This window comes from Pseudomonas fluorescens Q2-87 (assembly GCF_000281895.1).
In the GTDB taxonomy this organism is placed as follows: domain Bacteria; phylum Pseudomonadota; class Gammaproteobacteria; order Pseudomonadales; family Pseudomonadaceae; genus Aquipseudomonas; species Aquipseudomonas fluorescens_S.
Genome location: NZ_CM001558.1, coordinates 3,253,625 through 3,714,997 on the forward strand (window position 1 = coordinate 3,253,625; position 461,373 = coordinate 3,714,997).

General features: G+C 61.2%; 390 protein-coding genes, 1 tRNA gene and 12 pseudogenes (2 of these 403 only partly in view). 216 read left to right on the forward strand and 187 right to left on the reverse strand.

The features are described 5' to 3' along the window. The 4 genes in view from PFLQ2_RS13340 to PFLQ2_RS13325 are tightly spaced (at most 48 nt apart) and all read right to left on the reverse strand, a layout consistent with a single transcriptional unit that may run on beyond the window. On the reverse strand, positions 1-296 hold the start of the coding sequence (locus tag PFLQ2_RS13340) for an energy transducer TonB (RefSeq protein WP_003182029.1). 517 nt of this gene lie to the left of the window's left edge; the window shows 296 of its 813 coding nt (coding positions 1-296); its start codon is at positions 294-296; the stop codon falls past the left edge of the window. Between the two features lie 48 nt (positions 297-344). After that, positions 345-1,397, reverse strand: coding sequence for an ABC transporter substrate-binding protein (locus PFLQ2_RS13335; RefSeq protein ID WP_003182031.1), 1,053 nt, complete (start codon positions 1,395-1,397; stop codon positions 345-347). Continuing rightward, a complete protein-coding gene (locus tag PFLQ2_RS13330) occupies positions 1,390-2,202 on the reverse strand; it encodes an ABC transporter ATP-binding protein (protein WP_003182033.1) in 813 nt (270 codons plus the stop codon). The genes PFLQ2_RS13335 and PFLQ2_RS13330 overlap by 8 nt, the downstream gene beginning before the upstream one ends. 1 nt (position 2,203) lies before the next feature. Then, a complete protein-coding gene (locus tag PFLQ2_RS13325) occupies positions 2,204-3,088 on the reverse strand; it encodes an ABC transporter permease (protein WP_003182034.1) in 885 nt (294 codons plus the stop codon). 382 nt (positions 3,089-3,470) lie between these two features. Between PFLQ2_RS13325 and PFLQ2_RS13320 the strand changes: the two genes are divergently transcribed. Then, a complete protein-coding gene (locus PFLQ2_RS13320; RefSeq protein WP_003182036.1) occupies positions 3,471-4,559 on the forward strand; it encodes an LLM class flavin-dependent oxidoreductase in 1,089 nt (362 codons plus the stop codon). 164 nt (positions 4,560-4,723) lie between these two features. Here PFLQ2_RS13320 and PFLQ2_RS13315 read toward each other — a convergent pair whose 3' ends face one another. Both PFLQ2_RS13315 and PFLQ2_RS13310 read right to left on the reverse strand, forming a co-directional pair. Beyond that, a complete protein-coding gene (locus PFLQ2_RS13315) occupies positions 4,724-5,518 on the reverse strand; it encodes a class II aldolase/adducin family protein (protein ID WP_003182038.1) in 795 nt (264 codons plus the stop codon). 116 nt (positions 5,519-5,634) lie between these two features. Next, complete coding sequence (locus PFLQ2_RS13310) at positions 5,635-6,540, reverse strand: LysR family transcriptional regulator (protein WP_003182040.1); 906 nt, start codon at positions 6,538-6,540, stop codon at positions 5,635-5,637. A gap of 240 nt (positions 6,541-6,780) precedes the next feature. Between PFLQ2_RS13310 and PFLQ2_RS13305 the strand changes: the two genes are divergently transcribed. From PFLQ2_RS13305 to PFLQ2_RS13250, 12 genes are all read left to right on the forward strand, one after another. Further along, entirely contained in the window at positions 6,781-7,389 is a 609-nt protein-coding gene (locus PFLQ2_RS13305; protein WP_003182042.1) for a cysteine dioxygenase, read from the forward strand. Next, positions 7,386-8,969: a rhodanese-related sulfurtransferase gene (locus PFLQ2_RS13300; RefSeq protein ID WP_003182044.1), complete on the forward strand. Its 1,584-nt coding sequence runs from the start codon at positions 7,386-7,388 to the stop codon at positions 8,967-8,969. Before PFLQ2_RS13305 ends, PFLQ2_RS13300 begins: the two co-directional genes overlap by 4 nt. Before the next feature lie 95 nt (positions 8,970-9,064). Next, complete coding sequence (locus tag PFLQ2_RS13295) at positions 9,065-10,018, forward strand: ABC transporter substrate-binding protein (protein WP_003182045.1); 954 nt, start codon at positions 9,065-9,067, stop codon at positions 10,016-10,018. Positions 10,019-10,030: 12 nt separating this feature from the next. After that, positions 10,031-11,380 (forward strand): LLM class flavin-dependent oxidoreductase, encoded by a 1,350-nt coding sequence (locus PFLQ2_RS13290; RefSeq protein ID WP_003182048.1) that lies wholly within the window; start codon positions 10,031-10,033, stop codon positions 11,378-11,380. 14 nt (positions 11,381-11,394) lie between these two features. Beyond that, positions 11,395-12,405 (forward strand): ABC transporter substrate-binding protein, encoded by a 1,011-nt coding sequence (locus tag PFLQ2_RS13285; protein WP_033046516.1) that lies wholly within the window; start codon positions 11,395-11,397, stop codon positions 12,403-12,405. 69 nt (positions 12,406-12,474) lie between these two features. Continuing rightward, positions 12,475-13,662, forward strand: a complete 1,188-nt coding sequence (locus tag PFLQ2_RS13280) for an acyl-CoA dehydrogenase family protein (RefSeq protein ID WP_003182053.1) — start codon at positions 12,475-12,477, stop codon at positions 13,660-13,662. After that, positions 13,659-14,618, forward strand: coding sequence for a D-isomer specific 2-hydroxyacid dehydrogenase family protein (locus PFLQ2_RS13275; RefSeq protein ID WP_003182055.1), 960 nt, complete (start codon positions 13,659-13,661; stop codon positions 14,616-14,618). The genes PFLQ2_RS13280 and PFLQ2_RS13275 overlap by 4 nt, the downstream gene beginning before the upstream one ends. Before the next feature lie 468 nt (positions 14,619-15,086). After that, the gene (locus PFLQ2_RS13270; RefSeq protein WP_003182058.1) at positions 15,087-17,219 is read left to right on the forward strand and encodes a TonB-dependent receptor; all 2,133 of its coding nucleotides are present in this window, start codon (positions 15,087-15,089) and stop codon (positions 17,217-17,219) included. Between the two features lie 33 nt (positions 17,220-17,252). Then, complete coding sequence (locus tag PFLQ2_RS13265; RefSeq protein WP_003182060.1) at positions 17,253-18,827, forward strand: flavin monoamine oxidase family protein; 1,575 nt, start codon at positions 17,253-17,255, stop codon at positions 18,825-18,827. 25 nt (positions 18,828-18,852) lie between these two features. Then, the gene (locus PFLQ2_RS13260) at positions 18,853-19,350 is read left to right on the forward strand and encodes a RidA family protein (protein WP_003182062.1); all 498 of its coding nucleotides are present in this window, start codon (positions 18,853-18,855) and stop codon (positions 19,348-19,350) included. A 36-nt stretch (positions 19,351-19,386) separates the two neighbouring features. Continuing rightward, complete coding sequence (locus tag PFLQ2_RS13255; RefSeq protein WP_003182063.1) at positions 19,387-21,891, forward strand: TonB-dependent receptor plug domain-containing protein; 2,505 nt, start codon at positions 19,387-19,389, stop codon at positions 21,889-21,891. A gap of 111 nt (positions 21,892-22,002) precedes the next feature. Further along, complete coding sequence (locus PFLQ2_RS13250) at positions 22,003-22,980, forward strand: aliphatic sulfonate ABC transporter substrate-binding protein (RefSeq protein ID WP_003182065.1); 978 nt, start codon at positions 22,003-22,005, stop codon at positions 22,978-22,980. 60 nt (positions 22,981-23,040) lie between these two features. Here the strand turns inward: PFLQ2_RS13250 and PFLQ2_RS13245 are convergent, their stop codons facing one another. Beyond that, complete coding sequence (locus PFLQ2_RS13245; protein ID WP_003182068.1) at positions 23,041-23,967, reverse strand: transcriptional regulator GcvA; 927 nt, start codon at positions 23,965-23,967, stop codon at positions 23,041-23,043. Positions 23,968-24,111: 144 nt separating this feature from the next. Between PFLQ2_RS13245 and gstA the strand changes: the two genes are divergently transcribed. Beyond that, positions 24,112-24,717: a glutathione transferase GstA gene (gene gstA, locus PFLQ2_RS13240; RefSeq protein WP_003182069.1), complete on the forward strand. Its 606-nt coding sequence runs from the start codon at positions 24,112-24,114 to the stop codon at positions 24,715-24,717. 14 nt (positions 24,718-24,731) lie between these two features. Here gstA and PFLQ2_RS13235 read toward each other — a convergent pair whose 3' ends face one another. The 3 genes from PFLQ2_RS13235 to PFLQ2_RS13225 all read right to left on the reverse strand — a co-directional run bounded on the left by PFLQ2_RS13235 (position 24,732) and on the right by PFLQ2_RS13225 (position 28,105). Further along, positions 24,732-25,514: an EAL domain-containing protein gene (locus PFLQ2_RS13235; protein ID WP_003182070.1), complete on the reverse strand. Its 783-nt coding sequence runs from the start codon at positions 25,512-25,514 to the stop codon at positions 24,732-24,734. Between the two features lie 100 nt (positions 25,515-25,614). Beyond that, positions 25,615-26,961: an APC family permease gene (locus PFLQ2_RS13230; protein WP_033046518.1), complete on the reverse strand. Its 1,347-nt coding sequence runs from the start codon at positions 26,959-26,961 to the stop codon at positions 25,615-25,617. Positions 26,962-27,157: 196 nt separating this feature from the next. Then, positions 27,158-28,105, reverse strand: a complete 948-nt coding sequence (locus tag PFLQ2_RS13225; RefSeq protein ID WP_003182072.1) for an ABC transporter substrate-binding protein — start codon at positions 28,103-28,105, stop codon at positions 27,158-27,160. Between the two features lie 315 nt (positions 28,106-28,420). Here PFLQ2_RS13225 and PFLQ2_RS13220 point away from each other — a divergent pair, with 315 nt between their 5' ends. The 5 genes from PFLQ2_RS13220 to PFLQ2_RS13205 all read left to right on the forward strand — a co-directional run bounded on the left by PFLQ2_RS13220 (position 28,421) and on the right by PFLQ2_RS13205 (position 31,985). Beyond that, complete coding sequence (locus tag PFLQ2_RS13220) at positions 28,421-29,413, forward strand: aliphatic sulfonate ABC transporter substrate-binding protein (protein WP_003182073.1); 993 nt, start codon at positions 28,421-28,423, stop codon at positions 29,411-29,413. A 60-nt stretch (positions 29,414-29,473) separates the two neighbouring features. Continuing rightward, a complete protein-coding gene (locus tag PFLQ2_RS13215; protein ID WP_003182074.1) occupies positions 29,474-30,331 on the forward strand; it encodes an ABC transporter permease in 858 nt (285 codons plus the stop codon). A 14-nt stretch (positions 30,332-30,345) separates the two neighbouring features. Continuing rightward, positions 30,346-31,059 (forward strand): ABC transporter ATP-binding protein, encoded by a 714-nt coding sequence (locus PFLQ2_RS13210; RefSeq protein WP_003182075.1) that lies wholly within the window; start codon positions 30,346-30,348, stop codon positions 31,057-31,059. Between the two features lie 120 nt (positions 31,060-31,179). Beyond that, positions 31,180-31,341 (forward strand): hypothetical protein, encoded by a 162-nt coding sequence (locus tag PFLQ2_RS30460; RefSeq protein ID WP_003182076.1) that lies wholly within the window; start codon positions 31,180-31,182, stop codon positions 31,339-31,341. Next, positions 31,338-31,985 carry a helix-turn-helix domain-containing protein gene (locus tag PFLQ2_RS13205; protein WP_003182077.1) on the forward strand — a complete coding sequence of 216 codons (648 nt, stop codon included), beginning with the start codon at positions 31,338-31,340 and terminating at the stop codon, positions 31,983-31,985. Before PFLQ2_RS30460 ends, PFLQ2_RS13205 begins: the two co-directional genes overlap by 4 nt. A gap of 14 nt (positions 31,986-31,999) precedes the next feature. Here the strand turns inward: PFLQ2_RS13205 and PFLQ2_RS30625 are convergent, their stop codons facing one another. Both PFLQ2_RS30625 and PFLQ2_RS13200 read right to left on the reverse strand, forming a co-directional pair. Further along, positions 32,000-32,509, reverse strand: coding sequence for a hypothetical protein (locus PFLQ2_RS30625; protein WP_083455152.1), 510 nt, complete (start codon positions 32,507-32,509; stop codon positions 32,000-32,002). Positions 32,510-32,772: 263 nt separating this feature from the next. Further along, the gene (locus PFLQ2_RS13200; RefSeq protein ID WP_003182079.1) at positions 32,773-33,732 is read right to left on the reverse strand and encodes a threonine dehydratase; all 960 of its coding nucleotides are present in this window, start codon (positions 33,730-33,732) and stop codon (positions 32,773-32,775) included. A 95-nt stretch (positions 33,733-33,827) separates the two neighbouring features. Between PFLQ2_RS13200 and PFLQ2_RS13195 the strand changes: the two genes are divergently transcribed. The 13 genes and pseudogenes from PFLQ2_RS13195 to PFLQ2_RS13135 all read left to right on the forward strand — a co-directional run bounded on the left by PFLQ2_RS13195 (position 33,828) and on the right by PFLQ2_RS13135 (position 50,714). Further along, positions 33,828-34,631, forward strand: coding sequence for an AraC family transcriptional regulator (locus PFLQ2_RS13195; protein ID WP_033046042.1), 804 nt, complete (start codon positions 33,828-33,830; stop codon positions 34,629-34,631). A gap of 247 nt (positions 34,632-34,878) precedes the next feature. Continuing rightward, a pseudogene (locus PFLQ2_RS13190) lies at positions 34,879-36,752 on the forward strand (3-dehydroquinate synthase). Beyond that, positions 36,749-37,639 carry a UbiA family prenyltransferase gene (locus tag PFLQ2_RS13185; protein WP_003182083.1) on the forward strand — a complete coding sequence of 297 codons (891 nt, stop codon included), beginning with the start codon at positions 36,749-36,751 and terminating at the stop codon, positions 37,637-37,639. Before PFLQ2_RS13190 ends, PFLQ2_RS13185 begins: the two are co-directional and overlap by 4 nt. Then, the gene (locus tag PFLQ2_RS13180; RefSeq protein WP_033046043.1) at positions 37,636-38,409 is read left to right on the forward strand and encodes an EboA domain-containing protein; all 774 of its coding nucleotides are present in this window, start codon (positions 37,636-37,638) and stop codon (positions 38,407-38,409) included. Before PFLQ2_RS13185 ends, PFLQ2_RS13180 begins: the two co-directional genes overlap by 4 nt. Positions 38,410-38,447: 38 nt before the next feature. Further along, positions 38,448-39,332, forward strand: a complete 885-nt coding sequence (locus PFLQ2_RS13175; RefSeq protein WP_003182085.1) for a TatD family hydrolase — start codon at positions 38,448-38,450, stop codon at positions 39,330-39,332. Beyond that, positions 39,329-40,558, forward strand: a complete 1,230-nt coding sequence (eboE, locus tag PFLQ2_RS13170; protein WP_003182086.1) for a metabolite traffic protein EboE — start codon at positions 39,329-39,331, stop codon at positions 40,556-40,558. The genes PFLQ2_RS13175 and eboE overlap by 4 nt, the downstream gene beginning before the upstream one ends. Further along, on the forward strand, positions 40,548-42,002 hold the full coding sequence (locus tag PFLQ2_RS13165; protein ID WP_003182087.1) for an alkaline phosphatase family protein: 1,455 nt from the start codon (positions 40,548-40,550) through the stop codon (positions 42,000-42,002). Before eboE ends, PFLQ2_RS13165 begins: the two co-directional genes overlap by 11 nt. After that, complete coding sequence (locus PFLQ2_RS13160; RefSeq protein WP_003182088.1) at positions 41,972-43,111, forward strand: hypothetical protein; 1,140 nt, start codon at positions 41,972-41,974, stop codon at positions 43,109-43,111. The genes PFLQ2_RS13165 and PFLQ2_RS13160 overlap by 31 nt, the downstream gene beginning before the upstream one ends. A gap of 12 nt (positions 43,112-43,123) precedes the next feature. Beyond that, complete coding sequence (locus tag PFLQ2_RS13155) at positions 43,124-45,505, forward strand: hypothetical protein (RefSeq protein ID WP_003182089.1); 2,382 nt, start codon at positions 43,124-43,126, stop codon at positions 45,503-45,505. 62 nt (positions 45,506-45,567) lie between these two features. Beyond that, positions 45,568-46,491, forward strand: coding sequence for a hypothetical protein (locus PFLQ2_RS13150; RefSeq protein ID WP_003182090.1), 924 nt, complete (start codon positions 45,568-45,570; stop codon positions 46,489-46,491). A gap of 18 nt (positions 46,492-46,509) precedes the next feature. Next, entirely contained in the window at positions 46,510-47,811 is a 1,302-nt protein-coding gene (locus PFLQ2_RS13145) for a hypothetical protein (RefSeq protein WP_003182091.1), read from the forward strand. Between the two features lie 3 nt (positions 47,812-47,814). Next, positions 47,815-49,626: a hypothetical protein gene (locus PFLQ2_RS13140; protein WP_003182092.1), complete on the forward strand. Its 1,812-nt coding sequence runs from the start codon at positions 47,815-47,817 to the stop codon at positions 49,624-49,626. Positions 49,627-49,658: 32 nt separating this feature from the next. Further along, positions 49,659-50,714: a hypothetical protein gene (locus PFLQ2_RS13135; protein WP_003182093.1), complete on the forward strand. Its 1,056-nt coding sequence runs from the start codon at positions 49,659-49,661 to the stop codon at positions 50,712-50,714. Between the two features lie 37 nt (positions 50,715-50,751). Here the strand turns inward: PFLQ2_RS13135 and PFLQ2_RS13130 are convergent, their stop codons facing one another. The 4 genes from PFLQ2_RS13130 to PFLQ2_RS13115 all read right to left on the reverse strand — a co-directional run bounded on the left by PFLQ2_RS13130 (position 50,752) and on the right by PFLQ2_RS13115 (position 55,777). Further along, entirely contained in the window at positions 50,752-53,121 is a 2,370-nt protein-coding gene (locus tag PFLQ2_RS13130; RefSeq protein WP_003182094.1) for a hypothetical protein, read from the reverse strand. 61 nt (positions 53,122-53,182) lie between these two features. After that, a complete protein-coding gene (locus PFLQ2_RS13125; protein ID WP_003182096.1) occupies positions 53,183-53,932 on the reverse strand; it encodes an ABC transporter permease in 750 nt (249 codons plus the stop codon). A gap of 7 nt (positions 53,933-53,939) precedes the next feature. Continuing rightward, positions 53,940-54,941, reverse strand: coding sequence for an ABC transporter substrate-binding protein (locus PFLQ2_RS13120; protein ID WP_003182097.1), 1,002 nt, complete (start codon positions 54,939-54,941; stop codon positions 53,940-53,942). Beyond that, positions 54,938-55,777 carry an ABC transporter ATP-binding protein gene (locus PFLQ2_RS13115; RefSeq protein WP_003182099.1) on the reverse strand — a complete coding sequence of 280 codons (840 nt, stop codon included), beginning with the start codon at positions 55,775-55,777 and terminating at the stop codon, positions 54,938-54,940. Before PFLQ2_RS13115 ends, PFLQ2_RS13120 begins: the two co-directional genes overlap by 4 nt. A gap of 134 nt (positions 55,778-55,911) precedes the next feature. Between PFLQ2_RS13115 and PFLQ2_RS13110 the strand changes: the two genes are divergently transcribed. Then, positions 55,912-56,655 (forward strand): GntR family transcriptional regulator, encoded by a 744-nt coding sequence (locus PFLQ2_RS13110; protein WP_003182100.1) that lies wholly within the window; start codon positions 55,912-55,914, stop codon positions 56,653-56,655. Between the two features lie 114 nt (positions 56,656-56,769). Here the strand turns inward: PFLQ2_RS13110 and PFLQ2_RS13105 are convergent, their stop codons facing one another. From PFLQ2_RS13105 to PFLQ2_RS13095, 3 genes are read right to left on the reverse strand one after another with little or no spacing between them, the layout of a single operon-like run. Then, positions 56,770-57,564: a transglutaminase family protein gene (locus tag PFLQ2_RS13105; RefSeq protein WP_003182103.1), complete on the reverse strand. Its 795-nt coding sequence runs from the start codon at positions 57,562-57,564 to the stop codon at positions 56,770-56,772. Next, a complete protein-coding gene (locus PFLQ2_RS13100; protein ID WP_003182105.1) occupies positions 57,561-58,511 on the reverse strand; it encodes an alpha-E domain-containing protein in 951 nt (316 codons plus the stop codon). The genes PFLQ2_RS13105 and PFLQ2_RS13100 overlap by 4 nt, the downstream gene beginning before the upstream one ends. Positions 58,512-58,514: 3 nt before the next feature. Continuing rightward, the gene (locus tag PFLQ2_RS13095) at positions 58,515-59,924 is read right to left on the reverse strand and encodes a circularly permuted type 2 ATP-grasp protein (protein ID WP_003182106.1); all 1,410 of its coding nucleotides are present in this window, start codon (positions 59,922-59,924) and stop codon (positions 58,515-58,517) included. A gap of 634 nt (positions 59,925-60,558) precedes the next feature. Between PFLQ2_RS13095 and PFLQ2_RS13090 the strand changes: the two genes are divergently transcribed. From PFLQ2_RS13090 to PFLQ2_RS13055, 8 genes are all read left to right on the forward strand, one after another. Beyond that, on the forward strand, positions 60,559-61,149 hold the full coding sequence (locus tag PFLQ2_RS13090) for an amino acid synthesis family protein (protein WP_003182108.1): 591 nt from the start codon (positions 60,559-60,561) through the stop codon (positions 61,147-61,149). A 44-nt stretch (positions 61,150-61,193) separates the two neighbouring features. After that, positions 61,194-62,009 carry an alpha/beta fold hydrolase gene (locus PFLQ2_RS13085; protein WP_003182109.1) on the forward strand — a complete coding sequence of 272 codons (816 nt, stop codon included), beginning with the start codon at positions 61,194-61,196 and terminating at the stop codon, positions 62,007-62,009. 13 nt (positions 62,010-62,022) lie between these two features. Beyond that, positions 62,023-63,504, forward strand: a complete 1,482-nt coding sequence (locus PFLQ2_RS13080; RefSeq protein WP_003182111.1) for an aldehyde dehydrogenase — start codon at positions 62,023-62,025, stop codon at positions 63,502-63,504. A gap of 11 nt (positions 63,505-63,515) precedes the next feature. Further along, complete coding sequence (locus PFLQ2_RS13075; RefSeq protein WP_003182113.1) at positions 63,516-64,001, forward strand: flavin reductase family protein; 486 nt, start codon at positions 63,516-63,518, stop codon at positions 63,999-64,001. A gap of 131 nt (positions 64,002-64,132) precedes the next feature. Next, positions 64,133-65,608, forward strand: a complete 1,476-nt coding sequence (locus PFLQ2_RS13070) for an NAD-dependent succinate-semialdehyde dehydrogenase (protein ID WP_003182115.1) — start codon at positions 64,133-64,135, stop codon at positions 65,606-65,608. Continuing rightward, positions 65,605-66,009: a carboxymuconolactone decarboxylase family protein gene (locus PFLQ2_RS13065; RefSeq protein ID WP_003182117.1), complete on the forward strand. Its 405-nt coding sequence runs from the start codon at positions 65,605-65,607 to the stop codon at positions 66,007-66,009. Before PFLQ2_RS13070 ends, PFLQ2_RS13065 begins: the two co-directional genes overlap by 4 nt. A gap of 60 nt (positions 66,010-66,069) precedes the next feature. Further along, positions 66,070-66,822, forward strand: coding sequence for a GntR family transcriptional regulator (locus tag PFLQ2_RS13060; RefSeq protein ID WP_003182120.1), 753 nt, complete (start codon positions 66,070-66,072; stop codon positions 66,820-66,822). A gap of 2 nt (positions 66,823-66,824) precedes the next feature. Further along, entirely contained in the window at positions 66,825-67,388 is a 564-nt protein-coding gene (locus PFLQ2_RS13055; RefSeq protein WP_003182121.1) for an NUDIX hydrolase, read from the forward strand. Positions 67,389-67,394: 6 nt separating this feature from the next. Here PFLQ2_RS13055 and PFLQ2_RS13050 read toward each other — a convergent pair whose 3' ends face one another. Beyond that, a complete protein-coding gene (locus tag PFLQ2_RS13050) occupies positions 67,395-67,688 on the reverse strand; it encodes a DUF1330 domain-containing protein (RefSeq protein WP_003182123.1) in 294 nt (97 codons plus the stop codon). Between the two features lie 78 nt (positions 67,689-67,766). On the opposite strand from PFLQ2_RS13050, the gene ribBA reads away from it, so the two are divergent. The 7 genes from ribBA to PFLQ2_RS13015 all read left to right on the forward strand — a co-directional run bounded on the left by ribBA (position 67,767) and on the right by PFLQ2_RS13015 (position 74,715). Beyond that, complete coding sequence (gene ribBA / locus PFLQ2_RS13045) at positions 67,767-68,876, forward strand: bifunctional 3,4-dihydroxy-2-butanone-4-phosphate synthase/GTP cyclohydrolase II (RefSeq protein ID WP_003182125.1); 1,110 nt, start codon at positions 67,767-67,769, stop codon at positions 68,874-68,876. A 299-nt stretch (positions 68,877-69,175) separates the two neighbouring features. Then, positions 69,176-70,201 (forward strand): ABC transporter substrate-binding protein, encoded by a 1,026-nt coding sequence (locus tag PFLQ2_RS13040; protein WP_003182127.1) that lies wholly within the window; start codon positions 69,176-69,178, stop codon positions 70,199-70,201. Further along, positions 70,198-71,130: an ABC transporter permease gene (locus tag PFLQ2_RS13035; protein WP_033046046.1), complete on the forward strand. Its 933-nt coding sequence runs from the start codon at positions 70,198-70,200 to the stop codon at positions 71,128-71,130. The genes PFLQ2_RS13040 and PFLQ2_RS13035 overlap by 4 nt, the downstream gene beginning before the upstream one ends. Before the next feature lie 6 nt (positions 71,131-71,136). Next, on the forward strand, positions 71,137-71,946 hold the full coding sequence (locus PFLQ2_RS13030; RefSeq protein WP_003182131.1) for an ABC transporter permease: 810 nt from the start codon (positions 71,137-71,139) through the stop codon (positions 71,944-71,946). Positions 71,947-71,963: 17 nt separating this feature from the next. Further along, complete coding sequence (locus PFLQ2_RS13025; RefSeq protein ID WP_003182133.1) at positions 71,964-73,115, forward strand: ABC transporter ATP-binding protein; 1,152 nt, start codon at positions 71,964-71,966, stop codon at positions 73,113-73,115. A 41-nt stretch (positions 73,116-73,156) separates the two neighbouring features. Then, positions 73,157-73,642 (forward strand): flavin reductase family protein, encoded by a 486-nt coding sequence (locus PFLQ2_RS13020; protein WP_003182135.1) that lies wholly within the window; start codon positions 73,157-73,159, stop codon positions 73,640-73,642. A gap of 29 nt (positions 73,643-73,671) precedes the next feature. Then, entirely contained in the window at positions 73,672-74,715 is a 1,044-nt protein-coding gene (locus PFLQ2_RS13015; RefSeq protein WP_003182137.1) for an LLM class flavin-dependent oxidoreductase, read from the forward strand. Between the two features lie 177 nt (positions 74,716-74,892). On the opposite strand, the gene PFLQ2_RS13010 is transcribed toward PFLQ2_RS13015, so the two are convergent. Beyond that, complete coding sequence (locus PFLQ2_RS13010) at positions 74,893-76,968, reverse strand: TonB-dependent siderophore receptor (RefSeq protein WP_430452973.1); 2,076 nt, start codon at positions 76,966-76,968, stop codon at positions 74,893-74,895. Between the two features lie 338 nt (positions 76,969-77,306). On the opposite strand from PFLQ2_RS13010, the gene PFLQ2_RS13005 reads away from it, so the two are divergent. Next, positions 77,307-79,103, forward strand: coding sequence for a methyl-accepting chemotaxis protein (locus PFLQ2_RS13005; protein WP_003182141.1), 1,797 nt, complete (start codon positions 77,307-77,309; stop codon positions 79,101-79,103). Positions 79,104-79,395: 292 nt separating this feature from the next. Here the strand turns inward: PFLQ2_RS13005 and PFLQ2_RS13000 are convergent, their stop codons facing one another. Both PFLQ2_RS13000 and PFLQ2_RS12995 read right to left on the reverse strand, forming a co-directional pair. Continuing rightward, complete coding sequence (locus PFLQ2_RS13000; protein ID WP_003182142.1) at positions 79,396-79,593, reverse strand: YbdD/YjiX family protein; 198 nt, start codon at positions 79,591-79,593, stop codon at positions 79,396-79,398. A gap of 15 nt (positions 79,594-79,608) precedes the next feature. Next, positions 79,609-81,669 carry a carbon starvation CstA family protein gene (locus PFLQ2_RS12995; RefSeq protein WP_003182146.1) on the reverse strand — a complete coding sequence of 687 codons (2,061 nt, stop codon included), beginning with the start codon at positions 81,667-81,669 and terminating at the stop codon, positions 79,609-79,611. A gap of 350 nt (positions 81,670-82,019) precedes the next feature. Between PFLQ2_RS12995 and PFLQ2_RS12990 the strand changes: the two genes are divergently transcribed. Together PFLQ2_RS12990 and PFLQ2_RS12985 are read left to right on the forward strand one after the other, a co-directional pair. Further along, on the forward strand, positions 82,020-83,381 hold the full coding sequence (locus PFLQ2_RS12990; RefSeq protein WP_003182147.1) for a cache domain-containing protein: 1,362 nt from the start codon (positions 82,020-82,022) through the stop codon (positions 83,379-83,381). Positions 83,382-83,412: 31 nt separating this feature from the next. Next, positions 83,413-84,045, forward strand: coding sequence for a response regulator (locus tag PFLQ2_RS12985; RefSeq protein ID WP_003182149.1), 633 nt, complete (start codon positions 83,413-83,415; stop codon positions 84,043-84,045). 80 nt (positions 84,046-84,125) lie between these two features. Here the strand turns inward: PFLQ2_RS12985 and PFLQ2_RS12980 are convergent, their stop codons facing one another. Beyond that, positions 84,126-84,992: an SDR family oxidoreductase gene (locus tag PFLQ2_RS12980; RefSeq protein WP_003182151.1), complete on the reverse strand. Its 867-nt coding sequence runs from the start codon at positions 84,990-84,992 to the stop codon at positions 84,126-84,128. Between the two features lie 57 nt (positions 84,993-85,049). Further along, positions 85,050-86,279, reverse strand: a complete 1,230-nt coding sequence (locus PFLQ2_RS12975; RefSeq protein WP_003182153.1) for an arabinose transporter — start codon at positions 86,277-86,279, stop codon at positions 85,050-85,052. Between the two features lie 142 nt (positions 86,280-86,421). Between PFLQ2_RS12975 and PFLQ2_RS12970 the strand changes: the two genes are divergently transcribed. Beyond that, a complete protein-coding gene (locus tag PFLQ2_RS12970) occupies positions 86,422-87,048 on the forward strand; it encodes a TetR family transcriptional regulator (RefSeq protein WP_003182155.1) in 627 nt (208 codons plus the stop codon). 118 nt (positions 87,049-87,166) lie between these two features. Then, on the forward strand, positions 87,167-87,958 hold the full coding sequence (locus PFLQ2_RS12965) for a transporter substrate-binding domain-containing protein (RefSeq protein ID WP_003182157.1): 792 nt from the start codon (positions 87,167-87,169) through the stop codon (positions 87,956-87,958). Positions 87,959-88,105: 147 nt separating this feature from the next. On the opposite strand, the gene PFLQ2_RS12960 is transcribed toward PFLQ2_RS12965, so the two are convergent. Genes PFLQ2_RS12960 through PFLQ2_RS12950 form a run of 3 tightly spaced genes read right to left on the reverse strand, consistent with a single transcriptional unit; the run spans position 88,106 to position 91,004 of the window. Then, positions 88,106-89,125, reverse strand: a complete 1,020-nt coding sequence (locus PFLQ2_RS12960; RefSeq protein WP_033046051.1) for a TRAP transporter substrate-binding protein — start codon at positions 89,123-89,125, stop codon at positions 88,106-88,108. A 56-nt stretch (positions 89,126-89,181) separates the two neighbouring features. Further along, positions 89,182-90,462 carry a TRAP transporter large permease subunit gene (locus PFLQ2_RS12955; RefSeq protein WP_003182161.1) on the reverse strand — a complete coding sequence of 427 codons (1,281 nt, stop codon included), beginning with the start codon at positions 90,460-90,462 and terminating at the stop codon, positions 89,182-89,184. After that, positions 90,459-91,004 (reverse strand): TRAP transporter small permease, encoded by a 546-nt coding sequence (locus PFLQ2_RS12950; protein WP_003182163.1) that lies wholly within the window; start codon positions 91,002-91,004, stop codon positions 90,459-90,461. The genes PFLQ2_RS12955 and PFLQ2_RS12950 overlap by 4 nt, the downstream gene beginning before the upstream one ends. 965 nt (positions 91,005-91,969) lie before the next feature. On the opposite strand from PFLQ2_RS12950, the gene wecB reads away from it, so the two are divergent. The 6 genes from wecB to PFLQ2_RS12920 all read left to right on the forward strand — a co-directional run bounded on the left by wecB (position 91,970) and on the right by PFLQ2_RS12920 (position 101,502). Continuing rightward, positions 91,970-93,178 carry a non-hydrolyzing UDP-N-acetylglucosamine 2-epimerase gene (gene wecB, locus PFLQ2_RS12945; RefSeq protein WP_256217217.1) on the forward strand — a complete coding sequence of 403 codons (1,209 nt, stop codon included), beginning with the start codon at positions 91,970-91,972 and terminating at the stop codon, positions 93,176-93,178. A gap of 38 nt (positions 93,179-93,216) precedes the next feature. Continuing rightward, positions 93,217-95,430, forward strand: a complete 2,214-nt coding sequence (locus tag PFLQ2_RS12940; RefSeq protein ID WP_003182168.1) for a cellulose biosynthesis cyclic di-GMP-binding regulatory protein BcsB — start codon at positions 93,217-93,219, stop codon at positions 95,428-95,430. Positions 95,431-95,442: 12 nt separating this feature from the next. Then, positions 95,443-97,557, forward strand: coding sequence for a glycosyl transferase family protein (locus PFLQ2_RS12935; RefSeq protein ID WP_003182170.1), 2,115 nt, complete (start codon positions 95,443-95,445; stop codon positions 97,555-97,557). After that, positions 97,554-100,100: a bacteriophage N4 adsorption protein A gene (locus tag PFLQ2_RS12930; protein WP_003182171.1), complete on the forward strand. Its 2,547-nt coding sequence runs from the start codon at positions 97,554-97,556 to the stop codon at positions 100,098-100,100. The genes PFLQ2_RS12935 and PFLQ2_RS12930 overlap by 4 nt, the downstream gene beginning before the upstream one ends. Before the next feature lie 177 nt (positions 100,101-100,277). Beyond that, positions 100,278-101,063 (forward strand): hypothetical protein, encoded by a 786-nt coding sequence (locus PFLQ2_RS12925; protein ID WP_371261190.1) that lies wholly within the window; start codon positions 100,278-100,280, stop codon positions 101,061-101,063. A 181-nt stretch (positions 101,064-101,244) separates the two neighbouring features. Then, entirely contained in the window at positions 101,245-101,502 is a 258-nt protein-coding gene (locus tag PFLQ2_RS12920; protein ID WP_003182175.1) for a hypothetical protein, read from the forward strand. 91 nt (positions 101,503-101,593) lie between these two features. On the opposite strand, the gene hpaR (PFLQ2_RS12915) is transcribed toward PFLQ2_RS12920, so the two are convergent. Together hpaR (PFLQ2_RS12915) and hpaA are read right to left on the reverse strand one after the other, a co-directional pair. After that, positions 101,594-102,016, reverse strand: coding sequence for a homoprotocatechuate degradation operon regulator HpaR (hpaR, locus tag PFLQ2_RS12915; RefSeq protein ID WP_003182177.1), 423 nt, complete (start codon positions 102,014-102,016; stop codon positions 101,594-101,596). A gap of 68 nt (positions 102,017-102,084) precedes the next feature. Then, a complete protein-coding gene (hpaA, locus tag PFLQ2_RS12910; protein WP_003182179.1) occupies positions 102,085-102,990 on the reverse strand; it encodes a 4-hydroxyphenylacetate catabolism regulatory protein HpaA in 906 nt (301 codons plus the stop codon). Positions 102,991-103,177: 187 nt separating this feature from the next. Between hpaA and PFLQ2_RS12905 the strand changes: the two genes are divergently transcribed. The 8 genes from PFLQ2_RS12905 (at position 103,178) to hpaI (ending at position 110,613) form a co-directional block, all read left to right on the forward strand. After that, positions 103,178-103,855, forward strand: a complete 678-nt coding sequence (locus PFLQ2_RS12905; protein ID WP_003182182.1) for a fumarylacetoacetate hydrolase family protein — start codon at positions 103,178-103,180, stop codon at positions 103,853-103,855. Further along, positions 103,852-104,622: a fumarylacetoacetate hydrolase family protein gene (locus PFLQ2_RS12900; protein ID WP_003182185.1), complete on the forward strand. Its 771-nt coding sequence runs from the start codon at positions 103,852-103,854 to the stop codon at positions 104,620-104,622. The genes PFLQ2_RS12905 and PFLQ2_RS12900 overlap by 4 nt, the downstream gene beginning before the upstream one ends. A 5-nt stretch (positions 104,623-104,627) precedes the next feature. Further along, entirely contained in the window at positions 104,628-106,088 is a 1,461-nt protein-coding gene (hpaE, locus tag PFLQ2_RS12895) for a 5-carboxymethyl-2-hydroxymuconate semialdehyde dehydrogenase (RefSeq protein WP_003182187.1), read from the forward strand. Between the two features lie 200 nt (positions 106,089-106,288). After that, positions 106,289-107,146 carry a 3,4-dihydroxyphenylacetate 2,3-dioxygenase gene (gene hpaD, locus PFLQ2_RS12890; protein ID WP_003182190.1) on the forward strand — a complete coding sequence of 286 codons (858 nt, stop codon included), beginning with the start codon at positions 106,289-106,291 and terminating at the stop codon, positions 107,144-107,146. 91 nt (positions 107,147-107,237) lie between these two features. Then, positions 107,238-107,630 (forward strand): 5-carboxymethyl-2-hydroxymuconate Delta-isomerase, encoded by a 393-nt coding sequence (locus PFLQ2_RS12885; RefSeq protein ID WP_003182191.1) that lies wholly within the window; start codon positions 107,238-107,240, stop codon positions 107,628-107,630. Between the two features lie 51 nt (positions 107,631-107,681). Beyond that, complete coding sequence (locus PFLQ2_RS12880) at positions 107,682-108,986, forward strand: MFS transporter (RefSeq protein WP_003182193.1); 1,305 nt, start codon at positions 107,682-107,684, stop codon at positions 108,984-108,986. Positions 108,987-108,998: 12 nt separating this feature from the next. Continuing rightward, positions 108,999-109,802 (forward strand): 2-oxo-hept-4-ene-1,7-dioate hydratase, encoded by an 804-nt coding sequence (hpaH, locus tag PFLQ2_RS12875; RefSeq protein ID WP_003182195.1) that lies wholly within the window; start codon positions 108,999-109,001, stop codon positions 109,800-109,802. 13 nt (positions 109,803-109,815) lie between these two features. After that, entirely contained in the window at positions 109,816-110,613 is a 798-nt protein-coding gene (hpaI, locus tag PFLQ2_RS12870; protein WP_003182198.1) for a 4-hydroxy-2-oxoheptanedioate aldolase, read from the forward strand. Positions 110,614-110,682: 69 nt separating this feature from the next. Here hpaI and hpaR (PFLQ2_RS27805) read toward each other — a convergent pair whose 3' ends face one another. The 3 genes from hpaR (PFLQ2_RS27805) to PFLQ2_RS12860 form a co-directional block, all read right to left on the reverse strand. Next, positions 110,683-111,105, reverse strand: a complete 423-nt coding sequence (hpaR, locus tag PFLQ2_RS27805; RefSeq protein ID WP_033046053.1) for a homoprotocatechuate degradation operon regulator HpaR — start codon at positions 111,103-111,105, stop codon at positions 110,683-110,685. 271 nt (positions 111,106-111,376) lie between these two features. After that, entirely contained in the window at positions 111,377-112,318 is a 942-nt protein-coding gene (locus tag PFLQ2_RS12865; RefSeq protein ID WP_003182201.1) for a p-hydroxyphenylacetate 3-hydroxylase reductase component, read from the reverse strand. A 71-nt stretch (positions 112,319-112,389) separates the two neighbouring features. Then, complete coding sequence (locus PFLQ2_RS12860) at positions 112,390-113,559, reverse strand: p-hydroxyphenylacetate 3-hydroxylase oxygenase component (RefSeq protein ID WP_003182203.1); 1,170 nt, start codon at positions 113,557-113,559, stop codon at positions 112,390-112,392. 312 nt (positions 113,560-113,871) lie between these two features. Between PFLQ2_RS12860 and PFLQ2_RS12855 the strand changes: the two genes are divergently transcribed. The 6 genes from PFLQ2_RS12855 (at position 113,872) to PFLQ2_RS12830 (ending at position 118,753) form a co-directional block, all read left to right on the forward strand. Further along, the gene (locus PFLQ2_RS12855) at positions 113,872-115,170 is read left to right on the forward strand and encodes an NAD(P)/FAD-dependent oxidoreductase (protein WP_003182205.1); all 1,299 of its coding nucleotides are present in this window, start codon (positions 113,872-113,874) and stop codon (positions 115,168-115,170) included. Positions 115,171-115,215: 45 nt separating this feature from the next. Then, positions 115,216-115,581: a cupin domain-containing protein gene (locus tag PFLQ2_RS12850; protein ID WP_003182206.1), complete on the forward strand. Its 366-nt coding sequence runs from the start codon at positions 115,216-115,218 to the stop codon at positions 115,579-115,581. A gap of 52 nt (positions 115,582-115,633) precedes the next feature. After that, on the forward strand, positions 115,634-116,293 hold the full coding sequence (locus PFLQ2_RS12845; protein WP_003182209.1) for a helix-turn-helix transcriptional regulator: 660 nt from the start codon (positions 115,634-115,636) through the stop codon (positions 116,291-116,293). 82 nt (positions 116,294-116,375) lie between these two features. Further along, positions 116,376-117,200, forward strand: a complete 825-nt coding sequence (locus tag PFLQ2_RS12840) for a molybdenum cofactor biosynthesis F family protein (RefSeq protein WP_003182212.1) — start codon at positions 116,376-116,378, stop codon at positions 117,198-117,200. Continuing rightward, the gene (locus PFLQ2_RS12835) at positions 117,193-117,993 is read left to right on the forward strand and encodes an SDR family NAD(P)-dependent oxidoreductase (RefSeq protein ID WP_003182214.1); all 801 of its coding nucleotides are present in this window, start codon (positions 117,193-117,195) and stop codon (positions 117,991-117,993) included. The genes PFLQ2_RS12840 and PFLQ2_RS12835 overlap by 8 nt, the downstream gene beginning before the upstream one ends. Next, complete coding sequence (locus PFLQ2_RS12830) at positions 117,986-118,753, forward strand: SDR family oxidoreductase (RefSeq protein WP_003182216.1); 768 nt, start codon at positions 117,986-117,988, stop codon at positions 118,751-118,753. Before PFLQ2_RS12835 ends, PFLQ2_RS12830 begins: the two co-directional genes overlap by 8 nt. Before the next feature lie 133 nt (positions 118,754-118,886). On the opposite strand, the gene feaR is transcribed toward PFLQ2_RS12830, so the two are convergent. From feaR to PFLQ2_RS12815, 3 genes are all read right to left on the reverse strand, one after another. Continuing rightward, the gene (gene feaR, locus PFLQ2_RS12825) at positions 118,887-119,849 is read right to left on the reverse strand and encodes a transcriptional regulator FeaR (protein WP_003182217.1); all 963 of its coding nucleotides are present in this window, start codon (positions 119,847-119,849) and stop codon (positions 118,887-118,889) included. Between the two features lie 123 nt (positions 119,850-119,972). Further along, a complete protein-coding gene (locus tag PFLQ2_RS12820; RefSeq protein ID WP_050551577.1) occupies positions 119,973-120,593 on the reverse strand; it encodes a DUF3156 family protein in 621 nt (206 codons plus the stop codon). After that, positions 120,538-122,037 (reverse strand): APC family permease, encoded by a 1,500-nt coding sequence (locus PFLQ2_RS12815; protein ID WP_003182221.1) that lies wholly within the window; start codon positions 122,035-122,037, stop codon positions 120,538-120,540. Before PFLQ2_RS12815 ends, PFLQ2_RS12820 begins: the two co-directional genes overlap by 56 nt. A gap of 292 nt (positions 122,038-122,329) precedes the next feature. Here PFLQ2_RS12815 and PFLQ2_RS12810 point away from each other — a divergent pair, with 292 nt between their 5' ends. Further along, positions 122,330-123,658: an alginate export family protein gene (locus PFLQ2_RS12810; RefSeq protein ID WP_003182223.1), complete on the forward strand. Its 1,329-nt coding sequence runs from the start codon at positions 122,330-122,332 to the stop codon at positions 123,656-123,658. A gap of 82 nt (positions 123,659-123,740) precedes the next feature. On the opposite strand, the pseudogene PFLQ2_RS31005 reads toward PFLQ2_RS12810, so the two are convergent. Both PFLQ2_RS31005 and PFLQ2_RS30880 read right to left on the reverse strand, forming a co-directional pair. Beyond that, positions 123,741-123,992, reverse strand: a pseudogene (locus PFLQ2_RS31005) (methyl-accepting chemotaxis protein); the annotation flags it as partial. Positions 123,993-124,004: 12 nt separating this feature from the next. After that, positions 124,005-124,700, reverse strand: a pseudogene (locus PFLQ2_RS30880) (PAS domain-containing protein); the annotation flags it as partial. 211 nt (positions 124,701-124,911) lie between these two features. Between PFLQ2_RS30880 and PFLQ2_RS12800 the strand changes: the two are divergent. Then, complete coding sequence (locus PFLQ2_RS12800; RefSeq protein WP_003182226.1) at positions 124,912-126,399, forward strand: aldehyde dehydrogenase family protein; 1,488 nt, start codon at positions 124,912-124,914, stop codon at positions 126,397-126,399. A 314-nt stretch (positions 126,400-126,713) separates the two neighbouring features. On the opposite strand, the gene PFLQ2_RS12795 is transcribed toward PFLQ2_RS12800, so the two are convergent. The 5 genes from PFLQ2_RS12795 to PFLQ2_RS12775 form a co-directional block, all read right to left on the reverse strand. After that, a complete protein-coding gene (locus PFLQ2_RS12795; RefSeq protein ID WP_003182228.1) occupies positions 126,714-128,171 on the reverse strand; it encodes an amidase in 1,458 nt (485 codons plus the stop codon). A 25-nt stretch (positions 128,172-128,196) separates the two neighbouring features. Further along, positions 128,197-129,444, reverse strand: a complete 1,248-nt coding sequence (locus tag PFLQ2_RS12790) for an MFS transporter (protein ID WP_003182229.1) — start codon at positions 129,442-129,444, stop codon at positions 128,197-128,199. A 12-nt stretch (positions 129,445-129,456) separates the two neighbouring features. Next, a complete protein-coding gene (locus tag PFLQ2_RS12785; RefSeq protein ID WP_003182230.1) occupies positions 129,457-130,389 on the reverse strand; it encodes a SphA family protein in 933 nt (310 codons plus the stop codon). Between the two features lie 69 nt (positions 130,390-130,458). Continuing rightward, positions 130,459-131,418 carry a helix-turn-helix domain-containing protein gene (locus PFLQ2_RS12780; protein WP_003182232.1) on the reverse strand — a complete coding sequence of 320 codons (960 nt, stop codon included), beginning with the start codon at positions 131,416-131,418 and terminating at the stop codon, positions 130,459-130,461. A 112-nt stretch (positions 131,419-131,530) separates the two neighbouring features. Next, positions 131,531-132,547, reverse strand: a complete 1,017-nt coding sequence (locus PFLQ2_RS12775) for an ABC transporter substrate-binding protein (RefSeq protein ID WP_033046059.1) — start codon at positions 132,545-132,547, stop codon at positions 131,531-131,533. A gap of 142 nt (positions 132,548-132,689) precedes the next feature. Between PFLQ2_RS12775 and PFLQ2_RS12770 the strand changes: the two genes are divergently transcribed. Continuing rightward, positions 132,690-133,709 carry a GlxA family transcriptional regulator gene (locus PFLQ2_RS12770; RefSeq protein WP_003182237.1) on the forward strand — a complete coding sequence of 340 codons (1,020 nt, stop codon included), beginning with the start codon at positions 132,690-132,692 and terminating at the stop codon, positions 133,707-133,709. Between the two features lie 29 nt (positions 133,710-133,738). Here the strand turns inward: PFLQ2_RS12770 and PFLQ2_RS12765 are convergent, their stop codons facing one another. After that, the gene (locus PFLQ2_RS12765) at positions 133,739-134,680 is read right to left on the reverse strand and encodes a LysR family transcriptional regulator (protein WP_083455154.1); all 942 of its coding nucleotides are present in this window, start codon (positions 134,678-134,680) and stop codon (positions 133,739-133,741) included. Between the two features lie 415 nt (positions 134,681-135,095). Between PFLQ2_RS12765 and PFLQ2_RS12760 the strand changes: the two genes are divergently transcribed. The 5 genes from PFLQ2_RS12760 to PFLQ2_RS12740 all read left to right on the forward strand — a co-directional run bounded on the left by PFLQ2_RS12760 (position 135,096) and on the right by PFLQ2_RS12740 (position 140,235). Continuing rightward, positions 135,096-136,547, forward strand: a complete 1,452-nt coding sequence (locus PFLQ2_RS12760; RefSeq protein ID WP_033046061.1) for an ATP-binding protein — start codon at positions 135,096-135,098, stop codon at positions 136,545-136,547. Continuing rightward, entirely contained in the window at positions 136,544-137,194 is a 651-nt protein-coding gene (locus PFLQ2_RS12755; RefSeq protein WP_003182243.1) for a response regulator transcription factor, read from the forward strand. Before PFLQ2_RS12760 ends, PFLQ2_RS12755 begins: the two co-directional genes overlap by 4 nt. A 101-nt stretch (positions 137,195-137,295) precedes the next feature. Further along, positions 137,296-137,670: a response regulator transcription factor gene (locus PFLQ2_RS12750; RefSeq protein ID WP_033046063.1), complete on the forward strand. Its 375-nt coding sequence runs from the start codon at positions 137,296-137,298 to the stop codon at positions 137,668-137,670. 246 nt (positions 137,671-137,916) lie between these two features. Next, on the forward strand, positions 137,917-139,119 hold the full coding sequence (locus PFLQ2_RS12745) for an NAD(P)/FAD-dependent oxidoreductase (protein WP_003182247.1): 1,203 nt from the start codon (positions 137,917-137,919) through the stop codon (positions 139,117-139,119). A gap of 204 nt (positions 139,120-139,323) precedes the next feature. Further along, a complete protein-coding gene (locus tag PFLQ2_RS12740) occupies positions 139,324-140,235 on the forward strand; it encodes a LysR substrate-binding domain-containing protein (RefSeq protein ID WP_003182249.1) in 912 nt (303 codons plus the stop codon). Between the two features lie 626 nt (positions 140,236-140,861). Here the strand turns inward: PFLQ2_RS12740 and PFLQ2_RS12735 are convergent. The 6 genes from PFLQ2_RS12735 to PFLQ2_RS12710 form a co-directional block, all read right to left on the reverse strand. Then, on the reverse strand, positions 140,862-141,842 hold the full coding sequence (locus tag PFLQ2_RS12735; RefSeq protein WP_225970877.1) for an ABC transporter substrate-binding protein: 981 nt from the start codon (positions 141,840-141,842) through the stop codon (positions 140,862-140,864). A gap of 227 nt (positions 141,843-142,069) precedes the next feature. Further along, on the reverse strand, positions 142,070-143,254 hold the full coding sequence (argE, locus tag PFLQ2_RS12730; RefSeq protein WP_003182253.1) for an acetylornithine deacetylase: 1,185 nt from the start codon (positions 143,252-143,254) through the stop codon (positions 142,070-142,072). Next, positions 143,247-143,921, reverse strand: a complete 675-nt coding sequence (locus tag PFLQ2_RS12725; RefSeq protein WP_003182255.1) for a DUF1028 domain-containing protein — start codon at positions 143,919-143,921, stop codon at positions 143,247-143,249. Before PFLQ2_RS12725 ends, argE begins: the two co-directional genes overlap by 8 nt. Positions 143,922-143,931: 10 nt before the next feature. Further along, a complete protein-coding gene (locus PFLQ2_RS12720; RefSeq protein WP_003182257.1) occupies positions 143,932-144,342 on the reverse strand; it encodes a RidA family protein in 411 nt (136 codons plus the stop codon). Further along, the gene (locus PFLQ2_RS12715; RefSeq protein WP_003182258.1) at positions 144,342-145,682 is read right to left on the reverse strand and encodes a flavin-containing monooxygenase; all 1,341 of its coding nucleotides are present in this window, start codon (positions 145,680-145,682) and stop codon (positions 144,342-144,344) included. The genes PFLQ2_RS12720 and PFLQ2_RS12715 overlap by 1 nt, the downstream gene beginning before the upstream one ends. A gap of 366 nt (positions 145,683-146,048) precedes the next feature. Further along, positions 146,049-146,963, reverse strand: a complete 915-nt coding sequence (locus PFLQ2_RS12710; protein ID WP_003182260.1) for a LysR family transcriptional regulator — start codon at positions 146,961-146,963, stop codon at positions 146,049-146,051. A 122-nt stretch (positions 146,964-147,085) separates the two neighbouring features. On the opposite strand from PFLQ2_RS12710, the gene PFLQ2_RS12705 reads away from it, so the two are divergent. The 8 genes from PFLQ2_RS12705 (at position 147,086) to PFLQ2_RS12670 (ending at position 154,189) form a co-directional block, all read left to right on the forward strand. Beyond that, positions 147,086-147,925 (forward strand): pirin family protein, encoded by an 840-nt coding sequence (locus PFLQ2_RS12705; RefSeq protein ID WP_003182263.1) that lies wholly within the window; start codon positions 147,086-147,088, stop codon positions 147,923-147,925. Between the two features lie 44 nt (positions 147,926-147,969). Further along, positions 147,970-149,058 carry an alkene reductase gene (locus PFLQ2_RS12700; RefSeq protein WP_003182264.1) on the forward strand — a complete coding sequence of 363 codons (1,089 nt, stop codon included), beginning with the start codon at positions 147,970-147,972 and terminating at the stop codon, positions 149,056-149,058. A gap of 165 nt (positions 149,059-149,223) precedes the next feature. Beyond that, positions 149,224-149,646, forward strand: a complete 423-nt coding sequence (locus PFLQ2_RS12695; protein WP_003182266.1) for a nuclear transport factor 2 family protein — start codon at positions 149,224-149,226, stop codon at positions 149,644-149,646. Next, positions 149,643-150,398 carry an SDR family NAD(P)-dependent oxidoreductase gene (locus tag PFLQ2_RS12690; RefSeq protein WP_003182268.1) on the forward strand — a complete coding sequence of 252 codons (756 nt, stop codon included), beginning with the start codon at positions 149,643-149,645 and terminating at the stop codon, positions 150,396-150,398. The genes PFLQ2_RS12695 and PFLQ2_RS12690 overlap by 4 nt, the downstream gene beginning before the upstream one ends. Positions 150,399-150,401: 3 nt before the next feature. After that, complete coding sequence (locus PFLQ2_RS12685) at positions 150,402-151,649, forward strand: NAD(P)/FAD-dependent oxidoreductase (protein WP_003182269.1); 1,248 nt, start codon at positions 150,402-150,404, stop codon at positions 151,647-151,649. Beyond that, complete coding sequence (locus tag PFLQ2_RS12680) at positions 151,646-152,440, forward strand: DUF1365 domain-containing protein (protein ID WP_003182272.1); 795 nt, start codon at positions 151,646-151,648, stop codon at positions 152,438-152,440. The genes PFLQ2_RS12685 and PFLQ2_RS12680 overlap by 4 nt, the downstream gene beginning before the upstream one ends. Further along, positions 152,433-153,704 (forward strand): SAM-dependent methyltransferase, encoded by a 1,272-nt coding sequence (locus PFLQ2_RS12675; RefSeq protein ID WP_003182274.1) that lies wholly within the window; start codon positions 152,433-152,435, stop codon positions 153,702-153,704. The genes PFLQ2_RS12680 and PFLQ2_RS12675 overlap by 8 nt, the downstream gene beginning before the upstream one ends. Next, the gene (locus tag PFLQ2_RS12670) at positions 153,701-154,189 is read left to right on the forward strand and encodes a DUF2878 domain-containing protein (protein WP_003182276.1); all 489 of its coding nucleotides are present in this window, start codon (positions 153,701-153,703) and stop codon (positions 154,187-154,189) included. The genes PFLQ2_RS12675 and PFLQ2_RS12670 overlap by 4 nt, the downstream gene beginning before the upstream one ends. Before the next feature lie 21 nt (positions 154,190-154,210). On the opposite strand, the gene PFLQ2_RS12665 is transcribed toward PFLQ2_RS12670, so the two are convergent. From PFLQ2_RS12665 to PFLQ2_RS12650, 4 genes are all read right to left on the reverse strand, one after another. Then, complete coding sequence (locus tag PFLQ2_RS12665; protein WP_033046065.1) at positions 154,211-154,516, reverse strand: DUF6482 family protein; 306 nt, start codon at positions 154,514-154,516, stop codon at positions 154,211-154,213. Then, the gene (locus PFLQ2_RS12660) at positions 154,513-155,052 is read right to left on the reverse strand and encodes a DUF3833 domain-containing protein (RefSeq protein ID WP_003182279.1); all 540 of its coding nucleotides are present in this window, start codon (positions 155,050-155,052) and stop codon (positions 154,513-154,515) included. The genes PFLQ2_RS12665 and PFLQ2_RS12660 overlap by 4 nt, the downstream gene beginning before the upstream one ends. A gap of 26 nt (positions 155,053-155,078) precedes the next feature. Then, a complete protein-coding gene (locus tag PFLQ2_RS12655) occupies positions 155,079-155,615 on the reverse strand; it encodes a chalcone isomerase family protein (protein WP_003182281.1) in 537 nt (178 codons plus the stop codon). Positions 155,616-155,691: 76 nt separating this feature from the next. Beyond that, positions 155,692-156,150 (reverse strand): metallophosphoesterase family protein, encoded by a 459-nt coding sequence (locus tag PFLQ2_RS12650; protein WP_003182283.1) that lies wholly within the window; start codon positions 156,148-156,150, stop codon positions 155,692-155,694. Positions 156,151-156,368: 218 nt separating this feature from the next. On the opposite strand from PFLQ2_RS12650, the gene PFLQ2_RS12645 reads away from it, so the two are divergent. From PFLQ2_RS12645 to PFLQ2_RS12635, 3 genes are all read left to right on the forward strand, one after another. Further along, a complete protein-coding gene (locus tag PFLQ2_RS12645; RefSeq protein WP_003182285.1) occupies positions 156,369-157,937 on the forward strand; it encodes a sensor domain-containing diguanylate cyclase in 1,569 nt (522 codons plus the stop codon). Positions 157,938-158,054: 117 nt separating this feature from the next. Next, positions 158,055-160,055 (forward strand): peptidase U32 family protein, encoded by a 2,001-nt coding sequence (locus PFLQ2_RS12640; RefSeq protein ID WP_003182287.1) that lies wholly within the window; start codon positions 158,055-158,057, stop codon positions 160,053-160,055. Between the two features lie 364 nt (positions 160,056-160,419). Then, positions 160,420-162,159 carry a dipeptidase gene (locus PFLQ2_RS12635; protein WP_003182289.1) on the forward strand — a complete coding sequence of 580 codons (1,740 nt, stop codon included), beginning with the start codon at positions 160,420-160,422 and terminating at the stop codon, positions 162,157-162,159. A gap of 194 nt (positions 162,160-162,353) precedes the next feature. Here PFLQ2_RS12635 and PFLQ2_RS27815 read toward each other — a convergent pair whose 3' ends face one another. Further along, on the reverse strand, positions 162,354-162,581 hold the full coding sequence (locus PFLQ2_RS27815; protein ID WP_033046071.1) for a DUF3079 domain-containing protein: 228 nt from the start codon (positions 162,579-162,581) through the stop codon (positions 162,354-162,356). Positions 162,582-162,781: 200 nt separating this feature from the next. Here PFLQ2_RS27815 and PFLQ2_RS12630 point away from each other — a divergent pair. The 4 genes and pseudogenes from PFLQ2_RS12630 to PFLQ2_RS12615 all read left to right on the forward strand — a co-directional run. After that, a pseudogene (locus PFLQ2_RS12630) lies at positions 162,782-163,306 on the forward strand (iron transporter); the annotation flags it as partial. A gap of 7 nt (positions 163,307-163,313) precedes the next feature. Then, positions 163,314-163,676 carry a cupredoxin domain-containing protein gene (locus PFLQ2_RS12625; protein ID WP_003182296.1) on the forward strand — a complete coding sequence of 121 codons (363 nt, stop codon included), beginning with the start codon at positions 163,314-163,316 and terminating at the stop codon, positions 163,674-163,676. Positions 163,677-163,698: 22 nt separating this feature from the next. Beyond that, entirely contained in the window at positions 163,699-164,553 is an 855-nt protein-coding gene (locus tag PFLQ2_RS12620) for an FTR1 family iron permease (protein WP_003182298.1), read from the forward strand. Continuing rightward, on the forward strand, positions 164,541-165,908 hold the full coding sequence (locus PFLQ2_RS12615; RefSeq protein WP_003182300.1) for a 4Fe-4S binding protein: 1,368 nt from the start codon (positions 164,541-164,543) through the stop codon (positions 165,906-165,908). Before PFLQ2_RS12620 ends, PFLQ2_RS12615 begins: the two co-directional genes overlap by 13 nt. Positions 165,909-166,091: 183 nt before the next feature. On the opposite strand, the gene PFLQ2_RS12610 is transcribed toward PFLQ2_RS12615, so the two are convergent. From PFLQ2_RS12610 to PFLQ2_RS12560, 11 genes are all read right to left on the reverse strand, one after another. Next, positions 166,092-166,787, reverse strand: a complete 696-nt coding sequence (locus PFLQ2_RS12610) for an anaerobic ribonucleoside-triphosphate reductase activating protein (RefSeq protein WP_033046074.1) — start codon at positions 166,785-166,787, stop codon at positions 166,092-166,094. Further along, on the reverse strand, positions 166,784-166,945 hold the full coding sequence (nrdD, locus tag PFLQ2_RS30830) for an anaerobic ribonucleoside-triphosphate reductase (RefSeq protein WP_003182303.1): 162 nt from the start codon (positions 166,943-166,945) through the stop codon (positions 166,784-166,786). The genes PFLQ2_RS12610 and nrdD overlap by 4 nt, the downstream gene beginning before the upstream one ends. A gap of 31 nt (positions 166,946-166,976) precedes the next feature. Next, positions 166,977-168,992, reverse strand: coding sequence for a ribonucleoside triphosphate reductase (locus PFLQ2_RS12600; protein WP_003182305.1), 2,016 nt, complete (start codon positions 168,990-168,992; stop codon positions 166,977-166,979). 743 nt (positions 168,993-169,735) lie between these two features. Further along, positions 169,736-170,728, reverse strand: coding sequence for a GTP 3',8-cyclase MoaA (moaA, locus tag PFLQ2_RS12595; RefSeq protein WP_003182306.1), 993 nt, complete (start codon positions 170,726-170,728; stop codon positions 169,736-169,738). A gap of 25 nt (positions 170,729-170,753) precedes the next feature. Beyond that, entirely contained in the window at positions 170,754-171,725 is a 972-nt protein-coding gene (locus tag PFLQ2_RS12590) for a peptidylprolyl isomerase (RefSeq protein WP_003182308.1), read from the reverse strand. 10 nt (positions 171,726-171,735) lie between these two features. Next, the gene (narI, locus tag PFLQ2_RS12585; RefSeq protein WP_003182310.1) at positions 171,736-172,416 is read right to left on the reverse strand and encodes a respiratory nitrate reductase subunit gamma; all 681 of its coding nucleotides are present in this window, start codon (positions 172,414-172,416) and stop codon (positions 171,736-171,738) included. After that, positions 172,409-173,164, reverse strand: a complete 756-nt coding sequence (gene narJ / locus PFLQ2_RS12580; protein WP_033046076.1) for a nitrate reductase molybdenum cofactor assembly chaperone — start codon at positions 173,162-173,164, stop codon at positions 172,409-172,411. The genes narI and narJ overlap by 8 nt, the downstream gene beginning before the upstream one ends. 2 nt (positions 173,165-173,166) lie before the next feature. Next, positions 173,167-174,705, reverse strand: coding sequence for a nitrate reductase subunit beta (narH, locus tag PFLQ2_RS12575; protein ID WP_003182314.1), 1,539 nt, complete (start codon positions 174,703-174,705; stop codon positions 173,167-173,169). Position 174,706: 1 nt separating this feature from the next. Beyond that, a complete protein-coding gene (locus tag PFLQ2_RS12570) occupies positions 174,707-178,480 on the reverse strand; it encodes a nitrate reductase subunit alpha (RefSeq protein ID WP_003182316.1) in 3,774 nt (1,257 codons plus the stop codon). Between the two features lie 65 nt (positions 178,481-178,545). Then, complete coding sequence (locus PFLQ2_RS12565) at positions 178,546-179,943, reverse strand: NarK family nitrate/nitrite MFS transporter (RefSeq protein WP_003182319.1); 1,398 nt, start codon at positions 179,941-179,943, stop codon at positions 178,546-178,548. Further along, positions 179,921-181,222, reverse strand: coding sequence for an MFS transporter (locus PFLQ2_RS12560; protein ID WP_003182321.1), 1,302 nt, complete (start codon positions 181,220-181,222; stop codon positions 179,921-179,923). The genes PFLQ2_RS12565 and PFLQ2_RS12560 overlap by 23 nt, the downstream gene beginning before the upstream one ends. A 308-nt stretch (positions 181,223-181,530) precedes the next feature. On the opposite strand from PFLQ2_RS12560, the gene PFLQ2_RS12555 reads away from it, so the two are divergent. The 3 genes from PFLQ2_RS12555 (at position 181,531) to PFLQ2_RS12545 (ending at position 184,911) form a co-directional block, all read left to right on the forward strand. Beyond that, on the forward strand, positions 181,531-183,330 hold the full coding sequence (locus tag PFLQ2_RS12555) for a HAMP domain-containing protein (RefSeq protein ID WP_003182323.1): 1,800 nt from the start codon (positions 181,531-181,533) through the stop codon (positions 183,328-183,330). After that, complete coding sequence (gene narL, locus PFLQ2_RS12550; protein ID WP_003182325.1) at positions 183,327-183,974, forward strand: two-component system response regulator NarL; 648 nt, start codon at positions 183,327-183,329, stop codon at positions 183,972-183,974. Before PFLQ2_RS12555 ends, narL begins: the two co-directional genes overlap by 4 nt. Before the next feature lie 259 nt (positions 183,975-184,233). Beyond that, complete coding sequence (locus tag PFLQ2_RS12545) at positions 184,234-184,911, forward strand: Crp/Fnr family transcriptional regulator (protein ID WP_003182327.1); 678 nt, start codon at positions 184,234-184,236, stop codon at positions 184,909-184,911. A gap of 190 nt (positions 184,912-185,101) precedes the next feature. On the opposite strand, the gene ubiT is transcribed toward PFLQ2_RS12545, so the two are convergent. From ubiT to norR, 7 genes are all read right to left on the reverse strand, one after another. Then, positions 185,102-185,572, reverse strand: a complete 471-nt coding sequence (ubiT, locus tag PFLQ2_RS12540; RefSeq protein ID WP_003182329.1) for a ubiquinone anaerobic biosynthesis accessory factor UbiT — start codon at positions 185,570-185,572, stop codon at positions 185,102-185,104. Beyond that, positions 185,566-186,456: a U32 family peptidase gene (locus PFLQ2_RS12535; RefSeq protein WP_003182330.1), complete on the reverse strand. Its 891-nt coding sequence runs from the start codon at positions 186,454-186,456 to the stop codon at positions 185,566-185,568. The genes ubiT and PFLQ2_RS12535 overlap by 7 nt, the downstream gene beginning before the upstream one ends. Before the next feature lie 10 nt (positions 186,457-186,466). After that, positions 186,467-187,462, reverse strand: a complete 996-nt coding sequence (gene ubiU, locus PFLQ2_RS12530) for a ubiquinone anaerobic biosynthesis protein UbiU (protein ID WP_003182333.1) — start codon at positions 187,460-187,462, stop codon at positions 186,467-186,469. An 81-nt stretch (positions 187,463-187,543) separates the two neighbouring features. Further along, the gene (locus PFLQ2_RS12525; protein ID WP_003182334.1) at positions 187,544-188,779 is read right to left on the reverse strand and encodes a molybdopterin molybdotransferase MoeA; all 1,236 of its coding nucleotides are present in this window, start codon (positions 188,777-188,779) and stop codon (positions 187,544-187,546) included. Then, positions 188,776-189,330, reverse strand: a complete 555-nt coding sequence (gene moaB / locus PFLQ2_RS12520; protein ID WP_003182337.1) for a molybdenum cofactor biosynthesis protein B — start codon at positions 189,328-189,330, stop codon at positions 188,776-188,778. The genes PFLQ2_RS12525 and moaB overlap by 4 nt, the downstream gene beginning before the upstream one ends. 87 nt (positions 189,331-189,417) lie before the next feature. Next, complete coding sequence (pdxH, locus tag PFLQ2_RS12515; RefSeq protein WP_033046080.1) at positions 189,418-190,065, reverse strand: pyridoxamine 5'-phosphate oxidase; 648 nt, start codon at positions 190,063-190,065, stop codon at positions 189,418-189,420. Positions 190,066-191,253: 1,188 nt separating this feature from the next. Next, positions 191,254-192,786 (reverse strand): nitric oxide reductase transcriptional regulator NorR, encoded by a 1,533-nt coding sequence (gene norR / locus PFLQ2_RS12510; RefSeq protein ID WP_003182342.1) that lies wholly within the window; start codon positions 192,784-192,786, stop codon positions 191,254-191,256. A gap of 159 nt (positions 192,787-192,945) precedes the next feature. On the opposite strand from norR, the gene ytfE reads away from it, so the two are divergent. Further along, a complete protein-coding gene (ytfE, locus tag PFLQ2_RS12505) occupies positions 192,946-193,620 on the forward strand; it encodes an iron-sulfur cluster repair protein YtfE (protein WP_003182344.1) in 675 nt (224 codons plus the stop codon). A gap of 181 nt (positions 193,621-193,801) precedes the next feature. Here ytfE and PFLQ2_RS12500 read toward each other — a convergent pair whose 3' ends face one another. Together PFLQ2_RS12500 and PFLQ2_RS12495 are read right to left on the reverse strand one after the other, a co-directional pair. Further along, positions 193,802-194,239, reverse strand: coding sequence for a membrane protein (locus tag PFLQ2_RS12500; protein WP_033046082.1), 438 nt, complete (start codon positions 194,237-194,239; stop codon positions 193,802-193,804). Between the two features lie 25 nt (positions 194,240-194,264). Further along, positions 194,265-195,452: an NnrS family protein gene (locus PFLQ2_RS12495; RefSeq protein ID WP_003182350.1), complete on the reverse strand. Its 1,188-nt coding sequence runs from the start codon at positions 195,450-195,452 to the stop codon at positions 194,265-194,267. Between the two features lie 559 nt (positions 195,453-196,011). On the opposite strand from PFLQ2_RS12495, the gene PFLQ2_RS12490 reads away from it, so the two are divergent. Both PFLQ2_RS12490 and PFLQ2_RS12485 read left to right on the forward strand, forming a co-directional pair. Beyond that, positions 196,012-196,695 carry a Crp/Fnr family transcriptional regulator gene (locus tag PFLQ2_RS12490; protein ID WP_003182352.1) on the forward strand — a complete coding sequence of 228 codons (684 nt, stop codon included), beginning with the start codon at positions 196,012-196,014 and terminating at the stop codon, positions 196,693-196,695. Next, positions 196,692-196,892 (forward strand): hypothetical protein, encoded by a 201-nt coding sequence (locus PFLQ2_RS12485; RefSeq protein WP_003182354.1) that lies wholly within the window; start codon positions 196,692-196,694, stop codon positions 196,890-196,892. The genes PFLQ2_RS12490 and PFLQ2_RS12485 overlap by 4 nt, the downstream gene beginning before the upstream one ends. Positions 196,893-196,896: 4 nt before the next feature. Here PFLQ2_RS12485 and PFLQ2_RS12480 read toward each other — a convergent pair whose 3' ends face one another. The 6 genes from PFLQ2_RS12480 to PFLQ2_RS12455 all read right to left on the reverse strand — a co-directional run bounded on the left by PFLQ2_RS12480 (position 196,897) and on the right by PFLQ2_RS12455 (position 202,614). Continuing rightward, on the reverse strand, positions 196,897-198,735 hold the full coding sequence (locus tag PFLQ2_RS12480; protein ID WP_003182356.1) for a nitric oxide reductase activation protein NorD: 1,839 nt from the start codon (positions 198,733-198,735) through the stop codon (positions 196,897-196,899). 182 nt (positions 198,736-198,917) lie between these two features. Continuing rightward, positions 198,918-200,345: a cbb3-type cytochrome c oxidase subunit I gene (locus tag PFLQ2_RS12475; RefSeq protein WP_003182358.1), complete on the reverse strand. Its 1,428-nt coding sequence runs from the start codon at positions 200,343-200,345 to the stop codon at positions 198,918-198,920. 3 nt (positions 200,346-200,348) lie between these two features. Next, the gene (locus tag PFLQ2_RS12470) at positions 200,349-200,789 is read right to left on the reverse strand and encodes a c-type cytochrome (protein ID WP_003182360.1); all 441 of its coding nucleotides are present in this window, start codon (positions 200,787-200,789) and stop codon (positions 200,349-200,351) included. A gap of 252 nt (positions 200,790-201,041) precedes the next feature. After that, complete coding sequence (locus PFLQ2_RS12465; protein WP_003182362.1) at positions 201,042-201,299, reverse strand: cytochrome C oxidase subunit IV family protein; 258 nt, start codon at positions 201,297-201,299, stop codon at positions 201,042-201,044. 12 nt (positions 201,300-201,311) lie between these two features. Next, positions 201,312-201,896 carry a cytochrome c oxidase subunit 3 family protein gene (locus PFLQ2_RS12460; RefSeq protein WP_003182364.1) on the reverse strand — a complete coding sequence of 195 codons (585 nt, stop codon included), beginning with the start codon at positions 201,894-201,896 and terminating at the stop codon, positions 201,312-201,314. Further along, complete coding sequence (locus PFLQ2_RS12455; protein WP_371261191.1) at positions 201,880-202,614, reverse strand: CbbQ/NirQ/NorQ/GpvN family protein; 735 nt, start codon at positions 202,612-202,614, stop codon at positions 201,880-201,882. Before PFLQ2_RS12455 ends, PFLQ2_RS12460 begins: the two co-directional genes overlap by 17 nt. A gap of 378 nt (positions 202,615-202,992) precedes the next feature. Here PFLQ2_RS12455 and nirS point away from each other — a divergent pair, with 378 nt between their 5' ends. From nirS to PFLQ2_RS12400, 11 genes are all read left to right on the forward strand, one after another. Continuing rightward, positions 202,993-204,561 (forward strand): nitrite reductase, encoded by a 1,569-nt coding sequence (gene nirS / locus PFLQ2_RS12450; RefSeq protein WP_225970878.1) that lies wholly within the window; start codon positions 202,993-202,995, stop codon positions 204,559-204,561. A gap of 24 nt (positions 204,562-204,585) precedes the next feature. Continuing rightward, a complete protein-coding gene (locus PFLQ2_RS12445; protein ID WP_003182369.1) occupies positions 204,586-204,894 on the forward strand; it encodes a c-type cytochrome in 309 nt (102 codons plus the stop codon). 187 nt (positions 204,895-205,081) lie between these two features. Beyond that, the gene (locus tag PFLQ2_RS12440) at positions 205,082-205,411 is read left to right on the forward strand and encodes a c-type cytochrome (protein WP_003182371.1); all 330 of its coding nucleotides are present in this window, start codon (positions 205,082-205,084) and stop codon (positions 205,409-205,411) included. Next, positions 205,408-206,586, forward strand: a complete 1,179-nt coding sequence (locus PFLQ2_RS12435; protein ID WP_003182373.1) for a cytochrome D1 domain-containing protein — start codon at positions 205,408-205,410, stop codon at positions 206,584-206,586. Before PFLQ2_RS12440 ends, PFLQ2_RS12435 begins: the two co-directional genes overlap by 4 nt. 2 nt (positions 206,587-206,588) lie before the next feature. Further along, a complete protein-coding gene (locus PFLQ2_RS12430; RefSeq protein ID WP_003182375.1) occupies positions 206,589-207,047 on the forward strand; it encodes an Lrp/AsnC family transcriptional regulator in 459 nt (152 codons plus the stop codon). After that, a complete protein-coding gene (locus PFLQ2_RS12425) occupies positions 207,044-207,556 on the forward strand; it encodes an Lrp/AsnC family transcriptional regulator (protein ID WP_003182377.1) in 513 nt (170 codons plus the stop codon). Before PFLQ2_RS12430 ends, PFLQ2_RS12425 begins: the two co-directional genes overlap by 4 nt. Then, positions 207,549-207,992: an Lrp/AsnC family transcriptional regulator gene (locus PFLQ2_RS12420; protein WP_003182378.1), complete on the forward strand. Its 444-nt coding sequence runs from the start codon at positions 207,549-207,551 to the stop codon at positions 207,990-207,992. Before PFLQ2_RS12425 ends, PFLQ2_RS12420 begins: the two co-directional genes overlap by 8 nt. Then, on the forward strand, positions 207,967-208,500 hold the full coding sequence (locus tag PFLQ2_RS12415) for an Lrp/AsnC family transcriptional regulator (protein WP_003182380.1): 534 nt from the start codon (positions 207,967-207,969) through the stop codon (positions 208,498-208,500). Before PFLQ2_RS12420 ends, PFLQ2_RS12415 begins: the two co-directional genes overlap by 26 nt. A 27-nt stretch (positions 208,501-208,527) precedes the next feature. Next, entirely contained in the window at positions 208,528-209,709 is a 1,182-nt protein-coding gene (nirJ, locus tag PFLQ2_RS12410; RefSeq protein WP_003182382.1) for a heme d1 biosynthesis radical SAM protein NirJ, read from the forward strand. A 36-nt stretch (positions 209,710-209,745) separates the two neighbouring features. Then, a complete protein-coding gene (cobA, locus tag PFLQ2_RS12405) occupies positions 209,746-210,588 on the forward strand; it encodes a uroporphyrinogen-III C-methyltransferase (RefSeq protein WP_003182384.1) in 843 nt (280 codons plus the stop codon). Next, the gene (locus tag PFLQ2_RS12400) at positions 210,585-212,081 is read left to right on the forward strand and encodes a nitrite reductase (RefSeq protein ID WP_003182386.1); all 1,497 of its coding nucleotides are present in this window, start codon (positions 210,585-210,587) and stop codon (positions 212,079-212,081) included. The genes cobA and PFLQ2_RS12400 overlap by 4 nt, the downstream gene beginning before the upstream one ends. A 209-nt stretch (positions 212,082-212,290) precedes the next feature. On the opposite strand, the gene PFLQ2_RS12395 is transcribed toward PFLQ2_RS12400, so the two are convergent. The 3 genes from PFLQ2_RS12395 to PFLQ2_RS12385 all read right to left on the reverse strand — a co-directional run bounded on the left by PFLQ2_RS12395 (position 212,291) and on the right by PFLQ2_RS12385 (position 216,541). Next, entirely contained in the window at positions 212,291-213,475 is a 1,185-nt protein-coding gene (locus PFLQ2_RS12395) for a porin (RefSeq protein ID WP_003182389.1), read from the reverse strand. Positions 213,476-213,866: 391 nt separating this feature from the next. Then, entirely contained in the window at positions 213,867-215,141 is a 1,275-nt protein-coding gene (locus PFLQ2_RS12390) for a glucarate dehydratase family protein (protein WP_003182391.1), read from the reverse strand. Continuing rightward, positions 215,138-216,541 (reverse strand): MFS transporter, encoded by a 1,404-nt coding sequence (locus tag PFLQ2_RS12385; protein WP_003182392.1) that lies wholly within the window; start codon positions 216,539-216,541, stop codon positions 215,138-215,140. The genes PFLQ2_RS12390 and PFLQ2_RS12385 overlap by 4 nt, the downstream gene beginning before the upstream one ends. Before the next feature lie 109 nt (positions 216,542-216,650). Here PFLQ2_RS12385 and PFLQ2_RS12380 point away from each other — a divergent pair, with 109 nt between their 5' ends. Continuing rightward, entirely contained in the window at positions 216,651-217,547 is an 897-nt protein-coding gene (locus tag PFLQ2_RS12380; RefSeq protein ID WP_003182394.1) for a LysR substrate-binding domain-containing protein, read from the forward strand. A 191-nt stretch (positions 217,548-217,738) separates the two neighbouring features. Next, positions 217,739-218,173 carry a nuclear transport factor 2 family protein gene (locus PFLQ2_RS12375; RefSeq protein WP_003182396.1) on the forward strand — a complete coding sequence of 145 codons (435 nt, stop codon included), beginning with the start codon at positions 217,739-217,741 and terminating at the stop codon, positions 218,171-218,173. 110 nt (positions 218,174-218,283) lie between these two features. Here PFLQ2_RS12375 and PFLQ2_RS12370 read toward each other — a convergent pair whose 3' ends face one another. Further along, complete coding sequence (locus PFLQ2_RS12370) at positions 218,284-219,207, reverse strand: LysR family transcriptional regulator (RefSeq protein WP_003182398.1); 924 nt, start codon at positions 219,205-219,207, stop codon at positions 218,284-218,286. 123 nt (positions 219,208-219,330) lie between these two features. On the opposite strand from PFLQ2_RS12370, the gene PFLQ2_RS12365 reads away from it, so the two are divergent. Further along, positions 219,331-219,537, forward strand: coding sequence for a tautomerase family protein (locus PFLQ2_RS12365; protein ID WP_003182400.1), 207 nt, complete (start codon positions 219,331-219,333; stop codon positions 219,535-219,537). Between the two features lie 196 nt (positions 219,538-219,733). On the opposite strand, the gene PFLQ2_RS12360 is transcribed toward PFLQ2_RS12365, so the two are convergent. Together PFLQ2_RS12360 and PFLQ2_RS12355 are read right to left on the reverse strand one after the other, a co-directional pair. Beyond that, entirely contained in the window at positions 219,734-221,875 is a 2,142-nt protein-coding gene (locus tag PFLQ2_RS12360; protein WP_003182401.1) for a TonB-dependent siderophore receptor, read from the reverse strand. A gap of 146 nt (positions 221,876-222,021) precedes the next feature. Next, positions 222,022-223,410 (reverse strand): PLP-dependent aminotransferase family protein, encoded by a 1,389-nt coding sequence (locus PFLQ2_RS12355; protein WP_003182403.1) that lies wholly within the window; start codon positions 223,408-223,410, stop codon positions 222,022-222,024. A 136-nt stretch (positions 223,411-223,546) separates the two neighbouring features. On the opposite strand from PFLQ2_RS12355, the gene PFLQ2_RS12350 reads away from it, so the two are divergent. From PFLQ2_RS12350 to PFLQ2_RS12280, 15 genes are all read left to right on the forward strand, one after another. Continuing rightward, on the forward strand, positions 223,547-224,755 hold the full coding sequence (locus PFLQ2_RS12350; protein WP_003182405.1) for an MFS transporter: 1,209 nt from the start codon (positions 223,547-223,549) through the stop codon (positions 224,753-224,755). 64 nt (positions 224,756-224,819) lie between these two features. Continuing rightward, positions 224,820-225,491 (forward strand): GntR family transcriptional regulator, encoded by a 672-nt coding sequence (locus PFLQ2_RS12345; protein ID WP_003182408.1) that lies wholly within the window; start codon positions 224,820-224,822, stop codon positions 225,489-225,491. A 109-nt stretch (positions 225,492-225,600) separates the two neighbouring features. Then, the gene (locus tag PFLQ2_RS12340; RefSeq protein ID WP_003182410.1) at positions 225,601-226,533 is read left to right on the forward strand and encodes a 4-hydroxyproline epimerase; all 933 of its coding nucleotides are present in this window, start codon (positions 225,601-225,603) and stop codon (positions 226,531-226,533) included. Next, entirely contained in the window at positions 226,530-227,645 is a 1,116-nt protein-coding gene (locus PFLQ2_RS12335; RefSeq protein WP_003182411.1) for an NAD(P)/FAD-dependent oxidoreductase, read from the forward strand. Before PFLQ2_RS12340 ends, PFLQ2_RS12335 begins: the two co-directional genes overlap by 4 nt. A 191-nt stretch (positions 227,646-227,836) precedes the next feature. Next, a complete protein-coding gene (locus tag PFLQ2_RS12330) occupies positions 227,837-228,073 on the forward strand; it encodes a 2Fe-2S iron-sulfur cluster-binding protein (RefSeq protein WP_003182414.1) in 237 nt (78 codons plus the stop codon). Beyond that, positions 228,070-229,326 (forward strand): NAD(P)/FAD-dependent oxidoreductase, encoded by a 1,257-nt coding sequence (locus PFLQ2_RS12325; RefSeq protein ID WP_003182417.1) that lies wholly within the window; start codon positions 228,070-228,072, stop codon positions 229,324-229,326. Before PFLQ2_RS12330 ends, PFLQ2_RS12325 begins: the two co-directional genes overlap by 4 nt. 188 nt (positions 229,327-229,514) lie before the next feature. Further along, on the forward strand, positions 229,515-230,276 hold the full coding sequence (locus PFLQ2_RS12320; protein ID WP_003182418.1) for an AraC family transcriptional regulator: 762 nt from the start codon (positions 229,515-229,517) through the stop codon (positions 230,274-230,276). Positions 230,277-230,495: 219 nt separating this feature from the next. Beyond that, on the forward strand, positions 230,496-231,314 hold the full coding sequence (locus tag PFLQ2_RS12315) for a transporter substrate-binding domain-containing protein (protein WP_003182419.1): 819 nt from the start codon (positions 230,496-230,498) through the stop codon (positions 231,312-231,314). 10 nt (positions 231,315-231,324) lie between these two features. Further along, positions 231,325-233,103 (forward strand): aconitase X, encoded by a 1,779-nt coding sequence (locus PFLQ2_RS12310; protein ID WP_003182421.1) that lies wholly within the window; start codon positions 231,325-231,327, stop codon positions 233,101-233,103. After that, positions 233,096-233,761, forward strand: a complete 666-nt coding sequence (locus tag PFLQ2_RS12305) for an amino acid ABC transporter permease (RefSeq protein ID WP_003182423.1) — start codon at positions 233,096-233,098, stop codon at positions 233,759-233,761. The genes PFLQ2_RS12310 and PFLQ2_RS12305 overlap by 8 nt, the downstream gene beginning before the upstream one ends. 9 nt (positions 233,762-233,770) lie before the next feature. Further along, a complete protein-coding gene (locus PFLQ2_RS12300; RefSeq protein ID WP_003182424.1) occupies positions 233,771-234,421 on the forward strand; it encodes an amino acid ABC transporter permease in 651 nt (216 codons plus the stop codon). Further along, on the forward strand, positions 234,414-235,136 hold the full coding sequence (locus PFLQ2_RS12295) for an amino acid ABC transporter ATP-binding protein (RefSeq protein WP_003182426.1): 723 nt from the start codon (positions 234,414-234,416) through the stop codon (positions 235,134-235,136). Before PFLQ2_RS12300 ends, PFLQ2_RS12295 begins: the two co-directional genes overlap by 8 nt. A 116-nt stretch (positions 235,137-235,252) precedes the next feature. Next, a complete protein-coding gene (locus PFLQ2_RS12290; protein WP_003182428.1) occupies positions 235,253-236,281 on the forward strand; it encodes a trans-3-hydroxy-L-proline dehydratase in 1,029 nt (342 codons plus the stop codon). A gap of 163 nt (positions 236,282-236,444) precedes the next feature. Beyond that, positions 236,445-237,362: a dihydrodipicolinate synthase family protein gene (locus tag PFLQ2_RS12285; protein WP_003182429.1), complete on the forward strand. Its 918-nt coding sequence runs from the start codon at positions 236,445-236,447 to the stop codon at positions 237,360-237,362. Between the two features lie 156 nt (positions 237,363-237,518). Beyond that, a complete protein-coding gene (locus PFLQ2_RS12280) occupies positions 237,519-238,064 on the forward strand; it encodes a DinB family protein (protein WP_003182431.1) in 546 nt (181 codons plus the stop codon). 72 nt (positions 238,065-238,136) lie between these two features. Here the strand turns inward: PFLQ2_RS12280 and PFLQ2_RS12275 are convergent, their stop codons facing one another. The 5 genes from PFLQ2_RS12275 to PFLQ2_RS12255 all read right to left on the reverse strand — a co-directional run bounded on the left by PFLQ2_RS12275 (position 238,137) and on the right by PFLQ2_RS12255 (position 243,502). After that, positions 238,137-239,201, reverse strand: a complete 1,065-nt coding sequence (locus PFLQ2_RS12275; protein WP_003182433.1) for a 2,3-butanediol dehydrogenase — start codon at positions 239,199-239,201, stop codon at positions 238,137-238,139. An 82-nt stretch (positions 239,202-239,283) separates the two neighbouring features. Beyond that, a complete protein-coding gene (locus tag PFLQ2_RS12270; RefSeq protein WP_003182435.1) occupies positions 239,284-240,396 on the reverse strand; it encodes an acetoin dehydrogenase dihydrolipoyllysine-residue acetyltransferase subunit in 1,113 nt (370 codons plus the stop codon). Continuing rightward, on the reverse strand, positions 240,396-241,412 hold the full coding sequence (locus tag PFLQ2_RS12265; RefSeq protein ID WP_003182437.1) for an alpha-ketoacid dehydrogenase subunit beta: 1,017 nt from the start codon (positions 241,410-241,412) through the stop codon (positions 240,396-240,398). Before PFLQ2_RS12265 ends, PFLQ2_RS12270 begins: the two co-directional genes overlap by 1 nt. A 36-nt stretch (positions 241,413-241,448) precedes the next feature. Continuing rightward, the gene (locus tag PFLQ2_RS12260) at positions 241,449-242,426 is read right to left on the reverse strand and encodes a thiamine pyrophosphate-dependent dehydrogenase E1 component subunit alpha (protein ID WP_003182439.1); all 978 of its coding nucleotides are present in this window, start codon (positions 242,424-242,426) and stop codon (positions 241,449-241,451) included. 2 nt (positions 242,427-242,428) lie between these two features. Next, complete coding sequence (locus tag PFLQ2_RS12255; RefSeq protein ID WP_003182441.1) at positions 242,429-243,502, reverse strand: ATP-NAD kinase family protein; 1,074 nt, start codon at positions 243,500-243,502, stop codon at positions 242,429-242,431. A gap of 342 nt (positions 243,503-243,844) precedes the next feature. Between PFLQ2_RS12255 and PFLQ2_RS12250 the strand changes: the two genes are divergently transcribed. After that, complete coding sequence (locus PFLQ2_RS12250; RefSeq protein WP_003182443.1) at positions 243,845-245,710, forward strand: sigma-54-dependent Fis family transcriptional regulator; 1,866 nt, start codon at positions 243,845-243,847, stop codon at positions 245,708-245,710. A 10-nt stretch (positions 245,711-245,720) separates the two neighbouring features. On the opposite strand, the gene PFLQ2_RS12245 is transcribed toward PFLQ2_RS12250, so the two are convergent. From PFLQ2_RS12245 to PFLQ2_RS12235, 3 genes are all read right to left on the reverse strand, one after another. Beyond that, positions 245,721-246,050 carry a hypothetical protein gene (locus PFLQ2_RS12245; RefSeq protein WP_003182445.1) on the reverse strand — a complete coding sequence of 110 codons (330 nt, stop codon included), beginning with the start codon at positions 246,048-246,050 and terminating at the stop codon, positions 245,721-245,723. 1,028 nt (positions 246,051-247,078) lie between these two features. Continuing rightward, a complete protein-coding gene (locus tag PFLQ2_RS12240; protein WP_003182448.1) occupies positions 247,079-248,290 on the reverse strand; it encodes a cytochrome c biogenesis protein DipZ in 1,212 nt (403 codons plus the stop codon). A gap of 95 nt (positions 248,291-248,385) precedes the next feature. Beyond that, positions 248,386-248,649 carry a DUF2790 domain-containing protein gene (locus PFLQ2_RS12235; RefSeq protein ID WP_003182450.1) on the reverse strand — a complete coding sequence of 88 codons (264 nt, stop codon included), beginning with the start codon at positions 248,647-248,649 and terminating at the stop codon, positions 248,386-248,388. Between the two features lie 231 nt (positions 248,650-248,880). Here PFLQ2_RS12235 and PFLQ2_RS12230 point away from each other — a divergent pair, with 231 nt between their 5' ends. From PFLQ2_RS12230 to PFLQ2_RS12200, 7 genes are all read left to right on the forward strand, one after another. Further along, positions 248,881-249,621, forward strand: coding sequence for a response regulator (locus PFLQ2_RS12230; protein ID WP_003182453.1), 741 nt, complete (start codon positions 248,881-248,883; stop codon positions 249,619-249,621). Then, on the forward strand, positions 249,618-250,940 hold the full coding sequence (locus tag PFLQ2_RS12225) for an ATP-binding protein (protein ID WP_003182455.1): 1,323 nt from the start codon (positions 249,618-249,620) through the stop codon (positions 250,938-250,940). The genes PFLQ2_RS12230 and PFLQ2_RS12225 overlap by 4 nt, the downstream gene beginning before the upstream one ends. Before the next feature lie 260 nt (positions 250,941-251,200). Next, positions 251,201-251,839 (forward strand): ferric reductase-like transmembrane domain-containing protein, encoded by a 639-nt coding sequence (locus tag PFLQ2_RS12220; protein ID WP_003182457.1) that lies wholly within the window; start codon positions 251,201-251,203, stop codon positions 251,837-251,839. A 15-nt stretch (positions 251,840-251,854) separates the two neighbouring features. Then, positions 251,855-252,364, forward strand: coding sequence for an HvfX family Cu-binding RiPP maturation protein (locus PFLQ2_RS12215; protein ID WP_003182459.1), 510 nt, complete (start codon positions 251,855-251,857; stop codon positions 252,362-252,364). Between the two features lie 104 nt (positions 252,365-252,468). Continuing rightward, a complete protein-coding gene (locus PFLQ2_RS12210; RefSeq protein ID WP_003182461.1) occupies positions 252,469-254,268 on the forward strand; it encodes a thiamine pyrophosphate-requiring protein in 1,800 nt (599 codons plus the stop codon). 11 nt (positions 254,269-254,279) lie between these two features. Further along, positions 254,280-254,960, forward strand: a complete 681-nt coding sequence (locus PFLQ2_RS12205) for a DUF2238 domain-containing protein (protein ID WP_003182463.1) — start codon at positions 254,280-254,282, stop codon at positions 254,958-254,960. 111 nt (positions 254,961-255,071) lie between these two features. Beyond that, positions 255,072-257,645 carry a bifunctional diguanylate cyclase/phosphodiesterase gene (locus PFLQ2_RS12200; RefSeq protein WP_003182465.1) on the forward strand — a complete coding sequence of 858 codons (2,574 nt, stop codon included), beginning with the start codon at positions 255,072-255,074 and terminating at the stop codon, positions 257,643-257,645. Between the two features lie 105 nt (positions 257,646-257,750). On the opposite strand, the gene PFLQ2_RS12195 is transcribed toward PFLQ2_RS12200, so the two are convergent. The 10 genes from PFLQ2_RS12195 to gspG form a co-directional block, all read right to left on the reverse strand. Further along, the gene (locus tag PFLQ2_RS12195; RefSeq protein ID WP_003182467.1) at positions 257,751-270,371 is read right to left on the reverse strand and encodes a filamentous haemagglutinin family protein; all 12,621 of its coding nucleotides are present in this window, start codon (positions 270,369-270,371) and stop codon (positions 257,751-257,753) included. A 215-nt stretch (positions 270,372-270,586) separates the two neighbouring features. After that, a complete protein-coding gene (locus PFLQ2_RS12190; protein ID WP_003182469.1) occupies positions 270,587-271,756 on the reverse strand; it encodes a substrate-binding domain-containing protein in 1,170 nt (389 codons plus the stop codon). Between the two features lie 207 nt (positions 271,757-271,963). Beyond that, positions 271,964-272,095, reverse strand: a complete 132-nt coding sequence (locus tag PFLQ2_RS30835) for a hypothetical protein (RefSeq protein WP_264080344.1) — start codon at positions 272,093-272,095, stop codon at positions 271,964-271,966. A 171-nt stretch (positions 272,096-272,266) separates the two neighbouring features. Next, on the reverse strand, positions 272,267-273,478 hold the full coding sequence (gene gspF / locus PFLQ2_RS12185; RefSeq protein WP_003182472.1) for a type II secretion system inner membrane protein GspF: 1,212 nt from the start codon (positions 273,476-273,478) through the stop codon (positions 272,267-272,269). Beyond that, entirely contained in the window at positions 273,478-274,896 is a 1,419-nt protein-coding gene (gene gspE / locus PFLQ2_RS12180; protein ID WP_003182475.1) for a type II secretion system ATPase GspE, read from the reverse strand. Before gspE ends, gspF begins: the two co-directional genes overlap by 1 nt. Before the next feature lie 35 nt (positions 274,897-274,931). Next, complete coding sequence (gene gspD / locus PFLQ2_RS12175) at positions 274,932-277,298, reverse strand: type II secretion system secretin GspD (protein WP_003182477.1); 2,367 nt, start codon at positions 277,296-277,298, stop codon at positions 274,932-274,934. Beyond that, the gene (gspM, locus tag PFLQ2_RS12170; RefSeq protein ID WP_003182479.1) at positions 277,295-277,852 is read right to left on the reverse strand and encodes a type II secretion system protein GspM; all 558 of its coding nucleotides are present in this window, start codon (positions 277,850-277,852) and stop codon (positions 277,295-277,297) included. The genes gspD and gspM overlap by 4 nt, the downstream gene beginning before the upstream one ends. Then, complete coding sequence (gene gspL / locus PFLQ2_RS12165; protein WP_003182480.1) at positions 277,845-279,026, reverse strand: type II secretion system protein GspL; 1,182 nt, start codon at positions 279,024-279,026, stop codon at positions 277,845-277,847. Before gspL ends, gspM begins: the two co-directional genes overlap by 8 nt. Continuing rightward, the gene (gspK, locus tag PFLQ2_RS12160; RefSeq protein ID WP_003182483.1) at positions 279,023-280,009 is read right to left on the reverse strand and encodes a type II secretion system minor pseudopilin GspK; all 987 of its coding nucleotides are present in this window, start codon (positions 280,007-280,009) and stop codon (positions 279,023-279,025) included. Before gspK ends, gspL begins: the two co-directional genes overlap by 4 nt. Before the next feature lie 8 nt (positions 280,010-280,017). After that, positions 280,018-280,467 carry a type II secretion system major pseudopilin GspG gene (gene gspG / locus PFLQ2_RS12155; protein ID WP_003182486.1) on the reverse strand — a complete coding sequence of 150 codons (450 nt, stop codon included), beginning with the start codon at positions 280,465-280,467 and terminating at the stop codon, positions 280,018-280,020. A 150-nt stretch (positions 280,468-280,617) separates the two neighbouring features. On the opposite strand from gspG, the gene gspI reads away from it, so the two are divergent. Next, positions 280,618-280,992: a type II secretion system minor pseudopilin GspI gene (gene gspI / locus PFLQ2_RS12150; protein WP_003182489.1), complete on the forward strand. Its 375-nt coding sequence runs from the start codon at positions 280,618-280,620 to the stop codon at positions 280,990-280,992. Positions 280,993-281,016: 24 nt separating this feature from the next. Here the strand turns inward: gspI and PFLQ2_RS12145 are convergent, their stop codons facing one another. Next, the gene (locus PFLQ2_RS12145) at positions 281,017-281,448 is read right to left on the reverse strand and encodes a hypothetical protein (protein ID WP_003182491.1); all 432 of its coding nucleotides are present in this window, start codon (positions 281,446-281,448) and stop codon (positions 281,017-281,019) included. A gap of 117 nt (positions 281,449-281,565) precedes the next feature. Between PFLQ2_RS12145 and gspH the strand changes: the two genes are divergently transcribed. Further along, entirely contained in the window at positions 281,566-282,018 is a 453-nt protein-coding gene (gene gspH / locus PFLQ2_RS12140; RefSeq protein WP_003182493.1) for a type II secretion system minor pseudopilin GspH, read from the forward strand. After that, positions 282,015-282,626, forward strand: coding sequence for a PulJ/GspJ family protein (locus tag PFLQ2_RS12135; RefSeq protein ID WP_003182495.1), 612 nt, complete (start codon positions 282,015-282,017; stop codon positions 282,624-282,626). The genes gspH and PFLQ2_RS12135 overlap by 4 nt, the downstream gene beginning before the upstream one ends. A 245-nt stretch (positions 282,627-282,871) precedes the next feature. Here PFLQ2_RS12135 and PFLQ2_RS12130 read toward each other — a convergent pair whose 3' ends face one another. Genes PFLQ2_RS12130 through PFLQ2_RS12120 form a run of 3 tightly spaced genes read right to left on the reverse strand, consistent with a single transcriptional unit; the run spans position 282,872 to position 285,025 of the window. Then, positions 282,872-283,813 (reverse strand): FecR family protein, encoded by a 942-nt coding sequence (locus PFLQ2_RS12130; protein ID WP_003182497.1) that lies wholly within the window; start codon positions 283,811-283,813, stop codon positions 282,872-282,874. Between the two features lie 37 nt (positions 283,814-283,850). Continuing rightward, positions 283,851-284,396 carry a sigma-70 family RNA polymerase sigma factor gene (locus tag PFLQ2_RS12125; RefSeq protein ID WP_033046090.1) on the reverse strand — a complete coding sequence of 182 codons (546 nt, stop codon included), beginning with the start codon at positions 284,394-284,396 and terminating at the stop codon, positions 283,851-283,853. Then, positions 284,393-285,025, reverse strand: a complete 633-nt coding sequence (locus tag PFLQ2_RS12120; RefSeq protein WP_003182501.1) for a TonB C-terminal domain-containing protein — start codon at positions 285,023-285,025, stop codon at positions 284,393-284,395. The genes PFLQ2_RS12125 and PFLQ2_RS12120 overlap by 4 nt, the downstream gene beginning before the upstream one ends. A 205-nt stretch (positions 285,026-285,230) precedes the next feature. Between PFLQ2_RS12120 and PFLQ2_RS12115 the strand changes: the two genes are divergently transcribed. Then, complete coding sequence (locus PFLQ2_RS12115) at positions 285,231-285,572, forward strand: hypothetical protein (protein ID WP_033046092.1); 342 nt, start codon at positions 285,231-285,233, stop codon at positions 285,570-285,572. Positions 285,573-285,701: 129 nt separating this feature from the next. Here PFLQ2_RS12115 and PFLQ2_RS12110 read toward each other — a convergent pair whose 3' ends face one another. Beyond that, positions 285,702-286,142, reverse strand: a complete 441-nt coding sequence (locus PFLQ2_RS12110; protein ID WP_003182505.1) for a carboxymuconolactone decarboxylase family protein — start codon at positions 286,140-286,142, stop codon at positions 285,702-285,704. Between the two features lie 204 nt (positions 286,143-286,346). On the opposite strand from PFLQ2_RS12110, the gene PFLQ2_RS12105 reads away from it, so the two are divergent. The 7 genes from PFLQ2_RS12105 to dmeF all read left to right on the forward strand — a co-directional run bounded on the left by PFLQ2_RS12105 (position 286,347) and on the right by dmeF (position 292,372). Next, the gene (locus PFLQ2_RS12105) at positions 286,347-287,780 is read left to right on the forward strand and encodes a PLP-dependent aminotransferase family protein (protein ID WP_003182508.1); all 1,434 of its coding nucleotides are present in this window, start codon (positions 286,347-286,349) and stop codon (positions 287,778-287,780) included. A gap of 122 nt (positions 287,781-287,902) precedes the next feature. Then, positions 287,903-288,196 (forward strand): putative quinol monooxygenase, encoded by a 294-nt coding sequence (locus PFLQ2_RS12100; RefSeq protein ID WP_003182510.1) that lies wholly within the window; start codon positions 287,903-287,905, stop codon positions 288,194-288,196. Positions 288,197-288,491: 295 nt separating this feature from the next. Continuing rightward, positions 288,492-288,896: a cupin domain-containing protein gene (locus PFLQ2_RS12095; RefSeq protein WP_003182511.1), complete on the forward strand. Its 405-nt coding sequence runs from the start codon at positions 288,492-288,494 to the stop codon at positions 288,894-288,896. A 146-nt stretch (positions 288,897-289,042) separates the two neighbouring features. Continuing rightward, complete coding sequence (gene leuC / locus PFLQ2_RS12090) at positions 289,043-290,461, forward strand: 3-isopropylmalate dehydratase large subunit (protein ID WP_003182513.1); 1,419 nt, start codon at positions 289,043-289,045, stop codon at positions 290,459-290,461. After that, positions 290,461-291,075: a 3-isopropylmalate dehydratase small subunit gene (gene leuD, locus PFLQ2_RS12085; protein WP_033046095.1), complete on the forward strand. Its 615-nt coding sequence runs from the start codon at positions 290,461-290,463 to the stop codon at positions 291,073-291,075. Before leuC ends, leuD begins: the two co-directional genes overlap by 1 nt. An 84-nt stretch (positions 291,076-291,159) precedes the next feature. Continuing rightward, positions 291,160-291,435, forward strand: a complete 276-nt coding sequence (locus PFLQ2_RS28820) for a metal/formaldehyde-sensitive transcriptional repressor (RefSeq protein WP_003182519.1) — start codon at positions 291,160-291,162, stop codon at positions 291,433-291,435. 19 nt (positions 291,436-291,454) lie between these two features. Then, positions 291,455-292,372 (forward strand): CDF family Co(II)/Ni(II) efflux transporter DmeF, encoded by a 918-nt coding sequence (gene dmeF / locus PFLQ2_RS12080; RefSeq protein ID WP_003182521.1) that lies wholly within the window; start codon positions 291,455-291,457, stop codon positions 292,370-292,372. Between the two features lie 67 nt (positions 292,373-292,439). Here dmeF and PFLQ2_RS12075 read toward each other — a convergent pair whose 3' ends face one another. Next, a complete protein-coding gene (locus PFLQ2_RS12075; RefSeq protein WP_003182522.1) occupies positions 292,440-294,464 on the reverse strand; it encodes a sigma-54-dependent Fis family transcriptional regulator in 2,025 nt (674 codons plus the stop codon). A 177-nt stretch (positions 294,465-294,641) separates the two neighbouring features. On the opposite strand from PFLQ2_RS12075, the gene PFLQ2_RS12070 reads away from it, so the two are divergent. The 8 genes from PFLQ2_RS12070 (at position 294,642) to PFLQ2_RS12040 (ending at position 303,256) form a co-directional block, all read left to right on the forward strand. Next, entirely contained in the window at positions 294,642-295,664 is a 1,023-nt protein-coding gene (locus tag PFLQ2_RS12070; RefSeq protein WP_003182523.1) for a Gfo/Idh/MocA family oxidoreductase, read from the forward strand. After that, positions 295,661-296,449 (forward strand): TIM barrel protein, encoded by a 789-nt coding sequence (locus PFLQ2_RS12065; RefSeq protein WP_003182525.1) that lies wholly within the window; start codon positions 295,661-295,663, stop codon positions 296,447-296,449. Before PFLQ2_RS12070 ends, PFLQ2_RS12065 begins: the two co-directional genes overlap by 4 nt. A 99-nt stretch (positions 296,450-296,548) precedes the next feature. Then, complete coding sequence (locus PFLQ2_RS12060) at positions 296,549-297,475, forward strand: sugar ABC transporter substrate-binding protein (protein WP_003182529.1); 927 nt, start codon at positions 296,549-296,551, stop codon at positions 297,473-297,475. A 338-nt stretch (positions 297,476-297,813) separates the two neighbouring features. Beyond that, positions 297,814-298,098, forward strand: a complete 285-nt coding sequence (locus PFLQ2_RS29920) for a hypothetical protein (RefSeq protein WP_152632770.1) — start codon at positions 297,814-297,816, stop codon at positions 298,096-298,098. 72 nt (positions 298,099-298,170) lie between these two features. After that, positions 298,171-300,351 carry a multicopper oxidase family protein gene (locus tag PFLQ2_RS12055; protein WP_172680607.1) on the forward strand — a complete coding sequence of 727 codons (2,181 nt, stop codon included), beginning with the start codon at positions 298,171-298,173 and terminating at the stop codon, positions 300,349-300,351. Positions 300,352-300,367: 16 nt separating this feature from the next. Beyond that, positions 300,368-300,790 carry a hypothetical protein gene (locus PFLQ2_RS12050; protein WP_003182533.1) on the forward strand — a complete coding sequence of 141 codons (423 nt, stop codon included), beginning with the start codon at positions 300,368-300,370 and terminating at the stop codon, positions 300,788-300,790. A gap of 132 nt (positions 300,791-300,922) precedes the next feature. Continuing rightward, entirely contained in the window at positions 300,923-302,458 is a 1,536-nt protein-coding gene (locus PFLQ2_RS12045) for a tyrosinase family protein (protein WP_003182535.1), read from the forward strand. 153 nt (positions 302,459-302,611) lie between these two features. Continuing rightward, positions 302,612-303,256, forward strand: coding sequence for a DUF2182 domain-containing protein (locus tag PFLQ2_RS12040; RefSeq protein ID WP_225970832.1), 645 nt, complete (start codon positions 302,612-302,614; stop codon positions 303,254-303,256). Between the two features lie 66 nt (positions 303,257-303,322). Here the strand turns inward: PFLQ2_RS12040 and PFLQ2_RS12035 are convergent, their stop codons facing one another. The 3 genes from PFLQ2_RS12035 to PFLQ2_RS12025 are packed head-to-tail and all read right to left on the reverse strand — an operon-like array spanning position 303,323 to position 306,396. Beyond that, positions 303,323-305,287, reverse strand: coding sequence for an FUSC family protein (locus PFLQ2_RS12035; protein ID WP_003182538.1), 1,965 nt, complete (start codon positions 305,285-305,287; stop codon positions 303,323-303,325). Next, complete coding sequence (locus PFLQ2_RS12030) at positions 305,287-306,195, reverse strand: efflux RND transporter periplasmic adaptor subunit (RefSeq protein ID WP_003182540.1); 909 nt, start codon at positions 306,193-306,195, stop codon at positions 305,287-305,289. Before PFLQ2_RS12030 ends, PFLQ2_RS12035 begins: the two co-directional genes overlap by 1 nt. A 12-nt stretch (positions 306,196-306,207) precedes the next feature. Then, positions 306,208-306,396 carry a DUF1656 domain-containing protein gene (locus PFLQ2_RS12025; protein WP_003182542.1) on the reverse strand — a complete coding sequence of 63 codons (189 nt, stop codon included), beginning with the start codon at positions 306,394-306,396 and terminating at the stop codon, positions 306,208-306,210. A gap of 144 nt (positions 306,397-306,540) precedes the next feature. Here PFLQ2_RS12025 and PFLQ2_RS12020 point away from each other — a divergent pair, with 144 nt between their 5' ends. After that, complete coding sequence (locus PFLQ2_RS12020) at positions 306,541-307,338, forward strand: helix-turn-helix domain-containing protein (RefSeq protein WP_003182545.1); 798 nt, start codon at positions 306,541-306,543, stop codon at positions 307,336-307,338. A gap of 119 nt (positions 307,339-307,457) precedes the next feature. On the opposite strand, the gene PFLQ2_RS12015 is transcribed toward PFLQ2_RS12020, so the two are convergent. Continuing rightward, entirely contained in the window at positions 307,458-308,471 is a 1,014-nt protein-coding gene (locus PFLQ2_RS12015; RefSeq protein WP_430452979.1) for a cupin domain-containing protein, read from the reverse strand. 64 nt (positions 308,472-308,535) lie between these two features. Between PFLQ2_RS12015 and PFLQ2_RS12010 the strand changes: the two genes are divergently transcribed. Further along, positions 308,536-309,780, forward strand: coding sequence for an MFS transporter (locus PFLQ2_RS12010; protein WP_003182548.1), 1,245 nt, complete (start codon positions 308,536-308,538; stop codon positions 309,778-309,780). Positions 309,781-309,957: 177 nt separating this feature from the next. Here PFLQ2_RS12010 and PFLQ2_RS12005 read toward each other — a convergent pair whose 3' ends face one another. Further along, positions 309,958-310,617 carry a glutathione S-transferase family protein gene (locus PFLQ2_RS12005; protein ID WP_003182550.1) on the reverse strand — a complete coding sequence of 220 codons (660 nt, stop codon included), beginning with the start codon at positions 310,615-310,617 and terminating at the stop codon, positions 309,958-309,960. Between the two features lie 103 nt (positions 310,618-310,720). On the opposite strand from PFLQ2_RS12005, the gene PFLQ2_RS12000 reads away from it, so the two are divergent. After that, complete coding sequence (locus tag PFLQ2_RS12000; protein WP_033046102.1) at positions 310,721-311,608, forward strand: LysR family transcriptional regulator; 888 nt, start codon at positions 310,721-310,723, stop codon at positions 311,606-311,608. Positions 311,609-311,726: 118 nt separating this feature from the next. Here the strand turns inward: PFLQ2_RS12000 and PFLQ2_RS11995 are convergent, their stop codons facing one another. Further along, a complete protein-coding gene (locus tag PFLQ2_RS11995; RefSeq protein WP_003182554.1) occupies positions 311,727-312,152 on the reverse strand; it encodes a winged helix-turn-helix transcriptional regulator in 426 nt (141 codons plus the stop codon). Positions 312,153-312,254: 102 nt separating this feature from the next. On the opposite strand from PFLQ2_RS11995, the gene PFLQ2_RS11990 reads away from it, so the two are divergent. Continuing rightward, positions 312,255-312,866 (forward strand): glutathione S-transferase family protein, encoded by a 612-nt coding sequence (locus tag PFLQ2_RS11990; RefSeq protein WP_003182556.1) that lies wholly within the window; start codon positions 312,255-312,257, stop codon positions 312,864-312,866. A 35-nt stretch (positions 312,867-312,901) separates the two neighbouring features. After that, positions 312,902-313,132: a hypothetical protein gene (locus PFLQ2_RS11985; RefSeq protein WP_003182558.1), complete on the forward strand. Its 231-nt coding sequence runs from the start codon at positions 312,902-312,904 to the stop codon at positions 313,130-313,132. A 61-nt stretch (positions 313,133-313,193) separates the two neighbouring features. Here the strand turns inward: PFLQ2_RS11985 and PFLQ2_RS11980 are convergent, their stop codons facing one another. The 3 genes from PFLQ2_RS11980 to PFLQ2_RS11970 all read right to left on the reverse strand — a co-directional run bounded on the left by PFLQ2_RS11980 (position 313,194) and on the right by PFLQ2_RS11970 (position 316,461). After that, on the reverse strand, positions 313,194-314,108 hold the full coding sequence (locus PFLQ2_RS11980; protein ID WP_003182560.1) for a LysR substrate-binding domain-containing protein: 915 nt from the start codon (positions 314,106-314,108) through the stop codon (positions 313,194-313,196). Positions 314,109-314,185: 77 nt separating this feature from the next. Beyond that, positions 314,186-315,490, reverse strand: a complete 1,305-nt coding sequence (locus PFLQ2_RS11975) for a dicarboxylate/amino acid:cation symporter (RefSeq protein WP_003182562.1) — start codon at positions 315,488-315,490, stop codon at positions 314,186-314,188. 86 nt (positions 315,491-315,576) lie between these two features. Continuing rightward, entirely contained in the window at positions 315,577-316,461 is an 885-nt protein-coding gene (locus PFLQ2_RS11970; protein ID WP_003182563.1) for an alpha/beta fold hydrolase, read from the reverse strand. Between the two features lie 250 nt (positions 316,462-316,711). Here PFLQ2_RS11970 and PFLQ2_RS11965 point away from each other — a divergent pair, with 250 nt between their 5' ends. Next, positions 316,712-318,634, forward strand: coding sequence for a sigma-54-dependent Fis family transcriptional regulator (locus PFLQ2_RS11965; RefSeq protein WP_003182565.1), 1,923 nt, complete (start codon positions 316,712-316,714; stop codon positions 318,632-318,634). Positions 318,635-318,697: 63 nt separating this feature from the next. Here PFLQ2_RS11965 and aldA read toward each other — a convergent pair whose 3' ends face one another. Together aldA and PFLQ2_RS11955 are read right to left on the reverse strand one after the other, a co-directional pair. Beyond that, a complete protein-coding gene (aldA, locus tag PFLQ2_RS11960) occupies positions 318,698-320,131 on the reverse strand; it encodes an aldehyde dehydrogenase (protein WP_003182567.1) in 1,434 nt (477 codons plus the stop codon). Positions 320,132-320,195: 64 nt separating this feature from the next. After that, the gene (locus PFLQ2_RS11955) at positions 320,196-322,376 is read right to left on the reverse strand and encodes a PQQ-dependent dehydrogenase, methanol/ethanol family (RefSeq protein ID WP_003182569.1); all 2,181 of its coding nucleotides are present in this window, start codon (positions 322,374-322,376) and stop codon (positions 320,196-320,198) included. A 286-nt stretch (positions 322,377-322,662) separates the two neighbouring features. Between PFLQ2_RS11955 and PFLQ2_RS28825 the strand changes: the two are divergent. Next, positions 322,663-322,940: pseudogene (locus PFLQ2_RS28825) on the forward strand (DUF2955 domain-containing protein); the annotation flags it as partial. 43 nt (positions 322,941-322,983) lie between these two features. Here PFLQ2_RS28825 and PFLQ2_RS11950 read toward each other — a convergent pair. Genes PFLQ2_RS11950 through PFLQ2_RS11930 form a run of 5 tightly spaced genes read right to left on the reverse strand, consistent with a single transcriptional unit; the run spans position 322,984 to position 327,441 of the window. Next, positions 322,984-323,724, reverse strand: a complete 741-nt coding sequence (locus PFLQ2_RS11950; protein ID WP_003182571.1) for an amino acid ABC transporter ATP-binding protein — start codon at positions 323,722-323,724, stop codon at positions 322,984-322,986. Further along, positions 323,721-325,223 carry an argininosuccinate lyase gene (gene argH / locus PFLQ2_RS11945; protein ID WP_003182573.1) on the reverse strand — a complete coding sequence of 501 codons (1,503 nt, stop codon included), beginning with the start codon at positions 325,221-325,223 and terminating at the stop codon, positions 323,721-323,723. The genes PFLQ2_RS11950 and argH overlap by 4 nt, the downstream gene beginning before the upstream one ends. Continuing rightward, a complete protein-coding gene (locus tag PFLQ2_RS11940) occupies positions 325,193-325,912 on the reverse strand; it encodes an amino acid ABC transporter permease (RefSeq protein ID WP_003182576.1) in 720 nt (239 codons plus the stop codon). Before PFLQ2_RS11940 ends, argH begins: the two co-directional genes overlap by 31 nt. A gap of 7 nt (positions 325,913-325,919) precedes the next feature. Continuing rightward, positions 325,920-326,582 (reverse strand): amino acid ABC transporter permease, encoded by a 663-nt coding sequence (locus tag PFLQ2_RS11935; RefSeq protein ID WP_003182578.1) that lies wholly within the window; start codon positions 326,580-326,582, stop codon positions 325,920-325,922. 13 nt (positions 326,583-326,595) lie between these two features. After that, positions 326,596-327,441, reverse strand: a complete 846-nt coding sequence (locus PFLQ2_RS11930) for a transporter substrate-binding domain-containing protein (RefSeq protein WP_003182580.1) — start codon at positions 327,439-327,441, stop codon at positions 326,596-326,598. Between the two features lie 241 nt (positions 327,442-327,682). On the opposite strand from PFLQ2_RS11930, the gene PFLQ2_RS11925 reads away from it, so the two are divergent. Further along, complete coding sequence (locus PFLQ2_RS11925) at positions 327,683-328,585, forward strand: LysR substrate-binding domain-containing protein (RefSeq protein WP_003182583.1); 903 nt, start codon at positions 327,683-327,685, stop codon at positions 328,583-328,585. A gap of 21 nt (positions 328,586-328,606) precedes the next feature. Here the strand turns inward: PFLQ2_RS11925 and PFLQ2_RS11920 are convergent, their stop codons facing one another. From PFLQ2_RS11920 to PFLQ2_RS11880, 9 genes are all read right to left on the reverse strand, one after another. Further along, the gene (locus PFLQ2_RS11920) at positions 328,607-328,960 is read right to left on the reverse strand and encodes a RidA family protein (protein WP_003182585.1); all 354 of its coding nucleotides are present in this window, start codon (positions 328,958-328,960) and stop codon (positions 328,607-328,609) included. Positions 328,961-328,987: 27 nt separating this feature from the next. Next, positions 328,988-330,148, reverse strand: coding sequence for an NAD(P)/FAD-dependent oxidoreductase (locus PFLQ2_RS11915; RefSeq protein ID WP_033046104.1), 1,161 nt, complete (start codon positions 330,146-330,148; stop codon positions 328,988-328,990). Beyond that, positions 330,141-331,517, reverse strand: a complete 1,377-nt coding sequence (locus PFLQ2_RS11910) for an NAD(P)/FAD-dependent oxidoreductase (protein ID WP_003182588.1) — start codon at positions 331,515-331,517, stop codon at positions 330,141-330,143. The genes PFLQ2_RS11915 and PFLQ2_RS11910 overlap by 8 nt, the downstream gene beginning before the upstream one ends. Beyond that, complete coding sequence (locus PFLQ2_RS11905; protein ID WP_003182589.1) at positions 331,514-331,867, reverse strand: (2Fe-2S)-binding protein; 354 nt, start codon at positions 331,865-331,867, stop codon at positions 331,514-331,516. Before PFLQ2_RS11905 ends, PFLQ2_RS11910 begins: the two co-directional genes overlap by 4 nt. Continuing rightward, positions 331,857-332,999 (reverse strand): NAD(P)/FAD-dependent oxidoreductase, encoded by a 1,143-nt coding sequence (locus PFLQ2_RS11900; protein ID WP_003182591.1) that lies wholly within the window; start codon positions 332,997-332,999, stop codon positions 331,857-331,859. The genes PFLQ2_RS11905 and PFLQ2_RS11900 overlap by 11 nt, the downstream gene beginning before the upstream one ends. Then, positions 332,996-333,793: an ABC transporter permease gene (locus tag PFLQ2_RS11895; RefSeq protein ID WP_003182593.1), complete on the reverse strand. Its 798-nt coding sequence runs from the start codon at positions 333,791-333,793 to the stop codon at positions 332,996-332,998. Before PFLQ2_RS11895 ends, PFLQ2_RS11900 begins: the two co-directional genes overlap by 4 nt. 6 nt (positions 333,794-333,799) lie before the next feature. Beyond that, entirely contained in the window at positions 333,800-334,672 is an 873-nt protein-coding gene (locus PFLQ2_RS11890; RefSeq protein WP_003182595.1) for an ABC transporter permease, read from the reverse strand. Then, the gene (locus tag PFLQ2_RS11885; protein ID WP_003182596.1) at positions 334,659-335,732 is read right to left on the reverse strand and encodes an ABC transporter ATP-binding protein; all 1,074 of its coding nucleotides are present in this window, start codon (positions 335,730-335,732) and stop codon (positions 334,659-334,661) included. The genes PFLQ2_RS11890 and PFLQ2_RS11885 overlap by 14 nt, the downstream gene beginning before the upstream one ends. A 67-nt stretch (positions 335,733-335,799) precedes the next feature. Then, the gene (locus PFLQ2_RS11880) at positions 335,800-336,879 is read right to left on the reverse strand and encodes an ABC transporter substrate-binding protein (RefSeq protein WP_003182598.1); all 1,080 of its coding nucleotides are present in this window, start codon (positions 336,877-336,879) and stop codon (positions 335,800-335,802) included. Between the two features lie 225 nt (positions 336,880-337,104). On the opposite strand from PFLQ2_RS11880, the gene PFLQ2_RS11875 reads away from it, so the two are divergent. Both PFLQ2_RS11875 and PFLQ2_RS11870 read left to right on the forward strand, forming a co-directional pair. Further along, positions 337,105-337,998: a LysR substrate-binding domain-containing protein gene (locus PFLQ2_RS11875; protein ID WP_003182601.1), complete on the forward strand. Its 894-nt coding sequence runs from the start codon at positions 337,105-337,107 to the stop codon at positions 337,996-337,998. A 76-nt stretch (positions 337,999-338,074) separates the two neighbouring features. Continuing rightward, positions 338,075-338,467 carry an ester cyclase gene (locus tag PFLQ2_RS11870; protein WP_003182603.1) on the forward strand — a complete coding sequence of 131 codons (393 nt, stop codon included), beginning with the start codon at positions 338,075-338,077 and terminating at the stop codon, positions 338,465-338,467. A 114-nt stretch (positions 338,468-338,581) separates the two neighbouring features. On the opposite strand, the gene treS is transcribed toward PFLQ2_RS11870, so the two are convergent. Beyond that, positions 338,582-340,648, reverse strand: coding sequence for a maltose alpha-D-glucosyltransferase (treS, locus tag PFLQ2_RS11865; protein WP_003182604.1), 2,067 nt, complete (start codon positions 340,646-340,648; stop codon positions 338,582-338,584). Between the two features lie 233 nt (positions 340,649-340,881). Next, positions 340,882-341,433: a TetR/AcrR family transcriptional regulator gene (locus PFLQ2_RS28830; RefSeq protein WP_003182606.1), complete on the reverse strand. Its 552-nt coding sequence runs from the start codon at positions 341,431-341,433 to the stop codon at positions 340,882-340,884. A gap of 126 nt (positions 341,434-341,559) precedes the next feature. Between PFLQ2_RS28830 and PFLQ2_RS11860 the strand changes: the two genes are divergently transcribed. The 3 genes from PFLQ2_RS11860 (at position 341,560) to PFLQ2_RS27845 (ending at position 343,790) form a co-directional block, all read left to right on the forward strand. Then, entirely contained in the window at positions 341,560-342,204 is a 645-nt protein-coding gene (locus PFLQ2_RS11860; protein WP_003182608.1) for a DJ-1/PfpI family protein, read from the forward strand. A gap of 21 nt (positions 342,205-342,225) precedes the next feature. Then, positions 342,226-342,753, forward strand: coding sequence for a DUF2867 domain-containing protein (locus tag PFLQ2_RS27840; protein WP_033046107.1), 528 nt, complete (start codon positions 342,226-342,228; stop codon positions 342,751-342,753). A gap of 203 nt (positions 342,754-342,956) precedes the next feature. After that, the gene (locus PFLQ2_RS27845; RefSeq protein ID WP_033046108.1) at positions 342,957-343,790 is read left to right on the forward strand and encodes a hypothetical protein; all 834 of its coding nucleotides are present in this window, start codon (positions 342,957-342,959) and stop codon (positions 343,788-343,790) included. 46 nt (positions 343,791-343,836) lie between these two features. On the opposite strand, the gene PFLQ2_RS11855 is transcribed toward PFLQ2_RS27845, so the two are convergent. From PFLQ2_RS11855 to PFLQ2_RS27850, 3 genes and pseudogenes are all read right to left on the reverse strand, one after another. Continuing rightward, positions 343,837-344,577, reverse strand: coding sequence for a dimethylsulfonioproprionate lyase family protein (locus tag PFLQ2_RS11855; RefSeq protein WP_225970833.1), 741 nt, complete (start codon positions 344,575-344,577; stop codon positions 343,837-343,839). 79 nt (positions 344,578-344,656) lie between these two features. Continuing rightward, positions 344,657-345,556, reverse strand: coding sequence for a glycine betaine ABC transporter substrate-binding protein (locus PFLQ2_RS11850; RefSeq protein WP_003182613.1), 900 nt, complete (start codon positions 345,554-345,556; stop codon positions 344,657-344,659). Between the two features lie 260 nt (positions 345,557-345,816). Then, positions 345,817-346,224, reverse strand: a pseudogene (locus PFLQ2_RS27850) (electron transfer flavoprotein subunit beta/FixA family protein); the annotation flags it as partial. A 208-nt stretch (positions 346,225-346,432) separates the two neighbouring features. Between PFLQ2_RS27850 and PFLQ2_RS11845 the strand changes: the two are divergent. Continuing rightward, the gene (locus tag PFLQ2_RS11845) at positions 346,433-348,469 is read left to right on the forward strand and encodes an NADH:flavin oxidoreductase (RefSeq protein WP_003182615.1); all 2,037 of its coding nucleotides are present in this window, start codon (positions 346,433-346,435) and stop codon (positions 348,467-348,469) included. Positions 348,470-348,527: 58 nt separating this feature from the next. Here the strand turns inward: PFLQ2_RS11845 and PFLQ2_RS11840 are convergent, their stop codons facing one another. After that, complete coding sequence (locus PFLQ2_RS11840) at positions 348,528-349,313, reverse strand: pyrroline-5-carboxylate reductase family protein (RefSeq protein ID WP_003182617.1); 786 nt, start codon at positions 349,311-349,313, stop codon at positions 348,528-348,530. Beyond that, entirely contained in the window at positions 349,303-350,007 is a 705-nt protein-coding gene (locus PFLQ2_RS11835; protein WP_003182619.1) for a TetR/AcrR family transcriptional regulator, read from the reverse strand. The genes PFLQ2_RS11840 and PFLQ2_RS11835 overlap by 11 nt, the downstream gene beginning before the upstream one ends. A 547-nt stretch (positions 350,008-350,554) precedes the next feature. On the opposite strand from PFLQ2_RS11835, the pseudogene PFLQ2_RS30640 reads away from it, so the two are divergent. The 5 genes and pseudogenes from PFLQ2_RS30640 to PFLQ2_RS11815 all read left to right on the forward strand — a co-directional run. Then, positions 350,555-350,727, forward strand: a pseudogene (locus PFLQ2_RS30640) (choline ABC transporter ATP-binding protein); the annotation flags it as partial. 29 nt (positions 350,728-350,756) lie between these two features. Beyond that, positions 350,757-351,695 carry a LysR substrate-binding domain-containing protein gene (locus tag PFLQ2_RS11830; RefSeq protein ID WP_003182623.1) on the forward strand — a complete coding sequence of 313 codons (939 nt, stop codon included), beginning with the start codon at positions 350,757-350,759 and terminating at the stop codon, positions 351,693-351,695. A gap of 138 nt (positions 351,696-351,833) precedes the next feature. Beyond that, on the forward strand, positions 351,834-353,090 hold the full coding sequence (locus tag PFLQ2_RS11825) for an aromatic ring-hydroxylating oxygenase subunit alpha (RefSeq protein ID WP_003182625.1): 1,257 nt from the start codon (positions 351,834-351,836) through the stop codon (positions 353,088-353,090). 9 nt (positions 353,091-353,099) lie between these two features. Beyond that, positions 353,100-354,236 carry a hybrid-cluster NAD(P)-dependent oxidoreductase gene (locus tag PFLQ2_RS11820; RefSeq protein ID WP_003182627.1) on the forward strand — a complete coding sequence of 379 codons (1,137 nt, stop codon included), beginning with the start codon at positions 353,100-353,102 and terminating at the stop codon, positions 354,234-354,236. An 85-nt stretch (positions 354,237-354,321) separates the two neighbouring features. After that, entirely contained in the window at positions 354,322-355,236 is a 915-nt protein-coding gene (locus PFLQ2_RS11815) for a LysR substrate-binding domain-containing protein (RefSeq protein ID WP_003182630.1), read from the forward strand. Between the two features lie 274 nt (positions 355,237-355,510). Here PFLQ2_RS11815 and PFLQ2_RS11810 read toward each other — a convergent pair whose 3' ends face one another. Then, positions 355,511-356,494: a lipase family protein gene (locus PFLQ2_RS11810; RefSeq protein ID WP_003182632.1), complete on the reverse strand. Its 984-nt coding sequence runs from the start codon at positions 356,492-356,494 to the stop codon at positions 355,511-355,513. Positions 356,495-356,902: 408 nt separating this feature from the next. Here PFLQ2_RS11810 and PFLQ2_RS11805 point away from each other — a divergent pair, with 408 nt between their 5' ends. Then, positions 356,903-358,555 carry a hypothetical protein gene (locus PFLQ2_RS11805; RefSeq protein ID WP_033046110.1) on the forward strand — a complete coding sequence of 551 codons (1,653 nt, stop codon included), beginning with the start codon at positions 356,903-356,905 and terminating at the stop codon, positions 358,553-358,555. A gap of 225 nt (positions 358,556-358,780) precedes the next feature. Here the strand turns inward: PFLQ2_RS11805 and PFLQ2_RS30840 are convergent. Then, a pseudogene (locus PFLQ2_RS30840) lies at positions 358,781-358,918 on the reverse strand (hydrolase); the annotation flags it as partial. Between PFLQ2_RS30840 and PFLQ2_RS11800 the strand changes: the two are divergent. Together PFLQ2_RS11800 and alaE are read left to right on the forward strand one after the other, a co-directional pair. Next, a pseudogene (locus PFLQ2_RS11800) lies at positions 358,911-359,192 on the forward strand (LysR substrate-binding domain-containing protein); the annotation flags it as partial. The pseudogenes PFLQ2_RS30840 and PFLQ2_RS11800 overlap by 8 nt on opposite strands. Before the next feature lie 102 nt (positions 359,193-359,294). Beyond that, positions 359,295-359,495: an L-alanine exporter AlaE gene (gene alaE / locus PFLQ2_RS11795; RefSeq protein WP_003182639.1), complete on the forward strand. Its 201-nt coding sequence runs from the start codon at positions 359,295-359,297 to the stop codon at positions 359,493-359,495. A gap of 46 nt (positions 359,496-359,541) precedes the next feature. Here the strand turns inward: alaE and PFLQ2_RS11790 are convergent, their stop codons facing one another. Together PFLQ2_RS11790 and PFLQ2_RS11785 are read right to left on the reverse strand one after the other, a co-directional pair. Further along, positions 359,542-360,942, reverse strand: coding sequence for a diaminobutyrate--2-oxoglutarate transaminase (locus PFLQ2_RS11790; protein ID WP_003182641.1), 1,401 nt, complete (start codon positions 360,940-360,942; stop codon positions 359,542-359,544). 23 nt (positions 360,943-360,965) lie between these two features. Further along, positions 360,966-361,181: an MbtH family protein gene (locus tag PFLQ2_RS11785; RefSeq protein WP_003182643.1), complete on the reverse strand. Its 216-nt coding sequence runs from the start codon at positions 361,179-361,181 to the stop codon at positions 360,966-360,968. A 201-nt stretch (positions 361,182-361,382) separates the two neighbouring features. Here PFLQ2_RS11785 and PFLQ2_RS11780 point away from each other — a divergent pair, with 201 nt between their 5' ends. The 6 genes from PFLQ2_RS11780 to PFLQ2_RS11755 are packed head-to-tail and all read left to right on the forward strand — an operon-like array spanning position 361,383 to position 384,958. Next, on the forward strand, positions 361,383-362,369 hold the full coding sequence (locus PFLQ2_RS11780; protein WP_003182645.1) for a TauD/TfdA family dioxygenase: 987 nt from the start codon (positions 361,383-361,385) through the stop codon (positions 362,367-362,369). A 1-nt stretch (position 362,370) separates the two neighbouring features. Beyond that, entirely contained in the window at positions 362,371-371,307 is an 8,937-nt protein-coding gene (locus PFLQ2_RS11775; RefSeq protein WP_003182647.1) for a non-ribosomal peptide synthetase, read from the forward strand. A gap of 8 nt (positions 371,308-371,315) precedes the next feature. Continuing rightward, a complete protein-coding gene (locus PFLQ2_RS11770) occupies positions 371,316-374,426 on the forward strand; it encodes a non-ribosomal peptide synthetase (protein WP_003182650.1) in 3,111 nt (1,036 codons plus the stop codon). Between the two features lie 23 nt (positions 374,427-374,449). Further along, a complete protein-coding gene (locus tag PFLQ2_RS11765; protein ID WP_003182652.1) occupies positions 374,450-379,216 on the forward strand; it encodes a non-ribosomal peptide synthetase in 4,767 nt (1,588 codons plus the stop codon). A gap of 3 nt (positions 379,217-379,219) precedes the next feature. Then, positions 379,220-380,272 carry a TauD/TfdA family dioxygenase gene (locus tag PFLQ2_RS11760; RefSeq protein WP_003182654.1) on the forward strand — a complete coding sequence of 351 codons (1,053 nt, stop codon included), beginning with the start codon at positions 379,220-379,222 and terminating at the stop codon, positions 380,270-380,272. A 54-nt stretch (positions 380,273-380,326) separates the two neighbouring features. Further along, positions 380,327-384,958 (forward strand): non-ribosomal peptide synthetase, encoded by a 4,632-nt coding sequence (locus PFLQ2_RS11755; RefSeq protein ID WP_003182656.1) that lies wholly within the window; start codon positions 380,327-380,329, stop codon positions 384,956-384,958. A gap of 49 nt (positions 384,959-385,007) precedes the next feature. On the opposite strand, the gene PFLQ2_RS11750 is transcribed toward PFLQ2_RS11755, so the two are convergent. The 8 genes and pseudogenes from PFLQ2_RS11750 to PFLQ2_RS28850 form a co-directional block, all read right to left on the reverse strand. Next, a complete protein-coding gene (locus PFLQ2_RS11750; RefSeq protein WP_003182657.1) occupies positions 385,008-385,319 on the reverse strand; it encodes a DUF3325 family protein in 312 nt (103 codons plus the stop codon). Next, a complete protein-coding gene (locus PFLQ2_RS11745; protein WP_003182660.1) occupies positions 385,312-386,859 on the reverse strand; it encodes a PepSY-associated TM helix domain-containing protein in 1,548 nt (515 codons plus the stop codon). The genes PFLQ2_RS11750 and PFLQ2_RS11745 overlap by 8 nt, the downstream gene beginning before the upstream one ends. After that, entirely contained in the window at positions 386,859-387,170 is a 312-nt protein-coding gene (locus PFLQ2_RS11740) for a hypothetical protein (protein WP_003182662.1), read from the reverse strand. The genes PFLQ2_RS11745 and PFLQ2_RS11740 overlap by 1 nt, the downstream gene beginning before the upstream one ends. A 90-nt stretch (positions 387,171-387,260) precedes the next feature. Continuing rightward, the gene (locus PFLQ2_RS11735; RefSeq protein WP_003182664.1) at positions 387,261-389,489 is read right to left on the reverse strand and encodes a TonB-dependent siderophore receptor; all 2,229 of its coding nucleotides are present in this window, start codon (positions 389,487-389,489) and stop codon (positions 387,261-387,263) included. A 98-nt stretch (positions 389,490-389,587) separates the two neighbouring features. Continuing rightward, complete coding sequence (locus tag PFLQ2_RS11730) at positions 389,588-391,252, reverse strand: cyclic peptide export ABC transporter (RefSeq protein WP_003182666.1); 1,665 nt, start codon at positions 391,250-391,252, stop codon at positions 389,588-389,590. Positions 391,253-391,297: 45 nt separating this feature from the next. Then, the gene (locus PFLQ2_RS11725; protein ID WP_003182668.1) at positions 391,298-394,573 is read right to left on the reverse strand and encodes a non-ribosomal peptide synthetase; all 3,276 of its coding nucleotides are present in this window, start codon (positions 394,571-394,573) and stop codon (positions 391,298-391,300) included. A gap of 532 nt (positions 394,574-395,105) precedes the next feature. Then, positions 395,106-396,152 (reverse strand): class I SAM-dependent methyltransferase, encoded by a 1,047-nt coding sequence (locus tag PFLQ2_RS11720; protein ID WP_003182670.1) that lies wholly within the window; start codon positions 396,150-396,152, stop codon positions 395,106-395,108. 464 nt (positions 396,153-396,616) lie between these two features. Next, positions 396,617-397,006, reverse strand: a pseudogene (locus PFLQ2_RS28850) (OprD family outer membrane porin); the annotation flags it as partial. Between the two features lie 205 nt (positions 397,007-397,211). Between PFLQ2_RS28850 and PFLQ2_RS27860 the strand changes: the two are divergent. The 4 genes from PFLQ2_RS27860 (at position 397,212) to PFLQ2_RS11705 (ending at position 401,642) form a co-directional block, all read left to right on the forward strand. Next, entirely contained in the window at positions 397,212-397,628 is a 417-nt protein-coding gene (locus PFLQ2_RS27860) for an Ohr family peroxiredoxin (protein ID WP_033046113.1), read from the forward strand. 162 nt (positions 397,629-397,790) lie between these two features. Further along, positions 397,791-399,224, forward strand: coding sequence for a catalase (locus tag PFLQ2_RS11715; RefSeq protein WP_003182672.1), 1,434 nt, complete (start codon positions 397,791-397,793; stop codon positions 399,222-399,224). A 340-nt stretch (positions 399,225-399,564) separates the two neighbouring features. After that, positions 399,565-400,305 (forward strand): response regulator, encoded by a 741-nt coding sequence (locus PFLQ2_RS11710; protein WP_003182674.1) that lies wholly within the window; start codon positions 399,565-399,567, stop codon positions 400,303-400,305. After that, a complete protein-coding gene (locus PFLQ2_RS11705) occupies positions 400,302-401,642 on the forward strand; it encodes a sensor histidine kinase (protein ID WP_003182676.1) in 1,341 nt (446 codons plus the stop codon). Before PFLQ2_RS11710 ends, PFLQ2_RS11705 begins: the two co-directional genes overlap by 4 nt. Before the next feature lie 48 nt (positions 401,643-401,690). Here PFLQ2_RS11705 and PFLQ2_RS11700 read toward each other — a convergent pair whose 3' ends face one another. Beyond that, complete coding sequence (locus PFLQ2_RS11700) at positions 401,691-402,506, reverse strand: AraC family transcriptional regulator (protein WP_003182678.1); 816 nt, start codon at positions 402,504-402,506, stop codon at positions 401,691-401,693. Positions 402,507-402,645: 139 nt separating this feature from the next. On the opposite strand from PFLQ2_RS11700, the gene PFLQ2_RS11695 reads away from it, so the two are divergent. Further along, positions 402,646-403,872 (forward strand): CynX/NimT family MFS transporter, encoded by a 1,227-nt coding sequence (locus tag PFLQ2_RS11695; protein ID WP_003182680.1) that lies wholly within the window; start codon positions 402,646-402,648, stop codon positions 403,870-403,872. Between the two features lie 238 nt (positions 403,873-404,110). Here PFLQ2_RS11695 and PFLQ2_RS31010 read toward each other — a convergent pair whose 3' ends face one another. From PFLQ2_RS31010 to PFLQ2_RS11685, 4 genes are all read right to left on the reverse strand, one after another. Then, the gene (locus tag PFLQ2_RS31010; protein WP_371261193.1) at positions 404,111-404,245 is read right to left on the reverse strand and encodes a DUF2790 domain-containing protein; all 135 of its coding nucleotides are present in this window, start codon (positions 404,243-404,245) and stop codon (positions 404,111-404,113) included. 471 nt (positions 404,246-404,716) lie between these two features. Continuing rightward, complete coding sequence (locus tag PFLQ2_RS28855; protein WP_003182684.1) at positions 404,717-405,133, reverse strand: organic hydroperoxide resistance protein; 417 nt, start codon at positions 405,131-405,133, stop codon at positions 404,717-404,719. Positions 405,134-405,380: 247 nt separating this feature from the next. Then, positions 405,381-405,761, reverse strand: coding sequence for a hypothetical protein (locus tag PFLQ2_RS11690; RefSeq protein WP_003182686.1), 381 nt, complete (start codon positions 405,759-405,761; stop codon positions 405,381-405,383). 48 nt (positions 405,762-405,809) lie between these two features. Then, positions 405,810-406,073, reverse strand: coding sequence for a DUF2790 domain-containing protein (locus PFLQ2_RS11685; RefSeq protein ID WP_003182688.1), 264 nt, complete (start codon positions 406,071-406,073; stop codon positions 405,810-405,812). Positions 406,074-406,761: 688 nt separating this feature from the next. Between PFLQ2_RS11685 and PFLQ2_RS11680 the strand changes: the two genes are divergently transcribed. Continuing rightward, entirely contained in the window at positions 406,762-407,151 is a 390-nt protein-coding gene (locus PFLQ2_RS11680; RefSeq protein ID WP_003182691.1) for a hypothetical protein, read from the forward strand. A 42-nt stretch (positions 407,152-407,193) separates the two neighbouring features. Then, the gene (locus PFLQ2_RS11675) at positions 407,194-407,610 is read left to right on the forward strand and encodes an Ohr family peroxiredoxin (protein ID WP_003182693.1); all 417 of its coding nucleotides are present in this window, start codon (positions 407,194-407,196) and stop codon (positions 407,608-407,610) included. Between the two features lie 123 nt (positions 407,611-407,733). On the opposite strand, the gene PFLQ2_RS11670 is transcribed toward PFLQ2_RS11675, so the two are convergent. The 3 genes from PFLQ2_RS11670 to PFLQ2_RS11660 all read right to left on the reverse strand — a co-directional run bounded on the left by PFLQ2_RS11670 (position 407,734) and on the right by PFLQ2_RS11660 (position 411,369). Next, positions 407,734-409,152 carry an aldehyde dehydrogenase family protein gene (locus tag PFLQ2_RS11670; RefSeq protein WP_003182694.1) on the reverse strand — a complete coding sequence of 473 codons (1,419 nt, stop codon included), beginning with the start codon at positions 409,150-409,152 and terminating at the stop codon, positions 407,734-407,736. Between the two features lie 93 nt (positions 409,153-409,245). Then, a complete protein-coding gene (locus PFLQ2_RS11665; RefSeq protein WP_003182697.1) occupies positions 409,246-409,995 on the reverse strand; it encodes a creatininase family protein in 750 nt (249 codons plus the stop codon). 51 nt (positions 409,996-410,046) lie between these two features. Beyond that, positions 410,047-411,369, reverse strand: coding sequence for an MFS transporter (locus PFLQ2_RS11660; RefSeq protein ID WP_003182699.1), 1,323 nt, complete (start codon positions 411,367-411,369; stop codon positions 410,047-410,049). A 132-nt stretch (positions 411,370-411,501) separates the two neighbouring features. Here PFLQ2_RS11660 and PFLQ2_RS11655 point away from each other — a divergent pair, with 132 nt between their 5' ends. Then, a complete protein-coding gene (locus PFLQ2_RS11655; RefSeq protein WP_003182701.1) occupies positions 411,502-412,431 on the forward strand; it encodes a LysR family transcriptional regulator in 930 nt (309 codons plus the stop codon). Here PFLQ2_RS11655 and PFLQ2_RS28860 read toward each other — a convergent pair. From PFLQ2_RS28860 to PFLQ2_RS11630, 6 genes are all read right to left on the reverse strand, one after another. Beyond that, the gene (locus tag PFLQ2_RS28860) at positions 412,422-412,748 is read right to left on the reverse strand and encodes an antibiotic biosynthesis monooxygenase (RefSeq protein WP_003182703.1); all 327 of its coding nucleotides are present in this window, start codon (positions 412,746-412,748) and stop codon (positions 412,422-412,424) included. The two genes, PFLQ2_RS11655 and PFLQ2_RS28860, sit on opposite strands and share 10 nt — an antisense overlap. 198 nt (positions 412,749-412,946) lie before the next feature. After that, positions 412,947-413,699 (reverse strand): 3-oxoacyl-ACP reductase family protein, encoded by a 753-nt coding sequence (locus PFLQ2_RS11650; RefSeq protein WP_003182705.1) that lies wholly within the window; start codon positions 413,697-413,699, stop codon positions 412,947-412,949. A 55-nt stretch (positions 413,700-413,754) separates the two neighbouring features. Continuing rightward, on the reverse strand, positions 413,755-414,531 hold the full coding sequence (locus PFLQ2_RS11645) for an alpha/beta fold hydrolase (protein ID WP_003182707.1): 777 nt from the start codon (positions 414,529-414,531) through the stop codon (positions 413,755-413,757). 25 nt (positions 414,532-414,556) lie between these two features. Beyond that, positions 414,557-415,066: a cytochrome P460 family protein gene (locus PFLQ2_RS11640; RefSeq protein WP_003182709.1), complete on the reverse strand. Its 510-nt coding sequence runs from the start codon at positions 415,064-415,066 to the stop codon at positions 414,557-414,559. A 24-nt stretch (positions 415,067-415,090) separates the two neighbouring features. Further along, entirely contained in the window at positions 415,091-416,164 is a 1,074-nt protein-coding gene (locus tag PFLQ2_RS11635; protein WP_003182710.1) for an alpha/beta fold hydrolase, read from the reverse strand. A gap of 66 nt (positions 416,165-416,230) precedes the next feature. Continuing rightward, positions 416,231-417,583, reverse strand: coding sequence for an epoxide hydrolase family protein (locus PFLQ2_RS11630; RefSeq protein ID WP_003182713.1), 1,353 nt, complete (start codon positions 417,581-417,583; stop codon positions 416,231-416,233). Between the two features lie 297 nt (positions 417,584-417,880). Between PFLQ2_RS11630 and PFLQ2_RS11625 the strand changes: the two genes are divergently transcribed. Continuing rightward, positions 417,881-419,134 carry an MFS transporter gene (locus tag PFLQ2_RS11625; RefSeq protein ID WP_003182715.1) on the forward strand — a complete coding sequence of 418 codons (1,254 nt, stop codon included), beginning with the start codon at positions 417,881-417,883 and terminating at the stop codon, positions 419,132-419,134. Between the two features lie 74 nt (positions 419,135-419,208). Here the strand turns inward: PFLQ2_RS11625 and PFLQ2_RS11620 are convergent, their stop codons facing one another. Next, the gene (locus PFLQ2_RS11620; protein ID WP_003182717.1) at positions 419,209-420,174 is read right to left on the reverse strand and encodes a quinone oxidoreductase family protein; all 966 of its coding nucleotides are present in this window, start codon (positions 420,172-420,174) and stop codon (positions 419,209-419,211) included. Positions 420,175-420,533: 359 nt separating this feature from the next. Between PFLQ2_RS11620 and PFLQ2_RS11615 the strand changes: the two genes are divergently transcribed. The 3 genes from PFLQ2_RS11615 (at position 420,534) to PFLQ2_RS11605 (ending at position 424,441) form a co-directional block, all read left to right on the forward strand. Continuing rightward, positions 420,534-423,377 carry a PAS domain-containing protein gene (locus tag PFLQ2_RS11615; protein WP_033046116.1) on the forward strand — a complete coding sequence of 948 codons (2,844 nt, stop codon included), beginning with the start codon at positions 420,534-420,536 and terminating at the stop codon, positions 423,375-423,377. Further along, complete coding sequence (locus PFLQ2_RS11610; RefSeq protein ID WP_003182723.1) at positions 423,377-423,748, forward strand: response regulator; 372 nt, start codon at positions 423,377-423,379, stop codon at positions 423,746-423,748. Before PFLQ2_RS11615 ends, PFLQ2_RS11610 begins: the two co-directional genes overlap by 1 nt. Positions 423,749-423,823: 75 nt before the next feature. Continuing rightward, positions 423,824-424,441 (forward strand): response regulator transcription factor, encoded by a 618-nt coding sequence (locus PFLQ2_RS11605; protein ID WP_033046117.1) that lies wholly within the window; start codon positions 423,824-423,826, stop codon positions 424,439-424,441. A gap of 21 nt (positions 424,442-424,462) precedes the next feature. Here the strand turns inward: PFLQ2_RS11605 and PFLQ2_RS11600 are convergent, their stop codons facing one another. Beyond that, positions 424,463-427,366 (reverse strand): ATP-binding protein, encoded by a 2,904-nt coding sequence (locus tag PFLQ2_RS11600; protein WP_003182728.1) that lies wholly within the window; start codon positions 427,364-427,366, stop codon positions 424,463-424,465. A gap of 320 nt (positions 427,367-427,686) precedes the next feature. Continuing rightward, positions 427,687-428,418, reverse strand: a pseudogene (locus tag PFLQ2_RS28865) (IS3 family transposase); the annotation flags it as partial. Positions 428,419-428,547: 129 nt separating this feature from the next. Between PFLQ2_RS28865 and PFLQ2_RS11595 the strand changes: the two are divergent. Then, a complete protein-coding gene (locus PFLQ2_RS11595) occupies positions 428,548-429,357 on the forward strand; it encodes an isocitrate lyase/PEP mutase family protein (protein WP_003182730.1) in 810 nt (269 codons plus the stop codon). Positions 429,358-429,781: 424 nt separating this feature from the next. Here the strand turns inward: PFLQ2_RS11595 and PFLQ2_RS11590 are convergent, their stop codons facing one another. Beyond that, positions 429,782-430,024 carry a hypothetical protein gene (locus PFLQ2_RS11590; RefSeq protein ID WP_003182731.1) on the reverse strand — a complete coding sequence of 81 codons (243 nt, stop codon included), beginning with the start codon at positions 430,022-430,024 and terminating at the stop codon, positions 429,782-429,784. Positions 430,025-430,031: 7 nt separating this feature from the next. Then, the gene (locus PFLQ2_RS11585) at positions 430,032-430,775 is read right to left on the reverse strand and encodes a histidine phosphatase family protein (protein WP_192814248.1); all 744 of its coding nucleotides are present in this window, start codon (positions 430,773-430,775) and stop codon (positions 430,032-430,034) included. A gap of 4 nt (positions 430,776-430,779) precedes the next feature. On the opposite strand from PFLQ2_RS11585, the gene PFLQ2_RS29930 reads away from it, so the two are divergent. After that, positions 430,780-430,989 (forward strand): hypothetical protein, encoded by a 210-nt coding sequence (locus PFLQ2_RS29930; protein WP_152632772.1) that lies wholly within the window; start codon positions 430,780-430,782, stop codon positions 430,987-430,989. A 251-nt stretch (positions 430,990-431,240) separates the two neighbouring features. Here PFLQ2_RS29930 and PFLQ2_RS11575 read toward each other — a convergent pair whose 3' ends face one another. Both PFLQ2_RS11575 and PFLQ2_RS11570 read right to left on the reverse strand, forming a co-directional pair. Then, positions 431,241-432,092, reverse strand: a complete 852-nt coding sequence (locus tag PFLQ2_RS11575) for an HNH endonuclease (RefSeq protein ID WP_003182738.1) — start codon at positions 432,090-432,092, stop codon at positions 431,241-431,243. Further along, positions 432,089-433,627, reverse strand: a complete 1,539-nt coding sequence (locus PFLQ2_RS11570; RefSeq protein ID WP_003182739.1) for an AAA family ATPase — start codon at positions 433,625-433,627, stop codon at positions 432,089-432,091. The genes PFLQ2_RS11575 and PFLQ2_RS11570 overlap by 4 nt, the downstream gene beginning before the upstream one ends. A 356-nt stretch (positions 433,628-433,983) precedes the next feature. Between PFLQ2_RS11570 and PFLQ2_RS27875 the strand changes: the two genes are divergently transcribed. The 7 genes from PFLQ2_RS27875 (at position 433,984) to PFLQ2_RS30645 (ending at position 440,165) form a co-directional block, all read left to right on the forward strand. Then, positions 433,984-434,277 carry a hypothetical protein gene (locus PFLQ2_RS27875; RefSeq protein ID WP_033046119.1) on the forward strand — a complete coding sequence of 98 codons (294 nt, stop codon included), beginning with the start codon at positions 433,984-433,986 and terminating at the stop codon, positions 434,275-434,277. After that, complete coding sequence (locus PFLQ2_RS11565) at positions 434,274-434,846, forward strand: ABC-three component system protein (RefSeq protein ID WP_003182741.1); 573 nt, start codon at positions 434,274-434,276, stop codon at positions 434,844-434,846. The genes PFLQ2_RS27875 and PFLQ2_RS11565 overlap by 4 nt, the downstream gene beginning before the upstream one ends. Further along, entirely contained in the window at positions 434,840-435,346 is a 507-nt protein-coding gene (locus PFLQ2_RS11560) for an ABC-three component system middle component 5 (RefSeq protein WP_003182743.1), read from the forward strand. The genes PFLQ2_RS11565 and PFLQ2_RS11560 overlap by 7 nt, the downstream gene beginning before the upstream one ends. A gap of 124 nt (positions 435,347-435,470) precedes the next feature. Beyond that, positions 435,471-437,249 carry a hypothetical protein gene (locus PFLQ2_RS11555; RefSeq protein ID WP_225970835.1) on the forward strand — a complete coding sequence of 593 codons (1,779 nt, stop codon included), beginning with the start codon at positions 435,471-435,473 and terminating at the stop codon, positions 437,247-437,249. 468 nt (positions 437,250-437,717) lie between these two features. Continuing rightward, positions 437,718-438,500, forward strand: coding sequence for a phage Gp37/Gp68 family protein (locus PFLQ2_RS11550; RefSeq protein ID WP_003182748.1), 783 nt, complete (start codon positions 437,718-437,720; stop codon positions 438,498-438,500). A gap of 31 nt (positions 438,501-438,531) precedes the next feature. Continuing rightward, positions 438,532-439,761, forward strand: coding sequence for a three-Cys-motif partner protein TcmP (locus PFLQ2_RS11545; protein ID WP_003182749.1), 1,230 nt, complete (start codon positions 438,532-438,534; stop codon positions 439,759-439,761). Between the two features lie 257 nt (positions 439,762-440,018). After that, on the forward strand, positions 440,019-440,165 hold the full coding sequence (locus tag PFLQ2_RS30645) for a hypothetical protein (RefSeq protein ID WP_003182751.1): 147 nt from the start codon (positions 440,019-440,021) through the stop codon (positions 440,163-440,165). A 658-nt stretch (positions 440,166-440,823) separates the two neighbouring features. On the opposite strand, the gene PFLQ2_RS11535 is transcribed toward PFLQ2_RS30645, so the two are convergent. From PFLQ2_RS11535 to PFLQ2_RS11505, 7 genes are all read right to left on the reverse strand, one after another. Further along, complete coding sequence (locus PFLQ2_RS11535; RefSeq protein ID WP_003182755.1) at positions 440,824-442,665, reverse strand: tyrosine-type recombinase/integrase; 1,842 nt, start codon at positions 442,663-442,665, stop codon at positions 440,824-440,826. Positions 442,666-442,887: 222 nt separating this feature from the next. Continuing rightward, positions 442,888-442,963, reverse strand: a tRNA-Gly gene (locus tag PFLQ2_RS11530). Between the two features lie 63 nt (positions 442,964-443,026). Further along, positions 443,027-443,587: a CDP-diacylglycerol--glycerol-3-phosphate 3-phosphatidyltransferase gene (gene pgsA, locus PFLQ2_RS11525; protein ID WP_003182757.1), complete on the reverse strand. Its 561-nt coding sequence runs from the start codon at positions 443,585-443,587 to the stop codon at positions 443,027-443,029. A gap of 32 nt (positions 443,588-443,619) precedes the next feature. Beyond that, positions 443,620-445,443 carry an excinuclease ABC subunit UvrC gene (gene uvrC, locus PFLQ2_RS11520; protein ID WP_003182760.1) on the reverse strand — a complete coding sequence of 608 codons (1,824 nt, stop codon included), beginning with the start codon at positions 445,441-445,443 and terminating at the stop codon, positions 443,620-443,622. Between the two features lie 3 nt (positions 445,444-445,446). Then, a complete protein-coding gene (gacA, locus tag PFLQ2_RS11515; RefSeq protein WP_003182764.1) occupies positions 445,447-446,088 on the reverse strand; it encodes a response regulator transcription factor GacA in 642 nt (213 codons plus the stop codon). 126 nt (positions 446,089-446,214) lie between these two features. Next, positions 446,215-446,649, reverse strand: coding sequence for a GNAT family N-acetyltransferase (locus PFLQ2_RS11510; RefSeq protein WP_003182766.1), 435 nt, complete (start codon positions 446,647-446,649; stop codon positions 446,215-446,217). Between the two features lie 10 nt (positions 446,650-446,659). Continuing rightward, positions 446,660-447,418: a carbon-nitrogen hydrolase family protein gene (locus PFLQ2_RS11505; RefSeq protein WP_003182768.1), complete on the reverse strand. Its 759-nt coding sequence runs from the start codon at positions 447,416-447,418 to the stop codon at positions 446,660-446,662. Positions 447,419-448,030: 612 nt separating this feature from the next. On the opposite strand from PFLQ2_RS11505, the gene PFLQ2_RS11500 reads away from it, so the two are divergent. Next, the gene (locus PFLQ2_RS11500; protein ID WP_003182771.1) at positions 448,031-449,101 is read left to right on the forward strand and encodes a 3-deoxy-7-phosphoheptulonate synthase; all 1,071 of its coding nucleotides are present in this window, start codon (positions 448,031-448,033) and stop codon (positions 449,099-449,101) included. A 35-nt stretch (positions 449,102-449,136) separates the two neighbouring features. Here PFLQ2_RS11500 and PFLQ2_RS11495 read toward each other — a convergent pair whose 3' ends face one another. Next, positions 449,137-450,198 carry a hypothetical protein gene (locus PFLQ2_RS11495; protein ID WP_003182772.1) on the reverse strand — a complete coding sequence of 354 codons (1,062 nt, stop codon included), beginning with the start codon at positions 450,196-450,198 and terminating at the stop codon, positions 449,137-449,139. Positions 450,199-450,524: 326 nt separating this feature from the next. On the opposite strand from PFLQ2_RS11495, the gene PFLQ2_RS11490 reads away from it, so the two are divergent. The 6 genes from PFLQ2_RS11490 (at position 450,525) to PFLQ2_RS11465 (ending at position 457,459) form a co-directional block, all read left to right on the forward strand. Further along, on the forward strand, positions 450,525-451,403 hold the full coding sequence (locus PFLQ2_RS11490; RefSeq protein ID WP_003182775.1) for an esterase/lipase family protein: 879 nt from the start codon (positions 450,525-450,527) through the stop codon (positions 451,401-451,403). A 94-nt stretch (positions 451,404-451,497) separates the two neighbouring features. Next, positions 451,498-451,779, forward strand: coding sequence for a peptidylprolyl isomerase (locus tag PFLQ2_RS11485; RefSeq protein WP_003182776.1), 282 nt, complete (start codon positions 451,498-451,500; stop codon positions 451,777-451,779). A 129-nt stretch (positions 451,780-451,908) separates the two neighbouring features. Then, positions 451,909-453,777, forward strand: a complete 1,869-nt coding sequence (locus PFLQ2_RS11480) for an extracellular solute-binding protein (RefSeq protein WP_003182778.1) — start codon at positions 451,909-451,911, stop codon at positions 453,775-453,777. Beyond that, positions 453,777-454,835, forward strand: a complete 1,059-nt coding sequence (locus PFLQ2_RS11475) for a microcin C ABC transporter permease YejB (protein WP_003182779.1) — start codon at positions 453,777-453,779, stop codon at positions 454,833-454,835. The genes PFLQ2_RS11480 and PFLQ2_RS11475 overlap by 1 nt, the downstream gene beginning before the upstream one ends. Next, a complete protein-coding gene (locus tag PFLQ2_RS11470) occupies positions 454,835-455,857 on the forward strand; it encodes an ABC transporter permease (protein ID WP_003182783.1) in 1,023 nt (340 codons plus the stop codon). Before PFLQ2_RS11475 ends, PFLQ2_RS11470 begins: the two co-directional genes overlap by 1 nt. 27 nt (positions 455,858-455,884) lie before the next feature. After that, complete coding sequence (locus PFLQ2_RS11465) at positions 455,885-457,459, forward strand: ABC transporter ATP-binding protein (protein ID WP_003182785.1); 1,575 nt, start codon at positions 455,885-455,887, stop codon at positions 457,457-457,459. A 229-nt stretch (positions 457,460-457,688) separates the two neighbouring features. Here PFLQ2_RS11465 and PFLQ2_RS31015 read toward each other — a convergent pair whose 3' ends face one another. The 3 genes and pseudogenes from PFLQ2_RS31015 to PFLQ2_RS11455 all read right to left on the reverse strand — a co-directional run bounded on the left by PFLQ2_RS31015 (position 457,689) and on the right by PFLQ2_RS11455 (position 459,405). Continuing rightward, positions 457,689-458,150, reverse strand: a complete 462-nt coding sequence (locus PFLQ2_RS31015) for a methyl-accepting chemotaxis protein (RefSeq protein WP_430452981.1) — start codon at positions 458,148-458,150, stop codon at positions 457,689-457,691. 90 nt (positions 458,151-458,240) lie between these two features. Beyond that, positions 458,241-459,020: pseudogene (locus tag PFLQ2_RS31020) on the reverse strand (PAS domain-containing protein); the annotation flags it as partial. Between the two features lie 169 nt (positions 459,021-459,189). Then, a complete protein-coding gene (locus tag PFLQ2_RS11455; protein WP_003182789.1) occupies positions 459,190-459,405 on the reverse strand; it encodes a TIGR02450 family Trp-rich protein in 216 nt (71 codons plus the stop codon). Positions 459,406-459,579: 174 nt separating this feature from the next. Between PFLQ2_RS11455 and PFLQ2_RS11450 the strand changes: the two genes are divergently transcribed. Together PFLQ2_RS11450 and PFLQ2_RS11445 are read left to right on the forward strand one after the other, a co-directional pair. Beyond that, entirely contained in the window at positions 459,580-460,995 is a 1,416-nt protein-coding gene (locus tag PFLQ2_RS11450; protein ID WP_003182791.1) for a sigma-54 interaction domain-containing protein, read from the forward strand. Positions 460,996-461,297: 302 nt separating this feature from the next. Continuing rightward, a protein-coding gene (locus PFLQ2_RS11445; RefSeq protein ID WP_003182795.1) for a GntP family permease crosses the window boundary here: on the forward strand, positions 461,298-461,373 show its 5' end (the start). 1,316 nt of this gene lie beyond the right edge of the window; 76 of the gene's 1,392 nt are visible here — the first part of the coding sequence; it begins with the start codon at positions 461,298-461,300; the stop codon falls past the right edge of the window.

The window sequence follows — 461,373 nt, forward strand, 5'->3', positions numbered from 1 at the left end:
ACCGGTGGCGCAGGTTGGGAAAACTCGATGGTCATCGGCGGGACCTGCGGCGGCACCACCGGCAACAGTGGCGCTGGCGCCTGGTTGACCCAGACGATCACCGCACCATGCAGCACCAACGCGAACACCCCGAGCAAGACCCCTTCGCGGCGACTCAACACGCCCTTGGGCGTGGTGTGCAACCGCAGTGCACCCAGCGGCTCGCGAAAGGCCCGGCCAAGATCAAGCAGCTCACCGCCAGGCAGCGGGCGCCGGAAAACTTCCAGGGCCTGGGTGGCGCTCTGAACATTGCCCATTCATCGACTCCTTTGAATAACCCGATTGAACACGCGCCTGACGCGGGACTAACGCGTCGACGCCGACTGCGTCAGTGCCGCTGATCCGGGGGCAAACACCTGGTCGTCCATCAGCGCGTTGACATCGACACGGTGAGGAAAAATCTTTTTCTCCACGAACAAATCATCGACCTGCTGCAACGCCTGGACGTCTCGTGCCTCAACCGGGGCCAGCGATTCATCGCCCCAGCGGCGCAACGTTTGCGAAACCTCAAGGGGTACGTCGTTAGCCTTGGCGAAGACCTGGGCGTACTCCTCGGGATGGTCCTGCGCCCACTCGAAGGCCTTGGCAAAACGGCCGAGGACATCGCTCAGCGCCTTGCGCTTGAGCGGATCGCCCAAGGCCTCATCGGACGCTGTGATAAACGTCAGCCCCGAGTTGATGCCCTCGCCGCTGATCAATACCCGGGCGCCCTTCTGCTCGGCAAACGCTTGGTAGACGCCAAAGGTTGCCCAGGCTTCGATTTTCCCGGCATTGAACGCCGGCAAGGCATCGGTGGGCAGGACAAAACCCACCTTGACGTCCTGTTCCTCGACGCCAGCCTTCGCCAGGGCGCGAATCAGCAGGTATTGGGCGATGCTGCCCCGGGCCGATGAAACCACGACGTTGCGGCCTTTGAGGTCGGCGACGCTGCGAATCGGCGAGTCTGGCGGCACCAGGATTGCGATGCTTCGCGATTGGCCGCGCCGCACCGCGACAATGCGCAGCGGCGTACCGCCCGTGGCGGCCGCGAGTACCGGTGTATCACCGGCCGGCGCCAGGTCGACTGCACCGGCGCGCAGGGCCTCGAACAACGGCGCCGCGCCCTGGAAGTTCGCCCATTGCACCTTGTACTCGATGCCGTCCAGTGCCTTCGACGCTTCCACCACCGTGCGCAGGCCCTTGGCCTGGTCGCCCAGCACTAGCGTCACGCCGGACAAGTCCGCAGCCCCGGCGGACGGCGGTCGAGTGTCAGCGCTCTCGCCGCAACCACTGAGCAACAGCACGGCGCCGGCCAGCAGAACCGTGGCTTTCCAGAAATATACTGGCCTGCGGGAGGCCTTTATCGACCGATCAGCCATGGGCAAAACGCCGGACATTGGTGCTCGGCGCCTGACGCGCCGCGCCGGTTGCCTGAGCCGCCGGCTCGACCCGTTCAACCCCCAACAGCTCCAGCAGGCGCGTGCGAATCTGTTGGAAACCTTCCTGGCCGGTGTCCCGGGCCCTGGGCAGGTCGATCGTCAATTGTTCGGCAATCTTGCCGTTGGCCAGCACGATCACCCGATCGGCCAGCAGAATGGCTTCGTCCACGTCGTGGGTGACCAACAACACGGCGGGCGTATGCTTGCGCCACAAGTCGATGATCAGCCGATGCATGCGGATCCGTGTCAGCGCATCGAGGGCGGCGAACGGCTCGTCGAGCAGCAACAGCTTGGGTTCGCGCACCAGGCCCCGGGCCAGCGCTACCCGCTGGGCTTCGCCACCGGAGAGCGTCGCCGGGTAGGCTTCCAGCCGATGGGCCAGGCCCACCTCGGTCAGGGCTTCCACCGCGCGGAGCCTGGCGTCAGGAATGCGCAGGCCGAGGACGACATTCTTCCAGGCGCGCTTCCACGGCATCAGCCGGGGCTCCTGGAACACCGCAGCCCGAGCCTTGGGCACTCGCAACTGACCGCTGTCGATGCTGTCGAGCCCCGCCAGGCTGCGCAACAAGGTGGTCTTGCCCGAACCGCTGGCGCCCAGCAATGCGACAAATTCCCCCGGGGCTATATCCAGGTCCAGGCCGTCGATGACTCGTTGCTGGCCAAATTGACGCACCACATTGCGCAACTGCACAGGTGCTGCTGATTCCGTGGGTTTGGATGCATCCACGCGTTCGATGCTCGACATGTCAGTTCCTCACAAAAGTTGGGCGCCAGGCCAGGGCAAATCGCTCCAGCGTGCGGATCAGTCCATCGATCAACAGGCCGAGGATGCTGTAGATGAGCAGGCAGATCACAATCACGTCGGTGCGCATGAAGTCCCGCGCGTCACTGGCCAGGTAGCCGATGCCGGCGGTGGTGTTGATTTGCTCGACGAAGACCAGCGCCAGCCAGGAAATACCCAGGGAATAGCGCAGGCCAACAAAAAAGGAAGGCAAGGAACCCGGCAGGATCACATGCCAGATCAGCTCCCGGCGGCTCAGCCCCAGGGTGTTGGCCGCCTCGATCAGCTTGGGGTCGATATTGCGAATGCCGGCGAAAAGATTCAGGTACACCGGAAAGGTCGTGCCGATGACGATCAGGGCGATCTTGGTGAATTCGCCGATGCCGAACCAGAGGATGAACAGCGGTACCAGGGCCAGCGAAGGGATCGTGCGCAACATCTGCATCGGCGAATCGAGCACCACTTCGCCGCGTTTCGACAACCCACTGATCAGCGCCGCGACCACGCCAATCGTCACACCGATGCTCAATCCCACGAGCGCCCGTTGCAGCGAGACCAACAGATGTTTGCCGAGTTCTCCCGAGGCAATCATGGCCCACAGCGTCCCGCCGATCTGCGACGGCGCGGCGATGATCCGCTGCGGAATCAGGCCCCAGCGTGACGCCAGCTCCCACAGCAGCAGCAATACCAAGGGGCTGATCAACCGCAACAGCGCCTCGGGCGTGCGCCAATTGCGCAACCAGTCGGGGGCCAGCCGCGACAGTCCCTGGTGTGCTGCGCCGAGGCGAACGGCCTTATCGATGGAAAACGAGCTGCTGGTGCTCTGTGTCTGGAAAGTCTTGTCGGTCATCAGGCGTCCTTCCTCGTAAAGAACATGGCTGCAAACGCCATGCATCAGCTTCGGGATTCATGCTATTCGCATAAAAAACCGCAGTGAAATTCTTTTTAGGAATAACCTAATATGATTAAAAATCAGATATAGCGCATATCAGATAAATTATTTGCATAGTAAGACGCCTCAACCGGCGCGGACTGCAGCGGCTGCGGCCAACCACCTGCAAAATGCATATTGCTGATGCACTCAATGAATTTTGATTAATATTTTTCATAATTAACTTAGAACAAATCGGCATTTCACAGCCTTGCCTTGCTGCGCCTACCTTTCATCATCACGGACCGACCCCACGCGGTGGAGGCTTCAAATACGCCCGTTCAACGAAAAGGACCCCACCATGAGTATTGAATTCATCGGCTTCATCGGCGGCCACCACGCCTCGGAAATCCACCCTCGCAGCGGCCCTGTCCTCCAACCCGAATACGTCGAGCAAGTCGCCCGGGCTCATGAAGAGGCAGGGTTCGACCGGGCGCTGGTCGCGTTTCATTCCAACAGTCCGGACAGCACGTTGATCGCCTCTCACGCCGCCAGCGTGACGACCAACTTGAAGTTCCTGATTGCTCATCGGCCGGGATTTGCCGCCCCCACCCTGGCCGCCCGCCAGTTCGCCACGCTGGATGTGTTCAACGGCGGACGCACCGCCGTGCACATCATTACCGGCGGCGATGATCGCGAACTGCGCGCGGACGGCAGCCACATCGGCAAGGACGAGCGCTACGCGCGCACCGATGAATACCTCGATGTGGTGCGCCAGGAATGGACCCGCGAGCAACCTTTCGATTACCAGGGCAAGTACTACCAGGTCGACGGTGCTCACTCGCAGGTAAAGTCACCGCAACAGCCGCATATCCCGCTGTACTTCGGCGGCTCATCGGCGGCGGCCATCGCTGTAGCGGGCAAGCATGCGGACGTCTATGCCTTGTGGGGTGAAACCTACGAGCAGGTTCGCGATGTGGTGAACCAGGTTCGCGCCGAAGCCGCCAGGCATGGCCGCAGCATTCGCTTCAGCCTGTCGTTGCGACCGATCCTGGCGGACACCGAGGAACAAGCCTGGGATCGTGCCGAACGCATCCTGCAACAGGCCACTGCGCTGGCCGAACAGAATGGCTTCGTTCGCCGCGAGCCCCCGAACGAAGGCTCGCGACGCCTGCTGGCCGCCGCTGCCCAAGGTGCGCGCCTGGACAAGCGCCTGTGGACCGGCATTGCCAACCTGCTCGGTGCCCAAGGCAATTCAACCTCCCTGGTAGGCACCCCGGAACAAGTGGCGCACGCCCTGCTCGATTATTACGACCTGGGCATCACCACTTTCCTGATCCGCGGCTTCGACCCGCTCGAAGATGCCATCGACTATGGCAAGCGCCTCATCCCACTGACCCGCCAACTCGTCGCCGAACGCGAGCGCCAGGCCGCAGAAAAAGTCGCTTGAAACAGTAGGCTTTTTTGCTTGAGCGGCGTGTCAGGCCAAATGTGGGAGCGGGCTTGCCCGCGAAGGCGGCGGCACATTCGACAATTTGCAAGCTGACACACCGCTATCGCGAGCTTGCTCGCGAAGGCGGTCTGCCAGGCAAAGCTGCAAGCCCGATTAAAAGCTCAGTTCTTGTAGTCGACGTCGGTCCGTTCCAACTGCCGGATCAGTGCATTCCAATGCCGCGCCACCCCAGGCCCGTCACCGCTCTTGAGCGCTTCGGCCTGGGTTTCGACCTTGGCCACGACGTCCGCCGGGGGGAAGATCAGTTCGGCATTGCCGCCCGCCTGTGCCGCGATCTGGATATTGCAGGCGCGCTCCAGCCCTTGCAGCTGCTGGAAAGCGTGCTCGACGCTGACTCCCGCCGTCAGCAAACCGTGGTTGCGCAAGATCAACACGCTCTTGTCCCCCAGGTCCGCCACCAGCCGCTCACGCTCGTCGAGGTCCAGGGCGATGCCTTCGTAGCCGTGATAGGCGACCCGCCCGGAGAAGGCGATGGAATGCTGGGAAATCGGCAGCAGCCCATCGCGCTGGGCCGACACGGCGATGCCGTCACGGGTGTGGGTGTGCAGCACCGCTTGAAGGTCTGGACGGGCACCGTGGATGGCGCTGTGGATCACATAACCGGCGTAGTTGATGCCCAACCCCGTCGGGTCATCGACGAGGGTGCCGTCGATGTCGACCTTGACCAGGTTGGACGCGGTGATTTCATCGAACAGCAAGCCGAAGGCGTTAATAAGAAAATGCTCATCAGGCCCAGGCACCCGCGCGGAAAAATGCGTATAGATGTGATCGGTCCATTTGAACAAGGCTGCCAGCCGATAAGCGGCGGCCAGCTTCACCCGCACCTCCCATTCTTCGGGGCTGACACGCTGGCGAACATTTTTCGAAACGCTGGATAACGGGCTGACGCTACTCATGGCAAAACTTCCTGGATGGCCTTAAGGATCTCCAGGAAGCCTAGGGGAAGACAAAAAATAATAAAAAGCACATTTTAATCTAAGCTAATTATTATTTTTTTTATGATATGACCAGCTCACGCAGCGTTTTTGACTTTCTGCAGCGATCCGGCCACCCATTTGCCGAAGGCGTCCACCGGACCTTGCAGGTTGCCCAAAAAGTGCGGATAGATCAGCCACAGATCCATCACCGGCTTGAAATCCTTCAGCGGCATGGCCGCCAATTGTTCGCGGTGGACGCTGCGCTCCAGCAGCGGACGCGGCACCAGGCCGAGGCCCAGGCCATCGGCGACCAGGCCCAGCTGCAATTCGGTGCCGAAGGTTTCCAGGTTGACCCGCAACGCCAGGCCCTGGTCCGACAAGGTCCGCTGCAACCCGGCACGGAAACCGCAGCCATCCGGATTGAGGATCCAGCCATTCTGGTAGACATCGGCCAGCTTGCAGGGACGCTTGGGCAATTGTGCACTGGCGCACACCACCACCAGTTCCATCTTGCCGATCGACTCGCCGACGATGTTGTCCGGAAAAATCTTGCCTGCGGGAAACAACGCCGCCGCTGCGTCCAGTTCGCCACGCTCGATCTTGCCAACCAACTGGCTGCCCCAGCCCGTGACAACCTGGGCACGCAACTCGGGATACTCCACGCGCAAATGCTTGAGCGCATCGAGCAGCACCACATCACCGATCGTTTGCGGGACGCCCAGGCGCAACAGGCCGGTCGGCGGCGCGTCGGTGGCAACCAGCTCGCGCAGGGCGTCCATCTCTCGCAAGATCAGGCGACACTGTTCGTAGACCCGCGTACCGATCAACGTGGGCTTGAGCGGCTTGGTGTTGCGGTCGAACAATTCCACGCCCAACGCTTGCTCGAAGTTCTGCACGCGCCGCGTGATGGCCGGTTGCGTCAGCTGCAGCGTTTCGGCGGCATGGCTGATGGACTGGCAACGAATCACTTCGACAAAGGCGTCAATATCGTCAATTTTCATTTGGCCCGCACATAGAGAACAGTCAATAAGATGTTTGAAAAGCATAACGCGCTGCGAAAAAGCATAGTGCCATTGCGCATGCCTGGATAGCCCGGCACACCGATCGATAACCTCTAACTCTATGCACAAGCGTTCTAAATTCCTTTCAGCTATAACCTAATCATAAAAAAATAGCATATTAAGAAAAATCATTATGCTTAAATCCTGAAAACAGATATTCACCCCAACGACGGAATCGCCATGACCCAGGCCCGACACCCGGAGAGACTCAGAGCATTTATCGGCGCCCTGGCGGAGCTGATCGACGGAAACCCTCGCGAAGGCGACCTGCTGCATCGTGGTGGCAAGCTGCTCGCTCAATTGGTCAGCCATGACGATTGGCTGCCCGAGGATTTCGCTCGGCCAGATCCCGAGCACTATCAGCAATACCTGCTGCACGCCGACTCGCGGCAGCGTTTCAGCGTGGTCAGTTTTGTCTGGGGGCCGGGGCAACGTACGCCGATCCACGATCATCGGGTCTGGGGCTTGATCGGCATGTTGCGCGGCGCCGAACACTCCCAAGGCTTCGCCCGCCATCCCGACGGCACCCTGGCGCCTGAGGCCCCCCCCATACGGCTGGTGCCAGGCCAGGTCGAAGCAGTGTCTCCCAAGATCGGCGATATCCATCAGGTCAGCAATGCCTTCGATGACCGGGTTTCCATCAGCATCCATGTCTATGGCGCCAACATCGGCGCCGTCCGCCGGGCGGTGTACCAGCCCGACGGCAGCGAGAAACTGTTCATTTCCGGTTATTCCAACGCCTTCCTGCCCAATATCTGGGACCTGTCCAAAGAGAGCCAAGCCCTATGAGCACCGCACCTACCCGCTCTTACGCCGAGATTCGCCAGGCGTTGCTGAACCGTGAAGAACTGGCCCTTATCGACGTCCGTGAAGAGGCCCCTTTTGCCGAAGGGCATCCGCTGTTCGCCGCCAATATTTCGCTGTCCAAGCTCGAGCTGGAGGTGTATTCGCGCATCCCGAGGCGCGACACCCCGGTGACGGTCTATGACAACGGTGAAGGCCTGGCGGGCATCGCGGCGCAACGCTTGCAGGAACTGGGCTATAGCAATGCCAGTGTCCTCGAAGGCGGCCTTGAGGGTTGGCGCAAGGCCGGCGGCGAGTTGTTCATCGACGTCAATGTGCCAAGCAAGGCCTTTGGTGAGCTGGTGGAAAACCAGCGCCATACCCCGTCCCTGGCGGCGGAAGAAGTCCAGGCGTTGCTCGACGCCGAGGCCGACGTGGTGGTGCTCGACGCCCGGCGTTTCGACGAATACCAGACCATGAGCATTCCCGGTGGCATCAGCGTGCCTGGGGCGGAACTGGTGTTGCGTGCCCGCGAACTCGCCCCAGACCCGGCGACCCGCATCATCGTCAATTGCGCCGGGCGTACCCGCAGCATCATCGGCACCCAGTCGCTGATCAATGCGGGCATCGACAACCCGGTGGCGGCCCTGCGCAACGGCACCATTGGCTGGACCCTGGCCGGCCAGACCCTGGAGCACGGCCAGTCGCGCCGCTTTGCCGCCACCGACGAAGAACACCGAGACGTCGCCGCCCGCGATGCCCGCCGTGTCGCCGACAAGGCCCTGGTGGGGCGCGCCACCCTCGCCGACCTGCACCGTTGGCAGCAGGAACCGACACGCAGCACCTACCTGTTCGATGTGCGTACCCCGGAAGAATTCGAAGCCGGCCACCTGCCTGCCTCGCGCTCCACTCCCGGAGGGCAACTGGTGCAGGAAACCGATCATTTCGCCAGCGTGCGTGGCGCGCGCCTGGTACTGGTGGACGATGACGGCGTGCGCGCCAATATGTCCGCCTCCTGGCTCGCGCAACTGGGTTGGGAAGTGCATGTGCTGGATGACTTGCAGCCCGCACACTTCAGCGAACAGGGCACGTGGAAAGCGCCGGTGCCGGTACCGCCGCAAGCTGAGGAAATCAGCCCGGAAACCCTCGAACAGTGGCTGGCCGAAGGCGATACCGTGGTGCTGGATTTCACCGGCAGCGCCAATTACGTCAAGCGCCATATTCCCGGTGCGTGGTGGGTCCTGCGCGCTCAGTTGAGCGAGGCGTTGGCCAAGGTGCCGCCGGCCCAACGTTACGTGTTGACCTGCGGCAGCAGCCAATTGGCCCGGCTGGCGGTCCCCGAAGTCGAGGCACTGACCGGCAAGGACGTATTTCTCCTGCGCAACGGCACGGCCGCCTGGATCGCCACGCAACGACCACTGGAGCACGGCGAAACCCGCCTGGCCTCGCCGCGTATCGACCGTTATCGCCGACCTTACGAGGGCACCGACAGCCCACGGGAGGCCATGCAGGCCTACCTGGATTGGGAGTACGGACTGGTTGACCAGTTGGCCCGCGACGGCACCCATGGTTTTTTCGTGATCTGAACCCGACGGGGGTCGGTTGACCGGCCCCCGCCCACACCAGCCGACCCCTTCTCCAGGCGGAGGCGCTGAACGCAACACTCAGCCTGGAACCTCCGATGCGCCTGACTTTACCCCTGCTGTTGATCGCCCTCGCCTTTGGCCCGGCCCACGCCGCCGACTTGCAGCCGCTGCGAGTTGCCAATCAGAAATCCACCATCAAGGCCTTGCTGGAGGTTTCCGGCGAGCTCGAGGATGTGCCCTACGACATACAGTTTTCCGAGTTCCCCGCCGCCGCGCCGTTGGGCGAGGCGCTGAATGCCGGCGCCGTAGATCTCGGCGCCTTGGGCGATGCACCCTACGTGTTCGCCCTGGGCGCCGGCGCCTCGCTCAAGGTCGTCAGCATCATCCATGCTGAAGGACGCAACACCACGGCCATTCTGGTTCCCAAGGATTCGCCCATCAAGCAAGTCGCCGACCTCAAGGGCAAGCGTATCGTCACCACGCGCGGTTCCATCGGGCATTACCTGGCGATCAAGGCCCTGCGCAGCGCCGGCCTGAGCACCCAGGACGTGGAATTCGTCTTCCTGCTGCCCAGCGAATCCCGACTGGTGCTGGATAACGGCACCGCGGATGCCTGGTCCACCTGGGACCCCTTCACCACGGTCGTGACCGCCCAGAGCCAGGCGCGGGTGCTGGTCAGCGGCAGCAGCCTGCTGAGCAATCATCTTTACCTCGCCGCCACCAGCCAGGCCATCGCCGAAAAACGCCAGCAACTGGACGATTTTGTCGCCCGGGTCGACCGGGCCTTTCGCTGGAGCAACGAGCACCCCAACGAATACGCCGCCGCCCAGGCCCGGATCACCGGCCTGCCCCTGGCGGTTCACCTGAGCGTGGCCAATGCCACCCACATGCAACCCGTGGTGATTGACGACGCTGTCGTCAGCGGCCTCCAGGCGACCGCCGATATCTATCAGGAAGAAGGCTTGCTGACCCGCCGCATTGACGTCTCGCAAGGCTTCGACAAGAGCTTCAACACCCTGCGTGCCCCACTCGCCCAGGCCTCACGCTAAAGGAGCAGAACCATGAGCAAACAACGCCAACTGAAACTCGGTGCAATGGTCCACGGCGTCGGCCACGGCTGGGGCGAATGGCGCCATCCGCAGGCGCTGCCCAATGCCAGCACCCACTTCGGTTTCTACAAGCAACAGACGCAACTGGCCGAAGGCGCCAAGTTCGATTTCGTGTTCATCGCCGACAGCCTGCACATTCATGAAAAATCCAGTCCGCATTACCTCAACCGCTTCGAGCCGCTGACCGTTCTCTCGGCGTTGGCGGCAGTGACGTCGAACATCGGCCTGGTGGCGACGGTGACGGTCAGCTACACCGAGCCCTACCAAGTGGCGCGCCAGTTCGCTTCGCTGGACCATATCAGCGGTGGGCGAGCCGGTTGGAACGTGGTGACGTCGTGGCTCAGCGGCACCGCTGACAACTTCGGCAAGACCGAGCACCCGCCGCACGCCGTGCGCTATCGGATCGCCAAGGAACACGTGGAGGTGGTCAAGGGCTTGTGGGATTCCTGGGAAGACGACGCCTTCGCCTACGACAAGCAGACGGGTGAATTCTTCACCCCCGGCAAACTGCATGCCCTGGAGCACAAGGGCGAATTCTTCTCGGTGAAAGGCCCCCTTAACATCGCCCGCTCCCGCCAGGGCCAGCCGGTGATTTTCCAGGCCGGCACATCCGAGGACGGGCGCAACTTCGCCGCCGGGAATGCCGACGCCATTTTCGTCGGCGCCGAGGGCTTCGACGAAGCGCGCGCCTATTACCAGGACCTGAAAAAACGCGCCCAGGGCTTCGGGCGCGATCCTCAGGCGCTGTCGATCCTGCCCGGCATCCGCCCGATCGTCGGGCGCGATGAAGCGCAAGTCGAAGACCGCTACCAACAAGCGGTGGCACTGGTGAGCATCGAAGATGCCATCGTCGCCCTTGGCCGCCCCTTCAATGACCATGATTTCAGCCAATACCCGCTGGATGCGCCCTTCCCTGAACTGGGCGACCTGGGCGCCAACAGCCAGAAAGGCGGCTCGGACCGGATCAAGCAATTGGCCCGGGACGAAGGCCTGACCTTGCGCGAAGTCGCCCTGCGTTTCTCCCAGCCACGGCGAGACTTTGTCGGCACTCCCGAACAGGTGGCCGACGCCATTGAAGCCTGGTTCGAGAACGGCGCGGCCGATGGTTTCATCATCAACTCGCTACTGCCGGACGGCCTGCAATATTTCACCGAACTCGTGGTGCCTGTCCTGCAGCAGCGCGGATTGTTTCGCCGCGAATACAACGGCGATACGTTGCGCGACAACCTTGGCCTGCCAGTGCCCGCCAACCGTTACGCACAGTCCCGGGCCAGCGAACCGACCCGCGAGGCCGTGGCATGAGCGAGCGCCCGACCATGATCAAAAACCTTACGGCAGGGCCATTCAATCGTCGCGATTTCCTTACGGCCAGTTCCATCGCCCTGGGCGCGTTGGGGCTGTCTGCCCTGGGGCTCTCCCCACGTGCCTTCGCCCAAGACAAAGGCCTTTCTGAGCTGACGTTGGGTGTCGCAACCTACCGGGGCCAGGACTCTTATTTCGTCGACGAAGCCGGCACCGGCAATACACCCTACAAAGTCGAATATGCCGAGTTCGCGGGCGGCAACCTGATCGTCGAAGCGCTGGCCTCGGGCGGCCTGGACGTGGGCGGCATGAGCGAAATACCGCCGATTTTTTCCATCCAGAGCCACCGCCAGCCGCGCCTGATCGCGGTGCTACAGGGTGACGTGAACAACCAGGTGATTCTGATTCCCAAGGATTCCGCCCTCGAATCGATCGGGCAACTGCGCGGCAAGCGCGTCGGCTATGTGCGCTCCACCACGTCCCACTACTTTCTGATCAAGGCCTTGAAGGAACAAGGCCTGACCATGAACGACATCACGGCGGTGGCACTCACCCCCCAGGATGGCTTCACCGCCTTCCAGAGCGGCCAGCTCGATGCATGGGTGATCTACGGCGTATTCATCCAGTTGGCGAAGTTCCGCAGCGGCGCCCGGGTATTGAAAACCGCCCTGGGCTACCTCTCGGGCAACTACCTGATCGCCGCCAGGCCTGCCGCCCTGGAAGACCCACTGCGCAAGCAGGCGATCCAGGACTATATCCAGCGGCAGGCGCGCACCCTGGAATGGATCAACAACAACCCCGAACCCTGGGCTGCCAAGTCGGCGCAGTTGCTGGGCGTGGATAAAGCCGTGTTCCTGGACATGTACAACAACCGCAGCCAGCCGTGGAAAGTCGTCGAAGTCAGCGACCAGGCCATCGCCTCGCAACAGGAGGTCGCCGACCTGTTCTTCAACGCCGGCGTGCTGAGCGAACGCCTCGACGTGAGTCCGCTGTGGGACCGCAATTTCCGCCTGTTGCCAATATGAGCCCTGCCTCTGATGCCTCACCCCAAGGGCCGCATCTGGTTCTCACCCTTTTGATCGAGTGAACGCACCATGAGTCTTCCTTCTCCACGTCCACCCTCGCTGCAATCGGTTGATGCAGCCGATTTCGACACGTTGCTCGAACGCGTAAGCCAGCAACTGGCTGCTACGGCGCACATCTATGACGAGACCGGCGCCTTTCCCCAGGACAATTTCAGACTGCTGCATAAGCATGACCTGCTGGCCCTGACGGTGCCCAAGGCATTGGGCGGTGGCGGCGCGAGCCTGGTGCAGGCGCGCAAGGTGATCAGTGCGGTCGCCAAGGGCGAGCCTTCCACTGCATTGATTCTGGTGATGCAGTACCTTCAGCATTCGCGCCTGCAGGATAATCGGAACTGGCCCGAGGCATTGCGCTTGCGCGTGGCCCAGGATGCCGTGCGCGAAGGCGCGCTGATCAATGCCCTGCGTGTCGAGCCCGACCTGGGCACTCCGGCCCGTGGCGGGCTGCCGGCGACCATCGCCAGGCGCACCTCCGAAGGCTGGCGCATCAGCGGGCGCAAGATTTACTCCACCGGCAGCCACGGCCTGACCTGGTTCAGCGTCTGGGCACGCAGCACCGACGAAGATCCGTTGGTGGGGGCTTGGCTGGTCCACAAGGACACACCCGGAATCAGCATCATCGACGACTGGGATCACCTGGGCATGCGCGCCACTTGCAGCCACGAAATACTGTTCGACAACGTGCTGGTGCCACTGGATCACGCCGTCAGCGTCAGCCGCTGGAGCGCGCCGCAACCCGAGCTGGACGGCGACGGCTTCCTGTGGATGTCGGTGTTGCTCTCGGCGGTCTACGACGGCGTCGCCCAGGCTGTGCGGGATTGGTTCGTGGAATGGCTGGAACAGCGCAAACCGTCCAACCTCGGTGCTGCGTTGTCGACCCTGCCACGTTTCCAGGAAATCCTCGGGCACATCGACACCTTGCTGTTCGCCAATCGCAGCCTGCTGGATGCCGCCGCTGAAGGGCGAACCCCGGCCGCCCATGCCGCGCAACTGAAATATCTGGTGACCGGTAACGCCATCCGCGCTGTCGAGCTGGCCATCGAAGCGTCGGGCAACCCCGGCCTGTCGCGACACAATCCGCTGCAGCGGCATTACCGCGACGTGCTGTGCAGTCGCGTCCACACCCCGCAAAACGACGCCGTGCTGCAAGGCGTCGGCAAAGCGGTGTTTGCCCAACGCCAGAAAAAGGACCTTGCATGAGCACGCTCGTGATTGCCAGCCAGTTGGATAAAGACTTCAACGATGTGATCCGCCAACGCCTCGAACAGACGCACCCGGGCGCGCAAGTCCTCGATGTACCGGCCGGCGTGCCCAGCGACCTGCCGGCCGAAGTCAGTGTCTTGCTGGCCCGCCCTATCAACGTGCGAGGCTACCTGGCTCCGGACACACCGCCGCCGGGCTGGCCCTACGCACTGAAATGGATTCAAGTGGTGTCTTCGGGCATCGACTTCTACCCCGGATGGCTGTTCAACGGCCCGCCGGTGAGCACCTCCCGGGGCAGCGCCGCCGACAACATCGCCGAATTCGCCCTGGCGTCGATCTTCGCGGCAGCCAAACGCCTGCCGGATATCTGGGTGCATGATTCGCAATGGCAATTCAGCGCCCTGACGCCACTCAAGGGCAGTACCCTGGGCATTCTTGGTTTTGGTGCGATTGGCCGCAGCCTGGCGACCAAGGCCCACGCCCTGGGCATCAACGTGTTGGCGTTGCGGCAAAGCCAGACGCCGTTCGAGGTAGAGGGCGTCGAGGCCGCGCAGGACATCCATCAGTTGTTTTGCCGATCCGATCACCTGGTGCTGGCCGCGCCCCTGACTGACGCAACCCGGCATATCGTCAACCGCCCGGTGCTCGCCAGTGCCAAGCCGGGTTTGCACCTGATCAACATCGCGCGTGGCGGCCTGCTGGACCACGGGGCCTTGCTCGACGCCCTGGACGAAGGCACCCTCGGCCTGGCCTCACTGGACGTCACCGATCCCGAACCGCTGCCCGACGGCCATCCGCTCTACTCCCACCCCCGGGTGCGCCTGTCGCCCCACACTTCGGCGATTTCCAGCAATAGCCGTCATGAAATAGCCGACAGTTTCCTGGCCAATCTTGAGCGCTTCCTGAATGGGCTGGCGCCGGAGAACCTGGCCAACGTGCGGCGCGGCTACTGAAAACCGCATGCTCCCAGAGGTATCTGGCGGGCATGGAATTTCTTGAAACCACCCCAAACAACTGTGCGAGCTTGCTCGCGATGGCGGTGTGTCAGTCATATGGACGTTGACTGTGAATCCGCTATCGCGAGCAGGCTCGCTCCCACAGGGTTGTGCACTGCGAATATCAGCTTTCCGCATTTAACATCAATATTTAATGTCTATTTTTTATAATTAACTTATAACAAATCGGACTTTTACAACGATCTATTATACAAATACTGTTACAACCATCACCGACCCCTGACCAGGTGGAGGCTCTCGGAACGCTATGTTTTTCCGGCCGACACCACCCCACGGTCACCTGCACACCCAAACCTGAAACCGGCCCGAGCCACCGCCGCCATGGCATTCACCGCCATGACTACGGCAACGCTTTGCCCAAAAAAAGACAACACCCACGCAGCATCTACATACCCGGGGCTCACCATGCATGACACCTTCACATCAAACCGCTTGGCATTGGCCGTATCGCTGGCCCTGTTCGGGCTGTCGGCTCACGCCGAAGAAAACACCAAGGATGGTGCCCTGCCCGTTGTCACCGTCACCGCCGAACACCGCAGCGAGGACTTGCAGAAAGCCCCGCTGGCGATTTCCGCGTTCGATGAAAACGCCCTTGAAGACAAGCAGATCAAGAGCATCCGCGACCTTTCAGGGCAGGTACCGAACCTGACCCTCAGTCGCCAGTCGATCTCTTACAGCGCCCAGACCTACGGCATTCGTGGCATCGGCGAGACCGATCCAATCCAGGAAGCCGCCGTCGCGGTCTATGCCGATGACTTGTACATCCCCCGGGCGATTTCCTCGATGCTCGACTTCAACGATGTCGAGCGCGTCGAGGTCCTGCGCGGCCCCCAGGGCACGCTTTACGGGCGCAACAGCAGCGCCGGCGCGATCCGCGTGATCACCCGTGATCCGACCCAGGAAACCCGCGGGTTCTTCGAACTCGGCGCCGGCAACTACAACGCACAGAACGGCCGGCTATTGATCAGCGGCCCGTTGGTGGACAACGCCCTGTTCGGCAGCTTTTCGGCGATTCGCCTGACCCGCGACGGCACCGTCTCCAACCCCACCCGCGGCGAGGACGTGAATAATGTCGACCTGCAGTCCTACCGCGGCAAGTTGCGTTTCAACCCCATCGACTCGCCCTGGGATGTGCAACTGACGCTGGCCGGCACCTTCGACCGTGGCGACACCACCAGCTATACCCCCTTCGACGCCGACGGCCACTTCGACAAGTTCAAGAGCTACAGCAGCCTCAACCCGAAGAACCGCCTCGACCAGGGCAGCTCGGTGCTGCGGGCGATCTACACCCTCGATGATCATCTGAGTTTCAAATCGGTAACGGCCTATTCGGCCTTCAACCAGCCGGTGGACTATGACAATTCCGGACAGGCGGCCCTTATCCAGAACAGCCTGATCACCTACAAGCAGGACTATGCCACCCAGGAATTCCAGCTCAACGGCGACTATGACGATTTCAGTTTCAGCACTGGCCTGTACCTGTACCGGGAAAAATTCGACGCCGAGCGCGACAGCCTGACCTATTCGGTTGCGCGCAATCGGGTGATCGGCCAGGGTCAATACAGCACGACCAATACCGAGAGCTACGCGTTGTATGGCCAGGGGAGTTACAAGGTCACGCAGCAACTGTCACTGATCGCCGGCCTGCGGTTCACTCGCGAACACAAGAACTTCGACTACACCAATTACGTGGTCAACACCGACCGGCAGATCACCGGCACCAACTTCAGCGCCGATTCAAGCAAGTCCTGGCAATCCACCAGCCCGAAACTCGGCTTCGAATACGCCTGGACACCGCACCTCAACCAGTACGCCTACGTCGCCAAAGGCTTCAAGGCCGGTGGGTACGACAACCGCGCGCCGACCCAGGCCGCCGCCGAGCAGGCGTTTTCTCCGGAAGACGTCACCACCTGGGAAACCGGGTTCAAGGGCGACTTCTTCGACCGTCGCCTGCGTGCCAACCTCGCGCTGTTCTACAACGACTACAAGGACCTGCAAACCAACGCTTACGACCCAGCGCTGGGCGTCAGCCTGCGGACCAACGTCGGCCAGGCCCACACCTACGGCGTCGAGCTGGAAACCCTCACGGCGTTGACCCACGACCTGCAACTGACGTTCAACCTCGGCTACCTGCAAAGCCAGTACGACGATTTCGAAAACGCCAGCGGCGCCGGGGTCGATGCCAACGGCAAGCAGCTGGTGTACTCGCCGCGCTGGAACACCAGTGTTGGCCTCAACTACACCATCCCGGCCGGTTTGCCCGGCACGTGGCTGGCGGGCACCGACGCGCAGTTCCAGACCAAGTCCTACGCCAATGCGTTGAACGATGACGTCCAGGAAATTCCCCAGCAGACGTTCTGGAACGCCAACACCCGCTACATCTCCGGTGACGGTCATTGGACCACCACGCTGTCGGTGAAAAACCTGCTCGACCGCGCCTACCCGCAAGCAGTCGGCTATGTACCCGCAAGCGGTGCCCGCTACTACTCCGTCAACGATCCGCGAACCCTGTTGTTGTCGGTGCGCTACGACCTCTGACCCCTGATCGGCAAGCATGCCAAGGAGCACTTCATGGCTTTCACTCGCAGGCAAATGATTTCCCGTATTGCCGCCGTCGGCGGCTATAGCGCCGCTGTTGGCGCACTCGATGCGCTGGGGCTCACGCCTCAGGCCGTGGCCGCCACCTTCAGCCCGTTGCAGTTGGGCAGCAGTGGCAAAGGCAAGCATGTGGTGGTGGTCGGCGCCGGTATTTCCGGGCTGGTCAGTGCCTATGAACTGCGCAAGGCCGGCTTCACCGTGACGGTCCTCGAAGCCCGCGAGCGGGTCGGCGGGCGCAACTGGACCCTGCGACGCGGGACACAGGTCCACTTCGACGACGGCATCAGCCAGACCGTGGATTTCGATGACGGGCAGTTCTTCAATGCCGGCCCCGCGCGCATTCCCAGCCACCACCAGACAATCCTCGGCTATTGCCGCGAACTGGGCGTCGAGCTGCAAGTGCTGGTTAACAGCAGTCGCAACGCGTTGGCCTTGCCGGACGCTCGCCAGCCGGCATTCCAGTTGCGCCAGGCAGTCAACGACACCCGAGGGCAACTGTCCGAGCTGCTGGCGCGCACCGTCAGCCGCAAGGCCCTGGACCAGGATCTGAGCGTCGATGATCGCCAGGCGTTGCTGAATTTCCTCAAGGTCTACGGCGACCTCAACACGGATTTTAAATACAAGGGCTCGGTGCGCTCGGGGTATACGCGCATTCCTGGCGCGGGCGACCAAACCGGCGTCACGCGCACGCCGCTGGAGTTGCAGACGTTGCTCAATCCCAAGCTCTGGGGCGCACTGGTGTTCGATGAAATCCCCGAGTTTTCCTCGACCATGTTCCAACCGGTGGGTGGCATGGACCGGATTCCCCACGCGTTCTACCAACACCTCAAGGACTCGGTGCGGTTGCAGGCCGAAGTCAGCGATATCCAGACCTCCGAGCAAGGCAGCCGCATCACCTACCGGGACCGCCAGACCGGCAAGACCCAGACCCTGAGCGCCGACTACGCCATCGTCACCGTGCCCCTGCCGCTGTTGGCCAAGGTACCGAGCAACTTCAGCGCGTCCTTCAAGCAAGCGATCCTCAGCGCGCAAAGCGATCAGGCGAACAAAGTGGCCTGGCAGTCGCCGCGCTTCTGGGAAACCGACTTCAACATCTTCGGCGGGCTGTCCTACCTGGACCATGAAGTCAAAGGCCTCTGGTACCCCAGCGACCGACTGAACAGCGCCCAAGGCATTCTCGTAGCCGCCTATAACACCAGCGACGCCGCGCAGTCCTTCAGCCAGAAATCCTTGGCCGAGCAGTTTGCTTCGTCGCGCCAAGCCGTCGAGCTGCTACACCCCGGCCACAGCGCCAAGCTGCAGAAACCGGTGGCCATCAACTGGTCCAAAGTGCCCTACAGCAAAGGCCCCTGGATCGTTAACGATGAAGTGGGCGAGCAGGCCTACCAGATCCTCAACCAACCCCAAGGCCGCACCTATCTGGCCAGCGATGCCCTCGCCCATGGTGGCGTCGGCATCTGGCAAAACACCGCCGCCGACTCGGCGCGGCGGATTGTCTCGTTGATCGGCAGGCATGCCGAGCGCCAGCAACCGGGTGTTGCTGCCTGACTTGTTTCCCATAAAGGACTTATCGATGAAACCACTGACGCTGCTCACAGGATTGCTCATGACCGCCACCGCTTCCGCCAGCCACGCCGACGAGATCAAGCGCATCGCGTTGCCCAATTCCAATTTCCCGATTTCCCTGGCCGTGTCGGTGCCGGCCCAGACGGACCTGCTGTTCGTCAGCGGGCTGCTCGCCGACCTGCATGACCCGAAAGCGCCGAAGGACTCGTTTGCCGCTTATGGCGATACCGCGACCCAGACCACCTCGATCCTCAACAAGCTCAAGGGTGTGCTGCAAAGCCAGGGGCTGGGCCTGGGGGATGTGGTGCAATTGCGAGTGTTCCTGGTGGGCGATCCGGCCAAGGGCGGCAAGCTTGATTTCGCCGGACTGCAGGAAGGCTACACACCGTTTTTCGGCAGCGCCGAACAGCCGAACAAACCGGCGCGCACCGCCGTGCAAGTCGTCGCGCTGCCGCTGCCCGGCGGCCTGGTGGAAATCGAAGCCGTCGCCGCTCGCAAGAAGTGACACGGGTCCCAACCGATCTTCAGGAGCATCCCTCCCATGTCCAGCTGCCTTAATGACCCACGTACCGGGCGCCTCGGCGTGCCCGCCTATCGCCCGCTGCTGCTACCGTTGTCGATCGCCTGTGGCCTCGCCTCGTTCAATCTCGAGGCCGCCGAGAGCGGAGCGCCTACCCTGGGAACAGTGGTGGTCACCGGCAACCGTGGCACGGTCGAGCGCACCGTGACCAGCAGCCCGACCCCCATCGACGTAGTCACCGGCGAGCAACTGCGCGCAGTGGGCAAGCCAAGCCTGCTGGAGGCGCTGAGCAAGTTCATCCCCTCTTTCAACCTGCCCGACCGAGCCGGCTGGGATGCCAGCGGCGTGGTGCGCTCGGCCACCCTGCGTGGGCTGACCGCATCCCATGTGCTGGTGCTGGTCAACGGCAAGCGCCGGCACACCAGCGCCACGCTGAACATCAATGGCATCAACAGCGGCGCTGCGCCCAGCGACCTCGACCTGATCCCGGTGGCGTCCGTCGATCATATCGAGGTATTGCGCGACGGCGCGGCGGCGCAGTACGGCTCAGATGCCATCTCAGGGGTGATCAACATCATCCTCAAGCAGACCACCGGCGGCAGTTCCGACACCACCCTTGGCCAGGGCTACGACGGCAAGCGCGGCACCGCGCAGCAAGCGCTCAACTATGGCTTTGAAGTGGGCGAAGCGGGCGTGCTGAATGTCTCGTTCGACACCCGCTACCAGGAGCGCGACAACAAGGCCGGCAGCAACGGCTACAGCGCCCATTACTATCCCCAGGCCGACGGGTCGCCCGACCCGCGCGAGGCCGATGCCAGCCACCACACCTACAAGGGCTACGGACTGCCCCGCAGCCAGCTGGCCGATGTCGGCTACAACCTCGACCTACCGTTGAACGACGCCGTGACGCTCTATTCGTTCTCCACCCTGGCGACGCGGGAAAACAACGACGGCCAGAATTTCCGCCTGCCCAGCGGCCGTAACACCATTACCACCGGCCCCAACGGTTATCCCGATGGCTACAGCCCCTATTGGCTGGTCAACGAAACCGACTTCCAATCCGCCTTCGGCGCCAAGGGCGAGGACTTCGGCGGCTGGGCATGGGACCTGAGCAGCACCTACGGGCGTAACTACGCCAAGCAACGCACCTACAACAACCAGAACCCGTCGTTGGGGGAAAACACGCCGAACCAGTTCACCTCGGGCATCTATATCGCCGATCAGTTGACCAGCAACCTGGACCTGAAGAACAGCTACGAGATCGGCCTGGCAAAACCACTGGATGTCGCCCTTGGCCTGGAGCATCGCCGGGAAAGCTACGAGACCCGTGCCGGCTCCGAGGCCTCCTACATCGATGGCGGCTATGTGTTCCCGGCCGGCCATCCACGTGCCGGGGAACGCCCCGACCCCGGCGCCCAGGTCACTAACGGCATTACCCCTGAAGACGCGCAGAAAGTCAGCCGCAACAGTGTCGCCAGCTACATCGACCTGGGCTTCTACCCCATCGAGCAGTGGTACCTCGGGCTGGCCGCGCGATACGAGCATTACAACGAAGGCGTCGGCGGCACCCGCAGCGGCAAGCTCAGCACGCGTTATGAATTCAACCCGGTGTTCGCGGTGCGCGGCACCATCAGCAACGGCTTTCGCGCGCCCTCGCTGGCCAACCAGATCTTTACCGCCCGCTCGACCGGGTTCGACACCATCAACGGCGTCTACCAGCCCTACAACTATGTGATCCTGCCGGTGGATTCAGCCGGTGCCCAGGCACTCGGCGCCGAATCGTTGAAACCCGAGCGCTCTACCAATTTCAGCCTCGGCTTCGCCGTGACGCCCAGCGAAGACGTGAGCCTGACCGTGGACGGCTACGTGATCAACCTGCGCGACCGCCTGGTGCTCAGCGAACGCTTCCAGGGCCCGGGCGTCGCCGCCCTGCTCGACAGCATCGGCGTGCCGGCCACGGCCGGTGCCCAGTACTTCACTAATGGCGCCAATACCCGGACGTCCGGGGTCGATGTGGTCGGCAACTATCGGCAAAACCTGGAGCGTTACGGATCGGTGAGATGGACCGCCGCACTGAACTACAACCACACGAAAATCCTCAGCGTCAACGACACGCCCTCGCAACTGACCGCCCTGGGCAGCGGCTACCAGTTGCTCGGACGTCAATCGCAGGCGTTGATCACCAAGACGTCCCCCAGCAGCAAGATGATCTTCGCCGCCGACTGGGCCGTCGACGATTTCGACGTCAACCTGCGCCTGACCCGCTATGGCACCTACACCGAAGTCAACAGCTCAAGTGACTCAAGCCTGGATCGCGACTATTCCGCCAAATGGATCACCGACCTGGACGTGGCCTATGCGATCAACAAGCAACTGACGGTCGCCCTGGGCGCGCAGAACCTGTTCGACAAATACCCCGACCACATCGGTGTCAGCAATTCATCGTTCGGCGATAACTGGGGCAGTTATTCGCCCTTCGGCTTCACCGGCGGGTATTACTACACGCGCCTGCAATATGCGTTTTGATGGAGGCAAAGCCGCCTAAGCTAATGCATAAAAAGTATTTATAAATTGGTTTTTATAACCATAGGATTCAGTGGCGCTTCACCCATTCCTTAGTCAAATGTCGAGCATGCCATGTCAAGACTCATCAACCATCCCGGGGCGATATTGCGTCGCCCCGCCCTGGCCGGCGTGATCGTTGCGCTGGTCTTGTCGTCCCTGGTTCTCCCGGCCCAGGCGCGGGAAACCCTGCGCATCGGTTACCAGAAATCATCGACCCTGATCACCTTGCTCAAGACCCAAGGCAAGCTGGAAGCAGCCCTCGCCAAGGCAGATATCGACGTGAGCTGGCACGAGTTCGCCAGCGGCTTGCCGTTGCTGGAAGCCTTGAACGTTGGCAACGTCGATGTCAGCGCCGACGTGGCGGATACAGTGCCGATTTTTGCCCAGGCCGCTCAGGCCAGGCTCACCTACTTCGCCCAGGAAGCGCCCTCGCCTTCCGCCCAGGCCATCGTCGTGCGCAAGGATTCACCGCTACAGCAACTGGCGGATTTGAAAGGCAAGAAAGTCGCGGTCACCAAGGCGGCGGGCGCCCACTATTTGCTGATCGCCGCGCTGAACAAGGCCGGCCTGAAGTTTTCCGACATCGAGCCCGCCTACCTGTCCCCTGCCGATGGCCGGGCCGCCTTCGAGAACGGCAAAGTCGACGCCTGGGTCACCTGGGAGCCCTTCCTCAGTGGCGTGCAGCGTCAATTGCCGACGCGCACCCTGGCCGACGGTAGCGGCTTGGCCAGCTACAAGCGTTATTACCTGACCAGCACAAGCTACGCCAAGGCACACCCCGAGGTTCTCAAACTGGTTTACGAGCAATTGCAGGAGGCCGGCAACTGGGCAAAAAAACACCCGCGCGATGCGGCCCAAGTCCTGGGCCCGCTGTGGGGTAATCTCGATGTGGAAACAGTCGAAGCGGCCAACACCCATCGCAGCTACCAGGTCCAACCGGTGAAGGCCGATCAGCTTGGCGAACAACAGAAAATTGCCGACGCGTTCTTCACCGCCGGGCTGTTGCCCAACGCGGTGGATGCCCACGACGTGGAGGTCTGGAAGCCGTAAGGGCCAAAGGTGCGGTTTTTCTGCGGCGGACCATCAGGCGAAGGTCATGCAAAGCTGCTGCTATCGGAGAAATGCATCGACCTTCGGCGTGTCCGGTTGACCGGCCAAATCCATCAGCCAGGTCCTGAACGCCAGCACTTTCCTGGTGTTCGCCAGTTCATGGGGCGTCACCAGATAGAACCCGAGATCCGACTTCAGCCTCAGGTCAAAGGGCACAACCAACCGCCCCGCCTTCAGGTCGTCATCGACGTAGGTCGAGCGGCCGATGCAGACACCCAGGCCGTCGACCGCAGCCTGGACCGCCATCATGGCCAGGTCGAAGGTCAGCCGCGAGCCTTCGGCCTGTTTTTTCGGCTGGCCGGCGGCAGTCAACCAAAGGTTCCAATCGTCATGGGTCATCCCGCTGACCTGCAGCAACGTGTGATGGGCCAGATCGGACGGATCCTTGAGGGCGTTGGGACCTTTCAACAATTCAGGACTGCACACCGGGAAAACCTCATCGGACATCAGCCAGTCCGAGCGCAGCCCATGCCAGTCACCGGTGCCGTAGCGAATAGCCGCGTCAATCCCGCCCTTGCGAAAGTCGACCATCTCAGTGGAAGCCGTAATACGCACATCAATATCCGCAAACGCTTGCTGGAAGGATGCCAATCGAGGCAACAGCCATTTGGAGGCAAACGAAACCAGCGTACTGATCGTCAAGACATGGTGACTGTCGGTTTCCAGCAACTGCCCGGTGGCGTACCGCAACGCCTGGAATGCCGAGCGAACGTCAGGAAAATACGCCTGGCCTTCACGGGTCAAGGCCAGCCCATCCTTGAGCCGCAGGAACAAGCGCACCCCCAGCTCATCTTCCAACCGGCGAATCTGATGGCTGACGGCCGTCTGGGTGACATTCAGCTCCAGCGCGGCCTGGGTAAAACTCATGTGCCGAGCGGCTGATTCGAACGCTTTCAGGCCATTGAGGGAAGGGAGTCGGGTGGCCATTGGGATCAGGGTGCTCATGAGATTTTGTCATAAGCTAGCACCACAGATGTCCTTTGAAAATGCTACCGCGCTCGCGGATTCTAACGGCACGTACCGGGGCGCTGCCCTGCCTCGGTGAACGTCCATGCGTACCTGAGGACAACCATGAAACTGTATTTCGCTCCGCAGACCTGTTCACTGTCCCCGCACATCGTGCTGCGTGAATTGAACTTGCCGTTCGAATTGATCCGGGTCGACAACAAGACCAAGCGAACCGCCAACGGCGTGGATTTCCTGACCATCAACCCCAAGGGCTACGTGGCGGCCCTGATGTTGGATAACGGCAACGTGCTGACCGAGGGGCCTGCCATCGTCCAGTATCTGGCCGACCTTGTACCGGGCAATGCGCTCGCACCGGCCAACGGCACCTGGGAACGGGCCCGCCTGCAAGAATGGTTGAATTTCATCAGCTCGGAGATTCACAGCGGCAGTGCCCCGTTGTTCAACGCTGACATTGCCCTAGGGACCAAAGCCATCTTGCGCGAGAAGCTGTTCAAACGCCTGGATTACCTCAGCCGGTCCCTGGAGCCGCAGGACTACTTGATGGGCAGCTTCGGCCTGGCCGACTGCTACTTGTTTACCGTTCTTGGCTGGTTGCCGTCATTGCATATCGAGATCGAGGATTGGCCGATACTCGCGTCGTTCATGGCACGTATTCGCGCACGTCCGAGCGTGGGGGTTGCCATGGCTGCGGAAGCGGCGGCGTCATAGCCGGCGGCTACGCGCTACTTCAAGTCAAAACTGTACGTAGGAAGGTGGCCCACCTGCGGCCGCGCGTACAAGAACCCCTGCATCAATTCGACGCCCAGGTCCAAAAGCGCCGCGCTTTCTTCCTGGGTCTCGATACCTTCGGCGATGACCACGATCCCCAGGCGCCTCGCAACCAGGATGATGCCCTCGACGATCGCTTGCTTGACGGGGTCTTGATCGAGGTTGCGGGTAAGCGCCATGTCGATCTTCAACACTTGGGGCTGGAACAGGGCCAGCAAGTTGAGGCCCGAATAGCCGGAACCGAAATCATCGATGGCGGTGGTGAAGCCCTGGCGCTCGTACTCCACGAAAATCGACTTGAGGTGGTCGGGATGGTCCAGTTTCTCGCCCTCGGTGACTTCGAACATCAGCCGGTCGGGTGGAAAGCTGGCCAGGCGAGCGGCTTCCAGCGTGGCGCGAATGCAGGTCTCGGCCCGGTACACGGCGTTCGGCAGGAAATTGATACTCAACAGGCAGCCCGGAATGTCCAGGATGCCCAGCCTGGCGGCTTCTTCGATGGCCTTTACCCGACACGCCTGGTCGAACCGATAGCGGTTGCCGTCATTCACCAGCCCCAGGATATAACCGGCCGACTCCCCATTCACGCCGCGCACCAAGGCTTCATAAGCAAACGTTGCGCCGGTACGGACATTGAAAATGGGCTGGAACGCCATGGTGAAGTCAAACCCGAGTGCGTCAGGGTCACGACATTCAGCGCAGCCAAGGGATTTGAACGTGGGGGGTAAACGGTCGGTCATGATCAATATTCCATTACTGTGGCGGGAACCCTGCCGTTGCGAAGCACGCTAGCCAACGCCACATGAATCGGCAAGCGCCGGCCTTTCTGAAGCACCTCGGTCATGGCGAAGGCCCGGACCCACCGCCTAGCCTGGCTTTTGCCATCGGCATGGCCATGCGCGTGCAGGCATACAACAGCACACCGGCCAAGACCATGGCTGCACCGCGCAACCAGGTTTCCAGGCTTTGCTGGCTGAGCAACAACAAGCACGAGACGATGGCCAGGACAGGCACCCAGGTCGGAACCCGAAAGTGATCTTGCGCAACCTTGTCACGCCGCAGCACCAATACCGCCAGATTGGTACTCAAAAATACGAAAAGCAGCAACAGGACGACCGTCTCGGCCAGCGTGGCGAGCGTGCCTGTCAGGGTCAGCGCGATGGACACCAGGGTCGTGGCAACGATAGCCACCCACGGTGTCCGCCGCTTGGGCAGGACCTTCGCCAGGGGTGCCGGCAACAGACCCTGGCAGGCCATCCCGTAGGTGAGCCGGCTCGCCATGATCAGCGTCAACAACGCACCGTTGGCGACCGCTATGAGTGCGATGAACGCGAACACCCGTGGCGAAACATCGATCCCCGACACCCGCACGACCTCAAGCAAAGGCGCCGAGGTCGCAACCAGTTGATCCATGGACAACACCGAGGAAGCGGCGACCCCTACCGCCATGTAGACGATGCCAGCGGCCAGCAACGCGCCGAACAATGCGCGCGGATAGACACGGCGCACGTCGCGTATTTCCTCGGCGAGGTTGGCGGATGTCTCGAAGCCGACAAACGAATAGAACGCCAGCAACGCCGCTGCCAACACCGCCAGCCAGGGGCTGACGCCAGGCTTGAATTGCAGGGCGCTGTCCAAGTGTCCCTGTCCAGACCTGAAAAACCAGATTGCCGCCACGATGACCAGGATCAGGCCGGAAAGCTCGATGATCGTCATCACCAGGTTCGCCCCGAGCGACTCCTTGATGCCCCTGGCATTCAACAGCGCTATCACCACCAGAAAAGCCAACGCCGCGACGCGGGGCGAGACGTCGACGAATGCCCCGAGATAATCGCCGGCAAAGGCCAGGGAGAGACCGGCCGCACTGGTCACCGCAGCGGCCAGCATGCAAAAACCGACCAGGAAAGAAATCAGCGGAGCCTTATAGGCTTTCTCGGCAAATACCGAAGCCGCACCGGCCTGCGGGTACTTCGTCACCAGTTCGGCATATGAGCCGGCAGTGAGCATCGCGAAAAACAGCGCGAGCAACAACGGCACCCAGATTGCGCCCCCGACGCGCCCTGCGATGGTCCCGGCGAGTGCATAGACCCCGGCACCGAGGACATCACCGAGAATGAAAAAAAACAGCATCGATCCGCTCACGGCTCGCCGCAGTTTGGCCCTGGATTGGGGAGGCGTCACATTCATGTTCTGGCTCAGGCAATGGTCATGCAGTGACGCAATGCCAGGCTCCGCGCCAGGCAATGGCATGACTCTCTGAGCAGTGGAAATATTCACCGGGGGAAAGTTCATAAATGTTGGCGCCAGGCCCGCTATCCGGGGCCTGGAGCACAGCGCCGTCATGGCGAACGGGCAGGCGATGGCGGGTGGGTGACGCCTCGATTCAGCGGCTCAAGGCCTGGCTGAACGACGTGTCGATGATCCCGGCCGTAGCCAGCGGAGTCGGCAGTGCCTTGACCTTGAACAGGAAGTCCGCCGTGCCCTGAAGGTCAGCGGCGGCCTGTTGGTCCACCGGGCCGATGCTCATATGCGCCTGGCGCAGCCAGTGGCGCGAGACGTTCTGGTCAAGATTGGCTTTCTTCGCCCAGAGGTCGGCGTATTGGTCGGTGTGGTTGTCGACCCAGGCGCGGGCTTGCTTCACACGTCCAAGAAAATCGGCGAGGGCCTCGCGCTTGCTGTCAATGGCCGGTGTCGACGCGGCAATGGCGCTGAGACCGGGCATCAGGTTCTTCGCCGTCAGGATCGGCCGGGCACCGGAAAACAGGATCTGTTGGGAGATATAGGGTTCCCACACCGGAAAGGCATCGATGCTGCCCTGGGGCAACGCCGCGGCCGCATCGATGGGCATCAGCTTGATGAACTCGACATGATTCTCGGGCAGACCGGCTTGCTCCAACGCCCGCAAGGTCAGCTGCTGGCTCCAGGCGCCGGGCCAGTAGGTGACTTTCTTGCCCTTGAGATCAGCGATGGTCTTGACAGGTGAGTCCTTGGGCACCAGCAGTGCGATGGTGTCCGGGTTCTGTCGCGAGACCCCGATCAACTTCACCGGGGCCTGTTTCGCCGCCAGGAACAAAAAGCCCGAATCGCCGAGGAAACCCACATCAAGGTCACCGGTGCTCAACGCCTCGGCCAGGGGCGCAGCAGCCTGGAAGTGTTTCCAGTCGACGCTGTAGGACGCGCCTTCGAGTACGCCCGAAGCCTCTACCGAAGCCCGCACGTTGTAATAGTTCTGGTCGCCGACGTGGAGTACCAACGGCTCGGCGGCCTGGGCCAAGGGAACGGCGAACAACGTGCCGGTGATCAAGCGGCGCAGGCAGCGAGAGAGCTTCATGAGGGTTCCTGGGAATAAGTGGTTGGATGAGTTACATAGAACATAACGCGCTCATGGAAGGCGTTTGAAATTCTATAAACGCATAAGCTCATAGTCGGAAATCGAACAGTGTCGGGCCAGCAACAGCGACACAACAGACTGTTGCCTGGGCAACATCGCCGTTGCGTCCGGCATTCCACAGCTGCGCGAAAACCGGCCGTTTCCCGGCCGTGGCACAGAGTTTGCGATATTCCTTGGATGCAGGACTTCTTCCTGCTTGGCGATCTTTTGGAAATAAAAAAGACGCCTATTCGCCGCCTTATCTGGAGCAGCTCCATGAAATTCGACTTTCGCTTCTCGCTGGTCCGTGCCAGCCACCTGCTCAGTGCCTGCGCCCTGGCCCTGAGCTTGCAATCGCTGGCACAGGCTGCGCCCAGCGACCCCGCCGAAGTGCACCTGGACTACGCCTATTACTCACCGGTCAGCCTGGTGCTCAAGCACTTCGGCTATCTGGAAAAAGCCCTCCCCCAGACCAAGGTGAGCTGGGTTCTCAGCCAGGGCAGCAACCGCTCCCTGGAGTACCTCAACAGCGGCGGTGTCGATTTCGCCTCGTCCGCCAGCCTTGCCGCCGTGCTGAGCCGGGCCAACGGCAGCCCGATCAAATCGGTGTACGTCTACAGTCGCGCCGAATGGACCGCCCTGGTGGTGCGCAAGGACTCGCCCTACCAGACCATCGCCGACCTCAAGGGCAAGAAAATCGCCGCCACCAAAGGCACCGATCCCTATTTGTTCACCCTGCGCAGCCTGCAACAGGCCGGGCTGAAAAAAGACGACGTGGAGCTGGTGCATTTGCAGCATCCGGACGGGCGTACCGCCCTGGAGAAAGGCGACGTCGACGCCTGGGCCGGCCTCGACCCACACATGGCCGCCAGCGAAGTGCAGGCCGGCTCGCGCCTGCTGTACCGCAACCCTGGCTTCAACAGCTATGGCGTGGTCAGCGTCACGGAGAAATATGCCCAGGAGCACCCGCAAACCATCAAGACCGTCCTCGCCGCGTATGAGCAGGCTCGCGAGTGGTCGGTGCAGCATCCGCAAGCGTTGGCCACGCTGCTGGCGGACGAATCCGGACTGCCGCTCGAAGTGGCCAAACTGCAACTGTCACGCACTGACTTGGGCAGTCCGCAGTTGAGTGCCAAGGATGTATTGGCCTCCAAAGCTGCCGCGCCGATCCTGGTCTCAGAGGAATTGGTGCGTCGTGGGGTAAACGTGGATCAGGTGATCGACCAACTGCTCGACACCGGCCTGCAGCAGGCCGTGGCCCGTCAATAACCATCGCCACGCGACGTCGGGTCCGCGCCAGGCGCGAATCCGGCGTTGCCGGAGAACCCCATGAGCCGCAACAGCAATGACCTCACCGGCAAACATCTGGACGCTCGATTGGCTCTGTCCGCATCGGGCAAGATTCCCCTGTTCGACTCCGCTCGCTGGCAATTGCGGGCCAAAGGCTTGGTCCTGCCGGTGCTGATCATCGTGGTCCTGGAGATCATCGTGCGCATCGGTTGGCTGCCCTCCTACCAGATGCCGGCCCCCAGCGAGATCGCCATGACCTTGGGTGACCTGGCCGAAGGCGCGCTGTGGAAGCACATCGGCGCCAGCCTGCTGCGGGTCCTGCTGGGCTTTGCCATCGGTGCGGGGCTGGCGTTGATGTTCGCTGCCTGGGTCGGCTTGAGCCGGGAAGCCGAGGCCTACCTTGAGCCAACCTTCGCCGGCCTGCGCTCGATCCCGAGCCTGGCCTGGGTGCCGTTGCTCCTGCTGTGGCTGGGCATCGACGAAACCTCAAAAGTGGTGCTGATCGCCATAGGTGCGTTCTTTCCGGTCTACCTCAACGGCGTGGCGGCGATACGCAACATCGACCGCAAGCTCGTGGAGGTCGGCCAGATGTACGGTTTCAGTCGCCGGCGCCTGGTGCGGCGGATTCTCCTGCCGGCCGCCCTGCCCGGCCTGTTCACCGGCCTGCGCAGCGGCATGAGCCTGGCCTGGATGTTCCTCGTGGCCGCCGAACTGATCGCCGCGACCAAAGGCCTGGGCTACCTGCTCAGCGACGGTCGCGAAACGTCGCGGCCGGACATCGTGCTTGCCGCAATCATCGTGCTCGCCGTGCTGGGCAAGCTCAGCGACGGCATTCTTGCCAGCCTGGAAAAGCGCTGGCTGGCATGGCGCGACACCTTCAATGGCCAGAGCACCTAGACCAAGGATTGACCATGACCCAAGCCCTGCTGGACATCCATGTCGAGCGCAAGACCTTCGCCGCCACCACGGTCCTCGACAATATCCACCTGCAACTGCAACCAGGGGAAACCGTCAGCCTGCTGGGCCCCAGCGGCTGCGGCAAAAGCACCTTGCTACGCATCATCGCCGGCCTGGAAACGGACTTCGAAGGGCGGCTGCTCAGCCGTACCGAGCCCTTGGCGTTCGTGTTCCAGGAGCCGCGCTTGATGCCGTGGCTGACGGTGGAGCAGAACATCGGGTTCGTTGATGACGACCGTTACGACAAGGCCTGGGTCGCACAATTGATCGAGGAAGTCGGTCTCGCGGGCTTCGCCGCTGCGTTGCCCAAGACGCTGTCCGGTGGCATGGCGCAACGGGTGGCCATCGCCCGCGGGCTGTATTCGCGGCCACGGGTGCTGTTGCTGGACGAACCGTTCAGCGCGGTGGACGCCTTTACCCGGATGAAACTGCAAGACCTGTTGCTGCAATTGGCCCAGCGTCACGCCATTGCCCTGCTGCTGGTGACCCACGATGTCGACGAGGCGCTGTACCTGAGCGACCGGGTACTGGTGATGGACAACCGCCCCAGCAGCATTCGCCAAGAGTTGAGCGTGCGACTCAACCATCCGCGTGATCGCCGGGACTCGCTGCTGGCCCAGCTAAAAGCGTTGTGCCTGACCGAATTGCATCGCGCCCATGTAATTTGAGCGGGCGATTTCTAATAACGTAAATGAATTAATAAATAAACAATCAGTATTTATGGTTATAAACATAACCACGTACTCTCAACCCATCCCGTCCCATTGGTCACGACAGCGAAGTGCCTTATGAAACAGACTGACAACGTTATCGACCTCGTCCAGTACCGCAAGCGCAAGCAAGCCCAGCGACTGGCGCGGGCCATGTGGGAAATGTATGCGCGCAATGCCGGTTACCAGGCGTTCCAATGGGTCCAGGCAACCCAGCCGACCAAGACGTACCACGCGTGAGCGCCCAGGAACCCTCGCGCTTTCTGGCGAGCGCCGACGAACCCGAAGTGGATCTGAATAACCTGGAAGCCTTGGATGAAGATCCGATCTGCGAACGGGTCGCGCAGAACCTGCAACGCCTCAGAGGCAAGCGGCACCTGTCCCTCGACGCCCTCGCCCGCCAATGCGGAGTGAGCCGGGCGATGCTGGCGCAGATCGAGTCCGGGCGCAGCGTGCCCTCGATCAAGGTGCTGTGCAAGATTGCCAAGGGTCTGAAAGTGTCGGTGGCGGCGTTTCTCGAACACCGTGCCTTCGAAGGTGTGGCGGTGCTGTCGGCCAGCCAGAGCAAACGCCTGGTCAGCGCCAACGGTGCCTTTGTCAGCCGTACCCTGTTTCCTTTCGACGTGGCACGCCAATCGGAGTTTTACGAATTGCGCCTCAGCCCGCTGGGTGAGGAGCAGTCCGAGGGACACGGCCCCGGCGTCCAGGAAAACCTGGTGGTGTCCCAAGGGGTGCTGGAAATCAGCGTCAATGAGGAACGCTATCTACTTTCCACGGGCGACTCGATCCTGTTTTACGCCGACCAGCCGCACCGCTATCGCAACCCGGCCGACAGCGAAGCGGTGGCGTACCTGGTGGTGACCTACCCGGAACGCCTGGACTGAAAGCCCGGCTGCGATCAGCAGGTGCAGCACATCACTGGCATGCCATTGCAGCTCATCATCATCGGCATGCTGCAGTCGCTCATCATTTTCATCATCAGGGCGCAGCAGTTTTTCATCATGTCCATGTTCATGCCCGCCATCGGCATGACCTTGCACATCATGCAGTCGGCCATCACGGTGCATTCCATCACGCACTTCATCGATGGCATCGGCATGCCCATCATCGGCATAGGCATCATCATGCTCGACATCGGCATGGCCATGCTCGCCGAGGACATGCACATCATGCTCATGTTGCCGCAGTGCATCATCATCGGCATGCCGCAGTTCATCATCATCTGCATCATGTCGGCGCTGTTCTTGAACATGGCCATGTCCATGCCGGCGGCAGGCATCATTTTGCACATCATGCCGTCGTCCATCATTTCGCAGGTCATGGTCGCCATCATCATCGGCATGCCCATCATGGGCATCATCGGCATGTTGGCGTTCATCGGCATTTGCATTTGCATGGCGTTCATCATGGTGGTGTTTCCTGTAAGGATCGGTAGTTGGACGAAGCTGATGGGGGCGATTCTAAGCATCGGCCCGCGTCCAACAAGATGGCGATCGAACAGCTGGAATGAACGTTCAAGCAGTCTAAACGGGGCGAAGAATGCCGGTTTATCTGCCGCTGCGCGGGTATGGATTCGATTGCAGAAAATCCACAAACGACAGCTTCGATTCCACGGTCATGGATATGCAATTATCGCCTATATTAATAACCGTAAGAAATAAACGTTCTAACCTATTCACTCATCACGTTCGCATACACCGGTCGATCGATATTCCCGCCCGAAAGAATCACAGCCACCTTCTTCCCTTTCATCGCTTCGCGCTCCTGTATAAGCGCGGCGAGGGCTGCTGCCCCTGCTCCTTCGGCAAGGTTATGGGTGTCGGTGTAGTAGACGCGCATGGCCTCGGCAATTTCATGATCGTTGACCGACACGATCCGCGCCGCGCCCGCCGCATAAATGGCGAAAGCCTCGGGAATGGGTTTGCGTACCGCAAGGCCGTCGGCAAAGGTATTCGCCGAAGCGGTCTCGCAAAGGGTTCCCGTCTCGAACGAAGACTTCGCCGCCGTCGCCTCGCTGGACACCACCCCAACCACCTGGGTTTTCAAGTCCAGGGCATCGCGGGCGGCGATCACTGCGCATATGCCCGAGCCACAGCCTATGGGCACGTAGACGGTGTCCAGGTCCGGCACAGCCTCGAACAATTCAAGGGCGTAGGTCGCCACGCCTTTGACCAACTCGCTGTGGAACGGCGGCACCAGGAACAGATCATGCACCTGCGCCAGGCGTGCCGCCTCGTCTCGGGCCTCATCGAAATCGCGGCCATGCTCGACCACTTCGCCGCCGAAGCCACGCATGGCAGCGTTCTTTTCCAGTGAATTGCCATTGGGCACCACGATCAAGGCTTTCAGCCCCAGTGCGCTGGCCGCCAGTGCCAGGCTCTGGCCATGGTTGCCCCGAGTCGCCGTGACGATGCCCTTGACCTGAGGGTGTGTGCGTTTGAGCCAGTGCATGAAAGTCAGGCCGCCGCGCACCTTGAAAGCACCGGTGGGTGTGTGGTTTTCATGCTTGACCCATACCGTGCAGCCAAGCCGTTGTGCCAATAACGGCCAGGCGTATTGCGCGGTTGCGGGCATGAATTGGTACACGTGGCGTGCCGCCTGTTCGATATCGTCGCGCGTCAGTTTGTGCATGGCTGTGCCTCCTGGTTTTTGCCCAGTCTAGCCACGGGCATCACAGGCCGGCTTTCAAAAAACCGACCTGACTTTTATGCCCGGTCTTCACTACTATGGCGCTCATGAGCCATCGAAATCGCCAGCCGCCCCTCCCGCCAGAACCGGTCCGTCGGATCGAGGCAGGGCCTTGGGCGATCGAATTGCTGCCCGGCTGCGCCTACGCCACCCGCTATGTAGCGACCCAGTCGGCGATCGGTTTTGCCTTCGACAGCCAGCGCGGCCGGCACGCCATTGGCAGCGACCGGGTGCTGCCGTTCGAGGCCATGCCCAATGGCCTGGCGTTTGTCCCGGTCGGGTGTGATGTATTTTCCGAGTCGCCCATGGGCGGCGAATACCTGCGGCTCATGCGCACCGACGGCGCTACGCTGGAGGGACCGCATGCATTCAACAACCGTATCGACCAACAGGCCATTGCCCTCGCCCTGCGAATGCGCCGCGCGCTGTTGCATCCCGGCGTCGAGGACGATTGGGAGGCCTGGGCGCTCGGGTTGGCGCTGCGGGTGAAGGGAAGCGAAACCTCTCCGGCCTCCTCGCCAGCGTCCATCACCGGCAACCGGATGCGCCTGCTCGACGAATTCATCGATGCCGGCCTCGAAGGCCCGCTGGAGGTGCAGGCGATGGCTGACCTGCTGGGGTTGTCCGAAGGGTATTTCATGCGGGCGTTCAAACATGTAACCGGCAAGAGCCCACACAGTTACCTGATCGACCGACGCCTCGCCAAGGCCAGGGCCCTGATGCGCGACTCAACCGCCAGGCTGAGCGAGATCGCCCACACCTGCGGCTTCAATTCCCAGGCGCACATGACCACGGTGTTCAAGCAACGCCTGGGCATCAGCCCGGCGCGGTTGCGTAGATAACCGTGACGAGCCGGGCAATCGGCTGATGCCAATCATTCGGCGACTAAATCCGGCTTCAAATCAAATTGCCATCAGATGGCCTTGCAAATATACGTTGGCCGTCTAGATTCAACCCTGTCTCCCACCACTTCATGAACCGCATCTAAACCAGCCCCTCGGGCGAGGCGTCCATCGACCTAAAACATACACTCGGCGTTGCTTTCAATTACTGACATGGAATCAGTCATAACAACAAGAGGGATGCTTGATGAAGCATGGCCGTGGGTATCGTTTGCTCTCGCAAAGAGGAGCAGCCGGACATTTCTGGCTGTCACTGGTTTGCTTTTCTGGCCTGGTGATCGCCAGCTTCCTGTTGTTCGAACAACAGATCCAGGATTTCCTGGCCCATCTCAACCTGTACCTGCCCTCCACACCCTCGCAGAAATTCAACCTGGCGCTGCTGCTGATCGCCCTGCTGGCACTGGACGTGGTGCTGCCGGTCCCATCGAGCATGGTCGCGCTGCTGGCCGTGGCCATGCTCGGCAGCCTGGGGGGTTACCTGGCGATTTTCATCGGGCTGTGCCTTGGCGCCGGACTGGGCTATGCGCTGGGCGCCGGCTATCTACGCCTGCTATCCGGCCGCCTGGGCCTGCATCAGCGCCAACCCGGGCAACTGGCCTATCGGTTGGGCACGCTCTCGCTGATCTGTCTGCGCGGCGTGCCGGTCCTCGCGGAAACATCGGTCGTCGCCGCCGGCATGCAACGCTATCCACTGCGCCCGTTCATCCTGGTCACCACGCTGGCCAACGCCGGTCTCGCGTTGGCCTACACCGCCATCGGCGCCTTCCTCGTCGAACAGAACGCGTTGCTGGTGACGCTGCTCGCCAGCATGGTATTGCCGGGGCTTTTTATCGCTGGTTACAGCCTGTTCAAGTCCCTGCGCCGGCACGACGCGGACCCACCCTTGCACGGACGCTTCAAGGTCAGCTACGACTACCCGGTGCTGTTTACCGATCATCTGTTCGATCCGCTCAATCCCTGCCTGCACCACCAGCTCATGGCTGGGCACAGGGGGCCGGTGACGGTGCTGGTATTCGCCGATGAACAGTTGCTGCAAAGCGCCCCGCAACTGCCCGTGCAAATCAACGCTTACTTCGCCAGCCATTTCCCGGATCTGCATCTGCAGGCCCCGACAATCGCGGTCCCAGCCGGCGAGTCGAGCAAGGATTCGCAAGTGTTGCAACGCCTGTATAGCGACATGCTGCAGCATGGGTTGGACCGGCATTGCTATGTGCTGGCCCTGGGCGGCGGCGCAGTGCTGGATGCGGTGGGCTACGCCTGCGCGACGTTTCACCGCGGCATTCGCCTGATACGTATCCCCAGTACGGTGCTCGCCCAGAACGACGCCGGTATCGGTGTGAAAAACGGCATCAATGCCTTCGGCCAGAAGAACCTGCTGGGAGCGTTCTACCCCGCCACCGCCGTCATCAACGACTTCCAATTGCTCACCAGCCTGACCCGACGCGACCAGATCGCCGGGCTGGCCGAGGCTGTGAAGGTGGCGCTGATCAAAGACCAGGTTTTTTCCAATGGATGGAGCAACAGGCCGACGCCCTCGCCCATTTCGATCATCCAGCCAGCCGCTACGCGATCCGCCGCTGCGCCGAATTGCACCTGGCGCACATCACAGGCGCCGGTGACCCGTTCGAGCGCGGCAACGGGCGCCCCTTGGACTACGGGCACTGGGCCGCCCACAAACTGGAAAACCTCAGCCACCATCGGCTACGCCACGGTGAAGCCGTCGCGGTGGGCATGGCCCTTGACGGGCTCTATGCCAACGCCCTGGGGTTGTTGAGCGACAGCGACACCGAACGGCTGCTGCATCTGCTGCTCAAGCTCGGTTTCTGCCTGAACCCGCCGGAACTGACCTTGAAAGACGCCCAAGGGCGCTCGCAGGTTTTGCTCGGGCTGGAGGAGTTCCGCCAGCATCTGGGCGGCCAACTCTCCATCCCCATGCTCAACCGGATCGGTGAGTCGGTGGACGTGCACGAAATCGATACCGCACGAATGGAGCAGGCGCTACAGCGGCTGTCCACCCAGGTCGACCTTGGACTTTCCCTGAACGAGGGGTGTGCGCAATGAGCCAGGCGTCGCTGGACCTCAAGACCTGGATGACCCTCGGCCGCGTGTCCAACCTGCCCACGGTGTGGACCAATACCCTGGCCGCCGCCCTGTTGGCCAGCAGCGCCGGCGCCCTGGCACCGCCGTCTTCCCTGGCGTGGATCCTGCTGTTGGCAGCATTGTCGCTGCTATACCTGGCCGGTATGTTGCTGAATGATCTGTTGGACGCCGACTGGGACCAACAACATCATAATCCGCGGCCGATCGCCCTGGGCCTGGTCAGCCGCCAGCAAGTACGGTTGGCCACGGCGTTGCTGCTGGTGCTGGCCGCGGCCTCGCTGCTGGGCCTGAGCCGGCTGATCGAGCAGCCGCACTGGCTGGTCGGCAGCGCCATCCTGCTGGTGAGCTGCATCCTGGGCTACAACCTGCTGCACAAGAAATACGCCCACAGTGTCTGGCTGATGGGTGCCTGCCGCTCGGCGCTCTACCTCACCGCAGCGGCAAGCCTGGCGGTGCCGGCGCAACCGATCTGGCTCTGTGCCCTGCTGCTGGGCGTCTACATCAGCGGCCTGACCTACCTGGCTCGCCAGGAACACCGCAACCAACTGATCAGCCGCCTGCCCCTGTTGCTGATGCTGAGTCCGCTCGCCCTGGCGATCTATAGCGACAACGTCTGGTTTTGGCCGGTGTTACTGATATGGCTCGGCTGGTTGGGCTGGCATTACTGGCGCAACCTCGCCAACCCGCGGCAACGACAGGTCCGCGCCTTTATCGGCGCAGGCCTGGCGGCCCTGCCGCTGTTCGATGCCCTCGTGCTGGCCGTGGCTGACCAACCATTGGGCAGCCTGCTCTGTGTACTGGTGTTTTTCCTGCTCCCTCATTTCCAGCGCTGGGTCAAACCAACATGAACACGGACCTCACGGCGCAGGCATCGCCGGCCCTCCAAATGCGCCACGACTGCCTGAACACGCAACGCCAAAACTTCACCCATCCGCTCGATGAAATCGAACGGCGCTGGTGGCGTCAGGCCCAAGAGCAGCTTGCCCAACGCCCGGACGCCAACACCGCAGCGCGCTTGAGCAGCCAATGCAAACGCAACCTCAAAGAGTGTGCGCTGCCCGACAGCGAGGGCTGGAGCAACGTGCAACTGGCGCGGGCATTGATGTTGGCCCAAGTGCTGGAGCAGCAGCCCCTCGGCGAACAAGTGCCCTTGCTACGCCAGTTGTTCCTGTGGGGCGACGATCAGGAAAAGATCGCCACCTTGAAAGCCCTCGATTGGTTCGATAGCCGTGGGGTGTGCGTCGACCTTGCGCTTCAGGCCGGGCGCACCTGCAACAGCCAGGTGTTCGCCGCCCTCGCCCTGGACAACGCCTACCCGTCGCGTCATTACGACGAACGAGCCTTCAACCAACTGGTGTTGAAGGCGCTGGGCATGGGCCTCGATGTGCGGCGCCTGGTCGGCCTGCCGCACCGACAAGGCGTCACCCTCAATCAATTGGCCCTCGACCTGCTGGACGAACAACTCGCCGCCGAACGAACGGTGTCCGCCGGCTTGCCCCACGTGATCGCCTTCGACCTGCTGAGCCCGGCGCAACGTCAGCGCCTGGCCGGCCTGAGCCAGCAACAACGCTTGCCGCTGCAATGGCGGGTTCACCTGGACGGCCCTTCGCCGAACTGATGCCCCGCCCGTCCCTGCCCATACGACGAGGATTCACCATGCTCAAGTACTTCGACCCGCACATCCATATGGTCAGCCGCACCACCGACGACTATCAGAACATGGCGGCCGCCGGCATCACCGGGATCATCGAGCCGGCTTTCTGGCAGGGCCAGGCCAGGACCAGTGTCGGCAGCTTCATTGACTACTTCGACACACTGCTGGGCTGGGAGCGTTTTCGCGCCAGCATGTTTGGCATTCATCACTTCTGCACCATCGGCCTGAACCCCAAGGAGGCCAACGACCTGTCGGTGGCCAATGAGGTGCTCGAGATACTGCCGCGCTACCTGGTGAAGGACGGTGTGGTGGCAGTGGGCGAAATCGGCTACGACGACATCACGCCGGAGGAGGATCGCTTCCTCGCCGCTCAATTGGAGCTGGCCCGGCAATTCAATCTGCCGGTGCTGGTGCACACGCCGCACCGCGACAAGATCGGCGGTACCAAACGCACCCTTGCGGTCATTCGCGAGGTCGGTATCGCCGAACATCTGGTGATCATCGACCACCTCAATGAACTGACACTGCCCCTGGTGCTGGACAGCGACTGTTGGCGCGGCCACTCCATCTACCCCAACACCAAGATGTCGGAACAGCGCATGGTCGCCCTGCTGCAGCAGTACGGCACCGAAAAAATGGTCGTCAACAGCGCCGCCGACTGGGGCATCAGCGACCCGCTCAAGGTGCCCAAGACCGGCCAGGCGATGCTGACGGCCGGCTTCAGCGAAGCCCAGGTCGAGCAAGTGCTGTTCCATAACCCGGTGGACTTTTTTGCCCAGAGCGGCCAGTTGGACAAAGCCTTGGTCGGCACGCCCCTGCCTATCGACCAGCGGCGGCAGTGGCAGGAAAACTCGGCCCTGCGCGGCCAGGAGCCGGTGATCAAATGAGCGCTGCCATGGGTTGGACTGCCACGCAGATCGGTTATTGCAGCAACGTGCACCCGACCCATGACCTGGGCGGGCTGCGTGCATCCATCGACCGGCATTTCCAGACCGTACGAACCCTGCGCGGGCTGGACAGGCAGGACAGCGGAATGTGGATCAGCGCCCGCGCCGCCGCCGAACTCCAACACGCCTCGGCACGCACCGACTTCCTCGACCTGCTGCAACGCAGCGGGCTGCGCCTGACCTCGCTCAACGGGTTTCCCTACGGCCAGTTTCACCAGGGCGCAGTGAAAGCCGACGTCTACCGGCCCAGTTGGGCCGCCCCCCAGCGGTTGGCGTACAGCATGGACCTGGCCCGGTTTCTCGCCCAGGCCCTGCCAGCGGACTGTCACCAGGGGGTGATCTCCAGCGTGCCGCTGGGCTACGCCGCCCATTGGAGCCCGACGTTGCAGCAACAGGCCGAGCAACAACTGCGCGAGCTCACCGCCGCGCTGGCCCGGCTGCAACGGGAGACGGGCAAGAAAATCCTGGTCTGCCTGGAGATGGAGCCCGATTGCGTGCTGGAAAACACCGACCAAGCCATCGCCTTCTTCCGCCACTGGCAGGCCATGGACCCACACCATGAACATCTGGCGTTGTGCTTTGACGTCTGCCATCAGGCGGTGATGTTCGAAAACTGCTATGAATCGCTGGCCCGGCTGCGTCAGGCCCAGGTCCCCATCGGCAAGATCCAGCTGTCCAACGCCCTGATCTGTCGCCTGCCTCAAGATGCCCAGCGCCGCGAGCACGTACTCAAGACATTGAGCAGCTTTGCCGAGCCGACCTACCTGCATCAAGTGAAGGCACGCGATGGCCAGTCCCCATTATCGGCCTGGCCGGACCTGCCCGCAGCCCTGGATGAGCATGAGAATAACCAGTTTTCCCACCCCGAATTGAGGATTCATTTCCACATCCCGCTGTTCAGCGAGCAATTGCTGTTGCCGGAACTCAGCGGCAGCCAGATTGCCCTGTCGCAGACCTTCGACTTCCTCGCGGACCATGGGGATTTTCGCCCGGTACTCGAAGTGGAAACCTACAGTTGGGGCGTCCTGCCCAGCCAGTTGCGCCCCACCACCGAGCACGCTCAACTCCAGGGAATCGTGGCCGAACTGCGTTGGGTCGAAGAGCAACTACGGCAGCGGCAGTTGCTGCAGCCCCATGGGCTGGAGGCCTGCGCCGATGTCCTCTGAACAGCCTTGTCAGCCGCTGCTGCTGATTAACGTGGTCGGTCTGACGCCCGCCTTGCTCGGGGATGCGACGCCGCACATCAACGCCCTGTTGAAGACCGCAAAAATGGCCACGTTGCAGCCGGTGTTCCCGGCCGTCACGTCTACGGTGCAGGCCTCGATCCTCACCGGATTGCCGCCATCGGAGCACGGCATTGTCGGCAATGGCTGGTATTTGCGCGATCAGGCCGAAGTGCGTTTCTGGCTGCAACCCAACGCGTTGATCCAAGGGGAAAAGGTCTGGCAGACCATCAAGCGCCAGCGGCCCGGGTTTCGCTGCAGCCAGTTGTTCTGGTGGTACAACATGTATGCGGATGTGGACGCTGCCATCACCCCGCGACCGCACTACCCGGCTGATGGCCGCAAGGAGTTCGGCCTGTATTCGACGCCGGCCTCGTTGCACGAGCGTATCGAACAGCAGATCGGCAAGTTTCCCTTCCCGGGCTTCTGGGGCCCGGCGGCCGGCATCGCCTCAAGCCGCTGGATCGTCGACTGCGCCATCGCTGAATTCCAGCTCGACCGCCCCGATCTGCAATTGATCTACCTGCCCCACCTCGACTATAGCCTGCAACGCCTGGGGCCCGATCACCCGTCGATCGCCGACGAGGTGCGGGCCATCGACAGTGAGGTGGGCCGTCTGCTCGCCTTTGCCCAGGCCCAAGGCGCGGCGGTGATGCTGCTGTCCGAATACGGGATCGAGGCCGTCACGCAGTCCATTTCCATCAACCGAGTGTTGCGGGCCGAAGACCTGTTGCAGGTGCGCCAATCATTGACCTGGGAATTGCTCGATCCTGGTGCCAGTGCGGCCTTTGCCGTGGCCGATCATCAGATCGCGCATATCTACGTGAAACAGGCGCAAGACATACCGCGTGTCAAGGCGCTGTTGCAGCGCCAGAGCGGCGTCGAACGGGTGCTGGATAAAACCGAGCAACGGGCCTGGCAGCTTGATCATCCTCGCAGCGGTGAGCTGGTGGCCGTGGCCGCAGCCGGTTACTGGTTCGATTACTACTACTGGTTCGACGATCGCAAGGCCCCGGATTTTGCCCGCACCGTGGACATCCATCGCAAGCCGGGCTACGACCCGCTCGAGCTGTTCGTCGACCCGGCCATTCGCTTCCCGAAATTGAAAGTGGCGCGCCGCCTGCTGCAGAAAAAGCTCGGCTTTCGCTACTACATGGACCTGATTCCACTGGACACCCGCCTGGTCCGCGGCAGCCACGGTCGGCTGCCCGCGAGTAAAACGACAGGCCCGCTGCTCATCACCAATTGTGATCTGCCGTTGCCACAGCACCTTGCGGCCACGGCGGTGAAGCAACTGCTCCTCGAACATTTCCTGGGGCACCCTCATGCCGATACGGCGAATGCCAAGGAGCTTCCATGCGGCGAGCCATTTCCATCACTGTTCTAAGTGCCCTGGCCGGTTTGGCCCAGGCACAGAACGCCAATAACTTCAATTGCAGCAACTTCCTGCAATTTGGAGCCGACATCAACACGACCCGGAAGGCGTTTACCGACAGCCCCGAGACCATGGCCTGGAACTGGTTCGTCTGTTTGAACCAGTCCGACGCCAAGGGTTACAGCCGTCAGTGGGAGCTGTTCAAGCCTTCCGATCAGGTCTATCTGGCCAATGGCGCCAACCCCGGTTCGTATGACAGCCGCATGAAGCCACCGAGCGAGGTGCTCAGGCAAGCCAAAGCCCTGGGGCTGGACCCGAACCGTCTCCTGCATAACATCAACGCCGTACAGCAGGTCGACGGCCTGAGCCTGGCCATGGGCGGCGCTGCCGTGCCTGCCGCACAACAAGGTCACGTAGTGCGCTTTCAACTGCTGATGGGCCAGGACACCTACGACTACATCGTAAAAACCAATGTCTACAACGTGAATGGTCAAGAGGCCCTGACGAGCAACCTGAACTTTCCGGTCACGGCCTGGGAGTTGAAAACCGCCTGGCTGTGGATCGGCACGGACGCGAACTACAAGAAGCAGCTGGAAAAAGATGGCTACTACGTGGCCCAGGCCTACTACGCCGTGGGCACCGGGTACAAGGTCGGCTATGCGGCGTTGAGCGGTTTGCATGTGGTCAACAAACTGAACCCCGACTGGGTCTGGACCACCTTCGAAAATCTCAACAACCCCAAGTACACCGTGAACAAGGACTATCCGCCTGCGCCGATGACAAACAGCACCGGGCCGACAGCGGACGCCAAACCGGTCAACGCCCGGTTCCAGGCCAATAACCCGACGCTGTCGAAGTACCAGTTGATCGGCGTGCAATTCCAGCCCATTACCCAGGTCCTGGCTAACTCGCAGTTGGAGTCGGCATTCCAGGACACTTCGTCCTGCCTGGCTTGCCACGGCACCGCCGCCTACTCGAAGAACAACGGTTACTTCAGTTTCGCCATCCCGACCTCAGGCGGTCTCACCTATCCCACTACACCGCTGCCGGAGAAGGCCTTCGTCGGCTACAAAAAATTGGATTTTGTCTGGTCGTTGAAACACGCCCAGTGGCAACGCTAAGGAGAGCACGACATGAGCATATTGAATTTCCCCCGCATCTACCTCAACGGCGAGATGTTCTGGAACCCGCCGACGGCCAACAACAATGACATGTTCCCGCTGTACGACGCGGTCAACATGGACATCAACTGGCCGTTCGTGAAGCACTTCGGCATCGACCCCCACAATGCCCCCGACAGGCTGATGCCATGGACTCTCTCGACGCAGTACATGGCCGACATGCCGATCTATGTGCAACAAGTGCCAGGCAATATCAATCCGAAGCATGACCCGTACATGCCCGCCGAATGGGATCTGTTCGGTGATAACGGTTGCGGTCTGGTGAACTACGGGAAAACCACCTCGACCATCATCGGTGGCGAGCTGCAGGCCAATACCTATATCGATCAGGATTCGCTGATCGGCGCGCAATACCACTTACTCGGCAGCCCTCTGGGCAGCTCCGCCCCGACCCCGGCGCGCTTCGTGGACATCAGCCCATGGCAGAACACGTTCACGGCATTGTATTTCGACAAACTGGTGCTGGGGGATACGTCCTGCGGCCTGACCCTCAACCGCAAGTATCGGATGATGGACCGCTTCCTGAACTTCAATTGGGGAGCCCTGGGTAGCCTGGTGAACATCAGCACCACCTGGCAGACCTGCTTTCCGAAGGAGAACCTGGAATGGGCGATTGGCAGCTCGCGTCTGCTGGCCAACCTCCAGCAGCAGATGACGCAGCAAGGGGCACAGGGTCTGATGTTCCGATTTTCAACCTACCTGACCTGCTACGACAAGAACGGTGTGTTCAACGATTACACGCAGCGCCCCAACACCCGTTCCAACCACCCGGACATCATGGCGAAAGTGCGTGACCTGTACAGGGAAGGTTTGAACAACGTCAACCAGATTTTCTTCAACCCCGCCTACAGCCGCACCTCGGCGGTGCTCGGTCTGTGGCTCGCCAACGAATACCCCACCGCTCCCGCCGGGGTCCGCCTGGTACCCACCCAGCCAATCTCGGTCGTTCAACCGGGTCCCGATGGAAATCATAGTGTCCCATTGGGGGTGATCTCGGCGCAGATCAACGGTAATACCCTGTCGCTGGACCTGAGCAACACGTTCCCGTGTTATCCCGTGGACCCCGCAGCCGACATCCTGGTCCCTGAGAAATTCCACGCCGGAGACTACCTGTTGGGCGTGCGCCAGAAGGGACGGTTCATGGCGGGGATCGGCTTCGGCTTCGATAAATACCAGCAATCGGCTTTCGAGCTACGTTCAGGCATCCTCGACCTCACGCTCAACCCCGAAGCCAAGGCACTGCTGCAGTCCGGTCCTCTGCTGCTGCAACAGCGCATCCCGGCCGCCCCTCCGAAGATGGCCGCCGGCCAGCAACTGTGGACCGCGGAAGTCATCGAGAGCGGCAGCTTCATCGATGTCGGTGACCGCAAGACGCTGAGCATCATGGTGCAGAAAAATGGTCTGCCGGCCGTCAACACCACGCTGTATGTGGCGGAGTACGGCAATCCCTACATGGTGACCAGCAGCCATTACTACCTGGCTTTCAGTAATGCGGCCGATTTCACGCTGTTCTACGACTACCCGTCGGCCCGTATCAACAATACAGCCAACCTGCCGCAGTTCATCGACGCACCTAAGGTCGCCCTCTATCGAAGCACCGGCAGCGGTCGCCGGCTGACCGACCTGCAGGACGTGCCCGAACCCGTGGGCAACCCGGTCGGGTATCAAGACTTCCTCAGAACGTCCGGTACCCCGGTCGCCGTCGACCTGCGCCCCTGCCTGGCCTTCGACAAAGGCATCAATGGCACCGGTACACTGCAGGACAAGAAGGCCAGCAGCGTCAGTTACTCCTACGCCGTCATCACCACCAACGCCCAAGGCATCGCCCAGATAGGCTGCCGGGCAGTGGCGCCAGGCTTCCCTACCTTGCGCTTCTTCGTGCAGGAGAACGGCAAAAAACCGGCCATTCCGTTCAGCTTCCCGATCACCCAGGCCTACGTCGACTTCCTCGCACCGATACGGGTGCTGCCACTGGACATGCAGTTGCAACAGGACTTCATCGACACTTGGAACGCCATCTACGAGAAGACAAACGCTCCAGAGCTGCTGTGGGACAAGTTCATTTATCCAAAGATCCTGCAGACCTTCTATTACCTGTACCCCATCATGAACAAGTTCATGCCGCTCAATTCCCGGACGCGCGTGGAGGGCGCAGTCGACCAATTGATCTTGCTGATCAGCAAGGATTACCAGGACCAGAGCACCCTTGCGATGCCCATCACCCGGGACATGTCCCAAAGCCGCCGCGCCGTCCTGGAGCTGTGGGCCAAGCGCCTGGTGAAATTCAACTATCCGCCCAAGAAACTCAGCATGAGTGACTACAACGGCCTTTGACGATTTCGCCCAGGATCACCGGGTGGCGAGCCCGCCGCCCGGCACTGCACAGGAGTGTCGATATGAAAGCCTGCATTTTGAACCGACTGTTGTTACTGATCCTGTTGTTCAGTCCGGGGCTCTTTGCCCAACAGGACAGCGGCGTGGTGTACTTCACCATGGGCGTGCACAACACCGAGGGTTGCAACGAACAGAACGGCAATTGCATCGCCAAACGTACCCCGGGCGAGCCTTCCGATCCGTTTTTCCCGGCGGCCTGGATCAGCGACTGGACCATGTACCGGGTAATGCACAACTACGAAAAAAACCCGCCGCCCTACAGCAATCCCCCGGCCACGCTGACACCGGCGGACTACACCGTCTCCCGGGGCACCAGCTATTACGACACGGCTTATATCCCGGCCGATGGCGACGGCTTCGGGGCGATGATGGAGCACTACGAGAAATACTGCCTGCCGATCTTCCCGATCAAGAACAACAACTACACCTGCTCCTTCGTGTCCCTGGGCAACAAGGCGTACTTCCTGACCTACCCGCAAGATCGCCCCAAGGACATGCCAGCCTGCTGCATGTTTTCGCCGATGAATCATCCGCCGCGGCAAGACTTCATCCAGCACCTGCCCTACAGCGCCGCGCGCAGCAAAAACCTCGATGGCAGCGTGCAGGCCTACGCCCTGGACCTGGACTCGCCGCAAGGTCCGATCCTGTTCGGCTATGCCTTCTACAAGAAAATGTCCGGACAGCCGCTTTACCGGCAGCCCCAGTCGTTCTTTTTCTCCGGTGACGCCAGCGTCGCCAACGCCCCTATCGTCAGCCAGAACTACACCCACTTTCGCATCGCCAAACCCGACCCGGCCAAGACCTGGGCGCAGGTGGCCGCGATGTGCCCGGCAAATCCTCCGCCCTGCCAACTGTTCGAGCCGCCGGCTTCGCAGGGCAACGGCCAGAAGGCCCAGTGGAACAAGCTCATGCAGCGCAAACCCTGACCCCGTCGAAGGATCGCCATGAAAACCACAATCCGTTTCACCCTGATACTGCTGGGCCTGGCCAGCCTGCCGGGCCTGGCACTGGAGCAGTCCCAGCAAGCCACGCCGTCAGCGCTCGCCACGAATCTCAATTGCCAGCCTCCCAGCTCAGCACCAACCGCCACAGCCAGTCAGGACCTGTTCGATCAATACAGCTGGCAGCTGTTCATAGCGCTGAACTGGCCCGTCCAGGCGGGGCAGCGCGGCGATCCCGACTGCAGCAAACAACCGGGGGACCCTGGCTACACCGTCTGGCAGACCTACAAGACCGTGGAAGAAATCTTCCTGCCACAGGGGGCTGATCCAGGCCCATGGAACACCCCGCAGCTTGCCAAGAGCCTGGGCATCATCAACATCGCCGCGCTGAAAAACAGCAGCCAGGTGAATGCCGTCGACCAAGCCGTCGGCGGCTGGCTGATCGACCAGGCCGGCAACCCGACGTACTACGACATCTCCGCCAACGAAACCTCCTACAACTACATCGTTGCCAACAGCTTCTACAACGCCGCGGTGGTTTCCAAGGCCAGCAACATCCTCTTCCCCAATGGCGTTATCGAGGTCAAATCGAGCTGGCGCATCCTCACCCCCCATGACAACGCCAGCCACTACCTGACCATGCTCGCCCGCGTGGCCACGTTCGACGACCAGGGCCAGCGCACGGGTGTCACCGAGGCCTACCTGGGCCTGGTGGGCCTGCACATCATCACCAAGGTGAACGGCTATCCGCAGTGGATCTGGTCGACGTTCGAGCAGATCGACAACGTCCCATCCAAGGCACTGGTGAACGGTCAATGGGTTGACCAACCGACTTCCGGCATCGCCTATTCCTACTTCAACGCCACCGCGCCCCCTGCCACCCTCAACCAATCGCCCTGCGACTGGCAGACCCAAGGCACACATCTTGTCTGCGTGCCGAAACCCGGCACCACGTTCCAGACCCCGAACCCGCTCAACCGGTTTACCCCGATCGCTGACATCACCAATGGCGTCAACAGCCGTTACCGCAGCGACCCGGGGCTGCAACGAAGCGCCTTGAAGTACTACCAGCTCATCACCACCCAGCGCCCGTTGATGCCGGACAATCCCAGCAACCCGCTGGGCCAGCCGACACCCGCCCTTTCGGCCAACGTGACCATGGAAAGCTACATCCAGCCCAACAGCAGTTGCATGAATTGCCACTCGATGGCGACACCGGTCAAAAGCCCCTACAAGGCCGATTATTCCTACCTGTTCAAATTCGCCAACGCACCTGCCGCCAAAACCACCCAGGACGGGAAATAGATCATGAGCATTCTCAATGGACCACGGCTGAACTTCTGGGGCGGTATCCGCACCGACGTCAGCGTCCCGAACAACTCGCGCACCATTGCTTATGACGGCAATCCGGCATGGCCGCTCTTCGACCTGACCACCTCGACCGTGGCGCCGAGTGCCCAGTCCTGCACCGACGATCAACTGAACGACATCATCAATACCCCCCAAGGCAAGGACAAATACACCCTCGGTGGCTGGAACCACTACGGGCAGCACGTCGTCGACATGCAGAACGCCTTGATCAGCTCCCAGGGCAATCCAGGCAGCATCAACACCACCGGCGACCTGGTGGGCCAGGCCGTGTACCTGCTCGGCTCGGTGGATCCGGTAACCGGCCAGGGCCCCGTTTCCGGCCCGATGATGGTGGACCTGGACCCCACCGCCTCGACAACGACCCAGATCTTCGTCGGCGGCCTGCAGATCGGTGGCAACGACAACATCCAATTGCTGATCCGCAGCAATACCGTGTGCAACAGTTTTGACGTGGAGGGACGTGTGCTGTTGCCGGCGAAAATGGACGCGCCAGGATCGTTCCACGCCAGCGGCACGTTCCAGTTGACGTTCCCCTTGAGCAGCATCGTCAGTTGGAACCAGAACAGCAGCGGCCTGCGCTCGATCATCCAGGCACCGGGCGCGACGGGCATCGTCCTGCGTTTCGTCATGTTCGAAATGTGCCCCACGATGACCACCGCCCAACTGGACGCCGATTACGCCGCCGGTAAATACACCCCCAACCCCAGCATCGGCCGTGTCATCGGCACGTTGGCCCCGGCCTTCGCCGACGAGCCGCTGAACTGCCAGCCGGGCCGGCAGTTGGTCAACCAGGATACGAGCAATGCCGGCTATGCCGAGCTAGGCACCAACGGCTACCTGAGCATCGACATGGTGAATGTCATTCCGAAGGAAACCTTCAGGGCCGTCAGGGACGACATCACCAGCCCTATCGGGCCCAACGCGAACTATGGCCCCGTGACTATCAGCGCAGGCACTACCGTGTTGGCCACCCTCGAGCCGACCAGCTCTCCCCTGCTCGACTACTACGTCTATGGCGGTATCGTCGACCTGCCCATGACCGCCAGCCAGAAGCTGGCGGCACAGAGCACCGTCCTGACGATCAGTGCGCCTGGCAAGGTTGCCAACACCACTTTGCAAGCCACGGAATCGCCCTATCGGCTCTACGCCGACCAGCGCAACGTCTACCTGGAGGACTACGCCAACGGCCTGTCGATCACCCTTCAAGTCAGATTCCTGGGCGGCCCCGTCCCCGCCACGACCGAAATCGGCCTGCAAGCGTCGGCGATTGCATCGTATGACGAGCCGCAATATTGGGACTTCCTCGATTTCCCGGCCTCGCTGAGCGTAACCGCCGGTCAGCTCTCAGTCAGTTTTCCAGTGAGCCTCAAGTCCAATAGCGCCGCCCAGGCGGGTTTCGTCGCCCTGACCTGCACGGCCAATGGTCTTGAAAGCAGCAGTTATTTCACCAACTTTCGCAAATACGCGCAGGCCGACTTCGGCATTCCCAAGGGCACCATCATCACCTGGCCGCTGATGTACCCCAACGTCCTGCGTTTTCACTACCTGGCGTTCCCCGCCATGTCGCGCTACATCCCGCTGAATCAGCCCGACGCCATCATGGGCGCGAAGAACCCGATCCTCGCCCGCACCTCCGATGCCTACAAAGGCACTACGCTGTTCATGCCCGTGGTGCGCTCGATGTCGCCTTGCCAGCGGGCACTGCTGCGGGCCTATCTCACCGGTGAACCGTGGCAAGCACCGCAATGAAAGCGTCCCCTTTTTGTTCATGGAGAGAACCTATGCCCGCGCCCCTGCATATCCCCGCCCAGCCGGGCGAAACCTTGCGCCCGAGCACAATCATCGCCGAGGACCTGCTGAACCCTCGTGGCCTGTGCCTGGAGGCCGACGGCAGCCTGTTGTTCACCGAAGCCGGCACGGGGCTGCCCGACCAGCCCTTCAGCGGCCGCATCAGTCGATTGCGAGCGGATCCGCACCAACCGGGCGCCTATCTGCCCCGCGAAACAGTCGCCGATGGTTTTCGCGCCATGAACATGCAGGCGCGCATGATGCGTGATGAAATCATGGGCGTGTCGGACGTCGCTTTCGGTGACGGGCGCTGCCTGGTCAGCCAGACCGATTATGTCGAGGGTTCCAAGCTGCTGGACCTGCAATACACACCGCCCGAACCGGTGTTCCATAGCCGTGGCAACCTGAATGCGCTGTGCTATCACCCGACCCGCCGCAGTTGGCTCGCGGTCAAGCCCGATACCAATCAGTTGGTGGAGTTCGCCACCGGTCAGGTGGAGCGCGTGTTGGCCGAACTGCCCGAACTGGACCAAGGCCAGGAAGCCGTTCCCGTTACGCTGGTGTATGAACCGGCGACGGACGCCGTGCTGATCAGCCTGTTCTCGGGAGAACTGCACGACGACCCGGCCCGCAAGGGCATCGACTTCGCCGAGAAGGCAGGCCAGGTGGTTCGGGTATGGCCCGCCACCGGCGAGATCGACGTCTTGATACGCGGCCTGCAATTGCCCACCGGGTTAGCGCTGCGCCCCGACGGGAACCTGTTGGTGCTGGAACTCTGCGCGGGCCTGCAACAGCCCTTGCCGCCCGACTGGAATGGCGAACCCTTGCATGGCGGCTTTACCCGCTTCAGCGGGCGATTGCTGGGCTGCAACTTGCCAACGGCCCAGGTCACGGTGCTCGCCCGCGGCTTGGATACCCCTTCCAACCTGTGCCTGCTGCCGGACGCGGTATTGATCAGCGAAGGCATGGGGCTGCTCGGTCGCCCCCTGCCGACCCCAGATGAAAAGGTAGTGCCATTAAGAGGCAGGCTTCGTCGGGTGCAGCTCTGAACCCATACCGGCAGGTTCAGTGCGGCGGCCCGGGCGCCTACAGCGTAAGGAACAATGCCGAGGTCCAGACGCGGGATTGATCGCGCTGGCGGGCGCAGATGAACAATGGATGTTCGCGGCCGGGTTCCAGGTTCAACCGGGCCAGTTCGATTGTCCCTTGCAACTCACGCGGCAACGGCGCAGCGGTGGTTCTTTCCAGGGACACCTTCAGTTCCGCACCCGGTAGCTCCTGGATCACTTGCGATTGCGCCAGCAGCTGTTCGCCGGATACCTCGATCAGCACCGTGGGGGCATGCACGTAGGGTTGCGGTTCAGACGGATCGCCAACCTTGACGTAGTTATCGATGCGGCTGTGGACCTGCAGCGTCGCGCCGGCCAGTTGCGACAGGTCGATTTCGATGCTGTCGGTGTCGCCGTTGGTGTCGGTGCGAAAGGCCAGGACCGTGGCCTCCTTGCGCCAGACGGTCTGCTCGGGATGATCCAGGCCCAAGGCGCGGAAACCGTTGATAACCGCCCCGGTGATGCGGATCTCGCCGGTCCAGTAGGCGCCGCGATAACGATCCTTGATCCGCGCACCGCCCAGGCGCAGGCGAATGCGTTGCGTGGAAAACCCCAGCTCCTGATGCAGGTTGCGCGACCAGATCAATCGGTCGCCGTCGAACAAATCGACCTGCTCCCAACCGGATTCCCCCAATAGCCGATAATCCAGCACAGCCTTCGAATCGGCAGTGAAGACCTCGCCCATGAAATGGCGACCCTGGCGCAAGCTGGCAAACGAGCGCTCGCCGGTCGTGGCGAAGGTGCGCCGGGCACGAAGGGCCTTGCCGACGCTGGCCCGGTCAAAACCGCTGGCGACCACGCCGGTCAGCCCACCCCGCGAGCCGAACACGGCCGTGGCCGGCACGCCGCCACCGCAACGGCCCTGGTGTTCATCACTGTTGGCCGCAGCACCGACCCGATAGCCACGCTGCAGGGCTTCGGCATAGACCCAATGAAACTGACCCCAGGCCGAGCCAACCTCGAACAGCCGCTCAAGCTCGGGATGGTGCCAGTCGAGATTGCAACGGCGACCGCCCACATGGGGCATCATCAGGTGGCCTTCGGGGTCCTTGGCGTAGGCCGCGTACAACTCGTCCACCGGCCAGGCGCCCGGCTTGATGGTGCCGGCGGTGAACTCGTTCCATTCGAAGGAGCGCACCAGTCGCCCTTGGTTGTCAAAAGGGAACTCGGGTTTGCGGTCATGGAGGAACACCACATTACGATCCCCGCCCGCGCAGGAGTTACCGCACCACTCGGTGCCGGGATAGCAAACGAAGCGGCCCGGCTCGTTGAGTTCGTGGATCAGCCTGACCGCCTGGTCCCAGCGCTGCTCGGTGATGTTGAAGTCGTTGGCGGTGTAGCCGAGGATGTCGAGCCCGGCGACATCACGGCCGTAGCTGAGGTTGTACAACGTATCATTGGTGCCCACGGTGTCATCGGAGTGGACGTGCAGGTCGGCGTAGAGCGGGCGCAAGGCTGTGCCGGCCGGATCGACGGTGACGAAGGCCTGGGCGCCGCGAACAAAAGGCGCATCCACTTCGGCGGACAGCCGCCACTCCCCTACGGCGGCGAGATCAAGCCCCTCGATCCGGGCCGTTGCCCAACCTTCAGCCGCCAACGTGAACGGCTGTCGTCGCTCGCCCCCTTCAGGATCGACAAGGGTCAGCACGCCGCTCAACGGCAAGTGGCGGCAGGTATTGCCCCATGCGTCATCGACCCTGACCAACGCATCGAACGCCTCCCCCGCACTGACCAGCCGAGGGACGATCACCTGCACGCTCTGCGCCGGCCCCGGCACGATATCCAGCAACGGGTCGCCCGGCACCTCGGCGAATTTCGAGCTGCCCAATGGGTCGATGAACAGGCGGAAGCGGAAGTCTTTCTCGACGAAGCTCTGCACCCGCGTTCCGGCGCCGCCCTGGCGACGGTCGCCCAGGCGAATGATGACTTTGTCTCCCGGGTTCAGATAACCGTCGACGATGTCGATGATGATCGCCTTCTGGAATGGTCGTTCATGGCCCTTCTGGTCGAAGCGCACTTTCAGGTGCTGCACCGTGGCCTGGCTCTGGCCGGGCACCAACTCGCCGGCGTGATATTCGGCGCTGACATAGTTGGGGCCGGCCGGGTTCGAGGTCTGGAACAAGGCCCAGTCCGAGTAGAACTTGAAGGCCAGCTTGAGCCAGGCACCGTCTGCCAGGCCGCTGCCGCCGACCTCGTAGACCAGGGTGATTTCATCCCATTGCCCGGCCACCAGCGTGTCCCGGTCGCAGTGAACACTGCCCAGGAACGGGCGTTGCTTGTTGCGCTCGTACAGGCCTTGCGGGGCGATGTAGTGCCCGGCTTCGCGGGGATCGAAAACGTTACTCACATGACACCTCGGGCAATGGTTCACTGAAGATTTGAAGGAATTGAGAGGCTAGGGGCCGGGCTTATTGCACGCGCCATTTCTGGTAGTGGCGCTCGATGCGCCGGAACACAAAACTTTCCATCAGCCAGGCAATCAGGCCGATCACGACGATGCCCAGGAGTACCTGGCTGCTGTTGCCGATCTGCCCGCCAGTGGACACCATCCAGCCGATGCCCTGGGAAGCGCCGATCATTTCCGCCGCGACCAACGCCCTCCAGCCCTGGCTGAAGCCGATGCGCAAGGCGGCGGTCACGAACGGCAACGAGGCCGGCAGGTAGACATGAGCCAGCAATTGCCACGAATTGGCGCCCAGGGTGCGCGCCGCTCGGACTTCACCGCCGCGAATGCTCTGTACGCCCTCCTGGATGGTCACCGCCATGGGGAACATCGCGGCGATGAAAATCACCAGCACGATGGAGACATAACCCAGGCCGAAAATGATCATGATCAGCGGCGCCCAAGCGATGGGTGGGATGGCCATGAACAAGCTGTTGAGCGGCGAAATGAAGTCGCGAAAGCGTGAGGACAATCCACCGGCCGTTCCCAGCAGGAGCGCAACGACCACCGCCGCGCAGAAACCACCCAGTTCTTCCAGGACGCTGGCTCGCAGGTGTTGCCACAGCGAAAGATCGCCCAGCCAGCGCACGGCCTCGCGAGCGACATCCCAGGGCTGCGGCAGGATGTAGGTGGGAAAGCGGCTGGCCAGGGCCACCCAGATCAACAGCAGGAACGGCAGCGACGCCCATCCCCAGTTCGGTTTTGGCAAGGACATGACGGACTCAATGCGCGGCTTTTTCCAGGAAGGAGGTATCCACGATCTGTTCGGTCTTGAGCGTGGTGTCGATAAAACCCAGATCATGGGAGTAGTCCATCAGGCGCTGGATGAATTGGATATCCGTCGCCTGCAAGTCCGCCGACCAGCCCAGTCGGGTGCGGGCCTGGGCGACGATGGCTTCTGGCGCGATGGTCTTGCCGTCCAGGCCTTGCACCGCTTCGAGCTTGAACGCCTCAGCGATCAACCGGTTCGACTCGGCGGGATGTTCGTTGAGGAAGGCAATGGCCTTGCGATGGGCGCGTAGCAGCTTCACCACATCGTCCGGGCGTTCCTGCAAGGTCTTTGGCAAAGCAATCACCACGTACCACGGGTATTGGGGCAGCACCTGGTTCACGTCCAGCAGGATCCGGCTCGAACCGCGCAGCACCGACTGGCTGACGAAGGGTTCCCAGGAAAACGCGGCGTCGACGATGCCGCGCTCCAGGGCGGCGTTCATGTTGCCCGGCGGCATGTCGATGATGTCCAGGTCCTTGTCAGGATCGAGCCCGGCCTTTTCCTTCAGCACATAACCGCGCAACAGCACATCCATGCCGCTGCCCTTCTTCACTCCGGCGAGTTTCTTGCCCTTGAGTGCTTCCAGGGTGGTGATCGGACTCTTCGCGTCGACGATCACCGCAGCCTGACCGTAGTTGACCTTCGCCAGGATCCGGCTTTGCAGCCCCCGGGAAAACCACTGGTACACCGGCGGCGTGCCGACGTAGGCCATGTCCAGCTCGCCGGCGGCCAGCGCCTGCTGGATCACCGGGCCATCGCCCAGCGCCTTGAGGTCGACATTCAAGCCTTCCTCGCGGTAGTAACCCTGTTTGTCGGCAATCAGCGCCGGCGCGTTGGCCATGGCGAAGACATACCCGACACGCAAGGTTTTCTCCTCGTTGGCCACGGCGAACGTGCTGCCGGCCAACGTGGCGGCAGACAAGGTAAGGGCAAGCAGCGAACGTTTGATCATGCGGTCAGCTCGAGTCGAGGGGTGGGGTGAACAGTGGTGTGGGGCGCGTCCATCACGTAGGCGATGCGCTCCATCAGCTCGTTGCGGTAATCGAGAAACGCGGGCAGGCGACGGGTTTTCAGATGGGTGCGAGGGCGCGGCAGATCGATCTCCAGCTCGCTATGAATACCGCCAGGCGCGATGTTGAGCACGATGACCCGATCGGCCAGGAACACCGCCTCATCGATGTCGTGAGTGATGAACAGCACCGTCTGGCCCAGTTCGGCCCAGATGCGCAAGGTCTCTTCGTTCATGCTGTTGCGGCTGATGGCGTCGAGCGCGGCAAACGGCTCGTCCATCAGCAAGACGCTGGGTTCCAATGCCAGGGTCCTGGCCAGGGAAACACGCTGCTGCATCCCGCCGGAAAGCTGGTGCGGCAACCGCTGCGCCGCACTTTCCAGACCGACCAGGCGCAGGTATTGCAATGCCTGCGCACGCTGCTGCGATTCGTCGGTTTGGGCGCTCATCCGCAGGCCGAAACGGACGTTTTCCAGGGCGCTCAACCAGGGAAACAGTTGCGGCGCCTGGAACACATACCCCAACTCAGAACGCTCCGGGCGTACCGCGGTCTCGTTGAGGGTGACCCGGCCGCTTTGTGGCTGAACGAAACCTGAGAGCAGGTTCAACAAGGTGGTTTTCCCGCAGCCGGACGGCCCGAGGATGGCGACGAACTCGCCGGGCTTGGCGTTCAGGCTGAACGAGGAAAACACCCGATGCCCGTTGGGGTAGCTGAAGCTGATGCCATCGACCGTCAACGCGTCGGCCTGCGGCCTTGGGTGAGAAAGTGGTTTGAGCATGGCAAGTGTCGTCAGGTCGTTTACAATGGGAACGCCTGACATAATACGTATTAATACAAGTTGTCCCAATAACCTATTTTTATAACCTTAGAAGTGAAGGCACCCTGCCCCACTCAAGGCCATGGAAGCTGACAGTGTCCACGTCCATTCTGCGCGACAGCACCACCTCGCTTTACGAACAGATTGCCCATCGGTTGCTGGAGGAAATTCAACGCGGCGACTTCGAGCCCAGCGGCAAGCTGCCGTCCGAGGCGCAATTGGGCGAGCGGTTCGGGGTCAGCCGCGTCACGGTCCGCCTGGCGGTGGGCAAGCTCAGCGATGACGGCGTGGTGGAACGCAAACAGGGCAAAGGCACCTTTGTCGCGGCCAAGCAGGTACGCCACGGCCTCGATGCGTTGCGCAGCTTTCATGAGGCGTTGTTGTTGCAGGGCTTGCAACCGAGCATGCGGGTGCTCAGCCATACCTTGCAGCCTGTTCCAGAAAACCTGCGCGGGGTGTTCGAAGCGACGGGCGACTGCCTGCTGCTGGAGCGCCTGCACCTGGTCGACGATGAACCTATCGCCCTGGGACGCAGTCACCTGCCCGCCGAGCTGGGCAGCGTGGCCTGGGCGGAAGTCGAACACCAACCGATCTACTCCATCCTCGAGTCAATCACCGGCATGGCGGTCACCCGCGCCGACCTGGCCATCCGTGCTCAAGAAGCCGACAAGAGCTTGGCCAGCGCGCTGCACATCAAGCGCGGGGCCGCGTTGTTGGTCATGGAGCGCACGTCCTATTTTGCCGATGGCCGCTGCTGCGACCGCACGACGTTCTTTATCCGCCCGGAGCGCTACGCCTTCGTCCTCAGCGGGGTGTTCAAATCCGGTTCGAGCGGTTGAAGTCACCTGACACACCGCCATCGCGAGCAAGCTCGCTCCCACAGGGGTCCAAAGTGCGGAACCTGTGGGAGCGAGCTTGCTCGCGATGAGGCCTTCAGCCTTAACGTCTCTTGATCAGTGCTGCACCTGCACCATCGAGTTCACCTGGACCCGCGCCTGCATCTGCTCTGCCCCGCCGCCTCGGCGCATGCCGCGTACCGGGCAGGCGTCGAGGTAGTCCAGGCCGACCGCCAGTTTCAGGTGGCGGTCGGGACGGGTCAGGCGATTGGTCACGTCGAAACTGTACCAGCCGTCATCCAGCCAGGCTTCAGCCCAAGCGTGGCTCGCCAGGTGGCTCTCATCTTCGGTGCACAAATAACCGGAGACATAACGCGCCGGGATACCCAGGCTGCGCGCGCATGCCAGGAACGCGTGGGTATGGTCCTGGCAAACCCCCGTCCCACCGGCAAACGCCTCGGCGGCCGTGCTGCTGACCGCCGTCGTGCCAGGGCTGTAGGGCATGCGTGCCGCCAGGGCGTTCATCAAGTCGGTGAGCGCCGCACGATCACGCCGTGCCCCGCACTGCTCCAAGGCAAACGCGCTGAGCACGTCATCGGCCTGGGTCAGGCGGCTGGTGCGCAGAAACGGCAATGGCGACTGGCTGTCTGTCTCCTTCTCCACGGTCTGATCGATCTGCACCTGACCATAAGCCGTCAGCACCAAGGCGCCGTGGGGTTCGTCCATGGTCATCACGTGCAGGATATTGCCGTAGGGGTCGATCTGGCTGCGCACCAACCGCGGCAGCTCCAAGTGCCATTCAAGAATGCGTTGGCGCTGGCTGTCCTTGGGCGTCAAGCGCAGGAACTGGATGCTGGTGCACACCTCATCGGCATAGCTATAAGTGGTGTCGTGGCGTATGGACAGTTTCATACGACCTCCAAGTAAGACTCGTGAACGGTCTGGCCCAAGTGGCGGATCTGGTCGATCAGTTCGGTCAGCCATTGATGCAGGCCCGACGCGAGGATCTCATCGATTCCGGAATAACGCAGGCGTGCGTTCAGCTCAGCGGCCAGGCGTTGCGCCGGCCTGCCGTTGTTGCCGGGCAGGCTGGCGAGGATGTGGTCCAGCTCCTCGATGCAGGCGTGCAGCGAACGCGGTACGTCGGCCCGCAGCAAGAGCATTTCCGAGACCTGTTCGGCGTTGGGCGCGTTACGGTAGATCTCGTTGAACGCCTCGAACGAAGACAAGGCCCGCAGCAAGGCGCTCCACTGGTAGTAACCGCGTGCCGAGTTGTCGCTGACCTCTTCCGACTCCTCGCCAAACATTTCGTAGCGCGCGTCGAGCAGGCGCAAAGTGTTGTCCGCCCGCTCGATAAAGGTCCCGAGGCGAATGAAGCAGTAGGCGTCGTTGCGCATGATCGTGCCCGACGTCGCGCCGCGGAACAGGTGCGAGCGCTCCTTGACCCATTCGCAGAAATGGCTGATGCCGTAGCGGCCCAGCCCGTTGCTGGCGATGTTGCGCATCTCCAGCCAGGTGGCGTTGATGTTCTCCCACATGTCGGCAGTGATGCGTCCACGCACCGCATGGGCATTGGCCCGTGCCGCCCGCAGGCAGCTGTAGATACTGCCGGGATTGGTTTCATCCAGGGCAAAGAAATGCAGCATGCGCTCGCTGTTGAGGGCGTCATAACGCGCGTTGTAGTCATCCAGCGTGCCAGCCGCCAACAGCGACATTGCCAGTTCGGCATGACCATCGCTGCGTCCGGCCTGAGGCATCAGCGACAACGAATAACTGACTTCAAGCATGCGCGCCAGGTTCTCGGCGCGCTCCAGGTAGCGGGACATCCAATAGAGGTCCGAAGCGGTTCTTGAAAGCATGTCTTAGTCCTCCACTACCCAAGTGTCTTTGGTGCCGCCGCCCTGGGACGAGTTGACCACCAGCGAGCCTTCGCGCAACGCCACGCGGGTCAGCCCGCCTGGCACCAGGCGGGTTTCCTTGCCCGACAGCACGAACGGACGCAGGTCGATGTGGCGCGGCGCGATGCCGCTCTCGACGAAGGTCGGGCACGTGGACAGGCTCAAGGTCGGCTGGGCGATGTAGGCTTCGGGGCGGGCCTTGAGCCGAGCACGGAAATCTTCGATCTCCGCGGCCGTGGCGGCCGGGCCGACCAACATGCCGTAGCCGCCGGAACCTTGGGTTTCCTTGACCACCAGGTCGGGCAGGTTCGCCAGCACATGGGACAGGTCCTGGGGCTTGCGGCATTGCCAGGTGGGCACGTTCTTCAGGATCGGTTCTTCAGTGAGGTAGAAGCGGATCATCTCGTCGACGTAGGGGTAGATCGACTTGTCATCGGCGACGCCTGTGCCAACCGCGTTCGCCAGCACCACATTGCCCGCTCGGTAAACTGCGATCAGCCCGGGCACGCCCAGCATGGAATCGGGGTTGAACGACAGCGGGTCGAGGTAGGCGTCGTCAAGTCGGCGATAGATCACATCCACCTGCCGAGGGCCGGCGGTGGTGCGCATGTACACATGGTCGTCACGCACGAACAGATCGGCGCCCTCCACCAGCTCCACGCCCATTTCTCGTGCCAGGAACGCATGTTCGAAATAGGCACTGTTGAAACGACCCGGGGTCAGGACCACGGCGGTGGGGTTGTCCAGCGGGCTGGAGCTCTTGAGGGTGTCGAGGAGCAGGTTCGGATAATGATCGATCGGCGCCACGCGCTGGGCGGCGAACAGCTCAGGGAACAGGCGCATCATCATCTTGCGGTCTTCGAGCATGTAGCTCACGCCGCTGGGCGTGCGCAAATTGTCCTCCAGCACGTAGTAGCTGCCGTCACCGTCGCGAACCAGGTCGACGCCGGCGATATGGGCGTAGGTGCCACGGTGCAGGTTCAGGCCCTGCATTGCGATCTGGTAACCCTCGTTGGCCAGTACCTGTTCCGCCGGGATGATTCCCTCTTTGAGGATGTGTTGCCCGTGGTAGATGTCGGCCAGGAACATATTCAGAGCCTGGACTCGCTGAATGCAGCCACGCTCGACGGTCTGCCATTCGCTGGCCTTGATGCTGCGGGGAATGATGTCGAACGGGATCAAGCGCTCGGTGCCCTGCTCGTCGCCATAGAGGGTGAAGGTGATACCGGCTCGATGGAACAACAGGTCAGCTTCGCGGCGGCGTTGTTCGAGCAGTTCAAGGGGGGTGTCCGCCAGCCAGCGTGAAAAGGCTTGGTAGTGCGGGCGGCAGTTACCCTGGGCGTCATACATTTCATTGAAAAAAGCGTGGGGCATAGCCAACTCCCAGCCGCGTTCTACACGGCATTTCTTATTACTTCGTCATTCCGATGGTCTGGCCTTGCCTTGTCTTGATGAGTGCGGTTCTGGGAATCCTCCATGGATGGGCATCGCGAATTGGGGCGCCGTGCTTTAAACCCGGCCAATGAATGCTTAGCAAAGGCTGTGCCTAAGCGTAGCGGCTCATTCCATTAATAGAAAAACAATTGCAGGGCAGGCGAAAGGCGAATTTATTCTTCGATCTGGCGACATTCATGAATAGAACCCCATAAATCCTCTGCCCTCGCATCGTCCTGCATGGCTTTTGCGCGGGCGCCGCGCTCGCACGACTGGGGCCTGGCTGATACCAGCGACCCGCAACGGGGAAGTTTCTACTCATTTACCGAGCGAACGCGCCGTACCGCCCTGGCGCCGCCGGGCATCGCAACCTTTGGGGCACGCCGCGCCCCATAACGATGCACGAGCGAGAGCCCGTCCGCCCCGCGATGATGCGGGGCCGCTCCAGGATCAGCCGTTCCATCAGGCCTTCGGTCGCCTCCCGAATGCAAATCGACAGGGGGGATTTGCGTCTTCAGTATTATGGTATACCATCATACGCACTGACACATTCCATCCTCCCAGGGAGCAGCTCATGAGTTTCGAAATTCGCAAGATCGTCAGCTATGTCGAAGAAACCTTCATCGAAGGCGGCAAGGCCACCGACAAGCCGGTGACCATGGTCGGGCTGGCGGTGGTCATGAAAAACCCTTGGCTGGGCCGGGGCTTCGTGGAAGACCTCAAGCCTGAGATCCGCGCCAACTGCTCCGACCTCGGCGCGCTGATGGTCGAGCGCCTGGTGGGCATCATTGGCGGCGCGGAAAAAATCGAAGCCTATGGCAAGGCTGCCGTGGTGGGCGCCGACGGTGAAATCGAGCACGCTTCCGCCGTGATCCATACCCTGCGCTTCGGCAACCATTACCGTGAAGCGGTCAAGGCCAAGAGCTACCTGAGCTTTACCAACAAGCGCGGCGGCCCGGGTACCTCGATCCAGATTCCGATGATGCACAAGGATGACGAAGGCCTGCGTTCGCACTACATCACCCTGGAAATGCAGATCGAAGACGCGCCGCGCGCCGACGAGATCGTCGTGGTGCTGGGTTGCGCCGATGGTGGACGCCTGCACCCGCGCATCGGCAACCGCTATATCGATCTGGAAGAATTGGCCGCCGAAAACGCGCAGTGATCCAGGCCGGGCAACCACAATAAAAAGGCATGCAGGAGCGCTCCATGATTCGGCTCACCGCTGAACTCACCCCGGCCGGCACCAGTTACCTGGCAACCGGCCAAGGCCAGCCCGTGGTCTTGATCCACGGCGTGGGCCTGAACAAAGAAATGTGGGGCGGCCAGGTCGTTGGCCTGGCCACGAAGTACCGTGTAATTGCCTACGACATGCTTGGCCATGGCGCCAGCCCGCGTCCGCCAAGCGGCACGCCGTTGCTCGGGTATGCCGACCAGTTGCTGGAGCTGCTCGATCACCTGCAACTGCCTCAGGCAACGGTGATCGGCTTTTCCATGGGCGGCCTGGTGGCCCGTGCGTTTGCCTTGCACTATCCGCAACGCCTGCAAGGCCTGGTGGTGCTCAACAGTGTGTTCAACCGCAGCGCCGAACAGCGCGCCGGTGTGATCGCCCGCACTGCCCAGGCCGCCGAACACGGACCGGATGCCAATGCCGAAGCCGCGTTGTCGCGCTGGTTCAGCCGTGAATACCAGGCGGCGAACCCGGCGCAGATCGCCGCGCTGCGCCAGACCCTGGCGGGGAACGATCCCCAGGGTTACCTGACCACCTATGAGTTGTTCGCCACCCAGGACATGTATCGCGCCGAGGACCTGGGCAACATCCAGGTGCCGACGCTGATCGCCACCGGCGAACTGGACCCGGGCTCGACGCCGCAAATGGCCCAGCAATTGGCCGAGCGAATTCCCGGCGCCACGGTTGCCGTGCTCGCCGAGCAACGGCATATGATGCCGGTAGAGTCGCCGCGCCTGGTCAACCAGTTGCTGCTGACCTTTCTCGACACGGCAAGCACCCAGAAAATCCAATAAAGGGGATCGTTGCATGACACTCGCACGTTTTTCGATGTGCATCGGCGGTGAATGGGTCGATGCCTTGTCCGGCAAGACCTTTGAAAGCCTGAACCCGGCCCTGGCGCAACCCTGGGCCGAGTTGCCCGACGCCGATGAAGCCGACGTCGAGCGTGCCGTGCAGGCCGCCCAGAGCGCTTTTGAAAGCCCCGCCTGGCGTGGCCTGACCGCCACCGCCCGGGGCAAACTGCTGCGGCGCCTGGGCGATCTGATCGCCGAAAACAAAGAACAACTGGCCCAGCTGGAAAGCCGCGACAACGGCAAGCTGATCCGTGAAACTCGCGGCCAGGTCGGTTACCTGCCGGAGTTTTTCCACTACACCGCAGGCCTGGCCGACAAGCTCGAAGGCGGCACCCTGCCGCTGGACAAACCCGACCTGTTTGCCTACACCGTGCACGAAGCCATGGGTGTGGTCGCGGCGATCATTCCCTGGAACAGCCCGCTGTACCTGACAGCGATCAAACTGGCGCCGGCGCTGGCGGCGGGCAACACCATTGTCATCAAGCCATCGGAGCATGCTTCGGCGACGGTCCTGGAACTGGCCCGCCTGGCCCTGGAAGCTGGCATCCCAGCCGGCGTCGTCAACGTCGTCACCGGTTACGGCCCCAGCACCGGTGCCGCCCTCACCCGCCATCCGCTGGTGCGCAAGATCGCCTTCACCGGCGGCGCCGCCACGGCCCGCCATGTGGTGCGCAGCAGCGCCGAGAACTTCGCCAAGCTGTCCCTTGAGCTGGGGGGCAAATCGCCGAATATCATTTTTGCCGATGCCGACCTCGACAGCGCCATCAACGGTGCGATTGCCGGCATTTATGCCGCATCGGGCCAGAGCTGCGTCTCCGGTTCGCGCTTGCTGGTTCAAGATGAAATCTACGACGAGTTCGTCTCGCGCCTGATCGAGCGTGCCCAACGCATCCGCATCGGCAATCCGCAGGACGACAGCAGCGAAATGGGTCCCATGGCCACCGCACAGCAGTTGGCCGTGGTCGAAGGGCTGGTCGCCGATGCCATCACCGAAGGCGCGCGCCTGCGCCTGGGCGGCAAGCGCCCGCAGAACCTGGGCGAAGGCTGGTTCTATGAGCCGACGCTGTTCGAATGCGACCGCAACTCGATGAAGATCATGCAGGAAGAAGTCTTCGGTCCGGTGGCCTCGGTCATCCGGTTCAAGGACGAAGCCGAAGCCTTGGCGATCGCCAACGATTCACAGTTCGGCCTCGCCGCCGGCATCTGGACCCGCGACCTGGGCCGCGCCCATCGCCTGGCCCGGGATGTGCGCTCCGGGATCATCTGGGTCAACACCTACCGTGCGGTCTCGGCCATGGCGCCCATCGGCGGTTTCAAGAACAGCGGCTATGGACGCGAGAGCGGCATCGATTCGGTGCTGGCTTATACCGAACTGAAAACGGTGTGGATCAACCTGTCCCAGGCGCCGATGCCTGATCCATTCGTGATGCGTTAGGAGTCCTGAAAATGATCGAACCCGGCATCTACAAAGAAGTCATGAGCTCCTTCCCCTCCGGCGTCACGGTGGTCACCACCCTGGATCCGGATGGGAATATCGTCGGCATCACCGCCAGCGCGTTCAGCGCGCTGTCGATCGACCCGGCGCTGGTGCTGTTCTGCCCTAACTATGCCTCCGACACCTACCCGATCCTGCGCGACAGCAAGCAGTTTGCGATTCACCTGTTGTCCGCCGACCAGACCGCCGAAGCCTATGCGTTTGCCGGCAAAGGCAAGGACAAGGCCAAGGGTATCGACTGGCACCTGAGCGAACGGGGTAACCCGCTGCTGGGCAAGGCCACGGCGATCATCGAGTGCGAACTGTGGCGCGAATACGACGGCGGCGACCACGCGATCATCGTCGGCGCGGTGAAAAACCTGATCCTGCCAGAACAGCCGGTCACGCCGATGATTTATCACAAAGGCAAGTTGGGGCCGCTGCCTGCGCTGACTTGAGTCGCCCCCTGTGGGAGCGGGCTTGCTCGCGAATGTGGTGGGTCAGTCAATATTGATGTCATCTGACACACCGCTTTCGCGAGCAAGCCCGCTCCCACACTGAGTACAACCCCTATTTTTCAGGAGCCGGCATGAGCCCAGCAGCCTCGCAACTGTTCCGCCAGCAGGCCTATATCGACGGCCAATGGCTGGACGCACCCAACGGTGCGCAACAGGACATCTTCAACCCGGCCAACGGTGAACTGATCGGCCGGGTGCCCAACCTGGGCGCCGAACACGCCCGCCAGGCCATCGCTGCGGCCAACCGCGCCTGGCCGGCCTGGCGCGCATTGACCGCCAAGGAACGCAGCCAGGCCCTCAAGCGTTGGCATGGGCTGATGATTGAAAACGCCGACGCCCTCGCAGAGATCCTCACCCTCGAACAGGGCAAACCGCTGGCCGAAGCCAAGGGCGAGATTGTCTATGCCGCGAGCTTCATCGAATGGTTCGCCGAAGAAGCCAAGCGCATCTACGGCGACACCATTCCCAGCCACAAGGCCGATGCGCGCATTGTGGTCAGCAAAGAGCCGATCGGCGTCGTCGCGGCCATCACGCCATGGAATTTTCCCGCCGCGATGATCACCCGCAAGGCGGGTCCAGCGCTGGCGGCGGGTTGCCCTTGCATCGTCAAACCCGCGCCAGAGACGCCGTTTTCCGCCCTGGCGATGGCGGTGCTGGCGGAACAGGCCGGCATTCCTGCGGGGATCTTCAATGTCATCACCGGCGACGCCGTGGCCATCGGTGGCGAACTGACCGCCAGCCCGCTCGTGCGCAAGTTGTCGTTCACCGGCTCCACGGCCATCGGCAAATTGCTCATGGCCCAATGCGCGCCAACCTTGAAAAAGGTGTCGCTGGAACTGGGCGGCAACGCGCCTTTCATCGTCTTCGACGACGCCGACCTGGAGCGGGCTGTCGAAGGTGCGCTGGTCGCCAAGTTCCGCAACGCCGGGCAAACCTGTGTCTGCGTCAATCGCTTGCTGGTGCAGGACGGAATTCATGATGCCTTTGTGGCGCGTTTGTCCGAGCGTGTGGCGCAACTGAAGGTTGGCAACGGCTTTGACGCTGGCGTCAGCCAAGGCCCGCTGATCAACGAACGAGCCGTCGCCAAGGTCGAGGATCACGTCCAGGACGCCCTTGCCCACGGCGCCCGGTTGCTCTGCGGCGGTGAGCGGCATGCCCTCGGCCATGGCTTCTTCCAGCCGACAGTGCTGTCCGGCGTCACCGCCCAGATGAAAGTCGCCCGGGAAGAGACCTTTGGGCCATTGGCGGCGGTCTTTCGCTTCAGCACCGAGGCCCAAGCTGTGCAACTGGCCAACGACACCGAGTTCGGCCTCGCCGCCTACTGCCACACCCGCGACCTGGGTCGCGCCTGGCGCATGAGCGAGGCGCTGGAGTACGGCATGGTCGGCATCAACGAAGGGCTGATCTCCACAGAGGTCGCCCCGTTCGGCGGCATCAAGTCGTCAGGCCTGGGCCGCGAAGGCTCCAAATACGGCATCGACGATTACCTGGAACTCAAATACACCTTGATGGGTGGGCTCGAAGACTTTGGGAGCACGCAGCGATGAGCAACGACAAATACGAACAAGGCCTGAAGATCCGCACCCAGGTACTGGGCGAGGCCTACGTCAACCGTTCCATCGAGAACGCCGATGACTTCACCCGGCCGCTCCAGGAAATGGTCACCGAATATTGCTGGGGCCATGTCTGGGGTCGCGAGGGTTTGTCGCTCAAGGAGCGCAGCATGATCAACCTGGCGATGATCTCGGCGCTCAATCGCCCGCACGAACTCAAGTTGCATGTGCGTGGCGCCTTGCGTAACGGCTTGAGTCGTGAGCAAATACGCGAAATTCTGCTTCAGGTCGGTATCTATTGCGGCGTTCCCGCTGCCGTGGACAGTTTCCGGCTTGCCCGCGAAGCCTTCGCCGAAGCCGATGCCGAGGCCTCCAGTCAACCCTCGGCTGTTTGACCCGAACGTGCACGGACATTGCTCGTTTGACATGGACAGCCATATTACAGAGCGGACCCCATGAAACGCCTGCCACTCGACGACAGCTTCAAGGTCAATCGCAACCCCGTTACCCTGCGCGAGATCGTGCTGGATAAACTGCGAAGCGCCATCATGAATTTCCAGCTCCTGCCGGGCGATCGCCTGGTGGAACGCGACCTGTGCGATCGCCTGGGCGTGAGCCGCACGTCGGTACGCGAAGCCTTGCGCCACCTCGAATCGGAAGGCCTGGTGGAGTTTGCCGACGCCAAGGGCCCACGGGTCGCGATCATTACCTTGGCCGACGCCGGCGACATCTATGAGCTGCGTTGCGTGCTCGAAGGCCTGATCGTCCAGCTGTTCACCCTGCGGGCCAAGGCCAAGGACATCAAGGCGCTGGAAAAGGCCCTCGAAGAAAACCGCAAATCCCTCAAGGATGGTGAGCTGCAGCAGGTGCTGGATTCGGTGCAGGGTTTCTATGACGTGCTGCTCGAAGGCTCCGGCAACCACGTCGCCGCCACCCAGTTGCGCCAGTTGCAGGCACGCATCAGCTACCTGCGGGCGACTTCGGTGTCCCAGGAAAACCGTCGTGGTTCCAGCAACCAGGAAATGGAGCGCATGGTCGAGGCGATCAAGAGCGGCGATCCCCTGGCCGCCCACCAGGCTTGTGTCGACCACGTGCGCGCCGCCGCCAAGGTCGCCCTGGAATACTTGAAACGCAAGCAGGAAGAGACCGGTGAGATCCCCGAAATCACCCAGCCCATCGCCCTCAAAGAACCTCGCATAGGTCGCTAATCATGTTCAGCCCGAGCTTTTGTCCAAAGTGCGGCGGCGGTGACCTCAGTCACCGCCTGCCAGCGGGCGATACCCATGAGCGACTGATGTGCGGCGGCTGTGGCTACATCCACTACGTCAACCCAAAGATCATTGCCGGCTGCATCATCGAGCAAGACGGCAAATACCTGTTGTGCCAGCGCGCCATCCCGCCGCGCCCTGGCACCTGGACGCTACCGGCCGGGTTCATGGAAGGCAACGAGACCACCGAACAGGCCGCGCTACGCGAAGTCTGGGAAGAAACCGGCGTACGCGCCGAGATCGTCTCGCCCTACTCGATCTTCAGCGTGCCGAAGATCAGCGAGGTGTACATCATCTTCCGCGCCATCGCCTTGGAGATCACCGGCCAGTTCGGCCCGGAAACCCTCGCTTGCCGGTTCTTCGCCCCCGAAGAGATTCCCTGGGACAGCATCTATTACCCGGCCATCCGGCAGATCCTCGAACGTTACATCGAGGAACGCCAGGCCGGGGTCTATGGTATCTACATGGGCAATGACGACAGCGGCAAGATTCACTTCATCCGCTGACCGGTTTCAGGGCGCCACGCCCTCGACGATGATCACCTGCGCCCGGGCCACGCCTTCGCGGTGCTTTTTCGCCTCTTGATACTCCTGCGACTGATAGCAGGCCACCGCCTGTTCGTACGAGTCGAATTCAATCACCACGCTGCGCTGCGGCGTGACCCTGCCTTCCATCGCCTCGCTGCGCCCGCCCCGGGCCAGCATCCGACCGCCGTATAACGCGAACGCCGCCGGTGCCCGTTGGGTGTATTGGCTGTATTGATCGGGGTCGGTGATATCCACGTGAGCAATCCAGTACGCCTTCATAGTGACCTCTCGGTTTGTTTTGTATTATGGTATACCAAATAGCGTTTCCATCAAGCACCCAAACAAAGAGAGCCCGACATGGCCTTTAACAGCATTCAGGAAATCATCGAAGACTACCGCCTGGGCAAGATGGTGTTGCTGGTGGACGACGAAGACCGCGAAAACGAAGGTGACCTGCTGCTGGCCGCCGATTGTTGCAGCGCCCAGGCCATCAGCTTCATGGCCCGGGAAGCCCGCGGCCTGATCTGCCTGACCTTGACCGACGAACATTGCCAGCGCCTGGGCCTTGAACAGATGGTGCCGAGCAACGGCAGCGTGTTCAGCACGGCGTTCACGGTGTCCATCGAGGCCGCAATCGGCGTGACCACCGGCATATCCGCCGCCGACCGGGCCCGCACCGTGGCGGCGGCGGTAGCCCCTGATGCAGGGCCGGTCGATATCGTACAACCGGGGCATATCTTCCCATTGCGCGCCAAGGAAGGCGGCGTACTGACCCGCGCCGGGCACACCGAAGCCGGTTGCGACCTGGCGCGGCTGGCGGGCTTTACCCCGGCGTCGGTGATCGTCGAAGTGATGAACGACGACGGCACCATGGCACGTCGCCCGGACCTGGAGATTTTCGCTCGCAAGCATGGGATCAAGATCGGCACCATCGCCGACCTGATCCACTACCGCCTGAGCACCGAGCACACCGTGGTGCGCATCGGTGAACGGGAACTGCCAACGGTGCATGGCACCTTTCGTCTGTTCACGTTCGAGGATCGCATCGAAGGCGGTGTGCACATGGCAATGGTCATGGGCGACATTCGCCGCGAGGAGCCAACCCTGGTGCGAGTCCACGTGATCGACCCGCTGCGCGATCTCGTCGGTGCCGAATACAACGGCCCGTCCAACTGGACGCTCTGGGCCGCCCTGCAACGCGTCGCCGAGGAAGGCTGCGGCGTGGTGGTCGTGCTGGCCAACCACGAGTCGTCCCAGGCGCTGCTCGAACGCGTGCCGCAACTCACCCAGCCACCACGGCAATTCAGCCGTTCGCAATCGCGCATCTATTCTGAAGTGGGCACCGGCGCGCAGATTCTCCAGGACCTGGGTGTCGGCAAGCTCCGTCACCTCGGCCCGCCGCTCAAGTACGCGGGGTTGACGGGGTATGACCTGGAGGTGGTGGAGAGTATCGCGTTTAGCGGGTGAGACCGAGCAACCCAAAACCTGTGGGAGCGGGCTTGCTCGCGAAAGCGGTGGATCAGCTTGCAACAATGTTGAATCTACCGCCGTCTTCGCGAGCAAGCCCGCTTCCACAGAGATGCACCAAACTCGCCCAGACAGATAACCGGTACGGCAAAATGCTTGCAGAAAGTTTGGAATACCATAATATGATATTCCATCGACCGGACGATCCTGAACGGCGTTTGCAAGACCGATGGACCCAAAGCTCCCGATAAGCGGGTAAACCAAGCCCGCTCTATAAACACAACAATGAGGGCGTGAAAATGGTGTTGAAGAAAAGTGCAGCCGCGATCCTGTTTGCGGGCCTGTTGAGTATCACCAGCCAGGCGTCGATGGCCGCTGAAAGCGTCAACTTCGTCAGTTGGGGCGGCAGCACCCAGGACGCGCAGAAGCAGGCCTGGGCCGATCCGTTCAGCAAGGCCAGCGGCATCACCGTGGTCCAGGATGGCCCGACCGACTACGGCAAGCTCAAGGCCATGGTCGAAAGCGGCAACGTGCAGTGGGACGTCGTCGACGTCGAGGCGGACTTCGCCTTGCGCGCCGCCGCCGAAGGCCTGTTGGAGCCCCTGGATTTCTCGGTGGTACAGCGCGACAAGATCGATCCACGCTTCGTGTCCGATCACGGCGTCGGCTCGTTCTACTTCTCGTTCGTCCTCGGCTACAACGAAGGCAAGCTCGGTTCCGGCAAGCCGACAGACTGGTCCGCGCTGTTCGACACCAAGACCTACCCCGGCAAACGCGCCTTGTACAAATGGCCGAGCCCGGGCGTGCTTGAGCTGGCCCTGCTGGCAGACGGCGTCACAGCCGACAAGCTCTACCCGCTGGACCTGGACCGCGCCTTCAAGAAACTCGACACCATCAAGAAAGACATCGTCTGGTGGGGCGGCGGTGCGCAGTCGCAACAATTGCTCGCCTCCGGTGAAGCCAGCATCGGCCAGTTCTGGAACGGTCGCATCTACGCCCTGCAACAGGACGGCGCGCCAGTGGGCGTAAGCTGGAAGCAGAACCTGGTCATGGCCGACATCCTGGTGATTCCAAAGGGTTCGAAAAACAAGGCAGCGGCCATGAAGTTCCTGGCCAACGCCAGCAGCGCCAAGGGCCAGGCCGATTTCTCCAACCTGACCGCGTATGCACCGGTCAACGTCGACAGCATCGCTCGCCTGGATTCGGTGCTTGCCCCCAACCTGCCGACCGCCTACGCCAAGGATCAGATCACGCTTGATTTCGCGTACTGGGCCAAGAACGGTCAGGACATCGCGACACGGTGGAACGAATGGCTGGTCAAATGAAAATGTCCGCAACGGCAACCCAGCACACCGGGGGCGCCCCTGGCGCTGCCGGTGTGGCAACCGTCAAGCCTGTTGCCGCGCCAACCCCGTCCTTGCTGCAACGCTGGCGCGGGGCCGGCAATCTGCTCCCGGCCCTGCTGTTCCTCGGTCTGTTCTTCCTGGCGCCGCTGATCGGCCTGCTGCTGCGCGGCGTTCTGGAGCCGGTGCCCGGGCTGGGCAACTACGAACAATTGTTCGCCAACTCGGCCTACGCCCGGGTGTTGTTCAACACCTTTTCGGTGGCCGGGCTGGTGACGTTGTTCAGCTTGCTATTGGGCTTCCCGCTGGCCTGGGCCATTACCCTGGTGCCCCGTGGCTGGGGCCGCTGGATGCTGAATATCGTGCTGCTGTCGATGTGGACCAGCCTGCTCGCCCGCACCTATTCCTGGCTGGTGCTGTTGCAAGCCTCCGGCGTGGTGAACAAGGCGTTGATGGCCCTGGGCATCATCGACCAGCCGCTGGAGATGGTGCACAACCTCACCGGCGTGGTGATCGGCATGAGCTACATCATGATCCCGTTCATCGTCTTGCCATTGCAGGCGACCATGCAGGCCATCGACCCGATGATCCTGCAGGCCGGTTCTATCTGCGGTGCCAGTCCCTGGACCAACTTCTTCCGGGTGTTCCTGCCGCTGTGCCGGCCGGGGCTGTTTTCCGGCGGCTTGATGGTGTTCGTGATGTCCCTCGGTTACTACGTGACCCCGGCGCTGCTGGGCGGTGCGCAGAACATGATGCTGCCTGAATTCATCATCCAGCAGGTGCAGTCATTCCTCAATTGGGGCCTGGCGAGCGCCGGCGCCGCGTTGTTGGTGGCGATCACGCTGGTGCTGTTCTACTTCTACCTGAAGCTCCAACCGGAATCCCCGGTGGGCGCCAGCAACGCGAGGTAAGCCGTCATGCTCCTGACCCCCAATGCCATGAGCCGGCGCATGCGGTTCGGCCTGTATTTCACCACGGGCCTGATCGCGCTGTTCCTGCTGCTGCCCATCGTCTTCATCGTGCTGTTGTCGTTCGGCTCATCCCAATGGCTGGTGTTCCCGCCGCCGGGCTGGACGTTCAAATGGTACGGCCAGTTCTTTTCCAATCCCGACTGGATGAGCGCGGCGCTGACCAGCCTCAAGGTCGCTGTGCTGACCACCGTCTGCGCCGTGGCGCTGGGGTTGCCGACGGCATTTGCCCTGGTACGCGGGCGCTTCCCGGGCCGGGAAATGCTCTACGGTCTGTTCACCCTGCCGATGATCGTGCCGCTGGTGATCATCGCCGTGGCGGTGTACGCGCTGTTTCTCAAGCTCGGCTACACCGGGACGATGTTCGCGTTCGTGGTCAGCCACGTCATCGTCGCGCTGCCGTTCACCATCATTTCGATCATCAACTCGCTCAAGCTGTTCGATCAGTCCATCGAGGATGCGGCGGTGATCTGCGGTGCCTCGCGCCTGCAGGCGGTGTTCAAGGTGACCTTCCCGGCGATTCGCCCGGGCATGGTCGCCGGCGCCCTGTTCGCGTTCCTGGTGTCGTGGGATGAAGTGGTGCTGAGCGTGATGATGGCCAGCCCGACCCTGCAAACCTTGCCGGTAAAAATGTGGACCACCCTGCGCCAGGACCTGACGCCTGTGATCGCCGTCGCCTCGACGCTGCTGATCGGCCTCTCGGTGTTGGTGATGGTGATTGCCGCCGCTCTGCGCCGGCGCAACGAAATCAGCGCCTGAGCGCCTAGGAGAACACGATGAGTGCCGTCAAAGACCCTGCACAACAGAACAACAAGACCCTGGTCAGTCTGCGCAACCTGAACAAGCACTACGGCGACTTTGCCGCCGTGGACGATATTTCCCTGGAGATCCAGGACGGTGAATTCCTGACCTTCCTCGGCTCCAGCGGCTCGGGCAAGAGCACCACGCTGTCAATGCTGGCAGGGTTCGAAACCCCCAGCAGCGGCGAAATCCTGGTGGAAGGCAAATCCCTGGTCAACGTACCGCCGCACAAGCGCGACATTGGCATGGTGTTCCAGCGTTACTCGCTGTTCCCGCACCTGTCGGTGCGCGACAACATCGCCTTCCCGTTGGCGATCCGCAAACTGGCGACCGCTGAACGTGAGCGCCGGGTCGATGCCATGCTCAAGCTGGTGCAGTTGGGCGAGTTCGCCCATCGCCGCCCTTCGCAACTGTCCGGCGGTCAGCAGCAGCGCGTGGCGATTGCTCGGGCGCTGGTCTACGAGCCGCGCATCCTGCTGATGGACGAACCCCTCGGCGCCCTGGACAAGAAACTCCGTGAGGACTTGCAGGACGAACTGCGCCAATTGCACCGGCGCCTGGGCATCACCATTGTCTACGTGACCCACGACCAGGAAGAAGCCATGCGCCTGTCCCAGCGCATCGCGATTTTCAGCCACGGCAAGATCGTCGGGCTGGGCAGCGGCTACGACCTCTACCAGAACCCGCCGAATGCCTTCGTCGCATCGTTCCTGGGCAATTCAAATTTCTTCAAGCTCAAGGCCCAGGGCAACGCGGCAGCGTCGTTCGAAGGGCAGTCGCTGTCGATCCGACTGACCGCCGGGCTGCAAACCGACCAGGACGTGTTGCTCATGGTACGTCCGGAAAAAGCCTTGGCCCTGAGCGTGGAACAAGCGGCACAGGAACCCTTGCCGGCCGGCTGGAATGAAGTCGCCGCCAAGGTCGTGGAAGTGCTGTTTCTCGGTGAGAGCCAGACCTGCAGCGTCGTCACGCCTGGCGGCACTTCCTTGACCGTCAAGGCACTTTCCGCCGCCGGCATGCCGCTCAAGGCCGGCGATCCGGTGCGCGTGCGCTGGGCCACGGCCGATGCCTGCGTCTACACACAATGGGCTGAGAGTGACCTGAACAAGGCCGCCGGCGCTCACTGATGAATACTGCGTCATAACCGCTTGAGTGCGAGGACTGCGAAATGATCGATGCCAACGTTTACAAACAAGTCATGGGCTCGTTCCCGTCCGGCGTGACGGTGATTACCACCCTGGACGATGACGGGCAAATCGTCGGCCTCACCGCCAGCGCTTTCAGTTCATTGTCGATGGACCCGGCCCTGGTGCTGTTCTGCCCCAACTACAGCTCAGATTCCTATCCGGTGTTGATCAAGAACAAACGCTTCGCCATCCACCTGCTCTCCGGCGGGCAACAGAGCGAAGCCTACGCCTTCGCCCGCAAAGGCAAGGACAAGGCCCAAGGCATCGAGTGGACCCTGAGCGAGCTGGGCAACCCGTTGCTGAGCAACGCCACCGCCATCATCGAATGCGAACTGTGGCGTGAATACGAAGGCGGCGACCACGCCATCATGGTCGGCGCCGTGAAGAACCTGATCGTGCCACAGCACACACCGGGGCCGCTGGTTTATTGCCACGGCAAGATGGGCGCCCTGCCCGTCCTCGCCTGAACCGATCGTCAACAACAAGAGATAGCGCCATGAAATTTTCCCTGTTCGTACACATGGAGCGCTGGGACGAAAGCGTCAGCCATCGCCAGTTGTTCGAGGACCTGAGCGAGCTGACCTTGTTGGCCGAGGCCGGCGGTTTCAGCACCGTGTGGATCGGCGAACACCACGCCATGGAATACACCATTTCGCCAAGCCCGATGCCGTTGCTGGCGTACCTGGCCGGCAAGACCACCACCATCCACCTGGGCGCCGGCACCATCATCGCGCCGTTCTGGCACCCGTTGCGGGTAGCCGGTGAATGCGCGCTGCTGGACGTAATCAGCAACGGGCGCATGGAAGTCGGCCTGGCCCGTGGCGCCTATCAAGTGGAATTCGACCGCATGGCCGGTGGCATGCCGGCCTCCTCCGGTGGCCAGGCCCTGCGGGAAATGGTCCCGGTAGTGCGTGCCCTGTGGCAAGGCGACTACGCCCATGATGGCGATATCTGGAAATTCCCCACGTCCACCTGCGTGCCCAAGCCGATCCGCAAGCCGCACCCACCGATGTGGATCGCCGCCCGCGACCCGGACTCCCACAACTTCGCCGTCGCCAATGGCTGCAACGTGATGGTTACGCCGTTGATGAAAGGCGATGAAGAAGTCCTGGACCTGAAGAACAAGTTCCAGGCGGCCCTGGACAACAACCCTGACGTGCCACGTCCCCAGCTGATGGTGCTGCGCCACACCCACGTGCACGCCACCGATGATCCCGATGGCTGGAAAGTCGGCGCCAAGGCCATTTCGAAGTTCTATCGCACCTTCGACGCCTGGTTCGGCAACAAACAAGTGCCGGTCAATGGCTTCCTCGCGCCAAGCCCGGAAGAAAAGTTCGCCGAGCGCCCCGAGTTTCAACTGGAGAATATCCGCAAGAACACCATGATCGGCACACCGCAGGAAATCATCGCCCGGATCAAGTATTACCAGGAGCTCGGTGTGGATGAGTTCAGCTTCTGGTGCGATAACAGCTTGCCCCATGCAGAGAAGAAAAAATCCCTGGAGCTGTTTATCCAGCAGGTGGTGCCGGCGTTTCGGTGATCCCCTGGCCTTTGGGTAGGCCGTTGAAGTGCCATCGCGAGCAAGCTCGCTCCCACCGTGGATTTGTGGCGTATGCAACAGCTGTTTACGCCACCGTCCGTATTCGCGATGGCGGCCTGAAGCTGAAATAAAAAATGCCCGGCATTCTATAGCCGGGCATTTTTATTTATCCGCTGATCAGAACGTCACGCTGGCGCTCAGCTTGGCGGTACGCGGCTCACCGACATTGACTTGCAATTGGCTACCGGTGGAGGACGGGTAGTATTGCTTGTCGAACAGGTTGTCGACGTTCAGTTGCAGCGAGGTCTTGTGCCCCAGCACCGGCGATTCCCAACGCAGGAAGGCGTCGGCGACGGTGTAGCTGCTGAGCCAGAAATCGTTGGCGTTGTTGGCGGCGCGCTCGCCGACATAACGCGCGCCGGCGCCGGCATGCCAGGCGCCGAATTCGGCAGGCACGTTCAGGTGGTGGCTCAGGTACAGGCTGGCGGTGTGCTTGGGGGCATCGGCCAGGCGATGGCCTTCATTTTTTGGATCATCCAAAATCTCGGTATGGGTATAGGCGTAGGTGCCGATCAAGTCCCAACGTTCGGCCAGGCGTCCGGTGATGTCGAGTTCCAGGCCTTGGGAGCCGACTTTGCCGGCGGCTTCTGCCAGGGTCACGCCATTGACGGTGGAAGACGTCACGACATTTTTCTTCTCGATGTCGAAAAGCGCGACGTTGATATTCAAGCCCGGCAACGGGTCGTACTTGGCACCGAGTTCGTAGCTGCGTCCCTCTTCCGGCTTGAAGGTGCTGAGGTTGTCATCGACAGTATCGTTGGGCTTGAACGAACGGCTGTAGTTGCCATACAACGACAGCTCCTCGGTGGTCTTGTAGACCATGCCCAGGAATGGGACAAAGGCATCGCTATTGTCGTCGCGAACCGGCACCCTCTGGACTGACCCTTGCTGGCTGAATTGATCGTAGTGCTGATAGCGACCGCCAAAGACCAGGATCCAGCGATCGTCCAGATGCCAGTTGTCCTTCATGTATACCGAGCTGGAAGTCAGCTGGTTGCTCAGGTTGCTTTGGGTTGGGCTGATGACGCTGGGTTCCCCCAGACCGCCATAGACCGGTTCAGTGATGTCGAAGCCACCCCGTGCTACGCCACGGTAGGTCTTGCCACGGTATTGGTCCGACACCTGATTATCGACACCGATCAACAGGTCATGGCGCTGGCCGAACAGCTCCTGCTTACCCATGAAATCCCAACTCGCATATCGGGTTTCATCATCGTAATGAGCACCGTTAGCCGCCCGGCGCAGTGTGTTACCCGTCAATGAGTTGGGCTGCGCAATCGAAAGACTGTACCGGTCATTGTTCCAGCCATAAGTCACCCGGGTTTTCCACGCATCGCTCAGCTCATACTCGAACCGCGCGGTAGCCGTCTCGCGAATCCCTGTGCTCTTGGCCCACGGTTCATCGAGGCGCTTGTCATAGTCGATGTCCGCCGGATGACCGTTCTGGAACACCGTGCCACGGTCAAACGGGTTGGAATATTCGTTGTATTCATAGCTCAGGTTCAACGAAGCGCGCTCGCCAGTCCAGGCCAGGGACGGCGCCACGAGCGTGCTCTCGTTGACCCCGTAGTTGCGCCAGTAGTCTTCATGGCCGCGCTCGGCTATCAGGCGATAAGCCAGGCCGGTATCGCCCAGCGGCCCGGTGGTATCCAGGGCCATGGTGCCGCCGCCTTCGCTGTAGGCCGAGCCGCTCAGCGTGGTGCTCTGGGTGTATTCGGGCTTCTTGCTGATAACGTTGATCAGGCCACCGGGTTCCAGCGCGCCATACAGCATGGAGGCCGGGCCCTTGAGCACTTCGACCCGCTCGGTGGTGGCGCTGAAGTTGTGTCCCAGGTTCGAGCGCACGCCATCGCGCAGGATCGAGCCGTCGTCGTTGGTGCCGAAACCGCGCTTGATCAGCGAGTCCCGCGAGCCGCCCAAGGTGTTGCCCTGGCTGACGCCGCTGACGAACTTCATCGCGTCGCCCAGCGAGCGCACCTGATAATCGGCCAAGGTCTGCTGGGTCACCACATTGATCGATTGCGCTTCTTCCTTGATCGGAACATCGCTTTTGCTCGCCGTACTGGCTTGCGATGCGGTGTAGCCCTCGTCCTGAGTGATACGACTGCCCTGGATGTCCGTGGCCGGCAGCTCGAGCGTGCCCTGCGCCCACACTGGGCTTGTGATGAAACAGCAGGACAAGGTTGGCAGCACACACTTGATGAAAAGGTTGCGATTAGCGAGGGGGTGGAACGATTCAAGACGCTGCACTCATGAAAGGGACGTTAATGAGAGCGAATATACTTTGAGAATAATTCCCAGTAAATATTTTGTATCATTTACATAGCGCCACCAACCCTGTGGGAGCGGGCTTGCTCGCGAAGGCGTCAGGTCAGTAAATACAGATTGGGATGACACACCGCTTTCGCGAGCAAGCCCGCTACCCCAAAAGCCCAGCAAGAAAAATGATATCAAATAGCCCACATTTCTAAAGCTTTCGCCTCCGCGGTCGAATGTATGCCATTGAGTCAATTTTTCGCAGGAGCAGCGGCATGCAAACGTTAAAGGCCTTGTACGAGTCTATCGAGATGCAATTTTTCGATACACTCACTAAAAAGCTATCGAGCCTTTTCCTGTTGGTGCTGGTCAGCGGGTTGCTGTATTGGGTAGCCCTCAGTGCCCGCGCCGAGATCGTTTTGCAGTTGCATAACGCCCAGTTGGACAGCGCCTTGCTGGGCCAGATCGAAGGCCGGCTCGACAGCCTTACCCATGCCCTGCTGTTCGGCACATTGCTGACAATGGGCATGATCAGCTTCATGGTCTGGTACTTCCGCCACCTTATCGTGCGGCCTGTCACGGCGATGACCAAGGCCCTGGAGGAGATCGCGAACGGTGAAGGCGACCTGTCCAAGGACCTGCCACTGGTGACTCACGACGAAATCCGCGTCCTGGCCGGCACCTGCAACCGGTTCCTGGCCAAGCAGCGGGAGATCATCAGTAACGTCCAGGCGTTGACCGTGCACATCGCCGTCGAATCGGCACGTTCGCTGAAAAACATCAGCGACTCCAGCGACAGCGCCACCCACCAGGCGCGTTTCGCCAAGGAAGTGATGGACCAGAGCAACACCGCCGTGGGCCGCATCGAAGAAGTCTCGCGCCAGACCCAGGGCATTTCCAGCACCACCGCCCAGAACCTGAGCATCGCCCGCGACTCCTACGCCGAGCTGCTGGAAGTGACCGGCAACATCAGCGAAATATCCAACAGCCTCGGTGAGTTCGCCACGCTGGTGGACGCCTTGAACCAGCGCTCGTCCAGCATCAAGTCGATTGTCGGGTTGATCCAGCAGATCTCTGCCCAGACCAACCTGCTGGCCCTCAATGCGGCCATCGAAGCCGCCCGGGCCGGCGAAAGTGGCCGTGGTTTTGCCGTGGTGGCCGACGAGGTACGCACGCTGGCGCAAAACGTCAGCCGGGCCACCGACGATATCTCCCGCAACATCGACGCCATGCTCCAGGAAGTCAGCTCCACCCACGAGCAAACCACGCAGATCAGCCACAGCGCCCGGGAAACCCAGAAAGTAGTGGAGCGCGCGTCGGGGCATTTCGAAAGCATGATCGTCGACTTCGAGTCCACCAACGGCAAGCTCGCCGACATCGCCGACCATATCCAGCAGTTTGCCGATACCAACACCGGGATCAACGAACGGGTCACGCAGATCCACGCCGACAGCCAGTCGATTGACCAGCGTATGCAGCATTCGGCGACGGCCACCCGTGATCTGTCCGGCGTGGCTGAGAAGGTCCAGACGCTACTGGGTCGCTTCGTGCTCGGCCACGGCAAGCTGGACGCCGCGATCACCCGGGCCAGCGAGTGCCGCAACACGTTGCAGGTACGCCTGGAAGAACTGCAAGGCGAAGGCCTCAATCTGTTCGATCAGAGTTACAAACTGATTCCCGGTACCGACCCCAAGCAGTACATGACCAGCTATACCGAACGCTTCGCCCAGGTCTGCCAGGAAGAATGCGACAAGCTCACCCGCAGCACACCGGGCGGCAAGGTTTCGTTCATCGTCGACACCAAGGGCTATTGCCCGGTGAACAACAGCTGGGTTTCGAAGCCGCCGACCGGGGACCGGGCCGTAGACCTGCCGGTATGCCGCAACAAGCGGATTTTCAACGACCCGATCGGCCTGCGCGCGGCGGGCAACGTCCAGCGCTTCCTGCTCCAGACCTACCTGCGCGACACCGGCGAAATCATGACCGAGATCGACGTACCGTTCTTCTTCGGCGGCCGTCACTGGGGGAACTTGCGAGTCGGGTTCGATGCGGCGGTGTTGTTGGCGGATTGACTGACCAAAAACCCTCGGTACACCCCAGATCTCAAGGCCACCCAAAACAACTGTGGGAGCGAGCTTGCTCGCGATGGCGGTGGGTCAGTCAACATCGAGGCGACTGATCTGACGCATTCGCGAGCAAGCCCGCTCCCACAAGGGTTCTGCGGTGTACGCCAATTTTGAGGCGCCCCAAAAAACCACTGTGGGAGCGGGCTTTCCCGCGAAGGCGGTCGGTCAGCCACATCAACGGCGACTGACCCGACGCCTTCGCGAGCAAGCCCGCTCCCACAGGAGGGGCTACATCAATTCAACAGCACTTGGGCCCGCCCTTGCCGCCATAACGGGCTTCCTGGCGTTCGCGGAAGAACGCCTCGTAGTCCATCATTGGCTTGTCCGGGTGCTTGGTTTGCATGTGCTCGACGTAGTTGTCGTAGTCGGGCATGCCGACCATCAGGCGGGCGGCCTGACCGAGGTATTTACCGAGGCGACTCAAGTCATTGAACATCGTTGCAATCCTCTATCAAGCGTCCGGCAGGGCCTGGAATGGGGCTTCTTTGTCCGTGCGCTCTTTCGTGCCCCAGGCGGCGATGCCGACCTTGAGCGCGTAGAACAGGACGCTGAACACCACGAACAGGAACAACACCGTCAGCGTTGCGTTGGTGTAGGCGTTGAACACCACGTGCTGCATCTGTTCGACGCTCTTGGCCGGGGCCAGGATCTGCCCGGCAGCCAGGGCGTCGTTGTATTTGCGCGCCAGGGCCAGGAAGCCGATCGCTGGGTTGGCGTCAAACAGCTTGATCAGGCCTGCGGTGGTGGTGCAGATCAGCAGCCAGGCCGCCGGCAGCAACGTGACCCAGACGTAGCGTTGGCGCTTCATCTTGATCAGCACCACGGTGGCGAGCATCAGGGCGATACCGGCCAGCATCTGGTTGGAGATGCCGAACAGCGGCCACAAGGTGTTGATGCCGCCCAGCGGATCGATCACGCCCTGGTACAGCAAATAGCCCCACAGCGCCACGCAACCGGCGGTGGCAATGAGGTTGGCCGGCCAGGATTCGGTGCGCTTGAGCGAAGGCACGAACGAGCCGAGCAGATCCTGGAGCATGAACCGCCCGGCACGGGTGCCGGCGTCCACGGCCGTGAGGATGAACAGCGCTTCGAACAGGATCGCGAAGTGGTACCAGAACGCCATGGTGTTCTCACCCGGCAACACCGAGTGCAGGATCTGCGCGATACCGACCGCCAGGGTCGGCGCACCGCCGGCACGGGCCAGGACGGTGGTTTCGCCGATGTCCTTGGCCACCGCTTGCAGCGCTTCAGGGGTGATTGCAAAACCCCAGCTGCTGACAGTCTGCGCCACAGCCACCACGTCACCGCCGACGATCGCCGCCGGGCTGTTCATGGCGAAGTACACGCCCGGCTCGATCACCGATGCAGCGACCATGGCCATGATCGCCACGAAGGACTCCATCAGCATGCCGCCGTAACCGATATAGCGGGCGTTGGTTTCGTTATCCAGCAACTTGGGTGTGGTGCCCGAGGAGATCAGCGCATGGAAGCCCGAGACCGCGCCGCAGGCAATGGTGATGAACAGGAACGGGAACAGACCGCCCTTCCACACCGGGCCGGTGCCGTCGGTGAACTGGGTCAGCGCCGGCATTTTCAGCTCGGGCATGGTGACCAGGATGCCGATCGCCAGGGCGACGATGGTGCCGATCTTGAGGAACGTCGACAGGTAGTCCCGCGGCGCCAGGATCAGCCACACCGGCAACACCGCTGCGACAAAACCGTAGCCGATCAGCATCCAGGTGATCTGGATCCCGGTGAACGAGAACGCCTTGGCCCAGACCGGATCGGCGGCAATCTGCCCGCCCAGCCAGATCGAGCCCAGCAGCAACAGCACGCCGATCAGCGAGATCTCACCGATGCGGCCCGGGCGGATGTAGCGCATGTAGACGCCCATGAACATCGCGATCGGGATGGTCGCCATCACCGTGAAGATGCCCCACGGACTCTCGGCCAGGGCCTTGACCACGATCAGCGCCAACACCGCAAGGATGATGATCATGATCAGGAAGCAGCCGAACAGCGCGATGGTGCCGGGGATGCGGCCCATTTCCTCGCGCACCATGTCGCCCAGGGAGCGACCGTTGCGGCGGGTGGACAGGAACAGGACCATGAAGTCCTGCACCGCACCGGCCAGCACCACGCCGGCGATCAGCCAGAGCGTGCCGGGCAGGTAGCCCATCTGCGCCGCCAGCACCGGCCCGACCAGCGGCCCCGCGCCAGCGATGGCCGCGAAGTGGTGGCCGAAAAGGATGTGTTTGTTGGTCGGGACGTAGTCCAGGCCATCGTTGTTGAGCACGGCAGGCGTGGCCCGGCGCGCATCGAGTTGCATCACGTTGTTGGCGATGAAGAGGCTGTAGTAGCGGTAGGCGACCAGGTAGATGGCCACGGCTGCGACGACGATCCAGAGGGCGTTGATGGGTTCGCCGCGGCGCAAGGCCACGACACTCAACGCACAGGCTCCAAGAACAGCCACGGCAAACCAGGCGAGGTGTTTAACCAGACGGGTTGTCATTGCGTGTCTCCTGCCGATATCCAGTGGATTGCGGCGATTGTTTTTATAGTGTGCCCCGGCTATTCGGAGCGCAGCCAATATCGCCGCATGCCGTCAATAAATAAATCCGCAGTACTACGTATGGGTTACCTACGTAGTTCTACGTAGAAGCCAATATGTCTGTGGGAGCGGGCTTGTTCGCGAATACGGTGTGCCAGTCAACCAGGAAGCGACTGGAATATCGCATTCGCGAGCAAGCCCGCTCCCACAGGTTTGAAGCCTAATATCCGGTAGGGTTATTGAGCGTTGGAAGGTTTGGCATATGATGCGTCCCATCCACCTCCCACCGCCGGGCCCGGACAGGAGTACCGATGCTGCTCAAACACAAAATCGTCGCCCTCGGGATCTTGCCCCTGGTCCTGGCTATCGCAGTGATCTGCGCCCTGGTGATTTCGCTCAATCGCCAGTTGGGCGACCAGCAGGCGCAACTGATCGAAGACAGCATCCTGGCCAGCAAGCGCGCCGAACTGAAAAACTACGTTGAAATGGCCCAAAGCCTGATCGCCCCGCTGTACAACAACGGCCAGGGCGACGAGCGCGCGCAGCAGCAGGTATTGGAGGAGTTGCGCAAGCTCAGCTTCGGCATCAACGGCTATTTTTTCGTCTATGACCGCCAGGGTCGCAGCCTGATGCACGCACGCCAGTCGGAACTGGTGGGCCAATACCTCTGGGACATGAAGGATCCCCACGGACTGCCGGTGATCCAGGCGCTGCTCAAGAGTGCCGAGTCCGGCGAAGGGTTCCAGCGGTATGCCTGGAACAAACCCTCCTCCGGCCAGGTGACCGACAAGCTGGCCTACGTGGTCATGCTGGATCGATGGGGCTGGATGCTGGGCACCGGCATCTACCTGGAAGATGTCGAGCGCGCCACCCAGCAAGCCCGGGATGAAGTGGCCCAGGGCATCCACACCACCATGCAGGCCATCGCCGCCATCGCGCTGGTGGCGGTCCTGCTGGTATTCGCCGGCGGCATGACCCTCAACGTCAGCGAACATCGCCTGGCCGACAAAAAACTGCAACGCCTGAACCAGCGCATCGTCAGCTTGCAGGAAGAAGAACGTTCCAGGGTGTCTCGCGAGCTTCACGACGGCATCAGCCAACTGCTGGTATCGATAAAGTTCCAGTTCGAACTGGCCAGCCATGTCATCGAGAATGGCCAGGAAAACGGCTTGGGCATCCTGAAAAACGCCACCGATCGCCTTGGCGAAGCCATCGGCGAGATCCGCACCATTTCCCACGACTTGCGCTCATCCCTGCTCGATACCTTGGGACTGCCCGCAGCCATCGGCCAACTCGCCGCCGAATTCCAGCAACGCAGCGGACTCGAGGTGAGCTACAGAAGCAACGAATTCGATTGCCGCCTGGAGAATGGCGCGCCCGTCTCGCTGTTTCGTATTGCCCAGGAAGCCCTGACCAATATCGAACGTCACGCCGGGGCGAAAAGCGTCGGCATTACGCTCTTTGGCTCCGGCCAGTCCCTGCGACTGACAGTGGTGGATGATGGGATGGGGTTCAACGTGCCGCAGGTCGAACGCGGCCACGCGGGTATTGGCCTGCGCAATATCCGCGAACGGGTCGAGCATTTCGGCGGACGGCTTGAATTGACCTCGGCACCGGGACGCAGCGAACTGGACATCCTGTTACCCATGACAATGACGGCCAGTGAAAGCTGATGCGCCCCCACTCCAACAAGAGCCCCTACCGATGAACCTGCCTGCAGCGATCCGCGTCGCACTGGTCGACGATCATTCCCTGGTGCGCGATGGCATCAGGGCCCTTCTGTCTGTGATGCCCCGGCTGGAAGTGGTGGGCGAAGCCGAGAACGGCACCGAGGCGATCGAGATGGTCGGACGCTGCCAGCCCGATCTCCTGCTCATGGACATCAGTCTCAAGGACATGAACGGCCTCGAACTGACCCGGCTGCTGGGCAAGCAATACCCCAGCCTCAAGATCCTCATCCTGAGCATGTACGACAATTATGAATACGTGAGCGAGTCGGTGCGTTCCGGCGCCAGCGGCTACGTGCTCAAGAACGCCCCCTCGCGGGAAATCATCGCGGCCATCGAAGCGATCATCAGCGGCGGCACCTTCTACAGCGCCGAGATCGCCCAACGGCTCGCCACCGACCAGAACACGGACAACGAACTGACGCCACGCGAGAGCCAGGTCCTGTACAAAATGGTCCAGGGGCTGAACAACAAGGAAATGGCTCGTGAGCTGGACATCAGCGTACGCACCGTCGAAACCCACCGGCTGAGCATCCGCCGCAAGCTGAACATCGACAAGCCCGCCGCCTTGGTGAAATACGCAATCGATCACGGGATCATTTCGCGCTAATCCCGGCCAGTGTCAGCAAAATTGCGACCGCTTTGCAGCCAAGCGGGAGCAAGCTCCCTCGCCACAGGTTTATGCAAACTTCATCCAGCGTAGTAGCCAGGCAGCTCAAGATCGGCCAACAGACTCGGGCCGCTTGGCGTCCAGCCAAGCAAGGCACGGGTGTACTCGCTGGACACCGCCATGTTCGCCCCCGCCATGTGGGCAAACCAACCGAAATGCTCGCGCTCCCGGGATTCGACCGGTAATCCCAGGCCACGACCGATTGCCTGGGCAATGTTTTTGAACGGCACGGCCTCGTCGGCGACGGCGTGGTAGACCGACTGTGTCACGCCTTGCTCCAGCGCAAGCCGATAGACCCGAGCGGCATCCAACCGGTGCACGCCCGACCAGCAGTGGCCGCCATCTCCGAGATAGGCCGAGACGCCTGTCTCCCGGGCCAGGCGAATCAGGAGAGGAACGAACCCGTAGTCGCCGAGGCCATGGACCGAGGGCGCCAGCCGCACCGTCGCCACACGCACCCCACGCTCGGCCAGGTCCCGGGCGGCGGCTTCGGACTTACGGGGCGAGGCCGGGCTCACCACTTCCAGTTCACTCGCGCCCCGCGTCAACCCAAACAGGCCCGACGTCACCAGCAACGGCCGGTCGGAGCCTCGCAACGCATCGCCCAACGTTTCGATGGCGCGGCGATCTTGCTGGGCATTTTCGGTAAATCGGGAGAAGTCATGATTGAACGCCGTGTGAATCACCGCGTCCGCCGCCGAGGCTGCGTTGTGCAAAATATCGAGATCATCCAAAGTGCCTGGAATCACCTTCGCGCCTGTCGCAGCCAGTGGGGCGCCTTTTGCTTCGCATCGGGCCAGGCCGGTGACCCGATGCCCGGCGGCGATCAGATCCTGCGCCACGGACGCCCCAACCCAGCCCGTGGCACCGGTAACGAATACGTGCATATGCAACGCTCCTGTTGTGAAAATCGAGACTGAAATTTTCTATAACTCATCGAAGACTCAGGATTTGTATGGAACTTGTGCTTCCCGTCCTCTCAGCAGCATCAGGGCCACCCCGAAGGACAGCCCAACGGCAATGGCGCCGCCCAGATAAACCGCACCGATACCCCAGCCACTCGCCACCAAACCGGCCAACGGACTGGTGATGCCCAGGGAAATATCAAGAAACGCGACGTAGGCCCCCATGGCGAGACCGCGTGCCTGCGGTGGCGCACGCCGTACCGCTTCCACGCCGAAGCCGGGAAACGCCAGGGAATAACCGAAGCCGGTGAAAGCTGCGCCCAAATAAGCCATGGTCGCGGTGTCGGCGCTCCAGATCAGCAGCAACCCGACGGTTTCAATCAATACGCAGACCAGCGCGACGCGGGCGCCGCCAATCTTGTCTGGAAGGTGCCCGAAAAGCAGGCGCGCAGCGATGAAAGCCACACCGAACGCCGTAAACGCCAAGGAAGCGTTGCCCCAATCCCTGGCCGCGAACAATAAGGCAATGAACGCCATGAGGACGCCGAAGCCGACGCTGCAAAACGCCAAGCCCATGCCGGGAACCCATACAGCACCGAGCATCGTATAGAACGGTGTACGCCGGGTTGCCGTGGGGGCGACAGCGCGCACGCCCGCGACAATCGCCAAGGCCAGCAGCGGAACGAACATCGAGGCCATGGCGATGCCGGTGAACCCCCAAGCGCCGTTGAGCGCCACGCCGAGCGGAGCACCCAACGCGAAGGCTCCGTACATGGCGATGCCGTTCCAGGCCATGACCTTGCCGGCATGCTGCGCACCCACCAGGCCGATGCCCCACCCCAGCGCACCGGTGACAATGAGGCTTTCGCCAATTGCCAGCAGCACTCGACCGCCCGACAAGAGCCAGACCGACGTGACCGGCGCGGCAACGAACGCCAGGGAAAGCAGATAGACCAGCCCTGAAACCGCGGCTGTCACCAGCCCGCTCATGACCGCACGTTTACCACCGCGCATGTCGGAAAAATTGCCGGCCCAGGCCCGTGACAACAACGCTGCGGCAAACTGCGCACCGACCACCAGGCCGATGACCAGCGTGCCCATACCCAGCGCGTCATGCAGATGGAGGGGCAAGACAGGCAGCTGCATGCCGATCGTGAGGAAACCGATGAACACCGTCAGTGTGAGCGGCAACAGCTTGAGCGCCGGATTGGCCTCGCCGGCTGCCTGAGGCGCCGAAGAAGCGCCGAGATGAATATTGTCTTGTGTCATAACCCTACCCACGAAAAGGGACGCGAAGTGAAGTTGAATACTGTTTGTGGCGACGACTAGAATGCGATCAATTCGTCGCATTCAAGATACGAATAATCCGTCGCATTTCCTATTCGCATTCCCTACCGAGGTTCACGCCTGCATGTCCGAACGCTCAAGCCCGCAGATTTCCTCGCGCAAACAGCCGAAACAGGCACGCTCCACCGAGCTCGTCGCCGCCGTTCTGCAAGCAGCTGTTCAGGTTCTGGCGATCCAAGGGGCGACACGTTTCACGGTGGCCCGTGTTGCTGAACGGGCAGGCGTCAGCGTCGGCTCGGTGTATCAATACTTTCCGAACAAAGCCGCGATCCTGTTCCGCCTGCAAAGTGATGAATGGCGGCAAACCAGCGACATGCTGCGCGAGATTCTTGAAGACAACCTCAAGCCGCCCTTCGAGCGGCTGCGCGCCCTCGTGCGGGCGTTCATCCAGTCCGAATGTGACGAAGCCCAGATACGCGTCGCCCTCAACGACGCCGCCCCGCTCTACCGCGACGCCCCCGAACACCAGGCCGCGCGGATGTCGGTGCAACAGTCGGTGGACGCTTTCATGCTGCAAGCGTTGCCTGACGCCTCGGCACAGGCCCGGGCCCTGGCAGGTGACTTGGTCATCACCACCCTCAGTGCAGTGGGCAAGCGCTTTTCATCAGCGCCCCGCTCTCCAGTGGACATTGCCATCTACAGCGACGCCATGGCCGATATGTTCTGCGCCTACCTTGAAAGCCTGCAATGACGCCCCGTTGAGACGCTGTCTGCTGACCGTTCGTCAGCCATGCTCCAGTGACAGCCTGCCAACACTTTTACTACACTCCCTGCTCTTGTTTCCCTCCGCTACGAGACGTCCCATCACGATGAAAACCATAACAAGCTCGATGACGTTCTGTGGCCTGTTGGCGCTCTCTTGCGGCGCCTTGGCCGAGCCGACACCTTCGCGGCTGGACCAGGTCCTGCAACGCGGCGAACTGCAGGTCTGTACCACCGGCGACTACAAGCCCTACACCTACAAGGCCGAAACGGGCGAATACGAAGGCATCGACATCGACATGGCCCGCTCGCTGGCTGCCAGCCTGGGCGTCAAGGTGCAATGGGTGCAGACCACCTGGAAAACCCTGATGCCGGACTTGCTGGCGGGCAAGTGCGACATTGGCATGGGTGGGATTTCCGTGACGCTGGAGCGCCAGAAGAAAGCATTTTTCAGCAATACGCTGGATGTGGATGGCAAGATTCCGCTGGTACGTTGCGAAGACCAGCCGCGCTACCAGACCATCGAGCAGATCAACCAGCCTTCGGTGCGTCTGGTGGAACCGGCCGGTGGGACCAACGAGGCCTTTGTCCGGGCGTTCCTGCCCAAGGGTCAGCTCAATTTCCATGACAACGTGACCATCTTCCAAGAGCTGCTGGACAAGAAGGCCGACGTGATGATCACCGATGCGTCGGAAGCGCTCTACCAGCAAAAACTCAAGCCCGGCCTGTGCGCCGTCAACCCGACCCATTACCTGCAATATGGCGAGAAGGCCTACCTGCTGCCGCGGGACGACACCACCTGGAAGATGTACGTCGACCAATGGCTGCACCTGAGCAAGGCGAATGGCAGCTACCAGAAAGTCATTGGGCAGTGGCTGGCGGTGCCGGGCGCTCAGTGACTGCTACTGGCAGTCCCTGTGGGAGCGGGCTTGCTCGCGAATGCATCGGCACATTCAGCACTACTGCAAGCTGATCCGGCGCTTTCGCGAGCAAGCCCGCTCCCACAGGGGCAAGTCCGCTCAATGACTGAGCGTCATGGGTTCAACTCACTGCGCCGCCCGCACCTTGGCGATCTCGGCGTACATCATTTTCACCAACTCGCCATCCAGGGATTTGGCGAACTTGTCGATGACCGGTTGCACGCGTTCGCGCAAGCGATCTTTCTCGGTCGGGGAGATTTCATTCACGGTCATTGCACCGGCCAAAGTGGCCTTGGCCTTGTCCATCCCCGCCGCGGTCACTTCACGCTGGAACTTCTGCGCCTCAACTGCCGCGGAGCGAATCATTGCCTTCTCATCCTCATTGAGGCGACTCCAGGTCTTCTGGCTGATGATCAAGGACTGCGGATTAAAAATGTGGCCCGTGACTGAAAGGTACTTCTGCACCTCGTAGAACTTGTTGCCTTCGATCACCGTGAACGGGTTTTCCTGACCGTCGATGGTGTGCTGTTCCAGGCCCGTATAGACCTCGGGAAACGCCATTGGCACGGGGTTGGCCCCCAGGGCAGAGAAGGTTTCCAGGTAGATCGGCGACTGGATGACGCGAATCTTCAAGCCCTGCATGTCTTCAAGCTTGGTCACTGGGTGTTTGCTGTTGGTCAGGTTACGAAAACCCAGGTCCCAATAGCCCAGCCCGACCAGGCCCTTGCTGTCCAACTGCGCCGCCAGCTTCTGCCCGACCGGGCCATCGATTACCGCATGGGCTTCCTCGACGTTGTTGAACAGAAAGGGGAAGTCGAGCATCGCATAATCCGGCGCCTGGGCGGCCAGGATGCCGGAGTTGAGCACGGTGATGTCCAGTGTTCCGCCCTGCAACGCCGACACCGTTTGCACGTCTCCCCCCAGCGTACCGCCAGGGAACAGCCGGACCTTGATCTTGCCACCGCTCTTTTCGCTGAGCAGGTCGGCGAACTTCTGTGCGCCCTGCCCTTGTGGATGCTCCTTGACGTTCTGGAACGCGAATCGCAGGGTGCGCTCGCGGATTTCATCGGCGTGGCTGGCCACGCTGCCCAGCAGCAGTCCCGTTGCACACGCCCCGGTCAACAGGGTTTTCATCAGTTTTCTCATGTCACTCTCCGGTCATTATTATTTTAGAGATCGAGCTGCCAAGGCCTGCACCCGCATCAGCCGGTGAAGAACTTCAACGGGCCCAGGACTAGTTGCGGGAACAACACCAACAGGAACAGCACCACAAACTGCGCGAACATGAACGGCCACACGCCACGGACAATTTCCTCGAAGTCCAGCTTCGCCACCCCGCACACCACGTTGAGCACCGTGCCCACCGGTGGCGTGATCAGGCCGATGGCCGTGTTGATCAGGAACAGCACGCCGAAGTACACCGGGTCGATCCCCGCCTGGATAACGGCAGGCATCAACACCGGAGTGAGGATGAGGATCGTCGGGGTCATGTCCATCACCGTCCCCACCAGGATGATCAGCACCATCATCACCAGCAGCAGGATGGTCGGGTTGTCCATGAACGGAGCCAGCAGCTCCGCCAACTGGCCCGGCAGATCGGCGATGGTCACCAGCCACGATGAAACCATGGCCGCCGCCACCAGCAGCATCACCACCGAGGTGGTCCGGGCCGAGGACAGGATCACTTCGTACAGCTGGCTGACTTTCATTTCCCGGTAGATCACCAGGGATACGAACAGCGAATAGACCGCCGCGACCACGGCGGCTTCCGTGGGGGTGAAGATGCCGAACTTGAGGCCCAGGATAATGATCAATGGCAGGCCCATCGCCCAACTGCCGTCGAGCAACGTGCGCAACACTTCGGCACGGGAGCGCTTGGGCGGCGTCTCGACGTTCTCGCTGCGCGAGATGTACCACCAGGCAACGGCCAGCGAAGCCCCGAGCATCAGCCCGGGCACGATACCGGCCAGGAACAGCTTGGAAATCGACACGCCGGACGCCACGCCAAACACAATGAAACCGATGCTCGGCGGGATCACCGGGGCAATGATGCTCCCAGCCGCGATCAGGCCTGCCGAACGCCCTCGATGGTGCCCCGCCAGTACCATCATCGGCACCAGCAGCGCCGCCAGCGCCGCCGCATCGGCCACGGCCGAGCCGGAGAGCGACGCCAAAAGGCAGGACGCGATGATTGCCACGTAACCCAGACCACCGCGCTTGTGTCCCACCAGCGCCATGGCAATGTTGACGATGCGCTTGGACAGGCCGCCGACATTCATGATCTCACCGGCGAGCATGAAGAACGGTACCGCCATCAGCGGGAAACTGTCCGCGCCGTTAAGCAGGTTCTGGGCAATGATCTGTGCGTCGAACAGATCCAGATAGAACATCAAGGCCACGCTGACCGCCAGCAAGGCAAATGCGATCGGCATCCCTATCGCCATGCTGCCCATCAAGGACCCGAGAAAAATAACCAACGTCATGGGCGGGTACTCTTGATGGAGTCGTGCGTGATCAGTTCGGCGTCGTTGTCCTTGACCATCACCAGTTCGTCATTCCCAAGCTTGCCAAACAACGCCAGGTAGAGCTCGTAGAGCAAGATCAGCGCGGCGCTAGCGCCGAACACCAGGCCGGCGCCGTAGAACAGTGCCATCGATAATCCTGACGCCGGGGCGACCACATCCAGGTTGATCACGGCCTGCTGCCAACTGCCGCTGAAGATCAGCCAGCAGATGTACAACATCAGCAAGTGCCCGATGACCAAGCAGATGCGCTTGCCAGCCGGCGGCAAGCGCTTGACCAGGCTGTCCATGCCCAGGTGCGCACGGTCCTTGAGAGCCACCAGGGCACCGAGGAAGATCATCCAGACGAAGAACCAGCGCGACAGCTCCTCCGAAACGCTGATGCCGGAATTGAAGGCATAGCGCAGCACCACGTTGCCAAACACCAGCACGATCATCGCGACCATGCACAACACGATCAGCAGCTTCAGCAACTTGAAATACAGATCGACGACTTTTGTCATCTCAAACCTCCGGGCCTTGTCGAGCGCCGGCACTCGCCGGCGCGATAAGCGCTCAACAATGTGGGCAGTTATCGGATCGAACCAGAGGGATATGAAGAAAGCCCAAGATGGGTGCAGCGGCTCAAGGACGGGGCATGGGGTGCTTGCGGACGGGTACGCATAGGTATTCCTCTATTTTTTATTATGGTCCTGGCCATATGAGGCAAGGCAGATTGCCTGCCAAAATGTACGATCCGGTTAGTTTGGTCAATAACCCAGACAGGTGCGCGGCACAAAACGGGCGATTATCGGTCGGGATTCGCGAACAGTTTTTCCGCGCCTCACTGTTTCGATGCGCACTGAACGGAATGTCTGAGATAACTTTCTTGCTGTACTAAACGACTCCGCCTGACTAACCGGCGAACATCGCATTAGCCCGTTGATTTAGTATAAAAACTCAAAATAAAGTGAACTTTCCACCCGATCTCGAACTGCACTTTCAACTAACCAGACCTGTAACTTAACGCTCATCACGACGACTTACAGGCGTCATTCCAATGACACACCACCCGCTGAAGACGCAGTTAATTGGGCGCCAAAAAACCACGACTCCGATTGAGTTAACCAATCCGGTCTAAACAAACGGCACCAAGATCAAAAAAATACTTATATATCAAAGAGTAAGATAAATCTCATCCACTCACACAAAACGCATCTCCCGCTCACCTAGAAACCCTCTAAAAATTTATTAATAAACTTCGCATACATAAACCTTTGCGCCCGTGACCTTTGATGTTATTAATCTGCCCAGCCGAATTGCAAGATGCCACTACGTCACTTCCTGTGTACGTCAAACCGCTGTCTGACAACGGGCTACTTAACTTAAATCGCTAGTTCGCTCGAACGCCCCAGCGCGCTCGGGCGGGCTGTTGTGCGGCGCAGCAAACTGCGCGAGGAAGGGCGTCATCGCAACTAACGACTCACCAATCAAGATCCTCTCGATCTTCGGTACCCGTCCGGAAGCCATCAAGATGGCGCCCTTGGTCAAGGCTCTCGCCGCCGAACCTGGCATTGAGTCGCTGATCTGCGTCACCGGCCAGCATCAAAGCATGCTCAAGCAGGTGCTGGACCTGTTCGATCTCAAGGCCGATTTCACCCTCGACGTAATGACGCCGCAGCAGACGCTCAATTCGCTGACCGCCGCGTTGTACGCTGCCATCGACCCGGTGCTGGAACAGACTCGGCCGGATCGCGTGCTGGTCCACGGCGACACCACTTCAGCCATGGTGGCTTCGATGGCAGCGTTCCATCGACGTATCGCCGTAGGCCATGTGGAAGCCGGGTTGCGCACCGGAGACATCTATAGCCCCTGGCCGGAAGAAATGAACCGCCGGTGCATCGATCTCAGTGCGGACCTGCTGTTTGCGCCCACTGGACAGTCTCGCGACAACCTGCTGGGCGAACGCCCGCAAGGCCGTTGCCTGGTGACGGGCAATACCGTGATCGACGCACTGCAACTGACTGCCCGGCGCATTGATGAGGACGCACAGCTGCGTGGCGAACTGGATCAACAATTCCCGTTCCTGCAAACCACACGCAAGTTGCTGCTGGTGACCGGCCACCGCCGGGAGAACTTCGGCGAGGGTTTTCTGGACATCTGCAAGGCCTTGCGTCACCTGGCCCAGCGGCCGGATATCCAGATCGTCTATCCCGTGCACCTCAATCCCAATGTATTGGGCCCGGTGACTGAACAACTCGGCGACTTGCCCAACGTGCACTTGATCAAGCCGCTGGATTACCTGGCGTTCGTGCGCCTGATGCAACACGCCCATGTCATCCTCACCGACTCCGGCGGCGTGCAGGAAGAAGCACCGTCCCTGGGCAAGCCGGTACTGGTGATGCGCGACGTTACCGAACGCCCTGAAGCGGTTGCGGCGGGCACAGTGCGCCTGGTCGGTACTTCGCCGACATCGATCATCGCCGGCGTGGATGCGTTGTTTGACGATGGCCACTTATGGCGCCGGGCCTCACAGGCGGTCAACCCCTATGGCGACGGCAAGGCCAGCCAGCGCATCGTCGATACCCTGATGGGGCGCTCGGTCGAGGACTTCGTCGTGGCCCCGCCGCACTCACAACAACAGCCGGTGCATCCATCGCTGTCCGAACCCCGCGAGTTGCTCGCCGATTTCAACTGACCACTGTTATTCCTCTTATCAGATCGAGATTTGCCCGAATGAAGCCTTCCGTTGCCATCCCTACGGGTGCGTTCAGCGCCCTTGCTTGTGGCTTGAGCCTGCTCGCGCTCATGCCGACCTTTGCCTTGGCCGCGGATAGCCCGCTCACCCAGGCGATTCATCGACTCAACGCCGATACCCGCCAGGAGCGTGAAATTCGCTTGAGCGACCTGGGCATCACGGCGCCGATTATCTTGAGTGCCAGCGACGCCCGCCGCGAACTCTACCTGCCGGTGCCCGCCGGCATTGCCCTCGATGACGCGACGCTGCAACTGGATGCCAATTACCTCAATGGCGAAGGGGGCCGCAACACCCTGCTGTTATCGCTCGATGGCTATCCAGTGCGTGCCGAAGGGCTTGGCGAAGCACAAGGCGATGCCAGCGCCACCCTTGGCGTCGACAAAGCTGCGCGCGACAACGGCCTGGTGCGCCTGGGCATTGCCTGGTCCTCAGTGGTGCCCCGGCCTCTGTGCGAAGACGATCATGTCATCGGCAATGTGTTGCGCATCCAACCCGACACCCGGCTGAACTACAGCTACGACGCCAGCCAGCTGCAAGACGTCGGCGCTGCCTGGGCGGCCCTGCCCGGTGAGCCCGGCATCCTCGTCGCACCAGGCTCGCTGTCCGCCGCCAGCTACGATTCCGCCTGGCGCCTGGGCGTGGCATTGGAGCGCATCGGCAAACACAGCCGTATCCTGCCCTTCCCTGCCGTGCAGGACAGTGTGGACCTGAGCGGCCTGCGCATCCCGGCGGAGCTGTTGGGCATTCCGGCCTTCGCCAGCCTCAACGGCAAAGGCCCGCACACCTTGGCCAACCCGGCCGAAATCGGTGCGCTGCTGGTACTGGGCCAGACCCCGAACGTACAGGCCGACCTGGCGATCAACGACCCGCAATTGCTCAAGGCAATAAACCAATCCCTCGACGCCTTGCAAAGCCAGGTCCAAGGCCTCGACGCGCCAGCAGCCAGCGCATTGATCCAATGGCGTGAGCAGCACGTCAACGCAGCGCTGGCGAGCGTCGGCACCGACAATGTACGCCTGGCGCTGCTGGGCACTCGCCCGGTCCTGATGATCGCCCCGGACGCCACCGGCAAGGCCTTGTCCCTGCTCGGTTCGGCGTGGGGCAAGCTGGCGCGCAGTCGCCAATTGACCGTGAGCGAAGCGCAAACGCCGTTGAGCGATGATGGTCGCGTGGCCCTGTCGCGACTGGGCGGCGCCCCGGGTAATTTCGACGTGGCATCGCGGTTCGACTGGAGCACTTCGTTCCCCCTGGGCAGCGTCGCTTATGACGGTCGCATGCCCGTCACGGCCGTAGTGGACGTTTCCGCAGCGCCCGGCGCTTCCGATACAGCACCGGTGGCCTCGCTGTTTTTCAACGACTTCCTGATCGGTGCGCAGCAACTGACCACCGATGGTCAATCACAGCGCATCCAGGCTCATATCCCGCGCTACGCCTTGGGCTCGAAAAACACCTTGCGCGTATCGTTCCAGCGCCAGCCGGTCAGCGACCGCTGCCTGGAAACACCGCAAGCCTTCCCAGTGTCGGTGCTGCCGACCAGCCATATCGTGCTGGAAAAAACCTCGCTGGACGATGACTTCTCCGGCATTTCCGCACGCTTCGCCGTGGACAGCCAGATCCTGGTTCCCCAGGCGTACCTCGACCACCCGGCCACTAGCCTGGCGCGGGTCATCTCGGTGGCCGATACCAGCGGCGTATCGCCGCTGCGCGCGCAGCTCAAAGTCAGCGCCGATCCGAAAGCCGCCGCCAGTCCGGACAAAGCCTTCCTGGCGTTCGAGGTGCCGCTCAAGGACAGCAAGGAATCGGTCCAGGTCGATGAACAGGGCCGCCTGCGTATCAATCACAAGGACCAACTGCTGTTGGATGTACAGCCCCTCAACCAATTGGCTTCGCTGCAAGTGGTACAGACCGAAGGCCAGCACGGCCTGGTCTACCGAGCCCTGGGCAATCAACCGCCAAGCCTGGCCAAGCCGATTGTGCTGACCCGTGGTGACGTGGCGATCCTCGGCGATAACGGCGCCGTGGCGATCTTAGATACCCAGGACCCAAGCGGCAGCCTGTTGATCGGCCGCGAGGAGCCCAAGGGGTTGGATGCCTGGCGTAAACCTTCGCTGCTCTGGTTGATCCCGGGCGGCATTATCGTGTTCCTCCTCTTGTTGCTGGCAGGCCGTCGCGCCCGTCGCAATCGCCAGTAACGGTACCCTTCGATGACGTCGCTTTATTGGCCCTATTGGTTGGCCCATTACTACAATTACCTGGAGATCGCGACCATTGTGGTCGCGGTACTGATCCTGATCTCCAGCCTGGACGACCTGATCATCGACGTGTGGTACTGGTCTCGTCGTCTGTACCGCAAGTTCACCGTGGACCGCAAATATCGGCCATTGACTGCCGAGCAATTGTTGGCCCGGGACGAACAGCCCCTGGCGATCATGGTGCCGGCCTGGCTGGAATACGACGTCATCGCGCCGATGATTGAAAACATGGTGTCGACGCTCGACTATCAGAACTATGTGGTCTTTGTCGGCACCTATATCAACGACCAGCGCACCATCGACGAAGTCGAGCGGATGCGTCGGCGCTACAAACAGCTGCATCGGGTGGAAGTGCCCCATGCCGGGCCGACCTGCAAGGCCGACTGCCTGAACTGGGTGATACAGGCGATTTTCCTGCATGAAAAAATCCATGGCATGACCTTCGCCGGCGTCGTTTTGCATGACAGCGAGGACGTGCTGCATCCGCTGGAACTGCGCCTGTTCAATTACTTGTTGCCGCGCAAGGACATGATCCAGTTGCCGGTGGTCTCGCTGGAGCGCAACTGGTACGAATGGGTCGCGGGCGTTTACATGGACGAGTTTGCCGAATGGCACGGCAAGGACCTGGTGGTACGTGAAAGCATGACCGATACCGTGCCCTCGGCCGGCGTCGGCACCTGTTTTTCCCATCGTGCCTTGCGAGTGCTGGCCGGTGAAACCGAAAACCAGCCGTTCAACACCGATAGCCTCACCGAAGACTACGACGTCGGTGCGCGACTGGCCAAGGTGGGCATGAACGCCATCTTCGTCCGTTTCCCAGTGCAGTTCCGGGTGCTGCGCAAATCCTGGTTCCGCAAACCCTACGAATCGACCTTGACCATGCCACTGTGCGTGCGCGAGTTCTTTCCGGACACGTTCCGCACCGCCTTTCGACAAAAGGCCCGCTGGACCCTGGGCATTGGCTTGCAAGGTTGGGAACAGATGGGCTGGAACGGCTCGCTGGCCAACCGATACCTGCTGTTTCGCGACCGCAAGGGTGTGGTGACAGCGTTCGTGAGCATTATTGCCTACGTCATTCTGGTGCAACTGCTGGGCTTGATCATCCTGCGCAACAGCGGCTTGTGGGATGTCACGTTCCCAACGCCTTTCGAAAACAATGGCCTGATCAAATACCTGCTGCTGGCCAACGGCGTGGCCCTGGTCTGGCGGATCGTGCATCGCTATTACTTCACCACCGTGCTGTACGGTTGGCAGCATGGTTTGCTGTCCATGCCGCGCATGCTGGTGGGCAACTTCGTGAATTTCATGGCCGCCTCCCGGGCCTGGCGCATGTTCCTGGTGGGCAAGGTGATGAATCGCAAGTTGGTCTGGGACAAGACCATGCACGACTTCCCATCCACGGACCTGGTCGCCATCGCGCCACGTCGCCTGGGTAGCGTGTTGCTGTCCTGGCAGGCGATCACGGACACGGCCCTGCAAAGCGCGCTCGACGAACAGCAGTCGCGCAACGTTCCGCTTGGGCGAATCCTGCTTAATAACGGTTGGCTGGACGATGAAACCCTGGCCGAAGCCATCGCGTTCCAGAATGACCTGCCACGGGTCTTTGAAGTCGCAAAGAAAGCCACTGCCTCGAAGTCGTCGTTGAGCGCCGAGTTTGCCCTGCGCTGGCGCGTCGTGTCCTTGGGCCTCAATGGCGAAGGTCGCGAACAGATTGCCGTCGCCAACCCCTTGCCCGATGAAGGCCTGCAACAGATCAGTGCCGCACTGGGCAGCGAACCGGTGCAACTGATCGCCCGGGAAAGCGAGATTCTCGCGCTGTTGCGCAAAGTGCCTGAAAGCAACGGCCACTCCGTGCCAGATGCGCGGGCGCCGCTGCTGGGCGACCTGCTGATCGAAATGGGGTTGCTCGACCGCGAGGAATTCAGCCGCGTGATGCTCCAGTATCGACCCCAGCACCATGGCCGGATCGGCGATTACCTGGTCGACAGCGGTGTGCTGCCACGCGCGACAATCGAACAGGCGGTGGCCCGTCAGCACAATCTCTACCCAACGGAGCTCCCGGCATGAATCGCCCCTTCCTGACCCTCCTGGCCACGGGGCTGAGTCTGGTATCTACGCTTGCCCTCGCCGAGACGCTGCCACTGCCTTTATCCGGCCCGGCCTACACCGCCGCCAACGAAGCCTACAGCGCCTACGAACGCAAGGACTACGACCTGGCCATCACCAAGGCACGCGAAGCCCTGCGCCAGCGGGCTGATATGACACGCCTGAACACGCTGATTGAATTGGCCGAACGGGACAAGAAACTGCGCGACCAGCCCCAGGCCGCCGCGTCATCGCGTGCCGCCCCTCCTGCACCAGGCTTCGTCGCTGCGTCCCAGGGGTTCAAGGCCTATGATCGCGAGCAATTCGGCCTGGCCGCGCAGTCGGCCCGCAAGGCCATCGCCCAGGCGCCCCGCCGTCGCGAGTATCGATTGCTGCTGATCGATTCGCTGCAGCGCCAGCAACAGCTGGCAGAGGCTGACCGGGCCACCACCGATGCACTGAGGACTTTCGCCAACGACAATACGCTGCTGATGCGTCGCAAAGCGATCCGCCGTCAACTAGCGGTGCCGGTGGCAACCCAGGGCTACCGGGCCCTGGACCAGGGCAATGCGGCGATGGCCGTGGACCAGGCCCGTAAAGCCGTGGCCTGGGCGCCGGAAGTTTCCGCCAACCAACAACTGCTCATCAGCGCCTTGCTCGCGGCCAAGGATTATCTTGGCGCCGAACAGGCCGCTACAAACGTGCTGGCGCTGGACGACAGCAAGACCGCGCCATGGGTCCTGCGCAGCTATGCACGCGAGCGCCAGGGCAAGGCACAGCCGGCCCAGGCCGACCTGAACCGTGCCCTGGCCCTGCCCGGCCTTACGGACGGCGAGCGCCGTGACCTGCGCCTCTTTGCCGTCGACGCTACTTTGGCCCGAGGCGAACCTCAACAAGCGTTGGCTCAATTGCAGGCTTTGGGTGATGACGGCAGTGACGAAGTGACCCGTCGACGCACCGCTGCCCGCATGGCGCTGCGCCAGAAAAACAAGGGGGTCGCCACCGTCGTGCAATTTGCGTCGCCGCCCCTTGAATGCCAGGAAAGCGCCTTCGGCCTGACCTGCACGATCTGGCCCGGCAGCGACCATGATGCAGGCACGGCACTGGCGTCCCAGGCCTACGCCGCCCTCGCCCACAAAGACCCGGCGACCGCAGTCACCCTGACGAACCAGGCCATTGCCCGCGCGCCGCGGAATCCGTCCTATCGCCATCTGCTGGTCAGCGCCCTGACGGCCCAGAAGCGTTTGCCCGAAGCCATTTCGGCAGCCAGCCAAGGCCTGCAAGCCCATGGCGATGATGCCCGGCTGCTGGTCACGCGGGGACGCCTGCGCCAACAAACCGGAGACGATGCCGGCGCCCGCGACGATTTCACCCACGCCTTGGCGCTGGGCACCTTGCCGGCCTACGAAGAGGCCGGGTTGTATGCTGCGATCGGCCAGCGCCGCACGGCCCGCGAGCGCCTGCAAGAGGCACGCACCAATGGCGAACTCGCCTCGGTCAGTGACCTGCAGCTCGCCTATCTCTCGATGCAGGCCGGCGACGACAAGGCGGCTCATGACGCATTCCGCAAGGCCGACGCCACCACGCCACTGTCCCCCTCAGCGACCCAGGACGCCGCCTACAACGCCATGCGTATGCACGAGGACGACGAAGCCGTGGCGTATTTCAAGCGCGTCATCGATGGGCAGAAAAGCGCTGAGTCGCCGATGTCCGCTCAACAGCTGTTCGACACCCGCCGCACCGTGGGCGACGTTTCGCGCAGCATCGGCCTGACCAGCACCACCAGCTATCGTGGCAACAGTTCCAGCGGCCTGAGCGCCGCACCAGGCACCAGCAGCAGCGGCAGCGAAAGCAATGACCTGCTGCAGAACAGCACCGAACTGTCATGGCGCCCACTGGGCTATCGCAACGGCCGTTTTGTCGAACTCTACGGGCGCATCACCGATACGCTGTGGAGCAAGAACAGCGATTCGGACACCGGCGCGGATGCCTTGCAGGGTGCTCTGGGCGTACGGGTCAAACCCTTCAGTTCCGTCAACGTCATGGCTGCCCTTGAGCGCACCTTCCCCCTCGGCTCATCCAATGTCGATGGTGACTGGTTGGTGCGGCTGGGCTATGGTTCGAGCATTGGCACCGACCTGCGGGTCGATGTGCCGAGCTGGTGGACCTCGCAGTTGTATGCCGAGGTCGGCCACTACATCAACGACTCGCGGGACTACATCAACAGCGAATGGCAGGTGGGCCGCAGCTACGCGATTGGCGGCACCGGCTCGCGCTGGGTGACCTTTCCTCATGTCGTCGCGGCGATCGACTACGATTCGAAAATGAAGAGCGAAGCTGGCGGTGATTTTTCGTCCGGTAACGCCGGGGGCATCGGCATAGGAAACAACGTACGTTATTGGTTCCGAGAAGACGCCTATAACGCCCCCCGCTCCTATGTGGACTTTTCCCTGCAATACCGGGCCAGGGTGTTTGGGGAGGACCGCGCCAAAGGCGTTTTCGCGCGCCTGACCTACTCCTATTGAGGGCGGTGATGTGAGATTCGGACCATCGTCACGAAAAGCGGCTCGCCTCGGCGAGCGCCGGCTACACTGCATCCAGAAGGGAACGGCTTGAGAAGCTTCGCAAAGTCCATCAGCCGCAAGACCGTCGCGGCGCTGTCACTGGCCGCGCTGCTCGGCGCAGGTACAGGGACGTACTACATGAGCGTTACCACCGCGACACCTCATATCGTCGGCATCGTCTGGCAGCCGGACAACCAGACCGTCGGCATCAGCGGCAACTGGGACAAGCTTGGCGTCCATGAGCTGCTGGTGCAGTGGACGGTGGTGGACGACCAGGCCTTCGTGCCCGGCACTGGCCTGCCCAGCGTACCGGTGCTGCCGGACTGGGCGCGCATCGCCAAGACGCCGTGGGCCAAGGATGTGATCCTCGGGCTGGCCGGCTACTTCAGTGAAAACCGCTCACGAGACAACATCGAGCAACTGGCTGCGCTGTCAGAGCGCATTGCTGGGCTGCCTACGCCGCTGCATGTCACCGGTTGGTATTTTCCAGCCGAAGTCGACCCCAGTTGGTCTCGCGCGACGGAGTTGCCGGCGTTGCTGGCGAAACTGCCACGCCCACTGTGGATCAGCGTCTACGACGGCGCCAATATCGGCCCCGCCGCCACCGCCGACTGGGTCAAGCAATGGCTGCCGAACGACATCGGCGTATTTTTCCAGGACGGTGTCGGCGTCTACGCCCGCACGGCTCCGGTCGCTCGAAACTATGCCGACGCCTTGCGGGATCGCCTTGGCAAGAGCCGCGTGCGGATCATCGTCGAAGCCTTTCGTCCCAAATACGGCGGCGGTTTTCGCCCAGCCACCGTGGCCGAACTCAAGCCACAACTGGCGGCCTATGTGGGATACCCGCTCTACCTGTTCGACGGCCCGCACTACATGACGCCGACGCTGGTGGACCAGCTGAAGCAGTCCCTGGCCCTGCCCTGATCTTCCCCTGCGTTCGGCGGTTTTGTATCGATGTGTATATGAACCGCCGATTGATACGAAGCCATCCATTCCAAGCCTTCCCGCACACATGGTCGATACATCCGAGCGTTTAACTGGGCTCACCGAACAGCGACACACATTCGCTGCGACGGCTCACTCAAACGAACGCAAGGAGAACACCATGTCCACTGTCTCGAAAGTAGCATCCCTGGCCATTGCCCTGGCTTTTGTCGGCGGGCTCGGCCTGGCGAACATCGCCTCGGCCGCAGCGCTGCACACTGAGGCTGCGCAACATCTGGCTGAAGGCGGCTCGGATCGCTTGCTGGAAAATCGGGTAGCCGAAGGCGGCTCCGATCGACTGATCCAGAACCGCGTAGCTGAAGGCGGGGCCGATCGTTTGCAGGAGCTGCGCGAGCGAAGCACTGCGACTATCGCCTGAGGGTCATGGCGAATGCTGCTTGAAGGGCTGCGTGGCGAAGCCGTCGATGCCGACGCCACGCGAGTCTCCCGGAAATCCTGCACTACCAATGCTATGGCTTGATGTTTTTCAGCTCATTGAGCAACGCCAGCAGTTGCTGCATCTTTTCCTCGCCGAACTGCTCCTCGATACGGCGATAGTTGCTTTCCATCCCCTCGCTCATCGACACAAAGCATCGCTGGCCGCGCTCGGTCAGGCCGACGAAAACCCGGCGCTGGTCCTGGCTCGACTTCTGCCGGCGCACCAGGCCATCGCGCTCCAGGCGACTGAGCACGCCGGTCATGCTGGGCTTGAGGATGCAGGTCTGATGGGCGAGCTGATGGCTTTCCAATTCCCCTTGCTGGTGTAGGATGCGGATCACCCGCCATTGCTGTTCCGTGAGGTCATGCTGGTTCAGGGCCGGGCGGAAAAAAGCCATGGCCGCTTCGCGGGCTTGTAACAGCGTCAAGGTCAAGGAAGGTCTGGGGTTGGCCATGTTCGGACTGGTTTGAATGGGCGAGTCGGCAGCTTAGTGTCGCCATCTCACTGCTGCAAGAGCAACGCTCAACGCAAGCCCGACTGCCGCTGGCGATACTCTCCAGGCGTCAGCTGGGCATAGCGCTGGAAAAAACGGCTGAAATAGGCCGGGTCCTTGAACCCGAGCTGGTAACAGATTTCATTGGCCGAACTGCCGGTAAACAGCAGCAGTCGCTTGGCCTCTTGCATCAGTCTCTCCATGATCAGGCGCTTGGAAGGCAGGTCGGCGATGCGTCGGCACACGTCATTAAGGCGCGCCTCGGTCACGCCAACGCCCTCGGCGTAACGCGACAGCGGCCAATGCTGCAGGTAGTGGGCTTCGATCAGCTCATTGAAGCGATGGAAGATCTTCAAGTCTTCATGCCGGGCCGGCCTGGCCTGCAGGGAATTGGAACACAATCGCAGCAGGCTGATCATGATCAGCCGCGTCAAGCTATCCAGCGCAGCGCCGCGCCCGGGCCGCCTGGCCGCCACTTCGTCGCTCAGCTCCTCGAACAGGAATTCGAGTCGCTGCACCTCCCTCGCCTGTTCACGCCCCAGTTTCGACAGCGCCACGCAGGCCGCCGGTAATTGCACGCCGGCAGGTGCCAGGCTCGGATCGGCATCGATCAACTGCCACACCAATTGCTGGCGCACCGTCAGTACATGCCCATCGCTGTCGGCCTCGGTCACGAAGGAATGGGGAATGGTAGGCGGTGTGAGAAAGAACATCGGCCCGGATTCGACGTACTGCTGATCGTCGAGGTACACCCGCACGGTGCCGCTCTTGACGTAGTGCACCTGGAAGAAACGGTCGTGGCGATGCACAGGCATGTTGCGACCGAAAAAGTCCGCCAGGTTGGCGAGTCGGTCGTAATGCACCTCGGCATCGCTGTAGCGCTGGTCGTACACCTGACCAATGTTGATGTTCGGGATCGGCTGGCGCTCATTCATCACGCAGTACTCTTTTTTTTCTTCTGATTCTGGCAGCTGCTTGCACCCATCCTGCGCCGATTCCGGCAGGGCAACCAGTGCCGGTCATTCTGCCACGCTTGACGATAGTTAACATCTTAATTATAACTGTTAATACATTAACAATAACCGCAGAGCCCGCATCCCTCTGCACTGCCAGGAGACAAGCATGAGCCGTGCCCTGCATGACGCCGCGACCGGTACTCTGTTTGGGGTCGCACTGAACTATCAGGGGTTGCTGAAGCAGCGCCTTGCCGAGTTCGAGCAACCGCCTTATCAGAAGCCGCCGATCAAACCGGTGCTGTTCATCAAGACGCCCAATACCCGCAACCAGCATGGCGCCGATGTGGTTCATCCGGGTCACGGCGAACGCCTGCAACCGGGGCCGGCGCTGGGCGTGGTGATGGGCAAGTCGGCCAGCCGGGTCAGCGTCGCCGAGGCGCTGGACTACGTGGCCGGCTACACCATCGTCAATGAATTCAGCCTGCCGGAAGACAGCTACTACCGCCCCGCCGTCAAGGCCAAGTGCCGGGACGGCTTCTGCGCCATCGGCCCGGAGCTGGTGACCCGCGTCGACGTTGCCAACCCCCACAGCCTGGCGATCACCTTGTACGTGAACGGCGAGGTGCGCCAGCAAGACACCACGGCCAACTTCGTGCGCAACATTCCCCAATTGATCGCTGAAACCAGTGAGTTCATGACGCTGCATGCCGGCGATGTGCTGATCACCGGTACGCCCGGAGGCCGCGTCGATGTACTGCCCGGAGACCGCGTCGAAGTGGAGATCAGCGGCCTGGGCCGGCTGCTCAATACCGTCGTGGCCGAGCAGACAGGAGCACGTTCATGAAACACGCACGCATTCGTTTCGAAGGCCAGGTCCACGCCGTCACCGTTGAAGCGCACAACGCCGTGCGCTTGGCCGACGGTCGCTTGCTGGCCGAGGATCGGGTCCAGTGGCTGCCGCCGGCCACCGGCAGCATGTTTGCCCTGGGCCTGAACTACGCCGATCACGCCGCCGAGCTGGCGTTCAAGCCACCCACCGAGCCGCTGGCATTCATCAAGTCCCCTGGCACCTACACCGGCCACAACCAGACCACCTGGCGCCCGGATAACGTCGCCTACATGCACTACGAGTGCGAATTGGTCGCGGTCATTGGCAAGCAAGCACGCAACGTCAAGCGGGCGGACGCCCTCGGGTATCTGGCCGGCTATACCGTGTGCAACGACTACGCGATTCGCGACTATCTGGAAAACTACTACCGCCCCAACCTGCGGGTTAAGAACCGCGATGCGACGACGCCGATAGGCCCGTGGATTGTCGATGTGGCCGATGTGCCGGACCCGAGCAACCTGACATTGCGCACCTGGATCAACGGCCAATTGCGCCAGGAAGGCAGCACGAAGGACATGATTTTCGATATCCCTTACCTGATCGAATACCTGTCCAGCTTCATGACCCTGCAACCCGGCGACATGATCGCCACTGGCACGCCGGAAGGCCTGGCAGACGTGGTGCCCGGTGATGAGGTCATCGTGGAAGTGGAAGGCGTGGGTCGCCTGGTCAATCGAATTGTCAGCGAAGCCGAGTTCTTCGCATCCCGTAAAGAGGCGTGAGCAGCATGATCAAGCATTGGATCAATGGCCGTGAGGTCGAAAGCAAAGACGTGTTCGTCAACTACAATCCGGCCACGGGCGATGCCATCGGCGAAGTCGCCAGCGGCGGTGCCGAAGAAGTGGCCCAGGCTGTTGCAGCGGCCAAGGAAGCCTTCCCGAAATGGGCCAATACGCCCGCCAAGGAACGCGCCCGGTTGATGCGCAAGCTCGGTGAGCTGATCGAGCAGAACGTGCCGAAGCTGGCGCAATTGGAGACCCTCGACACCGGCCTGCCGATTCACCAGACCAAGAACGTGCTGATCCCTCGCGCATCCCATAACTTCGATTTTTTCGCCGAAGTCTGCACCCGCATGGACGGCCACACGTATCCGGTCGACGACCAGATGCTCAACTACACCTTGTACCAACCGGTGGGAGTCTGTGCGCTGGTATCGCCCTGGAATGTGCCGTTCATGACCGCGACCTGGAAGACCGCGCCATGCCTGGCACTGGGTAACACCGCCGTGCTGAAAATGTCCGAGCTGTCGCCCCTGACGGCCAATGAACTTGGCCGCCTGGCCGTCGAAGCCGGCATTCCCAACGGCGTGTTGAACGTGATCCAGGGTTACGGCGCTACGGCCGGCGATGCGCTGGTTCGCCACCCGGATGTGCGGGCGATTTCCTTCACTGGAGGCACCGCCACCGGCAAGAAAATCATGCAGACCGCCGGGCTGAAAAAGTACTCGATGGAACTGGGCGGCAAGTCGCCGGTATTGATTTTCGAAGACGCCGACCTGGAGCGCGCCCTCGACGCGGCGCTGTTCACCATCTTCTCCCTCAACGGTGAGCGCTGCACCGCCGGCAGCCGGATCTTCATCCAGGAAAGCGTCTACGCACAATTCGTCGCCGAGTTCGCCGCGCGCGCCAAGCGGCTGATCGTGGGTGACCCGCAGGACCCGAAAACCCAAGTCGGCTCGATGATCACTCAGGCCCACTACGACAAGGTTACGGGCTACATCCGGATCGGCATCGAAGAAGGCGCCACCCTCCTCGCCGGCGGCCTGGAGCGCCCGGCCAACCTGCCGGCGCACCTGAGTCGCGGCCAGTTCATCCAGCCGACGGTATTCGCCGATGTGAACAACAACATGCGTATCGCCCAGGAAGAAATCTTCGGCCCAGTGGTGTGCTTGATCCCGTTCAAGGACGAAGCCGAAGCCCTGAAGCTGGCCAACGACACCGAATATGGCCTGGCCTCGTACATCTGGACCCAGGACATCGGCAAGGCCCATCGCCTGGCCCATGGCATCGAGGCCGGCATGGTGTTCATCAACAGCCAGAACGTGCGCGACCTGCGCCAACCTTTCGGCGGCGTGAAGGGTTCCGGAACCGGCCGCGAAGGGGGACAGTACAGCTTCGAGGTATTTGCCGAGATCAAGAACGTGTGCATTTCCATGGGCAGCCATCACATCCCTCGTTGGGGGGGTTAACCCAGGCCCAGTGATGAACCCTTTGATGAGTGGTGACCTGTGGCGAGGGAGCTTGCTCCCGCTGGGCTGCGAAGCGGCCCCGTTTTTGCGATTGCTGCGCAATCGAGCGGGAGCAAGCTCCCTCGCCACGGGTTCATCCGTTCACAAGGATTCACCGATTATCCAAGACTCAACAAGAACAATTTCTAAGGAGAATCACCATGGGCGAAGTCGTCCTGGCTGCGAAAATCTGCCACGTTCCCTCGATGTATTTGTCGGAGCTGCCGGGCAAGCACCACGGCTGCCGCGCCGCGGCGATTGCCGGACACAAGGAAATCGGGCGTCGCGCCCGTGAACTCGGGGCCGATACCGCCGTGGTGTTCGATGTGCACTGGTTGGTCAACAGCGCGTATCACATCAACAGCGGTGAGCACTTCAAGGGCATCTACACCAGTAACGAGCTGCCGCACTTCATCAAGAACATGGAGTACGAATACTCAGGCGCCCCGGAGCTGGGCGAGTTGATCGCCGCCGAGGCCAATGCCGCCGATGTCCGCACCCTGGCCCACAACATCCCGAGCCTGGAGCTGGAATACGGCACGCTGGTGCCGATGCGCTACATGCACATGGACGTACCGCAAGAACAAAAACTCAACGTCGTGTCGATTGCGGCCTGGTGCGCCTGGCATCGCTTGCAAGACAGTTTCACCTTCGGCGCCGCCGTGCGCCGGGCCATCGAGAAAAGCGATCGCAAGGTGCTGGTGCTGGCGTCGGGCTCGCTTTCCCACCGTTTTTCCGATGATCGCAACGCCGAGGCCAATATCCACAACTGGACGCGGGAGTTCGACAAGCAGGTCGACCTGCACGTCGTCGAGATGTGGCGCCAGGGCCGTTGGAAAGAGTTCTGCGCGATGCTTCCGGACTACGCCGAACATTGCTTCGGCGAAGGCAAGATGCATGACACGGCGATGCTGCTGGGGCTGCTCGGCGGGTCGGATTACGACAAGCCCGCCGAAATCATCACTGAACCGTTCGGCAGCTCCGGCACCGGCCAGATCAACGCCATTTTTCCAGTCTGAACAGCAGCTGCAAGCCGCAAGCGACAAGCTGATCGCTTTCAACTTGCCGCTTGTCGCTCACCACTTAAAGCTGCCGACGCAGGAGGCCCCCATGCCGCACTTCATCGCCGAATACACCGACAACATCGAGCAACAAGCCAACCTGCCCGAACTCTTCGCCAAGGTCCACGCGCTGCTGGGCGACAGCGGCGTATTTCCCCTGGGCGGCATCCGCAGCCGTGGCGTGCGCCTGGACACCTGGCGCATGGCCGACGGCAAGCATGACTACGCCTTCGTGCACATGACCTTGAAAGTCGGGCATGGCCGCGATCTGGCCACCCGCCAGAAAGTCGCGGAAAAACTCTTCGAGGTCATCACCGCGCACTTCGCCGAACTCCAGGCCCAGCGCCTGCTGGCCCTGTCGTTCGAGATGATCGAGCTGCACGAACAACTCAACTTCAAGGCCAACAACGTCCATGCCTTTCTCAAGGCCCAGACAAGCTGAACCTGCCTGCCCGTTCGTCCCATCGGCCTCTCTGACAAAAAGTACAAGATCATGAGCACAGCCAATACCGCCGCCACTGTCGGCACCGTCGCACACGACCGCACCCACGCCACCATCACCTGGCGGTTGATGCCACTTTTGCTGATCTGTTACCTCTTCGCCCACCTGGACCGCATCAACATCGGCTTCGCCAAGATGCAAATGAGCGCCGACCTGCAATTCAGCGACACGGTCTACGGCTTCGGTGCGGGGCTGTTCTTCATCGCCTACGCGCTGTTTGGCGTGCCGAGCAACATGGCCCTGGACAGGGTCGGACCGCGTCGCTGGATCGCCACGCTGATGGTGGTCTGGGGTGCCTTGTCCACCGGCATGTTCCTCATCGACAGCGCCACCGGTTTCTATGTGTTGCGCTTTCTGCTGGGCGTGGCGGAAGCCGGTTTTTTCCCCGGCATCCTGGTCTTTCTCAACCGTTGGTACCCGGCCCGGCGCCGAGCCCAGGTGACCGCGCTGTTCGCCATTGCAGTACCGATGGCCGGGGTGATCGGCGGGCCATTGTCCGGCGGCATCCTCGAACATTTCCAGAACGTTGGCGGCCTGCGCAGCTGGCAGTGGATGTTCGTCATCGAAGGACTGCCGGTGATCGCTCTCGGCCTCGTTGTGCTCAAGTGCCTGCCGGACAGTTTCGAGTCGGTCCATTGGCTCACACCGACCGCCAAACAGCTGCTGCGCGAGCAACTGAGCGTCGAAGAACAGGGCAAATCCATCACCTCGTTCTCGGCGATCCTCAACAACCCACAGGTCTGGTTGTTGGTGGCGGTGTACTTCGCCGTGATGCTGGCTGTGAACACCCTGGCCTTCTGGATGCCGACCTTGATCCATGGCGCCGGTATCGGCAGCGACGGCCGGGTCGGGTTGCTCAGTGCATTGCCTTATCTGGCCGGCTGCTTCTTCATGATCGGCTGCGGGCGCTCCTCCGACCGCAACCGCGAACGCCGCTGGCACCTCTGCGTACCGCTGTTGATGGCGGCGGCAGGCATTGCCATCGCCGGGCTCGCGCCCATCAGCCCGCTCCTGGTGCTCGCAGGCTTGATACTCGCCGGCATGGGCGCCAGCGCCGCGTTGCCGATGTTCTGGCAGCTGCCGCCGGCCTTTTTATCCAACAGCACCCAAGCCGCCGGCATCGCATTGATCAGCTCCTTTGGCAGCATCGCCTCGTTTTTCGCGCCGTACCTGATCGGCTGGATGCGTGACACCACTCATAGCGCCAGCCTGGCCCTGTATGTCCTGGCGCTGCTCATCGCTCTCGGTGGCTTCCTGGTGCTGCGCACCCAGGCCGCTATCGTCAACCCTCAGTAAGAGATCATTGTCATGCTTGATCAGAACCTCATCCAGCAAGCCGCTGCCCGCCTCGACCACGCCGAACGTTCGCGCGAACAGGTGCGCCAGTTCTCCCTCGATCACCTGGACATCACCATTGACGATGCCTACGCCATCCAGCGCGCCTGGGTGGCGCAAAAAATCAAGGATGGCCGCAAGCTCGTCGGTCACAAGATCGGCCTGACTTCCCGGGCCATGCAAGTCTCTTCGAACATCACCGAGCCGGACTATGGCGCACTGCTCGACGACATGCTCTTCGACGAAGGCACTGACATTCCGTTCGAGCGCTTCATCGTGCCCAGGGTGGAAGTGGAGCTGGCGTTCATTCTCGGCAAGCCATTGAAGGGGCCGAACGTGACCGTATTCGACGTGTTGGACGCCACCGAGTGGGTGATCCCGGCATTGGAAATCATCGACGCGCGCATCCAGCAGGTCGACCCGCAGACCAAGGCGACTCGCAAGGTCTTCGACACCATTTCCGACAACGCGGCCAACGCTGGCGTGGTCATGGGCGGACGTGCCGTGCGGCCCACCGAGATCGACCTGCGCAAAGTGCCCGCAGTGCTCTACCGCAACGGCGTGATCGAAGAGTCCGGCGTCTCGGCGGCGGTGCTCAATCACCCGGCCAAAGGCGTTGCATGGCTGGCGAACAAACTGGCGGCCTACGACGTGACGCTGCAGCCAGGGCAGATCATCCTCGGGGGTTCCTTCACCCGCCCCGTGGCGGCCAATCCCGGCGATACCTTCCATGTCGACTACGACATGCTCGGTTCCATTGCTTGCCGTTTCGTCTGATCGGAGACCGTTCATGGACATGCCTGTCAACACATTCAAACAGCGTCTGCGCAGCGGTGAAGCGCAGATCGGCCTGTGGCTGGGCCTGGCCGATGCCTACTGCGCCGAGCTGGCCGCCAACGCCGGTTTCGACTGGTTGCTGATCGACGGCGAACACGCCCCCAACGATGTGCGATCGCTGCTCGGCCAGCTCCAGGCCGTGGCGCCCTACCCCAGCCAGCCAGTGATCCGCCCGGTGATCGGCGATACAGCACTGATCAAGCAAGTGCTCGACATCGGCGTGCAAACCTTGCTGGTGCCCATGGTGGAAAGCGCCGCCCAGGCCCGCGACCTGGTACGTGCCATCCACTACCCGCCCCAGGGTGTACGCGGCGTCGGCAGCGCGTTGGCGAGGGCGTCGCGCTGGAACAGCATCCCCGGTTACCTCGACCAGGCCGATGAACAGATGTGCCTGCTGGTGCAAATTGAAAGCCGCGAGGGCTTGGCCAACCTCGACGCGATTGCCGCAGTGGACGGCGTGGATGGGGTGTTCATTGGCCCGGCGGACCTGAGCGCGTCCATGGGTTTTCGGGGCAATCCGGGCCATCCGGATGTGCAAGCGGCCATCGAAGATGCCATCGTTCGCATTCGTCAGGCCGGCAAGGCTGCGGGGATACTCAGCGCCGATGAAAAACTGGCCCGGCGCTATATCGAACTCGGCGCGGCGTTTGTCGCGGTGGGTGTGGACACTACGGTGTTGATGCGCGGTTTGCAGACTTTGGCGGCCACATTCAAGAACACACCAAAGCCTGCGGCGGGTGGCGTGTACTGACAGCAACCACACCCCCGTGATGAGGGGACTTATCTCCCCATCACAGGGCTGCGGAACAAGCTCGGCACCTCAGCGCCTGATCGTCTTCAGGTCATTAAGCAACGCCAACAAAGTCTGCAGCTTTTCTTCCCCCAACTTCCCCTGCAAGCGCTGGTAGTTCTCTTCCATGCTCTGGCTCATCGAATCGAAGCACGCCTGCCCTTGCGGTGCCAGGCGCACCAGTACCCGCCGCTGATCCTGCTCGGCCTTGCGCCGCACGATCATGCCCGCCGCTTCCATGCGCACCAGCACGCCGGTCATGCTGGGCTTGAGGATGCACGCCAGCTCGGCCAGGCGATTGATTTCCAGCTCGTCATGCTGGCTGAGGATACGGATGACCCGCCATTGCTGTTCGGTCAAGCCGTGCTGATTGAGGGAAGGCCGGAAAAAACCCATGGCCGCTTCACGGGCCTGCAGCAGGGTCAGGGTCAGGGATTGGCGCGGTTTGAGCATTGGGAGTGTTCACGTAAAAGATTTAGTTAATGAGTTAACTAAATCTTAACAGCTTCCAGCCAAGACTGGACTATCTGCTTGAATACTCTGGTTCAGGATCGAGCTCCATCCGTGGCGAGGGAGCTTGCTCCCGCTGGGCCGCGAAGCGGCCCCAATGGATATGTTTAAACAGGTCATTTGTGGTCGTTGCATGGAGGGGGCTGCTGCGCAGCCCAGCGGGAGCAAGCTCCCTCGCCACAGGGTTGGGATCGGCCTTAATGCATGTTTCAGCTCAAGCGCCTTTGATCACGCCTTTGAGCACTTGCTTGAAATGCTCGAGCTGTTCCTCACAGAACTGGCCGAACACTTTGTCCTGCTGTTCCTTGGCGATGGCCCAGAGTCCCTCAGTCTCATCGATGCCCTTGGTCGTCAGGCGTACCCGTTCGCCTTCATCGCTCACCAGCCCCTTGCGCTTGAGATTGGCCACGGCTTCTTCGATCTCGCGCACCGGCATCGCCACTTCCCGCTGCAAATCGCAAAGGCTCAACCCGGCGTCATTTTCGAGCACCATCAACATCCGCGCTTCGCTGGTGCGCAACCCGGTGGACAATTGGCGTGGCTGGTAGCTGGCCTGGTAGGCCCGCAGCGCCTGGGTCATCAGGTAATACAGGTTGTGGCTCAAGCGGCCCTGGAAGTGGCTGCTGGGTAATTGGCCCTCCTCCCGCCGAGTCATGCGGGTATGGGGCAAGACCATCGAATAGGCGCCCTGGTGGTAGAGCAACGGCGAACGGCCGAAATCATCGAAGGCCACGACTTTTCCGATCATGATCCAATGATCGCCGCCGTCGACCTGCTGGTATTTCTCGCAATGAAAACGCGCCGAGCAGTCCACGAACACTGGGGCGCCACCTTCGCCAGCCTCGAATTCGATCTCGGCGAACCGATCGTCCTTCGGCCGGGCGAAGTTGTTCGACAAATCGATCTGGTCAGCGGCCAGCACGTTCACCGCAAAATGGCTGGCAGCCTCGAATACGCCGTGGCTGCTGGAGCGCTTGTCGATGCTCCAGAGAACCAGCGGCGGGTCCAGGGACACCGAGTTGAAGCTGTTGGCTGTCACGCCGACCTTGCGTCCGTCCTCGGCTGCGGCGGTCACCACGGTCACGCCGGTGGCGAAGTTACCCAGGGCCCGGCGGAACGCGCGGGTGTCGAAAGCGGTATCACAAATGCTAGACATGCAAGACTCCCGGCCGCCTCAGGCGACGGCCTCGATTATTGTTTTATGAGCCGGGCTCCAAGAGCGGGCGGTCAAACCATGGAAGGATCGGGCTCAAGGCCCATCAACTCACGGCCAAGGATCTGCGCGCAGACGTCGTAGTCGGTATAGGCATGAGCGCCGGTCAGGTGGGCGTCGCGGAATAACCGTTGCAGTTCATTGGTTTCGAACCAGGCGCCGCCACCGGCGGCTTCCATCAGGCGATCCACCGCCTGGATGCACATTTTGGTGGCATAGCCCTGGTTGGTCCGCCAGAACGCCAGGGTTTCACGGCTTGGGTATTCGTGACGCTCGCCATACTCGGCGTGTTCCTGCCAGGTTTTTTCCAGGAACGCACGGGCCGCCGCCACTTGGTGGGTCGACTCAGCCAAGCGCATCAGCGCTGGCGTTGCAGCACCCACCGCCGCGCCGGTGTAGGCGCGCACACGGTTGCGGGTTTTCTCGCGAAACACCTCCAGCATGCGCTCGGCCACGCCCAGGCTGACGGTGGAAAATCCGCTGGCGAAATACGGCCGGTACGGCGAATAGAAAATCTTGCTGTCGGGGTACAGGCCAAATCCACCGGACTTGCCTTCCATCATGTCCTTGGCTTTCTGGATCCGGTGCTCCGGCACGAAAGCGTTGTCGATGATCAGCGTCTTGCTGCCGCTGCCGCGCATGCCCACGGCGAACCAGTCATCGCGAATCTCATAGTCGCTGCGCGGCAGCACCGCAAAGCAATAGTCCTGGGTGCCTTCGGCGTTCTTGCGGCGAAACCCCACGATCGCCCATTCAGCATGGTCGCAGCCACTGCTCCAGCCCATTTCGCCGCTGAACATCACGCCGCCGCGGGTTTCCTCGGTGCGGCCAAACGGTGCGATGCTGCTGCTGGCGGTGGCATCGGGATTCTCGCCCCAGATTTCCTGCTGGGCCTGGGCCGGGAACATTGCCAACTGATGGCTATGGGTGCACAACAGACTCATGGCCCAGGCCGTGCTCGCACAGGAGCCGGCCAGCAACGCAATGCAGTCGGCGAATTGCGGCAGGGAAATCTCCATGCCGCCATACTGCTTCGGCTGGAAAGCGCGATGCATGCCGATGCTTTTGAGCAAGGCGATGTTCTCGGCGGGCACGCTACGGTCTTGCTCCGCCTGGAAGGCATTGGCAGCAATGATCGGCAGGATGGGCTTGAGGTCTTCGAGCAGTGGATTTGGCTTTTTCATGGACGGGCTCTTTTATTATTGGTGTCTGCCGATCCCGCCTTTGCCCGGCAACCTGATGGTGCAGAAACGGCGGGATCAATGATTAAGGCCAGTCCAGTATGGGCAAACGAAGGCGCCGGAAAAATGCACCTTCCAGATCCAAGATTGCACTTTTCATGGCGTCGATCCCGACCCCATGGCGCGCACGATCAAATACTCCGGCACGGATGATCAAGACAACTGCGCGCGCCGTAGCCCTTAATAAGGCCAACGCATGCAGTGCCTTGTAAAAACGCTGCAACGGAGTTTCCTTTCACTTTGTCAGGTTGCGTCATGATCAATATCGAAACGCCCACCTATTACACGGCCACCAAGAAATACAACCTCAGTTTCCCCACCTTGGAACAGGACGTGGAAGCCGATGTTGTGGTGATTGGCGGCGGTTTCTCCGGCATCAATACCGCACTGGAGCTCGCCGAAAAAGGCATCACCAATATCGTGGTCCTGGAGGCGCGTTACCTGGGCTTCGGCGGCACGGGGCGCAACGGCGGGCAGATCATGGCCGGCATCGGTCATGACCTGGAAAAAATCAAGAAGGACGTCGGTGAAGACGGCCTGCGCCAGGTCTTCGAGATCAGCGACCTGGGGGCGGACATCATCAAGGACCGCATCGCCAAGTACGCCATCGATGCCGACTTTTGCCACGGTTACGGCTACATGGGCTTCAATGCACGCCAGGAAAAGACCCTGCGGGCCTGGGAAAAAGACTTCAAGTCGATCAACAGCAAGCACGAGATCCGTTTTCTCGGCGGCTCTGACGTGCAGCAGATCATCGGCTCCAAGGCCTACAGCAGCGCACTGCTGCACATGGGCGGCGGGCATGTGCATTCATTGAACCTGCTGCTGGGTGAAGCCAAGGCCCTGGTCAGCCACGGCGTGCAAATCTACGAGAACAGCCCGGCCCTGGAAGTCAGCTACGGCGAGCGCATCACCGTGCGCACCGGACGCGGCTCGGTCAGGGCCAGCAAATTGCTGTGGGCCTGCGACAGTTTTCTCAACAAGCTGGAACCGGAACTGCATCGCTCGACGATCAATACCTACGCCTTCCAGATGATGACCGAGCCGTTGTCGGACGAACTGATCCAGCGCATCAGCCCGATTCGCGGCGCCTACAGCGATATTCGTCCGGTCATCGATTACTACCGCGTCACCAACGAGAACCGCCTGTTGTTCGGCGCCGCCACACCGTTGGTCGAGCACATTCCTCAAGACCTCAAGGCCTGGAACCGGCGCCTGATGCTGAAAATCTTCCCGTACCTCAAGGACGTGAAAATCGACTTGGCCTGGGGCGGCCCGATGGCGTGCAGCCCGAACCTGTTTCCCCAGATCGGCACCCTGCCCGGGCGCAGCAACGCGTTTTTTGTCCAGGGCTATTCAGGCTTCGGCGTCACCCCCAGCCACATCATTTGCAAAGTGCTGGCCGAAGGCATGAGCGAAGGGTCGGCGCGCTATGACCTGGTCAGTTCGATCCACCGCCCGACCATCCTCGGCAAAGACGCCATTCGCCCGCTGCTGCTGACCGCCGGCAAGTCCTGGCATCAGCTGTCGGGCTACTGGAATGGCCGTCGCTGACGGCCAGACAGCTTTTTTTCCTTTCAATCATCAGGAGTCACTGCCATGTCCCTCATCACCCTCGAAAAAGACATCCAGCTGTCCGAACTGGACGCTTGGGGCACCGTCGCCGATCTCGGTTCGCAGATTCTCGAAGGCGAAGTCAAAGCCTTCGGCAAAATGACCTTCGGCGCCCCGACCGATGCCGTGAGCAGCGCCTATTTCGGCACCACCCGAGGCAAGTTCCGGATGGTCTATCCGTTCGCGGAGCAGGCCACCGTGGTCACTGGCGAAGTCGTGCTCACCGACGAAGCCACCGGCCAGAGCACTCGCTACAAGGCCGGCGACAGCTGGTTCGTGACCAAGGGCACGCCCGTACTGTGGGAAGTGGTCAGCGAAAGTTTCGTCAAGCACTACTTCGCGGTAGCCTGACCCTACCGGGCTGCCGGACCCGCCGGCAGCCCGCTTGGCGAAGGCCTTGATCATGAACATCATCCCCACCCAGGACATTGCCGGCCACTGCCTGCATGCCTTTACCCAGCTCATTCCCGCCAGCCGGGCGGCCTTCTACTGTGTCGACCGGCATCTGCACGCCCATGACTTCAGCCTGCAGGACATGAGCGCCGAAATGCACCGCGACTATCTGGACAATTTCTGCCAGTTCGACCCACTGCAACCGCGCAACTACGCCACCAGTGACTTGGTCGTGGTGCCGCTGGGCCTGGCAATGACCCGCCAACCGGCGCGGGACAACCAACGTTATCGCGGCTTCTTGCAGCGCTACGGGGTGGTGGATGTGGTGGAGATCTTCGCCCATCGGGACGGCCAGCCCCAGGCCGCGATTTCCCTGTTGCGCACCGCCGAGCAAGGCGCCTTCACCAGCCAGCAGCTGAACCAACTCTCGGCATTGCAAGCTTTGTTGCAACTGTCCGTTGCCCATTTGCCTGCCCTTGAGGATCCATTGAGCGAGCTGACGCCCAAGGAGCGCCAGATTGCCTGGCTGCTGCGCCAGGGCCTGAGCAACAAGCACTTGGCACGAGAGCTGGATGTGGGCTTGCCGACCATCAAGACCCACCTGATCAACCTGTTTCGCAAGGTCGGCGTGCGCAGCCGTACCGAACTGGTCAGCGCCCTGTTTCTCTAGGGTTCAACCATTCGGTTGATAGGCCAACGTCGCGCAGAACCGCATGATCCGGGTGGCTATTCCATCCAACCGGAGCCTTGCTATGACTTCTACACCTACAGATTGGATCACCGTCGGCGCCCTGGCCGATGGCTTTGCCCCCGAAGCCTTCATCCTGCCCAACCTGGCTGACCTCAACGGCAAGACCTTCACATTGCATTTCGCCAATGGCTGGCAGATCGAGCACCGATTCGAGCAAGACACGCTGTCCTGGAACGCGGCTGACGGCCATTCCAGCGGCACGGCGGCCTATAGGGCCACCTCGGTGCGGCCGGGCTTGTACCTGTTGGACTTCATCAAGCGCCAAGGCGCCCAAGCATCTTCGGTCAGCCTTGTGCTGGATACTGCGAACGCGGCGTTCACCGCTGTGATCGGTCGCATGCCCGAGCCGCAGCAGACGCGCGAAGGGCTCTACGGACGCGCCTTGGCCGGGCAGCCATTGACCTCGGTCAGCGTCGAGTTCCTTCATGGCAGCCTCGATCGTGCGTGGCAGTCCGGTCTGTGTCCACATGCACCGTCTACCGAGCTGGTGGGGCTGCGCAACCTGTATCGATACAGCCCGAGCGAAGTCTACGAACACATTTACCTCAACGAACGATTCTATTCCTGGCAATGCCTCAAAGGCGTCGAGCAAGGCCTGTGCGACACCGATCGGTGCGACACCTACAAAATCGCCGATCAGTTGTTCCTGTTCGTCTGGCGCGAAAAGATCATCCCGACCCTGGGCCTGGTGCTGATCGACCTGCAACAGCATCGCAGCGATGGCAAGATCTTCGGCTACGCCGGGGCGTCCTTCGACGAGTTCTCCAACTTCCCGGTCAGTTCCTACTGCCAGGTACTCAACCGGACGGAATATCCCGATGTCTGAATTACGCACCGTCGTGATCACGGGCGCAGGCACCGGCATCGGCGCCGCCTGCGCCCGGCTGCATGCCGCCGAAGGCGCCAATCTGGTGCTGATCGGCCGTCGCCGCGAGCCCTTGGAACAACTGGCGCAGGAAATCGGCGGCCTGGTGCTGGTGGGCGATGCAGCCTGCGCGGCGACCTGGGCCGGCTTCGTCGCGCAGATCCATGAGCGTTTTGGCCGAATCGACGTGCTGCTGGCCTGCGCCGGCGGCATGGGTTCGGGCAGCGCCACCGAGACCAGCCCGCAAGCCTGGGAAGCAGCCCTGCGGAGCAATCTCGACAGCGCTTTCTATAGCGCCCGGGCGTGCCTGCCGCTGCTGCGGGAAAGCGCTGGCAACGTCGTGTTGATCGCCTCCATTGCTTCATTGGCGGCAGGACCCCAAGTGTGCGGCTACACCACGGCCAAGCACGCACTGCTGGGCCTCACTCGCTCACTGGCGCGGGACTACGGCCCGGAAGGCGTGCGGGTCAACGCCGTCTGCCCAGGCTGGGTACGCACGCCGATGGCCGATGAGGAAATGCAGGTATTGATGGCATTTCATGGCGAGACATTGCAACAGGCCTACGACCGGGTTTGCGCCGACGTTCCGCTGCGCAGGCCGGCCAGCGCCGAGGAGATTGCCAGCGTGTGTCGCTTTCTCGCTTCGAAGGAAGCGGCGATCATCACTGGGGCAACGCTGGTGGCCGATGGCGGCTCCAGCATCGTAGACGTGCCAACACTGGCGTTCAGCCGGATGGAGCAAGCCCATGCCTGACGACCTGGATTTCAGCGGGAAAACCGTACTCGTGACCGGTGGAGCCCAAGGCATTGGCCGGGCCATTGTCGAGGCGTTCGCCCAGCGCGGGGCACGCGTGGTCATCGCCGACCTCGGCGTGGCGCAAGCCGAGGCGCTGGCCAGCGAATTGACCCACGGCGGCGGTCAGGTGGAGGCCGTGGGCGTCGATCTTGCCGACGCCGCCGAGATCGGCGCAATGATGGCGGGGCTGGAGCAACGCCTGGGGAGGCTGGATGTCCTGGTGCACAACGCCGGGTATTTTCCCCTGACCCCTTTTGCGCAAATCACCCCGGCGGTGCTGGAGCGAACGCTGGCGGTAAACCTGTCGGCGCTGTTCTGGCTGACCCAGGCGGCGCTGCCGATGTTCCGCCGCCAGGGCCAGGGATGCGTGCTGGTAACCTCCTCGGTCACCGGTCCACGGGTCGCGTATCCAGGGCTCAGCCATTACGCGGCATCGAAGGCCGGGGTCAATGGTTTCATCCGCAACGCGGCGCTGGAACTGGCGGCTGAGAATGTCCGCGTCAACGGCGTCGAGCCCGGCATGATCGCCACACCGGCCATGGCGAATCTCGGCGATGATGAAGTCAATCGGGACATCGCCCGGCGGGTACCGCTGGGCCGATTGGGCAAGCCGACCGACATCGCCGGCGCCATGCTGTTCCTGGCATCAGGACTGGCGTCATATGTGACCGGACAGACCCTGGTGGTCGATGGCGGCTCGACCTTGCCAGAGGTTTGAGCCTGGGGGAGCCATCGCGAGCAAGCTCGCTCCCACAGTATTTCTCAGGTGTTCACTGATCAGGTGTACACCCAGATTCTGTGGAAGCGAGCTTGCTCGCGATAACGGTAGACCGGCCTGCACCGACCTGGACTCAAACCACTCCCTGCCCCTGCTGTAAACGACTGGAACGAAACTCCTTCGGCGATTGCTCGAACTGTTTCTTGAACGAACGGCTGAAGTGCGCCGAATCCGTGAAGCCCCACTTATAGGCAATCGAAGTAATCGACTCGTCCCGCAGGAACGGGTTGGTCAGGTCATCGGCGCTGCGCTTGAGTCGGGCTCGCTGGATGTAGCGGCAGACACTGTCGTCCTGCTCTTCGAACAGCCGATACAGATGGCGTACCGAGATGTTCAGGCGATGGGCCAGGCCGACCGGACTGAGGCCGGGCTGGGTCAGCGATTCGTCGATGACCTTCTGCACGTAGCTGCGCAGATGGCTGCCCTGCAACGTGGCGCCCTCGTCGCGTGAATCGCTGCGGTGCTCCAAAGCCGAGCCCAGCAGTGAAACAAAAGCACTCTGCAAGGCTTCGCCCTCGCCAGCGGCGCCCTCGCCATCCGGTGTGTCCTTGCACAATTGATCCATCAACACATGCAGCATCCGCCCGCAGGCCTTGCTTGAAGAAACCTTGCCGAAGGTCTTGGTTTCGCCGCCCAGATGCCTGGACACGTCCTGGCGAGACAAGGACAGCACGACGTGCTCGATCAGGCCGAAAGGACTGATCTCGAGCGCGCCCACCGAATCCATCAATAACAGCTCGCCGGGCGCCAGCTGGATGCTCTGGCCGTTCTGGGTAATGCGCGAATAGCCACTGCGCTGGCTGACCAGAAAACAATCCTGGTCATCGTCATGATCGGCGTTAGGCGAATGGCGTTTGATACAACCCGCGTTGGTACGCAGATTGGCAAGAGAAAGACCGCCACGGAAAAAATTCGACACCTCGCCAATGAACAACGAGCGATTGAAGGCCAGCTCCGTATCGAAATGGCCGCACGTGGCGCGCAAATCCCGGTTCCAGGTTTCCAACCCGTCTTGCCCAACCTGATGCATGCTCATGGCATTCTCCGCAGTGGCTTATTGTTTTTGTACGGCAATAGTTAACATGTTATCTATATGCACGCAACAAGTACCTGATCGCCAGAGCAGTAGCAGGATTGATGCCAGGACAAAACAATGCAATCAGAGAGTTTGCAACACCCGTTGCAAACCGCTCAAGACCGCCAGCAAGCCCATGCGCTGCTCGCGGCTCAACGCAATATAGCGTCGGAAGGCGGGCATGCGATTCACCACTTCGCTACCGCCCATGTGCTCCAGCCGTACACACCACTGGCGCCCTTGCAGCTCGATATCCAAGCGCTTGAAATCCAGCGGCATGAGCGCTTCGTACAGCGCCAGGTCCTGCTCCACCGCCGCCTGCAACAGCGCCGGCAATTCACTGCCGCCGCCGCGCTGCCGGCAGCGGATGCCGCGCCGCCGAACGGCTCCGCCGTGGTGCAGTTGCAGGCGTGCGGTGCCCTCTCTGGAAGCAGGCACGCGCATCACGAACTCGGTCAGCACCAAGTGCATCAGCAGCTGCGACTCGGTGCGTTCGGCGACCTCCAATTGCAGATCACCATCGTCGACAATGACCGTCGCCGTTGCCGGGCCCGTCAGCTCGAACCCCGCCAGCCCGAGGTTGCGCCGCAACAGTTCCAGGGTCACCCCGGGCCGATAACCGACCGGAGCGCGCTGGGCACTGAACAGCTCAGACAGTTTTTGCAGCACGGTCGACAAACACATCGGCAGGTTGCCCAGGTTCATGGGAAAACTCCTTGGCCAGTACGTCTTCGACCGACGCCGGCTTGAATGGATTGACCTTCTGCACCACCAGGGTCCAGAACAAGGCGTACGTCGCCGTGACACCGAGCATCACTGCGAAGGGTACGTAGATGTCCGCCGGGTTCATGCCCGGCGGAGTGATGAACCACATGCCCAACACAATGCCGACACTGGACAAGATCTGCGGCAACGGAAAAAACGGCGAGCGATAGGCCCGTGGCAGATCAGGACGGCGAATCCGCAGGCTGACCACCGACACCGTCACCAGCAGGTAGGCGAAACTCCAGGCGCACACGGCCGCCAGCACCAAATGCATGATGTTGTCGGTATTGCCTCCCAGCCAGAGTGCATGCAGGCAAGGAATCAGCATCGCCACCAGGATGCACAACAGCGGCGTCTTGAAGCGCGGGTGCAAATAGGTGAAGACTTTCGGCAAAGCGCCGTCCACCGCCATGCCGTAGAGAATCCGTGGCACGCCGGCCATCAGCGTGTTGATGGTCGCCGCCCCGGCGAACAGGAAGCCGATCCCCAGCCACATCGGGCCAACATCACCCATGACCTGCTCGGCGAACCGCGGAATCGCCATGGGCGTGTCCAGCAAATGCACGCCGCTGGCAGCGTCCAGCAGGACGTTTTCCACCTGGCGCTTCATCGCCGCGCCATAGATGAACATGCACGCAGCGACACTGAACAAGCCCAGCATCATCGCCCGGGGCATGGTCTTGGCGGAGTGGCGCAGGTCCGGCGCCAGCGGTGTGACAAACTCGCAGCCGACAAACATGAACATCGCCATGCCCACCAGCGACAACACAGTGACCAGGTCGGTGCCCACTACAGACACGCCGAACCAACCTTGCAACTCTACCGCCGGGGCAGCGATCAGGCCCAACACGCCGAACACCATCAGGGTCGTCCACATGCCGAACGTCAGGACAATCTCGGCCCGCCCGAAGGCGCTCACACCGAAAGCATTGAGCACACCGAACACCACGACGAACCCCACGCCGAGCAACCAGGAGCCACCCGCCGATTCAGCCAGGGTGTTGAGGTGCTCGAAGTTCACCAGGGCCATGACTCCCGCCAGAATGGTCTCGGCGGTACCGGCGAACACATGGACGATCAGGTAGGCCGACAACGTGCCGGTAATCGCGAAGAAGCGGCCCATGCCACAGTTGATGTAGTCATAGACGGAACCGGTGGTGGGCAGGATCGACGCGGCCTCGGCGAATGTTGTCGCCTGGGCCAGCATCATCACTACGGCGATCAGCATGGCCACCGCAAAGGCGCTGCCGCCGATACCGAAGCCCATGGTGGCGGTGAGAATCACCGGGCTGGCCATGATCAGGCCAATGGTGCTGGCCAACGCAGTGGGGAAGCCCACCGTACCCCGGTTCAAGTGCTCGGTGAGCCTGTCATTGATCGACATGGTGCAGATCCTCGAAAGCGGATTTTTAGTATGGATGCCACAGCCGTCCAGGAGCCGGCGATCAAGCCCTCCCCAGCCAGTCCCTGATCGAAACGGCGTCGCGTGCAGGATTACTGTGCGCCCCACCCTCCCCGAGCGTCTTGCCCATGTCTGCCGCCGGTTTTGTTGCTGCCTGCCAGCCTTGCGCCGCTGGCGGGCTGGATCAATTCCCTGGCAGGCAGGTGAAAGACTTCCCCGGCCCGCGCTCCCCTTAATGCGCGCTCTTCTGTCCTATCACGCTGGGGAAACCATCATGGAGCACATACGCCATACACCTTCGCTGCGCACCGCCATCGGCCTGGGCGCCGCCCTGCTGGTCGCCGATTCATCGGCCCAGGCTTATCAGCTCTATATGGACGATGACACCACCGTCACAGGTAATTTCCTGGCGGTCTACGGGTTATTCAACAGTCGCAAGAACTACGACGGGACCTCGGGTGGCTCAAGCTGGCGGGAAGGCTTCATCAAGTATGGCCTGAGTATCGACCAGTCACTCGGTAACCTGGGCAGCGTCTACGGGACCGCCAACCTGGTCAGCTCTGGCACTTGGGGCGATGGCGATGCGGCGGGTCTGAGCGACGGCTCCGAACGTACCACCCGGTTCGACGAAGCCTTTGCCGGCTGGCGCTCCGGGGAGCTGTTCCCGGTGCTGGGCAAGGACGGCGTCGATCTATCCTTCGGTCGCCAGGTGATCACCCTCGGCGACGGTTTCATCATCAATGACGACGGCTTGAACCTGGGCAAAGGCGTGGCCGATGGCGAATTCAACCGGGGCGGCGCCTATTACCTGGCGGCCCGTCATGCCTTCGACCAGACCGCCGTGCTGCGCCTGGGAGGCAAGGACGGTGTGCACGGCAGCATGCTGTGGTTCAAGTCCGATAACCGCGCCCAAGCCAACACCGAAATGGCCGCCGGCACCCTGGAATACACGACGGCACCGGGCACACTCGGGCTGACCTACATTCACGGCATCGACGTTGATGACCACTACGCCAGCGACCTGCAGAAGCAGCGCGAAGGCATGGACATCTACAGCTTGCGCGGCGCCGGCAACGCTGGCATCGAAAATGCCCATTTTTCCTTCGAGTATGCCTGGCAAGACAAGGACGCCGGCCCGGAGAAAGCCTGGTATATGGAAGCCGGCTACACCTTCGCCGATTTGCCCTGGACGCCGGACCTGACCTATCGCTACAGCCGCTACTCGCAGCAATGGGACTCGATGTTCAGCGGACTCAACCGTGGCTATGGCACTTGGTTCCAGGGTGAAGTGGCCGGCAACTATTCCGGCCCGTTCAACAGCAACACCGCTATCCAGCACGTCGGCCTCAAGCTCAAGCCGGCGGAAACGGTAACCGTTGGTGCGTTGTTCTTCGACTACAGGACCCTGCAGACCCGCGAGGCGTTGAACCTCGACGCACAGGAGCTGGACCTGTACGTGGAATGGGCGGTGAATGAACACCTGATCGTCACGCCGCTGGTGGGCCTGTACAAGCCTGAAAAAGACGCGGACAGCGGTGGCAATCAGGTCGGAGGCAACGGCACCAATGTCTACAGCCAATTGGTAGTAGCGGTTCCGTTCTGACCGAACGTCTTTGGCAGGCTGCGATCTTTTAATGGAAAGCTCGTAGCCTCAAGGGGTGGCGCGATCACCCGGTTTACTTGTGCTGGTGCAGCATGGTCTGTATCTGATGCGTCGCCTGGCGGGTGCTTTCCGCCAACTTGCGCACTTCATCGGCCACCACCGAAAAACCGCGCCCGACCTCTCCCGCCCTGGCCGCCTCGATCGCTGCGTTTAGCGCCAACAGGTTGGTCTGGTCGGCAATACCCTTGATCACGCCTACCACTGTGGCGATCTGGGCGTAGGTCACCTGGTTCTGTTCCAGCATGCGCTGATGGGTGGATAGGGCCGAGCGTTCATCGCTGATATCACGCACCGCGCCAATGACACGGACCAGCCGTCCTTGTGGGTCCCGCACGGCGCGTCCACGCTCGCGGCACCAGATGTAATCCCGGCTCTTATGGCGCATGCGGTACTCGAATACGTACTCGCCGCTGCCCTGGAGACCGAGGATTTCCCGGTCGAAAATCGCCATGATCTTCGGCAGGTCGTCCGGGTGGGTGATGCCGACTTGCGCATCCCAGCCGTCCGGCAATTCGTCAGGCCCGTAGCCCAGCAGCGAGCGAAACTGACTGGAAAAACGCATGCAACTGGCCGGATGCTGGAGATCGCCGTTGACCACATTGATGTCCCAGCAGCCTTCGGTCAGGGTCGATTGCAGCAACTCCCAGACTTGCGCTTCCTGGCGTTGTTGCTGCAATTGCCGGGTATGCTCATCCAGACGAACCTCAAGAATCCCCTCGCGCTCCCGGGCTTGCTCCAGTTGCTGGCGGGTCCTGTGCAACTCGCTTTCAATCTGCTGCCAGCGCAGGGTCTGATCCTGCACTTGCGTTTGCGCCTGAAGCAGGTTCGCAGTGATGCTCGCCATCTGTCGAGGGTACTGCTCAAGCACCGTGCGCAGCGGCGGATAGTCGTCGAGCATCGGTGTGTCATCCGTCTCTCCGGCCAGCGCCCGCTGCACCTGTGCAATCAACGCACGCTTGTGTTTGTTGGTCTGGAGAAACATCACCCGCCCCTTTGTCCATCGAGTCAAAACACTGATCTGACCGCAAACCGGCCATGCTGGCTTGTACCTGCCTGCAACGATCCTTGTTCCTGGCTGCCAGCCTTGCCGGGCTGGCAGCCACAGACATACCGGGCGGCAGGCTCAGTCAAGCCGTCCCGACCGCCACGGATTAACCTCATGGCTTTCCCTTGTTCGCGATCAGGAAATACTCATGAGCGATATTGCCCTGCTGCCTCAGGTCGAAGCCTTTCTTGGCCGACACCATGCACTGTTCATCGACGGGCGCTACGTCGAAAGCCAAGGCAGCCAGACACTGGACGTCATCAACCCGGCCACCGGTCGAGTCATCGCACAGGTGAGCGATGCCACTGGCGGCGATATCGATGCGGCGGTGGAGTCGTCCCGGCGTGGCTTCAAGCAATGGTCCCAGGCGGCACCGGCGGTCCGAGGCCTGGTGTTGCTGAAGCTGGCGGACCTGTTGGAGCGGCACCGCGAAGAGCTGGCGCAGATCGAAACCTGCCAGTCGGGGAAAATCATCCAGATTTCCCGTGCCTTTGAGGTCGACCAGGCAGCGCATTTCCTGCGTTATTACGCCGGCTGGGCCACCAAGATCAATGGCGAGACCATCACTCCGTCGCTGCCCTCCTTCGCCGGTGAGCGCTACACCGCGTTCACCTTGCGCGAACCGGTCGGGGTGGTGGTCGGTATCGTGCCGTGGAATTTCTCCACCATGATCGCCATCTGGAAACTTGCGTCAGCCCTGGTGACTGGTTGCAGCATCATCATCAAACCCAGCGAATTCACCCCATTGACCATTCTGCGTGTCGCCGAACTGGCCATCGAAGCGGGATTGCCGGCGGGGGCGCTGAACGTGCTGACCGGTGGCGGACAAGTGGGCAAGGGGCTGATCGAGCATCCAGGCACCAACAAGGTGTCATTCACCGGCTCTGTGCCCACCGGTATCGCGGTGGGCCGAGCGGCCATGGGGGCCGGGCTGACCCGTGCAACCCTGGAACTTGGAGGAAAAAATTCAGCGGGGTTCCTGCGGGACATCGATACGGAGGTGGCCGTCAACGGCATCATCGAAGCAGGCTTCCTCCATTCGGGACAAATCTGCGCCGCCGCGGAACGGTTCTTCGTCCACCGCTCGCAAATCGAGCCGATCATGGATTCACTGGCCCAGCGCCTGGGCAAACTCAACATCGGCTCGCCCCTGGACGAACGCACCGAGTTCGGCCCGGTCACCCATCGCCAGCATCAACAAAAACTCGGAGAGTTCTTTGTCAGGGCCCGGGCGCAGAACAACACCATCATTCATGGCGGCAAGCTGATGGAAGGACCTGGCTGCTACGTCGAACCAACTATCATCTTCGCCAATCGCCGCGACGACGCCTTGCTCAACGAAGAAACCTTTGGACCAATCGCGACGTTTTTCCCTTATGACAGCGAGGAAGAACTGCTGGATTTGATGAACGACACCCCCTACGGCCTCAGCGCCAGTCTCTGGACCAACGACCTGGGCAAGGCCCTGCGCATGGTGCCCGCCATCGAAGCCGGCACCGTCTGGGTGAACATGCACACCCTGCTCGACCCGGCCGTCCCCTTTGGCGGCAGTAAATCGTCCGGAATGGGCCGCGAATTCGGCAGCGCCTTCATCGACGACTACACCGAACTGAAATCGGTGATGATTCGTTACTGATCGAAGGCTGCAGAAAGCTCCTGCCACGCACCCAAGAGTGATCCATCCCCCGGTGGCGAGGGGATTTATCCCCGCTGGGTCGCGCAGCGGCCCCAATCCAGTCACCTCGGTCAATCTGATGCACCGCATGCTTTGGGTTGGGGCTGCTGCGCAGCCCAGCGGGAGCAAGCTCCCTCGCCACCGGGGGATCTACTTCTTGGGTGAGCAGCAATACCTGTGGGAGCGAGCTTGCTCGCGATGGCGGCGGCAGATTCGCCATCGATGCCAGCTGAAACTCCGCTATCGCGAGCAAGCACGCTCCCACAGGTTTCAGGTCAGCTGTGGCAGGCGTTGACGGCGGGCATCCGGCCGCGCCACGGTTGGGCGCGTTCCAGTTGTGCGGCCAGGCTCAGCAAGGTGCTTTCCTCGCCAAAGCGACCGGCAAAGTGCGCGCCCATTGGCAGGCCATTGGCGCTCCAGGACAACGGTACCGACATTGCCGGTTGACCGCTGGCGTTGAACAACGCGGTGAATGGCGAGTAGCTGTGGTAGCGCTCGAGCAGTTGATCAAGGCTCATGCAAACGTCCTGCAGGTCCAGTTCGCCAATCCGTACCGGCTCTCGGGTCAGGACCGGGGTCAGGATCACATCGTAGTCCTGCATGAATATCGCCAATTGCCGGCCCAGGGCATGAATCCATTCCACAGCGGCGGCGTACTGGGCGCCGCTGACGTTGCCCTTGTCCCGCAGAATGATCCGCGTGCGCACCTCCAGTTCTTCGGCTTGCACGGCAAACCCACGCATCTGGCCCAACAGGTCGACATAGTGGCGAGTGCTCGCGCCGATGATGGTGAAGACATGATCGAGAAACTCCAACAACCCCACCGGCAGGCTCACCGGTTCGACACGGTGGCCCAAGGATTCGCACAACCGCGCGGCCTCGCCCACCGCCTGCAGGCTTTGCGGCGAAGTAGGCCAAGGACCTAGCTGTTCAACCAGGGCAATGCGCAACGGCTTAGGATCGCGCTGCACCGCCGTCACATACGGCAGGGACTGGATCGGGGCGGCATAGGGTGCGCCCAAGTCCATCCCGGCAGTGGCGTCCAGCAACGCGGCGCTGTCGCGCACCGACAGGGTGATCGCATGCGGCGTGCCCATCCCGGCCCACCCCTCGCCCACCATCGGTCCCGACGGCAGCAAGCCACGGCTGGGCTTGAAGCCAAAAACGCCACAGCAAGACGCCGGCACCCGTAACGAGCCACCACCATCGTTGCCGTGGGCGAATGGCACCACTCGTGCCGCCACCAGCGCCGCGGCGCCACCGCTGGAGCCACCAGCACTGTGGCCGGTGTTCCAAGGGTTGCGTGTGGCGCCGAAGCGCGAAGACTCGGTGGAGTACGACGTACCAAATTCCGGCGACGTACTGGTGCCCATCACCTGGCAGCCAGCACGCCGCAGCCGCGTCACAACGTCCGATTCAAAGTCCGCGCGAAAATCGCCGAGCGACCGCGAGCCGTTGGTCATGGCCGCACCATTGACCGGCGAAAACAAGTCCTTGATCAAAGTCGGCACACCGGCCAACAAGCCTTGCCCGGCCTGCGGGGTGCGCGACGCTTCGCGAGCGGCATCGTACAAGCGCTCGGCCACGGCATTGAGTTGTGGCTCGACCCGTTCCAGGCGTTCGATGGCCACCTCCAGCAGTTCCCCAGGCTGGACCTCTGCGCGCCTGACCCACTCGGCCAATGCCGTGCCGTCCTCACGATCCATCAAATGGTGAATGTCTTGCATACCCATGCTTCAGATTCCTTATTCGTGACGATTAACGTGATCCGACCGTGCTTGCCTGGCCCTGGCCCCGGGCTCGCAACCCGGCCAGGACCCAGAGCAGTGCCGCGACAAAACTGGCGAGCGCTAGCCACTGGATGGCGTGGCGCAGGTCGCCGGCGAAGCTGATTACAAAGGCCACCACCAGCGGGCTGACGAACTGGCCGATGTACAGGCATGAGGTGAAGCCGCCCAAGCCGCGCCCGCGAGTGCTGGAGGTCAGGGCATTCATGACCGGCGCCATTACATTGGGCACCAGCAGGCCGGATCCCAGCCCCTGGACGAGCACGGCTACCAGCACGGCGTTGTAGCTCTGCCCGCGCATCAGCAGCCATAACCCGATACCTAGCAAGCCCAGCAACAGCGCGTTGCAACCGGCGATACCAAAGCGGCGACGCAACAACGGCCACATCAACGAGCCGCCCAGGGTCGCCAACAAGCTCAGCCCCGAAGCCAGACCGATCATCGTGCTCGATGTGATGCCCAGGCCGACCAATAACGTCGGCGCCTGGATTGGCACAACGAAAGTCAGCACCATGCCGCCAAGAACCATCAAATAACCGACCACCAGTTGCAGCACCGCGACCTTGGCCGGCCCCGGCTCATCACCCCTTTGCTCAACCCCTTGCCGCTGCGTCACCGGCGGCTCCCAGAGCACTTTCATCATTACCGGCACCAACAGCAGCGGCAGCAAATACAACAGGAACGGCGCACGCCAGGAGTGCTCGCCGAGCGCACCGCCCACCACAAAAAACAGCGCGCCCACCAGACCGATAGTCACCACCTGCCGGTTCACGTAGCGCAGGCGTTCCTCGCCATGCCAGTAGTCCGCGATCAGCGTGGCGCAGCAGGTCATCACGGCTGCCTCGGCGCAGCCAAACAACAGCCGGACTCCGACAATCGACGGCAGGCTATCGAGCATGGCCGGCAGCGCGCCGAGCAAGGCATAGAGCAACGTAGCGATCAACAGCAAGGCCTTGCGCCCGACCCGGTCCGCCAGCCAGCCGGCCAACGGGGCGCACAGGGCAATCGCCAGGGCCGGCCCAGTGATTGCCAGCGGCACCAGCAGATCGGCGCGAGGCTCGACGGGGCCAAATTCGGCGCCCAGCCTGGGCAGGATCGGTGCGACCATCACCGAACCCATGATTGTCAGGCTGCTGCCGAGCATCAGCACCAGCCCTTCACGGAGACCCGCCAGCCGGGATCCGGTGGCCGCCGTTGGAACGACACTTGATTGATTCATGGCGAGCCTCCTTCAGAAGCTTTGGGAAATGCGCAGCGCCGTCGTGTAGCCCTCGGCGCGGTTGCGCGCGTCAAGCTCCTTGTAGACGTGCAGCCACACCGGGGGCATGCCCGGCTTGAAGTAGCTCACCGCCGGACCGACGGCCAATACCCGGGCGCGATTGCCCGGTTCCAGGCCTGGTGCATCGTCATCGGTGAATTGCCGGTAGTAATAGCCGCCCACGCCCAGGGTCCATGGCCCGACGTGCTGGCCCACGGCGAATTCATGACGGTACTCGACGCCGTTTTTGTAGTCGGTGTCATGGTTGCGGGTATTGATGTCGGCTTCGAAGCTTGAAGACACCTCAAAGCCGCTGTCGGAGATGTACGTGGCGTTGAGGATCGGCGAGAAGGTCCAGTGGTTCAGGCCCGGGGAGATCAAGCGATTCTTGTCGTAGTCGCCTGTGGGGGCCTGGACCTGGAACTGGGCATTGACGAACAGGTTAGGCGAAAGCGTCCACTGCAGGATCAACGGCAGCACTTGGATGTCGGCCATGCGAAACGGATCGGCTTCAAGGTTCAGCGGGCCGACAGGCGTCTGCACCTGTACCGAGGCGTCCATCTGGAAAAACGGCACCACGGTACCGAAGCCATACTGGGCGCCGAGCACGGTGTAATCGGTCATGCGCATGTAGGCGACGCCGATGGACAACACGTCCAGGGAGAAATTGTTATCCAGTGATTTGCCGTGGCGATCTTTCTGCACATTGGCCGAATAGAACGCTGTGCGCAGGCCCACGGTACCGAAGGGTGTAGCCGGCGGCATCATCCCTGCGCCGAAATCATAGACACCGACCGCCGTGGTCGGTGCGCCATTTTCGGTGCCATGGGCAGCGGTACAGAGACCGATCAACCCCAAGGTGAACCACGTACAGCGCCAGGCGTTTATTGTTTTATTCTGATTCATCGAATGCCCCTCTAACCATGTGGTGTTGGGGTCATCCTAGGGAGCCGGCCTGTGAGCCGTTATCCGTTTTCAGCACAGATGCGTGCGGCGCAAGGTTTGCGATGGGGTCTCGCCAAACAGGACCCGATAATCGCTGGAGAATCGGCTCAAATGCCAGAATCCCCAGCGCGCCGCGACCTCCTGTACGCCATGGGCCTGATCGCCATGGCGCAATTCCCGGCGCACGGCATTGAGGCGCAGCGCCCGCAAATAGGCCACCGGGTTGATGCCCAGGGTTTCCTGGAAGCAGTACTGCAATTTGCGCCGGCTGGCGCCGATGTGATTGCACAGGTCGAGAATCGACAGCGGTTCATCGACATGGCCCAAGGCATACTCCCGCGCCCGGTCGACCATGCGTTTGCGCGCTGTGGGGTTGAGCGGCGGCGCCTCATCCGGCGCCACCAGCTCCAGCAATTGCAACATCACCGTATCGCGCAGGCCTCGGCGGATCGACTCGTAGCCCAGCAGCGAATCGCGCCCCCGTTCGCCCCCTTCGAGCTCATCGAACAGCGCCGCCAGTTCTGCCGGCAGCGACGAGTCGGCCAGGCGGTAACACCTGGGAAGATCGGTAATTCGAAAGCGACTGCCCTGGCGCTCCAGCACATGCTCCAGGGCCCGCTCGTCGACAGCGACACCAAGCAGGTCAAGATGCTGGGGGGTGCGCAGTTCGGGAAGGTTGTGGCCTCGGGCAACCAACAGGCTGGGTTCGATAATCGGATGGCCGCAGCAAAATACCGGTCCGCTCGCACTCAACGGCACGCTGAAGGTAATAGCCCCTTCCCATGCCGTGCCTTGCTTGGTCAGGGCCTGGTTAGAGCGGTCGCGCACCAGTTGCATCCAGTCCGAGCGGAACTCGACCAGCTCACCTTCGAAGCGTCCCGGGGTCAACTGGTCGTAGCTAACCTGCCAGCCACCCATGTTCCGGGCGTGCTCGTCGATGTCTGCGGTGCGGAACCGATTGATCGGCGGCGGCATGTTGTCGTTGTTCATTGACCCGACCTTTGATGATTCCAGGGTTAACGGGTCAAAAGTCAGGCAAGTTCCATTCCGCCACACGGGCAAGTCATTCAATTGTGCCGAAAACGGCTAGCCGTCCGGTGTCTCAGCTACCGGCATCGGCATGGGCTTGCTCAAAGAAGTAATCCTTCCAGCTGTCCGCCTTGTTTTTCAGCACACCCAATTCATGCAACTTCTCGGCGTAGATGTAGGTGCGTTGCGGCACCACGGTGAAGTCGATCTCGGGGTCGGTCACGATCTTTTCCACCAGCGCCAGCGGCAACTTCGATTGTTCCACGCGGATGTACGTCTGGGCGGCGGCGGGCTTGTCGGCCTTGATGATGCTTTGCGCTTCCACCAGCGCGTCGTAGAACGCCTGGTAGGTCTTGGGGTTCTCGTCGTGGAATTTTTCCGTGGTGTAGAGCACATTGAACGTCGCCGGCCCGCCCAGTACGTCATAGGAGCTGAGCACCTTGTGCACGTTGGGGCTCTGCAGCGCCTGGTACTGGAATGGCGGGCTGGAAAAATGCGCGTTGATCTCCGATTTGCCGGCAATCAGCGCCGCCGTCGCATCCGGGTGCGGCAGGCTGACCGAGATGTCATCGAACTTCTTGTATTGGTCGTTCCCGAAAACCTTGGCCGTTTCAAGCTGTAACGTACGCGACTGGAAGCCGACGCCCGCCGCTGGCACGGCGATGCGGTCCTTGTCGGTAAAATCCTTGAGGGTCTTCACATCCGGGTTGTTGGTGAGTAGATAATTGGGCATCGAGCCCAGCGAAGCGATGGCCTTGACGTTCTGCTTGCCACGGGTCCGGTCCCAGATCGTCAGCATCGGCGGAACGCCCGCTGACACAACGTCCAGGGCACCGGTGAGCAAGGCCTCGTTCATGGCCGTCGCGCCTGAGATACTGTTCCAATCGACCTTGATATCCAGGCCCTGTGCCTTGCCATGCTTCTCGATGAGCTGCTGGTCACGGACGACGTCAAGGATCAGGTAACCGATACCGAACTGCTGGGCGATGCTGATCTTGCCTTCCGCCCGAGCCGTGGGGCCGAGCAAAAAACCTGCCGCCAGGGAAACGAAGCACACAGTGAGCGCAGAACGCTTGAAAGCCATAGCCATGGAACCTCACAGTCAGTGGAAAAAACCAGGGCACGACTTTAAAGCTATAAAAATAATAATTTAAATACCTGTATGGCATATCAATAGCACTCAAATTTCAATGCCGGGCCGTTCGACTTCCAACGCAGACCAAGACACGACCATGAATGAATTCATCAGCAACATTGGCGTCGCCGCCGAATCGATCACCCAACCGCGCACGCTGGTGTTCCTGGCGTACCCGCAAATGGGCCTGCTGGACCTGACTGGCGCCCAGACGGTTTTTTGGGCAGCGACCAAAGCCATGACCGAACGCGGCTTGCCCGGTTATCGGATCCACACCGCAAGCCTGGACGGTGGGCTGATGCAAACAGCCGAGGGCTTGGTGGTGGATACCGGGTCCCTGCGTCAGTTCGACGGTGCGGCCATCGACACGCTGATCGTGCCCGGCGCACCGGATATACGCCAGGCGATGATCGACTGCGTCGAACTGGTGGCTTGGCTGCAAAATGCCTCGGCCAGAGCCCGGCGCACCGCCTCGGTATGCAGCGGCACTTTCCTGATGGCCCAGGCCGGGTTATTGGATGGTCGACGAGCCGCCACTCACTGGGCCATGTGCGACATGCTCAAGAGCGGCTTCCCATCGGTTGAAGTGGATCTGGATGCGATCTTCATCCAGCAAGACAGCGTGTGGACCTCGGCGGGGGTCAGCGCCGGCATCGACATGGCCCTGGCGCTGGTCGAAGCCGATTGCGGTCGCGATGTGGCCCTGCAGGTGGCCCGTGAATTGGTGATTTACCTCAAGCGTCCGGGCGGACAAGCACAGTTCAGCCAAATGTTGCAGCTGCAAATGCAGGACAGCGCCGGGTTCGACGAGCTGCACGTCTGGATTACCGAACACCTGGGCGACGACAACCTGACCATCGAACGCTTGGCCCGACAAGCCCGGATGAGCCCGCGCAATTTCACCCGTGTCTATAAACGCCAGACCGGACGAACCCCGGCCAAGGCCGTCGAGCTGTTCCGCCTCGAAGCGGCGCGCCGGTTGCTGGAAGACTCCCAGCGCAACATCGATCAGATCGCTCGAACCTGCGGTTTCGGCGACGAGGAACGCATGCGCCACACCTTCCAGCGCCATTTGGCGATTTCTCCGCGTGACTATCGCAATCGGTTTTCCCGCTAAGGTTCGTCGCCTATCGGCTGCCGCTGCTGTCAGGCGACTTTCCTGGGCGGCGCCTGCGAATCGGCCTGCTCGGCCAGCAGCGCGCTGCAACGGGAGCGCAGCCAGCGCTCCCCCGGATCATTGTGCGAGACGCCACGCCAGACCATGGACAGCGCGTGCTCAGGTAATTCAATGGGCGCCGCTTGTGCACGCAGCCCCGTCGCCACCGCCATCGCCCTGGCGACGTAATCCGGCACGATGGCGATCATGTCGCTGCCGGCCAGCAATACGGGCAATGCGCTGAAGTGCGGTACCGTCAGCACCACCCGGCGCTCGTGGCCCATCAGGCACAGGGCGCGGTCCGAATCGTCGATGACATTGCCCATGGACGACACCACCGCATGGGGCCGGCAGCAGAACTCCTCCAAGGTCAGCTCGCCGGGTTGCGAATCGGCCCGTAGCAGCATCGGGCGAATCGGGCGCAGCGCCTTGCGCCGGGCATTGGCCGGCAACTCCAGGGTGTGGCTGATGCCCAGGGAAATTTCCCCGTTGATCAACAACTGCGGCAGTTGCCACTGATCGGCCCGGCGCACCACCAGCCGGGTGCCAGGCGCCTCGACCCGCAGGCGGCGCAGCAGGTCCGGCAGCAACGCGTATTCGACATCATCGGACAGCCCGATATGGAACGTTGCCTCGCTGGTCCCCGGATCGAACGCCTGGCAGCGACTCAAGGCCGCGGCGATGCCATCCAGCGCCGGGGACAGGTTGCAAAAGATCTCTTGGGCTCGCGAGGTTGGCTCCATCAGCCGCCCCGAGCGAATGAACAATGGGTCATCGAACATCAACCGCAAGCGCGCCAGGGCGCTGCTGATCGTTGGCTGCCCCAGGAACAGCTTTTCGCTGACGCGCGTGACATTTTGCTCGTGCATCATGGTTTCGAAGACAACCAGCAGATTGATGTCAGCACGACGCAGGTCATTTCTGTTCATCATAGTCGTCGCCCCAGGCACCAGGCCGTTGAGTCAGGAGTGGACAAGATCATCGCCTGCGCCTTCATCAAGGCACGGCGGCGAAACGGTGTAGAAAGGTTATTAGGCAGCCGGGCCAGTGTCTGTCGTACATCGGGACGGGTGACTCACCCTTTTGGGCAGCCTCTTTGATACTTCGGTATGCATCCCTTGCTGCCGGGCCGCGTCAGTCGGGGCGTGGCGCGATTTCAGGGTTTTATGTCCTACCTGGCGCAAAGGGGCGCTTCTAAGATACGAAGCGATGCTCTGTCTCCCGGCCTTCCAGAGCGAGACCGAGTAAAACAGAAGGTCTACCAGCGTGCCCCTACCCACCGCGATGTTCAAAAGCGTCTATGAGAGCCTTCGGTACAGCCCAAGCCAGATGGGACCCCGGCCCGCGATGGGGATCAGCACCAACCCGCTGGTCAATGTCCTGGGCTGGGCGGTAGGACTGGTGGTGGCCTGCGGGATTTTCGTGATCAACTCCGAAACCCATTCGGACCTGGCCCCGACCCTGCTGTACGTCACCTTGCTGTTGATGGCCGCCAATCTGTTCTCGATCAACCTGGTCATCGCTGTCGCGCTGATCAGCATGTTTTTGCTCACGGCCATGTTTGCGTATAACGGCGGCTATCACCGCTGGGAATCGACCACCGGTTTCTTTCGCTGCCTGACAGCGCTGTCGGCCATTGCCTTCCTGGCGTTGCGCAGCAAACAGGCTTCGGACAACCTGCGCCATAACGAAGCCTACCTGATCGGCGCCCAGCGCCTGAGCCAGACCGGCAGCCTGGGCTTTCGCGGCGATCGGCAGGAAATGTCCTGGTCCCAGGAATCGGCACGGATCTTCGAGTACCCGCAGAGCAAGGTACCGACGGTTTCGATGATGCTGGAGCGCACGCACCCCGAAGACCTCGAACGGGTCCGAGGGATTTTCCAGCAGGCGGCCCGCCGCGATCCACAGATCGAAGCCAAGCTGCGCCTGCTGATGCCTGACGGGCGCATCAAGCACATCCACATGATCGCCAGCCCATTGCTCGTCCAGCACGGCCATTTCCAGTACCTCGGCGCGGTCATGGACATTACCGCCAGCAAAGAAGCCGAAGAAGCTTTGTTCCAGGCCCAGACCCAACTGGCCCACGTCACCCGCCTGACCTCGCTGGGGGAAATGGCCGCCTCCATTGCCCACGAAGTCAACCAGCCGTTGACGGCCATCACCAGCAGCGGCGAAGCCTGCCGACGGTGGCTTGCACGCCCGGTTCCCGATCACAAGGAAGCCCTTGATAACCTCGACCGGATCGTCGCCAATGCCTGCCGCGCCAGCGAAGTCATCAGCCGCATCAGGGCGCTGTCGCGCAAGTGCGATCCGTTGCGCCGGCCCGAACAACTGGACGACATCGTCAGCGAGACGCTGTGCCTGGTCCAGCAGCAACTGGCCCATCACAAGGTCAAGGCGAATGTGGACCTGGCAACCGCCGACGCACAAATCAGCGCCGACCGGGTGCAACTGCAGCAAGTCATCATCAACCTGATCATCAATGCCTGCCACGCGATGGAAGGGGTAAAGGTTCGCGACCGAGCGTTGCACATCCGCACCTGGTTGGAAGACAACGAGGCCATGCTCGAAGTGGCCGACCAGGGCACGGGTATCGAGCCTGAAATCCTTCCCTCACTGTTCAATGCGTTTTTCACCACCCGGGAGAAAGGCCTGGGCATGGGCCTTTCCATCTGCCGGTCCATCATCGATTTTCACGGCGGCAGGATCTGGGCCAGCAGCGAGGTCGGCCAAGGCACCTCGTTCAGGTTCGCACTGCCGTTGCTCGCCTGCGCAGATTTGCCCCGGAGCCTCCCATGAACTCACATCACGCCAACTGCGCGGCCATCAGCAACGACCCGGTCGTCTATATCGTCGACGACGATGAGCCCCTGCGCGAATCCCTCGGTAGCCTGCTGCGCTCCGTGGGCTGGCAGGTCGAGTTGTTCGGCTCGGTTGCCGCGTTCATGCAACACCCCAGGCCCGACCTGCCCAGTTGCCTGGTGCTGGATGTGCGACTGCAAGGCACCAGCGGCCTGGACTTGCAGCGGCAACTGCTGTTGGCCAGCGTCCACCTGCCCATCGTGTTCATGACCGGGCATGGCGACATCGCCATGACGGTTCGGGCGATGAAGGCTGGGGCGGTGGATTTCCTGGCCAAACCTTTTCGCGAGCAGGACCTGATCGATGCCGTGGCTACGGCCCATCAGCGAGACCGGCTGCGGCGCGAATCCGAACGCAACCATCAGCAACTGCTCGGCCTCTACGCCACGCTGACACCTCGGGAGCAACAGGTGATGGCGTTGGCCGTGTCGGGCTTGATGAACAAACAGATCGCCGCGCAGATCGGCTTGAGTGAAATCACCGTGAAGATTCACCGCGGCCAGGCCATGCGTAAAATGTCTGCACGTTCATTTGCCGACCTGGTCCGCATGGCTCAGGCATTGGAACTTGGCCCCGGGCAGTAAAGGTTCATACCCACGTATAGTAGGCGGGACCGTTGGACGGCGTATCTTGCAGTGATAGCGGTGGCCTTTATGGCCACCTGATATCAACCCCAGGTATCAACATGTCCAACACCGCAATTATTTCTGTGATTGATGATGATGAGTCGGTTCGAATTGCCTTGGATGGCTTGCTACGGTCCCACGGTTATTCCGTCAAAACATACGCCAACGCTTTTGACTTCTTGTCTGCCTTCCAGCCGGGAAGTACGGCCTGCCTGATATCGGACATTCAAATGCCGGGCATGACGGGCATCCAGATGCACGATCAACTGGCGACCCAGGGCATTGATGTCCCGATCATTTTCATCACTGGCTACCCCGGCGCACCGCCCCGAGCCAGCGCAACCACGCCCGAGCCAGTGGCGTTTTTCCCGAAGCCCTTCGACTGTGCTGCGCTGATCGCTTGCATCGAATCGGTACTCGGCCGCCAAACCTGATTTCCATCGCCGCGGGCGGTTTTTCATACTTTGGTATGGATCGCACCCTACCCAGGCATACCCCCGATGACCTTATGTAGAAGTGTTGAATCCGCGCCCGACAAATACGATGTCAATGCAGCGAACCGAAGCTGAATACGCTTGATGTTAATCATTGGCGCCACGCACTTTTGGGTATTTCGCGACACGGTCACGCTGAAACAATCAAACCATTCAACGTATCGATTTTGTCTTCGGGAGCACATCATGAAACAGCATATTCTGGTTGTCGGCGCAGGTTTCGGCGGGCTCTGGAGCGCACTGAGCGCGGTCCGCCTGCTGGACCAGCATGATCGTAATGACGTGCAGGTCACCGTCCTGGCACCCCAGGCGGAACTGCGCATCCGCCCACGTTTCTACGAACCGGACGTTCATACGATGATGGCCCCGCTGGAGGGCCTGTTCGACGCGGTGGGCGTGGAATTCGTCCAAGGCTCGGCGAGCAGCATCGACGCCGTTGCCAAACAGGTCGGCTACATCGATGTGTTCGGCAACCAGGGCAAACTGGACTATGACCGCCTGGTACTCGCGGCGGGCAGCCAGCTGGCACGCCCTGACTTGGAGGGCATGATCGAGCATGCCTTCGATGTCGACCAGATCGAAGCGGCCAGCCGTCTCGAAGCCCACATCAAGTCCCTCGTGAACCTGCCGGACACCCCGGCCCGCAACACCGTGGTGGTGGCTGGCGGCGGCTTCACCGGTATCGAAACCGCCACCGAAATGCCCGCACGCCTGCGCGCTGTCCTGGGCGACGACGCAAAAATCCGCGTCATCGTAGTGGATCGCGGGCCGACGATCGGCGCGGCGCTGGGCGAAGGGATCAGCCCCTCCATCATCGAAGCGTCCGATCACCTGGGGATCGAGTGGGTCCTCAATGTCTCGGTCGAATCGGTGGACGCTGGCGGCGTCACCCTGTCGAACGGCCAACGCATCGAATCCAATACCGTGATCTGGACCGTAGGTTTCCGGGCCAGTCCGTTGACCCAACATGTACCGGGCACCCGTGACCACCAGGGCCGCCTGCACGTCGACAGCCATTTGAAAGTGTTGGGCCAGAATCACATCTTTGCCGCCGGTGACGTGGCCTATGCCGCCACCGACACACTCGGCAACTACGCAGCAATGTCCTGCCAACACGCCATTGCCCTGGGACGCTATGCCGGCAACAACGTCGCCGCCGACCTGCTGGGCGTGGCGCCGATGCCCTACAGCCAACCCAAATACGTGACGTGCCTGGACCTGGGTGCCTGGGGCGCCGTGTATACCGAAGGCTGGGACCGCCAGCTCAAACTGGTCGGACAGGAAGCCAAGGACCTCAAGACCCAGATCAACACCGTATGGATCTACCCGCCCGCCGCCGATCGCGCGGCAGCCCTGGCCGCGGCCGACCCGTCGATTCCGGTGGCCTGAGCCCTCGTCCCTACCCCGGCCAGTTCTCCTTTCTGAGCCGGCCTTTCCCGGACGCCTGCCAATGATATTTGGGCAGGCGTTTTTTTAACGCAGCCCAAGCCAGTCCGAATATTGTCATTGCCCAGCAAAATCCGTATCCATGCTCGCCCCTTGTAGCTGGAGCACAAGGTAAGGTAGGCAGATTCATCCGGATCGAGGTGTGCCGTGGCGTCCTATTCCTTGCGTCAGCTGAAGTACTTCGTCACCACCGTCGAATGTGGCAGTGTCGCAGAAGCGTCCCGCAAGCTGTACATCGCCCAACCGTCGATCGCCACGGCGGTCAAGGGATTGGAGGACAGTTTCGGTGTGCAATTGCTCATCCGTCATCACGCCCAGGGCGTGTCCCTGACCCCCGGCGGCGCGCGTTTCTATCGCAAGGCCCAAGAGCTGTTGCGCATGGCCCGGGAGTTCGAACAGAACGCGCTGGCCGATAACGACGTGGTCAGCGGACAGATCGACATCGGCTGTTTCGAAACGGTCGCCCCGCTCTACCTGCCGCGCCTGATCGCCGGTTTCCGCCAGCGCTTCCCGGGGGTGGAAATTCGCGTGCAGGACGGCGAACAACAGGAACTGGTGCAAGGCTTGACGGGGGGCCGCTTCGACTTGGCGATCTTTTATGAGCACGACCTGGACAGCACCATCGAGACCGAAGCGTTGACAGCTCCGCAGCGGCCCTACGCGTTGTTGCCGGCGGGGCATCGCTTCGCAGGCCAGGCCCAGGTGTCACTGCGCGACCTGGCCCTGGAGCCGATGATCCTGCTGGACGTGCAGCCCAGCCGAACCTATTTCGTGAGCATCTTCGAAGAGCTGGGTCTGTCACCCAACATCGTCTTCAGCTCGCCGTCCATCGAAATGGTGCGCGGTATGGTGGGCCAGGCGTTCGGCTTCGCCGTTCTGGTGACCCGACCGCACTCCACCTGCACCTACGACGGGCAGCAGGTAGTCTGCGTCAACATCACCGAGGACGTGACCGGCTCGGCACTGGTGGCCGGCTGGCTCAAACGCGCACACCTGACCAAACCGGCGCAGTTGTTCGTCGATTACTGCAAGGAACAGTTCCGACAATGGCTGCCCTGAAACACCGATCCCCGTGGCGAGGGAGCTTGCTCCCGCTGGGTTGCGAAGCGACCCCAAGCAGGTCATTCGCGATCTGCCTGATATACCGAGGTGCCAGGACCAGGGGCTGCTGCGCCGCCCAGCGGGAGCAAGCTCCCTCGCCACACCGGGGGTTGTGCTCGGTTTTTCTGACTCGCCGGCCCTGACGGATCTAGTGTCCGCCCCGTCTTGATGCCAATCCGTGAATTCCGCCAACACACCGATCCCCGTGGCGAGGGAGCTTGCTCCCGCTGGGTTGCGAAGCGACCCCAAGCAGGTCATTCGCAATCTGCCTGACATACCGAGGTGCCAGGACCAGGGGCTGCTGCGCCGCCCAGCGGGAGCAAGCTCCCTCGCCACACCGGGGGGTTTTGCTCGGCTTTTCTGACCCGCCGGCCCTGACGGATCTAGTGTCCGCCCCGTCTTGATGCCAATCCGTGAATTCCGCCAACACACCGATCCCCGTGGCGAGGGAGCTTGCTCCCGCTGGGTTGCGAAGCGACCCCAAGCAGGTCATTCGCGATCTGCCTGACATACCGGGGTGCCAGGACCAGAGGGCTGCTGCGCAGCCCAGCGGGAGCAAGCTCCCTCGCCACCGGGTGTGATGCCTAGCGAGCCGCCCAGGCATTGAAGCGTTGCTCCAGCTCCTCGCCATGGTCGACCCAGAACTCGGCGTCCACTGCCTGGGCTTCGGCCAGGTTGGCCTCGGCGGTCGGTAGTTGGGCCTGTACGGCCGTCGGCAACAAGGCCAGCGTCTGGCGATGCACCGGCCCGTAAGGGATGTTTTCCGAGAACACCTTCTGCGTCTGCGGCTGGCTGGCAAAGGCAATGAACTGCTCAGCCAAGGCCTTGTTCGGCGTGCCTTTGACCACCGCCCAGTATTCTGGGTCGTACAGGCTCTGCGGCCAGACGATGCTCAGCTTCATGCCTTCCTTTTGCGCCGAAGCAATGCGCCCGTTATAGGCAGCGCTCATGGCCACGTCGCCGGCCACCAACCATTGCGCCGGTTGCGCGCCGGCCTCCCACCACTGGATGTTCGGCTTGATCTGGTCCAGCTTGGCAAACGCCCGGGCCACACCTTCCGGCGTGTTCAGCACTTTGTACAAGTCCTGTGCCTTGACCCCATCGGCCAGCAGGGCAATTTCCAAGGTGTATTTGGCGCCTTTGCGCAAGCCGCGCTTGCCCGGGTATTGGGCAACGTTCCAGAAATCCGCCCAGGAGGTGGGCGCCTTGGCGAGCTTGCTCTGGTCGTAGGCCAGGACCATCGACCAGACGTAGGTGGCGACTCCGCATTCATTGAGCGCCCCCGGCACATAATTCGCCGGATCGCCCATGCGCGCCAGGTCGAGTTTCTCGAACAGGCCTTCTTCACAGCCGCGCAGCAGCTCCGGGCTTTCCACTTCGACCACATCCCAACTGGTGTGGCCGGCCGTGACCATCGCCTTGATCTTCGACAACTCGCCGTTGTATTCGCCGGCGACGATGTTTCCCGCACCGCTGGCGTTGAAGGGTTGGAAGTAGGCCTTGTCCTGGGCCTGCTTGGTGGCACCACCAAAGGAAATCACGGTCAAGCTTTGGGGCGCGGCCATGATGCCGGTACTCAACAACGCCAGGGCACACGCAATGTTGCAACGCAAGGATCTGGACATGAAGCGATTCCTCGAAAATACCGACTCGCCCGCACGAGCCGGTGACGGGATCAAAGGTGACCGTAAGCACGGGCGGTGTGGTCTACAGCAGTGAGGCTCTTTTCGGCCCATTCGTTGATGCCGGCATGGCTGACCGCCTGGATGTTCCATTCATGGGTTCGTCCTCCTCAGGCACCTTGCGGTCGAAAATCATCGGGTTCACAGAGGTAGCTCGCCAATCGATCCATCAAGCGGTCGCAGGCGGCCATCTGTTCAACGCTTACGTATTCATCGGGCTTGTGCCCTTGGTCCATGCTGCCCGGACCACAGACCACCGTCGGGACGCCGGCCTGATGAAACAGGCCGCCCTCGGTGCCAAAGGCGACGGTGCCGAAAGCATCGCTGCCGCACAGACGGGCAATCAGTTGCGCGGCGCCGCTGTCGGGCGAGGTTGCCAGGCCCGGGTAGGCAGACAGCGGCTCAAAACGGATCGCAGTGCCGACGCTCACCGCGCGCATCCGGGGCAGCAGCGTTCGTTCGGCGAAATCCTGCAATTGCTCGGCCACCCGTTGTGGGGCGAAATCCGGCAAGGCGCGCACCTCAAAATCGAAACGGCAATCGGCCGGGACGATGTTCAACGCCGTCCCGCCCTGGATCACCCCGACCTGCACCGTCGAATACGCCGGATCGAAACGTGGGTCGTGCAACGAAGGGTCGGCCAGCTCTGCACTGATCTCGCCCAACCGGCCGATCAGCCGCGCGGCTTGCTCGATGGCGTTCACGCCATAAGGGGCATAGGCCGAGTGGCAAGCCGCCCCTTTGACGTGACAACGCATCGCCAACTTGCCCTTGTGGCCCAGCACCGGTTGGAGTTGGGTGGGTTCGCCGATCAGGCACAACGCCGGCTGGGGGATGCGTTGAGGCAGGACCTTCAGCAGGCTGCGCACGCCCAGGCAACCGACCTCCTCGTCATAAGAAAATGCCAAGTGCACCGGTCGCCGTAGCGGACTGGCAAGGAACGTCGGCACAGCGGCGAGCACCGACGCCAGGTAGCCTTTCATGTCCGCCGTACCGCGCCCGAACAACTTGCCGTCCACCTCACTCAGGCAAAACGGATCCGCCGTCCAGGCTTGTCCATCCACCGGCACTACGTCAGTGTGCCCGGACAACACCACGCCGCCGGGCACCGCCGGGCCGATGCTTGCCAGCAGGTTGGCCTTGGTCCGCTCCGTGTTGTAGATCAACTCGCACGCCACACCGAGCCCTTGCAGGTAATCGCGGACGAACTCGATCAGCGCCAGGTTCGAATCGCGACTGACCGTGGCGAAGCCCACCAGATGGGCGAGCATTGCCCGGCTGCGCAGCTCATTCATCGCCCGGCACCCCATAGCTGGGAGCCGCTGTCGGGTCGAGGGCACGGGTCAGGTAATCCTGCAGCTGTGGCTGATAGGCCAGCCAGAGTTTTTCCAGTTCACCAATGGGGTTTTCCTGCGCCCAGTCCACCCGCAAGTCAACGATGGGCCAGGTCAGGTCATCCACCACCGACAGCGCCGCCGAGTGCACCGCTCCGGCTTCGCCACCCGCCGCTTGCCCGGCCTGCAACGCGCTCATCAGGCGCGAAGCGAGACAGCCTTCGCTGCGTTCGAAGGCCGCGACCATGGCCTCGATCACTCCCACGTTTGCCAACAGATTGCCGGCCGCCACGCACTGTGCACCGGCCAGCGCGTTGTGGGTTCCCAGGGCATGGGCGCCACTGAAAATCGCCGCGTTGCCGTGGGCGTCGACCACCGCCACCTGGCGGTACTGGCTATAGCCATTTCGGGCCAGGGCGCGGTCCAAGGCCTCTTGCGCCACCCGGCCGGCCGCCAGCTCGTCGAGGATCTGCGGGCCGAGGGCAGGCAACGTGATGTTCTGGCTCGACACCGCCCCCACCCCCGCGCGCAACCAGGGGCAACGGGCGCCGACGGCGATGCTTGAAGAGCTGATAGCGATGCCCAACTGGCCGGTTTCGGCGCAGCGTCCGACAATGGAAAAGGTCATGTTCGACTCCTTATTCGGGGATCACCGCGATCACGTCGATTTCCATCAGCCACTGCGGCTGGCCGAGCGCGCTGACCACCAGCCCGGTGGAAATCGGGAACACGCCCTTGAGCCATTTGCCGACTTCCTGATACACCGGTTCGCGGTAGCGCGGATCGATCAGGTACGTGGTGGTCTTGACGATGTGGCTCAGGTCGCTGCCGGCCTCTTCGAGCAATTGCTTGACGTTGCGCATGGCCTGTTCGGCCTGGGCGCGCGGGTCGCCGAGGCCCACCAACTGGCCATCGAAATCCGTGCCAACCTGGCCGCGCACATAAACGGTATTGCCGGCCCGCACGGCCTGGCACAGGTCGTTGTCCAGTGTCTGGTTCGGGTAGGTGTCTTTGGTATTGAACATGCGGATACGCGTATGAGTAGGCATCAGCGGGCTCCCGTGAGGCTGGTTTTCGAACGGTGCGAATCGTTATCGAATGCTGGCGCCTGGAGGCGTTCGGCCTGGCGTTGGGTAGCGTCCCGATAGGCCAGATAAGTGCGCTGCTTCACGATGTGGTCGGCAATATGGCGGGCGTCATGCCACACGCCCCAGATGAACGCCGAGCCCCGACGCGACAGCCAGGGCAAACCAACGAAGTACAAACCCGGCTCGCTGGAAACACCCCGCTGGTGGCGGGGTTTGCCGTTGGCGTTGAGCGCGTCGACTTTCAGCCAGCTGTAATCCACCGAATAGCCAGTGGCCCAGACAACGCTGGTCACGCCGGCGGCAACCAGATCCAGTTCCAGGATTGGGTGGGTCAGGCAGTGCGGGTCAGGCAGTAGATCGCGCGCTTGGGGTTCGAGCGGCAGGTCCAGCCCGTTACGGGCAATGTAGGCATCGGCGGCATCCAGCAGCGCCCTGTAGTTTTCGTCGCCGCGAGCAATGTTTTCCGCCAGGTTCGGCTCAAAAGCCACGACGCTGCCGTCGGACGATTGGGTCAAGCCGACCAGGGTGATGCCTTCTTGGGCCAGCCTGCGAAAATCCACGGTATGACCGCCACGGGCACCGCTCACCGCAATGGTCACGTGCTCTTTGCCGGGCTTGACAGCTTCGGCGTCCCATTCGCCCAGCACACCCAGCCACCAGCAGAAATCACGATTGCGATAGGCCCGTGGCGGACGATCATGGGCTCCCACCGAGAGGTAGACCTGCTTGCCGGCGCGCTGCAGCTCATCGGCAATCTGCACCCCCGACGACCCGGCCCCCACCACCAGCACAGCGCCTTCGGGCAATTGCTGCGGGTTGCGATACTGGGCGGAGTGAATCTGTACGACTGCCGACAGGTCCCGCGCAATAGGCGGAATCACCGGTCGCTGGAACGGGCCGGTGGCGACAACCACATGCAACGCCTCGATCAGGCCTTCGGACGTTTCAACGGTAAAGCCCGGACGACCGACGTTGCGCTCGACTTTCCTGACGTCCACACCGGTACGGATCGGCGCGTGGAATTTCCTGGCGTAGGCCTCGAAGTAATCAGCCACCTGATCCTTCGAAGCGAACGCATCGGGATCGAGCCCCTCGAATTCCAGCCCGGGAAAGCGGTCATGCCAGGCCGGGCCGTTGGCGACCAGCGAATCCCAGCGCGCCGTGCGCCAGGCCTCGGCAATGCGGTCGCGCTCAACGACGAGATGCGGCACGCCTTGCCGGCTCAAGTGCTCGCTCATGGCCACGCCGGCCTGGCCGGCACCGATGACCAGCGTATCGATGTGAATGGTTTCAAAAGGCATGTCTGGGCACTTCCGGCAGTAGGTTCGGTTCAGGTCGGCATGGCGCCGCCTCGGGTTCAGATTGTTGTTCTGCGTCGACGACTATCGGTGGCAGGTGTCGAGGCGATTGTGTTGGCAGGCGGGGGTTTGCGAAACGAGGGTTTTTATCGTTGCTGGGAAGGAAAAAACTGGATGCTTGCCCGCTGTGGGTCAGGCGGCTGGCGCAGGGTTACGAGGTTTAACGGGGCGGCGCTGGGGTGGCGACGCAATGGCATGGCATTGCAGATTGCGTTCAACCTGTTCAGGGCCGCTTCGCGCCCCATCGGGGATAAATCCCCTCGCCACAGGTTCGCGGAACATGCAGAAGCTGGGGGTATGCCGACAGGCCTACTCAAACCGCGCCGGAAACGCCTTGCGCTCAAGCTTGTCCATCACCAGGGCAATGAACGCCGAGACCGCCAGCGGCAATTGCCGGCGGCTCGGATAAAGCACATTCAGGCCAAAGCCGCTGCGCTGATATTGCGGCAGTACCCGCACCAGCCTTCCGGCGTCCAGGTCCACGCTGATCACCGCCGACGGCAGCACCGCAATGCCCAGGCCTGTCACAGCGGCCTTGCGCAGCGCCTGGGCGGTATTGGCGTTGAAACGGGTGGGTACCTGCACCTCGTGCTCGGCGCCGTCCGGGCCGACCAGCCGCCAGTGGCTCAAGCCGCTGGGATGGGCGAAGCTCACGCTGTGGTGGTGCGTCAGCGCCTGCAGCGAAGTGGGCATACCATGCCTGGCAATGTAGCCGGGGCTGGCGACCATCCCATCGCCTTCATTACTGATGAGCTGGCGACCGACGTACCCAGAGTCCAGCAGCGCGCCACCGCGAAAGGCAACGTCAATGCGGTCGGCGATCAAATCGACATGGGCGTCGCTGAGCACGAAATCAAGCTGCACCCGAGGATGCGCGGCGAGAAAATCGGCGACCCATTGCATCGGGAAAAAGTCGAAGAAGTCCGCCATCGCGGCAATGCGCACCAGGCCGCTGGGCTCATCGCTGCCCTTCATCAACTCCTGGCCCGCCTCGGCCAAGCCATCCACCGCATCCACACAGCGCTCAAAAAACCCCTGCCCCACCTGGGTCAGCGTGAGCTTGCGGGTGGAGCGTTGCAGCAGCCGTTTTCCCAACTGAGCTTCGAGCTGCTGGACGCGCCGGCTCACGGTATTGGAAGGCATGCCCAGGCGCCTGGCCGCCTCGGCAAAGCTGCCGCTGCGCACGACCTGGACAAACAGCGCGACGTCGTTCAAATCGAGCATAAAGGTGCCATTGCTTCGTTTTCTGGATGAGTTCAATCCGATTCTATCGACTAATCAAGCGATTGATAGCCCCATATCCTTCATCCCATCGAGGCCCGACGCCCAAGCATTCGAGGAACACCATGAACAGTATCGCCATCACACCATCACGCGCCATTGCCTATCGCACCCGTGGACGCAGTCATGGGCCCATCACCCGACTGATAAGCCCCGGTGATCTGGGGCAAGTGTGCAAGCCCTTCGTGTTTCTCGACCTCGTCGCGTCCGATGGCAACGCCATGCAAAAAGGCTTTGGCATGCACCCGCATTCAGGGATCGCGACGCTGACCTACCTGATCGAAGGTCAGGTGACCTACGAAGACACCACGGGCCAATCGGGCGTGTTGCCCAGCGGCGGCATGGAGTGGATGCAGGCCGGCAAGGGTGTGTGGCACGACGGCCGGCCAGTTGACGGCTTGCCGATCAAAGGCTTCCAGCTATGGGTCGCGCTGCCCCCCGCCCTGGAAAACGCCGCGGCCCACAGCGTCTACCTGGCGCCACCGGGCATTCCCCAGGAGGGTCCGGCGCGGGTCTTGCTCGGCCAACACGGCGCGACTCGGAGCAGCGTTGTATCCCCTGCGGGCATGAACTACCTGGCCGTGCCGCTCAAGGACCAGGAACGCTGGCGCTACACCCCACCGGCCGGACACACCGTGGCCTGGCTGGCGGTCAGCGACGGTCGCCTCGACGCCGGCGGCAACGTCGATGCCGGAGAAATGGTGGTATTCGAGGAATCCGCCGGGACCATCGACATCGTTGCCCAGGGCCCTACCTCGTTCGTGCTCGGCTCGGCGGTCAAGCATCCCCACGACCTGGTGCTGGGCTATTACTCGGTGCACACCAGCCAAGCGGCGCTGGAAACAGGCGAAAACGAAATCCAGCGCATCGGCGCCCTTTTGCAACAAGAGGGCCGGCTGGCGTAGCCGCCCCTCGACTCCATCCCTATCTGATCTCTTTGAGGTGAATCATGAGCAACATCGGTCTCGATCTCCTGCTGTCCCGCGCCCAAGTCGGCAAACTGTCCCTGAAAAATCGCATGATCATGGCGCCGATGACGCGCAGCCGCGCAGGCGTCGGTGACGTCGCCACGCCCCTCATGGCCGAGTATTACAGCCAGCGGGCCAGCGCCGGCCTGATCATCAGCGAAGGCTCCCAGGTTTCGGCCCAGGGCAAGGGATACCTGAGGACACCGGGAATCTTCACCAGCGAACAAATCGCCGGTTGGAAGCAGGTGACCGACGCCGTTCACGCCGAGGGCGGGCAGATCTTCCTGCAACTGTGGCATGTGGGCCGGCTTTCCCATCCGTTGGTGCAGGCCAATGGCGCCCAGCCCGTAGCCCCTTCTGCGATCAAGGCCGACGGCGAAATCTACACCCCCGAAGGCCTCAAGCCCTACGAGCTGCCACGAGCGCTGACCCTCGATGAAATCCCGGGCGTGGTCGACGATTTCCGCCAGGCTGCCGCCAACGCGAAGCAGGCCGGGTTCGACGGCGTGGAAATCCATGGCGCCAATGGTTACCTGATCGACCAGTTCCTGCGCGACGGCACCAACCAGCGGACCGACGCCTACGGCGGCTCGATCGAAAACCGCGCACGCTTTCTCAAGGAAGTCGTCGAGTCGGTCATCGAAGTTTTTGGCGCCAGCCGCGTCGGTGTTCGCCTGTCGCCGATCTTCAGTTACTTCTCGATGAGCGATAGCGCCCCTCAGGCGACCTTCGACTACGCAAGCAGGATGCTCAGCCGCTACGGCCTGGCCTATCTGCATATCGTCGAGCTGGGCGAAGGCGCTTTCGATTTCCTGGAACTCAAGCGCCGCTTCGGCGGGCCGTACATCGCCAACGGTGGCTACAGCGCCGACCGGGCCGCCACGGCCATCAGTCGCGGCGAAGCCGACTTCGTGGCGTTCGGTACGCCGTTCCTGGCCAACCCGGACCTGGTGGAGCGCTTCAAGCTCGGCAAGGCGCTGAATGCGCCTGATGCAGCGACGTTCTACCAGGGCGATGAGCGTGGCTACACGGATTATCCAACCTTGGCCGAAACCCAGGACGCTCGATAATCGCAGCGGCGTGAGGGCTGAACGGGTCCGTCCACCCATCACGCCGCTCAAAATTGTACAAATTTACAAAATCTTGTACAAAAAACTTTAAAACGTACAACGCGTGCAGTAGGCTTCTGAAACTTGTACAGAGCAAATCTTCTGTACAACAATTCGGAGCCTCGCATGTCCGCCTACCTCCAGCGTTTTGCCCACGCTTTCGCCGAGCTGGACGCCAGTCGCCTGGCCGGTCTCGATGAGCTCTACAGCGTCGACGTACAGTTCCACGACCCCTTGCACCACATCGAAGGCCTACCGGCGCTGCGTGATTATTTTGCGCAGCTGTATGCCAACGTCAGGGACGTGCGCTACGACTTCCATGCCTTCGATGAAGTCCGTACCGGCGAGGGCTATCTGCGCTGGACGTTAAATTTCAGCCATCCGCGCCTCGCGGGCGGTAACCCCATCGCCTTGCAAGGTTGCAGCCATCTGCGCTGGACTGACCGGGTGTATCACCATCAGGATTTCTTCGACGCGGGCGCCCTGCTCTACGAGCACCTGCCGCTGTTCGGGCCGACGATCCGCTGGCTCAAGCGGAGGCTGGCGTGAGCCGCGTCTGGCTGACCGGTGCCAGCAGCGGCATCGGAGCGGAACTGGCCAGCGTGCTGCTGAAACAAGGGCACCATCTGGCCGTGAGTGCGCGTCAAGCGTCACCGTTGCAGGCCCTGGCCAGCCGCTATCAGGGTCAGGTGCTGGTGCTGCCGGGCGACCTGACCGACCCGGGCCAGGTCGCCGCGATCTGCCAGCAGATCGACACCCAATGGGGTGCCCTCGACCTGGTGATTCTCAATGCCGGCACCTGTGAATACCTGGAGCCAGGCCACTTCGATACTCAACTGGTGGAAAGGGTCATCACCACCAACCTGCTGGGCACCAGCCATTGTCTGGAGCACGCCCTGCCGCTGCTGCGCAGGGGCCAGCGCCCGCATCTTGTAGTGGTGAACAGCGCCGTGACCTCACTGGCCCTGCCCCGCGCCGGTGCCTATGGCGCCTCCAAGGCTGCCTTGCGCTACCTGGTGGAATCCTTGCGCATCGACCTGGCCGCCGAGGCCATCGACGTCACTCTGGTAAACCCCGGTTTCGTCGATACGCCGTTGACCCGACGCAACGACTTCCCCATGCCAATGCGCTGGTCGGCAGAACGGGCGGCGGCGCATATCGCCCGGCGCCTGCCGGGGCGACCGCTGGACATCAGCTTTCCATGGCGCTTCACCTTCATCCTGCGCCTGCTTGGACAGTTGCCCCCACGCTGGCGGCTGGCCCTCGGCCGGCGCCTGGCACGCCCTTCCCAGGAATCTTGAAACATGCGCATCGCAATCATCGGCAGCGGCATTTCGGGGCTGACCTGCGCTCACCTGCTGGCCCGTCGACACTCGATTACCGTGTTCGAGGCCGACGACCGCATCGGTGGCCACACCCACACCGTCGACGTTGACTGGCAGGGCCGGCGCTACGCCGTGGACACGGGTTTCATCGTCTACAACGACTGGACCTACCCGAACTTCATTCGCCTGCTGAATCAACTGGGTGTGGCGTCGCGCCCCACCGAAATGAGCTTCTCGGTGCATGACCCAGCCACCGGCCAGGAATACAAGGGTGACACCCTGCGCAGCCTCTTCGCCCGACGGCGCAACCTGCTGTCGCCGGGCTTCTGGGGCATGCTGCGGGACATCCTGCGGTTCAACCGGCAGGCGACGGCCGACCTGCAAGCCCAGCGTATCGACGGCACCACCCGGCTCGGCGACTACTTGCACGCCCAAGGCTACGGCCAACGTTTCATCGATCATTACATCGTGCCGATGGGCTCGGCGATCTGGTCGATGTCACCGGCCAGGATGCTGGAATTCCCGCTGCAATTCTTCGTGCGGTTCTGCCACAACCATGGCCTTCTGTCGGTCTACCAGCGTCCACAATGGCGCGTAATCGAGGGTGGTTCCCGCGGCTACATCGAGCCGTTGTGCGCGCCCTTTCGCCAGCACATCCGACTCAACTGCGCAGTACAGCGCGTGAGCCGCGATGAAGCGGGGGTGAGCGTGGTAAGTGCCGCGGGCATCGAGCGTTTCGACAAGGTGGTGTTCGCCTGTCACAGCGACCAGGCGCTCGCCCTCCTCGAGGCGCCAGGCCCGGAAGAACGCGAAGTGCTCGGTGCCCTGGCCTACGCCAGCAACGAGGTACTGCTGCACACCGACACCCGACTGCTGCCACGCCGGCGCCGGGCCTGGGCGAGCTGGAATTATCGCCTCGGCGGTCCGGCTCATGCGCCGGCCGCCCTGACCTACAACATGAATATTCTCCAGGGCCTGGACGCCCCTGTGACCTTTTGCGTCAGCCTCAACCAGAGCGATGCGGTCGACCCGGCCAAGGTGCTTGCGCGCTTCGATTACGCGCACCCGCAATACAGCCTCGCCGGGGTGGCGGCCCAGGCGCGCCAACATGAGTTGCAAGGTCACCAGCACAGCTATTTCTGCGGCGCCTACTGGGCCAACGGTTTTCATGAAGACGGCGTGGTCAGCGCCCTGCAGGTGGCGAAACACTTCGGTGAGCGCCTATGAACAGTAGCCTGTGTCGCGGCTGGATCGATCATCGGCGCTATACCCCGGCGGTCCACGGGTTCCGTTATCCAATCGGCATGCTGTACCTGGACCTGGCCGAACAGGAACAGGTGCTGGGGTTGTCGCGCCTGCTGCGGCCGTGGCCCCTGGCACCGCTGTGCTGGCGCGAGCGCGATTACCTGCCCGCCCGCACCCGACAGGGGGTCCCCCTGGCCGACGCAGTGCGCGGGATCCTCGCCGAGGCCTTGGGCGTCGCCCCGCAAGGCGCGATCCACCTGCTGACCCAACCGCGCAGTTGGGGCCTGTCGTTCAACCCCGTGAGCTTCTATTTCTGCCACGAAACCTGTGGGCGCTTGGCGGCGATCCTCTGCGAGGTGCGCAATACCCCATGGCGCGAACGCTACCACTACGTGTTACCGGTACGCCCTGGCGAGCCCCAGGCGTTTCGGGTGGCCAAGGCTTTCCATGTATCGCCGTTCCTGCCCCAGGACATGGATTACCGCATGCGTTTCCTGATCCTGGATTCCAGCGTTCGCGTACTCATGGAGAACTGGCGCGACGGCCGCAAGGTGTTCGAGGCCGGGCTGGTCCTGGATCGCCACCCCCTCGATGCGCGGTCGTTGCGCTGGCACATCCTGGCCTTTCCCTGGATGAGCCTGCGCACCGTCAGCGCCATTTACTGGCAGGCCCTGCGCCTGATCTTCAAACGCACCCCTCTGCACGACCACCAGGCCAGCCAAGGCAACCTGAGCGTCGGCGAAACTGCCCATAAGGACTGCGACCATGTCTGACCCCATCCTGAGCGTAACCAAGGCTGCGAGCTCGCGTCCGTTCAGCGGCGGCTTTTTCAAGCAGGCCGTGCTCAGCCAGTTGCGTCGCCTGCGCCAGGGCCACCTGCGCCTGACCGTGGACGGAGCCACGACGAGCTTCGGTGACCCGGACAGTGCGCTGGTGGCCGACGTCGAGATCGTCGACGATGCCGTCTGGGGCATGGTCGCGGGGAACGGTTCCATCGGCGCTGGCGAGGCTTATATCCAGGGCCATTGGCGCAGTCACGACTTGACAGCCGTCACGCGCCTGTTCGTGGCCAACCTGGAAGTGCTCGACGCCATGGACAGCGGCCTGGCCCGCATCAGCCGCCCGTTGCTGCGCGGGCTGCACTGGCTCAACCGCAACAATCGACGCGGCTCGCGGCGCAACATCATGGCCCATTACGACCTTGGCAACGCGCTGTTCGAGCGCTTGCTCGACCCGACCATGATGTACTCGGCCGCACTGTTCGAGAGTCCCGAGCAAAGCCTGGAAGACGCCCAGCTCAACAAGCTCGAACGCATCTGCCGCAAGCTTGACCTGCGCCCCGGCGATCACCTGCTGGAGATCGGCACCGGCTGGGGCAGCCTGGCGATTTACGCAGCCAGTCACTATGGATGCAAGGTCACCACTACTACCCTGTCGGACGAGCAATACGCGCACACCTGTCGGCGTGTCGAGGCCCTGGGCCTGCAACAGCGCATCAGCGTGCTGCGCCAGGATTACCGTGACTTGCAAGGCCGCTACGACAAGCTGGTGTCCATCGAAATGATCGAAGCCGTCGGTCATCGCTACCTGCCGCAGTACTTCCGTCGTTGCGCCGCGCTGCTCAAGGATGACGGCCTGATGCTGCTGCAATCGATCACCATCCGCGACCAACGCTACGACCAGGCTCGACGTTCGGTGGATTTCATCCAGCGTCATGTTTTTCCAGGCGGCGCGCTGCCGTCACTGTCCCGACTGTTGACCACCGCCAGCACCCAGACACCGCTCAATCTGCTGCACCTGGAGGACTTCGGGGCCCATTACGCCCGTACCCTGCGGCATTGGCACGAAAACTTCAGGCAGTCCCGCCAGGCTTTGCTGGCGCTGGGCTACGACGAAACCTTCCAGCGTTTCTGGGAATTCTATCTGTGTTACTGCGAAGGCGGCTTCCAGGAGCGTGCCATTGGCGTCGCCCAATTACTCTTCGCTGGCCCCGGCGCTCGCCAATCGCCGTGGCTGGGGCAACAGGAACAGGCATGAGCCGCACCGGCCTGGTGATCAACGCTCTCTGGTTGCAACTGGGCTGGTGGGGTTGCGTATGGGGTGCGAAGGATCCGCGGTGGTTGCTGGCGGTGCTCGTCGGACTGCTGGCGCACCTGATGCTGTGTCCCGGGCCCCGGGCGGAGCTGCACGCGGTGATGCGCGTCGGCCTGGGCGGCATGCTGCTGGACTGGGGGCTGGGTGTACTCGGTTTGTTCGAATTCAGCCAACTCCCGCTGCCACTCTGGCTGGCCTTGCTCTGGCTGGTTTTTGCCACGGGGTTGCGCCATAGCCTGGCCTGGGCTGCGACGCCGGTCTGGCGCGGTGCGTGTGCGGGCTTCATCGGCGGCCCGCTGGCCTACTGCGTGGGAGCGCCATTGACGGGGGTTACGCTGCCCCTTGGCGTGCTCGGCACCGCGCTGGTCCTGGCGCCGCTTTGGGCGCTTTTAATGCCGTTGGCGTTGCGCCTGGCCGACTCGCGCTGATCCAGCGGCGCAGGCAACCCGTCACCAGGGCTCATCGAGAAAAAGCGGTATGCGCAGCGGCTCGATCAGGCCCTCCGGCTGACCGCACATTTCGTCGTGGACCACTTGCTGCACCAGCGTGCACGGCAAACGCGGCACGGGTCGCAGCAGCTCGCGCAGGTGCGTGGTGGAGCGCACCTGCATCGTCTTGCCCGACTCATCGAGCAGCGTCCGCAGCCCGCTGTGCAGCCGGGCACGGAGCACGTACAGCCCGCCTTCCAGGGATAACAACTCCAACTCGTGGATTCGGCCTTCAACAGCCAGGTCGGTCAACTCTCGAAGCTTCATTGGGCAGCCCCGGTCTGACGACGGAAAAACAAGGTCACCTGCCCCAGCTCGACGCCGAGCTTATTCATGCTCGAACGATTGATCAGCGTGTCTTCGTCCATCAGATACATCCAGTCATCAAAGCTCACTACGTAAGTCGAACCGTCCACCGGCAGGTTCAACTTATAACGCCAGCGCAGCGCATTGCCGGCCACTTCGCCCTGCGCTTCGCCGACTACGTCATCGGCACGACCGCGCCAGCGCCCGGGGCCATCCGGTGTCAAGGTCCAGACCCGCTGCTGGCGAGTGCCGTCGCTGTAGAGGAAACGTTCATCCAGGATCAGCCGTTCACCCTCATGGCGACTGGAAATGTTCACCTCAAAACGCTTGATCACCTCACCCGAACGTTTCTGATAGATGCCCCAGGCCTTGACGGGCTTGCTGAAAAACTGCGCCAGGTCCAATTGGGGTTGCTGGTCGGCGTAGCGGTCGACATTGACATTGCCGCAGCTGGTCAAGCCCAGCATCAACAACAATGCCATCAAAAAACGCGTCATGGCTTATCTCCTGTAGTACGTGAGGACTAAAGCCCAAGCAGTTGTTTTCTAAGTTGTTTATCTTGGGTTTCCGGATCAAGCCAGATGGCAAAGAATGCCCGGGCGAACGATGGGTCGTCGATCGCGTGGGACAGGTGCTCATCGACATAGAAGCGACACCCGTGCCCCGGCAGGTACACGCCGGTGATGCGGCTGCCAGGCTTCACGTCAACAAACGCAAGGCGCATATGGGTTCGCCACGCGTCCAGCCGTTGAGCATCCAGGGGCGCACCGTTGATGCGCTGGATTTCTTCAAGGCTGGTCTGGACCAGGGTTTCCTTGCCAATGGATCGTCGGTAATCGAGTTCCAGGGCAAACGCAGTGTCGAGGCTTGGCGACGGAGCAGCGCTCCATAGCCGCGCCTGATAGACATCGAAGCCAAACCGGGTGAAATCGCCTTGCCCGATCAGGCGTGCGCCGGGCAACGCACTGCGCCAATCCGCAAAGGCCGGGAAAGCGTAAAAAGCCAGCAGGCCAATCATCAATCCGACCAGGTTTCTCCAGGCTACGAATGACCTGATCATGAGTGCGTCACCGGTTGCTCAAGGACGCCTCAATATTTGTACAGAGATAGATTTTTGTACAGCTTTTTTCCAATCTTCATTCCAGCAACTGAATGATCCGCGCCTCGATCGCGCCGGCCTCCATTTCAACCAGCGCTAGGGTCACCGGCAGCTTGAAACGCCGCCGGCCAGCGCTGCCAGGGTTCAAGTACAGCCGTTCGCCGCGCCATTCGATGCTGGGCTTGTGGGAATGGCCGGTAATCACCAACTTGACCCCGGGTTCAAGTGAAACGGGCACATCGGCGATGTCATGGACGAGCAAAGCCTGGCACTCGCCCAGATCGAATTGCAGGCAATCGGCCAGTTGCCCTGCCCACTCCGCGCCCACGTCGTTGTTGCCACGCACTACGTGCAGCGGCGCGAGAGCTGCCAGTTGTTGCAGGATATCGGGGCTGCCGATGTCGCCGGCATGGACGATCCGTTCGCAACCTTGAAGTGCCGCAAGGGCTTGCGGACGAAGCAAGCCATGGGTATCGGAAATGACGCCAATCTTCATGAAAGTGTTCTCTCTACAGGTTCCGTATCCATCACAATCATCCGTTGGACACGCATGAGGCACTAAATAGGCGGTGGCTGTGTCCTTACTTTACTTATTGACATCTCAATGGGCGGTGCCATCCGTGCCGGCCTCGTTGCCGTCGCTAACGTGCTGAATTCGAATAAGGTAGGCTTCGCATCCATCGTGCGCAGACCCGCCGTAAAAGGAAATAGTTGATGCTGGGACGCAAGCGACCAGAGCCAAAGATCGAAAACCCAGATGCAGCCCTTCCCCCCCAAGCTGCAAGGGCCGGCGCGGCGTTGCGTCTTACTGTGAGCTTTATGTTGGTAGTGGTCGTGGCGTTCCTGGCCGTCGAGGGCTGGCGCACGTGGCGCGACTATCGCTCGGCTTTCGCGTCTGCCCGCGATTCGGTGACGAACCTGGCGCGGGCCACAGCCCAGCACGCCGAAGACACCATCCGGCAAGTGGATGTACTGACCGCCGCCCTCAGCGAGCGTGTGGAGGGCGACGGTTTGGAGAACATGGACGTCCCGCGCATTCACAAGCTGCTGGTGCAACAGGCCGCCATCATGCCGCAGTTGCATGGACTGTTTATCTATGGTCCCGATGGCAAATGGGTGGTGACGGACAAGGAGGTCATTCCGGAGCCGGCAAACAACGCCGACCGCGACTACTTCCAATATCACCGCACCCATGAGGACCGAGACGTGCGGATCGGCGACGTCATCAAGAGTCGATCCACCAACGACCTGATCATTCCCATCTCCCGCCGCTTGAACAACCCGGACGGCTCCTTTGCCGGCGTGCTGCTGGGGACGGTCAAGGTCAGCTATTTCGTGGACTACTACGGCGATTTCAAGATCGACGACAAGGGCGCCCTGGTCCTGGCCACGCGAAGCGGAACCATCCTGGTGCGCCGGCCCTTCGTCGAATCGGTGATTGGCAAGAGCCTGGTCAACAGCGTGATCTTCAAGAATTACCTGCCCACGTCCAACCAGGGCACGGCCGAGGCCAAGGCTGTCATCGACGATACCGAGCGCCTGTACGCCTACCGGGCCTTGAGCACCTATCCGCTGGTGGTGGAAGCCGGCCTGTCCCGGGAATCCATCATCGCGCCCTGGCGGCGCGACCTGCTCAAGACCAGCCTGGTGCTGATTTTCCTGATCGTGATACTCGTAGGCTTCGGGCTTATCGTGCTGAACCAGCTGCGCTACCGAATGACCATGGAGGCGCAGATTCGTAACGCCCACCAGACGATGCGCGACATGGCGCTGACCGACAGCCTGACCGGGCTGGGCAACCGCAGGCGGCTGGACATTGCCTTGGCCGATGAGGTTCGCCTGGCCAAGCGCCAGGGTTCGTCACTCGCGCTGATCATGCTCGACGTCGACTATTTCAAGCGCTTCAACGACAAATACGGCCATGCCGCCGGCGACGAATGCCTGCGCGCGATTGCAGGCGCGATCCAGCAGACCATCAAGCGCCCGGGCGACCTGGCCGTGCGGTATGGCGGCGAAGAATTCACCGTGCTGCTCCCCAACACCGACAGCGCCGGTGCCGGCAGAGTCGCACAACAGATCCTTGAAGCCATCCGGGCCCTGAACATCGAACACGGCGACCATCCCCTGGGCTTGGTCACGGCCAGCGCGGGCATTACCACCGGCCAACCGAGTGTCGAGGACGCGACCCCGGCCATGCTCATAAAAGCCGCTGACGCCTTTTTGTACCTGGCCAAGAACACCGGGCGAAACCGCTGGTGCAGTGCCAACGCCTCTCAAGACTGAACCTCGCGGCATGGCCGCGCATCGGTCCGTAGCATGCAATCCCAGTGCAAAGGTGCCTGGAAGGCATCCGGCGGCTACAATGCTCGCTTCGACCGTGACCAGCCTGATTAAAAAAACATGTCCTTGCCCAAACATCATCTGGAATTGCTCAGCCCCGCCCGCGACGTGACCATCGCCCGCGAGGCCATCCTGCATGGCGCCGACGCCGTGTACATCGGTGGCCCGAGTTTCGGCGCACGTCACAACGCCTGCAACGAAGTGGGCGATATTGCCCGGCTGGTGGAGTTCGCCCATCGCTACCACGCCCGGGTGTTCACCACGATCAACACCATCCTGCACGACAACGAACTGGAGCCGGCCCGCCAGTTGATCCACCAACTGTACGATGCCGGCGTCGACGCGCTGATCGTCCAGGACCTGGGGGTGATGGAGCTGGACATCCCGCCCATCGAGCTGCACGCCAGCACCCAGACTGACATTCGCACCCTGGCGCGGGCAAAATTCCTCGACCAGGCCGGTTTCTCGCAACTGGTGCTGGCCCGCGAGTTGAACCTGCAGGAAATCCGCGCCATCGCCGATGAGACCGAAGCGGCCATCGAGTTCTTCATTCACGGTGCGTTGTGCGTGGCTTTCTCCGGCCAGTGCAACATTTCCCACGCCCAGAACGGCCGAAGTGCCAACCGTGGCGATTGTTCCCAGGCCTGTCGCCTGCCCTACACCCTCAAGGACGACCAGGGCCGGGTAGTGGCCTACGAAAAGCATCTGCTGTCGATGAAGGACAACAACCAGAGCGCCAACATCCGCGACCTGGTCGAAGCCGGCGTGCGTTCGTTCAAGATCGAAGGCCGCTACAAGGACATGGGTTACGTGAAGAACATCACGGCCTATTACCGCCAGCGCCTGGACGACGTGCTCGAAGACCGCCCGGACCTGGCCCGTGCCTCCAGCGGCCGCACCGCGCACTTCTTCGTGCCTGACCCGGACAAGACCTTCCACCGTGGCAGCACCGACTACTTTGTCAGCGAGCGCAAGATCGACATCGGCGCCTTCGATTCGCCAACCTTTACCGGCGTGCCGGTGGGCGTGGTAGAAAAAGTCGGCAAGCGCGACATGCAAGTCGTGACTTTCGACCCGCTGTCCAACGGCGACGGCCTCAACGTGCTGGTCAAGCGTGAGGTGGTGGGTTTCCGGGCCAACATCGCCGAGCCCAAGGGCGAGTTCGAAGAAGACGGCCAGAAGCGTTATCGCTACCGCGTCGAACCCAACGAGATGCCGGCGGGCATGTACCAGTTGCGCCCCAACCATCCACTGAGCCGCAACCTGGACCATAACTGGCAGCAAGCGCTGCTCAAGACCTCGTCCGAGCGCCGCGTCGGCCTGGCCTGGGTCGCGCGCCTGCGTGAAGAACGCCTGGAACTGACCGCCACCAGCGAGGAAGGCATCAGCGCCAGCGTCGCCCTGGACGGGCCGTTCGGCCTGGCCAACAAACCGGAACAGGCCCTTGAGCAATTGCATGACCTGCTCGGCCAACTCGGCACCACCGAATATCACGCTACCGCGATCGAACTGGATGCGCCCCAGGCATTCTTCATCCCCAATTCGCAGCTCAAGACCTTGCGCCGCGAAGCCATCGAGGCCCTGACCACCGCCCGTGTGGCGGCTCATCCACGGGGTGGACGCAAGGCCGAGACCAGTCCGCCGCCGGTGTACCCGGAGTCGCACCTGTCGTTCCTGGCCAACGTCTACAACCAGAAGGCCCGGGATTTCTATCACCGCCACGGGGTCAAGCTGATCGATGCTGCCTTCGAGGCCCACGAAGAAACCGGTGAAGTGCCGGTGATGATCACCAAGCACTGCCTGCGCTTCTCGTTCAACCTCTGCCCCAAGCAGGCCAAGGGCGTCACCGGCGTGCGCACCAAGGTCGCGCCGATGCAGCTGATACACGGCGATGAAGTGCTGACGCTGAAGTTCGACTGCAAGCCCTGCGAAATGCATGTGGTCGGCAAGATCAAGGGCCACATCCTTGACCTGCCACTGCCCGGCAGCACGGCGCAGGCGGTCGTCGGCCACATCAGCCCCGAGGACCTGCTCAAGACGATCCCCCGCGCACCGCATTGAGTCCACAACCGCAGATACTGTGGGAGCGGGCTTGCCCGCGAAAGCGGTGGGTCAGCTAAGTTGATGTCGGCTGTCCCACCGCTATCGCGAGCAGGCTCGCTCCCACAGGGGATTGGGGAATAGCCAATACCCCATGTGGAGCGAGCTTGCTCGCGATAACGGTAGACCAGCTTGCAACGATGCCGGCCGTCAACGCCTATGCGGACGAGTCGACTTTCATTTCTGCGTCTTTTTTGCTTTTCCGTGCGACAGATTCCACCCCAGGGCTCCCCCACCGCTTCCCAGCAATGTTAGGTTGTAAGCGTTTGTGTCATCTAATCAGACACTTCTCTTCTAACCTGCCTGCAAAGGAATGCCCCCAGCAATGGACTTCTCGCTCAAAAAACTGGCCCTGACCACGCTGATGCTGTCCAGCCTCGCATCGATGACCACGCCAGCCTTCGCCAACATCACCGCGCAACAGAACGCCGTCATTGTAAAAACCTTCGCCGATGCACCGGTGACGGATTTCAGGCAATTCCTCGGACAGGTCGCCAAGAACGATATCGCCAACGCCGCTAACCTCGGCCCGGCCATCAGCGCCTTCCTCGACAACACATCCCTGTCGGCCGAACAGCAGAACGAAATCCATCGCCTGCTGGGCCTTTATGCCCGAGTGAAGTACGGCAACGCGGCGACCGAGACGCTGAAAGAGCTGGTGGCGATCCCGACCTTTCGCAAGGACGGCGTAGCGCAGCACGAGAACCCGGAGTTCCTCAAGATCGCCGACAAGATCAAGGGCCTCGCCGAGTCTTTCAACCTGAATTTCCGCAACATCGACAACCGCGTCTATGAGATTTCCCTGGAAGGCAGCGGCGACGAAGTCGTTGGCATCCACGCCCACGCCGATGTGGTGCCGGTGACGCCGGAAAACTGGGTGCTGAAGGACGGCACCCGCCTCGACCCGTTCAAGGTGACCCTGGTGGGCGACCGCATGTATGGCCGCGGTACCGAGGACGATAAGAACGGCATCGTGGTGGCGCTATATGCCATGAAAATCATCAAGGAAGAGAAGCTACCGCTGGCGCGCAACTTCAAGTTGCTGGTCGATACCACCGAGGAAACCACTGGCGACGCAATCCCCTATTACTTCGAACACAACCCGACGCCCAACTACAACCTGGCGTTGGATGGCGGCTACCCGGTAGTGATCGCCGAGAAAGGCTACGGCACCGTCATGGCCAACTTTGCCCGACGCAATGCCCAAGGCAAGGGCGCCGAAATCACCGCACTGACCGGCGGCCTGGCGACCAATCAGATCCCGTCGACGTCGGTGGCCACTTTCATCGGCGACAAGCCCGCCGAATTGGCCGCCAGTCTGCTGAAGGCCGGCAACGACTACGCCAAGCGCAATGGCGGCAACTTCGAGGTCACCTCCAAGGTCGTCGGCAAAGATGTCCAGCTGACTTTCATCGGGGTCTCTGCGCACTCCTCCGAGCCGGAGTCGGGCGTCAACCCTGTGGCAAGGATGCTGGACTTCATCAATGGCCTGGGCAGCAAGGTCGCGCTCAAGCATAACCACATCACCGACGCCGCCCGCTACGCCGCCGATAACTGGGGCCTGGATTACCTGGGCAAGCAATTGGGGATCGGTTATTCCGACGCGTTCATGGGCCCGCTGACCGCCTCCCTGACTTACGTCGGGATGGATGAAAAGACCTTCAAGCTTGCGGTGAACCTGCGGGTGCCGGTGGGCAAGACCACTGAGGCGCTGAAGAAAGATATTGCCGACAAGCTGGACGCCTGGAGCAAGAAGTCCCACGTCGCGGTGGCGTTCGACTACTCCATCGACGAGCCGATGTACCGCAACCCCGAGGGCGAGTGGGTCAAGGCGCTGCTGGCGGTCGCCACCGAAAACCTCGGCATGGAGCACAAGTACGGCACCTCGGCCGGCGCCACGTCGGTCCACGATCTGCCCAATGGCGTGCAGTTCGGCCTGGCCATGCCTGACGTGAAGTACACCGGTCATAACGACAACGAGTTCAAGACCGTGGAGCAATTCCTGCTGGACCTGCAGATCGTGACCGAGATGATGGGGCGGATCGGGCAGTTGCCGAAGTTGTGATTGTCCAAGCCATGCTTTGCACTTGAAGCTTGCTGGTCACTTGAGACTGCAAGTCCCCGAGGCCTGCCTGTCCCTGTGGCTAGCTTGATTCCTGTGGCGAGGGAGCTTGCTCCCGCTCGGGTGCGCAGCGCCCGCAAAATCTTGGGGTCGCTGCGCAACCCAGCGGGAGCAAGCTCCCTCGCCACGGGGGCACTTCATTCCTTCAGATAAGTGGCGCTGGGATCGATGACCTTGGCGGTAATGTCGAGCAACTCCAGCCCCCAATCACCGTGCAGGTACCAGTCCTCGCCGATCATCTCGGCCGGGTGCATCGTTCGGTCGGCACCGTTGCCACAGGCCAAGGCATGGGTCGGACAATAACGATCACACCCCCAGCAAATGCGCTCGGGATGTTTGGGACTGATGGGAAACGGCTTTGCCATGACGACCCCGCATAACGAGTGGGTGTACCCGCACCGTACCGCGTCGAGGCTCGGCAGCCCTTGATTCTGATCAAGAACAGCCCTGCCTGATCAATAAGTGTTGGCGTTCGCACATTCACGCTGAAAATTGACAAGAATCATTATTATTCGCAGCGAAGCCTCCTAGACTCGGCCATCTTTTATCCGTTTAGGAAGTCCTCATGCGTACCCTCGCCCCCCTATCCCTCGCCCTGCTGTTTCTCGCACCGCTGGCCCAGGCCAAGGAATACCCCATCGGCGAACCTCAACTGTGCCCGGGGCTGGAAGTCGGCGCGGTGTATTTGCAGCCCATTGAAATGGCGCCGGCCGGAATGATGCGCGCCACGGCCGATTCGGACGTGCACCTGGAAGCCGATATTCGTGCCACGGCGGACAGCAAGCAAGGCTTCCAGGAAGGCAGCTTCGTGCCTTACCTCAACGTATCCTTCCAACTGAAAAAGCAAGGCGTCGACACCGAGCTCAAGGGCGACTTCCACGCCATGGTCGCCAATGACGGGCCGCACTACGGCGACAACGTCAAGCTGCTCGGCCCCGGCAAATACCAACTGACCTTCACCATCCTGCCGCCTGGCGGCCATGCTTCCCTCGGTCGTCATACCGACAAGGAAACCGGCGTGGCGCCCTGGTTCGAGCGTTGCGAACTGCACTACGAATTCGTCTACGCCGGGATCGGTAAAAAGGTGGGTACTGACCATGGGCCAACCGACCCGTCGATCGCATCCCACGCGCCATCGATGCCTGGCCGGGTGCCTGCTGGCCGGCCTGGCCTTGCCTTCCATCGCCCAGGCCGAGCTACCGACTTATGAGTTGAGCATGCGCGATGGACGCTTCACCCCGGCGCAACTGGAGGTGGCGGCCGGGCAACGCTTCAAGATCGTGCTGAAGAACGACGGCCAGGGTCCGGCGGAGTTCGAGAGCACGCCGCTGCGCGTGGAAAAGGTCTTGTCGCCCGGCGTCACCACCTTCGTGGTGATTCATCCGCTTCGGCCTGGTCATTACCCGTTTTTCGATGAATTCAATCCGCAACTGCCCGAAGGCAGCATCCTCGCCCGGTAATCGTCCCGCAGGAGGCGTTTGCATGACTCAATCGATGTTTATTGTCTGGCGCGAAAGCGTCGAGGCCTTGCTGGTCATCGGCATTCTCCAGGCCTGGGCCAGCCGCCAACAACAGGCCAGTCGACTGCTGCGCTATGTCTGGGCCGGCACGGCGCTGGGCTTGCTGCTCTCGGGCGTGCTGGCCGGCCTGATCGTATTGGCCGGCGAAACCATGAGCGGCGCGGCCAACGAATGGTTCCAGGCGTCACTGGCGTTGATCGCCAGCGTGCTGATCGTGCAGATGGTCAGCTGGATGCACCGCAACGCAAGGACGCTCAAGCACGACCTGACACGCGACGCCGACCAGCGCCTGAGCCGCCAGGGCGGCTTGGGACTGTTGGTGCTGGCATTGTTGGCGGTCAGCCGCGAAGGCAGCGAAACCGTGGTGTTCCTGTACGGCGCCGGTGCCCGTCTACAAGGACCGTCACTGGGTCTGTTCGCCATCGGCGCGGCGGCCGGCCTGGTGCTGTCGCTGCTGACCGTCTACGTGCTGCATGGCAGCCGCCGGTTCATTTCATGGCCACGGTTCTTTGCCATCAGCGAAGCGATTCTCCTGCTGTTGGGAGCGGCGTTGCTGGTCAGCGGCATCGAGCGCGTTGGCGGTCAACTGCTCGCGATGGACTGGCCCGAGGCGGTGTATCGCGGCATTGGCGAAGGGCTGTGGGACAGCAGCACACTGCTCGACGACGGCCATGGCTTGGGCGGTTTCCTCGCCGATTTCGCCGGGTATCGCGCCAGTCCCAGTGCGCTGACGTTGCTGGTGTGGCTCGGCTATTGGCTGGTCGTCGCCGGCTGGCTGCGTCCACGCAAGACGGAAAACCTGCCATGCCTTACCTGAACCCCTGGCTCCAGCGCCTGGGCGACGGCATGCGGCGCCACGGCGCGACCATTCGTGCCGTGCAATGGATGGTGGTGCTGTTCTACGTGGTGCTGCTGGTGGTGCCCGCGCTGCTGCCGTTGCCCAGCAGTCAGGCGCGGCTGCTGGATAACCTGACGTTGCTGGCACAGTTTCTGTTCTGGGGCTTGTGGTGGCCGTTCGTGCTGCTCTCCATCGTGCTGTTCGGTCGGCTCTGGTGCGGTGTGCTGTGTCCCGAAGGCGCGCTGAGCGAATGGGCCAGTCGCTACGGTAAGGGGCTGGGGATGCCGCGAGGCCTGCGCTGGGCCGGCTGGTCAACCCTGGCGTTCTGCCTGACGACGATTTACGGCCAACTCATCAGCGTCTACGACTATGCCCAGGCCGCGCTGCTGATCCTCGGCGGCTCGACCGTCGCGGCAGTCATCGTCGGCCTGCTGTTCGCCCGTGGCAAACGGGTGTGGTGCCGCTACCTGTGCCCGGTCAGTGGCGTCTTCGCCCTACTTGCGCGCCTGGCACCGCTGCACTTTCAGGTGGACGAACAACGCTGGCAGGAAAACCGCGCCCCGCGTCGCCCTCCCCCCAATTGCGCGCCCTTGTTGGATATCCGCCGAATGCGCGGCGCCGCCGATTGCCACGCCTGTGGCCGTTGCAGCGGCCAGCGCGATGCGGTGCGCCTGATCGCCCGCTCCAGCAGCGAGGAAATCCTCCAGGCCACGGCCGGCACGCTCTCGCCTTGGGATGCACGTCTGCTGTTGTTCGGTGTCATCGGCCTGGCCATGGGCGCCTTTCAATGGACCGTCAGTCCCTGGTTCATCGCCTTGAAGCAGGCATTGGCCCAATGGCTGGTGGCGCATGAGCTGCTCTGGCCGTTGCAAGACAACGCACCTTGGTGGCTATTGACGCACTATCCGCAACTCAACGACAGCTTCAGCTGGCTCGATGGCTTTTGCATCCTCGCCTATCTCGGCTTGAGTGCCTTGCTGCTCGGCACTTCGCTGATGCTATTGATGCGCCTGGCGGCACGACTGGCGGGCAATCGCGCAGAATATTTGCCCCTGGCCATCACCCTGACGCCCATGGGTGGTGCGGGGCTGTTCCTCGGCCTGTCGGCCACTACCGTCAAACTGCTGCGCTATGAAGGGTTGTTGCTCGAGTGGGTGCAGCCGGCTCGGGCCGGGCTGTTGGTGGCGGCGATGGCCTGGAGCCTGTGGCTGGGTTGGAAACGGCTGGAACACAGCGCAGCATCACCCCTCCAGCGACTACCCGCCCTCGCCTGCCTGACAGTGGCCAGCGGTTTGGTGGGTTATGGTTGGTGGTTGCAGTTTTGGGGGTGGTGACACACTAAACCCTGTGGGAGCGGGTGCTCACAACATCTTGGTTCAACACGAAACCCTTGTGGGAGCGGGCTTGCTCGCGAAGGCGTTGGTACATCCAACATCATCGCAAACTGACCCACCGCTTTCGCGAGCAAGCCCGCTCCCACAGGGGTTTGGCGGGCAATCACTCAATCCAGCGTGCCCTCAACTGCGCAATACAAACGAAGAAAACAACTCACGCATCGCAGCCCAAAGCTCCGGTTGCAAGGCGTGTGCCGATACGCTGGAAAGATGCGGGTCGAGCATCCGCGCGGTGCGCACCAGTTGCACGGCAAACCGGCTGACGCCCCGCTCGCTCAAGCGTTCGGCCAGGCTCAACAGGCGTTCGGGGTTGAACAGATGCCAATGCACCGTGGTGCGGCACTCATAATCCACGCCGCTGGCCAGCAGATGGTCGAGGCTGCGCCAGTTGGCGGCGCCGCTGCCTTCGACCCGGGTCACCTCCAGGGCATCTTCGGGCAAGGCCTTGATGTCGAAACCCACCCAGTCGGCCAGGCCAACCACCTTGGCGAACGCCGCCGGCTTGATGCCGGCGCTGTGCAGGCCGATGCGAAAGCCCATCTGCCGTACCTGCTCCATCGCCGAAGCCAAGCCGTCCTGCAAGGTCGGCTCGCCGCCGCTGAACACCACCGCATCGAGCAAGTCCTGGCGGCGTTGCAGGAACGCCAAGACCCGACACCAATCCACCTCTTCGCTACCACGAGGTGGGATCAGTTGCGGGTTATGGCAATAACGACAACGCCAGGCGCATCCCTGGCAAAACAATACGCACGCCAGTTGGCCCGGGTAATCGAGGGTGGTCAGGGGCACCATGCCCCCGACCCGCAGCACTCGACTCATGGACGCCCGGCCGCGCTTTCGGTGAAGTGCACCCGCTCGCGGTGCTCGGACTGCTTGCCCGGGTTAAAGGCCGCCACCGGGCGGTGATAGCCCATCACGCGGGTCCAGACTTCGCAACGTTGACGCTGTGCTTGTGGAAGGCTTTGCGATGCATTCATGGGTGAAGCTCCTTGCGGTCGATGGATCGGATCAGTGGACGCTGCCAGCCAACTGCTGTTGCAGCAGCAAGGCCTCGTCGCATTTGGGGCAAAACTCGTGTTCGCCGGCCAGGTAGCCGTGCACCGGGCAGATGGAAAAGGTCGGCGTGATGGTCAGGTACGGCAGGCGGAAACGGCCCAGGGCCTTGCGCACCAATTGCTTGCAGGCCTGGGTCGAAGATATCTGCTCGGCCATGTACAGGTGCAACACGGTGCCGCCGGTGTATTTGCATTGCAGCTCGTCCTGCAACTCCAGGGCTTCGAATGGATCGTCGGTGAAGCCCACCGGCAGTTGCGACGAATTGGTGTAGTACGGTGCGACCGGGCTGCCGGCCTGCAAGATGTCGGGATAGCGCTTGAGGTCTTCCTTGGCGAAGCGGTATGTCGTGCCTTCGGCAGGCGTGGCTTCCAGGTTGTAGAGGTGGCCGGTTTCCTCCTGGAACCGCAGCAACGTGGCCCGCACGTGATCCAGCAATTTGAGGGCGAACGCCCGACCCTGCTCGGTATGCATGCCCTGCTGGTCATCGGTGAAATTGCGCAGCATTTCGTGCAGGCCATTCAAGCCAATGGTGGAGAAGTGATTGCGCAGTGTGCCCAGGTAGCGTTTGGTGTAGGGGTACAAACCGGCGTCCATATGATGCTGGATGACCTTGCGCTTGACCTCCAGGCTCTCCATCGCCAGTTCCATCAGCGTATCGATGCGTTTCAGCAAAGCGCTGGTGTCGCCCTTGTACAAATGACCCAGGCGCGCGCAGTTGATCGTCACTACGCCAAGGGAGCCGGTCTGCTCCGCCGAACCGAACAGGCCGCCACCGCGCTTGAGCAACTCGCGCACATCCAGTTGCAGGCGACAGCACATCGAGCGCACCTGGTTGGGCTGCATGTCCGAGTTAAGGAAGTTCTGGAAATACGGCAGGCCGTAACGGGCGGTCATCTCGAACAGCCGGTCGGCGTTTTCGCTGTCCCATGGGAAGTCATGGGTGATGTTGTAGGTCGGGATCGGAAAGGTGAACACCCGCCCTTTCGCATCGCCGGCCTGCATCACCTCGATGTAGGCGCGGTTGATCAATTCCATCTCCGCTTGCAGGTCACCGTAGGCGAACGGCATTTCTTCGCCGCCGATTACCGGGATCTGTTCGCGCAAATCCTCCGGGCAGACCCAATCGAACGTGAGGTTAGTGAAGGGCGTTTGCGTGCCCCAGCGCGACGGGACGTTGAGGTTATAGATGAACTCCTGCAACGACTGGCGAACCTCGGCGTAACTGAGTTTGTCCTTGCGCAGGTAAGGCGCCAGGTAGGTGTCGAACGAGCTGAACGCCTGGGCCCCGGCCCATTCGTTTTGCAGGGTGCCGAGGAAGTTGACCATCTGCCCCAGGGCGCTGCTCAAATGCTTGGGCGGCCCGGCTTCGACCCGCCCCGGCACGCCGTTGAGACCTTCGTGCAACAACGTGCGCAAGGACCAGCCGGCACAGTAGCCGGCGAGCATGTCCAAGTCATGGATATGCAAGTCAGCCTCGCGGTGCGCCTGGCCGATGGCCTGGCTGTAGACCTCGTCGAGCCAGTAATTGGCGGTGACCTTGCCCGACACGTTCAAGATCAGCCCGCCGAGGGAATAACCCTGGTTGGCGTTGGCCTGCACGCGCCAGTCTTCGCGGTCCAGGTATTCGTTCATCGACGTGGCGACCTCTACCAGCGTGCGACGGTCGCGACGCAGGCGCCCGTGCTGCTCGCGGTAGACGATATAAGCGCGCATGGAAAGGAAGAATCCGGCATCCATCAACACCCGCTCGACACGGTCCTGGATCTGCTCGACGTTCAACCGGTTCTGCCCTTCCAACCGGACCAGCACCGCCTCCAGCAACCCCTCGGCCTCGGCTTCGGCGTACTCGCCGGTGGCCTTGCCAGCGACGATCAGCGCCTGGCGAATCTTGTCCGCATCAAAGGCAACCACACTGCCATCGCGCTTGTGCAAGCGGTTACACCCTACCGTGATCAACGTGCTCTGCATTTTGGCTCCAGACACTACATATAGGCTTTTAAATTTAAACGAACACAATATGCAGTGGAGGGTACGGACAAAAGGCAGGGTTGCAATTGATCGATATCAAGAATCGGGGGCGACCGGCAAGCAGCGTCGGAGATGATTTTTCGAGACACCGGATATCCCCTGTGGGAGTGAGCTTGCTCGCGATAGCGGTGGATCAGTAGAGACAAATGTTGACTGGCGCGCCGCCTTCGCGAGCAAGCTCGCTCCCACAGGGGATCGGGGCTCGACCGGGAGAGCCAGGTCGGCTGTCAGGCCGCCTTCGCGAGCAGGCTCGCTCCCACAGTTGGATCGGAGTACGACCGTGGGAGCCAGGTCGGCTATAAGGCCGCCTCGCGGTGGACGTTGATTTCGGCGCCCCGTTAACCACGCTGGCCGAACGCAGGCGTTGCGTAGTGGGCATCCCGGCATGGATGCCGGGATAGCTGCGCTGGGCCATGGATGGCCCTTCGCAGCGGGCCCACGGAGCAATGCCGGAGAGAGGGCATGCCGAGCCTAGGCGAGGCACCGAGTGGTGGGGCAAAAGCGTTTTGCTTACTTTTGCGCTTCTCAAAAGTGAGACGCCGTGAGGGCGGAACCCTAAGTAGCCGTTACCGCAGCAACGGATATGCCCCCCCGCTCAACAAATCCCAGCGCTCAGAACAGAACAGGGCTGCTGCGCAGCCCAGCGGGAGCAAGCTCCCTCGCCACGGGGTCGGTGCAAGCCTTTAACCTCCACTCATGTTCATGAACCGCACAATCTGCACCTCCCCACCAGGATTGAAGTCATGGCGCAGTGGCTTGCCGCGCAGTGCCTGCTGTACCGCCTGAATCACGGGCTGATCATCCAATGGATAACGCCGCAACAAGCTTCGCAGGTCGAGAGAGTCCTCCTGCCCCAGGCACAACAGCAAGCGCCCCTCAACCGTCATGCGTACCCGATTGCAACTGGCGCAGAAGTTGTGGGTGTTGGGGGAAATGAAACCGATCCGGGTATCCGGATGCTGCACCAGACGCACATAGCGCGCCGGCCCACCGCTACTCTCGGCACTGTCGAGCAACCGATGATGACCGGCGATCACAGCCCGGACTTCGTCGCTGGAACAGAACGACTCACCCCGGGAACGCCCCACCTCCCCCAACGGCATCTCCTCGATGAAACTGATGTCGATGCGTTGATCGATGGCGTACTGCACCAACGCCGGGACTTCATCGAAGTTGCGTCCTTTCATGACCACGCAGTTGAGCTTGATCCGCTCGAACCCGGCCACTTTCGCCGCTTCGATACCCGCCAGCACCTGATCGAGATTGCCGTTGCGGGTAATTGCCCGAAACCGCTCCCCGTCCAGGCTGTCGAGGCTGATGTTCATGCGCTTGACGCCGGCCTCCACCAGCGGCTGGGCCAGTCGCTCCAACTGCGAGCCGTTGCTGGTCATCACCAGTTCCCGCAGGCCGGGCATTGCCGCGATCTCGCGACACAACCCGACGATGCCCGGACGGATCAACGGCTCGCCACCGGTGAGGCGAATTTTCTTCACCCCCAGGCCGACGAACAGCCCCGCCAGGCGCTGCAGCTCTTCCAGGGTCAACACCTGCTGACGCGGCAGGAAGGTCATGTTTTTCGCCATGCAATACACACAGCGAAAATCACAACGATCGGTCACCGACATCCGCAAATAATCGATCTGGCGCCCAAACCCATCCTGCAACACCGCGCTCATGGAAATCTCCCGATTAAGCCGGCGCTCACTGCACCAGCGGCGAGTCGGCGCCCTGAAGAGCGATGCCGCGGATGTCCGCCGCACCGATCAGGGTTTGCAGGTACTGCACCAGCGCTTTTTGCCATACGCCCTGCTGCAACTGGGTGCGGATCGCCGTCGCCACCGCCTCGTAAGGCAACGGCTGGCCCTCGATGCGCTGGTCGATGCTGATCACGTGCCAGCCATAGCGACTTTCCAGCGGCTTGCCCGCCAGGCCCGCCGGCAGGGTGAACAGTTGGCGCTCCAGTTCAGGCACGGTCTGGCCCTTGCTGATTTGCCCCAGCGACCCGCCCTGCTCCTTGGACGGGCACGCCGAATACTTCAGCGCCAGCTCGGCGAAGCTGCCGGGGAACTGATCCAGCCGTTCCAGCAGCAACTCGGCCTGTACGTGAGCCAGGCTGCGGGCCTCGGCATCGTCCGGCGCGCATTCGAGCAAAATGTGCCGCACCGCCAGCAACGGTGCGCTGTGAAAACGCGCCCGATTGCTTTCGTAGTAACGCAGGCAGGTCGCCTCGTCACATTGCGGCACTTGCACCTCACGTTCGAGCAGCAGCCGCGTGGCCGCTTCCTCTTCGTTCTCGCCGGCGCCGACCTGCAACGCCAGGCCCAACTCGGCGATGCGTTGCTGGAGCAACTCACGGATCACCAACGCCCGCGCCGCCTGATAGACCGCATCCTCGCGGCTTTCGGCCGGGTGATATTGCAGCTCCAACGCCATCGCCTGCGGGCTGATCGACACGTCGTTGACGCTGATGATCGGCCACTCCTGCTCGCTGCTGGCGATCAATTGAGGCGCTGCTTCGTCGCCTGCCACCGGCCCGGCCTGGGCCGGTTCGAACTGCACCGCCCCGGCCGGTTCGACCCCGGCCACCGGCGCCATTACCGGCGCCGCCTTGGCCGAAGATCCACAACCGCCGCCACCGCCACCACCACCGCCACATCCGCATCCACTCGCCATGATCTTCTCCTCAAAACTTCTGCCGAACGATTTGATAACGACGCCCCAAGTACCAGACCGGCGCACTGATGATGTGCACGAGACGGGTGAACGGGAACAATACGAACAGGGTCAGGCCCAGCAGCACATGGAGCTTGTAGACCAGGCCCACCGGTGCCATCGACGTGGCCGCTTCCACTGGACGCAGCAGCACGGTGTTCTGGGCCCAGTCGGCCAGCATCACCATCACCGAGCCGTCCATATGGGCGGTGGATGCGACGATGGTCATCAGCCCCAGCACCAGTTGCACCAGCAACACCACCAGCACCAGGATGTCCGAGGGATTGGACGTGGCGCGGACCCGTGGGTCGGTCAGGCGGCGGTTGAGCAGCATCACCAGGCCGATCAGGCCGAGCACGCCGAAGAAACCACCGGAGACCATCGCCAGCAGCTGCTTGTTCTCGGTGCTCAGCACATGGTGGTAGATCGCCGACGGCGTCAGCAGGCCGACGAAGTGGCCGGCCAGCACGAACAGCACGCCGACGTGGAACAGGTTGCTCGCCACGCGCATGCCGCGCTTGTTGAGCATCTGGCTGGAACCGGCCTTCCAGGTGTACTGGGCCAAGTCAAACCGTGCCCAACTGCCGAGCAGGCAGATCGCCAGGGCGACGTAGGGGTAGACCCCGAACAACAACAGATCCCATTTAGACATTGCCCACCTCCGCGGCTGGCGCTGCGGCCAGCCCTTCATGCTGAAAATCCACCCAGTGCAACGGCACCGCACTTTCGTCCCGCGCCTTGCCTGGCGCGCTGGGCAGTGAACTGCAACGGTCCTGTTGTTCGGCCTTCATGAAATCCACCTGCTCTTCTTCCCAGATCTTGTCCAGGGCTTCGAGGGAGTCGTCCCGTGGCTCGGCCTTGACCTGCTCGCGCAATTCGGCGACCGCGCCCTGGGGTTCGGCCCCGGCGATTTGCAACAAGGCCCGAAAGCAACTGGCGTAGGCGCTTTCACGCTCTTCCAGGCGCGCCGCAAGCAAGGCCAGCAAGTGCGCGACATCGGCCAGGCCCTCGCGGGCCTCGATGTCTTCGCGGGTGGAGAGAAACTCCAGGTACAGCGGGATGTAATCGGGCAGTTCCTTGACGCCGATCGCGAAACCAGCCTCTTCGTACTGGGCCATCATGTCCACCATGGCCTGGCCACGGTCGCGGGACTCACCGTGGACGTGTTCGAACAGCAACAGCGACAGCGAACGGCCCCGGCCGAACAGCGCGCCGTAGTGTTCCTGGCCGTCCATCAAGTCCTTGCCGCAGATCAGTTCCAGCAATTCGAACAAGCCGGCGCGCTGCTGGGGACTGATTTCCCGTGCCTGGAGAATCGCCTGTTCCAGCTCGTCACGACCGGCCACCAAGGTCTCAGTCGGGTAATCGAGCAGCAATGAAATCACCTTGAGAATGCGCATGTTCATTCCTCCCACAACTGCACGGTCTTGATCACGTCGCGGCGGTTGGCCTTCTTGCCACCGAACATGTTGGTGTCGGAGCTGCCGCTGCAACCGCTGCCGAAGCTGAAACCACAACCGGAACGTTCGGCAAACGCATCGCTCATGGCGTCTTCGCGGTGAGCGCTTGGCACGACAAAACGGTCTTCGTAGTTGGCGATGGCCAGGTAGCGGTACATCTCTTCCACCTGGTTCACGCTCAAGCCGACGTCGGCCAGCACTTGCAGATCCTGCACACCGTCGACCTGTTCGGAACGCTTGTAGGCGCGCATCGCCAGCAGACGCTTGAGGGCATGCTTGACCGGTTTTTCATCGCCGGCGGTGAGCATGTTCGCCAGGTAACGCAGCGGGATGCGCAGGCTGTCGACATCCGGGATCACCCCGTTCATGCCCACGGTGCCGGCTTCGGCGGCGTTCTGGATTGGCGACAGTGGCGGCACGTACCAAACCATTGGCAAGGTGCGGTATTCCGGGTGCAGCGGCAGCGCGAGTTTCCAGTCCACGGCCATTTTGTAGACCGGCGAGCGTTGCGCCGAATCGATCACCGACTGCGGCACGCCATCGGCCAGGGCCTGGCGAATCACCGCCGGATCGTTCGGGTCGAGGAAAATTTCCAGCTGCTTCTCGTACAGGTCCTGCTCGTTGGGGGTACTCGCCACTTCGCTGATACGGTCGGCGTCATACAGCAACACGCCGAGGTAGCGAATGCGACCCACGCAGGTTTCCGCGCAAACGGTCGGCATGCCCGCTTCGATGCGCGGGTAGCAGAAAATGCATTTTTCCGACTTGCCGCTCTTCCAGTTGAAGTAGATCTTCTTGTACGGGCAGCCGCTGATGCACATGCGCCAGCCCCGGCACTTTTCCTGGTCGATCAGGACAATGCCGTCCTCCTCGCGCTTGTAGATCGCGCCGCTCGGGCACGATGCCGCGCACGTCGGGTTCAGGCAGTGCTCGCACAGGCGCGGCAGGTACATCATGAACGTGTTTTCGTACTCGCCGTAGATGTCCGCCTGGATCTGGTCGAAGTTCTTGTCCTTGCGGCGCTTGGCGAATTCAGTGCCCAGGATTTCTTCCCAGTTCGGGCCCCACTCGATCTTCTCCATGCGCTTGCCGGACACCACCGAACGCGGCCGCGCGGTGGGCTGGTGCTCACCCAGTGGCGCGGTGTGCAGGTGCTGGTAATCGAAGTCGAACGGTTCGTAGTAATCGTCCAGGCCTGGCAGGTCCGGGTTGGCGAAGATGTTCGCCAACACGCGGAACTTGCCGCCGATGCGCGGGTTGATCGACCCGTCGGCATTGCGAACCCAGCCGCCCTTCCACTTGTCCTGGTTTTCCCATTCTTTCGGATAGCCAATGCCGGGCTTGGATTCAACGTTGTTGAACCAGGCGTACTCCATACCTTCGCGGCTGGTCCAGACGTTTTTGCAGGTGATCGAGCAAGTGTGGCAGCCGATGCATTTGTCCAGGTTCAGGACCATGCCGATTTGTGAGCGAATCTTCATCTCAGTTCTCCTCGATGTCAGTCGGCAGTGGACGCGGCAGATCATCGCCACTGGAACCGTCGAGCCAGTCGACCTTGGCCATCTTGCGCACCACGACGAATTCATCGCGGTTGCAACCGACCGTGCCGTAATAGTTGAAGCCGTAGGCCTGTTGGGCGTAGCCGCCGATCATGTGGGTAGGCTTGAGCACCACGCGGGTCACCGAGTTGTGGTGGCCACCGCGGGTCTTGGTGGTTTCCGACCCCGGCACGTTCACGATCCGTTCCTGGGCGTGGTACATCATCACCATGCCTTCCTTGACCCGCTGGCTGACCACCGCCCGGGCGGTCAGCGCGCCGTTGACGTTGAAGCACTCGATCCAGTCGTTGTCCTCGATACCGGCGCGCTTGGCGTCGATTTCCGAGAGCCAGACAATCGGCCCGCCACGGCTCAAGGTGAGCATCAGCAGGTTGTCGCTGTAGGTGCTGTGGATGCCCCATTTCTGGTGCGGAGTGATCCAGTTCAGGACGATCTCGGTCTCGCCATTGCTGCGCTTGCCCTTCACGCCGGCGATGGTGCGGGTGTTGACCGGTGGCCGGTAGCTCATCAACTGTTCGCCGAAGGCCTGCATCCACGGGTGATCCTGGTAGAACTGCTGGCGGCCGGTGATGGTGCGCCATGGAATCGCCTCGTGAACGTTGGTGTAGCCGGCGTTGTAGCTCACGTGATCGTCTTCCAGGCCGGACCAGGTCGGGCTGGAAATGATCTTGCGTGGCTGGGCCTGGATGTCGCGGAAACGAATGGCCTCGTGCTCCTTGGAGATGGCCAGGTGGCTGTGGTCGATGCCGGTGAACTCCGACAGCGCCGCCCAGGCTTTCACCGCGACATGGCCGTTGGTTTCCGGGGCCAGGGACAGGATCACCTCGGCAGCGTCGATCGCGCTGTCAATCTTTGGCCGCCCTTGGCTGATGCCAGCCTCGACTTCCTTGTGGTTCAGTTCGCCGAGGAATTTGACTTCCGTCTCGGTGTTCCAGTTGATGCCCTTGCCGCCGTTGCCGAGCTTCTCGAGCATCGGGCCCAAGGAGGTGAACTGCTTGTAGATGTTCGGGTAGTCGCGCTCCACCACGTGCAGGTTCGGTGCGTTCTTGCCCGGGATCGGTGCCACACCGGCGCTTTTCCAGTCGGTGCCGCCAAACGGTTGGGCCAGCTCACCGACGCTGTCATGCATCAACGGCACGGTGACCAGGTCTTTCTCGACCCCCAGGTGCCCGACCGACATGGCCGAAAACGCTTTGGCGATGCCCTTGTAGATTTCCCAGTCCGAACGCGATTCCCAGGCCGGATCGATGGCGGCCGACAATGGGTGGATGAACGGGTGCATGTCCGAGGTGTTCATGTCGTCTTTTTCGTACCAGGTCGCGGTCGGCAAGACGATGTCGGAATACACGCAGGTCGAGGACATGCGGAAGTCCAGGGTGGTCACTAGGTCGAGCTTGCCAATGGCGCCCTCGTCGACCCATTCGGCTTCGGTGGGCTTGCATTCGCTGCCATGGCCGATGTCTTCGTTCATCACGCCATTCTTGGTGCCCAACAGGTACTTGAGCATGTACTCGTGGCCCTTGCCCGAGGAGCCCAGCAGGTTGGAGCGCCAGATGAACATGTTGCGCGGGAAGTTCACCGGGCTGTCGGGCTGCTCGCAGGCAAAGCGCAGGGAACCGTCCTGCAGCGACTTGACCACGTAGTCCTTGGGTTCCAGGCCCGCGGCGGCGGCATCGCGGCAGATGTGCAGCGGGTTGGTGTTGAGTTGCGGCGCGCTCGGCAACCAGCCGGCCCGTTCGGCGCGGATGTTGTAGTCCAGGGCGTGCTCGGGGAATTGTGATTTGTCGGCCAGGGGCGAGAGCACGTCGTGCATGCTCATCTTCTCGTGGCGCCATTGCGAACTGTGGCCGTAGAAGAAGCTGGTGCCGTTCATTTGCCGTGGCGGACGGTTCCAGTCCAGGCCAAAGGCCAGGGGCAGCCAACCACACTGCGGACGGAGTTTTTCCTGGCCGACATAGTGGGCCCAGCCACCGCCGGTCTGGCCGACGCAACCGCAGAGCATGAGCATGTTGATCAGCCCGCGGTAGTTCATGTCCATGTGGTACCAGTGGTTCATCGCCGCACCGACGATGATCATCGAGCGTCCACGGGTCTTGTCGGCGTTGTCGGCGAACTCCCGGGCGATCTGGATCGCCTTTTCGCGGCTCACACCAGTGATTTGCTCCTGCCAGGCCGGGGTGCCAGGCACTGACGCGTCGTCGTAGTCCTTGGCGACATTGGCGCCGCCCAGGCCACGGTCGATGGCCAGGTTGGCGGCCGACAGGTCGAATACGGTGGCGACTTTCGCCACGCTGCCGTCGGCCAGCACCACGCTGTGCACCGGCACGCGGCGGAACTGCACCGCATCACCGGCCACGTGCTGGAAGTACTCCTGGGCTTCGCCGGCGAAATACGGGAAGGCCACCTCAGCGACGTCACCGCCGATCAGGCTCAGCTTGAGGTCGATCTCACGTCCTTCGCCACCTTCACGGGGCAGGATGTTCCACTTGCCCTTCTCGCCCCAGCGATAGCCGATGGAGCCTTGGGGCGAAACCAGTTCGCCGGCGGCATCCAGGGCGATGGTTTTCCATTCCGGATTGTTGTCCTGGCCGAGGTTGTCGGTCAGGTCGCTGGCCCGCAGGAAACGGTCGGGCTGGTAACCCGCGCCCGGCGCCGCGCCAAGCATCGGTTTGAGCATCACCAGCACCGGCAGGTCGGTGTAGCGCTTGGCGTATTCGGTGAAATAAGCGCTGGGCTTGTCCAGATGGAATTCTTTGAAGATCACATGATTGAAAGCCTGGGCCAACGCGGCGTCGGTGCCTTGCTTGGGGTTGAGCCACAAGTCGGTGAGCTTGGCGACTTCCGAGTAGTCCGGGGTGATCGCCACGGTCTTGGTGCCCTTGTAGCGCACCTCGGTGAAGAAGTGTGCATCGGGGGTACGGGTCTGCGGGACGTTGGAGCCCCAGGCAATGATGTAGTTGGAGTTGTACCAGTCGGCCGATTCCGGCACGTCGGTCTGCTCGCCCCAAACCATTGGCGAAGCAGGCGGCAAGTCGCAATACCAGTCATAGAAGCTCAGGCACACGCCACCGATCAGCGACAGGTAGCGCGAGCCGGCAGCGTAGCTGACCATCGACATGGCTGGGATCGGCGAGAAGCCAACCACCCGGTCCGGGCCGTGTTCTTTGACGGTGTAGACGTTGGCGGCGGCGATGATCTCGTTGACTTCTTCCCAGTTGGAACGGATGAAGCCGCCCATGCCGCGCTTGCTTTTATAGGAGTCGGCCTTGACCTTGTCCTCGACGATGCTGGCCCAGGCCTCCACCGGCGGCAGGGTCTGCCGGGCTTCGCGCCAGAGTTTGAGCAATGGCTTGCGGATCTTCGGATACTTGAGCCGGTTGGCGCTGTAGATGTACCAGCTATAGCTCGCGCCGCGCGGGCAGCCGCGTGGCTCGTGGTTGGGCAAATCGTTACGGGTGCGCGGGTAGTCGGTCTGCTGGGTTTCCCAGGTGATCAGGCCGTTCTTGACGTAGATCTTCCACGAGCACGAGCCGGTGCAGTTCACCCCGTGGGTGGAACGCACGATCTTGTCGTACTGCCAGCGGGAGCGGTAGACGTTTTCCCAGTCGCGAGACTCTTTGCGGGTCTCGCCGTGCCCCTCGGAAAACTCGCCTTGCTTGCGGTTGAAAAACCGCAGTTGATCCAGTAAATGACTCACAGTGTGTTCCTCTCAGGCTTGCTCCGCGGGGTCTGCGCCCCGCCCACGCAATAGTTGAATTCGTCTTAGCAGGGTGTCGCCGCGCCTTTGCGGGCGTACCACCACCAGGTCACCACGATGCAGCTCAGGTAGAAGCCGACGAACATGTAGAAGGCCATCTCCGGGCTGCCGGTCAGGGCCATCGAAGTGCCGAAGGACTTGGGGATGAAGAACGCACCGAAGGCGCCCATGGCCGAGCTGAAACCCAGCACCGCGGCGGACTCCTTGCCAGCGTTCTTGATCGCTTGCTCGCGCACCTCGGGCTTTTTGCCCAGGGCGGCTTTTTCATGCAGGGTGCGAAAGATCACCGGGATCATGCGGAAGGTCGAACCGTTGCCCACGCCGGTGGTGATGAACAGCAACATGAACAGGCCCAGGAAGCCGTAGAAGCTGCCGCCCTGGCCGTTTTGCGGCAGAAAGTGAAGAACACCGAACACCATCACGATCATCAGCACGAAGTTCCACAAGGTGACTTTCGCGCCACCGAGCTTGTCCGCCAGCCAGCCGCCCAGCGGCCGTACCAGCGCGCCCACCAACGGGCCGAGGAAGGCGAATTTCAGGGCGATGACTTCCGGAAACGAGGTCTTGATCAGCAATGGGAACGCTGCGGAGAAGCCGATGAACGAACCGAAGGTAGCCAGGTATAACCAGCACATCAGCCAGTTGTGCTTGCGCTTGAAAATCACCGCCTGTTCGCTGAACGAGGCCCGGGCGCTGGACAAGTCGTTCATGCCGAACCAGGCAATCAAGGTCACGGCCAGGATGAACGGCACCCAGATGAAACCGGCGTTCTGCAGCCACAGCGAGCTGCCGTCAGCCAACACCTGTGGCTGGCCGCCCATGAAGCCGAACACGCCAAAGGAAATCACCAGCGGCACGCTGAACTGCATCACCGACACACCCAGGTTGCCGAGCCCGGCGTTCAGGCCCAGGGCCGTGCCTTGCTGAGACTTTGGATAGAAGAAGCTGATGTTGGACATGCTCGAGGCAAAGTTGCCGCCGCCAAAACCGCAGAGCAGCGCGATCAGCACGAACACGCTGTAGGGCGTGGCCGAATCCTGCACCGCGAAACCCATCCACAGCGCAGGTATCAGCAACGAGGCGGTGCTCAGGGCGGTCCAGCGCCGACCACCGAAGATCGGCACCATGAACGAGTAAAAGATGCGCAGAGTGGCACCGGACAACCCCGGCAGGGCCGCCAGCCAGAACAGCTGGTCGGTGGTGAAGCTGAAGCCGATGGCGTTAAGGCGCACGATCACCGTGCTCCAGACCATCCAGACCGCGAAGGCCAACAGCAGCGCAGGAATCGAGATCCACAGGTTGCGCCGGGCGGTCAGCTTGCCGCTGCTGCCCCAGAACGCGGGGTCTTCCGGACGCCAGTCATGAATGACCGGGCCCTTTTCAGGCGTTTGCAGAACGGACATGTTCTTCTCCTTGGGCAATGCTGGAAAACGGGGATTGAGTGGCCGGCGGCTGTTTACCCAGCAGCGGGCGCCTGCGCATTTCGCTGAAGTACATCCAGGCCAGGGATACCCAGACCACGCCGTACATCAACATGAAGCAGGACGAGCGCACGCCGGTGAGGTCCACCAGGGCGCCGAACATGATCGGCAGCACGAAACCGCCCAGGCCGCCGGCCAGGCCGACGATGCCGGACACCGCGCCCATGTTCTTGGGGTAGTCGTTGGCGATGTATTTGAAGACCGAGGCCTTGCCGAACGCGAAGGCGATGCCCATCACGAACAGCAGCACGGTGAACAGCGTGGCGTTGAGGCCGATGTGGAAATCGACGATGCCGTTGACGGTCTGCACTTGCAGTTGGGTCTGGGGGTAGGACAGCAGGAACAGGCAGATCCAGCTCACCCACAACACCCACCAGGTCACGCTCTGGGCGCCCCAGCGGTCGGACATCCAGCCACCGACGGCCCGCAGCACGCCGCCGGGCAGGGAGAAACAGGCCGCCAGCAACGCCGCGCTTTGCAGGCTGAAGCCGTATTCCTGCACGTAGTATTTGGTCATCCACAGCGCCAGGGCCACGTAGCCGCCGAACACGATCGAGTAGTACTGGCAGTAGCGCCACACGGCGGGCTCTTTCAGCGCCTGGAGTTGCTCGCGCAAGGTGGCGCCGCCGACGTTGCGGTGTTCTTTTTTCTCGGCAGTGAGAAACCAGAACAGCAACGCGGTAGTGAACAGGATGGCGCTGAACACTTTCGGCACCAGGTGCCAGGTGCCCAACGCGATCAGGGCCGGGGCCAGGAACTTGGTGACCGCAGCACCGGCGTTGCCGGCACCGAACACGCCCATGGCAAAACCCTGGTTCTGCTTGTCGAACCATTTGGCGACGTAGGCGATGCCCACCGAAAACGACCCGCCGGCGAGGCCGACGAACAGGCCCAGCACCAGGAACTGCCAGAAAGCAGTCGCCAGGGTGATCAGATACAGCGGTAAGACGCAGGACAGCATCAGCAGGAAAAACACGATCCGCCCGCCGAAACGGTCAGTCAAAAGCCCCAGGGGCAAACGCACCAGCGAACCGGTCAGCACTGGCGTGGCGGCCAGCAGGCCGAATTGGGTTTCGTTGAGGGCCAGCAGTTCCTTGATCGGAACGCCGAGCACGGCGAACATCATCCAGACCATGAAGCACACGGTGAAGGCCAGGGTACTCATCCCCAGTACCAGCCCTTGTTGCACTTGCGCTCGCATCACGATGCACTCCGTCAGTTCGATTGAGCGCAGCCTAGTGATGCGAACCCCGTGAAAACTTGACCTGGGTCAACGTGCCCGGAAGGGGCAATGGCCTATGCTTGGCCCGTCTACCTCCAAGGAGGTAGATCCAGATATTGATAAAACCCTTTGTTTATCAATATTTTGGCTAAGTCTGCCGACGCTTTTATGGAAACGGAGCGGCGGACAACTCTTTAGAGGTAGTGCGCCCAGGATCGGCTGCTACATCACAGATCCAGGCGCCGCCCCATGTTCGGGTTCCAGATTTTCTTGCAGGGTCAGCCGCAATGATGCGCTGGCTGCGCAGCTCCCTGCCCGCTCGCGCCGGGTTGGCGGTGATTCTTATCGCGATCCTGGCCCTGGCCAGCTCCTTGAGCGCCGGCCTGATCGCCTGGTTCAGCCAGGGCGATGCCGCAGCCATCAATACCGCCGGCTCGGTGCGCATGGAAACCTACCACCTGAGCTGGAAACTCGCTGCCGGCGCCACCGATGATGTGCACGTCATCATCGACAGCCTGCAGCAGCGCCTCGACAGCCCCGCCCTGCGCGCCGTGCTGGAAGACGGGCCGGCGACCTCCCTGCACCAGAGCTATCGCAACCTGCTACAGCGCTGGAACCAGACCTTGCGCCCAGCCGTCGAGCGTGGCGATTCGGCGTTTTTCCAGGCCAGCGCCAACTCCTTCGTCGATCAGCTGGACCAATTCGTCACCCTGTTGCAACGCCAGAGCGAGCACAAGCAAGGCTGGCAGCAAGTGATCCAGGGCATTGCACTGTTTACCACCATGATCATTCTGCTGATCGGCCTGTATGAATTGCAGTACGGCGTGGTCGCGCCCTTGCAGGAACTGGTGGACGCCACCCAACGTTTTCGTCGTGGCGAGTTCCAGGTGCGAGTCAATCATCAATCCGAAGATGAGCTGGGTCAGTTGGCAACCAGTTTCAACGCCATGGCCGAGGCCATCGAGCAGTCCCATCGCACCCTGGAAAGCCAAGTCCAGCAAAAGACTCTGAACCTGCAACAGGCCAATGCCGCCTTGGAGCTGCTGTACCAGAGCAGCCGCAACCTGGCGACGCGACAGGCCAATGCCGAAGGCTTGGATGAGCTCATCCGAAGGTTCCAGCAACGCTTGCCCGGCCTGCGTCTGACGCTGTGCCTGCAAGGACAATTGCAGGCACCGGCCAAGCACTTGCTGGCATTGCATGGCGCCGCCAGCCGCCAGGTTTGCGCCAGCAGCGATTGCGCCAGTTGCCATAAACATAACGCCGCACGCCCGCAGGCCTTCAGCATCAGCAACCAGGGCAACGAGCTGGGTGAACTCAAGGCGCATTTTGTCGACGGTCACGCGGCGCACCCCTGGGAAACCGCATTGATCCAGGCCCTGGCCAACCTGATCGGCACCACCCTGTCACTCAAGCGCCAGCGCGAACAGGACCACCGCCTGCTGCTGCTCGATGAGCGCACGATCATTGCCCGGGAACTGCACGATTCCCTGGCCCAGGCCTTGTCATACATGAAGCTGCAAGTCAGCCGCATGCAGACCCTGATGCGCCGGGGCGAACCGGTACAAACCCTGGAAAACGTCACCGCAGAGCTGCGCGAAGGCCTGAACAACGCCTATCGCCAATTGCGCGAGTTGCTGACCACCTTCCGCTTGCAGATTCGTGACGACGGCCTCGTTCAGGAGCTCAAGGACACCGCTGAAGAGTTTTCCAACCGCGGCGATTTCCAGGTGCACCTGTTCATCGACACCCTGGCCTTCGAGCTGTCGGCCAGCGAGCAGATCCACATCCTGCAGATCACCCGCGAGGCCTTGTCCAATTGCCTGCGCCATGCCCATGCAGAGAACGCTTGGCTCGAACTGCGCCAGGACGGCGAGACCGTGCAGCTGACGATCGAAGATGATGGTTGCGGCTTCAGCGGTGAGGTGGACACGCGCGAGCACCACGGCCTGAACATCATGAACGAACGGGCCCGCAGCCTGCGCGGCCAACTGAGCATTCTTTCCCGAATACCCCAGGGCACCCGTATCCAGGTGCTTTTCCAACCGGAATTCCTGGGTCAACCCACCGAAGGCATCGCAACATGAACGCCCCTTTGCGCCACACCCTGCTGTTGGTCGACGATCATCCGATGATGCGTCGCGGGATCCGCCAGATGCTTGAGCTCGAAGACGACTTGCACATTGTCGGCGAAGCCAGCCACGGCGAAGAAGCCTTGACGCTGATCGAGCCGCTCAAGCCCGACCTGGTGCTGCTGGACAACAACATGCCGCAAATGAACGGCATCGAGACCCTGCGTCGGCTGCGCGCCATGCACTACACCGGCAAGGTTTTGCTGTTCACTGTCTCTGACGCCGAGGACGACATCCGCGATGCCCTGCGCCTGGACGCCAACGGCTATTTGCTCAAGGACATGGAGCCTGAGTTGCTGATCCAGTACATCCGCGACGCCCTCAACGGCGCCCTGGTGATCAGCCCCGGCCTGACCCGCGTGATGGCCCAGGCCCTGCGCGCCGCACCGCGCCAGGCTGATGTCGAACTGACCGAGCGCGAACGCCAGGTGCTCAAGACCATCGCCGGCGGCTACAGCAACAAGGTCATCGGGCACAAACTGGGCATCACCGAAGGCACGGTCAAGGTTCATGTGAAGAACCTGCTGCACAAGCTTGGCTTGCGCTCGCGGGTGGAAGCGGCGGTGTGGGCAATGGAGCATTTGCGCGGGGCGGGCTAAAGCAGGCGCGTAGATTTCCTGAGCGAACATAAATCCCGTGGCGAGGGAGCTTGCTCCCGCTGGGCTGCGTAGCAGCCCCAAAAACAGGGCCGCTGCGCGCCCCAGCGGGAGCAAGCTCCCTCGCCACAGGATCGGTGTTCGGCAGATACCGATTCGACTGACTGCAATGACAATTCCCATCCCTCTTCCGAGGTAGGCCTGCCGAGGCATAGGCCGACGGCGCCTTGGGCTCTACCATGACGGCACGCGGAGGTACGCCATGCTGACCCACCCTTCCATTGTTCTACTGTTGCGACGTCATCACCTGTTCAGCCAATTGCCCGAGCGGGTGTTCGAAGAAGTGTGCAGCCTGGCCGTGCTCAAGCGCCTGGCTTGCAACAGCACACTTATGCACCAGGGCGACCCGGCCAAACGGTTTTTCCTGCTGGTCAGTGGCCAGATCAAGCTGTTCCGGGTGACCGGCGAAGGCCAGGAAAACCTGGTGGAGATCATCCAGCCCGGCCAGACCTTTGCCGAGGCCCTGCTGTTCAGCGAGGCCCGCTGCTACCCGGTCAGTGCATCGGCGATCAAGGACAGCGTGCTGGTGAGCATCGAGGGCACCCACTATCGCAAGGCTCTGGAAGACCAGCCCAAGGTGTGCCTGGCGATCCTGGCAAGCATGAGTATCCACCTGCACCAGCGCCTCAAGGACATCGACAACCTGACCTTGGCCAGCGCCAGCCGGCGGGTGATCAATTTCCTGTTGCAGGAACGCGACCCGCGGGACGGCTTGGTGGTGTTGCAGGTGTCCAAACGGCTGGTGGCGTCCAAGCTGGGGATCCAGCCAGAGACCTTTTCGCGCATTCTGCATCGCCTGGTGGATGGCGGCCTGATCGCCATGGAGCGGCGCAACATCCACATCCTGGCTGAGGAAGAGTTGGAGGCGTACCAGCAATAATTGCAGCCCCTATATGACGGTCACCCCAGCCCCTGTGGCGAGGGGATTTATCCCCGCTGGGCTGCGAAGCAGCCCCAAAGCCTTAGCCCGCGGTGTATCAGGCGGTTGAAGGGGGGCGCTGCGCGCCCCAGCGGGGATAAATCCCCTCGCCACAGGTAATACACGAGGGGCAGCAGCCTCGGTGCTGTCATCACACGGTCGCCAAGCCCTTGCCCGCCCGTTCCAGATTGCGCCATAACCACGGCGGCAATACCTCCGGGTCGAGACTGTCGATCAGGTTCTTCAGCGCCAGTCCCAATTCCGTATCCCCCTCGATCACCAGCCGCCGCCGGAAGAACAACGTGTCGGGGTCTTCCTGACGGCTCGCCAGCAAGAGGAATTCGCGCCAGTTGCCGCTGATGGTGACCTGGGCTTCGGCCCGTTCGGCGATGCGCAGTCCATCCCGCGCCAGGGTCAGGTACCAGCACAACTTCAGGTCGGGCACCCGCAGGCACAGCCAGCGCCCCTGCAGCACGTCGAAACCGCCATCGCGCAGCGGCTCGGCCAGGCAACGGTTGAGTGCCTGTTGCAACGCCAGGCGTTGCACCACAAACGGCACCTTGGCCACAAGCGGCAGCACCCGGTCAGCGCTTTTGAGCAACCATTTTTTTGGACTCAGCACAGGCCCGCCTCCTCTACCTTCAACATGCCGGCATGGCCGTGCCAGTAACCGTTGCAGCCGTCCACGAACAACGGCGGCGCCTCGCCCTGGCGCACCTTGTCGAAGGCCGTGACCACGTCGGCCATGCCCTGGGCGCGCGGGCTCAGGCGCAACAGGTCAGCGCCGCTGGCCTTCAGCGCGCTGTAATCGGCGAGCAGGTTCGTCACCTCCCCGGACATCGTCTGGATGCCATTGAGGGTGAACAACTGCTGGCCTTCCTGGCTGCTCAAGGCCAGGCCGTCGGGATAGTTGATGCAACAGAACTGGCAGTCGTCCTTGGGTCGGTTCTCGGCGCGGGCGGTGAAGCAACGCGCCGAGTACGCCAGGGGCAAATGGCCGTAGGCAAAAATTTCAACCTCAGGCACTTCACGGTCCATGTCCCGCACTTGCTCCAGCACATCGCCGATCAGCGCCGCTGAACACTCTACCGGTGGCACCCACCGGGTCATGCCGCTGTCGAGCAATTGGCCCAGGGCGTGACCGTTGTACAAGTTCAACGCCGGACCGCCGACAAAGGGTAACTTGCGCTCGGCCAGCAACTGCACCGCGCCCATGTCATTGGCTTCCACCAACAATTGGCCGTTGTCGCAGAGGCGGCGCAGCGACGACAGCTCCGAAGCCGCCTCGATCAACGTCAGGCTCGACAACACGATCTGCGCCTGGCTGCACGTTTGCAGCTCACGCGCCAGGCCCAGCCATTGGTCCAGAGAAAATGCCCGGCGCTTCGAACACACGGTTTCCCCCAGGTAAATCACGTCCAACGGCAGAGCCGACATCTCGGCGTAGAAATTTCCCAATTGTGTTTTGTCCCAGTAGAACAGGACCGGTCCCAGGCTGAGTTTCATCTGGCCTCCCTCATTGCCATGATCGATGGTAGGCACCCAGGGTGGTCTGGCTGCCCTCGGACAATCCGGCCAGCACCTGGCGCCATTCTTCCCGCACCCGGAACCGTTGCGGTGCGGCCTGGTGTGCATCCAGCGCGGCGCGCCAGACCCGGGTGACTTGTTCAACGTAGGCCGGGCTGCGCTGGCGGCCTTCAATTTTCACGGCCTCGACACCGATGGCCGTCAGCTCTGGCAACAGGTCCAGGGTGTCGAGGCTGGTGGGTTCTTCCAGGGCATGGAAGCGCTTGCCGCCCACCAGGAAGCGGCCCTTGCACAAGGTCGGGTAACCGGCCGGTTCTTCAGGGGTGTAGCGATCGATCAGCACCTCGCTGAGGCGTGCGCTCAGACCTTGGGCGTCCTCGCTCCAGCGCACCGCCTTGGCGGGCGAGCAAACCCCACACAGGTTCGGCGATTCGCCGGTGATGTACGAAGACAAGTGGCAACGGCCCTCGGCCATGATGCACAGGCTACCGAAGCCAAAGACTTCGATCGGCACCGAACTGGCCGCCGCCACTTGCCGCACTTGGGCCAGGGACAGCACCCGTGGCAACACGGCGCGGCGGATGCCGTAGCGCTCGGCGTAAAAAGCCAGGGCCGCCGCGTGGGTCGCCGAACCCTGTACCGACAGGTGCAGGGCCAGTTGCGGATGGCGCTGACTGGCGTAGCTGAGCACACCGGGGTCGGCGGCAATCAGCGCGTCCACGCCGAAATCGGCAGCCCGGTCCACCGCCCGTTGCCAGCGTTCCCAACCCTTGGGTTGCGGGTAGGTATTGACCGCCACGTACAGCTTGCGTTGATTCTGGCGGATGTGCGCGACAGCGGCATCGAACTGCTTGTCGTCCATGTTCAGCCCGGCGAAATGCCGGGCATTGGTGTCATCGCGAAAGCCGACATAGACGGCATCGGCGCCTTGGCGCACCGCCGCTTTGAGGGCAGGCAGATTCCCTGCCGGGCAAACCAGTTGCATGGGGCATCCTCGTGAGAAAACTAAGGGCGCCGCCAGTCTAGCCAGCCCTCGGCCGGCGACCTTGACGGCAATCAATTGCCGTCAATGCATCAGCTCGGCGAATGGCAGGTACAGCACCCGGTCGTGCTTGTGCACCAGCGTCACACGCTCGACCACCGCCAAGCCGTCGGCCCAGCATGCGGCTGCCAACATCGCCGAGCTTTGCTGGGGGTGCAGTTCCACGCACAGGTGGCCTTCGGTGTCGGGGATCAGTTTGGCGCGCAGGTATTGCCGGCGCCGGTTGCGCTTGAGCCAGTCGAACCCGGCCGGCAGTTGCAACGGCACCGGCAGCACGTTGCTGATGCCTTGGGCCCGGAACAGGAATGGACGCACGACAATCAATGCGGTAACCAACGCCGCCGAAGGATTGCCCGGCAGACCGATCCATGGTTTGCCTTCCACATCGCCAAAGGCCAAGGGCTTGCCCGGCTGGATCGCCAGGCGCCAGAGATCGATGCTGCCCAGGCTTTCGATGGCATGCTTGAGATGGTCCTCTTCACCGACCGACACACCTCCGGAAGTCAGCAGCACGTCGCATTCGGCGGCCGCCAGGCGCAGTGCCTGCCGGCTGGCGTGCAGTTGATCGGGCATGACGCCAAAGTCATGCACTTCCACGCCCCAGCCCCGCAACAACGCGGCGAGGCTATGGCGATTGCTGTTGTAGATTTGCCCCGGCGCCAGAGGCTCGCCTGGTTCGCGCAGCTCATCGCCACTGCTGAGCAAGCCCACCTGCAAGGGGCGATGAACATCAACCTGAGCGACGCCGGCGCCGGCCAGCAGACCCAGCTCCTGGGCCCGCAGGCGCGTACCGGCCGCAAGCAGCCGATCACCTCGACGCAACTCCTCACCTTCCTTGCGAACGTGGTCACCGTCATTGACCGACGGCAACCAGACCCGCTCGCCATCGACCCGGCAGCTTTCCTGTGGCACCACCGTGTCGGCACCCGGCGGCAGCGGCGCGCCGGTGAAAATCCGCACGACTCGCCCGGGCTGCAGCGGCTCACCCGGTTCATCACCTGCGGCGATGCGCCCGGCCAACGCCAGATGGCCACCGTCAACCGGCAAGTCGGCCGCGCGCAGGGCATAGCCGTCCATCGCACTGTTGTCCCACGCCGGCAGATTCATCGGGCACAGGATGTCGACAGCCAACACCCGGGCCAGGGCCTGGTCCAGGCCGACCCGTTGCACGGGCGGTGGCGGCGGCGCCTGGTCCAGCAGATGACGAATCGCCTCATCCACCGGCGTCAGCACGCCGCTGTCGCAGACCTTGCCGCTCACGAGCGAGTCTCGCAGGCTGTCGGGGCAATGCCGGCCTGGGGCTTGAGGTGCGGAGTGAAATTGCATGGGCCGGTGCGGCTGTCCAATTGCCCGGCGAGGATCTGTTCCCAACCGGTCCGACAGGCGCCTGGCGAGCCCGGCAGGCAGCAGATCAGCACGCCGTTGCTCATGCCCGCCACCGCGCGCGATTGCAGGCTGGACATACCGATTTCGGCCAGGGAGACCTGACGGAACAATTCGCCGAAACCGTCCACCTGTTTGTCCAGCAATGGCAGTACCGCTTGAGGGGTGTTATCGCGCGGGGTGAAACCGGTGCCGCCGGTCATCAACACCACCTGCACCTTGGGGTCGGCGATCCACTGTGATACTTGGGCGCGGATCTGGTAGATATCGTCTTTCACCAGACCACGGTCGATCAGCACATGACCGGCGGTTTGCAGCAGGTCCGCGAGGGTCTGGCCCGAGGTGTCGGTGTCGAAACTGCGGGTATCGCTGATGGTGAGGACCGCGATGTTCAGCGGTTGGAAGAGGCGTTGCTTCAGATGGGCCATGATCAGCCGTCCTGTCAGAAAAGATGGCCCAGCCTGAACCGCATTCGATGCCGGGCCTATTCCTCCATGGAGGTACCTCCCTCGGCCTCAGGGCGCCAGACGCCTGCGCTGCCAAGCGCCCCCTTGCAGGCGGTAGTCGAGGCGATCATGCAAACGGTCGGCACGGCCTTGCCAGAATTCCAGCCGTTCGGGGCGCAGGCAATAACCGCCCCAATGCGCGGGACGTGGCACGGCTTGATCGGCGAAGCGTTCTTCAGTTTGTGCGAGCAAGGTTTCGAGGGCCGCGCGGTTTTCCAGCGAACGGCTTTGTGGCGATGCCCAGGCGCCCAGCCGACTGGCAACCGAACGAGACTCGAAGTACGCGTCGGACAAGCCGGGATCGAGCTTGCTGACCTGCCCTTCGATGCGCACTTGCCGCTCCAGCCCCGGCCAGAAAAACGTCATGGCCGCCCAGGGATTGGCCGCCAGATCCTGTCCCTTGCCGCTGTCGTAGTTGCCGAAGAATGAAAAACCTTCTTCGCTGAAGCCCTTGAGCAACAGCACTCGGCAATGGGGCCGCCCCTGTTCGTCCACGGTGGCCAGGGCCATGCTGTTGGCTTCCACCGGGGGGCTTTCGGTGTCGCGGGCTTGTTGCATCCAGAGGCTGAACAGCGCCAGCGGGTTGTCTGGCGCTTGGGTTTCGTCCAGGCCATCGAGGGTGTATTGGCGGCGCATTTTGGCCAGGGAGAGGGGCATGGCGGTGATCTTCACTAGGGTTTGGCCCAGTGTGGGTTTTGCGGGGTTGGCTGGCCTTGATCGTTGTCAATGCTGATGCCTTCGCTGGATGTGCGGGCCTCTTTGGTCTAATGCTGTTCAGTAAAGAGAACGGTGCTTCTTCCTGACGTGAACGCGCCGCTTTTTTGGGCTTGTGGTTTGTGTGTATATCCGTTGCTGCGGTAATGGCGACTTAGGGTTCCGCCCTGACGGCGGCTCACTTTCGAAGAGCGCGAAAGTAAGCAAAGCGCTTTATGCCCCACCACTTGGTGCCTCGCTAGTGCTCGGCATGCCCTCACTCCGGCATTGCTCCGTGGGCCCGCCGCGAAGGGTCATCCATGACCCAGCGCGGCTATCCCGGCATCCATGCCGGGATGCCCACTGCGCAATGCCTGCGTTCGGCCAGCGTGGTTAACGGGGCCCCAGATCAAAAGCCTTGGCGAGGCGGCCTTATAGCCGACCTGTTTCTTGGGCCGTACCCCAATCCAACTGTGGGAGCGGGCTTGCTTGCGAAGGCGACCTTGTTGCCGACTCATTTCTCCCGGCTGTACGTTGATCGAATTGTGGGAGCGAGCCTGCTCGCGAAGGCGGCCGTATGAACACCCACATAGGTTACAAATCAGTTCACGCACATAGGTGACAGTTTTGCTGGCAATTGTTGATTCGGAGGGCCTGACCATGCCGTGGCGAGAGCTGAAACCTATGGATTTGATGTGATATTCATTGCGGATTACCTGCCTAGTCAGCTCAGCTCCAGCCAATTCTGTGCGGCTCGTAGCATCAGCCTCAAGACAGCCATCGCGAGCTTGCTCGCTCCCACAGGGGAACACATTCGCAGAGAAACAGGTCGGCCGTTAGGCCGCCTCGTCGCGGACGTTGATCTCGAGGCGCCCCGTTAACCACGCTGGCCGAACGCAGGCATTGCGCAGTGGGCACCTCGGCATGGATGCCGAGGTAGTCGCGCTGGGTCATGGATGGCCCTTCGCGGCGGCCCACGGAGCAATGCCGGAGAGAGGGCATGCCGAGCCTAGGCGAGGCACCAAGTGGTGGGGCAAAAGCGTTTTGCTTACTTTTGCGCTTCTCAAAAGTGAGCCGCCGTCAGGGCGGAACCTTAAGCTGCCGTCACCAAAAAAACGGATATACACACCAACTATGAAGCGAAGCCCCCTCCTATTTAAGCCCCAACCGCCGCGCCAACTTATGCAAATTACTCGGATCCACCTCCAACAACCGCGCCGCCCCCGCCCAGTTCTGCCCGCATCGTTCCAGGGCCCCGAGGATCGCCCGCCGCTGGCAATCATCAACGGCCTCGCCCAAGGGCAGCACCGGCGTCTCCAATAGTGGCACTGCTTGTTCGGGCAGTGCCTGCATTGAGGTCGCATTGGCATTGACATCCAAGTCGAGCACCTGCGGCTCCAGCGTCATGATCAAGCTGCGACTGGCGCCCCGGCTCAGTTGCTTCAACGCCGCACGACTGATGACGTGCTCCAGCTCCCGCACATTACCCGGCCAGCTATACGCCAACAGCGCCTGTTCGGCGGCCGGTGACAGGCGCAAGCCGCGCAAGCCCAGCCGTGTACGGTTCAGTTCGAGAAAGTGCCCGGCCAGCATCAGCACATCGTGGCCGCGTTCGCGCAGGGGTGGGATCGGCACGGGGTAGACCGAGAGCCGGTGATAGAGGTCCGCGCGAAACAGGCCCTCGCGAATGCTGTCGGGCAGGTGCCGGTTGGTGGCGGCGATGATCCGCACATCGACGTGTAGCGGCTTGTCCGCTCCCAGGCGCTGGATCTCGCCGTTCTGCAGGGTGCGCAGCAATTTGGCCTGCACGCTCAGCGGCAATTCGCCCACCTCGTCGAGAAACAGCGTGCCGCCATTGGCCGCGTCGAAACGCCCGGCGCGGTCGGTGGTTGCTCCGGAAAACGCGCCTTTGACGTGGCCGAACAATTCGCTTTCGGCCAAGGACTCTGGCAGCGCCGCGCAATTGACCTGTACCAAGGGTTTGTGGGCGCGCCGGGACAGGCGATGCAGGCGTCGGGCAAACAATTCCTTGCCGACGCCGGTCTCCCCCAGCAACAACACCGGCAGTTCGGAGTCGGCCAGTACGTCCAGCTCGTTGAGCAATTGTTGCAGCCCCTCGCTGCGCCCGAGGATCTCGCCCTCTTCGGCTGGCAGGCGCAGGTCCGCCGTGTCGCTGCGCGATGCCCGCAGGCTGCGGTTTTCCTGCTCGAGTCGAGTGACACGCACGGCCGCCTCGATCTGCAGCGTGCAGCGCTTGAGTTCCTCCCGGGCGTGACTGTCGAACGTCCCGGCGTGTAACGCATCGAGGGTGATCGCGCCCCACAGCCGGCCTTCCACATACAGGCTAACACCCATGCAGTCGTGCACCGGCAGCGGCTCGCCGATGTGGTCGTCGAGCAAGCCGTCATAAGGATCCGGCAAGCGGCTGTCGGGCTCGAACCAGGTGGGTTCGCGCGAGGCCATGATCGCCGCCAGGCGTGGATGCTGGGCAATCACGAACCGACGCCCCAGCGCCTCGTGGACCAGGCCGACGGTCGCCACCGGTCGCAGGCTGTCTTCGTCCAGGCGCAACAGCCCTACGGCGCCACTGTTGAAATATTCGCGCAGGGTCTGCACCAGGCGCTGCAACCGCACGGCATTGGGCAGCTCGACGATCAGGTCGGCGGCCAGGCTTTCTCGCAGCATGGTAGTGATGACCCTCCAGGGTTCGTATGACCCTTGGCAACCAGGGTGACAATCACCCTGGCGAAATTTTTATGCTTGATTTTCAGTCAGTTACATTTGGCACGTCGGCTGCAAAACCTACTCATCTGTCCCTGCCGGGATTCAACCCAAGGAAACATGATGAGCCTCGATCTGCTGGAACAAAGCCTCGGCCAACTGGCCTGCGACATTCCCGGTGCCACCCGTACCTTCCATCATTACAACCTCGACTTCTGTTGCGGCGGACAAAAATCCCTGCGCGAAGCCGCCCTGGTTAAAGGCCTGAACCCGCTGCTGATCGCCGATGCCCTGCGCACCCTGCAAGCCGCTGGAGAGTTGGGCCATGACTGGCGCGACGAGCCCCAGGCATTGCTGATCAGCCACATCCTGGAACGCTACCACGCCCGCCATCGCGAACAACTGCCGGAACTCATCCGCCTGGCCCGTCGCGTCGAGCAGGTCCATGGTGCGCGGGCCAGTTGCCCGAACGGCCTGGCCGATCACCTGCAGGACATGTATCAGGAACTCGAAGGCCACATGCTCAAGGAAGAACAGGTGCTGTTCCCGATGCTGCAACAGGGTCTCGGCGAACGGGCCTCGGCGCCGATCCAGGTGCTGCGTTTCGAGCACGACCAGCACGGTGAAGCGCTGGAAACCATGCTCACCCTCACCGACCAGATCACCCCGCCCTCCGACGCCTGCAACACCTGGCGTGCCCTGTATCGCGGGCTGGTGGAGTTCCGTGATGACCTGATGCAGCACATCCACCTGGAAAACAATGTGCTGTTCGTCAATGCGATGAAGCCTGCCCGCTAACCCTCAAGCACTGCCCGCTCCCATAGGGGTGGGCAGTGTTCCCATTTTTTTGCATCACCTCGGTTCAGTGTGGGAGCGGGCTTGCTCGCGAAAGCGTCGTGTCAGGCGACATCAATGCCGGCTGAACCACCGCTTTCGCGAGCAAGCCCGCTCCCACAGGATTGGTGGGGTCTGCTCTTACTCAAAACTGCCAATAGAACATCGCCTTGGCCAAAACCACGATCAGCACCATATGCCCGAGAATACTGCGCCGCAGCCAGCAGGCCCGGCCGGGTGTCAGGCGCCCGCTCTTGAGCCAGTACGCCAGCCACAGGTAATGGCCAATGATGCTCAGGGCCAGCAGGATCTTCAGGCTGAGCAACAAGCCGAAGCTGTTGCTCAACGGTTGGCTCAACGCCCCGCGATGCTGCCAGGCCAGGGCGATGCCGGCGCCGTACAGCAGCAGCACCACGGCGTGCAGCACACGCCGCGAACGCTGGGCGATCGCTTGCTCGGCGGGCTCCCTGACGCCCTGGGCCAGGGGCCGGCGGGCGGCATGCCAGATGAACACCTCGAAAAACAGCGTACCAATGAAAGCGATGGCCGCCAGCAGATGGGTGACCAGCAGGATCCCGTACATCAACGCTTACCTCCGTCCCGGTGAATCATCCCGGATGCCCGTCCACCCGGGCCCGTACCAACATCGGCGCGTAGCGCCAGGCGTAGAGCCCGAAGGCCAGGATCCAGCACAGCCCCGCCAGCCACAGCGCGGCCAATGGAAATACCAGAACCAGCCACACGCGGCTCAGGCACGCGAGGTTCAGCAGGATAAACGCCTGGGTCATCCCCCGTGGCGGCTCCAGGGACCGGCCGGTATGGCCCAGCGTCACCCGGGCAATCATCGCCAGGATCAGCCCGGACATGGCCCCGATGGTCAGGCTGTGCACCGCCAGGCTTGGATTCAGCGGCACACCCAAGTGCCACAGCGCCATGCCCAGGCAGGCCAAGGCAAGCCAGGCGTAGGCCAGGTGCAACGACCACAGCAGCGGCACTCGCCACACGCCCCGGTCATGCCAGCGCACCAGCCGAATCCCGTGCCCCACCGTCAGCGCGGCGAACAGCAGGCCGACCCAGGCGTTGGCCGACAGCGCCGTACCGAAGGCATACAACAACGCCACCAGTGCCGATCCTGCCAGCAATAACCGATCGAGCCACGGCCACGGCGCAACGCCCTCGACCCGACCAAGACCGCGCTGAGTGAAGAACGGAATCACCCGCCCGCCGATCAGCCCCATCATCGCCGCCACCAGCCACAGGCCAGTGAGCACGCTTTGGCGCTGCAAACCCTCGTTGTGCTGCAGCAGGCCGTACACCGACAACCCGTCGGCAGCGGCGAGCAACAGCAATACCAGCACAATCGGGTAATTGCGTTTTTGCCGCACACGCCACAAGGTCACGCCCATCAACGCAGCCACCGCCAGGGCGAAGCCCAACTCCAGCGTGGCCAGCAGCGGCCAGGGCGCGTCGACCAACCAGGCCAGCCGCGCGCCCAGCCACAACAGCGCCAGTGCCGCGAGGCGCTTGCCGCTGAGCCCCGGGGTGCCCGTCCAGGTCTGCACCGCCGTCAGCAGGAACCCGGCGATGATCGCCAGGCCAAAACCGAACAACAGTTCGTGACGGTGCCAGGCCAACCAGCCGCCTGCCGGCTGCCAGGCCGAGCGCCCCGTGAATGCCAGCAGCCAAAGGGGGATGGTCAACAGCGCCAAGACACAGCCTGCCAGGAAGAACGGCCGAAACGCCAGGCGCCACAGCGGCAGGATGGCCATGGCCTTGCGACGGTCAAGCACTTGCATACACCACTCCTTTGCCCTCATCTGGCTCGCCAGCGAGGTACGACAAATCAGGGTTCGAATGATCGGCTATCGGCGCTGGCGAACCTTGTCTCAGATCAAGCCAGCCGGCCTCGGACAGACACTTGCAAAGGGCCTGCCGGAACGGCTTGGAGCTGGGTACCGTTTTTCAACCCTCCCCTTTTTCCTTGTGGGAGCGGGCTTGCTCGCGAATGCGGTGGCACACCCAATAGCGATGCAAGCTGACACACCGCCTTCGCGAGCAAGCCCGCTCCCACAAGATTCAGGGTCTTTTTACCCTTTCATGGTTTTTATTACCCTAGCAGATCAGGGTCATTTATACCCTGAGGCCCGGCAACCCTCGAAATACAAGGTCCGCCGCCCTGGCCCGGCTCTTGCTCAGGCAGGGCACAGACTTTCTCCGCCGGGGTTCCCCATGAAACACGTCGCGCTGCCCTTCACCTGGTTCGTCCTGCTCTCCTGCGTTGTCGCGCTCGCCAGCAGCCTGTCCCTGAGCCTGGTCTGACCCTTTTCCTATTCCTGCCAACACAAGGACCGTCCCATGGTGCTCCACCGTGTCCATCACCAGATTCTGCGCAGCCATCACCTGTTCGAGCCGTTGAACGAAGAACAGCTCGACGAACTGATGAGCAACAGCCAACTGCTGAACATCGACAAGGGCGACCCGCTTTTCCGTCAGGGCGAGCCGGCCCAGGCGTTTTATTTCGTGATTTCCGGGGCCGTGAAAATCTACCGGCTGACCCCGGACGGCCAGGAAAAAGTCTTCGAGGTGATCGGCGAGCGCCAGACGTTCGCCGAAGCGATGATGTTGATGGACACGCCCAACTACGTGGCATCCGCCGAAGCCGTCGGGCCCAGCCAGGTGTATCGCCTGTCCAATGCCACCTACATGCGCCTGCTGCAAAGCAACAGCCGGTTGACGTTTGCCCTGCTCGGCAAGCTGTGCGTGCGCCTGCACCAGCGGGTCAATGAGATTGAAACCCTGTCGCTGAAAAACGCCACCCACCGCGTGGTGCGCTACTTACTGACGCAACTGGTGCGCCTGCAAACCGTGGACAGCCAGTTCGAACTGCCGATGGCCAAGCAATTGATTGCCGGACACCTGTCGATCCAACCGGAAACCTTCTCGCGGATCATCCGCCGCCTGATCGATGAAAAGATCATCACCCAGGACGGCCGCCAAATTGCCATTCTTGATCGCCTGCGCCTGGAGCAATTCGAATGAGCGCGCAATCCCTTTGCCTGTACTGCCAACGCGCCAGCCCCGCCGATGAAACCGAATGCAGCCAATGCGGCATGCCGTTGCCCGCCGAAGCGGCGCTGGCCGGTGAACGTCGGTTGCGGCGCTTCACCTGGTTCTGTGTGGGGCTGACGATTTTCTGCATCGGCATGTTTTTCTGGTTGCCCCGCAGCATCGTTTGAGCCCTCAGTCTTGTGTCAACTGGCGGTACAACTGTGGCAGCCGCAACGGCAGCTGTTCGGGCTGGCGGATCAAGGTGTAGCCGTTGGCCCCAAACATGTACGGCAAATAATCCCCCGCTTCACGGTCAATGGTGATGCAAAACGGCGTCAGCCCCTGGCGCCGTGCCTCCAGCACCGCTTGGCGAGTGTCCTCCACGCCATAGCGCCCTTCGTAAAGGTCCAGGTCATTGGGCTTGCCATCGCTGAGCAGCAACAACAATTTGCGCCGCCGCTTGCAGCCTTGCAGCCGCTGCGTGGCCTGGCGGATCGCCGCGCCCATGCGGGTGTAATAACCGGGCTTGAGCCCTTGGATCCGGCCTCGGGTGTGATCGTCATAGCGCTGGCCGAAGGCCTTGAGTTCATGCATCCGCACCTGCTGGCGCCGCAGTGAAGAGAACCCGTACAAGGCGAAATCATCCCCCAGCACCGCCAGGGTTTCACCGAACAGCAGCAGGCTGTCGCGAATCACGTCGATGACGCGATGCTCATCATTGAGGTGGGCGTCGGTGGACATCGACAGATCGGCCAACAGCAAGCAGGCCAAGTCGCGGCGAGTCTGGCGTTGCTCCATGAACAGGCCGCGTTCGCTGCACTGGCCGTGCTGGCGTTCGACGTGAAAATCCAGCCAGGCTTGCAGGTCCAGTTCCGAACCCTGGGTTTGCTGGCGCAGCCATTGGCGATCATTGCGCAGGTGTTCGAACTGGCGGCGCAGGCGCTGGGCCGAGCTGCGCAGGCGTGCGGGCAATGGCTGAGGCTGACAATCGCGGGGGACAAACGTCTGCACGCTGACGAAATCGTCCTGCAGTCGTTGCTTGCGGTAGTCCCATTCCGGCAAGTGGATGCCCTCGCCCAAGGGGATGTCATCGACATCGGCCGGCGGCAGGTCCAGGTGCAGCTTCAAGCCGCCGCCCTTGCGCAGGCGGGTGCGCGACAAGGTCAACTGGTCCAGGTCTTCGGCGACGCGGGCGGCGTCCGGGTCTTCGCTGTCGTCCGCCCAGCGATCCAGGTCCACGTGTTCGGTCCAGCTGAACAGGTTCTCCAGGCGCACGATCAACAATCCACCGTCGCGGGTGGTTTCGTCGATGCGTTCAGCGCGCTTGCGACCGCCCTGCTGCTCACCCGGCGGTGTCGCCAGGTACTGTTCGGATTCCTCCAGGTCCGCGGCCTGGGGGTTGGCGAGATGTTGGGGTGGGTATAGCCACAACGGCAACGGCCAGGCCGCCCGCTCGCTGCGCGAGAAATGCTCGACACTGCCCGGCTCGCGTAGCGCTTGGCACAGCGCGCGCTCCAGAGCCGCTTCGGCCGGGTTGAGGGTGGCTGGGTCAGGGCGCAGGGACAGGTGCGCGTCCACCAGCCGCCGATAACGAGGGCGCATGGCCGGGTAGCGGTGCAGCACGGTTTGGGTCCACCGTTGATTGTCCCGCCCCCAGTGCGTCATCGGGCCAGACTGTGCGGCCAGCAACGCCAGCCAGCGATACAACTCTGCGTTGAGATCGACATCGGGAAACGCCGCCAGGCTCGCCGGCAGGCGCAGGTTATCGGCATCGCACCAGGCCAAGGGCACTTGCTTGCAGGTGCCGGCGATCTGCTGCAGCAGGTTGCGGCGCAACAACAGGTCGCGGTCGCTGACCGCTTCCACCCCCAGGTGAGGCGCACCGCCAGTGGCGCGAAACAGCACCTGCAATGAGCGTTGCCGGGGCACCAGCTCGACCCGGGCCTCAGGAAAATCAGCACTGGCCCGGCGGGTGATGAAACGGTGCCAGACACTGCCGACCCATTCTTCCAGCTCCAGGGTGAATGCCATGGTTATTCTCCTCTTAAGCCGAACCCATTGTGGCGAGGGGATTTATCCCCGCTGGGCTGCGAAACAGCCCCAATATGTCCGCTACTGCGGTGTATCAGACAGGATGTAGGGGGCCCGCTTCGCGCCCCAACGGGGATAAATCCCCTCACCACAAATGAGTTCGGCTCAGTCGCTGTGGTGACTCACGACGGCACCACCGCCGCCGGTGCACGCAGGGCCGCGCGGCCACGCTGACGGAAGCTGAACAGGTAGCAGAGCAGCCCGGCCAGGAAACCGACGCCGCTGACCAGTCGAGCCCAGAACAGCGGCTTCAAGTGATCCACCGTCGCCATGAACGGCAAGGCACTGCCATCCGTCATCCAGCGTTGCAGCCACACCTGGACCACACCGGCTGCGGTGAGGAACAAGGTGATCATCACCATCGACAGGGTCATCAACCAGAAACCCCAGATCTCCAGGCGCTGCGAGCGTTCATCGGCGGCTTCGCCCAAACCACGCAAGCGCGGCATGGCGTAGCTGATCAGCGTCATCACGATCATTGCGTAGGCCCCGTAGAAGGCCAGGTGACCGTGGGCCGCGGTCAGTTGCGAACCGTGGGTGTAGTAGTTGACCGGTGCCAGGGTGTGCAGGAAACCCCAGACGCCCGCGCCGAAGAACGCGGTGACCGTGGTGCCCTTGGCCCACAACGTGGCGGCGCGGTTCGGGTGCTGTCGACGACGGTTTTTCACCATGCTGAAGGCGAAGATCACCATCGCCAGGAACGGCAGCGGCTCCATCGCCGAGAAAATCGAGCCGACCCACAACCAGACCTCGGGCGCGCCGATCCAGAAGAAGTGGTGACCGGTGCCGATGATCCCGGTGATCAACGCCATTGCGATGATCACGTAGAGCCATTTTTCCACCACTTCGCGGTCCACACCGGTGATCTTGATCAGGACGAAGGCGAGCATCGAACCCATGATCAGTTCCCAGACGCCTTCGACCCAAAGATGCACCACCCACCACCAGTAGAACTTGTCGCGGGCGAGGTTCGAGGGGTTGTAGAAAGAGAACAGGAAGAACACCGCCAAGCCGATCAGCCCGGTCATCATCACCATGCTGACGGTGGTCTTGCGGCCCTTGAGCATCGTCATGCCGATGTTGTAGAGAAACCCCAGGCACACCACCACGATGCCCATTTTGGTGATGGTCGGTTGTTCGAGAAACTCGCGGCCCATGGTCGGCAGCAGGTCGTTGCCGGTGAACTTCGCCAGCGTCGCATACGGCACCGAGAGGTAGCCCAGGATGGTCGCCACACCAGCGGCGGCGAATACCCAGAACAACACGAGCGCCAGTTTCGGGCTGTGCAGTTCGCGGTCGGCCTCCTCCGGGATCAGGTAATAGGCCGCGCCCATGAAACCGAACAGCAGCCAGACGATCAGCAGGTTGGTGTGGACCATGCGGGCCACGTTGAAGGGGATCAGCGGGAACAGAAAGTCGCCGATCACGTATTGCAGGCCCATGATCAAACCGAACAATACCTGGCCCAGGAACAGCATCAGGGCAAACACGAAGTACGGTTTGGCAACGGCCTGCGAGGCGAATTTCAGATGCGGATTAGCCATGCTCATCTCTCAGCCCTCCTTGTTTGGCGGCCAGCCATTGGTGTTGATTTTCGAGCTCCACTTGAGGAACTCGGCGATGTCGTCGACTTCCTGCTCGCTCAGGTTGAACTGCGGCATGGCCCGACGGCCCGGAACGTTCAACGGCTGCATTTTCATCCAGGCGTGCAGGAACGGTTTGAAGGCTTCCTCGCCGCCACGGCGGTTGACCACGTTGCCCAGCTCCGGCGCAAAGTAAGCGCCCTCGCCCAGCAGCGTGTGGCAGCCGATGCAGTTGTTACGCTCCCAGACGCCCTTGCCGCGAATCACCGACTCGGTCAATTGCGCCTGGTTGCTGCGTTCCGGAAAGGTCTGTTCCGTGTGGTAGGTCAGGGCCAGGAATATCAGGAAAAAGAAGATGCTTCCCCCGAAATAAATATTCCTGGCCATGCCTTTGGTGAAGGTATCTGACATGGTCACTTCCTCATTGCTTGGCGTGTCCATTCTAGGAAGCGAGGGGTCCGGAACCGCTTGATGGCGATCAAGAATCTCCGATGGTTTTGCTGGGTTGTTCCTGCAGCACCGATCCCCCGTGGCGAGGGAGCTTGCTCCCGCTGGGGCGCGAAGCACCCTCAAAACCTGCCGGCACGGTATTTCAGGTAAAAGGAGGTTGTTGCGGTTGGGGCTGCTGCGCAGCCCAGCGGGAGCAAGCTCCCTCGCCACCGGTTATGTGCCTGACAGGAGTGCCGAGGCAATCAGTACCGCCAGCAGCACCGCCCAGCTCAAAACCAGCCCGCGCCACAAGCGCGGCGCGTGACGCAGTTCCATGAAGCCGTCGGCGATCAGCCAGGCCTTGGTCACCGCGACCGTCAATATGGCTATGGAAATCAACTCCGTGCCCGCGACCCGCCCCAGCGCCACGGTGCCCGTACTGAGCAGTGTCAACGCCGCCCAGCAGACGATCAGGAGATGGGAAACCGACATGCGCACCTCAGCTCAATCGAGGATGTAGACCAACGGAAACAACAACACCCAGATCAGATCCACCATGTGCCAATACAGCACGCCGGATTCCAACCCGCTGCATCGCTGCGAATCATGACGACGACGCCGGCAACCCTCGGCCAGCCAGCCGAGGATCACCATGCCCAGCAGCACGTGCAGGAAATGAAACCCCGTAAGGATCCAGTACAAGGTGAAGAAGGTGTTGTGCTCCATCCCCAGGCCGCTCGCCAACAGATGGGCGTACTCGGTGAGCTTGATCCCCACGTAGCCCGACGCAAGCACCAACGCCACGCACAGCAACAGCGCGGCTCGACGCGGTCGGTCTTGCCGGATTTGCTCCTGGGCCAACGCTGCGAACAGGCCGGCAGTGAGCAGACTGAGGGTCATCGCCAGGCCCGTGGAACGATCCAGCAACTGTCGGCCTTCGCTGAACACCTGCGGATGCAGCGCCTGGGCGACGGTGAACGCGAGGATCAGCAACGCGAACACCGACAGCTCGGCGAGGATGAAGAACCACATCGCCAGATCCCCCGGCAAGCGCCGGAGCGTGGTCGCGGTGTCAGCCGAAATGGACATCGACTACGTCCATCAGCGCAGCCACAGTCTGCGGATCGTCACTCAACGGCTCGGCCAGGCACGCCAGGCAGGCTTGGCGCGGGTCCATGCCGGAGCCGATCATGCGCGCGGCGAAAATCAGCAGGCGCGTGGAGGCCACTTCCTCCAGGTCGTGCTGATCGAGCCGGCGCAGCGCCTGCCCAAGCCGCACGATCTGGGCGGCCAAGGCCATGTCGACGCCAGCCTCGCGGGCGACGATGCGCTCTTCATCGGTCACCGCAGGATAACCAAAGCGCAGCGCCACAAAGCGCTGGCGAGTGCTCGGTTTCATACCCTTGAGCAGGTTCTGGTAACCGGGGTTGTACGACACCACCAGCATGAACGACGGCGGCGCCTGCAGGACTTCGCCGGTGCGTTCCAAATACAACTGCCGGCGATCATCGGCCAGTGGATGCAGCACCACGGCGGTGTCCTGGCGCGCTTCGACCACTTCGTCCAGATAACAGATCCCGCCCTCGCGCACCGCCCGGGTCAAGGGCCCGTCCTGCCACCAAGTACCCTGGGCACCGATCAGGTGCCGACCCACCAGGTCGGCGGCGCTCAAATCATCGTGGCAGGCCACGGTGTACAGCGGCAATTTCAAGCGGTGGGCCATGTGCTGGACAAAACGGGTCTTGCCGCAGCCGGTCGGGCCTTTGATCAGCACCGGCATGCCGTGATGCCAGGCCTGTTCGAACATCGCCTGTTCATTGTCCTGGGGTTGATAAAAGGGTTCGTCCGGATGCTGCAAGGAGTGGATAGCGTTCATGGCAAGGCCCGATCAGACAACACGATTGGCGGTCAAGCTACGGCGCCCTGCGACAACCTGGCAAGGGCGGCGGCCGGCAAACTTGATCGCCGTCAAGCGGCTAACCACAGGCCTGGGCATAGCCTTGCACCGCACCAAGAACCTGCGCGCCGAACACCAATTAAAGCGCAGCGCGGATCACGCCTGAGGAGAAATGGAATGCTGATCAGCCACAAAAAATCGTGGACCTTGAGGGTCGCGGCGCTGTGTACAGCGCTGGCCGCACCCTACGCTTTCGCCGACAAAACCCATGAGCCAGAACACTCGCGCATGGTCAAAACCGAAGGCGCGCCGGACCTGAGCCAGGCCGACTTCGACGCGGCAAAGGAAATCTACTTCCAGCGCTGCGCGGGTTGCCATGGTGTATTGCGCAAGGGCGCCACCGGTAAACCGCTGACCCCCGACATCACCCAGAGTCGCGGCCAGGCCTATCTCGAAGCACTGATCACCTACGGTTCCGCCGCCGGAATGCCGAACTGGGGCACCTCCAACGCCCTGACCAAAGACCAGATCACGGTGATGGCCAAGTTCATCCAGCACACCCCGCCGACGCCGCCGGAATGGGGCATGGCCGAAACCCTCAAGACCTGGAAAGTCTTGGTCAAGCCCGAGGACCGGCCGACCAAGCAGCTCAACACCCTCAACCTGCAAAACCTGTTCTCGGTGACCCTGCGCGACGACGGCAAGATTGCCCTGATCGATGGCGACAGCAAGAAGATCGTCAAGCTGATCGACACCGGTTACGCCGTGCACATCTCGCGCATCTCCGCGTCGGGACGCTACCTTCTGGTGATCGGTCGGGACGCCAAGATCGACATGATCGACCTGTGGCCCAAAGAGCCGACCAAGGTCGCCGAAATCAAGGTAGGCATCGAAGCCCGTTCGGTGGAGACGTCAAAATTCAAGGGCTACGAAGACAAGTACACCATCGCCGGTTCGTACTGGCCGCCGCAGTTCACCATCATGGACGGCGAAACCCTGGAGCCCAAGCAGATCGTCTCGACCCGCGGCATGACCGTCGACACCCAGCAGTACCATCCCGAGCCTCGCGTCGCGGCAATCATCGCCTCCCACGAATGGCCGGAATTCATCGTCAACGTCAAGGAAACCGGCAAGGTGATGCTGGTCAATTACCAGGACATCAAGAACCTCACCATCACCAATATCGACGCCGCGCCATTCCTGCATGACGGCGGTTGGGACAGCAGCCATCGCTACTTCATGACGGCGGCCAACAACTCCAACAAAGTCGCGGTGATCGACTCCAAGGAACGCAAGCTCACCGCCCTGGTGGACGTTGGCAAGACCCCGCACCCGGGGCGCGGTGCCAACTTCAACCATCCGCTCTACGGGCCCGTCTGGGCCACCAGCCACTTGGGTGACGCCGGGGTTTCGCTGATCGGCACCGACCCGGTCAATCATCCGCAATACGCCTGGAAGCAGGTTGGCACGCTCCAGGGCCAGGGCGGCGGCTCACTGTTCATCAAGACTCACCCTCAATCCCGACACTTGTATGTCGACACCACCCTCAGCCCCGATGCCAAGCTCAGCCAATCAGTGGCGGTGTTCGACATCGACAAGCTCGACGCCGGCTACACCGTGCTGCCGATTGCCGAATACGCGGGAATCAAGAAAGGCGCGATGCGCGTGGTGCAGCCGGAATACAACAAGGCCGGCGATGAGGTCTGGTTCTCGGTCTGGAGTGGCCAGGAAGACGAGTCGGCGCTGGTGGTGATCGACGACAAGACCCTCAAGGTGAAGAACGTGATCAAGGACAAACGCCTGATCACCCCGACCGGAAAATTCAACGTTTACAACACCCAACACGACATCTATTGAGCCCCATCAATAAGAGGAAAAACCATGAAGCCTATTCTGATCGCCTTGGCCCTGACGGCTGCCTACAGCCTACCGGCGCTGGCACAAGACGGCCCGACGCTGTTCAAGAGCAAGCCCTGCGCGGCCTGTCACTCCATCGATACCAAGGTCGTTGGCCCGGCGCTCAAGGACGTCGCGGCGAAAAACGCCAGTGTCCCTGGTGCACAGGATTTACTCGCCAAGCACATCAAGGAAGGTACGCAAGGCAACTGGGGTCCGATGCCGATGCCGGCCAACCCCGTGACGGAAGAAGAAGCCAAGATCCTCGCGGCGTGGGTCTTGACCCTTAAATAAACCCAGGCAGGACCTGCCTGACACAAACCCCGTGGCGAGGGAGCTTGCTCCCGCTGGGCTGCGCAGCAGCCCCCTGGTTTTGCCTGACACACTGAGTCGTCAGGTTGCTATTGGGACTGCTTCGCAGCCCAGCGGGAGCAAGCTCCCTCGCCACAGGACCGCGCAGCACTTTGATTCAGGAGGCGTCATGGAACGACACAGCTCAACAACCTTGATGACGGCCCTCCTCCTCGTCTTTTCGTCCTGCGTGCTGGCCGCTCCCGGCCACCAGCGCCAGGCCCAACTGCAACACCTGCTCGAACAGGACTGTGGCGCCTGCCACGGCCTGCACATGACCGGCGGCCTCGGCCCACCCCTGACCTTTGACGCCCTCGCCGGAAAATCCCGCGACAGCCTCATCGCCACCGTCACCCTCGGGCGGCCCGGCAGCGCCATGCCCGGTTGGGCGCCGCTGCTCGATCCCGACGATATCCGCTGGCTGGTGGACCGGCTCCTTCAAGGAAAACCCGCCTCATGATCCGCTCTATCCTGTCCTGTACCGCCATCGCCCTGTTGCTGTCGGCGTGTGCGCAAACACCGCTACGTGGCACCGGTGACCTGGGTGTCGTGGTGGAACGCGCCACCGGCAGCCTGCAAATCATCGAAAGCGACAACCGCACCGCCCTGGCCCGTGTCGAAGGGTTGGGCGACCTGTCCCACGCTTCGGTGGTGTTCTCCCGCGACCAGCGCTACGCCTATGTGTTTGGCCGCGACGGTGGCTTGAGCAAGGTCGACTTGCTGACGGCGCGCATCGAACGGCGCATCCTCCAGGGCGGCAACAGCATCGGCGGTGCGATCAGCCAGGACGGCAAGCTGATCGCCGTGTCCAACTACGAGCCCGGCGGCGTCAAGGTGTTCGATGCCCAGAGCCTGGATCAGGTCGCCGACATCCCCGCCACACCATTGCCCGACGGCCAGAAACGTTCACGGGTGGTGGGTCTGGTGGATGCGCCGGGACAACGCTTCGTGTTCAGCCTGTTCGATACCGGTGAGATCTGGACCGCCGACTTCAGCCAAGGCCACACACCGCGCATCGACCGTTTCACCGGCATCGGCCAGCAACCCTATGACGCGCTGATCACCCCGGACGGACGCTATTACATGGCTGGGCTGTTTGGCGAAGACGGCATGGCGCAACTCGACCTCTGGCACCCGGAGCGTGGCGTGAAACGCGTGCTCGGGCATTACGGACGCGGCCAGGCCAGGCTTCCGGTGTACAAGATGCCCCATCTGGAAGGCTGGGCCCTGGCCGATGAGCAAGCCTTCGTCCCTGCGGTCGGCCACCACCAGGTATTGGTGATGAACGCTCGCACCTGGCAACTGACTGACGCCATCGCCGTGGCCGGCCAGCCGGTATTCGTCACCGCGCGCCCGGATGGCCGGCAGCTGTGGGTCAACTTCGCCTACCCGGATAACGACCGCGTCCAGGTCATCGACACGCAAACCCACGCCATCGTCGCGGACCTGCGACCCGGGCCGGCGGTGTTGCACATGGAGTTCACCGCACGAGGCGACCAGCTATGGCTGTCGGCCCGGGACGGCGGCGAAGTCCAGGTCTGGGATCCCTACACCCTCAAGTGCCTGGGCAGACTCCCGGCCATGAGCCCCAGCGGCATTTTCTTCAGCAGCCGTGCGCACAAACCGGGGTACTGACCATGACCGCAAGCTCGCTGGCCCGCCGCCTGATCGATCAATTCCAGCACGGCATGCCGCTGTGCGTCGAACCCTACCGGGTCATGGCCGATGCGTTGGGTTGCAGCGAAGCCCAGGTGCTCGACTGTCTGCAACATCTGCAGGTGGCCGGGACCCTGTCGCGAGTCGGCCCGGTGTTCGAGCACACCCGGGCCGGTTCCAGCACCCTGGCTGCCCTGGCGGTGCCCGAGGAGCGCTTGCATCAAGTGGCGGCGCGCGTCAGCCAGTACCCGGAAGTCAATCACAACTATGCCCGCGAACATCGCTACAACCTCTGGTTCGTGTTGACCGGCCCCAACCGCGCCCACCTGGACGCCATTCTCCAGGAGCTGGAACACGACACCGGCCTCACACCGCTGGACCTGCCCATGCTGACGGCCTATCGCATCGACCTGGGCTTTGCCCTGGAGCCCACCCCATGAACATCGCCCTGAGTGAACAACAATCCCTGGCACTGCGCCGGCTGCTGGAGGCAGGCCTGCCCCTGGCGCCTCGCCCCTTCCAGGTCCTGGCCGAGCAGATCGATGCCAGCGAACCGCAGGTGCTGGAGCAGGTTCGGCTCTGGCAGGAACAGGGACTGTTCCGCCGCGTCGGCCTGGTGGTCAATCATCGCGCGCTGGGGTTTGCCGCCAACGCCATGCTGGTGCTGGACGTGCCGGATGCCCTGGTCGATGAAGTCGGCCGCCGTCTCGGCCAGGCCCCGGGCATCAGCCTTTGCTACCAACGCCCGCGACGTTTGCCTCAGTGGCAATTCAACCTGTTCTGCATGATCCACGGCCGCCAGCGTGACCGCGTCGAAGCCCAGGTCCAGGAACTGCTCGAACAGCATTTGCTCGATGACCTGCCCCACCAATTGCTGTTCAGCACGCATTTGTTCAAGCAATGCGGCGGACGCTTCGCCCCACCGACCGGAGCCCGCGTTCATGGATGATCTCGACCGACGCCTGATCAATCGCCTGCAACTGGGCCTGCCATTGGTACGTCAGCCTTGGCAGGCGTTGGCCGAAGAACTGGACAGCAACAGTAGCGACCTGCTCGACCGCCTGCATGAGCTGCTCAACGACGGCGTGCTCACCCGCTTCGGCCCGATGTTCGACATCGACCGCCTCGGCGGCGCGTTCACCCTGGCGGCGCTGGCCGTGCCCGAACCGTGTTTCGAGGCCGTCGCCGAGCAGCTCGCGGACATGCCCGAGGTGGCCCACAACTACCGCCGCGAGCACGCTTGGAACATGTGGTTCGTACTCGCCTGCCCCAGCGAACAGGCGATCAGCGACACCTTGCTGCGCATCGAACGGCTGACTGGCCTGGTGCCGCTGAACCTGCCCAAAGAGGAGACCTACCATGTCGGCCTGTATTTCCCTGTCTGAGCCTTTGCCGCAAGCGCCGGCGCCGGAGGAAACGTCCCTGGCACTGCGGCTGATCGAACTGACCCAGGCCGGCCTGCCCTTGCTCGAGGATCCCTGGGCCTGGCTCGGCGAACAACTGGACCTGAGCGTGGAGTCGACCCTCGACCTGCTCAAGCGCTTGCAGGCCGAAGGCGCGATCCGTCGTATCGCCGCCATCCCCAACCATTATCGCCTCGGCTATCGCCACAACGGCATGACGGTCTGGGACGTGACCGACGCCGACATGCCGCGCCTCGGCGCCCTGCTCGGCGCGCAGCCCTTCGTCAGCCATTGCTATCGGCGTCCGCGCCGGCCTGGCTGGCGCTACAACCTGTTCGCCATGGTCCATGGCCGCAGCCGCGAAGAGATCGACTGCTATCGCGAACACCTGCGTTACCTGCTGGGGGACGCCTGCGCCGCCGAAGACATGCTGGTGAGCAGCCGCATCCTGAAAAAAACCGGCCTGCGCCTGTCGCCATCCTTGCGCTGAACCGCACGCCGACCGAAGGAGCGCTTTATGTTGAGGATCAGCCACTACCTGCGAGCCCTGGCCGGCCATTGCCCCGCCCCGCGCGTCGCGCCACCGGGCAGCACACGGCCACCCGTGGTGATCTGGAACCTGCTCAGGCGTTGCAACCTGACCTGCAAGCACTGCTACGCCACCTCGGCCGACAGCGTGTTTCGCGACGAACTGGACACACCGGCGGCGCTTCAAGTCATCGACGATTTGTATGACGCCGGGGTGCGCGTGCTGATCCTGTCCGGCGGCGAACCGTTGCTGCGCGAGGACCTGTTCCAGCTCAGCGCCCATGCCCGTGACAAAGGCTTTTTCCTCGCCTTGTCCACCAACGGCACGCTGATCGACACGAGCAACATCGCGCAGATCGACGCAGCCCGCTTTGACTACGTGGGCATCAGCATCGATGGCCTGGAGGCGACCCACGACGCGTTCCGGCAGCTCAAGGGCAGTTTCGCCAGCTCCATGGCGGCCATCCGGCTCTGCCGCGAGCGAGGGATTCGCGTCGGCTTGCGCACCACCCTCACCCAGCAGAACCATGCCCAGTTGCCACAGTTGCTGGACTTGATGACTGAATACGATGTGCAGAAATTCTATCTGTCGCACCTCAACTACAGCGGCCGTGGCAAGCGCAGTCGCAAGCTCGATGCTCACCAGCAGATGAGCCGCGAGGCCATGAACCTGATTTTCGAGCGGGCCTGGCACGACATCGAACAGGGCCGCGACAGTGATTTCGTCAGCGGCAACAACGACGCCGATGCGATCTTGCTGCTGCAATGGGTCGCCCGCCGATTGCCCCAACACTACGCCGCATTGGAGCAGATGCTGCGCGCCTGGGGCGGCAATGCTTCGGGCAGCGGCATCGCCAACATCGACAACACCGGCGAGGTCCACCCCGACACCTATTGGTGGCAGCACTCGGTGGGCAATGTCCGCCGGACCCCGTTCAAGACCCTCTGGCTGGAGCGCCCCGACGCCCTGCTGCAAAAACTGCGTGAACACCCACGGGCCGTGAACGGCCGCTGTGGTCAATGCCGCTGGTTGGCGATCTGTAACGGCAACACCCGCACCCGAGCCTGGGCCGACGGCGATCTCTGGGGCCAGGATCCCGGCTGTCACCTCAGCGATGAAGAGATTGGCTTGCACGCGATCACCAGCGTTGCAGTGCCCTGTGCCCGCTAACCGACGGTGAATCTGATCCCGAACCAAGGAAGCCCCATGCCTGCCCCTCTCGTTTTGCCCGCTGCCCTGCAATCATCTTTAAGACCGGGTGAAGTCGCCTTGGTCGGTGCCGGCCCCGGTGATCCGGGCCTGCTGACATTGCGCGCCTGGAGCCTGTTGGTGCAGGCCGATGCGGTGGTCTACGACCGCTTGATCAGCCCGCAATTGCTTAGCCTGATTCCGCTGACGTGCGCCCGGCATTACGTCGGCAAGGCCGCTGGTTGCCACAGCCTGCCCCAGCCACAAATCAATGAACTCTTGGCCGACCTGGCCGACCTGGGGCAACGGGTGGTGCGGCTCAAGGGCGGCGATCCGTTCATTTTCGGCCGTGGCGCTGAAGAACTGGAGTATCTACTGGCTCGCGGCATCGATTGCCAAGTGGTGCCCGGCATCACCGCCGCAGCCGGTTGCAGCACTTATGCGGGCATTCCCCTGACCCATCGTGACCTGGTCAATTCCTGTCGGTTCATCACCGGTCATCTGCAACGCGAAGGCGACTTGAGCTTGCCGTGGCAAAGCCTGGCGGATGACAGCCAAACCCTGGTGTTCTACATGGGGCTGTCGAACCTGGGCACCATTGCTGCGCGGCTGATGGAAGCGGGCCTGGCCGCGGATACCCCGGCGGCGTTGATCAGCAACGGCACACGTCCCGACCAGCAGGTGCTGCGTGGCACCCTCGAACACCTGACGGACATGGCACGGGCATGCCCCGAGGGCCTGCCGACCTTGACCGTGATTGGCAAGGTGGTCGGTTTGTTCGCCGATCAGGCGCTGCAACATCCCGCGCGGCTGCATGCCACCGTCCAGGCCCAACCTGGAATCTCGAAGGTGGCGTCATGAGGCGCTGGTGGTTCACTCCGTTTTTGTGGATCTGCACTGTGCAGGGTGCCGTGGCGACAACGCCCGACCCGGACCTTGCCGAGCGCGACTACCAGCAACACTGCCAGCAATGCCATGGCGTCAACCGTATCGGCGGCACCGGCCCGGCGCTGTTGCCCCAGAGCCTGAGCAGGATCAAGCCTGCCGAAGTCCGCCAGGTGATCGAAAACGGTCGGCCAGCCAGTCAGATGGCGGCGTTCGGCGCGGTGCTTGAGCCCGCGCAGATCGATGCGCTGGCGTTGTACTTGCAGCGTCCCCTTGCCGTCGAGCCGACCTGGGATGAAGACGACATTCGCCACAGTCATCGTGTGTTGGCGGATGTCGCCACCCTGCCCGACACCCCCCAGCACACCGCCGATCCGCTGAACCTGTTCGTGGTGGTGGAGGCTGGCGATCATCACATCGATGTCGTCGACGGCGACCGCTTCGAGGTGATCGCGCGGTTCGCCTCGCATTTCGCGGTGCATGGTGGGCCGAAGTTTTCACCGGACGGGCGCTTCGTCTACCTGGCCTCCCGGGATGGCTGGATCAGCCTGTACGACTTGCACAACCTCAAGCTCATCGCCGAAGTGCGGGCCGGCCTCAACACCCGCAACCTGGCGGTGAGCAAGGACGGCCGCTGGGTGTTGGTGGGCAATTACCTGCCCGGCAACCTGGCGGTGCTGGATGCCCGTGATCTGTCGCTGGTCAAGACCATCGCGACGGTGGGCCAGGACGGCCAGGCTTCGCGGGTCAGTGCGGTGTATACCGCGCCGCCGCGCAACAGCTTTATCGTCGCGCTGAAGGACGTCAAGGAGGTCTGGGAACTGTCCACCGTGCCGAACCCGGACTTCGTGCCGAGGCGAATCGAGGCCGAGGACTACCTCGATGATTTTTCCTTCTCGCCGGATTATCGACAGCTGCTCGCGACCTCGCGCAAGGCCCAGGGCGGGCAAGTGATCGACCTCGACAGCGGGCGAATCGTCACCGACATCGCGCTGCCGGGTATGCCCCACCTGGGCTCCGGTACTTACTGGAAGCGCGACGGACACTGGGTGTTCGCAACGCCGAATATCAGCAAGGGGCTGATCTCGGTGATCGACTTCAATACGTGGAAAGTCATCAAGCAGATCCCCACGCTCGGCCCGGGGTTCTTCCTGCGCAGCCACGTCAACTCCCGCTACGCCTGGACCGACGTGTTTTTTGGCCCGGACAATGATGCCATCCACCTGATCGACAAACAGACCCTGGAAATCGCCCACACCCTGCGCCCCATGCCCGGTAAGACCGCCGCCCACGTCGAGTTCACTCGGGATGGCCGCTACCTGTTGCTGAGCATCTGGGACACTGACGGCGCATTGATCGTCTACGACAGCAATACCCTTGAGGAGATCAAGCGCCTGCCCATGAACAAGCCTTCGGGCAAGTACAACGTCGGGAACAAGATCGAGTTCGCCGAGGGGACGTCACACTGAAAAAAGGGGCTGATGCGCAGCCCCCAATATCAAATCAGTCTCGGGGCCGCTTCGCGCCCCAGCGGGAGCAAGCTCCCTCGCCACAGGATTGCATCCGTACTCAAAAATGAAGTCGAACACTGCCCTCGTGGCGAGGGAGCTTGCTCCCGCTGGGTTGCGCAGCAGCTCCAAAAACCGACCTGACACGCCTCAGTTGAAGGGGGTCACCGTTACCAGGTGAGCACCGCCCCCACCGCGAAGGTATCGGTGTCTTCATTCTGGGCGCTGGTATCGTGGCCGTTGATTTCGAACTGGTTGTACTCGGCCACGAGCTTGAGGTTGTCGTTGACGTCATGGAACAGCGCGATGCCACGGGTTTCATAATCGGCACCACTGCCCACCACGCCGTTGCCGTCGTCATCGGTCTTGCCGTAGGACAGCGCCAGGCGGTTCTTGCCCAGCTTGTACGAACCCTGCAGCAGGTAGCCCTTGCTGTCGACATTGCGCAACGTCGCTTCCCCGGCGTTGTTGGTAAAGAACGGGTTGATGCCCTTGGCCTGGAACCCGGAGCCGGTGAGCGACAGCCCGCCCATCTTCGCCTGCACGCCATAACCGAGGCCTTTGGACGTTACCGATTCAACCGTGGAGTCGGTGTTGTCCGAGGTCTGGTAGCTGCCGTTCAGCCAGCTGTAGATCTTCGCCCCGCCCAGGTCGAACTGGTAGGTGATCTCGCTCTCCGTGCGCGGATTTTCCTGGTAGGCCTTGCCGGTGGCGCTGTTGTCGTTGGTGTCCACCGGGTCCATGATCCCCACCGCCACGCGCAAGCCGTCCATCACGGGCGTGCGATAGGTGATTTGCGAGGTGGGGAACGGATACGGATAACCGCTGCCAATGTTGCCGAACGAGACACCTCCGCCGTCCACCAACCCCAGGGTGTCGCTGACCTGACCGTAACCGGCCAGCAATTCGTCAAGCAGGATGTTGGAGCGAGCGAACAGGCCGAAGTCCTTACCGATCAGCACCTCGCCCCACTCCGGGTTGGCAACGGTGCCGTAGAACTGCCGCACGTCGATGGCCGTGTCGGTGCCATTGGTTTCGCTGTCGTTGATGGTCACCCAGAACGAGGCCCGGGCGCCGAGCTTGAGGTCATCGACCTGCTTGCCCATGTTGAAGCCCAGGTAGTTGGGCAAGAACCCCATCTTCACCCGTGCCTGCCGGCGGTCGTACTGCTCCCCGGCCCGGTCCACATCGCTGTTGACGTAGAAGGCGTTGATATAGCCGTCGGTGGAAAAGGTGGTCTGGTCCTTGTCGTACAGCATGATTTCGGCGTGGGCCCAAGGCGTCACGCCCAGGGTTGAAAGACTGGCGATGACCGCAGGCAAAAGAAGCTGGCGGGTATTTTTATTGTTGTGCATGGCGCGCTCCGCAACAGGGGACGGGATGTCGGAGGCGATTATCGAAAGGTGCCCGGGCACGTCATACGCTGCCTTGGGGGCAATTGGCGGATGCTTTGGAAGCGCCGGGCCGGCGCGGCAGTTTGGGTGTACGACGGCGAGGCCGACGGGTGCGGTACTTTGGGTGTGGGCCGCAGGGGGCCTGGGGAATATAGGCTAGGTATCACTGATTTGTGGCGAGGGGATTTATCCCCGCTGGGCTGCGAAGCAGCCCTGAAACCAGATAACTCCGTGTATCAGTCTGATTGAGTGGGAAGCTTATGGGGGCTGCTTCGCAGCCCAACGGGGATAAATCCCCTCGCCACAGGAGCTTGCTCCCGCTGGCCTGCGCAGCAGGCCCCTTGCCTTCGCCTCAAAACCTGGGCTTGACGGTTTTCCAGTCCGGCCGGTAGCGCTGCATCTGCTGCACGTCGTCACGCTGGCGGATGCCGCAACGCAGGAACTGCTCATGCAGCATGCCCAACTGATCCCGGTCCAGCTCCAGCCCGAGGCCAGGCGCCCGGGTGATCTTCACGCAGCCGTCGACAATCGGCAGCTTGCCGCCCTTGATCACCTCTTCATCCGGCTCCTGCCACGGGTAATGGGTGTCGCAGGCATAGTCCAGGTTTGGCACAGCGGCCGCCACATGGGCCATCGCCATCAGGCTGATGCCCAAATGTGAGTTGGAATGCATCGACACGCCCAGGCCGAAGGTGCTGCACATTTTCGCCAGCGCCTGGGTGTCCCGCAGGCCGCCCCAATAATGATGGTCGGCCAACACGATCTGCACGCTGTTCAGCGCCACGCTGCGGCGGAACTCGTCGAAATCGGTGACCACCATATTGGTCGCCAACGGCAGCCCCGTGCGTTTGTGCAGCTCGGCCATTCCCTCCAGTCCCGGCGTCGGGTCTTCGTAGTACTGCAGGTCGTCACCCAGCAATTGGGCCATGCGAATCGAGGTGTCCAGGGACCAGTTGGCGTTGGGGTCGATGCGCAACGGATAGCCGGGAAACGCCCGTTTCAAGGCCTTGATGCACGCCACTTCGTGCTCGGGCTCGAGGGCACCGGCCTTGAGCTTGATGCTCTTGAAGCCATAGTCCTGGATCATCCGCCGGGCCTGGGCAACGATCTGCTCTTCGTTGAGCGCCTCGCCCCAACTGTCCGGCGGGTACGGTGAATCGATGTGCTCGGCATACTTGAAAAACAGGTACGCGCTGAACGGAATCTCGTCACGAATCGCCCCACCCAACAGGTCTACCAGCGGCACGTTGAGGTAGTGGGCCTGCAAATCCAGGCAGGCCACTTCGAACGCCGAATAAGCATTGCTGACCGCCTTGCTCGCATGGGAACCCGGCGCCAGTTCGGCACCGGCGACACTGGCCGGCCGCTGGGCGGCCACGGTGGCCTGGACGATGCTGCGCAACTGATTGAGGTTGAACGGGTCCAGGCCAATCAGCTGGTCCTGCAGTTGCAACTGGATCGCCAGGGCCGGCGCATCGCCGTAGCTCTCCCCAAGGCCGATGTATCCGTTGTCGCTCTCGATCTCGATGATCGAGCGCAACGCGAACGGCTCGTGGATGCCGCTGGCGTTGAGCAAGGGCGGGTCGCGAAAAGCAATCGGTGTGACAGTGACGCGTTTGATCTTCATACAGCGGCTCCCGATGGGCCAGGGTTCAAGGCTTGGGGTTTTTCTGGTTGGTCGGCAACAGTGACCGCAACGGTTTCAGGTCGGCCGGAAAGTGAGTTCGGCGTATCGCGCCCGGGTTTGGTCCGGGCAAAAAAGATCACCACGGCGGCAATCAGCGAAGTAATCGCTAACCCGTACAGGCCGCCTTCGATGGAGCCGGTAGTCTGCTCCAGGAAACCGAACGCCGTGGGCGCGACGAAGCCGCCGAGGTTGCCAATGGAGTTGATCAGGGCGATCACCGCCGCCGCGATGCGCGCATCCAGGTAACCCTGGGGAATCGGCCAGAACAGCGCCGACGCGGCCTTGAAGCCGATGGCTGCAAAACAGATCGCCACGAAGGCGAAGATTGGCCCACCCGTGGTGGACATGAACATGCCGAACGCGGCAATCACCAGCGTCACCGCGACCCAGGCCTGCTGGAACTTCCATTTGCCGGCCAGGGCGGCGAAGCCGTACATCGCGATGATGGAAATGATCCACGGGATGGAATTGAGCAAGCCGACCTGAAAGTCTCCCAGGTTGCCCATTTTCTTGATCATGCTGGGCAGCCAGAACGTGGCGCCGTAGATGGTCAGGGCGATGGAAAAATAGATGAAGCAGAACAGTGCGATCTGCCGGTCGGCCAACAGCTTGAACATTGACGGCTTGACCACTTGGGCCGCTTCCCGAGCCCGTTGTTCTTCGGCAATGGCGGCAATCAGCACGGTTTTCTCTTGCGCCGTCAGCCATTTCGCCTGGCTCGGGTGCGATTGCAGCCAGAACCAGACAAACCCGCACAACACGATGGAAGCGAAGCCTTCGATCAGGAACATCCATTGCCAGCCATGCAGGCCCAATCCGCTGATGTGCAGCAACGCCCCGGACACCGGGCCGGAGATCACCGAGGCGATGGCCGAGCCGCTGAGGAAAATCGCCATTGCCTTGCCGCGCTCGTTGGCCGGCAGCCATTGGGTGAAGTAGTAGATGATGCCGGGAAAGAAGCCCGCCTCCGCCGCGCCGAGGATGAAGCGCAGCACATAGAAGCTGGTTTCACCGCGCACAAAGGCCATGGCCATGGCCGCTGCGCCCCAGGTGAACATGATGCGCGTCAGCCAGGCCCGAGCGCCGTAGCGTTGCAGGAGCATGTTGGACGGGACTTCGAACAGCGCGTAACCGACGAAGAACAGCCCGGCACCGAGCCCATAGGCGGCGGCGCCAATGCCCAGGTCGGTTTCCATATGGCTGCGCACGAAGCCGATGTTGACCCGGTCGATGTAGTTGACGATGAACATCACCACTACCAGGGGCAGTACATGACGTTTGACCTTGGCGGCGGCGAGCGCCAGGGTGCTGTCATGGGTGGAGTCCGGTACGTTATTCAAGGGTGCCTCCCGATCATTTTGTTTTTGTGGGGAACGGGACGATGATGGACGCGGCGGATTGTTCCCGTCTAATCTAACTTGGCACTTGATTGATACCTGGATTGAATCAATGTTTGAACTGGCCCAACTGCGCTGCTTCACCACCGTGGCGACTGAACTGAACTTTCGTCGAGCCGCCGAACGGCTGAACATGACCCAGCCACCGCTGAGCCGGCAGATCCAGTTGCTGGAGCATCACCTGGGCGTCGAATTGTTCACCCGCAGCACCCGCAGCGTTGCACTCACCGCGGCGGGTCGGGCCTTTTTCGTCGAAGCGCAGAACCTGCTGCAGCAGGCCCAGCAAGCCGCCGAGGCCGCCAAGCGCTTCGCCCAGGGCGACATCGGCACGGTCACCATCAGCTTCGTCGGCAGCGCGGTGTACGAGTTCCTGCCCAAGGTCATCGCCGAAGCCCGGCTGAAACAACCCCAGGTCAAGATCGTCCTGGCGGAAATGAACACCTACCTGCAACACGAAGCCCTGCGCGCCCGGCGCATCGACTTGGGCATCGTCCGCTCGCCGCTGCTGGAAACCGGCTACGCCACTGAATGCCTGGTGCGCGAGCCCTTCGTGCTGGCGGTACCGGCCGGACATCCGCTGGCCAGCGCCGAAACCGTGAGCGTCCAGGACCTGGATGCGCAACCGTTCCTCATGTACTCCCACTCCGCCTACCCGCCCTTCAACGAACTGCTCACCGGCATGCTCCGCTCAGCCCGGGTCGCGCCGCAATTCGTGCAGTGGCTGGGCTCGTCGCTGACGATCCTGGCCCTGGTCAATGCCGGCATGGGCCTGGCGCTGGTACCGCGTTGCGCCACCAGCGTGGTGTTCAAGCAGGTGGTATTTCGTGAGATCGACCTGGGCGAAGGGGTGCAGAGCGAATTGCATCTGGTGTGGCGCGAGGACAACGACAACCCGGCATTCACCATGTTGCTGGAGGGGATTCGAGGGGCGGTTCGGGACGGGTTGTAAACACGACACCACGGCTAGAAAAAGGCCCTCACCCCATGACCCCGCTCGGGCTGCCAATACTTGACCGCCGGCAATTTAGCGCGCGAACAGACCGTTGAACTATTCCCGTTGCCCTCGGCAAGTTGTACGATGACCGACGAGCATGGCGCTCGTCCGTTCCAAATACCTACAAAAACAAGGAAAACACCCCCATGAAAAAAGCGACATTGATCGTTAGCTTTCTGTGCCTGTTCAGCGGCTACGCTGCGGCAGCCACGTCATCGCCAGAACAGGACGTGGCCAAGGCCGTCGATCAGCTGACCCAGGCCATGCTGCACAAGGACATCCCACAACTCCAGGCACTGGCTTCCGAGAAACTGACCTACGGGCATTCCAGCGGCAATATCCAAGATAAAAAAGCGTTCATCGCCGACATCGAAACCGGCAAGAGCGCGTTCAAGACCCTGGAAATGCAAAACCAGAAAATCACCTTGTCGGGCGATGTAGCGCTGGTGCGCAACCACTTCTCGGCGCAAGCGCTCAAGGGCACTGAGGTGGTGCCGACGGAAATCGAGAACTTCCAGATCTGGCAAAAGCAGAAAGACGGCAAATGGCTGCTGATCGGTCGCCAAGCGTTCCGCTTCTGATCGCCGACTGAATAAGGCGTTTTCTGTGGCAAGCCTGGGGGCGCGCATCGCCCCTTGGTTGGAAGCTAGCTTTCACGCCGCAGGAAACGCTTGGCTGAAGGATGTTCCCGTCAGTTCCCGGCCCACTGCTGCCGGTGCTCCAGCAAGAAGTCGACGAAAGCACGAACCCGTTGCGGCACATAGCGGCCGTGGGGGTACAGCAAGGTGAAGGGCCGAGACCGGCCACTGAACGGCCGCAGCACTTCCACCAGGCGTCCATCCGCCAGTTCCTGTTCGACGATGAACCGATACGTCTGGAACAACCCCGCGCCATGCTTGGCCAACGTCACCCCGCCCAGCACATCATCCGAGCAGCTATAGCTGCCCTGGCCGAAGACCTCCTGTTCCTTGCCATCGACAGTGAACAACCAGGAAATTCGCCGGCCGCTGCTGGGCAATTCGAATTGAATGCATTGGTGATCGTTCAGGTCTTCCAGGGTCTGCGGCGTGCCGGCCTGGCGCAGATATTCCGGGGTCGCGACCACCACCAGCTTCGCGTCTTCCAGCAGACGGGCGATCATCGAAGAGTCCGGCTGGGCCCGCACGCGGATCGCCAAGTCATATCCTTCGTCGACGAAATCGATGTTTCGATTGCCCAGGTGAATGTCTACGCTGACTTGCGGGTACAGCGCCCGGAACGCCGGCAGCAATGGCAGGATCCGGTGATGACCGTAGGTGGTCGGCAGGCTGATGCGCAGCTGACCGGACGGCACCGATTGAGCGCCCATCACTTCCTGTTGCGCCTCGACCAGTTGCGTCAGGGCCTGGCGACATTGCTCGAAATAGGTCCGGCCTGCTTCGGTGAGTCGGATGCTGCGGGTGGTGCGCACGAAAAGCCGCGAGCCCAGGCGCTCCTCCAGACGGAAGATCGAGCGGCTCACCGCTGCTGGCGTCACACCTGCCAAATTCGCCGCCGCCGTGAAACTGCCCGCCTCCGCCGCCATGCAAAACAGCTCTATGCTGCCTAACTGCAGATCTTCGAAATGTCGCTTCATGATTCGTTACGCCGCGTATCGACTGGAGTATGCAGATGCCTGTTTATCAGCCTGTGGCGTATAAATACAGTCTTTGCTTGCCCGGGAATCCTCCCGCGCATTTTTTATCAGCTGGAGTGCAGCATGCCTTTCGTCAATGTTCGTATCACTCGCGACGGGGTTACCCGTGAGCAGAAAGCCCAGGTTATTTCTGAAATTACTGAGACGTTGCAGCGGGTGCTGGGTAAGGATCCGCATCTGACCCATATCGTGATCGAGGAGGTTGATACGGATAATTGGGGGTATGCGGGGATGACGGCTACTGAGGCTCGAAGTCAGCCCAAGCAGTAGTGGCGTGGGCTTAGTTGGGGTCGCGTCTTCCCTGTGGGAACGGGCTTGCTCGCGAAGACGGTGGCACTGCCAGCGCTGATGCAAGCTGATCCACCGCTTTCGCGAGCAAGCCCGCTCCCAGAGGGACTTTGCAACGGCCACAAATCTGCCTATCGATACACCTGGCTTGCTCGCACCGCTCCTGTTTTATTGAGCCTCAAAGCGAGTAGGAAATACCGGCCTGTACGGTTCGTGGTGCGCCGGGGTAGGCGTAGACGTTACCGAATGCGCCTTCTTCGTAGTCGGCGTCGAACAGGTTTTTCAGGTCCAGGTTGAGGCGGATACGTTCGTTGACCTTGTAGTAACCGAGCAGGTCCACGACGGTGTAGCTGTCCATGGAGAATGCACTGGCCGCCGTCTGGCCGGCCCGCTCGTCCACGTACTTGGCACCGACACCCAGGCCCAGGCCCTTGAGGCCGCCGTCTTGGAATTCGTAGACGTTGAGCAGGCTGAAAGAATTCCTGGGCACGTTGAGCAGTCGGGTGCCGGTGGGGATGTTGATGTCCTTGGTGACTTGCGCATCGACATAGGCGTAGCCACCTATCACGCGCCATTGCGGCGTCAGGTTGCCTGCCACGTTCAGGTCAAAACCTCGGCTGCGCACTTCGCCAGCGGCCACGCTGAAGGTCGAATCCACCGGGTCAGTGGTGAGCACGTTACGTTTTTCGATCTGATACACCGCCGCATCGACGCTCAACTGACCGTCCAGGGCTTCCCACTTGACCCCCATCTCATAGGACTTGCCCTCCTCCGGCTTGAACCCGCCACCCGCCCGGCTGGCACCGTTGTTGGGCTTGAAGGAACGGGCCGTGTTGGCATAGACCGCGACGGTGTCGCTCAGGTCGTAGATCAGCCCCAATCGCGGAGTGACGGCATTGTGGCTGGTGTCCCAATTTCTGCTGCCGGGTGGATTCTGCGGCACGAAGCTCTCGTATTCATGTTCGAACCGCTCGAAACGCGCACCGGCCAACAATTTCAAACGTTCGGTGAGCGCCACCTGGTCCTGGACGAACATCCCGAATGTCTTGAGGTTTTCCTGGTCGTCGGTGGGTGTGCGCGTCAGCGCGGGGCGGGGCTGCCCATACACCGGATCGAAGATGTCGATCGGGTAGGCACCGGTCCCGGCAGCCGAACGCTGGATGATGGATTGGTAGTCGTAGTCTTCATACTCGATGCCGGTCAGCAACGTGTGTTCGAACCCACCGGTGGAGAAATGTCCGGTGAGGTTGAGCTGGGTGTCCCGGTCGGTCCATTCCAACTTGCGATAGTTGAAGTTGCGTCCCAGAGTGCGCCCATCCGCCGCGATGCCATTGCCTTCAATGGCATTGCCCTGCAACGAGCCCTCCAGCCATTGGGTACCGCCGGCCAGGGTCCAGTCGTCGTTGAGCATGTGCTCGAAACGCACCTGCAGCATGTTGTTGTCGTTGTGCAATTTACCGGCGTCTTTTTCACCGAAGAAGGTATCGCGCGAAGCGCTGCCGCGCTGGCCGGCATAATGGGTCAAACCCCGGTCCAGCGGCGCATTGTTGCGCATGAAGTCGCCTTCGAAAGTCAGGCGCGTGGTGTCGTTGACCTGCCAGGTCACCACCGGCGCAATGCCGTAACGCTCAGTCTCGACGTGGTCGCGAAACGTGTCGCCACCCTCGCCCACCACATTCAAGCGATAGGCCAGGTTGCCTTCCTGATCCAACGGCCCGGAGGCATCCAGCGTACCGCGACGCATCCCCTGATCGCTGACTTGGCTACCGAGGGTCACCGTGCGCTCGGCCAACGGCTGTTTGGACACCACATTGAAAGTACCGCCCGGATCACCACGCCCATAGAGCATGGTCGCCGGACCACGCAGCACTTCCAGCCGCTCGATGGTGTTGGCGTCCGGCATGTTCGGGTAGCCACGGTTGATCGGGAAACCGTTGCGGTAGAACTCCCCGGTGGTGAAGCCGCGTACCGTGAAAGTGGTCAGACCCTGACCGCCAAAATTATTGGCCCGGCCTACGCCTCCGGCGTAATCGAGGGCGTCCTGTAGGCGCGTGGCGCCGAGGTCTTCGACCACGTCACGGGACACTACGGAAATGGATTGTGGGGTTTCATGGATCGCCGTGTCGGTACGGGTGGCGCTGGCTGAACGGGTGGCGTGGTAGCCCTTCACCGGTCCCTGTGCTGATTCATAGTCTGAAACGCCGACGATATCCGTGGCTTGCAGCTCAAGGGTCGCCGGGGTGGCAGGCATTGACTCTTCTGCCCAGGTGGAAACGGAGTAAGCCTGGAGCACACACAGTGAAACGAGAATCCGACGCATCGATGCACAATCCTAATGGAAAAAAGCCACCACATTTGGAGGCTGACAAGAATGTGTCGCGAAAGATACAACAACTCATTCCTGTTTGATATTTATTCCCATTAACGCTGGGTGTTTTTGTGACTGCTTAGTCAGCCAAAAGCAGACTAAACCGCCGCAATCGACTCCTGCTCCACCCGCTGGAAGAACACCTGCGCACGATGATCCTGGGTATAAGCCACGTTCAACCGCAACCAATCGCACGCCTCGCCCTGGGGCAGGAACGTCGAGCCCTGGGACAGTTGGATTTGCAGCTCCCGGGCGATCTGCTGCGCCCGTTGTGCCGCCAGCCACCGCGGCCTGGCCCAGACGAACAGGCCCCCCATCGGCTCGGCAAACACCTCCCAATGGGCGGGGTCCAATTGCCGAAGCGTGCTCGCCATCCGCTTGTTCAGGCGCTGGCGCAAGCGCTGGATCAGCTTGCGATAAGCGCCATTGGCCAACAACGTCGCCACCACATTTTCAGCCAGCAGCGAGCAGCCGATGCCAGTCACCATCTTGACCTCGGCCAGGCGCTGGATGATTTCGGGTTGGGCAACCACATAACCGATGCGCAGCGAACTGGACAGCGTCTTGGAAAAACTCGCCAGGTAAATCACCCGGTCCAGGGCATCCAGGGACGCCAGTCGCGACGTCGGGCCATTCTGGAAGTCGGCGTAGATGTCGTCCTCGATAAGACGAAAGTCATGTGCCGTTGCCAGTTGCAGCAGCCGATAAGCCACGCTGGGGGCCAGGCTGGTGCCGGTGGGGTTTTGGTACATGCTGTTGATGAAGAAATACGACGGCTTGTGCTCACCGAGCAACTGCTCCATCTGGGCGATGTCGGGGCCTTGGGCTGTTCGCGGCACTGCCAGGGTCTTGACCCCATGCAATTTCAGCAGGTTGAAAAGGTTGTAATAGCCGGGGCTTTCCACCAGCACCAGGTCACCTGGCTTGAGCAGGGTTCGCACCAGCAGGTCAAGGCCCTGGCTGGCGCCTTGGGTGGTGATGATTTGCGCCGGGTCGACGTGAATGTCGATCAGGCCCAAGCGTTTTTGGATGTGCAGGCGCAGCTGAGGCGAGCCCAACGGGGTGCTGTAGTTGAACAGGGCGTGGTTGTCGCTGCGCACCACTTGGCGGATCGCCTGGCCCAGGTCGGTGTCGTCGCGCCAGGCGTCGGGAAGCCAGCCACAACCGAGCTTGAGCTGCGTCGATGCATTATCGAACAACCGCCACGCCTCATTATCGGCTTCAGGTGCCGGCTCCATCGGCCGGGGCAACTGCTGCGCGACAAAAAAACCCGCGCCATGCCGGGACTCCAGCACGCCGCAGGCCACCAATTGATCGTAGGCCTTGATCACGCTCGACAGGCTCAGGTCATTTTCCCGGGCCAACTGGCGAATGGACGGCATTCGCGCCCCGGGGCGAATGCCATGGGCGGCTATCCAACCCTCGATGTGAGCCACGAGCTGCCGGATCAAGGGTTCGGTAACGTTGCGATCAATCTTCAGATCCACGGCTGGCACCCTTGACTAAGTGTTTTCTAATTTCGAGCGAACAGTTAAGCATAAATGGCCTGGGTCTGTTCCTTGTTTACGTTGTGCCCGGAAGTGATAGTCCCCGGGACTTCATGCGCACACTTAAGGAAAACCCTTGAACCCACAGCATCGACATTCCTGGGGACTGGCTTTCGGCCTTTGCCTGATCACCCTGGCGGTCAACCTGCAAGCGCCGCTGTACACCACTTACGCGCAGTTATCCGGTTACGGTGCCGGCGCCACGGCAGTGGCGTTTTCCGGTTACGTGCTGGGAGTGCTGCCGGTGCTGCTGGCCTTCGGCGGTCTGGCCGACCGGGTGGGACGCAAACCGTTGATCCTGGTCGCCCTCGTGCTGTCGATGCTGGCAACCGTGGTGACGTTGCTCTGGCCGAGCCTGGTGGCGCTGGGCGTGGCGCGATTGATGATGGGGGTCGGGACGGGGCTGGCCTCGGCCACGTCGACCGCCTATATGGCCGAACTCATGGCAACCGCCGACACCCGCGCGCCGGCCAACCGGGTCACGGCCAGCACGTCCCTGGGGTTTGGCCTGGGTGCGGCGCTGACCAGCCTGTTTTTGTACGCTCATCACAGCGTCACGCCCGGCAGTTTCTGGATGCAGTTGATGCTGGCCGCCAGCGCTATCGTCGTCGTGTGGCGGCTTCCCGACCCGGCGATAAAGAATCAAAACGCCCCCTTGCTGCGACTGCCGTTATTTCCGCGCGGCAGCCTGCCCTACAGCTTTTCCATGTTGCTGGCCTGGGCAACCTCGGGGTTGGTCATCGCCATCTTGCCGTCGGTGCTGGCGACCCATGACTTGCAGGGTTGGTCGGGCCTGTCGACCTTCACGGTGATCAGTTGCGGGCTGCTCTTCCAGCCCTGGGTTCGACGCATCTCTGCGGCCAAGGCCACGGCATTGGGGCTGGTGATCTTACCGTTGAGCTACGCCTTGCTGGCTTGGGGGGCGAGTGTCGGTTCGTTGACCGCCGTGCTGCTCGGCGCGCTGGGCGCCAGCAGTGCGTGTTATGGCTTTCTGTACCTGGGCGGGCTCTCAGCGGTCACGGCGATGGCCGGTGTCGAAAAGGCACGAGTCACCGCTGGATTTTTCCTGTTTGCCTATATCGGTTTCAGCATTCCGGTGGTGGTGACCGGATGGCTGGCGGATTATTTCGGCGCAGACGCGGCATTGGTCCTGTTTGGCCTGGCCTTGGCTGCCGGGGCGTGTGGTACGGGACTTATCATCGTTCGGACACAGGCCTACGTGACGCATCTGTCCCACGGCTTAACCAGGATTTCTGTGGCGAGGGATCGACCCGACCACTCATAGCCCCAACGACCATCCCGGCAAAGTCGTATACCATATCCGCATCTCAGCCGAACGATCCGCCGCCGTGACTTTATCCAAGTTCAACCTGCCCGACCTGGGCAATACCCCCTCCACTTCGGAGATCATCACCCGTCACCTGCGCGATGCCATCGTCGCCGGGCATTTTGCCGAAGACGAGCCGATTCGCCAGGACGACATTGCCCGTCAGTTCAACGTCAGCAAGATTCCCGTGCGTGAGGCACTCAAGCGCCTGGAAGCCGAGGGCCTGGTGATGTTCCAGCGCAATCGCGGGGCCATGGTCACGCGCATTTCCGAGGCGGAGCTGGCGCAGATGTTCGAAGTGCGAATGCTGCTGGAAGACAAAGTCCTGCGCCTGGCGATTCCGAACATGACCGAAGAAACGTTCGCCCGCGCCGAGAGCATCTGCCAGGAATTCATCGGCGAAGACGACGTGGGCCGCTGGGCCGAACTGAACTGGCAACTGCACGCCTGCCTCTACGAACCGGCGCAACGGCCCTTTCTGGTGGGCCTGATCCGTTCAGTCCACGACAAGCTGGAGCGTTACTTGCGCATGCAGATGAGCCTTTCGGCCGGCAAGGACCGCGCCGATCATGAGCACCGGGACATCATCAAGGCCTGTCGCGCCGGGGACGTCGAACGGGCGGTTGGACTGCTGGACGAGCACATCGCCGGGGTCTGCAAGACGCTGTTCGAGTTCCTGCCTTCCAGCCAATGAACCAGCGCTGTGCCGATTTCGTCATCAGCGGCGGATAAATCCATCAAGCCTTCGCCCCTCGGCGCGGGCCACGCTTGCCGTCACTCATCTGAACGGACGTGGCCCTCCCATGAAACGCATCACCGTGATCGATTCCCACACCGGCGGCGAACCCACTCGGCTGGTCACCGACGGTTTTCCTGACCTGGGCCAAGGCAGCATGGCCGAGCGCAAGCAGCGCCTGGCCGCGGAACACGATGCCTGGCGTACGGCCTGCGTGCTGGAACCGCGCGGCAGCGATGTGCTGGTGGGTGCGTTGCTCTGTGAACCGGTGGATCCGAGCGCCTGTGCCGGGGTGATCTTTTTCAACAACAGCGGCTACCTGGGCATGTGCGGCCACGGCACCATCGGCCTGGTGGCGTCACTGGCGCATCTGGGCAGGATCGGCCCCGGCGTGCACAGCATCGAAACCCCGGTGGGCACGGTGCAGGCAACCCTGCATGACGATCACTCGGTCAGCGTGCGCAACGTGCCGGCTTACCGTTATCGCCAGGCGCTGCGCCTGGAAGTGCCCGGCATCGGCCCGGTGGTGGGCGATGTCGCCTGGGGCGGCAACTGGTTCTTCCTGATTGCCGAGCATGGCCAACGCGTGGCGGGCGACAACCTCGATGCATTGACCTCCTACACGTATGCCGTGCAACAGGCTCTGGAGCAGCAAGGCTTTCGCGGCGAAGACGGCGGCTTGATCGACCACATCGAACTGTTTGCCGATGACCCTCACGCCGACAGTCGCAACTTCGTGCTCTGCCCGGGCAAGGCCTATGACCGCTCCCCTTGCGGCACCGGCACCAGCGCCAAGCTGGCGTGCCTGGCCGCTGATGGAAAACTGCAACCCGGACAGATCTGGCGGCAGGCCAGTGTCATTGGTAGCGAGTTCGAAGGCTCCTACGAACGCGCGGGCGAGCGCATCGTGCCGACCATCCGTGGCCGTGCCTACATCAGCGCCGAAACCACGCTGATCATCGATGCGAATGACCCGTTCGCCTGGGGCATTCGTCCATGAACCAAGGCCCAGGCGCCGACGTGATCGTCATCGGCGCGGGCATCATCGGCGCGGCCTGCGCCCGCGCGCTGGCGCAACGGGGCCTGAAGGTGCTGGTGCTGGACGCCGGCTGGCATGGCGCCACGGCGGCCGGCATGGGCCATTTGCTGGTGCTCGATGACAACCCGGCGGAACTGGCCCTCAGTCAATACTCATTACAGCGCTGGCGCGAGTTGTCCCCCAGTCTTCCCGATGGCTGCGCCTGGCGTAACAACGGCACCTTGTGGCTGGCGGCCAATGCCGAGGAAATGGCGGTGGCCCACAGCAAGTACCTGAACCTGCTGGCCCATGGCGAAGCTTGCGAACTGATTGGTAGCGCGGCCCTGCGCCAGCGCGAACCCGAACTGCGCAAAGGCCTGGAAGGCGGGCTGCTGATCAAGGGTGACGGCATCCTGTATGCCCCGGCTGCCGCTCGCTGGATGCTGGAAGAGGCGAATATTCGCCAACAACGCGCCCAGGTCATGGAGGTGGATGGCCCACGTGTGCGCCTGGCCGACGGTCGCTGGTTGAGCGCCGACGCCGTCGTCCTCGCCAACGGAATCCAGGCCACCGAGTTATGCCCGGAGTTGCCCATCGAACCGAAAAAAGGCCACCTCTTGATCACCGACCGCTACCCCGCCACGGTGGCCCATACCCTGGTGGAACTGGGCTATGTCACCAGCGCCCACAACGCCAGCGGGCCGTCGGTGGCGTGCAATATCCAGCCACGTCCAACCGGGCAGTTGTTCATTGGTGCGTCGCGGCAGTTCGGCACCGTCGACCCGCAGGTGGAGGGTTGGATGCTGGCGAAGATGCTCAAGCGCGCCGTCGACTACATGCCGGGGCTGGCGCAACTCAACGGCATTCGCGCCTGGACCGGTTTTCGCGCCGCCAGCCCCGACGGCCTGCCGCTGGTGGGGCAACATCCGCAACGCAAGGGCCTGTGGCTGGCGGTGGGTCACGAAGGATTGGGGGTGACGACGGCGCCCGCAACCGCTGATCTGCTGGTTGCGCAGCTGTTCAACGAAAACTCGCCACTGGCCCCTCAGGCTTACCTGCCACAGCGCTTCCTCGGAGAACCGGCCCATGCCTGACGCCCGACACAACCCCTTGTGGCGAGGGAGCTTGCTCCCGCTGGGGCGCGCAGCGGCCCCAACGTCGACTTGGCGACTCGGTGTGTCAGGACAGACCAAGGGGCCGCTTCGCAGCCCAGCGGGAGCAAGCTCCCTCGCCACGGGATCAGTGATTCTCCCTGGCCTTCATCTAACCAAGGGGTATTGGTTCCATGCCTGATCTATTCCTGGACGGCCGCCCCCTGTCAGTGGCCAACGGCACCAGCGTCGCGGCGGCATTGGCTTTGGGCGCGGACGGCTGCAGCCGCACGTCCGTCAGCGGCCAGCGCCGTGCGCCCTTATGCGGCATGGGTATCTGCCAGGAGTGCCGGGTGATGATCGACGGCCATCGCCGCCTGGCCTGTCAGACGGTGTGTCGCGACGGCATGCAGGTGCAAACCCGACCATGAACGAAACCACCGACCTGTTGATCATCGGCGCCGGCCCCGCTGGCATGGCCGCTGCGCTGGCTGCGGCAAACAGCGGCCAGCCCATCGTAGTGCTCGACGACAACCCGCTGCCCGGCGGACAGATCTGGCGCGACGGTCCCCAGGCCAGCCTGCCCGACACGGCTCGACGCCTGCGCGAGCAACTGCACGCCTGCGCCAACATCCGCTGCCATGCCGGCACTCGGGTGATCGCCTGCGCCGCCAAAAAAACCCTGCTGGTGGAAGATGCCGAGCGCGGCTGGCAGATCAGCTATGAGCGCTTGATCCTTTGCACCGGTGCCCGTGAACTGTTGCTGCCCTTCCCCGGCTGGACGCTGCCCGGTGTTACCGGCGCCGGTGGCTTGCAGGCGCTGATCAAGGGCGGCCTGCCGGTGCGCGGCGAGCGGCTGGTGATCGCCGGCAGCGGACCGTTGTTACTGGCCAGTGCCGCCACGGCCAAGCACCATGGCGCTCGCGTGCTGCGGATCGCCGAGCAGGCCAGTCGCGCCCGTGTGGGCGGCTTCGCCGCGCAATTGCCGCGCTGGCCGGGCAAGCTTGTGCAATCGTTCAGTCTGTTCGACGGTCATTACCGCACCGGCACTCATGTGCTGGAGGCCCTGGGGCGCGAACGGCTGGAAGGCGTGCGCTTGCTGCAACACGGCAAGATCGTTGAATTGGCCTGCGACCGCCTGGCCTGTGGCTTCGGGCTGATTCCCAACACCCAGCTCGGCCAGGCTCTGGGCTGCGTGGTGGAAGACCAAGGGCTGGTGGTCGACGCCTGGCAAGCGACCAGCCGCCGCGACCATTATGCTGCGGGCGAATGCACCGGTTTTGGCGGTAGCGAACTGGCGCTGGTGGAAGGCGCCATCGCCGGCCACGCTGCTGTGGGCAATAGCGCAGCCGCCCAGCACCTGTGGCCGCGCCGCGCACGTTGGCAAGGTTTCGCCCAGGCACTGAACAAAGCCTTCGCCCTCGACGCACGACTCAAGACCCTGGCCCGCGCCGACACACTGGTCTGCCGCTGCGAAGACGTGCCGTACGGCGAGCTCGTCGGGCATGGCAACTGGCGCGAAGCGAAACTGGCCAGCCGCTGCGGCATGGGCGCCTGCCAGGGCCGCGTGTGCGGCGCCGCGCTGGAGCATCTGTTCGGCTGGACCCCGCCCACACCCCGCCCGCCCTTCAGCCCGGCGCGGATCGAGACCCTGCTGGGACTTGAAGAAACACCGCCCACCTGAGCGCACCTGGACCTTTTGTGGGAGCGGGCTCGCTCGCGAAGACGTCAGCACAGTCAATATCAATGCAAGCCGAGCCACCGCTTTCGCGAGCAAGCCCGCTCCCGCAGTAGACCGAGTCGGCTCCAGAATTTTCCTGCCTCAATGGCTTTGGCTCTATGATCTGTGGATCTCTCGGATTGCAGGTGCCCATGTACCCCACGCTCACCTCCTTCGCCCCCTGCGACCTGGACACCCTGCTGCGCAGCCTGCAACCCATCGCGCCGCTGCTCGACACCCTCGCGGACGTGGTGTTTTTCATCAAGGACAAGCAGGCCCGCTACGCCTTCGTCAACCAGACCCTGGCCCGGCGTTGTGGCTTCAAGCACAGCGGCGATTTGTTGGGCCTGACTGCCGAGCAGGTGTTTCCCGAGCGCTTTGGCCCGCTGTATACCGAACAGGATCGGCGAGTGCTGGCCAGCGGGCGGGAGCTGGCCGACCAGCTGGAGTTGCACCTCTATTACGGCAACCAGCCAGTGTGGTGCCTGACCCACAAACTGGCCTTGCAAGACCTCAATGGCGAGACCGTCGGCCTGGCGGGCATTTCCCGTGACTTGCAGCTGCCCCAATCGAGCCACCCGGCGTTTCAAAAATTGGCGGCGGTGGATGCCCATATCAAACACCACTTCGCCCGCCCCATCAGCCTGGCCGAGCTGACCGCCATCGCCGGTTTATCGGTGGCGCAGCTGGAGCGGCACTGCAAGCGTATCTTCCAACTCACGCCCCGGCAGATGATTCACAAGGCCCGCCTGGAAGAGGCCTCGCGATTGTTACTGGACAAGGACCTGCCGATCACAGAGATCGCCTTGCGCTGCGGTTACACCGACCACAGCGCGTTCAGTCGCCAGTTCCGGGCGCTGACCAGCCTGTCGCCCAGTCAATACCGCGAATCTGCATTGGGCGTTGTTCCCTAACGGGGCGCCGGGCACCTGCGCTGCTCCTATCTGTAACACCTCAAACGCGCACGCCACCCCATCCCGCTGCCGCTCATTCAGTGCAGAAGCCTCTATTTCCGCTGTTTGGTGACGTTCTGGCGGCCGCAGCGCAGATAGGCACGCTGATTGCTTATCTAATATCGTATACGAAATCCTCAATACGATATCTCACCGCATTTATTCGACAGCGAGGCATTTATGAAAAACCCTGCATTGGCCGTAGCCCTCAGCGTTGTCCTCACACCCCTTTTCATCGCCCCCGCCCAAGCCGACAAACTCGACGACATCATCGGTTCCGGCAAACTGCGTTGCGCCGTGACCCTGGACTTCCCACCCATGGGCTTTCGCGACGAAAGCAATAAGCCGGCAGGCTTCGACGTGGATTACTGCCACGACCTGGCGAAGGTCCTCGGTGTAGACGCCGAAGTCGTGGAAACGCCTTTCTCCGACCGAATCCCCGCGCTGTTGTCCGGCCGCGCCGATGTCATCGTCGCCTCCACTTCCGACACTTTGGAGCGGGCCAAGACCGTTGGCCTGACCGTGCCTTACTTCGCCTTCCAGATGGTCGTGCTGACCCGCGACAACACCGGCATCAACAGCTACGCCGACCTCAAGGGCAAGGCCTTGGGCAACACCAGCAGCACCTACGAAGCCATCGCCCTGGAGAAAGACCAGAAGAGCTGGGGCAGCGGCAGTTTCCGCGCCTACCAGTCGCAGAACGACACGCTGCTGGCCGTCGCCCAAGGGCACATCGATGCGACCGTGGTCACCAACACCGTAGCCGCTGCGACGATCAAGTCGGGCAAGTACAAGGGCCTGAAGATTGCCGGCGACGCACCCTACGTCATCGACTACGTGTCCCTCGGCGCCAAGCGCAGCGAGTACGGCCTGCTCAATTACCTCAACCTGTTCGTCAACCAGCAAGTGCGCACCGGCCGCTACAAAGAACTGTTCGTCAAATGGGTCGGCACTGACATTCCGCCGGCCAACCTGACCGTTCCCCAGGTTTATTACTGAGGATCGGCGCATGCCAAGCACGCCTGTCCGTGTGAAAGGCCGCAGCCTGGTGGAGGGTGCCGCCCAGGGCGCCCTGCTGTTCGCCGACGTGGGCCTGAGTTTCTGGGGCGGCGTCGATCCGGCCAGCGGCGAAGTCATTGACCGTCATCATCCCCTGAGCGGCGAACGCCTGGCCGGGCGTGTGCTGGCGATTCCCAGCGGACGCGGCTCCTGCACCGGCAGCAGCGTATTGATGGAGCTGATCAGCAACGGCCATGCGCCCGCCGCCCTGGTGCTGGCCGAAGCCGATGAAATCCTTACCTTGGGCGTGCTGGTGGCAGAGGTGATTTTCCAACGCTCCCTGCCGGTCTTGTGCGTCGGGCACGAGGCGTTTGCCGGGCTGCGCGGGCAAGGATTTGTGCGGCTCGAAGGTGACGGGCTGACCTTGTCGGGCCGACGTCCGAATGATCAGTGGATTGCAGCGGATGTGCCCGCGCAGCCGTCCATGCCCTCCACCGTCAGCCTCACCGAACGGGACCGGGCGCTGCTCGACGGCCGTCATGGCAAGGCTGCCCAAGTGGCGATGCAAATCGTCCTGCGCATGGCCGACATCCAAGGCGCCACGCAGTTGCTGGACGTGACCCAGGCCCACATCGACGGCTGCATCTACACCGGTCCGGCCAGCCTGCGGTTTGCCGAACAATTGGTGCAGTGGGGCGCCAAGGTACACGTGCCCACCACCCTCAATTCGATTTCCGTGGACCAGCGCCGCTGGCGGGAACTGGGCGTCGATCCCGCCCTGGGCGAACCGGCCAGTGCCTTGGGCGACGCCTACATGGCCATGGGCGCGCAGCTGAGTTACACCTGCGCGCCCTACCTGCTGGACACCGCACCCAAGGCCGGCGAGCAGATCGTCTGGGCCGAATCCAACGCGGTGGTCTACGCCAACAGCGTGTTGGGGGCGCGCACGCAGAAGTACCCGGACTTCCTGGATATCTGCATCGCATTGTGTGGACGGGCGCCCCTGACCGGTTGCCATCTCGATGACCAGCGCAAGGCCAGGCTGATCATCGACGTGCAGCAGCCAGATAACGTGGACGACAGTTTCTACCCGCTGCTCGGCTATCACATCGGCAGCCTGACGGGGCGGCGCGTCCCGTTGATCGGCGGTCTGGAACAGGCCAACCCGACACTGGACGACCTCAAGGCATTCGGCGCCGCATTCGCCACCACCAGCGCCGCGCCGTTGTTCCATATCGCCGGGGTGACGCCGGAGGCCCTGGACCCGGACCACGTCGTGGAGTCTGGTATCCGCTTGCCAAAAGAAACCGTCGATGCCGCAGGCCTGCTCGCCAGTTGGCGCGAGCTCAACAGCGCCCGCGACAACCATGTGGACGTGGTTTCCCTGGGCAACCCGCATTTTTCCCTCAGCGAATTCGCGACCCTGGCGCCCCTCTGCGCAGGCCGCGTCAAACATCCCCAAGTGGTGCTGGCGATCACTTGCGGCCGCAGGGTGCTGGAGCAGGCCCGGCAGGCCGGCCACCTGGACGCCATCGAGGCGTTCGGCGCGGTGCTGGTGACCGATACCTGCTGGTGCATGTTGGGCGAACCGGTGATCCCGCCGCAGGCCACCACCCTGATGACCAACTCGGGCAAATACGCCCATTACGCACCGGGCCTGGTGGGGCGCGGGGTGCATTTTTCCAGCCTCGCGCAATGCATCGACGCCGCATGCGCCGCCACGACCCACGGCCAGCCGCCGGCATGGCTGCAACCCACCGCCCGCCTGGGGAACCCTGCACATGTTTGACTACAGTTTCCAATGGCGCCCGGCATTGCGTGCCCTGCCCGACATGCTCGCCGGGGCCTGGGTCACGTTCGAGACCGCTGCTTTGTCGATGATCTTCGGCGTATTGATCGCCCTGGTCTTGACCGTGATGCGCCAGGCCCGCCATCCGTTGCTGCGCGGCGTTGGCAATGGTTGGGTGTCCATCGCCCGCAACACGCCGTCGCTGTTCCAGATCTACATCCTCTACTTCGGCCTCGGTTCCCTCGGGCTGCACGTCAGTTCCTGGCTGGCACTGCTGGCGGGGATCACCTTCAACAATGCCGGCTACCTGGCGGAAAATTTTCGCGGTGGGCTCAAGGCCGTGCCCAGCACACAAATGCGCGCGGCCCGCTCCTTGGGCATGAGCGCCTTCCAGGCGTACCGGATGATCATCGTCCCGCAGCTGCTGCGCATCGTCTTCTACCCGTTGACCAACCAGATGGTCTGGGCGGTGCTGATGACGTCCCTGGGCGTGGTGGTCGGCCTCAATAACGACCTCACCGGCGTCACCCAGGAATACAACGTCAAGACGTTCCGCACCTTTGAATACTTCGCCCTTGCGGCCGTGCTGTATTACCTGATCGCCAAGTTGATCGTCGGGCTGGCCCGGCTGTTGTCTTGGCGCTTGTTCCGTTATTGAGGGCTCGTCATGTTTGAAACCAGCCTCACTATTAACGACTTGTTGTTCTTGCTCGACGGGGCCTGGGTCACGCTGCAATTGACCGCTTGGTCGATTCTGCTGGGCACCCTGGCCGGGTTGCTGTTCGGACTGTTGCGGGCGCTGATGCCGCGCGCCAGCCTGCCGCTGGCCTGGGTCCTGGACGTGTTTCGCAGCGTGCCCCTGCTGATCCAGTTCGTGCTGTTCAATTCCCTCAAGAGCATCGCGGGGCTGGACCTGAGTGCCTTCGCGGTCGGCTGCATCGTGCTGGGGGTATACGCCGCCGCGTACTTCACCGAAATCGTCCGCGGTGGCGTGCTCGCCGTGCCATTGAGCACCCGCCGGGCCAGCCGTTCCCTGGGCCTGAGCTACCTGCAGGACCTGCGTTTCATCGTCCTGCCGATTGCCACGCGGGTGGCCTTTCCCGGCTGGCTGAACCTGGTGCTCGGCGTGATGAAGGACACCGCGCTGGTGATGTGGATCGGCATCGTCGAATTGCTGCGCGCTTCGCAAACCATCGTCACGCGCATTCAGGAACCCCTGCTGGTGCTGTGCATCGCGGGCCTCTTTTACTACGTCATGAGCCTGGTGGTCGCCCGCCTCGGCGCACGCCTGGAAAGAAGGTGGCAGGAAAATGATTGAGATCGAAAACGTACACAAATCCTTCGGTGACCTGGAAGTGGTCAAGGGCGTGAGCCTGACGGTGGACAAGGGAGAAGTGGTGTCGATCATCGGCGGTTCCGGCTCTGGCAAGTCGACGCTGCTGATGTGCATCAACGGCCTGGAGCCGATCCAGAAAGGCAGCATCCGCGTGGACGGTATCGAGGTTCATGATCGCGCCACCGATCTCAATCGCTTGCGGCAGAAGATCGGCATCGTGTTCCAGCAATGGAACGCCTTCCCCCACCTGACCGTGCTGGAAAACGTGATGCTCGCGCCGCGCAAGGTGCTGGGCAAGAGCAAGCAGGACGCCGAGGCCCTGGCGGTGCAACAGCTCCAGCACGTGGGTTTGGGGGACAAGCTCAAGGCCTTCCCCGGCAAGTTGTCCGGCGGCCAGCAGCAACGCATGGCCATCGCCCGGGCCTTGGCGATGTCACCGGACTACATGCTGTTCGACGAAGCCACCTCGGCCCTGGACCCGCAACTGGTGGGCGAAGTGCTGGACACCATGCGCATGCTCGCCGAAGACGGCATGACCATGGTGCTGGTGACTCACGAGATCCGCTTCGCCCGGGATGTGTCCGATCGAGTGGCGTTCTTTTGCAACGGGCGAGTCCATGAAATCGGGCCGCCGGACCAGGTGATCGTCAACCCGGTGCAGCCGGAGACGGCGGCGTTTCTCAAGTCGGTGAAATAGCGGATGGCCTCTTCGCGAGCAAGCTCGCTCCCACACTGGCTAGTGCACACCATTGAACCCTGTGGGAGCGGGCTTGCTCGCGAAAGGGCCCTACAAGACAACACAAGGATCGATCCATGCGCTCATCCAGAATCATCCATGTAGTCAGCTGCCACGCCGAAGGCGAAGTCGGGGATGTGATTGTCGGCGGCGTCGCCCCGCCACCCGGCGCCACGGTGTGGGAACAGTCGCGCTGGATCGCCCAGGACCAGACCCTGCGCAACTTCGTGCTCAATGAGCCCCGGGGCGGCGTATTCCGCCACGTCAACCTGTTGGTGCCGGCCAAGGACCCACGGGCGCAAATGGCCTGGATCATCATGGAACCGGCCGACACCCCGCCGATGTCCGGTTCCAACTCGCTGTGCGTCGCCACGGTGCTGCTGGACAGCGGCATCCTGCCGATGACCGAACCCCAGACCCGGCTGGTGCTGGAAGCGCCGGGCGGATTGATCGAAGCCGTGGCCGACTGCCGCGACGGCAAGGTGCAGCGAGTCGAAATCAAAAACGTGCCCTCCTTCGCCGACCGCCTCGACGCCTGGATCGAAGTCGAAGGCCTGGGCTCGCTGCAGGTCGACACCGCTTATGGCGGCGACAGTTTTGTCATCGTCGATGCCCAGCGCCTCGGCTTCGCCATCCGCCCCGACGAAGCCGCCGAGTTGGTGGCGGTAGGCTTGAAGATCACCCGGGCGGCCAATGAACAACTGGGCTTCGTCCATCCGCTGAACCCCGACTGGTCGCACATCTCGTTCTGCCAGATCGCCGCGCCCATCGTCCAGGAGAACGGCATCGCCACCGGCGCCAACGCTGTGGTGATCCAGCCCGGCAAGATCGACCGTTCCCCCACCGGCACCGGCTGCTCGGCGCGCATGGCGGTGCTGCATGCCAAGGGTCTGATGCAGGTTGGCGAACGCTTCATCGGACGCTCGATCATCGGTTCTGAATTCCACTGCCGCATCGATTCGCAGACTGACGTCGCCGGACGCCCGGCGATTTATCCGTGCATTGCCGGACGGGCGTGGATCACCGGCACGCATCAGTTGCTGCTGGACCCGGCCGATCCGTGGCCGCAGGGCTATCGGCTTTCAGATACCTGGCCTGGCGCATGAATTTCCGATTCACACACCCCTGTGGTGAGGGGATTTATCCCCGCTGGGCTGCGAAGCAGCCCCCCTACCCCCGGATAAACCGAGCTGCCTGAATCAGGACCGCTTCGCGGCCCAACGGGGATAAATCCCCTCGCCACAAACCATTAACCACCGGAGACAATCCATGAGCAAACGCATCAACTGGAGCGGCGTTTTCCCCGCCGTCACCACGCAATTCAACGATGACTTTTCCATCAACCTGGAAAAAACCCATCAGGTGATTTCCAACGTCATCCGTGACGGTGTGTCGGGCCTGGTGGTCTGCGGTTCCGTGGGGGAAAACACCTCCCTGAGCGCCGAGGAAAAAATCGCCGTGACCGAAGTCGCGGTGGACGCCTCCCGTGGCCGGGTGCCGGTGATTTGCGGCGTGGCCGAGTTCACCAGTTTGCAAGCCGCGAAAGTCGCCCACGCGGTGCGCAAGGTCGGCGTCGACGGGGTGATGCTGATGCCGGCGCTGGTCTATGGCTCCAAGCCGTTCGAGACCGCCGAGCACTTCCGCTACGTGGCCCGGCATGCCGACGTGCCGTTGATGGTCTACAACAACCCGCCCATCTACAAGAACGACGTGACCCCGGACATCCTGATTTCCCTGGCCGACTGCGACAACGTGGTGTGCTTCAAGGATTCCTCAGGCGACACTCGGCGTTTCATCGACGTGCGCAATGAAGTCGGCGATCGCTTCGTGTTGTTCGCCGGCCTGGATGACGTGGTGCTGGAGAGCCTCGCGGTGGGCGCCGAAGGTTGGGTTTCGGGCATGTCCAATGTGTTTCCGAAAGAAGGCGAGACGATTTTCCGCCTGGCCCGCGCCGGACGTTTTGCCGAGGCGATGCCGATCTATGAATGGCTGATGCCGATCCTGCACCTCGACGCCCGCGCCGACCTGGTGCAATGCATCAAGCTCTGCGAAGCCATCGCCGGCCGCGGCAGCGCCCTCACCCGCCCACCGCGCCTGGCCCTGCCGGACGAAGATCGGCTGTATGTGGAGCAGATCATGGCCAAGGCCATGGCGAACCGGCCAGCGTTGCCGGATGTGGGGCTTTAGGACATAGCCCAGCGCTCCAGGTAAATAAAAACCATGTGGGAGCGGGCTTGCTCGCGAAGGCGGTTTGTCAGATATGACTATGCTGCATGTGCCGCCGTCTTCGCGAGCAAGCCCGCTCCCACAGGATTTGTGGTGGCCATAAAGGGAGACCGCCCCATGAATTATTTCCTCGCCCAGGCCCTGAACAACCAATGGGCCAACCGCAGGCTGCTCAATGCCTGCGCGCGGCTGAACGAGGCCGAGTATGGGGCGTACCGCACCAACTTCTTCCCCTCCATACAGAGCACGCTCTGCCACATCCTGGAAGTGGATCGCTACTACCTCACCGCCCTCGAAGGCGACCGGGATGGGCAGATGAAGGATTTCTCCGAGATCCTGCCGTACGCCCAGCTCCTGCAAAGCCAAACCCAAACCGACCAGCGGCTGGTGGCGTTCTGCGAAGCCCTGCGGGAAAAAGACCTGGCCCGCTCCGTGGAGCTGGTGCGGGTCGACGGAGTGGTGCGCGAACGAATCGACCGGCTGCTGCTGCACTTGTTCGAGCATCAGATCCATCATCGCGGCCAAGTACATTCGATGCTCAGCGGCACCGGCGTCGAGCCTCCGCAGCTCGACGAATTTTTTCTCGAATGCGACCACAAATATCGGCAAAAAGATGAGCAACTCGCCGAGGAGATCGTCTGGCGAGACTATCGACCTGGCTAAAAACGCCGACGCACTCAAAAAAATGCGATGGCCGCTACCGGCCACCGCCAAAATCGCCCACTTCAGGCGCCCTCAGATCGGTGCGGGAGACACGATAATCTTGACGTTGTGCTCCTTGTTATTGACCAGTTCCTCGAAACCCTGGCCGACAATCTGCTCCAGCTGGATACGGCCGGTCACCAACGGCGAGATGTCCAGGCGCCCGTCGGCGATGAAGGCGATCACGTCGGCGAATTCGCCGTTGTAGGCCAGCGCGCCAAGTACTTGTTTCTCGGTGGAGACCAGTTCAAAGAAGTTGAATGAACTCGGCTCTTCGAAGATTCCCACCAGCACGCACTTGCCGGCCTTGCGGATCAGGTCGATGGCCAACTTGGCGGTGTGCTTGTTGCCGATGCACTCGAAGCTGACATCGGCGCCCAAGCCACCGGTCAGGCGCCGGACTTCGGCCAGGGCGTCACATTCATTCGGATCGATTACGTGGCTGGCGCCCACCTCCAGGGCCTTGGCCTTGCGCGCGCCGGACATTTCCAAGGCAATCACCTGGGCGGCGCCGGCGGCCTTGGCGCACATGATGGTGCACAGGCCAATCGTCCCGGCCCCCACCACCACGACATTTTGGCCCAACAGGCTGCCGGCCTTTTTCACCGCGTGCATGCCCACCGCCAGTGGCTCGATCAGCGCGCCGGCCTCGGCCGGAAAGCCGGCGGGCAACTTGTAGAGCAGGTTGGCCGGCACGTTGACCAATTCAGCAAACGCACCGTTATTCATCAGCCCGGTGAACGCCAGGTTTTCGCAGATGTTGTACAGGCCATGGGTGCAGTAATAGCAGGTACCGCAATGCTGGCAGGCATCGGCCGCCACCGGCTCACCGACACTGAAGCCCTCCACACCGGCGCCCAGTTCGACGATCTCACCGCAGAACTCATGCCCGAGGATGCATTGGCCCTTGATGCCCGTCAGCGGGTGCGGCGCGTCCACCGGGATGAACACCGGCCCGGCCACGAATTCATGCAGGTCGGAGCCACAGATGCCGCACCATTGCACACGGATCTGCACCCAACCGGCGGGCGGTGAAATCGGCAGCGGCACGTCTTCGACGCGGATGTCGTTGCGGCCATGCCAGACGGCGGCGCGCATGCTGCGGGTAGGCTTGATTGAAACGTTCATGACATTGCCTCCAGGATTCTGTGGGCGACGACAGGGGTCGCCGCCTGCTTGATCAGTGCTGCTGAATGAACTCAAGGATCAGTCGGTTGACCTGTTCGGCCGCTTCCATCTGCACCATGTGGCCCTGGCCGGAGAGCAACTCGACCTGCGCACTCAGCCCTTCGCTATGGGCCGCTGGAATGATCGCGTCGTCACTGCCCCAGATCACCAGGGTCGGCACATGACCGGCTTGCACCACTTCGCGCAGATCCACCTGCTGGCGACCATCGGCGAACAACGTCGCTGAAAGTTGCTGCAGCGCGGCGTCGACGCCCTCCAGGCGCTTGTACTTGAGCATGTCGTCGAGCATCTGCCGGTTGACCAGCTCGGCATTGGAAAACAGCTGCACCAACTGCGGCTTGAGGGCGTTGCGGTTGGCCGCTTCGACGAAACCTTTCAGGTAGCCGCCGTTGATCTCCCCGCCCAGCCCAGCGCTGCCGATCAGGGTCAGCGAGCGTATCCGCTGGGGCATCAGGCGCGCGGCGTTCAGCGACACCGCCCCACCCATGGAATGCCCCACCAGATGCACCGCGTTGATATCCAGGTGATCGAGCATGGCCAGCACCACGTTGCTCAGTTCGTCCAGGTCACCGCTTTGCAGGGTTTTCGAAGATTCGCCATGCCCCGGCAGGTCCAGGGCAATCACCCGGCGCCCGGCTGCCAGCGCCTCGTGGTTGAACAGCCAATTGTTCAGGTCACCGCCGAAACCGTGCACCAGCAACAGCGGCGTGCCGCCCTCGCCGCGCTCGAAATAGCGGATCACCCGGCCGTCCAATTCAACTTTCTGCGGTTTCGGACCGCTGTCTTCGTCAGCCGCATCACCCGGCACGAAGCTGGCCTGGAACTGCTCGATCACCGCATCGATCTCGGCGTCGCTGGCCTCGCCGTCCACGACAATGCCCAGCAGTGCGCCGACCGCCAGGGTTTCGTCCTGGCGGGCGATCTGCCGACGCAATATCCCGGAAAACGGCGCCTCGACGCTGCTGGAGATCTTGTCGGTCTCCACGTCCATCACTTCATCGCCCTTGGTGATGGCCTGGCCCTCCTCCTTGAGCCAGGCATCGACCCGGCCTTCGGTCATCGACAGGCCCCACTTGGGCATGGTCAGGGTAAAAATCTGGCTCATCAGCGCTTGCTCCACTCGATCACGTTGAGCACGGCTTGCTCGATCTTCGCCGCGTCGGGGATGTACAGGTCTTCCAGGGCATCGGAAAACGGCACCGGCGTGTGCGGCGCGGTGACCATTTCAATGGGGGCCTTCAGCGCGCCAAAGGCTTTTTGCGCCACCAGCGCGGAAATATCGGTGGCCATGGAGCAGCGCGGGTTGGCTTCGTCGATCACCACCAGGCGCCCGGTCTTCTCGACGCTTTCAAGAATGCTGTCCTCGTCCATCGGACTGGTGGTGCGCAGGTCGATGACTTCGCAGTCGATCCCGCGCCCGGCCAGGCTGCGCGCGGCGTCCATCGCGGTGTTGACCATGCGCCCGTACGACACCAGGGTCACGTCCTTGCCGTCGCGCAGGAAGTTGGCCTCGCCAAAGGGAATGGTGTAGAGCTCTTCGGGCACGTCGCCTTGCATGCTGTAGAGCAACTTGTGCTCGCAGAAAATCACCGGGTCGTTGTCGCGGATCGCCTGGATCAGCAAGCCCTTGGCGTCGTAGGGCGATGACGGGCAAACGACCTTGAGCCCAGGGATGTGGGTCCACAGCGAGGTGAGCATTTGCGAATGCTGGGCGGCGGCGCGCAGGCCGGCGCCGACCATGGTGCGGATCACCAGGGGCGTGGAAGCCTTGCCCCCGAACATGTAGCGAAACTTCGCCGCCTGGTTGAGGATCTGGTCCAGGCAGCAACCGGCGAAGTCGACGAACATCAGTTCGCACACCGGGCGCACGCCACAGGTGGCGGCCCCCACGGCGGCGCCGACGTAACCGATCTCAGACAGCGGCGTGTCCAGCACGCGGCCGGGGAATTGGTCGTAAAGGCCCTTGGTGACGCCGAGCACACCGCCCCAGGCGTCGTTCTCACCGGGTGCGCCGGCACCACCGGCAACATCCTCGCCCATGATGAAGACACTGGTGTCGCGGCGCATTTCCTGGGCCAGGGCTTCGTTGATTGCCTGCTGATAGCTGATTTTTCTCGCCATGATGGGATTCTCTATTGTTGTTATTCGGGAGGGCGTTCAGGGGTAGCTGACGTAGACGTCGGTCAGCAGGTCCGCCGCAGAGGGCTTGGGATCGGACTTGGCCTTGTACACCGCGCTTTCGATCAGCAGTTCCACCTCCTTGTCGATCTGGTCCAACTGCTCCACGGTGAGCAATCCGGCCCGGGTGGTGCGCTCGCGAAACTGCATCAGGCAGTCCTGGTTTTCGCGGAAATGCTTGACCTCGTCGGGGGCCCGATACGTCTGGGCATCGCCTTCGAAATGGCCGTAGTAACGCGTCAGCTTGACCTCGATCAGCGACGGCCCTTCCCCGGCCCGGGCGCGCTCCACCGCCGCCCCGGCCGCTTCATGGACGGCGAAGAAATCAAAACCGTCCACCGTCACGCCAGGCATGCCGAACCCGGCGGCGCGGTCGGCGATGTGGTCACAGGCCACCGACCAGTTGGAAGCGGTGGCTTCGGCGTAACCGTTGTTTTCGGCGATGAACAGGCACGGCAGGTTCCATACCGAGGCCATGTTCATGGCTTCGAACACCGCGCCCTCGTTGGAGCCGCCATCGCCGAAGAACACCACGGCGACGCTGTCGGTGCCCTTGAGCCGGGCCGCCAGCGCGGCGCCCACCACCAGGGGCGCGCCGGCGCCGACGATACCGTTGGCACCGAGCATGCCTTTTTCGAAATCGGCGATGTGCATCGAGCCGCCCTTGCCCTGGCAGACGCCGGTTTTCTTGCCGTAGATCTCGGCCATCATCCCGTAGACATCCACGCCCTTGGCGATGCAGTGGCCGTGGCCACGGTGGTTGGAGGCGATGCAGTCGTCATCGCCCAGGTGAGCCATGACGCCGGCGGCCGAGGCTTCTTCGCCGGCATACAGGTGGACGAAACCGGGGATCTCGCCGGTGGCGAACTCCACGTGCAGGCGCTCTTCGAAGGCGCGAATGGTGCGCATCACCTGGTAGGCGTGCAGCAGTTGATCGTGGGTCAGCGGTGTCGACATTTTTATTCTCCTGGGGTGTCTTCTTGAAGATTCAGAGGGTGTTGCGGGTGTTCGCGGCCAATGGCCAGCAAACGCTGTTGCGCGGCGTAGGCCAGCACCGCGTTGACGTCGATGCTCAGCGGACCGCCGGCGTCGAGGGTGACCGTGGGCCGGTCATGGACGTTGAATTCGATTTCCCGCTCGCCGTCCAAGGCCAGGGTGCCGCTGGCGAGCGACAGGCCATGGGCGACGCCGGGTTCCAGGGGGCCGGCGGCGAGCACGCCACAGCCTTGCAGCAAGCCCGGCGCGAGCGGCACCAGCAGCGCTTCGGGGGATTGCGGATCGAGGCGCATCCAGGCCCCGCCCGGTGCCTGGCGTGACACCGGAAACCACAGGCCGCACAGCGCCGACAGGCCAATGGATTGCGGTTCGGCAAAGGTCACGAAGACTTCAGCCAGATCCTGCGCCCGACTGATGGCCCGGGCGCCGACAAAACGCAGCGGCGACACGGCGACATCCACCAGGGCGACTTCCCGCAGGCCGCGTGCGGCATCGCAGACCAGCAGGCGCTTGTTGCGGCGCAAGCCGAGCTGTGCCGGTACCCGGCCGCTGGCGTACAACCCGCCGGCCAGCCCGGCGCTGGTGGCTTCGCGCAATTCGGGAAAGGCGTTGTTGGTGCCGGTGGACAAGGTCAGCAACGGGATGTCGCCTACCTCGGCAGCCACCGCCTTGTGCGTGCCGTCGCCACCGAGCACGGCGATCAGCGCCACCTCGCGTTCGGCCATCAGGCGTGCCGCGCGGCGGGTGTCCTCGACGGTCTGGCGCAAGGTCAGGTCGAGAAATTCGAGGGCCGGCCAGTGACTGCTGCGGGCCTGGCGGCTGTGGCTGTTCTTCAACACGGCGGCAGCGATGCCGGTCATGTCGGTGGGCATCAGCACCTGCTCGATGCCGGTGGCCCCGAAAGCGGCCAGCAGGCGCTGGATCACCGAAACCTTGTCAGTGCTGGAAAACAACCCGGCATTGGCGGTCAGGCGTCGCACGTCTCGGCCCGATGCGGGGTTGGCGATGATGCCCACCGTCAGCGGTCGACGACTCATGGCGCCACCGTGGGTGAGACAGGCAAATGACCTGGGCAGGGAGACATACGCACCTCGTTGTTATTATTGGATGGCCCGTCGGGCGGGCTTCAGAGGTAGAGCAAGGGCGGTGCCAGTTGCTGGCATAACCTGCGAAACGACCGGTCTAGAGCGGTTCTTTGGTGGTTATGGGTACAGCGAAGCGAGCCCCGGTGAGACGCCACATGTCAGCCTGCACGAGGGCTCGGCGAGACGGTGAGACGTGGCGTCTCACGCCGGCCATCGGCGTCATCAGGCTTGTCTGCGCAGGGCGAAGGGCGCTTAATGCGTCCACAACGATAAGAAGCTGAACCGGAGGCCCCTATGCTTTCCGCTCACTCCCGGGCGCACGTGGATTGCGTCAGCCGCGTGGTAAGAAACGCGGATCAATTGCCACAACTGCCCGTCCCGGACCTGATCCTCGACTCCTGGCGCCGCTCCATGGAGCAGCACCACTTGGACCCGGGCTCGCTGCAAGGCCCACGCATCCTGTCGGAGAATGTGCTCAAGCAATGCCGCGAGCGCTCCGAGCTGTTCCTCAACATCGCCAGCGAAGAAGTGGCGCGTCTGCACGGCCGGGTGCGCGATGCCGACTACTGCGTCCTGCTCACCGACGCCCAGGGCCAGACCATCGATTATCGGGTGGAAACCTCGATCCGCAACGACTGCCGCAAGGCCGGGCTGTACCTGGGCACCTGTTGGTCGGAAGGTGAGGAAGGCACGTGTGGCGTGGCGGCGGTGCTCACGGCGAAGGCGCCGGTGACGGTGCACAAGCGCGATCATTTCCGCGCAGCGTTCATCGGCCTGACCTGCTCCGCCGCGCCGGTCTTCGACCCTCAGGGCGGGTTGCTTGGGGTGCTGGACGTCTCGGCGGTGCGCTCGCCGGATGATCGGCGCTCGCAGCATCTGATCCGGCAAATGGTGGTGCAGAGCGCCCGGGAAATCGAGCAGGCATTTTTCATGAGCAGCGCTCAAAAGTACTGGGTGCTGCGGGCCCACCGCAACGCCGGATACGTCGACAGCCAGCCCGACTTCCTGTTCGCCTGGGATGACGACGGTTGCCTCCAGGCCTTGAACCCAGCCGCCCGCCAGTATTTGTTGCAGCAGTACGGTCAGTTACCGCAACACATCAGCCAAGTCTTCGATCCGCAACAGTTGCACCGCGCCCGTGATGAGAGCCTCTACCCGCTCGACCCCGCTCTACATGGCCGCTTGAGCGCGCCACGTCATCGGGCCAGCCCGCGGCCCCGGACGGCGCTGGCCCCGGCCGAACTGGATCCGCGCCTGGCCGACAGCCTGCGCCTGGCGGTGCGGGTCAAGGACCGCAACCTGCCAGTGCTGATCCAAGGCGAAACCGGTTCGGGCAAAGAGGTATTCGCCCGTCAATTGCATCAGGCCAGTCAGCGCCGGGATCGCCCTTTCGTGGCGTTGAACTGCGCGGCGATTCCCGAAAGCCTGATCGAGAGCGAGTTGTTCGGCTACGTCGCCGGGGCCTTCACCGGCGCCTCGACCAAGGGCATGCAGGGGTTGTTGCAGCAGGCCGATGGCGGAACGCTGTTCCTCGATGAAATCGGTGACATGCCGCTGGCCTTGCAGACCCGTCTGCTGCGGGTACTGGCCGAGGGTGAAGTGGCACCGCTGGGCGCATCCCGTCGCAAAGCAGTGGACATCCAAGTGATCTGCGCCACCCACCGCGACCTGGAGACGCTGGTGGCCGCTGGCGAGTTTCGTGAGGATTTGTACTTCCGCCTCGGCGGTGCGCGCTTCCAGTTACCGCCGTTGCGCGAGCGCAGTGACCGGTTGATGCTGATCAACCGCATTCTCGCCGAGGAGTCGGCGTTATGTGGCGAGGCTCTGCAGTTGAGCGGCGCGGCCTTGGAATGCCTGCTCGGTTATCACTGGCCGGGCAATATCCGCCAGTTGCGCCATGTGCTGCGTTACGCCTGCGCGGTGTGCGAAGGCAGTGTCATCCAACTCAGCCAGTTGCCCGAGTCGTTGCACCCCGCAGATGCCGATGCCCATGCGCCGGAGCCCATCGCCAGCCCGGAACGCCAGGCCCTGCTCGATGCCTTGGTGCGTCACCGCTGGAAGCCCACCGCCGCTGCTCGCGCCTTGGGCATTTCCCGGGCAACCCTGTACCGACGGGTGCATCAGCATGGCATCGACATGCCTGGCCGAAGCCCGGCGTGAAGACGAGGGGCTATTTCTGCGCCAATTCATGACGCACGCACTGTTCGTAGTAGGTCTGCTTGACGGCGGCCGGCTTGAGGCGCGAAGCGCTGTTGTAGGTCTGTTCGGTAATGCCCAGGGCAGTCATGCGCATCCAGGGCCGGGGAAACTTGCGCACTTGCAAGCGCTTGCGCGCACCGTACAGGCTGGTGCCAGAGAGCTTGGAGGCCTGCGCCCCGGCCGCAATGTCCGAACCCCAGCGGCAGACCGACTGCTGGTTTTGCGTCAATGCCCGGGCCTGGGCCTCAAGCGAGACGGCCGCGAGCAGAAATGTCGCCACGACCCACATGGAAATACGCATAGGTTTGTCGCCCAACTTTCTGAAATAAAAGAAGTTTGACGATGTTCAAATGAGCAAGGGGCCAGCACTTGGCCGAAAAAAACCACGCCGACGTTACGGTTCCCCGTGGCGAGGGAGCTTGCTCCCTCGCCACATGGACCGGGTTGCAGCCTCTCTTGTGGCGAGGGGATTTATCCCCGCTGGGCTGCGCAGCAGTCCCAAAAAGGCTGGACACGGTCAGCCTGTTATACCGAGGTGTCTGGTTCTGGGGTTGCTTCGCAACCCAGCGGGAGCAAGCTCCCTCGCCACATGGACCGGGTTGCAGCCTCTCTTGTGGAGAGGGGATTTATCCCCGCTGGGCTGCGCAGCAGCCCCAAAAAGGCTGGACACGGTCAGCCTGTTATACCGAGGTGGCTGGTCCTGGGGTTGCTTCGCAACCCAGCGGGGATAAATCCCCTCACCACAGAATGGTGTTTGGTCGTAAATGCTTTGTTGGCCTGAAACACCCAACCCTCCAGCCAACCACAAGCCCGTGGCGAGGGAGCTTGCTCCCGCTGGGCTGCGCAACAGCCCCAAAAAGGCTGAACACGGTCAGCCTGTTACACCGAGGTGTCTGGTTCTGGGGTTGCTTCGCAACCCAGCGGGAGCAAGCTCCCTCGCCACATAAACCGGGTTGCAGCCTCTCTTGTGGCGAGGGGATTTATCCCCGCTGGGCTGCGCAGCAGCCCCAAAAAGGATGGACACGGTCAGCCTGTTACCCAGAGGTGTCTGGTTCTGGGGTTGCTTCGCAACCCAGCGGGGATAAATCCCCTCACCACAGGGTGGTGTTTGGTCATAAATACTTTGTTGGCCTGATACACCTAACCCTCCAGCCAACCACAAACCCGTGGCGAGGGAGCTTGCTCCCGCTGGGCTGCGTAGCAGCCCCCAAAAAGGCTGAACACGGCCAGTCTGTTATACCGAGGTGTCTGGTTCTGGGGTTGCTTCGCAACCCAGCGGGAGCAAGCTCCCTCGCCACATGGTCCGGGTGGTGGTTCTGTTACCACGGGTCATTGCCCTGCCTTGGCTTCTTGCAACAACTGCTGGATGACCTGTTCCTGCTCACCGTAGCGCCCTTCGCCGAAGTGGCTGTAGCGCACCTGCCCCTTGGCGTCGATGAAGTAATGGGCCGGCCAGTACTGGTTGTTGAAGGATCGCCAGATCGCGTATTGGTTGTCGATCGCTACCGGGTATCGGATATCCAGCTTGCGCACCTGCTCGCGGACGTTGTCGATGATCTTTTCGTAGCCGTACTCCGGGGTATGGACGCCGATGACCACCAGCCCGTCCTTTTCATACTTTTTCGCCCAATCGTTCACGTAGGGCAATGTGTGCTGGCAGTTGATGCAGTCGTAGGTCCAGAAATCCACCAGCACCACCTTGCCCCGCAATGACTCGCTACTCAGTGCTGGCGAGTTGAGCCATTGCACCGCGCCGTCCAGCGAGGGCATGGCGCCTTGGGCCTCAAGCGTTGGCATCGACGCGGCGCCCGCCTTGCTCACCACGTAATCGATCGCCATGGGCACTTTTTCCAGCAGGCTCTGCTCCAGGCTCGCCGAGCCCTGGGAAGACGTACTGGCCAGCAGGCGATCATCGGCCCCCGTGCCAATCGCCACGGCAGCCAGCAGCACCACGGCACCGGTGCCACGGCGCAACCAGGTGGTCACCGGCAAGGAGAGTCTGAGGCGCCCGACCAACCCGCGCCCGGCGAGGATCAGCGTTCCCAGCGACAAGGCGCTGCCCAGCCCATAAGCAAGCAACAACACGCTGGTTTCAGCGCTGGCCCCCTGCAGCATGGCCCCGGTCAGGATCACCCCCAGTATCGGCCCGGCACACGGCGCCCAGAGCAATCCGGTGGCGACCCCGATCAACACCGACGCCACAGGCCCAGCCATCCGCCCTGCCCCCGCGTCAATGCGATTGCCCAGGCTGACCAGCGGCCGCGCCAGCCAGATGCCGACCCGGCTGAAGATCAGCGACAGGGCGAACAGCACCATCACCCCCAGGGCGACTTGCCGGCCGACGCTGCTGGCACGCAACACCCACTCGCTGCTGACCACCGCCAGGCTCGACACCAGGGCAAACGTCAGCACCATGCCGCCGAGGGTCAGCAGCACCGAACGGCGAGAACGATCGGCCCGGGCGAACAAAAACGGCACCACGGGGAGAATACAGGGGCTGAGGATCGTCAGGATCCCGCCGAGAAAAGCGATCAGAAGCATGGCATCACCTCAACAGTGAGTAGTGAATCAAGAAAATCAGGCCTGCACCTGTGGCGAGAGAGCCTGCTCCCTCGCCACAGGACGGTGACCGCACCTCAGTTGTCGTTATTGCAGTTGTCGGCAAACTTGCGATAGTCCAGCGCCTGCTTATGCCCCGCCGAGTCCAGGTAGGTCATGTGGGCGTTGACCACGCCGCAGGCCGGGTTGGCGTCTTCGGACGTGGAGAGCACTCTCTGGATGTCCAGGTGGGTGCCGTAGTGGTAAGTCTGGGGCTGGACGTTGCTCTCGGCACGGGCCGACAGGGTGCAGATGTTCAGCGCGGCGAAAAGGCAGGCGGCGTAGATGGCTTTGGTGTTCATGGCATGGACCTCGATTCGTTCAATGGGAGTTTTCTGCCGAGGCCTGTTGTGTTGCCTCGATGGAAGCCATTGAATGCCGCTGAGGTATCGCGCCTGTATCGAGCCGGGTGGCTTTTTGCATCGCTGTGTATCCGCCGCGCGCCAGATACACTGCAATACAAACCGTCGCGAGCCGGGTTGGCCGGCGTCTGTAGACTGATCACAACAAAACGCCAAAGGGGTCTGGACACCATGGAACATGTCGATCACGTGTTGATAGTGGATGACGATCGCGAGATCAGGGAGCTGGTAGGCAACTACCTGAAAAAGAACGGCCTGCGCACCACCGTCGTGGCCGATGGCCGACAGATGCGCGCGTTCCTGGAAACCACCCCGGTGGACCTGATCGTTCTGGACATCATGATGCCCGGCGATGATGGCCTGGTGCTGTGCCGCGAGCTGCGCGCCGGCAAGCACAAGGCCACGCCGGTACTGATGCTCACGGCCCGCAACGACGAAACCGACCGCATCATCGGCCTGGAAATGGGCGCCGACGACTACCTGGTCAAGCCGTTCGCCGCCCGCGAACTGCTGGCTCGCATCAACGCCGTACTGCGCCGCACACGCATGCTGCCACCCAATCTGGTGGTCACCGAGAGCGGTCGTCTGTTGGCGTTCGGGCGCTGGCGCCTGGACACCACGGCGCGCCACTTGCTGGACACCGACGGCACCATGGTTGCCTTGAGCGGCGCCGAATACCGTCTGCTGCGGGTGTTCCTCGACCATCCGCAACGGGTGCTCAACCGCGACCAACTGCTCAACCTGACCCAGGGCCGGGACGCCGACCTGTTCGATCGCTCCATCGACCTGCTGGTCAGCCGCCTGCGCCAGCGCTTGCTCGACGATGCGCGGGAACCGGCGTACATCAAGACCGTGCGCAGCGAAGGCTACGTCTTTTCATTGCCAGTGGAGATCCTCGAGGCGTCGGTATGAACTTGGCGCTACGTTGGCCGCGGACCCTGGCGTCGAGGCTGTCGCTGATCTTCTTGATCGGCCTGATCCTGGCCCAGGCGCTCTCTTTCGGCGCCCAGTATTACGAGCGCTACGAGAGCGCCAAAACGACCATGCTCGGCAATCTGGAAACCGATGTCTCCACCTCGGTCGCCATCCTCGACCGCCTGCCCGCCGCTGAACGTCCGGCCTGGCTGCCAAGACTGGCCCGACGCAATTACGGTTATCTGCTTGACGAAGGCCAACCCGGCCAACCGATGGATCTTGCCGGCGCGCCCATTTCGGTAAGTTCTATCCAGGAAGCCATCGGCCAGGCCTACGACCTGAACTTCACCCATATTCCCGGCCCGCAGATGCACTACCAGGCCCACCTGCGCCTGGCTGACGGCAGCCCGCTGACCATCGACGTGCGGCCGGCGATGGTGCCCCTCTCGCCGTGGTTGCCGATGGCGTTGCTCGGGCAGTTGGCGCTGTTGATCGGTTGCACCTGGCTGGCCGTGCGCATCGCCGTCCGGCCCCTGACCCGACTGGCCGAGGCGGTGGAAACCCTCGATCCGAACGCCCATGGCGTGTGCCTGGACGAAAAGGGTCCGACCGAAGTCGTGCATGCCGCGAAAGCATTCAACACGCTGCAAGCGCGCATCGCGGCCTACCTCAAGGAGCGCATGCAGTTGCTGGCGGCGATTTCCCATGACCTGCAGACGCCCATCACGCGGATGAAGCTGCGCGCCGAGTTCATGGACGATGGCATTGAAAAGGACAAGCTGTGGAGCGACCTGAGCGAAATGGAGCACTTGGTGCGTGAAGGCGTGGCCTATGCCCGCAGTATCCATGGCGCCACCGAAGCCAGTTGCCGCATCAGCCTGGATGCGTTTCTCGACAGCCTGGTGTTCGATTACCAGGACACGGGCAAGGACGTGGAGCTGTCAGGGAAAAATGCCGCCGTGATCGATACCCGTCCCCACGCCTTGCGGCGGGTGCTGGTCAACCTGGTGGACAACGCGTTGAAGTTCGGCGGCGCGGCGCAGATAGAAGTACACGTCGTTGATCATGGGCAACTGGCGATCCGGGTACTGGATCGTGGCCCTGGCATCAACGAACAGGAACTGGCCGAGGTGCTCAAGCCGTTCTACCGGGTGGAAAGCTCGCGTAACCGAGAAACCGGTGGCACGGGGCTGGGATTGGCCATCGCCCAACAGTTGGCGATCGCCATGGGCGGTTCACTGACCTTGAGCAACCGCGACGGCGGCGGCCTGTGTGCGGAGTTACGTCTGAGCCCCGACGCCTCGCTCGCCAGTTAAACAAAACCCTGTGGGAGCGGGCTTGCTCGCGAAAGCGGTGTGCCAGCCGGCATTCGGTCAACTGACCTGACGCCCTCGCGAGCAAGCCCGCTCCCACAGGTGAATGTCAGGTTTTGTATTCCAGTGTGTCTGCCACGGCCAGGCATACACAAACTTGCACATTGGGCCATTGCCGACACACCCCGCTTACACCCGCTTGAAAGACTCCCTGTGTCCCCGGTCGCTGCCATGGCCGGGCCCCGACACCCAGGAGCTTCATCATGTCTACCGCCCCCCCAACCTCTGCCGTTCGCTTCCAAGGCTGGTCGCTGTTCGTCCTGCTCGCCGCCCTCGTGCTGCTGATGACCGCGCTGACCCTGGCACTCAACCCGGACCTCACCGAAGGCGTACGCAGTGCCATCCGCGCCACGGCTCGCTCATCCTTTGCCTTGTTCCTGCTGGCTTTCACTGCCTCGGCCTTCGCCGTGTTGGTGCCCTCGCCCTTGAGCCGGGCACTGGTGCGTGAACGGCGCTTCATCGGGCTGGCCTTTGCCTTCTCCCATTTGGTCCACGCCGTGCTGATCTACAGCTACGGTCAGCTCAACACCGAGTTCTGGCCCGGCCGAACCACGGTAGGCAACATCCCGGGCACCGTGGGCTACGTCTTCATCCTGCTGCTGGCCCTGACTTCCTTTAAAAGCACCACGCGCCTGATCGGCTTCAAGGCCTGGAAGCGCCTGCACGTCACCGGCATGTGGGTATTGGCGGCGATTTTTGCCTATTCCAACTTCAAGCGCATCCCGATGAGCGCCTGGTACGTGCTGCCGTTCGGGCTGATCTGCGCCGCCACCGCCATTCGCCTGGTCGGCAAGCTGGCCCAGGCCAGCAAACGCCGCCAACCCTTGCCACGCACCGTTTGATTCCGGAGATCCGTCATGTATTCAAGAACCTTGCAAGCCCTGCACACCCCTTTGGATCGAGCCGGAGCATGGCTTGCGCCGCTGAGCCTGCGCCTGTTCCTGGCCTGGGAGTTTTTCGAGTCCGGCCTGGAAAAATGGAACGGCACGAACTGGTTCGCCGACATCCAGTCCGCTTTCCCCTTCCCCTTCAACCACGTGCCGGCCAACTGGAACTGGGAGCTGTCGATGTGGGCGGAGCTGCTTTGCGCCGTCGCCCTGTTGATTGGCCTGGGCACCCGATTCTCGGCGCTGGTGCTGATCATCGTCACCGTGGTTGCGACCGCTGCCGTGCATTGGCCGGCGGACTGGTCAAGCTTGGCCGAGCTGGCCCAGGGTTACGCGATCACCAATAAAGGCCATGGCAATTTCAAGTTGCCGCTGATTTACCTGGTGGCGCTGTTACCGCTGGTGCTGCAGGGCGCCGGGAAATTGAGTATCGATGCGCTGCTGGACAAAATATTGCAACGTCGCCACCGAGTCGCCTGAAAAAATCGAAACCTTGGGCGGCATGCAGGGGTCCAGTCTCGTATACACGCCAACCGCTGCAGGCCGCCCCGCGCCGCCGCAGCTCAGGAGACGAGGGGACAGACATGAGCATGACCGTCGGTGATTTTCTGGTGGAGCGCCTTTATGAATGGGGGGTTCGCCGCATCTATGGCTATCCGGGCGACGGCATCAACGGGGTCTTTGGCGCCTTGAACCGGGCCAATGGGAAAATCCGCTTCATCCAGGCCCGCCACGAGGAAATGGCCGCGTTCATGGCCTGTGCCCACGCCAAGTTCACCGGCGAACTGGGGGTCTGCATCGCCACCTCGGGACCCGGCGCGTCCCACTTGGTGACCGGTCTCTACGACGCCCGGATGGATCACATGCCGGTGCTCGCCATCAGCGGTCAGCAGGCCCGCGCCGCTTTGGGCGGGCATTACCAGCAGGAACTGGACCTGGTCAGCCTGTTCAAGGACGTGGCCGGGGCGTTTGTCCAGCAAGCCAGCGCGCCTTCCCAAGTGCGCCACTTGCTCGACCGCGCCGTGCGCACGGCGGTGGGCGAGCGCCGGGTTACGGCGCTGATCCTGCCTAACGATCTGCAAGACATGGAATACACCGCACCGCCTCACAAACACGGCACCGTTCATTCCGGCGTCGGCTATCGCAAGCCCAGCGTGGTGCCATACGAGGAGGATCTGCGCAAAGCCGCCGAGGTCCTCAATGCCGGCAAGAAGGTCGCTATCCTGGTCGGCGCCGGTGCGCTGCACGCCACGGATGAAGTCATCGCCATCGCCGACAAACTCGGTGCCGGCGTGGCCAAGGCCCTGCTCGGCAAGGCCGCCGTGCCGGATGATCTGCCGTGGGTCACCGGCTCCATCGGCCTGCTGGGTACCGAACCCAGCGACAACCTGATGGCCGGCTGCGACACCCTGTTGATGATCGGCTCGGGCTTTCCCTATGCCGAATTCCTGCCGCCCGAGGGTCAGGCCCGGGGTGTGCAGATCGACATCCAGCCAGACATGCTCAGCCTGCGCTACCCCATGGAAGTCAGCCTGCACGGCGACAGCGCCGACACCCTGCGCGCCCTGTTGCCGTTGATCGAAACGAAGACCGATCACACCTGGCGCAAGAAAATCGAACATTGGCGGGAAAGCTGGGACAAGACCTTGGAAAAACGCGCCCTGCTCTCAGCCAAGCCGATCAATCCGCAACGGGTCGCGTTCGAGCTTTCGCCCCGGCTGCCGGAGCGCGCCATCATCACCTGCGATTCCGGCTCCTGCGCCAATTGGTACGCCAGGGACGTCAAGATCCGTCGCGGCATGATGTGCTCGCTGTCTGGTGGCCTGGCCTCGATGGGCGCTGCCGTGCCCTATGCAATCGCCGCGAAGTTCTGTCATCCGGACCGGCCGGTGGTGGCCCTGGTGGGCGACGGCGCCATGCAAATGAACAACATGGCCGAGTTGATCACGGTCGCCAAATACTGGCGCACCTGGACCAACGGCACTTGGGTCTGCGCGGTATTCAACAATCGGGATCTGAACCAGGTGACCTGGGAACAGCGCGTAATGGAGGGCGACCCGAAATTCGAGGCCTCCCAGGACATTCCCGACGTGCCCTACCACCTGTTCGCCCAGTCCATCGGTTTGAAGGGCATCCTCGTGCTCGACGGAGACGACGTGGCCGCCGCCTGGGATGAAGCCCTGGCGGCGGATCGCCCGGTCTTGATCGAATTCCGTACCGACCCGGACGTCGCACCGTTGCCGCCGCATATCAAATTGGAACAGGCGAAGAAATTTGCCACAGCCCTGCTCCAAGGAGACCCGAACGAGGGCGGTATCGTCGTGGAAACCGCCAAACAGGTGCTCGGCGCCTTGTTGCCGGGCCATCGCAAGGACAAAGAGTGAGGCGTGACTGAATGCACACGGGTGAGCTGCCTCGTCGGTATGAACGGGCCCTGCTACTGGCCTTCTGCATATTATGGGGTTGGCTGGCGATCGCGCCGGTCAAGCGTAGCGACTGGCTGGCGGAAAACCTGCTGGTCATTGCCTTGTTGGTCGTCCTGGTGAGCGTCCACCGCCGATTCAGCTTTTCCCGGCTATCGGCCACGCTGGTGTTCGTGTTCCTTTGCATCCACGAAGTGGGCGCCCACTACACCTACGCCAAGGTGCCTTACAACGCGTGGTGGCAGGCCTTGACGGGGGGCCAATCCCTGGACCAACTGATGGGGTTCCAGCGCAACCAGTTCGATCGGCTGGTACACCTCAGCTATGGCCTGCTGTTGGCCTATCCAGTGCGCGAGGCCTTGCTGCGGGTCGCGCCCGTAACGGGGTTCAGCAGTTATTTCATGGCCTGGTGCCTGATCCTGGCTTCGTCGGCCGTTTACGAAATCGTCGAATGGTTGGGCGGCGCCTATATAGGCGGCGATACCGCCAAGGCCTTTGTCGGCGCGCAACAAGACCCTTGGGACTCACAAAAGGATATGGCCTTGGCGGCGCTTGCCGCGTTCATGGCCTTGCTGACTGCCGCCGCAGTCAGCTACTTGCGCCAACGGGACTTCGCCCGTGAATGGGCACTGCGCTTCAAGGCGCCTACATAACGACGATAACGCAACCGTGCATCATTTTTGATCATGACTAAGTAAATCTGCCCATCAGCCGATACAAGACAGGTGCGGGTGAAATCGCTTTTTGGCTGACGATTTATTTTTATGATTGAAGATACTGGCAATGACTCAACCGTTCTTACCCCGGGTTCGTCTACCCGAAGCTTCACCCGTCGTACCCTGCCGGCCATCATGTTCCTGCTGTTCGCCATGTCCGCACTGGCAATCGCCGTACTGCTCAACATTACCCAGGCGCAGGATCAGCGCGCCCGTGAACAGAGCCTGTTTTTTGCCCAGCGGGCCATTGACGGCATCCGGACCGGTATCGGCCGGGATTTGAACGACTACTCCAAATGGAGCGACGCCTACCGGCACCTGCACGTAAAGGTGGACAAGACGTGGGCCTATGATGAGGAAAACGTCGGCAGTAGCGTTTATTCGCTTTATGGCTATCAGGCCGTGTTCGTCATTTCCCCGGCAGGCAAGACCGTCTATTCCGTCATTGACGGCCAGATGAGTGATACCGATGCCGGCACATGGTTGGCCGGCGACCTGAAGGCGTTGAGGAAAAAGGCCAGCACCCCGGACAAGCGCGATGAGGTGATTGTCGAGCTGCTGCATCACGGCGATGCGCCAGCATTCGTTGCCGCCTCCGCCATCTCCACCGGCACGGACAACAGCGTGCGCGAAATACCCGGCCCCCCCAGCCTGATGCTTTTCGTCAAAGTCCTCGACCCTGGATCCCTGCAAAACCTGGCAAGGGACTTTGTCCTGCCCGAGGCCCATATCGCCAGAACGCCAGGCCCGGATGAGACCGCCCAATGGGTCCTTGATCCGTTAAGCCAGGAAGCCCTGGCATGGCGCCCCTTGACCCCTGGCCAGGACCTGCGCAAGGTTCTGCTGCCGTTGCTGGTCGTGGCACTGCTGATCCTGGGAATCCTGGCGCTGTTGGTGTTGCGCCATGCCCTGGCCATGCTGCGCGAGCAGGAACGCCAGTATGCCAGCGTCCTCGCCCACCGAAAGGCGCTGGAGCGCAGTGAGGAACGTTTCCGGGACATCGCCGAGGTGTCTTCTGACTGGTTGTGGGAAGTCGACTCGAACGGCGCACTGACTTATCTGTCGGAACGTTTTGAACAGGTGACCGGGTTCGCCCCCCGGGAGTGGCTGGGCAAGCCCCTGCACCGGCTGTTGCACCCCCACGGCGGATCGATTTCGATCGCCCAATGGCTGCTCGGCGGTGCCAACAGCGGCGCCTCGGTACCGCTGTTGTGCGAGTACACCGCGCGCAACCAACGTGTGCGCACCTGCAAACTTTCCGTGCGGGCCATTGATGCCGGCACCCTGGGCTTTCGTGGCACCGCCACCGACATCACCGACGAGCTGCGGGCACTGGCCCAGATCAAGCACCTTTCCCTCCACGACCCGCTGACCGGGCTGGCTAACCGCAATCGTTTGTTCGATTGCCTCAGCGAACACCTGGACCCGGCCAATGGTGCGCCCTTGGCGCTGTTGAACCTGGACATGGACCGGTTCAAGCCAGTCAATGACTCCCTGGGGCACGCCGTGGGCGATAAGGTGCTGAAGGAAGTGGCCCATATTCTTCAACAAAACGTGCGCGGCACCGACCTGGTGGCCCGCCTGGGCGGTGATGAGTTTGTCATTGTCATGCCCAACCCCGGCAGTGCGCAGGACCTTGATCAACTCTGTGCACGCCTGATCGACTGTATGCAACGGCCCATGCACCTGGACGGTAATACTTTGTACCTGGGGATGAGCATCGGCGTTGCCTGGTCGCAGCCGGGCGAGACACGGGCAGACGAGCTGTTGCGCCACGCCGACATCGCCTTGTACGCGGCCAAGGCGGCAGGCCGTAATACCTGGCGCGTGTACGTGGAGGCCATGGGAGACCTGGCCCGCGACCGTCGGCGATATGAGCAGCAACTGCGCGATGCCATGCAAGGCGACCAACTCGAGCTGCGCTACTTGCCGCGCTTCGACATGAATGCCGAGCAATTGCACGGCTTTGAAGCCCAGACCTTCTGGCATCATCCGGAGAAAGGGGAACTGGGCGGCTCTGACTTTATCCCGGTCGCCGAAGCGTCGGGCCAGTTGGAAGAGCTGGGGGCCTGGATGCTGATCAACGTCTGCGAAGAAGCGGCGACTTGGCCGCCAGCCGTCAGCGTCTCCGTCGCCGTGTCGCCCAAATGGTTCAACAGCAGCTTTCTGCTCAACCAGGTGCAAACGGCCCTCCAGGCGAGCGACCTGGCGCCTCATCGCCTGACATTGGAAGTCGCCGAAGGCGTCCTGCTGTCCGACCACCAGACCGTCGCCACGACGCTCCATGCGCTCAAGGACCTTGGCGTGCGAATCAACATCGACAAGTTCGGCACCAGCATCGCGTCCCTGCGGGAAGTATTGAACCAGCCGTTCGATGGCATTCGCTTCGATCGCAACATCCTCTCGCAACTGGGCCTGGAGCATGACCACGAAGGCGTCCTGGCGATGATCCGCCTGAGCCGCAGCGTAGGGCTGATGGTCACCGCCGAAGGCATCGAGAATGCCCGCCAATTCAGCCAACTGCGCAGCGTCGCGTGCGACCATGTACAAGGCCCCTACTTCGGCTCCGCACTGCCCCGCTCGGAAATGGCGTCGTTCTTCACGACACCGCGCTGGCTATAGACTCGACACCTTGTGGCTTGCTCGCGAAGGCGTCGGCACAGCCAGCACCATTGCCAACCGAGTCAACCGAGTCAACCGTGCAAGCAAGCCCTTTCACTGCAAACGCTACAAACTCAACCGCCCCCGCTCTTCCTCGGTCAATCGCTGCCGTGTCTGTTCATCCAAGGGGCCGGCACCGAGGACCTGGACCGGGCTGGCCGGGTCGTAGGTCCGGGGGGCTTCGCGGCTGGCACCGTCGCGGGACGGGGCCAGTTGCTCGGAGCCGAAGCTCACCACTTGCACGGTAAATACCGACGCCTGGTTCTGCCGCGCCGCGTTCTGCTGCTGGCGCGCCACATCTTCGGCCGCCTGGGTGGCCGAGGTCGCTGCCGAGCTGGCGGAGGTGATCGCACCGGTGTTCACCGAAGCTGCCAGCGGCACGCCGGAGGACTTGCCCTGGGTCTGGATGTTGGCCGCGTTCACCACCGTCAATGCCGCGATGTTGACGTTGCCCGACACCCGGATCCCCGCCTCGCCCGCATCGATGGTGCCCAACGGCGCGATCAGGTCGATATCCCCCGGCGCCACTTCGGCAATGGGATTGAGGGTGGCGATACCCGCCCCGGTGCTCGGCACCAACGGCGACAGCGTCACGTTGCCCCAGGTGTCGTACAAGCGCTTGGGCGGCGTATACACCACGGTGGTCTTCGAACCCCGGCCGGCGTTGATATCGCCCTGGGCCGACCAGCCGAGGATCGAGCCGCCAAAAGTGGTCATGATCCGGCTCTGCCCCAGCAGGATGCTATTCTGCGCATACAACTGGATATCGCCCTCACCCTGGGTGATGACGCCTGCGGTGGACGGCGGCGCGTTGCCCTCGATGCCGAATGTTTGCCCGCCGCCCGGGGTCAGCATCTGGATACTGCCGCCGAAATCGGTGTGCACCCCCGCCCCGCCGAACATCGTGATGTCGCCCTTGTAGGTGATCGGATTGCCCGCCACGTCCTTGGTCGGGAACAACAACTCGATAGCCTCACGGCCCCGCAGGTAACTGCCCTGGCGCACGCCACCCACTTCGTTGTACTCACGACCACCGGCCTTGAGCTCGGCGAAGTACACGTCGCGGGCAAACACCCGCTGCTGCTCGGCCGGCAGTGCCGCGAAGTAGCTGCGGGCCTGCTCGCTGTCGCCGCTGAAGCCGAAGCGTTTCTCCAGCCAATCCACCAATTCGGTTTCATAGGTCTTGGCGACCTTGCCGTCCTGGTTCGCCAGCGGCACACCGGCCAGGGCCTGGTTCGCCGGGTCCAGGTAGGCCTTGACGAAGCGCTCGTAATCCGCGCCGTTGAGGCCCGCGCCAGCTTGCAGCACCAGGCTCGCGCCAGGGCGCGAATCTCCCGGCACCACGGCGCCGAGGCTGGTGATGCTGACCTTGTCGTCCATCAGGATATTGCGCCCGGCGGTGATTTCCAGCAGGCCGGGACCGGCGACATTGAAGTTGCTGTAGAGGATGTCGCGCCCGGCTGACACGATGGAAATGTCGGTGGGGTTGTTGTGGATGAAGAGGTTGCCGGCGCTGGTGTACTGCCCCGTGACAGACTCACCACCCTGGCCGCCACTCAGCGGTGTTCCGCTGCTGACGATGTCCCGCCCGGCCATCATCCACACCGACCCGGTTCCTTCGTAATAAGTCTGGCCGAATCGGCTGTCATTCAGGGTGGTAAACGTCATCGTCCGCCCGCTATTGACGGCCAGCAAGTCGCCCTTGAGCGCATAGAAACGGGCAGGATCGGTGTTGCTCGCCCATTCGTCGGACGCGCTGCTGCTATCAAAAGCAAACAACGGCAATGTATTTGCGCCTATAGAGACACGATTGGCATCGGCGGAGAGATTACTGACCACCACAGCGTTATCGACAAGCCCCATGAAGGCCGGCCGAAATGGTGTGGCCACGGCCGTGGACGAGGCACCAGAGCGACTGACCGTCAGGTCACCGCCATAGATGGAGTCACCAGCGAGGAACTGCAACTCGCTGTTGATGCCGGGGGCAAGCAGCAAGGCTGAGCGATAGCCGTTACTGGAGTTACCGGAGCCTGCGACCTTGGCCTGACCGTAGTAAAGACTGCCACTGGCCGCAACGGCCTGCAGAATCGATGGGTAGACTACCGCCAAGTCCGTCTCGCCCCCAGACATCAGCGGCGTCAGATTGCCCCCCGATGACCAGAGATCAATCGCAGTATTAGCCGTCCACAACGAAAACCAGCTCACGCCCGAGCCGTTAGTCGCACCATTTTTGAAGGGCGACACGCTCATCATCGGCACCCGGCCCGGGTCGGCAACGTCCATCACGACCAAGTCGCCCAACGTACGCAGATCGAAGGTAGCATCACCAGGCATGAGGGTCAGTCCACCGGTTGCAGATCCTCGTGTGGACTTGAAGGAGTCGTAGGCCCGTGTTTCTCCAGGGGATTGCACAGGGGCACTGTTGCCGTAGAGCAGGTCGATACGACCAATGGCACCACCATCGATTTGGGCGTGTCCTCGCAAATTGATGACCGCGCCGTTGAGATGCCCCATGGTGAACGAGCTCTCGGGATTCAAAACACCACCCACACGCAGGTTGAGATCGCCACCGCCGGTCAATTGCAGGCTGCCATCAGAGCCCACACGTCCGGTGCTGCCCACCGCCAACAGCAGCCCCTGGCTACGAGGGTTGATGTTTGAGTTGAAGTCGTTACCGGCGAGCCGGTTCAACACCCCCGCGTCACCCTTCACCTGTACATCCAGATCACCGCCACCCAAAGTCCCGAACCCGGTGAAAGCGGCCATTTGATCAGCGCCACCCGACACCGTCGACGCGGTATGACTACCGAAGTTGATCCACCAGGCGGTCGGCTGGCTGCTCGCTGAATCACCATTGCCCTGGCGCCAGAGCCAATTGCCTACATTGGCCGAATCCTGGCCCATGTCGGTAGGGTTCGGTCGCCCGCTAGAGTTGACAGGCGCGGTCAGGTTGCCACTGAGGTCACCGCCGACCTTGAGCAACAGGTTACCGCCCGCGTCCGGATACCAGGCGCGATAGAGACTTTCAGTGCCGCCATCGACTAGCTTTTCGTTACTGCCATCCTCGTCGGTGAGCACCTTGCCGTTGGCGCCCAGGGCCTTGGGCTGGTTGTAGGGATCGCCTGGGAACGTCGGTGCCGACGAGGTTCCGGCGGTGTAGATGCCGAACAACGAATCCATGCGCAGGCTGCCACCGCTGAGCAGTTCCAGGTCGCCGGTGCCGGTGCGGATGACGCTCGGACGGACACTGCCGGCAACCGCTTCATACTCCACGTCTGCGGGGGCACAGACACTCGGCGCCGCGTCGCAGAGTGACTGAACCGAATCAAACTGGAAAAACTGCGCAGCGGCCTGGCTGATCAGCTCGCCGGCCTTGACCTCAAAGCCGGAACCTGCCAATTCCTCCTCCGCGGCCTTGGTCCATCTGTAAGAAGCTTGAAGCGCGCAAATACCAGCGAAATCCGCACAGAACGCGTCAACCGAGTCGTAGCCAAAATTGCTCACGATTGTCAGGTCGACGGTTTGTCCGAGCGCTACCGTGAACCCCGCGCCCGCCAGCTCATCGACCCCTAGTTGAGTCCACTGATAGGTGCCCTTGGCCGGCACGGATTTGCCAAACATGCCGTAGTGGCTATCGGCAAGACGCAAGTCGCCTTGTACCGGATCGGGCTGGACGATCCGGCTGTCCGCCGCCGTCGTATCGGCCCCGGCCACCAGCCGCAGCGACCAGGATTGCGAACCCTCGGCGAGCATCGGGGCGATAGCCCACATGCGGCCATCGCTGCCGGCGATTTCCGGACGTAGCTGGATCGACTCGACGCCATTGGGCAACTTCACATCGGTGCCGGACGGGATCAGCGAACCGCGGTTCAACGCCAGGCTGCCATCCAGCTTGAGGATATTGCTCTGGGCATTGCTCGCATTCGCCACATTGGGCAGCGCCACGCCCTTGGGCCAGGTGAAACCGAGCAGTGCGGCGGCACCGCTCAGCACGCTGCCGGCGCCCAACTGCGAGCCGGCTTCGAGGGTCTGGGCCCGGCTCAGCAAAGTGCCCGCGGCAAACAGCAGGTTGCCGGACGCATCGTGCACCGCTGCCGCCAATACCGTGCCGGCCGGCAGCTCCAAGGGTTGCTCAAGGACTGCGGCCACCGGCAGTCGAGTACCCGCCGCCAGGGTCACGCCTTTGATCGGCAAGTCGTAGTTCAGCGTGGTTCCCGCCGGGAACGCCGTACCGTCGGCCAGCGTCACGCCGGCACCGGGGACGACGATGTCGCCACCGGTGAAATCGATGCCGGGCAGCAGCATCCAGCCTTTGTCATCTTGGGTGGCGGGCGGCGGAGCGAATCCGTCGTTGATGCTGCCGTAGATGCTCAGGTCGCCACCGGCGCGCAGGGTCAGCGCACCGGCCTCGCCGGAGCCGTACACAGCAGTTTGCCGGGTGCGCGGGTTGACACTGGCGTAGCGATAGCCGGACAGGTCCAGGTCACCCTGCACCACCAGGTCGCCGTCGGCCGTGGCGCTGACAATCTCAACGCCGGGCCGCAGGTGGAACGCATCGGCGTAACGGGCGTTGTCCAGGCCGGCGAGTCTACGTTGCATCAAATCGCTGTTGGCCAGCGCCGCGTTGATGAAGGCGAGGCTATCCTGGTGCTTGCCATCCAGGTAGGCCTGGTCGATGACCTGATAAGGACGGCCACTGGCCGCCGGATCGCTGCCAAAGGCTGCATCGTTGTACTGCCACATACCATTGACGGCGATGGACCGCGCGCCCTGGATATCCAGGTTGCCGCTGGCATCGATGGCGATGTCACCTTGGGTGGCATCCGGGCCGGCGCGCCGGGCATTGAGCTCCAGGGTGCCGCGAGCGCGACCATCATGCTGCCCCGCAGGCGCCGCGGTGCCATGGCGCAAATCGATGCGCGCGCCGTCGGCCAATGTCAGCACGCCGCCCCGGGAGGTGAGGTCGACCATGGCGCGGTTCGGTGAGTCGATGATCTTGCCGTAGCTGTCTACACGCAGGCGATTGCCGTGGGCATCGAGCACCGCGCTGCCGCCCAGGGTCAGGGAGCGCCCGGCGGCGAGTCGGATGCTGCCGACCCGTTCGCCGCTGGCGTCTACCTTGCCATTGACCAACAGGTTTCCATTGTCGACCGACACGCTGATGGTCGAGGCCTTGAGTTCGTTGCCGATCACCAGGTCGCCCTGCTTGAGCTGGAAGCCACGGGAGCCGAACACCTGCCCGTCGTTCAAGCGTTGGTTCAAGGCCGCGAACTGCTCGCTGAGGCTGCCGCTGTCGCCCAGGCGCTGGGCCTGGATCTCCACACCGCCGGCCAGGTACGGCATGGCGGTGCCGCCGGCGTCATATTCGCCCGTGCTGCTGCCGAGAATCCGACCCCGCAAGTCAACGATCCCGGCGGCCTCGTCCAGGGCCACCGCACTGAGCCGGCCAGCCTGGTTGTTATGGGCCGAGAGGTCGATGCTTGAACCATCCGCCTGGCGGATGTTGCCGTTGCGGCTTTGCAGGATCACCTCACCACCGGCGCTGTAACGCGTCACATCGTTGAAGGTGATTGCGCGCCCAGCCAGGTCGATCTGCGCCGCCTCCGTCAGGGTCAGGTCATCCGTCGCGCTGAGGGTGAGCTTGCCGCTGGGCAGCACCACTGCGCTGGCGAGATTGAGGCTCGCGCCCTTGAGGGACAGCTCGCCCCCTAGCCCGGAGACAGCGCCAGGCTTAGCGGTTGTGCCCGTTACATTGACCACGCCGCCTGCAGTAATGCGGTTGACCGATCCGGCTTCACCCGTGAGCAACGGCGTGAGGATATTCAGGTTGCCGCCGCTGTAGACGTAGCCTGTTTTTGCGTCATAGGCGCCCTGGCTTTGATACACCGCCAGGCTGCCCTTGTGATTGGCGGTCAGGCGTTCGCTGGCGCTGAGGTTGACGTTGGCGAATCCCAGGGCTAGGCGGTCCAGGGTGGTGACCGAGCTGGGCTGGGCGAAGTCACCGTAGCCGAATTCGATGCGCTGGGCCTGGATGTCCAGGCGACCGGCACCGGTACCGGCCCCACCGGCAATCACCGAACCCGGCGCGCCGACAGCGCCGTTCCAGATCAGGTTGGTGGTGCGAATGGTCGCCACATCATTGGCGCTACCGGCACCATAGATGGCAGGGGTGCTGAGCATCAGATTATTCAGGCGCGACTTGCCTGTTGTCGGGTCATAGGTGTCGAGACTGACAGTGCCGTAGAAGTTCAGCGCCTGGCTGGCCGACAGTTCGAGGGTTTCCAGGGCCGGAGCACCGTATTCGGTGTCGCCGCGCAACAGGCGATCGAGCACGGTCTGGCTCAGGGTCAGGCCGGCGGGCAAGACCTGCCGCGTCGCCGCATTGCTCAGGGCCTGGGCGGTGCCGACGTTGATGTTGCTCAGGGCCAGGGTCAGGTGACGAGTGCCGTAACGCACCTGATCGTCCAGTTCCAGGCTGCTGCCGGAGGCAGCAACGATGCTGCCTTCGGAGTGAATGCGGGTCACGCCGCTGCACGGGGTCAGGCTACACCCACCGATATTGACCGTACCCGTGGTGCCTGACACAGGGGCGAGCACATTGAGCAAGCCATTGGAAGCACCCAGCAAACTGTAGTTCTGGTTCCTTACATTCAGGTTATAGATAAAACCGTCAAGCGCATCGTAGGCCGCCTTGCCCCGCCCGATGGTATTGATGGCGGCGCCTTGTTCCACTAATAGTTCGCCGCCATCAGCCAGAAGGAATACCTCAGGCGCAGATAAAGTCGCACCTTCACGCAGCGCGACACTGCGGGACACCCGTTGCGGCGTGATGTAATTACCGCCCTGGCCATAGAGCACCGAAAACTGGCCACCGATCACCTGGCGCGAAGCATTCAACGCATTGAGGCTTTCGGCGTTGAGGGTCACGCCGTCGAAGCCCGCAGTGGCTCCGCGCCCCTCGGCAACCACTTCCAATGCCGCGCCGTTGCTGCCCACCACCGAAACAGTACCGCCAAAACCACCTGGCTGAGCCGCGAATTTGCCAACGCCGTTAAAAGAAAACGCCTGGTCCCCGGCCCCCTTTGCCATGTTCAGCTTCAGAGTCTTCGCGTCTACCGGCAACAATGCCCGTGGTACGCCCAGGCGCGCGGCATCGGCCAGGGCAAATTGGGCGTAGCTGGTTTCGTTGTATTGGGAATAACGACGCAGCACATCTCCCGATGTCAGGATGATCTGGCTGGATAAACTGTTGCGCTGCCCGGTATTGGCCACCGACAGTACCCCGGCTGTGGTCCACGAACCATTACGCATCTGTAGCGCGGCCGTTGTCGCGCCCGGTCCCGCCAAGCCATTGACCTCGACCCGGAACGCTCCCGGCAGCAAGGCATAAGTGGACGGCATCAAGGTATAGGTACCAGCCGCCAACCCGGGCACACCGGCACCTATGGAGACTTGCTGCCCCACTCTCGGATCCACCGCGCCGCCTTCAGGGACGACCGGCGCGTATTGGCTCTGGTTCCCCGGCACGATGGCGTAGACCGGGTTGCTCGACAGCCCAGGCAAGATGAAACCGCCATTGGCACCAATTTGTACCAGCGGGTTGAAGCGCGCATCGGTGGAACCGCCGCGGCCGGCGATGAAACCAGCACCGAGCAAGTCACCTCCACCCGAGAGGTCGAGTACCGAGCCTTCCTGCCCCGTTACCGACTTGCCGCCCAGAATCACGCCGATATCGAGGTCGCCATTGTCGGAAGGCACCGCGCCTTGCCCCAGCAACACTACCTTCTTGCCAGCGTACGTATAAGTCTGACCGTCAATGGAGCCGCCATACGGCAGGACCAGGCCCAAGCCACTGACCGATGTCAGGCTGCCCGGCAACAGATCCACCCGAGCGGATATACCCTCTGGACTGTTTGTACCGATTTCAAGCAACCCTAAAGGTGCGCGGACGATGCCACCTTGTTCAATCTTCGCGCTGCCCAACTGCAAACGACCGAATACGGAATAAGGCACTTGAGGTGCAACCTGGGTAGCACGCCCAATGACTAGGCTACGCGCCGGGTCATAGAGCTTGATGCCGCTACCCGACTCAGTGCCCCAGCCATACCCCGCCAACACTCGCGCTCCTACTCCGGTCGCTGGGTACAGTTGCGCAGCCTGCAAGACCATGTCCGAAGGGGTCACCAGTTGAGTGGTGAAGCCTTGAGGCAAACCGTCGCCGGAGAACCCGGCGAGGAATCTCATATCCCCCCGACTGCTTAAATGAACCCGGTCAAAACCGGCACGCTGCGTCTCGACGCTGCTGCCATCGGCCTGCAACACAGTGCCTTTGCTGCTGAACATCACGTTGCCCTGCACATCCAGCAGGTCCGCATTGATCGAAAACGCCGCTTTGTTCGCCAGAAGCGATACACCGCCCTCAATCACCGGTCGGGTGTAGTTGTCCATATTCGGTTGACGTGCCGCCAGCCCCGATAGCAACACCTGGGAGGCGTTGAGCTGGATTTGGCTGTTGGCTGGCCCGGCGTCATCCATCCCAAAGCTGCGGGCATACAAGCTCAGGCTTTGGCCAAGGGACAGCGAAACGTTGCCATCGACGCTCAACAACCCATTGCTCAACAGCGTCAGGCTGTCGAAGCCCCCCGACTGAACTTGATCCACGCCCAACCGCCCATGACCATAGACCAACGAGTCCGCCGCCGTCCCGGCATTCTCCTCCAGCAAACTTGCTTGAGCGGTTTGCCCCAGCACCAATTCCCGTACCTTCAGCACTCGATCGCTGACTGCGCCCTTCACGTAATAAGGCGTTTCCAGAGCCACCGACAGCTTGCCTCCCGCCGCCCCAGCCCCGCCTGAGCGGGCGCTGAATGTGCCGTCCAAGTACAAGCCATTGGCCGACGCCAGGGAGATACTGCCGCCATTGCTCGCTACCGACGTGCTGCCCGGGCCGGGAATGTCCAACACGGCCTGGCTGCCATCCGCTTGCAGACGCGCCCCCTCGCGCACCGCCACAAACAGTTCGGATGCGGAAGCCGATCCTTTCGCGGTATCGATCTGGCCGCCGATGACAATCTGCCCGCCATCACGTACCAGGCCATAGGTCTGACCGCGCATGTCCCGGGCGGTCACGGCCCGGCTGGAGACATCGATCAGAGCCTGCTCGCCCAGCCAGATGGAGCGACCGTGGCCCTGAGCATTGACGGCTTCACCCTGCGCACCGATGACGCTCAACCCGGTGAGGCTGACCCGCCCACCCCACGCATTAAGGGTACCGTTGGCGGTCAGTTGACCGATGCTGCGCACATCGATGCCCTGGCCCGGATCGACGCTGACCACGCTGCCCTTGCCCAGGTTCAACACCGTGCTGGCCATGTCGGCGGCGCTGGAGTTCGCGGTACCGGCAGTAAGACTCAGGCTCGCGCCGCGACGCTGGGTCATGACGCCTTTGATCGCGTCTTCCTGGTACAACTCCGGCGTCCAGCGCTGCAAAGCATCCGCCGGTTCTGCGCCACCGCCGGTGCTCAACGCCTGCTCGCTAAAACGGTACACCGGCATCGTCACATCGACCTGGGTCCCGTCGGCCACGCTCAGGCCTTCGTTACCTGTGATGTCATAGGCCGAGAAGCCTTTGTCAAAAAAGTCTCCACCCAGTTGCAGGGTGCCCGGTTCAAGCGGCGAGCCACTGTTGCCGATCAGCACTTTATTGGCCGCCAGCGTCAAGGTCCCGCCGCCATTCACGCCGGTGCCGCGCAGTTCACCGTCAAGGTTCAAGGCGCCGTTATCGGACGATGCGCCGGTACTGGAGGTCAGGGTCAGGTCACCGCCCTTGCCGCCGCGGATCTTGCCATCGGCCATGACCGCAGCACCGGAACTGACGTCAATCCGGCTGCCCTGACGCACGTCAATGTCGCCAATGCTGCGCACGGACACGGTGCCGCCGTTGATGAACGGCAGGCCTTGGCGGTCGTTGCCGTCGAGCAGCAGATTGCTCCACCGTCCGGCGGCGTTCAGCTTGACGCCTTCTCCCAATGTGACCACTGCCCGCTGTCCCGTGGCGGGTGAAAGCGTGACGTCTCCAATCTGGAAGTTATCGGTCCTGACCTGTTTGAGCACGTTGCCCAAGGCAATACGACCGCTGCGGGCAGTCAGGTCGGCGTTCACCTCGACCTGCGGGGCATAAAGCGTGATGTCGCCGCCGTCGGCGACCTTGAGTGCACCGTCGACCTGGATGCCTTCAGCCGCCGCCACCTTGACCGCGCCGAGCTGGAAGCCATTGAGCAGCGCGTTATCCAGCACCAGCTTGCCTTGCCGATCGGTGTCGACCACCGAGGTCAGATCCAGGCCCGCGGCAATCTTGTCGGCCACCTTGCCGACGGTGACCTGATCGAAGGTGGGGTTCAGGCCACTGTTGATCATGCCGCTGGTCTTGTCATGGATCGGCGTGTAGCTGCCCACCCACAACTGCGCCCGTCGGGCCACGGCGTTTTGCGATTGCTGGTAGCCGTCGAGGTTGAGATTGGGTGCCTGGGTCTGGCGTTCGCCCTGGTAGACCTCACCGACAATCTGGCCTTCCAGCACCGCGTTGCGGGTCGACACCACCAGCTTGCCGGCATCGCGGCCGACGGTGTAGCCCGCCTCAAAACGCTCGCGAGGGGCGATCAACGGGTTGTAGTAGTAATCGGTCTGGCCCCAGCGTTGGCTGTGATCTTCGTAGCCTTTGTAGATGCCGGTATAGAGAATGTCCCCCGGCGCCTTGGACAATTCATACAAACGCCCATTGGGGCCTTTGAGCCAGGTCTGACGCAGGTAGCCGCTCTGCACATCCAGGGTGCCGCCAGACAGGTTCAGTTGCGCTGCCTGCTGAGTCACCACGTCGTTGCCAGTGAACGTCAAGGTCCCGCCTTGAGCAGCCCATTCACCGGCGCTGTGGCCTCGGGTCCCCAAGTAACCGCCGACTTCCAACAGCCCACCCGCCGTGTACCAACGGTCGGTGGCGTAGCCATTGGTGCCTGCCGGCACGTAGATCAAGTCACGCACATCCACCCAGACATCGTTGTTGGTCAGCTTGCCGCCGTCGCGGTTGACCGGCGCATCACGCTGCTCATTGCCCTGCACGTTGACCTTGATGGAATTGGACTCCATCGCCACCTTGACGCCGATGGCACCGGACACATCGATCACCGCGCCATTGCCTACCAGGCTGCGACCGGCAGCGCTGACCGCGACCTGGCCGCCGGTGGCCAGGGTGATGGAGCCGTTCTGGAAGTCAACGCTGCCGCCACTGACGATCTCGACCCGCGACTGATCGGTGCGGTCGACCACGCTGCTGAGGTTGTTGAACTGGCCGGTGATCAGGTTGTTCGGCGTGCCATCCAGGCCGGCCGGTCCGGCATTGCGCTGGCTGTCCAGGGCGCTGCCGCCTGCGGCATCGAGCAGCACCGCCGTGGTGCTGCCCTGCCCCAGGGTCACGCTGCCGCTGCTGTCGCTGAAGGCGTTGAGCAAGTGCAAGGTGCCGCGGGTGTCCACCGAACTGCTCGCCACCGCCACACCGTTCTGCTGCACATCGTGCCCGGTGAGGGTGATGTCGCCGATGCTGGCCTGGATCAGGCCCCTGTTGATCACCGTGCCGGCGCCGCTGCCGAGCTTGAGGGACGTCGCGACCTCGTTACCACGGGTAGTGGAACGCAGGTTGCCGCTGGTGCCCTGGCCCCGACGGATATAAAAACTGTCGCCCGCCGCCAGGGTGGTTTGGCCCTTGGCGGTGGTGATGGAGCCGGCGTTCTCCACTTCGCTACCCAGCAGCAAGGCATAGCCGCCCCCAGCCGTGGAAGTGGCGGCGCGATGGGTTTCGATCAGTGCGCCTTGCTGCACTTCGACCTTGCCCGCCGCGTCGGTGAAAGTCGGTTGGCTGCCGGTGGCATCGATATACAAGCCGCGCTTGCTGAATTGCTCATCGCTGATGTTGGCCGCCACCGCCGCCAGGTTACGTACGTTGACCTGGCTGCTGCCGCTGAAAATGATGCCGTTGCGGTTGACCAGCATTACCGTGCCGTTGCCCTTGATCTGGCCCTGGACCTGGCTCGGTCGCGCCTGGGGGTCGTTGACCCGGTTGAGCACGGCCCAGTCCGACTGCTGCTGGAAATCCACCGTGGTATTGCGCCCGACGTTGAAGGTTTCCCAGTTGAGGATCGCCTTGTCGGCGGTCTGCTCGATCTTCACCGTGGTCTTGCCGCCGGCCTCGGTCTGCTGCGGACCCTTGGCGTTGAGCCAGCCCTGGGTCAGGCTGTTGTCGACCTTGAGCCCGCCCTCGCCCAAACCATCGGGCACGACCTGCACCTGCCCCAACGCCGCTTGCCGCCCGGCGGCCTGAGCCGCCTGCTGGGCGGCGATGGCGGCGACGGTGTTGTTGAGGTTGGTCAGCGAACGTTGCAGCTGCGCATTGGCCCGTTGCTGTTGGGCCAAGGGCGGCGGCATGCCTGGCAACGCCGTTGTGGGCCGTGCCGCGCCACCGGCCGGGGACGCACCCTTGGCGGCAAACCAGGCCGAACTGAACGCGGTCGCCGCCTGGGCATTGCCGGCCACCATCAGCAGCGCAATGGCCTGGGCCAGCGGCTTGAGCCGCAACATCGACAACTCGCCATCGCGACGTGGGGCATTCAGGTTCGTCTGGGGTTTGCAGCGCAGCATCCTACTCATCCTTTCGGGTTCGCTTCTTAAGGGGGCGCAACGCAGTGCTATCAAGCTGCCAGCGTTGGTTATAGGGGATAGGCGGTTACAGCCGCTCGGGACCGAACGGATGTCATGAAAATTTCATGTGGCTGTGTTGGTTCGGACATGACGCAAAAATCAGCAACGGCTCGCACCGTTGCTGATCGGGTGTTGCGGGTCGTTCAAGCGTGGGCTTACAACGGACGACCGATGGCGTTGCAGACGCTGGTGTTGCCGACGCTCAGACCGCTGGAAGCCGTGACGAAGGAGTCACGAATAGCGGTTTTCCAAGCCGAAGGCAGTGGCACGAAACGGTTGGCGGTGATGGCCGAGTCGTTGTTGGTCAACGAACCGTAGTGACGGCTGAAGAAGTTGCGAACCTGAGTGGTCTGGGTCGCATCGGCGTAGCACTGGCTGAAGATCACGTTGGTGAAACCCAGGATTGGGTAGCCGGTGGTTGGGTAGGCCACGACGCTAGGGTCGCTTGGGTTGGTCGTAGCAGCGAACACCGGTACCCAGGCGTTCGGGTTGGAACGGTTGGCAACTGCCGGTACCGCAACAGCAGCGATGGCGGTCGAAACGTTGGCAGGAGCTGGGGAAACACCGGCGACGCGAGCGACCTTGGTGGCGTCATCCAGACCGGCCAGGGTGGTAGCGGCGTAGTCCGGGCTCATGTAGGTGATGCGGCCCTGGGCAGCGTTCAGTGCAGTCATCACATTCGCACTGCCGGAGGCGGAAACGGCACCGGATGGCAAGCCACCGCTGTAGCTGGAGGCGAAGGTGGTGGTGATGGCAAAGGTGCCGGTTTCAGCGCATTTGGCGTTCAGGAAGCGAGTGAACAGTTCGGTGGTGCCGCTGCTCTCGCCACGGTAGACCACGGTGATCGCGCCGGTACGGCCAGAACCAGTGATCTGACTCCAGTCGGTGAGGCGGCCGGAGAATACGCCGCACAATTGGTTGACGCTCAGGTCGACGTTGGCGGTGCCAGTCTTGTTGAACGGAATGGCAACCGAGGTGGCGACCGAAGGCACCTGGATCAATGGACCCCAGGCGGCACCGTGGGCACTGACGTAGGTGCTCAGTTCAGTGGCGCTGAGCTTGGAGTCGCTACCAGCCCAGTGCACTTTCTTGCCGCTGGTGTCGCCAGGCACGAACTTGGTGTAGTCGTTGGTCAGGAAAGCGGCCTTGCCGGCACCGCTGCCCACGCCGATGTAAGGGGCGAAGCCGGTGGTGAGTACACCGGACGTCTGGTACAGAGGCTGAGGCAAGGTAGCACCACCGCCGTTGACATCAGCCATGGCGGCCTGAGCGACGCAGAGGCCGGCGAGGGTCAGGGATACCGCGAGAACGTTGCGCTTAAACATGAAGAATCTCCTTTCATCGTGTTCGTACGTAGGTTGAGTGACGCGTGCTTGCCGTCATGGCGCTCGGTCCTGTGCCGATGGCGATGGGGTGAGGCCATGGCTTAGAAATTCGCAGTTTCCGGTGACAGATAAAGGAAAAAACCTCGGGAGCTGAGGGCTGTTTTTCGGCTTTTTTCCTCGGGTGTTCGAGGGCTCTGTGCCGTGGGTTCAGGCGATTTTTTCAGGGGGACGATAAGGGCTGGCCGTGGAGGTGGCGGCGGACGGTTGCCGGGCGGCGAAAGATGACAGAACGAGGAACCCGAGTTTGGCGCTGGCGAGGGTCGGGAGGTGTTGCGTCACTGCAAAATCATCGGCTGCTTTTGTGGCGAGGGAGCTTGCTCCCGCTGGGCTGCGAAGCGGCCCCAAAAAGATTGCATGCCATCTGCCTGGCACACCGAGGAGCTTGGCTTTGGGGCTGCTGCGCAGCCCAGCGGGAGCAAGCTCCCTCGCCACGTTTTTTTTGCGCGGTGGCTATTGCACCAACTGATTGATCTCGATGATCGGCAGCAGCACCGCCATGACGATCACCAGCACCACACCGCCCATGACCACGATCATCAGCGGCTCCAGCAGTGCGGTCATGCCCATGGCCCGGCGTTCGATGTCGCGGGAGAGGGTTTGTGCGGCGCGTTCGAGCATCGGCGGCAGGCAGCCGGTTTTTTCGCCGCTGGCGATCAGGTGGATCAACACCGGCGGGAAGACTTTTTCCACCCGCAGCGCCGCCGCCAGGTTGACCCCTTCGCGGACCTTGGCGGTGGCCTCGCTGACGCTCTGGCTCAGGCGGTCATTGGACAACGTCTGGCGCGCCGCCTCCAGGGCGCGCAGCAGCGGCACCCCTGCTCCGCCGAGAATCGCCAGGGTCGAGGCAAATCGCGCGGTGTTGAGGCCCAGTACGAAACGCCCGATCAGCGGCAGGCGCAACACCCGCGCGTGCCAGCTCAACCGCGCCGCCGGTTTGCGCAAGTACATGCGCCAACTCCAGAACCCACCGGCCAGCACGCCAAAACACAACCAGCCCCAGGCACGAATGAAATCACTGGCGGTGAGCATCGCCACGGTCAGCGCGGGCAGGTCTTGCCGGGCCTGGGAGAACGCGCTGACCACCTGCGGCACCACATAGCTGAGGAGGAAAATTACGATGGCAACCGACACCAGCCCCACCACCCCGGGGTAAATGAACGCCGTGAGAATCTTGCCCCGCAGGTTGTTGCGTTCCTCGATGTAATCCGCCAGTCGCTCCATGACCTGAGCCAGGTCGCCGGACTCTTCACCGGCGGCAATCAGCGCTCGATAAATGTCCGGGAAGTCCCGGGGCCGCGCCGCCAGGGCTTCGGCCAGGCGCATGCCGCTGCGCACGTCGGCGCGCACCGCGCTCAGGGTCTGGGCGATGTGCTTGCGCTCGGCCTGTTCCACCGTGGCGCTCAACGCGGCTTCCAACGGCAGACTCGCGCCCAGCAGGCTCGCCAGTTGCCGGGTGGCCCAGGCCAGGTCGTTGTCCGAGAGTTTGGCGCTGAACAAACCACCGCCATTGGCCGGTGTCGTGTTGCGCTCGGCCTGCACCTGCAACGCGGTCAAGCCACGGCTACGCAACAGGTTGAAAGCAGCGCCCTGGCTGTCGGCTTCCAAGTGTCCGGATTCGATCTTGCCCTGGGCGTCGGCGGCCTCGAAACGGTAACGATTCATCAGGCGTCCCGTGTCACGCGAAGGATTTCTTCAGGGGCCGTGGTGCCACTGCGGACCCAGCGCTCGCCATCCTCACGCATGCTGAACATGCCGGCCTGGCGGGCGGCGGCGCGCAGTGCCTGCTCCCCTGCCCCTTGGTGGATCAGCGCGCGGATGTCGTCGTCGATGCAAAACAATTCATGGATGCCAGTGCGGCCGCTGTAGCCGGTCTGGTTACAGGTCGGGCAGCCAACAGGTCGCCAGGTGCCGGGCGTGGCCGGATCCGGCTGCTTGCACTGCGAGCACAACCTGCGCACCAGCCGCTGAGCCAGCACACCAAGCATCGACGAGGCCAGCAGGAACGGCTCGACGCCCATGTCGATCAAGCGGTTGACCGCCGACACCGCATCGTTGGTGTGCAGCGTGGCCAGCACCAAGTGCCCGGTAAGGGACGCCTGCACGGCAATTTGCGCCGTCTCCAGATCGCGGATTTCACCGATCATGATGATGTCCGGATCCTGGCGCAGGATCGCCCGCAACGCCAGGGCGAAGGTCATGTCGATCTTGGCGTTGACCTGGATCTGGCTGATGCCCGGCAGATCGTATTCCACCGGGTCTTCCACCGTGAGGATGTTGTGGACGCTGGCGTCCAGCCGGGCCAGGGCGGCATACAGGCTGGTGGTCTTGCCGCTGCCCGTAGGACCGGTGACCAGGACGATGCCGTGGGGCTGGCGGATCAGGTGATCGAGCTTGCCCAGCACGTCCGGGTCCATGCCCAACGTTTCCAGTTGCAGGCGTCCGGCCTGCTTGTCCAACAGCCGCATCACCACCCGTTCGCCGTGGCCGGTGGGCACCGTGGAGACGCGGATATCGATCGGTCGCCCGGCCACGCGCAGGGCGATGCGGCCGTCCTGGGGCAGGCGTTTTTCGGCGATGTCGAGCTGGGCCATGATCTTGATCCGCGACACCAGCGCCCCATGCAGGGCCTTGCGTGGCGAGACCACATCGCGCAGGGTGCCGTCGACGCGGTAGCGCACCACCGAATGGCTCTCGTAGGGCTCGATGTGGATGTCGCTGGCCTCGTCCCGCGCGGCCTGGGTCAGCAAGGCGTTGATCATGCGGATCACCGGCGCGCCGTCCTGGGTGTCCAGCAGGTCAGTGATCTCGGGGATGTCTTGCATGAGCCGGTCGAGATCGACTTCGTTTTCCGCCGCACCCACGACTGCGGCAGCGCTGCCGGTGTCGGCATAGGCGGTGTTGAGCAAGCCGTCGAGCTCCTCGTCGCGCACCCGCTCCAGTCGCACCTCGCCGAACTGACGGCGCACCTCACTGATGGACCAGCCAGGCGTGGAGGGACACACCATCAGCACCGCACCGTCCTCGGCCTGCCGCAACACCAGGCGTTGGGCCTTGGCCCAGGCATATGGGAGGGTATTCATGGGCTCAACTCCCCTTCTACCGACCGACACGGTATTCATTGTCCAACCGGCTCCGTTACAGGCACCGCCTTGATCGCCGCCCTGGGTGTTTGCAAGCTGACCGGTGCGGCGCCCGGGATCGCCCGGGCCGAGGCGGGTAGTTGCGGGGCTTGCATGTCCGGCATGGCCCAACTGCGCTCCGGTTGCAGCAGGCCCTGGGCGCGACGCATGAAGTCGTAGCGGTTGAGGGTGATGCCGCGTCCCGCCGCGGTGTCGCGGATGATGTACGGCCGCAGGAACACCATCAGGTTGGTCTTGGTGATCTGCCGGCGCTCGTTGCGAAACAGCGCACCGATACCGGGGAGGGTCGACAGCCACGGCACCGCGTCATTGCTCTGGCTGTAGCCATCCTGAAGCAACCCGCCAAGGACCATGATCTGCCCGTCGTCGAGCAGGATGCTGGTGTCGATGGCGCGCTTGTTGGTGACGATCCCGGTGGTGCTCGAGGCGCGATTGTCGACGCTGCTGACCTCTTGGTAGATATCGAGCTTGACCGTACCGCCCTCGGAAATCTGCGGTCGGACATTGAGCTTCAAGCCGACCTCTTCGCGAGTCACCGTCTGGAACGGGTTGTTGCTGGTGCCGCCGCCACCGGTGACGTAGCTGCCACTGACAAAGGGAATGGTCTGGCCGACAAAAATGCTCGCCGCTTCATTGTCCAGGGTCAGCAGGTTCGGCGTCGACAACACGTTGGTGCCGCCCTTGCTCTTCAAGGCCCGGGCCAGGACCTTGAGGTCGAGGATCTTGCCGATACCGGGGATGTCCACGGTGCCGTTGACCAGGCCCAGGTTCAGCCCTTGGGGCAACACATCGATGCTGGTCTTGCCGTTGAGATTGAGTCCCGTGCCGCCGAGATTGACCCCACCGATCACCCCGTTGCCACCGAGATTGCCCGTCTGCCACTGCACGCCAAATTCGCTGGCGTCATCCTCGCCGACCTCTACGATCAAGCTCTCGATCACCACCTGGGCGCGACGTTGGTCCAGCAGGTCGATGACTTCCCGCAGGTTGCGGTACAGCGGATCAGGCGCCGAAATCAGCAAGGTGTTGGTGGTGGCGTCGGCCTGGATGGTCACGCCGCCAGCGCTGAAGGCAGTGCCCTGTTCGTTTTTCGTCGAAGCGGAGGGTGTCCCGTTGCTGCCCTGGGCGTAGCCGGTGCTGGTGGTCGACGCACTGCCACTGGCGCTGGTACCGCCGGTGCCGTCGCCACTGCTGCTTTGCCCGCTCTGGCCATTGGTGTTGCCGCCCATGCCACTGAGCACCGAGCGCGAGTTGTCGTTGCCCTCGCCTTCGCTTTCCCCGGTGAGCAAACCGCGCAGGGCCTGGGCCAGTTTGCCGGCCTGGGCATTGCGCAGGTACACCACGTGCAGGTTGCTCGGGTTGTTCTGGGCATTGTCGAGCTTGTAGATCAGGTTGCGCGCCAGCTCCGTGCGCTCGGGGCTGCCAGCGCGGATGATGATGGAGTTGGAGCGCGGGTCGCCGATCACATTGATCTTCTGGGTCTGGTCGCCACCCTGGGTTTCCAGCAGGTCGGAAACCATCTGCGCGATGTCGACAGCGATGCCGTTGTGAATCGGTACCACGTCGGTGTCGATGGCGCTGGGGGTGTCGATGCCTTCGATGAGCTGCGCCACCCGCGACAGGTTCTCGGCGTAGTCCGTGACCACAATGGTGTTGTTGCCCGGGTAGGCGTTGATCGGGTTGTTCGGCGAAACGATTGGGCGCAGCACCGGGATCAGGTTCACCGCGTTCTCGTATTGCAAGCGGAACGTGCGGGTCAGCATGCCGTTGCCGGCCGGTTTGTCGGCGCTGTAGATCGGCCCGCCGAGCAGCTTGGCGTCGGCCTCCGGCACCACCTGGGCGACGCCGCCGACATCCACCACGCTGAAGCCCTGCATGCGCAGCGCGGCCAGCAGCATGTCGTAGGCCTGGTGAGCCGGAACCTGGCCTTCGGAGACCAGCGTCAGGTTGCCCTTGACGCGGGGGTCCACCAGAAATTGCTGCCCGGTTGAACGGGACAGCGCTCGCACCACCGCCTGGATATCCGCCTCGACAAAATTGAGCGTTACCGGTTGATCGCCCAACGGCGTACGCGCCGGCGCAGGGTTGCGGGGCTCGCGGGCACGGGACGTGAGATCGACCTGATGCCTGGCGGGCGGTTTCTGCTCGCGCAGGGCCTGGGCACGCTGGCGGTCCAGCAACGCATCGCCGCTGCGCTGGGTGCCGCCCAACGGTATGCCCAGTTCACTGTCCACCAGCAACGGCGGCTGCGACGCGGGCGGCGTGTTGTTGCACGCACTCAAGGCCAACAGCAACAGCGGCGCAGCCTTGCGCCAATGACCCGGGAATCTGGACCCCTTCATGAAGCTTCCTTAGCGCTTTGCGCCTGATCCATGCGAACGGTTCCGGACAGTGTGCCGGGGGTGTTGTCAGGAGCGGTCGGGGCTGTGCGTAGCAAGCGGGCCTCGATCACTTCCAGGGAAAACTGCCGAGGGTTGCCCAGCAGCCAGCCGATCACTGCCTCCGCCGGGGCATCTTGAAAGGACAATTGCCAAGCGTGGGAGGCATCGGCGCCAAGGGTCTGCAACTGGTAGTGCTCACTCAACCCGCTGGCGTCCAGGGATTGGCGCAGAGCCGCTTCAAGAGGCTGGCCCTGGGCAGCGCCGCCGACATCGCGCAACAGCACTTCGAGGGCTTCGGTTTGCGAGCGCAGCTTCGGGGTTTCGGCTTGCCAATAGGCGATGGTCTTCAGCGCAGGCTGGATCAACGCCAGCCAGACCAGGCCACCGCCCAGCACCAGTGCCGCCACGGACACGGCACGTTGTTCGCGCACGGCCAGCCCCTGCCAGAATGTCCGGCAGCGAGTACGCCAGGCCCGCCAACGCAGCCGCGCCAGTGCCAGGGATTGCTTATTCATCATCGGCGTCCGCAGTGGAGTCGGGGTTGTCCTCAGTGCCTTGGCCGGCCGGGGCCACACGCAGGGTCCAGCCCTGGTCGATGGCGGCGACGTCGATGCCAGCCTGGGCCAGGGCGGTTTTCCAGTCATCGGTGGCGGTCGTTTTCGGCGCTTGCGCGATTACGCTCAGGTGCAACTCGCCGTTCTCGAATACCAGCGCCTGCACGTTGCCGCTCATGAACGGCATGGCGCTGCCTGCCTGTTGCACCAGGTTGGCGAAGCGTTGGCCCGGGTCGGTCGCCGTAGCGCCCTGGCGAACCGCGATTTGCTGGCGCGCCTGTTGCAGCGGGTTGAGAATCACCGGCAACTCGGGAAACACCTGCTTCACCCGCTGGACCATCTGCATCTTCAGCCGCTGACCCTGCGCCGCTTCCCGGGCGGCGTAGAGGTTCAGCCCGACCACCCACACCGCCAGCGCCACAGCGCAGATCGCCACAGCGCGGCCCCAGCCACCACGCTCGGCTGCGTTACGTGACAGGCCGGCATGCAAGCCCCAGCCCGGCGCAGAACCGGTCCAACGCTGGGGGGCGGCCAAGGTGTCGACCGACGCGTGGGGCGGCGAATCTCCCAGCCAGTGCAGCCCCGCCTGCGCTTCCATCAGCCATTCGGCCAACGCCTCTTCCTGCAGCGGCTGGACCACGGCGTGCTGCAAGTCATGACGCACCAGCAGGTGGTCATCCTCGACGCAGGCCACCGGCCCCGACAGCACGGGCAAGGCGTAGGCCGCCGGATAAAGGCCACGCAGTTTCAACCCGGCCTGATGCAGCAGCCCGGCCAACCTGGCGAGCGATTCACGGTCCAGCCAGGCGACCTGTACCTGCCCGTCAATCCCGCGTGGACTGTGGGCCACCTGCATGCGTTCGCTGGCACCGAGCATCAGGGCCTGGGCGGCGCACGCTACTGCGGCGGTGATCTTCGCTGGTGGCAACGGCGGCAGCTCCACGCGGGCCAACAGGCTGTCTCGGGGATGTAGAAAACATTCCACCGCAAGGCTCTTGGCGCCCCTGCCCAGGGCCCCGATTTGACTGACCCCTTGTTCGCGCACCTGGCCCTGGCGATCGAGCCAGGCAAACGCCACCGGAGTGTCGAGACTCAGGCCGGCAAGAGGCGCCAGCCCAATCCGCAAGCGCGTCATACGCCCACCCTTGACCAGATCACCTGGGGCAAATGGTCCGGACTGCGTTGCAGCAACGCGTCCAGTTCGACCCGTCGTTGTCCGCTGCGCGCCTGGCCCCGCAGGCGGAACCAGTCGCTGGTGATGCCGACCCTGACGGCGCTGATCTCCAGCTCCGGCATGCGCAGGCGATTGACGAAATCCCCTCGGTTGATGAACCAGTGACCACCCTCGCGCTCCCTGACCAGCGCCTCGGCCCGTTGCAGCGACAGCCCGGGCACGTAAGCCGCAAGCACCGGCGCACTGGCCGTGTTGCCATTGAGCCAGGTATTGGCCGGCAGGATCGTCACGTAAGGCGCCAATGTCTCCAGCACCTGCGATGTGACGCCCTTCACGCTGCGCAAGTCTTGCAGCGTGCGGAGCATGGGCCGCGTCGGCGCCTGGGGCGTGTTGGCGGCGTCGGGCGAAGTGTCCCGACCGCTGACAAACGTGCGGCTCACCGCAGCCTTGGGCGCCTGCTGCGGGTCCGATAATCGCGGATAAGCCTCGACCACCCGTTCGACAATGCGCTCGCGAACCGTCGCGGCAACGCCAAGCTGCTGGCACAACCGTTCGAACGCCCGCCGCTGTTCTTCATCCACGCGCTCCTCGGCGACGAGGTTGCGCAGGTTGAACTTGCCCTGTTCGTCTTCCAACTGGCCTTCGAATGGCGTGTCGATCTGGCCCGAACCGGGCATGACGATAGGCCTGGCCCAGGGCTGGCCAAGGCGCGTCAGCGGATCACGCTGGCGGGCCTCCCAGAGCAACTGGCGGCTGAGCTGCAAACCGCCTTGCAACCGTCCTGTCCCCTGGACACGCAACTGCTCGGCTTCCAGGCTGCGGGTGAACAGGGTCTGGCGGGTCAGCATGCCGCCGGCGATCACCGCCACCACGGCGGCGATGAGCAAGGCACTGATCACCGCCATGCCGCGCTGCTTCGCCGCGAGGGGCGAATCCGTTCGCATCACGGCCCTTACAACTGCCAGGAGCCAATGTCGGCGTTTACGCCGTCGCCGTCAGGTTGGCCGTCGGCCCCCAGGGAAAAGATATCGACTTCACCGTTGGCGCCGGGGTTGAGGTAGTGATAGGCGCGTCCCCAAGGGTCGTTCGGCAGGCGCTCCAGGTATGAACGCCAGGTGCCGCTTTTCGCATCGGCGGGTTTTTCCACCAGCACCTTGAGCCCCTGGTTCATGCTCGGGTAACTGCCGTGGTCCAGCCGATACAACTTCAAGGCTTGCATGAGGCCGCCGATGTCCTGTTTCGCCGCCGTCGCTCGCGCCTGATCTGGACGGTCCAACACCTTGGGCACCACCATCGCCGCCAGGATGCCCAGGATGACCACCACGACCATGATTTCTATCAGGGTGAAGCCCCCCTGCCCGCGTGGGCCTTGGGGACGGGCGTTGTAACGGGCGATCTGCATCTCGACGGTCCTTCGCTGGATTCGATTCGAGGCGCAGTGTTGCAAGAAAATATGTCAGTGATATTGAAATTGCTCAGGAGCTTGCGTCGTCAATCGGTCACGAACGCCGGCTAGCCTTGGGGGCTGCTTTCGCCCCACGAGCCCGCGCCCATGCCTCGCCCTGCTGCCCAAGCCGGATTCACCTTGATCGAAGTGCTGGTGGCCCTGGCGATCATCGCCGTGGCCATGTCGGCCGCCGTGCGCGTGGCCGCGGTGATGACCCAGAGCAACGGCCTGCTCCGGGACAAAGCCATCGCGTTGCTGGCAGCCCGCAGCCAACTGGCGCAGTTGCGCCTGGAAAGACGGTTTACCCAGGGCTCGAAAGTTTTCGAATGCGACCAGGGACGCTTGCTGTTGCGGTGCGAACAGCATCTGCGCACGACGGAAAATGGCCGGCTGCTAGAGGTTGAATTGACCGTCTCGGATCGCAGCCGCGAAGCGCCGCCGCTGGCCCGGTTGGAGACGTTGGTCAGTCAAGAAAAATAAAAGTAACCACCATCCTTGAGGCTCTCAGGGCCGTGTCAGCGAAGGCAAGCTCACCGAATCCGGCAGCCGGGCGAGGACCAGGCGGGTTCGTTCGTTGCCACGCTCGATCACCACGGCCTGCGCCTCGATCGATACCAGCCGCACCCCTTGGGCGATCCGTTCTCCTGCCAGGAAACTGCGCGGCGGCCCGTCGTTGAGGCTGAGGATCGCCACGGCGGCGCGGGTGCCGGCCATTACGCCGCTGACCTTGATGTCTACCGGTGCCGGCTGGTTGGAAAACCACTGCAACGCCGGGTTATCGGAGCGCTCGGCCAGGCGCTGCGAAGCGACATCCGGTGTACGGGACTCAGCCGATGTCATTAGCAGTGAAGACCAGGTCGCCACCCCGGCCAACGCCGCCACCAGGCCCACGACCTGGACGATCTGCGCCGGGGATACCCGCTCGATGAACACCATGGCCCGACTCTCCTTTTCTGGTTCCGGCCCCCAGGGTACCCGTCAATTCTCTCCGTTTTATTTCACACGCTTATCATCTTCGCCGTGCAGGATGGCCTGGACGCAAAGGAGCGCGCTATGGCCCGGGCCCGGCAACACGGTTTCACCCTGATCGAATTGATGGTGGTACTGGTGATCATCGGCATCGCCAGCGCCGCCGTGAGCTTGAGCATCAAGCCCGACCCGCTGAAACTGTTGCGCCAGGACGCCGAACGACTGGTGCAGCTGTTGCAACTGGCACAGACCGAAGCCCGCACCGACGGCCGGGCGATTACCTGGCGCTGGGATGCCAAAGGGTTCGGCTTCAGTCGCCGTGCCGATCAGGGGACGGGACTGGATCGTTTCAAGGACGACCCGCAGCTGCATTCACGTCGCTGGCAGAGCCCGACGATGCAGGTTCGCGTGGAGCCTGGGCAGCGGGTCGTGTTGAGTGCCGAATGGATCGGCGAGCCTTTGCAAATCCGACTTTCGGACGGTCAGAACAGCCTCAATGTGCAACGCAGCGCCGCCGGACGGGTGCAGGTCCAATGAGCGCCCGGCAGACAGGCTTCACCTTGCTTGAAGTCATGGTGGCTATTTTGCTGATGGCGGTGGTCAGCCTGATTGCCTGGCGCGGGTTGGACAGCGTCACCCGCGCCGACAGCCACTTGCAGGCCAGCACCGAGCAGACCGAAGCCTTGCTGCGGGTGTTGAACCAACTGGAGCGCGACGTGGCCCTGCGCGCCAGTACCGAGCTGAGCGAACCGGCAAAACCCGGCGTCGACGACGCGCCCTCCACAGCCCCGCCCGCCCTTACGGTGCGCAGCGCCGAAGGCCGGGGGTTTCGCCTGGACGTAATCCGGGTGGGGGCGACACGGGAAGGCGAGTTGCAACGGGTACGCTGGTGGCTGAAGGGCGACACTCTGTACCGTGCCCAGGGCCAGGCCCGCGACCGTTATCCATTGCCTGCGCCTGGTCCAGGGGTGGCCGTGCTCAACGACGTCAATGACGCCGCGCTGCGGTTCTGGGACAAGGAAAAAGGCTGGCGCAAGCTCAGTGGCAATCGCCAGGAGAATCCGGCAGGCCTCGAAATCAGCCTGACCCGCCAGACACCCCAGGGCACCGAAAAATACCGGCAAGTGCTGGGGCCGTTGGAATAAGTCGAACCGACATAGCGCCAGCAGGAAGGCCCGAGGCGGGCCTCATATCCGAGAACATGCACAAACCCAGTGGGAGCGAGCTTGCTCGCGAAGAGGCAAGCAGGTTCGATATCAATGCCGTCTGTTATGCCGCCTTCGCGAGCAAGCTCGCTCCCACAGGGGATTTGTAGTCGGTCGATATCTGGGCAAGCCCAACGATCCTGTGGGAGCTTGCTCGCGATGAGGCCACCCAGGCCGCGCGTGGCTCAACTCAGCACCACCACCCCACCCGGCAACTCGGTGCATTTGGCGCCGTAGGCATCGCGGATCAGCAGGGCCACGCCGGCCAGTTGATCGAGGCGAAAGCGCGCCTGGACCTTGCGCAGGCCCAGTTCGCGATTGAGCAATAGCAGCATGCCCGGACGGTAGCGGTTGATTTCGTCGACGACGCTGGCCAGCGTTGCGTCGTTGAACACCAGCACCTGCTCGCGCCAGGCAATGGCGGCCGATACATCGGCATGACGAGGGCTGCCCACCCGGCCACTGTCGTAGATCAACTGCATGCCCGGCTCCAGGCGAAAGCGCTGGCCTTGCACCGCCACTTGCACCACGCCTTCCAGGCATGTCGCACAAACGCTCTGGTCGGTGTAGCGGACATTGAACCGTGCCCGGGCGGCGCTGATCCAGCCAGCACCAGCCTGGACGCTGACCACCTGTGCATTGCGCCCTTGGACCTCGATCTCGCCACTGAGCAATTCCACCCCTTGGCCGCCATCGTCCAGCGCACGGCGGCTGAGGCGGGTCTGGGTGTTGAGCTCCAGGCTGACGCCCTCGGCCAGTTCCACGCGACGCTGCTCGCCGACTTCGGTGATGTAGTCAGCGCCCAGCCCGGACACGCCACCGGGCACCGTGATACGGATCAACAGGAAACCGGCCGACGCCGCGATTGCCCCCGCCAGCAATGCCCGGCGGCCGAACGGCCGAGGTGCCTGCAACGCAGCGGCGGCCGGTCGGAGTTCCTGCCACAGGACCTTGGCCTGTGCAAAGGCCTGCGCATGTTCGGGGCTCTGCCCGCACCACTGGCGCAAGGCCTGGGCGTCGGCCACGGTGGCCCGCCCCGAGGTCAGCAGAATCAGCCAGTCACGGGCTTCATCGGCCAATCGGGCCGCAGGCATGGCGTCAGGGGAAGTGATGCTGAAGATGTTCAAGCGCACGCACACTCACCAATTGATCGGTTCTCTACTCTCAAGACGGTTTTCCCGCACCGGGACCGAACCGTTGAATGACTTTTCTTTCCAGGCGCAGGGCGCAATGGCCCAGCGCAGCCTTGATTTCCTTCTCTACCATGCGCGTGGAAATGCCGAATCGCTGGGAAATTTCCAGATGCGGCGCCTCCTCCAGGCGCGCCGCGATGAAGATCCTGCGACGGCGCGCCGGCAATTCATACAACGCCTTGAGCAGCACTTGCAGTTCCCTTTGCCCGCCCACCACACGCGCCGGATCCAACGCTTCATCCGAGACATGCAGAAGCTCCTCGACCTCGTCGCCGGTGAGCAGACGCGCATCGGCTTGCCGACGGTCGGCGGCGATGTTCAGGGCCATTCGATACAAATAGGCGTTGGGCTGGGCGATGTCCTGCGTGTCGACCATGCGATCGACACGCAAGTAGGTTTCGTGCAGCACATCGTTGGCCAGTTCTTCGGAACCCAGGCGCTTGCGCAAGCGTGATTTGAAATCCTCGTAGGAGCTCAGGAACAACTTGACCAATGGGCTGCGACCGGTGTCCTTCATCGCCCCGACACCCCTTCCCCTGTTGTGCATTCCATGCGTCTTCCTGATGAGTCGGGTAACAAAAGCAGGGTCACCGGCTGGCGCAACGAACTCGGCGCCGGACGATCGATCCTGAGGTTTTGCAAGCTGTTGACCAAGGCCTTGTCGCGCATCTGATCACCCGTGGGACTGACCAGGCGGCTGTGCTGGATCACGCCATCACGGCCGATCCACACCTGCAGCACGGCGCGGAAACTGCCCGGGCGCGTCAACGCCGATCGACACAAGTTGCGCTGGATAACCGCCTGGATCGCTGCCGCGTAATTGCTGTCGCTCAAGCCGGGGCTGACACCGGGAGGCAGTGGCACTTCGCGGACCCGCACCGGTTGCAAGGTAAATGCATCTACCCGGGCGTATTGCGCCACAAGCCCGGTGCCGCCAAGCAGCACGTTCAGCCCTTGCGAAGGTGTGAATCGCCCCTGGACCCCCAGCGTATGACGCTGGCCCGATAACTGGCGGTCCACCAGCACCGCCATGCCGGTTGCGCGACTGAATTGCTCCAACGCGGTGGCCAATTCTTGAGGTTCAATGTCCAGGTCCACCAGGTCCTCGGCCTGGACCGACCCAGCCAGCAGGCACAGCGACACCATCAGCCAGGCCCACGGCGCCCCAGTCCAACCACGCCTGCGTCCGCCCCCGGCTCTGCCCTGCTGCACGACTGACGTATCCGTTGAAAAGCGTCATCCTGAGGGCTGTTTATGAATGTCGTATGACAACCGCTACAAATCCACCGGACCGCACTAGACTGATGCCCTGACAACGAACCGTCCCACGTGGCGGGCCAGGAGGTCGATGATGAAAAAGTGGATGCGCATGACGGCGGGCCTCGGACTGCTCATGGCCCTGCCCTGGGCCCAAGGCGAAGAGGCGCCGGCGTGTATCGAGGTGACCGTCGGTGGCTACAAGACCCCGGACTACCATTGCCTGAGCCGGCAAATGGGCAACGACCCACAGGCCGCGTCTGCCGCACAACGCACGCAAGATGCCCTGAATGTGCCGGTCAACGAACGCGCGCCGAACAGCATCGGCCTGGCAACCCCGGCGGCCACTGGCGTGCGCATGGGCAACACGTTCGGCACTTCGGTCAAGCCTCAACGGCCACCGACGCCTGCGAGTACCTCGCCATTGACCAAGTGAGGGGGCTCTTGTGGCGAGGGAGCTTGCTCCCGCTGGGCAGCGCAGCGGCCCCAAAAGAGAGCGGTCGCTGCGCAACCGAGCGGGAGCAAGCTCCCTCGCCACGGGATTTGTCTGGTATGACCCTGGGGATCAGCCGCTGGGACTCTGGCGAAAGCTCACCGCCAGCCGGTTCCAGCTGTTGATGGTGCTGATCGCCAGCGTCAGGTCCACCAGTTCTTCTTCGCTGAAGCTGGCACGAGCCAGGGCATAGACGTCGTCGGGCACCTGGCTTTCGGCCAACAGCGTCACCGCTTCGGTCCAAGCCAGGGCCGCGCGTTCGCGGGGGGAAAAGAAGCCGCTGTCACGCCACACCACCACCGCGTACAGGCGCCGTTCGGTTTCGCCCTGGCTGCGCGCCTCCAACGAATGCATGTCGGTGCAGAAAGCACAGCCGTTGAGTTGCGAGGCGCGAATCTTGATCAGGTGCAGCAGCGCCGGTTCGATGCTCAGGCGACTGACCAGGGCTTCCAGGCCGATCATGGCTTTCATCGCCCCGGGGGACGCATTGTAATAATCCAGACGCTTGCTCATGGCTGGCTCCGTGACGATCAGGACGTTCACGGTAGGCCCTGCAAGCCACCCGCGACAGCTCCAATTTGGCGAAAAAACCGGAGCCACGCCGCAAAAGACCAATGAGCGGGTTTTTCTCCACGCAACTTCTGCGCCGCTGCACAATACGAGTAATCTTGCGCCTTTGACGCTGGCCGTCAAACAATCGCCCGGGAGCTTGCGGTTATGGAACTTCATGTTGTCATCAACGGCCGCAAGGACCTGGCGGGCCAGTTGTACCAGCAGTTGCGCAGCGCCATCGAAAGCGGTCGCCTGGCCGCCGGCACGCAACTGCCCCCCAGCCGCCTGCTGGCCGAACAACTGGGCGTTTCGCGCAAGACTGTTTCCGACACCTACGCCCAACTGACTTACGAAAGTTATCTCACCGGCATCATCGGCAAGGGCACTTATGTCAATGCACGGCCGGCCAGGATCGTGCGTAAACAGAGCCACCGCGAGCTGGCCGGTGCCGATGTTGTCGAGGCCTGGCGCAACATGCCGGACCTGCTGCGCCATCCCACCAGCGAGGGTGCGTTGCGCTATGACTTCATTGGTGGCGCCACCGGCAAGGGCCAGTTCCCGCTGGATGACTGGCGGCGCTGCACCGCCCATGCACTGCGCCAGATCGCCAGCGCCAAGGGCTTCTACAGCCAGCCGGAAGGCTTGCCGGCGCTGCGCAATGCCATCGCGCGACACATCGCGTTTTCCCGCGGGGTCAATTGCCAGGACGAAGACGTGGTGGTGTGCAATGGCGCGCAGCAAGCCCTGGACCTGATCGCTCGGGTATTGACCCGCCCCGGCAGCCTCGTGGCCATGGAAGACCCGGGCTATCCGCCGGCACGGTTGTTGTTCGGCTCCCAGGGCGCCACGGTGGCCGGGGTGCCGGTGGATGAACAAGGCATGCGGGTGGACCTGATTCCCGATGGCACGCGGCTGATTTATGTCACGCCCTCCCACCAGTTCCCCCTGGGCATGCCCATGAGCCAGGCGCGCCGTGAGGCCCTGTTGGCACGGGCCTATGAGTTGGGCGCGATCATCATCGAAGACGATTACGACAGTGAGTTCCGCTACGAAGGCCGGCCTGCCGACTCCCTGCAAAGTCTTGATGAGCGTGGCATCGTGGCCTACGTCGGCACGTTCTCCAAGACCTTGCTGCCAGAGCTGCGGCTCGGCTACGCGATCCTGCCACCGGCCATTCTCGAAGCGGTGATCCTGGCCAAGCGCCTGACCGACCAGCACACCTCCACCCTGCCCCAATGGGCGCTGGCCAAGTTCATCGCCGAGGGCTGCCTGCTCAAGCACATCCGCCGCTGTCATACCCTGTATGCCGGCCGGCGCGAGCGGATCCTGGCACGCATGGCCGGTGACCTGTCGCCCTGGTTCGAGGCCGTGCCTACCACCGCCGGCTTCCATATGGCGGTGCTGTGCAAGGTACCGATAGACCTGGCGCTGGTGATCGAGCTGGCGAAAAAAGTCGAAGTCGGGCTCTACAGCCTCGCGGGTTTCTTCAATGATGTCCCGGTGCGACCTGGGCTGTTCTTCGGTTTCGGAGCGATCGAAACCCTCGACATCGATATCGCCCTGGACCGTTTGCGGGACATTTTGCAGCAGGTCACCTGACCGATTGGAGTGGGTGTTTTTCCGCCCATTGGCTGTTTGAGCGTCGCCCCGGCAAGCCTATCCTGCACCGGTGGCATCGATAATTGAGCAAACCCGTTCGACTTGATTCAGGAGCCTGGACAATGTCTCGCCAAGTGATCAACACCGTACAGGTACAGGCCGCCGCCGGCCGCTCGGAAGAACTGGGCCGGCAGTTGCAGCAAATCGTCGACACGCTGCGGGCGCTGCCCGGCTGCGACGCCTACATGGTCGACCGCTGCCCGGAGGATAGCGACCGCTGGAGCGTCAGCGCCCGCTGGCAATCGGAAGCGGCGATGCAGGCCCACTTCAACTGTCCCGAGGTCCAAGGCTTCATCAGCCTGATCGACAACCGCCTGGCCCGGAGCGTGGATTTCAATAGTTTTCCGGTTGTCTGAGACGCCCCAACACTGTTCCCGTGGCGAGGGAGCTTGCTCCCGCTCGGCTGCGCAGCAGGCGCCCCAGCCGTCCTGCGAAATGTGGACTCGGCCCCTTGGAGGGCGGCTTCGCCACCCAGCGGGAGCAAGCTCCCTCGCCACAACGCTACAGGCCAGTCAGTTATAGCTTGGTAGCCACATTGGTCTCCCCACCTTCCGAAAAATTGGACGTTTGCTTGCCCCAGTGCCGGCCTTAGGGTTGTACCTGTCGCCGCGCAACGCGCATCCACCCAACCATCCATGAAGGTCACCCGCCATGAAAGCCCTCTATCTGATCACTGCCCTCAGCCTGCTGCCCGTCGCCCAGGTCTATGCCCACGAAGCCGCCCCTTCGGAGAAAGTCTCGGTATTGCAGGAAAAAATGCTGAAAAACCTGCCCGGTAAAAAAGCCATGATGCTGACCGTCGACTATGGCCCCGGCCAATCATCCATCGCCCACAAACATGAAGGCACAGCCATGGCCTACGTGCTCGAAGGCGCCATCACCTCACAGGTCAAGGGCGAGCCTGCGGTCACCTACAAGGCCGGGCAATACTGGTACGAAGCGGCAGGCTCCGAGCACCTCGTCTCCAAAAACGCCAGCGCGACCCAACCGGCCAAACTGCTGGTGTTCATGGTCATGGGTGAAAAAGAAGCGGTGCTGATCCCATTGAAGAACTGACCGACCCGCGTCAGCCTGTGGCGGTGGGGCGAGGCTCACCGCATCAAACACACTTCATGAAGTGTGGTTTCACAGCCTGGCGATTGATCGAGCCTGCGCTTGGGCCGGAGTATCGAGTCCCCGCCTCTACAAGTGTCCGGACCTTCATGAATACGCCTCGCACCCTCTACGACAAATTTCTGGACTCTCACACCGTCTGCCGCCTCGACGATGACGACCATCTGCTGCTCTACATAGACCGACAAGTACTCAACGAGTACACCAGCCCGCAGGCATTCACCGGGCTACGGGAAGCCAATCGTCCGGTCTGGCGCCCCCAGAGCGCGTTAGCCGTCGTCGATCACGTCAACCCCACGGCGCCGACACGCACCGTGGCGATGGCCGATGCAGGCGGCGCTCGCCAAGTCAGTTATCTGGCGGAAAACTGCGCGGACTTCGGTATCGAGTTGTTCGACATTCTCGATGCCCGGCAAGGAATCGAACACGTCGTCGCGCCGGAACAGGGCTTCATCCTGCCCGGCATGGTGGTCGCTGCAGGAGACAGCCATACCACGACCTACGGCGCATTGGGCGCATTTGGCTTCGGGATCGGGACGTCGGAAATAGAACATCTGCTGGCCACCCAGACGCTGGTCTACAAGCGTCTCAAGACGCTGCGCGTGACGGTCCACGGTGTGCTGGATCCGGGGGTCGAATCAAAGGACATGGTGATGGCTTTGATCGAGTCGATCGGCGCTGACGGCGCAACGGGCTATGTCATCGAGTTTACCGGCCCGGCCATCGCCGCACTCAGCGTTGAAGCTCGGATGACGGTGTGCAACATGGCCGTCGAAGCCGGTGCCCGAGGTGCTTTCATGGCACCGGACGACAAGGTGTTTGCGTACCTCGCCAGCAAACCACGCGTGCCGAAGGGCCAGTGCTGGGAGCAGGCGTTGCACCGATGGCGCGAACTTCGCAGTGACGAGGGCGCGCTGTTCGACCGCGAAGTGACGCTGGACGCCAGTCGCTTGCAACCCATGGTGAGCTGGGGCACCAGCCCGGACCAGGCCGCGCCCATAGGCGACGCGGTGCCTGATCCAATGGCCGAACCCGACCTCATCCGCCGTGCCGACCTACAACGTGCCCTGCGCTACATGGGCCTGCACCCAGGCCAGCCCCTGACAGATATCGCCATCAGCCATGCCTTCATCGGATCTTGTACGAATGCGCGCATCGAGGACCTGCGCAACGTTGCAGCCATTGTCCGGGGGCGGCAGGTTGCCGCTGGGGTGCGAGCCATGATCGTGCCCGGATCAACGCAGGTGCGAGCCCAAGCGGAGGCAGAAGGCCTGGCGGATATTTTTCGCCAGGCAGGATTCGAATGGCGGCAGTCGGGCTGCTCCATGTGCCTGGCAATGAACGACGACGTGCTCGCCCCTGGTGATCGCTGCGCCTCCAGCACCAACAGGAACTTCGAAGGCCGCCAGGGCGCCGGAGCACGCACGCACCTCATGAGTCCGATCATGGTGGCCGCTGCTGCCTTGACCGGCCATCTCACCGACGTACGTAGCTTGAATCAGGAGTAATGATCATGGAACCTTTTATCACTGTGTCCGGCATCGCCGCTCCCTTCCCCGCCGCGAATGTCGACACCGACGTGATCATGCCCAAACAGTTTCTCAAAGGCATCGACCGCAATGGCCTGGATCGCGGACTGTTCTTTGACCTTCGCTGGCTGCCGGACGGCGCGCCAGATCCGGTTTTCATCCTCAATCGCCCGGGTTGGCAGGACGCACGTTTCCTCGTGGTCGGGCCGAACTTCGGCTGCGGGTCCAGCCGCGAACATGCCGTGTGGGGGCTCAAGCAGATGGGCATACGCGCGCTGATCGGCACGCGCTTCGCGGGCATCTTCTACGATAATTGCCAGCGCAACGGGGTCCTGCTGATTGAACTCGACGCCGTCCAGCATGACCGGGTCATGGAAGCGATATCGCAAGCGCATAGCGCCGAAATACACATCGACCTACCGGCGCAGTGCATCCGCCTGAGCGACGGCACCGTCGTTGAATTTGCCATCGATCAGTTGCGCAAGCAGGCGCTGCTGGACGGGCTCGATGCGATCGGTCGGACGTTGCACAAGGCTGAGGCGATACGGGCGTTCGAGGCGCTGCACTTGAAGGAAAATCCCTGGTTGCGCTGATTGTTTCTCTCCGCCGCCGCCCGACCAGTTGCATAGGTATAGGGGGTACCCCTATCATGTGCAACGCATCGACGGGGGTATCCCATGGGCCATATCGCAGCCAACAAAGACGATCTTCTCAAACGTGTAAAACGTATCGCCGGACAAATCCAAGCCGTTGAACGGGCTTTGGAGTCGGATCTCGATTGCGCCAGAACACTGCACCTTGTCGCCGCCACTCGCGGAGCCATCAACGGCTTGATGGAAGAAATCATCGAGGAACATGCGCGCGAACATGTCGCCAATCCTGCTCTCAGCGAAGCGCAGCGCAACAAGGGCGTCGAGGAACTTCTCGAAGCCATTCGCCGCTATTCCAAGTGAACGCCTCAAGGTACGACTCATGAACAGCACCCGTCACCCCCACATACATGACCATGTGTTCCTTGGCTCGGCCCATGACGAAAATGCCAAGCGTACGCTTTGGGTCGTGGCACTGACCGTCGTGATGATGGTGGGCGAAATCACCGCCGGCTATATCACCGGTTCGATGGCATTGCTGGCCGACGGTTTTCATATGGCAACCCATGCCGGCGCATTGGGCATCGCGGCGTTCGCCTACGGATACGCGAAACGCCACGCTCGCAGCCAGCACTACAGTTTCGGCACCGGGAAGGTCGGAGACCTGGGCGGGTTCGCCTCGGCACTAATTCTCGGCATGGTTTCCCTGGGCATTGGCGTTGAGTCTGTCATGCGCCTCCTGCAACCAACGCAGGTCCAGTTCGGTACCGCTACGCTCATCGCGATTGCCGGTTTGATCGTCAACATTATCAGCGCCCTGCTGCTGGGCCACGGACACAGCCATGGGCACGATCATGACGATCATGACCATGCCCACCACGGGCATGACAACAACCTGAAATCGGCGTATGTCCACGTCGTCGCAGACGCACTGACGTCTGTCCTGGCCATTGCCGCGCTGCTCGCCGGCCGGTACCTGGGTTGGGTGTGGCTGGATCCGGTCATGGGCATCGTCGGCGCCATCGTCATTGCGCGCTGGGCCTGGACCCTGATGGGCGTCACGGCTGGCGTACTGCTGGATCAGACCGATGCGCACGTGGCCGAGGAAATCCGCGAACTGGTCGAGAAACCGGGGGACGCCACCGTCACCGACTTGCACGTCTGGCGGATTGGTCCGCAAGCCCATGCAGCCATCGTCAGTGTCCTGGGAGAGGCCACTGCGAACGCCGAGAGCATTCGGGGACGTCTCAAGCCCGTTCACGAAATCAGTCATCTGACGGTCGAGTTTCGATCGCTCTGAAAAATGGCCGGCGCACCACGGCGATGTGCCGGCCTTTCAGGTGATGATGCGTGTCCAAATCATCACCTCAGAGAACACTCGCGCCTGAACGGAAAGCATCGGCATTCAATCCGAACCGATTCATCTTGTTGTACAGCCCGCCACGGGAAACGTTGAGCTGTCTGGCGGCCAGGCGGATGTTGCCGCCGGTGTCCTTCAGGGCGGCGATGATCGCGTTCATTTCGTGGGCACTCAGGTCCAGGGTTGTCCTGGGTCCAGGCACAACGCCCGGCGCCGATGATCGCAGCGCCTGCTTGATTTCCAGCGGAAGATCACTCGGTTGGATGAGTGCGGTGACCGCCAGATTCGTCGCCCGTTCAATGGTGTTTTCCAGCTCGCGCACGTTACCCGGCCAGTGATAGGCGGACAGGATCTCCAGCGCCTCGGGCGAGATGCCCTGCACCGATTTGCGCAGCGAGCGGGCACATCGCCCAAGGAAATGCCGCGCCAACAGCGGCACGTCCTCGCGACGCATGCGCAGCGGCGGCACCGTCAGGTTCAAGACATTGAGCCGGTAGTAGAGGTCCTCCCGGAACGCGCCATCGGCCACCGCCTGGCTCAGATTCCGGTGTGTGGCGGCAATGATGCGCACATTCACCTGCTGGGATTTTTTCGCGCCGACCCGCGTCACCTCGCCTTCCTGCAAGACCCGTAGCAAGCTGACCTGGGCATCAAACGACATGTCGCCGATTTCATCGAGGAAAATCGTTCCGCCATCGGCCAATTCGAATTTGCCGGCCGATCCACCGCGCGCCGATCCGGTGAAAGCACCTTCCACATGACCGAACAATTCGCTCTGCACCAGGTCCCGCGGTATCGCTCCGCAATTGACGGCCACGAACGGTCCGCCGCTGCGGTCGCTGGCGTTATGGATGGCCTGGGCAAACAACTCCTTGCCAGTGCCGCTCTCCCCCAGGATCAGGGTTGTCGAGTCACTGCGACTGGCGATCCGCCCCAGGTGCAACGCGTCCAGGATCGCTCGCGAACTGCCCTGGATGGTTTCGAAGGTGTAGCTGGCCTGGGTGCCGATGATCCGCCGGGTGATTTCCCGGATACGGCGGTTCTCCCGCAGCGAAACAATGCGCCCGCCCTGCTCCAGTGAACACACCGACACCAGGCAGGCCAACTGGCTGCGATCATGCAGCTCGAAGATGCAGTCCAGGTCCCGTGGACCTTCGCCGCTGCCCAGCAGAATCTCGTCGGTCAATTCACTCTGCCCCAGACGCTGGAACGGACTGCCCAACAAGTCGCGGCCCACTCGAAACAATTGCCGGGCATAGCGGTTGAGGGCCTTGATGCAGCCGCGCTCGTCCAGCACCACCAACCCCTCATTGAGCACTTCCAACACGGTTTGCTGCTCCGCCAACAAAGCCTGTAGCGCCATCTGCCGCGCGACCGCTTCGGCAGCGGCCTGGACGGTGCCCAGCGTGTGGAAATGGAACCAGCCGGGCTCGGCAGTCAGGGTGAGCATGGCCAGTGTCCGGCCCTGGGCATCCCTGATCGGTGCGGCAGCGCAATGCATGCGTCGACGACGCAAGCCGGTGGCGAAATTCTCCTCGGCCAGCACGTACACCAAACGGTCTTCGGCCAGCGCCAGCCCCGTGCAATTGGTGCCTTGCACCGACTCCAGCAGGCGGCTGCCCACCGGGGTGAGGTCCAGGCCACAGAAATACAGTGTCGTGCCTTGGGCATCGGTCAGGTTGATATGGCCCCTGGGGTTGTAGGCCAACAAGCCGCGCATCACCTCTGCCGCGGCGGCGATCAACACACGATGGCTCGCCAGTGTCGCGGCCAGTTCAGCCGGGGCGACGAATTGGTATTCGCCGTCATTCGGATCCAGGCCTGCTTCGACACTGCGCAACCAGGAGTTCCAGATCACCTGCCTGACCCTGGCTGGCCGCTCAGTCTGTCCGCTCAGGCATTGCCGCCAAGCCTGCTCCAGCTCAGCGATGGGACCCTCGCTCAACGAAGCTGGACCGAGCCCGGTGAGGTAATCGAGGTCCTGCACACTCAGGGCCGTGGGTTGTGGGATCACGCTGCCACCTATGTTCATATTTTCAACATGTCAGTATAGACATGTCATTTAAATGCGCACTTATTCAAAAACCGTTTAATAAATTCGTTAAATATCAATAAGTTAATTTATGGCACAGCCCTTGCTCCTTGCCTTGTACCGGCGAAGGCCTGTCTGTCGTCGAGTCGCTGAATAACAACAAAAGGGGAGTCATTCATGGATACAACCAAAATCATCCGCCTCGGCCTCATTGGCGCCGGCCGCATGGGCAGCTTCCATGGCCTGACGGCCGCCAGGCATATTCCAGGGGCCTGCCTGGCCGCCATCGCCGACCCGACACCCGGCCAAGCCGCGCGTCTGGCGGCAGAGTTGGGTGTGCAGCAGGTCTACACCGATCCACAACACCTGCTCGACGATCCGGACATCGACGCCGTGCTGATCGCCGCCCCGGCCCGCAGCCACGCCGAACTGGTGATCAGTGCCGCTCGCGCAGGCAAGGGCGTGTTCTGTGAAAAACCCATGGCCATCACCCTGGACGAAGCCGACCGCGCCATCGCCGCGGCTGCGGACGCACGAGTGACGCTGCAGGTCGGCTTCAACCGCCGCTTTGTCAAAAGCTTCCGGACCGCTCACCTGGACGTGGTCGCCGGCCGTATAGGAACGCCGCAACTTCTGCGCTCGCTGACGCGCGATCCGGCATTGAACAATCCAGCCGCCTCGCCGCAGTGGGTGATCTTCCTTGAGACCCTGATTCATGACTTCGACACCCTGCGCTATCTCAACCCCGGTGCCGAAGCCGTGGAAGTCTTCGTCATGGCCGACGCGCTGATCGCACCGGACTACAAGAGCAAGGGCTTTCTCGACACCGCCGTGGTCACGATCCGTTTCGACAACGGCGCCATCGCCACCGCCGAAGCGAATTTCCAGGCGGTCTATGGCTACGACGTGCGCGGGGAAGTGTTCGGCAGCGCCGGCATGCTGAGCATGGGCAGCATCAGCGACTCAGACCTGGTTCGTTATCTGGCCGATGGCATCCAGGCGGACACCCAGCGGCTGGACACTGACTTGTTGCGCGATGCCTATGTGGCCGAGCTCAACCACTTTGTGGACTGTCTGCGCACCGGCAAACAACCACTCGCCAGTGGCGCAGATGCCCGGGCGGCGCTGGCTATTGCGCGTGCGTGCATCGAGTCGTTCCAGCAAGGCAAAGCCGTGCGCGTGCAGGGAGGTCGCCCATGAGTTTCACCCCGTTCAAGCTGGCCGTCAGCGCCGAGATGGTGTTCCTCGACCTGCCCTTCACCGAGCGCGTCAAACGTATTCACGCGCTGGGCTTCAGTGCCGAAATCTGGGACTGGACGACGAAAGACATTCCGGCCCTGGTCGCCACCGGCGCTGACTTCACCTCGATGACCGGCTACATCAGCGGCAACCTCACCGATCCCGAGGACATCCAGCGCCTGCTCGACAGCGCCCGGGAATCCCTGGCCATCGCCGCCCAATTGAATTGCCCGAGCCTCAATTTGCATGGCACCGGCCTGGGCGACCAGGGCTTGCCGGTCAAACCCGTGGCCCACGCCACCGGCCGCATGTGGTTGAGCGCTTGCAAGACCCTGGAAAAAATCGCTCGCCTGGGTGAAGACGCCGGCCGGGTGTTCCTGCTGGAAAACCTCAATACCGAGGTCGATCACCCCGGTACTCCGTTCGCTCGCGCCGACGACACCCTGGCGCTGATCGAAGCCGTGGGCAGCCCGCACCTGAAGATGAACCTCGACCTGTACCACGCCCAGATCGGCGAAGGGAATCTGATCGAACTGATTCAGCGAGCCGGCAGCGCCATCGGGGAAATCCAGGTGGCCGATGTCCCCGGACGCAAAGAGCCCGGCACCGGTGAAATCCATTATCCAGCCATTGCCAAGGCTTTGTTCAGCATGGGATACACCGGTGTCGTCGGGCTCGAAGGTTGGGCCAGTGGCGACAGCGAAGTGGCACTGGAGCGCTTTCGGCAAGCCTTCACGCTGGATTGAGCGCCGGCGGCACGCTGCGGCGTCAAGCCAACGCGTGCCGGTCGGTCCCAGGTTTGATCTTGATGAATTTCGACTCATAACAACAAAAGGAAAACCATCATGCGTCGCAGCACACTTCTTTTCGCCGCACTGCTACTCGTCTTCAGCCAATGGGCAACCGCCAGCTATCGCATCGGCGTCAGCATTGCCAGGGTCGACGACAACTTCATGACCTATGTCCGCCGCGGCCTGGAGGACGCTGCCAAGAAAGAAGACGTGCAGATCCAGTTCGAAGACGCCCAGGGCGACGTGGTGCGTCAGCTCAATCAGGTCCAGGGCTTCCTCAATCAGAAAGTCGACGCGGTCATCGTCTTGCCCGTGGATACCTCCGCCACCGCCAGCATGACCCGCTCAGCGGTCGAGGCGAAGACGCCGCTGGTCTATGTCAACCGTCACCCGGACGAACACGTCCTGCCCAAAGGCGTAGTGACGGTCGCTTCCAACGACATTGAAGCCGGGCAATTGCAGATGCGCTATCTGGCGGAAAAACTCGGCGGCAAGGGCACGCTCGCGATCATCATGGGCGACCTGGCGCAAAACGCTACGCATGACCGCACCGAGGGCGTCAAACAGGTGCTCAAGGATTATCCCGGCATCAAAATCGTCGAGCAGCAAACGGCGGAATGGCAGCGCAACAAAGGCATGGACCTGACCAGCAACTGGCTACTGGCAGGCACCCGTTTCGATGCCATCGTTGCCAACAATGACGAGATGGCCATCGGCGCCGCCATGGCGCTCCAACAGGCCGGCAAAGCCAAGGGCGAGATTGCGATCGTCGGCATCGACGGCCTGCCCGACGGACTGGCGGCGATCAAGCGCGGGATGCTGGTCGCTTCGGTCTTCCAGGACCCCAAGGCCCAGGCCACCGTTGCCTTGCAAGCGGCCATCAAAATGATCAAGGGCGAACCGGTCCAGGCGGATGTCTGGGTGCCCTTTGAGCTGATCACCCCGGAGCAGGTGGCCGTGTTCGAGCAGCATTACAAATAGCGCCGGGGTTGGGGTGTTGAATATCCCGACGCTTTCGCGGGCAAGCTCGCTCACAACAGATTCACGGTGTGCAGAAAAGGTGTGAGCAGCCGCAACCCCTGTGGGGGGCTTCGTTAGCTGGGAGAGTGCTCCTACCGTCGCCCCTTCAGAAAATGCCTACGAAAGTACCTTGCAGATCAAACAACGCCGGCTATGCTCCCAAAGCTGACTTTCAGGATACTGGCTCCGAGCCACAAGACCCCCGATCTTGCCGTCCGGACATCGCAACGATGATTAGCAGGAAGCTACACATCTGACGACGCGAATGCGTTCGCCAAGGTGTTCCCCAGGAGGGAGCCATGTCCGCACCAGGACAGTACCTGATTGCCATAGCGGCCCATGATCGCGTGGACTTGCTCGACGTCAGTGCCCCAGACAAGCCGTTCCACCGGATGGCTCGAATCGAACCGCCGTACACACCCGCCCTCCCTTGCGCCATTCAACTGCCGGCCCCGCCGTCTGCCCCAGGTCGCACCTGCGACTTTTCTGGCATGGCCGCGACCAGCGTCCATGAGCTCAAGCGCAAAGTTCATTCTTGGAAAACCTGCAGCCTCACCGCAGGATCGATGCCGGTTCCCAGATAACGCAGTTGATCAAAGGACACACGGCCACCAAGGCCGTCGCCTATTTCCGCGCAATGGCGCAGGGAGAACAACATGACTTCGCTTCGTATGGCCCTGGCCGGGTTGTTGGCCTGTACAACCTCCTCGGCAGCGTTTGCCGAACTCGCCCCCCAGCCGTTCCTGGCACCGCCCAGGCTTGTTGAAAAAGGCGCGCCGGGCACGTTGAAGGCAACTGAGTCGGCCACCGTGCAAACGGATTGCAACCCGCAGGGCGACATCACTCGCGACGGGCAAACGGTCGAACTCAACCTGCAAGTGCAGAAGCGCGAAAACTCTATCTACAACCCAGGCAATCCCGACGGCGCCAAGGACAAGGTCAAGCTGCGGTCCTATGGCGGTTGCCTGTCGGGGCCGCTCATCGATGTGCAGCCAGGCAATACCTTGCGGGTCCACCTGGACAATCAGCTGGATAAGAACGATCCCAGCTGTCCAGGTGGAGGTGACCCGGCGAATGGTCAACCGGGCTGCTTCAACACGATCAATCTGCATTACCACGGGATGCATGTTTCACCGTCGGGCAACAGCGATAACGTGCTGTTGAATATCGCCCCGCAAACCCGATTCGAATACGAGATCAACATCCCCACGGATCACCCTTCAGGCACTTTCTGGTACCACGCGCACCGGCATGGTTCCACTGCCCTGCAGGTCGCCAGCGGCGCTGCGGGCGCGCTGATCGTGCGCGGTAACCGACCCTATACCGGCGGCAAGCCAGGAGACATCGACACCATTCTCAAGAACGTCGCCGGAGACCCCATCATCGAGCAAGTCTTTCTGTTCCAGCAGATTCCCTATGCGTGTTTCGACGACAAGGGCGCCATCATCACGCAAAAAGATGGCACCTGGACGTGTCCCAGCGGCAAGACCGGCGTCGTGGAGAACTTCCAGGCGCAGCTCTCGTCACCCACCGTCTGGGACGAGAGTGGTCGCTTCACCAGCATCAACGGCGTGGTACAGCCGACCCTCCAGGGCATCGCCGCGGGAGAAATCCAACGCTGGCGTTTTATCCACGGGGGTATCCACGACACCGTGAACCTGCAAATCGTGCCCATGAACCCGACCAGCCCCACAGCCACGCTTGCGCTCAAGGGTGTACTCAGCGGCACACCGAAGGAACAGGCCGCCACGATTGCCGACCTGTGCCCGGCGACTGTGCCGGGTACCAGCAAACCGGTCGAACTCGTACCGCAGTTCGAGATCGCCGCCGACGGACTCACGCGCACCGCGATCCGTCCCATCGGCGTCAACAAGAAGAGCGTGAGCGGCGGCATCGGCAGCAATTTCCTGCAACCGGGCTACCGCAGCGATGTACTGCTGATGTTCCCCCGCGACGGCACCTACTGCGTGCTGAACCAGGCGGCAACCCCCGCTGAACGCGCCAATGCAGGCCCCAACGGTGGCCCCGGCGGCCAGGGTCCGAACGAAACACAATTGCTGGCCACGGTCATCGTGTCAGGCGGCAAGGTTGTGACTGACGATCCGCAAAGCTACATCCAGCAAGCGCTGTACGACGCCAACAAGGCGGATAAATCGCTCCCTGCCGCAGCCTTGGAAGGGCTGCGAACCGGAGACCTGAACCCTTGGCGCGGGATGGATGACCTGAAGAACGCGGTGGTCAATGATGACATTCAGAAGGCCGACTTTTTTATCGGCAATCCGCCATTCCCGCCCTCGCCGCCCGCCAATGCGCCACAGAAACCGGGAGATCCGTGGACCGGCCCGTTCGGCTTCTATATCAACTACAAGTCCTACGATCCGGACCGCATCGATTTCACCCGCCAGGTCAACACGACAGACGATTGGGTCCTGACCTCCCAGGGTGAGCCTCATATCTTTCACATTCACGTCAACCCGTTCCAGGTGATGGACGTGCTCTATGCCAAGCCCGGCGAGAAGCCCAAGAGCATCTTCGGCCCCAACGGCGAGTGCCTGGTGCCAGCCGACGAACTGGGCCTGCAAAACCAGTACTGCGGGATGTGGCATGAGTTCAAGGACACCGTCTTCGTGCAGAACGACTATCAGGTTCTGGTGCGCACGCACTACGACCGCTACATCGGTGAGTTCGTCATTCACTGCCACATCCTCGACCACGAAGACGGCGGCATGATGACCAATATCCAGATCGTTCCGGACATCACTGCCGTCGGCGGTGGCATTGGCATGGCCGGCATGAAGCACACCGCCCATCAACACTCGGACTCCAAGCAACCCTGATCAGGAGCTATCGGCAATGAGTAATCCCTTTGCAGGAAAATGGACATACAGAAGCTTCCTCAACAACCCTGTGCTGACTGACGGCGACCCGACGAAACTGGAGGCGCTGTTGTTCGCCGAAGGTGTGTGGACCGTAGAGGACACCGCCGATGAGACGTTCATTGGCGAACTCAGTTTCGGGGCGAACGCCGTCATGGACTTGAAGGGGGTCATCACCCATGGCCACGGTCGTCCGGACCATGTGCACATTGCAGGCAGCGGGCGACCCGGGACTTCGACACAAGACTACTTCTACGACTATGACGGATCGCTGACGGAACACTGGCCCAACGGCGTGAGTCAGGTTCCGGCCATCACCGGGTCGGTGATCCGCATGAAACCTCACAATGGCGAGCCCGCCGGACTGGTCGCCTCGTTCATCTCCGTCAAGAGTACCTAGGTGCTATTGGCCGGGACACTACCGGGCCGCCACGGATGTCGAGCAAGCTGCATGTGTTGAGCATGCGCAGGCTGGCGACCAGGATCCGATCCACTGCAACGTTCATTCGTTATTGATGACAAGGAGTCGGGCATGACCACTACTTCCACCACAGCGCCTGTCGCCCAACCTACCTGGTACGGGCAGATCCGCGATATGTTCACCTCAGTAGACAGGGCGCACATGGCCACGCAAGGCCTTGACCTGGCCAGCTACTACACGGTGATGAAGCACGCCGGCGATATCTACCAACAGGTGGCGGGGGGCAATATGCCGCCGAACCGACCCTGGCCCGCTGACTGGGTGGGTACCTTTCTGAACTGGATGAACAACGGCTATCCCAAAGGAGTCCCCGCTGCCAGCGCCAACGCAACGGACTTCGCGGCGCGGTCACTGTCCAGCGCAGACGCGTCCGCCGCCAGGGTCCGCAAGGACATCACCACGCTGTCCAGCGCCGAGCTCGGTCTGCTCAAACAGGCGTTTGCCGGCATTATGGCCATGGACGCCGCCGACCCCAACAGCTACTTCACACAGGCCGGTTATCACTGGTTTCCGGTGCCCAATACCTATTGCATGCACCATGTCCCGGGCTATAACCCTTGGCACCGCGCCTATCTGGTCAGCTTCGAGAACGCGCTGAGATCGGTCCCCGGCTGTGCGAACGTGACCCTGCCCTACTGGGATATCACCACGCCCTTCCCCGACGTGCTTAAAAGCCCGCCCTTCGATCAATACACACTGCAGCAAGCCGCCAGTTCCGATTATCCCGAAGGCTACGTCACCACACGTTTTGACTACGACACGATTGGCCAGAAGCTGCTGACCTACGGGGTGACCGATGATGTGAACCGAGCCATGAGCAAAACCGACTGGGAAGACTTCCACGGCTATTGGTCCGGTGCCGCTCACAACACCATCATTGCCGCCCACGACAGCGGCCACAACTCCATCGGGCCAACCATGCAGAACCAGGAAGTGGCGGCGTTCGACCCGGTGTTCTGGTTCTTCCATTGCAACTGGGACAGGCTGTTCTGGGAATGGCAGAAAAAGATGCTGGCCACCGATCTGCATGGGCTGCTCACCACCATCAACGAAGTCACCGATCCGGTCAGTTATCAGATTTTCAATGATGCGGCGCTGCAAACCCTGAACCCTTTCACCAGTTCCCCACCAGAACTGAACACGGTTGCGATCATCGACTCGGTCAGTCAACTCGGCATCGACTATGCACCCGCAGCGACAAGCTCGGACGTCGATTTCATGCCGAAGACCCAGCGTACGCTCGCCGCATCCAAACGCTTCACCGTTGAAGCCGATCGAGTCAATGTGCGAGTCAGCGGTATCAATCGCCTGAAGATCCCCGGCAGCTTTTCGGTGCACTTGCAGAAGGACGCGAAGACCATCGCCTCCAGAGCATTGTTTCAACCGGTGGAGACGCAAAGCTGCGCCAATTGCGTGGCCAACGCCATGACCCAATTCGATTTCGAATTACCCATGGCGGCCGTGTTGGGCGGCAAGCTGAGCGTCTGGGTGGAGCCGGTGAACAAGGACTTCGTCGGCGATCGATTCCCGCAGAAGCTGATGGGCGACCCCGTTATCGATGTGCATCTGTTGCTGCAGACTCAGTAGCAACCTGGACCGACGGTGCCGGACTTCAGGCGTTGAAGTCCGGCTTCAGTCGCTGGTGAACGCCAGATAGACATCAGTGTCGAGAACGACCTTATGCGGCCAGGCTCTGTTCTACGCCAATTTACCTGTGACCCCTGGCCGGTGCTTTTGGCAATGGCGGGACTCGGCTTGGCCTTGTCCGTCTACAACGACATCAACACCAACGGACCTGCGTTTTGCGTCACTGCGAATGGGCTGTCGATTTTTACGAGTTGGCCTGCCGCCCTGCAAGCGGAGCTGGCACTCAACCCACCCCAGCGAATCCTGGCCGGTTGGGCCTTGATGCTCCTGGCCATGATGCCGCCCCTCCTGGCGACGCCACTCACGCACGTCTGGCGCTCCAGCCTGCCAAACAGGCGAATACAAGCGTCAGTCGGGTTCCTGCTCGGTTACGCTGCCATGTGGATGGCCGCCGGACCGCTCCTGATCGCCCTGGCGCTGTTGCTACAGATGGCTGCCGCAGAAAATACCCTGGCCGTGGCGCTGCTGGTTGCAATGCTGTGGAGCGCGAGCCCGTGGCACCGCGCAGCCCTCGACCGTGGCCACCGAATGGGGCAGCTAAGCCTGTTCGGCTGGGCTGCCGACAGGGATTGCCTGATCCGTGGCCTGGCGCACGGCCTCTTTTGTATCGTTTCGTGCTGGGCCTGGATGCTCGTGCCGCTTGTCAGCGGGTCCTGGCACATTCCGATGATGTTGTTGGCGGGCGCGATCCTGCTGGCTGAACGGCTCATCCCTGCCAAAGCGCCGCGCTGGAGCTGAGCGTTTAAAACAAGGCTTCACGCATGCAATCCGTCTGGACCTTCCCTTCACTGCGGGGTTACTGACTCAACCAGGAGGACGCGCGATGTTCGCGTATTGCTCCAACAGCCGAGCCAAGTCTTGATAAGAGATCGATAAATGATGAGCCCCTAACCTGCTCATCGACTTAGAGGTGCGCCGTGCCTGGGCGGCGCTGATCGCTGGGGCATGGGCGTACCGAGCAATCCGCCGGGCTCCGGTTTGCGCGCATCGAGCAATCGGAGATTCAGGATCAATACAGCTGGCTTTACGCTGTAGCCGGTTCAATTGCTTACTCAGCTGCAGCGACAAGTAGCCTGCGTGGTAAGCATCCGGGTGATTGGCGCCAAGCAAACCCTTCAACGCAACTAGCCGGTGTTGTTGTTTCGCTTGCCATTTGGGGTGATCGATATTGCTTGCGTGGCGAAGTAGCCGGAGTGTGTTCTTGTGCAATGAAAGTTTCAGAGCCTGAATATGTTTCGCTCGATCTTTCGGCAATATCTGGAACGCCAACAGGCAGATAAGCATCGCAACGATCCAAGCCAGCGCCTGGTTCGCGAAATCGACGAAATCGTATAAGGCGGTACCGCCAGTGCTCACCAATGTATTGAACCCGATCAGGTAGGCAATACCTTGCAGGGCGTGGCGAGGTTGGCTCGTTGCATGGATCCCGAATGACCAGAACGTAGCCAGCAGCAGGAATAACAGAGGGAAACCGTTGATCTGGGGCATCAGCAGGAATTTGCACAGCGCTGCCGCCAGAATGGCGTAGAGCGTTCCCCGTATGAAGCTGGCAATGCCTTGGGCAGGCGCGGGAGCCATCGCGACCAATGTGCAGCACGGGCCCATGACCGCCAACAGCGCCGGCCCTTGATCCCAACCACTGAGATACCAGACCGCACCAGCCGCCAAAGTGGCAAGCAGCGCCCGGAAGCCGTTGCGCGCCGCATCGCCGAAATTGCGGTGATACCCCACGGCGCGCACCTGCTCCCGGCGAGCGTGGTCGAGACTGGAGAAGTTCAGCAAGGCCTCGCCCAGGTCCTTCAGTTGTTCGTCCAACCGTTCGCTGGGCAACCGCGAGCACGGGTTCGAGTCAGCGAGATCGTCCACCAGGCTATGGAGTTGCCCGATCGTATCGGCAGCGGCAAGGAAGTCGCAGCGGGCGTCGACCATCCGTTCACTCAGTTGCCGCAACGCCGTGCTTATTTGAGCGAGTAACGTGGGGTCTATTCCAGGGTCTGGGTCGTCGCCATGCACATCGAGCACAGCGGACTGCAAATGTGCCAGGCCTGCCTGAATCGCCAGTTGCCGGGAGCGAATCAGTGACGACTCCCCCCGGGCGAGTCCCAGTTGGTCGTCCACCTTGCCGATATCCATAGCGAGCTGATGACGCAGCGTCGCCAGCGCCACGGGCTGCTCGCCAGACAGTCTCGCGGCGAGCAGCCGAGCACTGCGGCCCCAGACGTCCGCCAGCGAGCTTCGAACCTTCTGCTCCATGGTCTTGGCACTGAACAGCGTGACCACCAGGCTCAAGCTAAGGACCCCGAGCGCCACCGCCGTGCCTCGGGTGATGATGTGGTCGAACCCTTGTTCGGGCGCGACGATGGCAGGACCCAACGCCAGGCACACCGTATAGCCCGCCACCACTGCCGCCGTGGCTTGGTAATGGCGCAGGACGCTCATCGCGCCTACGCACAGGCCCAGCCACATACCGATGCCCACTATGAACAACACCATCTGCTGAGCGAACAACCCTGTCAGCACGAAGGCCGCAACCATGCCGACCAAGGTACCGAGCATGCGGTAGAAGCCCTTGCCCAGAACCGCCCCTTGGATCGGCTGAACCAGCAGCAGCACGGTGGATGCCCCCGAAAACGGCGATTCCAGATGCAATTGGAAGCCGAGCCACAGCGCCAGGCCCGCCGCCAGGATACTGCGCAGTACGTAGGAGAGAGTGGCGGGCGTCCAGGGCCAGGGGATCGCCGCGAAAAAGCGTGTCGCCAGAGGAGTCATCACATGAACGCCTGTAGCCATTGGGTGAGTCGCCAGCGCGGGGCGGCGTTCGACTGCGTCACTTCGACACTGGCGGTCATGCCCGCCGCCAACTCCACCCCGTCCGGTACCCTGTCCAACTCGATGCGCACGGGTACACGCTGTGCCAACCGAATCCAACTGAAGGTCGGGCTCACCCGGGGCAAACCGTTGTCGTCGCGCAATTCATTGGCATCGGCAATCCCCCTGCCCATGCTTGCGACATGTCCCTCCAGTAGCGGGGCAAACCCCATCAGCTTGATCGACACTGGCGCGCCGATGCGCACACTCGGCAGCTTGGTCTCCTCGAAATAGCCCGTGATCCAGAAGCTATGAGCATCGACCACGAATAGATTGGTATTGCCAGCCTGCGCGTAGTCACCCACTTGCAGGCGTAGTTGAGTGACGTAGCCGTCCACCGGCGAACGAATAGCCGTGCGGTCCAAGTCGAGTTGGGCGTGGGCTAATTGGCTTCCTGCCGCATCCAGGCGCGCTTGGGCCACCGCCAAGTCTCGCGCTGCGTTGTCGATCTCTTCCCGGGCGATGGCGCCAGCCAACTGGGCTCGTCGCTTGAATTGGGCACTGCGCTGCTCGAACACACTGCGCGCCTCTGCAAACGCCGCCGCACGCTGCTGCTGCGTCAGTCGATAAGCTCGCGCATCGATGCGATACAGCAAGTCGCCCTTAGCCACCCATTGGTTGTCGCCGGCCAATAACTGATCGATCTGGCCGGAAACCTCCGGTGCAATACGGATGACTTGGGCGCTCACCCGGCCGTCCCGCGTCCAGGGCGCCAGGACATACGCACGCCAGAGTTGCAGGCAGAACACCAACGCCAGCAAGCCAAGTCCCAGGGTAAAGGTAAGTTTGAGGATTTTGACGACAGACATGGCCAGCCTCACTTAGCAATGGACGACCATCGTCGACACGACGATAAGCGAGACAAAAAAACGCGCCAACGCCGGGTGCCACACCCCGTCCAGCCAGCGGCGGGTCAGGCGCTCGATTAGCCTGTAGGCCGCAACCGATGCGCCCAGGTAGATCAACAAGGGGGGAAAGTAGAGGTTGGCAATGGAGATTTCGCTAAGCATGGCAAGCACCGGGATTCGGAGAGTTCTGGCATCCGCCGCTTACGGGAAGGGGCTTGTTGATGATGCTAAGCAACTATCAATGCTGCCGATATTGAGTACACTGCCAAAATATAATCAAATTCAGACAAACGCCGACGACATTCCATGGCCGAAATCCACCGTTTCCACGTCGATCAATTCGAGTACGACAACCTGCCGCAACCTGCCGTAGCGCTGATGCTGGAAACCCAGCGCAACGACAGTGAGTCCGCCGAACACAAACACCGCAAAGGGCAACTGGTCGTGGCTTGTTGCGGAGGCATTGTCTGTACGGTGGAAGATGGCGTCTGGATGGTGCCGTCAGGGTTCGGCGTCTGGATTCCGGGGGGCGTCGCCCATAGCAACCGCGTCACTGCCAACGGGCAAGTCTGTTTCTTGTTCGTGGAGCCCGGCGCCGCGTCGCTGCCGGATCGCTGCTGTACCCTGGCCCTATCGCTACTGATCCTGGCACTCATCCTTCACCTGAGTGACCAAGCCCAGGATTACCCAGCCAATTCGCGCACTGCACGGCTGGCCAACGTGCTGCTCGAAGAACTTGAACTCGCGCCCACGGAACAGCTTTACCTGCCGTTGCCTGCCTCGAACCAGCTTCGCACCATCGCCCGGGCGCTGGCGCAAGAGCCCTCCAACCGCGCCACCATGGCAAGTTGGGCACGGCAGGTGGCCATGAGCGAACGCTCGCTGGCCCGCCTGATAAAAAGCGAAACCGGGCTTACCTTCGGTCAATGGCGCAAGCAATGGCAGATCATCGTCGCGTTGCAAAGCCTGGCCGAGGGGCACTCGGTGCAGAGGACGGCAGAGGCGCTCGGCTACGAGTCAGTCAGCTCGTTCATCACCATGTTTCGCAAGACTTTGGGCAACTCACCAGCACGCTATTTGCGCAATACCGCGTTAAGGCAATGAGCTGATGACAATGGTCAACGTCGCTATCGGGCCATGAGGCTTTGGGGAATTCATGGGCCTTGCGGTGAATAGCCACTCGTTTCCAGCCACATTTGAATGACGACAGGTTCTAGCGCCCCTCATTGCACGGGTTCACTGCTTCGGCGTGTCTGTCTACTGGCCCCTGGTGGTTGGCCATTGATGCGCTTGAATGCGCGGCTGAACGCCGCTTGTGACGTATAGCCCAAGCGTTGTGCGACGGCATCGATCGACAGGTTGTCCTGCGTCAGCCACTGGCTGGCGATCCGCATCCGCAACTCGGTGGCGTATCGCAATGGAGGCACGCCAATGGTGGCTTGAAAACGCTGCGCGAACACCGAGCGGGATACGTGGGATTCGGCTGCCAGCTCGGCCACCGTCCACTCGCGCCCGGGTTGGCGATGCAGGGCGAGGATAGAGCGTGCCAGCCGGGGGTCTCGCAGCGCCGCCATGAGACCTTGCGCGCTTTCGGAGCCACACTCGACCCAACCCCGTACGAACAAGGATGCAGCGACCTCCGCAAGCCGAGCCATGATCCCGGCATACCCGATGCGTCCTGCGCAGATCTCACGCTTGATTGAATCAAGTATCGATCCCAATCCTGGATAACTTTGTCCGCCGGTGTCTGCCACCATGACATCGGGCATCAACTTGCCCAACGCCCGCATGCCGCCAAGATCGAACTCCATGCAGCCATAGAACAGGATCGCACTGGGCGTGGAAAGTGTGCTCGGACAGGTGTTCACACCACTGACGGCCTCGCCTAAAGGGGCCGCATCAAGCTGGTCGATATGCTGGACCGTGGCATCCAGCGCTGATAGCAATTGGTGCCCATGACCTTGCGGCACCAATACCGCGTCACCTGCCGATAGGTGATGGATCGCGCCCTCTCCGGTACGCAGGATGGCCGTACCCACCGCCAGATAATGAAAGTAGGCATGCGCTGATTTGTGTTCAAAACCCAAGCCAAAGCTCGGACCCGTTTGCACACGGCGGTACTGAACGCCACGCAGCCGCATACCCGCCAGCAGTTCGCTAATCAGCTCAGACGACAGCGCAAATTGTCCAGCTTCAGTCATATTAGGCGTTTCGATCAAAACACTAGGACTTTGCATCATAGATCATCCTGAATCTCAACTCTAGACTGCGGGTCACGATCACTTCCCAAGGATTCTTGAGATGAGTAGCAATGTGCTTGATGCTGCACCTGACAGCGTTGCCGGGGTAGAGCCGGCATCCCCGGCTTGGACAGCGGTTTTCTCTTTGGCAATGGGTGTCTTTGGGCTACTGACGGCTGAGTACCTTCCGGCGAGTTTGCTAACACCGATGGCCTCGGACTTGGGTGTGTCCGAAGCGATGGCCGGCCAGGCCGTGACCGTCACCGCCGTGGTTGCATTGTTTGCCGGACTCTTGGTGCCAGGTCTTACCCGCAAGCTTGACCGCCGCACCGTCTTGCTAGGTTTCTCCGCGCTCATGATTGCATCCAACCTGCTGGTTGCCCTGTCATCGAGTCTGACGGTCCTGTTGTTGATGCGGGTGCTGCTTGGCATTGCTTTGGGTGGGTTCTGGAGCATGGCGGCTGCCGTGGCCATGCGGCTGGTACCGGCCAAATTTGTGCCGCGCGCGCTGTCCATTATCTTTAGCGGTATCGCCGTGGGAACCGTGGTCTCCGTTCCGCTGGGCAGCTACTTGGGCGGTCTCTTCGGCTGGCGCAGTGCCTTTTATGCGGCAGCCGCGGTGGGCGTGCTGACGCTGCTCTTCCAATGGTTCACCCTACCCCGCATGACGCCTCGGAAAATGGCACGCACAGCCTCCGTGCTGGAACTGCTCCGCCGGCCTGGCATTGCCATCGGCATGTTCGGATGCGTGCTCGCGCACACAGGTCAATACGCACTGTTCACCTACATCCGTCCCGCACTTGAAAGCGTCGTGCGCATCGACACCGATGGCCTGGCTTTAATGCTATTGGGCTTTGGCGTCGCCAATTTCGTCGGCACACTCGTGGCGGGTTGGCTGATGGAGCGTAGCTTGCGCCTGACATTGATCCTTATGCCTGCCTTGGTAGCCGTGGCGGCGTTTGCGATGATCTCGCTTCCGCTCCAGACGCCGGGACTGGCACTAGCAGTCGCCCTCTGGGGCCTGGCTTTCGGCGGAGTGCCGGTTGCCTGGTCAAATTGGGTGGCACGCGCGGTTCCGGATCAAGCCGAAACCGCGGGCGGTATGGTCGTCGCCGCGGTGCAGTCGTCTATCGCCATGGGGGCTGCACTCGGTGGGTTGGTCTTCGGCTTTGGCGGTGTAATGGGCGTCTTCATCGTCGCAGGCGCAGTGATGCTGCTGGCGGCTCTGATGATTGCTCTTTGTGTTCGGGTGGAATTGCCGAAGCATGATGATGTAGCCGGTCAGGATTTGGGATTCTTGACGTAACGCATGACGACGAAACAGGCGATCATCAACCTCCGCAACGCAATTGGCGCGACGCTGGGCGCAGCGGTGATTTTGGCCTGGCGGTCCAGAGCGATTGCAGATGCGCTCGTGTGATGGTCGTTACGGCTACGCGCCATAGCAGACCATCATGATTGTTGTTTGGGGGCCTTCAGCCGGTCAGCTTACGGCGCCAAGGGCTCCAGCCATCCGCTTTTCCACTTCATCACGAGTCGCCTCCCAGGCGGGCACGGTCTCGAGCAGACGCTGCTGCCAAGCGACCAGATTCGGGAATTCTTCGAACGGCGCGCCAGTGCGTCGGTACTGCGAAAACGGTGCTGCAATATCAATGTCTGCCAGGGTCAACGCGTCACCGACCATGAATGTTCGGGCCGCCAGATGTGATTCCAGCACTTGTGCGGCGTTGCGAATACTGGTCATCGCCAACTGGACGATCGCGTCGCTCTTTGGCTTGCCCATGAACGTCGCCCCCGCCCATTCATTGAAGAGAAGCGTGGAAAATATCCGCCATTGCTCACCCGACCAGAACATCCATTGCAGGACCTCCCGCTTCTCTGCCTGAGTCCGTCCAAGCAGGTTGGAGTCTGTTTTCTCGGCAAGGTACAGGTTGATGGCTGACGCTTCCCATATGACGGTATCACCGTCCTGGAGTACGGGTGTGAGCCCGTGCGGATTCAACGTCAGAAACTCAGGGGTATGGCTTTCACCCTTGAACAAGTCGACATGCATACGTTCGACATCGACGCCCATGATTGCTGCCGCAGCGGTGACGCGACGAAGGCTACCCGAGCCTGGATCGCCGTAGATTTTGATGGACATTGTTTCCTCACATATCGGTTCTGGTAAGTGACGAGAACAGGCTAAATCTTTTCGCCAGATAAAATTATACTGTCGTTCGGCAGAACACTTATTTGGAATACAAATGACTGATCGTTGGATGGAAGTCGAAGTTTTCACCCGGGTAGCGGAGTCGGGAAGCTTCTCCCGTGCGGCCCAGGAACTTGGTCTTTCACAGCCGTCGACCTCCCGCATCGTCACCGGATTGGAAAACCGTCTGGGCGTGAAGCTCTTGCTGCGCACGACGCGCAACGTGGCACTCACGGAAGCAGGCGCGGAATTTCTGGAACGGGCTCGCCAAGCGGCTGCGGACTTGGAGGACGCTGAAGATGCGGCGCGAGGAATTGATTCCCTGCGTGGCACCCTCCGCCTTGCGGTACCCATTGTGTACGGCACCCTGGCGGTCATTCCCGCCTTGCCCGGGTTTCTCGAGCGTTACCCTGATCTGCGAGTCGAAATCACCATGCGAGATGAGCGCCAGAACCTGGTGGCGGCTGGAGTAGACATGGCAATCCGGATGGGCACGCTTGAAGACTCCACGTTCGGAGCCCGGCAAATTGCGTCAGTGGCGCGAATGTTGGTGGCGTCGCCTGCATACCTCGCCAGGAAAGGGGTGCCGAAAGTGCCTGAAGAACTGGCGTCTCACGACGCACTTCTGCACGAACAAAGCTTTCCAGAGAAAAGCGCATTGAAACTGTTCAAGGCTGGCACGGAGCAAGTCGTGACGTTGCGGGGAAGGGTCAAGATCGATGCAGCGCCAGGCATTCTGGCGGCTGCAACGGCCGGTCTGGGTATCGCCAATGTGACCACTATCATGTCAGCACAAGGACTACACGACGGCAGCCTCGTTCAACTGCTGCCCGACTATGAGCTGGAGCCATTGAAGGCATTTGCCGTATTTCCGTCGGGCCCCAAGCCTTCGGCCAAGGTGCGGGCACTGGTAGCCCACCTTATCGCGGTATTAGGCGCCTAGCGTACTGAGTTTCAACTCCCAGGAGGAACTGGGATTGAAAGCGGCTAGCCTGGGTTTTGACATACCCTGGCCAAAAGGCGCTATACCCGCAGATCGATGTGTTCCTGAAAACCATTTTTCAGGCAGGGTCTGCTTTGCCCGCCTTTTTTGCTTCATCAAAGGCACGCCGCGCATCGATGATAAGGGGCCAGTGCTCCCTGATCCAACCCGTGAAACCTTCCAGCGCTGGCAACAGGTCCCGGCCCATGTCGGTCAGCTCGTACTCGACGCGAGGTGGCACTTCTGCAAAGCAGTGACGGATGAGAAAACCGTCCCGCTCGAGGTTTCTGAGCGTCACCGTCAACATTCGCTGGGTGATGCCTTCGATACCGTTGCGGATCGCCGAGAACCGCAGCCGGTGGCCAGGAACGATCGCCAGCAGCAACAACGTAAGGATCGTCCATTTGTCGCCAAGCCGGGTTAGCACGTCGTGTGGCGCGCACGGCTTGAGGCGTGGCCCTAGCGCCGTTTCCTCGTAATTGCGACCGTGCAAGGTGCTGGCCATTAGTACCCTCCGTGTGCCCTGGGCACAGAATTGTGCCGTCTAGCGAATGCGATTTTGACAGTATACATTCGTAACCATCAGGTCTAGAGAGGGTTGGAAATTATGCTGCTTTACCAGTTTCGCAAGGGTACCAATCCCCGCCGCGTCATCATTTACCTGGCAGAAAAAGGTATTGATATCCCACGCTACGAGCTTGATTACGAGAACGGCGAACATCGCACTGCCCGTTACCTCAATATCAACCCAGCGGGCCGGGCCCCGACCTTGGTCACCGATTCTGGACTCGCCATTACAGACTCAGGGGCAATCGTCGAGTATCTGGAGGAGCTTCATCCCGACCACCCAATGATCGGCACCGACCCGCTGACACGGGCCCGGGTGCGGTCGCTTGAACGGCTCGGCAGTGAGTTGGTAGCACGCGGCCAGTTGTGGCTATGGAATCGGACTGGCGCCTTCCCCGCAAAGGAGAGCGCGCCCTCCCCGGAGATGGCTGAGCGCATGCATCGTTATGTGACGGAACTGCTCGATGTGCTGGAAAAAGAGATCGGCGACCAGTCTTTTCTCGCCGGTCCGGAGCCAACGATCGCGGACTGTACGACGTTCACCATTTTCCAGACCGCCCGTGAGCGGTTCGACCTGCCGTTGGGTAATGAACATCCCCGTCTCGACGCCTGGTACGCACGCTTCAGGGCTCGTCCTAGCGCAGCGTATTAATCACCCTTGATTCGAATCAGCTCTCTGGAGTTTTCATGGCACGACCGTATCAATCTGGCCGCCTGACGTTCGCGGTGTTGGTGTTCATCGCTGTCTATCCGCTGGTGACAGCGTTGAGTTATCTGATGCAGGCGGCGGCCGCCCACTGGCCAATTTGGCAGCGACACCTGGTGGTCGTGCCGATCGTCGTGCTCGCAATGGTGTTTGCGATCATTCCGGCTATTCAGGCGCTGCTGGTCCGCTTAAAAAATGCGAAATCTTTGTAAAGCTGAAGGACTCGCACCGCGCCAGCAAAGCCGCCCTCCTCGGCCTGACCAAAAGCCAAACTCAGAGCGACAGCGCCATGAAATACTTCTGTAGAAATTCGACGCACGCTCGCAGCTTGGCGGAATGGGCCAGCCGTGTGGGATAGACGGCCCAGACATTGGCATTCTGATGGTAGTCGGGCAACAGCTGCACCAGTTTTCCCTGTTCCAGCAGGGGCTTCGCATCCCACATCGAGCGTAGCAATATGCCCCGACCGTCCAGCGCCCATTGCAGGACGATCTCCCCACTGTTAGATGAAAGAGGGCCTTTCACTTTGACACTTCGCTGAGCGCCTTCGTGTTCCAGCACCCATAAGCCAAAGGCATTGTCGCGTTCCTTGAGGACCAGGCAGTCGTGCAGTTCCAGGTCGCTGAGCTGCTGGGGAATCCCCCGGCGCTCAAGGTAGCTTGGCGCCGCGCATAATATGCGTCGGTTACGGACCAACTGGCGCCCGATGTGCTGCTTGGGAATATCATCACCCACGCGGATTTCCAGGTCGAACCCTTCGCTAACGATGTCCACCACACGATCAAACAGGTCCAAGCGTATTTCCAACTCGGGATAGCGCTCGGCGAGCATTGAAAGCGCCGGGGCCACATGGTTTCGACCGAAACCGAAGCTGCTGCACATGTGTAATCGACCGCGGGGAATTTCATGGGCATCAACCAGCTCGTCGGCCATGTGCTGGAAGTCTTCCAGAATGCGTATTGCCCAAGCTCTCACACGCTCACCGTCTTCGGTCAAGGTCACTCGGCGGCTAGTGCGGTGCAGCAGGCGAGTGCCCAGCGTGCTTTCGAGAATCTGGATGCGCTTGCTCACGTAGGCTGCCGACAATCCCAGATCATCGGCGGCGGTGGCAAAACCGGACTTGCGAATCACCGTGAGGAACACTCGTAGATCTTCGGGAAGAGGCGTCGAACCTTTGATATTGATCATTAGCGAAAGAGGTCGGTGTGTGGTCAGTCAGGATAACACTGCATGAACGGGCCCTATCCACCGTTCGCTCATGATTGTCACTCTGCTGCCGCTGGCTTCGGCCGACCGATCATCGACTGCTTTCCACTCTTTATTGCAACTGGCGCCAGCTGGGTGCGGTCTAGCTGGCCTTCCCAGGCGGCCACTACCAGGGTTGCCACGGCATTGCCGATGATGTTGGTCAACGAGCGGCACTCAGCCATGAAACGGTCCACGCCCAAAATCAACACCATCGCCGCCACGGGCACCGTGGGCACCACAGCCAGGCTGGCGGCTAAAGCTACAAAGCCTGCGCCGACCACCGCACCTGCCCCTTTGGACGTCAGCATCGCCACGGCCAACAGGGTGAACTGTTGCTCCAGTGTCAATTCGATATTGGTGGCTTGGGCCAAAAACAGCACGGCCAACGTCATATAAATATTGGTGCCGTCCAGGTTGAAGGTGTAGCCGGTCGGTACCACGATACCCACGACCCCCTTCGAGGCCCCCAAGCTTTCCAGCTTCTGGATCAGTTGCGGCAAGGCCGACTCCGAGGAACTGGTTCCCAGCACGATCATCAGCTCGGCCTTGATATAGCTGAGGAGCTTGAAAATGTTAACGCCGGCGTAACGTGCAATACCGCCTAGAACCACGACGACAAAAAACAGGCCGGTGACGTAGAAAGTCCCTACTAACTTGAGCAGAGGCAGCAATGAACCCAGGCCATACTTGCCGATAGTGAACGCAATGGCGCCAAAGGCCCCAATAGGAGCTACACGGCTGATCATGCCCACGATCCGGAAGAAAACCTCACTGGCTTGGTTTACCAGGCCTGCGAGTGGACGCGCCTTTTCACCGACAATCACCAGGCCAACACCGAACAGGATCGACACAAATAACACCGGCAATATCTCGCCCTTGGAGAACGCATCAAAAAAGGTCGAGGGGATCACATGCAGAAGAAAGCCAACGATGCCTTCGCCATGTTCGGCCTGGCCAACAAAACCGGCGATTGCCGAGCTGTCGAGCGTCTTGACATCGATGTTGAAGCCCGCGCCAGGACGCATCAGATGCGCTGCGAGCAACCCGAGCACTAGCGCGATGGAAGACACCACTTCAAAGTACAACAGTGCCTTGCCACCGACCCGGCCCACCTGCTTGACGTCATGCATGCTGGTGATTCCCGAGACCACGGTGCAAAAGATAATTGGCCCGATGATCATCTTGATCAGCTTGATAAAGCCGTCACCCAACGGCTTCAAGTCGACGCCAAGCGACGGCCAGTAGTTACCGATCAATATGCCCAGGCAGATGGCGATGACGACTTGTACATAGAGTGTTCCCAGCAGCTTTTTGATTGTCATTGTTATTATCCCCAAGCTTTTTCGGGTCGAGACCAGGCGCTCGCAGGCAACGATGTGCCTGCGATTCGATGCCTGTCGATTCAGGGTTAGAGCAGGTCTGCGAAGAAGTCCTGCACGGCTTCGAGCAGAAGTTCAGGCGCTTGCTCTGCGAGGTAGTGGCCGGCTGGCAGCGCTGTGCCGCGAACATCGGTGGCGACCTTTTGCCATTCCTTCAAGGGATCGAAGCAACGGCCGACTGTGCCCTCGGCTCCCCACAGGGCGAGCAGCGGCATGTCGAGACGATGCCCGGCTGTGAGATCAGCTCGGTCGTGCTCCAGATCGAGACTTGCAGCTGCGCGGTAATCTTCACAAATGCCTCGGGCGCTACCGGGCAGTTGCAAGCAACGCAGATACTCGGCGAATGCCTCCTCGGTAAACGGTGTGAGGCCCGCGCTGCGGCTACCCATCACACTGCGCAGGTACTGCTCGGGATTGGCCTCGATGAGGCTTTCGGGCAGCGGCGCCGGTCGAATAAGAAAGAACCAATGCCAGTACGCACGCGCGAAGGCCTCATCGGTTTGCGCGTACATCGCCAGCGTTGGCGCAATGTCCAGCAGCGCCATGCGCTGCACCGCGTGCGGATGGTCCAAGGCCAAGCGATGGGCGACGCGTGCGCCCCGGTCGTGGGCCAGCACGCTGAAGCGGTCGAAGCCAAGAGACCCCATCAGTTCGATGTTATCCATGGCCATCGTTCGCTTGGAGTAATTGCGGTGCTCGGCATCGGCAGGGGGCCGGCTGCTGTCGCCATAGCCACGAAGGTCGGCAGCGACCACGGTGAAATGCTCCGCCAGCCGAGGGGCAACCTTGTGCCAGATAACGTGGGTCTGAGGGTGTCCGTGCAAGAGCAGGAGCCCCGGCCCCGTGCCACCCATGCGATAGCTTATGTCCACACCGTTGACATGACGTTTTTGTTTTTGGAATCCGGCGAACATGATTCGACTCCTTGAGGAATAGCTTGAATCCTGAGATCAACCGGCCTGTGGAGCAATAGTCCAAGCGTGTAGAGAACGTTCATGAAGTGTGTTGCAGCTCGCAGGTAGCCATGAGCTTGCTCACTTCGCTCGCGGCATAGCGCCCTCCTCCAACAGCGGCTATCTTAAGCCCTGACGGCCGTGGCTCGTCGCACCTATAACAAGAACGCCGTGCCCGCCCTCGCAAGCGGCACGCTACACGGAGCCTTCCATGACTCGGCATAGCGCGCAGCCCCACCCGAGCGAACTCGCTGCCTTCGTCAACGAGCATTTCCCTGAGCGGCGAATCAGTCCGGACCGGATGATTGCCCAATCCTGGTATCGCAGCGTCATAAAACATCGACTCGACCCCTCCTCGGCCGCCCGCCTGGACATTCTTTGTGCTGAAGATATCCGCCAACATCAGCAACGACACCAGCAGTATCTGGATATTGCCAGCCAGGGCGTCAGTGGCTTGGCTCGGCGCGTGGTACCGGCTGGCTTCGCGGTGTTGCTCAGCGACGAACAGGGCATCACCCTCGATGCCCGTCTGCCAGACCAGCATGCGCCGTATGTCCGCTCGGGTTTGGTGGTCGGCGCTCGCTGGGACGAGTCCATCGCCGGTACCAACGGCATCGGCACCACATTGGCAGCGGCCGAGCCCTTGATCATCCATCGCGAGGAGCACTTCCTCACCTCCAATGCCCGCTTGAGCTGTTCCGTTGCGCCGATCTTCAACCCCCAGGGCCTGTTGCAGGGTTGCTTGAACGCGACTTGCCTGAACAGCGATGGGCCCAAGCAAAGCCAGTACCTGACCCTGCAACTGGTGATCCTGTATGCCCGCTTGATCGAGAACGCACACTTTCGCCAGAGCTACCGGGATCGACTGACCCTCTCGCTCAAGCCCATTGATGAGATTGCCGACCTCGCCAACGAGCAGCTATTGGCGCTGGACGACCATGGTCGGGTGATCGGTGCCAATCACGCAGCCTTTGTGGTCCATGACCGAGCCGGTAGCCCGAACCTGCTGGGCGGCCATATCGACCAATTGCTGCCCATGGGCGTCGACGAGTTACTGAGCCTGACCAATGGCGGCGCCCGCAGCCTGCGCCTGCGCGCTCGGCAGGACGAAGCGCTGCTGGACGTTGGCCTGCGCATCCCTTCGAGCCATCACCGCCTGGCGTCCGCACCGGCCAAGGCGCTGCGGCCCCGTCATCCCGATCTGGAACAACTGGCCGGGGATGACCCAACGCTACAACAAGCCGTGCGGCGCTTGCGCAAGGTGATCGACAAAGATATCGCCATCCTCATTACCGGTGAGACTGGCACTGGCAAAGAGGCCTTTGCACGGGCCATTCACCAAGCCAGTGCGCGCCAGGACGGGCCCTTCGTCGCGCTCAACTGCGCGGCCATTCCTGAGAGCCTGATCGAGAGCGAACTGTTCGGCTACCGTGGCGGTAGTTTTACCGGTGCCGAGAAAAAAGGCATGAAGGGCAAGCTGGAACTGGCCAATGGCGGCACGCTGTTTCTCGATGAGATCGGCGATATGCCGGCCCATCTGCAAACCCGTCTGCTGCGCGTACTGGCCGAGCGGGAGATCTCCCCCATCGGTGCCCCAACGCCGGTGGCGCTGGATATTCAGGTGATTTGCGCAACGCACCAGGATCTGCAAGGCATGCTGCGCGACAAGCATTTCCGTGAGGACTTGTTCTATCGCCTCAACGGCATGAACCTCAGCCTGCCGCCCCTGCGCGAGCGCAGTGACCGTGCACAACTGATCCAGCAGCTGCTCGACAGCCAACTCGAAGCCAGGGGTCTGCAGCTCACCGCCCAGGCCCGCCAATGCCTGCTGGACGCACCCTGGCCCGGCAATATCCGCCAACTGATCAATGCCCTGCGCTACGCGGTGGCACTGGCCGAAGACGGCGCCATCGATCTCGACTGCCTCCCCGCCGACCTACTGCTGAGCAACGCACATGCTCAGCCGGCTAGCCAGCTGGCGAGCAGCGAGCCCCCAGCGTCGAGTCTGCTGGCGATCTTGCGCCGACATCGGTGGAATATCAGTGCGGCCGCCGCAGAGTTGGGGGTCGCTCGCTCGACGCTCTATCGACAGATGAAAAAGCAGCGGTTGGTGCAACCCAACGACCGTCTTTAACCCCAGATAAAAAAACGCCCAGAGCGTAATCCGGCCTGGGCGTTTTTCATCGTGGTAGAGCTGTCACGCCTGGATATACACCACGTGGGTATGGGTGTATTCGTACAACCCGTGCTTGCCATCGGCACCGCCAATGCCCGACTTGCGCGTGCCGGCATGGAAGCCCTGCATGGCTTCGAAGTTCTCGCGGTTGATATAGGTCTCACCGAAATCCAGCGAGCGGGTTGCCTGCATGGCCGCGCTGAGACTCGCGGTGTAGATCGATGAGGTCAGGCCGTATTCGCTGTCATTGGACAACGCAATCGCCTCGTCGAGGTCATCGACAATCTGGATTGGCAGCACCGGGCCAAAAATCTCCTTGCGCATGATCTCCATGTCGGCGGAACACCCGGCCAACACCGTTGGCTGATAGTGAAACCCTTGGCCCAGATCGGCCACCGCACCGCCAGTAATCACCTGCGCGCCCTGCCCGCTCGCGGTCCGGACCATTTGCGCCACCTTGTCGAGCGCCGCGCGATTGATCAGCGGGCCCATGTCCAAGCCATTTTCGGCCAACGGATCACCATAACGAGTGCCAGCCATGGCCGCCGCAATACGCTCGATAAACGCATCGGCCACCTTGCGCTCGACGTACACGCGTTCGGCGCAGTTGCACACTTGCCCGGTATTGATCACCCGCGAGGCGGTAATCGCCCTGACTGCAAGATCCAGATCTGCGTCAGCCAGCACAATGGCAGGCGCCTTACCGCCCAATTCCAGATTGAGCTTGGTGATATTCGGCGCTGCGGCGGCCATGATTCGCGAGCCGGTGCCGACGCTGCCGGTGAAGCTGATCAGGTCGATGCCCGGATGACTGGTCAGCGCATTGCCGACCGTCGCGCCGGTGCCGCAGACCACATTGAACACCCCCGCCGGTAGATCGGTTTCGGCCACCAGGCGGGCGAACTCGAAGCAGTTGATCGGCGTTTCTTCGCTCGGCTTGATCACGATGGTATTGCCGGTCAGAAGCGCCGGCGCCATCTTGCGGGCGATCAGGAAGAACGGAAAATTCCAGGGCAGAATCCCGGCGACCACGCCGAGGGGTTTACGCAGCAAAAAGATGCTTTCACCGGGCCGGTCGCTGCTCAGCACTTCGCCTTCCAGGCGCCGTGCCCATTCGGCCATATAGTCGAGGTAGTCGGCCGTGAAGTTCACCTCGACCCGCGCCAGTTCCAGGACTTTGCCCTGCTCAGCGGTAATGATCCGAGCCAGGCGTTCGCCGTGCTCGCGTATCTTGCTGGCGATTTTGCGCAGATAGCCCGCACGTTCAATAGCCGGCCGGGCGGCCCAGGCCTTCTGTGCCTGACGCGCCGCGGCAATGGCCCGCTCGACTTCAGCGCTGCTGCCCTGGGGCACATGCGCCAGTAATTGGCCGTTGGCCGGGTTATGCACCTCAAGATGCTCGTCGCTGGCGACAAAGGCATTGGCGATGTAGTTCTGGTAGATGGCGTGACTCATATCCGCGTCTCTCCTGTCGGGAATGAATGCGGCCGACCGGTGATGCTACCGGTCAGCCGGGGGCTTATTGCTTGGCGCTGAATTTCTTCCAGGCCTGGCCTTCGTCCTGAAGGTCGTGGGATCGCTTGATCAGGTACTGATGGATCTGGTCCACCTGCTCGGGGGTAAAGGCATCGGCGAAGGACGGCATGCCATCGGGCACGCGACCACCGAACAGGATGCCGAGGAACATCTGGTGCTTCTCCGGCGTCAGCTTGCGCAGGTCCGGCAGCACGCCGCCGCTGACTGCGTGGATGCCATGGCACTGTGAGCAGTAACCGTCATAGAGCTTGCCGCCGGCCTCGATGGACGCTGTGTCGGTGCTCAGCGCGGGTGGTTTCGGGGTATCGGGACGTGGCGCCGGCTCCTGCAACTTGGCCGTGCCCCCAATCTTGTAGGTCAGCACTTGGGAAAAAGGTTGTACCCCGGCTCGCAGCGACAGCGCTCCAGCGAAGGTGGAAAACGCCCCGCCCCAACCGGCCATGAACGTCACATACTGCTCTCCGTCGACGCTGTAGCTGATCGGCGCGGCCATCACACCGCTGGCGGCAGGTTGTTCCCAGAGTTTCTTACCGGTATCGGCGGCGTAGGCAATCACTCGCCCATCGGCACTGCCTTCGAACACCAGGTTGCCGGCGGTGCTCAAGGTGCCGCCGTTGAAGATGGTTACGTAGGGCACTTCCCAGGCCGGCTGCTGCTTGACCGGGTCCCAGGCGATCAGCTTGCCCGACCAACCCTTGGCCATCTCCAACAGGCCGTCGACATTTTCCGGCATCATCCCGGTACGCAGGCCCAACTGGTAAATGCTCTTGAAGGGGTTGCGCTTGGGCGCCTCGGGAATGTGCTCGTAGTAGGCCGACATGATATGCGCCGGGATGTAGACCAGCCCGGTGTTCGGGTTGTAGGACATCGGCTGCCAATCATGGGCGCCCCAGAAGGCCGGCGTCACCAGCTTGCGCTTGCCGTCCTTCCAGTAAGCCGCATTTTCGTCATCGACGATCGGCCGGCCGGTCTTCATGTCCATGCCCTTGGTCCAGCTTTGCGGCACGATGCCCTTGGCCGAAAGCAATTCACCGGTGGCGCGGTCGATCACATAGAAGAAACCGTTCTTGGGCGCCTGCATCAGCACTTTGCGCGGTTTCCCATCAATTGGCAGCTCGGCGAGGATCATGTGCTGGGTCGCGGTGTAGTCCCACGCGTCGCCCGGCGTGGTCTGGTAGTGCCAGGCGTATTCACCGGTATCGGCGTTGACCGCGACAATCGACGACAGGAACAGGTTGTCGCCCTTGGCCTGGCTGCGCCATTTCGGGTCCCACAGCGAACCGTTGCCGACACCGATGTACAGCAGGTTCAAGTCCGGGTCGAAGGCAAACGAATCCCAGGCTGTACCGCCGCCGCCCTGCTCGACAAATGCCTCGCCGTGCCAGGTCTTGGCGGCAATGGCCATCGCCTTGTCTTCCGGTGGCAGCTTGGGATCGCCGGGCACTGTGTAGAAGCGCCAGGCCTGCTTGCCGGTCTCGGCGTCATAGGCGGTGACATAACCGCGCACACCGAATTCCGCGCCGCCGTTGCCGATCACCACCTTGCCGTTGACCACCCTGGGCGCGCCCGTGATGGTGTAGCTGCGCTTGTGATCGGCCCGGGTATCGACCGACCAGGCGCGTTGACCGGTCTTGGCATCGATGGCCTCCAGGCGGCCATCCAGCACGCCGACATAAACCTTGCCCTTCCACACCGCGACGCCACGGTTGACCGCATCGCAGCAGGCCTCGCCCGCGCGGTTGCGGTCCGACTTCGGGTCGTACTTCCAGATCAACTTGCCGTCACGGGCATCCAGCGCATACACCACCGAAAACGGCCCGGTGGTGTACATCACGCCATCGACCACAATCGGCGTGGCCTCGACACCACGGTCCAGATCGAGCTTATAACTCCAGGCCAGTCCAAGCTGACCGACGTTCTGGTCGCTGATCTGCTTGAGCGGGCTGTAGCGCTGCTCGTCGTAGGTCCGCCCGGTGCTCATCCAGTTGCCGGGTTCCTTATCGGCGGCGACCAGTCGTTTGCTGTCGACATTCGCCGGCCCCTCAGAGGCCGACGCAGACGCAGTCGCCAGGCTCAACAGCAAAGCCGTGACCAGGGATTTCAGAGGGATACCGGCGACGGTGGATCGAGCGCCGGAAAGCGAGGCATGGCCAATCTGTCTCATGGGATCAGTCCTGTTCTTATTAGTGGCGCGGTCATTTCAATGCGCACCAGTGAAAGAGCAACGACCATGCCACTGACTTCTAACGGGGCTGGAGCGCTTGATTTGTTGGGATTCAAGAAACCACCAAGCGCTATTCATCCGCGAGAGGCGCTACAGGTGTAGCGCGTAGCGCTACAGTGGCGGGACAGATGTTGTGCGACAGCGCTTTTACGATCCTCTTGGCGAGACAGGATAATACTGGCCGTGCTCGTCCACTCGCTGAATCATTGACTGTTCCCCGAACCGCTTGATGTTGTTCTACCTCTGGATGCTTCTGTCCGGGCTGCTGGGTCGCAGGCTCTATGGCCTGAGCCGCACGGCGCTCAGCCCCGGGTCTGGCTGAATACGTTTATCACGCTGATCATCCTGCTCGGTCAGTCGGTGCAAGACAGTGCCCTGGGCAAAGACGTCTACACCGCTTTCGCCGTGCGCATGGGGCTGTTCATCCTGATGACGCTTTATGCGTGCTTGATGATGCATGTGCTCGGCGAGCGTCACCGGCCGCTGCCGCAAAGTTTCCCTTGAGTCAGCGCAGCAGGTAGCGCTCACCCACTCCAGGATCGTCGCGCTAGTGAAGCACCGCCTGAAGAAATTGCCGTGTCCGGGGTTCTTTTGGCGTGCTGAAAATCTGTGAGGGTGGGCCCATCTCGACGATCCGCCCGCCGTCGAAAAACACCACCCGATCCGCCACCTCACGGGCGAAACCCATCTCGTGAGTCACGACGATCATGGTCATGCCTTCGACGGCCAAGCCCTTCATTACATTCAGCACATCGCCGACCGTTTCCGGGTCCAGCGCCGATGTGGGTTCATCGAACAGCAGCAGCTTGGGCTTCATGGCCAAGGCGCGGACGATCGCCACCCGCTGTTGCTGACCACCGGACAGCTCGGACGGATAGCTGTCAGCCTTATGCCGTAGCCCGACGCGATCCAGCAACGTCAGCGCATTGCTTTGCGCCTGGGCCTTCGATGCGCGCTTGAGCTTGACCGGTGCGAGCATCATGTTCGCCAGCACCGACATGTGCGGGAACAAGGTGTAGTCCTGGAACACCATGCCCACCTCCTCCCGCAGCTTCGCCAGCGCCTTGCGATCGCCGGCCTTGATCGACGCACCGTTGCCGATGACCACGCTGCCCGCTGAAGGTGCTTCGAGGCTGTTGAGGCAGCGAATGAAGGTCGACTTTCCCGACCCGCTGGGGCCAATGATCACCACCACTTCGCCCTCGGCGACGTCCAGGTCCACCCCTTTGACCACCTCGTGGTCACCGAACCGCTTGTGCAACCCACGTACCGTCAACATCGTGTTCATCTCCCCGCCTGTGCCCGTGTAGCCGCTTGCAGACGCTCCTGGGCCGTCGCCAAACGAGCACGACGGGCCTGATTGGCGTGGCGCTCGGTGGCGACACGCGTGTTGGCGCGAAGCAGGCTCGGTTTGAGTGAAGCCATCGACGGCCCCCCCGCTGAAATTCTGGCCTGTACGTTGGCGATGGGGTCGAGGCAATCTCGCACTTTCTGGGCTGGAAGATTCAGCGCGTGCCCCAGTTGCTCCAGCGCACATAGGTCGACCATGGCGGTATCGATCTGGTGCGCGAGCATGCCCGCATCCATGGCCATGCGCACGACACCGCCCACCACGTGATGGGCCTCGCGGAACGACAGGTCCGCTTCCTGAACGATCAGGTCGGCAAGGCCGGTGGCGGTCGAAAAGTCCTCGCCCGCGCGGCGTACGGCCAGCTCGAAGTTCGGCGTCGCGGTGCGCAACACCAGGTTCAGTAGCTTCAGGCAGCGCAGGCTCTCGTCGGCGGCCTCCCAAAATCCACGGGTGCCCTCGCGATTGCCGTCGCCGGTGTGGGAGAAGTTGCTGCCCTTGATGCTGATGCTCGCTCCCATCAACAAGCCAACGATATGCCCGCTACGACCCTTGAGGTATTCCAGCACCGTGGGGTTTTTCTTTTGCGGCATGATGCTCGACGTCGCGGCCACGCTGTCGGGGAAGTCGATCAGGCTGAATTCGTGCGTGCTCCAGACAAAGTAGTCCTGGGCCACACGGCTCCAGAACACCGCCAGCAGACTCAGGTGCGACAGGCTTTCGAGAATGAAATCCCGCGAGCCGACCGCGTCCAGGGCGTTGTCCAGATAACCATCGAAACCCAGCAATTCAGCGGTGCGTCCACGATCGATGTTGAACGGCGTCCCGGCGAAGGCCGCCGCGCCCAGCGGGCTTTGGTTCATCGACTCCAACGTCTGGGTCAGGCGCTTGCAATCGCGGGCCAGCGCCTGTTCCACCGCCGAAAGGTAATAGCCGTAGGTGATCGGTTGTGCCGGTTGCAGGTGGGTATAGCCGGGCATCACCACATCGGCGAACACCTCAGCGTTGTCGACGGCTGTTTGCCGGACTTCAAGCAAGGCATCGATCAAGTCCATCAGTACCTCGCGGCAACGCAGCCGGTCGAGCGTGGCGAGGATGTCGTTGCGACTGCGACCCGTGTGCAGGCGGCCGCCGATATCGGTGCCGATCAACCCGATCAAGTGGGCTTCATAGTTGAAATAGGCGTCCTCCCGGGAGGGATCGAGGGACACTTCACCCGGTCCGGCCTCCTCCATCTCCAGGACACCCTTGGCCAACACAGTGGCGTGCTCATCACGGATCAGGCCCTGCTCGGCAAGCATGACGATATGGGCCTTGTTGATGTTGCCCAAGAGGTCGAAACCTTCGGCGAACCCCTGCAGGCGCGGCCGGTAGATGTACTCGTTGACTTCCGGAGCGGTGGCTTCCTTCAGGCGTCGGCTGACTTTGGATGCTTGCATGTTGAAACCTCTTTAGGAGTGGCACGCGTCACTGGGCGACCCAGCCGACGTTCGAGATAACGGCTGAGCCAACTCAGCAGTGAACAGATGACGAAATACACCAACAGGACCAGGCCGTAGACGCTGAACGCGGGGCTGACGCCGGTCATGACGGTGTCGCGCTCGATGATGATCTGGCCGACCTTGAGAAACTCGCCGACACCCACCAGCGCCCCCAGGGACGTGGCCTGTACCAACATGGTCAGCAGACCGGTATAGGCCGGCAGAATGGCCCGCATCGACTGTGGCGCGATCACGTACAGATAGATCTGCCAAGGACGCAGCCCCAGCGCCCAGGCGCTTTTCCATTGGTGGCGAGCCACCGATTCCAGGCCACCGCGCACAATCTCGATGCCATTGGCACTGCCCCACAGGGTCAGTCCGGTGGTCACCGCCGCGAACGGACTCAGGTCCAGGCCCAGCATCGGTGCGCCGAAAAAAATGAAGAACACATTGACGATCAGCGGAATCGAGCGAAACAGCTCGACGTAAGCGTGGATGGTCCACCCCAACAGGCGGTTCTTCAGCGTCGCCATGACGCCCAGAACGATGGAGATCAGCGTGGTGAACAGCAGCACCACCATCGCCAGGCGCAGGGTCATCCACAGGCCCTTGCAAACGAAGGCCCAGTTTTCGATCAGGAAATTCATGCTGGCCTCAGTGTTGGAAAGGTCGTTGCAGGCGGGCCGAGAGCCGTCCCGTCAACAGCGCCAGGATTCCCACCAGCGCCAGGTAAATCACGCAAATGGCGCTGAACATTTCGATCGCACGAAAATCCGTGGCTATGCGATCCACCGCGACGAACGTCAGCTCGGCAAGGCCGATCGCCTGCAAGTAGGAGGAGTTCTTGAGCAGCGAAATGGAGGTGTTCAATACCGCTGGCAGACTGGTCCGAAACGCGATGGGCAAGGCCACCAGGAAAAAGTAATGCGCCGGCTTGAGGCTCAGGGCAACGCTCGCTTCACGCATGCCATGCTCCACGGTCGCCAGCCCGCCCCGCACGTTCTCGATCTGATAGGCCCCGGCCCAGAGCGACAGGCACAAGACGCCCGACCAGAACAGCGACAGTCCCATGCCGATGGCGGGCAACCCATAGAAAATGAAGAACAACTGCACCAGGATCGGCGTGTTGCGGATCAGTTCCACATACAGCACCACGGCCTGCGTCAGCACCGGCACCTTCATCACCCGCGCGGCACCGCCCAGGACCCCCACGAGCAGTGAGCAGATAATGGCGAGTACCGACACCTGCAAGGTCATCTGTACGCCATCGAGTAGCGCCGGCCACTGGGCCACCAGGTAATTGAAATCGAAATCCATGGTTGGCGTCCGCTCAAAGGGCTTCGGCAGGCTTGGGCTGCTCGAAGACGCTCAGGTAGTAGCTCTGGATGCCCTGCGGCACGTATTGCTGGATCCATCCACGGAACAGCTTTTCCTCGTGCATGCGCGCCACGGCGGCACTCAGGTAGTCGCGCCATGGCTCGTCGTTCTTGCGCACACCGATCGCGGCGTCGGAAATCTGGAAGGGCTCGTTGAGCAGGCGCGCGTCCTTGTCGTTGTCCGCCACCACCACCAGCGTCGCGGCATCGTGGGTGTAGGCATCGGCACGGCCCTGGCGGAAGGTCTGCAGCGCATCGGCGGCGCTGTTCATGCGCAACGTCTTGACCTCCGGCATATGGTCCTCGAACCACTTGGCCTGCACCGAACCCTTGAGCGTGGCGAGGGTCTTGCCCTTGAGGTCGGCGATCTTTCTGATCGCACTGTCCTTCTTCACCACCACGTCGCTGGCGCCCCAACGATACGGCGTGCTGAAGTCAATCACGCGCAGGCGTTCAGGGGTGACGCCCAGGGTTGCGATCAGGAAATCAACCTTGCGTCCAAGCAACTGCGGGACGCGGTTCTCCGCCGTGACACAGGTAAACGACACCTTGTCCTTCGAGCCCAGCGCCCACAGCGCAACTTGCCTGGCCATCTCCACTTCAACGCCGGCGAACTGGCCGCTGCTGTCCTGGAAGCCATACGGCGGCTGGTCGCAACGCACGCCGGCACGCAGTTGGCCGGCCTCCTTGATCTCATCGGGAACCGCAGGTAATCCAGACGCCTGGGCCTGGGTCAGACCACCCAGCGCCAGGCATGAGAATGCCAGTGCACTGCCAAGAATCTTGAACGAAAACGACATGATGCCTCCTGGTTTACATAGCGGTATCGAACGGCGTTGAGGCTGGACGACACCCTGAAATACAAGGGCAGAAATGAGATAAAAGAGCGGCGTTTTTTTATGCTTATGACTGCCGTATGCTCGAACTGCATCGCGTTGGCGCGTTCGCGTTCACGTCGATGTAATGGATTTATAAAGCCTGCAACTCATGCAAACAAATGACAATTCATCAGTCATTCATACCGAATTGATATGGGACGCCATGAACTTCAAACAAGTCGAAGCCTTTCGCGCGGTCATGTTGAGTGGCTCGATGACCGCCGCAGCCGAGTCCCTGCATACCTCCCAACCCAACATCAGCCGATTGATCGCCCAACTGGAGCGTAACGCCGGCTTCAAGCTGTTCGAGCGGGTCGCTGGACGCCTGCTTCCTACCGATGAAGGGGCCGCGTTGTTCGCCGATGTCGAACGGGCCTTCATCGGCCTGCACAGCCTTGAGAAATCGGCACAGAACATCCGGCGCGCCGGCACGGGGCGCTTGCGTATCGCCGCGGTCCCGTCGCTGTCACTGACCGTGTTGCCCCGCGTGATCCAGCGCTTTCGCCAGGAGAACCCGGACGTCGCGATCTCGCTGCATACCAACGACTCCCCCATGGTCGCCCATTGGGCCGCCTCGCAATTTTGCGATCTGGGACTGGTGTCGTACGTGGGTGAGGACATGCCGGGGGTGACGACCCAGTTGATTTGCGATGTGCCGGGAGTCTGTGTATTTCCCAAGGGCCATCGACTGAGCGCACTGGCGTCCATCGGACCGGAAGACCTCAAAGGCGAGGAATTCATTTCGCTGTCCCAGAATGACGGCTCGCGGACCCGAGTCGACCGGGCATTCCCCGAAGACCGAGGCCATCGCAAGCTGAACCTGGAAACGCCTTACGCCGCCACCATTTGTTCACTGGTAGGACTTGGGCTGGGCGTGAGCATCGTCAGTCCGATCGTGGCGCTGGAATACCTGCACACCGGTATCGAAACCCGCCCCTTTCGTCCACAGATACGCTTCCCGACTTACCTGCTACTTCCGGCAGACAGGCCGCAAAGCCTGCTGACACAACGGTTCGGGCAATTGATCCATGAAATGCTCACCGCCGTCGCGAAGGACTGGCAGTGAGCAGCAAGGCGCCGCTGGCGATCAACCCGCGGCGATGACGGTGATTTCCACCAACAGGTCCGGGGCCGCAAGACGCGATTCAACGGTGGCGCGCGCCGGTGCATGGCCTTCCGGGGCCCAGGCGTCCCACACCTCGTTCATACCGGCGAAATGGGCCTGGATATCCGACAGCCAGACCTGGGCACTGAGAATGCGAGTCTTGTCCAGACCGGCCTGGGCCAGGTAGTTGTCGATTTTTGCCAGCACCTGGGCGGTCTGGCCCTTGATGTCCTGCGTCCGGTCAGCGGCCGTCTGGCCGCCGAGAAAGGTGAAGCCATTGCATTGAACGACGCGGCTCATGCGTTGATTGGTTTCGATCCGGGTGATGTCCAGCATGTGAACTCCTTAGTGTTGCAACAGGGTTTAGGTGGGTTGGCCATTTGAAGCCGTCACAGTGGCGGTGACTTCGAAACGGTCGATGGCGAAGGGTTCCAGGGAGATGTCCGAATGCTCGCCCAAAATAAGCTGGGCCAGGCGTTTACCGGTGCCAGGGCCCATCTGAAAGCCGCTGCCACAAAATCCAAATGAGTAGCTGAGGTTGCTGGCCTTGCGACTGGCCCCTATCACCGGTAGGTCATCGGCGGTAAAGGCTTCAACGCCGGCCCAGACGCGGTTGACGCCCAAGTGTCGCAAATGGGGGAACAAGTCGGTGACCGTGCGCGCGCTGCTGCCCAGACGCGTCATGTCGACTTCGCCATGGCGCGAGAGAAAATCCAACGACCCGATCAGCTTGCCACCAATCACGACGGTGCCGTTGGCGAACTGCTTGAAGGACAAGGCCCTTGTCGTGGCGCCCAACACCGGGGCACAGAACGGTGCGACCCGATGGGTGACCATCAACATCAGGCCTTCGGGATGGGCCGGGACCGGCTCGCCAACCTGCGCCGCCAGCTCGGCGGCCCAGGCGCCTGCCGTCACCACCAGATGTTCCGCGCTGAAACAGCCGCCAGGTGTGTGCACTTGCCATCCAGAGCCGGTTTGTTCGATGCGCTGGGCCGGGGTGTTCTCGTGGATCCGTACACCACGTCTCTGCGCAGCCAGGCGAAACGCGGTGACCGTCTTGTAAGGCACCGCGTAGCCATCGTCCTCGACCCAGATACCGCCCGTCACATGCCGGGAAATGCTCGGCACTTTCTCGAACACCTGGTGCTGGTCGATCAGCACTTCGTGGGTGAAACCCAACGCCTGGAGGTGCTCGACACGGAGCCGGCACTCCAGTAGCTCCGCCGCGCTCTCCGCCAGCTTGAGCTGCCCGCTGGGAACAAAACCGCCGTCGCCGCCCAAGCTGTTCTCAAGATCATGCCAAAGCTGCCGCGAGGCCAGGGCCAACGGAATTTCCGCTGTGTGGCGCCCCAGGGTACGCACCCCTCCGGCGTTCACGCCAGAGGCGTGGCGGCCGCAATACTCCGCTTCCAGCACCGTCACCCTGACGCCAGCTTGCGCGAGGAATAACGCAGTGCTCAGGCCATGGATGCCGCCGCCAATCACCAGCACATCCGCCACGCGCCCACTCGCCTCACTCACCGGCCAACTCCCCCAAGGTGATGGGCTTTATCGGCGGTCGAATTCGGTAATACCCGACTTCGGCCGCCGACACCCCCCGGGCCTTGGCGATGACTTCGGTGACCGTCAGGCCGCACATGCGCCCCTGGCACGGTCCCATGCCACAACGGCCAAAGGCCTTGGCCTGGTTCGGGCCCGCGCAGCCCAGGGCGACGAAGCCGCGCAGCTCACCTGCCGTCACTTCCTCGCAACGGCAGACCATCACCTCGTCGGCTGGAATACGGTTTTGTTCCTTTGGTTGATACAGCGCATCGAGGAAGGGCCGGATCCGCAGATTGGCTTCAAGTTGCAGGCGCAACTTTCGAGCCTGTTCATTACGATCAGCAGCGCTGATCGCCTTGAGCCGCGCGGCAATTCCCAGCGCCGTCAGTTGCCCCTGCAACGCCGCCGCCTGCGCCCCGCCGATGCCCGCACCGTCGCCCGCGACATAGACCCCCGGCACATCCAGTTCTCCCCATGGATCGCTGACCGGAGTGAAACACAGCTGCTGCGGGTCCCATTCATGGCGGGCGCGCAACGCCTGGCTGAACTGGATGTTCGGCACCACGCCCTGATGCAACAGCACGCAGCGCGTGGCGATGCGTTGCGCCTTGCCCGAAACGTTGAATGTCAGGGCCTGCGCCGCCTGCTCGCCTTCGATTGCCAAGTCTTCGGCACCGCTGTGGTGAGCAATACCGGCAGCACGCAAGCTGCGCATCAACTCCAACCCCTTGCGCAGGTACGGCCAGGCCCGCAAGGCAGCAAACAGGGGGCGACGGGCGCGCCAGTAGTCTTCTGGCCGCGTGGTGTCGACCAGGGCCTTGATCGTTACACCCGCCCGCAGGTACTGCCAGCCGAGCAGGTACAACAGCGGGCCGCAGCCGGCCAAGACCACCGGCTCGCTCGGTGCCAGGCCTGAGCTTTTCAACAGGATCTGCGCGGCGCCGACACTCATCACGCCGGGCAAGGTCCAACCAGGAATCGGAAACGGTCGTTCCATGGCACCGGTGGCCAACAGCACGGCCTTGGCATCCAGCGTATACAGGCGGCCTTCACGCAGATAACTGACCTGGCGCTCCCGGGTCACTTGCCACACCGATGCACCTTTCTCATAACGCACGCTCGAAGCGGCCAGGGCCTGGACCCATTCATTGCCCTGGGCATAATCGGGCCCCAGCAAAGCCCGCCGTGACAGAGGTGCCAGGCTGATGCCTCGATAGATCTGCCCACCCGGGCTCCCCTGCTCATCCAGCAACACCACCTGCAAGCCCAACCCGGCCAACCGCGTCGCCGCAGCCATGCCGGCCGCGCCCGCGCCAATCACCACGACCTCGACGCTTTCAGGGTTCATGACTGCACCTCCACGGCCTGGACATTCATCGTTCGATAGATCAGATCCCGTGCGCCCTCCTGGGAATGGATGCGCATGCCGTCAGCCACTTCGATCAGGCAGCTTTGGCGGTTAGGGACGCCATCGATCTCGACCAGGCATTCGAAGCACACGCCCATCATGCAGTACGGCGCTCGAGGCGACTCACTGACCGGGGTGGCGCGAAAGCGATCGATGCCAGACATCAGCAAGGCAGCGGCGACGCTCATGCCGGCGGGCACGTTCAGCGGTTGATCGTTGAACGTCAGGCTCACCGTCCGCGTCGCCCTGACCTCACTGGTGATCGGTTGAAACAGCGGATCAGTGCGCATGTGAAAACACCTTGTCGGTTAGAAAACGATCTCCGGAAAACACTCCCAGCTCATCAGGCGGCGGCCCGCCCATGATCCACGGCGCGATGCGCAGGGCATGGGCGGCCGCCAAGGTCACGCCGCTGTGACAGGTGACCACGAAGGCCCCCGGGTGCGCGCTTGATTGCTGGTAAATGGGCAATCCGTCCGGGCTCATCACCCGCAATGCGCCCCAGGCCCGGACCAGCCCCACGTCCCGCAGCAAGGGAAAGGTCGTGACACCGCGCTTGGCGATGGCGGCCAACACCTCGGTGGACGTGCCGTCATCAAAGCCCACCTCCTCCATGGAATCGCCAAGCTGTACGGTGCCTTCATCGGTCTGGCGCACGTTGAGCGTCGGATAGTGAAGAAATGGCCGGATCCGCTCGCTGATCAACACTTGTCCGCGGTTGGGCGCTACCGGTGCATACAGGCCCACCTGCCGGGCCAGCGCCGCGTTGCCCAGGCCGGCGGCCAGGACGATCCTTGGCGCGACGAAGCAGCGTTGGCCGGCTCTCACCCGAAACTCGCCGGCGGCGCAATCAATGCGCTCGACCTGCACGCCACCCAGCAATCGCACGCCTTTGGCCTGGGCCGAGGCGTGCAAGGCCCGAAGCAATTTCAGTGGATTGACGTGGCCGTCCTGAGGCGTATAGCTGGCACCGACCACCGCTGGGCCGATCAATGGCAAGCGGGCTTTCAGTTCGGCGGCGTCCAGCATTTCGAACGGATAATCCCCCAGCGCATCCCGCAAGGTTTGCAGCCGCGACTGACGCTCCAACAGTTCTTCGTCGTTGAAGCACATATGGAAGCCACCCGGTTGCCTGAGCTGGACATCGATACCGCTGTCGGCCATCAGCGCCTGGGCAAGCGCCGGCCAGCGAGTGGCCGAAGACCGAGTCCAGCGCGAGTAATCCGGGAGGTCATGGCCCTTGCCCTGGACCCAGACCAGGCCGAAATTGCCCCGAGAGGCACGAAACGCATCATCGCCCTGATCGAGCACCTGGATGTCGACACCGTTGCGTGCCAAGCCATAGGCCACCGCCATGCCCACCAGCCCGCCGCCGATAACGATCACTTGCGACTGCACGGGATTGTGCCTGTCCTGGCTCATTTACTTTCTCCGATCAATACCCGATCCAGCCCGACCATGCGGTCGAGCACCAGCATCAACAACAGGGTTCCAATGATCAGCACCGTGGAAACCGCAGTGATCAACGGATCAATGGTCTGGGAGATCTGGTTGTACATGGCCACCGGCAACGTCGTGGTGCCTGGCGTGGCGACGAATACGGTCATGGTCAGCTCATCGAAGCTCTGGATGAACGCCAACATCCAGCCGCCCATCACCCCTGTGCGGATACGCGGCAGCACCACCCGATAAAAAGCGCTCCAGCGCCGTGCGCCGAGTGACAGGGCTGCTTGTTCGATGTCGCGCTCCAGGCCGATGGTCGAAGCCAGCGTCAGCCGCAAGGCATAGGGCAACACCACAATCACGTGGGTGATGCTCAGCGCCCAGAACGATCCGCCAATCTGTGCCATGGAGAAAAACCGCAGGAATGCGATGCCCAACACCACGGAAGGAATCATCAGCGGCGACAGCAGAAAACCCGTCAGCGTGCTGCGCCCGGCGAACTCGTAGCGGCTGATCGCCAATGCCGCCGGGACCGCCAGCAGCGTCGCGACAGTGGCTGAAAACAGGCCCAGCTTCAACGACAGGAAGAATGCGTCGAGCATTTCCTGGTTCTCAAGCAGCGCCCGGAACCAGCGCAACGACAAGCCGTCGGTGGGCAACGACAGGTAGCCCTTATCGGTAAAGGCGATCGCCATCACCACCACCAGCGGCGCGACGATGAAAGTGATGAACAGCAGGTGGTACAGCAGCGAGAAAAATCCGTTCTTGTGCATGGCCGGCTACTCGAAGACTTGCTTGAAACGACGTTCGGCCAGCTTGCTGCAACCCAGGATGATGATCAGGTTGGCAACCAGCAGGAGCATCGCAATGGCGGCGCCGAGGGGCCAGTTGAGGGTGCCGAGAAATTCGTCGTAGGCCGCAGTCGCCACCACTTTCAGACGTCGACCGCCGATGATCGCCGGGGTGGCGAAGGCGGACGCCGCCAGGGCGAAGACAATGATCGAACCAGAAAGGATGCCGGGCATGATTTGCGGCAGGATGATCCGACGGAACACCGTCAGCCGCGAGGCCCCAAGGGACAATCCGGCCCACTCCACCTGCAGGTCCAGGCGCTGCAAGGTGGCCCACACGGCAATCACCATGAACGGCACCAGCACATGGGTCAGCGCGATGATTACGCCCAGTTGGGTGAATAACATCTTCACCGGCTGGTCAGTGATGCCCAGCGCCTGCAAGGCATCATTGATCAGGCCGTTGTTGCCCAGCAGGATCGCCCAGCCGAGCGTGCGCACCACCACCGAAATCAGCAGCGGCCCCAACACCACCAGCAGGAACAACGAGCGCCAGCGCGGCGCCATGCGCGCAATGATGATGGTTTCCGGCACCCCCAACAGCACGCAAAGAACTGTCACGGCCAGCGCCAGGCCACCGGTGCGCAAAAAGATGTCGTGGAAGTAACCGTCCTTGAACACCTCAAGGTAATTGCCAAGGCTGTAGGCCGGCAACACGCCCTCGGTATCGCTGAACAGGTTGAGCGAGAGCACTGCCGTCAGCAGCAGCGGCACCAGCAGCAACGCGATGAACACCAGTAACGCCGGACCGCTGAGCAACCAGGGCGCGGCACCGACATGCTCGGCATCATACCTGGCCATGGGCAGCCTCCCGATCTAGCAGGCGAAGGTCATCGTCTGACCAGTCCAGGCCGATTTCATGGCCTTCATCGGGCGGCGGAGTGCCCAGGTTCGGCTGGGTCATGTGCACCATGCCCAAGTGGGTTTCCACCGCGATCAACCAAAGATTGCCAAGGAATACGCGCAAGCGGATGCGCCCGTTCAAACGGCCGCTGCCGCTCTCCGTCAGGCGAATCTTTTCCGGTCGGATGTAGACATTGACTTCATTGCCCAGCGCCCGGTCTTCATGGGGGACATGCAGCAGCGTGTCCTTGACCTGCACGTTGCAACACCGTTCGTTGCGAGCCTGTACGGCACCAGCGAAAGCATTGGTCTTGCCCAGGAACGCCGACGCAAAAGGTGAATGCGGGCGCTCGTAGGCTTCATACGGGGTGTCGATCTGCACGATCCGACCTTTTTGCATCACGGCGATGCGATCGCTCATGGTCATGGCTTCGACCTGATCGTGGGTCACCAGAATGGTAGTGATGCCCAGGTCACGCTGAATCGCCCGCAATTCGATGTGCATCTCCTCGCGCAGCTTGGCGTCGAGGTTGGACATGGGCTCGTCGAGCAACAGCAGGTTCGGGCGAATGGCCAGGGCCCGGGCAATGGCGACCCGCTGCCGTTGGCCGCCAGACAACGCCTTGGGGTAACGCTCGCCGAGGCCGTCGAGGCGCACCAGCGCCAGTGCCTCGTCGATGCGCTGGCGGCGTTCGGCCTTGGGTACGCCACGCATTTCCAGGCCAAAGCTGATGTTCTGCGCGACGCTCATGTGGGGAAATAACGCGTAACTCTGGAAGACGATCCCCAGCCCCCGCTGCTCAGGCCGTACATGGGTGATGTCGCGGCCATCCAGAACGATGCGCCCCTGTGTGGGCTGAACGAAACCGGCGATGGATTGCAGCGTGGTGGTTTTGCCGCACCCGGAGGGTCCGAGCAAAGCGATGAACTCACCATGCTGCACCTCCAGGTCCAAGCCGTCGATGGCTTTGAAACTGCCATAGGTCTTGACGAGGCCTTCAAGCGTAAGAAATGCCATTGGCTTGCCACGCAGGCCGGGCCTGCGCCTCCAGAAAGGTTTCGGGAAGGATCGGAGCCCGTGGACGCTAGCGTTCGACCGTGCGGTTCCAGCGCGTCGTCCACTCGCTACGCTGCTGGTTGATCGTGTCCCAATCGACCTTGATCAAGGCATTGACCTTCTCCGGGCCGTAGGGCATGCGCGCGGCGACATCCGGCTCAAGACTGACGGTTTTGTTGACCGGTGCGAAACCGTTTTCCCGCGCCTGGATTTCCTGCACTTGCGGCGACAGCACATATTGGATGAATTGCTGGGACAGCTCAGGCTGCGCGTTGGGCGTGATGCCACAGGCGGCGATCTGCAGGGCGATGCCGCCCTCTTTGGGGTAGATGAACTTGAGTGGGAAGCCGGTGCTCTGCAACGCCATTGCACGACCGCTGCCATACACGGCCATGACCACGTCACCGTTCTGCATCATGCCGTCCATTTCACCTGGCGCCGAGACCCAGGCCAGGACATTGGGACCGATTTCGTCCTTCAGCGCCTTGAAGCCGGGATCGATATTCTTTTCGCCACCACCGCGCAAACGAGCCATCTGCACCAGCGTATGCAAGCCATAGGTGTTGGTCACGGGCGGCATGCCCAGCAATTGCTTGTAACGTGTATCGGTGAGGTCTTCCCAGGAATCGGGCGGGGCCCAGCCACGCTTCTTGAAGGCCTCTTCGTTGTAGCCGATACCGGTGGCGACTACGCCGATCCCGGTCGCTTCAGGGCTGATTCGCGCGAGCGGATAGAGGTCTTGATAGACCGGCGCATCGCTGAGTTTTGCACACAGTCCCATTTGCAACGCCTGGTACATCGGCCCATCGTCCATCATGGCCACGTTGATTTGCTGGCGACCTTTCTGGGCCTGCAATTTGGCCAGGGTTTCCGTCGAGTTGCCTGCGACGTAGATCACTTTGACGTTGTGCTGCTTCTCGAAGGCCGGAATAACCTTGGTCTTGTACATCTGCTCGGTTGATCCGCCCACACCCGCGACATACAGCGTCGGCTCGGCGAAAACGGCGCCGCTACTGCCCAGCCCCAAGAGGGTCACGGTGACAGCAGTGGCAATGCGGGCCAGGGGACTGAACGGCGGTATTGCTGAGGTCGAGTTAGGGCTATTCACAGACTATCTCCGAAGTGCGTGGGGGCAGATCGAACAATGCGTCAGTTGCTTCGGCGTCAATCGAAGCCATGCAGCACGCTGCATGTTGTCGGCGAATACCTCGCGCCGATGGCGCATCTTCAGGTGCGCTATGGGGTTGCTGATTGGGAGTATTGCGATGCACCATCCATATGGTCAAATCAGAATATCCCGGTTAACTATTCATATTTGATATGAAGGGCAAGCATGAATCTCAGGCAAATCGAAGCATTCCGCAGCGTCATGCGACTGGGCTCCATGACCGCGGCAGCCGAGGTGCTATATACCTCGCAGCCCAATGTCAGCCGGCTGATCGCGCAGTTGGAACTGAGCACCGGACTGACCCTGTTCAAGCGCGCAGGCGCGCGGCTGGTCCCCACGCAGGAAGGCCAGGCATTTTTTCATGAAGTGGAACGCGCCTATGTCGGCCTCGACAGCCTCAAGCATTCGGCGAAGAACATTCGCAACCTGGGCACCGGGCGTTTGCGTGTAGCAGCGGTACCGTCGACCGGCCTGAGCCTGCTTCCAGCAGTGATCAAGAACTTCACCGTCACGCGGCCCGAACTCACGGTGTCGCTGCACGTGAACTCCTCGCCCACAGTGGAGCAATGGGTCAAGTCGCAGTTTTGCGACATCGGCATCGTGGTTCATCCCGGCGACGTCAACAGCGAGCAGATCGAATTGCTCGCCGAAAAAGCGGCCGTGTGCGTATTGCCTCGCACGCATGCACTGGCGGCACGGGCGCAGATTACCTTCCAGGACCTCGAAGGCCAGCCATTCGTTTCACTCTGCCATGGCGACGGCACTCGATCACAGGTGGATGGCTTGTTCGAACAGGCAGGCGTCGAGCGGATAATGGCCGTCGAGGCGCAGTACAGCGCGATCAACTGCGAAATGGTCGCGCTCGGCATGGGCATCACCCTCGCCCACCCGCTGGTCGCCAAGGATTATCTGCATCGGGACATCGTGGTCAGGCCATTCACCCCGGACATCCTCTTTCCGACCTATGTGATATGGCCGACCGCACCCACACGGACGCGACTGGCCGAGGAGTTCGTCGATACGTTGAAGGCCTATTATCGAGACGTGGAAGACGCATGACCCGGTGTCCTGGCTTTCCAGCCATCGCTCACCCATCAATTTCTGAACAAACAGACAGGCAGCGGAGAATCAGCCCATGACCTCGACCCTTGCAGATCTTTATCGCGACTATATCGCCTGCCTGAATGCGCAGGACTGGGAAAACCTAGGCCATTATGTGCACCCGGAGGTGGTACACAACGCGCGACGATTAGGGTTGCACGGCTATCGAAGCATGCTGGAAGCGAACTATCGGGATATTCCCGACTTGCGCTTTGAAATGGATTTCCTGGTGATTGACCCACCTAAGTTGGCGGCTCGCCTGGCATTCAATTGCTGCCCGATCGGGACGTTTTTGGGCCTTGCGGTGAACGGGGCACGGGTGTCCTTCAAGGAACACGTTTTCTACGCCTTCGAAGACGGCAGGATCCGCGAGGTCTGGTCGGTCATCGACAAGGAGGCGATCGAAGCTCAGCTCCGATCAGCGTAGATGGCGCAGCGCTGTTCGTCGCAGGCTGTTTTCCCAGTCAAAACTGTGTTGAGCCGGGTTTAAAATCCAGCGAGGTGGTTGAGCGACCCACCACCTCGATTTCTACGGGTGCCGCTAGATCAAGGGTGAGCTGCTCACCACCCGCAGTGCCAGACCCTCGAATGCATCCAGCGTAATGGTGAATTCGCCTTCAGGCGTAAGATCACCTTCGACCCGCTCATTGATGATGTCGACCACCGGCCCCGGTGCAATATTGGGCAGGTGCAGGGTTTCAGTGATCTGCGTGGAACCGAAGTTCAGCGCAGTGATTTGGGTCCCTTTGCCGGTCGGCAGTTCGTGGACCATGATCAACAGTCCTGGATGCTCGACGTCCGGAACCAGTATCTGGCGACTGGCGGCGATGTCATAGGCACGACGCGCAGCGAGGATTTTGCGCAGTTGCGAGACGAACGAATCCGGATCTTTCAACTGGCTTGGCAAGCTGCCGTACAAGGTCTTCGGACGTGGCATCTGGCCGGCCGACAATACCGCATCGGGATTAAGGTCCACGAGATCGTAAGCACCGCGATGAATCCAACGTGTGTCGCCGTCGCCCATCAGATGCTCGACCTGTTCCGCCGGCAACGGCAGCGCGCCGACCAAGTCCCAGCCTGACAAGGCAAACACGCCAGGTTGCATCGCGTTATACATCACCAGCAGCAGATGAACCTGGCGAATCTGCTGGATGTCTGCGGCAGTAATTGCGTCAAGGTCACGAATCCCCAGCGCTGCCGTGATGATGCTCGCGGTGGTGCAGGACACGCCGTTGGTGACGAATTTCAGATTGTAAGGCGCATGTTCTCCAGTGAGGCGTTCGTACATCTGCTCACGGATGTGCTCGCGCAAGATGCCGCCGGGAAAGGTCTGGCCCTGATAGAGGTAAGTATCGTGAGCGTGCAGGGTCCAGAAATGCACCAGCTCCAGGGTCAATTCATCATGATTCTGCAATGCATGAATCAGCGACCCGGGATCGATGCCGAGGGTGTGCATCTGCCGCAGCATCAAGCGCAGGAACTCGGTATCGCCCATCAGCAACGCATGCTGGTAGGCGGGTCGGGTGATGAAGTCGTAGGAGAGGTCCGCCCCTCCGTGGGACATGGCGGCGATATCGTCTACGGTCAGGTTCAGCTCTTGAAAACTGAAACCGCCTGCCTTGCGAATCGCTCCACCGAGCAGCTGGTTTCCGGTGATCGACAGCGGATGACTTTCGGACCAGGCGGTACCGTCGAGTTTGCGTTCGACGCCAAGAAATCCGTTGGCGTCCAGGCGTAGAATTTTCGCGCCCATGACGTCGATGGCATGCAGCGCGTCCCCGATGATCATCTGCTGAGCGGCAAAGGTCGGGTCAAGCCAGTTCAGCGAAGGTTGCCCTTCCTTGAAGTAATGCAGGTAAACCCAACGTCGCGGCTTGCCGTCAACACCCATCACGATCGGCGTCGCACTCCAATCGGTTTCCTTGACTCCCGGTTCGAAGAAGATGACCCGTTGCAACTGACCGACGATGTAGTGCTTGTCGCGCAAGACGTCTACCTGCTGCGGAGTGAGGTTCTGCGCATCGCGCCCCTCGGCAATGTCAGGCAGCAGCGGCCAATCCTCCTCGCGGATTTCCACCATGTGGTAGAGCCCCGGATAGTCTTCATACGCCATTTCGGCCAAGCGAAAATCCGCGCCTTTGCCGGTATGAGACGGGATGACATCATCGATGACGACCGCGTTATGCGCGGCGGCCATTCGGGTCAACGCTTGGAGCTGCGCCTCGGTGCCCAGCTGCGGGTCGATGTCGAAACTGATGCGATCGAAATTTCCGTCAATCGTAGGTGTGTGCTCAGTGCCCGAAAGACCGCCGGACCTTTTCAACGGTCCATTGTGAATGCCCTGGATACCGATTCTCGACAACGCATGCCACAAGGTTTCATCCCCCAGCGCCTCCAGCACGGTGCCTTCTTCGCGAGTAACAATGGATGCCGGATACGCGGTGAACCACACCGAAGCCAATGCCGAGGCATCGCGGGGCCGGGTATGTGCGAAGGGCTGCTGCCACAATCGTCCTTGCCCTGAGTAGAGCTTGGCGCGCTTCCTCGCAGCCGCGAGCATCGATTGTTCGACCAGCCAGTCGACATGATTTTTCTCAGCTGCCGTCATGGAAACAACCACCTCTGTCATGAAAAAACCCAGTCGCCCCTCTCCATCCCAGGCGCCGCTTGTTTTTATATGAGGCTACTAGGCGACATTCGTTGCATTGGATCGGGAGAAGGCCTGATGGATAAGCAGAGGCTTTGCTATTTCAACACCACCAGACGACCTGGATAGAAACCGCTGAGGCGAGCCGGGCGAGTGGCTTTATCTAAAACGGTCAACCAAATTCTCTAACGAAGCTACCGCCACGGCGCAAGAGCCCCTTGGAACAGTGAAAAAGCTCGATGCATGAAACTGTTGAAGCGCTCGGCGTCACGCCGCAGCCCTGCCTGTTGACCACCGATCAGGCACAGATGAGCCACGTGGCCGATCACTTCTGCTTCGCCTGGCATATGCGCCAGGCGGCGACACGTCCGTATCGCGAAATCCAGTCGTTTCGCGTCAACACGCTGCTGGAACTCACCTACCAACGGATCGTGCAGCGACCAGGCGCGAATGGAAACTTCCCGCCCAGGTTGTTTCTCAGCGGCAATACTCAAGTAGCGTTTCAATATTTCGCCCGCGCTACGACCCTGCGCCGCATGAGCGAGCATGCGCTCCGTGTAGTCTTCTTCCCAAGCAGCCAGCAAGGTGCGGACAAAGTCTTCACGATTGCGGAAATGGTGGTAGAACGATCCGCGGGTCACATCCAATCGGCGCGATAGACTCTCGGCCGAAACGCCGACATGCCCTATCTGGTCGAGCGCCTCAAAACCAGCCGCGATCCAATGGCTACGAGTCAGCTTTTTCACCGGTTATTTCGCTCCTTGTTTAGCGCCATACAGGCTGTGTATGGCGCGCAACCGATTGATACGCTGCGAACACCAGCCAAGATGGCCGTTGCGTTTTGCACGCCAGCACGTCTCATGGAGCTCGCCTTGAAGAAAATCGTTCTGGTTGCTTTCGACCAATTCACCGATATCGACCTATTCCTGATGTGGGACATTCTAGGCCGCAACACCGAAGACTGGCACGTCCGGATATTAGGTGCCAGCGCTATCGTGCGATCGGCGCACGGCCTGCCTGTTTCGGTGCACGGTCCGCTTTCCGAGGCCAATAGTGCCGATGCGGTATTGTTCGTCAGCGGCAAGGAAGGGATACCCGCCGCACTTGCCGCGCCAGATTTCCTGCCGTCATTTGAGCTTGACCCCAGGCGCCAGCGAATCGGCTCCATATGCGCCGGCGCCTTCATTCTCGAACGGCTTGGGCTGCTCAGCGGCCAGGCAACTACACACCCGGATGCACGATCGAACTTGCAAGCCTTGGGACTTAAATCCCTGGACCAGCCTCTTGTATGCCAGGGGAACGTTGCAACCGCAGGCGGATGCCTTTCGGCGCTCTATCTGGTGGGTTGGTTGGTTGAATCCTGGTTCGGTGCCCAAAAGCGCCGAGCGACGTTGCTCCCGGTTCTGCCAGCTGGGCAGCAAGCGCTCTATGATGCCTTGATCGGGCTCAGCATCCGACAAGGAGAAGTGGGCGCCGCCCAACAAGAAACGCGACATGGCATGTCGTCAAATTGGTAATTGGAACTCAGGAGATCCCCAATGCCCCGAGAATTTGAGCTTATTATGGCCGTGCCAGTCCCCTCGAGGTCCGGCATCACCCACCTCTACAAGTCGATGAACCTGGCAGACGCCTTTGCGATTCGCCTCCCTGCGGGCACATCCAGCAATCCAGATCTGCTAGCTCGATTCATCCTTTCCCACCAGCCATCCTGGATCGGATGGCTCATGCAAGTCCGAGACACGATGGTTGCCTGTTTGGGTCTCAAGACAGCCAGGCATCTGGCAACCCTTGCTGATCGGGTGGGTATCTTCAAGGTCTACAGCACAAACCAGACTGAAATCGTTTTGGGAGAGGACGATAAGCACCTCGATTTCCGGATTTCGGTCCTATGTTCTGGAGAGGCAGAACCCGAAGGCAGTCGCCAACTGGTTTTTTCAACCGTGGTCCACTGCCACAACCGTCTAGGCCGGGCCTACATTTTCGTTATTGCCCCATTTCACCGTTTGGTAGTAAAGGCCAGCCTGCTGCGTGCAGCGCGCGTCGGTTGGCCGCTGGCTTCGTTGTAAGCCTACGCCCACTCTGCACACCGCCTGTCCGACCCAACAGGCGTGTGCCGAGCGAGCAATCGCCAGCCCGGCTACCTCCTCCAGGCCAACGGGCAATACTGCAACTATCATCTATGCTTTCATCTTCGGCTCGGGCGTCATCTACGAGCCCTCCCATTCATATGCCGCCATTACAATCGAATAGCAACAGCCAAGGAGGCAGTATGCTCGCTCGCTTCTCGACCGAACTCCAGACCCGAGAGGAGCTCGATGCCAAGCAGGCAGATTCCATGGACTGTGGCATCACCTCCCCACCAAGCCATGCATTGAGCCCCAAGTTCAACATTGTCTGTCAGCAGAAACCATTCAAAGGCTGGTCAGCCCATGTGCAAATCCTGCAAAGAGCCTACGAGGGCGACAATGAGGCCTACCATCTGGCACCGGGCTTTTATCCCACCGGCTTGATGATTTCCGGCGGCGTCACGAACTATGTCCCAGGGGCAGGCAACCGACAGATTTATGTGGAAATCGACGCTGCGCACTCTGTGGATGGGCGCGATGCCGAGCAAGAGCACTGTCGGGATATTCTGCACGCCTACGCCATTACGTTGAAAGCCATGCAAGATGCTCTGGACAGCGCGAAAGCCAAGGGCCCCTATTTCGGGGACAACCGCGAAAAGGCCGTGCGAGCCACGAAAAACGCCATCCTCACGGGCCTGCATCCGAAGCTTCAAGGGATCGTCCGCTCCTGTGTAATCGACAATTGGGGGGTGAAGATTCCAGAGTTCGAAGCCAAGCTCCGGCAGCTCTACCTGGACACATGCAACCTCACACAACAGCGCGACACCAATGGCTGGCACACCCTCAAGCCGGACATGAACAACCCGTCCGGGAGTCTCTGGTCATGGACCGAATACGCCGCCGAACACCTGATGCCTTCCGACCTGCACGCACTCATGCTGGGAGAGGTCAAGGACATCCGAAAACTTATGAGAGGTCCGCAATTTTCGGTGAATACAACGTCCAGTCAGCAGCTGATCATACTAGTCGCTCCCTGACACTGACATCCTGCCATAGGTCTCGCTGATTGGTCTGTGTTACGAGTCACTCGTGCATCAACCCCCACACCGCTAACAATGGAACCTGCGTCGATTTCATCGCGTGGATACAAGATGGCGGATTGAAGACCACGCCTCCCGCGCCAGGACTCCACCAGCCCACGTCCTCCCGATACCAGTCGCCCGGCGAAAGAACGAGATAGAACTCGGCTGGAGGGTGTTGGTGATAGGGGTAGCGGGTCTCAGGCATCATCAGCGCCAACCCCAAGGTCAAGGTGGAACACTCAAATAGCGCTCCAGGGCCGGCGATCATGCCGTGGCGATGCCGCTCCACGAAAGCGCTGTCCTGGTCGGCCCGGGCTTGGCGGTTTATCCAGGGAAGATGGGGCCAGAGCATGCTCAGCGCAGCCAGCATCGATATCAGGTCATCATCGGTCCTGGGCGCAATGTCGAGCGCCTCGGATAAATGGCGCTCCAAACACCGGGGCAGCGCATTTGAAGTTTGCGCTGTCTTCCTGATGTTCCATTGAGCCGTACTTAGAGACGCAGCGTGTGCTAGCGCCTTATCGCAACCGCAGTTCGACAGGACGCTGTGAAGCGAACGCCTGAGCGACTCCGTACAACGGATAATTGCCTGATCCCATGATGGATCTTCAGTGCTGTTTGTCATCGCTATTGACCTCAGGGCAACCGCGGGTGAGCAGCCCTTCGCTTCGCAGAGGTGCATCACCCAGTCAATCGCTTCTTCAAGGGTAAAGCGACGATAAGCTGTGGTCTTCAAGGGCATCGCCTGAATGTCCGTTCGATGCATCTGATGCCCTTCATCAAGAGCATCAGATGGCAACACAACTATCGGATGACAGCCATTACTGGGACGGTGTCGCGGAGGCGGTCTGGCTGCCGAACATGGCCTCGAAGCGGGGCTTGTTGGTGGCGTAGTACTCTGCAACGACTTTGTCTGCCGAGCTGTCACGGGCAGCCGACATCAACTTCTCAAGGTCGGCCTTGGGAATCTTGAAGTTGGCGAAAAACCGGGCGACATCAGGATGCTCGGCGCTGAAGCCTTTGCGGGCAACCGCGTGAATTTGTTCGGCGCCCCCGAAAATCTGCTTCGGATCGTCGAGGTAGCGCAGCGGCCACTTGGCGAACATCCAGTGGGGACTCCAGGCGTTGATCAACGACCATTTGTCACGCTTGATGTTGCGATCCAGCTCGCTCAGCATTCCAGACTCTGAAGAAGCGACCATCTTGTAACCATCGAGCTTATATTCCTGGATGGCCTTTTCCGTGAGCTTGTATTGGCCGTTACCCACTTCCGAAGTGAGGATCTTGCCGCCGAGTTTCTCCCGCACCTCTGGTTTATTCAGATCCTCGACACTGGCGATCTCGCTGGTAGGAATAAACGTTGGCACCGCCATGCCGATCCGACCTTCATACAGCACGCCGAGGTCTTCGAGCTTGTCCTGGTATTTGTCATAGAACGCCTTGTGAGTGCTCGGCAGCCAGACCATCGGAATCAGGTCGATATTGCCGTTAGCCAGGGCCTGGAACTGAATGCCAATATCGGCGAGTACCAATTTGACCGGTTGCTTCAAGTGGTCGCGCAATGCCGTATCTGCCAGCTTTACAGCGATTTCCGTATCCGACCAATTCACCCATCCAATACGGATAGGCGTGGGTTCCTCGGCGTGAGCACTCAGGCTACCGGCGGCCATCGCCAGGGCTGCAAGCCAGCCGATACAAGTTTTACTGGATAACGTCATCATGATGCATCTCCGCGTACTGTATTAATAGTTATTGGCAGGGCAGCAGAAGAATTAACGTTCCCTCATCAAAGCAGAGTGCCATCGCCCTCCTCAAGGGATTTAATGTTATGCATGGATAAGTTCTAGTTATGCGAAAACCCTTCACGTATTTAGGTGTTTCGGCCCTCCTCCGCCATTTGGCGGAGCTTATAAATGTCAGCATTCACAATGCTTTTTCGAGCGCCGGCAAGGCCTCGAACAAATCCGCCAGTCACATGTAATCCGATCAACTGCGCGACCATTTGCCCGACCTGATTGTTTTCCTGGTCGATCGCCTGTTTGCCGAACAGGATCAATTGTGGCCTTTGCTGGTCGATCACTTTGCTCAGGTACTTGGCCACGTTGAGCGGTTCGAGTACCGCACTCGTCTCGACCAGCAGCGTGCGGTCCGCGCCGAGTGCCAAGGCCGTGCGCAGTTGTTCCTGGGCGGCCGACGTGCCCACCGAGACCACTACCACGTCGGATACCAGTCCCTTCTCCTTGAGGCGAATCGCCTTTTCCACCGCGATCTCGCAGAACGGGTTCAAGGCCATCTTCACGCCATTGAGCTCGACGTCTGAGCCGTCGGCTTTCACCCGGACTTTCACATTCGGGTCGATGGCGCGCTTTACCGCAACGAGCACTTTCATAGTTCTTCGCACTGCCCCCGGCACTTTGGATCAATGCGGGATGACCGACCGCACGAGCCGGCCCCCTGTTTCGACTGGATGGTAATCCTGGTTTTTCCGTCAAGCAAGGGAAATGTACACCTGTGTCTCAATCGTTGACACAAACGAACATTAAACATACTGTCGTGTCAAAACCAAGCCTGATGTTCTGTTCCCGGAGCTCAACACCATGTCCAGCGATCCTCTGTTGCAACCCTATAAGATCAAGCACCTGACCCTCAAAAACCGGATCATGACCACCTCCCATGAGCCCGCTTATCCTGTCGACGGCATGCCCAAGGATCTGTACCGCGCCTACCACGTCGAACGGGCAAAGGCCGGGGTCGCGCTGACCATGACCGCCGGCTCCGCCGCTGTCTCCCGTGACAGCCCTCCCGTGTTCAACAACGTGCTGGCGTACAAGGATGAAGTGGTCAAATGGATGAAGGACCTGACTGACGAATGCCACGAACATGGCGCGGCGGTAATGATTCAACTGACCCACCTGGGCCGGCGCACGCGCTGGGACAAAGCTGACTGGCTGCCGGTGGTCTCGCCTTCCCATCGTCGTGAAGCCTCTCACCGGGCCTTCCCGAAAAAGTTGGAAGACTGGGACATCGATCGCATCATCAAAGACTACGTCGATGCCGCCGAACGCATGAAGGCGGCCGGGCTCGATGGCCTGGAGCTACAGGCCTACGGGCACCTCATGGACCAGTTCTGGTCGCCACTGACCAATGACCTCGACGGTCCCTACGGTGGCTCGCTGGACAACAGGCTGCGCTTCACTTTCGATGTCCTGCGCGGCATCCGCCAGCGCTGCGGCGAAGATTTCCTGCTCGGGGTGCGCTACACCGGCGATGAAGACTTGCCCGGCGGCTTCGGTGCCAGTGACGGCCTCCAGATTTCCCACATGCTCAAGGACAGTGGGCTGGTGGACTTCCTCAACGTCGTACGCGGGCACATCGATACCGATGCGGGCCTCACCGATGTGATTCCGATCCAGGGCATGCGTAACTCCCCGCACCTGGATTTTGCCGGCGAGATTCGCTCGGCCACCGGCTTCCCGACGTTCCATGCGGCCAAGATCCCGGACGTCGCCACGGCGCGTCACGCCATCGCCTCGGGCAAGGTGGACATGATCGGCATGACCCGGGCGCACATGACCGACCCGCACATCGTGCGCAAGATCATCGAAAAACGCGAAGAAGACATCCGCCCTTGTGTCGGCGCCAACTATTGCCTGGACCGCATCTACCAGGGCGGCGCGGCGTATTGCATCCACAACGCCGCCACTGGCCGCGAAACCACCATGCCCCACGACATCCCCAAGGCGCCGGCCAAGCGCAAGGTGGTGGTGATCGGCACCGGCCCGGCGGGCCTGGAGGCGGCGCGGGTCGCCGGTGAGCGCGGCCACGACGTCACGGTGTTCGAAGTCGCCGATCAGCCCGGCGGGCAAATCCGCTTGACCGCGTTGAGCGAGCGTCGTCGCGAGATGATCAGCATCATCGACTGGCGCATGGCGCAATGCGAACGACTGGGCGTGAAGTTCCACTTCAACACCTGGGCCGAGGCCGAGACGGTCATGGCGGAAAAACCAGACGTGGTGATCGTCGCCACCGGCGGCTTGCCCCATACCGAGGTACTCAAGCAGGGTAATGAACTGGTGGTGTCGACCTGGGACATCATTTCCGGCGACGTCAAGCCCGGCCAGAACGTGCTGATCTTCGACGATGCGGGCGACCACGCGGCGCTACAGGCCGCCGAGGTCATCGCCAACAGCGGTGCAAAACTGGAAATCGTCACGCCGGACCGGTCGTTTGCGCCGGAGGTGATGGCGATGAACCTGGTGCCTTACATGCGTAGCCTGCAAGACCTTAACGTCACCTTCACGGTCACCTATCGGGTCGATTCCGTAGAGAAGCGCGACGGCCAGTTGGTTGCCAATTTCGGTAGCGATTATGGCCAGGTGCATAAGCAGCGAGTGGTCGATCAGGTCGTGGTCAACCACGGCACCCTTCCCCTGGACGACTTGTACTTCGACCTGCGCCCGCACTCGAGCAACAACGGCGCGGTGGAGCAGCACGACCTGATCGCCGGGAAAACCCAGAATATCGTGACCAACCCTGAAGGCCGTTTCCAGCTGTTCCGGATCGGCGACGCGGTGTCGGCGCGTAATACCCATGCCGCCATCTATGACGCGCTGCGGTTGCTCAAAGACATCTGAAGTCATGCCCCTGGCCTTATGGATCAGGGGCGATTTTTATATTCAGCACGAGGCTTGATCAGGCTTGGAGCCCCTTGCGGGCCACCGCCGCCCCTTCCTGCAATGCCCTGCCGATCTGCTCTTCGAAATGACTGTGGCTCATCACCTGCAAAGCCGCGGCCGTCACGCCCCGATAGGCCACCAAGGCATCGATCATCTGCTGAGCGTCATGGCTGGCCAACAACTGGCTGCTGTTTACCACGACGTTCTTCGCCGCAAGCTGTGCGATGTCAGAAGGAATGCCGGCAGCCATCGCCTGATTGGCCAGCGCAGTCATCAGCAAGGCAGGAAAAGCCGGACCGGTGCCTGAGAGCGCCGAGAGGTAATCGATGAAGTCCTCTTGCTGAACCTCAGCGGCTGTACCCACGCATTCGAACAGGCGTTGTACGAGGCTTTTCGTTGTCGCCTCCATCTTCCCAGCACAATACCAAGGCGTGAAGGACTGCTCGATTTCCACCGCCGCGTTGGGCATCGCCCGCACGACCGCCGAAGCCGAGGTCTGCGTCATGATCGTCTGCGCCTTGATCCCGGCCATCAGGGAGATAATTGTTTTGCCAGTCGCCTTGATGTTCAGGTTGGCGAAATGCTCGGGTCGAACCGCAAGGATCACGATGTCGCTGCGATCCACCAACGCTTGGTTATCCGTCACCAGGCAGGCACCTTGTTGCGCCAACGGATGACTGCCCGAGCGGTTGGAGATAACCAGGTTGCCCGCCTGCAGCAATGCCTTGGCCAGCACGGCCTTGGCGATCGCGCCGCCCAGCCAGCCGGTTCCGCCAATGATGCCCAGGGTTTCATGACTCATTGGCAGCGCCTTCGAACGTGTCCGTCAAGGGCACGAAAACCCCGGACTCGATTTCGGCGTAGCCGAACTTGCCGTAGAAACGATCCAGCTCGCGCTGCTTGGGGACTTTCCCGGTGAAAATGCTCACGTAATGGGGAATGCGCTGGAAGCGCACGGTGATCAACTCGGTGGTGTTCATGGTGATGTAGCCGATCTGGGTCAGATAGATCGTCCGGGCCCGCGCATCGGCACTCGGGCTATCGTAGCCAAAGCGCTTGAACATGTTCGCAAGAGCGGTCATCCGCTGTTCGTCCACAGTCGTGACCTCTTGGGCGACCTCAGCCGACTGCAACGCCCAGCTGCGTACCGCGAATTCGAATTGCGAGTCGAACAGCTGCGGATTGAGCCAGCACTCGAACACATTCAGGATCGCCTCGGAGATGCTTTCGGCATAACTTTCGCTTTGGCGAATCAAGCCACCCGTATTGGTCTCCCGCCAGCGAGAAAGCAGGGCCGCCAGCAGTTGTTCGCGATCCTCGAAGAACCAGTAGAAGCTGGTGCGTGACAAACCCAAGCGCTTGGCCAGAGGCATGACCCGAACCGAATCGATGCCCGACTCTTTGAGGGCCTCGTAGGCCGCTTCCAGCCAGCCTTCTGGCGAGCCCCGCCAACCTGCGTCCTGGGCTTTGCCACGAGCCTTTCCTAACTGGGTCATCCTGCATCCCTCTTTTCAATAATGCGCCACGCAAATGTACTTTGATGACCGATAAATGTACACCGAAGAACATTTTATTGACTCTTCTCCATTTCAATGCCCTTGAGAACAAAATCATTAATGACAAAAACTCATGGACCATTGACTTAAAATGGTTTGTCTACGAAGTGCACCTGGATAAATATCTTCCACAGGCAAAAGACTCCCCTGCCCAAGCTTCGATAACCAACTCACGCGAAGGTATCGCGCACTCGCTTTTTGCTCCCTGAAAACCTGGCGCACAGCGCTGTGGCCGACGGCTGTTCGCGAGCGTTTTTTTCCATCGGCCGGATGAGTGATATGTGGATTGCACAAGAAAAGCTTCCACTGGGCGAACACATCGCCCGGCATGTTGAATGGTTGACTGAACATGGCGCAGGTATTTTCAACGCCATATCGCTGTTGTTGTCTGGCGTCATCACAGCGTTCACCAGCGCACTCCTATGGTTGAACCCTTTGGCGTTGATCGCCATCTTTGCGCTGCTCGCCTATTACATCGGCGACCACCATGCGCGACGCCCTGCAGATTCGCTACGAAACGGGCCATCCCCTGATCGTACGGGACGAGGCCGGTATCGTTCTGGGCATATTGGGCGACGGTGAACTGTACGGGCACCGCTGGGACACAACCTGTCGCACCCTGTGCTTGCTGAGCCCGCAAAAGAATCTTCGGTGGCGTGAGTCACCCGGCACGGCGTTGGAACACACCTATGCAACCCGGCGATATCGATAAAAAGGTCAAGGGCTATCGGCGGCTGATACCGTCAATGACGGCATTGCTGGAATTCGAAGCCGTGGCGCGGTTGGCCAGTTTTACCTTGGCCGCGCAAGAGCTGGGTGTGACCCAGGCGGCCGTCAGCAAACAAATCAGATTGTTAGAAGATACGCTGGAGACCAAGCTGTTCCATCGGCTTCATCGAGCAATCAAGTTGACCCACGAAGGTTATGTCCTGCACCTGGTCGTCGCCGAGTCCATTCATCGCATGGCCAGTGTCTTCGACAAAATTGCCGAGGGCATTGGTGAACAGGAGATCACCATCGCCTGCACGGAGGCGTTCTCTCATTTGAGAATACTTCCCCGGCTGATTGCACTGCGCACCCTGCAGCCGAAGTTGAAGTTGCGCCTGATGACGCAGCAAGCCTCCCCCGGTTCATACCGGGATGACGTCGACCTGGCCATCCGTTTCGGCGATGGAAAATGGGAGGACGGCAGTTCGGTTTTCCTGTTCGATGAAGAAGTGTTTCCCGTTTGCTCGCCGGCCTGGCTCGCCGCCAACCCGGCGCCTTCATCCATTACCGATTTTCTGGACACGGCGCTGATTGACTCCGATTCCACCCTTGAAGGCTGGATGACCTGGAACCGTTGGTGCCGGGAACTGGGCGATATGCGCCCCAAGCTCAATTATTCATTTCGCTGCAGTTCCTACAACGACGCGATCCAGGCGGCCATTCAAGGCCATGGCATTGCACTGGGTTGGAGTCGGCTGATCGCGCACCGGCTCAACAGCGGTGAGCTGATCAGAATTACGCCCTACATGGTCACGCCAAAAGACGCCTATTACCTGGTGATTCCGAGCGGTCGAAAAGTTGAGCCCATTACCCAGGCGCTGGTCGATTGGTTGCGCGATGACAGCCATCTAAGCCACTGATTAAAAAGAATTAAATAGTACTTTTACGCATAACGCAAAGTTATGCGAGCGTGAAAATAAAGCGCGTTGACGGTCTTACCCCATCTTTCCAAACTGTACTTGCCGCCTGATCAACTTTGAGTTTGAGCGAGACCCATAATGACTATCAATGCCGTGAAAACCCATCGTGAACTTCTGACCGACCGCACGCCCGGCCATGGCATGCCAGGCGGTTTGTTTGGCCGCCAGGATATTTTTGAAACCGACGTCGATGTCTTCTTCACCAAACACTGGATTCTGGTGGGTGTTACCAGCGACATCCCCGAACCCGGTGATGTCTCGACCATCGACATTGGCAAGTCATCCATCCTCCTGGTGCGCGACGACGACGAGCATGTGCAGGCGTTTCGCAATGTCTGCCGTCACCGCGGGGCTCGTTTGAAACAGGCCGGCAAGTCGACGGTGGGCATGCTGGTCTGCCCCTACCACCAGTGGAGCTACGACCTGGACGGCAGCCTGAAACACGCGGCACACATGGGCCAGGACTTCGACCCTCAATGCAAAAGCCTGATCCCTGTGCACACTCGGGTTATCGGCACCCATGTCTTCGTCTGCCTGGGCGACGAACCGCCAGAAGACATCCTGTACCTTGACCAGGTCATGACACCGCGTTTTGCCCAATATGACCTCGCCCACTCAAAGATCGCCTACGAGTCGGAAATCATCGAGAACGGCAATTGGAAACTGGTGATCGAGAATAACCGCGAGTGTTATCACTGCGCCGCCACCCACCCGGAATTGACCGCCTCTTTCCTGCCGGAAGATTTCGGTTTCTGCACCGATGGGCTGGGCGAGGATTCACTTCAGGCATTGGCGGAGTATCACCGCCGCAACGCCGATACCAAGGACAACTGGGAACGCGAAGGCTACATCTGCGATGCGGTTGAACACTTGGGTGAAGACGCCGTGACTCAATTTCGCTCACAGCGACTGGCCATTGCCGGCAACGGCGAATCACAGACCCTCGACACCCGCGTGGCGTGCACCCGGCTGTTTGGCGACCTCACCCGCCGCGACTTGGGCGATGTGCATCTCTGGACGCACAACTCCTGGACTCATGTCATGAGCGATCACGCCGTGGTCTCCTACATCATCCCGCTGGCGCCCGATAAAACCCTGGTGCGCACCAAATGGCTGGTCCATGCCGATGCCGTCGAGGACGTCGACTACCAGGTGGATAAGCTGACCGAAGTCTGGGCAGCGACAAACCTGCAAGACGCTAGCCTTGTCGGCATAACCCATAGCGGTACCCAGGATCCTGCCTACACGCCCGGGCCGTTCTCTGCTTTTACCGAAACCTATGTCGACCAGTTCTCTCGCTGGTACGCGGCACGTCTGGCCGCCCATGGCGTGTAAGGAATGAACATGACGACTTATGAAAACCTCACGCGCCCTGCCCCCCCCCCTATAGTTCAACGGTTTACCGACCCGATAACCTGGAGCACGTTCGGCTCGCAATGGCAAAGCGGTGAACAAAAAAACCTGCAATGCCTCGCTGTGCGTCAGGAAACCCATGACGTCAAAACCTTCATTTTTCGCTGTGGGGAATTCAGCGCGCTGAGCTTCGAGCCCGGTCAATTCATCACGATCTCACCGGTCATTGACGGGCAGACCGTCGCCCGCTGTTACACCTTGTCATCCTCCCCCACCCGCCCCTTTGCGTTTTCCATTACCGTCAAGCGCGTGCCTGGGGGCGCGGTGTCGAACTGGCTGCATGACCACCTCAAGCCGGGAGACAGCCTGAAAGCTTCCGGCCCGGCGGGCGGCTTTACACCAGTCGGCCATCCTGCAAACAAGTTGTTGTACTTGTCGGCCGGCTCGGGTGTAACACCCCTGATGTCGATGACCCAGGCGGCCTACGACATGGCCGGCAACTTCGACATTGTTTTTGTACACAGCGCACGCACGCCCACCGACATCATCTTCCACGCGGAATTGACGCGTATGCAGACCGCCATGCCGGGGCTGCGGATCATCAGTGTTTGCGAAGGACTAGGCGACACCGCTCACTGGCAGCAACCGATAGGCCGGCTCGATTTGCCGTTGCTGAGCCAGCAAGTGCCGGACTACAAGGAACGGGAAATCTTTACCTGCGGTCCCCAGGGCTACATGGAAGCAGTCAAGTCGCTGCTCAGGGAAGCGGCGTTCGATTTCGCCCACTACCATCAGGAAAGCTTCGACATCACCGCCCTGAACGAGGAACCGTTGATCGAACGGGCCGCTTCGCTCAATCAGCAGGACGTCTTTTCAGTGACCCTGTCGCGTTCAGGAAAGACATTCAGCATGCCGGGCAATCAGACCGTGCTGGCCGCCGCAAAGAAAGCCGGCGCTATCGTGCCCTCCTCCTGCAGCCAGGGCGTTTGTGGCACCTGCAAGACCGCCCTGCTGCAAGGTACGGTCGAGATGAATCACAACGGCGGTATTCGGCAACGGGAGATCGACAAAGGCCTGCGTTTGCTGTGCTGCAGCAAGCCCACTTCAGACCTGGTACTTGATCTTTAGCATTGCATCGCCAATAAGGTAGTCAAGGCACACGGGCTTCTGCACAATCTCTGTGCGCTTAATACTTATAAGACAGTGAAGCCTGATGAAACTGCAACCCTTGCCACCCCTCAATAGCCTGGTGGCATTCGAGGCCGCCGCCCGCCACTTGAGCTTCACCGTGGCGGCACGCGAACTGAACGTCACCCAAGGCGCCATCAGCCGCCAGGTGCGCTTGCTCGAAAACTATCTGGGCACGGCGCTGTTCACCCGCACGACCCGAGAAATCAACCTTACCGCCACAGGCAGCCAGTATTACGAAAGCGTGCGCGACACGTTGCAGCAAATCGCCCAGGCCACAGCGGGAATACGTCATTGGCAAGGCGCGCAGCAGGTCACTGTCGTCACCAGTACGGCAATGGCGTCGTTGTGGCTGCTGCCGCTTGTGTCGCAATTCCAACGCCAGAATGAAGAGATTGACCTGCGCATCATCGCGACGGATCACGTCAGTGATTTTTCCCGACTGGACTGTGACCTGGCGCTCTATTACTGCAGTACGCCGCCCAAAAACATGAAAGTCACACCGTTATTCAACGAAGAGATTTTCCCCGTGTGCAGCCCTGCCTATCTGGCGCAGCACCCAGGGATTGAGACGCTGGAACAGTTGGGTGGATGCACCTGGTTGTGGCTGGAAGACCAGCACAGGGATTGGATTGGCTGGAAAGAATGGTTCCAACGCCTTGGTTACCCAGCGCCCGAACCACGGCGGCGGATCAATATCAACAGCTACGCCATGCTGATCCAGTCGGCGCTGGCTGGCCAGGGGATCGCCCTGGCCTGGTCGGGCCTGCTCAGCAATCACTTGCAAACCGGTAACCTGGTGCAGCCAACACAAACCATCCTGCGTACCGACGCGCAGTTCTGCCTGCTTGAATCTCACGGCCGATCCCCAAACAGACAAAGCGTCAACCGCTTCCGCCAGTGGCTGATGACGCATCTGACGGAGACGGTCGATGCTTGAGTAACAGTCTTGAGTAGCGACCTAAGCTATTTCGAATCCAAGGGGTCTATTTTCTTGCCGAAGCAGCAAGAGATGTAACCAGGGATCAGGATGGTCTGGGTGATCTCATTGTTCTTCAGCGATTCGTTAGTCGAGAAAAAACACAAAAAAATTCGTGCGCTGATGCTTGAGCAGCGCACGGCCAATCTAACGGACGATCACTTACGGGCCTCCAGGATCAGATTGAAGGGTGTTTCTGTCGCACGGCGCAGGTGTTTGAACCCAGCCTGCCCTACTAGCTGCCGAACGGCGGCATCGGTATATCGGCGGGCTGCAGGCCCACCAGTGTCATGTATTCATAGATGTGCTGATAACCGGTTTGAGACTTGTAGCTTGTGCAGTCGGGTTGGGGTTTCCCACAGAGCCGCAGCTCCATGTTCGCGCTGCCCATTCCCCATTGCGTATAGTTCAGGTTGTTATTCACAACCTTGTCTATGCCGGAACACACCGTGTTCCTTGTGTCTTTATCAATGGGATTGCTCTCATAAAGGGTCAGAGAGTAATCGAGAGACGTTGCGCACCACGCCATCGGAATAACATCCAGGGTGTTGTAGATACGCAGCGCATTACCGGCCATCTGCTTATTGAAATAGCTGGCGAAAAAGCCATCTCCCGCCGTGGGCGCAGCAAAGGTCTCGCAGAAGAAAGTGAAGCCCGGAAATTTGTCCTTCAGATAAAGCGCGAGCACTGACATGAGTGCACCGCCGAGGCTATGACCAACCAAACGGATGTTCGTCCCACTTTGCTGCTTTCCTAGAAAATCGCTCAGTGTACCCTGAGAATTAGAGGCCGTCGTCAGTATCGCGTTAACACCATCCGCCGTTCCTTGGGCAATACTCGCCGCCCCCTGGTAGCCCGGAATAACGCTCTGCAACGGCACCATTGGGAAAATATCGAGATCGTCCACCTGATCCTTCAAAGAATCCGCGAGGGTCCCACTCGTCACCACGACGATGTCGTTCCCACTTCTCCCGCCGGTCAGCACCACGGTGATGTGCGCCGTGTACTCGCCATCCGTTACCAGCGCGGGGCCCCAAGCTACGGCATAGCCACCGCCTACCTTCGAGCCATTGAGGCGCGTAAGAATATTGTCTTTGACCTGGCTCGGCGTGGGGTTCTTGATGTCTTTCCAGGACTGCGAATACAACGCCGCATTATTGACCACGAAAGCATGTGTAAGACTGATTTGCCTTTGCAGAAGTGTGTCTGGGGTAGTCATGACTGCTCCTTGTCTCGAAGAAAGTTTTCAAAGGACCCAACGAAAACCTATGGCAGCCGTCGATCCTTCTGGGCCAGCAAGACCGAGTGTAGACGCAATTTTTTCAAGCGCGAGGGTGATGCCGCCTGCTGGGCTATTCCGGCCAGGCTTGCTGCCACATCAGCGGGTATTTGTCTGACTCACGCAAGGTGAGTTGGGCAGACGCTTACAGTGATGGGAATAAATTAATGAATTAACCGCTCTCCTTTTGGAACGTTTTTTCCACCACGGTCACTCAGGTTTAAGAATGTCGCCGCTCATAGCGTCCAGGTTGAGATGTGTCGAAGCGGGGAGTGATTTATGGGTGGGTGCGTAGGCCACCGGGATCGTTTGCATTCTTCTATCTGCCGATCACCAGAGGGTAATGCCATGGATACGATTAATGTAAGTGCAAGCCGCGAGCAGACGCGTGTACCTGATGAGCTACAGCACGATGCAGTGCAACAGGCCCCTCACTCTCCTAACCTCGGCGCTATCGGGTTAGCGATGAGCATGCGGCTTGAAAAACATTTCGAGGCTCACCTCGAAACAGACGCTGGCTCCGGTCAACCCGCTGCCCCGGCCTCAAGCGTGCGCAACACGGAGCTGAACGCCATTCGCGATGACCGTGCTCAACGGTTAGAGGCAGGAGGCTACAACGTCCATGACATGGAGAAGGCGGAGAAAAACGCAGCCAGAGCCGACAGACTGTTTGCGTCAATAAAGTCAGGTATGGGGGGAACGCCCTTTGCGGCGCTTACCGAGGCAGGTAATTTCAAGCCGTCCATCCTCCAGGTAGCGGGCCAGCATGCCAATACAGTACGCGAAGCGGCTATAGAGAACGCTATGTCATGCTTGTATGCCGGCATGGCTGATGCTGCCGGCAATAAGATGATTGCAGGCTTCAAGCCTGGTTATTACCTTAAACCCGATAGCGACACACTGCACCCGTCGCTGCAAGCATCGGTGGCGGAAAAGCTGCTGGCATTGGACAAAGGTCCATTGCGCAATGCCTTCGACGAAGCCAATAAATGGCTCACCGGGTTTGCCGTACGTAATACCGCAATGTACGCGTCGACGCTTGCCATGACGGCTGCTGGCAAAGAGAATCTGGATGCAATCCTGCAACCCGCCCTGCGTCCAGTCACGGCTATCATCGTGGGTATGGCAATTGAACATTACAATGTGAGCCGCGATCGCACGAACCATTTAGCTGATCCTGCAATGCTCTATGGTCGTCGAGATGCTGTACCTGAGGGGCAGGCTCATAAGCCTGTCGCTCAAGAGACCGAATGGCTGGATGACTTCGAGACTTTAAAGGATCTCGATGCCACTGCCCTGGTTAAGATGGTCTCCGCGCGCCTTGGTGAAGGCGCGGCTACGGCTCTGAATGCGGTCATCAGCGGCGACGCCTTGAAAGAGATAGCAGACCCGGTCAGTGTTGTAGGAAACGGTCTCCTGATTGGGGGGTTTTCTGCGATGGGCGCGGCTACAGCCGCCACAGCTAATTTAGCCAAGTCTAAGGAGCTGGGAAAAATGGCGGCTACCGCAGCCTCGGAGGGTGTAAAAAATGTATTGGGTACTCTGGCTTTCGGGCTGTGGGCAGCTGGCGCCTCGCTAGGTGGGTCAGTGCCGAAAAAAGCCACTGCGGTGGTCGATGCCCATGTACCAAAAGCAATAGAAGGGAGCGCAGATGCAGTCGGCAGGGTGGCGGTCAACGGCGGTGAGCTTGCGCTCAAGACATCGCTCACCGGTGTCAAATTTGCCAAGGAGACAGCTGTTTCAGGGGCCAATCACACCAAACATGCAGCTCAAGCGGCAAAGGATGGAGTCATCAGCGCCGCTAGCGCCATTGGCACCACCTCTCAATCGACCTGGCACAAAAGCATTGGAGCTCTTAGGCAACGAACGGTGGACACTTCTCAAGGCCAAGCCATTCCGGGTCAGGACATACCCATGCAGCCGCTCGCAGTTACGCAGGGCCAAGCATCGTCCTCAGCGCCCATGCGCCCCCCTGCTCAGGATGATAGCGATATCGTGTAGCAGCGTTCCTCGGCGCTCATAGTAATTTTTCCTTAACCTTTGGTTTTAGTTGGATCAGGGCTAGGAACATTACAGTCACCGACCTTTCGAAGGATGCCTTGCATATCTATGTAAGTCTGGCATCGCTGATCGCTGCCAGCCACATCACTCGAAAACCCATGGGCTCCTTCTAAATAAAGGCAGCGCCCGCTTTCGCGAGCGCCACCTTCATCAACTACCCGCTGATCAGGCCTTCTTGCCCGCCTCCTCCAGGGTCTTTTCAGCATTGAACCCGTCGAAGTTCGCAAACACGCCCATAAAGCCCGGCACGGTCACTTCGCGCGCCCAGTCGCGCTGCAGTTCGCAGTACATCTGCTTGCGCGTCGCGGTCCCACTCTCGTTCGGTCCGACTCATTTCGCGCCTGTACTGGCGGAAATGGCACGCCGCCATCCTCAGCTTCATATGCAGACCTGCTACAGCGATCGCTTCGTTGACCTCATCACCGAAGGGTACGATTGCGCAATCCGGGTGGGTTACCTCCATGACTCCAACTTGATCGCAAGGCGTATTGGCCCGGTCTACACCAAGCTCGTCGCGAGCCCTGACTACATCAAGGCGCACGGGGCACCCGCGACCGCAGGGCCGGTGTCACATCAGGATGAAGCCCTGAGGGCATTATCGTAGGGTTGGCTGAGGGAGCGACGGGCGTGAATCAAGGTCCAACGCTTTGTTTGTCCAAGCCAAGACAGGAGATGTGATTTGATTCGACGCCCGCAACAGTCAATGCGTCGAACTGCATTTTTTGCAGACACAACGGCGCTGATCCTGTTTTTCACAACCACCGGCATTATCAATGAACGCTTCATTGCCGGCATGACATGGGATCAGGTTCTTCATGCGCGCCTTCTGGGCGCAGCGTTGATGGTGCCCGTCGCGAGACCTATGGGTGGCTCAGCCTGATCGGACAGCACCGGTTATTTACCGGTGTTATCCGACCCAGCGCTCATCAACTCAGCGCATGATCCAACGCGATCTGGAACTTCTCCACCAGCAGATCGATCTCCGCCGCCTGGATCGTCAACGGCGGCAGGAACCGCACGACAGCCCCATGACGCCCACCCAGCTCAATAATGACGCCCTCTCGCAGACATTGGTGTTGGATGGCCTTCGCCATGACGCCGTTGGCCGGTGCGACACGTGCGCCCTCGGTCGCCGTCGAGACGATTTCGACGCCCACCATCAGGCCACGTCCGCGAACCTGCCCGATGCACGGGTAGTCGCGTTGCAGCTGCCGAAGTTGAGTCATCAAGCGCTCGCCCATGACCTCGGCGTGGGTCGCCAGGCCTTGTTCCTGGAGGTAGCGCAACGTCGCGGTGCCCGCAGCCATGGCCATCTGGTTGCCCCGGAAAGTACCGGCATGGGCCCCAGGTTTCCAGAGGTCCAAGGCTTCGCGGTAAACCATGACCGCCAGAGGAAGACCACCGCCGATGGCTTTGGAAAGGACCAGGATATCGGGCTCGATTCCCGCGTGTTCAAACGCGAACATCCGTCCGGTACGGCCTAATCCGGTCTGGACCTCATCGACGATCAACGCGACACCGTGCTGCAGAGTCAGTTTACGCAACCCCTGAAGCCAGCGCGCCGGCGCGGGAATCACGCCGCCTTCCCCCTGCACCACCTCAACCACCACCGCGGCGGGTGGAAGGACTCCAGACTCGGGGTCCGTCAATAATTGCTCGATGTAGCTCAGCCCCGCATCGATCCCCGCCTCGCCGCCGATACCGAATGGGCAGCGGTAATCATAGGGATACGGCAACACCTGCACGTCCGCCATCAGCGAGCCGGGCAATTGCTTGGGCCCCAGGTTGCCCATCAAGCTCAAGGCGCCCTGGGTCATGCCGTGATAACCACCGGAAAAACAGAAGATACCTTTGCGACCCGTCGCGATCTTCGCGAGCTTGAGGGCCGCTTCAATCCCGTCCGCCCCTGTCGGCCCACAGAATTGGATGCGCGCTTGCGCTGCGAATGCCGGCGGCAATGCCGCGAACAGCGCCTCGACAAACGCATCCTTGACCGGGGTGGTCAGGTCGAGTGTGTGCAAGGGCAAGCCGGAATCGAGTGTCGCTCGCATCGCGTCGATGGTCACCGGATGGTTGTGACCGAGCGCCAGTGTCCCGGCACCGGCCAGACAATCCATGAACACCTGGCCGCGCGTGTCCTGCACGTAGAGCCCATGGGCCTCCTTGAGGGCCAAAGGAATACGTCGTGGATAAGAGCGCGCATTGGATTCGCGTGCGGCCTGGCGTTCAAGCAAGTCGTCCGGCGTGAATTCACGCGGTGGCTGCTGACGGAAATGCTCGAGGGTGAAAATCGAACCGGACTCGGTCCAGCGATGAAGACTTTCCATGCGAATGTCCTTATAGGCGAGCGTCAGCGCTGTGGGGCGGCTTGCAGGGCCGTACGCAAACTGAGTGGGCGCATGTCCGTCCACTGCTCCTCGATCCAGGCCAGGCACTGGGCCTTGTTTCCCTGGTGGCCGGCCGCACGCCAGCCCTCGGGCAACGCCTTGTAATCCGGCCAGATCGAATACTGTTCCTCGTGATTGACCACCACGACAAAAGCGCTTTCAGGGTTATCCCAACTCATTTTTCATTTCCTTGTACGAGCGTTATCCAATAAAGCCTGAGGCCTGCGAGAGCGATGATTCTGGCAGCCAAAAACCAATAATGCGAATGTTAATAAATATTATTAACACCTGCATTGAGTATCGGATAGTATTTCTCGCCTCCAATAAACGCACTACAAAGTGGCGTTTCGACACATGACCAAAAAATGAGGGAACGATAGATGGGACGGGACGTCGGGCATTCATCAGGGTTATCCGTGCGCCCACTTCTGGTGCACAAAACGTTGCCATTGCTGGTTGAGCCGCTTGACCGCACACGTCCGTGCCTGAGCGAGCTCCACGGGCTGGTCGAGGACCACTTGCACGAGGCCGGCGCCCTGCTTCTGCGCGGGTTCGATGTGCTCGGGGAACATGCCTTCCAGGCGCTTGCCCGCGGTTTCGGCCATGAGTTGCTCACGTACGAGTTTGGCTCGACCCCGCGCAAAGCGATTGAGCCAGGCGTCTACACGTCGACCGAATACCCCGCCCATCAAACCATTCCCCTGCACAACGAGCAGTCCTACACCCTGCAATGGCCCATGAAGATCTGGTTCCACTGCGTCCAGCCGAGTGTCGAAGGTGGCGAAACGCCTATCGCCGACAGTCGTCGCATCTTCCAGCAGCTCGATCCCGCCTTGCGTCAGCGCTTCATCGATAAACGGCTGATGTACGTGCGCAATTACGGCAACGGCCTGGATTTGTCCTGGGAACAGGCCTTTAACACCGAGGACCGCGCAGTGGCTGAAGCCTACTGCCGGGCCAATCGCATTGCGTTCGAATGGAAGGACGACGGCGAGTTGCGCACCCGCCAGATCTGCCAGGCCGTTGCCCGTCATCCTAGAACCCAGGCGTGGGTCTGGTTCAACCAGGCGCACCTGTTCCACGTGTCCAATCTTGCCCCGGCGATCCGTGAAAGCCTCATGGCGGTGGTCGATGATGATCCGTTCGATCTGCCCCGTAATGTCTATTACGGCGACGGCAGCGAGCTGGAAGAAAGCGCCCTGGAGGACATTCGCGGGGTGCTGGCCGAGAACAGCGTTTATTTCCCCTGGGAAAAAGGCGACGTACTGATGCTCGACAACATGCTGGTTGCCCATGGGCGCGCCAGCTTCAAAGGGCACCGACAAGTGATCGTCGCCATGGCCGAACCTGCCCAGGAGCAAAACTGACATGACGTCCACCCTCTTGCAGCCGGCCAGCCCCGGCCAACAGGCCCTATGGCAGTTTCACCAGCTCAACCCGAGCAGTCATGCCTACAACATGGTTGCCGCGCGCGAGCTGCGAGCAGACCTGGACGCCGCAGCGCTGTGCGCAGCCTTCGCGCGCATCGTCGAACACTGCGAAACGCTGCATTGCGGCTATCGGGAAGTCGAGGGGCAACTGTGGATGTCGCGCCCCGAGCAGATCAGGGTCAACGCAACCTGGGAGTGCCTCGACGACCTCGACACGGCGGGGGTCAAGGCGTGGATCGAACAGCATGCCGACCAGCCGTTCGATCTCGCCTCGGCAGACATCTGTCGCCTGCGCTTGCTGCGCAATCAGGGACGACTTTATTTATGCATGGCGGCGCACCACATCAGCGGCGACTTCCTCAGCGTTGAATGGATGCTCAAGCTGACCTTCGCCGCCTACCATGCCCAAACCACAGGCGAACCGCTGACCCTGCCAGAACCAGGCCTGTATTTCGAGTGGTTGAACGACCACCGAGGGATGCTCGAAGAGAGCAAAATCGCCGCCCTGGCCAGTTACTGGCAAGGGCAGCTCAGCGGGGCGCCCTCAGCCCTGGAACTGACACCGGACCGCCCTCGCTCACGCACGCCCAACTACGAAGGTGACGAATTCGAATGCCTGCTCGATGAGCGCCAGAGCAGCCATTTGCGAACGATGGCCGACGCCCATGACGTCAGCCTGTTTGTGCTACTGGCCGGGCTGTTCCAGGTGTTCCTGCATCGCTGCAGCGATCAGGACGACTTCCTGATCGGCACGCCGACCATGGATCGACACAAAGCCAAATACAAGAACCTGATGGGGTTTACCCTCAATAGCCTGCCGCTACGCGCGCGCTTCGAGCACAACCCGACCCTGGCCGATTGCTTGCGCGACGTCGCGCAACAAATGCGTGAAGGCTTGCGTCATCGCCGCTATCCATCGGTGCGCATGCAGGAACATCTCGGCAACGGCCCGTTGTTTCGCTGCATGCTGACCTACATGCCCAGCCGCCGCGATGATCAGTTCGGTGAATACAGCGTGCAAGAACACCTGTTCACCCAACGCGGCGCGGCCAACGACCTCAATCTGCGCTGGCAGGACGATGGCGTCCAATTGCTCGCGCAATGGCGTTTTCGCACTGACCTGTTCGATGCGCGGCGTATCGCCCGCCTGGCCGAAGATTTCGTCTGGTTTGCCGGTCAGGCCCAGCAGTTTCCCAACGTACGGGTCAGCGACCTGCCAGCCTGCCCACCGTCCGCTGCGTCCAGCTGCCAGGGCCCGAACAGCCAGCCAGCCTTTGCAACCGCTGTCGAAGCCTTCGAACATCAGGTACGCACGCACCCTGATCGAATCGCCCTGAGCGATGCCAACGGCTCACTGACCTACGCCCAACTGGACCAGGCAGCCCAAGCGCTGGCTCAACAGTTGCGTAGCGCCGGGACAGGCCCTGGCCAGATTGTCGCCCTGGCCCTGCCGCGGGGCCGCGCGTTGATGACGGCCATGCTGGCCAGCTGGAAACTGGGCGCGGCTTATCTATGCCTGGACCCGGCGCTGCCTGAATCACGACGCCAGCAGCTGCTTGATGACAGCGCCGCCAGCGTATTGATCGGCCCTGATCAAACCCTGCGTTGCCTGACCCAAGGCACGGGCAGCGCGGCGATAAGTCCGCGGTCCGCCCACCCTCGGCAACTGGCCTACCTGATCTATACCTCCGGTTCCACAGGCACGCCCAAAGCCGTGGGCGTCACCCAGGGCAACCTGATTCACTACGTCGATGGGGTGATGCGCAGTCTTGCGCTGAGCGAAGGCGCCAGCCTGACGGCCTTGGCCAGCGTGGCCGCGGACCTGGGCTACACCGCCTGGTTTGGCGCGTTGCTGACCGGCCGGACCCTGCGCCTGATCGACGAGCAACTGGCCGCTGACCCTGAAGAACTGGCGCAAAGCCTGGCCGCCGCGCCAGTCGATTGCCTGAAGATCGTGCCTTCGCACCTCAACGCCCTGCTCGCGGTTGCCGCCCCGGAACGCCTGCTCCCGCGCCAATGCCTGGTGCTGGGCGGTGAAGGCCTGGACCTGACGCTGGTCAAGCGCCTGCAGGCGTTGCTGCCAAGCTGCCGGATCATCAACCATTACGGCCCCACCGAAACCACCGTCGGTTGCCTGACCCAACCTGTGACAGGTGCCGAGGAGAGCCTTTCCGGATTCGCACCGATTGGCTCGCCACTGGCCAATGTCGATGTACACGTGCTCGATCGCTATCTGCATCCGATGCCACTGGGCAACGCCGGCGAGCTCTATATCGGTGGCCCTGGCGTTGCCGATGGATACCTGGGGCAGCCAGGTCTCACGGCACAGCGTTTCATCCCCAACCCGTTCAGCGGCGCGGGCGAACGCCTGTATCGCACCGGTGACCGCGCGCGACTGCTGCCTTCCGGCGCCGTGGAATTTCTTGGCCGCATCGATGATCAAGTCAAGATCCGCGGTTTTCGCGTCGAGCCAGGGGAAATCGAAGCCTGCCTCAAGGCCTGTGACGGCGTGCGCGAGGCCGTCGTCGTGGCGCGGACACTCGGCGACCAGGAGGCGACAAAACTGATTGCCTACCTGGTGCCGGACTCCGGGCTGGATCGCGAACAGCTGCGTCGACAACTGGCTGAGCAACTGCCCGAGCCGATGCTGCCGAGCCTGTACGTCGAGCTGAGCGAACTGCCTCGCCTTGCCAACGGCAAAGTCGACCGACACAACCTGCCCTCGCCACAACAGAGTCCGCGACAAGACACGCTTGAGGTTGCGCCTCGCGATCCGGTTGAAGCGCTGCTGATGACGCTGTGGTGCGAGGTACTCGGCAAACCCTCGCTGTCGATCCACGACGACTTCTTTGCCTTGGGTGGCGACTCGATCCTGGCGCTGCAATTAATTGCCGGCGCGCGCAAGGCGCAACTCAAGTTCACCCCGAAACATTTCTTCGCACACCCCACCATTGCACGACTGGCGGCCACGCTGGAGTCGCCACTCCGGGATCTGGAAGCGCAATTGCTCGGGCTCTGGACCGAGGTGCTGCAACGCCCTGACCTGAGCCGGGACGATGATTTCTTCGCTGTCGGTGGAGACTCGATCATCGCCCTGCAGTTGATTGCAAAGGCGCGTAAGCAAGGCCTGCGATTCAGCCCGAAAGAGCTTTTCGCCCACCCACGTATCGAAGCGCTGGCCAGCCTGCTCAGTCGCCGCGAACAGCCATTGGCCGCTGCGGCCCCTCAAGTGCCGGCAAAAAAACCACCGGCAGTATTCGCCCTCAGCCCAGTCGAGCGCAAAGCCCTCGACGTCCTGGCCGGGACCGAGCTGGAAGATGCCTATCCCTTGTCGCCGCTGCAAAAAGGGTTGCTGTTCCATAGCCTGCTGGAAGATGGCAACGGCGTTTATGTCAATCAGCTGCAAGCCGAGTTGCAAGGCCCGCTGGACCCCGAGCGCTACCTGGCGGCATGGCGCGATACCTTCGCCGCGCATCCGCTGATGCGGACCGGGATCCTCTGGCAAGGCCTGGAGGAACCGCTACAAGGGGTTTATCGCGACCTGCACTTGCCGGTACGACAACTGGACTGGAGCACCCTCGACGAACCCCAGCGCCAGCAGGCCATGGCCGATTATTGCCAGGCCGACCGTGCCCTGGGCTTCGATCCGCAGCGCCCGCCCTTGCAGCGCATCGCCCTCATCCGGCTCGACGAACGCCGCACCTGGCTGGTGTGGAGCCGCCATCACCTGATCGCCGATGGCTGGAGTTCGGTGATGTTGATGGAAGAAATACTTGCCCGCTACAACGGCCTGGCGGTCATCCGTCGCCCACCTTATCGTGACTACATCGACTGGCTTGCCGCGCAACCGGACACACAGAGCCAGGCTTACTGGCAGCAGCGCCTGGCAGGCTTCGAAGGTGCCGGCTCTCTGCCCGCCCTGGCCGTCGCCGAAAGCGCGGCGACCGCGCAGTACTACACCGCCGGCCTGCAACTGGACGAAGCCCAGACCACCCGGCTGAACGCACTGGGGAAAAACAACCGGGTCACCCTCAATACGCTGATACAAGCGGCCTGGGGCCTGCTGCTGGCGCGCCATAACAACCAGCCGGATGTCATGTTCGGTGTCACCAGCAGCGGACGGCCGGGCGACCTGCCGGACGCCGGGCAGATGCTCGGCGTGTTCATCAACACGCTGCCGCTGCGTTTGCAGGTCGACTCCGGGTTGACCTTGGGCGACTACCTGCATCAGGTCCAGGCGATCAGCGTCGCCATGCGCGAGCATGAGCAAACGCCACTGGCTGAAATCCTCCAGCAGCACCCACGGGGCGCTGGGCTGTTCGATACATTGCTGGTGTTCCAGAACCTGCCGGCCCTGGGCGAACGGCAACTGCAATCGGGCGATTTGACGTTCAAGGTCATGGATAACCTTGAACAGACCAGCTACGGCCTCACGGTCGAAGCCTTGCCCGGGCGCCGCCTGGAGGTGCTTTTCAGTGCCGACGCCCGACGCCTGCCGGTCGAATCGCTGCAGGCGCTGATCAATGATCTGCATCGGCTCCTGCTCGCCATGGACAGCGCACCGGACATCCGTCTCGAACAGTTGTCGATCCTGACCACGGACGAGCGTGCCCGCCTGCTTGACTGGGGAACCCATCGGGCCGACTACAGCCTTGACGACACCTGGGAGCAACGGGTGGCCATGCAAGTCGCCCTCCACTCCGAGCGCTTGGTTGCACGTTGTGCTGATCAGTGCCTGACCTATGCCCAACTCTGGCAACGCTCGGAAGTCCTGGCTCGCGGCCTTCAGGCATTGGGCGCACAACCTGACCAGCCGATTGCCTTGCTCGCCGACCGGGGCCTCGACTGGTTGTGCCTGATGGTCGCGACCCTGCGTGCAGGCTATGCCTGGCTAGCGCTGGAACCGTCCCAGCCGCCGGCACGCTGGCAGCAGGTGCTGGCGCGGCTACAGCAGCCTTTGGTGATCAGCACCCCCGATTACGCAGAGCGCCTGATCTCGGTCTACCAAGGCAAGCACGCCTCGCCAGGCGACCTGGTGGAAATGAGCAGCCTCGGGCGTCTGCCGCACCAAGCGGCACGTCAGGACCAACTGGCCTATGTGCTGTTCACCTCGGGCTCCACCGGTCAGCCCAAAGGCGTGATGGTCACGCGCGCCGGCATGCTCAACAACATGCTGGCCAAGCTGGAACCCCTGGGTCTGAACCAGAACGATGTGATTGCCCAGACCGCACCGGCCTGCTTTGACATTTCTGTCTGGCAAGCACTCACCGCCCCGTTGTTCGGCGCTTGCGTGGAGATCATCGGCGACAGCGTCGTACGCGATCCCCAGGCATTGCTCCAAGTCCTTCGTACGCGCCAGGTCAGCCTGTTCGAGCCGGTCCCGGCGTTGTTGCAGGCGATGCTGGAAAGCCAGGCCGACCAACCGGTGCCATTGCCGGATTTGCGCTGGGTACTGCCCACCGGCGAAGCCCTGCCGGTGGCAACCACGCAGCAATGGTTCAGCCATTACCCGCACATTCCCCTGATGAACGCCTACGGTCCGGCAGAGTGTTCGGATGACGTGGCCTTCCAGCCCTTGCGCACCGCACCCGATCAAGGCACCAGCGTCGCGATCGGCCGGCCCACGGCCAATGCCGAACTGTACGTTCTGGGCCACGACCTGCAACCACTGCCCAGCGGCGTCGTCGGAGAGTTGGCCATCGGCGGCATCGGCGTCAGTCGCGGCTATCTGGCGGACCCGTCGCGCACCGCCGCCAGCTTCATTCCCAACCCGTTCGGCGAGGCCGGCAGTCGTCTTTACCTGAGCGGCGATCTGGCGCGCTGGGGCGATGACGGCGTGTTGCAGTATTTCGGACGCAAGGATTTCCAGCTCAAGCTGCGCGGCTTCCGCATCGAACCTGGGGAAATCGAAGCGCATCTGGAACGTCACCCGGACATCCTTCGCGCCATGGTCAGCCTGCAACGGCTGGGCAGCAGCGAGATGCTGGTGGGCTACTGGCAGGGTCGTCACGGACACGCACTCACCGATGCCGCGCTGACGCAGTTCGTCCTGGAGGGTTTACCCGCTTACATGGTGCCCTCCCTGTGGGTGCAGATGGACAGCTGGCCACAGAACGCCAACGGCAAAATCGATCGCAAGGCCTTGCCGGCCCCCACGCTGCACAACGCCGAGATCGATCCCCCGCGCAGCGCCAACGAACACTTGCTGGCCGAGCTATGGGCGACGTTGCTGCCGCCCCAGGCGCTGGGACGCAACAGTCACTTCTTTGAAGCCGGTGGGCATTCACTCCTGGCGACCCGCCTGATCGCCCGCATTCGCCAACGTTGCGGCCTGGAACTGGCGCTGCGCAGTGTTTTCGATGCGCCGCTGCTGTGGCAACAGGCGCGGTGCCTGGACGTTCTCTCGACTCAACCGGCCAAGACCGCCAGCGCGCCCGAGCTGCGACCCATCGAGCGCCAGCAACACATGTCCCTGTCCCTGAGCCAACACCGCCTGTGGATGATCGATCGCCTGCATGGGCCATCCGCGGCCTACAACATGGCCGCCACCCTCAGCCTGCAAGGTTCACTGGACATCAGCGTCCTGCGCGCCACGTTCAATGTGCTGTTGAACCGTCACGAGGTCCTGCGCACCGCCTACTCGGACATCAATGGCGAACCGGTTTCGCTGATCGCAGCGCACCTCGACATGGAGCTGCCGCTGCGCGATGTCTCCCACCTCGACGCCGAACAACGCCAAGCTGTGGCTGATCAGGAGAGCCTGGACAACTTGCGCCTTCCCTTCGATCTGGCACAGGCACCCTTGATCCGGGCGCGAGTACTCAAGCTCGACGAGCGTCAGCATCTGTTATTCCTGAGCTTGCACCATATGGTCGCCGACGGCTGGTCGGTCGGCGTACTGATCAATGAACTGAGCCATGTCTATACCGCGCTCCATACCGGCACCCGTGCGCAACTGATGCCGTTGCCCGTGCAATACGCCGACTATGCACACTGGCAGCGTGAGTGCCTGCAAGGTCCAGGCCTCGATAAAGCAGTGGGCTTCTGGCAGCAGCAATTGCGCGGAGCGCCACAGGTCCTCGCGCTGCCGACCGATTGGCCGCGCCCGGCCCAAGCCGATGCGCGGGGCGCCGCCAAGGCCCTGGAAATACCCGCGCCGCTGCTGGCACGCCTCGAGGCACTGGCACTGGTCGAAGGGGTCACCCTGTATATGGTGCTGCTCAGCACTTTCGAAATGCTGCTGCATCAGGTGACGGGCAATGATGAGTTGTTGCTGGGCACCGACGTCGCCGGTCGCGACAACGCCAACCTGGAAGGTCTGATCGGCTTCTTCGTCAATGTCCTGCCGCTGCGCTCGCGTCGAACCGGTGACCAGCGCTTCAGGGATTTCCTGGCCCGTACCCGGGATACCTGCCTGCAAGCCTTCGAACATCAGGCGCTGCCGTTCGACCGTATTGTCGAAGCCTTGCAAGTGCCTCGCGAACGCAGCCGCAACCCGTTGGTGCAAGCCTTGTTCGTCCTGCAGAACACGCCCCCGGCCGACTTTGCCATTCCCGGTCTGGAGGTGCGCGTGCAGCCACCGGCGGAGCGCACCAGCAAGTTCGACATGGCGTTGTTCCTCGAGCGCCAGGGCGATGTCATGCGCGGTGATTGGGTCTACGCCCGCGCACTGTTCAAGGGCGAACGTATCGAGGCCTTGATCAGCGCCTGGCTGAGCCTGCTGCAACAGGTCGTCGAGCAACCCCACGCCGCGCTTGCTCATTTCACCCTCACATTGCCCTCTGTGGAGTCGTCCGCCTTGGCTCATTCGCCCGTGCCGTCGAGCAAGCTCGACAAACTGAAAAAAATGCCGACCCGCGCCACGGCGGCGCCCAAGCCGCTGATCCGCACCGCGCCATTACTGCCGGGACAGGAATTTCCCTTCATGATCGAACCCTGCGTACCCGACCTGGATCCGGTGGGATGGGCACAAGGCTCGCGGGACCTCATCGACACCCTGCTGTGCAAGCACGCCGGGCTCCTGTTTCGCGGCTTTGCCCTGGACGACGCCAAGGCCTTCGAAGCGTTCGCCGAGGCCATCCACCCTGGCCTGTTCGGCGGCTATGGCGACCTGCCGAAGAAGGAAGGCGGACGCAATATCTACCGGTCCACGCCTTATCCGGAGCGGGAGATGATCCTGTTCCATAACGAGAGCTCGCATTTGCCCCGCTCTCCGCGCAAACAATGGTTTTTTTGTGAACAGCCTTCGCCTGTAGGGGGCGCGACGCCTATCGTCGACTGCCGCGAACTGTACCGCCGCTTGCCGACCGCACTGGCCGAAAGATTCGAAAGCAAAGGGCTGCTTTACGTGCGCACGTTCACCGAGCGCCTCGATGTCAGCTGGCGAGCGTTTTTCAAGACCGAGAACCGCGACGAGGTCGAGGCCCTGTGCCGGGCCAGCGGCACCGAGTTCAGCTGGTTGGCCAATGATGAGCTGCAAACCCGTACCCGTTGCCCGGCTGTGATCCGTCACCCCTTGAGCGGCGAGCGCAGCTTCTTCAACCAGATTCAATTGCACCACACCTTTTGCCTGGATCCTCAGGTACGCGAAGACTTGCTGCGGATGGTCGGGCCGGAACGTATGCCGCGCCAAGTGTATTTCGGTGATGGCAGCCCCATCGACCCTGAAACGATGGCGCTGATAGGTCGCCTCTACGAAGCCTGCGCGGTGCGTTTCGACTGGCAACGGGGCGATGTGATCATGCTCGATAACTTGCTGGCCGCCCACGCCCGTGACCCCTTCGAGGGCCCGCGAAAAATTGTCGTCGCCATGGGCGATCTGCATGAGCCGGCCCGCCTGGCCGGTCACAACAACGCAATGGAACTGCAGGATTGACCCCCACCATGAGCCATAACCTGAAAACGCATCACGACCTGCCCCTCAGTGCGGAGCAGTCCGTCGCCCTGCAAAGCGGCCGCCCGTTCGTGCATTTGGGCATGACCCTTGAGGGCGCGCTGCACCCCGGGCAACTGCATGAAGCATTGCTGAAGGTGATCGAACGTCATACCAGCCTGCACACGGCGCTACGCCCCTCGAATTTGTATCGAAGCCTGCGCCAGCATGTCGTGGCGCCAACGCTGCAATGGCATGTGCTGGAGGCCGGCGTGTCCGACGCCGAGCAGCAAAGTGCTGCGCTGTTGCAAGCGCCGTTTGCCATCGAAACCGGCTGCCTGGTTCGAGGCGTCCTGCGTCAACTGGCACCGGCCCAGTGGCGCCTCGATCTGCTGGTCGCGGCGTGTGCCGGTGACCGGCTCAGCCTGCAGAACCTGTTCAGTGAATTGACCGAACTCTATGCGCGCCCCGCGGCCGTGCTGGAGGAAGCATTCCAGTATTCGCAGTACGTGGAATGGCGCAACGACCTTGATGCCGATGACGAAGCCCTCGACGGTCGCGCCTACTGGGCCGCGCTGGCGCTTGCGGACACCCCGCCAATGCAGCTGGGATCGCATCACGAACCGACGGGGCAGCGTGGCCTGTCGTCGGTCTCCCAACGCCTGCCCGTCGAGTTGCATCAGGCGCTACAGCAACTTGCCGACCGGTGCCAGCAACCGCTGGGGACCGTGCTGCAAGCGGCGTGGTGGTTGCTGTTGGCCCGTGTGGGCGGGCATCGCGTCTACACGGCTGGCTGGCAGCAGGATTGCCGTGTCGAGTACGAGGCCCTGACCAACGGAATCGGCGTGTATGAAAAAATCCTGCCGCTGGTGCTCGCCCCGGACCTGAACGGCACGTTCGAGCAGTGGCTGCAAAGCCTGGCCAGTCAACTCAACGAACATGTTCAACAACAGGAATACTGGAACGTCGCCGACACGACCCACACCCTTTATCGCAAAATCGGTTTCAACCTGGCCCGCCATTGCCAGGACGTCGACATCGCTGGCCTGCGCTGGCACGTTGATACGCTGCCGGGTGTCGCCCCATGCTTCGAGCTGGCCCTGCAAGTCGTGCTGGATGAGCACGGTCCCGGGCTGACCATCAGCATCCAGGCACCGGGGGCGCACTATGACGACGAAGTGCTGCAATGCCTGCTGGACCAATACGCCTGCCTGCTGCAAAGCCTGCCCGTAGGGCCCGACAGTCGCGCCCTGATCGAGCTGCCATTGAGCAACGCCGAGCATCAGGCCCGCCAATTACAACTGTGCGGCCCTCGCCGGGACTTCGGTTCACAGGCCTTGCCTCAGCGGCTGCATCACTGGGCGCATACCACGCCGGATGCGCCGGCCTTGCAGGTCGGCGACCACACCTTGAGCTATCGCCAGCTGCACGAACAGGTCGAACAGTTGGCCGGGGCCTTGTGCGCCCGAGGCGTTGGCCGTGAATCGAAAGTGGCTTTGCTGCTGCCCCGCTCGGCAGACCTGCTGCTGGGTCTGTTCGCGGTGCTGCGCGCCGGTGCCGCCTACATCCCTCTGGACCCGTCCTGGCCGGCCGCTCGCCAGGAAAAAATCCTCGCCGATGCGCAGCCACAGCTGCTCATTGGTTCAGCCCAGGACGTGAGCATTGCCGAGCTGCAAAACTCGGCGGTGGTCGCCTTGCCTTCGATCGACAGTATCGCGCTCAACGACGCGGCTTACCTGCTCTACACCTCTGGCACCAGCGGTGAACCCAAAGGCGTCGTCATTGAACACGGTCATTTGCTCAATTACGTCGCCGCGGTCAGCGAAGCACTGGACCTGGCCCATTGCAAACGCTTCGCGCTGATTTCCTCGGTGGCCGCAGACCTGGGCAATACCACGCTGTACGGCGCGCTGTGGAAGGGTGCGTGCATGGTGCTGGCCAGTGACGAAGCCAGCCGCGATGCCAGCGCATTCGCACGGTTTGTTCGCGATCAACGGATCGACTGCCTGAAGATCGTTCCGTCGCATCTGGCGGCACTGCTCGAAGACCACGCCAGTGCCTTGCCGGATGTTGTGATACTGGGCGGCGAACCGTGCCCGGGGGCATTGCGCCAACGCATCCAGCAAGTAGCCCCACATAGTCGGGTACACAATCACTATGGTCCGACCGAAACCACCGTGGGCGTGCTGTTCAGCCTCAGCCAGGCGTTCGACAGCGCCGCGCCGCTGGCCCTGGAACAGGCATTGGCCAACACGTGCGCCTATGTCCTGGAGCAAACCCCGTCCGGCCTGCAACCAGCACCGTTGGGCGCCTTGGGCGAGGTGTACCTGGGGGGCTCGCAAGTCAGTCGGGGTTATCTGAACCGAGCGTCAGACGCGTTTATCGACGACCCCTTCAAGCCGGGCCAACGCCTTTATCGCACGGGAGACCTGGCACGGTTGTCACCCCACGGGCGCCTGCACCTGGCCGGACGCAGCGACCAGCAGATCAAGATTCGCGGCTTTCGCGTCGAGCCCGGGGAGTTGGAGGCGGCGCTCTTGAAGCTGGCCGGCGTCAACCAGGCGGTGGTGCATTTCACCGCTGGCCAGTTGCTCGCCTACGCCGTCAGCCACCGTAAAAGCGCTGACTTGCTCGCCGAGTTGCGTACCTCGCTACCCGATTACCTGATCCCTTCGCAACTGCTGCGCGTACCGGCACTGCCGCGCCTGGCCAACGGCAAGATCGACTACGCCGCGCTGCCCAGCCCCGACAGCCTGGCGGAGCATCGGGTGGCGCTGGCGCCACGGGATGCGCTCGAAGCCCTGCTGGCAGACCTTTACCGGGAACTGCTGGAACGCGACAGCCTGAGCATCACCGACAGCCTGTTCGATCTGGGCGGCCATTCGCTGATGGTCATCAAACTCTGCACGCGCCTGCGCAGCCTGTTGCAGCTGGAAGTACCGCCGGGGCTGGTGTTCGACAACCCGAGCGTCGAGACGCTGGCCCAAGCGTTGCGCGACCAGGAAAACCAGCCGGGAAGACTGGTGAAAATTGCCGAGCTGCGTCGCACGCTGGCCGCGATGTCGCCCGAGGAGCGCGCTGCCTTGCAGGCCCGCGCCAAAACCTCCAGCCCTTCTGTCTGACGCCCCCAGGACGCAATCACGCTATGGAAATCAATCCGAACCAACTGGCCGAGCGTATCGCCAGGCTCACGCCGCAAAAACGCGAAGCCTTTGCCGCCGCATTGGCAGCGCAAGGCATCGCGCTCAGCCGCTTGCCGATCGTGCCGTCACCGGACGAGGGACCCCGTCCGCTGTCCTGGGCCCAGCAGCGCCTGTGGTTTCTCCACCGCCTCGAACCCGACAGCAGCGCCTATAACATGCCCGCCGCATTACGTTTGCGTGGCTTGCTCAACCTCGATGCCTTGCAGCAGAGCTTCGATCAACTGGTGGTGCGGCATTCAATTCTGCGCAGCACCTTCCACGAAGCCGAGGGCAAGGCTCATCAGATCATCCACGAGCAACTGCCACTGACGCTGGCGCGGATCGATCTTTGCGCTGAGCAGGCCAGCGTGCGCCAGTCACGCCTGCAACAGCTGATCGACAGCGAAACCAATCGTCCTTTCGACTTGCAACAGGCCCCCCTGCGCTGCCTGCTGGTCAAGCTCAGCGACGATGAGCACGTGCTGATCCTGACCGCCCAACACATCGTCGCGGACGGCTGGTCCCTGGGGATCCTGGTAAGGGAACTGACTGCGTTCTACAGCGCCGCGCTGCAAGGCGTCGAGGCGCAACTGCCGGCCTTGCCGGTCCAATATGGCGACTATGCGGCGTGGCAACAGACGTGCATGAGCGACAGCGCCCTGGCACCGGAACTGACCTATTGGCGAGAACACCTGGCGGGGGAGCAACCGGTGCTGGAACTGCCGGTCGATCGTCCCCGCCAGAAGCACTCAAGCGGTCGAGGTGCCCGCCATTACCTCACCGTCGACCCGGCGTTGACTGACAGCTTGCGAGCGCTTGCCAAGGCGCGCGGGACGACATTGTTCACGGTACTTTTGAGCGCCTTCAACGTGCTGCTGTATCGCCTCAGCGGCCAGACCGACTTGCGTGTCGGCGTGCCTGTGGCCAACCGTACGCGCATGGAAACCGAAGGTCTGATCGGCTGCTTCATCAACACGTTGGTGATGCGCTGCGAGCTCAACGGCCGGCGCACCTTCAATGAGGTGCTGGAAGACGTCAACAACGCGCGGCGCAATGCCCTGGAACATCAACAACTGCCGTTCGAGCGGCTGGTCCAGGCCCTCGAGCCCGAACGCCATCTGTCCCACTCGCCCTTGTTCCAGGTGATGTTCAATCTGCTCGATGATCACGCGCCGCGTCGCCTGCAGTTGCCAGGGCTGGAAATCGAGGAGATCGAGCGCGAGCAGATGACCGCGCCATTGGACCTGGTGCTCAACGTGTCGGAGCGCAGCGACCGGCTCGAGGTGTGCTTCACCTACAACGCCGATCTGTTCGAACAAGACAGCATCGTCAACCATGGACAGGCCTACGCCAGCCTGTTGCAGGGCCTGGCAACGGCTCCCGATAGCCTCATCGCTCATCTGCCGATACGTGATGCCAAAGCCGAGCAGCATCTGTTGGCGCAGTGCCAGGCTTCATTGGCCCTTTCGCCGCTGCCCGAGCTGGTGCACCTGCGACTGGCGGCGCAAGCGGCGAAAACCCCGGACAGCCTGGCGCTGATCCACGATGACCTGGCCTGGAGCTACGCCGAACTGCAACGCCGGGTCGACGGTGTGGCCCAGCATCTGCTGGCGCTCGACCTGCCGGCGGAAGCGCGCATCGGACTATGCCTGCCTCGGGGCCTGGACATCGTCGCGGCCGTGTTCGGCGTGTTGAAGGCAGGGCTTGCCTTCGTGCCGCTGGATCCCCAATTTCCAGCGGAACGCCTGGCGCACATGATCGACGATGCCGACATTCGCCTGGTACTGGTCGACGCATCCACAGCGCCAATAGTCGAGTCTTATCAACGGCCGATCCTCGACGTCTGTGCACTCGCGCCAATGCCCGGGCTTCAACCCGCCGTGGCGGAGCGGGCCGTGCACCGAGAACAACTGGCGTATGTCATCTACACCTCCGGCTCCACGGGCAAACCCAAGGGCGTGGCGGTCACTCACCGCTCGCTCGCCGGATATACCGAAGTCGCGCGCGCCTATTACGGCGTCAGTGCCGAGGACCGGGTGTTGCAGTTCTCCACGTTCAACTTCGATGGCTTCGTCGATCAGCTGTTTCCTCCGCTGATGTGCGGCGCCAGCCTGGTCGTACGCGGCCCCGAGCTTTGGGACACTCGCGAATTTCTGACCCGGTTGTATCGCCATGGCATTACCGTCGCGGCCTGCCTGACCACCGCCTATTGGTACCAGCTCGCCCAGGATTTCGCCCTGGTCCCGGCCGACGCCTACGGTGCCTTGCGCCTGGTCAGCGTCGGTGGCGAAGCCATGCCGCCCGAAGGACTCAATGCCTGGCGCAAGGCCGGACTGAGTCATGTCCGGCTGCTGAATATCTACGGTCCCACGGAAATCACCGTGGTATCGAGTATCCAGGATTGCACCCTGCTGCTGGACGATGAACAGCTGCCGCTGCAAATGCCCATCGGCGAACCCTTGCGCGGCCGCGCCTATTACCTGCTAGACCGCGACGACAACCTGGCGCCTGTTGGTGTGCCCGGGGAGCTGTGTATTGGCGGCTCGTTGTTGTCTCGCGGCTATCACGACGTTCCAGGCCTGACCGCCGAACGTTTCTGCCCCGACCCGTTCGGCCCGCCAGGCAGCCGTCTGTACCGCACCGGTGATCGGGTCCGGCGCCTGCCCAACGGCACCTACGAATACCTCGGGCGCATCGACCAGCAGGTCAAGCTGCGAGGCTTCCGGATCGAATTGGGCGAGATCGAATCACGCTTGCAGAACCATCCGCAGGTTCGCCAGGCCGTGGTGATCGTGCGTGAGGACCGGCCCGGCGACCGTCGCCTGGTGGCCTATGTGGTTTACCAGGCGCAACCTTTGGCGATCACGGCCCTGCGCGAACACATCGCCAAGCATTTGCCTGCCTACATGGTGCCGTCCGCCTTCGTCACCCTGGAGCAGATACCGCTGACGCCCGGCGGAAAACTCAACAGGGCAGCACTGCCGGCCCCCGATTATTCGCTGCAGGCTACTCAGGTGCGTGCGCCGCAGACCCCGCAGGAGCAGCAGTTGCTGGCGCTCTGGCAAGACGTGCTCGGGGTGGAATCCATCGACCTGCACGACAACTTTTTCGCCCTGGGCGGGCACTCGTTGCTGGCGGCTCAACTGGTCACCCGCATTCGCCTGGCGCTGAACATCGAACTGCCCCTGCGGGTACTGTTCGAAGCGCCGACCATCGCGCAACTGGCCTCTGAGCTGTCCAAGGCAGAGGCCAGCAGCGAACGCCCCATAGAGCCCGCGCCTGTCCCGTCCCATGGCCGCAGGCTGCTGTCCCACGCCCAGCAAGGGATGTGGCTGGTACAGGCCATGCAACCGGAAAGCGCGGCGTACCACATTCCCAGCGCAGCGCGCTTGCGCGGCCACCTGGACATCGACGCGTTGCACCTGGCGTTCAAGGGATTGGTGCAGCGCCATGAAGCATTGCGTAGCAGCTTCCACGAACAGGACGCGGAACTCTTCGTTCAGGTGCAGCCGCAGGTCGATCTGCCGATGCCCCTGCATGACCTCAGCGCCCTGCCCGCCGACGTCTGCGAAGACACGGCCCGGCGGTTGTTGATTGAGCTGGCGATACGCCCTATCGATCTGCGCCAGGCGCCGTTGCTGCGCTTGCACCTGATCAAACTGCGGGACGATGAACACCTGTTGTTGCTGGTGCTGCACCACATCGTTTCAGATGGCTGGTCGATGGGCCTGTTGGTCAGCGAATTGACTCACCTTTATCGCGCCGCCCTGAGCGGTGAAAACCCGACGCTGGCGCCATTGCCCATCCAGTACTCTGACTACGCTGCCTGGCAGCAGCGATACCTGGACGAGCCGATGCTCGAGCGTCAGCTGGGCTATTGGAAGCAGGCGCTTGGCGAACCCCAGCCGCCGCTGGACCTGCTCAGCGACAGACCGCGCCCGGCGGCCCTGAGCGGACAAGGTGCGCGCTGGTCGTTCCAGATTGGCGAACACACCGCAGACGCCCTTAAACGGCTTTGCCTGAGCAACGGGGCCACCCTGTTCATGGGATTGCTGGGCGCCTTGCAGGTGTGCCTGTATGCCCAAAGCGGTCGACAGCAACCGGTGATCGGCACCGACGTGGCCAACCGCAATCGCGCAGAAACCGAAGGGCTTGTCGGTTTTTTCATCAACCAATTGGCCCTTCGCGGCGACCTGACCGGCAACCCGACGTTCAGCCAGTTGATCCAGCGTCTGCGCCCGCAGGTACTGGACGCTTTCAAACATCAGGAGCTGCCGTTCAACAAATTGGTTGAAGCGCTCAACCCGCCGCGCAGTCTCGCCTATAACCCGCTGTTCCAGGTCAAGCTGGTGTTGCAGAACCAACCGGCCAGCGTGCTGCAGATGCCGGGGCTGGACGTGCTGCCCGAGCGCATCGAGCACGGCCAGTCACAGCTGGACCTGCACCTCACCGTGGAGGAGGACCGGGGCACCCTGGCCTGCACCCTCAAATACAGCACCGACCTGTTCGACGCGACAACGGCCGAGGCGTTCGCCAACGCCTTCAGCACACTGCTGGAACAGGTCGCCACTTACCCCGAGCGACTCATCGACGAGCTCGCCCAGGACTTGAAACGGCAAACCCATGAACAACGCATGAAGCACCTGAACGCACGCAACGAGCAGAGCCTGGCGCGGTTGGGCAGCACACGTCGGCGTACTCGATTCACTACTGACTCTATGGAGGGATAAGACATGAATGGTCCCGCGACACCTACCCTGGGCGGCATGCGCCGCAAGCCGATTCGCCTGGATGAAGAAAACCTAGTGACGTTCAAGCCGCTCAATGACGGCCAGAACTACACGCTGCTGTGTGAGCCCGCCAGCCCCGGCGTCAGCCTGATCGCCTGGGCGCAGCGGCAACGGGAACTGATCGAACGCAAACTGCTGGAACACGGTGCTTTGCTGTTTCGTCATTTCCAGGTCGACACTGCCACGGCTTTCGACCAATGCATCAGCTCATTGTCAGGGGGAGCGCTGGAGTACAAGTTCAGGGCCTCGCCGAGGACGCAGGTCGATCCGCGCCTGAACATCTACACGTCCACCGATTACCCACAGGACCAACGCATTTTCCCTCACAACGAACACTCCTACTCGCCGGTTTTCCCGCTGAAGATTTTCCTGTGGTGCGACGTCGCCCCGCAATCGCGGGGTGAAACGCCGATCGGCGATACCCGCGCCATCACCCGCGGCATCGACCCACAGGTCCGCGAACGCTTCGCCCGTCTGGGCATCATGTACGTGCGCAACTACGGAGACGGCTTCGGCCTGCCTTGGCAAACCGTGTTCCAGACCGAGGACCGGGCGCAGGTCGACGCCTACTGCGCCAGTGTCGGCATACAGACGGAGTGGAAAGAGAACAATCGCCTGCGCACCCGCCAGGTCGGCCCAGCGCTGGTCCGGCACCCGCGCACCGACGAGATCCTCTGGTTCAACCACGCGACATTCTTCCACGTCAGCACCTTGCCGGCCAGCGTGGGCGATGCCCTGCAGGCCGATTTCGCCGACGACGACCTGCCGCAGAACACCTTTTATGGCGACGGCAGCCCGATCGAGCCCGAGGTGCTAGAGCACCTGCGCGCCGTGTACCTGCAAAACATGATCGAGTTCAGTTGGCAGCACGGCGACGTGTTGCTGCTCGACAACATGCTATCGGTGCACGCACGCAACGAATACAGCGGTCCCAGGCGCATCCTGGTGTCCATGGCAGAAGCACTGAACAGTACAGACGTTGCGCTCAAGCCCTGAACCGCTCGACCGTCCAACGTCCCTGACTTGCCCCTATTTTCAAGGCCTCATCCTATGTCCAGTAACGCCTTAGAGGGTTTTCGCCCCGCTCTGCAACAAAACCTGTATTGGTCGCGCGCCACTGATCGCAGCGCCCCGCTGTTCCTGACCCTGGCCTTGCCTGACGGTATCGACAGCGCACGCTTGCGTTCGGCCCTGGAGCACGTGCTGGAGCGCCACGAAATCCTGCGCACCCGCCTACTAGCCGCTCCCGGCATGGACCTGCCGGTGCAGGTGATCGCCGAACACATCGACATTGACTGGCGAGACATCACCACGGCCCCAGCCTCTATCGACGACTTGAAATCGGCACTGCGCGCGGTCCTGAGCCAGGAGACGCCACCTGCCCTGGCCGTCGCCCGGCTCCCCGCCACCCTGCTGGTCGCATTGCCTGCCGCCAACGTCGACGCTACCACTGTGGAGCGCCTGCTGTCGGAGTGGCAAGCGCTTTACCAAGGCAATGAGCTGCCGGACGACACCGTCCAGTTCGCTGACTTCGCCGAATGGCAGTTCGAGTACACCAGCGGCGGCGACAGCGACGCCGGTCGTGCCTTCTGGCAACGCCAACAAGCGCCGGACCTGATGGCGGTGCTGCATCCATTCCAGCGCGCATCGGCCGGTAATGAACGGCACATGGCCCAGGTCCAACAGACCCTGGACGCTGAATGCCAAGACCGACTCAACAGTGCCCTCGCCGGCCTCGATACCCCGGCGCAGCATCTGTTCGGCGCGTGCTGGGCGGTGCTGCTCAGACGTCATCTGGGCCAGCCCCAGGTGGTGCTCGGCTGGGAACATCCTGGCCGTAACAGTGCCACGACGACCGCCATGGGTCCCTATGCCAAGTCCTTGCCGTTGCTGCTGACATTCGACGACAGCCAGTCCTTGGCCGGCCTGCTCGCTGCACTCCGCGCCTTGTTGACCGAGGCCGATACCTGGCAAGAAGCGTGGCCCGCTCAATCGGCGCCAACGCCGTTCGGCTTCCGCTTGCGCAAACCGGCGCCGTCGGCCTGGACCGTGCAGGCACTGGAAGGCGAAGAATGTGCGCATGCGTTGCTGCTGGAGGTCACTGAACGGGCGCAAGGCTTCGAATTTCGCCTGCACTTCGACGCCTCGACACTGGACGTCGACGCCGCACGTCTGCTGCTCGATCAGTACCTGACCCTGTGCGTGCAAGCCAGCGATACCAGCTCGCAACCCTTGGGCGAGGCCAACGGTATCAGTCGCGTTCACCAGGACTGGCTGGCGACCTTGAACCAGACCGCCACGCACCTGGCGACGCCGGCGTTGTTGCACCAGCTGTTCGAGCAACAGGTCGACCTGCAACCGGACGCCATCGCCGTGACCCACGGTGATGCTCATCTGAGTTACCGGGCGCTGGAGCGCCAAGCCAACCAAGTGGCGCACCGACTGCGCCAGGCGGGGCTGACGGCCGGACAGCCGGTGGGGTTGTTCATCGAGCGTTGCAGCGAAGCCCTCGTCGGTATCCTGGGCATTCTCAAAGCGGGCGGCGCCTACTTGCCGCTGGACCCAACGTACCCGGCCGAACGCCTGAGCGACATGCTTGAGCAAACCGCGGCCCCACTGCTGCTGAGCCTGACGCGTCTGCAAACGCGCCTGCCCGAGGGCAACTACGAAACGGTATGGCTCGACCAGCCGGGCAGCGACAGCACCTTCGACCTGCGCCCCGAGCCCATCAGCGATGCCGACACCCTGGCTTATCTGATTTTCACCTCAGGCTCCACCGGGCGCCCCAAAGGGGTGATGGTGACCCATCGCAATGCCGTGCATTCGACTTCGGCGCGCCAGTTGGCCTATGAAGAGCCGTTGACGTCATTCCTGCTCGTGTCAGGACTGGCGTTCGACAGTTCGGTCGCCGGTCTCTTCTGGACCCTGGGCCGTGGCGGTCGGCTGTGCCTGCCCCAGGACGACCAGGTTCAGGATGCGCTGGCGCTCGGCCGCTTGATCGCGGCCCAACGCATCAGTCATACCCTGATGTTGCCGTCGCTCTACGCCCAGGTACTGGAACAGGCCGCCGACCAACTGGGCAGCCTGCGCTGCGCCATCGTCGCCGGCGAAGCCTGCCCGGCTGCCCTCGCCCGACACCATCGCGAGCAATGCGCGCAAGCCCAGTTGTACAACGAGTACGGGCCGACCGAAGGCACCGTCTGGTGCAGCTACTACCGCGCCCGAGGCGACGAACACGGTGTGTTGCCGATCGGCAAGGCCATCGCGAATATGCAGGTGTTCGTGCTCGACGAGCAGCGGCGTCCGGTGGCCGCTGGCGTGGCGGGTGAAATCTACCTCAGCGGCGCAGGCATCACCCAGGGCTATCTCGGACGACCGGACCTGACCGCCGAGCGCTTCTTGAGCAACCCGCTCGATCCCCAGGGCAGCCAGTGGTACCGCAGCGGCGATATCGGCAGGGTCAATCCCCAGGGTGACATCGAGTTCCTCGGACGTATCGACGACCAAGTGAAGATTCGCGGTTTCCGGATCGAGCTGGGGGAAATCGAAGCCCGCCTGCTGAGCCATCCAGGCATACGGGAGGCCGTCGTGATCGCCCGCCAGAACGAAGTCGGCGATACCGAACTCATCGCCTATCTGGTGGCGCGCGAGGCATGCCCCGGCGCTACCGCGTTGCGCGACTACCTGGGCACGCAATTACCTGACTACATGTTGCCAAACGCCTATGTGATGCTGGCGGCATTCCCCTTGACCCCAAACGGCAAGCTGGATCGCAAGGCGTTACCGGCCCCCGCCCGTGATCGCCAGGTCAGCTACCGGGCACCCCGCAACGAACGCGAGCAATTGCTGGCAGCGCTGTGGTCCCAGGTGCTGGGGGTGGAGCGGGTCGGCCTGGATGATAATTTCTTCGAGCTGGGCGGCCACTCGCTGACCGCGACCCGACTGGTGTCACGGCTGCGCAGCAGCCTCGGGCTGGAAGTGCCGGTACGTGCGCTGTTCCAACACCCGACGCTGGGCGAATTCATTGACCAGGCGCTACCAAAGGCCGATGCCTCGACGTTACCGCCCATCACGCCCCAACACCGCCAGCCTTCAACGGCAATGTCCTACGCCCAGGAACGGCTCTGGTTATTCGATCGCCTGCACCCAGGAAGTACCACGTACAACGTGCCTGAATCGGCGCGCCTGCATGGCGACCTGGACGTGCTGGCGCTGGAGCGCAGTTTTGCGCTGTTGCTGCAACGCCATGAGGCCCTGCGCACGACCTTCACGCTGGAAAACAATCAACCGGTGCAGCGCATCAGTGCCGCGCAGGGTTTCACGCTGACTTTGATCGACCTCAGCCATCTGGACGAAGGTGATCGGCATCAGCACCTGCACAACGAACTCAGGGCCCAGGCCGCCCATCCGTTCGATCTGGCACGGGGCCCCTTGATCCGTGCGGGCCTGGTGCGGCTTTCTCCACGAGAGCATGTGCTTTGGCTGACCTTGCACCACATCGTCTTCGATGGCTGGTCGATGCGCGTGTTCATCCGTGAGTTGACCCAGCTCTACACGGCGTTGAGCAAAGGGGAACCCTCGCCCCTCGTCGGGCAAACCCTGCAGTACGCGGATTTCGCCCAGTGGCAACGCCGTGAACTGAATCACGACGCGCTCAAGCCGCAACTGGATTTCTGGCTGCAACACCTGGGCACCGACCGCACGCTGCTGCAACTGCCTTGTATGTTGCCGCGGCCGGCGCTGCCCAGCCATCGGGGCGCTGAGCACACCTTCGAACTGGGCCTGGAGACCACGCAAGCGCTGCACGCCTACAGCCGGGAACAAGGCGCGACCCTGTTCATGACGTTGCTGGCCGTGTTCAACGTGCTGCTGGCCGGCCATAGCGCACAGCGGGCCATACGTATCGGCATCCCGATTGCCAATCGTCATCGCCAGGAGCTGGAGGGCTTGGTAGGTTTCTTCGTCAACACCCTGGCCTTGCGCACAGACCTGGCCGGCAACCCGGGATTCGACACGGTACTCAAACAGGTCCGGGACAACCTGCTGACGGCTCACGCCAACCAGGACCTGCCGTTCGAGCAACTGCTGCAAGCACTGCCCAGCGCGCAGCAGCACAGTGCGCCGTTGATCCAGGTCATGTTCGACCTGCATCGCGAGCGCATCCTGACCTCGTCCGAGTTTGGCGATTTGAGGATCGAGCCGATCAAGGAGGACAATGGCAAGTGCAGTACCTTGTTTGACCTGATGCTCGACATCAGCGAGCGCGAGCACGGGCTGATCGCGACATTCACTTACAGCACCGATCTGTTCGAACATGACAGCATCGTCGCGTTGAGCGAAGATTTCCGCGCCTTGCTCGATACCGTCCTGGGCCAGGCGGCGCCGTCCTTCGAAACGCTGTTGGAGCAGCTCAAGCCGATGAAACGGCCACCGGTCGAGCCTGCGGCGGACGCGCGAACGCAAGTGTTCAATGCCTTGCAGGCAGAGCTTGAACTCAGCGTTCTCGACGAGCAGGCGAATTTCTTCGAAGTCGGCGGCAGTTCGCTCAAGGCGGTGCTGCTGTGCGCCCGGCTACAGGAAATGTGGGGCACGAAAATCCCCGCGCACCTGGTCTTCCTGAACCCGACGCTGGATGACTTGGCCAATGTCCTGAGCCGTTACGCCAAGACGATGGCCGGCTGAATGACAGGCCCCGGGGTGTCCCCCGGGGCCTGCCAGCATGGCCAGGGGCTCAAGCCTTGAACAAGCGCCCCAACCCGCGTAGCCACGATCCTCGCCAGCACAATAGCAGCGTCACGACCATGCCGCAGGGCACCAGCGCCAGCAACCAGAAGACCATGCCCATGGCGACACCCAAGGCAACCTGGCTCAACAACAACCCCAAGGTCAATGCCAGTAGCGCGGTCCAGCGCAACGCTCGGGGTCCGGGAAACGGTTCGCCCGCCATGACCTTGCGCCAATGGACGAGCTGACTCAGCGCCAGCGTGCTGAGCCCTACACTCTGAAGCATCAGCACCAACAGGCTCGACATCCCATCAGCCATTCTTCACCTCTCCGAGCACAACCACTGCGCCAGCGCGATTGAGCAAACGCCAGCCTACACTGGCTGCCAGCAGCGCAACCGCCAGCAGCGCCAGGTCCACCCCGGCGACTGCCGTGAAGCCTTGCCTGATGGCTTGCCAGGGATGATCGCCGGTGCTCCAGGCATTCGAGATCACCGCCAGCACGGCCAACGCGCTGATCGCCAGACACTGCGTAGCCCATGGCGCGCGCCGTTGCGGTGAGCGCCAGATAACCTGCGCGGCATGGGCGGTCGCCAGCAGCCAGGCCCCATAAAACACCCGGATTTCCCAATCGGCTCTACCGCCCAACTCCACCGGCAGCCAGCGATTGGCGACGAGCATGGCCAAGGTGGCCAGCGGCATCCCAGTGATCAATGCGCTGGTAAACAGCGTCATCGGCGCAACGCTCAACGGCCCATTCGCGTTTTGCAGGCGGCGCTTCTCCAGCCAATACAACAAACCGCTGCCCAGCATCACGCAACCACTCAAACCGGCGAGAAAATACAAGGCGCGCAACCACGGCTGCTGAAAGTGCGTGACGTGCAGACCCGCCAGGAACTTGAACGTCCCGGCGGCGACAGGCAACTTGGATTCGTACAACAGGCTGGCGTTGGCACCGTCGAAATACAGCGTCTGCTCATCCTCGCTCAGACGATCACCGGCGGAGCGACTGATCTCAACGTAAGCATTGGCATCCCCCGGATGCCAGACCCGGACGAACGTAGGCTCGCCGTTACCCCAGCGCAACCGGGCTTGCGCCATCATCTGATCGAGTGACGCCAGAACCCCCGGTTTGCCTGAGGCTTCCCGACGATACGCCGAGTTGGCTTCGGCCCCGAACTGGTCGGCCTGCTCTTGATAGACCGCTAGCACACTGGCGGGCAGGTACAGCGGGAACAGGATCAGCACGCCGGTCAGCATGATGACGAAATGAAACGGCAGGGCGAAAACCCCCGTGAGGTTATGCAAATCCAACAGGCGCCTGGGCGATTTGTCGACGCGAAACGTGAACAGATCCTGGAACAGGCGGGCGTGGATGCAAACGCCGACGATCAACGCAATCAAGCCCAACATGGCCGCCAGACCGAGCAAGCGTGTACCGGCGCTCCAGGTGGTGATATTCAAGGTGTAATGCAGTCGATAGAAAAAATCGCCGCCGCGACTGCCGGCGTCAGGCAAGACTTGATCCCCCGTCGGTGCGAGAAATCGACTGTAGCCATTCCCCTCAAGGGTCCAGGCTTGAAAGCGCAACAAGGGTCGACGGGCATCGGGCATTTCGACGTACCACTGCATCAGCGGTTTGCCTTCGCTCAGGCTTGCGACATGTGGCACCACACGCCGATCCAGGGATATCGGCTCATCGACAGGCGCCAGACGGGTTTGCGGCAACATCCAACTGTCCAGTTCACGGTCGTACACCGCCAGGCTGCCCATGAAAAAAGCAATCAGCAACAGTCCGGAAAAACCGACGCCGACGAACCGGTGCAACCACAGCATGGACTGACGAACACTGTCGAACATCAGGTGCCTCCCGACAGATACTGAACCGTCCCCAGCGCCAGTATCGACACGCCAGCCAGCAGCACGCCATGGCGCCTTGCGCGCCGGGCGCAGAATAACCAGAGCACCAACAACGGGTAGATCACAAACCCGGCGATCGTGCTGGCGAGCACCGCTTCACTTCGCTGCTGGCCCAGCTGCACCAGGCCCAGTCCCACCAGGGTCGTCAGCGCCCAGACGAACAGATAGCTAATCGACAACGCCAGCACCAGCCACACCGTTCGCTGTCGATCCAGCGACTCTTTATCCCGTTTTACCGTTCGACGCGTCACCCTACCCTCCCTGCATATCGCTACAGCTGCCCGATAACGACAAAAGCCCGCCATACCGAAGTATGCCGGGCTCGTTCGTGACTGTCCCGATCAGAACTTGGCGCGCAAGGTCATGGACACTGCACGAGGATCACCAAAGATGTTCCCGTCCTGGAAGGTGTTGATGCGCTGGAAATACTTCTTGTCGGTCAGGTTGGTACCGAGCAGGTCTGCCGACAGATTCGGTGTGATCTGGTAACCGATACCGGCATCGTACAAGGCGTACCCGCCCTGGCGCAGCTTGGTGCCATCCATGCCGATCGAAGGCACGTCCAGCTTGTTGAACGTTTCGCTGACGACACTGACGCCGCCCTGCAAGCTCCACTTTTCCAACTCGCCAGGCAACTTGTAGAGCGTCCAGACGCGCAACATATTTTTCGGCAGGTAAGTCTGCAACTGCTCGTTAGGGCTGTCATAGCGCTTGTAGGTGTGGGTGAAGTTGGCGCTCAGGAACCAGTCCGGAGTCACCTGCCCACTCAATTCAGCTTCGAAACCCCGTGTCCGGGCCTTGCCGCTGGCGACCGATGCCCGGGAGTTCGGGTCGTTCATATCCGGAACCGCGCGGTTCTCTTCTTCGATCTGGAACGCCGCCAGCGATGCGTTCAAGGCACCGTCGAGGTATTCGCCCTTGATGCCCACTTCGTACTGCTTACCTTCAAGGGGCTTGATGATGCCATTGTTGATGTCCAGGTTGCTGACAGGCTGCGGCTGGAACACCCCGGCGTAGTTGCCGTACAAGGAGTAGGTGTCGTTGAGCTGGTAGATCAGGCCATAGAACGGCGTGAATTTCTGCGAAACGCCATCGCTGACTTTTTCCGAAGGTGAACCTGCCGTGGGTTGATGCTGGCTGCGATGCATATCAAGCCAGGTCACCCGTCCGCCGAGTACTAGCGTCAAAGGGTCCGAGAGACTCAGGCGCACGTTGCCATAGATCGCTTTGGAGCGGGTGTTGGCCACGCTGGTCGGCAGTTTGTCCGAATCTGGGAAGGCCGGATAAGGGAAGTCCGTCTGTGGATCGTTGAGGTCGACGTCGCCAATGAAATCGGAGAAATAGCCCCCGTTCGACGCAAACTCCGAGCGCGAATAGTTGGCTCCCACCAGCACTTTGTGCTCACGGCCAAGGAAGTTGAAGGGCCCGTCGACGTAGACGTCCGCCTCGTCCTGCTTCTCCCGATAATCGAACATGATCGAGTTCATCGACACCAGGTCGTCCGCCGGATCGATCCCGCCACCGTTGCGGGCATAGGCCTGGGTCAGGTCGTAGTTGTTGTCGGCGTGACGCAAGGCCAGCTTGGTGGTCCAGCCGTCACCCAAATCGTGCTCGACTTCAGTGAAGACCGCAGTGCTCCAGAAGTAGTCGCGGTTCCAGTCGGCGCCGTAGAAATTCTTGCGCGAGGCGTCCGGCAGCGACATGGCTGGCTGGCCGGCCGCATTGGTGTAGCGATAAGCTGGCAGCGAACGCTGGGCGCCTCGGATGTCGGTATTCTGGTTGCTCGCACCGATGGTCCAGACGGTATCGGGCGTGAGGTCAATGTCGACGACGCCATAGATCTGGTTCGATTCGCGCTTACCGCCACCGTCGTAGTAGAAACCTTGATCGTGCTCGCTGAGCACCAGGCGTCCACGCACGTTGCCGCTGTCGGTCAACGGACCGGTGACGTCGATCATGCCCCGATAGTTGTCCCAGGAACCGGCACTGATTTCGGCCGATACCGCCGCCTCGCTCAACGGGCGTTTGCGGACCAGGTTGATACTGCCGCCGGGGCCGCCAGCACCCGTCAGGCTGCCGGACGGTCCCTTGAGCACTTCGACGCGGTCATACATCGTCAAGTCCGGAGACAGGAAGATCCGGTTATCCATGGTGGTCGGCGTGCCATCCAGCTGCAACGAGGTGATCTCGAAACCACGGGAAAAGAAACTCAAGCGGCTGGCGTCGATACGCTGGACGGTGACACCGCCGACCTTACCCAGGGCATCTTCAAGGGTATACAGATTCTGCTTCTGGATACGTTCCTGGCCGATCACGTTGATGGTCTGCGGCACTTCGCGAAGACGCAACGGCACCTTGGTCCCCACCGACACGGTCGGCGCTTCGGTCTGCATACCCACGATCGACTGCGCCGGCAGCGTCATGGTGCTTGGTGTCTCGGTCGGCGCCTGATTGACGTCGTCCTCTTGCGCCCATGCCGACGTGGTGAGCAACATCCCCCCGCTCACCATCGGCACCAGTAGCAGATTCCCCATCTTGACCGTTGACCGGCCCTTAGCCCGTTGTTGCATGCCGCTCGCTCCTATGCGTGGCCCCGCAGGGCCATCATTTTTTTTGATTGTTGTAGTGCAGAACTACTGCTCGCCAAGAAACCCTGCAGAAAACCGTTTCAGACAGGGAGCCAATGCCCCTGCGCTGAATGCTGTTCGACATCCGCCCCTGCATGATCGAACGGATACAGCTGGCCGCCGTCGCATTTGAGGACTCGATCGGCGATGGAAAAATAACGATCGTCATGACTGATCGCGATAATGGTTTTCCCCTGGGCCTTCAATTCAGGCAGCAGCTGCTGATAGAAAAAACCACGGAAACCGGGGTCCTGATCAGCGGCCCACTCATCGAGCAAAAGGATCGGCCGCTCCTCCACCAACGCCACCAGCAATGCCAACCGCTTGCGCTGCCCTTGGGACAGGCGAGTGGTGGAGAGGCCACCGTGTTCGTCGATCGTGACCTTGCGCTCCATGCGCAGACGCTCAAGCCACGCCTGGGCCAAATCCATGTCGAAGTCACCGCTAGGACCGACCAGACGCTCGAACAGATAGAAGCTGGAAAATACCGTGGAGAAATGCGCGCGGTACCAGTCCCGCAACGGCGGGGTGATTTCCACGCCCTGCAGGCGCAAGGTCCCGGCGCCGGGCTCATACAGCCCGGTCAGCAACTTGGCCAGGGTCGACTTGCCACTGCCGTTGCCGCCGACGATGAACAGGATTTCACCCTTCGCCACACTCAGGTCCACCGGCCCCAGGCGGAAACCATAGTCGTCGGCGGCATGGGGATAGTCGTAGCCCAGCCCCTGCAATTCGAGCATGGGCTGGCGGGCATCCGCCTGACCGGTCTGCGCCGTGAATTCGGTACGGTAATCGGCAAAGGCCAAGGTCTCGATCTTGGCCAGCGAGACATTGCCCGCTACCAGGGTCGGCAGGCTGCCGATCAAGTCATTCAGGGGCATGCGCAAGAACATCAGCACCAGGACGAACGCGGCGATAACGCCATTGCCCAGGCCCAACCAGGCACCGGCAGCGAACAAGCCACCCGCCAGTGCAAGGATCAGGGCCACCGTCCAGTTCAGGCTCAAGGTCCAGTAACGATCGGCGTGCACTTCGTTGCGCCGCGCATACTCCGCGGCAGGCTGCAGGTCCAGCGAATAGAAACGCTCCTTGCGCCGGGCATTGAGCGCCAGTTCGAAGCGTCCCTCGATCGCGCCCTGATAGGCCGCGTACAAGCGGTCGTCAGTTTCCCGTACACGCTTCATCAGTTGGCGCATCTTGTTGAACCAGCCGTGGGCCAACCAGGTTCCCAAGCTCAGGCCAACGACACATATCAGTAGCAGCTGCCAGGACAACCAAGCCATGTACAGGCAACCACCCAGCATCAACACGGTGTTGTAAAACACGAACGGCAAGCGATTGAAAGCCTGACCGATGCTGACGATGTCCTTGCTCAAGGTCGCATACAGGCTGGCTTCGCCGATTTTTTCCAGCTGTTCGATGGAGGTGTCCAGCAAGCGCTTGACCATCTGCAAGCGCAATTCGTACACCACGCGGTGACCCAGCGCGGTCAACAAGGCCTGGGAACCGAAACCGCAGGCAAACAGCAGCACCAGCAAGCCAACGAACCTCGCCGCCAGCAGCGTGTTCATGGTGACAGCGCCGGCGATCAGGCGATTGATCTCATTGAGCAATCCAATGCCGGCAGCGGCGCTGACCAGGCTGGCCAACAGGCCCAGGCTCAGCAACGCTCGGTGACGCTTGAGAAGAGATAAAAACAGGGTCATGCAAATTCCTCGGAGGCTGCACACGCGTACGGCGGAGCGACTGGTTTATTCGAAGGCCAGCAACAGGTTTTCGATAGCGGTCAGTTCATCAACCTCGGGGGTAGCGCAGGCTTGCTCGATCAACGCGGCCATGTCACTGAGCACCGGGTGAGCGAACAACTGCGCCAGTGCAACCTCACAGCCAAACTGGTGCCTGATCCGTGCCTGGATCCTGACCAGTTGCAGCGATTGCGCGCCCAACCGGAACAGATCGGCATCGGATGTGATGGGCCAGACGCCGAGCACTTCTTTCCAGATCTCGGCGAGGCTTGTCTGCCACTCTCCTACAGGCTCCTCCCCCGCTGCCCCGGCATTCCACAGCGGCTCCGGCAGCGCCTTGCGATCGATCTTGCCGTTGGCATTGAGTGGCAGTTTCGTCAACACGACAAAAGCCCCGGGGATCATGTAGGCCGGCAGCCGTTCACGCAGTCGCTGGGTCACGGCAGCGCTGTCCACCTCGATGATTTCACCGCACAGATACGCCACCAGGACGTCCTGATTACCCGGGCCCCGTCGCATCACCACGACCGCCTGGGCCACGCCTGGCAACGCGGCCAACGCTGCCTCGATCTCGCCTGGCTCGATGCGAAAGCCGCGCAGCTTGATCTGGAAATCGCTGCGCCCCAGGAACTCCAGCCCACCGTCGGCGCGATAACGCGCACGATCGCCCGTCCTGTACAAGCGACTGCCCGCCTGGACGCCCGGTGCATGAGGCTGCACGAATGGGTTGGGAACGAATGACGCGGCGGTCAATTCAGGCCGATCGGCATAACCTCGGGCGACACCGCTGCCACCGATGTACAGATCACCGGCAACGCCGACCGGCTGGGGCTCAAGAAACTCGTCCAGGACATACAGGCGATTGTTGGCCAACGGCTGGCCGATGGGGATGACGGCACTGTCGACCCGCTCCACCCCGTGCACCGCCGACCACACCGTGGTTTCCGTGGGACCGTAGACATTCAGCAACTTGACCTGGCGTGCCAACAGCCGTTCAGCCAGTTCCGCCCCCAAGGCTTCGCCACCGCAGAGCACCCGCAGGCCTTTCCAGGCGGCTGAAGGGTGATCGACCAGCATTTGCCACGTGGCAGGTGTCGCCTGCATGACAGTGATGGCGTGGCGCTCGAGCAAGTCGATCAATGCCGGTGGGTCCAGGGCGGCCTCACGGCTGGCCAGGACCACGGTCGCGCCCTGGATCAACGGCAAAAACAGTTCCAGCCCAGCGATATCGAAGCCCAGGGTGGTCACCGCCAGGAGCCGATCAGTGCTGCTCAGTTGCACATGTTCCTGGATGCCCAGCAGGAAATTCACAAACGCCTGGCATTCAATGTCGACGCCTTTGGGGCGCCCTGTGGAGCCGGAGGTATAAAGGGTGTACGCCAATTGACGCGGATGAGTGACCCGCTCCAGGTTGGTATCGGGCAGTGCTGGCAATGCAGCGTCCAGCGTTTCCAGGGTGACCACGCAGGCGGCGGAACCGACGACGTCCCGCAGGGCCTCGCGCGTCAACACCAGGCCCGGTCGGGCCTGTTCGATGATATCGGCATTGCGTGCCGCCGGTTGCCCAGGGTCGATTGGCAGGTAGGCACCGCCGCTTTTCTGGATGGCAAGCAGCGTCACAAGCAAATCAGCGTCACGGTCAAGGCAAACGCCTACCCGTTGATCCGCTACCACACCGGCCGCTCTCAACCAATGGGCCAGTCGATTGGCGCGGGCGTTGAGCGCTGCGTAGCTCAACGGTTGCTCCCCGCTGATCAAGGCGCAGCGATCAGGACCGGCATCGACCTGACGCTCGAACAGGTCCGGCACGCCTTGATTCGGTACCAGCGTTCGATCGGTCCGGTTCCAGGCTTCCAATTGTTGCAAGCGCTGGGCGTCATCAAGCATCGGCAATTGCCAGACCGGCACGTCCGGTTGAGTCATGAGCCCATCCAGCAACTGGCGATAACACCCGGCGAGACGCTCGGCGGTGACAGGCGAGAACAGGTCCAGGTTGTATTCCAGTTCGCAGTACACACCGTCGGGGCGAACCGCTACGTCCAGGGTGAGATCGAATTTGGCGCTGTCTTGCGTCGGCAACACACGTTCGACCTCAAGCCCGGGCAAGGCCAGGTTGACTGCCGAGCCCGTGCTCAAGTTGAACATCGCCTGGAACACCGGTGAGCGACTGACGTCACGCTCGATTTCGAGGTGATCGAGCAGCAACTCGAATGGCAGTTCGGCGTGCTGCAGGGCAGACAGCGACTCACTGCGCAAACGCTGGCAAAGTGCACGACCCGTCAGTTGCGGATCCAACTGAACACGATAAACCAGCGTGTTCACGAAAAAGCCCAGCATCTGCTCCAGCTCTTCGCGGCTGCGCCCGCCGTGGGGGACGCCCACGGCAAAAGCCTGTTGGCCGCTAAAGCGCGCCAACAGCAACTGCCAGGCCGCCAGAAGGATGACAAAAGGAGTCGACGCACAATCGCGACAGAACGCCTGGATCCGAGCGGATTGGACGGGGTCCAGGGTGAACCGCAGCCGCTGGCCACGCTGGCTTTGCTGGGCGGGACGCGGAAAATCGGTGGGCAATTCCAGCACCGGTACCGACGCGCCCAGGTAGTTTTTCCAGTACTCGAGATCAGCCTGCACGGCGTCAGTGTCGAGGCGTTGTCGCTGCCAGATCGCGTAGTCCACGTATTGCACGGGCAATGGGGGCAACGTCGGGGTTTCACCTCGGACAGCCTGGGTGTAAGCCGAGGCCAGATCGCCCACGAGAATCGGATTGGACCACGCGTCGGACACGATGTGATGCATTTTCAACAGCAGCGCATGGCTGGAGACGTCGTAGCGAATCAGCTTGACCTCTAGCAGCGGCGCCTGGGACAGGACAAACGCCGACTGATCCTCAAGCGCCAGCAACGACGCCAGATGTTCATGCCGCGCGACACGATCGACGCCTGGCATCTCATGCTCTTGCATGATGAAGGCCACATCGTCGAGCAGCTCTTGTCGGGGCTCGCCATCGACTTCGATAAATCGGGTCCGCAATACGCCATGACGCTTGATCAGCGCCTCGAATGCCAAACGCAACGCTGGAACGTTCAACGCTCCCGTAAACAAAAAAGCGCGGGACAGGTTGTAAGCCGTGGCATTCGGTTCCAGACGTTGCAGGAACCAAAGGCGCTGCTGAGCGAAGGAAAGGACTTGCGGCCCAGCGCCGGATTGCCTTTGGAGACTGTCGGGCAGCTGTAATTCATCATCCTGGAGGAGCGCAAGCAATGCATCATCAAAGTCGTTCATCGGCGCTTCTACATCCCTATATGGTCCGACCTGTAACAAGGGGAATGAATATTAGGTGCCAATGATAATTAATGTCAATTGCAATGAATGACGTCACGCTCATTTGCAGTCTGGATCATTGATTCAGGGCCAGGCGCCCCGGGTCGAGCGGGGCTGGAGGATGGGGTTGAGGAGAAATTGCACGAACAAAAAAAAGGACCCGAACAGATTGTGTGAAAACTTAGCAAGGGACATCGTGTTCAAGCCGGAGAACATGAAGAAACTTGCCCGGTGCGGCGTGGCGATGCCATTAGAGAACGACAGGCTGCGCACACGGATCTGGAGCCGGGTTAAAAGCGGGCAATGAAACCTGTCGCCGATGAAGCAGGCACCCAGATCATCGGCGACATCTTCCGCGCCTCATGTCAATTCAAAAGCCCGTGGCCAAATGCAGCAGGATCGAGGCGAGCCCCGCTGGCGGACCGTAGCCGATCAAAAGCGCTTCACACTGACCATTTTGAGTAAGCGCGTCTTTAACGAACCTAACAGACGATCACTTACGGGCCTCCAGGATCAGATTGAAGGGTGTTTCTGTCGCACGACGCAGGTGTTTGAACCCAGCCGCGTCGAATACCTCGCGTAACCTCGCCTCGCCTGCCTGGGCTCCCAAGCCCAGCCCCACTTCCTGGGACAGCGAGTTCGGTGTGCAGATGAAAGTGGAAGCAGCATAGAACAGCCGCCCGACAGGGGTGATGTTCTCGTCGAGCGTGTCCTTGGCATAGGGCTCGACCAGCAAAACCGTACCGTCCGCCTTCAGCGAGCGATAGGCATGTTGCGCGGCACCGACCGGATCCCCCATGTCATGCAGGCAATCGAAGTAGCAAATCAGATCGTAATCGTCCCCGGGAAAGTCTTTTGCGGTGCTTTGGGCAAAGCTGACGCGATCATCGACCCCACCCTCCTTGGCACGCTGCGTCGCGGTGGCGATGGATGGTGCGTGATAGTCGAACCCGACAAAGCGCGACGCCGGGAAGGCCTTCGCCATGACGATTGTCGAGGCGCCGTGCCCACAACCGATGTCTGCCACCCGCGCGCCAGCAACGAGCTTTTCCACAACCCCTTCCAGGGCCGGTAACCATTGCGACACCAGAAAGGATTTGTAGCCGGGCCGGAAGAAGCGCTCGGTACCGCTGAACATGCACGGATGGTGATCACCCCAGGGCAGTCCGCCATCACCGCGCATTGCAGCCAGCAGTTTGTCCTTGTCGTGAAACATGGACGCCACCACCATCACCCCGCCGGCTACGTACACCGGTGAATCCTCGATGGCCAATGCCAACGCCTGTTCCTCCGGTAACGTGAATTGTCCGTCGTGGTGTTCCATATAGCCTGAGGCCACGTGCGCACTGAGCCACTCTTGAACCAGCCGCGGATGACAGCCGGTTTTCGAGGCGAGTTGCTGCGGGGTAACCGGTCGGCTATCGGCCATGGCTTTGTACAACCCGAGTTCATCGCCAAGGATCACATTGGCGAGCATGGCGGCGGCGCCCATATCGGACACCAGCTTGCCCATGAACTCGTTGAGTTTTACCTCGTCCATTACATACCCTCCTGCAAGAAGGCCACCGTAGACACGGGTGTAGAGGACCTGAAAACTGTTGCGGTGGTCGGATGGATTAACACGGGGCGCGTTGCCGCGGGCTCGTGCGCAAATGCCGGGTGAAAGCTAGATCTGCCCGCCTGGCTGTCCCCACCAGAAGTAGGTGTGGAATGTTCAGTCTAGTGCTTGGCGAATGCTCAAGTTATCTGACGCGACGCTCGGCGGTAAGGTGTTGAAATGACGGCATCGTGAGCACGCAAGTGTTCCTAACATCCAAGCGAGCCTTGTCATGATTCGAGCAACGGGTTGCTCTCATTCGATAAGCTCGAAAACATCGCTTAAAGATGTGGTACGCCAGGTGGCATTTTTGGCAGTTCCTTTAGACTCGCACTGTTACGGTTAGCGGCTTACGAATGTTCACTGGGTCAGCGTGAGCGCGCCTGCTACCTGCATCAACCAACGACCTAGAAGATCGACACGGGATAGGAAACGATCAAGCGGTTCTCGTTAAAATTATTGGTATTTCCGTAATCCCGGCGCACCGTCGAATTGCGCCAGCGCACGTACAACGATTTGAAACTACCGCTCTGCACTGTGTACCCGACTTCCGTCTCACGACCGGCTTCCTCGCCATGCGTCACACCGCCTGCGTGGGCATGCGTGCCTTTGATGTAGCGATTCATCAAGGTCAGTCCAGGAGCTCCCAGCGCCGCAAAGTCGTAGTCATGCCGTAGTTGCCACGAGCGCTCGCCGGCATTGTCATAGCTCGACCCATAACTGTCGTTTGCGACAGTCGCACCGCTGGCACCCGCCACTCTCTGCCATGCGCTGTCGCCCGTCAGTCGTTGCAACCCTCGCTTCCAACGGGTTGCCCTCCCCTAGTAGTACCCCTATCGCACCTTGGTATCGCATGGAGCATGTATCCGAAACCAAGCCCGATACCATCGTGTAATCGTCCCGCTTTGAATGCTCTGTTCTGATTACTCCTGACTTAGATCCAGACCTAAGTGACAGGGACACTGGAAAAATGCCCATGCGTTCGAAGATCAGGAGACAGAGATGGGGGCCGGAAGAGCGTTGTATACCGTCAGGGTTCACACAAAAGGTTTTCGCGACGGGGGTTACTCTCGCAGTGATGACGGCTGCTTGAACATCAGGCACTCGCTACCGGGTTTCGATAGCAGCGGGACGAACTCGGAACAGCTTTTTGCAGCTAGTTGGTCTGCCTGTTTCGACGCGGCGCTGGGCCTGGCGGCACTGAAGCAGAAGGTGTCACTACCGGTTGACGTCTCTATCGATGCCGAGGTCGATCTTTGCCTCAGTGGAGAGGCGTACTTTCTATGCGCTCGGTTGACCGTCAGCTTGCCGGGACTGGATCGCGAGGTAGCGCACAAACTGATCTACACCGCCCACCAGACATGCCCTTACTCCAAAGCCGTCCGCGGCAATGTCGAGGTTCAGCTCAGTCTCCTCTGAGCTCAGTGCTAATCATTTTCCCCCACTTCAGATACACGCCAAAGAACGTCAGAAGCGCGGAATTACGGGCCATGGCGGCCGTCATGTCTGGTGCCGCGCGTTTTCCCTGACCAGTACATCTTATGCAGGCTTTTCAACAACCATAAAAGCAAGGGTCCGATAATGAAAAAACTGACGACAGCAGCCGGCGCGCCGGTGGGCGATAACAACAACTCTCAAACGGCTGGTCCTAGAGGACCCGTGTTATTGCAGGACGTTTGGCTGCTAGAGAAGTTGGCGCACTTTGACCGTGAGGTTATTCCTGAACGCCGGATGCACGCAAAGGGCTCAGGCGCATTCGGCACTTTCACGGTTACTCACGACATCACCCGCTACACAAAAGCAGACTTATTTTCGAGCATTGGTAAGACCACGGATGTATTCGTCCGATTTTCTACCGTGGCTGGCGAACGTGGAGCCGCCGACGCCGAGCGTGACATTCGCGGGTTTGCCATCAAATTTTATACCGGCCAAGGCAACTGGGATCTGGTGGGCAACAACACACCTGTGTTTTTTCTGCGGGATCCGTTGAAGTTTCCAGACCTCAATCACGCAGTCAAACGTGATCCACGTACAAATATGCGTAGTGCCAGAAACAACTGGGATTTCTGGACACTACTGCCCGAGGCTTTGCATCAGGTCACGATCGTTATGAGCGACCGCGGACTACCGCACTCCTATCGACACATGCACGGATTCGGCAGCCATACGTTCAGTTTCATTAGTCCGGCGAACGAACGTTTTTGGGTGAAGTTCACCTGGAAAACCCAACAAGGCATCAAAAACCTGACTGATCAGCAAGCCTGCGAACTGGTCGGCGATGATCGCGAAAGCGCGCAACGGGATTTGTACACCAGCATTGAGGAAGGTCGCTTTCCCCAATGGAAACTCTACGTTCAAATAATGCCAGAAGCGGAAGCTGGGTCTTATCCGATCAATCCTTTCGATTTGACCAAGGTCTGGCCGCATAAAGATCATCCCCTGATCGAAGTCGGTGTCCTTGAGCTCAACCGCAACCCGGACAACTACTTTGTCGACGTCGAACAAGCCGCCTTCAACCCTGCCAACGTCGTGCCTGGCATCAGCTTTTCACCAGACAAAATGCTTCAGGCTCGATTGTTTTCCTATGGCGATGCGCAACGCTATCGCGTGGGCGTAAATCATCATCAGATTCCGGTAAATGCCCCTCGATGCCCAGTCAACAACTATCACCGGGACGGGCAAATGCGTACCGACGCAAATGCCGGAAGCGCCATCGGATATGAGCCCAACAGCCATGAACAATGGGTGGAGCAACCCGACTTCCGTGAGCCGCCTCTATCACTGCAGGGCAGTGCCTGGCACTGGAACCACAGGGAAGACGAAGATTATTTCACCCAACCTGGCGCCCTATTCCGGCTGATGGACACGGCTCAGAGACAGGCGCTGTTCGATAACACTGCGAGATCGATCCACGGAGCTAGTACACAGGCGAAGCAGCGCCACATCAACCACTGCACGCAAGCTGATCCGGAATATGGATCGGGCGTCGCCCAGGCAATTGAACAACTAGCTTGATCGAGACGCTATCAGCAAGAGCAAAAAGGTTACTCGCGCCATTTGCTCTTGCCCCTCCCGCCAACCCAACATTGAAAATGATTTCAAAGCGATTCAAAAACAGTCCTCCCAAAGGCTCAGCCATCAGAAGCTGTTCCAGGTCACGCGAGGCGGCATGAAGGTCAGAACCTCGTGGCGTAGGATGGCCCCGCTGATTCCACGCGTTCCAGTTCTTTCAGGTGACCGCGTTACTGGGCTTCAGCACTTACACCTTGATGTAATAGACGGCCGCGCACCCAATCGCTAAAAACGTCGCTCGTTAGGAGACATGGCGAAATGCTGAGGATCTATGGTGAGTCAGATGGAACACGTTGATCACATTCTGATAGTCGACGACGATCGCGAGATTCGAGAGCTCGTAGGTAACTACCTAAAAAAGAACGGTTTGCGAACCACAGTCGTGGCGGACGGCCGACAGATGCGCTCCTTTCTTGAGTCTTCCACCGTGGACCTCATCATGATGGATATCATGATGCCAGGGGACGATGGACTGCTCTTATGTCGAGAACTTCGTTCAGGCAAACATAAAAGCACACCGGTCCTGATGCTGACCGCACGCAACGAAGAAACCGACCGCATCATCGGCCTGGAAATGGGAGCTGATGATTATCTGGTTAAACCCTTCGCAGCCCGTGAGCTGCTTGCACGTATCAATGCCGTACTGCGCCGCACGCGCATGCTGCCACCCAATTTGATTGTCAGCGAGGCTAGTCGCCTGCTTGCGTTTGGTAAGTGGCGGTTAGATACCACGGCGCGTCATTTGCTCGATAGCGAGGGGACTATCGTCACCTTAAGCGGCGCGGAATACCGTTTGCTGAGGGTATTTGTCGATCACCCCCAACGCGTCCTGAGCCGCGATCAATTGCTCAATCTGACCCAGGGGCGCGACGCAGATCTCTTCGATCGCTCCATCGATTTGTTGGTAAGCCGTCTGCGTCAACGCTTGCTGGACGACGCCCGCGACCCAGCCTACGTGAAGACCGTGCGCAGCGAAGGGTATGTTTTCACCTATCCGGTGGAAATTCTAGGAGAGCAGTCATGACGCCGCTGCGTTGGCCAAGAACGTTGGCCTCGCGACTGTCGTTGATCTTTCTCGTCAGCCTTGTAGCAGCTCATGGACTGTCTTTTGGGCTGCAGTTTTATGAGCGATACCAAAGCGCGATGACACTGATGCTGGGAAATCTGGAGCAAGACTTGACGACCACTGTGGCAATGCTTGAGCGCCTGCCCGCTGCTGAACGTCAAGACTGGCTACCGCGCTTTGAGCATCCCAACTATCGCTATCAACTGGACGAGGGCCAACCTGGTACGCCGATGAACATGGCCTCCGCCCCGGCGTCTGTTCGCTCCATGCAAGCGACACTGGGGCAAGATCACGACCTTAGCTTTACTGATATTTCTGACCTGCGTCCGCATTATCAAGCGCACCTACGCCTGAGCGACGGAAGCCCGCTGACGATTGATGTTCGGCCTAAAATATCCCCACTATCGCCATGGCTACCGTTGCTGTTAATCGTGCAACTGTTGCTACTATTCGGCTGTACCTGGTTTGCGGTACGAACTGCAATACGCCCCCTGACTCGTCTATCAAAGGCAGTCGATACTCTTGATCCGAACGGGGGAGGAACTCGTCTTGATGAGGCAGGCCCTATAGAAGTGGCCTACGCAGCGGTTGCCTTTAATACCTTGCAGGAACGCATCGCGACTCATATAAAAGAGCGCATGCAACTATTGGCTGCCATTTCTCACGATTTGCAGACCCCCATCACGCGTATGAAACTGCGCGCCGAGTTCATGGAAGACTCCGTAGAGAAGTACAAACTCAGTAAGGACCTGAGCGAGATGCAGCATCTGGTTCAGGAAGGGGTGGCATACGCGCGCAGCATGGATGGTTCAACTGAGACCAGCCGCCGGCTCGATCTGCACTCGTTCCTCGACAGCCTGGTATTCGATTATCTGGATACTGGAAAAAGTGTCGTTCTAAACGCGAAAATCGGCACCGTTATCGATACACGGCCGCATGCACTGCGACGAGTGCTAGTGAATCTTGTGGACAATGCGCTAAAGTTTGGCACAGAGGTCCAAATCACCGTTGAGCCTCAAACGGACAAACGCTTGGAGATCAAGATTCTGGATCGTGGTCCAGGAATTCCCGAGGACCAATTGCCAGAAGTGATTAAACCGTTCTATCGCGTGGAAAGCTCGCGCAACCGTGCTACGGGCGGTACAGGACTGGGACTAGCAATTTCCCAACAACTTACGCTAAAACTTCAAGGTACTTTAATACTGTACAACCGTGAAGGTGGCGGGCTGTGCGCTCAATTGACACTACCCAGTAGCTTGTCTGATTCTTCGAGGATGAGTAGCACCGTCGGATAAGGCGGTGCCATTCACTGCTGCGCCAGCCGATTGGCTGCATCGACTATTTTATTCGCGAATCAAAAACGCCCGCGGGGACTCTCCCATCGCACGGCGAAACATTGCGCTAAACGCACTTGCACTAATATAGCCCAGATCCCGGGCAATCAACCCGATTGACTCCCCTTTCTCGAGCCGGTTCAAGGCGCTGGCCAATCGCACCTGTTGCACCCAATGGCGGAAAGTCAGGCCTGTTTCCTTGAGAAACAGGCGGATTAACGTGCGCGAACTGGCACCCACTTTGTCCGCCCAATAGTCTACGTTTCGAGCTTGCCCTGGAGTGTCGAGAATAGCGTTGCACACCACCAACAGCCGGCGGTCTACCGGCCACGGTATCTGAAGCGGCAATGTTCGTGCAGACTCCAGTTCACTAAGAATCAGAGCTACGACGTGAATATTGCGGCCCTCGAGTGAATATTCGATGGGTTCATTGGCCAGCACCAGTATCAGTTCACGCAATAGCAGAGAAACGTCCACGACTCGGCAGCTGTCTCCATAACTTGCGGCGACGTCGGCTTCTATGTAGATGGAACGCATCTTGACCGGGCTGAGCATCAATTGGTCATGTTCTTCTCCGGCGGGTATCCACAGAGCCCGTTTAGGCGGGAGAAACCACATGCCACCGCGGGTCGCAACACGCATGACACCGCTGATGGCATACAACAACTGGCCATGGCGATGTGTATGCGGGGGATTGTATTCCCCGGCCATTTGGTTGCGAGCCAATGCCGTCATCAGCCGCGGTACGTCCTGATAGTCTAGGTAATCCTCACTGCGTCCGTTCAATTCTTCGGCTTTGCTGACAATCCGTCCCTTTTGCTTCATCGATCACACTCACCCATTAGGTTGCAATGCCGAAGTCTCTGACATTGTCACTTTGAAGACATAAGCTGGCACTTGCCGACTCTTTGATATCGCTACGATCGCCCTTAATCAAATTTCCGAAAATAAGGGTACGTAGAAAATGGCCCCCATCAACACTTTTCCAAATGCATCCGACAAACATAGCGCACCTGCAGTCATCGGTTTATTGGTTCTTTCCATTGCATTACGTCCGGCGATTGTTTCTATTGGCCCCATCTTGCTGCTTATTCAAAACCAATATGGTTTGACCTTTACCCAAGCGGCGTTGCTGACTTCCATTCCCGATGTCTGCATGGGCACCTTCGCCTTAGTCGCACCCAATTTAAGTCGGCGCTTTGGTAGCGACCGTTGCGTAATTGCAGCGCTGGTTTTGCTTGGAGCAGCCTGCTTGGTGCGGGCAATATCTCCGGATGCCGTTTTTCTATTGCTCAGTACATTTCTGGTCAGTATCGGAATCGCAATTGCTGGTGCTCTCATCGGTGGTTGGATAAAAGCTCACTTTCCACATCGGCCAGCATTCTTCATGGGTATCTATGCCGCCGGCCTTAGCGTAGGAGCAACTCTTTCTGCGTTATTCACTGCACCCATTACTGAGTTCGCTCAAAGCTGGCGGGTGGGTGCCGGGATCTGGAGCTTACTGTGCGTCACAGCTGTAATAAGCTGGTTGTGGATGGCCCGACGGTTCGCAACTTCCGCACCGAAGGTCAACACCGTTGATAACCGGTCGCCCGTGACCGGGATGCCGTGGAGCAATCCTCAAGCGTGGCTCATAGCGTTGTATTTCGGCTCAAGTCAATTCGTGGTCTATGCCCTCTTCGCCTGGTTAGCACCCGCATCTACCGAAGTCGCTCTAACCGCCCTGCCCGCCGGAGTGTTGCTTGGGCTATTTACAGCGGTGTTTGCAATCGCAAGTGTCGGTGCTGGCCTGATCCCTGGAAGGCCCCATGACCGTCGTGGTCTTTTGGGAATCACCACCGTACTTGCACTCATTGGTACGGCGGGCATGGCGTTTGCTCCAGATACTTCGCCGATTCTTTACGTATTGCTTGTAGCAACCGGTCTAGGCATGTCCTTCACAGTTGGGATGACGTTGCCACTGGACAATTCCAAAACGTCTGCAGAAGCCGGGGCTTGGACCGTCTTCATGCTTTTCGTAGGCTACCTGATTGCAGCGTTGGGCCCCGTCTGCTTCGGCGCGCTGCGTGACTATACCGGAAGCTACGACCTTGCTTATGACATGCTGTTTGCGGTACTTCTTTTTATGCTGTGCCTGACGCCAATTCTGAAGCCGGCATCCGAAACGGGATTACGGGTGCCAGCGACCTGACATCGCAACGGTTTTATGCCGACGCATACATTGTATCAACTCAATAACCTACGCCACCCGCACTTGCAACGGTGCCAGCTGCACACTTTGGGAAACCACAATGACGGTCTTCTTGTCAGGCCAGCGGGTGGTGGAAATACGATTGCTCAATGGGGCTGGCGTGGCCGCAGACGAACCTGAAAAAGAGCCGGTGTGTCAACGGCTCTTCTAAAGGCGCCATCGGCGGGGGACATGTACATCAGTTGTTCTGGCCGCACCCTTGATCGACGGTGAGATAATCTAGCACCTTAGACTTGCCAGCGGAGTCTAAATAAGCCATCCGTGCGTTAACGACACCGCAACCGGATGAAGTTGCTTCGCTGACCGAAACCACTTAGGCAATGTCCAAGTGATCATAGTACATGTAGGCCTGCGGAGTTACATTCTCCTGGGCATTAGCTGCGACGGCGCCGAGGCTAACGATGGCAAACAGTGAAGCGATGCTGAGATTCTTGCAGTTCATGACGACATCTCCAGTTATTAAATGATTGATCCAGCAAGACAGCTTGTGCTGCTGCGATGGGTGCCATTTAACGCCGCTAAGGTAACCCGTGTGTGTCACCAACCTCCGCAAATAAACCAGTTCGTATCGGGAGGGTCTCAGATACATAAAATTACGATTTCAATTCATCCAAACAGGACTATTTAACCGAAGGATAGGTCGGCCTAATGTTGCGTAAAATGTAATGAAACAAGCGGGTTATTGAGCACTCAACTTCCCTTCACTCAAAAGCAGAAACAAACACACAACTACCTGAAGACCTCAGGCAGTCATGCGTATACTTGTGATTTCGTCAGGGTGCGTTCAGACGAGATTCAGAACGACGTCTATATTTCCGCGAACAGCTTTCGAATAAGGACAAGTCTGATGCGCGGTATCGATCAGGCGCAGGGCTGTATCACGCTCTATCCCCGGCAGGCTAACGTTAAGTCGAGCACGCAGAAAATAGGCATCACCTTCCAGGCAAAGATCGACTTCGGCATCAATGGCGACGTCGGCCGGAAGTTCGACTTTAAACTTGCGCGCCGCAAGCCCCAGCGCTCCGTCAAAGCATGCCGACCAGCCAGCCGCGAAGAGTTGTTCGGGGTTGGTACCATTGCCTTTGAAACCCGGTAGCGAATGGCGAATATCCAACTTTCCGTCGTCGCTTCGTGAAGTGCCCCCATCGCGAGCTCCTGTGGTGTGTACTTTAGCGGTATAGAGGATTTTCTTGGATGTCATATTGAAGCTCCTTATTTTATGGGAAGACGCCTGCCAAGTGCGTTGGTGAATCAGAGCAGACCCTTGGCAACCTCTCGATTGCACGAAGGTATCGTTCACCGCCAAGCCTGCTTATTGCGGCCGTAGTCGCTCGCGGCAGTTCTGTCATTTCACTGAGTTGATCGGATGTGATTTTGGTTGAGAAGGGCCCCTTGTAGGAGTTGGCAAGCAACTCCTACAAGGGGTGGTGGTGTTTATGAGACATCACTCAAACCGTCTGGTTATCCACCAACTGACCTTGCGGCGTGCGGCTAGAACCATCAGCCGCTACCAACTGCCCCTGCGGCGTACGGCTCGAACCATCGGCAGCTACCAACTGACCTTGCGGCGTACGGCTCGAACCATCGGCAGCTACCAACTGACCTTGCGGCGTACGGCTCGAACCATCGGCAGCTACCAACTGACCTTGCGGCGTACGGCTCGAGCCGTCCTGTACCAGGATGTCACCACCGCCCAGCGCGTTCACAGGGGCCAACTGGAAGCATGTGCTGCTGCCGCAGGAGCTTTGTTCAACAGCGGCGTTAGCATGAGCGGCGGCACCAGCCAGGGCGAAAGCAGCGGCGGTCAAAAAGCGAGTCACGTTGTTCATGATTTTTCTCCTGTATCAAAGGGGATTGGCAATCGGTAAGTGGAGGGCTCAGTTGTCACCAATGCAGCTGTCAGCGAACTTGCGGTAGTCCAGGACCTGCGTTTTGCTCTGGGAATCCAAGTAGGTCATCTGGGCATTCACAACCCCGCAGGTGGGTGCGGCGTCGTGTGTCAGCGACACCACTTTCTTGATGTCCAGGTGGGTGCCGTAGGTGTAGGTCTCAGGCGAGACGCCTGCTTCGGCGCGGGCGGACAACGTGCAGATGTTCAGGGCGGCAAACAGGCAAGCGGCGTAGATTGCTTTAGTGTTCATGGTGATCTCCTCAAGGCTTCAATGGCTAAATCGTTCTATTGAGCCGAGGCGGTCGGGTTTGCCTCGATGGAGCCTATTAGAAGCCTCAGAGGTATCTGGTCTGTGTCGAAAACAGGGGTGTTCAAATCGATTCGTATCAGAGCCGCCTGGAAATACACATCGATACAAACCTCAAGGGATTTGCGGCGCTCAACCAGTTCGCCACGGCTGCCACACCCTAAAAATCATTATTGACTGATCATTCCAATATATTTATGGCTTTGCCATGGATGTGCCAAACCCCAAGCGCCTTGGAGTCGAAGGAGCCGGCCGGGTAAGGCGGCAACATGTTGCCGCTGCATCTGACTTTTTTGCCGTTCAGCTTCATGGCGTCCACATACAAAAAGGTGCGCACTCCTAACGTCCCATCGTCTAAACCGAGTCCGATTATCTATAAGCGGAAAAAGCGTTGACGCTTTTGTGAAGAGTGCGTTGGGATGATAAGTGGCATAGCAGATGCGATGTTGTTGCCCCCCACCCTCACACCTATGGCCACCCAGCGTTTCTACTATTAAGCGCTAACACCGCATAACTGGTAAGTCTCACCCTGTGACGTCATGCTCGAGCTGCAGCACTCAAACTTTGGCAACCTCCTATTCCCCGGTTGGTTGCTTGATCAGTTGAACAGATGACGTAGAGGGATCCGATCATGGCCGAAGGTTATCGCGTGAGTTGCCTTAGCACAGCTGAGCGGCTTGGGAACGACGAATTGCACGCCTTAATGGCGGGTGTCGTCAGGCGTGACAGGCGTGAGTCACAACAACTCTTTGCGGCAGTGACACCCTTACTCATCGCCTTCTATGAAGGCCAAGTGCAGGCCGGGCGAATCAAGCGTGGAGCCACAGCGGGCCTGGTTCAGGAAGCTTTCAAGGCGCTCTACCTTGGACAGCCAGGTTATGACCCGACCCTACCGTTCCGGGCGTGGGTTCTCGATATCGCACGATCAACTCTACTGGGTAACGCGGGCTCAGAAGCCGTTTTCGACGCTCTTGCAGGTGTGGCGGTGCGCAACTGCCAGCAAGCCATGCAAGTCACGTGATTCGATCTATCGACGCCGCGTTATCAACGCTAGGAAGTACTCATGATCAATATCGAAAAAACCCTCTATACCGGTCATACCTACACAACAGGAGGTCGAGAGGGCACCGGCCGCAGCCATGATGGACGACTTGACCTCAAGCTTTCTCCACCCGGCGCGCCCGGAATAGGCACCAACCCGGAGCAATTGTTCGCAGTCTGCTGGTCAGCCTGCTTTCTCGGTTCTCTGCGCCATGCCTGCAATGCTCGTAGGATCGCCTTTCCAGTGATGGCCGGTGTCGATGCCCAAGTCGACCTGATCCATGGCGAACAGGGTTTTACTCTGCAGGCCCGACTGGTCGTATCGTTGCCTGACATCGAGTCGGACATCGCTTTGCAACTTATTGAAGCGGCAAACCAGAACTGCCCCTACTCAAAAGCCACGCGCGCCAACATCCCTGTGAGCATCACACTCGCCTGATTTTCCGCTCTATGCTCAACACCTTCAGCAGAAGCAGAAGCAAAGGAAACCGCCTGCTTCTGCCTCGCAATCATTGGCTATTCACAACACCAGACGCGAACACGATATCCCGCCAAACCCAGGCTAATCCGACACAATACTTTTGGCCTCAAGAAACGATTCCAGCCCAAAGGCGCCGAACTCCCGGCCGACACCTGACTGTTTGACCCCGCCGAACGGTGCAAGCAGTTCTGGCGCGACTCTGTTGATCAACACCGAACCGGCCTGTAGCCGGACCGCGAGGCTTCGGGCGCGTTCCGGCTGCCGAGAAAACACATAGGCCTGCAAGCCGTAGACACTGGCGTTGGCAATATCGATCGCCTGTTCTTGCGAGTCATATGCAATGATCGACAGCACCGGGCCGAAAATCTCCTCTTGAGCAATGTCCATGTCACTGCTGACGTCGGCAAAGACCGTGGGCCTTACGAAATAGCCCTTGTCCAGGCCGATCGGCCTGCCCTCCCCGCCGGCAATCAGCGTCGCGCCTTGTGCCTGCCCGCGGCGGATGAAACCTTGTACGCGGTCGAATTGCGCCTGACTGACCAGAGGCCCGATAACGGTGGCAGGATCCTGCGGACTGCCGACGACCATCGCCCCGACCAGGCTTTTTACACGGTCGATGATGTCCTCGGCGTGCTTGCGTGGCACCAGCAGGCGCGTGCCGGCAACACATGCCTGTCCGTTATTCATGAAGGCAGCATTCAGTGCAAGAGGCATGGCCGCGTCTAGATCGGCGTCATCAAGGACGATGGAGGCCGACTTCCCCGTAAGCGACAAGCTCACTCGCTTCATGGTTTCTATACCGGCGCGAGCAATGAGTTTACCGGTGGCGGTGGACCCCGTGAATGAAACTTTCGCGACGTGTGGGCTGGTGCTGATTTCGTCACCGACATCACCGCCTCGCCCCAATAGAATATTGAAAACCCCTTTGGGCAAATCTGCGCGATGCAACGCCTGGGCGAGCACATCGGTTTGCAAGGGACTCAACTCGCTCGGTTTGATGACCGAGGCACAGCCGGCCGCAATGGCCGATGCCAGTTTGCTGCATATTGTCCCAGCGGTGCTGTTCCAGGGCGCAATCAGCGCCGCCACGCCGACCGGCTCCATCACCACGGTCGCGTCGCCCATCGAACGAATCAGGTCGTAGTTTTTCAACGCCTGCGCCGCATTGGCAAATGACTGCGAAGCGTAGCGACTGACCCATTGCGCTCGCGCGAACGGCGCACCGTATTCTTCGATGGCGGTATCACGAATTTCATCCGTGCTCGCCAGCACGGCAACCTGCAACTGCTCAAGCATCTCGATACGCTCGGCCTTGGAGGTGCGGCCCATCTCGATTTGAGCACGCGAAGCCGCCGCGATGGCGCACCTGGCATCTTCACGGTTGGCCAAGGTGACCGTACCGATGACCGTCTCGGTCGCCGGGTTGATGCATTGCACCGTTTCATTCCCCTGAACGGGAACGAATGCTCCATCAATGTAACTATGATTGATTTTCCACATCTTGGCGTACCTGATCGATTGCGGTTTACCCGCGATGAGCACCAACGCCCGGTATGCCCAGGCGTTGGCCAGGTCGGATAAAACTCCCGCGGATCAGCCTGGCATCGGCTCGCGGCTGAAGGCTTGCACCTCCTGCACCAGGCCTTGTGCTGCCATCATCACCAGCTGCCGGCCTTTTTCCGGTGACGCTTGCGCCGGGTCCGATCCCATGCGGCCATCCGGATGACGGGCGCGGAAATCGGCTGCCTCTCGAATCGGCCCCCAATTGGCGATCTGTGGCGAGTAGTCAGCCGATTTGATGGCGTGCGGATAGGCCCACTGGGTCACGGCAATTTCCGAAGGCGTTGCATGAATGCCGTGTCCTGTCGGGAACTGGTCCTTCGCCAAATCATTGATACCTTCCAGATCCCACCAGTTGCACAGCTTCAAGGCAAAACCCGCAGGGCGACGCGCGAAACTCGCCTCGGCATACAATTCCGAAAACGCCGCTTCGATCGATGCGATGTTGCCGCCATGGCCATTGAGAAAGAAGATTTTTTCGAAGCCGTGGGCAACCAGCGAGCGAGTCCAGTCACCGATGGCGGCGATGAATGTCGAAGGCCTGAGCGAGATCGTTCCCGGGAAACCGAGATGATGCTGGGCCATGCCGATGTTGAAGGTCGGGGCAATCAGAATGTCCGCTGACTCCTGCGCCTGATGGGCGATGATTTCGGGGCACATCCAGTCCGTCCCTAGCAGTCCGGTAGGCCCGTGCTGCTCGTTGGAACCGATCGGGATGACGACAGTACGGCTGCGCTCGAGAAATTTTGCGATTTCGGCCCAGGTCGATAGATGTAAAAGCATCTGCGTTCTCTCTTTGGAAGGGTTCCTTGCGGAACACGATGGGTGTGAAGTTCAAAGCGCCCGATCAACTTGCGGCGCATTCGAGATCCGGTCGCGATGCGCCAGCGGTTTGCTCGCGATGATCACGAACGCGGCGCACAGAAACACGCAGCCGACAGCGACGATGCCAGGGTTCATGCTTGCCGTTGATGTCTTTGCCCAACCGATCACTGCCGGGCCCCAAAAACCGCCGCACAGACCGATGGTGTTGATCAGAGCGATACCGCCCGCTGCCGCTTCGCCCTTGATGAGTTCAGAGGGCATCGCCCACAAGACCGTGTAGGCCATGAACATCATGGCGATCGCCAGCGTCAGCAGAACCATTGATAACATCAGGTTCCCATCGGCAACAGGATACAAAAGTATCAATAGTGCCCCGACGCCTGCCGGGATCGCGCAGTGATAGCGGCGCTCGCCGAAACGGTCGGAGCGGCGCCCGATCCAGTACATGCCTGCTGCCGCTGCCACATAGGGAATGGCCGCGCACCAACCCAGCTGCATCATGTCGTTGATACCTTGCGCTTTAAGGATCGCCGGGAGCCAGAAGCTCATGGCATAGATCGAGAAAATGATGCAGAAGTAGGCGCACGCCAGGATGTAGATTCTGCGATCTCGCAGCACGGCTCTGAACGAGTGGGCCCCTCCCGAGGAAGCGCCGAGTTCACGCTGCAGCAATTGCTTTTCCTCGACGCTCAGCCAGCGAGCTTCGGCGGGATGGTTGCAAAGGTAAAAATAGGCAAACGCACCAAGCAACACGCAGGGCAGACCTTCAATCAAGAACATCCATTGCCACCCAGCAAGGCCACCCACCCCCTCGAAAGTGGAGATCAGCCATGCCGAAAGCGGACCGCCAATAATGCCGCCGGCGGGACCTGCGATGAACACGATTGCAATGGCCCGGGCCATTCGTTTCGGGCCGTACCAGCACGACAGGTAATAGATCATCCCCGGTGCGAAACCGGCTTCAAAAACACCAAGCAGAAAGCGCATGGCATAGAACATCGGCACGTCGCGCACGAATAGCATGCAGGCCGATGTGATTCCCCATAACACCAGAATGCGACTGAACGTGTTTCGCGCCCCCACTCGAGGCAGCATCAGGTTGCTGGGTAGCTCGAACAGCACATACCCCAGAAAGAACACACCAGCGCCAACACCATAAGCAGCGTCCGACAGTCCAAGGTCGTTTTGCATCTGCAGTTTGGCAAAGCCGACGTTGATGCGATCCAGGTAGGCGAATACGTAGCAAACGAACAGGAGTGGCAACAGGCGCCAATTGAGTTTGCGGTACAACGTTGCAAGGGCATTGTCTGCGGGCGTCACGGTGGTCGACATGCGAGTCTCCGGTTTTTCTTGTTTGGTCTGACGTGTCGAAAGATGTTGCGCCGACGACGTAAACAGCAGCAAGAGCAACTATGCTCGTGTAACGTTGCCCTGTGAGCAACGCAGAATCCTGAAGGACAACTCATGCGCGAAATCAACCAGCAACGCTTGCGGTATTTTCATGAGGTGCTGACCCACGGATCGATCCGTGGCGCGGCTGACAGCATCAACACTTCGCCATCGGTGATCACGCGTCAGATCAAACTGCTGGAAGAAGAACTTGGCACCCGGCTGTTTGAACGCCAGGCCCGCGGCGTTCAGCCCACCGAGGCTGCCGCGCACCTGCTGGAGTTCTGGCGGGGCTATCGATCGCACCAGGAAAAGCTTGAAGACCAGCTCCAGGCGATCAAGGGTCTACAGTTGGGGCACGTGCGGGTCGTCATCAGCGAAGGGTACGTTGATACGTTGGTCGACCATGTGCTCGCGCCGTTCTGCGAACAGTATCCCAAGCTCGATATCCGACTGGACATCCTGCCCGTTGATGACGTCCTCACCGAGATTGCGGAAAATCGCGCGCATATCGGCCTGGCCTACAACCCTCCTCCCCACCCTCACATCGACTATCGAGCGACGTCCCGGCAACCGGTGATGCTGTTGGTTCGCCCGGACCATCCATTGGCCTTGAAAGGAACAATGGCAACCGTCGCCGATTTGCTCGACTGCCAACTGGTGCTGACTCCATCTACCTTCGGTATCGGCCATGCGCTGAAAATGCTCGAGTACGCCGAAAAGATAGAAATCCGTCCAGCTCTGGTCAGCAATTCATTGGCCGCCCTCAAGCGCCTTGTTGCATCCGGCGAGTTTGCTTCGCTGCTGGGCGAGGTAGCGGCCTATCGGGAAATCGCACAAGGCAGTCTCTCGGCCGTAGCCGTCGACCATCCACTGTTCCAGGGGATCGAGGCGAAACTGTTGGTGAAATCCGGACGCCCGCTGGCGGCACCCGCTCAAGAACTGCTGAACTGGATGCTGAAGCGCTTGCCGATGTTCGCGTCAGGCAGCCCTGATCATCCATGAGAAATAACGCATTGATCTTCAGCTGAATTGATAACAAAGCTATTGAATTTAATCCGACTTGCCATACCGACTCTCAACATATCCATAAACCCGGCTAGCTTTGGATGATCAAAATGTGCGCGCATCTGACTCTCCGATTCCCAGTAACCGCTGACGATCCAGGAATTTTTTGCGCGACGATTATCGGTAATTGCGTATCCCATACACTCTGAGGTCTCAAGAAGCGCACGAACAATGTGAGGAAGTGTCGAGCAGACTTCGCCCACTCGCCCGGGTGCGGCATCAATTTCGACGGTATTGATTGCTGAAATTAACATTCTCAACCCTCCTGCATGATCTACCGGAAATCCTGCCGTATTCACACTGATCATCGGTGACCTGATCGAGGCACTTGGGGCGCTATCGCTCGCGGTATTGCTCCTGATACCGGGCATCACGCCAATGCTCGACACGCTGCACGGCCATACCTGCAGACGTCCTGCGCTTGACCTGAGCAATACCGCGAGACAGCAGGTTCAGGCCAGATATCCGCCGTCGACCGTCAAGCTCGCGCCAGTGACAAACGAAGCGTCCTCACTGGCAAGGTAAGCGGCCATTCCAGCGATCTCGTCAGCGGTACCGAGCCGGCCCAGCGGCACCAGTTTGATCACATGATCCAGATAAGGCGCATCGGCCGGGTTCATGTCGGTCGCCGTCGGACCGGGTTGAATGTTGTTGACGGTGATGCCGCGCGCGGCGAAATCCAGGGCCAGACCACGCACCAAACCGACCAGCGCGGCCTTGGTCATCGAGTACGCACTGGACCCGGGGAAACCGGTACGCTCGCCGGCGACACTGCCGATGGTGATGATTCGGTCACCGCGACTCATGACCCTGGAGCAGACCTGAATCGCCACATAGGCGGCGCGTACGTTTACCGTGTACATATTATCGAGCGCCTCGACACTGAATTCATCGACTGAGCCGAGCCCCAGAATTCCGGCGTTGTTCACCAGGATATTCAGCGCACCGAAATGCTCTACCGTGGTGCCGACGGCACGCTCGATATCCTCTGCGATCCGGCTGTCGGCCTTGATCGCCAACGCCTTGCCGCCGTGTGCCCGAATGTCGGCAACCAGCGCCTCCGCCTGCGCATCGGATGCTGCATAAGTGAAGGCTACGGCGGCGCCCTCCAAGGCCAGTCGGCGCACAATTGCAGCGCCGATGCCGCGCGAGCCACCGGTGATCAGAGCAGTTCTGCCGATAAAACGTTGTGAGTTGCTGGTCATCTTCTTACCTTCCACTGAGGTTCATTGGAAACGTGCGTCCGCACGCCGATGGGCATTACTTCGCCGTGGCGGCTTTTTCGATCAGGCGGGCAACCGGTCCCGGGTTCGAAACCATCACGACATGGGACGCGCCCTTGACGACTTCCACACCTTTGGCGGCGGCGCGCTTGGCCATGAAGTCCATGGCTTGCGGCGGGATGTTCTTGTCCTTGTCGCCATAGATGTACCAGGACGGAACATGCTTCCAGGCGGGTGTGCCGGACTGTTCGTTGAGCGCCGCTTCCGTCACCGGGCGCTGGGTGGCAGCCATCAATGCGGCCTCTTTCGTGGGGACGTCAGCGGCGAACTGGTCGTGAAACTTGTCCTGCTGGATGTACAAGTCCTTGCCGCCATCGGCCAGCGGTACAGGCGCAGCAAGGGTTGGACCCAGCGTGCTGCCCGGGAATTTGCCAGCCAGCCCGGCGACGGTTTCCCCGGCTTCGGGTGCAAACGCACTGACATAAACCAGCGCTTTGACGTTCGCATGGTCGTTGGCCGCATCAGTGATGACGTTGCCGCCATAGGAATGGCCGACCAGTACTACAGGCGAATGAATACTCGTCAGCAATGCCGAGATTGCCGCGCCATCGCTTTTTACGCCGCGCAATGGGTTGGCGGCGGCAACCACCGGGTAACCATCGTTCTCAAGAATCTTCACCACCCCATTCCAGCTCGACGCATCGGCAAAGGCGCCGTGGACGAGCACGATCGTGGGTTTTTCAGTTTGTGCCCAGGCGGTTGTACCCATACTCAGGCTGACGGCGACGGCCAACGTGGCCAATATTTTTTTCATTGCAGACTCCGGATTTGATGGGAAATTAAGGGGCGAAACGAGTGAAGACAAAATCGTGATTGCGCACTCGCGCCTGGTGACAGGCGAAGCAGGTTTGGTGCTGGGCTTCATCGGCGGGTTTACCATTGATAAACCGCCCGAATCCCCATCCCCCGGTCGCTGCATATTTCTTCGAGTCTTTGACCATGACCTGCACGGTCGTGGCCGCACCCGGGATGGACGCCGGCTCGAATTCCGGGGACTGAACATGTTTCCAGGCAAGCTTTACCAGCACCGTGCCGTCAGGGAATGGAAGCGTTGAATCCTGATAAGCCTTGATAGCCAGATCATTGCCCAGCACGGCTCGCAGCTCGTCCAAAGGTGCTGCTTCCTGCGCCGGTGCGATCAGCGGCCATAGACGGTAGCTTTCAGGCAACTTCACGCCATAGATCGGGGAGGCGTCGCCATTACCGGCGTCGCCCGAGGCGACACCGGTGGCGGTCACTGCTGCGGTTGCAATGGCAGCCGACATCACTGCCAGATATTTGAGCTTCATCGTTGCCATCCTTTCAGCCGGTTCTCAAAGGTGATCGGCATCGATCACTGCCTGGGCGAAGGCTTGCGGCGCTTCTTGCGGCAAGTTATGGCCGACACCACCGCTGATCAACCGGTACTCATACTTGCCAGTGAAACGCTTGGCGTACGCCTCGGCAGGTGGATGCGGTGCGCCATTGGCGTCACCCTCCATGGTGATGGTTGGCACACTGATGGATGGCGAGGCCGCGAGTTTCTTCTCCAGCGCATCGTATCTGGCCTCGCCCTTGACCAGCCCCAGGCGCCAGCGATAGTTGAAGATGGACACAGGAACGTGATCCGGATTCTGCAAAGCCGCGGCGCTGCGGTTGTAGGTCGCGTCGTCGAAATTCCATTGCGGCGAGGCCAGCTTCCAGATCAATTTGGCGAAGTCGTGGGTGTTTTTTTCGTAGCCCAGACGGCCGCGTTCTGTCGCGAAGTAGAACTGGTACCACCACTGCAATTCGGCGGCGGGCGGCAACGGTGCCTTTCCGGCGTCCTGGCTGCCGATCAGGTAACCGCTCACCGCAACCAGTGCCTTGACCCGTTCAGGCCAGAGTGCCGCGACGATATCAGCCGTGCGCGCGCCCCAGTCATAGCCGCCGAGTACGGCTTGCTTGATCTGCAGCGCATCCATGAAGTCGATCAGGTCGGTCGCCAACGCGCAGGGCTGACCATTGCGGAGCGTCTTGGCGGAAAGAAAACGCGTATCGCCGTAACCGCGCGCGTAGGGGATCAATACGCGATAGCCTTTTTCTGCCAGCGCCGGGGCAACGTCGGTGTAGCTGTGAATATCGTACGGCCAGCCGTGCAACAGGATCACCACCGGGCCGTCAGCCGGGCCGACTTCGGCATAGGCAACATCCAGCAATCCGGCCTTGACGTGTTTCAACGGCCCGAAGGAAACGTTGCTGCCAACGGTAATTGGCGAAATTTTTCCGGCAGGCACTTCAACGGCATACGCTGCCGAGGACGCCATGCTCAGCACACCTGCTTGCAGCAAGACGATCGCCATGATGGATCGTGCGAGCAGATTGCGGTGCGGTGAAACGGCTGTGTGATTCAACGCGAGTGTTTTCATGATGAGTCTCCCAACGGAACCGCGCATGTGCGGTTCCAGGCGTTCAGATCAGGTTGATGGCCAGATTCAGTGAGTCGCGGACTTCTGCGCCGCAGCTCGCAGTGGACGGAAGGCTTCGCGTAGTTCTTCGCTGAACAGTTGAGGCTGTTCCCACGCTGCAAAATGGCCGCCCTTGCCGACTTCTTTGTAGTAAGACAGCGATGGATACGCGCGCTGTGCCCAGACTTTCGGAGCGCGGTAGATTTCATGCGGGAACACGGTAATCGCTACCGGCACCTTGATGTCGGCAGTCTTCTGCGCGGCGGCGCTGAAGTTATTGTTGTTGTTCTCCCAGTAGAAACGAGAGGACGATGCGCCCGTGTTCGTCAGCCAATACAGGCTGATGTCATCGAGCATTTCATCGCGGCTGAGCACGCGCTCGGGATGACCGTCGCTATCGGTCCATGCGGCAAATTTTTCATACATCCACGCTGCGGTGCCCGCGGGCGAATCGGCAAGCAAGTAGCCGATGGTCTGCGGCCGAGTCACCATCATTGCGCCATAAGCGGCGTTTCGACCGAAAAAGGTGCTAAGGGCGTTATAAGCGTTGCGTTCAGGTTCAGTCAGGCCGGCCGGTGCCGGGTCGCCGCTGCTGATCGGCTTGACAAGCTCCGGCGGTACCGTCGCCGGCATGTTCAGGTGGATACCCAGCAAACCGGGTGGCGCCAGACGCCCCAACGCATCGGAGATCACCGAACCGTGGTCCCCCCCCTGAGAGACGTAATGGGTGTAACCCAAGCGTTTCATCAGAACATCCCAGGCCTTGGCCACTCGATCCGGCCCCCAACCGAGTTCAGTCGGTTTGCCGGAAAAGCCATGGCCAGGAATCGAGGGGATCACCACATCGAATGAGTCTTCTACACGCCCTCCGTACGCCGTTGGGTCAGTCAAGGGGCCGATGGAACCGAGGAACTCGAACTGCGAGCCGGGCCAGCCGTGAGTCAAGATCAGCGGCATGGCATTGGGGTTGCGCGAACGGACATGGATAAACTGGATGTCGACACCATCAATGGTGGTCACGAACTCCGGCAACGCATTGAGCTTCGCCTCGGCTTTTCGCCAGTCGTAACCGTTGCCCCAGTACTTGACCAATTCCTGAACCTGCGCCAGTTGCACACCTTGAGAGATATCACTAACCGTTTCTTTGTCAGGCCAGCGGGTGTTGGCGATGCGTTTGCGCAGATCGGTCAATTGCGCTTCGTCGACATTAATCCGGTACGGACGAATGGTTTGCGACTGGGTCACAGCGGCGGTGGCGTTCGGCTGTTCAGCAGCAGTACTGGCCGCCCATGCACCGCAACTGGCAGCCAAGGTCGCAAAACCGAATACGCCTGCCTGGACGCGCCTGCGCCATGTAATAACGGGGGAAGCCACATGCATGATGAATCTCCTTTAGATGTCGGTGCCCTGCTGCCATGACTGGGGTCGGGTTGACCTGATGTGCCAGATCGCAGGTCTGAGCGGCGTCATCTGCAACAGCGCAGTCGACGCAAGTTGATCAAATCACCGGCGGGACTCGAGGACGATTACACAATGGTGTTGATCGATACTTTGGTATCAGAGGCGAGAGCAGACCGGCTTTGTCACTACGTTGGCGAGTAAAAAAAAGCTCGACGGCGCTACCGCGCGTTGCCAGCATGGAAACCTTTTCAAAGACAACAACGTTCAGGAACACCGATGCGTGGAAAAACAATGTCCGCAGAGGCCGATGACAGTGCCGCGTCCTCCTCGCAATGGCAGGTCATCGGCCTTTGCATGCTGTTCAATGTAATTGATGGTATGGATGTGATGGCCATGGCGTTTACCGCCAGCAGCGTCGCGAACGAATGGGCATTGTCGGGAGCGCAAATCGGCATGCTGCTGAGTGCAAGTCTGGTGGGCATGGCGCTAGGTTCTTTATTGGCTGGGCCCACTGCCGATCGTTGCGGACGGCGGCCGATATTGCTGGCTGGGCTGATGCTCAGTGGCGCGACCATGCTGCTATCGTTCTGGAGCCCGGACCAAGGCTGGCTAATGGTCTTGCGCTTGTTTACGGGCATCGGTACCGGCTTGGTACTGGTAGCCGCCAATGTGCTGACTTACGAGCGGGCCAGTGAGAGTCGTCTACATCTTGCCCTCGCCCTGCAATCGATGGCTTTTGCATTTGGCGCCAGTCTAGGAGGGCTGTCGGCCCATGCACTGAATACTGGCGCCGGCTGGCGGTATGTCTTTTTGCTGGGTGGGCTGATCACTTTGGCGACGGCTTTGACGGGCGCAATCTGGCTGGGTGAGTCGCGCCAGTTTCTCCAGCTTGATCGGCGATCACTTCACTCCGGCACCGCAAGCTCGCCCTGCGTAAAATATCGACAGTTGTTTGCAGCAGGACAATGGACCCAGATCACAGCCCTTGCACTGGCTCTGCTGTTGCTGATGTCGTGCTTTTACTTTGTGATGAGCTGGACGCCGGCACTGATGACTCAAAACGGCTTTTCCGAAAAGCAGGGCGCTGTCAGTGGCGTACTGCTCTGCCTTGGCGGCATGTCCGGGGCGCTCCTGATGGGTCTTACAGCCAACCGTCTGGGCTGCCGGCGATTGTTGCTGAGTTTTCTACTTTTCAATGGCGGCGTGATGATGCTGATCGTACCGGCCGCAGGCGCGGCTGATCTGGCCATAGTTGCGTGCGTCACCACGGGACTATTGCTCAATGGTGCTATCGCGGCAATCTTCATCTTGGCGCCCCAGGCATTTGACACAACCATTCGTACCACGGGCGTTGGCGTGGTCCTTGCTGCGGGGCGAATCGGGGCAATTATCTCGCCAATTATTGCGGGTCTGCTTTTGGATGCGCGATGGACCGCGCAAGATTTGTTCACATTTTTCGCAAGCAGCCAAGTACTGGCTGCCCTGCTGCTCTGGCGTGGCTACAGAGGTCCGAGAACGTGCAGCACGTAGTGATTCAGTGCTCATGTGTTTACCAGTTCATAGCGGTAGCTCCGAGCAAGGTTGATGAGCAACAAGGTTGCCGATCACGGGTTGATTATCAGCTTGCCGGACGTCTGGCGCGACTCGATATCACGATGCGCCTGCTCGGCTTGCGCTAACGAATAACGCCGGCCAATGACGGTTTTCAACTTGCCCTCTATCACCCAGGCGAACAACGCACGGGAGCGCTCGAGCAAGGCTTCACGGCTGCGCACGTAATGCATGACCGACGGATACGTCAGCTTGATGCTGCGCGGCAGGGAAAAAATATCGATAGGCGCAATCGGGTCCATGAACGGGCCGTATAGCGCCAGCGTGCCGAAGTAGTCGAGCAGGCTGACCGAGTCGGCGAATCCTTCTGCCCCGGTGCCGTCATACACCACATTGACCCGCTGGCCTTCAGTCAGGCGCAGCACCTGACTGGCGACCTGGCTCGCCCGACCGATCACAACATAGTCGGCCCCGGCAGCAATGACCGCGTCGACCTTGTTCTCCTGCGAAACGCGACCGATCACCTTGCCGCCGCGTAATTTGATCATTTGAGTGAGCATCTGCCCCACTCCGCCAGCCGCAGCATGCACGAAGGCAATGTCACCGTGACCTATGGCATAAACGCTGTGAACCAGATTACTGGCCGTCAGGCCCTGCATCATCAGGCTCGCGGCCGTGTCGAAGTCGATGGCGTTGGGCAGAGGCACCAATTGACTGACGGACGCCAGCACTTGCTGCGCATAACTGCCGGGCACGTAATGCCAAGCCACACGATCACCGACCTGGACTTCGCTCACGTCCGGCCCGATGGCCAGGACGATGCCTGCGCCCTCCACGCCGGGCGTCAGTGGCAACGACGAGGCTGCGCCCAGTCCCCGGCGAGTGCCGGTGTCCATGAAGTTGATACCCGCCGCCATGACCTTCACCAGCGCCTGACCGGGTCCCGGTGCTGCCAACTTGATTTCCTCCACGGACATGACCCCGGAATCGCCAAAGGCATGCATCACTACCGCTTTCATAAATTTTGAACCTGCTGCATGGACGACCTGCCCCTGCCTGATTCGAACCAAAGCGGGAAAAGGTGCGTCACGTCTGATCATTCAATCGTCGAGCGACGATGAAACCCGTACCAATGCTGACCGGGGGGTGTATCCAGGGTGTTTCGAGATCGGCGATGACTGCATGCTGATGTAACTACGCTGGCCATCGATACAGTCGCTTACAACGGCTGTTCCGGATCGTTCGCAGGAGGGGGCTGCGCGTTGCGGCGCAGTGCAATGGCGGGGATATTTATCGAAAGCGACACCAAAGTATGATGGGCGAGCGTCGGCACAAAGGCGCATCTTATTTCAATGGCGACAGCACGATGAGAAACGGTATGGCGAATGACCTCAAGCGCGTCATGGACGCGCTGCCGGGTGTGGTATTTACCGCACGGCCAGATGGTTGCGTCGATTATGTCAATCTGCAATGGCACGACTATACGGGGCGCGATGCCAATGATGCGCTAGGGAGCAACTGGCAGTCCGCAATCCACCCCGATGATCGCACGAACCTGCTCGAACGTTTGCACGCCGCGGCGGACAGTGATGCACCTCGGCCGGTTCACGCCCGTCTATTGCGCTTCGACGGCGCTTATCGTCGGTTTGCCTGGCATTTCTCGTCACTGGAAGATCATCCCGAGAGTGCGCGCAAATGGTGTGCGCTCGGCACCGATATCGAGGCGAGCCACCCCCCCGACACCCGCGATGCGGCCAACCTGTTCGACGTCAGCTCGATCATCGACAGCATTCCGTCCATGGTTGCGTTCATGAAACCGTCCGGTGAGCTGGAGCGGGTCAATCGCCAGATCGAGGATTACATCGGGGCCCCACTCGATGTCCTTAAAAGCTGGGCCGCCGGCGATACGGTGCACCCGGATGACCTTCCAACAGTCATCGCCGCCTGGATGCATTCGGTCACCACCGGTGAACCGTACATGATCGAGCACCGAATTCGCCGCTTCGACGGTGTATACCGCTGGTTCCATGTGCGAGGCCTGCCGCTGAAAGACCTCGAAGGGAACATCACCCGCTGGTGTGTATTGCAGGTTGATATTGACGAACGCCGACGTGACAAGGCGCTGATCGCGAGGGCTCTCGCAGAAGTCAGTGCTTCAGAGGATCGCCTGCGCAATATCATCGATGCCGTGCCCGGGTTTGTCTGGAGCGCTTCGCCGGAAGGCAGCGTGGGTTTCGTCAATCAGCGCTGGTGCGATTACACCGGCATGTCGCTCAGCGAAGCGTGCGGCAGCGGCTGGACGGCCTCAATCCATCCCGACGACGCGGACGCGCTGGATGTCTATTGGCGAGGGCTTTTGCAATCGGGTAATGCTGGTGAGTACGAGGCTCGCCTGCGACGCTTTGACGGTACCTACCGCTGGTTTCTGATCAGGGCCGTGCCCCAGCGGGACGACGCTGGCCGAGTGCTGCGCTGGTATGGCGAGAACACCGATATCGAAGATCGCAAACGGGCGGAGATGTTGCTCGATGGCGAAAAACGCTTGCTTGGCCTGATGGCTGGAGGCTCGTCGCTGCCGCTGATCCTGCAGACACTTTGCGAACTGGTGGAAGTCTTTCTCGAGCGCTGTGTTGCCAGTGTGGTTCTGGTCGATCTGAAGCGCTCCGAAGGTGCACAGGAGCATGCGTTGCGAATGCATCAGGGCGCGCCGACAAACATGCCGACCGACTTGTTGCCGGGGGCGGATGACAAGCTGCTTCGCGCCGAGCGCTGCCCTATCGTCATGGCGGCCACCTTCAACACGCCGATCATCTCCAACAACCTGTCGCAGGAGTCGCGCTGGAATGGCTGGTGCACGACGGCCCGCTCCCACGGTTTCCGGGGACTCTGTTCAATGCCGATTACCTCTAACAGCGGAGCGATCACGGGCGTTCTTTCGATATTGCACCGGGAAGCCGAACCGCTTTCACCGGAACAGCAGAATCTGATCGCGCAGTTCACTCACCTTGCCAGTATCGCCATTGATCGTGTGCGCGCCGAAGCTGCGCTCAAGCAGAGTGAGGCCTTTCTTGCCAAAGCCCAACGCCTGAGCGCCACAGGTACGTTTTCCTGGCGAGTGAGCACCGACGAAATCACCTGGTCGGATGAGGTCTATCGTATCCTCGAACTGGATTCGGCAACGACGCCGGGCTTCGACGCCATTTACCGACGCGTTCATCCGGACGACATATCGAGCCACCGGGAAATGATCAGACGCCAACGCCGCAAGGGACGTGACTTCGAGCATGAGTATCGACTGCTGATGCCCGATGGCACCGTGAAATATGTGCGTCTGGTCGCACATTCGATCAAGGAACCTGAAGCCGGCCTGGAATATATCGCCGCGCTGCAAGATATCACTCAGTGCCGCCTTGCCGAGGAGGTACTGAGCAAGGCCCGCTCCGAGCTGACGCATCTGGCCAGAGTGGCAAGCCTTGGCGCGGTCACCGCTTCGATCGCCCACGAGGTCAACCAACCTCTTTCCGGGATCATCACCAACGCCAGTACCTGCCTGCGCATGCTCGGGGCAAATCCGCCGAACGTCGAGGGCGCCCGGGAAACTGCGCGACGAACCATTCGCGATGGAAATCGCGCCGCCGATGTGATCAACCGATTGCGTGCGTTGTTCTCCAAAAAAAGCATCACAATCGAAAACGTGGACCTTAACGACGCGACCCGGGAAGTCATCGCCTTGCTGTTGGGTGAACTGCAACGCCACCGCGTCGTGCTTAACCCACAATTTGCCGATGCACTGCCGCTGGTCAAGGGTGACAGGGTTCAACTCCAGCAGGTGATCCTCAACCTCATCATGAATGCCGCGGAGGCGATGAGCACCATCAACGGTCGCTCCCGACAGATGATTGTCAGCACCGGTTTGACGGAAGATCACAGTGTTTTCCTTGCGGTCAAAGACAGCGGAAGCGGTGTTGATCCTCAGGACATGGAGCGTATTTTCAATGCTTTCTACACCACAAAAAGCACCGGAATGGGGGTTGGCTTGTCTATCAGCCGCTCCATAATCGAGCGCCACGCTGGCAACCTTTGGGCTCACGCCAACGACGGACCGGGGGCGACCTTCCTGTTTACTATCCCGCTTCGGTCTGTGCCCCTCGCAGGAGATATGGAATCGCCCGTCCAGCCGGACGCAAATGACATCTCCGACCACACTATGGAGGGTAATTGATGGGCATGCCTCTGCTCGTTTCAGTCGTCGACGACGATGAGTCAGTTCGTGAATCGTTGCCAGACCTGATCAAAGAGTTCGGCTTCGCAGTCCAAGCGTTCGCTTCAGCGCAGGAGTACCTGGCGTCCGATTATCTTGAGCTCACACGCTGCCTCATTTTGGACGTAGCCATGCCGGGCATGTCGGGGCCGGATCTACTAAAAGAATTGTGGCGTCGCGAGTACCGCATTCCGGTCATTTTCATCACCGCGCTGGGCGACGCCAGCGAACAAGCGCAACTTCGGCACTATGGCGCAGTGGAATGTCTGATCAAGCCTTTCAGCGAGGCACAACTGCTCAAGGCATTGAGCGCCGCGCTTCCGCTTGATTGAACCAGCAGCCGGATACAAGGAGCTGACATCTTGAACTCGAAAAACGCCTTTACCCCTGGATACGGAGCATCACCGATGCATGATGACATGCCCGTGGTGTTCGTCGTGGATGATGATATCTCTGTGCGTGAATCGCTGGAGCTGTTGATCCGCTTCGCGGGATGGCAGCCACGACTTTTCGAGTCGGCTCAGGATTTTCTCGATGCACCCCGGCCGCTTGTACCCAGTTGCCTGGTGCTGGACATCAATCTGCCGGATCTCAATGGCCTCGATCTGCAAACATCCATCGCAGGCGACAGGCGCAACATGCCCATCATATTCATCACCGGCTATGGTGATATCCCGCTAACGGTTCGGGCCCTGAAAGCGGGTGCGGTGGAGTTTCTGACCAAGCCTTTTAACGATGATGTGTTGCTAAAAGCCATGGCCGATGCGCTGCAGAGCAGCCATGCTGCACTCGACGGAGAAAAATACCTTCGCAAACTGTTGGAGGCCTACCGAACACTGACACCTCGAGAACAGGAAATCATGGCATCGGTGGTCAGCGGACGTTTGAACAAAATTATCGCAGCCGATCTCAACATCAGCGAGATCACGGTCAAAGCTCATCGAGGTAAAGTCATGCGCAAAATGAAAGCCCGCTCGCTGGCCGACCTGGTAAAAATGGCCGCACTGATTACCCCCGTTAATTGAGATTCGCTGCGCACAACGGCATCAAGACGGGTGTGTATCGCCCAGGGTTTTCTGCCAGAGTGCTTCCAGTCGGCACACATCAAGTGTGTCGAAGCCTTCCGATACCCTTTCACGGCATACCCTGAGCAAGTCCACCGCCTGCAGCCGATAGCCCTGTTCCAGCCATAATTTCGCCAGGTCCATCGACGCCCTCAATTCCCAGGCCCAGGCACCCTGCTCCCGGCTCAAGGTACGCGCCTCTTCAAGCATGACCGACGCAGCATGCACGTCATCGCCATCCATGACCTTGATGAGACCCGACTTGATTCGCAGCAACTCCGGCAGTGCAAAGGCATCACCGCTGGCGCGGCAATGACTGATCGTACCGTCAACCAATACCCGGGCTTTTTCATATTGGTGACGCAGAATCAAGCCTTCGGCCAGCGAGATTTCGAATGAAGTCGTGAGCAGTTCGTAGCGCATGCCGTGCAGCTGCGCCAGACTTTCTTCGAGCACCGCGACAGAATTGTCGGGCTGCTCGGCGCGTATGGCGATCGCCGCACGCAAGCCATGGGCCGCGGCAATGTAAGGGCCGAGTGCGTTGGATTCGGCGATCGTGGCGAAGCGTTCGAGACTTGCCGCCGCCTTCTTCAAATCCCCCGTCCAGATATAAATGCACAGGATCCAGACCATTGCTATGCAGTAGGTGACCGAGTGATGCAGCGCACATGCCTCGGCCTCTATCTGCTCTGCCCAGCGTCGGGCCTGGTCAGGGAAACCCTGTAGCCACAGGGTTCGAGCCAACGCCAATCCGGTGCGATTACGATGATCGAATCCGTAGTAGATCGTACCGCTGCGTTTTGACGGCAAGCTGTTACGCAATGAACGTTCCAGTTGCTGTCGAGCAAGCGGCTGGTTGCCAAGCAGATGGTGGGAAATACCGGCAAGCGAAGCGGCAATGGCAATCGCTTCAGGTTTGTTCAGAATGTTGCCGACCTCGCTGGCCTTTTCAGCCCATGCCAAAGAAGAAGCAAAATCTCCGATGCGCTCATAGAAAATCTGTAGCCGTCCGAGCAGCCTGAGTTGGGACCCGTAATCGGACAATGAGATGGCGATGTCGAGTGCCCTGAGCAGAGCCTTCTGCGCCGCCTCGCTGTTGCCACGAGTGAACATAAGCACCAGACCCAGCGCGGCTTGCAATTCCATTTCAGTCGGCGTGCCGAAGTAACCCAGCTCGAGTAATTCAGCCGCCCGTGTGCACCAGGTCCGGCACTCGACCAACAAAGAAAAATGCAGGAACAACGGTGCGCTGGCCGCTGCCAGTGGTAACGCGAGCCCTGGATCACCTTGCGGCCCGAAGCTCCACTCCAGCGAACTCCTGACGTTGCCCAACTGACTGGCAAGGCGCTCCGAATTGTCGAAAATCTCATTGGGCGAGGTGCCTAGGCGTCCTAGCAGATCCATATAGAAAGCCGCATGCCTGAATGCCAGAGCGTTGACCTCGACATCACCTCGGGTGGCCAGCTTCTCCCGGGTGTAGGCGCGCGTCATCTCCAGCAGGCGGTAGGTCCACTTTAAATCGCTGTGATCAATGGTGACCAGACCTTTACAGACCAACTCATCGAGGATCTCCGCCGCGGCGGCAGTGTCGATCTGGGTGTCGGCAATGACTTGGGATGCCGCTTCCTGAGAAAACGGTCCGACGAAAACCGAAAGCCGCTCCAGCGCCAGACCCTGCAGCGGCGACAGCAGGTTGTAGCTCCAATCGAGCATCGCGCGCAGCGTTTGATGCCGTGGCAAGGCCGTCCTGCGTCCTGACCAGCCCAGTGAAAAACGCTCGCCCAGCAATGCGTGCGTGGTTTTCAGTCCATGGCTGGCAACGCGCATTGCCGCCAGCTCGATCGGCAGTGCCATACCCTCCAGACGTTGGCACATGTCGGCAATCAATTGCGCATCATCATCGTCCAGCATCAGTGATGCGTTACCCGATGATGCACGCTCAACAAACAGTCTGATCGCTGAAAAACCCAGCAACTCATCGATAGAGAGGTGCTGAGGTTCGCGGGGAAATTCGAGAGGATTGAGCCAGTGAACATATTCGCCACGGGCCCGCAGCGGTTCGCGACTGGTGGCCAGAACCCCGACCTTCGGGGCCGCGTCACTGATTTGCTCAACGATCACTGAAACCGCATCGATCAAATGTTCACAGTTGTCGATGACCAGCAACACCCTTTGCGTGCGTAAGTGCGCAAGCAGTACAAACATGGAGTCTTCGGCCTGAACCGGTATTTCCAGCGACCTGGCCAGCGCCGAAAGCACCAGCGATTGGTCTTCGACCTGGGCCAGGTCAACGAAACGGGCAGTCTGGTAACCCTGTGCGCAAATGCGGTGCGCCACCTCGATCGCAAGGCTGGTTTTGCCAACACCACCGGGGCCGACGATGGTAAAGAGTTTGGGCTGCAGCATGTGGTCGATAACTAATTGAAGATCGGTTTCGCGTCCGAACAGCTTGGCTCGCGGTGGTAAGTTGCATTGGGGCTCCACACGCTCGCCGTCGGTAGCTTGTGCCTCGATAACTGTTGGTTGGCTCCTGGGCGGTTGTGTTTCCAGAGGTGCCACAAACGCGTATCCCACACCGACCTGCGTGGAGATGTATCGCGCGTTTTCGTCACCATCACCGAGAATCCGCCGCAGGGCCGTCATATGAAAGCGCAGGCTGCCTTCCTCGACAATGATATCGGGCCATACCTGCTTGATCAGGTCGCTCTTGGTCAGCACCCTGCCCGGACGCACCAGCAAGGCAATCAATAAATCCAGTGCTCGCCCACCGATCTCGACTGGCGCTCCATTTTTTTCAAGCAACCTTTTCGCGGGCACGACGCAGAATGGGCCGAAAACATAATGGGTGGTGTTTGATTCGTGCGATTCGGCTGGAAATGACTCCACGAGGATCGTTCTCTCAAAATGGGGCGTTCGCCGGTTGGAAGCCGTTCGTGCAGGCCTCGAAATCATAGGTATATTGCACGATCTTTCAAATCAGATCATTCCACCAAACGTTTGATATTCAGCATTTCGCCGATGTTGGCCTGGATGGTGGATGAAAAAGACATCGAGCAATCAGGGTCAGTTTCATACGACTTTTCCTTGAGGGGTGGTGGGTTCAACCGGGAGATGGCGCCGACGCATCAGGCGATAGGCTGCCGGGATGACAAACAGAGAAAGCAAGGGGGCCGCAATGTGCGGCGTCCACGGCGGTTTGTACGTTGTAAGCCATCGTTGAATTGGTGGGGCCGAATCCAGTTGTAGCGATGCATCGAAAAATGGCTGATATCACGTTGTGCTTCCTGTGCAGTCCGATAGCCCAGGGTCGGTACCCATTCCGTTTTCAAGCTGCGGAATACGCGCTCAATCCGTGCATTATCCCGGCAGTTTCCTCGTCGACTTATGCTCTGACGCATGCGGTATCGCCACAATCGCTGGCGAAAGAGTCGGCTTGCATATTGCGATCCCTGGTCCGAGTGGAATAGCAGATCCGAAGGCCTGCCAAGCTGCTCGTAGGCCATATCCAGCGCCTTGATCACCAGTTCCGCGCCTGGCTTTTCCGACAGCGCCCAACCCACAATCCGACGCGTACACAGATCCAGAATTACAGCCAGGTAATGCCATTTTCCTTGCGCCCAAATGTAGGTGATATCGCCGCACCAGATTTGATTGGGGACTGGCACATCAAACTCGTGGTTCAATGTGTTCGGGATATCGAGTCGTTCAACTGTGGCTCGTTTGTAAGCGTGGGAGCCAGGTTGTTTATTGACTAAAGCAAGCTCGCGCATCAAGCTGCGCACTTTGAATCGACCAAGTTGTTCACCGTCTTCACGCATCAGTGAAAGGATGCTGCGACTGCCCGCAGCACTGCGACTTTGCGAGAACAGCTCACTGACTCTACGCAATCGAAGCCGTTCAACATCGGGCGTACGGCACCGCAGGCGCTGGGCGAAGACCCGGAGGCTAGAGACCGATCACCTTATATTCGGATTCCAGGTCTCTACAACGTGACCGGCCATGACTTCTTGATAGAAACTGTCTGTAAACATCAAAGAAAAAATACTCTGAAAGGATTTTGGATTGTCATGACCACACTGGATAGCACTTTTCATAGCCTGCATCAGAATGGACTGCTGGTCTTGGCCAACGTGGCCGATGCAGGCGGTGCGCGCATCGTTGAACACCTAGGCGGCAAGGCAGTCGCTACCAGCAGCGCAGCCATGGCTTGGTCCCACGGTTATCAGGATGGCAACAAGCTGCCTCTCGACCTGCTAAGCATCACCGTCGAGTCGATGGCACGGGTGCTCAGCGTGCCACTGACGGTGGATATCGAAGGCGGCTACTCGGATGACCTGGATCAGGTCGGCCAAGTGATCAACGCCGTCATCTCCGCCGGGGCAGTCGGAATCAACATTGAAGACGGCCTTGGCTCTCCAGAGCTGCTTGTTCGCAAGATCGACGTCGCGAGAAGAATCGCAAAACAGGCAGGCGTCGAGCTGTTCATCAACGTACGGACCGACGTTTATCTTAAAAATCTGTTCCCCGCTGAACAACGTCTAGAGGAACTCCTGAAACGCGCCGCACTGTATGCCAGCGCGGGGGCGGATGGTCTGTTCGCCGCCGGCGTGGTTGACTCCAACGAAATTGAAACCCTCTGCCGGGGAACCAAGCTGCCAGTCAATCTGCTGTCACGGGACGGGCTGCCTTCCCCCGACGAGTTAAAGCGTCTGGGCGTTAGACGACTCAGTGCGGGCTCCAGTATCGCCGAGTTTCTGCACGGTGCCATGGGAACATTAGTCCGCAGTTTCTTGGACAACGGCGAACTGGACATCCATGCTTTGAAGGCCTATACATACGGCGAATTGAACGCTTTGATGGCAGCGAAAAGCGAGTAGTGCCTTATCGCAGGACAATCAACCCCCGGCTTAGACGGTGTGCAAAGGGCGTCGATAGAAGCGCAGAACAGTTCGTGATAACCCCATCGACATTTAGCAGGATGGATCGCCCTTGACCCACGAACGAAGCTTGTCCAACGTAGGCGTCTTGACCCCGATCGTGCTCCAGCCCTTGAGTGTGTATAGCTTTATCTCAGCGAATGCCTGCAGGAGCAGGCTCGATAATGATGATCGCCAAGCTGAGCCTCACGCCTTGGGCCACCATACGCTGCGTGATCTGTCCGCTACCGAGTTCTGAATCGAACTCGCCTTCTGTGGTGACAGGAGTCCCCAACGGCGAGTGTTCCAGACACATTCGGCTTGCCTGACGGATGTGGCACGAATAACCTGCTCGGCCGCCCATTTGTCGTCCGCAGCTGTTGGGTCAGTGTCTCGTTATTGGCACGGCCATCCCCAGGCGACGGAGGCCAATGCCCATGCAATTGGCAATGAAATCGTGATCTTTGACCAGTTCGATAAACGCCTTGGAGCCGACCTCGCACACCGCAAAATCCGCCTTTGGCGAACGCGAGTGGCGGGTAAACCGCAGGTCTTGTTCCTGCCTGAGGATTTCGTAGACACCCTGCCCGATAAAACCACTGGCGCCTAAAAGCAGTACCTTCTTCAACTGTCAGTCATTCTTTTCCTGGCGCTAAAGCCTCAACCGTAAAACACCCCGAGCGATACACCGTACGGAACTGCATGCCCTGTCTTTGCAACGTCTTGCGCACGGTCCTCAGGAACATGCCGTGGGAGACCACGACCGTGGTCTCCCCGGTCGTGGTGCACGCGGTATAAAGCTCATCGGCTACTTCCACGGCACGCAGGTGTTCCGATCTTCGGGATGCGGCCCCCAACGAAATACCCATCAGCCAAAGCACGCGATGCAAGGCAAACCATTGCCTCAAGCCCATCTTCAACAAAGGCACGCGACCCAGCCGCAGGTCGAATTCCTTCAATCGGTGGTCTTGCCGGATACGTCCGGCATCGAACAGCCGGCAGGCCGTGGCATAGGCTCGATTGATCGGCGATGAAATGATGTTCAGCCCTGGCATCATCAGCGGCCCGGACAACTGCGCACGGCTCAGGAAGTCGGCAATTTCGGCCTCATCGATCGACGAAGTCTGGTTGTACTCATCCAGCAGCACTTTGGCCGAGACAGCACCGCAGCGTCCGTAGTCGATCAGGGGGGTGGCGTGGCGTATCAAATAAATCACAGTGCCTTCCAGGGTCTTTTTGAATGTTTTATCAACAAAAACTTTTGTCATATATTGATGTTTTCCAAACCTGATACCGACAGGCTCCGGCAGGCCGTCACCAAACGTCGTCGCCAGGATCGTGAAGCGCTTGAATCCTGGCGGCCAACTCGCCCTGGCCATAACGATGAAACTGAATAACCGTCAAGCGCCGGGTCAGAGACAAAGCGCTGGTGGTTTCGTCGTCGATTTCGATCCAGAAAGGCACGACGCTTTTATTGTCGATAAGCCGTGGCGCCGAAATCCTTCGGGTATTGACGCCCATCCGCTTCAACAGACGCTCGTTGCCCACGGCTGTAAAGGCAATCAGCCACACAAGGCGGTGAAGGCCCTTTGAATCTCTGTGATCGCTGTGAACATAATTCATACGTTGTAGAGGAACAACGTTGCGCTATCTGTGGGGGCGGCCCGAAAGCCCCCGAGTGCCTGCAATGCGGTATCCAGCTTGATGACGATACTGATGAAATGCAATCGAAAAGGCTGTGTGCCCATTGTCTGTACGTACTTGAAATGGATTAGGGAGCCCTAACTGTTCTAGTCAACAGAGCAGTCTGAAAATGAATCTATGCGCTCCCTATCGCACCACCTCTAGGGAGCGCAGAACAAAGGATCCTCTGCCAAAGCGGAATACATTACCTTACGCCAGTGATTAGGGAACACACTCGAGCTTCCAGCCGCTGAACGTAGATATTGCGAGAACTCCTCAGCCGGTCTGTTGCGGAAATAGTTCCTGTGCATATCCAGCAAAAAAATAAGCTCGCTACTCGCAGCGATGCTGTAGCGCTTCGCGATCCCGAAAAATTCAAAATGATTTATGGCACGTTCACGATCCACTTCAGACCAGGTGTCTGGAGGAGTTGCTGCATAGCTGATTACGTGGGGCTGGCTATGCGTGACTGATGCGCTAATCCACGTTTGATCAAAGAAGCAAGGCTGATCAAAATACGGGTGAATTAGCTGTTTATGAGCGTGGTCGATCAGCGGGTTACCCTTGTCGGTGTTGCAATCCCGGCACGCGGGAATGAGATTATGAGGAAGCACCGCCAATTTTGGGTAGTTAGCTTTCGGAAGGTAGTGATCTAGCGTACGTGGATGACCTATGCCCCCACAGGTTGGGCATTCATCCCCCGCTCCAACTAAAATCGAATCGTAAATGACGCGCCCTAGGGGGCGTCTCACCATGTAATACTCATATAGTGCAACCAGTTCGCTTTTGCGAATATCGCCGACCACAACCGGATCCTCGCCTTTCGCCGCAACGAGAGGAGGTAGTTCCCAGGTTGCCCCGGCGGCGGCCCGCTCGACGAAGTCGATGGCCGTATCTCGTATATCGTTCACCCCCGCCATCATCCGGGTTCGTTCTGGCTCGTCGAGGATTGCCGACACACAGGTGGCGTAAGAGTATTCTGGAGCGTATTCCGGACAAGGTAACCGCTTCATGACTTGGCTCCGTTGTTTCGGTCGGCAAGAAGCGCCCGAAGTATCGCCTGGGCCTCAAAGCCCAACTGTCGGTTAAACTCTAGGAAGATTTGGTCAAAGTCCTTATCTTGATCCACCGCTGCAGCTAACAGGGTGTGAAAGCCAGACGATGTCACTTCCAGTCCGAAGACCTCTCGGGTCAATATCCCTACGTTCTCACCAAAGGTTTCGACAGATGGGCGATGGGCTGCTGCTACGAGATGTGAGCGGTTAATCTTCCACACGCACAATGAGGGGATCTCTTGGAGAACAACAGGTGAGTGAGTTGCGATGATCGCCACACCGTTGCGTTCCAAGAGCAATTCACTCAAAGCTCTAATGAAAGCGGACAAAAGTGGCGGATGGAGGTGACTCTCCGGCTCGTCCAGAAGCACAAGCGTCTTCTCTTCGACCCGCTCAACCAGCTTTGTAATTGTCAGCAAGACGATAGAGTGCCCGGAGCTTAAATTTGAAAAAAGATACTCGGAAGTAGCAATAAACTCTTCGCCGCTTAACGACAAAAGCCCCAGAAAACCCATGCCTGCAAAGTTTTCATCAGACTGCAAAGTTTCAATGGCCCGCTTCCAGCGATTTCGCTTGTAGCTATCTTTGAGGCAAGCCCTTAAGCCTGCGAGAAACTCAACTTTCAGAGCCTCACGTCGCTTCAGATCATGCCCGTCCGTGGCTTTCGCCTTTAGCCCAATGTAGTAAAAACAAGTGCCCAGTGCCGGATCAGGCTGTTCAGGTGGTGGGTCAAATGGATCGAATGCGCTGAAAGAAACAAGCACAACGCTGCTGAAAAAATCCTGACCAATCGGTGTTTTTCCTCCGCCCCAAGGGTTAACCCGGAAAATAGCATCCAGTCCAGCGTGCCCACTACTGATAGCGTTTATCATGCCATTCAAAATGGTGGTTTTGCCGATACCGTTCCGTCCAATTAAGGCATGTACGTTGGTCAGTGGTGTAGAGCCAGCTGTAACCTGAAAATCGAGTTCGATGCCCGCAGTAGCACTATCACTTTGTTTAACAAACGTGAAGGAGTAGTCCGTACGAACAGCCCCTCCCTGAAGCACACGGACAAACTGCTCTTTAACGCTGCTAAGACTTACATCCCGCAGTAAAGACGTCGAAAAAACAGGCTCCCCTGTGATTTGCTCAACAAGCTCAGGGTTGGCAACGATGTCCCTCAAGCCTGCCAAATAAGCATATTTGAAAGGCTGTGACGGAATGTGAGCGATTTTGGTGTAATACTCGACATTGTTACCCAGAGAGAAAAAACTCTCTGGTAACTCTGTGAAGTGCGCGGGAAGCTTTGAGTACGTGGAGGTAGAGGTATCCTGCCCTTTGAATCCGATTTTTAGATTTTCAAGCTCATAGCGTACGCCTTCCTCGTCGAAGGCCACAGCGTAAAACATGGTGACGAAGCTGAAGTCGTTCCATCGATCCATTTTCAGGTAGGTTGCATTCGTTGCTCGATCAGGGAATTTCGTATCCCTACCAATCACATAAAAATCCATTTCGCCTGGTCTCCTTTAGGCTAGGTGCCCCCCCGCCCCCTGAGGTAGTGGGTTCATATGACTCATGCTTGCCTCGCAGCACGTTCGTGGTACCCCCTACCGCAGAAGTTGCCCTCAAAAACTGGCGTCTCGCTGGATCCCTCACGGCCCTCTATTCTGATACCGGGACTGCGTGAAAAAACCTCATATGCGTCGATCTAAACCGACACCAGCCTACGTATGCAGGCGGCTCCACGTCAAAAAGAAAAGCTAACGCCGTCGGTTTGCATCCGATTGTGTGAGTTCGCGGTTCCGTGCCTTTACGAGAGCCCTCGGATACACGATGATAGCGTTTTGACTACCAGCTTGGGTTCATCATGGACGAATTTTGGAAAAGCGCTGTCAAGTATTGCGGCAGTGCGGCGCTAGCCGGCCTGTTGGGGTACACGGTTTATCCGAAAATCATCTCCTCGCCTTACCTCAAGAATCTGACGCATACCGAACTGTTCGCTCTGATGTGCCTTCTGGTGGTTGTGACCTTCGCATTATGCGTGGCATTGATTAATGCCGGTACAAAAGGACGCTCTGGAAGCAATACCGTGAACATCAAAGGTTCCACAGTTCATGGTTCAGTACGGGCGGGCAACGACACAAACAACTCGCCCAAATGAATAAAGCAAGCATTTTGGGCTCCAACATCCAGGGCGGCGTGCGTGTGGGTGATGACACCAATTACGTCATTAACCTACCCCCTGCAGATCCGACTGCAATTACTCGCGCGCTCGCAAGAATCCAAGAGTTGAGTGAGCACGATGAGGATTTTATGTACTTCATCGAACGCCTGGATTTTTTTACCAACCAAAAAACTCAGTCCCCGATGATCGGCCTGGAGCAAAAACTCAAAAATGGGGGGCGTGAGGATTTGCTAGAGGTAGCAATCGAGCGCAAAGATGCCTTTGCGAAGAGATTAATGAAGTCCCAGCTCAATCGAAGACGGCAGGCTATATTTCTCTACATTCTTCAAAAAATTAGTTTTGGCTTCGAAGAATCCATTCGACCGCTAATAAAACAAGGTGTCCCGAACGATATTATCGACGGGGTAATCCTCAACGGAATCGTCGATACCATTTATCGGGAGGTTTTGGCAGAAGACTTCACAATAGATCAGTACATGATTTCAGGGATGTTATATTTTCTCACTGGGAAGTGCCACTTGATCTGGGAGAAGCCGAAATGCTGATGTATCACCCAGCCTTCGATGCAAACCACTGCCTTTACAGAATAGTATCAATTCTCAATGCGACTGGTAGTACGCCGATTAGTTGGCCCTTGTTTCGCATGCTTGATTTTTATTACTTATTCCCTAGCCAGCTAAAGATGATAAAACCGTGGCCCAGGGAAATCGGTAAGTACAAATCAAAAACAGCTAAAATTCAAGATCAGTTTGAAGATCTGACAAATCCCGCTCGCACATTCTTTGACCTCCAGAGTTTTCAAAAGGCAGCGACACTCGAGCTCATCGCGAAAGGTTGTTTATCGAAATCCGAATTCGATAAAGGCTTCATGCAGTTAGAGCCAGACGCTCTGCCGCCCGGTTATATTGCACTCATTGAAACCGATGAGTTCTTGAAGAGCGACGCATTCACAGTCATTACAAAAGGTTTGCCAGAAACACCTTTTTACGGATCGAACGGACTCAAGTCTCGTTCCGGCCTAATGGAATTTATTTATGACATCTAAGCCTTCAACATTATTTGTGAACCGATTCATAATTACCAGATCGGGGAAGGCGGTATATGACGCAGTGTTCCACAGAGGCGTCAATATAATCCGAGGCGCCAACAGTGTGGGAAAGTCAACAATCATGGACTTTCTATTTAGCTGCCTGGGTGGGGATATTGCTGAAGATCGGTGGAATGAAGAAGCGCAAACCTGTGATGGGGTTTTTGCAGAAATTGAAATTAACGGTCATGTGATGGCCATACACAGGACGGTAGAGCCTGGAAAGAAGCCACCCATGAGCTTTTTCGGAGGGTCATACACTGAACTCTGCGAAGCAGGCACATCAGCCGTGTGGCAAAAATACGGCTTGATTCGAACCGATGAAAAATTAAGCTTTTCTCAACAAATCTTTGAATTATTAGATTGGCCTCACGACCAAACTGATGACTTTTCCAACTTGACTATCCATCAGGTCTTGCGACTGATTTATGTCGACCAGGGCACTGCAGTAAACAAGATCTTGAGAGCTGAGCACACAACCTTCGACAAGCCTAGCATGCGCCAAGCGATAGGTGACTTCTTACTCGGCCTTGATGATCTCGGGATTTACTCGCTGAAGCAAAAGCTCGCAAAAGCCGAATCGGAATTCGCCAAAATTGATGGGCAATTAGACTCAATCTACAGATACGTATCGCCATCCGAAGGCACGTTGCGTGAGACCTCACTCAATACTGCCATCAAAAATGCCAATATCGAACTACAGGAGCTTCTTGCGGAACGCGAGCGCCTGATTGTCCAGCCTGAAGAGACCTCTGACGCGGCGCTTAATGTAGAAGCCGAGAAGGCAGCCAAAGCCATTGGTGAGCTCTCCAAGGAGATCGACATTCGAACTGCTAAGCAGGCGGAGATGGTGAATGAAATAGTAGAATCCGAACTTTTTATTTCGGCAATAGACTCAAGAATCAAATCCCTTAAAGAGTCGAAGACTGCCTATGACTTTTTTGGTGAAGTAAGATTTAAGTTTTGCCCAAGCTGTCTTTCCGCCATTACCAATCATGAGAGAGATCAGTGCCATCTGTGCAAAACCGAGATCGATACAAACTCTAGAGAGGCTTCTTATTTAGCAGCCTTGAATGAGCTGATTTTTCAAAAAAAGGAAAGCACTCAAGTATTACTTGAAATGAGGACAAAGTTTAGTGAGCACTCCCACTACCTGGAATCCAACCAGCTAGCACTTCAAGCTTTAAGGGCCAAGCACGTCACGACTCTACGTATAAGCTCCGACCGAACTCTGCAACTTAATGAGGTCTCTGCAAAAATTGGGAGCGTTGAGGAGCGTATTAAAAATTACGACACCAAAGCCAAGCTGGTTGCTGCGATAGAGGGCCTCATCGAGAAGAAACGGGTTCTTAACGAATCCATTCTAAACTTGGGAGAAGATATCAAGATTAAGAGAAGTCAAACTAGCACGCGTCGGGAGACCGTAGAAGGCCGCATTTCCGAAAAGACAGTAGAGTTGCTGAAGCAGGATGGTGGTTTCGAGCCGGCCTTTAACGACGCCGGAGCTGTAATGTTTGATTTCGGCAAAGACTTTATGCTGGTTGACGGTCGTTCAAAATTCTCCGCAAGTTCGGAAACGATCCTTAAGAACAGCTTTCATCTTGCGATCCTGTTGGAGTCTTTGGAAGATCAGACTATGCGTTATCCTAGACTTTTGTTGCTGGACAACACAGAAGACAAGGGAATGAACTCCGAGCGCAGTCAAAATTTTCAGCGCGTCTTGGTAGAGTCGCTATCGCATCACGATTCAACGCCTTATCAGGTCATCATGACGACCTCCATGGTTGATCCGGAGCTAGACAAAACTGCACTTTGCGTAGGGCCGCATTATGCGAAGGGGATGCACACGCTGAATCTGTAGAGCAATTGGCTGAGCCTTTGCACAATGTGAAGGCTGACGAAACCGTGCCTATACGCTGAGAATCAGTGTGAAACTGTAGAAATCTCCCAACACGGCAGAGCAACATTGTAGGACGTTTGGCGTCCTTCCCTGGTGGCGGGACAGCTGAAAGCATCTCGCCCAGATCTGTCTGCAAGGCGTATGTGCGACAGGACGCTCGATCACCACTGGTGAACAAGGCTTCGCCCGATCAATTAGCGCCTGTCGTCTCATTTCGGCTGCCCTTATTAAGTCGATAGCTCCGTCAGAGTCAGCCTAACTCCCAGAAGACGCTAAACTGGATAGACTTCCAGTACACAACCATACGAGCCGGCGCTGCTCCATGTAGCTGCCCTTACTGCAAGGAATTCATTATGATGAACCCCGGATTCGGCTCGCTCGGACATAAATGCGCCAGCTAGGAACGCAGACGAGGAGCTAGGAAGGGATATGGCAGAGACACAGATCGAGTGGACGGACTCTACTTGGAACCCAGTAGCTGGTTGCTCCATCATTAGCGCCGGGTGCAAAAACTGCTATGCCATGGAGATGGCACGCCGCCTCGAGGCCATGGGCACTCCCAAGTACGTTGGACTGACCCGCAAAAAAAATAAGCGCATCGTCTGGAACGGTTCAATTGTTGAAGATCATGACTCCCTGACCATCCCCTATCGGTGGAAGAAGCCCAGGAAGGTGTTCGTGAACTCCATGAGCGACCTGTTCCATGAGAAGGTCAGTGACGAGTTCATTATTGCCGTCTGGAAGGTCATGCGAGAAACACCGCATCACAACTATCAGATTTTGACCAAGCGGCCAGAGCGGATGAAGCAGATCCTCAATGAAGTCATCAGTGAGGTGCTACCCAATGTGTGGCTGGGCACCTCTGTGGAAGATCGTGATGCTGCCGGGCGCGTTCAGTTTCTGAAAGACACACCTGCCCAGATCAGATTCATCTCCTTTGAGCCATTGATTGGCCCCGTAGGCAGCATTGATCTCTCGCAGATTGACTGGGCGATTGTCGGCGGTGAGAGCGGGAATAAAGCGCGGCCTGTGAAGGAAGGCTGGATTGATGAGATCTACACGCAGTGCCTAGAAAGCGGCACAGCGTTTTTCTTTAAACAGTGGGGGACGTGGGGTGAAGACAATGTCCGCCGTTCGAAAAAAGCTAACGGTCGCGAATACCGTGGCAAAACCTGGGATGAGATGCCTATAAAGCTGGTGGGCATGGCCTAATAGAAATACCGTAGCCTGACAAGGAATATCCATGGCTAAGAAGAAGTATGATTGGGAAGAAGGTGCAATTCTTGAAGAGCACTCAAGGAAGAAACATCAAATACTTCGCGATTATTTTTATCAGTACGTAATCACACGATGCAAGCACCCGCAGGTCAGAAAATTTCGCCTGGCTGTGGTAGACGGCTTCAGTGGTGCTGGCCAATACAAATGCGGCACTGCCGGTTCACCCATCATCTTTGTGGAAGAGCTGAATCGAGCGTTAACTGACATCAACACCTACAGGGCAGTTAACAATTTACCTCTCGTGGATATCGAGTGCAGCCTTTTCCTGAATGACGCTGAAAGGATGGCAATTGACATTCTGGAAAGAGTCCTGAATCCGATTATTCTTCACCATAGCATTTCGAACAGCCGGCTCAAAGTCCAAGCCCGCTACTCGACCGAGTTATTCGAACACGCTTATCCAAGAATCAGAGCCCAGATCAAATCAGAGAAATACCCGAATATAATCTTTAATCTCGATCAGTGCGGGCACAGCCATGTTGACACTGCGACCTTGATCGACATGATGAATCTGAATGAGTCAGTCGAGATTTTCTATACCTTCGTCATCTCTTCCCTATTGGCCTTCCTGAAGCAGCACGATCCAAAAACGCTGTCGAGCCAATTGGCATACTTGCAGCTGAGCAGCCGGGACTTCGAGATCCTTGAAGAGAAGCAATCGAAGACAGCGTGGCTCGGCGTGGCGGAAAACATCGTCTTCGAAAATTTCAAGAAATGTGCAAAATTTGTCAGCCCTTTTTCAATCAACAACCCTAATGGTTGGCGATATTGGCTGATACACCTCGCCAATTCGTATCGTGCTCGCCAAGTTTACAATGACCGGCTCCACCAAAATAGCGAGACTCAAGCTCATTTCGGCAGATCTGGCCTTGGCATGCTTGCGCACGACCCTAGCGAAGGTAAAACACTTTACCTCTTCAATGAGTCGGCTAGAGATCAGGCAAAAGACCAGCTCAGGGAGGACATTCCGAAATTCCTCCACGACTCGGCACCCGCCTTATCTGTTAGGGATTTTTTCGAAAGGATCTATAACAACACTCCAGCCCATAGCGATGACATCAATGCTGCGCTACTCGGCAGCAACGAGATCGAGATTCAAACCGCTACCGGTGGAACAAGACGCAAGGCCAGTCAAATCCATACAACGGACATCATCGCCTTCAAAAAGCAACGAAGCTTCTTCTTTCCCAAATGAAGTGGTGTCGGCCATGGAACGCCCTAATGGGGCCGACCACCACCCAGTTGTCCGTCACCTCTCCTAGTCGAATCCAAGGCAAAGGTCTATCCACATCAGATGGCCCAGCCGGCCCCTGTGACAGCGAGATCCTACATTGTCAGCACATATCTGCACTTCACATCGCCGAAGAGTCTTTAAAAAAATCCCGATGAATTCGGCTGACCGTTCTTGCAGATCGAACATCAGCCCGGCAAAAGCGAGCTAAGAAACCACCCATGACCCAGCCGCTCATTGATTTTGACCTCAAACGCGTCTCCCGTGAAAACTACATAACAGGTAAAGCCGCTATCAATTTTCCACATCCAGGAAGCACCACGGTGGATGGCATTTCCTTTCGTATTTTGATCGGGAATCCGGCGTGACCAAGGTGTCATTGGCGGGCATCCATTATCCTGACACCACCGACTACTTTGGCACATGGGCATTACCGACGTCACTGATCAGCTAGCTGACCGTGGCTGGGCTGTTAAAGGACGACGTCTCTTCATGGCTGATCACTTCAGAGCTGCTGCAGACATGATCGTGAAGTGGTCACTGAGTGAGTCTGGGCAGTATAATGTCGAGGTCGATGAATGGTTTCCCTCTCCAGAGGATAAACAAGGACTTCTCAAGCTTTAAGATCTGGCAAAGCCGGGCTTCTTGAGTTGGGCAGACTGGTGAAAATGGAAGCTTGGCTCAGCTCCCACTAGTGTCATTGCGGCTATCGCAGCTCTTGCCCATTATGCATCCAGAGATTTTAGCCAAGCGGGATAAGCTCCCGTTTTCCATCCAGTTGGAATTCGCCAGTACCTCACCAGGCGGACAATGGGATAACTCACGCGGCATTGCCGACCTAAATAATGGCAAGGTTCAGTATCAGTCCGAAGTGGCAAATCTTAACACGGGTATCTTCCTTGAATTCAAAGGAGGCATCGAAGCCTGGTTCATCAACGAAGACAAGTCACTCGATTAGTCCACACATTCAGAAGTAGCTCTAGAAAGAAAGCAGCGACATTCGTTATCACCGCACGAGACAGCACCTCAGCTTGAGCCCAGCGCGTTATAAACGATTCGCACAGTCACGTCGAAGTTCTCCAGAGTGAGTACATCGATAGGCGAACGCCCCTTCAGTCGCTCATGGGGTTCACAGACCGTCCGATAAAGCCTCCACGCATCGACATCGGGAAACCGCGCTAAGGCAGCAAGTATCAATTTGTGCCGCAGTGGGTCAAGCTGCCAATCGGGAATGCGCTGACCGCGATTCCCCAGGCTCAGGGATAGCAGGCGCCGATGCTTGATATCGCGGTTGATCTGATCTCGGGATTTGCCTGCCAGTTTGGCGAAGACAAGCAGCGGCAAATTATTCGAAGCTTCATAGGTGGCTAGCATCTCGGCGCGCTGACGTTGTATCTCAGATACTTGGGGTTCGCGCAGCTGTTCAGTCTGCATTGAAGCAGGTAGGACAGGTGAATACTGAACCGCGTTAAGGACCGGTTCGTTGCTTACGGACTTTTTAGAGGCTGGAACCGTCGTCGCTGGGAAGCCACTGCTGTACAGAACGGCGTTTGCGTTCGCGCTTTCCAACGAAGGTAACGAAGCTGCGCCCTCTAAACGAATAGTAAGCGGAGAGCTTGCCGCCTTCAGCTGACCCTGCCCCCAAAGATCAAGACGGTTCGCCCAATCCTGCATCATGGTTCGACGCTGCTCCACGTATTCCGCGTGATTGTAGGCCGCACTCACCTTATCCGGATCAGCATGAGAAAGCTGAGCGTCCACCCACACCTTTGGATACCCGATCTCGTTCAGCGCCGTCGAGATCGTCGCCCTCATCCCGTGACCAGTGAGTTGATCGGCATACCCCATCCGACGTAACGCGCCATTCAGCGTGTTCTCACTGATACGCTTGCTCAGGTCGCTTCGATGCGCAAACAAGTAGCGCTGCGCGGGAACAACCTGGTCCAGCAAGTGACGCACAATCTCCAGAGCCTGAACAGACAGCGGCACGATATAAGGCGGTACATTTTGGGTCTGCTTACCTGGCTTCCGCATCGCTAGCTGGAGTTGTTTCACCACTTCCGCCGGTATGACCCACAAGCGCTTCTCCAGATCGAACTGGTCGGGTGTTGCCAATCGTAATTCGCCCGTGCGGACACCGGTCAGCAGCAACAACCGAAGGCCAAGCCGAGTTTGGCTGGCGCCACCGTAGTTTCGAAGAGCAGCCATCAATGCCGGGAGCTCGTCCATACGAAGAAATGGATTGTGCGTAACCGGAGGTTTGGGGAGTGCAACCACATCAAGGTCTGAAGCTGGGTTGTGCTCCAGCCCCTCAATCTTCACCATTGCATAACGGAACAATTGGTTGAACCAGGTCCGACATTTCTCGGCTGTCGTTAAGGCCTTGCGCTGTTCGATCCTGCTCAGTAAATCCAGCAGATCGTGACGATTGATATCGTAGATGGACCGCCCACCCAGTAGGGGCAGGACGTCTTTACTGAAGATTCTCAAGATCTGCGAGAGCGTGCTCTGGCGCCCTTCCTTCAGGCTTAGCCTGCGAAACTCCACCCACTGATTGAACACCGCCTCGAAGGTGTGCTCCTTCGCAGCATAAGCAGCAAGTCGCTGTTGTTTGCGATGTTCATAGGGGTTGATGCCCTGGGCAACCAAGGCACGTGCTTCATCACGACGGGTACGGGCTTCTTTAAGCCCAATTTGGGGGTAACTACCGAGCGACATGCGCTTCTGCTTTCCCGTCCAGTAGTAACGGAAAAGCCAGACCTTTCCGCCTCTGGCCGTCACATTGAGTGTGAGACCATCACTGTCACCGAGGGTGTAGTCGTTACCGGTGATTCGGGCATGCCGAACTGTCATTTCTGAGAGTGCCATCGCGAGCTCCTGAACAGAGTCAGGGCCAGATGCTCATCTCGCAACACAACCTGATCCAGCAATAAACCGATTCCGTCCGCATCAGAATCCTGGACTCAATCCTGGACTTAAACGCACCGGATAGTGCTGGATTTCAGTGGTTCCCGCTGGAACGAAAAAAGGGCCTAAAGGCCCTGATTTCAATCACTTACAGAATTCAGTGGAACTCTGTAGCGCAATATTTGGAGCGGGAAACGAGACTCGAACTCGCGACCCCGACCTTGGCAAGGTCGTGCTCTACCAACTGAGCTATTCCCGCGTCTTGGTGTGGCGCATTCTATAGATTCAGATTACGCCGTCAACCCCTTGATTCAAAAAAGTTTTATTTTGGGTCTACGTCGGTCCGAAGATGCGGCCAGGCGGCGCGCAGGTATTGGACCATCGACCACAGCGTCAGGCCGGCGGATATCAGCAGCAGCGCATAGCCCAGCAGCACCCAGAAGCTGAAGTCCGAGGGGTTGGCCAGCAGGATCACCAGCGCCAGCATTTGCGCGGCGGTTTTCCATTTGCCGAGGTTCGACACGGCTACCTGGGCGCGGGCGCCCAGCTCGGCCATCCATTCCCGGAGCGCCGATACGACGATTTCGCGCCCAATGATCACCGCCGCTGGCAAGGTCAGCCAGAGGTTGCCGTGTTCCTGCACCAGCAGCACCAGGGCCACCGCGACCATCAGCTTGTCGGCCACCGGATCCAGAAAGGCGCCGAAGGGCGTGCTTTGCTCCAGGCGTCGGGCCAGGTAGCCGTCCAGCCAGTCCGTCGCCGCGGCGAAGGCAAAGACCGAGGCGGAGGCCATGTAGCTCCAGTGATACGGCAAATAGAACAGCAATATGAAGATCGGGATGAGCAGGACGCGCAGAACGGTAATCAGGTTTGGGATATTCATCGGCACAACTGGCTACGAGGTTGACGGGCATTCTACTCGCTGTGCAGGTTTGCATAAATCGACTCAGCGAGCTTTTTACTGATACCGGGTGCTTTGGCTATCTCTTCGATGCTGGCACGAGACAGCTCCTGCAATCCACCAAAATGTTTGAGCAGGTCGCGACGGCGTGTCGGGCCGACCCCTGCCACTCCCTCCAGCGTAGACGTACGGCGGGTCTTGCCGCGCCGGGCGCGGTGCCCGGTGATGGCGAAACGGTGGGCTTCGTCGCGGATCTGCTGGATCAAGTGCAGCGCCGGCGAATCGCCCTTGAGGGTGAATTCATGGGCGGCGTCGTTCAGGTACAGGGTCTCGAAGCCAGCCTTGCGGGTTGCGCCCTTGGCCACGCCCAGCAGGATCAGGTCGGGCACCATCAGCTCGTTGAGCACATCACGGGCCATGGACAATTGGCCTTTACCACCGTCCACCAACAGGATGTCCGGCAGCTTGCCCTCCCCGTCCTTCAGCTTGCCGAAGCGCCGCATCAGCGCCTGGTGCATCGCCGCATAGTCGTCGCCTGGCGTCACGCCTTCGATGTTGTAGCGGCGATAATCGGACTTGATCGGGCCTTCTGGACCGAACACCACGCAGGAGGCTACAGTCGCCTCGCCGCTGGAATGGCTGATGTCGTAGCATTCCAGCCGTTGCGGCGGCTCGTCCAGGTTGAGGACGTCGGCCAGGGCATCGAACCGCGCCGCCACGTGCTGCCGATTGGCCAGGCGTGCGCCCAGGGCCTGTTCGGCGTTGGTCACGGCCAGTTGCTGCCAGCGCGCCCGGGTGCCGCGCACGCGGTGGCTGATGGACAATTCACGGCCGCGAAGCTTATCGATGGCTTCGATCAGCGCTGGGAAGTCTTCGTGCACCACGTTGACGATCAACTCGGCAGGCAGGTCGCGTTCCGGGCTGCTGATGTAGTACTGGCCGAGGAAAGCCGCCATGACCTCGGACACGTCTTCCTCGATACCTACCTGGGGGAAGAAGTTCTTGCTGCCCAACACACGACCGCCCCGCACACTGATCAGGTGCACACAGGCACCGCCCGGGTTAATGAACGCGGCGACCACGTCGACGTCGCCACTGCCGCCTTCCATGCTCTGCTGGTCCTGCACACGCCGCAGCAGCCCGATCTGGTCGCGCAGCTCGGCGGCCCGCTCGAACTCAAGGTTGACCGCCGCGTCTTCCATCGCCGCCGAAAGCTCGTCGGCCAAGGCGTTGCTGCGGCCTTCCAGGAACATCACCGAGTGACGCACGTCCTCGGCATAGACTTCAGGTTCGACAAACCCTACGCACGGCGCCTTGCAGCGCTTGATCTGGTATTGCAGGCAGGGTCGGGTGCGGTTCTTGTAATAGCTGTCTTCACACTGGCGAACGAAAAACGTCTTCTGCAGCAGGCTCAGGCTTTCACGAATCGCCCCGGCGCTGGGATAAGGCCCGAAGTAGCGGCCCTTGGCCTTCTTCGCGCCCCGATGAATGCTCAGGCGCGGAAAGGCCCCGTCGGACAGGAACACGTACGGATAGGATTTGTCATCGCGCAGCAGGATGTTGTACGGCGGACGCCATTCCTTGATCAGCGTCTGTTCGAGCAGCAGCGCTTCGGTTTCATTGGCGGTGATGGTGGTTTCGATCTGCGCGATGCGCCCCACCAGGGCAGCGGTCTTCGGTGCGAGGCCGGTCTTGCGAAAGTAGCTCGCCAGGCGTTTCTTGAGGTTCTTGGCCTTGCCGACATAGAGCAGGCGCGCATCGCTGTCGAACATGCGGTACACGCCTGGACGGCCGCTGCAAGTGGACAGGAACGCGCTTGGATCAAACAATTCAGTCATTTTTCAGGCGCTGGCATCGACCATGCCGTGGCGCACCGCCAACAGCGTCAACTCAACGTCGCTGCTGATCGAAAGCTTCTCGAAGATACGGTAACGGTAGGTGTTGACGGTTTTGGGCGAGAGGCACAGCTTGTCGGAGATGATTTGTACTTTCTGGCAGCCGACGATCATCAAGGCGATCTGGATTTCCCGCTCCGACAGCGCATCGAAGGGCGAGTCGTTGGTGGGCTGGAACGATTTGATTGCCAACTGCTGGGCAATTTGCGGGCTGATGTAGCGTTGCCCGGCGAAAACCAGACGAATGGCCTGGACCATTTCGTTCAAACCGGCCCCCTTGGTGAGGTAGCCCGCTGCGCCTGCCTGCAACAACCGGGTCGGAAAGGGATCTTCTTCACAGACGGTGACCGCGACGACCTTGATGTCCGGGTGACTGCGCAACAGTTTTCGCGTGGCCTCCAGGCCGCCGATGCCAGGCATCTTGACGTCCATCAGCACCACATCCGGCTTCAACTCACGCGCCTTGATCAGCGCCTCTTCCCCGGATTCAGCCTGCCCAACCACCTGCAGGCCATCGATATCAGCCAGCATTCGTGTAATGCCCGTACGGACTAGATCATGGTCATCGACCACTAACACCCTAATCAAGCAGACACCTCACGATTTGGTCTTATTTGGATTGCCCCACACCTTAGCAAAAACCATTCGCCAGACCTAGCGCAAAAGGGACGGATAACAGTTACAACACATCTTCTTCACCACGCGGCCAAGGCCTCAAGCACCAGCGTCTCGCTGCATCCTCAGGAAACACTCGTCCTCGCCCACAGCCCGCAGCCCCATGCGTTCGTACAGTGCCCTGGCCGGATTATTCTTGAAAACCGTCAGGCGCAGTGCCGGTCGACGCTCCTGCGCCACCAGGCGCCAAACCTGTCCGATCGCCCAGGTACCGGCGCCCTGCCCGCGAAACGCTTTATCGATCTGTAATTCCCGGATATATAAAGCGCGCGCGTCACGGCTGAGGCTGACAAAGCCCAGCACCTGGTCCCCACGGTAAATGATCCAGTTCTGGCGAATGATCCAGGCCAGATCGAACGCCTCGTCCTGCCATAGCAAATAGTGCTTGATGTAATAGGGAAGCATGTTGTCGCAGGTCAATTGACGGGCAAAGTCGATGTCCCCGGCAACAGCCTCACGCCAGTCAAAGCTCATGGGTACCTCGTCAAGGCCGCATAACCGGCACGACTTGCCCGGCCCACCCCTCGGCATCGCGACGGGCAATGACCAGGAGTTCACCCGCGCCTGTCGCGGCCGCGACCAGCGAACCGTCCGGGCCCCAGATCGCGCTGCGCCCGGCCGATTCCCAGCCTCCAGTGGCGCCACCATGGTTGGCCATCAGGACCGTCATGGCGTGCTGCCCGGCATAACCCTGCAACAAGGTAGTGTCAGGTGTATAGCCGCCTTCGGTAATCAGCACGCCTGCTGCATACAGCGTAGCGCCCTGCGCGGCCGCAGTCGCGGCATGACTGGGGTGAGAGAAATCGGCACACACTGCCAGCGAGATGTGTTCCTGCCCTATCTCCAGCATCGAGCCGCCGTGGCCTGGAGCGAACGCGACTTCTTCCCCAGGATGCAAATGTTGCTTGCTGTACACCCCAAGGGAGCCGTCGGCACCGAGGACCAGCGCGCCGATCAACACCGGCGCCTCTGCCGACAAGCGAATCGGCATGCCCACCACGGCAGTCAAGCCGAGCTCGCGCGCCAGGTCACGCAGCGGTTGCAAGACGGCGTCGTCCGGCAGGATGGCCAGGCCCGCCGCGAGGCCGCGTTCGTAACCGGTGAGCGACAGCTCGGGAAACACCAGCAGCTGCACGTCCTGTTCAGCGGCGGCCTGCATGAAATGCTGATGGCGCAGGAGATTGGCGTGAACGTCCCCCGCGATGGAAATCGACTGGGCGGCGGCAAAGGCTGGAACGGTCATGGTTATCCTTGAAGGGTCGCGCAAGCCTGAAGTTTGTCATAACGCCCACCGGACTCAAGCCAAAGCGGACAATTGCATGGAGCCGATAGCATTTTCTGATTGAAGCGGCGTACCGCCCTCTAGTAAGCTCAGGCTCATTCATCGGAGACACACCATGTTCAATGCCCTCTCACAGCTTCCTACCGCCAGCGTCCCGCGCTCGGTTGCGGCTGCGCGGGTGAACAACGTGCAAAGTCCGGTCAGTTTTTATTTTGGGTATTGGTTTAGCCACTGGCGCGCCTGATACCCAACCGGCGCCCACTTCAACGGGTCGCCTGCCAGAGTTTCCAAACCCCCGGTCGGCCTCCCGACCGGGGGTTTTGTTTTTTCCGGCCATACATTTTTGCAGCATCGACACCTTGAGGATTGAGCCATGAACTACGCCACTTATTACCGTTACGACAGTTTTTCCGCCTGGCGATTTACTAGCCACCGCTCGGGACAGCCTGCCGCCTCCGATCGGTCACCTACCGGTGGCAAGCCTCAATTGCGGGCCAATACGGCCAATTGTCGAACACCCCAATAGGACCTGCGCGCGGGAACCAACCCGCCCCTCGTCCAGGAAACCAGATCATGAATTCGTCCGTCTCCGCTTTGCCGCTGTCCACGCTCAACCCGGCCAATGAAGCCCTGACCCTGCGTCTGCCGAGCTCGTTGCAGCTCAAGCAACAACTGCCCCTCAGTACGGCTTTGAGCCAGCAGGTGCATGCCCATCGCCAGGCCATTCGCGCGATCCTCGACGGTGAGGACTCCCGCCTGTTGCTGATTATCGGCCCCTGCTCCATCCACGATCCTAAGTCCGCCCTCGAATACGCCACCAACCTGGCCCGCGTGGCCCATGAAGTCAGCGATAGCATGCTGCTGGTGATGCGCGCCTACGTCGAAAAACCGCGCACGACCGTGGGCTGGAAAGGCCTGGCCTACGATCCGCGCCTCGATGGCAGCGATGACATGGCCGCCGGCCTGACCCTGTCCCGAGAACTGATGCGCGAAATGCTGCAACTTGGCTTGCCCGTCGCCACCGAATTGCTGCAACCGATGGCCGCCAGTTACTTCGACGACCTGCTCAGCTGGGTTGCCATTGGTGCCCGCACCACCGAATCACAGATCCACCGGGAAATGGCCAGCGGCCTGGGCATGCCGGTGGGTTTCAAAAACGGCACCGATGGCGGGGTCGGCATTGCCTGCGACGCCATGCGCTCGGCGGCCCATCCCCATCGGCATTTCGGTGTCGACAGCCAGGGGCATCCCGCAATCATCCAGACCCCGGGCAATCGCGACACACATCTGGTTTTACGCGGCGGCCATCGCGGACCGAACTACGACCATCAGAGCGTCGCGCAGATCCACAGCGACCTGACCCGCCTGAGGATACCGGCGCGGATCATGGTCGATTGCAGCCACGCCAACAGCGGCAAAGACCCGCTGCGCCAGCCGCAGGTGTTCAATGACGTGCTGGAACAGCGCCTGCAAGGCAACCGCGCCCTCATCGGCATGATGCTGGAGAGTCATCTGTTCGAAGGCTGCCAGCCGCTGGGCCCGTCGATGCGCTACGGCGTATCGGTCACCGACGGTTGCCTGGGCTGGGAAGCCACCGAACAGCTGTTGCGCCAGGCCCATCGCAAACTGCAAGCGCCCGCCTGAGATCCCGCAAGCGCCCTCTTCCGGGAGGGCCTCGCTCAGCCCTGCACCATGGAGCGCACCTGGACCGTGACCTCGCCAGATCGCTGGCTGACGTCATCCAGGCGCTCGACCTGATAAAACAGCGTCACTGATCGGCCGCGCTGCTCCTGCCAATACGCCCCAGGCACGACAAAACTGAGCGCCTGCCCGGCCGTGGCCTCGGTGATTTCCCGTTCCTCGACATGGGCATAATTGCCATTGCATTGAAACCAGACCAGCTCGCCCGCCTCGGTCCCTGCATTTTCGATGATGACCGTCAGCCCACTCTGAAGCTCATCGACTTCCAGTACCCCATCCTCCAGCCCCAGGATCCGAGGCGCCTTCAGCGCAGGACGCACCAGCGCGCCTATGTTCAGCGATAAGGGCTCGGCACGGCGTACCGAATGTCCCTGCCGCACGACATAAACCAGGCTCAGTGCGTTGCCGACATGGGGCGCAATTTGCGAATGATCGATCCAGAACGACACCTCGCGGCCGACCGTGTGAGCCTCTATCTCCAGCACATCGCGCCAGAGTGCCTTGGCTTCCCGGCTGGCGATCAGGATCAGTCGGTCTCCCGTGGCCATTCTGAAATAGGGCCGGACGGTCAATGCCGTGCCTTCTGGCACGCGAGCCGGATCAAGGCTGCCACCCACCGCATCCTTGGCAATGGCAGCCAGCAACTGTGACGGCGCGTCGCCGATCTGCAGTTGCAGCGGCTGCGAAACCAGCGTGGCCGGCAGTTGTTTGCCGATGACTTGGTAGAAAACTTCCAGCGATCCGCCATCCAGTTCAGCGATATGTGGCTCGCGCACGACGAAAACGACATTCCGGCCAACCCGGCGCTCCGTCACGAACCGGCTTTCTTCATAACGGTAGGGTTGGGCAGCCGGATTGAGCCCGTGCCAACGCAGCAACACTTCATCCCCACACGCCATCAGCGGATAAGGCTTGATGGTGATGAGCACCTTCCTCCAGGCGGGGTTGATCACGCCGCCCTTGGCGGCAGGCAAATCAGGCGCAGGGAGCCTCGCTGGGGAGGTCTGCCGGGGGCGTTGGGCGGGTCGGTAAGGGTTCATGTACAGGCTCCAGTCCTTGGAATAAGGGCACCGTTCATATGACCGCGCCCGAGAACACCATTAAAACCCGACCGTCCCAAACCCACAGTCAGACAAGACAACGGCACCAGTGGTCCCTGGCGCTTGAATGCGTAGCTGCAAACCACAGGCGCTATCGGAAGTATCCAGTCACCCTTCGCTCCGTCCGACTTCTGATCGGATTCTTCCTGCTTTTTTTATTCCAATTTCAGTGAGTCACTGCGGTTTCTTCCTACACCGCCCAACGGAAGCCTGGATTAGAGTGAGGTCGCAATCTCAACGTGAACCTCTTCGAAAAAGGTACGAACATGCAACGGAATGCAACCACTCAATTTCCCATCCTGCTGGTCCCTGGGTTGTTCGGGCTTGAGACGATCGGCGGTTTCGAATGTTTCCATGGCATCCGGCAAGCGCTGCGCACCGCTGGCGCCCGGGTGTTCATTCCTTATCTATCGGCTACCCATTGCAATGAGGCCCTCGGCGAGCAATTGCTGGCTCAGATCGATCGGGTCCTCAATGGCACCGGCGCGACCAAGGTCAATCTGATCGGCCACAGCCAAGGAGCATTGGCCGCCCGCTACGCCGGTGCACACATACCCGGAAAAGTCGCCTCGGTGACCTCGGTCAGTGGTCCCAACCAGGGCTCCGAGCTGGCGGATTTCCTGCGCAAGGCCCTCGTTCCCGGACGATTGCCAGGGCCAGTAGCAAGCAAGGTCGCCACGCTTTTTGTCGACTTCATCGCGTTGCTCACCGGCCAGACGCAGCTCCCGACCTCCACGGTCGCGGCATTGGCGGCGCTGACCACCGAGGGCGTTGGCACGTTCAACGACAAATATCCCCAGGGCCTGCCGAAAAACTGGGGCGAGAGCGGCCCGGACAAGGTCAACGGCGTGCGCTACTACTCCTGGAGCGGCACCTTGCAAGACGCGCCCGGGGCAGCGGGCGACGTGACCGACCCGCTGCGTCTTTTCTGCCGCGCCTTTGCCGAGTACTTCATCACCGAAGCCGGGCAGAACGACGGCATGGTCGGACGCTTCAGCTCGCACTTGGGCAAGGTGATTCGCTCCGACTATCCAATGGACCACATGGACGCCATCCACCAGCCGGTGGGCAAAATACGAAAGGGAGCCGACCCGATAGCGCTTTATGTGCGCCATGCCGAACGCTTGCGCAAAGCCGGCCTTTGATCGCTGCCTCACGGATTTGACGCAATTTTGACAACAACCCGTCCATGAATCCGGTAGGCTCAACACCTTTGAAAATAGCGAAAGGAAATTTCCCATGGCCAAAGCCACTGCCCGTCACATCCTGGTTTCCACCGAAGACAAGTGCAACGAACTGAAGGCCCAGATCGAAGCCGGTGCCGATTTCGCCGAAATCGCCAAAGCCAACTCTTCGTGCCCATCCAGCCGTCAGGGCGGCGACCTGGGCTCGTTCGGTCCAGGCCAGATGGTCAAGGAGTTCGACACCGTGGTATTCAGCGCACCGATCAATGTGGTCCAGGGCCCGGTGAAGACCCAGTTCGGCTACCACCTGCTGGAAGTTACCAGCCGCCAGGACTGATCCCGGTTTATCGACATAACGGCCCGCCATTCGGTGGGCCGTTGTGTTTGGGTCACGTGAGGGGCTGGCGATCCACGCGCCGCTCGCGTACAAATCGTGATCATCGATCACCCGGCTTTAAGGCTGACAATGCGACTGGCGTTCCCTTCACTGCTATTCACTGCCGTGGCCCTGCTGGCAAGTGCCTTTGGCGCGAATGCAGCCCCGCAACATGCCCTGACCGTCTACGGTGAACCGGCCAAGTACACCGAAGGCTTCGGCCACTTCGCCTACGCCAACCCCCAGGCGCCCAAGGGCGGCACCATGCGCCGCTCGGCCATCGAGATCGGTCATTTCGACCATGTCCTGCCCTACATCGACAAAGGCATCGGCGTCAGCCAGATCGATGGAATGCTCTACTCACCGCTGGCCCAGCGCTCGCTGGATGAACCCTATACCGTCTACGGCCTGGTGGCCGAGAAAATGGAGCGCGCCGAGGATGGCCTGTCCCTGCGCTTCTACCTGAACCCCAAGGCCCGTTTCGCCGATGGCAAGCCCATCACCGCACAAGACGTGCGCTACAGCTTCGAGTTGCTGATGTCCCAGGGCAGCCTGCGCTATCGCACTCAGTTCGCGGCGGTCAAAGACGTCGAGGTGGAATCGGAGCGCACCGTTCGGTTCGACTTCAAGAACAACGAAAACCGCACCCTGCCCCTGGATATCGCCACCCTGCCGGTATTCCCCGAACATTGGTGGAAAACCCGCGACTTCGCCAACGGCGGCGGCTACGAGGCCCCATTGGGCAGTGGCCCGTACCGGGTGGGCAAGGTCGATTCCGGCCGCAGCATCACGTTCGAGCGCAACGCCGACTGGTGGGGCAAGGACCTGCCCGTCAGCCGTGGGCTCTACAACTTCGATCACTTCAGCATTGAATATTTTGGCGACACCGACGTGGCCCGCCAGGTGCTGCGCGGCGGCGCCTACGACTACAACCGCGAATTCTCCGCCACCGCCTATTCCATCGGTTACGACGGCCCGGCCCTGCACGACGGCCGCTTGCAAAAGGCTCACCTGGCCACCGAGGCGCCCCAAACCGCCCAGGGCTTCGTGTTCAACCTGCAGAAACCGCAATTCCAGGATCGCCGTGTACGCCAGGCCCTGGCCATGCTCTGGGATTTCGAGTGGAGCAACCGCCAGATGATGCGCAACCTCTATGTGCGTCAGCAGAGTTACTTCTCCAATACTGACCTGGCTGCCCGACAACTGCCTGATGCCGCCGAGTTGGCGATCCTCGAACCCTTGCGCGGGCAAATACCCGATGAAGTCTTCAGCCAGGTATTCGAAGCACCGAAAACCGACGGCAGCGGCGTGATCCGCGACAAGCAATTGCAAGCCCTGGCGCTGCTGGAACAGGCCGGCTGGAAACCCGACGGTGACCGCCTGGTGAATGCCGAGGGCGAACCGTTGAGCTTCAATTTCCTGGTCAGCCAGAACGGCATCGACCGCCTGCTGCTGCCCTACAAGCGCACCCTGGCACAGATCGGCATCGACATGAGCATCCGGCGGATCGACGCATCCCAGTACGTCAATCGCCTGATGAGCCGCGACTACGACATGATCATCACCGGCTACCCCGTCAGTACCTCGCCGGGCATGGAGCTCTACAATTATTTCGGCTCGGCCGCCGCCAACGATCCGGGCGCCAATAACTACATGGCCCTGAAGAACCCAGCTGTTGACGCGTTAATCGATGGGCTGGTCAAGGCCACGACCAAGGCCGACATGCTCCGCCACGCCCACGCCCTGGACCGCGTGCTGCAATGGAATTACTACTGGATCCCCAACTATTACCCGCCTGGCAGCTCGACCGTGTGGTGGAATCGCTTCGGCATTCCCAAGGTGCAGGCAAGCAATGAAGAAGCCATCGAGAGCTGGTGGGAAATCAGCACCACACCGCTGACCAACGAACAGATGACCGCCGAACGCATCAAGCGTGGCGCATCCGGAGGATCGCACTGATGTGGGCTTATATCGCGCGGCGCCTGCTGCTGATCATCCCGACGCTGGTGATCATCCTGCTGGTGAACTTCGTCATCGTCCAGGCCGCACCAGGCGGGCCGGTGGAACAGGCCATCGCCCATCTGCAAGGCATCGGCGGCGCCAGCGTCGGCAGTTCGGGCAATGCCATGACGGGCAATTCCCGCGCCAGCCGCGGCCTGGACCCGCAGCTGATCAAGGACATCGAAAAACAGTACGGCTTCGACAAGCCCGCCCATGAACGTCTGTGGCTGATGCTCAGCAGCTATGCCCGCCTGGACTTTGGCAAGAGCTTCTTCCGCGGCGCCACGGTCACTGACCTGATCCTGGAAAAAATGCCGGTGACCATTTCCCTCGGGCTCTGGGCGACGCTGCTCACGTATCTGGTGTCGATTCCCCTGGGCATCCGCAAGGCCGTACGCCACGGTTCCGCGTTCGACGTATGGAGCAGCACCGCGATCATCATCGGCTATGCCATGCCGGCGTTCCTCTTCGCAATGTTCCTGATCGTGGTATTCGCTGGCGGCACGTCGTTGAACTGGTTCCCGGTGCGCGGGCTGGTGTCGGAGAACTTCGAGTCGCTGTCGACCCTGGGCAAGGTCGTCGACTACTTCTGGCACCTGGTGCTGCCGGTCACGTCGCTGGTCATCGGCGGCTTCGCCACCCTGACGATCCTGACCAAGAATTCGTTCCTCAATGAAATCACCCGCCAATACGTGGTCACGGCGCGGGCCAAGGGCATGAGCGAGCGACGGGTGCTGTACGGCCACGTATTTCGCAATGCCATGCTGCTGGTGGTATCGGGCATTCCCCAGGCGTTCATTGGCGTGTTCTTTGCCGGCTCCCTGCTGATCGAGGTGATTTTTTCCCTCGATGGCCTGGGGCGCATGAGTTACGAGGCCGCCGTGTCCCGGGACTACCCGGTGGTGTTCGGCTCGCTGTTTATCTTCACGCTGTTCGGCCTGCTCATCAAACTCATCGGCGACCTCTGCTACACCTTGGTGGACCCGCGCATCGACTTCGCCGCGAGGAACGCCTGATGTTCAAGTTGTCTCCCTTGGGCCGCCGGCGTTTCGAGCGTTTCAAGAAAAATCGCCGGGGCTGGTGGTCGCTGTGGCTGTTCATCGGCCTGTTCATCCTGACCCTGGGCGGCGAACTGATCGCCAACGACAAGCCGTTGGTGGTGAGTTACCAAGGCTCGCTGTATTTCCCGGTGTTCAAGCGCTACACCGAGCAGGCGTTCGGCGGGCAGCTGCCGTTCCAGGCCGATTACCGCAGTGGCTACGTGCAGAACCTGATTCACAAGGACGGCGGCTGGCTGCTGTTTCCACCGATCCCGTTCAGTGACGACACGCCCAATTACGACCTCAACCAACCGGCGCCAAGCCCGCCCTCGTCGGTGAACTGGCTGGGCACCGATGACCAGGCCCGCGACGTGCTGGCCCGGGTGATATTCGGCGCCCGGGTGTCGATCCTGTTCGCCCTGGCCCTGACGGCCATCAGTGCGCTGATCGGCATCGCCGCCGGCGCCTTGCAAGGTTATTACGGGGGCTGGGTGGACTTGCTAGGACAACGTCTGCTGGAGGTTTGGTCCGGGCTGCCGGTGCTCTATCTGCTGATCATCTTGTCCGGCTTTGTCGAACCGAATTTCTGGTGGCTGCTGGGGATCATGGCGCTGTTTTCCTGGCTGGCCCTGGTGGACGTGGTCCGGGCCGAGTTTTTGCGCGGGCGTAACCTCGAATACGTGAAAGCCGCCCGGGCCCTTGGCCTGTCCGACCGCAAGGTGATCATGCGGCACATCCTGCCCAATGCGATGAACGCCACCCTCAGTTACCTGCCGTTCATTCTCACCGGAGCGATTTCCACCCTCACTGCCCTGGACTTCCTCGGCTTCGGCATGCCGGCCGGCAGTGCCTCGCTGGGTGAATTGATCGGCCAGGGCAAGCAGAACCTGCAAGCGCCGTGGCTGGGGCTGACGGCGTTCTTCACCCTGGCGCTGATTCTTTCACTGTTGGTGTTTATCGGCGAAGCGTTGCGAGACGCGTTCGATCCACGCTCTTAAAAACAGCCATGAAGCGGAAACCTTGAGATGAGCGACAACCTGATCGAAATCCGCGACCTGAGCGTGGCCTTCAACGACAACACCGTGGTGCGCAACCTGTGCCTGGACATCCGCCCCGGCGAATGCCTGGCGCTGGTGGGCGAGTCCGGCTCCGGCAAATCGGTGACCGCCCACTCGATCCTGCAATTGCTGCCCGAAACCGGAACCCGCACCACTGGCAGCATTCGCTATCGCGGCCAGGAGTTGGTGGGGGCCGAAGCCACGACCTTGCGAGAGCTGCGCGGCAATCGGATCGCGATGATCTTCCAGGAGCCGATGACCTCGCTGAATCCGCTGCACAGTGTTGAAAAGCAGATCGGCGAAACTTTGATGCTGCACAGAGGCCTGGGCGGGAAGGCGGCGCGCCTACGCATTCTGGAGTTGCTCGCCCTGGTCGGCATTCAGAAACCCGCCGAGCGGCTCAAGGCCTACCCCCACCAACTGTCGGGCGGCCAGCGGCAACGGGTGATGATCGCCATGGCCCTGGCCTGCGAGCCGGAACTGTTGATCGCCGACGAACCGACCACCGCGCTGGATGTGACCGTACAGCGCAAGATTCTGCTGCTGCTCAAATCCCTGCAAAAACGCCTTGGCATGTCGTTGCTGCTGATCAGTCACGATTTGAACCTGGTGCGCAGCATCGCCCAACGGGTCTGCGTGATGAAGTCCGGGGAAATCGTCGAGCAGGCGCCTTGCGAAACCCTCTTCAGCGCGCCGAAACATCCCTACAGTTGCGAGCTGCTGCACGCCGAACCGGAAGGCGAAGCCCTGCCCCGGGACGAACGGGAAGACGTGTTGCAGGTGCAGGACCTGCGGGTGAGTTTTGCCCTGGGCGGCGGGCTGTTCCGCCGCAAGGAATACCTGCGCGCGGTGGACGGCATCAGCCTGAGTATCCAGCGCGGCAAGACCCTGGGTATCGTTGGGGAGTCCGGCTCCGGCAAATCCACCCTCGGCCAGGCGATCCTGCGGTTGATCGAATCCGAAGGCAGCATCCGCTTCCAGAACGAGCCCCTCGACCAGCTCTCGCAAAAAGCCCTGCGCCCTTGGCGCAAGCAGATGCAGGTGGTGTTCCAGGACCCGTTCGGCAGCCTCAGCCCCCGGATGTCGGTGCAGCAGATCATCAGCGAAGGCCTTGAGGTTCATCAACCCTCCAGTCCCGCGCAATGTGAAGCCCGGGTGATCCAGGCTCTCCAGGAAGTCGGCCTCGACCCCCAGACCCGCCATCGCTACCCACACGAATTTTCCGGCGGACAGCGCCAACGCATCGCCATTGCCCGGGCGCTGGTGCTCAAGCCGGCGCTGATACTGCTGGACGAACCGACCTCGGCCCTGGACCGCACGGTGCAAAAGCAAGTGGTCGCCCTGCTCCGTCAGCTCCAGGCGAAGTACGACTTGACCTACCTGTTCATCAGCCATGACCTGGCGGTGGTCCGCGCCCTGGCCCACGACCTGATCGTGATCAAGGACGGCAAAGTGGTCGAGCAAGGCGCCAGCCATGAAGTCTTCAACTCGCCTCAGCACCCCTATACCAAAGAGCTGCTGGCGGCGGCGCTGCCCAGGTAAAAGCCCGCGTTAATCCTGATGCGGTTCATTGGAAAAGAATGACGGTCCTGTGGCGAGGGAGCTTGCTCCCGCTCGGCTGCGAAGCAGTCGTAACCGGCGGGTACGGGTGTGCCTGATGCTCCGCATTGGGCAGGTTTTGGGACCGCTTCGCGGCCCAGCGGGAGCAAGCTCCCTCGCCACGGGTTTGTCGATTGCCTTAAGTGAACAGCTTTACGCTTTTATCCAGTGTTTAGCTGCGGCGCTGATCCAGCGCCAAGGCAAATTCGCCGATTGCTTCCACCACCTGCTGCGCCCCTCGGTGAATGTCGAGGATGACCGTGCCCGCCTGGTTCGCCAGCGTCACGCCCTGCTCGGCCTTGAGCGTGCTGGACTGCATGCTGGTCACCGCTTGCCGGGCCAGGTCGCGGTTCTTGCCGACGACTTCGGTGATGGCCACCGTTGCCTGGCTCGTGCGCCATGCCAGGTTGCGAACTTCATCGGCGACCACGGCGAAACCGCGTCCCTGCTCCCCCGCTCGCGCCGCTTCGATGGCCGCATTGAGTGCAAGCAAGTTGGTCTGTTCGGCAATACCTCGGATGGCATCGACGATGCTGCCGATTTCCTCGGACTGGGCGCTCAAGGCGCTGATTCCCGTGGCCACTTGCTGGAGTTCGTCGGCGATGCTTTGCACGATGGTCACTGTCTGCTGCACAACCGCAGTGCCCAGCTGGGTGTGCTCATCCGTCTGCCGGGACGTCTCGAACGCCAACCGCGCCGCATTTGATTCAGTCTGGCGTTGCTCGACCTCACGGGTGTAATCGGTGGCGAACTTGACCACCCCATACAACCGGCCCTGAGCATCGTAGAGCGGGTTGTACGTCGCCTGCAGCCAGACCGTGGCGCCGTGTTTGTCGATACGCTGGAACAGACCGGTCATGTACTCGCCACGATTCAGTCCGGCCCAAAAATCTCGATATGCCCCGCTATCAACCTCGCTGGGCTTGCAGAACAGGCGATGATGCTGACCGCAAACTTCCTCCAGCCGATAGCCCATGACCTTGAGGAAATTGGCATTGGCCCGCACCACCTGGCCACTCAAGTCGAATTCGATAACCGCCATGGACCGGTCAATCGCTTGCCTGAAGCTGGATTCGGTCTGGCTGCGAAGGATGCGCTCGCTGACATCATGGGCCACTCCAATGATGCGCTGCAGGTTGCCATCCTGGTCGAGCACCGGCATGTAGCTGGCCTCCACCCACAGCCAGCGCCCATCGCGGGTCAGGTGCAAGAACTGCGCTTCGACTCGCTGCCCCTGCCCAACCTGCTGCCACAGCGCGGCGTATTCCCGGCTGCGTGCATAAGCGGGCTCACAGAACATCCGATGATGCTTGCCTTGAATCTCTCCGAACGCGTAGCCCGCCATGCTCAAGAACAGCGAATTGGCGCTGAGCACGTGCCCCGCCGGATCGAATTCAATGATCGCCATCGCTTGATGGAAAGCGGCCCGTTCGGCCTCTAGGGCGGCCTGCCTGGCCTGGATCGGGTGCAAGGTTTCCTGATGCTTGCGAGTGCGAATGAACATGGGTACCGCTCCGGAAACGTAAAGTGCCTGGCCGTAGGCATCGCACGACACGATGCCTTGTTCGCTTAAGAGGAGCCATTAAGCCACTATCTCTCGATAAATTGTACAACTTTAAATATTTGTACAATTAAATTGCGCAGCAAGGCCAGTCCGGTCATGCGCGCGGCGCTCAATGCCAGCCGATTTTCCAGCGCTTGTCATCCCGCAGCTCAGACCAGTCGAATAGCTCCACCCGCTGGCTGTGTACAGCCTGAAGCTCGACTTGAACAGGGACACCGGCCTCGTCACAGATCAGTTGGGTGACCAGGAAATGCTTTTCTCGATTGGCCGGCTGGCAGGCCGTCCATTTGGAAAGCTTCAGCTTACGGGGATTGAATGCGTTCACACGTTCTCCATACAGGGCAGGAAATCCGAACGCGATCATGTACATAAACCGTTATTTGTACAAGTTAACCGCGCAGATATCGGGACAGTTTCGATCCAGCGATTTCCCCCGGCATAATGCAGCTCTTGGCAATCCTTCACCCGAGGCTGCCGGCAAACCCCTTGGAAATGCCCGATGAACCCCACCGAAAGCCTCAAGGACTACAAGCGCGTACGCACGCTGGCGATCCGCTCCTTATTCGAGATCATCGAGCAATCCAGCGAGGGCACGGTGATTGTCGACCGCGATGCGAACATCGTCTGGATGAACGAGCGCTACGCCCGACGCTTCGGCCTGAATTCGGCACAGGAGGCGATTGGCCGGGCTTGCGAAAGCGTGATCCCCAGCAGTTTGTTGCGTGAAGTGGTGCGCACCGGGCGGCCGATCCTGCTGGACATGCAAGACACGCCCAAGGAACCGCTGGTGGTCATGCGCCTGCCGATCCATGACAGCGCCGGCGCGGTGATCGGCGCCATCGGCTTCGCCTTGTTCGATGAGTTGCGCAGCCTGTCGCCGATGCTCAAGCGCTACTTGAGCATGCAGGAAGAACTGGCCTCCACCCGTTCGCTGCTACGGGCGCGGCAGACCAAATACAACTTCGCCCATTTCATTGGCACGAGCAGCGCCGGACTCGAAGTCAAGCGTCGCGCCCGACGCAGCGCCAGCGCCGATTCACCGGTACTGCTGCTCGGCGAAACCGGCACTGGCAAGGAATTGCTGGCCCAGGCGATCCACAGTGCTTCGCCGCGAGCACACAAGGCGTTCGTCAGCATCAACAGCGCGGCGATTCCCGAATCCCTGCTGGAGGCCGAATTCTTCGGCACCGCCCCTGGCGCCTTTACCGGCGCCGACCGCAAGGGCCGCGCTGGCAAGCTGCAGATTGCCCAGGGCGGCACGCTGTTTCTGGATGAGATCGGCGACATGCCGTTGCCCCTGCAAAGCAAGTTGCTGCGGGTGCTCCAAGAAAAGGAATACGAACCGGTTGGCTCCAACGAGATGCTGCAAAGCGACGTGCGCGTGATCGCTGCCACATCCACCGATCTGGAAGCGGCCATCAAGCGCGGAGAGTTTCGCGCCGACCTGTATTACCGCCTGAATGTACTGCCAATCCAGGTTCCACCGCTGCGCGAACGCCTGGATGACCTGCCCGCCCTGAGCGAAGCGATCCTTGAAGAGCTGCGCAGCCAGCACGAACTGAACCACGACGCCCTCGCCTTGCTGGCCCAACACGCTTGGCCCGGCAACATCCGCGAACTGCGCAACGTGCTGGAACGGGCAGCGTTGCTCAGCGATGACTTGGTGCTCACTGCGGCCGATATCCGCGCGGCCATCGGCACCTTCACCCCAGTCACCCGCGACACAAGCCCGCACCTCGACGCCTTGCCCCACGAAACCTTCAGCCAGGCACGGGCGCGATTCGACCGGCAGCTGATCGAAACCACCCTCGCGCAATGCGGGGGCAAGGTGGTTGAAGCGGCTGAGCGATTGGGGTTGGGGCGGTCGACGCTGTACAAGAAAATGGTGGCGTTGGGGATTGCCGAGTCTCAATAGCGAGACGACGATCTCCAAACGTAGACAGATCATCTTGTAAGCGTTTTACGCTTATCGCGAGCGAGCTCGCTGCCACAGGAGGCGGTGTCTTCCTGGAATACCCCGTCCCCCTGTGGGAGCGAGCTCGCTCGCGATGAAGCCCGCATAGCCACGCAAATCTCAAATCAGAGACAAAACTCGAAATACACACCGCAATATTTACCAATCTCCTTATATTTCAAATAGTTACCAACCTGGCACAAAAATCGCTAGAGCCTCTCCCAAGCTTCATCACAACAATAACAATCCCCAGGAGACACACCATGAGTGTGATCATTGCCTTGGCAGCCCTCACGCTGCTGATGGTCGCCGCCTACCGTGGCTACAGCGTCATTCTTT

What these genes read in the sequence shown, in the direction of transcription:
- PFLQ2_RS13335 (WP_003182031.1), bottom strand. Translation starts at nt 1,397, where the DNA reads ATGGCTGATCGGTCGATAAAGGCCTCCCGCAGGCCAGTATATTTCTGG.
- PFLQ2_RS13330 (WP_003182033.1), bottom strand. Translation starts at nt 2,202, where the DNA reads ATGTCGAGCATCGAACGCGTGGATGCATCCAAACCCACGGAATCAGCA.
- PFLQ2_RS13325 (WP_003182034.1), bottom strand. Translation starts at nt 3,088, where the DNA reads ATGACCGACAAGACTTTCCAGACACAGAGCACCAGCAGCTCGTTTTCC.
- PFLQ2_RS13320 (WP_003182036.1), top strand. Translation starts at nt 3,471, where the DNA reads ATGAGTATTGAATTCATCGGCTTCATCGGCGGCCACCACGCCTCGGAA.
- PFLQ2_RS13315 (WP_003182038.1), bottom strand. Translation starts at nt 5,518, where the DNA reads ATGAGTAGCGTCAGCCCGTTATCCAGCGTTTCGAAAAATGTTCGCCAG.
- PFLQ2_RS13310 (WP_003182040.1), bottom strand. Translation starts at nt 6,540, where the DNA reads ATGAAAATTGACGATATTGACGCCTTTGTCGAAGTGATTCGTTGCCAG.
- PFLQ2_RS13305 (WP_003182042.1), top strand. Translation starts at nt 6,781, where the DNA reads ATGACCCAGGCCCGACACCCGGAGAGACTCAGAGCATTTATCGGCGCC.
- PFLQ2_RS13300 (WP_003182044.1), top strand. Translation starts at nt 7,386, where the DNA reads ATGAGCACCGCACCTACCCGCTCTTACGCCGAGATTCGCCAGGCGTTG.
- PFLQ2_RS13295 (WP_003182045.1), top strand. Translation starts at nt 9,065, where the DNA reads ATGCGCCTGACTTTACCCCTGCTGTTGATCGCCCTCGCCTTTGGCCCG.
- PFLQ2_RS13290 (WP_003182048.1), top strand. Translation starts at nt 10,031, where the DNA reads ATGAGCAAACAACGCCAACTGAAACTCGGTGCAATGGTCCACGGCGTC.
- PFLQ2_RS13285 (WP_033046516.1), top strand. Translation starts at nt 11,395, where the DNA reads ATGATCAAAAACCTTACGGCAGGGCCATTCAATCGTCGCGATTTCCTT.
- PFLQ2_RS13280 (WP_003182053.1), top strand. Translation starts at nt 12,475, where the DNA reads ATGAGTCTTCCTTCTCCACGTCCACCCTCGCTGCAATCGGTTGATGCA.
- PFLQ2_RS13275 (WP_003182055.1), top strand. Translation starts at nt 13,659, where the DNA reads ATGAGCACGCTCGTGATTGCCAGCCAGTTGGATAAAGACTTCAACGAT.
- PFLQ2_RS13270 (WP_003182058.1), top strand. Translation starts at nt 15,087, where the DNA reads ATGCATGACACCTTCACATCAAACCGCTTGGCATTGGCCGTATCGCTG.
- PFLQ2_RS13265 (WP_003182060.1), top strand. Translation starts at nt 17,253, where the DNA reads ATGGCTTTCACTCGCAGGCAAATGATTTCCCGTATTGCCGCCGTCGGC.
- PFLQ2_RS13260 (WP_003182062.1), top strand. Translation starts at nt 18,853, where the DNA reads ATGAAACCACTGACGCTGCTCACAGGATTGCTCATGACCGCCACCGCT.
- PFLQ2_RS13255 (WP_003182063.1), top strand. Translation starts at nt 19,387, where the DNA reads ATGTCCAGCTGCCTTAATGACCCACGTACCGGGCGCCTCGGCGTGCCC.
- PFLQ2_RS13250 (WP_003182065.1), top strand. Translation starts at nt 22,003, where the DNA reads ATGTCAAGACTCATCAACCATCCCGGGGCGATATTGCGTCGCCCCGCC.
- PFLQ2_RS13245 (WP_003182068.1), bottom strand. Translation starts at nt 23,967, where the DNA reads ATGGCCACCCGACTCCCTTCCCTCAATGGCCTGAAAGCGTTCGAATCA.
- gstA (WP_003182069.1), top strand. Translation starts at nt 24,112, where the DNA reads ATGAAACTGTATTTCGCTCCGCAGACCTGTTCACTGTCCCCGCACATC.
- PFLQ2_RS13235 (WP_003182070.1), bottom strand. Translation starts at nt 25,514, where the DNA reads ATGACCGACCGTTTACCCCCCACGTTCAAATCCCTTGGCTGCGCTGAA.
- PFLQ2_RS13230 (WP_033046518.1), bottom strand. Translation starts at nt 26,961, where the DNA reads ATGAATGTGACGCCTCCCCAATCCAGGGCCAAACTGCGGCGAGCCGTG.
- PFLQ2_RS13225 (WP_003182072.1), bottom strand. Translation starts at nt 28,105, where the DNA reads ATGAAGCTCTCTCGCTGCCTGCGCCGCTTGATCACCGGCACGTTGTTC.
- PFLQ2_RS13220 (WP_003182073.1), top strand. Translation starts at nt 28,421, where the DNA reads ATGAAATTCGACTTTCGCTTCTCGCTGGTCCGTGCCAGCCACCTGCTC.
- PFLQ2_RS13215 (WP_003182074.1), top strand. Translation starts at nt 29,474, where the DNA reads ATGAGCCGCAACAGCAATGACCTCACCGGCAAACATCTGGACGCTCGA.
- PFLQ2_RS13210 (WP_003182075.1), top strand. Translation starts at nt 30,346, where the DNA reads ATGACCCAAGCCCTGCTGGACATCCATGTCGAGCGCAAGACCTTCGCC.
- PFLQ2_RS30460 (WP_003182076.1), top strand. Translation starts at nt 31,180, where the DNA reads ATGAAACAGACTGACAACGTTATCGACCTCGTCCAGTACCGCAAGCGC.
- PFLQ2_RS30625 (WP_083455152.1), bottom strand. Translation starts at nt 32,509, where the DNA reads ATGATGAACGCCATGCAAATGCAAATGCCGATGAACGCCAACATGCCG.
- PFLQ2_RS13200 (WP_003182079.1), bottom strand. Translation starts at nt 33,732, where the DNA reads ATGCACAAACTGACGCGCGACGATATCGAACAGGCGGCACGCCACGTG.
- PFLQ2_RS13195 (WP_033046042.1), top strand. Translation starts at nt 33,828, where the DNA reads ATGGCGCTCATGAGCCATCGAAATCGCCAGCCGCCCCTCCCGCCAGAA.
- PFLQ2_RS13185 (WP_003182083.1), top strand. Translation starts at nt 36,749, where the DNA reads ATGAGCCAGGCGTCGCTGGACCTCAAGACCTGGATGACCCTCGGCCGC.
- PFLQ2_RS13180 (WP_033046043.1), top strand. Translation starts at nt 37,636, where the DNA reads ATGAACACGGACCTCACGGCGCAGGCATCGCCGGCCCTCCAAATGCGC.
- PFLQ2_RS13175 (WP_003182085.1), top strand. Translation starts at nt 38,448, where the DNA reads ATGCTCAAGTACTTCGACCCGCACATCCATATGGTCAGCCGCACCACC.
- eboE (WP_003182086.1), top strand. Translation starts at nt 39,329, where the DNA reads ATGAGCGCTGCCATGGGTTGGACTGCCACGCAGATCGGTTATTGCAGC.
- PFLQ2_RS13165 (WP_003182087.1), top strand. Translation starts at nt 40,548, where the DNA reads ATGTCCTCTGAACAGCCTTGTCAGCCGCTGCTGCTGATTAACGTGGTC.
- PFLQ2_RS13160 (WP_003182088.1), top strand. Translation starts at nt 41,972, where the DNA reads ATGCGGCGAGCCATTTCCATCACTGTTCTAAGTGCCCTGGCCGGTTTG.
- PFLQ2_RS13155 (WP_003182089.1), top strand. Translation starts at nt 43,124, where the DNA reads ATGAGCATATTGAATTTCCCCCGCATCTACCTCAACGGCGAGATGTTC.
- PFLQ2_RS13150 (WP_003182090.1), top strand. Translation starts at nt 45,568, where the DNA reads ATGAAAGCCTGCATTTTGAACCGACTGTTGTTACTGATCCTGTTGTTC.
- PFLQ2_RS13145 (WP_003182091.1), top strand. Translation starts at nt 46,510, where the DNA reads ATGAAAACCACAATCCGTTTCACCCTGATACTGCTGGGCCTGGCCAGC.
- PFLQ2_RS13140 (WP_003182092.1), top strand. Translation starts at nt 47,815, where the DNA reads ATGAGCATTCTCAATGGACCACGGCTGAACTTCTGGGGCGGTATCCGC.
- PFLQ2_RS13135 (WP_003182093.1), top strand. Translation starts at nt 49,659, where the DNA reads ATGCCCGCGCCCCTGCATATCCCCGCCCAGCCGGGCGAAACCTTGCGC.
- PFLQ2_RS13125 (WP_003182096.1), bottom strand. Translation starts at nt 53,932, where the DNA reads ATGTCCTTGCCAAAACCGAACTGGGGATGGGCGTCGCTGCCGTTCCTG.
- PFLQ2_RS13120 (WP_003182097.1), bottom strand. Translation starts at nt 54,941, where the DNA reads ATGATCAAACGTTCGCTGCTTGCCCTTACCTTGTCTGCCGCCACGTTG.
- PFLQ2_RS13115 (WP_003182099.1), bottom strand. Translation starts at nt 55,777, where the DNA reads ATGCTCAAACCACTTTCTCACCCAAGGCCGCAGGCCGACGCGTTGACG.
- PFLQ2_RS13105 (WP_003182103.1), bottom strand. Translation starts at nt 57,564, where the DNA reads ATGAAACTGTCCATACGCCACGACACCACTTATAGCTATGCCGATGAG.
- PFLQ2_RS13100 (WP_003182105.1), bottom strand. Translation starts at nt 58,511, where the DNA reads ATGCTTTCAAGAACCGCTTCGGACCTCTATTGGATGTCCCGCTACCTG.
- PFLQ2_RS13095 (WP_003182106.1), bottom strand. Translation starts at nt 59,924, where the DNA reads ATGCCCCACGCTTTTTTCAATGAAATGTATGACGCCCAGGGTAACTGC.
- PFLQ2_RS13090 (WP_003182108.1), top strand. Translation starts at nt 60,559, where the DNA reads ATGAGTTTCGAAATTCGCAAGATCGTCAGCTATGTCGAAGAAACCTTC.
- PFLQ2_RS13085 (WP_003182109.1), top strand. Translation starts at nt 61,194, where the DNA reads ATGATTCGGCTCACCGCTGAACTCACCCCGGCCGGCACCAGTTACCTG.
- PFLQ2_RS13080 (WP_003182111.1), top strand. Translation starts at nt 62,023, where the DNA reads ATGACACTCGCACGTTTTTCGATGTGCATCGGCGGTGAATGGGTCGAT.
- PFLQ2_RS13075 (WP_003182113.1), top strand. Translation starts at nt 63,516, where the DNA reads ATGATCGAACCCGGCATCTACAAAGAAGTCATGAGCTCCTTCCCCTCC.
- PFLQ2_RS13070 (WP_003182115.1), top strand. Translation starts at nt 64,133, where the DNA reads ATGAGCCCAGCAGCCTCGCAACTGTTCCGCCAGCAGGCCTATATCGAC.
- PFLQ2_RS13065 (WP_003182117.1), top strand. Translation starts at nt 65,605, where the DNA reads ATGAGCAACGACAAATACGAACAAGGCCTGAAGATCCGCACCCAGGTA.
- PFLQ2_RS13060 (WP_003182120.1), top strand. Translation starts at nt 66,070, where the DNA reads ATGAAACGCCTGCCACTCGACGACAGCTTCAAGGTCAATCGCAACCCC.
- PFLQ2_RS13055 (WP_003182121.1), top strand. Translation starts at nt 66,825, where the DNA reads ATGTTCAGCCCGAGCTTTTGTCCAAAGTGCGGCGGCGGTGACCTCAGT.
- PFLQ2_RS13050 (WP_003182123.1), bottom strand. Translation starts at nt 67,688, where the DNA reads ATGAAGGCGTACTGGATTGCTCACGTGGATATCACCGACCCCGATCAA.
- ribBA (WP_003182125.1), top strand. Translation starts at nt 67,767, where the DNA reads ATGGCCTTTAACAGCATTCAGGAAATCATCGAAGACTACCGCCTGGGC.
- PFLQ2_RS13040 (WP_003182127.1), top strand. Translation starts at nt 69,176, where the DNA reads ATGGTGTTGAAGAAAAGTGCAGCCGCGATCCTGTTTGCGGGCCTGTTG.
- PFLQ2_RS13035 (WP_033046046.1), top strand. Translation starts at nt 70,198, where the DNA reads ATGAAAATGTCCGCAACGGCAACCCAGCACACCGGGGGCGCCCCTGGC.
- PFLQ2_RS13030 (WP_003182131.1), top strand. Translation starts at nt 71,137, where the DNA reads ATGCTCCTGACCCCCAATGCCATGAGCCGGCGCATGCGGTTCGGCCTG.
- PFLQ2_RS13025 (WP_003182133.1), top strand. Translation starts at nt 71,964, where the DNA reads ATGAGTGCCGTCAAAGACCCTGCACAACAGAACAACAAGACCCTGGTC.
- PFLQ2_RS13020 (WP_003182135.1), top strand. Translation starts at nt 73,157, where the DNA reads ATGATCGATGCCAACGTTTACAAACAAGTCATGGGCTCGTTCCCGTCC.
- PFLQ2_RS13015 (WP_003182137.1), top strand. Translation starts at nt 73,672, where the DNA reads ATGAAATTTTCCCTGTTCGTACACATGGAGCGCTGGGACGAAAGCGTC.
- PFLQ2_RS13005 (WP_003182141.1), top strand. Translation starts at nt 77,307, where the DNA reads ATGCAAACGTTAAAGGCCTTGTACGAGTCTATCGAGATGCAATTTTTC.
- PFLQ2_RS13000 (WP_003182142.1), bottom strand. Translation starts at nt 79,593, where the DNA reads ATGTTCAATGACTTGAGTCGCCTCGGTAAATACCTCGGTCAGGCCGCC.
- PFLQ2_RS12995 (WP_003182146.1), bottom strand. Translation starts at nt 81,669, where the DNA reads ATGACAACCCGTCTGGTTAAACACCTCGCCTGGTTTGCCGTGGCTGTT.
- PFLQ2_RS12990 (WP_003182147.1), top strand. Translation starts at nt 82,020, where the DNA reads ATGCTGCTCAAACACAAAATCGTCGCCCTCGGGATCTTGCCCCTGGTC.
- PFLQ2_RS12985 (WP_003182149.1), top strand. Translation starts at nt 83,413, where the DNA reads ATGAACCTGCCTGCAGCGATCCGCGTCGCACTGGTCGACGATCATTCC.
- PFLQ2_RS12980 (WP_003182151.1), bottom strand. Translation starts at nt 84,992, where the DNA reads ATGCACGTATTCGTTACCGGTGCCACGGGCTGGGTTGGGGCGTCCGTG.
- PFLQ2_RS12975 (WP_003182153.1), bottom strand. Translation starts at nt 86,279, where the DNA reads ATGACACAAGACAATATTCATCTCGGCGCTTCTTCGGCGCCTCAGGCA.
- PFLQ2_RS12970 (WP_003182155.1), top strand. Translation starts at nt 86,422, where the DNA reads ATGTCCGAACGCTCAAGCCCGCAGATTTCCTCGCGCAAACAGCCGAAA.
- PFLQ2_RS12965 (WP_003182157.1), top strand. Translation starts at nt 87,167, where the DNA reads ATGAAAACCATAACAAGCTCGATGACGTTCTGTGGCCTGTTGGCGCTC.
- PFLQ2_RS12960 (WP_033046051.1), bottom strand. Translation starts at nt 89,125, where the DNA reads ATGAGAAAACTGATGAAAACCCTGTTGACCGGGGCGTGTGCAACGGGA.
- PFLQ2_RS12955 (WP_003182161.1), bottom strand. Translation starts at nt 90,462, where the DNA reads ATGACGTTGGTTATTTTTCTCGGGTCCTTGATGGGCAGCATGGCGATA.
- PFLQ2_RS12950 (WP_003182163.1), bottom strand. Translation starts at nt 91,004, where the DNA reads ATGACAAAAGTCGTCGATCTGTATTTCAAGTTGCTGAAGCTGCTGATC.
- PFLQ2_RS12940 (WP_003182168.1), top strand. Translation starts at nt 93,217, where the DNA reads ATGAAGCCTTCCGTTGCCATCCCTACGGGTGCGTTCAGCGCCCTTGCT.
- PFLQ2_RS12935 (WP_003182170.1), top strand. Translation starts at nt 95,443, where the DNA reads ATGACGTCGCTTTATTGGCCCTATTGGTTGGCCCATTACTACAATTAC.
- PFLQ2_RS12930 (WP_003182171.1), top strand. Translation starts at nt 97,554, where the DNA reads ATGAATCGCCCCTTCCTGACCCTCCTGGCCACGGGGCTGAGTCTGGTA.
- PFLQ2_RS12925 (WP_371261190.1), top strand. Translation starts at nt 100,278, where the DNA reads ATGAGCGTTACCACCGCGACACCTCATATCGTCGGCATCGTCTGGCAG.
- PFLQ2_RS12920 (WP_003182175.1), top strand. Translation starts at nt 101,245, where the DNA reads ATGTCCACTGTCTCGAAAGTAGCATCCCTGGCCATTGCCCTGGCTTTT.
- hpaR (WP_003182177.1), bottom strand. Translation starts at nt 102,016, where the DNA reads ATGGCCAACCCCAGACCTTCCTTGACCTTGACGCTGTTACAAGCCCGC.
- hpaA (WP_003182179.1), bottom strand. Translation starts at nt 102,990, where the DNA reads ATGAATGAGCGCCAGCCGATCCCGAACATCAACATTGGTCAGGTGTAC.
- PFLQ2_RS12905 (WP_003182182.1), top strand. Translation starts at nt 103,178, where the DNA reads ATGAGCCGTGCCCTGCATGACGCCGCGACCGGTACTCTGTTTGGGGTC.
- PFLQ2_RS12900 (WP_003182185.1), top strand. Translation starts at nt 103,852, where the DNA reads ATGAAACACGCACGCATTCGTTTCGAAGGCCAGGTCCACGCCGTCACC.
- hpaE (WP_003182187.1), top strand. Translation starts at nt 104,628, where the DNA reads ATGATCAAGCATTGGATCAATGGCCGTGAGGTCGAAAGCAAAGACGTG.
- hpaD (WP_003182190.1), top strand. Translation starts at nt 106,289, where the DNA reads ATGGGCGAAGTCGTCCTGGCTGCGAAAATCTGCCACGTTCCCTCGATG.
- PFLQ2_RS12885 (WP_003182191.1), top strand. Translation starts at nt 107,238, where the DNA reads ATGCCGCACTTCATCGCCGAATACACCGACAACATCGAGCAACAAGCC.
- PFLQ2_RS12880 (WP_003182193.1), top strand. Translation starts at nt 107,682, where the DNA reads ATGAGCACAGCCAATACCGCCGCCACTGTCGGCACCGTCGCACACGAC.
- hpaH (WP_003182195.1), top strand. Translation starts at nt 108,999, where the DNA reads ATGCTTGATCAGAACCTCATCCAGCAAGCCGCTGCCCGCCTCGACCAC.
- hpaI (WP_003182198.1), top strand. Translation starts at nt 109,816, where the DNA reads ATGGACATGCCTGTCAACACATTCAAACAGCGTCTGCGCAGCGGTGAA.
- hpaR (WP_033046053.1), bottom strand. Translation starts at nt 111,105, where the DNA reads ATGCTCAAACCGCGCCAATCCCTGACCCTGACCCTGCTGCAGGCCCGT.
- PFLQ2_RS12865 (WP_003182201.1), bottom strand. Translation starts at nt 112,318, where the DNA reads ATGTCTAGCATTTGTGATACCGCTTTCGACACCCGCGCGTTCCGCCGG.
- PFLQ2_RS12860 (WP_003182203.1), bottom strand. Translation starts at nt 113,559, where the DNA reads ATGAAAAAGCCAAATCCACTGCTCGAAGACCTCAAGCCCATCCTGCCG.
- PFLQ2_RS12855 (WP_003182205.1), top strand. Translation starts at nt 113,872, where the DNA reads ATGATCAATATCGAAACGCCCACCTATTACACGGCCACCAAGAAATAC.
- PFLQ2_RS12850 (WP_003182206.1), top strand. Translation starts at nt 115,216, where the DNA reads ATGTCCCTCATCACCCTCGAAAAAGACATCCAGCTGTCCGAACTGGAC.
- PFLQ2_RS12845 (WP_003182209.1), top strand. Translation starts at nt 115,634, where the DNA reads ATGAACATCATCCCCACCCAGGACATTGCCGGCCACTGCCTGCATGCC.
- PFLQ2_RS12840 (WP_003182212.1), top strand. Translation starts at nt 116,376, where the DNA reads ATGACTTCTACACCTACAGATTGGATCACCGTCGGCGCCCTGGCCGAT.
- PFLQ2_RS12835 (WP_003182214.1), top strand. Translation starts at nt 117,193, where the DNA reads ATGTCTGAATTACGCACCGTCGTGATCACGGGCGCAGGCACCGGCATC.
- PFLQ2_RS12830 (WP_003182216.1), top strand. Translation starts at nt 117,986, where the DNA reads ATGCCTGACGACCTGGATTTCAGCGGGAAAACCGTACTCGTGACCGGT.
- feaR (WP_003182217.1), bottom strand. Translation starts at nt 119,849, where the DNA reads ATGAGCATGCATCAGGTTGGGCAAGACGGGTTGGAAACCTGGAACCGG.
- PFLQ2_RS12820 (WP_050551577.1), bottom strand. Translation starts at nt 120,593, where the DNA reads ATGAACCTGGGCAACCTGCCGATGTGTTTGTCGACCGTGCTGCAAAAA.
- PFLQ2_RS12815 (WP_003182221.1), bottom strand. Translation starts at nt 122,037, where the DNA reads ATGTCGATCAATGACAGGCTCACCGAGCACTTGAACCGGGGTACGGTG.
- PFLQ2_RS12810 (WP_003182223.1), top strand. Translation starts at nt 122,330, where the DNA reads ATGGAGCACATACGCCATACACCTTCGCTGCGCACCGCCATCGGCCTG.
- PFLQ2_RS12800 (WP_003182226.1), top strand. Translation starts at nt 124,912, where the DNA reads ATGAGCGATATTGCCCTGCTGCCTCAGGTCGAAGCCTTTCTTGGCCGA.
- PFLQ2_RS12795 (WP_003182228.1), bottom strand. Translation starts at nt 128,171, where the DNA reads ATGGGTATGCAAGACATTCACCATTTGATGGATCGTGAGGACGGCACG.
- PFLQ2_RS12790 (WP_003182229.1), bottom strand. Translation starts at nt 129,444, where the DNA reads ATGAATCAATCAAGTGTCGTTCCAACGGCGGCCACCGGATCCCGGCTG.
- PFLQ2_RS12785 (WP_003182230.1), bottom strand. Translation starts at nt 130,389, where the DNA reads ATGAATCAGAATAAAACAATAAACGCCTGGCGCTGTACGTGGTTCACC.
- PFLQ2_RS12780 (WP_003182232.1), bottom strand. Translation starts at nt 131,418, where the DNA reads ATGAACAACGACAACATGCCGCCGCCGATCAATCGGTTCCGCACCGCA.
- PFLQ2_RS12775 (WP_033046059.1), bottom strand. Translation starts at nt 132,547, where the DNA reads ATGGCTATGGCTTTCAAGCGTTCTGCGCTCACTGTGTGCTTCGTTTCC.
- PFLQ2_RS12770 (WP_003182237.1), top strand. Translation starts at nt 132,690, where the DNA reads ATGAATGAATTCATCAGCAACATTGGCGTCGCCGCCGAATCGATCACC.
- PFLQ2_RS12765 (WP_083455154.1), bottom strand. Translation starts at nt 134,680, where the DNA reads ATGATGAACAGAAATGACCTGCGTCGTGCTGACATCAATCTGCTGGTT.
- PFLQ2_RS12760 (WP_033046061.1), top strand. Translation starts at nt 135,096, where the DNA reads ATGGGGATCAGCACCAACCCGCTGGTCAATGTCCTGGGCTGGGCGGTA.
- PFLQ2_RS12755 (WP_003182243.1), top strand. Translation starts at nt 136,544, where the DNA reads ATGAACTCACATCACGCCAACTGCGCGGCCATCAGCAACGACCCGGTC.
- PFLQ2_RS12750 (WP_033046063.1), top strand. Translation starts at nt 137,296, where the DNA reads ATGTCCAACACCGCAATTATTTCTGTGATTGATGATGATGAGTCGGTT.
- PFLQ2_RS12745 (WP_003182247.1), top strand. Translation starts at nt 137,917, where the DNA reads ATGAAACAGCATATTCTGGTTGTCGGCGCAGGTTTCGGCGGGCTCTGG.
- PFLQ2_RS12735 (WP_225970877.1), bottom strand. Translation starts at nt 141,842, where the DNA reads ATGGCCGCGCCCCAAAGCTTGACCGTGATTTCCTTTGGTGGTGCCACC.
- argE (WP_003182253.1), bottom strand. Translation starts at nt 143,254, where the DNA reads ATGAATGAGCTGCGCAGCCGGGCAATGCTCGCCCATCTGGTGGGCTTC.
- PFLQ2_RS12725 (WP_003182255.1), bottom strand. Translation starts at nt 143,921, where the DNA reads ATGACCTTTTCCATTGTCGGACGCTGCGCCGAAACCGGCCAGTTGGGC.
- PFLQ2_RS12720 (WP_003182257.1), bottom strand. Translation starts at nt 144,342, where the DNA reads ATGCCTACTCATACGCGTATCCGCATGTTCAATACCAAAGACACCTAC.
- PFLQ2_RS12715 (WP_003182258.1), bottom strand. Translation starts at nt 145,682, where the DNA reads ATGCCTTTTGAAACCATTCACATCGATACGCTGGTCATCGGTGCCGGC.
- PFLQ2_RS12710 (WP_003182260.1), bottom strand. Translation starts at nt 146,963, where the DNA reads ATGCTCGATTTGAACGACGTCGCGCTGTTTGTCCAGGTCGTGCGCAGC.
- PFLQ2_RS12705 (WP_003182263.1), top strand. Translation starts at nt 147,086, where the DNA reads ATGAACAGTATCGCCATCACACCATCACGCGCCATTGCCTATCGCACC.
- PFLQ2_RS12700 (WP_003182264.1), top strand. Translation starts at nt 147,970, where the DNA reads ATGAGCAACATCGGTCTCGATCTCCTGCTGTCCCGCGCCCAAGTCGGC.
- PFLQ2_RS12695 (WP_003182266.1), top strand. Translation starts at nt 149,224, where the DNA reads ATGTCCGCCTACCTCCAGCGTTTTGCCCACGCTTTCGCCGAGCTGGAC.
- PFLQ2_RS12685 (WP_003182269.1), top strand. Translation starts at nt 150,402, where the DNA reads ATGCGCATCGCAATCATCGGCAGCGGCATTTCGGGGCTGACCTGCGCT.
- PFLQ2_RS12680 (WP_003182272.1), top strand. Translation starts at nt 151,646, where the DNA reads ATGAACAGTAGCCTGTGTCGCGGCTGGATCGATCATCGGCGCTATACC.
- PFLQ2_RS12675 (WP_003182274.1), top strand. Translation starts at nt 152,433, where the DNA reads ATGTCTGACCCCATCCTGAGCGTAACCAAGGCTGCGAGCTCGCGTCCG.
- PFLQ2_RS12670 (WP_003182276.1), top strand. Translation starts at nt 153,701, where the DNA reads ATGAGCCGCACCGGCCTGGTGATCAACGCTCTCTGGTTGCAACTGGGC.
- PFLQ2_RS12665 (WP_033046065.1), bottom strand. Translation starts at nt 154,516, where the DNA reads ATGAAGCTTCGAGAGTTGACCGACCTGGCTGTTGAAGGCCGAATCCAC.
- PFLQ2_RS12660 (WP_003182279.1), bottom strand. Translation starts at nt 155,052, where the DNA reads ATGACGCGTTTTTTGATGGCATTGTTGTTGATGCTGGGCTTGACCAGC.
- PFLQ2_RS12655 (WP_003182281.1), bottom strand. Translation starts at nt 155,615, where the DNA reads ATGATCAGGTCATTCGTAGCCTGGAGAAACCTGGTCGGATTGATGATT.
- PFLQ2_RS12650 (WP_003182283.1), bottom strand. Translation starts at nt 156,150, where the DNA reads ATGAAGATTGGCGTCATTTCCGATACCCATGGCTTGCTTCGTCCGCAA.
- PFLQ2_RS12645 (WP_003182285.1), top strand. Translation starts at nt 156,369, where the DNA reads ATGCTGGGACGCAAGCGACCAGAGCCAAAGATCGAAAACCCAGATGCA.
- PFLQ2_RS12640 (WP_003182287.1), top strand. Translation starts at nt 158,055, where the DNA reads ATGTCCTTGCCCAAACATCATCTGGAATTGCTCAGCCCCGCCCGCGAC.
- PFLQ2_RS12635 (WP_003182289.1), top strand. Translation starts at nt 160,420, where the DNA reads ATGGACTTCTCGCTCAAAAAACTGGCCCTGACCACGCTGATGCTGTCC.
- PFLQ2_RS27815 (WP_033046071.1), bottom strand. Translation starts at nt 162,581, where the DNA reads ATGGCAAAGCCGTTTCCCATCAGTCCCAAACATCCCGAGCGCATTTGC.
- PFLQ2_RS12625 (WP_003182296.1), top strand. Translation starts at nt 163,314, where the DNA reads ATGGGCCAACCGACCCGTCGATCGCATCCCACGCGCCATCGATGCCTG.
- PFLQ2_RS12620 (WP_003182298.1), top strand. Translation starts at nt 163,699, where the DNA reads ATGACTCAATCGATGTTTATTGTCTGGCGCGAAAGCGTCGAGGCCTTG.
- PFLQ2_RS12615 (WP_003182300.1), top strand. Translation starts at nt 164,541, where the DNA reads ATGCCTTACCTGAACCCCTGGCTCCAGCGCCTGGGCGACGGCATGCGG.
- PFLQ2_RS12610 (WP_033046074.1), bottom strand. Translation starts at nt 166,787, where the DNA reads ATGAGTCGAGTGCTGCGGGTCGGGGGCATGGTGCCCCTGACCACCCTC.
- nrdD (WP_003182303.1), bottom strand. Translation starts at nt 166,945, where the DNA reads ATGAATGCATCGCAAAGCCTTCCACAAGCACAGCGTCAACGTTGCGAA.
- PFLQ2_RS12600 (WP_003182305.1), bottom strand. Translation starts at nt 168,992, where the DNA reads ATGCAGAGCACGTTGATCACGGTAGGGTGTAACCGCTTGCACAAGCGC.
- moaA (WP_003182306.1), bottom strand. Translation starts at nt 170,728, where the DNA reads ATGAGCGCGGTGTTGCAGGATGGGTTTGGGCGCCAGATCGATTATTTG.
- PFLQ2_RS12590 (WP_003182308.1), bottom strand. Translation starts at nt 171,725, where the DNA reads ATGGCGAGTGGATGCGGATGTGGCGGTGGTGGTGGCGGTGGCGGCGGT.
- narI (WP_003182310.1), bottom strand. Translation starts at nt 172,416, where the DNA reads ATGTCTAAATGGGATCTGTTGTTGTTCGGGGTCTACCCCTACGTCGCC.
- narJ (WP_033046076.1), bottom strand. Translation starts at nt 173,164, where the DNA reads ATGCGCATTCTCAAGGTGATTTCATTGCTGCTCGATTACCCGACTGAG.
- narH (WP_003182314.1), bottom strand. Translation starts at nt 174,705, where the DNA reads ATGAAGATTCGCTCACAAATCGGCATGGTCCTGAACCTGGACAAATGC.
- PFLQ2_RS12565 (WP_003182319.1), bottom strand. Translation starts at nt 179,943, where the DNA reads ATGTCCGTTCTGCAAACGCCTGAAAAGGGCCCGGTCATTCATGACTGG.
- PFLQ2_RS12560 (WP_003182321.1), bottom strand. Translation starts at nt 181,222, where the DNA reads ATGCGAGCGCAAGTGCAACAAGGGCTGGTACTGGGGATGAGTACCCTG.
- PFLQ2_RS12555 (WP_003182323.1), top strand. Translation starts at nt 181,531, where the DNA reads ATGATGCGCTGGCTGCGCAGCTCCCTGCCCGCTCGCGCCGGGTTGGCG.
- narL (WP_003182325.1), top strand. Translation starts at nt 183,327, where the DNA reads ATGAACGCCCCTTTGCGCCACACCCTGCTGTTGGTCGACGATCATCCG.
- PFLQ2_RS12545 (WP_003182327.1), top strand. Translation starts at nt 184,234, where the DNA reads ATGCTGACCCACCCTTCCATTGTTCTACTGTTGCGACGTCATCACCTG.
- PFLQ2_RS12535 (WP_003182330.1), bottom strand. Translation starts at nt 186,456, where the DNA reads ATGAAACTCAGCCTGGGACCGGTCCTGTTCTACTGGGACAAAACACAA.
- ubiU (WP_003182333.1), bottom strand. Translation starts at nt 187,462, where the DNA reads ATGCAACTGGTTTGCCCGGCAGGGAATCTGCCTGCCCTCAAAGCGGCG.
- moaB (WP_003182337.1), bottom strand. Translation starts at nt 189,330, where the DNA reads ATGGCCCATCTGAAGCAACGCCTCTTCCAACCGCTGAACATCGCGGTC.
- pdxH (WP_033046080.1), bottom strand. Translation starts at nt 190,065, where the DNA reads ATGCCCCTCTCCCTGGCCAAAATGCGCCGCCAATACACCCTCGATGGC.
- norR (WP_003182342.1), bottom strand. Translation starts at nt 192,786, where the DNA reads ATGCTGCGAGAAAGCCTGGCCGCCGACCTGATCGTCGAGCTGCCCAAT.
- ytfE (WP_003182344.1), top strand. Translation starts at nt 192,946, where the DNA reads ATGAGCCTCGATCTGCTGGAACAAAGCCTCGGCCAACTGGCCTGCGAC.
- PFLQ2_RS12500 (WP_033046082.1), bottom strand. Translation starts at nt 194,239, where the DNA reads ATGTACGGGATCCTGCTGGTCACCCATCTGCTGGCGGCCATCGCTTTC.
- PFLQ2_RS12495 (WP_003182350.1), bottom strand. Translation starts at nt 195,452, where the DNA reads ATGCAAGTGCTTGACCGTCGCAAGGCCATGGCCATCCTGCCGCTGTGG.
- PFLQ2_RS12490 (WP_003182352.1), top strand. Translation starts at nt 196,012, where the DNA reads ATGGTGCTCCACCGTGTCCATCACCAGATTCTGCGCAGCCATCACCTG.
- PFLQ2_RS12485 (WP_003182354.1), top strand. Translation starts at nt 196,692, where the DNA reads ATGAGCGCGCAATCCCTTTGCCTGTACTGCCAACGCGCCAGCCCCGCC.
- PFLQ2_RS12480 (WP_003182356.1), bottom strand. Translation starts at nt 198,735, where the DNA reads ATGGCATTCACCCTGGAGCTGGAAGAATGGGTCGGCAGTGTCTGGCAC.
- PFLQ2_RS12475 (WP_003182358.1), bottom strand. Translation starts at nt 200,345, where the DNA reads ATGAGCATGGCTAATCCGCATCTGAAATTCGCCTCGCAGGCCGTTGCC.
- PFLQ2_RS12470 (WP_003182360.1), bottom strand. Translation starts at nt 200,789, where the DNA reads ATGTCAGATACCTTCACCAAAGGCATGGCCAGGAATATTTATTTCGGG.
- PFLQ2_RS12465 (WP_003182362.1), bottom strand. Translation starts at nt 201,299, where the DNA reads ATGTCGGTTTCCCATCTCCTGATCGTCTGCTGGGCGGCGTTGACACTG.
- PFLQ2_RS12460 (WP_003182364.1), bottom strand. Translation starts at nt 201,896, where the DNA reads ATGTCCATTTCGGCTGACACCGCGACCACGCTCCGGCGCTTGCCGGGG.
- PFLQ2_RS12455 (WP_371261191.1), bottom strand. Translation starts at nt 202,614, where the DNA reads ATGTTCGAACAGGCCTGGCATCACGGCATGCCGGTGCTGATCAAAGGC.
- nirS (WP_225970878.1), top strand. Translation starts at nt 202,993, where the DNA reads ATGGTCAAAACCGAAGGCGCGCCGGACCTGAGCCAGGCCGACTTCGAC.
- PFLQ2_RS12445 (WP_003182369.1), top strand. Translation starts at nt 204,586, where the DNA reads ATGAAGCCTATTCTGATCGCCTTGGCCCTGACGGCTGCCTACAGCCTA.
- PFLQ2_RS12440 (WP_003182371.1), top strand. Translation starts at nt 205,082, where the DNA reads ATGGAACGACACAGCTCAACAACCTTGATGACGGCCCTCCTCCTCGTC.
- PFLQ2_RS12435 (WP_003182373.1), top strand. Translation starts at nt 205,408, where the DNA reads ATGATCCGCTCTATCCTGTCCTGTACCGCCATCGCCCTGTTGCTGTCG.
- PFLQ2_RS12430 (WP_003182375.1), top strand. Translation starts at nt 206,589, where the DNA reads ATGACCGCAAGCTCGCTGGCCCGCCGCCTGATCGATCAATTCCAGCAC.
- PFLQ2_RS12425 (WP_003182377.1), top strand. Translation starts at nt 207,044, where the DNA reads ATGAACATCGCCCTGAGTGAACAACAATCCCTGGCACTGCGCCGGCTG.
- PFLQ2_RS12420 (WP_003182378.1), top strand. Translation starts at nt 207,549, where the DNA reads ATGGATGATCTCGACCGACGCCTGATCAATCGCCTGCAACTGGGCCTG.
- PFLQ2_RS12415 (WP_003182380.1), top strand. Translation starts at nt 207,967, where the DNA reads ATGTCGGCCTGTATTTCCCTGTCTGAGCCTTTGCCGCAAGCGCCGGCG.
- nirJ (WP_003182382.1), top strand. Translation starts at nt 208,528, where the DNA reads ATGTTGAGGATCAGCCACTACCTGCGAGCCCTGGCCGGCCATTGCCCC.
- cobA (WP_003182384.1), top strand. Translation starts at nt 209,746, where the DNA reads ATGCCTGCCCCTCTCGTTTTGCCCGCTGCCCTGCAATCATCTTTAAGA.
- PFLQ2_RS12400 (WP_003182386.1), top strand. Translation starts at nt 210,585, where the DNA reads ATGAGGCGCTGGTGGTTCACTCCGTTTTTGTGGATCTGCACTGTGCAG.
- PFLQ2_RS12395 (WP_003182389.1), bottom strand. Translation starts at nt 213,475, where the DNA reads ATGCACAACAATAAAAATACCCGCCAGCTTCTTTTGCCTGCGGTCATC.
- PFLQ2_RS12390 (WP_003182391.1), bottom strand. Translation starts at nt 215,141, where the DNA reads ATGAAGATCAAACGCGTCACTGTCACACCGATTGCTTTTCGCGACCCG.
- PFLQ2_RS12380 (WP_003182394.1), top strand. Translation starts at nt 216,651, where the DNA reads ATGTTTGAACTGGCCCAACTGCGCTGCTTCACCACCGTGGCGACTGAA.
- PFLQ2_RS12375 (WP_003182396.1), top strand. Translation starts at nt 217,739, where the DNA reads ATGAAAAAAGCGACATTGATCGTTAGCTTTCTGTGCCTGTTCAGCGGC.
- PFLQ2_RS12370 (WP_003182398.1), bottom strand. Translation starts at nt 219,207, where the DNA reads ATGAAGCGACATTTCGAAGATCTGCAGTTAGGCAGCATAGAGCTGTTT.
- PFLQ2_RS12365 (WP_003182400.1), top strand. Translation starts at nt 219,331, where the DNA reads ATGCCTTTCGTCAATGTTCGTATCACTCGCGACGGGGTTACCCGTGAG.
- PFLQ2_RS12360 (WP_003182401.1), bottom strand. Translation starts at nt 221,875, where the DNA reads ATGCGTCGGATTCTCGTTTCACTGTGTGTGCTCCAGGCTTACTCCGTT.
- PFLQ2_RS12340 (WP_003182410.1), top strand. Translation starts at nt 225,601, where the DNA reads ATGAAACGCATCACCGTGATCGATTCCCACACCGGCGGCGAACCCACT.
- PFLQ2_RS12335 (WP_003182411.1), top strand. Translation starts at nt 226,530, where the DNA reads ATGAACCAAGGCCCAGGCGCCGACGTGATCGTCATCGGCGCGGGCATC.
- PFLQ2_RS12330 (WP_003182414.1), top strand. Translation starts at nt 227,837, where the DNA reads ATGCCTGATCTATTCCTGGACGGCCGCCCCCTGTCAGTGGCCAACGGC.
- PFLQ2_RS12325 (WP_003182417.1), top strand. Translation starts at nt 228,070, where the DNA reads ATGAACGAAACCACCGACCTGTTGATCATCGGCGCCGGCCCCGCTGGC.
- PFLQ2_RS12320 (WP_003182418.1), top strand. Translation starts at nt 229,515, where the DNA reads ATGTACCCCACGCTCACCTCCTTCGCCCCCTGCGACCTGGACACCCTG.
- PFLQ2_RS12315 (WP_003182419.1), top strand. Translation starts at nt 230,496, where the DNA reads ATGAAAAACCCTGCATTGGCCGTAGCCCTCAGCGTTGTCCTCACACCC.
- PFLQ2_RS12310 (WP_003182421.1), top strand. Translation starts at nt 231,325, where the DNA reads ATGCCAAGCACGCCTGTCCGTGTGAAAGGCCGCAGCCTGGTGGAGGGT.
- PFLQ2_RS12305 (WP_003182423.1), top strand. Translation starts at nt 233,096, where the DNA reads ATGTTTGACTACAGTTTCCAATGGCGCCCGGCATTGCGTGCCCTGCCC.
- PFLQ2_RS12300 (WP_003182424.1), top strand. Translation starts at nt 233,771, where the DNA reads ATGTTTGAAACCAGCCTCACTATTAACGACTTGTTGTTCTTGCTCGAC.
- PFLQ2_RS12295 (WP_003182426.1), top strand. Translation starts at nt 234,414, where the DNA reads ATGATTGAGATCGAAAACGTACACAAATCCTTCGGTGACCTGGAAGTG.
- PFLQ2_RS12290 (WP_003182428.1), top strand. Translation starts at nt 235,253, where the DNA reads ATGCGCTCATCCAGAATCATCCATGTAGTCAGCTGCCACGCCGAAGGC.
- PFLQ2_RS12285 (WP_003182429.1), top strand. Translation starts at nt 236,445, where the DNA reads ATGAGCAAACGCATCAACTGGAGCGGCGTTTTCCCCGCCGTCACCACG.
- PFLQ2_RS12280 (WP_003182431.1), top strand. Translation starts at nt 237,519, where the DNA reads ATGAATTATTTCCTCGCCCAGGCCCTGAACAACCAATGGGCCAACCGC.
- PFLQ2_RS12275 (WP_003182433.1), bottom strand. Translation starts at nt 239,201, where the DNA reads ATGCGCGCCGCCGTCTGGCATGGCCGCAACGACATCCGCGTCGAAGAC.
- PFLQ2_RS12270 (WP_003182435.1), bottom strand. Translation starts at nt 240,396, where the DNA reads ATGAGCCAGATTTTTACCCTGACCATGCCCAAGTGGGGCCTGTCGATG.
- PFLQ2_RS12265 (WP_003182437.1), bottom strand. Translation starts at nt 241,412, where the DNA reads ATGGCGAGAAAAATCAGCTATCAGCAGGCAATCAACGAAGCCCTGGCC.
- PFLQ2_RS12260 (WP_003182439.1), bottom strand. Translation starts at nt 242,426, where the DNA reads ATGTCGACACCGCTGACCCACGATCAACTGCTGCACGCCTACCAGGTG.
- PFLQ2_RS12255 (WP_003182441.1), bottom strand. Translation starts at nt 243,502, where the DNA reads ATGAGTCGTCGACCGCTGACGGTGGGCATCATCGCCAACCCCGCATCG.
- PFLQ2_RS12250 (WP_003182443.1), top strand. Translation starts at nt 243,845, where the DNA reads ATGCTTTCCGCTCACTCCCGGGCGCACGTGGATTGCGTCAGCCGCGTG.
- PFLQ2_RS12245 (WP_003182445.1), bottom strand. Translation starts at nt 246,050, where the DNA reads ATGCGTATTTCCATGTGGGTCGTGGCGACATTTCTGCTCGCGGCCGTC.
- PFLQ2_RS12240 (WP_003182448.1), bottom strand. Translation starts at nt 248,290, where the DNA reads ATGCTTCTGATCGCTTTTCTCGGCGGGATCCTGACGATCCTCAGCCCC.
- PFLQ2_RS12235 (WP_003182450.1), bottom strand. Translation starts at nt 248,649, where the DNA reads ATGAACACCAAAGCCATCTACGCCGCCTGCCTTTTCGCCGCGCTGAAC.
- PFLQ2_RS12230 (WP_003182453.1), top strand. Translation starts at nt 248,881, where the DNA reads ATGGAACATGTCGATCACGTGTTGATAGTGGATGACGATCGCGAGATC.
- PFLQ2_RS12225 (WP_003182455.1), top strand. Translation starts at nt 249,618, where the DNA reads ATGAACTTGGCGCTACGTTGGCCGCGGACCCTGGCGTCGAGGCTGTCG.
- PFLQ2_RS12220 (WP_003182457.1), top strand. Translation starts at nt 251,201, where the DNA reads ATGTCTACCGCCCCCCCAACCTCTGCCGTTCGCTTCCAAGGCTGGTCG.
- PFLQ2_RS12215 (WP_003182459.1), top strand. Translation starts at nt 251,855, where the DNA reads ATGTATTCAAGAACCTTGCAAGCCCTGCACACCCCTTTGGATCGAGCC.
- PFLQ2_RS12210 (WP_003182461.1), top strand. Translation starts at nt 252,469, where the DNA reads ATGAGCATGACCGTCGGTGATTTTCTGGTGGAGCGCCTTTATGAATGG.
- PFLQ2_RS12205 (WP_003182463.1), top strand. Translation starts at nt 254,280, where the DNA reads ATGCACACGGGTGAGCTGCCTCGTCGGTATGAACGGGCCCTGCTACTG.
- PFLQ2_RS12200 (WP_003182465.1), top strand. Translation starts at nt 255,072, where the DNA reads ATGATTGAAGATACTGGCAATGACTCAACCGTTCTTACCCCGGGTTCG.
- PFLQ2_RS12195 (WP_003182467.1), bottom strand. Translation starts at nt 270,371, where the DNA reads ATGCTGCGCTGCAAACCCCAGACGAACCTGAATGCCCCACGTCGCGAT.
- PFLQ2_RS12190 (WP_003182469.1), bottom strand. Translation starts at nt 271,756, where the DNA reads ATGTTTAAGCGCAACGTTCTCGCGGTATCCCTGACCCTCGCCGGCCTC.
- gspF (WP_003182472.1), bottom strand. Translation starts at nt 273,478, where the DNA reads ATGAATCGTTACCGTTTCGAGGCCGCCGACGCCCAGGGCAAGATCGAA.
- gspE (WP_003182475.1), bottom strand. Translation starts at nt 274,896, where the DNA reads ATGAATACCCTCCCATATGCCTGGGCCAAGGCCCAACGCCTGGTGTTG.
- gspD (WP_003182477.1), bottom strand. Translation starts at nt 277,298, where the DNA reads ATGAAGGGGTCCAGATTCCCGGGTCATTGGCGCAAGGCTGCGCCGCTG.
- gspM (WP_003182479.1), bottom strand. Translation starts at nt 277,852, where the DNA reads ATGAATAAGCAATCCCTGGCACTGGCGCGGCTGCGTTGGCGGGCCTGG.
- gspL (WP_003182480.1), bottom strand. Translation starts at nt 279,026, where the DNA reads ATGACGCGCTTGCGGATTGGGCTGGCGCCTCTTGCCGGCCTGAGTCTC.
- gspK (WP_003182483.1), bottom strand. Translation starts at nt 280,009, where the DNA reads ATGCGAACGGATTCGCCCCTCGCGGCGAAGCAGCGCGGCATGGCGGTG.
- gspG (WP_003182486.1), bottom strand. Translation starts at nt 280,467, where the DNA reads ATGCAGATCGCCCGTTACAACGCCCGTCCCCAAGGCCCACGCGGGCAG.
- gspI (WP_003182489.1), top strand. Translation starts at nt 280,618, where the DNA reads ATGCCTCGCCCTGCTGCCCAAGCCGGATTCACCTTGATCGAAGTGCTG.
- PFLQ2_RS12145 (WP_003182491.1), bottom strand. Translation starts at nt 281,448, where the DNA reads ATGGTGTTCATCGAGCGGGTATCCCCGGCGCAGATCGTCCAGGTCGTG.
- gspH (WP_003182493.1), top strand. Translation starts at nt 281,566, where the DNA reads ATGGCCCGGGCCCGGCAACACGGTTTCACCCTGATCGAATTGATGGTG.
- PFLQ2_RS12135 (WP_003182495.1), top strand. Translation starts at nt 282,015, where the DNA reads ATGAGCGCCCGGCAGACAGGCTTCACCTTGCTTGAAGTCATGGTGGCT.
- PFLQ2_RS12125 (WP_033046090.1), bottom strand. Translation starts at nt 284,396, where the DNA reads ATGAAGGACACCGGTCGCAGCCCATTGGTCAAGTTGTTCCTGAGCTCC.
- PFLQ2_RS12120 (WP_003182501.1), bottom strand. Translation starts at nt 285,025, where the DNA reads ATGGTGTCGCTGTGCCTGCTGGCTGGGTCGGTCCAGGCCGAGGACCTG.
- PFLQ2_RS12115 (WP_033046092.1), top strand. Translation starts at nt 285,231, where the DNA reads ATGAAAAAGTGGATGCGCATGACGGCGGGCCTCGGACTGCTCATGGCC.
- PFLQ2_RS12110 (WP_003182505.1), bottom strand. Translation starts at nt 286,142, where the DNA reads ATGAGCAAGCGTCTGGATTATTACAATGCGTCCCCCGGGGCGATGAAA.
- PFLQ2_RS12105 (WP_003182508.1), top strand. Translation starts at nt 286,347, where the DNA reads ATGGAACTTCATGTTGTCATCAACGGCCGCAAGGACCTGGCGGGCCAG.
- PFLQ2_RS12100 (WP_003182510.1), top strand. Translation starts at nt 287,903, where the DNA reads ATGTCTCGCCAAGTGATCAACACCGTACAGGTACAGGCCGCCGCCGGC.
- PFLQ2_RS12095 (WP_003182511.1), top strand. Translation starts at nt 288,492, where the DNA reads ATGAAAGCCCTCTATCTGATCACTGCCCTCAGCCTGCTGCCCGTCGCC.
- leuC (WP_003182513.1), top strand. Translation starts at nt 289,043, where the DNA reads ATGAATACGCCTCGCACCCTCTACGACAAATTTCTGGACTCTCACACC.
- leuD (WP_033046095.1), top strand. Translation starts at nt 290,461, where the DNA reads ATGATCATGGAACCTTTTATCACTGTGTCCGGCATCGCCGCTCCCTTC.
- PFLQ2_RS28820 (WP_003182519.1), top strand. Translation starts at nt 291,160, where the DNA reads ATGGGCCATATCGCAGCCAACAAAGACGATCTTCTCAAACGTGTAAAA.
- dmeF (WP_003182521.1), top strand. Translation starts at nt 291,455, where the DNA reads ATGAACAGCACCCGTCACCCCCACATACATGACCATGTGTTCCTTGGC.
- PFLQ2_RS12075 (WP_003182522.1), bottom strand. Translation starts at nt 294,464, where the DNA reads ATGAACATAGGTGGCAGCGTGATCCCACAACCCACGGCCCTGAGTGTG.
- PFLQ2_RS12070 (WP_003182523.1), top strand. Translation starts at nt 294,642, where the DNA reads ATGGATACAACCAAAATCATCCGCCTCGGCCTCATTGGCGCCGGCCGC.
- PFLQ2_RS12065 (WP_003182525.1), top strand. Translation starts at nt 295,661, where the DNA reads ATGAGTTTCACCCCGTTCAAGCTGGCCGTCAGCGCCGAGATGGTGTTC.
- PFLQ2_RS12060 (WP_003182529.1), top strand. Translation starts at nt 296,549, where the DNA reads ATGCGTCGCAGCACACTTCTTTTCGCCGCACTGCTACTCGTCTTCAGC.
- PFLQ2_RS29920 (WP_152632770.1), top strand. Translation starts at nt 297,814, where the DNA reads ATGTCCGCACCAGGACAGTACCTGATTGCCATAGCGGCCCATGATCGC.
- PFLQ2_RS12055 (WP_172680607.1), top strand. Translation starts at nt 298,171, where the DNA reads ATGACTTCGCTTCGTATGGCCCTGGCCGGGTTGTTGGCCTGTACAACC.
- PFLQ2_RS12050 (WP_003182533.1), top strand. Translation starts at nt 300,368, where the DNA reads ATGAGTAATCCCTTTGCAGGAAAATGGACATACAGAAGCTTCCTCAAC.
- PFLQ2_RS12045 (WP_003182535.1), top strand. Translation starts at nt 300,923, where the DNA reads ATGACCACTACTTCCACCACAGCGCCTGTCGCCCAACCTACCTGGTAC.
- PFLQ2_RS12040 (WP_225970832.1), top strand. Translation starts at nt 302,612, where the DNA reads ATGGCGGGACTCGGCTTGGCCTTGTCCGTCTACAACGACATCAACACC.
- PFLQ2_RS12035 (WP_003182538.1), bottom strand. Translation starts at nt 305,287, where the DNA reads ATGACTCCTCTGGCGACACGCTTTTTCGCGGCGATCCCCTGGCCCTGG.
- PFLQ2_RS12030 (WP_003182540.1), bottom strand. Translation starts at nt 306,195, where the DNA reads ATGTCTGTCGTCAAAATCCTCAAACTTACCTTTACCCTGGGACTTGGC.
- PFLQ2_RS12025 (WP_003182542.1), bottom strand. Translation starts at nt 306,396, where the DNA reads ATGCTTAGCGAAATCTCCATTGCCAACCTCTACTTTCCCCCCTTGTTG.
- PFLQ2_RS12020 (WP_003182545.1), top strand. Translation starts at nt 306,541, where the DNA reads ATGGCCGAAATCCACCGTTTCCACGTCGATCAATTCGAGTACGACAAC.
- PFLQ2_RS12015 (WP_430452979.1), bottom strand. Translation starts at nt 308,471, where the DNA reads ATGCAAAGTCCTAGTGTTTTGATCGAAACGCCTAATATGACTGAAGCT.
- PFLQ2_RS12010 (WP_003182548.1), top strand. Translation starts at nt 308,536, where the DNA reads ATGAGTAGCAATGTGCTTGATGCTGCACCTGACAGCGTTGCCGGGGTA.
- PFLQ2_RS12005 (WP_003182550.1), bottom strand. Translation starts at nt 310,617, where the DNA reads ATGTCCATCAAAATCTACGGCGATCCAGGCTCGGGTAGCCTTCGTCGC.
- PFLQ2_RS12000 (WP_033046102.1), top strand. Translation starts at nt 310,721, where the DNA reads ATGACTGATCGTTGGATGGAAGTCGAAGTTTTCACCCGGGTAGCGGAG.
- PFLQ2_RS11995 (WP_003182554.1), bottom strand. Translation starts at nt 312,152, where the DNA reads ATGGCCAGCACCTTGCACGGTCGCAATTACGAGGAAACGGCGCTAGGG.
- PFLQ2_RS11990 (WP_003182556.1), top strand. Translation starts at nt 312,255, where the DNA reads ATGCTGCTTTACCAGTTTCGCAAGGGTACCAATCCCCGCCGCGTCATC.
- PFLQ2_RS11985 (WP_003182558.1), top strand. Translation starts at nt 312,902, where the DNA reads ATGGCACGACCGTATCAATCTGGCCGCCTGACGTTCGCGGTGTTGGTG.
- PFLQ2_RS11980 (WP_003182560.1), bottom strand. Translation starts at nt 314,108, where the DNA reads ATGATCAATATCAAAGGTTCGACGCCTCTTCCCGAAGATCTACGAGTG.
- PFLQ2_RS11975 (WP_003182562.1), bottom strand. Translation starts at nt 315,490, where the DNA reads ATGACAATCAAAAAGCTGCTGGGAACACTCTATGTACAAGTCGTCATC.
- PFLQ2_RS11970 (WP_003182563.1), bottom strand. Translation starts at nt 316,461, where the DNA reads ATGTTCGCCGGATTCCAAAAACAAAAACGTCATGTCAACGGTGTGGAC.
- PFLQ2_RS11965 (WP_003182565.1), top strand. Translation starts at nt 316,712, where the DNA reads ATGACTCGGCATAGCGCGCAGCCCCACCCGAGCGAACTCGCTGCCTTC.
- aldA (WP_003182567.1), bottom strand. Translation starts at nt 320,131, where the DNA reads ATGAGTCACGCCATCTACCAGAACTACATCGCCAATGCCTTTGTCGCC.
- PFLQ2_RS11955 (WP_003182569.1), bottom strand. Translation starts at nt 322,376, where the DNA reads ATGAGACAGATTGGCCATGCCTCGCTTTCCGGCGCTCGATCCACCGTC.
- PFLQ2_RS11950 (WP_003182571.1), bottom strand. Translation starts at nt 323,724, where the DNA reads ATGAACACGATGTTGACGGTACGTGGGTTGCACAAGCGGTTCGGTGAC.
- argH (WP_003182573.1), bottom strand. Translation starts at nt 325,223, where the DNA reads ATGCAAGCATCCAAAGTCAGCCGACGCCTGAAGGAAGCCACCGCTCCG.
- PFLQ2_RS11940 (WP_003182576.1), bottom strand. Translation starts at nt 325,912, where the DNA reads ATGAATTTCCTGATCGAAAACTGGGCCTTCGTTTGCAAGGGCCTGTGG.
- PFLQ2_RS11935 (WP_003182578.1), bottom strand. Translation starts at nt 326,582, where the DNA reads ATGGATTTCGATTTCAATTACCTGGTGGCCCAGTGGCCGGCGCTACTC.
- PFLQ2_RS11930 (WP_003182580.1), bottom strand. Translation starts at nt 327,441, where the DNA reads ATGTCGTTTTCGTTCAAGATTCTTGGCAGTGCACTGGCATTCTCATGC.
- PFLQ2_RS11925 (WP_003182583.1), top strand. Translation starts at nt 327,683, where the DNA reads ATGAACTTCAAACAAGTCGAAGCCTTTCGCGCGGTCATGTTGAGTGGC.
- PFLQ2_RS11920 (WP_003182585.1), bottom strand. Translation starts at nt 328,960, where the DNA reads ATGCTGGACATCACCCGGATCGAAACCAATCAACGCATGAGCCGCGTC.
- PFLQ2_RS11910 (WP_003182588.1), bottom strand. Translation starts at nt 331,517, where the DNA reads ATGAACCCTGAAAGCGTCGAGGTCGTGGTGATTGGCGCGGGCGCGGCC.
- PFLQ2_RS11905 (WP_003182589.1), bottom strand. Translation starts at nt 331,867, where the DNA reads ATGCGCACTGATCCGCTGTTTCAACCGATCACCAGTGAGGTCAGGGCG.
- PFLQ2_RS11900 (WP_003182591.1), bottom strand. Translation starts at nt 332,999, where the DNA reads ATGAGCCAGGACAGGCACAATCCCGTGCAGTCGCAAGTGATCGTTATC.
- PFLQ2_RS11895 (WP_003182593.1), bottom strand. Translation starts at nt 333,793, where the DNA reads ATGCACAAGAACGGATTTTTCTCGCTGCTGTACCACCTGCTGTTCATC.
- PFLQ2_RS11890 (WP_003182595.1), bottom strand. Translation starts at nt 334,672, where the DNA reads ATGGCCAGGTATGATGCCGAGCATGTCGGTGCCGCGCCCTGGTTGCTC.
- PFLQ2_RS11885 (WP_003182596.1), bottom strand. Translation starts at nt 335,732, where the DNA reads ATGGCATTTCTTACGCTTGAAGGCCTCGTCAAGACCTATGGCAGTTTC.
- PFLQ2_RS11875 (WP_003182601.1), top strand. Translation starts at nt 337,105, where the DNA reads ATGAATCTCAGGCAAATCGAAGCATTCCGCAGCGTCATGCGACTGGGC.
- PFLQ2_RS11870 (WP_003182603.1), top strand. Translation starts at nt 338,075, where the DNA reads ATGACCTCGACCCTTGCAGATCTTTATCGCGACTATATCGCCTGCCTG.
- treS (WP_003182604.1), bottom strand. Translation starts at nt 340,648, where the DNA reads ATGACGGCAGCTGAGAAAAATCATGTCGACTGGCTGGTCGAACAATCG.
- PFLQ2_RS27840 (WP_033046107.1), top strand. Translation starts at nt 342,226, where the DNA reads ATGCCCCGAGAATTTGAGCTTATTATGGCCGTGCCAGTCCCCTCGAGG.
- PFLQ2_RS27845 (WP_033046108.1), top strand. Translation starts at nt 342,957, where the DNA reads ATGCTCGCTCGCTTCTCGACCGAACTCCAGACCCGAGAGGAGCTCGAT.
- PFLQ2_RS11855 (WP_225970833.1), bottom strand. Translation starts at nt 344,577, where the DNA reads ATGCCCTTGAAGACCACAGCTTATCGTCGCTTTACCCTTGAAGAAGCG.
- PFLQ2_RS11850 (WP_003182613.1), bottom strand. Translation starts at nt 345,556, where the DNA reads ATGATGACGTTATCCAGTAAAACTTGTATCGGCTGGCTTGCAGCCCTG.
- PFLQ2_RS11845 (WP_003182615.1), top strand. Translation starts at nt 346,433, where the DNA reads ATGTCCAGCGATCCTCTGTTGCAACCCTATAAGATCAAGCACCTGACC.
- PFLQ2_RS11840 (WP_003182617.1), bottom strand. Translation starts at nt 349,313, where the DNA reads ATGAGTCATGAAACCCTGGGCATCATTGGCGGAACCGGCTGGCTGGGC.
- PFLQ2_RS11835 (WP_003182619.1), bottom strand. Translation starts at nt 350,007, where the DNA reads ATGACCCAGTTAGGAAAGGCTCGTGGCAAAGCCCAGGACGCAGGTTGG.
- PFLQ2_RS11830 (WP_003182623.1), top strand. Translation starts at nt 350,757, where the DNA reads ATGCAACCCGGCGATATCGATAAAAAGGTCAAGGGCTATCGGCGGCTG.
- PFLQ2_RS11825 (WP_003182625.1), top strand. Translation starts at nt 351,834, where the DNA reads ATGACTATCAATGCCGTGAAAACCCATCGTGAACTTCTGACCGACCGC.
- PFLQ2_RS11820 (WP_003182627.1), top strand. Translation starts at nt 353,100, where the DNA reads ATGACGACTTATGAAAACCTCACGCGCCCTGCCCCCCCCCCTATAGTT.
- PFLQ2_RS11815 (WP_003182630.1), top strand. Translation starts at nt 354,322, where the DNA reads ATGAAACTGCAACCCTTGCCACCCCTCAATAGCCTGGTGGCATTCGAG.
- PFLQ2_RS11810 (WP_003182632.1), bottom strand. Translation starts at nt 356,494, where the DNA reads ATGACTACCCCAGACACACTTCTGCAAAGGCAAATCAGTCTTACACAT.
- PFLQ2_RS11805 (WP_033046110.1), top strand. Translation starts at nt 356,903, where the DNA reads ATGGATACGATTAATGTAAGTGCAAGCCGCGAGCAGACGCGTGTACCT.
- PFLQ2_RS11790 (WP_003182641.1), bottom strand. Translation starts at nt 360,942, where the DNA reads ATGGAAAGTCTTCATCGCTGGACCGAGTCCGGTTCGATTTTCACCCTC.
- PFLQ2_RS11785 (WP_003182643.1), bottom strand. Translation starts at nt 361,181, where the DNA reads ATGAGTTGGGATAACCCTGAAAGCGCTTTTGTCGTGGTGGTCAATCAC.
- PFLQ2_RS11780 (WP_003182645.1), top strand. Translation starts at nt 361,383, where the DNA reads ATGGGACGGGACGTCGGGCATTCATCAGGGTTATCCGTGCGCCCACTT.
- PFLQ2_RS11775 (WP_003182647.1), top strand. Translation starts at nt 362,371, where the DNA reads ATGACGTCCACCCTCTTGCAGCCGGCCAGCCCCGGCCAACAGGCCCTA.
- PFLQ2_RS11770 (WP_003182650.1), top strand. Translation starts at nt 371,316, where the DNA reads ATGAGCCATAACCTGAAAACGCATCACGACCTGCCCCTCAGTGCGGAG.
- PFLQ2_RS11765 (WP_003182652.1), top strand. Translation starts at nt 374,450, where the DNA reads ATGGAAATCAATCCGAACCAACTGGCCGAGCGTATCGCCAGGCTCACG.
- PFLQ2_RS11760 (WP_003182654.1), top strand. Translation starts at nt 379,220, where the DNA reads ATGAATGGTCCCGCGACACCTACCCTGGGCGGCATGCGCCGCAAGCCG.
- PFLQ2_RS11755 (WP_003182656.1), top strand. Translation starts at nt 380,327, where the DNA reads ATGTCCAGTAACGCCTTAGAGGGTTTTCGCCCCGCTCTGCAACAAAAC.
- PFLQ2_RS11750 (WP_003182657.1), bottom strand. Translation starts at nt 385,319, where the DNA reads ATGGCTGATGGGATGTCGAGCCTGTTGGTGCTGATGCTTCAGAGTGTA.
- PFLQ2_RS11745 (WP_003182660.1), bottom strand. Translation starts at nt 386,859, where the DNA reads ATGTTCGACAGTGTTCGTCAGTCCATGCTGTGGTTGCACCGGTTCGTC.
- PFLQ2_RS11735 (WP_003182664.1), bottom strand. Translation starts at nt 389,489, where the DNA reads ATGCAACAACGGGCTAAGGGCCGGTCAACGGTCAAGATGGGGAATCTG.
- PFLQ2_RS11730 (WP_003182666.1), bottom strand. Translation starts at nt 391,252, where the DNA reads ATGACCCTGTTTTTATCTCTTCTCAAGCGTCACCGAGCGTTGCTGAGC.
- PFLQ2_RS11725 (WP_003182668.1), bottom strand. Translation starts at nt 394,573, where the DNA reads ATGAACGACTTTGATGATGCATTGCTTGCGCTCCTCCAGGATGATGAA.
- PFLQ2_RS11720 (WP_003182670.1), bottom strand. Translation starts at nt 396,152, where the DNA reads ATGGACGAGGTAAAACTCAACGAGTTCATGGGCAAGCTGGTGTCCGAT.
- PFLQ2_RS27860 (WP_033046113.1), top strand. Translation starts at nt 397,212, where the DNA reads ATGGGGGCCGGAAGAGCGTTGTATACCGTCAGGGTTCACACAAAAGGT.
- PFLQ2_RS11715 (WP_003182672.1), top strand. Translation starts at nt 397,791, where the DNA reads ATGAAAAAACTGACGACAGCAGCCGGCGCGCCGGTGGGCGATAACAAC.
- PFLQ2_RS11710 (WP_003182674.1), top strand. Translation starts at nt 399,565, where the DNA reads ATGGAACACGTTGATCACATTCTGATAGTCGACGACGATCGCGAGATT.
- PFLQ2_RS11705 (WP_003182676.1), top strand. Translation starts at nt 400,302, where the DNA reads ATGACGCCGCTGCGTTGGCCAAGAACGTTGGCCTCGCGACTGTCGTTG.
- PFLQ2_RS11700 (WP_003182678.1), bottom strand. Translation starts at nt 402,506, where the DNA reads ATGAAGCAAAAGGGACGGATTGTCAGCAAAGCCGAAGAATTGAACGGA.
- PFLQ2_RS11695 (WP_003182680.1), top strand. Translation starts at nt 402,646, where the DNA reads ATGGCCCCCATCAACACTTTTCCAAATGCATCCGACAAACATAGCGCA.
- PFLQ2_RS28855 (WP_003182684.1), bottom strand. Translation starts at nt 405,133, where the DNA reads ATGACATCCAAGAAAATCCTCTATACCGCTAAAGTACACACCACAGGA.
- PFLQ2_RS11690 (WP_003182686.1), bottom strand. Translation starts at nt 405,761, where the DNA reads ATGAACAACGTGACTCGCTTTTTGACCGCCGCTGCTTTCGCCCTGGCT.
- PFLQ2_RS11685 (WP_003182688.1), bottom strand. Translation starts at nt 406,073, where the DNA reads ATGAACACTAAAGCAATCTACGCCGCTTGCCTGTTTGCCGCCCTGAAC.
- PFLQ2_RS11680 (WP_003182691.1), top strand. Translation starts at nt 406,762, where the DNA reads ATGGCCGAAGGTTATCGCGTGAGTTGCCTTAGCACAGCTGAGCGGCTT.
- PFLQ2_RS11675 (WP_003182693.1), top strand. Translation starts at nt 407,194, where the DNA reads ATGATCAATATCGAAAAAACCCTCTATACCGGTCATACCTACACAACA.
- PFLQ2_RS11670 (WP_003182694.1), bottom strand. Translation starts at nt 409,152, where the DNA reads ATGTGGAAAATCAATCATAGTTACATTGATGGAGCATTCGTTCCCGTT.
- PFLQ2_RS11665 (WP_003182697.1), bottom strand. Translation starts at nt 409,995, where the DNA reads ATGCTTTTACATCTATCGACCTGGGCCGAAATCGCAAAATTTCTCGAG.
- PFLQ2_RS11660 (WP_003182699.1), bottom strand. Translation starts at nt 411,369, where the DNA reads ATGTCGACCACCGTGACGCCCGCAGACAATGCCCTTGCAACGTTGTAC.
- PFLQ2_RS11655 (WP_003182701.1), top strand. Translation starts at nt 411,502, where the DNA reads ATGCGCGAAATCAACCAGCAACGCTTGCGGTATTTTCATGAGGTGCTG.
- PFLQ2_RS28860 (WP_003182703.1), bottom strand. Translation starts at nt 412,748, where the DNA reads ATGTTAATTTCAGCAATCAATACCGTCGAAATTGATGCCGCACCCGGG.
- PFLQ2_RS11650 (WP_003182705.1), bottom strand. Translation starts at nt 413,699, where the DNA reads ATGACCAGCAACTCACAACGTTTTATCGGCAGAACTGCTCTGATCACC.
- PFLQ2_RS11645 (WP_003182707.1), bottom strand. Translation starts at nt 414,531, where the DNA reads ATGAAAAAAATATTGGCCACGTTGGCCGTCGCCGTCAGCCTGAGTATG.
- PFLQ2_RS11640 (WP_003182709.1), bottom strand. Translation starts at nt 415,066, where the DNA reads ATGAAGCTCAAATATCTGGCAGTGATGTCGGCTGCCATTGCAACCGCA.
- PFLQ2_RS11635 (WP_003182710.1), bottom strand. Translation starts at nt 416,164, where the DNA reads ATGAAAACACTCGCGTTGAATCACACAGCCGTTTCACCGCACCGCAAT.
- PFLQ2_RS11630 (WP_003182713.1), bottom strand. Translation starts at nt 417,583, where the DNA reads ATGCATGTGGCTTCCCCCGTTATTACATGGCGCAGGCGCGTCCAGGCA.
- PFLQ2_RS11625 (WP_003182715.1), top strand. Translation starts at nt 417,881, where the DNA reads ATGCGTGGAAAAACAATGTCCGCAGAGGCCGATGACAGTGCCGCGTCC.
- PFLQ2_RS11620 (WP_003182717.1), bottom strand. Translation starts at nt 420,174, where the DNA reads ATGAAAGCGGTAGTGATGCATGCCTTTGGCGATTCCGGGGTCATGTCC.
- PFLQ2_RS11615 (WP_033046116.1), top strand. Translation starts at nt 420,534, where the DNA reads ATGGCGAATGACCTCAAGCGCGTCATGGACGCGCTGCCGGGTGTGGTA.
- PFLQ2_RS11610 (WP_003182723.1), top strand. Translation starts at nt 423,377, where the DNA reads ATGGGCATGCCTCTGCTCGTTTCAGTCGTCGACGACGATGAGTCAGTT.
- PFLQ2_RS11605 (WP_033046117.1), top strand. Translation starts at nt 423,824, where the DNA reads ATGCATGATGACATGCCCGTGGTGTTCGTCGTGGATGATGATATCTCT.
- PFLQ2_RS11595 (WP_003182730.1), top strand. Translation starts at nt 428,548, where the DNA reads ATGACCACACTGGATAGCACTTTTCATAGCCTGCATCAGAATGGACTG.
- PFLQ2_RS11585 (WP_192814248.1), bottom strand. Translation starts at nt 430,775, where the DNA reads ATGGCCAGGGCGAGTTGGCCGCCAGGATTCAAGCGCTTCACGATCCTG.
- PFLQ2_RS29930 (WP_152632772.1), top strand. Translation starts at nt 430,780, where the DNA reads ATGAAACTGAATAACCGTCAAGCGCCGGGTCAGAGACAAAGCGCTGGT.
- PFLQ2_RS11575 (WP_003182738.1), bottom strand. Translation starts at nt 432,092, where the DNA reads ATGAAGCGGTTACCTTGTCCGGAATACGCTCCAGAATACTCTTACGCC.
- PFLQ2_RS11570 (WP_003182739.1), bottom strand. Translation starts at nt 433,627, where the DNA reads ATGGATTTTTATGTGATTGGTAGGGATACGAAATTCCCTGATCGAGCA.
- PFLQ2_RS27875 (WP_033046119.1), top strand. Translation starts at nt 433,984, where the DNA reads ATGGACGAATTTTGGAAAAGCGCTGTCAAGTATTGCGGCAGTGCGGCG.
- PFLQ2_RS11565 (WP_003182741.1), top strand. Translation starts at nt 434,274, where the DNA reads ATGAATAAAGCAAGCATTTTGGGCTCCAACATCCAGGGCGGCGTGCGT.
- PFLQ2_RS11560 (WP_003182743.1), top strand. Translation starts at nt 434,840, where the DNA reads ATGCTGATGTATCACCCAGCCTTCGATGCAAACCACTGCCTTTACAGA.
- PFLQ2_RS11555 (WP_225970835.1), top strand. Translation starts at nt 435,471, where the DNA reads ATGGACTTTCTATTTAGCTGCCTGGGTGGGGATATTGCTGAAGATCGG.
- PFLQ2_RS11550 (WP_003182748.1), top strand. Translation starts at nt 437,718, where the DNA reads ATGGCAGAGACACAGATCGAGTGGACGGACTCTACTTGGAACCCAGTA.
- PFLQ2_RS11545 (WP_003182749.1), top strand. Translation starts at nt 438,532, where the DNA reads ATGGCTAAGAAGAAGTATGATTGGGAAGAAGGTGCAATTCTTGAAGAG.
- PFLQ2_RS30645 (WP_003182751.1), top strand. Translation starts at nt 440,019, where the DNA reads ATGACCCAGCCGCTCATTGATTTTGACCTCAAACGCGTCTCCCGTGAA.
- PFLQ2_RS11535 (WP_003182755.1), bottom strand. Translation starts at nt 442,665, where the DNA reads ATGGCACTCTCAGAAATGACAGTTCGGCATGCCCGAATCACCGGTAAC.
- pgsA (WP_003182757.1), bottom strand. Translation starts at nt 443,587, where the DNA reads ATGAATATCCCAAACCTGATTACCGTTCTGCGCGTCCTGCTCATCCCG.
- uvrC (WP_003182760.1), bottom strand. Translation starts at nt 445,443, where the DNA reads ATGACTGAATTGTTTGATCCAAGCGCGTTCCTGTCCACTTGCAGCGGC.
- PFLQ2_RS11510 (WP_003182766.1), bottom strand. Translation starts at nt 446,649, where the DNA reads ATGAGCTTTGACTGGCGTGAGGCTGTTGCCGGGGACATCGACTTTGCC.
- PFLQ2_RS11505 (WP_003182768.1), bottom strand. Translation starts at nt 447,418, where the DNA reads ATGACCGTTCCAGCCTTTGCCGCCGCCCAGTCGATTTCCATCGCGGGG.
- PFLQ2_RS11500 (WP_003182771.1), top strand. Translation starts at nt 448,031, where the DNA reads ATGAATTCGTCCGTCTCCGCTTTGCCGCTGTCCACGCTCAACCCGGCC.
- PFLQ2_RS11495 (WP_003182772.1), bottom strand. Translation starts at nt 450,198, where the DNA reads ATGAACCCTTACCGACCCGCCCAACGCCCCCGGCAGACCTCCCCAGCG.
- PFLQ2_RS11490 (WP_003182775.1), top strand. Translation starts at nt 450,525, where the DNA reads ATGCAACGGAATGCAACCACTCAATTTCCCATCCTGCTGGTCCCTGGG.
- PFLQ2_RS11485 (WP_003182776.1), top strand. Translation starts at nt 451,498, where the DNA reads ATGGCCAAAGCCACTGCCCGTCACATCCTGGTTTCCACCGAAGACAAG.
- PFLQ2_RS11480 (WP_003182778.1), top strand. Translation starts at nt 451,909, where the DNA reads ATGCGACTGGCGTTCCCTTCACTGCTATTCACTGCCGTGGCCCTGCTG.
- PFLQ2_RS11475 (WP_003182779.1), top strand. Translation starts at nt 453,777, where the DNA reads ATGTGGGCTTATATCGCGCGGCGCCTGCTGCTGATCATCCCGACGCTG.
- PFLQ2_RS11470 (WP_003182783.1), top strand. Translation starts at nt 454,835, where the DNA reads ATGTTCAAGTTGTCTCCCTTGGGCCGCCGGCGTTTCGAGCGTTTCAAG.
- PFLQ2_RS11465 (WP_003182785.1), top strand. Translation starts at nt 455,885, where the DNA reads ATGAGCGACAACCTGATCGAAATCCGCGACCTGAGCGTGGCCTTCAAC.
- PFLQ2_RS11450 (WP_003182791.1), top strand. Translation starts at nt 459,580, where the DNA reads ATGAACCCCACCGAAAGCCTCAAGGACTACAAGCGCGTACGCACGCTG.